Annotated in this window: 331 protein-coding genes, 2 tRNA genes and 1 pseudogene; 154 read left to right on the forward strand and 180 right to left on the reverse strand. The window is 58.1% G+C overall.

The window, feature by feature from the left end:
- Positions 1-227 precede the first annotated feature (227 nt).
- The 3 genes from K227x_RS20345 to K227x_RS20355 all read right to left on the reverse strand — a co-directional run bounded on the left by K227x_RS20345 (position 228) and on the right by K227x_RS20355 (position 3,578).
- Positions 228-1,430: a glycosyltransferase family protein gene (locus tag K227x_RS20345; protein ID WP_145172398.1), complete on the reverse strand. Its 1,203-nt coding sequence runs from the start codon at positions 1,428-1,430 to the stop codon at positions 228-230.
- A 176-nt stretch (positions 1,431-1,606) separates the two neighbouring features.
- Complete coding sequence (locus K227x_RS20350) at positions 1,607-2,542, reverse strand: putative 2-dehydropantoate 2-reductase (RefSeq protein WP_145172400.1); 936 nt, start codon at positions 2,540-2,542, stop codon at positions 1,607-1,609.
- 151 nt (positions 2,543-2,693) lie between these two features.
- Positions 2,694-3,578, reverse strand: a complete 885-nt coding sequence (locus K227x_RS20355; RefSeq protein ID WP_145172402.1) for a DUF1571 domain-containing protein — start codon at positions 3,576-3,578, stop codon at positions 2,694-2,696.
- 456 nt (positions 3,579-4,034) lie between these two features.
- Here K227x_RS20355 and K227x_RS20360 point away from each other — a divergent pair, with 456 nt between their 5' ends.
- Positions 4,035-5,000 (forward strand): hypothetical protein, encoded by a 966-nt coding sequence (locus K227x_RS20360; RefSeq protein WP_145172404.1) that lies wholly within the window; start codon positions 4,035-4,037, stop codon positions 4,998-5,000.
- 214 nt (positions 5,001-5,214) lie between these two features.
- Here K227x_RS20360 and K227x_RS20365 read toward each other — a convergent pair whose 3' ends face one another.
- Together K227x_RS20365 and K227x_RS20370 are read right to left on the reverse strand one after the other, a co-directional pair.
- The gene (locus K227x_RS20365; protein ID WP_145172406.1) at positions 5,215-5,817 is read right to left on the reverse strand and encodes a hypothetical protein; all 603 of its coding nucleotides are present in this window, start codon (positions 5,815-5,817) and stop codon (positions 5,215-5,217) included.
- 10 nt (positions 5,818-5,827) lie between these two features.
- Entirely contained in the window at positions 5,828-7,153 is a 1,326-nt protein-coding gene (locus K227x_RS20370; RefSeq protein WP_246145994.1) for a phospholipid carrier-dependent glycosyltransferase, read from the reverse strand.
- Between the two features lie 185 nt (positions 7,154-7,338).
- Here K227x_RS20370 and K227x_RS20375 point away from each other — a divergent pair, with 185 nt between their 5' ends.
- The 3 genes from K227x_RS20375 to trhO all read left to right on the forward strand — a co-directional run bounded on the left by K227x_RS20375 (position 7,339) and on the right by trhO (position 11,662).
- Positions 7,339-9,786 (forward strand): efflux RND transporter permease subunit, encoded by a 2,448-nt coding sequence (locus K227x_RS20375; protein ID WP_145172408.1) that lies wholly within the window; start codon positions 7,339-7,341, stop codon positions 9,784-9,786.
- Positions 9,787-10,012: 226 nt separating this feature from the next.
- Entirely contained in the window at positions 10,013-10,528 is a 516-nt protein-coding gene (gene tpx / locus K227x_RS20380; protein WP_145172410.1) for a thiol peroxidase, read from the forward strand.
- A gap of 210 nt (positions 10,529-10,738) precedes the next feature.
- Entirely contained in the window at positions 10,739-11,662 is a 924-nt protein-coding gene (gene trhO / locus K227x_RS20385; protein WP_246145995.1) for an oxygen-dependent tRNA uridine(34) hydroxylase TrhO, read from the forward strand.
- 47 nt (positions 11,663-11,709) lie between these two features.
- On the opposite strand, the gene K227x_RS20390 is transcribed toward trhO, so the two are convergent.
- Positions 11,710-11,943, reverse strand: coding sequence for a DUF5989 family protein (locus K227x_RS20390; RefSeq protein WP_145172414.1), 234 nt, complete (start codon positions 11,941-11,943; stop codon positions 11,710-11,712).
- A 444-nt stretch (positions 11,944-12,387) separates the two neighbouring features.
- Here K227x_RS20390 and K227x_RS20395 point away from each other — a divergent pair, with 444 nt between their 5' ends.
- Genes K227x_RS20395 through K227x_RS20410 form a run of 4 tightly spaced genes read left to right on the forward strand, consistent with a single transcriptional unit; the run spans position 12,388 to position 18,195 of the window.
- Positions 12,388-14,841, forward strand: coding sequence for a polysaccharide biosynthesis tyrosine autokinase (locus K227x_RS20395; protein ID WP_145172416.1), 2,454 nt, complete (start codon positions 12,388-12,390; stop codon positions 14,839-14,841).
- Position 14,842: 1 nt separating this feature from the next.
- On the forward strand, positions 14,843-15,955 hold the full coding sequence (locus tag K227x_RS20400; protein ID WP_145172418.1) for a glycosyltransferase: 1,113 nt from the start codon (positions 14,843-14,845) through the stop codon (positions 15,953-15,955).
- A 3-nt stretch (positions 15,956-15,958) separates the two neighbouring features.
- Positions 15,959-16,942 (forward strand): glycosyltransferase family 4 protein, encoded by a 984-nt coding sequence (locus tag K227x_RS20405; RefSeq protein WP_145172420.1) that lies wholly within the window; start codon positions 15,959-15,961, stop codon positions 16,940-16,942.
- Between the two features lie 8 nt (positions 16,943-16,950).
- The gene (locus K227x_RS20410; protein ID WP_145172422.1) at positions 16,951-18,195 is read left to right on the forward strand and encodes a hypothetical protein; all 1,245 of its coding nucleotides are present in this window, start codon (positions 16,951-16,953) and stop codon (positions 18,193-18,195) included.
- An 832-nt stretch (positions 18,196-19,027) separates the two neighbouring features.
- Here K227x_RS20410 and K227x_RS20415 read toward each other — a convergent pair.
- The 12 genes from K227x_RS20415 to K227x_RS20470 form a co-directional block, all read right to left on the reverse strand.
- On the reverse strand, positions 19,028-19,543 hold the full coding sequence (locus K227x_RS20415; RefSeq protein WP_145172428.1) for a hypothetical protein: 516 nt from the start codon (positions 19,541-19,543) through the stop codon (positions 19,028-19,030).
- Positions 19,540-21,960: a PilW family protein gene (locus K227x_RS20420; RefSeq protein WP_145172430.1), complete on the reverse strand. Its 2,421-nt coding sequence runs from the start codon at positions 21,958-21,960 to the stop codon at positions 19,540-19,542. The genes K227x_RS20415 and K227x_RS20420 overlap by 4 nt, the downstream gene beginning before the upstream one ends.
- A gap of 79 nt (positions 21,961-22,039) precedes the next feature.
- Entirely contained in the window at positions 22,040-28,351 is a 6,312-nt protein-coding gene (locus tag K227x_RS20425) for a hypothetical protein (RefSeq protein WP_145172432.1), read from the reverse strand.
- A gap of 173 nt (positions 28,352-28,524) precedes the next feature.
- Positions 28,525-30,027, reverse strand: a complete 1,503-nt coding sequence (locus K227x_RS20430; RefSeq protein WP_145172434.1) for a type IV pilus modification PilV family protein — start codon at positions 30,025-30,027, stop codon at positions 28,525-28,527.
- Positions 30,028-30,123: 96 nt separating this feature from the next.
- On the reverse strand, positions 30,124-31,428 hold the full coding sequence (locus tag K227x_RS20435) for a pilus assembly FimT family protein (RefSeq protein WP_246145996.1): 1,305 nt from the start codon (positions 31,426-31,428) through the stop codon (positions 30,124-30,126).
- Positions 31,428-32,714, reverse strand: coding sequence for a type II secretion system protein (locus tag K227x_RS20440; RefSeq protein ID WP_145172435.1), 1,287 nt, complete (start codon positions 32,712-32,714; stop codon positions 31,428-31,430). The genes K227x_RS20435 and K227x_RS20440 overlap by 1 nt, the downstream gene beginning before the upstream one ends.
- Complete coding sequence (locus tag K227x_RS20445) at positions 32,714-33,964, reverse strand: type II secretion system protein (protein ID WP_145172437.1); 1,251 nt, start codon at positions 33,962-33,964, stop codon at positions 32,714-32,716. Before K227x_RS20445 ends, K227x_RS20440 begins: the two co-directional genes overlap by 1 nt.
- A gap of 122 nt (positions 33,965-34,086) precedes the next feature.
- Positions 34,087-35,529 carry a type II secretion system F family protein gene (locus tag K227x_RS20450; RefSeq protein WP_145172439.1) on the reverse strand — a complete coding sequence of 481 codons (1,443 nt, stop codon included), beginning with the start codon at positions 35,527-35,529 and terminating at the stop codon, positions 34,087-34,089.
- A gap of 140 nt (positions 35,530-35,669) precedes the next feature.
- On the reverse strand, positions 35,670-37,388 hold the full coding sequence (locus K227x_RS20455; RefSeq protein WP_145172441.1) for a GspE/PulE family protein: 1,719 nt from the start codon (positions 37,386-37,388) through the stop codon (positions 35,670-35,672).
- A 117-nt stretch (positions 37,389-37,505) separates the two neighbouring features.
- A complete protein-coding gene (locus K227x_RS20460) occupies positions 37,506-38,618 on the reverse strand; it encodes a type IV pilus twitching motility protein PilT (RefSeq protein ID WP_145172443.1) in 1,113 nt (370 codons plus the stop codon).
- A gap of 495 nt (positions 38,619-39,113) precedes the next feature.
- On the reverse strand, positions 39,114-40,877 hold the full coding sequence (locus K227x_RS20465) for a GspE/PulE family protein (RefSeq protein WP_145172445.1): 1,764 nt from the start codon (positions 40,875-40,877) through the stop codon (positions 39,114-39,116).
- Between the two features lie 291 nt (positions 40,878-41,168).
- Entirely contained in the window at positions 41,169-41,735 is a 567-nt protein-coding gene (locus tag K227x_RS20470) for a DJ-1/PfpI family protein (protein WP_145172447.1), read from the reverse strand.
- Between the two features lie 541 nt (positions 41,736-42,276).
- Between K227x_RS20470 and K227x_RS20475 the strand changes: the two genes are divergently transcribed.
- From K227x_RS20475 to K227x_RS20485, 3 genes are all read left to right on the forward strand, one after another.
- Positions 42,277-44,004 carry an outer membrane protein assembly factor BamB family protein gene (locus K227x_RS20475; RefSeq protein WP_145172449.1) on the forward strand — a complete coding sequence of 576 codons (1,728 nt, stop codon included), beginning with the start codon at positions 42,277-42,279 and terminating at the stop codon, positions 44,002-44,004.
- A 563-nt stretch (positions 44,005-44,567) separates the two neighbouring features.
- A complete protein-coding gene (locus K227x_RS20480; RefSeq protein WP_246145997.1) occupies positions 44,568-44,807 on the forward strand; it encodes a hypothetical protein in 240 nt (79 codons plus the stop codon).
- A gap of 271 nt (positions 44,808-45,078) precedes the next feature.
- The gene (locus tag K227x_RS20485) at positions 45,079-46,272 is read left to right on the forward strand and encodes a nucleoside monophosphate kinase (RefSeq protein WP_145172451.1); all 1,194 of its coding nucleotides are present in this window, start codon (positions 45,079-45,081) and stop codon (positions 46,270-46,272) included.
- 218 nt (positions 46,273-46,490) lie between these two features.
- On the opposite strand, the gene K227x_RS20490 is transcribed toward K227x_RS20485, so the two are convergent.
- Positions 46,491-47,852, reverse strand: a complete 1,362-nt coding sequence (locus tag K227x_RS20490; RefSeq protein WP_145172453.1) for an EF-hand domain-containing protein — start codon at positions 47,850-47,852, stop codon at positions 46,491-46,493.
- 208 nt (positions 47,853-48,060) lie between these two features.
- Here K227x_RS20490 and K227x_RS20495 point away from each other — a divergent pair, with 208 nt between their 5' ends.
- Positions 48,061-49,590 carry a sulfatase family protein gene (locus K227x_RS20495; RefSeq protein ID WP_246146864.1) on the forward strand — a complete coding sequence of 510 codons (1,530 nt, stop codon included), beginning with the start codon at positions 48,061-48,063 and terminating at the stop codon, positions 49,588-49,590.
- Between the two features lie 1,058 nt (positions 49,591-50,648).
- Here K227x_RS20495 and K227x_RS20500 read toward each other — a convergent pair.
- Both K227x_RS20500 and K227x_RS20505 read right to left on the reverse strand, forming a co-directional pair.
- A complete protein-coding gene (locus K227x_RS20500) occupies positions 50,649-51,980 on the reverse strand; it encodes a hypothetical protein (protein ID WP_246145998.1) in 1,332 nt (443 codons plus the stop codon).
- Between the two features lie 37 nt (positions 51,981-52,017).
- Positions 52,018-52,755 carry a penicillin-binding protein activator LpoB gene (locus K227x_RS20505; protein ID WP_145172457.1) on the reverse strand — a complete coding sequence of 246 codons (738 nt, stop codon included), beginning with the start codon at positions 52,753-52,755 and terminating at the stop codon, positions 52,018-52,020.
- Positions 52,756-53,296: 541 nt separating this feature from the next.
- On the opposite strand from K227x_RS20505, the gene K227x_RS20510 reads away from it, so the two are divergent.
- Positions 53,297-53,794 (forward strand): hypothetical protein, encoded by a 498-nt coding sequence (locus tag K227x_RS20510; RefSeq protein ID WP_145172459.1) that lies wholly within the window; start codon positions 53,297-53,299, stop codon positions 53,792-53,794.
- Positions 53,795-54,117: 323 nt separating this feature from the next.
- On the opposite strand, the gene K227x_RS20515 is transcribed toward K227x_RS20510, so the two are convergent.
- Both K227x_RS20515 and K227x_RS20520 read right to left on the reverse strand, forming a co-directional pair.
- Positions 54,118-55,500, reverse strand: a complete 1,383-nt coding sequence (locus K227x_RS20515) for a M48 family metalloprotease (protein ID WP_145172461.1) — start codon at positions 55,498-55,500, stop codon at positions 54,118-54,120.
- A gap of 248 nt (positions 55,501-55,748) precedes the next feature.
- The gene (locus K227x_RS20520; RefSeq protein ID WP_218933405.1) at positions 55,749-57,410 is read right to left on the reverse strand and encodes a hypothetical protein; all 1,662 of its coding nucleotides are present in this window, start codon (positions 57,408-57,410) and stop codon (positions 55,749-55,751) included.
- Positions 57,411-57,589: 179 nt separating this feature from the next.
- On the opposite strand from K227x_RS20520, the gene K227x_RS20525 reads away from it, so the two are divergent.
- The 3 genes from K227x_RS20525 (at position 57,590) to K227x_RS20535 (ending at position 59,691) form a co-directional block, all read left to right on the forward strand.
- Positions 57,590-58,624, forward strand: coding sequence for a DUF4272 domain-containing protein (locus tag K227x_RS20525; RefSeq protein ID WP_218933406.1), 1,035 nt, complete (start codon positions 57,590-57,592; stop codon positions 58,622-58,624).
- Between the two features lie 390 nt (positions 58,625-59,014).
- Positions 59,015-59,443, forward strand: coding sequence for an HU family DNA-binding protein (locus K227x_RS20530; protein ID WP_145172467.1), 429 nt, complete (start codon positions 59,015-59,017; stop codon positions 59,441-59,443).
- 29 nt (positions 59,444-59,472) lie between these two features.
- Entirely contained in the window at positions 59,473-59,691 is a 219-nt protein-coding gene (locus K227x_RS20535) for a hypothetical protein (RefSeq protein WP_145172469.1), read from the forward strand.
- Between the two features lie 121 nt (positions 59,692-59,812).
- Here the strand turns inward: K227x_RS20535 and speA are convergent, their stop codons facing one another.
- The 5 genes from speA to tmk form a co-directional block, all read right to left on the reverse strand.
- On the reverse strand, positions 59,813-61,732 hold the full coding sequence (gene speA / locus K227x_RS20540) for a biosynthetic arginine decarboxylase (RefSeq protein WP_145172471.1): 1,920 nt from the start codon (positions 61,730-61,732) through the stop codon (positions 59,813-59,815).
- A gap of 345 nt (positions 61,733-62,077) precedes the next feature.
- Positions 62,078-62,611: a 3-hydroxyacyl-ACP dehydratase FabZ family protein gene (locus tag K227x_RS20545; RefSeq protein ID WP_145172473.1), complete on the reverse strand. Its 534-nt coding sequence runs from the start codon at positions 62,609-62,611 to the stop codon at positions 62,078-62,080.
- 30 nt (positions 62,612-62,641) lie between these two features.
- Positions 62,642-62,740 carry a 50S ribosomal protein bL37 gene (locus K227x_RS31615; RefSeq protein WP_391540457.1) on the reverse strand — a complete coding sequence of 33 codons (99 nt, stop codon included), beginning with the start codon at positions 62,738-62,740 and terminating at the stop codon, positions 62,642-62,644.
- A gap of 113 nt (positions 62,741-62,853) precedes the next feature.
- Complete coding sequence (locus K227x_RS20555; protein ID WP_145172477.1) at positions 62,854-64,125, reverse strand: hypothetical protein; 1,272 nt, start codon at positions 64,123-64,125, stop codon at positions 62,854-62,856.
- A 402-nt stretch (positions 64,126-64,527) separates the two neighbouring features.
- Positions 64,528-65,154, reverse strand: coding sequence for a dTMP kinase (gene tmk, locus K227x_RS20560; RefSeq protein ID WP_145172479.1), 627 nt, complete (start codon positions 65,152-65,154; stop codon positions 64,528-64,530).
- Here tmk and K227x_RS30735 point away from each other — a divergent pair.
- The 4 genes from K227x_RS30735 to K227x_RS20575 are packed head-to-tail and all read left to right on the forward strand — an operon-like array spanning position 65,153 to position 68,233.
- Entirely contained in the window at positions 65,153-65,350 is a 198-nt protein-coding gene (locus K227x_RS30735; RefSeq protein WP_218933407.1) for a hypothetical protein, read from the forward strand. The genes tmk and K227x_RS30735 overlap by 2 nt on opposite strands.
- Positions 65,351-65,354: 4 nt before the next feature.
- Complete coding sequence (locus K227x_RS20565) at positions 65,355-65,720, forward strand: hypothetical protein (protein WP_246145999.1); 366 nt, start codon at positions 65,355-65,357, stop codon at positions 65,718-65,720.
- Positions 65,717-66,403 carry a DUF2461 domain-containing protein gene (locus tag K227x_RS20570; RefSeq protein WP_145172481.1) on the forward strand — a complete coding sequence of 229 codons (687 nt, stop codon included), beginning with the start codon at positions 65,717-65,719 and terminating at the stop codon, positions 66,401-66,403. The genes K227x_RS20565 and K227x_RS20570 overlap by 4 nt, the downstream gene beginning before the upstream one ends.
- A 15-nt stretch (positions 66,404-66,418) precedes the next feature.
- Positions 66,419-68,233, forward strand: coding sequence for a sulfatase-like hydrolase/transferase (locus tag K227x_RS20575; protein WP_145172483.1), 1,815 nt, complete (start codon positions 66,419-66,421; stop codon positions 68,231-68,233).
- A gap of 104 nt (positions 68,234-68,337) precedes the next feature.
- Here K227x_RS20575 and rnpA read toward each other — a convergent pair whose 3' ends face one another.
- The 3 genes from rnpA to tilS form a co-directional block, all read right to left on the reverse strand.
- Positions 68,338-68,703 carry a ribonuclease P protein component gene (rnpA, locus tag K227x_RS20580; RefSeq protein ID WP_145172485.1) on the reverse strand — a complete coding sequence of 122 codons (366 nt, stop codon included), beginning with the start codon at positions 68,701-68,703 and terminating at the stop codon, positions 68,338-68,340.
- Positions 68,703-69,677 (reverse strand): DnaJ C-terminal domain-containing protein, encoded by a 975-nt coding sequence (locus tag K227x_RS20585; RefSeq protein WP_145172487.1) that lies wholly within the window; start codon positions 69,675-69,677, stop codon positions 68,703-68,705. The genes rnpA and K227x_RS20585 overlap by 1 nt, the downstream gene beginning before the upstream one ends.
- A gap of 128 nt (positions 69,678-69,805) precedes the next feature.
- Entirely contained in the window at positions 69,806-70,993 is a 1,188-nt protein-coding gene (gene tilS / locus K227x_RS20590) for a tRNA lysidine(34) synthetase TilS (RefSeq protein WP_218933408.1), read from the reverse strand.
- Between the two features lie 617 nt (positions 70,994-71,610).
- Here tilS and rny point away from each other — a divergent pair.
- The 6 genes from rny to phoU all read left to right on the forward strand — a co-directional run bounded on the left by rny (position 71,611) and on the right by phoU (position 78,696).
- Positions 71,611-73,170 (forward strand): ribonuclease Y, encoded by a 1,560-nt coding sequence (rny, locus tag K227x_RS20595; RefSeq protein WP_145172490.1) that lies wholly within the window; start codon positions 71,611-71,613, stop codon positions 73,168-73,170.
- A gap of 430 nt (positions 73,171-73,600) precedes the next feature.
- Positions 73,601-74,659 (forward strand): PstS family phosphate ABC transporter substrate-binding protein, encoded by a 1,059-nt coding sequence (locus tag K227x_RS20600; RefSeq protein WP_145172491.1) that lies wholly within the window; start codon positions 73,601-73,603, stop codon positions 74,657-74,659.
- Positions 74,660-74,663: 4 nt separating this feature from the next.
- On the forward strand, positions 74,664-75,629 hold the full coding sequence (gene pstC / locus K227x_RS20605; protein WP_145172492.1) for a phosphate ABC transporter permease subunit PstC: 966 nt from the start codon (positions 74,664-74,666) through the stop codon (positions 75,627-75,629).
- The gene (locus K227x_RS20610) at positions 75,626-76,918 is read left to right on the forward strand and encodes a PstA family ABC transporter permease (protein ID WP_246146000.1); all 1,293 of its coding nucleotides are present in this window, start codon (positions 75,626-75,628) and stop codon (positions 76,916-76,918) included. The genes pstC and K227x_RS20610 overlap by 4 nt, the downstream gene beginning before the upstream one ends.
- Positions 76,919-76,989: 71 nt before the next feature.
- The gene (pstB, locus tag K227x_RS20615; protein WP_145172494.1) at positions 76,990-77,886 is read left to right on the forward strand and encodes a phosphate ABC transporter ATP-binding protein PstB; all 897 of its coding nucleotides are present in this window, start codon (positions 76,990-76,992) and stop codon (positions 77,884-77,886) included.
- Positions 77,887-78,009: 123 nt separating this feature from the next.
- Positions 78,010-78,696 (forward strand): phosphate signaling complex protein PhoU, encoded by a 687-nt coding sequence (phoU, locus tag K227x_RS20620; RefSeq protein ID WP_145172496.1) that lies wholly within the window; start codon positions 78,010-78,012, stop codon positions 78,694-78,696.
- Between the two features lie 80 nt (positions 78,697-78,776).
- On the opposite strand, the gene K227x_RS20625 is transcribed toward phoU, so the two are convergent.
- Both K227x_RS20625 and K227x_RS20630 read right to left on the reverse strand, forming a co-directional pair.
- The gene (locus K227x_RS20625; RefSeq protein ID WP_145172498.1) at positions 78,777-79,667 is read right to left on the reverse strand and encodes a hypothetical protein; all 891 of its coding nucleotides are present in this window, start codon (positions 79,665-79,667) and stop codon (positions 78,777-78,779) included.
- Positions 79,668-79,719: 52 nt separating this feature from the next.
- A complete protein-coding gene (locus K227x_RS20630) occupies positions 79,720-80,283 on the reverse strand; it encodes a YceI family protein (RefSeq protein WP_218933409.1) in 564 nt (187 codons plus the stop codon).
- A 369-nt stretch (positions 80,284-80,652) separates the two neighbouring features.
- Between K227x_RS20630 and K227x_RS20635 the strand changes: the two genes are divergently transcribed.
- From K227x_RS20635 to K227x_RS20645, 3 genes are all read left to right on the forward strand, one after another.
- Positions 80,653-82,518: a cyclic nucleotide-binding domain-containing protein gene (locus tag K227x_RS20635; protein ID WP_246146001.1), complete on the forward strand. Its 1,866-nt coding sequence runs from the start codon at positions 80,653-80,655 to the stop codon at positions 82,516-82,518.
- Between the two features lie 2 nt (positions 82,519-82,520).
- Positions 82,521-83,387, forward strand: a complete 867-nt coding sequence (locus K227x_RS20640; RefSeq protein ID WP_145172505.1) for a hypothetical protein — start codon at positions 82,521-82,523, stop codon at positions 83,385-83,387.
- Between the two features lie 84 nt (positions 83,388-83,471).
- Positions 83,472-85,700, forward strand: coding sequence for a cytochrome c3 family protein (locus tag K227x_RS20645; protein WP_145172506.1), 2,229 nt, complete (start codon positions 83,472-83,474; stop codon positions 85,698-85,700).
- 131 nt (positions 85,701-85,831) lie between these two features.
- Here K227x_RS20645 and K227x_RS20650 read toward each other — a convergent pair whose 3' ends face one another.
- Positions 85,832-86,251: a secondary thiamine-phosphate synthase enzyme YjbQ gene (locus K227x_RS20650; RefSeq protein WP_145172508.1), complete on the reverse strand. Its 420-nt coding sequence runs from the start codon at positions 86,249-86,251 to the stop codon at positions 85,832-85,834.
- Between the two features lie 571 nt (positions 86,252-86,822).
- On the opposite strand from K227x_RS20650, the gene K227x_RS20655 reads away from it, so the two are divergent.
- Positions 86,823-87,047, forward strand: a complete 225-nt coding sequence (locus K227x_RS20655; RefSeq protein WP_145172510.1) for a hypothetical protein — start codon at positions 86,823-86,825, stop codon at positions 87,045-87,047.
- A gap of 245 nt (positions 87,048-87,292) precedes the next feature.
- On the opposite strand, the gene K227x_RS20660 is transcribed toward K227x_RS20655, so the two are convergent.
- From K227x_RS20660 to K227x_RS20675, 4 genes are all read right to left on the reverse strand, one after another.
- Positions 87,293-88,168, reverse strand: a complete 876-nt coding sequence (locus tag K227x_RS20660) for a menaquinone biosynthesis family protein (protein ID WP_145172512.1) — start codon at positions 88,166-88,168, stop codon at positions 87,293-87,295.
- 26 nt (positions 88,169-88,194) lie between these two features.
- Positions 88,195-88,881 carry a futalosine hydrolase gene (gene mqnB / locus K227x_RS20665; RefSeq protein WP_145172514.1) on the reverse strand — a complete coding sequence of 229 codons (687 nt, stop codon included), beginning with the start codon at positions 88,879-88,881 and terminating at the stop codon, positions 88,195-88,197.
- A gap of 122 nt (positions 88,882-89,003) precedes the next feature.
- The gene (gene tsaD, locus K227x_RS20670) at positions 89,004-90,026 is read right to left on the reverse strand and encodes a tRNA (adenosine(37)-N6)-threonylcarbamoyltransferase complex transferase subunit TsaD (RefSeq protein WP_145172516.1); all 1,023 of its coding nucleotides are present in this window, start codon (positions 90,024-90,026) and stop codon (positions 89,004-89,006) included.
- A gap of 84 nt (positions 90,027-90,110) precedes the next feature.
- A complete protein-coding gene (locus K227x_RS20675) occupies positions 90,111-91,520 on the reverse strand; it encodes a UDP-glucose 6-dehydrogenase (protein WP_145172518.1) in 1,410 nt (469 codons plus the stop codon).
- Positions 91,521-92,013: 493 nt separating this feature from the next.
- Between K227x_RS20675 and K227x_RS20680 the strand changes: the two genes are divergently transcribed.
- From K227x_RS20680 to K227x_RS20700, 5 genes are all read left to right on the forward strand, one after another.
- A complete protein-coding gene (locus K227x_RS20680) occupies positions 92,014-92,520 on the forward strand; it encodes a hypothetical protein (protein WP_145172520.1) in 507 nt (168 codons plus the stop codon).
- Positions 92,521-92,793: 273 nt separating this feature from the next.
- Complete coding sequence (locus K227x_RS20685) at positions 92,794-93,897, forward strand: Gfo/Idh/MocA family protein (RefSeq protein ID WP_145172522.1); 1,104 nt, start codon at positions 92,794-92,796, stop codon at positions 93,895-93,897.
- A gap of 94 nt (positions 93,898-93,991) precedes the next feature.
- Entirely contained in the window at positions 93,992-95,755 is a 1,764-nt protein-coding gene (locus tag K227x_RS20690; RefSeq protein ID WP_218933410.1) for a solute:sodium symporter family transporter, read from the forward strand.
- 182 nt (positions 95,756-95,937) lie between these two features.
- Entirely contained in the window at positions 95,938-100,116 is a 4,179-nt protein-coding gene (locus K227x_RS20695; protein WP_145172526.1) for a serine/threonine-protein kinase, read from the forward strand.
- A 153-nt stretch (positions 100,117-100,269) separates the two neighbouring features.
- A complete protein-coding gene (locus K227x_RS20700; protein ID WP_145172528.1) occupies positions 100,270-101,688 on the forward strand; it encodes a hypothetical protein in 1,419 nt (472 codons plus the stop codon).
- Positions 101,689-101,716: 28 nt separating this feature from the next.
- Here the strand turns inward: K227x_RS20700 and K227x_RS20705 are convergent, their stop codons facing one another.
- Both K227x_RS20705 and K227x_RS20710 read right to left on the reverse strand, forming a co-directional pair.
- Positions 101,717-103,390: an alpha-keto acid decarboxylase family protein gene (locus K227x_RS20705; protein WP_145172530.1), complete on the reverse strand. Its 1,674-nt coding sequence runs from the start codon at positions 103,388-103,390 to the stop codon at positions 101,717-101,719.
- Positions 103,391-103,450: 60 nt separating this feature from the next.
- On the reverse strand, positions 103,451-103,909 hold the full coding sequence (locus K227x_RS20710; RefSeq protein WP_145172532.1) for an FHA domain-containing protein: 459 nt from the start codon (positions 103,907-103,909) through the stop codon (positions 103,451-103,453).
- Positions 103,910-104,033: 124 nt separating this feature from the next.
- Here K227x_RS20710 and K227x_RS20715 point away from each other — a divergent pair, with 124 nt between their 5' ends.
- The 3 genes from K227x_RS20715 (at position 104,034) to K227x_RS20725 (ending at position 106,178) form a co-directional block, all read left to right on the forward strand.
- Positions 104,034-105,125, forward strand: coding sequence for a TIGR01212 family radical SAM protein (locus K227x_RS20715; RefSeq protein ID WP_246146002.1), 1,092 nt, complete (start codon positions 104,034-104,036; stop codon positions 105,123-105,125).
- 133 nt (positions 105,126-105,258) lie between these two features.
- On the forward strand, positions 105,259-105,774 hold the full coding sequence (locus K227x_RS20720) for a hypothetical protein (RefSeq protein ID WP_145172534.1): 516 nt from the start codon (positions 105,259-105,261) through the stop codon (positions 105,772-105,774).
- The gene (locus tag K227x_RS20725) at positions 105,771-106,178 is read left to right on the forward strand and encodes a hypothetical protein (RefSeq protein WP_145172536.1); all 408 of its coding nucleotides are present in this window, start codon (positions 105,771-105,773) and stop codon (positions 106,176-106,178) included. The genes K227x_RS20720 and K227x_RS20725 overlap by 4 nt, the downstream gene beginning before the upstream one ends.
- A 102-nt stretch (positions 106,179-106,280) precedes the next feature.
- On the opposite strand, the gene K227x_RS20730 is transcribed toward K227x_RS20725, so the two are convergent.
- The 8 genes from K227x_RS20730 to K227x_RS20765 all read right to left on the reverse strand — a co-directional run bounded on the left by K227x_RS20730 (position 106,281) and on the right by K227x_RS20765 (position 118,388).
- A complete protein-coding gene (locus K227x_RS20730) occupies positions 106,281-107,051 on the reverse strand; it encodes a CPBP family glutamic-type intramembrane protease (RefSeq protein ID WP_145172538.1) in 771 nt (256 codons plus the stop codon).
- 60 nt (positions 107,052-107,111) lie between these two features.
- Positions 107,112-110,138, reverse strand: coding sequence for a DUF7133 domain-containing protein (locus K227x_RS20735; RefSeq protein WP_246146003.1), 3,027 nt, complete (start codon positions 110,136-110,138; stop codon positions 107,112-107,114).
- Between the two features lie 107 nt (positions 110,139-110,245).
- On the reverse strand, positions 110,246-110,854 hold the full coding sequence (gene rdgB, locus K227x_RS20740; protein WP_145172540.1) for an RdgB/HAM1 family non-canonical purine NTP pyrophosphatase: 609 nt from the start codon (positions 110,852-110,854) through the stop codon (positions 110,246-110,248).
- A gap of 2 nt (positions 110,855-110,856) precedes the next feature.
- On the reverse strand, positions 110,857-111,981 hold the full coding sequence (locus K227x_RS20745) for a hypothetical protein (RefSeq protein ID WP_145172542.1): 1,125 nt from the start codon (positions 111,979-111,981) through the stop codon (positions 110,857-110,859).
- A gap of 117 nt (positions 111,982-112,098) precedes the next feature.
- Positions 112,099-114,120, reverse strand: a complete 2,022-nt coding sequence (locus K227x_RS20750) for a PDZ domain-containing protein (protein WP_145172544.1) — start codon at positions 114,118-114,120, stop codon at positions 112,099-112,101.
- A complete protein-coding gene (locus tag K227x_RS20755; RefSeq protein ID WP_246146004.1) occupies positions 114,117-115,133 on the reverse strand; it encodes a S1C family serine protease in 1,017 nt (338 codons plus the stop codon). The genes K227x_RS20750 and K227x_RS20755 overlap by 4 nt, the downstream gene beginning before the upstream one ends.
- Positions 115,130-116,938 carry a S1C family serine protease gene (locus K227x_RS20760; RefSeq protein ID WP_145178201.1) on the reverse strand — a complete coding sequence of 603 codons (1,809 nt, stop codon included), beginning with the start codon at positions 116,936-116,938 and terminating at the stop codon, positions 115,130-115,132. The genes K227x_RS20755 and K227x_RS20760 overlap by 4 nt, the downstream gene beginning before the upstream one ends.
- 244 nt (positions 116,939-117,182) lie before the next feature.
- A complete protein-coding gene (locus K227x_RS20765; RefSeq protein ID WP_145172548.1) occupies positions 117,183-118,388 on the reverse strand; it encodes an NPCBM/NEW2 domain-containing protein in 1,206 nt (401 codons plus the stop codon).
- A gap of 201 nt (positions 118,389-118,589) precedes the next feature.
- On the opposite strand from K227x_RS20765, the gene K227x_RS20770 reads away from it, so the two are divergent.
- From K227x_RS20770 to K227x_RS20790, 5 genes are all read left to right on the forward strand, one after another.
- Positions 118,590-119,198: a lysophospholipid acyltransferase family protein gene (locus K227x_RS20770; protein WP_145172551.1), complete on the forward strand. Its 609-nt coding sequence runs from the start codon at positions 118,590-118,592 to the stop codon at positions 119,196-119,198.
- Positions 119,199-119,360: 162 nt separating this feature from the next.
- A complete protein-coding gene (locus K227x_RS20775) occupies positions 119,361-120,488 on the forward strand; it encodes a hypothetical protein (RefSeq protein WP_145172553.1) in 1,128 nt (375 codons plus the stop codon).
- Between the two features lie 212 nt (positions 120,489-120,700).
- On the forward strand, positions 120,701-122,578 hold the full coding sequence (locus tag K227x_RS20780) for a GntP family permease (RefSeq protein WP_145172555.1): 1,878 nt from the start codon (positions 120,701-120,703) through the stop codon (positions 122,576-122,578).
- Positions 122,575-122,847, forward strand: a complete 273-nt coding sequence (locus K227x_RS20785; protein ID WP_145172557.1) for a hypothetical protein — start codon at positions 122,575-122,577, stop codon at positions 122,845-122,847. The genes K227x_RS20780 and K227x_RS20785 overlap by 4 nt, the downstream gene beginning before the upstream one ends.
- Before the next feature lie 40 nt (positions 122,848-122,887).
- Positions 122,888-123,568 carry a histidine phosphatase family protein gene (locus K227x_RS20790; protein WP_145172559.1) on the forward strand — a complete coding sequence of 227 codons (681 nt, stop codon included), beginning with the start codon at positions 122,888-122,890 and terminating at the stop codon, positions 123,566-123,568.
- 50 nt (positions 123,569-123,618) lie between these two features.
- Here K227x_RS20790 and K227x_RS20795 read toward each other — a convergent pair whose 3' ends face one another.
- Positions 123,619-124,512 (reverse strand): outer membrane protein assembly factor BamB family protein, encoded by an 894-nt coding sequence (locus K227x_RS20795; RefSeq protein ID WP_246146865.1) that lies wholly within the window; start codon positions 124,510-124,512, stop codon positions 123,619-123,621.
- Positions 124,513-124,871: 359 nt separating this feature from the next.
- On the opposite strand from K227x_RS20795, the gene K227x_RS20800 reads away from it, so the two are divergent.
- Positions 124,872-126,515, forward strand: a complete 1,644-nt coding sequence (locus K227x_RS20800; RefSeq protein ID WP_145172563.1) for an AAA family ATPase — start codon at positions 124,872-124,874, stop codon at positions 126,513-126,515.
- A 56-nt stretch (positions 126,516-126,571) separates the two neighbouring features.
- On the opposite strand, the gene K227x_RS20805 is transcribed toward K227x_RS20800, so the two are convergent.
- Both K227x_RS20805 and K227x_RS20810 read right to left on the reverse strand, forming a co-directional pair.
- Positions 126,572-127,978 carry a M20 metallopeptidase family protein gene (locus tag K227x_RS20805; protein WP_145172565.1) on the reverse strand — a complete coding sequence of 469 codons (1,407 nt, stop codon included), beginning with the start codon at positions 127,976-127,978 and terminating at the stop codon, positions 126,572-126,574.
- An 18-nt stretch (positions 127,979-127,996) separates the two neighbouring features.
- The gene (locus tag K227x_RS20810) at positions 127,997-128,944 is read right to left on the reverse strand and encodes an alpha/beta hydrolase (protein WP_246146005.1); all 948 of its coding nucleotides are present in this window, start codon (positions 128,942-128,944) and stop codon (positions 127,997-127,999) included.
- Positions 128,945-129,387: 443 nt separating this feature from the next.
- Between K227x_RS20810 and K227x_RS20815 the strand changes: the two genes are divergently transcribed.
- Positions 129,388-132,894, forward strand: coding sequence for a PVC-type heme-binding CxxCH protein (locus K227x_RS20815; RefSeq protein WP_145172567.1), 3,507 nt, complete (start codon positions 129,388-129,390; stop codon positions 132,892-132,894).
- 174 nt (positions 132,895-133,068) lie between these two features.
- Positions 133,069-133,473, forward strand: a complete 405-nt coding sequence (gene nusB, locus K227x_RS20820; RefSeq protein WP_145172569.1) for a transcription antitermination factor NusB — start codon at positions 133,069-133,071, stop codon at positions 133,471-133,473.
- A 906-nt stretch (positions 133,474-134,379) separates the two neighbouring features.
- Here the strand turns inward: nusB and K227x_RS20825 are convergent.
- A complete protein-coding gene (locus tag K227x_RS20825) occupies positions 134,380-134,985 on the reverse strand; it encodes a hypothetical protein (RefSeq protein ID WP_145172571.1) in 606 nt (201 codons plus the stop codon).
- A gap of 422 nt (positions 134,986-135,407) precedes the next feature.
- A complete protein-coding gene (locus K227x_RS20830; RefSeq protein WP_145178205.1) occupies positions 135,408-136,625 on the reverse strand; it encodes a cysteine desulfurase family protein in 1,218 nt (405 codons plus the stop codon).
- A 548-nt stretch (positions 136,626-137,173) separates the two neighbouring features.
- On the opposite strand from K227x_RS20830, the gene K227x_RS20835 reads away from it, so the two are divergent.
- From K227x_RS20835 to K227x_RS20845, 3 genes are all read left to right on the forward strand, one after another.
- On the forward strand, positions 137,174-138,430 hold the full coding sequence (locus tag K227x_RS20835) for a DUF1559 family PulG-like putative transporter (protein WP_145172573.1): 1,257 nt from the start codon (positions 137,174-137,176) through the stop codon (positions 138,428-138,430).
- A 286-nt stretch (positions 138,431-138,716) separates the two neighbouring features.
- Positions 138,717-139,514, forward strand: coding sequence for a PEP-CTERM sorting domain-containing protein (locus K227x_RS20840; protein ID WP_145172575.1), 798 nt, complete (start codon positions 138,717-138,719; stop codon positions 139,512-139,514).
- A 584-nt stretch (positions 139,515-140,098) separates the two neighbouring features.
- Positions 140,099-141,730, forward strand: a complete 1,632-nt coding sequence (locus tag K227x_RS20845; protein WP_218933412.1) for a PP2C family protein-serine/threonine phosphatase — start codon at positions 140,099-140,101, stop codon at positions 141,728-141,730.
- A 1,494-nt stretch (positions 141,731-143,224) separates the two neighbouring features.
- Here K227x_RS20845 and K227x_RS20850 read toward each other — a convergent pair.
- The 3 genes from K227x_RS20850 to K227x_RS20860 form a co-directional block, all read right to left on the reverse strand.
- Complete coding sequence (locus K227x_RS20850; RefSeq protein ID WP_246146006.1) at positions 143,225-143,683, reverse strand: hypothetical protein; 459 nt, start codon at positions 143,681-143,683, stop codon at positions 143,225-143,227.
- A 71-nt stretch (positions 143,684-143,754) separates the two neighbouring features.
- Positions 143,755-144,417, reverse strand: a complete 663-nt coding sequence (locus tag K227x_RS20855) for a prenyltransferase/squalene oxidase repeat-containing protein (RefSeq protein ID WP_145172579.1) — start codon at positions 144,415-144,417, stop codon at positions 143,755-143,757.
- A gap of 141 nt (positions 144,418-144,558) precedes the next feature.
- Positions 144,559-144,990, reverse strand: coding sequence for a hypothetical protein (locus tag K227x_RS20860; RefSeq protein ID WP_218933413.1), 432 nt, complete (start codon positions 144,988-144,990; stop codon positions 144,559-144,561).
- A gap of 1,164 nt (positions 144,991-146,154) precedes the next feature.
- Between K227x_RS20860 and K227x_RS20865 the strand changes: the two genes are divergently transcribed.
- The 3 genes from K227x_RS20865 to K227x_RS20875 are packed head-to-tail and all read left to right on the forward strand — an operon-like array spanning position 146,155 to position 148,465.
- A complete protein-coding gene (locus K227x_RS20865; RefSeq protein WP_145172583.1) occupies positions 146,155-146,763 on the forward strand; it encodes a hypothetical protein in 609 nt (202 codons plus the stop codon).
- A 17-nt stretch (positions 146,764-146,780) separates the two neighbouring features.
- A complete protein-coding gene (locus K227x_RS20870) occupies positions 146,781-148,007 on the forward strand; it encodes a TadG family pilus assembly protein (protein WP_145172585.1) in 1,227 nt (408 codons plus the stop codon).
- Between the two features lie 32 nt (positions 148,008-148,039).
- Complete coding sequence (locus K227x_RS20875; protein ID WP_145172587.1) at positions 148,040-148,465, forward strand: TadE family protein; 426 nt, start codon at positions 148,040-148,042, stop codon at positions 148,463-148,465.
- A 1,605-nt stretch (positions 148,466-150,070) separates the two neighbouring features.
- On the opposite strand, the gene K227x_RS20880 is transcribed toward K227x_RS20875, so the two are convergent.
- Both K227x_RS20880 and K227x_RS30740 read right to left on the reverse strand, forming a co-directional pair.
- Positions 150,071-150,143, reverse strand: a tRNA-Ala gene (locus K227x_RS20880).
- 84 nt (positions 150,144-150,227) lie between these two features.
- Entirely contained in the window at positions 150,228-150,707 is a 480-nt protein-coding gene (locus K227x_RS30740; RefSeq protein ID WP_218933414.1) for a hypothetical protein, read from the reverse strand.
- A 246-nt stretch (positions 150,708-150,953) separates the two neighbouring features.
- Between K227x_RS30740 and K227x_RS20890 the strand changes: the two genes are divergently transcribed.
- Positions 150,954-152,117, forward strand: a complete 1,164-nt coding sequence (locus tag K227x_RS20890; RefSeq protein WP_145172589.1) for a glycosyltransferase family 4 protein — start codon at positions 150,954-150,956, stop codon at positions 152,115-152,117.
- Positions 152,118-152,745: 628 nt separating this feature from the next.
- Here the strand turns inward: K227x_RS20890 and rsmH are convergent.
- From rsmH to pgsB, 7 genes are all read right to left on the reverse strand, one after another.
- On the reverse strand, positions 152,746-153,714 hold the full coding sequence (rsmH, locus tag K227x_RS20895) for a 16S rRNA (cytosine(1402)-N(4))-methyltransferase RsmH (protein ID WP_261343411.1): 969 nt from the start codon (positions 153,712-153,714) through the stop codon (positions 152,746-152,748).
- Positions 153,704-154,690, reverse strand: a complete 987-nt coding sequence (locus K227x_RS20900) for a sugar phosphate isomerase/epimerase family protein (RefSeq protein WP_145172591.1) — start codon at positions 154,688-154,690, stop codon at positions 153,704-153,706. Before K227x_RS20900 ends, rsmH begins: the two co-directional genes overlap by 11 nt.
- A 196-nt stretch (positions 154,691-154,886) precedes the next feature.
- Entirely contained in the window at positions 154,887-157,127 is a 2,241-nt protein-coding gene (locus K227x_RS20905) for an ABC transporter permease subunit/CPBP intramembrane protease (protein WP_145172593.1), read from the reverse strand.
- On the reverse strand, positions 157,124-157,906 hold the full coding sequence (locus K227x_RS20910; protein ID WP_145172595.1) for an ATP-binding cassette domain-containing protein: 783 nt from the start codon (positions 157,904-157,906) through the stop codon (positions 157,124-157,126). Before K227x_RS20910 ends, K227x_RS20905 begins: the two co-directional genes overlap by 4 nt.
- Before the next feature lie 484 nt (positions 157,907-158,390).
- Positions 158,391-159,536: a poly-gamma-glutamate system protein gene (gene pgsW, locus K227x_RS20915; protein ID WP_145172597.1), complete on the reverse strand. Its 1,146-nt coding sequence runs from the start codon at positions 159,534-159,536 to the stop codon at positions 158,391-158,393.
- Positions 159,533-160,015: a poly-gamma-glutamate biosynthesis protein PgsC gene (gene pgsC / locus K227x_RS20920; RefSeq protein ID WP_145172599.1), complete on the reverse strand. Its 483-nt coding sequence runs from the start codon at positions 160,013-160,015 to the stop codon at positions 159,533-159,535. Before pgsC ends, pgsW begins: the two co-directional genes overlap by 4 nt.
- Before the next feature lie 75 nt (positions 160,016-160,090).
- Positions 160,091-161,290 (reverse strand): poly-gamma-glutamate synthase PgsB, encoded by a 1,200-nt coding sequence (gene pgsB / locus K227x_RS20925; RefSeq protein ID WP_145172601.1) that lies wholly within the window; start codon positions 161,288-161,290, stop codon positions 160,091-160,093.
- A gap of 581 nt (positions 161,291-161,871) precedes the next feature.
- Here pgsB and K227x_RS20930 point away from each other — a divergent pair.
- A complete protein-coding gene (locus K227x_RS20930; RefSeq protein WP_145172603.1) occupies positions 161,872-163,116 on the forward strand; it encodes a metallophosphoesterase family protein in 1,245 nt (414 codons plus the stop codon).
- Positions 163,113-166,883 (forward strand): ATP-binding protein, encoded by a 3,771-nt coding sequence (locus tag K227x_RS20935; RefSeq protein ID WP_145172605.1) that lies wholly within the window; start codon positions 163,113-163,115, stop codon positions 166,881-166,883. Before K227x_RS20930 ends, K227x_RS20935 begins: the two co-directional genes overlap by 4 nt.
- Here K227x_RS20935 and trhA read toward each other — a convergent pair whose 3' ends face one another.
- Together trhA and K227x_RS20945 are read right to left on the reverse strand one after the other, a co-directional pair.
- Positions 166,884-167,666 (reverse strand): PAQR family membrane homeostasis protein TrhA, encoded by a 783-nt coding sequence (gene trhA, locus K227x_RS20940; protein ID WP_218933415.1) that lies wholly within the window; start codon positions 167,664-167,666, stop codon positions 166,884-166,886.
- Positions 167,663-168,562, reverse strand: a complete 900-nt coding sequence (locus K227x_RS20945; RefSeq protein ID WP_145172609.1) for an alpha/beta hydrolase — start codon at positions 168,560-168,562, stop codon at positions 167,663-167,665. The genes trhA and K227x_RS20945 overlap by 4 nt, the downstream gene beginning before the upstream one ends.
- A 373-nt stretch (positions 168,563-168,935) precedes the next feature.
- On the opposite strand from K227x_RS20945, the gene K227x_RS20950 reads away from it, so the two are divergent.
- From K227x_RS20950 to K227x_RS20965, 4 genes are all read left to right on the forward strand, one after another.
- Complete coding sequence (locus K227x_RS20950) at positions 168,936-170,342, forward strand: hypothetical protein (protein WP_145172611.1); 1,407 nt, start codon at positions 168,936-168,938, stop codon at positions 170,340-170,342.
- Between the two features lie 169 nt (positions 170,343-170,511).
- Positions 170,512-171,123 (forward strand): hypothetical protein, encoded by a 612-nt coding sequence (locus tag K227x_RS20955; RefSeq protein WP_145172613.1) that lies wholly within the window; start codon positions 170,512-170,514, stop codon positions 171,121-171,123.
- 266 nt (positions 171,124-171,389) lie between these two features.
- On the forward strand, positions 171,390-171,830 hold the full coding sequence (locus tag K227x_RS20960) for an iron-sulfur cluster assembly scaffold protein (protein ID WP_391540458.1): 441 nt from the start codon (positions 171,390-171,392) through the stop codon (positions 171,828-171,830).
- Positions 171,827-173,116 carry an aminotransferase class V-fold PLP-dependent enzyme gene (locus K227x_RS20965; RefSeq protein WP_145172615.1) on the forward strand — a complete coding sequence of 430 codons (1,290 nt, stop codon included), beginning with the start codon at positions 171,827-171,829 and terminating at the stop codon, positions 173,114-173,116. Before K227x_RS20960 ends, K227x_RS20965 begins: the two co-directional genes overlap by 4 nt.
- Before the next feature lie 333 nt (positions 173,117-173,449).
- Here the strand turns inward: K227x_RS20965 and K227x_RS20970 are convergent, their stop codons facing one another.
- Together K227x_RS20970 and K227x_RS20975 are read right to left on the reverse strand one after the other, a co-directional pair.
- Positions 173,450-174,364: an aldo/keto reductase gene (locus K227x_RS20970; RefSeq protein ID WP_145172617.1), complete on the reverse strand. Its 915-nt coding sequence runs from the start codon at positions 174,362-174,364 to the stop codon at positions 173,450-173,452.
- Positions 174,365-174,488: 124 nt separating this feature from the next.
- Positions 174,489-174,875, reverse strand: coding sequence for a response regulator (locus K227x_RS20975; RefSeq protein WP_218933416.1), 387 nt, complete (start codon positions 174,873-174,875; stop codon positions 174,489-174,491).
- 111 nt (positions 174,876-174,986) lie between these two features.
- On the opposite strand from K227x_RS20975, the gene K227x_RS20980 reads away from it, so the two are divergent.
- Entirely contained in the window at positions 174,987-175,988 is a 1,002-nt protein-coding gene (locus K227x_RS20980; RefSeq protein ID WP_145172619.1) for an AAA family ATPase, read from the forward strand.
- A 24-nt stretch (positions 175,989-176,012) separates the two neighbouring features.
- The gene (locus K227x_RS20985) at positions 176,013-177,458 is read left to right on the forward strand and encodes a DUF58 domain-containing protein (RefSeq protein ID WP_145172621.1); all 1,446 of its coding nucleotides are present in this window, start codon (positions 176,013-176,015) and stop codon (positions 177,456-177,458) included.
- Positions 177,459-177,588: 130 nt separating this feature from the next.
- Here the strand turns inward: K227x_RS20985 and tyrS are convergent, their stop codons facing one another.
- The 4 genes from tyrS to K227x_RS31475 form a co-directional block, all read right to left on the reverse strand.
- Positions 177,589-178,872 (reverse strand): tyrosine--tRNA ligase, encoded by a 1,284-nt coding sequence (gene tyrS, locus K227x_RS20990; protein WP_145172623.1) that lies wholly within the window; start codon positions 178,870-178,872, stop codon positions 177,589-177,591.
- 58 nt (positions 178,873-178,930) lie between these two features.
- Positions 178,931-179,695 (reverse strand): 2-C-methyl-D-erythritol 4-phosphate cytidylyltransferase, encoded by a 765-nt coding sequence (ispD, locus tag K227x_RS20995; protein ID WP_315854320.1) that lies wholly within the window; start codon positions 179,693-179,695, stop codon positions 178,931-178,933.
- 190 nt (positions 179,696-179,885) lie between these two features.
- Positions 179,886-182,609: a DNA translocase FtsK gene (locus K227x_RS21000; RefSeq protein ID WP_145172624.1), complete on the reverse strand. Its 2,724-nt coding sequence runs from the start codon at positions 182,607-182,609 to the stop codon at positions 179,886-179,888.
- Positions 182,610-182,908: 299 nt separating this feature from the next.
- A complete protein-coding gene (locus K227x_RS31475) occupies positions 182,909-186,178 on the reverse strand; it encodes an FG-GAP-like repeat-containing protein (RefSeq protein ID WP_145172626.1) in 3,270 nt (1,089 codons plus the stop codon).
- A gap of 236 nt (positions 186,179-186,414) precedes the next feature.
- Here K227x_RS31475 and K227x_RS21010 point away from each other — a divergent pair, with 236 nt between their 5' ends.
- Positions 186,415-188,010 carry an FG-GAP repeat domain-containing protein gene (locus K227x_RS21010; protein WP_145178216.1) on the forward strand — a complete coding sequence of 532 codons (1,596 nt, stop codon included), beginning with the start codon at positions 186,415-186,417 and terminating at the stop codon, positions 188,008-188,010.
- Between the two features lie 77 nt (positions 188,011-188,087).
- Here K227x_RS21010 and K227x_RS21015 read toward each other — a convergent pair whose 3' ends face one another.
- Positions 188,088-189,950, reverse strand: a complete 1,863-nt coding sequence (locus tag K227x_RS21015; protein WP_145172628.1) for a GspE/PulE family protein — start codon at positions 189,948-189,950, stop codon at positions 188,088-188,090.
- Complete coding sequence (locus K227x_RS21020) at positions 189,947-190,426, reverse strand: hypothetical protein (protein WP_145172630.1); 480 nt, start codon at positions 190,424-190,426, stop codon at positions 189,947-189,949. Before K227x_RS21020 ends, K227x_RS21015 begins: the two co-directional genes overlap by 4 nt.
- Positions 190,427-190,893: 467 nt before the next feature.
- Here K227x_RS21020 and K227x_RS21025 point away from each other — a divergent pair, with 467 nt between their 5' ends.
- Positions 190,894-191,550 carry a toprim domain-containing protein gene (locus K227x_RS21025; RefSeq protein ID WP_218933417.1) on the forward strand — a complete coding sequence of 219 codons (657 nt, stop codon included), beginning with the start codon at positions 190,894-190,896 and terminating at the stop codon, positions 191,548-191,550.
- Positions 191,551-191,552: 2 nt separating this feature from the next.
- Complete coding sequence (locus K227x_RS21030) at positions 191,553-192,056, forward strand: gamma carbonic anhydrase family protein (RefSeq protein ID WP_391540385.1); 504 nt, start codon at positions 191,553-191,555, stop codon at positions 192,054-192,056.
- 126 nt (positions 192,057-192,182) lie between these two features.
- On the opposite strand, the gene K227x_RS21035 is transcribed toward K227x_RS21030, so the two are convergent.
- Positions 192,183-192,707 (reverse strand): hypothetical protein, encoded by a 525-nt coding sequence (locus K227x_RS21035; RefSeq protein WP_145172636.1) that lies wholly within the window; start codon positions 192,705-192,707, stop codon positions 192,183-192,185.
- Positions 192,708-192,843: 136 nt separating this feature from the next.
- Between K227x_RS21035 and bioB the strand changes: the two genes are divergently transcribed.
- Positions 192,844-193,857, forward strand: a complete 1,014-nt coding sequence (gene bioB / locus K227x_RS21040; protein WP_145178218.1) for a biotin synthase BioB — start codon at positions 192,844-192,846, stop codon at positions 193,855-193,857.
- A 433-nt stretch (positions 193,858-194,290) separates the two neighbouring features.
- Here the strand turns inward: bioB and K227x_RS21045 are convergent, their stop codons facing one another.
- From K227x_RS21045 to K227x_RS21060, 4 genes are all read right to left on the reverse strand, one after another.
- Complete coding sequence (locus K227x_RS21045) at positions 194,291-194,671, reverse strand: DUF3127 domain-containing protein (protein WP_145172638.1); 381 nt, start codon at positions 194,669-194,671, stop codon at positions 194,291-194,293.
- A 152-nt stretch (positions 194,672-194,823) separates the two neighbouring features.
- Entirely contained in the window at positions 194,824-196,239 is a 1,416-nt protein-coding gene (locus tag K227x_RS21050) for a DUF1501 domain-containing protein (protein ID WP_145172640.1), read from the reverse strand.
- On the reverse strand, positions 196,236-199,310 hold the full coding sequence (locus K227x_RS21055; RefSeq protein WP_246146009.1) for a DUF1553 domain-containing protein: 3,075 nt from the start codon (positions 199,308-199,310) through the stop codon (positions 196,236-196,238). The genes K227x_RS21050 and K227x_RS21055 overlap by 4 nt, the downstream gene beginning before the upstream one ends.
- A gap of 215 nt (positions 199,311-199,525) precedes the next feature.
- Positions 199,526-201,562, reverse strand: coding sequence for an ATP-dependent DNA helicase (locus tag K227x_RS21060; RefSeq protein ID WP_145172644.1), 2,037 nt, complete (start codon positions 201,560-201,562; stop codon positions 199,526-199,528).
- A gap of 454 nt (positions 201,563-202,016) precedes the next feature.
- Here K227x_RS21060 and K227x_RS21065 point away from each other — a divergent pair, with 454 nt between their 5' ends.
- Positions 202,017-203,216 carry a hypothetical protein gene (locus K227x_RS21065; protein WP_218933418.1) on the forward strand — a complete coding sequence of 400 codons (1,200 nt, stop codon included), beginning with the start codon at positions 202,017-202,019 and terminating at the stop codon, positions 203,214-203,216.
- Here the strand turns inward: K227x_RS21065 and K227x_RS30745 are convergent.
- Positions 203,213-203,461, reverse strand: coding sequence for a hypothetical protein (locus tag K227x_RS30745; protein WP_218933419.1), 249 nt, complete (start codon positions 203,459-203,461; stop codon positions 203,213-203,215). The genes K227x_RS21065 and K227x_RS30745 overlap by 4 nt on opposite strands.
- Positions 203,462-203,667: 206 nt before the next feature.
- A complete protein-coding gene (gene gdhA / locus K227x_RS21075) occupies positions 203,668-205,050 on the reverse strand; it encodes an NADP-specific glutamate dehydrogenase (protein WP_145172650.1) in 1,383 nt (460 codons plus the stop codon).
- Positions 205,051-205,553: 503 nt separating this feature from the next.
- On the opposite strand from gdhA, the gene groL (K227x_RS21080) reads away from it, so the two are divergent.
- The 5 genes from groL (K227x_RS21080) to K227x_RS21100 all read left to right on the forward strand — a co-directional run bounded on the left by groL (K227x_RS21080) (position 205,554) and on the right by K227x_RS21100 (position 211,533).
- Positions 205,554-207,254, forward strand: coding sequence for a chaperonin GroEL (gene groL, locus K227x_RS21080; RefSeq protein WP_145172652.1), 1,701 nt, complete (start codon positions 205,554-205,556; stop codon positions 207,252-207,254).
- A gap of 182 nt (positions 207,255-207,436) precedes the next feature.
- A complete protein-coding gene (gene groES, locus K227x_RS21085; RefSeq protein WP_145172654.1) occupies positions 207,437-207,733 on the forward strand; it encodes a co-chaperone GroES in 297 nt (98 codons plus the stop codon).
- Between the two features lie 129 nt (positions 207,734-207,862).
- A complete protein-coding gene (gene groL / locus K227x_RS21090; RefSeq protein WP_145172656.1) occupies positions 207,863-209,482 on the forward strand; it encodes a chaperonin GroEL in 1,620 nt (539 codons plus the stop codon).
- Between the two features lie 251 nt (positions 209,483-209,733).
- On the forward strand, positions 209,734-210,873 hold the full coding sequence (gene dnaJ / locus K227x_RS21095) for a molecular chaperone DnaJ (RefSeq protein WP_145172658.1): 1,140 nt from the start codon (positions 209,734-209,736) through the stop codon (positions 210,871-210,873).
- Positions 210,874-210,957: 84 nt separating this feature from the next.
- Positions 210,958-211,533, forward strand: coding sequence for a nucleotide exchange factor GrpE (locus tag K227x_RS21100; RefSeq protein ID WP_145172660.1), 576 nt, complete (start codon positions 210,958-210,960; stop codon positions 211,531-211,533).
- Between the two features lie 163 nt (positions 211,534-211,696).
- On the opposite strand, the gene K227x_RS21105 is transcribed toward K227x_RS21100, so the two are convergent.
- The gene (locus K227x_RS21105; RefSeq protein WP_145172662.1) at positions 211,697-212,620 is read right to left on the reverse strand and encodes a lysophospholipid acyltransferase family protein; all 924 of its coding nucleotides are present in this window, start codon (positions 212,618-212,620) and stop codon (positions 211,697-211,699) included.
- Between the two features lie 245 nt (positions 212,621-212,865).
- Between K227x_RS21105 and K227x_RS21110 the strand changes: the two genes are divergently transcribed.
- On the forward strand, positions 212,866-213,615 hold the full coding sequence (locus K227x_RS21110; RefSeq protein ID WP_145172664.1) for a sugar phosphate nucleotidyltransferase: 750 nt from the start codon (positions 212,866-212,868) through the stop codon (positions 213,613-213,615).
- Positions 213,608-214,558, forward strand: coding sequence for a ribose-phosphate diphosphokinase (locus K227x_RS21115; protein WP_145172666.1), 951 nt, complete (start codon positions 213,608-213,610; stop codon positions 214,556-214,558). The genes K227x_RS21110 and K227x_RS21115 overlap by 8 nt, the downstream gene beginning before the upstream one ends.
- 163 nt (positions 214,559-214,721) lie before the next feature.
- On the opposite strand, the gene K227x_RS21120 is transcribed toward K227x_RS21115, so the two are convergent.
- Complete coding sequence (locus K227x_RS21120) at positions 214,722-215,996, reverse strand: HD-GYP domain-containing protein (RefSeq protein ID WP_145172668.1); 1,275 nt, start codon at positions 215,994-215,996, stop codon at positions 214,722-214,724.
- Between the two features lie 366 nt (positions 215,997-216,362).
- On the opposite strand from K227x_RS21120, the gene K227x_RS21125 reads away from it, so the two are divergent.
- A complete protein-coding gene (locus K227x_RS21125; RefSeq protein ID WP_145172670.1) occupies positions 216,363-216,572 on the forward strand; it encodes a hypothetical protein in 210 nt (69 codons plus the stop codon).
- A gap of 233 nt (positions 216,573-216,805) precedes the next feature.
- Here the strand turns inward: K227x_RS21125 and K227x_RS21130 are convergent, their stop codons facing one another.
- Together K227x_RS21130 and K227x_RS21135 are read right to left on the reverse strand one after the other, a co-directional pair.
- The gene (locus K227x_RS21130) at positions 216,806-217,618 is read right to left on the reverse strand and encodes a sugar phosphate isomerase/epimerase family protein (protein ID WP_145172672.1); all 813 of its coding nucleotides are present in this window, start codon (positions 217,616-217,618) and stop codon (positions 216,806-216,808) included.
- A 167-nt stretch (positions 217,619-217,785) separates the two neighbouring features.
- Positions 217,786-218,214 carry a DUF2780 domain-containing protein gene (locus K227x_RS21135; RefSeq protein WP_145172674.1) on the reverse strand — a complete coding sequence of 143 codons (429 nt, stop codon included), beginning with the start codon at positions 218,212-218,214 and terminating at the stop codon, positions 217,786-217,788.
- Between the two features lie 754 nt (positions 218,215-218,968).
- Here K227x_RS21135 and K227x_RS21140 point away from each other — a divergent pair.
- The 3 genes from K227x_RS21140 (at position 218,969) to lptB (ending at position 226,201) form a co-directional block, all read left to right on the forward strand.
- A complete protein-coding gene (locus tag K227x_RS21140; RefSeq protein ID WP_145172676.1) occupies positions 218,969-222,037 on the forward strand; it encodes a vitamin B12-dependent ribonucleotide reductase in 3,069 nt (1,022 codons plus the stop codon).
- Between the two features lie 1,123 nt (positions 222,038-223,160).
- Entirely contained in the window at positions 223,161-225,185 is a 2,025-nt protein-coding gene (gene lepB, locus K227x_RS21145) for a signal peptidase I (RefSeq protein WP_145172678.1), read from the forward strand.
- A gap of 143 nt (positions 225,186-225,328) precedes the next feature.
- Complete coding sequence (lptB, locus tag K227x_RS21150) at positions 225,329-226,201, forward strand: LPS export ABC transporter ATP-binding protein (protein WP_145172680.1); 873 nt, start codon at positions 225,329-225,331, stop codon at positions 226,199-226,201.
- A 175-nt stretch (positions 226,202-226,376) separates the two neighbouring features.
- On the opposite strand, the gene K227x_RS21155 is transcribed toward lptB, so the two are convergent.
- Together K227x_RS21155 and K227x_RS21160 are read right to left on the reverse strand one after the other, a co-directional pair.
- Positions 226,377-227,783: a phytoene desaturase family protein gene (locus K227x_RS21155; RefSeq protein WP_145172682.1), complete on the reverse strand. Its 1,407-nt coding sequence runs from the start codon at positions 227,781-227,783 to the stop codon at positions 226,377-226,379.
- Positions 227,784-228,678: 895 nt separating this feature from the next.
- Entirely contained in the window at positions 228,679-232,500 is a 3,822-nt protein-coding gene (locus K227x_RS21160; protein WP_145172684.1) for a hypothetical protein, read from the reverse strand.
- Positions 232,501-232,752: 252 nt separating this feature from the next.
- Between K227x_RS21160 and K227x_RS21165 the strand changes: the two genes are divergently transcribed.
- The 16 genes from K227x_RS21165 (at position 232,753) to K227x_RS21240 (ending at position 253,915) form a co-directional block, all read left to right on the forward strand.
- A complete protein-coding gene (locus K227x_RS21165) occupies positions 232,753-233,796 on the forward strand; it encodes an NAD-dependent epimerase/dehydratase family protein (RefSeq protein WP_145172686.1) in 1,044 nt (347 codons plus the stop codon).
- A 267-nt stretch (positions 233,797-234,063) separates the two neighbouring features.
- The gene (rpe, locus tag K227x_RS21170; protein ID WP_145172688.1) at positions 234,064-234,771 is read left to right on the forward strand and encodes a ribulose-phosphate 3-epimerase; all 708 of its coding nucleotides are present in this window, start codon (positions 234,064-234,066) and stop codon (positions 234,769-234,771) included.
- Complete coding sequence (locus tag K227x_RS21175; protein WP_145172690.1) at positions 234,768-235,352, forward strand: histidine phosphatase family protein; 585 nt, start codon at positions 234,768-234,770, stop codon at positions 235,350-235,352. Before rpe ends, K227x_RS21175 begins: the two co-directional genes overlap by 4 nt.
- Before the next feature lie 325 nt (positions 235,353-235,677).
- Positions 235,678-237,327 carry a DUF1549 domain-containing protein gene (locus K227x_RS21180; protein WP_391540460.1) on the forward strand — a complete coding sequence of 550 codons (1,650 nt, stop codon included), beginning with the start codon at positions 235,678-235,680 and terminating at the stop codon, positions 237,325-237,327.
- Positions 237,328-237,464: 137 nt separating this feature from the next.
- Complete coding sequence (locus K227x_RS21185; RefSeq protein ID WP_246146010.1) at positions 237,465-238,739, forward strand: DUF1501 domain-containing protein; 1,275 nt, start codon at positions 237,465-237,467, stop codon at positions 238,737-238,739.
- Complete coding sequence (locus K227x_RS21190; RefSeq protein ID WP_246146011.1) at positions 238,739-239,323, forward strand: RNA polymerase sigma factor; 585 nt, start codon at positions 238,739-238,741, stop codon at positions 239,321-239,323. The genes K227x_RS21185 and K227x_RS21190 overlap by 1 nt, the downstream gene beginning before the upstream one ends.
- Entirely contained in the window at positions 239,320-241,545 is a 2,226-nt protein-coding gene (locus K227x_RS21195) for a hypothetical protein (protein ID WP_145172692.1), read from the forward strand. The genes K227x_RS21190 and K227x_RS21195 overlap by 4 nt, the downstream gene beginning before the upstream one ends.
- A gap of 386 nt (positions 241,546-241,931) precedes the next feature.
- Positions 241,932-246,332, forward strand: a complete 4,401-nt coding sequence (locus K227x_RS21200; protein WP_145178226.1) for a VWA domain-containing protein — start codon at positions 241,932-241,934, stop codon at positions 246,330-246,332.
- 303 nt (positions 246,333-246,635) lie between these two features.
- Positions 246,636-247,388, forward strand: coding sequence for a flagellar hook-basal body protein (locus K227x_RS21205; protein WP_145172694.1), 753 nt, complete (start codon positions 246,636-246,638; stop codon positions 247,386-247,388).
- Between the two features lie 30 nt (positions 247,389-247,418).
- Entirely contained in the window at positions 247,419-248,225 is an 807-nt protein-coding gene (flgG, locus tag K227x_RS21210) for a flagellar basal-body rod protein FlgG (protein WP_145172696.1), read from the forward strand.
- A gap of 49 nt (positions 248,226-248,274) precedes the next feature.
- Positions 248,275-249,465: a flagellar basal body P-ring formation chaperone FlgA gene (flgA, locus tag K227x_RS21215; RefSeq protein ID WP_145172698.1), complete on the forward strand. Its 1,191-nt coding sequence runs from the start codon at positions 248,275-248,277 to the stop codon at positions 249,463-249,465.
- Positions 249,462-250,310, forward strand: a complete 849-nt coding sequence (locus K227x_RS21220) for a flagellar basal body L-ring protein FlgH (protein ID WP_145172700.1) — start codon at positions 249,462-249,464, stop codon at positions 250,308-250,310. The genes flgA and K227x_RS21220 overlap by 4 nt, the downstream gene beginning before the upstream one ends.
- A gap of 59 nt (positions 250,311-250,369) precedes the next feature.
- Entirely contained in the window at positions 250,370-251,509 is a 1,140-nt protein-coding gene (locus K227x_RS21225) for a flagellar basal body P-ring protein FlgI (protein WP_246146012.1), read from the forward strand.
- A 100-nt stretch (positions 251,510-251,609) separates the two neighbouring features.
- Positions 251,610-251,984: a rod-binding protein gene (locus K227x_RS21230; protein ID WP_246146868.1), complete on the forward strand. Its 375-nt coding sequence runs from the start codon at positions 251,610-251,612 to the stop codon at positions 251,982-251,984.
- On the forward strand, positions 251,984-252,466 hold the full coding sequence (locus K227x_RS21235; RefSeq protein ID WP_145172702.1) for a hypothetical protein: 483 nt from the start codon (positions 251,984-251,986) through the stop codon (positions 252,464-252,466). The genes K227x_RS21230 and K227x_RS21235 overlap by 1 nt, the downstream gene beginning before the upstream one ends.
- Positions 252,467-252,772: 306 nt before the next feature.
- Positions 252,773-253,915: a GNAT family N-acetyltransferase gene (locus tag K227x_RS21240; RefSeq protein ID WP_145172704.1), complete on the forward strand. Its 1,143-nt coding sequence runs from the start codon at positions 252,773-252,775 to the stop codon at positions 253,913-253,915.
- 253 nt (positions 253,916-254,168) lie between these two features.
- Here the strand turns inward: K227x_RS21240 and argJ are convergent, their stop codons facing one another.
- Entirely contained in the window at positions 254,169-255,362 is a 1,194-nt protein-coding gene (gene argJ, locus K227x_RS21245) for a bifunctional glutamate N-acetyltransferase/amino-acid acetyltransferase ArgJ (protein WP_145172705.1), read from the reverse strand.
- A 356-nt stretch (positions 255,363-255,718) separates the two neighbouring features.
- Here argJ and K227x_RS21250 point away from each other — a divergent pair, with 356 nt between their 5' ends.
- The 3 genes from K227x_RS21250 (at position 255,719) to K227x_RS21260 (ending at position 259,128) form a co-directional block, all read left to right on the forward strand.
- Positions 255,719-256,735 (forward strand): ABC transporter ATP-binding protein, encoded by a 1,017-nt coding sequence (locus K227x_RS21250; protein WP_145178232.1) that lies wholly within the window; start codon positions 255,719-255,721, stop codon positions 256,733-256,735.
- Positions 256,732-257,787 (forward strand): ABC transporter permease subunit, encoded by a 1,056-nt coding sequence (locus K227x_RS21255; RefSeq protein ID WP_246146013.1) that lies wholly within the window; start codon positions 256,732-256,734, stop codon positions 257,785-257,787. The genes K227x_RS21250 and K227x_RS21255 overlap by 4 nt, the downstream gene beginning before the upstream one ends.
- 183 nt (positions 257,788-257,970) lie before the next feature.
- Positions 257,971-259,128 carry a calcium/sodium antiporter gene (locus K227x_RS21260; protein ID WP_246146014.1) on the forward strand — a complete coding sequence of 386 codons (1,158 nt, stop codon included), beginning with the start codon at positions 257,971-257,973 and terminating at the stop codon, positions 259,126-259,128.
- Positions 259,129-259,201: 73 nt separating this feature from the next.
- Here the strand turns inward: K227x_RS21260 and K227x_RS21265 are convergent, their stop codons facing one another.
- From K227x_RS21265 to larC, 3 genes are all read right to left on the reverse strand, one after another.
- A complete protein-coding gene (locus K227x_RS21265) occupies positions 259,202-259,903 on the reverse strand; it encodes a hypothetical protein (RefSeq protein ID WP_145172709.1) in 702 nt (233 codons plus the stop codon).
- A 154-nt stretch (positions 259,904-260,057) separates the two neighbouring features.
- Positions 260,058-261,548 (reverse strand): BNR-4 repeat-containing protein, encoded by a 1,491-nt coding sequence (locus K227x_RS21270; RefSeq protein WP_145172711.1) that lies wholly within the window; start codon positions 261,546-261,548, stop codon positions 260,058-260,060.
- A gap of 274 nt (positions 261,549-261,822) precedes the next feature.
- Positions 261,823-263,019 carry a nickel pincer cofactor biosynthesis protein LarC gene (larC, locus tag K227x_RS21275; RefSeq protein ID WP_145172712.1) on the reverse strand — a complete coding sequence of 399 codons (1,197 nt, stop codon included), beginning with the start codon at positions 263,017-263,019 and terminating at the stop codon, positions 261,823-261,825.
- A 167-nt stretch (positions 263,020-263,186) separates the two neighbouring features.
- On the opposite strand from larC, the gene ykgO reads away from it, so the two are divergent.
- The 10 genes from ykgO to K227x_RS30750 all read left to right on the forward strand — a co-directional run bounded on the left by ykgO (position 263,187) and on the right by K227x_RS30750 (position 274,253).
- Positions 263,187-263,339: a type B 50S ribosomal protein L36 gene (gene ykgO, locus K227x_RS21280; protein ID WP_040763550.1), complete on the forward strand. Its 153-nt coding sequence runs from the start codon at positions 263,187-263,189 to the stop codon at positions 263,337-263,339.
- An 88-nt stretch (positions 263,340-263,427) separates the two neighbouring features.
- Positions 263,428-263,931, forward strand: a complete 504-nt coding sequence (locus K227x_RS21285; RefSeq protein ID WP_145172714.1) for a DUF4430 domain-containing protein — start codon at positions 263,428-263,430, stop codon at positions 263,929-263,931.
- Between the two features lie 470 nt (positions 263,932-264,401).
- A complete protein-coding gene (locus tag K227x_RS21290; protein ID WP_145172716.1) occupies positions 264,402-266,858 on the forward strand; it encodes an SHD1 domain-containing protein in 2,457 nt (818 codons plus the stop codon).
- A gap of 2,198 nt (positions 266,859-269,056) precedes the next feature.
- Positions 269,057-269,145, forward strand: a tRNA-Ser gene (locus K227x_RS21295).
- A gap of 32 nt (positions 269,146-269,177) precedes the next feature.
- A complete protein-coding gene (gene upp, locus K227x_RS21300) occupies positions 269,178-269,825 on the forward strand; it encodes a uracil phosphoribosyltransferase (protein WP_246146015.1) in 648 nt (215 codons plus the stop codon).
- A gap of 126 nt (positions 269,826-269,951) precedes the next feature.
- Positions 269,952-270,692, forward strand: a complete 741-nt coding sequence (locus tag K227x_RS21305; RefSeq protein ID WP_145172718.1) for a cysteine peptidase family C39 domain-containing protein — start codon at positions 269,952-269,954, stop codon at positions 270,690-270,692.
- 55 nt (positions 270,693-270,747) lie between these two features.
- On the forward strand, positions 270,748-272,223 hold the full coding sequence (locus K227x_RS21310) for a RimK family protein (RefSeq protein ID WP_145172720.1): 1,476 nt from the start codon (positions 270,748-270,750) through the stop codon (positions 272,221-272,223).
- Positions 272,220-273,440 (forward strand): carboxylate-amine ligase, encoded by a 1,221-nt coding sequence (locus tag K227x_RS21315; protein ID WP_145172722.1) that lies wholly within the window; start codon positions 272,220-272,222, stop codon positions 273,438-273,440. Before K227x_RS21310 ends, K227x_RS21315 begins: the two co-directional genes overlap by 4 nt.
- Complete coding sequence (locus K227x_RS21320; RefSeq protein ID WP_145172724.1) at positions 273,437-274,126, forward strand: N-formylglutamate amidohydrolase; 690 nt, start codon at positions 273,437-273,439, stop codon at positions 274,124-274,126. The genes K227x_RS21315 and K227x_RS21320 overlap by 4 nt, the downstream gene beginning before the upstream one ends.
- Positions 274,107-274,253 (forward strand): hypothetical protein, encoded by a 147-nt coding sequence (locus K227x_RS30750; protein ID WP_218933421.1) that lies wholly within the window; start codon positions 274,107-274,109, stop codon positions 274,251-274,253. Before K227x_RS21320 ends, K227x_RS30750 begins: the two co-directional genes overlap by 20 nt.
- On the opposite strand, the gene K227x_RS21325 is transcribed toward K227x_RS30750, so the two are convergent.
- The 10 genes from K227x_RS21325 to K227x_RS21370 all read right to left on the reverse strand — a co-directional run bounded on the left by K227x_RS21325 (position 274,250) and on the right by K227x_RS21370 (position 286,915).
- Positions 274,250-275,569 (reverse strand): citrate synthase, encoded by a 1,320-nt coding sequence (locus K227x_RS21325; protein ID WP_145172726.1) that lies wholly within the window; start codon positions 275,567-275,569, stop codon positions 274,250-274,252. The two genes, K227x_RS30750 and K227x_RS21325, sit on opposite strands and share 4 nt — an antisense overlap.
- A 516-nt stretch (positions 275,570-276,085) precedes the next feature.
- Positions 276,086-277,393: a hemolysin family protein gene (locus tag K227x_RS21330; protein WP_246146016.1), complete on the reverse strand. Its 1,308-nt coding sequence runs from the start codon at positions 277,391-277,393 to the stop codon at positions 276,086-276,088.
- Positions 277,390-277,989 (reverse strand): rRNA maturation RNase YbeY, encoded by a 600-nt coding sequence (ybeY, locus tag K227x_RS21335; protein WP_218933422.1) that lies wholly within the window; start codon positions 277,987-277,989, stop codon positions 277,390-277,392. The genes K227x_RS21330 and ybeY overlap by 4 nt, the downstream gene beginning before the upstream one ends.
- Positions 277,958-280,318, reverse strand: a complete 2,361-nt coding sequence (locus tag K227x_RS21340; protein ID WP_145172730.1) for an HD family phosphohydrolase — start codon at positions 280,316-280,318, stop codon at positions 277,958-277,960. The genes ybeY and K227x_RS21340 overlap by 32 nt, the downstream gene beginning before the upstream one ends.
- A gap of 20 nt (positions 280,319-280,338) precedes the next feature.
- On the reverse strand, positions 280,339-281,319 hold the full coding sequence (locus tag K227x_RS21345; RefSeq protein ID WP_145172732.1) for a PhoH family protein: 981 nt from the start codon (positions 281,317-281,319) through the stop codon (positions 280,339-280,341).
- Positions 281,320-281,464: 145 nt separating this feature from the next.
- On the reverse strand, positions 281,465-282,409 hold the full coding sequence (locus K227x_RS21350; RefSeq protein ID WP_246146017.1) for a phosphatidate cytidylyltransferase: 945 nt from the start codon (positions 282,407-282,409) through the stop codon (positions 281,465-281,467).
- A 185-nt stretch (positions 282,410-282,594) separates the two neighbouring features.
- Positions 282,595-283,368, reverse strand: coding sequence for a polyprenyl diphosphate synthase (uppS, locus tag K227x_RS21355; protein WP_145172734.1), 774 nt, complete (start codon positions 283,366-283,368; stop codon positions 282,595-282,597).
- Positions 283,369-283,370: 2 nt separating this feature from the next.
- Positions 283,371-284,696 carry an adenylosuccinate synthase gene (locus K227x_RS21360; RefSeq protein ID WP_145172736.1) on the reverse strand — a complete coding sequence of 442 codons (1,326 nt, stop codon included), beginning with the start codon at positions 284,694-284,696 and terminating at the stop codon, positions 283,371-283,373.
- A gap of 339 nt (positions 284,697-285,035) precedes the next feature.
- On the reverse strand, positions 285,036-286,025 hold the full coding sequence (locus tag K227x_RS21365; protein ID WP_145172738.1) for an SGNH/GDSL hydrolase family protein: 990 nt from the start codon (positions 286,023-286,025) through the stop codon (positions 285,036-285,038).
- 314 nt (positions 286,026-286,339) lie between these two features.
- Positions 286,340-286,915, reverse strand: coding sequence for a glutathione peroxidase (locus K227x_RS21370; RefSeq protein WP_449314262.1), 576 nt, complete (start codon positions 286,913-286,915; stop codon positions 286,340-286,342).
- A gap of 291 nt (positions 286,916-287,206) precedes the next feature.
- Between K227x_RS21370 and K227x_RS21375 the strand changes: the two genes are divergently transcribed.
- Entirely contained in the window at positions 287,207-288,724 is a 1,518-nt protein-coding gene (locus K227x_RS21375) for an MFS transporter (RefSeq protein WP_145172740.1), read from the forward strand.
- 53 nt (positions 288,725-288,777) lie between these two features.
- Here the strand turns inward: K227x_RS21375 and K227x_RS21380 are convergent, their stop codons facing one another.
- From K227x_RS21380 to K227x_RS21425, 10 genes are all read right to left on the reverse strand, one after another.
- Entirely contained in the window at positions 288,778-289,110 is a 333-nt protein-coding gene (locus K227x_RS21380; protein ID WP_145178244.1) for an amidohydrolase, read from the reverse strand.
- A gap of 65 nt (positions 289,111-289,175) precedes the next feature.
- Positions 289,176-289,751, reverse strand: coding sequence for a hypothetical protein (locus K227x_RS21385; protein WP_145172742.1), 576 nt, complete (start codon positions 289,749-289,751; stop codon positions 289,176-289,178).
- A gap of 196 nt (positions 289,752-289,947) precedes the next feature.
- On the reverse strand, positions 289,948-291,039 hold the full coding sequence (gene ychF, locus K227x_RS21390; protein WP_145172744.1) for a redox-regulated ATPase YchF: 1,092 nt from the start codon (positions 291,037-291,039) through the stop codon (positions 289,948-289,950).
- Positions 291,040-291,475: 436 nt separating this feature from the next.
- Positions 291,476-292,531: a Gfo/Idh/MocA family protein gene (locus K227x_RS21395; protein WP_145172746.1), complete on the reverse strand. Its 1,056-nt coding sequence runs from the start codon at positions 292,529-292,531 to the stop codon at positions 291,476-291,478.
- A gap of 101 nt (positions 292,532-292,632) precedes the next feature.
- Positions 292,633-293,916, reverse strand: a complete 1,284-nt coding sequence (locus K227x_RS21400; protein WP_145172748.1) for an MFS transporter — start codon at positions 293,914-293,916, stop codon at positions 292,633-292,635.
- Positions 293,917-293,936: 20 nt separating this feature from the next.
- Positions 293,937-295,001: an isocitrate/isopropylmalate dehydrogenase family protein gene (locus K227x_RS21405; RefSeq protein ID WP_145172750.1), complete on the reverse strand. Its 1,065-nt coding sequence runs from the start codon at positions 294,999-295,001 to the stop codon at positions 293,937-293,939.
- A 120-nt stretch (positions 295,002-295,121) separates the two neighbouring features.
- A complete protein-coding gene (locus K227x_RS21410) occupies positions 295,122-296,192 on the reverse strand; it encodes a DMT family transporter (RefSeq protein ID WP_145172753.1) in 1,071 nt (356 codons plus the stop codon).
- 267 nt (positions 296,193-296,459) lie between these two features.
- Positions 296,460-297,815 carry a lipopolysaccharide biosynthesis protein gene (locus K227x_RS21415; RefSeq protein WP_145172755.1) on the reverse strand — a complete coding sequence of 452 codons (1,356 nt, stop codon included), beginning with the start codon at positions 297,813-297,815 and terminating at the stop codon, positions 296,460-296,462.
- A gap of 93 nt (positions 297,816-297,908) precedes the next feature.
- The gene (locus tag K227x_RS30755; RefSeq protein ID WP_218933423.1) at positions 297,909-298,244 is read right to left on the reverse strand and encodes a hypothetical protein; all 336 of its coding nucleotides are present in this window, start codon (positions 298,242-298,244) and stop codon (positions 297,909-297,911) included.
- A 6-nt stretch (positions 298,245-298,250) separates the two neighbouring features.
- Positions 298,251-298,901 (reverse strand): DUF502 domain-containing protein, encoded by a 651-nt coding sequence (locus K227x_RS21425; protein ID WP_145172759.1) that lies wholly within the window; start codon positions 298,899-298,901, stop codon positions 298,251-298,253.
- Between the two features lie 400 nt (positions 298,902-299,301).
- Here K227x_RS21425 and nadA point away from each other — a divergent pair, with 400 nt between their 5' ends.
- Positions 299,302-300,417: a quinolinate synthase NadA gene (nadA, locus tag K227x_RS21430; RefSeq protein ID WP_145178246.1), complete on the forward strand. Its 1,116-nt coding sequence runs from the start codon at positions 299,302-299,304 to the stop codon at positions 300,415-300,417.
- Between the two features lie 184 nt (positions 300,418-300,601).
- Here the strand turns inward: nadA and K227x_RS21435 are convergent, their stop codons facing one another.
- The 4 genes from K227x_RS21435 to K227x_RS21445 all read right to left on the reverse strand — a co-directional run bounded on the left by K227x_RS21435 (position 300,602) and on the right by K227x_RS21445 (position 305,483).
- A complete protein-coding gene (locus tag K227x_RS21435; RefSeq protein ID WP_145172761.1) occupies positions 300,602-301,348 on the reverse strand; it encodes a hypothetical protein in 747 nt (248 codons plus the stop codon).
- A 983-nt stretch (positions 301,349-302,331) separates the two neighbouring features.
- Positions 302,332-303,204: a PEP-CTERM sorting domain-containing protein gene (locus tag K227x_RS21440; protein ID WP_145172763.1), complete on the reverse strand. Its 873-nt coding sequence runs from the start codon at positions 303,202-303,204 to the stop codon at positions 302,332-302,334.
- Positions 303,205-303,274: 70 nt separating this feature from the next.
- Positions 303,275-303,925, reverse strand: a complete 651-nt coding sequence (locus K227x_RS30760; RefSeq protein WP_218933424.1) for a hypothetical protein — start codon at positions 303,923-303,925, stop codon at positions 303,275-303,277.
- Between the two features lie 718 nt (positions 303,926-304,643).
- On the reverse strand, positions 304,644-305,483 hold the full coding sequence (locus tag K227x_RS21445) for a PEP-CTERM sorting domain-containing protein (RefSeq protein ID WP_218933425.1): 840 nt from the start codon (positions 305,481-305,483) through the stop codon (positions 304,644-304,646).
- 1,131 nt (positions 305,484-306,614) lie between these two features.
- On the opposite strand from K227x_RS21445, the gene K227x_RS21450 reads away from it, so the two are divergent.
- Positions 306,615-307,451, forward strand: coding sequence for an N-acyl amino acid synthase FeeM domain-containing protein (locus K227x_RS21450; RefSeq protein ID WP_145172767.1), 837 nt, complete (start codon positions 306,615-306,617; stop codon positions 307,449-307,451).
- Between the two features lie 105 nt (positions 307,452-307,556).
- On the opposite strand, the gene K227x_RS21455 is transcribed toward K227x_RS21450, so the two are convergent.
- The 10 genes and pseudogenes from K227x_RS21455 to K227x_RS21500 form a co-directional block, all read right to left on the reverse strand.
- The gene (locus K227x_RS21455; protein ID WP_218933426.1) at positions 307,557-308,681 is read right to left on the reverse strand and encodes an HlyD family secretion protein; all 1,125 of its coding nucleotides are present in this window, start codon (positions 308,679-308,681) and stop codon (positions 307,557-307,559) included.
- Complete coding sequence (locus K227x_RS21460) at positions 308,678-309,451, reverse strand: ABC transporter ATP-binding protein (protein WP_145172771.1); 774 nt, start codon at positions 309,449-309,451, stop codon at positions 308,678-308,680. Before K227x_RS21460 ends, K227x_RS21455 begins: the two co-directional genes overlap by 4 nt.
- 6 nt (positions 309,452-309,457) lie before the next feature.
- Positions 309,458-310,585, reverse strand: a complete 1,128-nt coding sequence (locus K227x_RS21465; protein WP_145172774.1) for an ABC transporter permease — start codon at positions 310,583-310,585, stop codon at positions 309,458-309,460.
- Positions 310,586-311,102: 517 nt separating this feature from the next.
- A complete protein-coding gene (locus K227x_RS31620; protein WP_145172776.1) occupies positions 311,103-311,702 on the reverse strand; it encodes a PEP-CTERM sorting domain-containing protein in 600 nt (199 codons plus the stop codon).
- 199 nt (positions 311,703-311,901) lie between these two features.
- Positions 311,902-312,348: a hypothetical protein gene (locus K227x_RS21475; RefSeq protein WP_145172778.1), complete on the reverse strand. Its 447-nt coding sequence runs from the start codon at positions 312,346-312,348 to the stop codon at positions 311,902-311,904.
- A 17-nt stretch (positions 312,349-312,365) separates the two neighbouring features.
- A complete protein-coding gene (locus tag K227x_RS21480; protein ID WP_246146019.1) occupies positions 312,366-312,917 on the reverse strand; it encodes a YdcF family protein in 552 nt (183 codons plus the stop codon).
- Positions 312,918-313,060: 143 nt separating this feature from the next.
- Positions 313,061-314,062: a FemAB family XrtA/PEP-CTERM system-associated protein gene (locus K227x_RS21485; RefSeq protein WP_145178250.1), complete on the reverse strand. Its 1,002-nt coding sequence runs from the start codon at positions 314,060-314,062 to the stop codon at positions 313,061-313,063.
- A 113-nt stretch (positions 314,063-314,175) separates the two neighbouring features.
- Positions 314,176-314,286 (reverse strand): annotated as a pseudogene (locus tag K227x_RS31625) (hypothetical protein); the annotation flags it as partial.
- 182 nt (positions 314,287-314,468) lie between these two features.
- Complete coding sequence (locus tag K227x_RS21495) at positions 314,469-315,455, reverse strand: patatin-like phospholipase family protein (RefSeq protein ID WP_218933427.1); 987 nt, start codon at positions 315,453-315,455, stop codon at positions 314,469-314,471.
- Positions 315,456-315,946: 491 nt separating this feature from the next.
- Positions 315,947-317,245, reverse strand: coding sequence for a polysaccharide biosynthesis/export family protein (locus tag K227x_RS21500; RefSeq protein WP_145172782.1), 1,299 nt, complete (start codon positions 317,243-317,245; stop codon positions 315,947-315,949).
- A 389-nt stretch (positions 317,246-317,634) separates the two neighbouring features.
- On the opposite strand from K227x_RS21500, the gene K227x_RS21505 reads away from it, so the two are divergent.
- On the forward strand, positions 317,635-319,383 hold the full coding sequence (locus tag K227x_RS21505; RefSeq protein ID WP_218933428.1) for an FAD-binding oxidoreductase: 1,749 nt from the start codon (positions 317,635-317,637) through the stop codon (positions 319,381-319,383).
- 274 nt (positions 319,384-319,657) lie between these two features.
- Here K227x_RS21505 and K227x_RS21510 read toward each other — a convergent pair whose 3' ends face one another.
- The gene (locus K227x_RS21510) at positions 319,658-320,638 is read right to left on the reverse strand and encodes an IS3 family transposase (RefSeq protein WP_315854361.1); all 981 of its coding nucleotides are present in this window, start codon (positions 320,636-320,638) and stop codon (positions 319,658-319,660) included.
- A complete protein-coding gene (locus K227x_RS21515) occupies positions 320,635-320,949 on the reverse strand; it encodes a transposase (RefSeq protein ID WP_145172788.1) in 315 nt (104 codons plus the stop codon). The genes K227x_RS21510 and K227x_RS21515 overlap by 4 nt, the downstream gene beginning before the upstream one ends.
- 820 nt (positions 320,950-321,769) lie before the next feature.
- Between K227x_RS21515 and K227x_RS21525 the strand changes: the two genes are divergently transcribed.
- Entirely contained in the window at positions 321,770-322,525 is a 756-nt protein-coding gene (locus K227x_RS21525; RefSeq protein WP_145172790.1) for a class I SAM-dependent methyltransferase, read from the forward strand.
- A gap of 89 nt (positions 322,526-322,614) precedes the next feature.
- Here K227x_RS21525 and K227x_RS21530 read toward each other — a convergent pair whose 3' ends face one another.
- Both K227x_RS21530 and K227x_RS21535 read right to left on the reverse strand, forming a co-directional pair.
- A complete protein-coding gene (locus K227x_RS21530; protein ID WP_145172792.1) occupies positions 322,615-323,490 on the reverse strand; it encodes a PEP-CTERM sorting domain-containing protein in 876 nt (291 codons plus the stop codon).
- 58 nt (positions 323,491-323,548) lie between these two features.
- Entirely contained in the window at positions 323,549-323,887 is a 339-nt protein-coding gene (locus K227x_RS21535; RefSeq protein ID WP_145172794.1) for a hypothetical protein, read from the reverse strand.
- An 850-nt stretch (positions 323,888-324,737) separates the two neighbouring features.
- On the opposite strand from K227x_RS21535, the gene K227x_RS21540 reads away from it, so the two are divergent.
- From K227x_RS21540 to K227x_RS21555, 4 genes are all read left to right on the forward strand, one after another.
- Positions 324,738-326,081 (forward strand): nucleotide sugar dehydrogenase, encoded by a 1,344-nt coding sequence (locus K227x_RS21540; protein WP_145172796.1) that lies wholly within the window; start codon positions 324,738-324,740, stop codon positions 326,079-326,081.
- A 290-nt stretch (positions 326,082-326,371) separates the two neighbouring features.
- Positions 326,372-327,340, forward strand: a complete 969-nt coding sequence (locus tag K227x_RS21545) for an SDR family NAD(P)-dependent oxidoreductase (protein WP_145172799.1) — start codon at positions 326,372-326,374, stop codon at positions 327,338-327,340.
- A 342-nt stretch (positions 327,341-327,682) separates the two neighbouring features.
- Entirely contained in the window at positions 327,683-328,795 is a 1,113-nt protein-coding gene (gene wecB / locus K227x_RS21550; RefSeq protein WP_145172801.1) for a non-hydrolyzing UDP-N-acetylglucosamine 2-epimerase, read from the forward strand.
- A 163-nt stretch (positions 328,796-328,958) separates the two neighbouring features.
- A complete protein-coding gene (locus K227x_RS21555) occupies positions 328,959-331,898 on the forward strand; it encodes a G8 domain-containing protein (protein WP_145172803.1) in 2,940 nt (979 codons plus the stop codon).
- On the opposite strand, the gene K227x_RS21560 is transcribed toward K227x_RS21555, so the two are convergent.
- The 25 genes from K227x_RS21560 to K227x_RS21680 all read right to left on the reverse strand — a co-directional run bounded on the left by K227x_RS21560 (position 331,861) and on the right by K227x_RS21680 (position 373,374).
- Complete coding sequence (locus K227x_RS21560; protein WP_145172805.1) at positions 331,861-333,096, reverse strand: glycosyltransferase family 4 protein; 1,236 nt, start codon at positions 333,094-333,096, stop codon at positions 331,861-331,863. The two genes, K227x_RS21555 and K227x_RS21560, sit on opposite strands and share 38 nt — an antisense overlap.
- A gap of 11 nt (positions 333,097-333,107) precedes the next feature.
- Entirely contained in the window at positions 333,108-334,304 is a 1,197-nt protein-coding gene (locus tag K227x_RS21565; RefSeq protein WP_145172807.1) for an aminotransferase class V-fold PLP-dependent enzyme, read from the reverse strand.
- A 358-nt stretch (positions 334,305-334,662) separates the two neighbouring features.
- On the reverse strand, positions 334,663-336,120 hold the full coding sequence (locus K227x_RS21570) for a phenylacetate--CoA ligase family protein (RefSeq protein ID WP_145172809.1): 1,458 nt from the start codon (positions 336,118-336,120) through the stop codon (positions 334,663-334,665).
- 21 nt (positions 336,121-336,141) lie between these two features.
- Positions 336,142-336,903, reverse strand: a complete 762-nt coding sequence (locus K227x_RS21575) for a class I SAM-dependent methyltransferase (RefSeq protein ID WP_145172811.1) — start codon at positions 336,901-336,903, stop codon at positions 336,142-336,144.
- Positions 336,903-338,072: a glycosyltransferase family 2 protein gene (locus K227x_RS21580; RefSeq protein ID WP_145172813.1), complete on the reverse strand. Its 1,170-nt coding sequence runs from the start codon at positions 338,070-338,072 to the stop codon at positions 336,903-336,905. The genes K227x_RS21575 and K227x_RS21580 overlap by 1 nt, the downstream gene beginning before the upstream one ends.
- Positions 338,069-339,226, reverse strand: coding sequence for a glycosyltransferase family 2 protein (locus K227x_RS21585; protein ID WP_145172816.1), 1,158 nt, complete (start codon positions 339,224-339,226; stop codon positions 338,069-338,071). The genes K227x_RS21580 and K227x_RS21585 overlap by 4 nt, the downstream gene beginning before the upstream one ends.
- A 100-nt stretch (positions 339,227-339,326) precedes the next feature.
- On the reverse strand, positions 339,327-341,060 hold the full coding sequence (locus tag K227x_RS21590) for a polysaccharide lyase domain-containing protein (protein WP_145172817.1): 1,734 nt from the start codon (positions 341,058-341,060) through the stop codon (positions 339,327-339,329).
- Positions 341,057-342,229: a glycosyltransferase gene (locus K227x_RS21595; protein WP_145172820.1), complete on the reverse strand. Its 1,173-nt coding sequence runs from the start codon at positions 342,227-342,229 to the stop codon at positions 341,057-341,059. The genes K227x_RS21590 and K227x_RS21595 overlap by 4 nt, the downstream gene beginning before the upstream one ends.
- A gap of 213 nt (positions 342,230-342,442) precedes the next feature.
- On the reverse strand, positions 342,443-343,612 hold the full coding sequence (locus K227x_RS21600; protein WP_145172822.1) for a glycosyltransferase: 1,170 nt from the start codon (positions 343,610-343,612) through the stop codon (positions 342,443-342,445).
- On the reverse strand, positions 343,612-344,709 hold the full coding sequence (locus K227x_RS21605) for a hypothetical protein (protein WP_145172824.1): 1,098 nt from the start codon (positions 344,707-344,709) through the stop codon (positions 343,612-343,614). Before K227x_RS21605 ends, K227x_RS21600 begins: the two co-directional genes overlap by 1 nt.
- Before the next feature lie 229 nt (positions 344,710-344,938).
- The gene (locus K227x_RS21610) at positions 344,939-346,492 is read right to left on the reverse strand and encodes an MBOAT family O-acyltransferase (RefSeq protein WP_145172826.1); all 1,554 of its coding nucleotides are present in this window, start codon (positions 346,490-346,492) and stop codon (positions 344,939-344,941) included.
- A gap of 9 nt (positions 346,493-346,501) precedes the next feature.
- Complete coding sequence (locus K227x_RS21615) at positions 346,502-349,837, reverse strand: carbamoyltransferase N-terminal domain-containing protein (RefSeq protein WP_246146021.1); 3,336 nt, start codon at positions 349,835-349,837, stop codon at positions 346,502-346,504.
- Positions 349,838-350,031: 194 nt separating this feature from the next.
- Entirely contained in the window at positions 350,032-351,192 is a 1,161-nt protein-coding gene (locus K227x_RS21620; protein ID WP_145172828.1) for a glycosyltransferase, read from the reverse strand.
- Positions 351,189-352,721 carry a glycosyltransferase gene (locus tag K227x_RS21625; protein ID WP_315854322.1) on the reverse strand — a complete coding sequence of 511 codons (1,533 nt, stop codon included), beginning with the start codon at positions 352,719-352,721 and terminating at the stop codon, positions 351,189-351,191. The genes K227x_RS21620 and K227x_RS21625 overlap by 4 nt, the downstream gene beginning before the upstream one ends.
- Positions 352,607-353,959 carry an O-antigen ligase family protein gene (locus K227x_RS21630; RefSeq protein ID WP_145172832.1) on the reverse strand — a complete coding sequence of 451 codons (1,353 nt, stop codon included), beginning with the start codon at positions 353,957-353,959 and terminating at the stop codon, positions 352,607-352,609. Before K227x_RS21630 ends, K227x_RS21625 begins: the two co-directional genes overlap by 115 nt.
- 21 nt (positions 353,960-353,980) lie before the next feature.
- Entirely contained in the window at positions 353,981-354,742 is a 762-nt protein-coding gene (locus K227x_RS21635) for a class I SAM-dependent methyltransferase (RefSeq protein ID WP_218933431.1), read from the reverse strand.
- Positions 354,743-354,825: 83 nt separating this feature from the next.
- Complete coding sequence (locus K227x_RS21640; RefSeq protein ID WP_145172836.1) at positions 354,826-355,974, reverse strand: glycosyltransferase; 1,149 nt, start codon at positions 355,972-355,974, stop codon at positions 354,826-354,828.
- A gap of 189 nt (positions 355,975-356,163) precedes the next feature.
- On the reverse strand, positions 356,164-357,933 hold the full coding sequence (locus tag K227x_RS21645) for an asparagine synthetase B family protein (RefSeq protein ID WP_145172838.1): 1,770 nt from the start codon (positions 357,931-357,933) through the stop codon (positions 356,164-356,166).
- A gap of 137 nt (positions 357,934-358,070) precedes the next feature.
- Complete coding sequence (locus K227x_RS21650; protein WP_246146873.1) at positions 358,071-358,718, reverse strand: class I SAM-dependent methyltransferase; 648 nt, start codon at positions 358,716-358,718, stop codon at positions 358,071-358,073.
- 29 nt (positions 358,719-358,747) lie between these two features.
- Entirely contained in the window at positions 358,748-360,454 is a 1,707-nt protein-coding gene (locus K227x_RS21655) for a lipopolysaccharide biosynthesis protein (RefSeq protein WP_218933432.1), read from the reverse strand.
- A gap of 1,104 nt (positions 360,455-361,558) precedes the next feature.
- Positions 361,559-363,295, reverse strand: a complete 1,737-nt coding sequence (locus K227x_RS21660) for an XrtA system polysaccharide deacetylase (protein WP_218933433.1) — start codon at positions 363,293-363,295, stop codon at positions 361,559-361,561.
- Positions 363,296-363,574: 279 nt separating this feature from the next.
- Entirely contained in the window at positions 363,575-364,288 is a 714-nt protein-coding gene (locus tag K227x_RS21665) for an exosortase-associated EpsI family protein (RefSeq protein WP_145172846.1), read from the reverse strand.
- 4 nt (positions 364,289-364,292) lie between these two features.
- Positions 364,293-369,308 carry a tetratricopeptide repeat protein gene (locus K227x_RS21670; protein ID WP_218933434.1) on the reverse strand — a complete coding sequence of 1,672 codons (5,016 nt, stop codon included), beginning with the start codon at positions 369,306-369,308 and terminating at the stop codon, positions 364,293-364,295.
- Between the two features lie 584 nt (positions 369,309-369,892).
- Entirely contained in the window at positions 369,893-372,235 is a 2,343-nt protein-coding gene (locus K227x_RS21675) for a polysaccharide biosynthesis tyrosine autokinase (RefSeq protein ID WP_246146022.1), read from the reverse strand.
- Between the two features lie 266 nt (positions 372,236-372,501).
- Positions 372,502-373,374 carry an exosortase/archaeosortase family protein gene (locus K227x_RS21680; RefSeq protein ID WP_218933435.1) on the reverse strand — a complete coding sequence of 291 codons (873 nt, stop codon included), beginning with the start codon at positions 373,372-373,374 and terminating at the stop codon, positions 372,502-372,504.
- A 916-nt stretch (positions 373,375-374,290) separates the two neighbouring features.
- On the opposite strand from K227x_RS21680, the gene K227x_RS21685 reads away from it, so the two are divergent.
- Positions 374,291-374,956, forward strand: coding sequence for a hypothetical protein (locus tag K227x_RS21685; RefSeq protein WP_145172852.1), 666 nt, complete (start codon positions 374,291-374,293; stop codon positions 374,954-374,956).
- A gap of 348 nt (positions 374,957-375,304) precedes the next feature.
- Here K227x_RS21685 and K227x_RS21690 read toward each other — a convergent pair whose 3' ends face one another.
- The gene (locus K227x_RS21690; RefSeq protein WP_145172854.1) at positions 375,305-376,216 is read right to left on the reverse strand and encodes a copper homeostasis protein CutC; all 912 of its coding nucleotides are present in this window, start codon (positions 376,214-376,216) and stop codon (positions 375,305-375,307) included.
- A gap of 24 nt (positions 376,217-376,240) precedes the next feature.
- Here K227x_RS21690 and K227x_RS21695 point away from each other — a divergent pair, with 24 nt between their 5' ends.
- Complete coding sequence (locus tag K227x_RS21695) at positions 376,241-377,395, forward strand: META domain-containing protein (RefSeq protein ID WP_218933436.1); 1,155 nt, start codon at positions 376,241-376,243, stop codon at positions 377,393-377,395.
- 110 nt (positions 377,396-377,505) lie between these two features.
- On the forward strand, positions 377,506-377,886 hold the full coding sequence (locus K227x_RS21700) for a translation initiation factor (protein ID WP_145172856.1): 381 nt from the start codon (positions 377,506-377,508) through the stop codon (positions 377,884-377,886).
- Positions 377,887-377,908: 22 nt separating this feature from the next.
- On the opposite strand, the gene K227x_RS21705 is transcribed toward K227x_RS21700, so the two are convergent.
- Entirely contained in the window at positions 377,909-378,565 is a 657-nt protein-coding gene (locus K227x_RS21705; RefSeq protein ID WP_145172858.1) for a tRNA (adenine(22)-N(1))-methyltransferase, read from the reverse strand.
- Between the two features lie 250 nt (positions 378,566-378,815).
- On the opposite strand from K227x_RS21705, the gene K227x_RS21710 reads away from it, so the two are divergent.
- The 4 genes from K227x_RS21710 (at position 378,816) to K227x_RS21730 (ending at position 384,180) form a co-directional block, all read left to right on the forward strand.
- Positions 378,816-380,336 (forward strand): arylsulfatase, encoded by a 1,521-nt coding sequence (locus K227x_RS21710; protein WP_145172860.1) that lies wholly within the window; start codon positions 378,816-378,818, stop codon positions 380,334-380,336.
- Between the two features lie 102 nt (positions 380,337-380,438).
- On the forward strand, positions 380,439-382,574 hold the full coding sequence (locus K227x_RS31260; protein WP_246146023.1) for a sulfatase-like hydrolase/transferase: 2,136 nt from the start codon (positions 380,439-380,441) through the stop codon (positions 382,572-382,574).
- A gap of 3 nt (positions 382,575-382,577) precedes the next feature.
- Complete coding sequence (locus K227x_RS21725; protein WP_145172862.1) at positions 382,578-383,426, forward strand: alpha/beta hydrolase family protein; 849 nt, start codon at positions 382,578-382,580, stop codon at positions 383,424-383,426.
- Positions 383,427-383,799: 373 nt separating this feature from the next.
- A complete protein-coding gene (locus K227x_RS21730) occupies positions 383,800-384,180 on the forward strand; it encodes a four helix bundle protein (RefSeq protein ID WP_246146024.1) in 381 nt (126 codons plus the stop codon).
- 261 nt (positions 384,181-384,441) lie between these two features.
- Here the strand turns inward: K227x_RS21730 and K227x_RS21735 are convergent, their stop codons facing one another.
- On the reverse strand, positions 384,442-384,882 hold the full coding sequence (locus K227x_RS21735; protein WP_145172864.1) for a nucleoside deaminase: 441 nt from the start codon (positions 384,880-384,882) through the stop codon (positions 384,442-384,444).
- Between the two features lie 222 nt (positions 384,883-385,104).
- Between K227x_RS21735 and K227x_RS21740 the strand changes: the two genes are divergently transcribed.
- Positions 385,105-386,349 (forward strand): PQQ-binding-like beta-propeller repeat protein, encoded by a 1,245-nt coding sequence (locus K227x_RS21740; protein WP_145172866.1) that lies wholly within the window; start codon positions 385,105-385,107, stop codon positions 386,347-386,349.
- Between the two features lie 42 nt (positions 386,350-386,391).
- Here the strand turns inward: K227x_RS21740 and K227x_RS21745 are convergent, their stop codons facing one another.
- Positions 386,392-388,272, reverse strand: coding sequence for a phospho-sugar mutase (locus K227x_RS21745; protein ID WP_246146025.1), 1,881 nt, complete (start codon positions 388,270-388,272; stop codon positions 386,392-386,394).
- Between the two features lie 106 nt (positions 388,273-388,378).
- Here K227x_RS21745 and glmM point away from each other — a divergent pair, with 106 nt between their 5' ends.
- From glmM to K227x_RS21775, 7 genes are all read left to right on the forward strand, one after another.
- A complete protein-coding gene (gene glmM, locus K227x_RS21750) occupies positions 388,379-389,719 on the forward strand; it encodes a phosphoglucosamine mutase (RefSeq protein WP_145172868.1) in 1,341 nt (446 codons plus the stop codon).
- A gap of 127 nt (positions 389,720-389,846) precedes the next feature.
- Positions 389,847-390,287, forward strand: a complete 441-nt coding sequence (locus tag K227x_RS21755) for a GntR family transcriptional regulator (RefSeq protein WP_145172870.1) — start codon at positions 389,847-389,849, stop codon at positions 390,285-390,287.
- Positions 390,284-391,234, forward strand: a complete 951-nt coding sequence (locus tag K227x_RS21760) for an ABC transporter ATP-binding protein (protein ID WP_145172872.1) — start codon at positions 390,284-390,286, stop codon at positions 391,232-391,234. Before K227x_RS21755 ends, K227x_RS21760 begins: the two co-directional genes overlap by 4 nt.
- Complete coding sequence (locus tag K227x_RS21765) at positions 391,231-393,414, forward strand: hypothetical protein (RefSeq protein WP_145172874.1); 2,184 nt, start codon at positions 391,231-391,233, stop codon at positions 393,412-393,414. The genes K227x_RS21760 and K227x_RS21765 overlap by 4 nt, the downstream gene beginning before the upstream one ends.
- Positions 393,415-393,653: 239 nt before the next feature.
- On the forward strand, positions 393,654-395,543 hold the full coding sequence (locus K227x_RS31265) for a hypothetical protein (protein ID WP_246146026.1): 1,890 nt from the start codon (positions 393,654-393,656) through the stop codon (positions 395,541-395,543).
- A gap of 106 nt (positions 395,544-395,649) precedes the next feature.
- On the forward strand, positions 395,650-397,362 hold the full coding sequence (gene polX, locus K227x_RS21770; RefSeq protein WP_246146027.1) for a DNA polymerase/3'-5' exonuclease PolX: 1,713 nt from the start codon (positions 395,650-395,652) through the stop codon (positions 397,360-397,362).
- 32 nt (positions 397,363-397,394) lie between these two features.
- Entirely contained in the window at positions 397,395-398,225 is an 831-nt protein-coding gene (locus K227x_RS21775; protein ID WP_145172878.1) for a class I SAM-dependent methyltransferase, read from the forward strand.
- Between the two features lie 39 nt (positions 398,226-398,264).
- On the opposite strand, the gene K227x_RS21780 is transcribed toward K227x_RS21775, so the two are convergent.
- Entirely contained in the window at positions 398,265-399,755 is a 1,491-nt protein-coding gene (locus K227x_RS21780) for a sulfatase (RefSeq protein WP_145178264.1), read from the reverse strand.
- 317 nt (positions 399,756-400,072) lie between these two features.
- On the opposite strand from K227x_RS21780, the gene K227x_RS21785 reads away from it, so the two are divergent.
- Positions 400,073-401,854, forward strand: a complete 1,782-nt coding sequence (locus tag K227x_RS21785; RefSeq protein ID WP_145172880.1) for an arylsulfatase — start codon at positions 400,073-400,075, stop codon at positions 401,852-401,854.
- 168 nt (positions 401,855-402,022) lie between these two features.
- A complete protein-coding gene (locus K227x_RS21790; RefSeq protein ID WP_246146029.1) occupies positions 402,023-402,904 on the forward strand; it encodes a serine/threonine-protein kinase in 882 nt (293 codons plus the stop codon).
- On the opposite strand, the gene hemG is transcribed toward K227x_RS21790, so the two are convergent.
- Both hemG and K227x_RS21800 read right to left on the reverse strand, forming a co-directional pair.
- The gene (gene hemG / locus K227x_RS21795) at positions 402,901-404,310 is read right to left on the reverse strand and encodes a protoporphyrinogen oxidase (RefSeq protein WP_145172882.1); all 1,410 of its coding nucleotides are present in this window, start codon (positions 404,308-404,310) and stop codon (positions 402,901-402,903) included. The genes K227x_RS21790 and hemG overlap by 4 nt on opposite strands.
- A gap of 6 nt (positions 404,311-404,316) precedes the next feature.
- Complete coding sequence (locus K227x_RS21800) at positions 404,317-405,636, reverse strand: hypothetical protein (RefSeq protein ID WP_218933437.1); 1,320 nt, start codon at positions 405,634-405,636, stop codon at positions 404,317-404,319.
- Between the two features lie 286 nt (positions 405,637-405,922).
- On the opposite strand from K227x_RS21800, the gene K227x_RS21805 reads away from it, so the two are divergent.
- Positions 405,923-406,891: a ferredoxin--NADP reductase gene (locus tag K227x_RS21805; protein ID WP_246146030.1), complete on the forward strand. Its 969-nt coding sequence runs from the start codon at positions 405,923-405,925 to the stop codon at positions 406,889-406,891.
- A 140-nt stretch (positions 406,892-407,031) separates the two neighbouring features.
- On the forward strand, positions 407,032-408,312 hold the full coding sequence (locus K227x_RS21810; protein WP_145172888.1) for a glucose-1-phosphate adenylyltransferase: 1,281 nt from the start codon (positions 407,032-407,034) through the stop codon (positions 408,310-408,312).
- 131 nt (positions 408,313-408,443) lie between these two features.
- Here K227x_RS21810 and K227x_RS21815 read toward each other — a convergent pair whose 3' ends face one another.
- Positions 408,444-410,663: a preprotein translocase subunit SecA gene (locus K227x_RS21815; protein WP_145172890.1), complete on the reverse strand. Its 2,220-nt coding sequence runs from the start codon at positions 410,661-410,663 to the stop codon at positions 408,444-408,446.
- A 260-nt stretch (positions 410,664-410,923) separates the two neighbouring features.
- Between K227x_RS21815 and K227x_RS21820 the strand changes: the two genes are divergently transcribed.
- Positions 410,924-412,522, forward strand: a complete 1,599-nt coding sequence (locus K227x_RS21820) for a BBP7 family outer membrane beta-barrel protein (RefSeq protein WP_218933438.1) — start codon at positions 410,924-410,926, stop codon at positions 412,520-412,522.
- 751 nt (positions 412,523-413,273) lie between these two features.
- On the opposite strand, the gene K227x_RS21825 is transcribed toward K227x_RS21820, so the two are convergent.
- Positions 413,274-414,842, reverse strand: a complete 1,569-nt coding sequence (locus tag K227x_RS21825; protein ID WP_218933439.1) for a Mur ligase family protein — start codon at positions 414,840-414,842, stop codon at positions 413,274-413,276.
- Positions 414,843-415,024: 182 nt separating this feature from the next.
- Positions 415,025-416,044, reverse strand: coding sequence for a uracil-DNA glycosylase (locus tag K227x_RS21830; RefSeq protein WP_145172896.1), 1,020 nt, complete (start codon positions 416,042-416,044; stop codon positions 415,025-415,027).
- 132 nt (positions 416,045-416,176) lie between these two features.
- Here K227x_RS21830 and der point away from each other — a divergent pair, with 132 nt between their 5' ends.
- On the forward strand, positions 416,177-417,511 hold the full coding sequence (gene der / locus K227x_RS21835; protein ID WP_145172898.1) for a ribosome biogenesis GTPase Der: 1,335 nt from the start codon (positions 416,177-416,179) through the stop codon (positions 417,509-417,511).
- A 190-nt stretch (positions 417,512-417,701) separates the two neighbouring features.
- On the opposite strand, the gene fhcD is transcribed toward der, so the two are convergent.
- The 4 genes from fhcD to K227x_RS21855 all read right to left on the reverse strand — a co-directional run bounded on the left by fhcD (position 417,702) and on the right by K227x_RS21855 (position 422,203).
- Positions 417,702-418,607 (reverse strand): formylmethanofuran--tetrahydromethanopterin N-formyltransferase, encoded by a 906-nt coding sequence (gene fhcD, locus K227x_RS21840; protein WP_145172900.1) that lies wholly within the window; start codon positions 418,605-418,607, stop codon positions 417,702-417,704.
- A gap of 2 nt (positions 418,608-418,609) precedes the next feature.
- Positions 418,610-419,212, reverse strand: a complete 603-nt coding sequence (locus K227x_RS21845; RefSeq protein WP_145172902.1) for a 5-formyltetrahydrofolate cyclo-ligase — start codon at positions 419,210-419,212, stop codon at positions 418,610-418,612.
- A 200-nt stretch (positions 419,213-419,412) separates the two neighbouring features.
- Positions 419,413-420,918, reverse strand: a complete 1,506-nt coding sequence (locus K227x_RS21850) for a rhamnulokinase (RefSeq protein ID WP_145172904.1) — start codon at positions 420,916-420,918, stop codon at positions 419,413-419,415.
- 838 nt (positions 420,919-421,756) lie between these two features.
- On the reverse strand, positions 421,757-422,203 hold the full coding sequence (locus tag K227x_RS21855) for an NUDIX hydrolase (RefSeq protein WP_145172906.1): 447 nt from the start codon (positions 422,201-422,203) through the stop codon (positions 421,757-421,759).
- Positions 422,204-422,583: 380 nt separating this feature from the next.
- Between K227x_RS21855 and K227x_RS21860 the strand changes: the two genes are divergently transcribed.
- The 5 genes from K227x_RS21860 to K227x_RS21880 all read left to right on the forward strand — a co-directional run bounded on the left by K227x_RS21860 (position 422,584) and on the right by K227x_RS21880 (position 429,726).
- Positions 422,584-423,852: a CCA tRNA nucleotidyltransferase gene (locus K227x_RS21860; RefSeq protein ID WP_246146031.1), complete on the forward strand. Its 1,269-nt coding sequence runs from the start codon at positions 422,584-422,586 to the stop codon at positions 423,850-423,852.
- A 64-nt stretch (positions 423,853-423,916) separates the two neighbouring features.
- Positions 423,917-425,035 (forward strand): succinylglutamate desuccinylase/aspartoacylase family protein, encoded by a 1,119-nt coding sequence (locus K227x_RS21865; protein ID WP_145172908.1) that lies wholly within the window; start codon positions 423,917-423,919, stop codon positions 425,033-425,035.
- Positions 425,036-425,201: 166 nt separating this feature from the next.
- Complete coding sequence (locus K227x_RS21870; protein WP_145172910.1) at positions 425,202-426,362, forward strand: DegT/DnrJ/EryC1/StrS family aminotransferase; 1,161 nt, start codon at positions 425,202-425,204, stop codon at positions 426,360-426,362.
- 639 nt (positions 426,363-427,001) lie between these two features.
- Entirely contained in the window at positions 427,002-428,285 is a 1,284-nt protein-coding gene (locus tag K227x_RS21875) for a 6-phosphofructokinase (RefSeq protein ID WP_145172912.1), read from the forward strand.
- A gap of 178 nt (positions 428,286-428,463) precedes the next feature.
- On the forward strand, positions 428,464-429,726 hold the full coding sequence (locus K227x_RS21880) for a 3-keto-disaccharide hydrolase (protein ID WP_145172914.1): 1,263 nt from the start codon (positions 428,464-428,466) through the stop codon (positions 429,724-429,726).
- Positions 429,727-429,784: 58 nt separating this feature from the next.
- Here the strand turns inward: K227x_RS21880 and rsmA are convergent, their stop codons facing one another.
- Together rsmA and K227x_RS21890 are read right to left on the reverse strand one after the other, a co-directional pair.
- Positions 429,785-430,699, reverse strand: coding sequence for a 16S rRNA (adenine(1518)-N(6)/adenine(1519)-N(6))-dimethyltransferase RsmA (gene rsmA, locus K227x_RS21885; RefSeq protein WP_145178269.1), 915 nt, complete (start codon positions 430,697-430,699; stop codon positions 429,785-429,787).
- A gap of 151 nt (positions 430,700-430,850) precedes the next feature.
- A complete protein-coding gene (locus K227x_RS21890) occupies positions 430,851-431,447 on the reverse strand; it encodes a riboflavin synthase (protein WP_145178271.1) in 597 nt (198 codons plus the stop codon).
- A 166-nt stretch (positions 431,448-431,613) separates the two neighbouring features.
- Here K227x_RS21890 and eno point away from each other — a divergent pair, with 166 nt between their 5' ends.
- The 6 genes from eno (at position 431,614) to crtI (ending at position 437,080) form a co-directional block, all read left to right on the forward strand.
- Positions 431,614-432,897: a phosphopyruvate hydratase gene (gene eno / locus K227x_RS21895; protein ID WP_145172916.1), complete on the forward strand. Its 1,284-nt coding sequence runs from the start codon at positions 431,614-431,616 to the stop codon at positions 432,895-432,897.
- Positions 432,898-432,998: 101 nt separating this feature from the next.
- Positions 432,999-433,562, forward strand: a complete 564-nt coding sequence (locus tag K227x_RS21900; RefSeq protein ID WP_145172919.1) for a hypothetical protein — start codon at positions 432,999-433,001, stop codon at positions 433,560-433,562.
- A 12-nt stretch (positions 433,563-433,574) separates the two neighbouring features.
- Positions 433,575-433,763 (forward strand): DUF1289 domain-containing protein, encoded by a 189-nt coding sequence (locus K227x_RS31630; RefSeq protein WP_145172921.1) that lies wholly within the window; start codon positions 433,575-433,577, stop codon positions 433,761-433,763.
- A 258-nt stretch (positions 433,764-434,021) separates the two neighbouring features.
- The gene (gene greA, locus K227x_RS21910; protein ID WP_145172923.1) at positions 434,022-434,498 is read left to right on the forward strand and encodes a transcription elongation factor GreA; all 477 of its coding nucleotides are present in this window, start codon (positions 434,022-434,024) and stop codon (positions 434,496-434,498) included.
- Positions 434,499-434,761: 263 nt separating this feature from the next.
- Positions 434,762-435,463 (forward strand): hypothetical protein, encoded by a 702-nt coding sequence (locus K227x_RS21915; protein ID WP_145172925.1) that lies wholly within the window; start codon positions 434,762-434,764, stop codon positions 435,461-435,463.
- A gap of 99 nt (positions 435,464-435,562) precedes the next feature.
- Positions 435,563-437,080: a phytoene desaturase family protein gene (crtI, locus tag K227x_RS21920; protein ID WP_145178273.1), complete on the forward strand. Its 1,518-nt coding sequence runs from the start codon at positions 435,563-435,565 to the stop codon at positions 437,078-437,080.
- A 131-nt stretch (positions 437,081-437,211) separates the two neighbouring features.
- On the opposite strand, the gene moaA is transcribed toward crtI, so the two are convergent.
- From moaA to K227x_RS21940, 4 genes are all read right to left on the reverse strand, one after another.
- The gene (gene moaA / locus K227x_RS21925; RefSeq protein WP_145172927.1) at positions 437,212-438,231 is read right to left on the reverse strand and encodes a GTP 3',8-cyclase MoaA; all 1,020 of its coding nucleotides are present in this window, start codon (positions 438,229-438,231) and stop codon (positions 437,212-437,214) included.
- Between the two features lie 140 nt (positions 438,232-438,371).
- The gene (locus tag K227x_RS21930) at positions 438,372-441,611 is read right to left on the reverse strand and encodes an efflux RND transporter permease subunit (protein WP_145172929.1); all 3,240 of its coding nucleotides are present in this window, start codon (positions 441,609-441,611) and stop codon (positions 438,372-438,374) included.
- On the reverse strand, positions 441,611-443,461 hold the full coding sequence (locus K227x_RS21935) for an HlyD family secretion protein (protein WP_145172931.1): 1,851 nt from the start codon (positions 443,459-443,461) through the stop codon (positions 441,611-441,613). Before K227x_RS21935 ends, K227x_RS21930 begins: the two co-directional genes overlap by 1 nt.
- Positions 443,458-444,195: a CerR family C-terminal domain-containing protein gene (locus K227x_RS21940; RefSeq protein ID WP_145172933.1), complete on the reverse strand. Its 738-nt coding sequence runs from the start codon at positions 444,193-444,195 to the stop codon at positions 443,458-443,460. The genes K227x_RS21935 and K227x_RS21940 overlap by 4 nt, the downstream gene beginning before the upstream one ends.
- Positions 444,196-444,607: 412 nt before the next feature.
- Between K227x_RS21940 and thrS the strand changes: the two genes are divergently transcribed.
- The 4 genes from thrS (at position 444,608) to K227x_RS21960 (ending at position 452,160) form a co-directional block, all read left to right on the forward strand.
- Positions 444,608-446,791, forward strand: a complete 2,184-nt coding sequence (thrS, locus tag K227x_RS21945) for a threonine--tRNA ligase (RefSeq protein ID WP_145172935.1) — start codon at positions 444,608-444,610, stop codon at positions 446,789-446,791.
- A gap of 123 nt (positions 446,792-446,914) precedes the next feature.
- Positions 446,915-449,347: a hypothetical protein gene (locus K227x_RS21950; protein WP_145172937.1), complete on the forward strand. Its 2,433-nt coding sequence runs from the start codon at positions 446,915-446,917 to the stop codon at positions 449,345-449,347.
- Between the two features lie 248 nt (positions 449,348-449,595).
- Positions 449,596-451,047, forward strand: a complete 1,452-nt coding sequence (gene zwf / locus K227x_RS21955) for a glucose-6-phosphate dehydrogenase (protein ID WP_145172939.1) — start codon at positions 449,596-449,598, stop codon at positions 451,045-451,047.
- A 195-nt stretch (positions 451,048-451,242) separates the two neighbouring features.
- Positions 451,243-452,160, forward strand: a complete 918-nt coding sequence (locus K227x_RS21960) for an EF-hand domain-containing protein (RefSeq protein WP_145172941.1) — start codon at positions 451,243-451,245, stop codon at positions 452,158-452,160.
- Between the two features lie 69 nt (positions 452,161-452,229).
- Here K227x_RS21960 and K227x_RS21965 read toward each other — a convergent pair whose 3' ends face one another.
- The 3 genes from K227x_RS21965 to K227x_RS21975 all read right to left on the reverse strand — a co-directional run bounded on the left by K227x_RS21965 (position 452,230) and on the right by K227x_RS21975 (position 454,950).
- A complete protein-coding gene (locus K227x_RS21965) occupies positions 452,230-452,973 on the reverse strand; it encodes a hypothetical protein (RefSeq protein ID WP_145172943.1) in 744 nt (247 codons plus the stop codon).
- Between the two features lie 335 nt (positions 452,974-453,308).
- The gene (locus K227x_RS21970) at positions 453,309-454,127 is read right to left on the reverse strand and encodes a hypothetical protein (RefSeq protein ID WP_246146033.1); all 819 of its coding nucleotides are present in this window, start codon (positions 454,125-454,127) and stop codon (positions 453,309-453,311) included.
- A gap of 109 nt (positions 454,128-454,236) precedes the next feature.
- Positions 454,237-454,950: an NAD(P)H-hydrate epimerase gene (locus K227x_RS21975; protein WP_145172945.1), complete on the reverse strand. Its 714-nt coding sequence runs from the start codon at positions 454,948-454,950 to the stop codon at positions 454,237-454,239.
- A gap of 206 nt (positions 454,951-455,156) precedes the next feature.
- Here K227x_RS21975 and K227x_RS21980 point away from each other — a divergent pair, with 206 nt between their 5' ends.
- The 3 genes from K227x_RS21980 (at position 455,157) to K227x_RS21990 (ending at position 457,905) form a co-directional block, all read left to right on the forward strand.
- Positions 455,157-455,396, forward strand: coding sequence for an FmdB family zinc ribbon protein (locus K227x_RS21980; protein ID WP_145172947.1), 240 nt, complete (start codon positions 455,157-455,159; stop codon positions 455,394-455,396).
- Between the two features lie 470 nt (positions 455,397-455,866).
- The gene (locus K227x_RS21985) at positions 455,867-456,532 is read left to right on the forward strand and encodes an RNA polymerase sigma factor (protein WP_145178277.1); all 666 of its coding nucleotides are present in this window, start codon (positions 455,867-455,869) and stop codon (positions 456,530-456,532) included.
- Positions 456,529-457,905, forward strand: coding sequence for an anti-sigma factor family protein (locus K227x_RS21990; RefSeq protein WP_145172949.1), 1,377 nt, complete (start codon positions 456,529-456,531; stop codon positions 457,903-457,905). The genes K227x_RS21985 and K227x_RS21990 overlap by 4 nt, the downstream gene beginning before the upstream one ends.
- Before the next feature lie 409 nt (positions 457,906-458,314).
- Here K227x_RS21990 and K227x_RS21995 read toward each other — a convergent pair whose 3' ends face one another.
- Positions 458,315-460,246, reverse strand: a complete 1,932-nt coding sequence (locus K227x_RS21995) for a DNA polymerase Y family protein (protein ID WP_218933440.1) — start codon at positions 460,244-460,246, stop codon at positions 458,315-458,317.
- Complete coding sequence (locus K227x_RS22000; protein WP_145172953.1) at positions 460,164-461,333, reverse strand: ImuA family protein; 1,170 nt, start codon at positions 461,331-461,333, stop codon at positions 460,164-460,166. Before K227x_RS22000 ends, K227x_RS21995 begins: the two co-directional genes overlap by 83 nt.
- Between the last annotated feature and the right edge of the window lie 40 nt (positions 461,334-461,373).

Below are 461,373 nucleotides of genomic sequence, written 5' to 3' on the forward strand. Positions count from 1 at the left end.
AGATCGTTTCAGCGCGTGGGCATCGCCCCGTGCGTCCACGTACCGAAACGCGCGGCCCGGTGGGCACGCGGTTAAACGACAAGGTGAGAGCACGCCGAGGTCGCCAAATCGTTTAACCGCGTGGGCATCGCCCCGTGCGTCCACGTACCGAAACGCGCGGCCCGGTGGGCACGCGGTTAAACGATACGGGGGCTTGTTCAGGTGGCTAAACGACTGTTGGCGGTGGTTCAGCTGCCGGCTGCGTCTCGCAGACGGTCGGTAAACTTTGGGAACGCCGCGCGGACGCGGGTCCAGTTGGGGATCGCGTCGGTGCCGCTGGGGTCGCTCTTGAACACCTCGGCCGACATCGTGACACATTCGGCGAAGGCATCGATGGTCGATTCCTCGGAATGTCGGTCGTACTTCAAATCATTGATCAGCGCATCGGCAGCGTACTGTCGAATGCAATCCTGAGCAGTCCGTAGATAGGACGCTCGCAGGCTGATGAAACTGGCATCGCTCATCTGCACACCCTGGCTGGCTAGCGTGCGGTAGAACGTCGTCAGGATGTCGGTTGCCATGCGGATCAAACCGCTGTTCTTGTTCTCTAAAGACATCTCTTGATGCTTGTGTTCGTACAGTCGACACAGATCGGTCTGACAAACTCGTTTCAGCGATGTGTTGCGATAGACCTCGGCCAAGGTGCCCACTTCCAAACCCCAATCGCAGGGAATCCGGTTGGTCCTGGCCAGGTTACGCGTCAACGAAAACTCACCCGACAACGGGTATCGAAAACTGGAAACGAACTGCACAAATTCGCTGGCGGGAAACGTCTGTCGCAGCGCCCGCACTAGCGGTGTGACCAACAACCGAACCACTCGTCCGTGCATCCGGTCGGTGACGCGTGCGTAGTAGGCTTTGCAAAATTCAAAATCCAACGCGGGGTGTGCCATCGGCATGCAAAGTCGCGCCAACAATGTTCGATCGTAGTCGACGATGTCACAGTCATGCAGCACGAAGGTGTCGATATCGGGATCGGCCAACAGGTAACCAAACGCGGTCCACACACTGCGTCCCTTTCCCGGCGTGTCGACGGCAATGCCAGCTTCGTTCAGTTCACCATACAACGATTGGACCTCGGGACCATCGGTCCAAAGGACTCGGGCACGCGATCCCAGCGGTGCGACTTTTGCCAGGGTTGCTTCGTAGTCCGATCGTTCGGGGGCTACGCCAAGGGAAACGATGATCGTGTCGATATAGTCGGCCTCGATCAACTCGCGCACGATCACGTCAAAGGGTTCGGCTCGCATGTCCGACGCCGTGACGGGAAGCACCAGTCCGATCTTGGACTGCTTGGTGGCCGAGCGAAGCATTTCTTCCAACCGGTCCAACTGGCCCGTTCGAAGGTCGTGAATCGTGGTGACAAGATCATGCTGGTAAAAGTCAGGCATCGAAACAACGTCCTTGGTGAAGGTCTTTACCGAGCGATAAGGAATTCAAACCACCCGCGTTTGCAATCGACACTAGCGGAAAACCAATCCCAATGCCATCGACAAGGACCATGTGGGCGTATCCGCAACCCAAATCCCATGCGTAAGGGAAATCGATCGACAGGCCCGCCGCCGGGTCACCCGTTCTGGTTTCGCTGGTTCAAAAATTTCAGCTGTCGGTACAAAGTTTCAACATGGGGCATCGCAAACCCAGCACCCTGCGCTGCACGAATCGGATTCCCCAAAATGGCCTCGACTTCGATCGGGCGTTTGGCAAGGTAATCCAGCCGCATGCTGCTATCGTAGGGAACCATTGTCCGAGTCACATCGATCGTCGTTGCGATGGACTTGGGCGACACCGTCACACCGCAGGCAGCGGCACCGGCATGGACTTCGCGGATGATCTGTTCGACAAGCGCGACGCTGTCGGGATCGTCCACCAGTTCTTTGGTCGATGCATCCAGCACGACCGACAATCCGTTGAAGGGAATGTTCCACATCAGTTTCTTCCAACGTGTTTTGGGAAGATCGTCGGTGGTGTGTGCATCGATCCCGGCGGAAACCATTTCGTCGCAAATCCGCTGTACCCGGGGCGTGACCTCGATTGCCCGATCCCCGAATTCGCCGAACACGATCCGGCCTTGATCGATGTGACGGATGTGCCCTGGTCCGACTTTGTTGCTGCACAGAAAACAGCAACCGCCCAAGACGTTTTCCGGTCCAACGACGGCGGCGGCATCGGATTCACTGTTCAACCCGTTTTGCAGCACCAACACCAAACCACCTTCGCGGGTCGGGGCGGGCAGTAGGTCCTGAAGCAGGCCGTTGTTGGTCGTCTTCAGCCCCAGGATCGTGACGTCACAGGGCGGCATCGTGTCGGCGCTGGCATGGGCATGCACATCGGAAAGATGAAAGTCGCCCAATTTGGAATCAATCTGCAATCCATGCTGCATCACATGGTCGTAGTCACGGTTCAAAAGAAAGTGGACTTCGAATCCAGCGCGTGCCAACAGCCCGCCATAGAGTCCGCCTAGAGCCCCTGCACCGATCACTGCGTAACGTTGTTTTTTCATGCCGCTGATTATAGCCGTCCGATCCCATTTTTGAACATTCGACGAACCAGCAACAAAAAACCCCGCACTTGCGATTGCAAATGCGGGGTAGAAAAATATCGGTTCTAAGATCGCGACGTTCGGATTTTTGATCGGGACGCGGGGCGACAGATTACGAGTAGAAGTTGTACTGTTTGTTGTACGGGTCGAAGTCGGCGTCGGTCAGACCAACGTTCACCTTCAAGTTCAGGTAGTTGTACTCTTCGATCACTTCCAATGGAGCACCTTCGCGGACAGGCCAATCGTAAGCGATGTAGCGAACGGGCAAGTTCAACGCGTCATCGATGAAGACCTGAGCCTGATAGAAGTCTAGGCCGGGCACCTTGGTTGGGCTGGTCACCTGCAACACAGTACAGACACTGTCTTTGACGCGTGCGTTTTTGCGGAACTCGCATTGCACATCGGGCTGTTGGCGAGCCTTGGTGCCACGTTCGATCAGCTTTTCGATGAGGTTTTCGACGCCGATCTCGGTCATCGGGTACCGCTGACCCCGCATCGCCAACATGCCGGTGGCGGGAATCGTGACGGTCGGCAGGAAACGGCCTTTGAAGCCTCCTTCGTGCGCGACGATGTTGCCATCGTTTCGGCCTTCGACGTAGATCACTTCGCGACCTTTGACCGAAGTCGGTTTGACGAAGTTCAGATAGACGCTGAGCGGCTGGACGACTTTGCCGCCGGAAACCTTGCGGTTGCGGATCTTTGCTTCCATGAACTCGTGTTGGCCCAGCGTGCCATCGACACGTTCGCGTTTGACCAACAGTGCGGTGTAATCACGGACGCTTTCGCGGCATCCGGTCAGACCATTGCGAGCGATATCGAGTGCTCGGTCCAAGGGGTGCGAGGCGGCCGGCTTGGGCGTTGGTTCGATACTGGCGGCGTTCGCCACGCGGTGAACTGGTTCGACGAACTGTGGATCTTCGGCCAACAGCGATCGTGCGGACGATGTGGCGAACAGCGATCCGAAGAGCGCGATGATTTGGCGACGTTCAAAATTCATGACAAGCTTCCGTGCTGGGTAGACAGCGTCTTTCCGGTTTACGGCAGCATCCTCGCCGCCCGATGGTACTTCTATCGCCAAAGACGCCCGATCGAGATGATCGGATCGTCCCGAGATCGCCGCGTTTTTGTAATCGCTCAACTCGGCGTAATCGGTAATACGGATTCGTCCGCCTAGCCCGCGTCAAACTTCGCTGAACGAACTGGCGTTCTGTATTCCCAATCCGTTCAGCCACGTGATATCAGACCACCGCCGGATTCTTGATCCACAAGGACCGTACAACGTTTGGCGATCGCCCTGCCAGATCAGTTTTTTTGATCTCGAAATCAAGTTTTGTCGGGAATAAGTGTCCTTCGTCATCCGGTGTCGTCGATGAACCCTAAGCGGTGCGATCGTTAAAGTTTGCCTGATCGGAATCGCCTGCGATGGATCGCACACCTTTAGGAGCCGATATCGATGAACCTGACGAACATTCGATCCCGTTTTTGCTGCAATCGCGGCCTTTGGATGCGTGCAAACGTCTGGTGCTTGGCGGTCATCGTCGTGACCTGCGTGACCCAACGACCAGCGCCAGCCCAGACGACATCTTGGTCGTCCCAGCAATCGGACAACGAATCCTCGCGAAATCGGGCTGCTGAAATCGAATCCAAACGAGTGGTTTGGCCAGCACCCGTCCGGATTGCCGATCCGATCGGGTCCACATCAGGTGCCACCCAAACCACTCGTTTGACCTCGGATCGGGAAGTCGATTCTCGCGCCGTTGCTGGCGATAGCCAAGCGGCCCCAGCGGCCGTTCGCCGGGTAAAATTTGTTCGCGATCCCTTCTTTGATGATCCCACGGTCGACGATTCGATCGGGGAATCCATCTTGTCAGCCGATCATGCCGACGTTTCGCTGCCCCCAATGGACGATGCACGGGCTTCGCATCCCACGATCCAAACATCTTCGGCAACGATTTACGACAGCGGACCGGGCGACAACGTCAACGTTCTGCGTCCTCCCGCATTGCCGCACTATGTCATCGCCGCACCCAAGCCGATCCAAAATTCGTCCGGTTCGAAATCCCCGCACTTCGCGCACGACCATTCCGGCGTGGCCACGGGGTATCCCCCCAGCGGTCAGCCTGCCGCCGTCCCATCGGAAGGCGGCAACGATTCGCGATCGGGACACCATGGGCTGGGGCATCACGGATTGGGACATCATGGTGGGGGCAACCCCCAGGGTCTAACGGTGCCGCCGATCACGCTGGCCCAACGCGTCAAACAACAGGTTCGAACACCGCCCGCAACGATCCCCAATGCACGTCGCCGCGAAGTGTGGAAGACGCCTTATTCGTATGGCTATTTCGGTGCGTCGGGCAGCCGGTCTTGGTCCAACCATCACGGTTACCGCGATCGTTACTCGGAATGGCGGTATCAGTAACCGTCGACGCGTCGGCCACCCGTCTGCGATTTGCCGGTTAGGGTTGTCGGTCGGGTCGCCGAAGCGTGCCGTGTCCCAATCGACTTAGCAACGAGCGATCAATCAGTGTCGCGATTCAAGTCATCTTGCCCCCGCCGCGCAGCGGTTTGCGGGGGACAGAGTTAGAGAGAGGGGGGGGGAAGAAAGAAACGACACTGATTGATCGCTCGCCAGCTTAGCTGGCAACCAGCGACCGGATTTTGTCGATCGACGCTTGCGTTTGTTCGACGCTGCGGATCGGTGGGATCACGTCTAGAAAATCATCGGGCAGTCCTCGTTCCACCAAGAACTGCTGCAGTCGTTCAATGTTGGTATCGCGCAGGGATTCCGTTTTCTGATACGACGCGGCTGCCAGGATCACGTCCCCTACGGTTGCGACCACCGCGCGCCAATTCGACAGATGGTCGTCGGCTGGATCGATCGATGGGAAACGACCTTGTTGGCAATGAAACGCATCCATCACACACTGCCGCCAAGTTCGATCCGGGTTCGCCAGTGTCGGATCCGTGATTTCGATTTCGATTTGATCCATGATTTCACAGAGGATCGCATCGATCGTAGCTTCCCAGATCGCGGCCGGGGCCAGGGGACGACGTCGTGTCAACAATCCACGGGTGACCTGTTCCAGCATCCAAATACGCTGGTCCGCATCCCACATATCAAACCCATCGATCCCATATCGCCACGCGTTTTCGTCATCGCGATACTCGGCCAAAAGATGATCGACCATCATGTCGATTGCGCCGCGAAGCAATTCAGCTTCGGCACCCCGAAGCATTCTCAATCCATCAACGGTTGGCCACATCTCCGCTCGTCTCCCAGTCAGACTTCTCGCAATCGTCACGGTAACAAACCAGCGCCGCAATGATCGCTAGACCAGGGATCGACGGCGCTCGCATACGCAGGTTGCTCCAGTAGACCGCATGGACAGCCGTCAATGTCACAACCATCGCGAAAACGGGCCAAATCATGGCTCGACGTTCAGCGGATGACCGACCCGATCGCCGTTTCCATTTGGCCCACCCCAGGAACGCCAGGACGTAGAAAACAGCGTAGTAGACGCCAATGGCCGCCGATAATGCCATCGATCGGCCCGGGGTCAGGTGCGGCATCGGATTCCACAACCGCACCACTCGCACCACCGCAGACCCGAAAAACATCTCCGGTTCGCGGCGGATCGCAGCTTTGGCTGCGTTACCGACCAACCGATCGTCGCTGACCTCGGTCGCTTCAACGGCTGCCAGCGTCACGGCGGTCGACGACCAATCGGTTTGCCAAAATTCTTGGGTCGTGGGATCGCCGTCGTATCGGTGTGCGTAAGCTTCGAAAAAATCGTTCGGGTCCCAGACGGTTCCCACATCGCCTTCTCGCAAATACCGATAGAACATCGGGTTGTTGGCCAGCAACAGCGTGTAGCCGCCGTGGGTCGTGGCCCACACCGGATGCCCCAATTGACGAACGTTTCGCATCGTCCACGCCCCTACCATGGCGACCACGACCGCCGCCAAGGCGATCGATGGAACCATCCGCCCCCAAACCCTGGGCGTCCGGCGCAGGGAAATCCAAGCGTGCCCAATGACGATGAACACCGCCCATACCAGGAACGTGGGTCGACACAGGTACGCCAGCCCTAACAACAATCCCAACGCGACCGCGTGGATGGTTCGCTTCACCGATCCCTCGAACTGGTCCGCCGGACTGGACCATTGCCACAACACAGCCGTCACGATGAAAGCCGCCAAGGTTTCCGTCATCACCAGCGTCGACTGCTGAAGCAGAATCGGGTCGATCCCGACCATCAGCGCCGCCATCGCCGGCGGCCAAACCTGAACCGTCCAGTGGCGGGCGGTCACATAGACCGCCAATACCGTCAAGCCGCCCAACAGGGTGTGCAGCATGGCGATGGCAATCGGTGACGTCGATGTCCAGGAAAGCAAGGCTGGGTACAGTGGCGGCCGGAAAGCCGTTGGCTGAACTTGACCATCGAATCCGGTCATGCCGTACACCCCCGACTGGGAAAGCGTGTCGGCGATCGCCCGATAGGCGTCCGGATCAGCTTCGAAATCGTCCATGAAAGCAAATACGACTGCCCCGCGGACAACCAATCCGATCATCAAGACAACCCAACAAGCGACCCAGCCGCCCCCTAGCCGGGGTGACGGATTTTCACACCGCTCGTCATGCCGGGCCGGACTTGCCATCATCACTATTGGTTTGTGTTTCCAAACTCGAAGGTCCGGCCAATATAGTGAGTCTTCCGCCCCGTCGCTCTGCCTTCCCCCATCTTTCGGACAGACTGGTGCGATACCGCTATGCGATCGCATTGGTCGGGATCGTGATCGGCTGGGTCGCATGGCCCTTGGCCGGGCGAGTCGATTTTGATCGCAGCATCAGCGCGATGTTTGCCGAGGACGATCCCACTTTGGTGGCGTACCGAGAATTGGAATCGGCGTTCGGTGGCAACGCCGTGGTGATGCTGGTCTACGAAGATTCCCAGTTCACGACGACCGAGGGGATGGCCCGCAACGAATCGTTGTCACAGAGAGTCGAAGCGGTGGCCGGAGTCCGAGGCGTCCTTTCCCCTGCGGTTCTGAATCGCGCGGTCCAGAAGATTCGACCTGCCGGATTGTTTTCGCGCACGCCGCCGTTGTTTCGAAAATCCGATTCGGTGTCGCGAGGGTTCATGGATCTGTTTGCCGGCTATACCCATTCGGCCGACCAGTCGCGTGCCGCCGTCGTCGCCATCTTGGAACCGGGCCACGACCAAGGGTGCATCGAAACGCTTCAACAGATCGCGACCGAACTGGAAAACGGCGAACTGGAACAGGGCGACTTGGAAAACGGCGACTTGGAAAGCGGCGACCAAGCACCCGGTGATGCGGCGTCTGCTAACCAGGCATCCGGTGATGCCGCAGACACCATCGGCGACGTGGCATTGGTCGGCGAACCGGTCTTGGTTCACGATGGATTTCAGTTGATCGAGCGTGATGGGTCCAAGTTGGAAACCATGACACTGGCACTGCTATCGATCGTCTTGGCTGTGGCGATGCGAGACCTGCGATTGATCGTGTTGGCTGCGGGCGTGATCACTTGGTCGGTCACCGTCACCAAAGCATTGTTGTTCGAATTGGGCGTCGAACTGTCGTTGGTGTCCACGATTCTGACCGCGGTCGTCACCGTCATCTGTGTGACCGCGATCTTGCATTTCGGCGTTCGGTTTCAGGCCAATCGGCGGCGGGGCAGATCGCGTTTGACTGCAACGGTCGGTGCGATGTCAGGCTTGGCCGCCCCCATCTTTTGGACCTGTGCTACCGATGCCGCTGGCTTTGCAGCACTTTCGATTTCGCGAATCCTGCCCGTTCAACAATTCGGCATCATGATCGCGATCGCGTCGATGGCGGTCTTTGTGGCGTTGGCATTGTTCGCCCCGGTATTGATGATGATCCCCACACCGGGCGAAGCCAGCAAGGCGGCCGCACGGGGTAGCGAACGATCCGCTGATCGCTCGCGAAATCGCAAATCACGCCTGGACCTGAAACGATGGGGGCTGATGATCAGTTCCTTGGCGATTGGTCGCCGTGGTCTGTGCGCCGTTACCACGGTCATCGTTATCGTGGTGATCGGTGTTGGCCTCGGAAAGGCCGAAGTGGAAACCAGTTTTCTAAACAACTTCCGAAGCGACAGTGTGATCGTCGCCGACTACGACCGAGTCGAAACCAACTTTGGCGGCGCCGGCGTTTGGGACATTATCTTGGATGCCCCGCAGGTGTTGACCGAAGAATACTTGCGAAGCGTCCGCGACTTGACGGGGCAGCTTCGCGACATCGATGTCGACGGTGCGCGACTGACCAAGGTGATCAGCTTGGCGGATGCAGATGCGGTGGCGCTGCGGGTACGATTGCTGAGGTTGGTGTCACCAGCCACACGGCTCTCGGGCATGCAGGTAACGATGCCCGTTTTCTTTGCGGCGTTGCTATCCGACGGAAACGCCGGCGAGGAATCCGTCGCCGCCGGTGCCGATCCCGACGCCAGCGAGCAACAGACAGAAACCGGCGCAGCGACTTCACAGGCGGCGGTGGATGCCGACACGGAACCTGGATCAATGCCACGTCGGTTTCGCATCATGCTGCGCAGCAACGAACAGTTGGATGCGGATCACAAGACGGCATTGATTGATGAGGTGCGGCGAGTCGTGGCGGCCAGCGACGTGGGGGCGTCAGGTCGGGTCACCGGCTACTACGTCTTGATGACTCAATTGGTAGGCCAAATGGTCGGTGATCAATGGCGATGCTTTGCCGCATCCGGACTATTGGTGTGGATTCTGTTGATCATGGCGACTCGATCGCCCAAATTGGCGACCGCAGCGCTCGCCCCCAATTTGCTGCCCGTGTTCTTGGTATTGGCACTGGTCGGGATCATGGGGGGGAAGATCAACATGGGCGCCGCGATGATTGCCGCGGTGTCCATCGGCCTATCGATCGACGGATCCGTGCACTTTTTGTCGGCCTACCAACGATTTCGTCGTCGTGGACATTCGGCCAACACGTCCGCGATCCATGCCGCAGGCAACATCGGAACGGCAGTCTTCCTGGCCACGATCGCCCTGGTCGTCGGGTTCGGAGCGATGATGACCAGCCAATTTGTGCCGACTGCGACCTTCGGGATCCTGGTGGCCGCCACCCTGGTGCTGGGAACGATCGTCAACCTGACACTGTTGCCAGCCTTGGTATCGGCAATCGACCCGTGAATGTCCCCGCCCGACGGGGATCTGCCCGCAGTCGGCGTTTTCATTCCTGCCGGGTTCGATCGTCATCCCAGGCTGGCCCCGTTTGGCCACCGGTGACCCGCTGGTCCCCATGACCGATGAAGTTTGGGCATCGACGCCCCCCCTTTCACTTTTGGCGTCCGCGGCACCATACTTCGTAAGCGAAATCACCCTTTTTCCACCAATCTTGAACCACAGAGAAGCAATCATGGGACGTACCGGAGTCATCACGTTCAAAGGCAATCCAATGACCCTTGAAGGCAGCGATTTGGCCGTTGGATCGGCCGCCCCAGACTTCAAGCTGACGTACGCTGACGCAGGTCTGCAAACGCTGACCTTGGCCGATCTGAAGGGCAAACCTTCGATGATCAGCATCGTACCGAGCCTGGATACGCCTACCTGTGCCATCCAAACCAAAAAGTTCAACGAAGAACTCGGATCGCTGGGCGACAAGATCAATGCTGTCACGGTCAGCCGCGACCTTCCATTCGCCCAGGCTCGTTTCTGTGGCGCCGAAGACGTCAAGATGCGAACCGCCAGCGACTATCAAACGCACGCTTTCGGTACCGACTACGGTGTCACGATCGAAGAACTGAAACTGTTGACCCGCGCCGTATTCGTTCTGGATGCGGACGGAAAAGTGGCTTATAAAGAAATCGTTGCTGAAGTCACCGAAGAACCGGACTACAGCGCGGCAATGGCTGCCCTGCGTATGCTGGTCTAGTCAGCGTATGCTGGCCAAACCGAGTCGATTCGTCGATTCGCCGCTCATCGCTCTCTCGAATCGATCGAGAGAGCGTTGTGGTAGAGCCCGCCCCAATTTGGTGCAGGCGTTTGATCGAAAACCGGTGCCGCTAGCCACAATCGGCTTGCGATCCACCCATCGCTTGAAGTCTCGTCCCCGCCCCCCCCCTCAAACCAACGCTTCAACGTTTTGTTCTCCGTCGCCGCTCTCTACCGATTTGTGCCGCTGGACAATCACACTGAACTTCGCGACCCAATCTTGGACTGCATGGTCCGCAGCGGTGTTCGAGGCACGTTGCTGTTGGCCGACGAAGGCATCAATGGCACCGTCGCGGGCGAAAGATCAGCGATCGAAGCATTGCTGGAATTCCTTCGTCGTGACGACCGCTTCGCCGGTCTGGACGTCAAATGGTCGACGTGTGACGAGATGCCGTTTCGCCGTTCTCGCGTTCGACTGAAAGCCGAAATCGTGACACTGGGGGTCGAAGGCATCGATCCGCTGGATTCGGTCGGCACCTATGTCGATGCCGAGCAATGGAACGAATTGATCGATGATCCCGACGTCACCTTAGTCGACACGCGGAACGACTACGAAGTCGCCATCGGAACTTTCGAAGGTGCGATCAATCCGCAAACCGAAAGCTTTCGCGACTTCCCCGAATTCGTCGCCAAGCATCTCGATCCGGCCAAGCACAAAAAGGTTGCCATGTTTTGCACCGGTGGCATCCGGTGTGAAAAATCGACGGCGTTGCTGAAAAAGGTGGGATTCAGTGAGGTGTATCACCTGCGCGGCGGCATTCTGAAGTACCTGGAATCGGTCCCGGCGGACCAATCACGTTGGCGCGGTGACTGCTTTGTGTTTGATGGCCGCGTCGCTGTCGATCATGACCTGAAGGAAGCCGACCATGTGATGTGTTTCGGTTGCGGTTGGCCGGTATCGCCGGAGGGCCAGAAATCAGAAAAGTTCAGCCCCGGCGTCCAGTGTCCCCACTGTGCCGATCAACTGACCGACGACCAACGCAGTCGATTCGGCGAACGACAGCGTCAACTCAAACAAGCCCAGGCAGCAAGCCGATCGCAAACGCTGCAGCAACAATCCCAGCAACAACAGTAGTCCTGTTGCAGACCTAAACGACCGCCGTGGAAACGCCGCTGGTGCGTTTAAAACAGGGCGTAGATAAACGGGGTTGCTGGCGATGCCGCTAAAAATGCCATCGCAATCATCAACACGGTGACCACCAAAATCGGTGTCAGCCACCATTTCTTGTTGTATCGAAGAAACCCAGCGAATTCGCGGACGATCCCCGGGTCTTTGCCGCCTGGGTTGCCGCTATCGAACTGGCTGCTATCGAACTGGCCGCTGTCCGGTTGATGGGGCGATGATGGCTGATTCATACGAAGTGTCCGGCGGGAACGACCTGTGACGCGATCGGCGCCACCCCTGAATCATAGATGATCCCCCCAAACCTCCGCCACCACTGCCCTCCGCCACCACTGCCCCCCGCCACCACTGAGTCCCCGCAGCCTAGGCTTCCAGCCTGGGAGGCTCGGCTACGGTCCCATGTCGCGATTGCATGTCGTGGTTGGCGATTGGCTGATGATCCGCCGTCAAAATTGTTTTATCCCGGCGAACCGATACAACCGTCACGATCGGTACGGATGATTTAAATGTGCCGAATCTGACTTTGATTCGATCGAGCGCCGCAAAGGTCGATAGCAGTGATGGACTCTTAAAGTGCCAACACCGCTGCTATCCAGGGGCGGAGACTTTTCAACCGCGTTCGAGACTCGATCGCGTTCACGCAGTTTCAACGCATCACGTTTGCTCGGGCAATCCGCATGGAATCCTCCGTTTCAGAATCCGCCAGCAAGGCAACCGTGATCGAGATCAACCTGTTGGGGATGCTCCGTCGTCGTTGGCCACACATCGCATTCGGGATCTTTGTCGGACTGTCGTTGGCAGGCTTCTATTACTTCTCGACCGACCGGATGTACGAATCCAAGATCGAGATCCTGGTGGGTCAACGCAGCAGCGAAGTGACCAACAACGGGACGATCACCGGCGCCAATGCCAGCGGCGATAACATCCAGGAAGACCAACTGGCGACTCACCTGCGATTGTTCGTCGGACGGCGGATGTTGGCCGAAGCAATCCAGAAGGGCAACCTGGATCAATTGGCGTCGTTCCAGCAGGTTGTGGCCAACGGTGGCAGCGTCATCGATCACATTCTGAAGAACATCGAAGTGAACCGGGGTGGCGAGGGTTCGGCTCGCGACGCAATGGTGCTGCGTGCATCCTATCGCGACACCAACCCTGAAGACGCCGCCATCGTCCTATCGGCGATCTACGACAGCTATCGCGACTACGTCGAATCGCACGGGCACAACAGCACCGAGCAAGCGGTCGAGTTGATGGAAAAGGCTCGCGAAACCCATGAATTGGAACTGGCCACGGCGGACCGCGAGTATCGTGAATTTGTCACGTCGGTGCCGGTGTTGATCGAAGGCTCCACGGTGCAAGACGTCCACAAAGATCGGCTAGAAAACCTAGAAGCCGAACTGAATATCGTGACCACATCGTTGGCCGAATCGCGTTCGCGGCTTGAAGTCATCAAGAGCTATCTGGCCACACGTGATAGTTCGAAGATCAACAGCATGGACCACTTGGCACTGCTGAGCCAAAAGGAAGTGGAACGGCTGAAACTGTTTTTGGACGTCACCCGCGGCGAGACTCAAAGCGAAGCTTTTCAAGCGGAACAGCCGATTCGACAAGAGGTTGCCAAAGCCCAGTACAACCGCATGTTGGACTTGATTCAAAAGGAACGCGGTTTCAGTGACGCCTTTGGTGCCGGCCACCCTCTCGTCGAAGCCGTCCGACAAGAGATCGAGATTACCCGGCGATTCATTTCGTCCAACCAGCCTGCCGAAACGAAGGTGCAAAGTCGAAAGTTCGACGCGGCCGAAATGCTAAGCACCTACACTTCGCTACTGTCCAACGACATCGCGGAACTGGAGAAGCGGAAAGAATTCTTGCTGCAAGAATCGACCCTGGAAATGCGACTGGCCAAGGAAGTCGAAAGTGACTTCATGAAGGGCAGTTCGATGAAGTCTAAACTGACTCGCGCCCAATCGCGTTACGACGAAGTGATCTTGCGATTGCAGGAACTGAAACTTTCCCGATCCTACGCCGGCTTTTCGACCGACCTGCTGGAGAGCCCCGAAGTGTCTCAGTCGGCCGCTTGGCCGAAGCTTCCCATCATCGCTGCTATCGGGTTGTTCCTGGGCATGACATTGGGGCTATTGTTGGCGGTCGGAAGCGAACTGATGGATTCGACCTTCAGCGACGTTGCTGATTTGGAACGGACCGTCGGTGCACCCGCGATCGCCCACGTTCCACGATTCAACCTTCGGAAGCTACGCAAACTATTGAACAAGGACAGTGGCGTCCAACCGTCGCTGGTCTGTTCTTACGCACCGCGGTCGACCGAGTCCGAAGTTTATCGAGTTGCCCGTACCGCTTTGATGGTCACCAACCGCAAAGACGATGTGCGGACAATCATGATGACCAGCCCGCAACCGGGCGATGGCAAATCGACCACGATATCGAACCTAGCCATTTCGTTCGCACGTGCCGGCAAAAGTGTGCTGTTGATCGACGCCGACATGCGACGACCGGTGATCGCTGGATTGTTCAACGTCGCCGAGTCCCCCGGACTGTCCGATGTGTTGCGCGGCGAAATTTCGGCCGACACCGCCATCAAACCTTCGGAAATTCCTAACCTGAACCTGATGGCCAACGGATCCCCCACATCGGATCCGGCTGAACTGTTGGAATCGGCAAGATTCTCGATGATGTTGTCCGAGATGTCGCTGCACTTTGATCTGGTCTTGATCGACGCACCACCTTTGTTGGCAGTTGCAGACCCAGCCATCATCGCGCCGATCGTGGATTCTGTGGTCATGACCATTCGGGTCAGCAAGAACGGCCGACGCCCTGTCGAACAAGCCACCAAGATTTTGCAAGACATCGGCATGCAGCCATCCGCTGTGATCGTCAACGGTGTCGATCAAGACGCCAAGAGCTATGGCTACGGAAACTATCAACGAGACCGATACGGATACGTCGGCCACTACCACAACCAGTACGCCGCTACCAACACGGAAAATCTTCCCTCCGTGCGTACCGTCCCCAGTCCGAAAGGCGAACTGGGGCCCAAAGGCGAAGCGGGGCTTTCCGGTGAACTAGGCCCCAAGGGTCGTTCGTCGCGATCATCGGAAAGGGCGTCGTTGTAGTATGAAGTTTGCATTGGCACATCATTGGTTGACCAGCTATCGCGGTGGCGAGCGCGTGCTGGAACAAATGGCATCGCTGTTCCCGGGTGACATCTACACTCTGGTGCAGGATCCACGCGTTGATGTGCCTGGGATCGCCGGACGCAAGATTCGCACCAGTGCGTTGCAGCGGATTCCCAAGGCGGCCGCTTTGTACCGGCATCTGCTGCCGCTGCATCCGTGGGCGATCAGCAATCTGAAGGTCGATGAAGACGTCGACGTCTTGCTTAGCAGCGACGCATCTCTGATCAAGGGAATCGACGCACCCGAGTCGGCCACCCATGTCTGCTATTGTCATTCGCCACCACGGTACCTGTGGGAGATGTCGGCCGACTATAAAAAGACGTCCTTGGCGGCGCGAGTTGCACTGGACGGCTGCGCCCCAAGACTGCGTGATTGGGACTATCGGGCCGCACAGTCCGTGACCCACTTCATCGCCAATTCCCAGTTTGTCGCTGAACGAATCCAAAAGTACTACGACCGCGAATCGACCGTCATCTTTCCGCCCGTTGCCGTCGACGCGTTCCAACATGACCGGCCGCGAGAATCGTTCTGTCTGGTGATCTCGGAATTGGTCCCTTACAAGCGGATCGATTTGGCTGTCGAAGCGTTCAATCGCACCGGCCAACGCTTGGTGATCATTGGCGATGGCCCCGAACGATCGCGTTTGGAATCGGTTGCCAAGCCGAACGTTGAATTTTGGGGACGTCGCAGTTTTGCTGATCTGAAGCGAAACTTGGAAATCGCCCAGGCGTTGATATTCCCCGGTGTCGAAGACTTTGGCATCACTCCGGTCGAAGCTCAGGCAGCCGGCTGCCCAGTGATCGCGTATCGGGGCGGTGGAGCGTTGGAAACCGTGGTAGAGGGTCAAACAGGCCTGTTCTTTGATGATCAGAATATCGATTCGCTGATCGATGCGGTCGATTCGATGGCCGATCACCCGATCTCCGCCGATGTCTGCAACGCAGCCGCACAGCGATTTTCCGCGGAACGTTTCTGCCAACAGTATCGTGATTTTGTTGAATCCAAAATTGCGATCGACGCACCAGTGCTTCCTCAATCGATCGCGAGCTGAACGATGCCTGGACTGTACTTTGACCAACGATGGTGTGCCCAACATGGCATCGGACGTTTTGCAACCGAAACCCGCAAACACTTGGTCGGCTGGAACGATCTGCCCATCAACGGGTACCCCACCAACGCCACCGACGCGTGGCGACTGGGCCGTTGTCTGCGACGCGAAAAGGCGACGCTGTTTTTTAGCCCCGGATTCAACGTTCCCGCCTTTGCAAAATGTCGTGTCGTGTGCACGATCCACGATCTGATTCATGTCCACTACCGAGACAAACAATCCAAGTTGAAGCTGGCCTATTACAAACATCTGCAAAGACCCGTTGTCCGTCGATCTCCGTTGACCTTGACCGTTTCGGAATTCAGTCGGCAGCAGATCATCCAGTGGTATGGTCTGCGGGACAGCCAAGTGGTGTGCGTTGGGAACGGCGTCAGCGACGAATTCACGCCCGATGGACCGCGACTGGATACCGACCAGCGATTTCTGCTGTACGTCGGGAACACACGTCCGCACAAAAATGTCGACGTGTTGCTGCGTGCCCTGTCGCGAATCGATTCGGACCTGTCGTTGACGATGGTGATGAAACCCAACGATTCGATACGCCGGCGGATCCAACAACTTGGTCTGGCCCAGCGTGTCCGTTTTCGCACGGGACTCAGCGATGCCGAACTGGCGATGCACTATCGCGCGGCAGTGGCAACGGTATTGCCCAGCTATTTCGAAGGGTTTGGGTTGCCGTTGGTCGAAGCCATGGCGTGTGGCTGTCCGGTGATGGGCGCCGATCGCACGTCCATTCCCGAAGTGATGGGCAGCGCCGGACTTCTGTTCGATCCTGACGACGAAGAATCGCTGGTGGAACAGATCACGCGAATCGAAAGTCCATCATCCGATCGTCAGTCCAAGGTGGCCTTGGGGCTACGGCAAGCGAGTCGTTTTCGCTGGGCCGACGTAGCTTATCGCATAGACAACGCATTGAAGAACGTGGCATGATCAGTCCGATGTCGAGCACCTCCACGAGGGATCCCCATTCAGCCGCCGGAAACGCGCCAGCAGGCAGTCCAACGCGCCGTTGGGGGATCGCAAAGATCGCAGGCCTGCCGCATGTGGCGATCCTGCTGGGTGCATCCGTCAGCATGCTGGCCTGGATGGCGCCTTCGATCACCCAGAGCGGGAAGGGCTATGTGGCGGCGCCGGCGACCTTTACCGAAGTCGCCATCACGATCGGTGCCTATCTGATGCTGGGGTTGGCGGCCGGGGTCGGTTACCTGGTGGGCCGAATCCTAAGCCGGCGGCTGCCAACGATCCATGCCGATCGCCCGGTCGATTTGCGACACACCGGTTTCTGGTCAGCAACGATTCTGTTCGCCGCGATCGGAACCTTGATCGCTGGTTTGACCATTGTCCGTGCCATCGGACCGGCCGGTTGTTTGCAGGCTCTGATATCGTTCAATGCGAACGCGTTCAAGATGGCACTGTACGAAAACTATCAGTCGGGAATCCTGTCACTGCGATACCTGGCGATCCTGGCCGGCGCGATTGCGATTTTCCGATATTTGGCGTTCCGCGATTTGTCAGCCCGGGCGGTGATATCCTTCGGCCTGCTGCTGTCCGTTGCGATGATCTCCAGTCGACTATCGCTCATCTGGGCAGTGGTCATGGGCGGCATCGCCTATCTGCTGTATCCGGAAAGCAGCTACAAAAGGAAGATTTCGCGTAGCGAACTGATCATCGGTGCTTCCGCCGTGATTGTGTTGTTGGGGGCGCTGACGATCTCGCGCACCTATGGCTACTATCAAAATCGAGGCGCCGACAATGTCGTGTCCGCCGTGTTGGGCGAATTCCATCGATACCTGGCTGCACCGTTTCAAGGCGGGATTGAAGCGATGAACTTCTCGGGCGGTCATTCGCATCTGAGCGAGTCGGCGGGGATCGACGCCAATCTGTCCACGAACTCGGCGCTGATGGATTTCGCCGCACTGACAGGCCGCTGGAACCTAGTGGCTCTTTCGTTGGTGGTCATGATCAGCAGTGGTGCCTGCGGCATGCTGCGACGCTACTCGGGCACCTATTTCATTTTCGCCTTTGGGGTGCTGCAAGCATGCCACCTAGAGCTGTGGCGAATCTCGATGTTCCACCGTGGGATCACGCTAACCCTGATCATCTTTGCGATGGTCGTACCGCTGTTGCAAATCTATATCCGCATCCCGTCACTAAAAATCCCAAGCATCCGAGTGCGTTTGTAGTCCTTCCACCAATTCAACATCTTTCGTTTAACCGCACAAGCAACGCCGAACGCGCCGCGAACCACATCACCCCACCCGCGTTGCATCGTTTAACCGTGCGGGCAACGCCCCACGCGTTTACCAGCCAACGCACGGCCCCCCAGGCACACGGCCAACCGAAGCGAAACACATCAGCCCCACCCACACTTCATTTAACCGTGCGGGCAACGCCCCACGCGTTTACCAACCAACGCACCGCCCCCCAGGCACACGGCCAACCGAAGCGAAACACATCAGCCCCACCCCCACATTTCGTTTAACCGTGCGGGCAACGCCTCACGCGTTTACCAACCAACGCACGGCCCCCCAGGCACACGGCCAACCGAAGCGAAACAGACCACCCTCACCCACATTTCGTTTAACCGTGCGGGCAACGCCCCACGCGTTTACCAGCCAACGCACGGCCCCCCAGGCACGCGGCCAACCGAAGCGAAACACATCAGCCCCACCCGCATTTCGTTTAACCGTGCGGGCAACGCCCCACGCGTTTACCAACCAACGCACGGCCCCCCAGGCACGCGGCCAACCGAAGCGAAACACATCACCCTCACCCACATTTCGTTTAACCGTGCGGGCAACGCCCCACGCGCTGATCAGCCAACGCACCGCGCGCCAGGCACGCGGCCAACCGAAGCGATACACATCAGCCCCACCCCCGCATGTCGTTTAACCGTGCGGGCAACGCCCCACGCGTTTACCAGCCAACGCACGGCCCCCCAGGCACGCGGCTAACCGAAGCGAAACACATCAGCCTCACCCACACTTCATTTAGCCGTGCGGGCATCGCCACGTGCTAGTCCGCCAACACAGGGGCTGGCGGCTGGATCCGCGGATGCTTCATCGATTCCCAAACTTCGGTTGTGCCGTCATCGGCATCGGCTGCACGCCGGAAGAATTGCCGTGTGGATTTGGGGTCGGTTGTGGAGGTCGAATCGACATCGACCCAGGCACCACGCTGCAGCACCAGTGGCAGGACATCGGGGTCAAGCAGGTATTGATCAGACGTGATGACGCGTAGTCGATCATCGCTGCCGGTCGCTCCCAATTCGACGCGATCATCCACGATTCCGTTCGCTCCATCGTCCACCTCTGCGATGCCGGGCAATCCATCGGCGCCCGCATCGACTCCGACGTAAGCACTGGCATCGAAACGCTGCGTCCGCACCAACTGTTCATTCCCCTGCGGGGCGATCGCCACTGGCAACGCCACCCAACGCCCCAGTGCCAGCAGGCCCAGCAGCAACACGGCGGCCGCTTTGACTACCGCCGCCGAAGTATCGTTCGGATGATCAGCCGGTCGGTTCATCATTCCAGCGATTCAACAACGGTGAACTGTGCGATTTCTTCGCTGGACGGATCCAACACTCGCATCGTCACGCTAATCGCTTGCAGTCGACGCGGGAACGGTGCCGATGTCTCGGGTTCACTAGGCACAAAACGGCCCGTATCCACCTGCAACACATTCTTAACACCGGTTGGCAACCGAGGAACGGGCGCTGTGGCACTCGTACCTGGATCGCTTAGCACCCAGGTCGTGCCGACCAGGTTTGCACCGGACAATTGCCCTGCCGGTGTTTGGCTTTGATCGAATCCATCCGATTCATAACCGTCGGTCCAGGTGTCGTAGGTTGGCTGAAAGAAACAGATATTTCCGAACGCGTCAAAGTGGACCAATTTCCCACTGCGTTTCATGGGGCTTAGCCCATCCGTCGCGGTCGGTTGCACCATCGGAAGCAGCGAAAAATCGGATTGCATGAACAGATTGAAGTTCGTTTGGATGCGAGGGACCGGGGCGACCGTGGTGCTAGGCCGCGGCGTTGCCACTTCGCCCGTTTCCACGGACTGAGCCATCCGTTGTCCCAGCGGTGTTCCCGCCAGGAACGGAAAGCCAAGATCGACGAAAGCCCCGCGGCTTCCCAAACTGACAAAGTCGTAACCAAAGGTGCCGGCCACCTGTGGATGCAAAATTTCTTGGCCGATCACGTCGTAGATCGCCATGTCAGAAACTTCGACAAGCAAATCATCGCTGCCGGCTGCCCCCAATTCCGATCGTGCGGAACCCCCGACAGTCACTGTTTCGTCGGCAGTGCCGGTTCCGTCATCGTCAACGCCGGACTTTCCCGGATCTCCGTCGGGGCCGCCGGTAATGAACACAGGAGCGCTCTCGTCAAAGACACGGATGTCGTAGGACAGCACGTTGCTGACGAAGACGTCTTCACCCGTTCGATCCCAGCGAGGGTCTTCGAACGCAGCGCCCGCGGGCAGGTACCCACGTTCCCAATGGTCCCCCTGGCTGGTTCCAGGTTGATTGGCATCGCCCAAGGCAAAGTGCGGCAGCAGCCATCCGTTGAACAGTCCGCTAAGCGAATCATCCCCCGTCGTGGGCGTCCCGGCGGTGTTGCGAGTGCGGGCGCTGGTCTGGCCCAGCGGAAACCAACTGGGGGCGGTCGCAGAGGCGGGAATGGATCGCGGATCGGCGGTCCCTTGCCAATTCAACAACACATCGTTCCAGCCCAATGCCAATAGCGGCATCGAAGTTGCTAGATCGCCGCTGGTAAAGTCGCCACGTCCAAAGTATCGACCTGGGTATCGCACGTGCGCAAATCGGTTATGAGGCTGGACCAAGTCGGTCATCGAGTTGGCGGCGACGTAACCGGTCGGTTCGCCCGTTTCGGGATGAATCACACGTCGCAAAGACAGATCATAGAAATGGTGCAGCGGCGTCATCCCGACCAACCAATTGCTGTTCAGCATCTGCGCGTTGTTGGTGGCGCTGGTGGGAACGGCATAGTTGGGGTACAGGGGCGATTCGGGAGCATTCACAACGCCGATCGGATACACCTGGCGAAGCGCCGGCGGAACGAACGATGGCGATACATTGTCGTCTTGAGGGCGAAGGACCGCGGTATCAAATGGCTTGCTTCCGGGGATGGTCCGAACCCGGTTCAGGTCGGGACGGATCAGCAACGTTCGCTGATGCAAAACAATGCGGTCGGGAACCAAATCGTTGTTGCTGTCCTTGTACAGCGGCATCCCGGATGGATGGGCAGCAATGTTGATCAAATTCGTTGCCGGATCCACATCCCAAACGGGCGACGCCCAGATGATGATTTCGGCAAACTTCGACCGGATCACTCGCGGTTCCATTTCGTCGGTAGCCGCGTCGTCGACCAAGTAGGCGGGTACCTTTCCGGTGAACCACTGGTCCCCGCTCGCTTCGGCCGTGAACGCAAGGTAGTCGTCAAAGTCGCCGATCCGCGCGTGTTTGCGGTACGTCGCGCCCTTTTCGATATCCGGATCGTAGAAGTCGGTGACCGAATCCCCATCGGTGTCGGTCGTGTCACTTTGGAAGATCACGGTTCCATCGGAGCGAGTCCGAGTGGCCTCGGCACCAAACAGTCCCATCGTATGTTCGGTCATCGGTCCTTCGTAGTACATGAAGTACCCCAGACCGGCTTCGGTCTTCAGCGGCGGATTGGCGATGGCGGTTCGCGCCCCCAGATCCGTGCGAAGTCGGAAACTGGCACCTCGCAGCTTGCTGCTAAGCGAAACCTGGCTGCGTCCTTCCTTGATCGACTTTCCGATGACGCCAAACGACTTCGCCAGTGCCGCCATCAGCAGCATCGTGATGGTCATCGCGATCAGCAATTCGACCAGCGAGAACGCCAGCGAAGCGGCGCGTCGGAAGCCCCGAAAGCGGTCGGTGGAAGTTGGTAAATCAATCATGACAGTTTTTTGATGAGATAGTTTCATGAGACGGCTTCGCATTTCGATTGCGTCAGCCCTGCATATCGTTTGCGAAAGATCAATTCAGCTTTCGCGACATCAGGACCGTTTCCATCGCGTTATGCCATTCGCCCGGTTCGTACATTACCGGCACGCTACGGTCGATGATATGGAACGATCGCAGTCGACGGCTTTCGCCAAGGTCGCTGCCCAATTCGTCACCGACCGACAATGTCGAACTGTCCACCTTGAACAATCCCACCGTGATCCAAACCGCGAACGCGTTGGATTGGTCGGCAGCCAAGTTGTTCAGCCGCGTGATCGGCAACTGTTGATGCGCAACACTGCGGTCATTGAATGCATCGTTGATCGTCGCACCACCAGATGGCCGTGAAAACAGCGGTTGGCCGGTGAAGGTGCCGGTGGTTCCCCCGGGACGCATCGTCGTCCGATCCAAAGGCCGCACTCGGTCCGTTGCCAGCGGCGCCAAATCCGACGAATTCGAAGGACGAAACGCGCCGGTGAACTGCGTCGGTCTGGTTGGATCAAAGTGATTGACGCTCGCCGGCACACCATATTGGCGAATCGCTTCCTGCGCCGCGGTGCCCGGCAATGCGTACCCACGTCGACTATCGACAAACGCGTCAAAGAAGGCTCCTTCGGCCGCGTCAGCCGAATTCGAAATTCCTTCCATCAACGCTCGATACACGCTGGGGCTCTTGATCGTGTTGAGGTTGATCTTGCCTTGACGGAACTGCGGCTGACGAATATTCAGCGGTGCTCGAAACGCTTCGATCGTGAAACGGTTCAACCAGAACGACGCGTTGGTCGTTCCCACCCCCCAAGTATCCGGATTGCCCGTCACGTTGGTCCCGAAGACTTGGTAATTGATCGAATTGCCAAACGTCGATGCAAAGTGTTGGTTAGGGGCCGGTCCCGATGCAGCCGTTGCGAATTGCAGAATGTCTGTATTGGTCGACAAGAAATCGTTCTCGAAGTCAAACGGTGCCTGCACATCGACAAAATCCAAGATTCGATAGATGTTCGGCGATGTTGTGAAGTCCGCGACGTTCGTGCTAAGCGGGTTCCACAGGTGCGGGAACATGCGATTGTGTTGCTGACGTTCGCCCGCACCGATGGGCGTTCCATCGCCGACGTAAACGTCACCGGCGGTGAAATCAGTATCCAACGTCGACGTGCCAAAGCCGGCTACGAATCCAGCATTCGACGTGGTTGGAACCCACATCAATTCAGCGGGCGAAACATACGGACGGTTCAACCAGCTAACCGTCGACAACCAGTTGCTGTACGGCGTCCCTGCATACAACTGGTCCGTCGATCCGGTGGTTCGCCATCGTGGACCGTAGGATGCGTTGGCATACCCCAGCGTGGACGAGTGGACCGAACGGTTCGGATTGGCGTCACGATCTCCGCCCGGCGCGTCCGGGTTGACGTTGTTCTGAAGGTTCAGCGTGTAATCAAAGTACGGAATGTGACCACCCAAGACCGTTGTCTTGGCCGTGATGGGCGGCGCGTACGTGTTGACACTGTGCGACAAGCTTTCGGTGACCGCGTCGGCGGCACCCTTGAAGATCGTTTTGCCCGTCTTGTAACGCGTCGCAAACGCTTCTTCGAGTCCGTTGCCGAATGGGTCCGGGTCGTTATCGTCAACCCATTCCATCGCTGGACCGGATTGGGTGTTCTGTTCCGAACCATTGAACACGGTCAAATCGATCGTGATGTAATCGATGCTGATGTAGGGGTTCAGAAACTCGTCGTGCGGTTCGGTTGGATCGGCCAAACGTTGCAAGTAAGCCGTCTTGAACCGCTCGCGTGTTCCCGTCGCCAACGCCGTACCGCCAAACACCTTGGCCAGTTCGGCATAGGCGCGTCCGTCGAACGGTTGGTCCGGAAAATTGCCTGTCGACGCGTCGTAGTCGTAATACGAATCGAACGGGAAATCGGCCTTCAACCGCCGCGTTGGCGTGGGGTAGTAGCGATTAGTTCCCACCGGCACCGGATAGGGCAGCGGCTCGGAAACATTCAAACCGATCCCCTGAGTCGTTCCAACCACAGGAGCCCCCGTGAACCCGGTCGGCACGTTGGCCGCGGCGATGATCCCAACGGGGTTACGGATCGTTGCACCTGCGGCACCCGCCGCCGGAGTCGGTGTCGCTCGCAATCCAGAGAACAGACTGTGCGAAAACGAATTGGGCAACAGCAAGAAACGCTGTGGCGATTCATATTCGGTGTATGGAACAAGCGGTTCGTCGGTGGTTCCGTCGTGAGTGATCCCCGAACCACTGTGTTGATTCAGGGCACCGACGGCCGTCACGCTACGCGGGCCAATGACCGCGTACTGTCCGCTGCGAATGTGCACCTCGGTCCGGTTCAGTGGATCGGTGATCTGAAACGGATAGTCGGCGGTCGCAAAACGGTTGTAGAAAATCTTCTCGATGTTCTGACTGTCCGCTGGTGCGAAGTCGACAAACCCGTCATCGGCACTGAAGTCCCCGTAGGCTTGGCCGCGGATCGTCGTGCCCGTCGTGCTGCCATCACGTTGAAATCCGTTGTCCGGGTTTTCGTTCGTGAACCAAACCACTCGGTCGACCTGATCGGTCAATGGAATCGAAGGGCCGAAGAAGTCTGGACGATTGGGTTGAAGTGTCGCAGCAATGCGGTTGCCCGGTGACGTGAACGGCAAGCGTCCTTCGGCGTCCACCGGTTGCAGCATCTCGTCGCCCGACAAGGTTGGGTCACCACCTTCGTGCGCCGGGGTGACTGCGATACGCCAAATCGGGTTTCGGTCCGGCGCGATCTTGGCTAGATCCAACATCGGTTCAAGCGAATTGATCGTTCGCGGGGTTCCCGTGTCGGGGTTGGTGCCCGTTCGCGATCCGATTTGAACGTTGTTGTACAGTTCCGGAGGCCGCCCCATGGCCATTGCGGTCGCGTTGGTATCGCTAATCGTACGATTATCGGGGGCCACCAATTCACCGGTTGAATTGTCCACTTCGTAGGCAAACGGAGACCGTGTGTTGCGAATTTCCAGAAACAACGAACCTTGAGGGATTCGCCATTGGTCCAGGTCCGCGTCCAGCACCGAACCACCACTGAATCGTTCTTCCATCGCAGCATCCAAGGCGGTGTCACGCGACCGACGGTCGTGGAAAGCAAACGATTCTTCGAGTGCCAACTCGGGGAACTCCATGCCCCAAATGGTTCGCGACGTGGCTCCGGTGCCTGGCGGTGGTACCGGTGAAATGTTCCAACCATCAAACGGATAGACGTCGTAATCGAATCGCGACATGATCGCATCGCCGTCGCGGAAATCGGCGACGTTGATCGCCCATTGGGCCAGACGCCAAGCCCGATATTCGTCCTCGGCCGTGTTGGCCACGAACGTTCCCGATCCGGGTGTCGATTCATGAACGGTGCGGTTGGACGGATCAATCGCTGGTGGCGCCCCCTGGGTAAAGTCGAACATCGCCGGTGTACCACCAGACGAATCCTGGGTCAGTGCCATCGCCATCACGTACAAGTGACGTGCGAACAACGCTTGTGGCGAAGGCTCGGGGAACGGATGCCCGGGCGGCGGCGTTGCCGAATACGGTCCAGGGATCCCCGGCGTCACATCGCTGTACGGGGTCGTATAGAAAGTGTTGGTCGCCACGCTGGTGTAGTCACGGTAGAAAATCTCGACCGTCGATCGCAGTTCTTCGGGATCGTCGATCACACCGTCGCCATCGTTGTCGATTCCGTTGCCGAAGGGTCGATTCAAATCCATCTTGCCACCGGCCAAAATGTCCTGAGGCAAAATCTGCATCAGCAACGCGTTTCGGCTTGCACCGGGCGGAACAGCACTCACAGTCGTGATCAACTGTTCGTTCCCACCGGCGACTTGTGGAATGCCGCCGGTCGCATCACGCCATTCTTGTGGCAACGTGCCAGCGTTCACCGCGGCGCTGTTGCTAATCGTCGTGACCGAGTTCGCAAAGTTGTTCTTTTCGAACGTTCCGGTGAATGTGTTTTCGGCCAGATTGACCAGAGCACTGTCCAAAGCGTCACGATCAAAATCGTTGAAACGCAGCACGCCTTCGAGATCTGAAAGAGTGAACGGCGTATCGGGGGTGATCCCCGGCGTCATCACCATTTCGTAGGGATCATCTGCTGCGTCCCCTGCAGACGCCCCTGCGTTGGTGACCGCCGCCGATGCGCCTGCGACCATCAGGTCGCCGCCGACGCCAAGGGCGATCGATGATCGGCCGAACTTGTCGACCGGCATCCCTTGGGCATTGCCGGGGGTGTGCAGGTTCGGCAATCCTGGTTGTCGAAGCATGCCAGGCAAATCATTGCCGTTGTTCGTCAACGGATCAATCAAGTGCCCCGAGGCGACATATTCAACCGAGGAATAGGTCACGCTGTTCAGACGATGACGAAGCAGATTCAAGGCTCCGTTGCCGCTAGCGGCCGAACCGATGAACAGCGGACGGATATTGATTTCAGCAGGTCCGTATCCGAAGCCCGCCGCCAAATCGGTGTGAGTGACATTGACGCCCGTTGGCGTCGCCAAGCGATACAGCGGGCCGATCGCCGACTTCTGCAGCACCGCTGGACCACGGCCTTGGATCAAGTTGCCCGCCAAGTTCACATTCACTCGGCCGCCCATGTCTTCGACCAAGTAACTGACCATCGGTTTGATCAAGGTCCCATCGGGGGCTTCGATCAACGAAAGTCCGGCATCGGTCCAAACGCTGTCGGGAATGCCGTCGCCATTGTTGTCGACGTCCCAGTCGGGGAACCCGTCGCCATTGGTATCGGCACCTGCAAGCGCACGAACCATCAAGCGAATTTCCGCAGCCAAGACGTTCGGGTTGGTCTCAGCAAAGTTAATCGGGTCACTCAACCGCGATGGATTGCTGCCGGTGAACTCGCTGAAATCCAACTTCAACACACCATCGGCACGAGCGGCAATCGACGGGGGTGTGCCGCTGGCGTCGTTCTGAATTCGCAACGGCCGCATCGTCGAACGTTGAACCGCTCGCAAAACCTGACGCAACTTATCGGCGTTTGGCAAACTGTTCAGCGCGGTGCCTGATTGGTTGACCAACCAGTGCAGCGTGCCGGGTCGAACGAACGATGGCGAAGCGGCACCGAGTCGTGTATCGGTGGGGAAATAGCTAAGCCAGTAGTTTTGTTCGTCGGGAGCGTCATAGGCTTCGTCGCTGTCCCCGGCGGGCAGATCCTGTAGGTAACCCGCAACGACATTCCCGGGCGCGTCGCCGCTGCCGTTGGGGTTCGCCTTTTCGCGGCGGTAGAGTGCGAAGTTGCCTTGCAAAGCAACCGGCACGTCCGCACCGGCGACCATCGTGTTGGTATGGGTCGCAGGCGTATCGTAGTCGTAACCTGATTTCACGCTGGTCACCGACGGGTTCGCCTGGTTCGGATTGAGCGCGACATTGACCGTTTCGTTGATGTTCATCTCTGGCGTTGAAACGGTAAGCCCGGTGCCGCGGGCCGCGTCAAATCCCAGCCCCGTTCCATTAAGAACTCGTCCGTTGACGTAGAACGGCGAAAGCGGAACCGCGCCCGTTCCTGCCTCTGGTGCACGGTTGTAAAACAGCAGCGACAGGTAACGGTGATCCGCATCACTGGTCGGCAACTGCGAACGCCGAATCCATTCACCCAAGGTGTGCGTTTCGGCCACCGAATCGACGGTGATCGATCGGTTCAAATGCGGACGCATGTCCAACACGGTCTGGCCGCTAAGGATCTGCCGTCCGTTGGGGGTCACGGGCCCCAGGTGATTGCCAAAGTAACGCAGGATCTTCATCGACAACCCGGCAAGCGGACCATCGGTGAAGGTCAGGATGCGTCCCGAGAGTTCTTCATCGGTCGCAAACGTCACCGTCGCGGTTGGTTTGGTCGGATAGAAACGTTCCAGACTGGACGAATTGTCGATCCGAGGATTGGCGTAGGTCGCCGCCCGAAACAACTCTGTTGGGATGCGTACAAAGTCATTCAGCAATACGTTGGGAGCGACCATCGTGCTGGCAACGACAAAATCGGCCTGCGCGGTCATGTCGCCACGAATGGCGTCTCGCATCCCATACAAATCGCCCAGGACGTCGTGTCCCCACAACGATGATTCGGGACCTTTGGATCCCACCAAAATTTGCTTCAGCGCGTCGTCCAGCAGACGATCCTCGTCAAACCCTTCGGTTTCGCTGCGGCTGATGTTGACCGCTGCCGAACGTTGCCGCGACGTGAAAACCAAGTAGGAAACCCCCAGCACGCTGAACAATGTCAGCATGCCTAAGACCACCAACAGAACGATCCCACTGCGATTTTCGGGAACCCCCGCCCGCGGCAGTTGGCCCGACAGTGGCATCTGGCCCGACCGCCTGCACGACGGCCGATGCGATCGTTTGCGACGCAGCTGGGTTCTTGTGGCTTGTGTCATTTGATTTTCCCCCGCAGTAGATTGCGAGACGTCGAAAGAAGAGAAGAGAGGAGGGGCGGCCATGCTTGGCTGCCGGCGCGTGCGAAGTGATCGTGAATTCATCATTCCAAGGTCACCTCCGACTCAATCACCGAAACGGCTCCTTCGACGATCGTGCAAAAAGTATCGTCGATGGGTGTCGTATTCACGCCGCCGGCAGTGTCCTCGTCCTGGAAAGCCCAGTCCGGACCGGCCAAGGCAAGACGCCGGGACCATACATTGTTGGTTCCACCGGGCCACGAGTAACCGGATGTGGTTACCACATCGCCCACACTTAGCACCTTGTACCATCGGTGCACCGCGGCGCCCGTGGCACGGACGGGCCCCAGTGAGTGCGGTTGCCGAGACAACAACACCCACGTGCCCGTCATGATTTTGTCGCTGACCGCTTGCGATCCATAGACCGTGACCTCACCGCCGGATCCACCCACGAACCCAATCGTTTCGCTAGGGTTGATCCAGGTGACGCGTTCATCGGATGGGTTATCGTCGGGGTCTGGATTGCCGTAGGCATCATCAACGGAGTAATTGTTTCGCTGCAGCGCGAACGGGTCGTCGATCCGGCGAGGAACCGATGGCAGACGCTTGCGTACCACCACGACCGATTGCCGGTACGTGCTGCTGCCTTGGAACGATGGGGTCAACGTCGCAAACCAGGTGTAGTCGCTCGCCCCGTCGCGGCCGGCATCAATCGACGAACCGCCGACCAAGGTTTGATTGACCAACACCGATCGCGGGTCGCCGTCTTCGCTGCCAGTGACCGATGACACACCGCTGGTGCCTTGGAAAATGCCCTTGATGGCGACCGGCGACATGATCTCGTGAGTGCGCATTCCGACTGGCGCTGGATGCGACGGGTACAGCGGCGACTTCAGCGTCGCACGCCACATCCGCGGCCCCATCGGCCAGGGCTTCGTCGCCGGCGGTCCGACGGGTGTGCCCGGTGTCCCAACTTGTTCGTTGGGTGGATTCAGAACGTCATAGCGTTCGTTGTAATAAGGAAAGCGGCTGTAGTCGTAAGCCGAATCGTTCGCGTTGACGGCATAGAACGGTTGCACATTGGTAGGATCATCGACGTAGGAATTGGCTGAATCCATCAGGGCGATGCTGGGCATGCCGAAGGGGTCAATACAGATGCCCGACTGCAACCCCTCGCCCGGCAATGAATGAACGTATCCTGGTGAATCGAGCTTCAGATACGGCGCCTCATTGATTTTCGCATCGATCGTTTGCATCGCATTGGATGGTGCAAAGCTGTACGCACCGGCCGAATAAGCGGGCGATCCTTGGACCGGTTTGTCGAAGATCACCAACGAATCGAGTTCATGAAACGATCGCACCAAACCGACCGCGGCGGCGGAGGTTGACTCGCTGATGCTACGGTCGATTTCCATCGTGTCCCGAGCGTTCTGCGAAGCCACCGGAATCAATGCCGCCAACCCGACCAACCCCGTCAAGATCACGCCGATCGCGAAGATGCATTCCATCAGCGTCACGCCGCTGCGATGGTGCAGCGCGTCCCGGTGATGGTTCAGCGGTTTCGAAAGCATGAAGGATTTCATCATTGACCTATCGGTTTCATCGCGGCATCCGAATGCCGATGGACGGGGACACGAGAATCGTTCGCGTCACACACTTGAATAGTTCGAAAAAGCGCGGCGTTAGCCCGCGTCGCGGCTAGCAACCGCCGCCGATCGGACTCGGCCCAAGACCTCTTGGATCCGCGTCTGGCGACTCGCATTGGTCAGCGGCGTGATCGGTGGTGGCAGCAAACTGGTGGATGCATCGGTCGGGTCGATCCAGGGCGATGCGATCACATCGCCGGTTCGCGCCTTGATCGCAACCCACAGACTGTCCTGGCTTAGGATGGGAGTTGTTCCATCTTTGGCACCGTCGCCCAACGGATTGGAATCTTGATCTTCCAACTGTTCGCCCGGATCGGTTTTCACCTGCCCTCGCTCGCCGACCAAAAAGAACAGGTCACCGGTGACAGGAATTTCGACCAGTTGCAGAACCCCGCTGACATAGCCACCGCCTAGCACTCGGCTGACTTCGCCACGACGGCCAAACAGTACGTAGATGGATTGATAATTTGTCGGACTGGCCGTCGATAAGAACGGAGCGGACGCGGTATCGATGTAATTGCCATCGATCGCCATCGGCGAAAACTGGTTTCCGAACCGTCCGATGCCCGAACCGGTCAGATCGATGCTGGTACCGCGAGGCAATTCGACGGGCATGGCGATCGCGGGACGCGGGCTTCGAGTGATCGAGAACGATTTGTTTTGACCGACGAACCGGGTCAGATTCAATTGAGGTTCTTGCCGCTCGACTTCCATCCAAACCCAGTTGGTCGTCGCAGCGTCGGCGATGTGGGCCGCGGTCATGCCGGCACTGTTTCGTGTGGCGACCGAACCGGCCCCCATGTCCACAATGCGAACCTGCAACCCACCGTCGTCCAACTGCACGTAATCGCCGATGTTGATCAGCGACTGCGCTTTCGGGTTGGTCTGGAAATCATTCAACGATCGCTTCGCTTGAATCGCCGAAGGGCCAAACCAGATCGAAATCGTATCGTCGGTGTAATCAGCAAGGGTCCCGCCATTGTTGACTCCGATCAGCACAGCCGAATTCGGCGCGTCTCCGGTGTAAGGATCCGATACCGTAGCGAATCGGATCTGCGTGGATTCACAGCGGTCCGAGATATTCATGCCGCCGACGCGGTCGATGATGATGCCACCACCCCCGCCACCGGCGATTGCACGGGCGCGACCTTCTTCGATCGCCGACTGCAGCAATTGCGCCGCGCGGTTCAGTTTCTGGCCTTCCAGCGTCGCTTTGACCGTCGGCAACGCGATCCCAGCCAAAATCGAAATCACGGCCAACGCCACCATCAACTCGATCAGCGTTAACGCTGACCTGCGGTCGCCGTGTCGGGTCGTATCGATGGCACTGATGGTCATCATTACAGTCCTAGGCTGGGGTATAAGTTGTCGGCCGATTCATCCACGCCATTGCCGTTGACATCGACGACGGCGCCCAAGCGTTGATTCAGCGGACGAATCGCATCCACCGATGCGCCTCCCGGACCGACGATCGGTTGGCTGTAAAACGGATCAGGAAAATAAACGGGCGTGCCAAAACTGGCGGACGTCGGCGCCGCAAATCGGGTCACAAGCGGCAATGACCCAACATGGTCGTCTGCCGTCGTGTCGCGACCTGTCGCGGTCATCGTGGCAACCAAATCAAACTCGTTGTCGTTGCCGGCCGAGATAATCATCGGACGGACAAAGAACGTGTACTTGTCGATTTCAATCCCTGCACTTGCCGTGGTCGGATCGACAAGGTCGGCATCCGCACCATCTTCGACCAACGCGTTGCGTGGGTCCGTGCGCAGAATGTCCAGCGGATCGGATCCCAGACGAGCGACGATTTCTTTCAGTTCACCCACGGTTGGTTGATTGCGGGCGATGGAATCATCCGCCGACCACTGATTCTTTAGGAAGTATCCCACGGGGGTTCGCAGCCATAGCACCGGTTGTCCCCACGGGTCGACGATCTCGGGCATGCCATCACCATCGGTGTCGGCGATGTCGCGAGACCTCAATTGTTCGAGCAAAGGTTTTCCGTCGATCGTATTGCTGGCGAAGATCAGATACAGACATTCGGCACTTTCATGCTCGGTTGTCCACAATCCATAGGCTGTTGCCCAATCTGTGGTTCCGTTGATCGCCGCGTACGTTCGAACCAAACGCTGACGGTACTGGCTCGACTTACTTAGACGTCGCGTTGCCGCAATCCCATATTCCGTCACTTCCCGATAAAGGGTTCCATCTTTAATCAAAAACGGTGTCCGCTGGACGACCGGTGCACCGCTGCGGTACAGCGGAGATGCCGCGAGTTCTTGACTCGCCCCGGCATCGATATCCGCCTTGTTCATCGGTAGCGCTGCACGCAACCAATCACGTTTCCAAATCAGTTGAGTCATATTGGCCGCTTCGGCCGAATAGGCTGAACCGGGAATCCCAATGCGTCGACTGGCTTCTTCTTCGTACAACCGCAGCATCGTTAGGTTCAGCTGGTTGATGAAGTTTTGGCCACGGACTTCTTTGGCTTGACGACTGGCGCCGACCAGAGCCTGAGCCACCATGCCGCTGATGATCCCAAGGATCACAATCGACACGAGCAGCTCGACCAGGGTGAAACCATCGCGTCGCTGGGGTGCACTGGGTCGTGTGGTTGCGTAAAGCATCACGGGAGATCCGATTCCAGGGTACGGGTCGAGAAGTTCGTGATATTGTCCAGCTGTGGCTTTTCGGCACCGTAGACCGATTCAGGATCTTCGTACTTATCGCCACCGGTTGGGTTGGAACCTGCTGAGTTAGCAAAGGAACCGCTGGCGTATCGAGTCACCACGCCGGCGGCTGTTCCCGTTCCCGCCGCGACCGTGCCGCCATAGCTGCCATCCAGACCGGCTGAAATCAATTGATACTTGCCTGGCTCGGCCCATAGGAAGCCGCCCGAATTGGTGTCCAATTGGTCGGTCAGATAAGGACGAGCCACGCCCAACGAGATGTCGTTGCCCGGGTGCAGATAGATGTTCAGCGAATGAAAATCGCCCGCGCCCGTCCCGCCCATCCAGCCACCGGTAACGGTCGCTGGTGCGAAGGTGTCGGTGTAATTGTCCGATGCAAAGTAAACCAGCGGACCGGAGTCCGAGTTCGACGAGTAGACAGGGAAGGGATCGGCCAAGTAGTGAATCGCAGCGAAGGGATTCCCAGCCGGTGCACGGGTGGTGAACCCTGATTGCAGGTCGGCAGTTGGGATAGTCGCCGCGTACTCGTCATTGGAAAACGTATAAGCACTGCCAGCGTTCGCCGGATTGGGCGATCCAGTGCCCGAATTGATCACAGCGATCGAAAGGCCTTCGGACACATCCATGAACCCGTTTTCGCGAGCCGAGTTGTACTGATACAGACCGTAGTCAGCGGTAACCCCTGGGTCCGGCGAACTGATCGGCGACAAGGGGCCGCCTTCGCCGGTGAATGGACGACGAACGTTGCTGCTGTAACCGCCCAAACAGAACACCAAGGCTTCGGCTGGGTCCATGCACTGACGATAGTACTGGTACCCGGCGGCCGCTCGCGGATCAACATTTCCGGACGTCAATGGCACTCGTTGGTAGCTGCTGTCCAGGTGCGTGTACTGAGCCAACAACATCAGTTCGCTGTCATCGATGTTGGGGAACGCTTTGCGGAAGTGGCGTTCCACTTTGTTCCAATCACTGAAATCAGGTGGATAGGAACCATACTTCAACTTGTAAGCTTCTAGGCCCTGACCGACGACGTCGATGTTCAACCGGATCGCAGCCTCTCTTGCCGTTCGCAAGGCGCCAGTCACGGCCGGGATCGCGATACCGGCCAAAATGCCGATGATGATGATCACCGTCAGGATTTCGACCAGCGTGAAGGCGGCACGCTTTCGGGTCAGATGAATGTTCATGGCTGGGATGGGTGTTGGAGACAAGTAGTTGAGTGCTAGTGAGTGGGGTGTTGGATACGGGGCCAGGCAAGAGAGAGCATTTCGGATCTCCCGAACCTGGCACCTGACCGTTTTCTTTTTTCCTAGGTCAAACCAGAGATCAATTCGACCAGAGGCATGAACAAACTGATCACGATGAATCCGACCGCGACGCCTAGGAACACGATCATCAGCGGTTCCATCAAAGCCGTCAGCCCGTCCGTCATCACGCGAACTTCTTCGTCATAGGTGTCGGCGACCTTGTACAACATCGTGTCCAGTTCGCCAGTTTCTTCGCCCACGTCGACCATGTTGACCACCAGGTCATCGACGACTCGCGACTTGGCCTTCGTGGCCCCGAACAGGGCCGACAGGATGGCACCGCCAAGGGTCGCTTGGACGCCCAACATCGTCAACGTTTGCACCATCGTGCCGTCATCCAACTTGGTTCCTTTGGCCGTCAAGGCGACGGACAACAACAGCATGCCGGGAAAGGATCCGAACAGTGCCCAGAAAACCAGCGACATCGGGTGCAGCCCCATCACGCTGTGTTCACGCAGCGGCTTGCTGATCACTTCGCCTTCGCGAATCGCTTCGTTGGTCTTCGAAAACAATCGTTCGAACATCCCGTTGCCGGACGTTTCTTTGGTGATGTTGATGGCTTCCAAAATCGGCACACCCGAGGCGACCAAGGTTCCCAAGGTCCGGGTCGTTCGTGCCAAAATGTTCTTTTCAATCAAACTGCCAAAGATCGGCACCTTGATGATGAACATGTCGAATCCCATCCGCCCGTGCCGGAACTTGCGCATCAATTTGACCAGGATCAGCAAGCACACCGGCATCGCGATCAACAGGAACCAATAGCCCGCGATGTAGTTACTCATCGCGATCAGCAGCAAGGTAGGCGCCGGTAGCGACAAGCCGAACTCTTCGAACATCGTTTCGAATGTCGGCACGATGAACAGCATGATGAACGTCAAGATCGACGCCGCCACCATGACGACGATGACAGGATAGATCAGTGCCCCTTTGACCTTTCGCTTCAACGATTCGGCCCGCTCCAAGAAGTCAGCCAAACGTTGCAAAATCGTTTCCAACGCACCACCGGCCTCACCGGCCTTGATCATGTTGACGTACAACCGGCTGAACACCTTGGGCGATTTCGACATCGCTTCGGACAGCGTCGAACCGCCTTCGATCTCCTCGCAGGTATCCATCAACGCATTTTTCAGCTTGCCCGGCTTGTTGTTGTTTTCCAGGATCTTCAGCGATCGCAGAATCGGCAGACCGGCGTCTTGCAGAATGGATAGCTGACGCGTGAACGCACAGATGTGTTTGGTCTTGGCACCGCCGATTGCAAAGCTGCGTTTCTTCCCCGCTTTGCCACCACCCTTGGCCGCCGCCGCCTGTTTCTTGACGGAGATCTTCGTAACGAAGTACCCCATCTGACGAATGGTGGTTTGCGCCTCTTCCTCGTTGGCGGCATCGATCTCATCCCGGATCTCTTGTCCGGTCGCGTCCATCGCTTCGAATTGATAAACAGGCATAGGAAGAATCGGGGTAAGCGTTAGGTATGAAGTGTCTGGTAAATCGAAAACCAGTGTTTGCAGTGGGATTCGCCAGAATCCCCGAAGCGTCAAGAATCGGGTTCGGGAATTCTGGCGAATCCCACGACGGTGGTTGTTTCTTAGTCTTCCACGGTTTCGCGGACGACTTCGTCGAGGGTGGTGATTCCGTCGGCGGCAACCGCCATGCCAAAGTCACGCAGCGAGACCATGCCGGCCTTCTCTGCCTCGACTCGCAAATCATCGGTCGATGCGTTGTTGAGAACCATTTCCCGAATCACGTCGTTCAAAATCATCAGTTCAAACAGAGCGATCCGGCCCTTGTAGCCCGTGTTGTTGCAGGCGTCACAACCGGTGCCCTTGAAGAACTTTTTGTTCTTGATCGTGTCCTTGTCGATGCCCAGGTCAAACATCTGAGCCGAGCTGACCTTCGCTTCTTCGCGGCACTTGGTGCAGATCCGGCGCACCAACCGCTGAGCCAAGATGGCTTCGACTGTCGCACAGATCATGAAGGGCTGGATGCCCATGTCTTTCAACCGAGTCACGGTCGCCGCAGCACTGTTGGTGTGCAACGTGCTGAACACCAAGTGGCCGGTCAGAGCCGCTTGGATGGCGATCTCGGCAGTCTCTAAGTCACGAATTTCGCCCACCAGAATCGTGTCCGGATCCTGACGCAAAATCGCTCGCAAACAGGACGCGAACGTGACGCCAACATCCGAGTCGATCGGAATTTGGATGATGCCGTCGATGTCATATTCGACGGGGTCTTCGGTGGTGATCAGCTTGTCCTCGATGCTGTTCAATTCGGACAGCGATGAATACAGCGTGGTCGTCTTGCCCGATCCCGTCGGCCCGGTGACCAGCACAATGCCGTTGGGACGATCGATCGCGGCGCGAAACCGTGACATCATGTCTTCGTCCATGCCCACGTTTTCAAGCGACAGGTTGACCACCGATCGGTCCAACACTCGCATGACGACCGATTCGCCGAAGATCGTCGGCAACACCGAAACGCGAAGGTCGACCGGGTGGCCACCCACCATCAATTCGATCCGACCGTCCTGGGGCATGCGGCGTTCAGCGATGTCCAGGTCGGCCATCACCTTGATCCGAGTGGTGATCGCAAACGCCAAGTGACGCGGCGGCGGAACCATTTCGTAAAGCACGCCTTCGGCCTTGATCCGAATCCGAAATTCATCTTCGAACGGTTCAAAGTGAATGTCCGACGCGTGATCCTTGATCGCCAACAACAACACCATGTTCAACAGCTTTCGAACCGGCGCCGAATCGGCCAACGCCTCGGCGTCGGTGATGTTGAACTTCTCGCTTTCCAGCGCCGAAATCATCGACCTCAGTTCTTCGTCCTCGGACAAAGACTGAACCAGCTTTTCAACGCTCTCCGATTCACTGTCGTAGTACCGCGTGATCGTCTGCAGGACGTCGCGTTCGGTGGCGACCACCATTTCGATTTCGTAACCCAAGAACGTTCGCAGTTCGTCTTGGATCGTCAGGTTCTGTGGATCACAGGTGGCGACGGTCAGCGTGTTTCGCCCCTCGTCAAAGGCCAGCGGAACGATGCGGTACAACTGCGCCATCGTCTCGGTAATCTTCTCTAGCACACCATCATCAAACTTCGCCTCTTCCAGCGCGACCGTCTGCATGCCCATCTGCTCGGCCAACGCCTGAATCAGCTGTTCATCCGTGATCAACTGCATGTCTTCGGCGATCTTGCCCAACAGCGTGCCGGGCTGTTGTTCCTGTTCCTCTAGGATGATCGTCAGCTGTTCGTCGGTCATGAACCCGAGGTCGACCAGAATCTGTCCGATGCGTCGTGCAGCCATGAAAGAAGAGGGGGGTTAGAGGGGGTTCGGAATGTAGGTTTCAGGTCACAGCACAGCGGGAACCGCGCCACCGGATCGAGCGACATCAGTGGCTCGGTCGCGGCACGGGCCGCCGGACTATCGTTCGTCTTCTTGAATCGGAATCGGTTCTTCGCCTTCGCCGCGACGGCTACTGACGATCCGTTTGGCCAAGTCGTCTGGACGGTGGGCTTTGCCCAACACGTCTTCGAGCGTGCACAGTTCTTTCTTCCACAGGTCAAACAGCGTGTCGTCCATCAACTGCATGCCGAACTTGGCACCCGTCTGCATAGCACTATTGATCCGGAATGTTTTGTTTTCGCGAATCAGGTTCGAAATCCCTGGCGTCACCACCAACACTTCGTAAGCCGCGACACGTCCGCCACCAATCTTGGGCAACAGCGTCTGGGCCACCACGCCGATCAGCGTCGATGCCAACTGAGTCCGGATTTGGTCCTGCAGGTTCCCGGGGAACGCATCGATGATCCGGTTGACCGTGCCCTGTGCACTGTTGGTGTGCAGAGTGCCGAACACCACGTGACCGGTTTCCGCCGCACTGATGGCCGCTTCGATGGTTTCCAAGTCACGAAGCTCGCCGACCAGGATCACGTCCGGGTCCTGACGCAACGCCCGACGAATCGCTTCGCTAAAACTGGGCACGTCGACGCCAACTTCGCGCTGGTTGATCGTCGATTCTTTGTGGTCGTGATAAAATTCGATCGGGTCTTCGATCGTGATGATGTGGTGGTCAATCGTCTCATTCAACAGGTTGATCAACGAAGCCAAAGTCGTCGATTTCCCCGAACCGGTCGGCCCGGTCACCAAGAACAACCCCCGCGGGCGGTGCACCATTTTGATGACAGACTCGGGCAGCCCCAACTGTTCGGGCGTCAGCTTGTCGTTGGGGATCTGCCGCAGCACCATCGAAATGAAGCCACGCTGCTTGAACACCGACACGCGGAATCGAGCCAGATCGCCGAACGCGAACCCAAAGTCAGTCGAACCGGCTTCCTGAAGTTCACGCTGGCACCGTTCGGGCGTGATCGACTTCATCAAATTGACGGCATCTTCGCCTTCCAATGTCTTGGTTTCTAGCTTCCGCATCCGACCGTGCAAACGGAACACGGGTGGCTGGCCAACGACAATGTGAATGTCGCTGACGCCTTGCTTGATCGCAGCCTGCAACAGTTTGTCGATCAGGACAGTTGCCATAGTGAATTCGCCAGTAACCGTAAGATGCGAGTGGATGGGAACGAATAACGGGTGGGCCCGCAACTTCGCTTGCGGGTGCGACGCCGCCCAAGCGGTCACCACAAAGGGCGACCCAAATCGGCGGAACATGATCTGCGACCGTGACCGCAGACCCACTTGATTGATTGCAATGGATTGAGATAAGAGCCGAATCGGGATGGCCTTCTTGGCCTCCGTTCGACAATCCCATTATTGCTATGAAACTGGCAGAGGAAAGAAAAACTGCCGTTGGAAGGCCGGAAGGAGCAGAAAAGGGCTCGAAGGACGTGAAACGATCGGACCATCCAGCACCACGCAGAAAGCCCTTCGGACCACTCTGCCGCGGGGAACGCCACCTAACCCTGCAAACGGCACCCGAGCCGTGATCAGGCCGCCTGAAATGACATCAAACCGACCACACCCGCGGCCCGCAAACCAGTGTCTGCGGGGCCTTTGCGACGTGCGATCCCCGGCGGATTACAGCGAATCCAAGTCGCCGACGATGTGAGCAAACGCGAGGTGCTCCTGCTCGGTCTTTTTCGCCACTCGATAGACCTCGTCAAAGGTGGTGATTCCACGCGTCGCCTTCAGCATTCCATCGGCGTAAAGCGTTGACATACCGTTCTTTATGGCTTCGATCCGAATCTCTTTCGTGCTGGTTCCCTTGAACATCATTTCACGCAGTTTGCCGTTGACCAGCATCAGCTCGTAGATCCCGATCCGGCCCCGATATCCGGTGCGTCCACAGTAGGCACATCCCTTGCCGCGAGCGAACTGAGCCTGCTTGATCATCTCTGGCGGCAACCCGGTTTCCTCCAACACCGCAGCGGACGGTTTGAACGGCACCTTGCAGCGGGGGCAAATCGTCCGCACCAACCGCTGGGCCAACACCGCGATGACCGAACTTGCCACCATATAGGAGGGGACACCGATGTCCACCATCCGTGATATAGAACTGGGCGCATCGTTCGTGTGCAGGGTACTGAATACCAGGTGTCCAGTAAGTGAGGCCTGGATTCCCATCGATGCGGTCTCGTGATCCCGCATTTCCCCCACCAGGATGATATTGGGAGCTTGGCGGAGCATGGCGCGAATGATCAGGGCGAAGTCCAGCCCGATGCCGTGCTTCACTTCGACCTGATTGATACCCGGCAGGTAGTATTCGACCGGGTCTTCGGCGGTGATCACTTTGCGGTCGGGACGGTTCAGCGCGTTCAGTGCCGCGTACAGTGTGGTGGTCTTTCCCGACCCGGTCGGGCCGGTGACCAGGATGATGCCGTTGGGGCGGCGGATTAGCGAGTTGAAGTTTCGGAAGTCGCGTTCGGACAAACCCAACTGGCGAACGCCAACTTTGATGTTGTCCTTATCCAACAGCCGCATCACGCAGCTGGACCCGTGATTGGTGGGGATGATGGACACCCGAAGGTCAAGCTGCTTGTCGCCGACGGTGATCTTGATTCGACCGTCGGTGGGGCGTCGTTTTTCCGAGATATCGATTTTGGCCAGGATCTTGATGCGGGCGATGATCGCCGTCAGCATCCGCCGGGGTGCGTTTTCGCGTTCGACGCAAACGCCGTCAATTCGATAACGGATTCGCACACGATCTTCGAACGGTTCGACGTGGATATCCGAGGCCCTCAACTGGACGGCCTCTTGGATCATCAGGTTGACCAGTCGGATCACGGGAGCCGAGTTGTCGTCGACTTCCTCGCTGCCCCCGCCCATTTCGCCGTCGGAGTCGGTTTCGGTGAAGTCGATCGCCGTATCGGTGAACTCTTGCAACATCGAGTCGGCGGACTCACCTTCGACCTGCCCGTAGTACTTGTTGATCGCCCCCAGGATGGCTCCCTTGGGTGCCAGGGCGGTTTCGATCTTACGATTCAGGATGAACCGCAGTTTTTCGATCGTTTCCAAGTCAAAGGGGTCGGCGATCAGAATTCGTAGGGCCCCGTCTTCTTCGCTGAACGGGATCACGGTGTTTTCGCGAGCGACCGATTCGGGGACCAATTCGATCACTTCGTCGGCGATCGCGACGCTGCGGAGGTCCACATAGGGGATTTTATGGAACTTCGCCATCGCCTTGGCGACTTCTTCTGGCGTGGCGTATTCCATCTGGATCAAAACGTCGCCGACGTCGGCGTTGGTCGTTTTGGCGACCCCCTCAGCTTCGCTCAACTGATCAAGGCTGATCACGCCGGCCTTTAGTAGCAGGTCGGTGAAGTCTTGCATCGCTTGGCTCATGGCGTGGGGTCCTATGGAATGGAGATGGACGAAGAGAGGATTCGGGCCGCGGGAGCATTCGGGCCGTAAATTGCCGTCATTCGTCTAGGATACCATCGGGATCGGCAAAGGTGGCATGCCAAGTTGTGCGGAAGATCCCTGATCGGCACCGCCGGTACGGCTGGGACAGGCCGACGTGGGATTCGGAGGGATTTCGTCGGATGGAGGGGGGGGAAGGGGACTTCTGGTGAAGTCCACGACGATCATCCGTGAATCCGAACAGGGTGTTGCGATTCGGACGATGGCGGCGGCTTAGAGCAGCTTCATGAATTCTCGCATCCAGGCCGGATGGGCGGGCCAGGCGGGGGCAGTGACCAGATTTCCGTCGACGTGCGCCGAATCCATCGTGGCAGCGGGTGTGACGTAGGTGCCGCCGCCAGCGGTGATTTCCGGAGCAACCGCGGGATAACAACTGCAGTGGCGATCCGCCAACACTCCGGCAGCCGCCAAGATCTGAGGCCCGTGACAGATCGCAGCAATCGGCTTCTTGGCGTCGGCGAAATGACGAACGATCTGCAGCACACGTTCGTTCAGACGCAGGTATTCGGGAGCTCGCCCGCCGGGGATCACCAACGCGTCGTACGTTTCGGGATCGATCGTGGCAAAATCGGCGGTGACCGCAAATCGGTGACCGGGCTTCTCGGAGTACGTTTGATGGCCTTCGAAGTCGTGGATCGCCGTGGCCACCGAGTCGCCCGCGGTCTTGTCCGGACAAACAGTGTCCACGCTGTGCCCGGCGCACAACAGGATTTGATAGGGGACCATGGCTTCGTAGTCTTCGACAAAGTCGCCGACGATCATCAGCAAACGCTTGGACATCGATTTTCCTGGGGTATGAACGGTTCCGGGGGGATTGGGACGCTAGCTGACCGTCGCCAACCCGGCCTATCGGCAGGTTCGACAGATCGGCCAGCGCATCGGGCCGGCAATCAAGATAACCGGTGGCACCGATTCCCGGTGGCACCCAGCTCAGTCGACCCCAGTTCAATTCAATCGACCACGGCTCAATCGACCACGGCAAACCGCCACCACCCAACGGGGCACTGCGACCCGCACATTGGGAATTTCCGGCTCAAAGGCCAAGGATCGTTTAGAACCTAGAAAACGCAGGTTCTTTCGTTCGCCGACCACCGTGCAGTTAGTTAAACTAGGGTATGGCTGCCCGGGTTGCGATGTCGCGATCCACCGCTGACTGCCGTCACCTCCCTTTCGCACCGGCTGCGATGGACTCGCCGAGTCGGGTGTTGGTGGGTCCAGCAGGTATGGATTCCCGATCTGGGGGACCCGACATCATCCGGCCCCAGCCCGCTTGTCCCGGGACCAGTTTTCTCTCTTCCTTTTCGCCTGATCACGAATCGTCATGCATCGATTGCTCATTCTGATTTGTCTCGCCGCAGCATTGCCCAGCCAGTTCGGTCCCCGCTGTAGCGCCGATGAAACATTGATGCCACCGGAAGTTGCTGCGCAGCTTGGCCTGGTCGAATCATGGCAGCGAGCGATCGCGACTCCGTACGGGGAAGCATCGATCGTCGACCAAGTGTTGAACGTGGATCCCGAAAACCCTCACGTGTACGTCGAAATCGTGGATTCGGCCAGCGTGGCCAACGCACCCACCGACAAAGAAGCCGGCGCCGACAAACCAAGTGCGGCTGCCGCCAAACCTGCGGCCGCCCCGGGCGATGCCAGCAGCCCGGCATCGGACGGCAACGCATCAGACGGCAAGGCATCGGGCAAACCCGACAACGCCAAAGTGTTGATGCGAATCGCCGTCGGCACGCCGGATCGTCTGGGCAACCCGATGCAGAAGAAAGAAGCCGAGCGGTTGGCAAGCAATGAAATCCGCCGACTCAAACGCCGCGGAATCGAAGCGGAAATGCGGACCACCGAAGTGGCTCGCGTGACCCTGTATTCGATTTCCGAAGACGGGACGCTGGAAGCACGCGATTCGGAAACCGGCCGTGTGCAGTGGCTAGCCCAAGTGGGCAACTCGCAATTGCCGTACGGTCAATTGGGAGTAACCGATCAATACTTGACCGTGATCAACGGCGGAAACCTGATCCAAGTCAACGCCACCAGTGGCGAAGTGATCAAAGAAATCCGAACCGTCAGCCCGCCACAGTTCGGCGCCGTCAGCGCCGGCGACAACACGATGGTGATCACCGTTGGCGGCGGCATCGAATCGTATTCATTGACCGATCAACTGGCCGAACCCTTCATCGGAGCAGTGGCTGGACGCGCCCTGGCGCCACCTCGACAAGCCCCGGGTTCTTCGCGAATCGCATGGGCCACCGACCAAGGTCTGGTCTATGTGATCGACATGATGGGAACACCATCGATCTTGTTTCGTCTGCAAACCGACGGGCTGGTCACCAGCCGAATCCGAGCGATCGAAGGCAACCGATTCTTTTTCGCAACCGACCATGGTCAAGCCTATGGATTGCGAGCGACGCGGAGCGGCGAAGTGATGTGGTCGGTCCCGTTCGGCGAACCGTTCTTTGAAGTCCCCTTGGTCGCCGGCGAAGGCGTGTTGATGTTGTCGACCTTTGGCCGTTTGCATTCGCTACGCGTCGACAATGGCGACGTGATGTGGGACGAACCGGCGTCGGAGATTGCCAAACTGATCGGTTGCTTGGGCGAGCGAATTTTTGCACGCACGATTGGCGGATCTTTGCGAGTGCTGGACCTGAAGACCGGCAAAACGATCGGCACCTACCCGCAGGTTCGTCCGGGACGTTTGCTGCCCAACACCAAAACCAATCGGCTGTATTTTGTCAGCGATTCAGGTGCGGTTCAGTGCCTGCGTCCGATCGACTCGGAACTGCCATCGTTCAACGTCGCTCCCGACCCCCAACCGCTCGAAGAAGCCGGATCAAAGGACAAGCAAGGCAAGGCAAAGGACTCGTCGAGCCCCTTTACGCCGGCCGGTCAAGATCCGTTCGGTGCATCGAAGGATCCCTTCGGCGCCGGCAGCGACCCGTTCGGTGGCGGCGATGCATCCGACCCGTTCGGTGGCGGCGATGCATCCGACCCATTCGGCGGCGGCGATGCGATGGCAGACCCCTTTGGCAGCGACCCGTTCGGAAACTAACGCGGCGGACCTAAAGCGGACCTTCGTTCCCCGGTCTCTAGGTAGCCATGCCTGGGCGGGGCATGCCTTGCGCGGCTACCCCCCCCCCCCCCCCCCTAAGCCGCGACGACACCTCCAGCGCCGGCTGGCGAACCAGCTGTCCCGGCACGCGTGCGCCACGCGCGAATTGGCGGCCCGGCGAATTGGCGGCCCGGCGAACTGGCGGCCCGGCCCCCCGATCCCCGACCATTCCGCCAGCGCGTGGACGCTTGGGCGGTTGAAATTCGCCCATGGATCTGGCGATTTAGCGAATCCAATCGCAAAGCACTGCGGTTTTCGGGTTCCCAATCCGCGGCCTATAGCAGAGCCAATTCTGCCGCTATCCATCGCAAGCGTTCGCTATCACGCCCTTTTCGGAGGAAAACTGCTCGGCAGAGCAAGTTTTCTTTTGACCTTGTCGCGATGCCGTGTAAATCGATAGATAGTGCTGACGAATCCGCGAGGGCTGTCCCTTGGAAGCCTTTTACGTTCAGGATTCGCACCTTCATTTTCTGGGACCTCGACCTGGCGGTCGAACTACGACGATGACGACCATTGAAATCCAAAATCGTGATCAAAGATTGCGAGACAAGATTGACGGCGTGCTGCGATTTGACAATCAGCTGGCACCCTACGCCGATCAATTGAACGTGACGATCGAATCGTCGCGGATCGTTGTCGACGGCAATCTTCCGACACCGTCGTTGGTGGACGAATTGATCCCAGCGATCCGCCGCGCGGGCGTGCTGAGCCAAGTCTGCAACAACGTCGCAGTCGCGCAGTAGCCCCCACACAGCACGACTGCCAGGCAGCTCCACCCCGCAGCCTGCCCCCCCACCCGCGTCCGAATGCACTGCCAGAAACCTCGACCTACCGCTGCGCGCGATGGCAACTCGTACTCGCGCCCGCGCTTCCTGGCCACGCCTCGCCCCAAAGCCCCAGCCCAAACCGAATGATTCTGTGGGTGGGCGGTATCTATGGCATTTCGAGGCACGGGACTAAGCTATTTCGGTAATCTCCAACCCGAGCCGCCGGAAGACCAAGGTGTCCGACTCCATGCCCACCCCCATGAAGAAGAACTCGCCCGCCGACTTGGAAGTCAAAGATGCCCAGCTGATCTTCAATTCGGTCTGGAAGGAAATGGAGGACCTGCGCGGACGCAGCCAGATGCGATTCCCGCAAGAACTGATCCTGCTTGGCGGGGCCCCCGGTGCCGGGAAGGGCACCAACACCGACTTCATTCGCGAAGTGCGCGACATCACGACCGATCCGATCGTCGTCAGCGAACTGCTGAACAGCCCCGAGGCTCGCGCGATCAAGGCTCAGGGCGGCATGGTGGGCGACCGCGAGGCGGTGCGGATCGTGTTCCGCGAACTGCTGGACCCTAAATATCAAAGCGGTGCGATCCTGGACGGGTTCCCACGCACCAAGGTCCAGGTCGAATGCCTGAAACTATTGTTCGATGAAATGGTTGGCCTGCGCCGCGAGTTCGCCGAGTCGGCTGATTCGTCCAGTTTCAAACAACCAATCTTTCACATCCTATTGCTGTTCGTCGACGAAGCCGAAAGCGTCCGTCGTCAACTCAAACGGGGCCGGCAAACGATCGCGCATAACGAGTCGGCCGAACGTCCAGCCGACGGCGTGCTGATGGATGAACGGCCCACGGACTTTAGCGAAGAACTAGCCCGCAATCGGTACCGCGTCTTCAAAGAACGCACCTACGATGCGTTGGTCTCGCTGAAGCAGATTTTCCACTACCACTTCATCAACGCCCAAGCGCCGCTGGAAGTGGTCCAGGAAAACATCCTGCGAGAACTCGAATACCAGAGTTCGCTAGAACTGGACCCGCGGACCTTCCACACACTGCGCAGCATCCCGCTGGCCAGCGAGATTGTCAGCCATGCGCGTCGCGAATTAGTGACCCGGCTGGATGCGTATGAAATGGAACAACCCGACCTCTTTCACCAGGTCGTCGACGAGATCGAACGGAAGATGATGCCGATCGTTGTCCGCCACGCCATTTCAGGCCGAGCGAACATCAACTCCGAAGAAACGATCTGGGAAGAACCCGATGCGTTGGCAATGCTGATCGACGTTTTCTCCGAACGCGGATTTCACGCCACTGTCGACATCACTCGTCACAACGTGCCCATTCGATTCGACCTAAAAACCGGCGACATCGAATACCAGCCGCGGAAGGTCTATCACATCGACGTCAGGTTCAAAGGATCGGAAATCCGCCGCGGCTAGTCCGCGTCGACCACCAAGGGCGCGGATAACGGTCTGCCACACAGTGGCGATTCCCCACTGCCGTGGATCTTGATCCGCTGTGTCACTGGCCAAGGTGTCACTGGCCAAGGTGTCACTGGCGGGGTGTCACTGGCCGGGCGTCACTGGCCGGGCGTCAATCAACCGGTGGTCGAGACCACCGGCACTTGGCGCTGTCGTCCCTCCGGGACTTCGATCGATTACCTGGGCTGCTTGGACTGCATCCACAGGGCGTATTCTTCGATCGTGATCTTACCGTCTCGGTTGGCATCGGCTGCTGCTGGGCTCATCAGCATCGATTCCCATTCCGATGGGGTCAGCGCGTCGTCGTTGTTCTTGTCGTATCGTGACACGATCCGAGCGACCAATTTGACGTACTTCGGATCGGCTTTGCCGCCCGCGACCGGTGCGGCAGGGCTAGCCGAATCCGATGAACTGGATCCGGACGACGCCGCACTGGACGATGTGGATGCGACCGAGCCGCTGGACATCTGCGACGCTGGCCCCTCCTCGACCGCTCGCAGCGATTCGTCCGCGGTGATCACGCCGTCACGGTTGAAGTCGGAATCGAAGAAACGGCGGACCGTCTCGTCATTCCAATCGGTGGCAAACTCGGCCATCGTAACTTGCCCGTCGCTGTTGGCATCCAGATCGGTAAAGTAGCCGGGCAGACCTTCGGGCTTGGAACGGCCGGAGGTGACTCGGTACGAATTGCGTCCGTTGTAAACGTCGACGATTTCGCCGCTGCCTTCTTCTTTTCTTCCGCGGCGGTCGTCTCGCTTGGATTTCTTGGCGTCTTCTTCGCCCTGACGTCGACGGGCATAGCGAACCGCCAACTCGTCCAGCGACAACTTCCCGTCCTTGTTGCGGTCAAAGTCCATCGGGTTTCCGGAAAACCGGCTGGACACTTCTTCTTTATCGACCATGCCGTTTCGGTTGCGGTCGTAACGTCGCATCGTTTCCGAAGCTTCTTTGCGATCAGCGTCCGTCACCGGCACCGACAACATCTCGGCTTTGGGGCCGAACCCCATCAACAGCGACGCTTCGACTTCCTCGCCGAACCCGGGCACCAGCAATTCCGGGATCAGCGCTTCGTCAGCAGCCGATCGACCGTCATTGGAACTGCCACCGCGGGAACTCGAATCTCCACCGCCACGCATTTTCTCGAACGCATCTTTGATTTTCGAGATTGGGATCGGCTTGCCTGGTTTGATCGACGGATCGGATTGTTGCATCCGTCCGATCAGGAACTGAGCCGGGCCCTGCTGTTCGTCGGGGTCCAGAACACCATTTTTGTTGGCGTCCAGTCGATCCATGATCGAACTGGGGTCGAAACCACCGCGTGATCCACGATCGCCGCCGGGAGGGCCACCACGCCCACCACCGCCGCCGCGATCACCACCGCCCGGGAATCCGCCGCCTCCACGATCACCACCACCGGGAGGGCCACCGCGTCCACCACGATCTCCCCCTCGGTCACCGCCGCCAAACGGCGGCTGAGCCAGCGCGGTGATGGATGCGGACAGGGTCAGGACCAAAAAGGTCAATGTGCGTGTGTTCATACTCATTTAAACCAAACGCAACCGCCAAAGTTTCGTCGAAAAGTTTGTCTCAATCGCCAAGACAACCCGGCTATTGTACATGGGTTAGCATAAGGGACGCCGGATTTGGCCTGGACCATTCGATCCGGCGGAAACGGCAGCCCCCCCCAAACGTGCATTTCTAACTTCTCGGAGCCCTCGGCTGATGCGTTCGATCATCGTTTCCCTGATGTCTTGCTTGATCCTTTCAAGCATCCCCACCGCCTGGTCAACCGCCGCAGAGATGCCGGCCACACCGAAGCGACCCGGCGTGAAACCGCGGAACGTCATTTTTGTCCTGACCGATGACCATCGCTATGACGCGATGGGGTTCATGGGACACCCATTTCTGGAAACCCCGAACCTGGACCAACTGGCCTCCGGCGGCGTGCACCTGAAGAATGCGTTTGTCACCACGTCGCTGTGTTCGCCCAGCCGTGCGTCGATCTTGACCGGTTTGTACACCCACAAACACCGCGTGATCGACAACAACCGGCTGGTGCCCGAGGGCACGGTCTTCTTTCCTCAGTATCTGCAGCGCGCCGGCTATTCGACTGCCTACATCGGCAAGTGGCACATGGGCGCCGCCAACGACGACCCGCGTCCCGGTTTCGACCACTGGATCAGTTTCCGCGGCCAGGGCAACTACTTGCCGCCCGGCCCCAAATACACGCTGAACGTTAACGGGGAACGAGTCAAACAGAAGGGTTACATCACTGACGAAATGACCGACTACGCGGTCGATTGGTTGGAACAACAAAAGGATTCCGACAAGCCGTTTTTCATGTACCTGTCGCACAAAGCGGTGCACAGCAACTTTACGCCTGCCGAGCGACATAAAGATCGATATGCCAACGCCGACCTTAGCTTCCTGCCACGCGGCGAAGGCATCGACGCGGAAAACAATTCACCGCGTTGGGTCCGCGACCAACGCAACAGTTGGCACGGGATCGACTTCAGCTATCACAGCGACAACGGACTGGATTATCTGTACCGCCGCTACTGCGAATCGCTGTTGGCGGTCGACGACAGTGTCGGTCGAGTGATGGAGCAGCTGAAAAAGATGGGCGTCCATGACGAAACCCTGGTCATCTACATGGGCGACAACGGGTTCATGTGGGGCGAACACGGCCTGATCGACAAACGAGTGTCGTACGAAGAATCGATGCGAGTGCCGATGATGATGCATTGCCCCGACCTTTACGAAGGCGGCAAAGTGGTCCAGCAAGTGATCGGCAACATCGATGTCGGCCCCACCGTGCTGCACGCCGCCGGACTGGAAACCCCTGACTACATCGACGGCACCAGTTTCTTGGACTTGCCCAACCAACCGACGATGGATTGGCGAAAGAACTTTCTGTACGTGTACTACTGGGAAAAGAACTTCCCCCAGACACCGACTCAGTTCGCGCTCCGCGGCGATCGCTTCAAGTACATCACGTACTACGGGCTGTGGGACACCGACGAACTGTACGACCTGACGACGGACCCGGGCGAAAAGAAAAACCTGCTGCACGATCCCGCGTACAAGTCGGTCGCGAAAGAAATGGAAACCGAACTGTACCGGATGCTAGGTGACGCCGGCGGGATGGACATCCCAATGAACCAACCCAAAGGCAATTCGCAGAACAAGCGTTGGTCCGAAAAAGGCGGAAACGAATCCGCCGACTTCCCGGCCGCGATGGTGGTCGAAGAACCGGCCAACCAAGAAGCGAAGTAACCAGCCGCACCCGAGTCGCTCCGCCCCCCTGTCTCGCTTAGCCGTGTGCGCCAACCGTCCGCAGGACGTACACGCGGCGGACGACGCCCCACCGATCGTACACGTGGTGCATGACCGCACCGCACGGGTCGTACATGTGGTGCATGACCGCCACCATCGTTTAACCGCATGCCCAACGGGCCGCGCGTTTCCTAACGTGGACGCGCGGGGCGATGCCCACGCTGTGAAACGATTGGGACGCACCGGGTCGTACACGTGGTGCATGACCGCCACCATCGTTTAACCGCGTGCCCAGCGGGCCGCGCGTTTCCGGCACGTGGACGCGCGGGGCGATGCCCACGCGGTTAAACGATTGGGAGCACCGGGTCGTACATAAGTGCATGCCCGCCACCATCGTTTAACCGCGTGCCCAGCGGGCCGCGCGTTTCCTGCACGTGGACGCGCGGGGCGATGCCCACGCGGTTAAACGATTGGGCGCACCGGGTCGTACATGTGTGCATGCCCGCCACCATCGTTTAGCCGCGTGCCCAGCGGGCCGCGCGTTTCCTGCACGTGGACGCGCGGGGCGATGCCCACGCGGTGAAACGATGGGGCGATCGGGTCGTACATGTGGTGCATGACCGCCACCTGTCGTTTAACCGCATGCCCAACGGGCCGCGCGTTTCCTGCACGTGGACGCGCGGGGCGATGCCCACGCGGTGAAACGATGGGGCGCACCGGGTCGTACGTGTGGTGCATGACCGCACCGATCGTTTAACCGCATGCCCAGCGGGCCGCGCGTTTCCTGCACGTGGACGCACGGGGCGATGCCCACGCGGTGAAACGATTGGGCGATCGGGTCGCACACGTGGTGCATGACCGCACCTGTCGGGTCGTACACGTGGTGCATGACCGCACCTGTCGGGTCGTACGGGTGGTGCATGACCGCACCTGTCGGGGCGTACGTGTGGTGCATGACCGCACCTGTCGGGGCGTACGTGCGGTGCATGACCGCAGCGATCGGGTTGTACGTGTGCGTTGAGCGATTGGGCTGCGGGGCGTTGGCCGGTGCGGCTAGACTAGCGTGCTACGAAGATCGTTTCCGCCGGGGCGATGACGACTCGGTAGGTGTTGCGGCCGTCCACGATGGGGACCGACAACTGGACGGGCGGTCCGATGGCTTGGCCGGTGTACCCCAGCGACTGCATTGCAACCTCGTGGTCGCCGGCAGGCAATTCGGCGCGGAAGACTTGAATCTCGCGTGGCAGCAGCCCCCAGCACCGGGTATCCGCTTTCTCGGACCCTGCCCACGCGGATGCGGCGGCAAAGTGAAACAGTGTTCCGGCGGTCCCATCCAGGCCTAGTGAATCGCCGACTTTGGCCACCGTGGCTTCCTTGGTGGTGCGGCGCACGACCGCGCGAGCGATCGTCCAAGGCATCTCGGCTTCGACTTGCCGGATGGCCAAATCCCCCACATCGGTCAGCGTCTGAGTGGCTCCCAGCAATTGGCCGCCGGTGCGAATTCCGATGGCGGCAATCGGTGACGGTGGGATGTGGACTTCGGGAACTTTGACCGATGCGATGTTCGGCAGTACCGGTCCGTTGACCCGTTTGCCATCGGGACCATCGGTCTCGTTGGTCTCGGCATTCAACACCGCCGACGCGATCGACAGCGCTGTCGATGTGGTTTGGGCAACGGTTTCTCGCAGCACCGGCCCGCGTCCGACACAGGCGATCACGTACAGAACACCGTGGCCGGCACTGCTGTGCGCACCACCGCTGGCTCTTGCAATATCCTCGGCGGCCGGTGCGAAGTGAGGGGCCGCGGCGCTGACCAATCGATAGGCGTTCTCGGCGTCGTCGAAATCGTGGTGAGTGGCTTCGCGCAGGACGCCACGCAGGTACGGTGCCAGCGCGATCGGCTGATACAGTTGGTCGGCCGACGGGATCCCTCGATCGGCAGCCGCCTGTTGCAGCTCGCTCTGTTTCTTGGCTGCTTGCAACGAATAGCTTTCGGCATCAATGGCGTCTCCCGCCAAAGAACACACCGACAACATCGCACGGACCATGACCTCTTCGTAGCCGGCCGGTCGATACATTCGCGCCCGGTCATCGGTCACGACCGAAGCCGCTTCGCCAACGATCGACAACTTCGGCAATTGATCGAACTTGTCACGCATTTTGCGCAACCTAGCTTCGGCCGAATCGATGTCACCGGACGTCAATTCGACGATCGCCAGATCCAAGGCCGCCGTATCGGAAGACCGGCTACGTTTTTCGGCAAACGCTGTCAGCGTCTGATCCGCCGTTTGCAGATCGCCAGCGGTGTACGCCGCGCGTGCATGTTCGATCGTTTTGACCGAACGTGCGCACCCGGTCGGCAACCCGACGATGGCGATAACGATCAGCACCAGCCACCGCCGTGGGCGTAACTGGCAGCGGCAATCTCTAGCCATCGGCTTGATCAAACGGACCCCAATTCCACCATTTGCCCGCACGCGTCTTGCTGTAACCTTTGCGGATCTTGGCCGACTCTTTCAGAAAATCGCCACTGTGCAGGTTCACCATTTCCAGCGTCAACGTATAGTCGCGCTGGCTGCTCTTGTTGCGATCCGTCGTCCCACTGGTGATGGTTGCGTACAACAGATAATCGACCGGGGTGCCCTGCCGTCCCAAAGTTGCGGCGAACAGGTCACGGTTATTGGGCAGGAACAGTGCGTCTGGACGAAGCCGAGTTTCGACCAGGGCCGCGTCGATCATCCGGCGACTGATGCCGCGAAAGGTTTCCGCCGAATTGATCTGGCTGTCGATCTGTTCATAGATCTGGTCCTTGAAGTCACCCAGTTCTTCGGCACTCTTGTTTTCGATCCCGACGAAACAGACCGTCGCTGGTCCGGTCGCGAGCGCCGAACCGATGGTGCTGCCATCGACGGGCATCCCATCGACCGACTGGAATCCGACCGTCTGGATCGCGGGCGGGCAGCGGCCCAACAGTTTGGCAACCGATTCTTCCACCAATGGGTTCCAGGTCGCGGCGCCGGCGGCGTGGCTGCCCACCATGTCTTGATCATTGCTGGCCAACAGGTGGCCGTATTGTCGACCCGCACATCCGGGGGCCCCGATCGCGGCGATCGAGACCGATGTGGTGACCAGGGCGGTGGTAATCCAGCTGCGATTTCGCGTCATCGATCTATTTTTCCCAAAAATTTCGGGGGGACTTAGCTGACAGGGGCCCGACAGGGCCACGGACCGAGCAATCGGGGGCTTGAAACGATCCACTAAAGCTCGCAAAAGCTCGCCCCAGCGGTGGATATCAAAAATTCGTAGCAAGAATTGCGGTTACTCGGCTTGTCGGCTGCTGGCGAGGTATCAAAATGTGCGATCCGTGGCCCAGACCAGAATTCGTTTCGGTTTCGTATCCGAGCTCGCTTTACCGCGAAATCGGATCACCATCGGTCTCGGCCGCGTTGCCAAATGCGGAACCCAATCCCACACAATCGATACCTCCGTTACGGACTGATCGGCCTTTTCAGCGGGTAGTCGTTGAAAATATCGGAACGATCGAGACAATCAACCGAGAACACCGAACCCACCCGTATCGCCCAAAGCACGCAAAGCCCTTCGCTGGTAACCTGGCCATGGCGTTATCGCCAATGTCCATCCCATCGATCGCCGGTTGCTTTTCGTCTGCCGCACCCCTTCGACACTTTCCTGTAAGACCTCGCTCATGACTGTTGCTGCCCTTCCGAACGTTGCCGAATCGGACATTGTCCCGAACGCAGCGCTGGGGTTCGAGACGACTTTGCCATCCACCATTTCTGGACCAGCTGTCGTTTCGCCGCTGACGGGAGCCCCCGTAGTCCTGACGCCGGTTGCGATACTCGGCGACGACGATAGCGACGATGACGTGGACAGCGACGACGATAGCGATTCAGATTCCGACTCGGATCCCAATACGGATCCGGGCGAAGAGGTGGACGACAAGGACGATCTGTCCGAAGACGATGACCTCGACGAATTCGACGACATCGACGAAGACGATTTCGACGACAACTTTGACGACGATTTCGAAGAAGAACTCGAAGACGATTACGAAATCGAAATCGAAGACGAAATCAGCGCCGAATTCGGGCTCAACAGCACCGACACCGAGGAAGACGAAGAACTCGACGATGATATCGACGACGACCTCGACGAATTCGAAGACTTCGAAAACGTCGACTGAGGGCGGGCAGTCGATAGAGAGAGTCGTTCGCCGAAGGTTCGTTTCAGAACCTGCACCTGTACTAAAACTCGTACTCTTTCCGCGGTGCGACGATCAAGCGTGGCCGCGTGAGTTGGGTTTTACCCGGTGATGTCGATCGGCAACGCTGAAGTTCGAAAGAAAGTTCGAGCTCGGAAGAAAGTTCGAGTTCGAAGGAAAGTTCGAGTTCGAGTTTGAGTTCAAGTTTAAGTTTTCGAAGGAACTACCGTTCCCGTAACTCCGACTCGCCTCTCACTTCGCGGCGCAGATGCCGCCCGCACCCGATGGCCGCCATCGCCGACTTGCTAGACAGGATCGATCAGCGATCCGTTGCTGTGGGGATTGGCATGACGTGAGGCGGCGTTGATCGAATGGATGATCGGCCCCTCACTCGTTCGCCCAGCACTGGTGATGGGATCGCGATCCGAGAGAGCGGATGTCGTGGGAGCGGTCTCCGATTGGCTTTTCATCCAATCGATCCGTTCCATCACGCCCGGATGCAGCCAGGTGGGTTTGCGGTTGGCCGGGTGATCGAAGGTGACTCGCATCAGCGCCGCGGCCAGCGCATCGGCCGCCTCGTCGTAAGTCGCCGGGACATCTTCGACGGGCGATTGCCCCTGGCTGATGGCCGCAGCCATCCGGCACGCTTGAACATCGGCATCGAACTCGGTTCGATAGGCTACGATTCGCAAGATCAACATCGTCAACAGGATTCCGACCACGCTGCCGGCCGCCAGACTCCATGACTGTTCCCCGGCAATCCTAGAAATCAGGGCTCCTGCTCCCCACGCCGGCAACACGGCCAACATCCGCATCGGCACATGGCGGCGGCGCAGGTGCGCCGCTTCGTGCAACACAACCATCGCGATTTGCGGCCGCGGCAACTCGTCCACCAAACGGTCGGACAGCAACAGTGTCCGCAGCGGCGGAACAAAACCGGCGATCATGGCGTTGAAGGTCGTGCCAGCGGTATTCCAGCGGACCGCACGGGTTCGTCGGGCTCCCGCCGAAAACATCAATTGGTTGACCCAGGTCGCGGCAGCCGGATCCAAGGGGCCGGTCTTGAACAGGTGACGAATCATCCATGGCAGCCCCAGCAACACAAAGCTGACGATCGTGATCACGGTCGTGACGTTCGCAGCCGTCGTGCTGATCGGCAGCAGAGCGATCAAATCGGACAGCCCCAACAGCAGCAATACCGGCGCGACCAACCAAGCCATCCCGCCACGAAACGATTGCCAGACCGATCGGACATGATTGCCAATGCCGGCGCCCGTGTACGACAACAAAACGCCATAGCGATGTTCGGCGGACCAGGTACCGGCCGTGATTGCGATACCGGGCAGCATCAACAAGATCGCCTGCAGGAACATCGAATCGGCAACAAACGGAATCTCATCAGTGGACCGGGCCAAGCCGAATCCAGCCAGGCACAAGACCGTCACGGCCAAGCCGATCCAACGGAACGCGGCCAACTGTTTCTCCAGCCACTCGGCACCCGCCAGGGGCTGCAATTTTTCATCGCGTACGTACAACGCGACCGTTCGCGCGGCCACGTGGCTGAGGATAACCCAGGCGGTCACCATGGCGGCCGTGGCGAGTCCCGCGGCGACCGGATCGACATCACCCTGCGGGAGCGAACCACAGCTGAGCGAAACGATCACGACCAGAAAAAAGTACAGATGCACAGAAACAGCCTCGGCGGATGTGCGAACGGAGTGCGAGCGTTCAATATAGTGCCGGTCTGAGAAGCGGCGTGATTTTCAGCCCCAGGGAACCGAACCCGAGGAAAACGAGTTCACTTTGTAACGGTTGTAGGAATTCGCCACCCAAACCACCCAATCCGCTGGCCGCAAACCGACGGTTCCGCCCCCGTTGAAACCTTCGCCTGATCGGCCATGGCTAAGTAGGCGGAATGCACGCAGGCGGACCCCGATCAGACGGAATCCGTTTTGCGAGTGCGATCGATGTCGTTGTGCATCGGCGGCTCGTTGACCGCCTGGCCGATCGAAAACGCCAACCGGCCGATCATCGCAAAATAGGTGAACGCGATGCCGATCACGGCCACGATCGAGATCACGGCTGCCAGGGGCGCGGCCATCGTCGACAGCATGGCGATCAGCAGGAACAGGCAGAAGAACAGCAGTCCGCTGCTGAAATAGAATCCGCCCCACGCTTCCTGGCACTTCGTCACGCTCCGAGCCACTTCGGCGGAAATCGGCACAAACGGGCTGCCCATGTCCAACATCGAAAGCAACACGAAAGGGAACATCGCGTAGACCCCGAACATCGTGATCGCCACGCTGATCAGACTTTGGCCGAAGACAATCGAACACAGCATCCAGACCGGAATCACGGCCACCGCGGCGGCGGCCACGGCAACGAACAATTGCCCCAACCAACCGAAGGGGTCAAACACTGGCCACTCGCTGACATGGTCTTCCTGGTTGGCGACCGACTGCAGAATCGCAAAGCCGCAACTGACCACGATGCCACCAATGATCACTCCACCGACCATCAATCCTAAACGCAGGATCGAATGTTCCATCGACAACGCTGCGAACGTGGGCACACCGGCAATCACGGACAACGCGATCCAGTGCATCACCACACCGGGATCGGTGAAGATCCCAAACACGTCCTTGAACCATTCCTTGATGTCGGGCACGTCATCGTAAGTGGTCGGCGGGCTAGCGACTTCTTCTCGCGAAGCCTCTTCCATGTAAGCGGCTGCCGACTTGGTGTACGGATCGGGACGTCGATCGGCCAGCCCGTTCTCTTCGAACTTGAACGAAGCCGCTTCGTCCAATTTGATTTCGGTCTTGGGGCGAAGTTTGGGCGGCGGCGGGATGATGATCGCCGAATGACAATCCGGACACTTCACCGATTTGCCGGCTTGAGATGCCTTGGCGTAAGTCGTCGAACCACAAGTTTTGCACGTCACACGGTATTCGGTCGCGTGCGTGGGAGCGGCGACGGGTGCATTGGGCGGCTGGGCCGCCGGTGATGATTGCGATCCAGGTGCGGGTGCCTTCGCACGAGGTGTTTGGGATCCAGGGAACTGGCTGATCGGCGGCGGAACAGATTCGACTTCGTCGGTGAACGCATCGCCAGAGAACTGTGCCAGCAGAGCGTCGTCGTCCAGTTCGGGCTTCGTGGGGGTACCGGGCTTCGTGGGGGTACCGGGCTTCGTGGAGGCACCGGGTTTCGAGGGGGTACCCTTGAACCCGACGGGCAACTTCAAGTCACCGATATCAACCGCATCAAAATCGACGTCGTCAAAGGGCAGCGACCCCTGCGAACCGCTGGCGGAGGGCTTGCCGGAATACGGCGGGCTAGATCCACCGGATCTCCCCGCTGGCGGCGATGCCTGACCGGACAGCGGCGAATTTTTTGTCGTCTTCGTTGGGGCCCCTGCGGTGGGCGGTAACGGATCATTGTCCAGTTTCAGCCAGTCGTCATCGTCATCGGCTGCCGCGGCCACACCGGGCGCCAAGAAAGGTTTCTCGCAATGCGGGCAGGTTACCCGGCTGCCAACCGCGTCGTCGGCAACCGAAACCGATCCTTGGCATCGCGGGCATTGAAGGGCAAACGGCATGGCGGCGGACGTGTCGGGATGGAGAAGAAAAAAGCGAATGCGGGACAACCAGCGTACCCGGCGGCGACATCAGCCGCGAAGTTGATATTTTATCCTCTCGGCCCGATACTCAACAGCGCGTCAATCGGCGAATTCAGGTGACTTGCCGAATCGACCGCTCCATCCCTTCCGATTCCTCTGTGTTTGCCGCAATGATCGTCAATCTGTACAGCACCCTTCGCGAGCCACCCGAGATCGAATTCGAGCATGAATTGATACTCCATCGCCAATTCGGGGATGCCGAACTGGTGACACATTTGGGCGAAATGATGGGGATCGCGTGTGACGGCGGCCGGCGAGAGATGTCGCCTCCGCTGTACGGCGTGATGCGGCACCTGGAAAGAACCAAACACCACTACCGGCTGCAGGTGGATCCCGACGCGATGGACCCATTGGCCGTTTGGGGCTGGGAATCCAATGTCATCGTGAAGATGTCGGACGATTCGTTTCGCGACCCTGCCGGGCGAATCCTGGTGCACGGCGACACTGGCGAGGCCGAAGGAAACGCGACGGTCCCCTATCCGATTGACGCGATCGCCCGATCCGGCGAGGTCCGCGAGGCGTTGGCGGCGATGGGAATCGACACGACCAGCGAACTTCCGCCCGTCTTTGGCGAAGGCGAAGTGATCCTGCGTCCGGACGACGAGGTCGGATGGCGGACGTTGGCGGTCTTCATCACCGCGGTCCGGGCCGAATCGCTGGCGACGGGAAAACCGATCTCCTACGACCAGCTGAAAGCCAAATCGCCGATGGCATTCGAAGCCCTCAGCCCCGCCGAACGCAAGTTCATGGAAACGTATCCGCCGGACGAACAGTCGATTTTCAACTTCGCCTGGCGATACGAAGCTCTGTACACGCTGCAGTGGGCGCTGGGGCTGCATAGCGAACTAACGTTTGCCAACGAGATCTGCGACGTCCCTAAAGTGGCCGAAATCATGGTGTCACGCCCGGACCGCGAAATCGTCACCTCGGCTCGATTACGCCCGGTCAGCCAGATTCTGGACGCGTTGGAAATGAACCAACACCTGCTGTGGATCGCAAGAAACGCAACGATCCAACAACACGAGGTCCCCGCCGGCATCGACGGGGGCGTGCTGAGCGAGCGTCAACACGCACTGAATTGGCTGGTCCAGTTCGGCGGCGCCGTCTGGGACGATATCGATACACCAACCTAAAAATCGCCGCAAAACAGAAGCAACCTTCGCAACACAGGCTTTGCCCTCTGCCCCCCCCCGTCGTAGCCTAGGCGGCCAGACTGCCCCTCCCCAAAAAAGGTGTTTCGGAGGCCAATTCTGCTGTCCCGATCGATAATCGTGATTCAATTGCACGGATTGTTCCGATTGACTTAAGGTTGACGGTTGTGCGGGACGATAACGACGGTGTGGCCCAGAAACCGCAAGCCATAGCCAGGCGGTGATGGGTTCACGAATGTCGGCGCGGGCCCGGCCCAGCGATCTTGACGATCCGGAAACGCCCACTTAGACTCAGCACAGTGTTAAGTTGAAAGTGGCAAAGGGTTTACAACGATCGACTGGCAGCCAATGCCAGCACCGTAGGGAGTCAGAGTGACCAAAAAAGACATCGTGCGAACGATCTCGGAAGAGGTTGGGCTGACCCAGCAACAAACGAAGGAAATTGTTCAGAAGACCTTTGACGCGATCATCGAGTCCTTGGTACGAGAGCAACGGATTGAACTGCGTAACTTTGGCGTTTTCGAGGTCAAACCTCGAGCGGCGCGAAAGGCTCGCAACCCCCGAACCGGCGAACAGGTCGATGTGCCACGCAAGCACGTTGTCACGTTCAAGCCGGGCAAATCGATGGAAGCAAAGGTCAGAGAACTAGACGCGGCGGAAGCTCGCCGTGTCGCCGACAGTTCGACGCCCCCGGCTGACATCAACCCAACCCAACCGAAGAATTCATCCGACGATTCGGGTCGCTCAAGCGGCCCGGCGTCGCCTCCCGATGGCCCCAGCGGCCGTTGGGATAATGACTGAGAAGCGAACCGTTCACGGAGGAACGATCGATGCGACGCCTGTTTCAATTGACGCTGCTTGCCGCCTGTTTGACGACCACGGTCGGATGCTTTGTGCCGATCTATTCGGCCCGCCCTGAACGCCGCGTTCAACAGTTGCTTTACACATCGGAAGATATGCGATCGCTGGTCGACGAATGGGAACGTTTCTGGTTCCTGGACGCGCCTAGTCACATGACACCGATTCGGACGCACGGCGGCATTCTGTAGGACTGCCACGCCCGTTTGAAGTCATCCGTATCCCGCCTCGGCGTGATACGACGGCAACCTGCGAATCCCAAACGCCCGCATCTGCGGACGTGGTTCCGATTCACCAATCGCCTGCGGTGGGCTAAACCTTCCGCGTGGACAGATAGGTGTAGTGGCCTAGCGATTTCTCGTAAAACGACACTGTTGCGCCGGCCTGTTCATTATTCAGGACGCCTCGCTGCAGCGCGTCTTCGACGGCCTCCTGCAGTTTGTCGATCAGCTCGCGCGCCTCGTACTGGACGTACCCGAGCACTTCTTGCACCGTGTCGCCCTTGACGATCGATTGCACCTTCACGCTGCCGTCGACGACATCGACGTGAACCGCGTGCGTATCGCCAAAGAGGTTGTGCAGGTCGCCCAAAATTTCTTGATAGGCGCCGACCATCATCACCGCCAACTGATAGGGTTCGCCGGTCCGGTGTTCGTGCAGCATCAGCGTACGACGTCGCTTTCCGCCACAGATGAAACCGTCCACCTTGCCGTCGCTGTCACAGGTGATGTCCCCCAAAACGGCGTGCCGGGTCGGCCGTTCACCCAAGCGGTGAATCGGCATGATCGGAAACAGTTGGTCGATCGCCCAGGAATCGGGCATCGACTGAAACAACGAGAAGTTGGCGAAATAGATATCCGAAAGCATCCGGTCCAGGTGACGCAGTTCCTCGGGCAATTCGCCCAGCGAAGCACCGATTTCCTGAATCCCGTGGCAGATGGCGAAGTACAGATTTTCGGCAGCCACACGCTGTTCCAACGGCAGGTAGCCGCCGCTGAACAGATTCATGCAAAGGTCTAGCGACACCTGTGCGTCGTGAAAGACCTCTTGGATATTGCTGGCGTTCAAACTGATGTGCGACATCCACAAATCGTGAACCGGCTGCTCGTAGCTTTCGGGCAATTCGATCGGTTCGCTCTGGACCTTGCCTTGCGCGGTCACGCCCAACACATCCATCACCAACATGCTGTGCTGGGCCGCGATCGACCGACCGCTTTCAGACACCAACGTAGGGTGCGGCACACTGGCTTCGTCACACACCGTTTGGACGTGATAAACGACGTCGTTGGCGTATTCCTGCACCGTGTAATTCATGCTGGATTCGGTGTCCGTTTGCGATCCGTCGTAATCGACGCCCAGGCCGCCGCCGACATCTAGGTATTGAAGCCCCGCGCCGCGGCGATGCAGATCCACGTAAATCCGCGACGCCTCAAGAATCGCCGACTTCAACTGCCGAATATTGCCGATCTGGCTGCCCACGTGAAAATGCAGCAACTGGAAACAGTCCCCCATGCCACGTTCGTTCAGCCGGTCCAATTGAGCCATGATCTCGGCGACCGTCAGCCCAAATTTGCTGCGATAACCACCACTGGCTTGCCAGCGTCCGGTACCGCGAGTCGCCAATTTGACCCGCATTCCGATCGATGGACGGACCCCCAAAAGTTCAGCGTGCTTGAGGATCAAATCCAGTTCGCTGACCTTTTCGACCACCGGAATCACCGTTCGCCCCATCCGCTGGGCCAGTAGCGCCATGTGGATGAATTCATCATCTTTGAATCCATTGCAGATGATGGGCATGTCGGGATCGGTCATTGCGACGACCGCCAACAGTTCAGGCTTGCTGCCCGCTTCGACGCCAAATCCGTACTGGCGGCCGTGCGCGATCACCTGCTGAACGACGTCGCGTTGCTGGTTGACCTTGATCGGAAAAACGCACCGATATCCGTTCTGGTAACCGTGTTCGTTGATCGCAGCAGCAAAACAATCGTTCATCCGCTTCAATCGGTCAGCCAAGATACCGTTGAATCGAATCAAAATCGGCAAATCCAGACCACGCTGGTCCAACCGATCGACCAGTTCTTTGACATCGATCGAATTGGACGGATCGCGACCGGGCGACACCATCAAAGTGCCAGCATCCGAGATATGAAAATAGTCGTCGCTCCAACGCGCGATATCGTACAGTGCGGCGGTATCTTCGACCGACCACTCCGTCTTGGCGGCATCACTCATTCAGCGTGGTTCCCTGGGGGAAGCGTATAGATTGAACAGGGCCGAACGTCGCCAAAAAAAAGCTTTGCCAGCGAGCCGCCTTCGCCCCGCGTGGGCGAACGCGGATTATCCGACCACGGGCCAACATTACAAGGCGGCGTGATGCCGGACATTGTACCCGCACGGGACAATCGATCGCCAATCAACTAGGCACCAGCGAATGTGGTCCGGAAAAGAATGATGCACTGACGCAGGGGGCCAGCACCTGAGCCGCGAGCGCAGGGGGGGACAACCCATGCAGTGCGCCAGTGGATCCAGTTGCAACCGAAGCGTTCTGCACCGAAACAACGTCCCAATGGACGCTGATCAGGAACCGGATGTCGAGTTACGACGAGCCAATTGTTCTTCGACAGCGCTGATCGGGATCGGAATCCCTCGCAGTCGGCCTTCTAGAACCAGGTTGCCGTTGACGACGCCTTGGAAAGCGGCGATGCACATGCGGCCACGCCGAGATTTCAGCAGGTGGACCATCAGGATCAGATCGTCACCGGGGGTCACTAAGCCGCGAAAGCGGACATCATCGACGCCGCCAAAGCCGACCATATCGGCACCCAGCAGGTCGTGTTTTTGAGTGAAATAGCTGGACAGCTGTGCGACAGCCTCCAACATGATGACGCCGGGCATCAGCGGCATGCCGGGCATGTGGCCGCGACACCAGAATTCGTCTTCGGTGATCTTCTTGAGAGCCGCGCAGGCCTTCTTATCGGTATCCTCGTAAAGGATAGCCGTCAATTGTTCCATCTCGTGCCGCTGCGGATTCAATTCTCGGATCGCTTCGATGTCTGCGATCGGTTGATTGACGTCCAGCAGGTCAAGATCGATGATAAATTTGCTGCTCACCGGGCCGCCCGTTTCTCGTAAACCTAAGGATTAAGTCTTGATCTTACGACGTTTTGCTTTGCGAGCCTTGGCGTTGGCCGGGCGTTGACCGTGGTTAGCTTTCTTAAGCTTATGCTTGGGTTTAGCCATCGCTGATTGAACCGTCTGTCTAAAAAGATGATAGGAAGTGAGTTGTAGAAGCTCGAGAAAATAGCAGCTTTCACGCTGCACGGGTAGCCTTCCAGGTCAGAATCCGGGTTGGGCTACCGATATCGTGGTGAACCGTCGGCCCAAGTCGACCAACCACCCCGATCATTCGGGACTGGGTCACCGCCTCGCGACAGCTGGACTTCGGGCTGAGGTTGAGCCGTTTTGTAGCGGCCGCTGTTGCGTACCGAGGGTGGAACCATCGGGTTGGCGATCGTCGGAGCCGCCGCTAGTTGGGGGTCGCTGGTGACCGCTTCCTGCCGTTTTCGCTGATACCAACCGTCCGATGACGTGCTGGCCAAAGCAGTCGCAGGACTAGGCCGGCTGGCCGATGGATTGGCCGGAGCGATCAATCGGGTGGCTGGACCTGCCCCGACTGGGCCGGCAGCCGGATTCGCGGCAGAGTTCAGTGCCAGCGATGATGGCTCAGTCGCCGCCGCGTTGAAACCGGCCTGAGCGTTTCGGGTGGCGGGGCGGCCAGTTGGGCCGTTGTTGCCGGCGACGGCATTGTAGCCAGCCTGGGCGTTCCCACCGGATCGGTCGATCTTGGCGTATCGAGCCACAGGCCCACTGCCGTCGGAAACCCAAGACAACCAGTACTGTTGCAGTTCGCCCAGCGATTCGTATCCGTAATGTTTCTTGATGTTGTCAGTCCACGACGGATGACGCATGTAATCCGTTAGGAACGCGATGAACGTCGGTGCGTCCTGCTGTTCGATCAAAAATCGGCATACCGAATATCCCTGGGCGTACATCGGCAGCACGTCGTTGGGGTATTCCGTCAACAGGAATAGTTGGTTCATTGCGATGCCACGGCGGGTCTTCAGAAATTCCCGCAGCTTGGCTTCGTGTTTGTTTTTTTCGGATTCGTGTTCGACCGTCGTGCAAATGCCTTCGTCAGCCCAGCGTGGCAGGGGCCGCCCGAAGTGAGTCGCCAAGATCGTGTGGGTGACTTCATGCGGCAACACGCTGTCCAGAATTCGCTCGGGAGTCCCGATGACTTCCATTTGAAAGTCGCGGACCGGGGCTCGGTTGTAGGTCGTGACCCCTTGGGCAGCCAAATTGGAACCGGCGACCACGCGGACCGGACAGGGCGTCGGCCATGCTGGCAACGGTCGGCCCAGCCAATAGGTCGCTAAATCGTTGCGATAACGTTCGGCGGCGTCGCCAACCGTCTTGGCCAAAGCCGCATCGGGGGCTTGGATCAAGAAATTCTGAGTGCGATAGTTCGCAGCGCTGGCGGCAGTGATCGTCAATCCAACCATCATTCCGGCAATTCCGGTGGCCAGCGTGACGCATGCGCGACGCAGTCTCGAGTCGGCTTCCATGCCGATGTACTCCTCAAACGCGATCCGATCTTCCGAAATCGATCTGCCGGAATCATTCCGCGCAGGAAACGTCGATTTCAGTTGGGGCTGCGGGAGTCTAAGAGATTGCCGCCGTCGGCCGATACCCGAATCCGGACGCAATCGAAGCCAAATCCATGGGCCTGATCGCCCGAAGACGCCCGATGCCCCGCCCGGGCTGCATGAAACCCATGAACGTGAAACCGGATTGCGGTTTACCGGACCGCCATTTACCGGATCGCCGTTTACTGAATTGCCGCTTACCGGATTGCGGAGTTCCCGTTCGCACAAGCTCGGTCGCGGCTGGCATGAATGCGAATGACGCAGGCCCCCCCGCCTGAACCGATTCGGACGCCTTTGCTCGTAAAACCGAGGTGGGCTGACTTATTCGACGCGGGACGCCAGAAAATCGTCCATGGCGATCTGGATTTGGTCAGCCACTTGATCGGGGCCTTGGCCGGCGTCGACGACTGCCGTGGTGCCCGACGCATGCGGCAATTGGTCCAGGAATGCTTGCCGGACCGATTCCATATAGTCCACCCCGCGTGATTCCATCCGGTCCGCAGGCCCCTGGATCCGCGCCATCGAATCAACCGCTGGCATGTCCAATAGGATCGTCATGTCCGCGGCCACCGCCCCGTTGGCCAGTCGTCCCAGATCCCACAATTGCTGTGGGGACACTTCCCCACCGACGCTCTGGTAGACAACTGTGGACAGCAAGAACCGATCCGAGATCACTGTCTTTCCGGCTGCCATCGCCGGCGCGATCACCGTCTCGATCATCTCGCAGCGACTGGCCAGGAACAGCATCGCTTCGGTGCGACGATGCATCGTCAAATCGCTGTCCAGCAACAGTTCGCGCAGCCGGGTGCCCACATCAGTGGTGCCCGGATCACGAACGCACAAGACGTCGTGGCCGAGTCGACCCAGGTGGTCGGCCAAGCGAAGGATTTGAGTCGATTTGCCGACTCCGTCGATGCCATCAAGCGATATTAGAATGGGGACTGTCATGGCCGAAAGTTATCGCCTGGATGCTGACTTTAAAAGGCGGCCGACCATTGAAGTGCGTCGATGGGGTCGAATATCGACCAATCGTGTGACGTTTGATCATTTCGGCTTCGAAACGCTTGTCCATTTGCCCCACAAAGCGCAGAATCCGAACCGCAAGGAGTCGACGCCTTCCCATTTCGCACTCACGCAGCGGTAAGATCATGATCATGGATGTTCGCAAGCTAAGTCCCGGCGATTGGGTGATTTACCGGAAACAAAAATCCAGTAAGTCGCCTGGCGAGCGCGCGATCGATGTCCGGCCCGCATCGGGCGGCGAGATGTATCACTACATGGTCGACAAGTTTTGGGTCGTCGACGAAATTCTGGATCAGAATCAAATCCGCCTGCGGACGCGGCGAGGAAAACGACACACCGTCGACGCCGACGACCTGCGACTTCGCAAACCAAGATTCTGGGAACGCTGGCTGTACCGCAGCCGTTTTGAAACCATCGAATCGACGCCCCCAGACGATTCGGACGATTCCCAGCCTGGTCCGCTTCCATCTGAACCCGCCCGCGACGAATGACCGATCCGATCCTGTCTGCGAAGCTATTCAAGTTTTTGCGTGCCCTGCGTCGCAACAACAATCGCGAGTGGTTCAACGAAAACAAACCTCGCTATGAACAAGACGTTCGCCAGCCGGCGATCGAATTGGTGCGAAGGCTCGAAAAGCCACTGGCGTCGGCCGCCCCAATGCTTGGCGTCATCGCCAAGGGGCATGGCGGATCGGTGATGCGGATCTACCGCGACACACGTTTCAGCAAAGACAAGACGCCCTACAAGGTCAACGTCGGCATCTCGATTCGACACCAAGCCGATTCCAATATTCATTCGCCGGGCATCTATCTGAACCTGGCCCCAGGCGACTGTTTTTTGGGCGCCGGGCTCTGGCAACCACCGTCGAACCAATTGGCTGCGATTCGTGCGGCGATCGACGAATCCCCGAAAGATTGGATCCGCGCACGTGACCAAAAACGATTCCGGGAATCCTTCACCTTGGTCGGTTCCAGCCTGAAAACGGCTCCGCGCGATTACCCCAAAGACCACCCGATGATCGAAGATCTTCGTCGCAAGGATTTCATGGGGGTTGCGCCGTTGACCGAGGAACAGATGACCGGCCCCGATGCGGTCGCGGCCATCATCGACAAGATCAAAAATGCCAAACCATGGATGACGTTCCTGTGTGATGCCGTCGGTGTTCCCTACTGAGGTGGCGATCAACGAATGACAGCGCCATCCACACACCGCGAGACTCGACTGTTCTGTTTGGCCGTTGCCGCATCCATCACCATGACAATGATGGTGGGTGTATCGGCCATGGGATTGTGGCCCCAGACTTCGGCTGGGCACATCACCGCTGTGGCGATCGAGTCGATCGCCCTGTTGATGCCAATCGCATGGCTCGGCTGCTACGGCGGCGTGTGGATGCTGCGGTTCGGCGCACTGCTCTGCGGCCTAGCGCCGATGCTTTGGATCACCGACACCTTTCTGTGGCGATGGACGGGTCATCATCTATGGTCCAGCGCGATGGGCCACGTGGCGACCGACCTGCGTGACGGGCTGATCGGTTACCTGTCGCCAAACATCGCATGGGGGATCGCTAGCCTGGGCGGTTGGTACGCCGCTTGGATTGCGTTGGCGGTGTGGGTCGATCGATACGTCGCTAAACGCGTCGATGCCAGGTGGCCACCGCGGACGGTTGGCTGGACCGCCGGGACGGCGACGGCGATCGCATGGTGCGTGGTGGGGATCGGAATCCCGCCCGCCGAACTTGCCGGCCGCAGCAGCCCGTTGGTGTCGCTGCGAATCCGCAGCATCGAATCGGATGCTCCGCGGCGACCGCAAACCACCGCCAGCAATCCGCCCACACCCCATCTCGATGTCCCCACATCTGATGCCGACACCCAGCGCATGTCATCCGCCATCCAGCGGCGTGAAATCCAACAGCGGATCCTTTCAACGACATCCAGTTGCACCGGAGCCGACTGTCCCGACGTGTTGATCATCGTGGCCGAATCATTTCGACCCGAACTGGTATCCGCCGATGGCACACCTCACCTTTGGCAGCTGGCACAGCAGGGGATTTGGTGTCGTCAACATTTCAGCGGCGGCAATGCGACCAACCACGGCATGTTCAGCTTGGTCAGCGGGCTGGAGGCGATCTGGCACTCTCGTCCGGTGCGTTTCACCCCGCCACTGAATCGGCTGTTCCGGTTGGCGGGTTACGAAGTCGGTTTCTTTGCCGGACACGATGACTGGCGCACGTTCCGGATGGACGGCTACATCGACAGCCAACACTACGATCGATTCGAAACCCAGCCACACGACTCTTTGGCCTCGGACCGGCAAGCGACGATACGAGCGTCGGAGTTCCTGCGGCGTGACCCACAGTCGCCACGCCGCCCCCGGCTGGCACTGCTGTACCTCTACGCCACGCATGCGACCTTCGACAGCTACCCCGAGGACCGACACTTCTCACCAGCCGCCGACGATCGCTTCCCGATTCCGTACCCACCGCGAGATCGCTTGGAAGTCTGGAATCGCTATCGCAATGCGGCCGTCACCGTCGATCGTTTCATCGGCGCAATCGCGACCGACCGCGTGGGCGCCGACGAGTGCGTGATCGTGGTCACCGGTGACCATGGCGAAGCATTTTTGGAAGACGGCACGATCGGTCACGGCACTCGGCTATCGCCACAGCAGAACATGACGCCCGCCATCATTCGCATCCCCACCGCAAGCCCGCGAATCATCGATGCCCCCACGATGCACGCCGACATCCTGCCCACCGTACTGCAGGCCTGTGGGATCACGGTCAACAACCCGTCTGCGATGGACGGCATCGCCTTGCAAGACGCATCGAACCAATCCCTACGAGAGCGAGTGCTGGTGACACGCAACTATTTCGACGACGAAGTCGCGGTGATCCAAGGCGATGCATCGATGGATACCAGAGCAAACGTATCGTTGACCGACGCCAAGTTCGAAGGCCAGGGCAACGCATGGTCCGACTGGCTAAAGTCGCGCTTCCCAAAATGAATCGCTAACAGCAGCGTCCCCCATCCCCACCGTTCGTAGTACCGGCTTCAGCCGGATCCAACCAACAACCCACGAACCGTCCACGACAGACAGTCGTGCGCACTCTACTTGGGTTGGCCGATTCGCTTGACGGCTTTGGTGGCCAATCGCGGGACGGACTTTTTGATTTCAGCCCAACTTGGCTTGGCGTCTTTTTTCGGACGGACGACGAAGTCATGTCCGGTCGGCAGTTTGTCCTGCTGCAGGCGAAACGATTCGCGGATCCAACGCTTCCACCGATTCCGCGCGACCGCGTTGCCTGTCTTCTTGGGGATGGTGACTCCCAAACGCGGCGGGGAACCTTCGGACGACTGAATCGCAAACAGCACCAACACGCCGTCGGCCGCGCATGAACCACGCCGTAGGGCGAGCGTGAATTCGGCCGGCTTTCGCACTCGCTGTTGCTTGCCGAAGGTGTAGCGAATCGTCATCAGAACGAAAGATCTTCGCGCAACACCATCGGATTCCGCTCGGCAAATTCTTCGATCAGCTTTTTCGATTCATCGTCGATCGATTCAGGAACCTCGATCTGGACCACAACAAACAGGTCACCGACCGAATCGTCACGGTTCTTGACGCCTAGTCCCTTCAATCGCAATCGACGTCCGCTGCTGGTGCCGGCTGGAATCGTGACTGCCACCGTCCCGCTGGGCGTGGGAACATCGACCTTGGCCCCCAACACGGCTTCGGCGACCGAGACCGGCACATCGACTTCTAGATTTCGCCCTTTGCGACGGAAATGTGGGTGGTCCATGACCTTGATCAGCAGGATCAGGTCACCGGTAGGTCCGCCGTTTGGCGACGGCCCGCCACGCTCGCGCAGCCGGATTTTCGAACCGGTTTCCACGCCAGGCGGAATCGTCACAGCGATTTTTTCGTTCGATTCGCCCGTCTGGAGATAGAACTCGGTCTTTCCACCGCGGACAGCGACTTCCAGCGGCAGATCAAGTTCGTGCCGGATGGTCGCACCGGGCTGTGGGGCAACCTGTCGAGGGGCGCCGCGTTGGGGACCTCGTTGTGGCCCCGCTCCGCCGCCCATCATCTGTTCGAAAAAGTCTGAAAAACCGTTGAACTGGGCGTCGCCACCACCGCCACGTCCGCGGTTGCCGAAAATCTGCTCCATATCCAGACCTTCGAAACCGGCCGAACCGCCCGATCCGGGCTGATATCCGGTGCCGCGTATTTTTTCGAAATCGGCGCCATACCGGTCATAGGCGGCGCGCTTTTCGTCATCGCTGAGCACGTCGTAAGCTTCTTGGATGCGTTTAAACGCCTCGTGAGCCTTCTTATCGTCCGGGTTTTGGTCCGGATGATGCTTAACGGCTAGCTTGCGATGAGCTTTTTTGATTTCGTCCTTCGTCGCGGTGCGAGAAACACCCAAGGTTTGATAAAGATCTTCGGCCACGGAGTTGAGCGTCTGGGGATCTAGGGGAGACGGAAGTGCACAGGATTGCCGACCGCCAAGTTGGCAGATTCAGCATTGGAAGGATAGCCTGAGCAAACCGCGAACCAGTCCGTCCGAAGATGGGGAGATCACGCTTGCGTCCGGGCGATCCGGATGGGGTTGCCGGGCTGGACTTCGACCTGGCCGGGCAGCACAAACCGCTGGCTTTCACGGCCGGCGACCGTTTCGGCCAGACGAACCCAGTGGGCCCTTTTCATCGGCCCGCGGGCCCATCCTTGGCGGTCCCATAGCCGTTGCAGAGCTGCGGTCACGACGGCCGCATCCGTCTGGCTATCCGCTTCGATCACCACCGCTGGCCCCCCGGAAAAATGTTGTTCCAGCCAGCGATCGGCCAGCGATTCGACCAATCGTCGCCAATCACGCTGTGCTTCTATGGCGCGCCCGATCGCCTTGTCGGCAGCCGGATACCGGGTACGGACCAGCGGGATCAGTTCATTTCGAATCCAATTTCGCTGGTAATCACTGTTTTGGTTCGATGCATCTTCCCGCCATGACTGCCCCATCGCTCGCAGTGCATCCCGGATCGATTGGCGGTCGACTTCGATCAGGGGGCGAGCAATCACCAGGTCGTCGCCAACACTGCGAAACGGAGGAATCCCCGCCAATCCCGTCGGCCCCGTGCCTCGCATCAAGTGATGCAGCACCGTTTCGACGTTGTCGTCGGCCGAATGCCCCAGCGCGATGTAGCGCGCACCGGCCTGTTTGGCTGTCCGCGTCAGAAAATCAATCCGCACCGCCCGTAGGCTGGCTTCGTCAGAGATCAGCTGGGCCGGACGGTCATCAGCAGCCAGGGTCGCACAGTCGCCCAATCCCGCAGAAACGCTTGGGGCGGCAACGCCTGGGGATCGGCCGGCGATGAAGTCGACCCCCAGACGACCGGCCAGTTCACGAACCGACTGCTCATCACGATCGGATTGATCCCCCCGCAGACCATGGTTGAAGTGGGCGGCGATCAGGAACCCGCGAGCTCCGCCGGACTGGTTGCCAACGGAACCACTGGGGACGGATCCGCCGGGTACGGAACCACTAGTCGCTGAACCACTTCGCGTCGAATCCGGAAGCTCCGCCCGCGCCCGATCCCCCCAAGCGACCGAATGCCCGGGCGGTCCGCCGACCGATGCTGCGATCTGGGCCAGCGAACACAACAGTGCCACGCTGTCCGCCCCGCCGCTGCACCCCACCACCACTCCGACGTCGGCCCAGCGTGCCGGGGGCCAGGATGCATGAATCGAACGAATCAGGGACGCGTTGGGCACGAAATCATCCGGGGAACTGGAACGGGCGATGGGGCGGATGCTGGGCTGGCCCCAGGCAACGCAGCAGGATCTGGCGAGGCAGCACAATCGGCAACCCCGGCGGCAGCAGACGACTTATTAAGATCCCCGTTGTTTCGCCGGGCGTAGCGAGGTGGTAATCTTTGGAACCCCGCCTGCAGGATCCATTATCCGTGGCTGAGGGAACGTAGATATCCCCAAGATTAACACCCCCACCGGACAACAGAACCAGCCGTTGTACGTTGGCGATGCGATTGAAATTCGGCGAACTTGTTTTCGCCGCTTGCTTTTCGGTTTCCGCTTTACCCACCCGTCCGGGCCACGCATGCGTCGTGTTCCCCGGTGAATTCGTCAGAGTCTTTCGTCGATGTGGTTTTTCTTCATTTCGATCATCCGAGCACTTCGACCGTGGCTGGTATTTGACCGCCCGGCGTTGCGATTGATTGCGATGGCAAACGCCTTCGGATGGAAACATCGGCACGACGACACGCCATTGGGCGATGATTTGGTAGTTCAAGCAGGATCCGGCACGCACCTTAGTCGCCGCGCGATAAACGTCGACGGATGGTTTTCGAGTTCTCGATTTCGAGGACCCACCCATGAATACCGCAATTGCACTTTACTGCCTGATTTCCTTCCTAGTGGGAATCGGCGTTACGTTCGGACTTTTCAAAGCCGGCGATAAAAAGCGAAACGAGAAAGCCCAGGTCGAAGCCGATCGTTTCCTGGCCGACGCACGCGTTCAGGCTGAAAATCACCGTAGCGAACTGTTATTGGCCGCCAAAGAATCGGCCCTGCTGGTCAAAGCCTCGGCCGAAGAAGAACTCGCGTCGGGACGCAAGTCGCAACTGATCCGCGAACAGAAACTGGACCGCCGCGACGAACTGCTGCACCAGCAAGAGGACGCGTTGCGCAAGCAGCAACGCGGACTCGAAAGCAGCCAGACCCGTCTCGCCGCTCAGATGAAATCCGTTTCGGATCAACGCATCCAGCTGGACCAGACCCTGAAACAGCAACAAGAGATCCTGGAAAAGGCCAGCGGGATGTCGCGCGCCGAAGCGACTGAAAAGTTGATGGCGTCGCTGGAACAAGACCTCGAACACGAACGCGGTTCGGTGCTACTGCGGCACAAGAAAACGCTTTCGGAAGTGGTCAATGCGCAGGCCCGAGTCATCCTGCTGACGGCCATCCAACGCTACTCGTCGGCCCATACCGCGGAATCGACCACCAGCACCGTCGATGTGCCGACCGACGACATGAAGGGCCGGATCATCGGACGCGAAGGACGAAACATCCGCGCCTTCGAAAAAGCGACCGGCGTCGACGTGATCATCGATGACACACCCGGCGTCGTCATCGTCAGCGGCTTTGATCCTGTGCGGCGAGAAATCGCTCGCCAATCGCTGGGGGCTCTGATCGCCGATGGCCGGATCCACCCGTCCAAGATCGAAGAGGTCGTCGAAGAAACGACGAAAAAGATCGAAGACTTCATCATGCAGAAAGGTCGCGAGGCGGCTGACGAAGTCAATGTGCCGGGACTGCACGACAAGATCATCCGTATGCTGGGACGGCTGCATTTCCGCACCTCGTACAGCCAAAACGTGCTGCGTCACAGCGTCGAAGTCGCCTTCATCTCGGGCATGGTTGCCGAAATGATCGGCATGGACGGCGACCTGGCTCGGCGCTGTGGGCTGCTGCACGACATCGGCAAAGCAGCGGACCACGAACTCGAAGGCGGTCACCCCAAGATCGGCGCCGACATGCTGCGGCGAAATGGCGAAGGCCCCGAAGTCGTGCACGCCGCGCTGGGCCATCACGACGAAATCGTCACCGAACATCCCTACACGATGTTGGTGGCAACCGGCGACGCGTGCAGCGCCAGCCGCCCCGGTGCTCGCCGCGAATCGCTGGAACGCTACGTCAAACGAATGGAAGAATTGGAATCGATCGCCACTCGTTTCGATGGCGTCCGACAAGCCTTCGCAATCAGTGCCGGCCGCGAACTGCGAGTGATCGTGGCCAGCGAACGGACCACCGACGAAGAAGCGGCACGTATCTGTCACGACATCGCCAAAGCCTTCGAATCCGAATTGACCTACCCGGGGGAAATCAAGGTCACCGTTGTCCGCGAAAGCCGATTCATCGAAACGGCCAAATAGACCAACGGATTTCAGCGGCCAGTCGGTTCCGTTTCTGGGGTGCCGCGTTCGTCGTTCCGCCACCCCCAAACCCCGGTCGGCCTTGGCACCCTCTACCTCCACCGCCCTCGATCTGCGATCGACCGGTGGTCCACCGGCCATCATGCCCCCCGGCCCGAAACCGTTTTCGCGGGTCTGCCCCAGACAGTACTTCACCGAAAATTCACAATCGGCCGGCGGCAAAGAAACGCCCCGATGAACACGATTCGTTAGGCCGTTTTGCCTTTGGGAAGGCATCTCGCCGGGCCGACCAGCACTGTTGGCGTTCCGCCCATGCGGCCAGATAATATCGCCACCGGTGGGACCAGATCCGCCGTCGGATCGCTGCGGACATCAAGTCTGTTCCATCCGTCCTGATCACAAACATTCGTCTTGTTCGGAGAACGTGTTGATGAAATCCCGTCATCCCATCGCAACCGTCGCTGTCATGGCCGCAGTCGTCCTGTTGATTGGCTGCGATTCGTCGCCCAAGAGCGACCCAGCCACGTCCGCCGGCGGCAGCCCCGCATCCACTTTGGTCGGTGACATCAAAATCGACGGCAGCAGCACGGTCCAACCGATCAGCGATGCGATCCGCGAAGGCTTCATCAAGATTCACCCAGGCGTCAAAGTATCGGTGGGCGGCGAAGGCACCGGCAACGGGTTCAAAGAGTTCTACGGCAAGGCCACCGACATCTCCGACGCCTCGCGTCCGATCAAGGTTGGCGAGTACGAGAAATGCGAAGCCGCGGGCGTCGAATTCGTCGAACTGGCGATCGCCTACGACGGGCTAACGATTGTGGTGAACCCACAAAATGACTGGGTCCAATCGCTCAGCATCGAACAGCTGCAAAAGATTTTCAATGGCGACAGTGCTGCGAAGAAGTGGAGCGACGTGGACCCCAGCTGGCCTGACCAAGAAATCAAAATTTTCTCGCCCGGCACCGGATCGGGAACCTACGACTATTTCAAGGAAGTGGTTGCCGAGGACGACACGCTGCGTGGCGACATGACCTTGAACGAAGACGATAACGTGCTGGTCCAAGGCGTGGCTGGCAATAAGTTTTCGATCGGTTTCTTCGGCGTCGCTTACTATGCTCAGAATTCCGAGATCCTAAGGGCTGTTCCTGTCATCAACCCAGAGATCGACGAACCCGTGCTGCCGACCAGCGATAACATCGCATCGGGAAAGTACGCTCCGTTTAGTCGTCCGCTGTTCATCTATGTCAGTGCCGAATCGCTGAACCGCGCCGAAGTACAAACCTTTGTCGAGTTTTATCTAGAGAACGTTTCGACTCTATGTGCCGAGGGCAAGGTCGACTACGTTCAACTGCCCGAGTCCATCTTCGAACGAACGCTACAGAACTTCGACGCAGTGGCCACAGGAACTCACTTTGTCGATGCCCAAGGGCAAAGCCGAAAGGGTTCGTTCGCCGAGTTGTTCACCGACAAAAACTTGAACTCAAAGTAAGTCCATGTCATCGCGCTTGGCATCGTCGCTTCCGGCAGCCCTGCAAAAACGCAATTTCCGATCGACCGCCGCTAGCGAATTTCGCGAGCGGTGTGTTGTCGTGCTGTTAGCCGCGTGTGGATTGACGACGGTGCTGATCACCGTTTGCATCGTCGGGATGCTGATCAGCCAGAGCTGGAACTTTTTCCAAAGCGAACATGTTTCGATTGGCGAATTTTTCACCGGCACACAGTGGACGGCGCTGCAGAGCCGGGATTTAGCGGACGCCAAGTTCGGCATTTGGCCGCTGCTAAGCGGGACGCTGCGTGTCACGATGATCGCCATGCTGATCGCGTTGCCGTTGGGATTGATCACCGCGATTTTCCTATCGGAATTCGCCAGTCACCGAGTCCGCAGCTTCCTGAAACCAACATTGGAAATCATTGCCGGGATCCCGACGGTGGTGTTGGGCTACTTTGCAATCCTGGTGATCAGCCCATCGCTGCAATGGGTCACCGGCGGTGCGTTCGACACCTTCAACGCGACCAGTGCCGGAATTGCTGTCGGAATTCTATGTCTGCCGATGGTCTGCAGTTTGTCCGAAGACGCGATGCGTGCGGTGCCGATGGCGCTTCGCGATGGCGCCTACGGACTGGGTTGCACGCCATTTGAAACCGCAGTCAAAGTCGTCGTACCGTCGGCGCTGTCGGGGATCATCTCTGCGTTCTTGTTAGCGTTCAGCCGGGCCATCGGCGAAACCATGGTCGTCGCGTTGGCGGCCGGTACACGCGCGACCGCCACCTTGGACCCACGCGAACAGTCACAAACGATGACTGGATTTATCGTCGAAATGATCAAGAGCGAAAACGAATACGGCACGGTCCAGTACTACAGCCTGTACGCGGTCGCGATCACCTTGTTTGCGATCACGTTTGGCATGACGGTGTTGGGACAGATCATTCGACGACGTTTCCAGGAAAACTACTCGTGAACCAGCCATCGAATCCTGAAATCCCGCCGGCCACTGCATTCCATCCCAACGGTCCCAAGCCTGCGACAATCCCGGCTGCGCTGGCGTCCGACGACGAAGTCCAAACAGCGTCCAACACGCGAAAACGCAAACGACTTAGCCGTTGGTTCTATGTTCTATGCGTCGCGATCGCGTCGATCAGCGTCGTCGTCTTGGTGGTGCTGTTGGTATCGATCGGGATCCAGGGTCACAGCAAAATTTCGCCGGACCTGGTCAACAACGCTCACAGCGAACTGGAACCCGAACAATCCGGGATGCGACCGGCGGTCATCGGTTCGCTGCTGGTGTGCGGGATCTGCGCCTTGGCGGCACTGCCGCTGGGCATTGGAACGGCGATTTTCCTTGAAGAGTTCAAACCCACCCATTGGTGGCTTCGCAAACTGCACGGTTTTATCCAACTGAACATCGCCAACCTGGCCGGTGTGCCCTCGATTGTCTTTGGGCTGCTGGGGCTGACGGTGTTCGTGTACATGTTCAACCTGTTCGGGCAAATCCAGGTCAACAAACCAAGTGGTTTGGAACTCTTTGGCGTGCAACATTACTACCAAGTGTTGTCGCTGGAACCTGGGCAAACGATTCTGATTCCACAAACCGACATGGAACAGAAAACGATCACCATTGATCGCCCCATCCAGGGGATGGATGCCGACGGGAATCTTTTCGACATCGCCCGCTGGGATCGCAAGTCCGGCCCGAAACCGACCGACCGATCCGAGCGTCTACGCACCGTCAAGGAAGGCGCCGTCGGCGGATCCTATTCGCAACGCGAGTGGTATTATTTTCGATTGCCATTCGGCAGAAGCTTTCTGGCGGCCGGATTGACGTTGTCGCTGGTCATCCTGCCCGTGATCATTATCTCGGCACAGGAAGCGTTGCGATCGGTTTCGCCATCACTTCGTGAAGCCGCATTGGGATTGGGCGCCACCAAGTGGCAGGCCACACGCGACGTCTGCCTACCGGCCGCACTGCCGGGAATCATGACAGGTGCAATTTTGGCAATCGGCCGTTCGATTGGCGAAGCAGCCCCCGTGCTGGTCGTTTTGGGCGCGGCGGTGGCCAAGAACGGTGGACCTGAAAATTTGATGGATTCCGCGGTTACCATGCCCGTCTTGATTTACAACTGGGCGGGACGGCCCCAAGATGTCTACCAGCAATTGGCGGCGGCCGCGATCATCGTTTTGCTGATCGTGTTGTTGGTGCTGAACTCCGTCGCCATTTACGTTCGCCAGAAAGTCCAATCGGCATCCTGACACGGTGTTCCCAGAGCGTAAAATCGGCGTCCCGACCGAACACTTTTCTCTTCACTAGCAGCCTGATTCCCATGTCCGCTGATCCATCGTCGCCCGGCCAATCAAGCTCGACGATCCATCCGACCGGACCGTCCAACAGCGATTCGCCGCAGATCCAGCCGAACGATCCCAAGCCAACCAGCCAGGTTTCGCCTGGCCGGCCCGTTCGAGCGGACGAAACGCTGATCGAAATTGGTGGCCTGAATGCGTTCTATGGCGATTTCCAAGCGATCCATTCGCTAAGCATTAACATTCCACGAAACAAGGTGACCGCGTTCATCGGTCCCAGCGGTTGCGGCAAGAGCACGCTGCTGCGCTGGATCAACCGGATGAACGATACCGTTCCCAGCGCCCACGCATCGGGAACCTTGCGGATGGGGGAACTGGACATCCTGCACAAGTCGACCGATGTGGTCGCGCTGCGACGAAAGATCGGCATCGTTTTCCAGAAGCCCAACCCGTTTCCCAAATCGATCTACGACAACGTCGCATTCGGTCCCCGATTGCACATGAAGTTAAGCAAAGCGGAACTGGACGAATTGGTTCAGTGGTCGCTGGAAAAGGCGGCCGTGTGGGAAGAGGTCAAAGATCGGCTGCACAAACCAGCGTTGGGTCTTTCCGGTGGTCAACAACAACGCCTGTGTATCGCTCGCGCGATCGCGGTCGGTCCCAAGATCCTGTTGATGGACGAACCCTGCAGCGCGCTGGATCCGGCCAGCACGTTGGCGATCGAAGATCTGATGAATGAACTTCGCGATCAATACACGATCGTCATCGTCACGCACAACATGCAGCAAGCTTCTAGATGCAGTGACAAGACAGCGTTTTTCTTCGAAGGAAGACTGATCGAATTCGACGACACCGAACGCATCTTCACTCTGCCAACGCACCGTCAAACGGAAGACTACGTTCGCGGTCGCTTTGGTTAATCGACTGAGCGAAAAAGAAGAGTCCGCCCCCCCCATCCTCCCATCGTGTGCCAGGCCTCCCACAGCCCGCCTCGCTAAAAAAGGGGGCCCAATCCACCTCCCACTCATTTTCGGATGGTTGTCATGACCAAACACCTAGAACGCGAACTCGAACTACTGCGTGTCGAATTGATCGAACAATTCGGGGTGGTCGAACAGATGATCCAGTTGGCGGTCCGGTCGTTGTCGGAACGTCGCACCGATCTTGCCGATCGCGTCATCGCCAGCGATTCGGAAGTGGACCAAACCGACATTCGAATCGAAGAGGAATGCCTGAAACTGCTAGCCCTGCACCATCCGGTCGCGACCGACATGCGATGGCTGATCTGTGTGGTGAAGGTCAACGGCGAACTGGAACGGATGGCGGACCTAGCATGCAACATTGCTGAACGGGCCAAATCGCTGGATCTGTTCCCGCTGTTTCCGGTCCCCGAGGAAATGACCGAAATGGTGACCGTGACCAACGCGATGGTGAAACTATCCTTGGACGCGTTCGTCGAACGAGACGCCGAGAAGGCTGCCGAGGCGATCCGAACGGACCACTTGGTCGACACCATGAACGGAGTGGTGATTGACCAATTGCACGAAATCATGAAGACGGATCCGGACCAGATCGAACCCGGCGTTCACTGTTTCAGCGCGTCACGTCACCTAGAACGGATCGCGGACTTGGCCGAAAGCATTGCCGAGGACGTCATCTATTTGGTCAAAGGCGAAATCGTTCGACACAAACATGACCAGATTTTCAACTCGCCACAGATCGATCGATAGCGACCAGCAGCAAACGAAGCGTCATTCCCCCAATAGCAGAGTCGCACGTAGCAGCGACGCACGTGCCGCGTCCCAAGGGACTAGGCCATGATTTGGTAGGCACTAATCGCCACGATGGCACCGGACATCGCGCCGGCGACCACCACTCGCACGGTGGTCGACTTTGTATCGATCAGGCCGTCGACGACGCCGACGATGGCAGGCCCAAATAGCAACAGGCCGAACAACCATGTCGGATGTTCTTCGTAGCTGTAGAAACGTCCGGCGGCCACCAACCCGGCCGCAGAGGCCAACGTGGCCGGCGCGACCACCCAGGCTGGTATCCTTGCGAAGGCGATTCCTGCGATTGCGATCACCGCCGTCGCCACGATGATCGACATGGCCCATTCGGACAGGCTAGCGTAGGCCGACGCCGCCAGCGCCATCGGACCGCCCAGTGCTGCCAGCGCGATCAGCAGACTCCAACGACTGCCGCCCCGTTGGGACACCCGGTCAACGATCCTGATATTGACCAGGCAACTGGCCAAGATTGCCATCATCCACGTTCGGTGGAAGGGAAAGGTATCGGCCCAAGATTCATCCGCCGGCATTGCCCGCAGCGCCGTGACGCCCGCCAACAATCCGGCCAGAATCCAATACTCTGGTTTCGATCGGACCTGGGGGGCCGTGGCGGCGATGCCCCACACCGTCCAAGCCAACAGCGGCCAGACCGCTTGTCGCCAAGCATCCTCTGGCCACCATTGCCATCCCTGACGCATCGACATCGACACGGTCACCGCAGCCAACCAACCGATCGCAATCACCGCCGCAGCGATCAACGAACGTGGTCGCAGAGGGCTGGTTGCATCGGCAATCCCGTTGGGGGCCGCCGATGTCCGCCCGCTGATCAGGGCCGCGATGACACAAGCCACCAATCCGATCAACGCGGGGACGACGACATTGCCAACGACGATGGACTGTTCAAAGGTCACGGACGATCCGAATGGTCAGAGGAACAAGGCAGCCAAGCTGGGAACTTCGGCGTTATCGCTTGAAGACCAGTTCGACTTCAATCTTGACTTCGTTGTTGACCTTTCCTTGCCCGTAAGTCATGCCCCACTTGGTGCGATCGATTTCGAAGCTGCCGTCAAGTTCGACGAAGTCTTCGGTGATCGTCACATCCACAGGCACTTCGATGGCAACCTTTTTGCCCAACATCTCCATTTCGCCTTTGATCTTTGCTTTTGCCACCTTATCGACAGGCTTCTCTGAGACGATTTCGGACGATGCGAAAGTGATTTTGGGATACTTGCGAACGTCAAAGAAGTCAGCGTTTTTGAGGTGATTGGTCAACTTGTCATCATCCGACCACAAACTGGCGGCTTCGATGACAATCGTGATCGAACTGTTTTGAGGGTTTTCAAAATCGGCAAGCGAGTCGACCGTGAACTTTTTGAAACCGCCTTTGTGCTGACCATCCGACTTGCTGCCCACGAAATGGATCTTCGATTTACCGGGAACCAATTCCAGTTCGGCAGCGGCGACAGGTTGGAACATGCCGACCAATGCCAAAGCACACATCAGGGAGCCGAGAATACGCATCTTCATCTTTGTTTTTTCCGCAAGCAGGTGGAGGGAAGGAAGAAACCACCGCCACAGGGCCAGGCCCGTGACGGTGCGAAACAGGTGTTCAGGAACGGTTGGGGCGTTCACCCATTCGCCATTGGGGCCGACATTGGGGCGATCGCCCCCGCGCGAACGCGGGAACCGTCTGGCGACAATACGGCGAATCAACCGAACGAATCCCGGTGAACTGCTTCGCCGCAGCATTATATCCGCCCCGGCAATCGCCCGGGCACCGCAAGCCAACCGACGCCCTGGCCTGGGGGGGCGAATTGTCCAATTGGCGACATTCGCCGCACCGCGTTCGTATTGACGCACGGACGCCGAAAACGGTATTGAACCGGGATCATGCAGATGGAAGAGTCAATCCCGGTGCGCCGTCCCGAGCGTTGGAGCCAACCAATGGACGCGTCGATTTGCGACGCGGACGTTTCCTGGCTGCGCTCTCGCGAGCCATTCGCCAGTATGAACGCGTCGTCGTTTCCGCGTTCGATGCCGCTCGATGGGATCCTGCGAAACGACACCCGACTGCACCGCTGCGAGCCTGGCGAAATCATTGTTCGCGAAGGCGATTACGGAAACAGCGCGTTCCTGGTCTTGGCTGGCAGCGCTGCGGTGGTCGTGCAGTCACTGTTGCCCGAACAGTTGGGCCGGACACCCGAAGAAAAATTATCGTGGACCGATGCGCTGCGTCGGTTCTTGAGTCGCAGCCGAGTGCCCGAATCCCGACGTCCCGACCAGGTGACCGCTGGCGGTGATGGGATCGATTCGGTCGGCACAGTGCGTCAGGTCGACGATCGCCCGACACTGTTCTTGCAAGACTTTGATGGCGTCCTGCGAAACAGCGGCTCAGTTTCGCTGGGGCCGGGCGAGATGTTCGGCGAGGTCGCGGCAATGTATCGGTCGCCGAGATCCGCCACGGTCATCGCCGAAACAGAAGTCACCCTGCTGGAAATTCGTTGGCAAGGTCTGAAGATCCTTCGCCGCGATCAAGGATTCGCCGATACCCTGGACCGCCACTATCGCCAAAACTGGTTGAAGGTCCACCTCAGCGAACTGCCGCTGCTAAGGCATGTTCCCGAGTCCAACTTGGTACGCATCGCCGACGCCACCCAAATGCACTCATTCGGGCGGATGGAATGGAATGCGGACTACAAAAAAACGCGGCAGTTGCCGGTTCAGGAACAGTTAGAATCCGAACCAATTGTTTCCGCCGAAGGGCGAGTGCCGACGGACTTGATCATCGTCCGCAGCGGGTTCGGACGGATGTCGCAATCGTTCGGCGCATCGGAACGCACGACCGCCTACATGGGCAAAGGCCAGATCTTTGGGCTCGAGGAAATCGCGTTCAACATGTTGCGCCCCGAAACGGTTGCCCCCAAGGCGACTCAGCAATCGCTTCGCGCGATCGGATTCCTGGACGCATTGTTCATTCCCGCGGAAACGTTCGCCGAGGAAATCCTGCCTTACGTGCGGCGCAGCGAACTGCCCGATTCGGTAGCCCAGTGGATGGACGCGCCCAAAACAGCCCAAGAAACCGATCCCAATACCGTTCCCAAGGCGGGCGATCGCCGCGGGGATAGTCGCGGCCGTTCGGATCGCCGCGGGGAACAACGGGCCGCCGACCAAGGCGGTGCGAACCCCCAACCTTCGCCAGACGCATCCGGTCAACAGTTTCAGCAAACCGGATTGCTGGAATTCATCGTCCAAAATCGCGTCAACAATGGTCGCCAAGCAATGGTGATCGATCTGCACCGGTGCACCCGATGCGATGACTGTGTCAAAGCATGTGCGGCGACTCATGACGGCAACCCGCGATTTGTCCGCCAAGGGGTCGCGCACGAACAACTGCAATTCGTCCAAGCGTGTATGCAGTGCAGCGATCCGGTTTGCATGATCGGATGCCCCACCGGTTCGATCGCTCGCGATGAAGAAACCGGAGTGGTCCGGATTCACGAACCCATCTGCATCGGTTGCGGAACCTGTGCATCGTCGTGCCCTTACGAAAACATCCGGATGGCCGAGGTCGCTGACCCCCAAGGCCGTCCCTATACGGACATGCAAACCGGAAAGCCGATTCGCAAAGCGACCAAGTGCGACATGTGTCAGAGCCAGCCGACGGGACCGGCCTGCGTCGCAGCATGTCCGCACGACGCGTTGGTTCGCATTGACCTGACCCAATCCAAGCCGCTGCAACAGTGGCTCGATCGACGGAGTTGACGATGGCTAGTGTGACAACCAAAGACGCGGCTCAGGGGCTCGCTGGCAAATTCCAGCTAACGTTTCGAATGCGACGCAAAGTTTCGCTGATCGTGACCGCGATCGCGCTGGCCGTCGTGTACTGCATCGCACAGATCCAAGCCGGTCGCCTGGCGCACGCATCGTTCTTTACCGGATTCACGGTACTGGCGTCGATCTTGCTGTTGGTGCTGTTGGGCGTTCGGCGGCGATTGCCGATTTTGCCGCTGGGCACGGTTGCCACATGGACCCAGATCCACCTGTACATGGGATTGTTCGCGTTCGGCGTGTACGCGATGCATGTTCCGATGCTGGTCGCCGGTGGGATTTTCGAATCGGGACTATCGATCGTTTTCCTGTTGGTCACCTGCAGCGGTTTTTATGGCATCTACGCCAGCCGAACGTTGCCCAAACGATTGACCGCGGTCGACGGCCAGCACCGGTTCGACCACGTGGGTTGGCACCGCGCCCAAATTGCTAAGTCGGCGCGACAGTTACTCGACAACGTGCACGAACATTCGGGCATGCGAGTGCTAGGCAGCTTCTACACTCACTACTTGAACCCGTTCTTCGAGTCGCGGCCGTCGTTGGCCTATGTGATGATGCCGACCGGACTGCGACGGCGACGATTGCTGGGCGGGCTGAAAGAGTTGGATCGATATTTGGAAGACGAAAGCCGCGGCACCGCAGGCCGACTGGCTGCCCTGGTTCGCCGCCGCGACGATCTGGACTACCAGTACGCGTTGCAACTCCGACTGCGACTGTGGGTGGTCGTGCACAGCGTGTTTTCGATCGCCTTGGTGGCGGCCGCACTGGTGCATGCCGTGATCGCATGGCGACACGCCGGATAGATCCCTCCCCCAATTTGCCGCCCCGATTTACCGACCATGACCGACGTGACCGGGCCCCGAGCCTGGGTTTCATTGGAAAGTTAGATGCGCCGCGAAGAAATACAGTTGCCCGATCCCCCCAACAACGACCGCCCCGGCGATCGTTGGATGTGCGGCCGCACCGACAGCCCCTGTGGCCGCGGCCCCGGTGGGAATGGACGCTGCACCATGGCCGACGGGTGCAAACCCAAACGGACATGGCAAGGACGCCGGCACCAGATTGGAATCGTTGTCATCGCAATCTGCATTGCCGCTTTGGGATTCGTGGCCTGGCAACCGCTGCGGGCGACCGTGGTCAAACCGGGCGAATTGTCGACTCCGCACGCTCAAATCTTGTCGGGAACCATGGACTCGGGCCGCTGCGCCGCTTGTCACCCGCAAGCGTCGTCGTGGACGGATTGGTTTTCGTCCGCCGGCGGTTCCGAATTACAGACATCCTTGGTGTCGGGTTCCCAAACGTCCGCCGGGGGACATGCCGGAGTCACGCAAAGCGATCGATGTTTGGATTGCCACCACGCATCGATGGATCGGTCGACGGCCAAACTAGCCCACAACCTGCCCGCCGCGGTGCGAAGCGAACTGCGGCTCGCATCGCAACAGCGACACAGTTCGTCTTGGAAAAATTGGCTGCCGCCCGAAGCGGTCAACCAAGAAGACATTCAGTGCAGTGCGTGTCACCGCGAACACCGTGGCCCCAACGGCAATCTGACCGCGATGACCAACGATCAATGTCAAACCTGTCACAGCGATCGTTTCGATAGTTTCGCCAGCTCGCACCCCGCATGGACCGATTGGCCGTATGGGCGCGGTGGCCAAATCGCGTTCAACCACGCGACTCATCAAACCAAACACTTTCCCGAAACCATGAAAGATGGTTTGGCTGCTGATTTCGCGTGCAGCCATTGCCACGACAAAAATCATGCCGGCGAACTGAATCGATCGGTCAGTTACGAACGTTCATGCCAAAGCTGTCACGATCAGGGGCTTCGTATCGAAGCGGCTGCTGGCATCGATTGGGTGACGCTGCCCAGTTTGTCCCAGCCAGCCGCGGACGAACTAGCGATGGACCCACAGGGCGCGTGGCCGGAGGGTGCCACCGGTTTTTACGACGGACGCGTGACCCCTTGGATGGCCTTGATGATGCGGGCCGATCCATCGCTGACCGACGCGATGGCCAAGGTTCCCGATCACGATTTTTCAAAACTGGACGGATCACGCCGCGATGCCGTCGCCACGGCTGCGAAGATTGCCGCTGGCCACCGCGAAATCATCCAAGCGATCAGCCGCAACGGCCAACAAGTGATCCTGGATCGATTGGCGGACAGCGGGATCGAAACCGAGACGCTGCGGTCACTGCTGCGCAGCCTGTCACCGCAATTGATCGAAGAAGCGGACCGACGATGGTTTACGTCCTCGCCGAACGATTCCGCATCGGCCGCCCGCACGTCGCCCATCCGGGCGGCAAAGTTTTTGATGAAACCGGACGACGACCTGTTGGATGGCGACCTGTTGGGTGGGGATGACGATCTAGCCGATGACAGTTTGATTGGCGGCAGCGATGTGCTGGACTTAGGGTCGTTCTCTGATGATGAACTTGCTGGTGATCCGTTGGCGGATCCGCTGGGGATGGATCCTCTATCCGCAGCGCCGGCCTCGTCGGGCGATGGACGTCCTTCGCCGCGATTTGACGCCGACCGAATGTTGCCAGCCGGAGGTTGGTATCGAGACGATCTGACGTACGCGATTCGCTACCGAGGCAATTCCCACGAGGACCCTGTTCTTCGCGCGACGATCGAATTGGCGTCTCAGTTGGCCCCCAGCGACCCAGCTCGCCAACAGATCCTGGAAAACCAAGCGGTCGCCGCCTGCGTGCGTTGCCACCCGGGCGCCGTTTCCCAAGACCGCCCGACGACGTGGACGACGCAGCCGCTGGTCGGGCGCCGGGGGGGATTCACCAAGTTCACGCATTCACCCCACCTGAACATCGCTGGTCTGTCCGACTGCCTTCACTGTCACCAGATCGATCCTGACTTTGGACAGGGTCCGATGGGATCGGGCGACGGTCCCCAAGACAGATCAGAGGGTGGCGGCGCAGGACTGAACCTGACGTCCGCCGCGGCGACCACAGTCAACGCTGGTGTGGGGCAAGCGATCCCAGCCCATGATTTTCTGCCGATGCAGATTGGGGACTGCGCCAGCTGCCACCGCCCGGACGCGGCCGGCGACGCATGTGTGAAATGCCACCGATATCACATCGATCCGGGGCTACGCTAGATCCCCCCGACCGCGAGTCTGGCAATCTCGTGTCTGGCAATCTCGTGTCCCGCGATGTTCCGATTCCCGATGATGCCGACTGACTACTGCCGACTGACTACTGACTACTGACTACTGACTACTGACTTTCACTAGGCTTCGCCCTGGACCGTCATGACGATTCGCCGGCTGCTAGCCCGATCACGGTGCTCGCACAGGTAGATGCCCTGCCAAGTCCCCAATTGCAGCCGTCCGTCACCGATTGGAATCGTCACACTGGTGCCCATCATGGATGCTTTGACGTGGGCCGGCATGTCATCCGGGCCTTCCAAGGTGTGGACGTAGTTCAGATTCTCCGGCACCGCGTGGTTCATCGCGGTTTCGAAATCGATCCGGACGTCGGGATCCGCGTTCTCGTTGATCGTCAACGATGCGCTGGTGTGCTGGATAAAGACGTGCAGCAGTCCCACGCGCACCTGATTCAACTCGGGGATCGCGTCGACGACCGAACGTGTGATCAGGTGAAATCCGCGGCGCGCAGCTGGCAAAGCCAGGGTTCGTTGTATCCACATGGATGTTTCTCTTTGCGGGGATGGACCGGGTCTGTTTGCGGGGATGATCCGGGCTTGGGTCCGAAAAGGTAAAGAGTCCACCTCGAACGCGACATACGAGAGATCGAAAAAGATGTTTTCGAAAAAAATTTCTGACGTTATCGGCGCCCTAAACGCCAAACTGAACGCTCCCTACCCAAGACTCCATCGATTCCCCCACCTGGCCTTTGCAAATAGCCCGACTTGACAGGATCCCCCCTTGACGAGATTGCATTCTCGCACTGCGAGGCCCGAAGGTGGATTTACTCCCCCTTGTCAAAAGTCGATCTTTCGAAATTCAAAAGACTCGTGAATCGTCGAGCCGGGTCGGACTTTCCGGCACACCTTCGCTGGGCGGATTTAGTGACGGCATTGCGGCTTTCCGTGGCTCGATGCACACACAAATTTCTTGACTCTTTGACGAAGACGTCAATAATCAAGCCGTGAGTCAACACGACTGCCCACGGACAAGGGCGGAAAAACGAATCAAACGTGCGGCGACGATATCGGTTGGACCTTGTCGAATGCCGCGCTGAATTTGGAAGAGCAGTATATGAGCCAGTGCAAGAACGTTTTCGAAGCGATCCTGCGTTACGGTCACGACGAAGATTTCGTGCCGAACGAAGAAAACGGATTCTCCGCTACCGACGCACCAGCGGGTAGCCCGGACAAGATCGAAGTTCTTCGCCGTCGAGTCGAATTGGGCCAACCACTTTGGCACACCACCGACCGAGTCGATTACAGCGGACTGACCGGCGCCATTCGCCCTCGCGAGTAATCGTCACAGCGAGCAAACGATCGCCGTTTCAACCTCTCCCGCGGTTGAAACTGCAACCATGACCCAGCCCCGCAGTTTCGCTGCGGGTTTTTTATTGGACAGACGCCTCGCCGCGAAATCAAACTCGCCCCCGCACACGACCCCGGCATTCGGTGCCGCTACTCGGTGCTGCTACTCGGTGCCCCTATTGAACGCATCTGCGGCGTAGAACGCGTTCAGCAGTCTGGAGATCGCCAGACCCGCGATCAGACGGTCGGTGACCAGACTTCGATCGAGCGTGCCCCGGGATCCGTCAAGCCGATCTTGGCGGCCATCCGAGACAGCTGGTTCAGGGATTCTCTGCCGACGTCCCCCAGATCGATCGTCCATTGGTTGACGTACAGATCGACGTGCTGCATCAACACATCGTCCGCCATTTCCTGGGCGTACTGACGCATTGTTTGGAGCGCGGATGCGGGATCTGCCATCGCAACCCGCAGCGAATCATGGATCACCGACTGGACCAACCCGATGATGTCGTCGCCGAGCGCGCGGTTGGCGACGATCCCCCCCAGCGGCAAGGGCGAATCGGTGGCCTGTTCCCAGCGGGTGCCCAGGTCCTCGACCAAGTGCAGTCCCTGATCGGCCCATGTGAACCGGCCCTCGTGTATGCAGACCCCGAAATCGGCGGTGCCCTGAACCAATCGCGGCATGATGTCCGAGAACACGCAGTGCTGGGCTGGTACCGCGTCCGGATAGAACAGCGTGAACAACAGCGCGGCGGTGGTGTGTTGCCCGGGACAAAGATTGATGCTGCCGAAGTCGCCGGGCGACCGCTGTGGTGACGCGGCCAGTAACAATGGGCCGACACCGAAGCCCAGGGCCGAACCGCTGGGCAACACGACGGTCGTGTCGGTCATCCGCAGGGCGGCGTGAAAGCTCGTTTTGGCGACGTCAAAATCACCGCGAAATAGCCGATCGTTCAACTGTTGAATGTCGATCAAGTCGATTTCAAAATTCAGCCCCCGCCAATCCACGCGTTGGTCGATCAGAGCCGAGAAAGCGAACGTGTCGTTGGGACAGGTCGAAATGCCCAAACGGATCGTTTGGCGACGGTCACCTGGTTGGGTCTCGGATGTCATGCTCGGAAATCACAGGCGGGGAACGATCAGTTCGAAAGATTCGTGGGGTCAGGCAGAATCAGGTCAACGACCATCGTGGCGGCGGCAGCCAACGCGTCATCGATTTTCCAGTTCGCATGGTTACGATCACCGGCCAGATTGGAAATCCCACGAACAATTCGCAGCGGCACCGCGGCTAGCGTGCAGGCCATCGCCACGGCGAACCCTTCCATATCCTCAGCCGCAGCGCCGGGAAACCGCGATCGTCGATTCTTTGCATCCTGGTCGCACGCCGACCCGTTGGGGACGGTCAACAAACGTCCGGCTGACGATTCGGATCCCTGGCCGCCGCAGTCCAACGCCAACGCATCGCCGATTGTAGGCAGCGATGGTTCGCCGCCGAACTGGGGCCACCCTAGCTTGGATGCGCTGACAAATCCGGGGCCGGCGCCGACACCAATCCCGTCGCACATCACCTCGTCGAATTGCCAACTGGTCCCCACCGGGCAGCGCCCCAAATCCAAGCTGCCGGCAATCCCCACCAACAGCACGCGGTCGGGTCGATGATCGGCAATCAAAGCGGCCGCCCGCGCTGCGGCAGCCACCGGTCCAAAGCCACACAACTGAAAGATGGGTGGCTGGATGGTTGCCAAACGTTGCTGCAAAGCCAGCTCGATGGGGTCCCGCAGCGAGCTCATCTCCATCGACGTCGGGACAAGAATGAGATCAGTCACATGGATTGGGATGGTTAGGAAGATCGAAATAGAGTGTTGCAACAAGACGTTGATGGACCAACGCCGAAGCGCTGGATCCGCCAACTCAAGCGTCCGCCGCCGGCTTGGGCAACGACAGCCGATCAAAAGCCGCGCTGCAGGCCTGGCGTGATGTCCAGGTCCAGGCTGGCAAACTGACCGCGACGAATTTTCTCTAGCGCGATCGCGCCCATCACCGCGTTGTCGGTGCACAGATCCAACGGCGCGATCGTGATTTCGAATTCATGGCGTTTGGCCGCTGCGTCCAGTGACGACCTTAGGTATCCATTCGCTGCGACTCCGCCACCAACCACTAACCGGCGGACGTCGAACTTCGCAACCGCTCGCACAGATTTGGCCACCAACACATCCACGACGGCGGCTTCGAACGAAGCGCACAGATCCGACTTGGCGGCATCGGACAAGACAACCTTCGAAAAATCCTGCTGGCCTGGTCCCACGATCGCGTAACGAACCGCGGTCTTCAGCCCGCTGAAACTGAAATTGAAATGGTCTTCGTGAATCATCGACCGGGGGAACGCGTGAGCCTTTCGATTTCCCTGGGCCGCGAACTTGGACACCGCAGGACCGCCCGGAAACCCCAAGCTTAGCATCGCGGCGACTTTGTCGAAGGCTTCGCCCGCAGCGTCATCGATGGTGCCGCCTAAGTACTGCAGATCCAGCGGGCTAGTCAGGTGATACAAGCTGGTGTGACCGCCGCTGACGACCAGGCCCACGCAGGGATAGATCGGTTCGCTGCAAGCCAACTGGCACGCGTACAGGTGAGCGTGCAGATGGTTGATCGCCACCAGGGGTTTCTGCCAGGCCAGCGCCAACGATTTGGCAGCGACGACGCCCACTAACAACGACCCGGCCAACCCGGGCCGATCGGCGACGGCAATCGCCGCCAAGTCATCGGGGCCGACGCCCGCGGTTTGCATCGCGGTGTCGATGACCGGCAAGATCCGCTCTAGGTGCGCCCGTGCGGCCACTTCCGGCACCACACCGCGGAATTGCTCGTGCAATTTTTCCTGGGTCGCGATGCAGTCACCCAATACACGACCGTCGTCGTCAATCACCGCCGCAGCGGTTTCGTCGCAAGTCGATTCGATCGTCAAGATTGCCATGGTCAGAGCTTAACATCAGCCCCCAAATCATGGCGATACCACGCATCATCGCGGCAATCCATGATCGGGAATCCAATGATTGGTCTAGCCTTTGATCGATTCGTCAGACGATTTGCCGATGGCGTGAATTTCGAACCCGATCTTGGTCAGCTTGTCGCGATCCAGCAGATTGCGTCCGTCGAACACAAATGCGGGGCGTTGCATCGAAGCGTAAACGCGATCGAAGTCCAACGATCGAAATTCGTCCCATTCGGTCAGAACGGCGATCGCATGGGCATCTTCGGCCGCCACGTATCCGTCGTGGACGATCGTGACGTTGTTCTCGATCAACTTCCGATCGATGTCGCTGATCTGTCCCTGAAGGTCCGAACAGGCGACGGCCAAGTCATGACGAATCTGCGTCTCGGGGACGCGCGGATCATAAATGGTCAACCGAGCCCGTTCGCGAATCAGGTCCCGACATACGTACAAGGCAGCCGATTCTCGCGTGTCGTTGGTGTCCTTTTTAAATGCAAACCCCAACACACCGATCTTTTTGTCGCTGACCGTGTTGAACATCGTCCGCACGATGCGTTCGCTGAACCGGCGTTTTTGGTAGTCGTTCATGCTGACCACCTGTTCCCAGTACTGAGCCACTTCGCGGAGTCCAAAGTGTTCGCACAGGTAGACCAGGTTCAGAATGTCTTTTTGGAAACAGCTTCCTCCGAAACCGACCGAAGCCTTCAGAAACTTGGGACCAATTCGCGAATCAGTACCGATCGCGCGAGCCACCTCGTCGACGTCTGCGCCGGTGGCTTCGCATAGAGCCGAGATCGCGTTGATCGACGAGACCCGTTGGGCCAAGAACGCGTTGGCGGTCAGTTTCGACAGCTCGCTGCTCCACAGGTTGGTCGTCAGAATTCGCTCGCGAGGAATCCAGTTGGCGTAGATATCGACCAAGGTTTCGATGGCCTGCTTCGATTCGCCACCGATCAACACGCGGTCGGGATTCAACAGGTCATCGACAGCCGTCCCCTCGGCAAGAAATTCGGGGTTCGACAACACGTCGAAAGTCGCACCGTTGTCGGCGCTGCTAAGGATGCGTTTAACAGCCTCGGCCGTACGCACGGGCAGCGTCGATTTCTCGACCACGATCTTGTGGCCCGTCGAGACGCGAGCAATTTGGCGGGCGCACTTTTCAATGAATTCTAGATTGGCCGCCCGACCGGCACCCACGCCAAACGTCTTGGTCGGTGTGTTGACCGAAATGAAGATCATGTCCGATTCGGCGATCGCTTCGTCGACGCGTGTCGAGAAGGTCAGATTGCGTGGCAACGCCTCCGCCACGACGGCGTCCAGCCCGGGCTCGTAAACCGGCAAGCTGTCCGAATTCCAAGCGTCGATGCGAGCTTGATTGAGGTCCACCACGTGGACCGAGATGTCAGGGCACTGTTTCGCGATCATGGCCATGGTAGGACCACCAACGTAACCAGCACCGATGCAACAGATTTTCATAGAATCAACGAAGCGAGGGAATGAACGGAATCAAGGCCGGGGGGGGCATGCCAGATGATAGCGAATGACGAGCGTTTCGCTGACCGGGGGCGAATCGCGGTCCTGATCAACCGCCCGCCTGGCTTCCCCCCGGACGCCACGAATATCTGCATCCGTGGTCGCGGCGTCGGTCGCATGCGTAACTCAAGTCCTTTTCAGCGAACAAGGGTTTCGGCACCGGGCAAATTTCACATGCTCGATATCCTGACCTAAGTTTTGACGGAAGGAAGCCAACCGCCACGATTTCGCCGCTGGCGAAGGATGCTGGCGAGCGCGCGTTCGGGTTGTGACGAATGAATCGTCTGCAACGTTCGCCGGTGGGATCCGACGATCGCCCAGCAGCGGAAACACGGCAAAACGGTCCGATTGGATCGGATCGCCGCGACCGAAGGCCCGCAGGTCTATCTGGCCGCCGACATCTGCCATTCATCGAAATCCAACGAAGAAAATCTCCGTGAATATCTCATCGCAACATTCCACCCGATCGACGATCTGCCGCGCCGCTGTGTTGGCTGCCGTATCAGTGGTCCCGTTCGTGATGGGGTGCGGCGGCGATTCCGAGACACTCAATCGGATCCAACAAGTCGCCCAGAACGCCTCGGGCGTACGACCATCGCTGTCATCCAGCGATGCGGTGGACCAACAACAGAATCCCCGCTTCACCCGAACCAATTTTGTTGCGCCCTATCCGGATCGCGAGGATGCGTTCGTGTACCCGGGAATGGAGTCCGAATCGGCATCGCCAGATTCAGCGGTCACCTCCGTTGCCGATGTGCAGGTACTGGGTTTCGCCGAAACCGATCAGATCCGCGTCATGCTGCGATCCCGGTCCACCACCCAGCCCATCGCGGTTGGCGGAAAGTTCGAAGGGATCGAAGTCGTGTCGATCACCCCACCGACCGTCGAGCTTAAAATTGGATCGTTGATTTGGAACGCGACCATGTTTGACAAATCTCGCTGATGGATCGGACGAATCGCATCGTCTGGACTGGTGGGCGGATCTCCATTGGCACACGGTGATTCTGTTTGCGGCGATCCCGGCCACCGCGATTCTTATTCATCGGTTTGAGCGTCTTTGTCAAAACGAGGCTGCGAGTGCCGTTTCGTCAACAATCTTTGCTTAGCCAGCAGGTTCAATCTCATTGATTCTGCTATCGTGTGGCACGCCGCGGGGCCCGACGTTGGGGTTTGATCCACGGCAGTTTCTTGTCGCCGATCAGCGAAGTAGGTTTGGATGAGTGAGTCGATTTGTCGTTGGGGATTCTTGGGTACCGCCGCGATCTCTCGCAAAGTCTGGAAAGCGGTTCGAGTCAGTGGCAATGGCCGTGTGGCTGCGGTCGCCAGTCGGTCCGAACCGCGAGCCCAAGCGTACATCGACCAATGTTCCGCCGAAGTTCCACAGATCGAACCGGTGACGGCGGTGGGATCGTACCAGGCACTGCTGGAAAACGATGACATTGATGCCGTCTACATCCCGCTGCCCACAGGCCTGCGGAAAGAATGGGTGATCGCGGCCGCCAAAGCGGGCAAGCATGTGTTGTGCGAAAAGCCAGCCGCCGTGCACAGCGACGATGCCAAAGCGATGATCGACGCTTGCAATGACGCCGGCGTCCAGTTCATGGATGGTGTGATGTTTGATCACAGCGCCCGGATGAACGAGATTCAACGCTTGCTACGTGACGAATCACCGATCGGCCAACTGCGACGAATCCACAGCCACTTTTCCTTCGCTGGCGACGAATCGTTCCAAAAGTCCAACATTCGAACCGATGCGAAACTGGAACCGCATGGATCGCTGGGGGACCTGGGTTGGTACTGCATCCGATTCACGCTTCGTGCACTGAATCTTCAAATGCCGACCCACGTCTCCGGTCAAACACTGACCGGCCTTCGCGGCAGCGAATCGGAATCCGAAGTACCGGGTGAATTTGTCGGCGAGATGCGTTTTGCCGATGGCTTGTCGGCGTCGTTTTACTGTTCGTTCCTGTCGGCCAATCAACAGACGGCAACGATTTCGGGCCAGGATGGTTACCTGACCGTCGACGACTTCGTGCTGCCGCTCTACAGCGGCGAATCCCAGTGGGCGACGCACCATCATGAACTAGCAGTCGACAATTGTCGCTGGAACTTTTCTCGGCACACGCGAGGTGCATCGGTCCCCGAATTCGCATCCGGTGAATCCAATTCACAGGAGGTAAACATGGTGCGCACGATGGCCCAGATTGCGTTATCCGGGAAGACCGACCCGATGTATCCCGAACTGACGATCAAGACTCAGCAGATCCTGGACGCCTGCCGCCGCAGCGATGCCAAGGGCGGACAGTTGGTCGCGGTCTGATCGAGTCGTTTGGCGATTTTTTCATCCCCTGGTCGCCCGCCCGCCTTCTGCCCGCCTCCCTACTTCGAACCTTCGCCGAATCGAGCCATCCCCGATGTTGACCCTCGTCTCGTTCATCTTTTTCACCGCATTGGTCGGTGTGTTGACTTACCTGTTGGTGCGAGGCAAGGAAAGCGAATCTAGCGACGGATACTTTCTGGCTGGGCGGTCCCTGACCGCTGGTGTGATCGCCGGGTCATTGCTGTTGACGAATTTGTCGACCGAGCAATTGGTCGGGCTCAACGGCGCCGCCTTCGGGGACGGTTTGGCAGTGATGGCATGGGAAGTGATTGCCGGCTTGTCGTTGGTGGTGATGGCGTTGTTCTTTTTGCCCCGTTATCTGGCCCGCGGGATCACGACGATTCCACAGTTCCTGGCGGGTCGATTCAATGAAACGACCGAGTCGATCACGAATGCGATTTTCATCTTGGCGTACGCGGCCATCCTGCTGCCGATCATCCTGTACACCGGTGCCCGTGGACTCAGCGGGATCTTGGACCTGCACGAACTGACGGGCATCCAGAACGACCAAACCATTTTGTGGATGGTGGTTTGGATGATTGGCATCATTGGATCGATCTACGCGGTGTTTGGCGGACTGCGAACCGTGGCGATCAGCGATACGATCAACGGTTTTGGTCTGTTGGTAGGCGGTGCCATGATCGCGTACCTAGGGCTTCAGTGGGTGGGCGACGGAGACGCGTTGAACGGTTGGACGACGATGCGTGATGCGGAACCCAAGCGATTCAGTTCGCTGGGTGATGCGGATTCATCGGTACCTTGGCCGACTCTGTTCACCGGCGTGTTGCTGTTGAACATGTTTTACTGGACCACCAACCAACAGATCATCCAGCGAACGTTCGCCGCCAAGACTCTGGCCGAAGGCCAAAAGGGTGTCTTGTTGGCAGCCGGGTTGAAAGTGTTTGCACCACTGATTTTGGTTTTGCCAGGCATGATGGCCTATCACTTGGACACCAAGGGCGAACTGTTTTCAGCCGATCGAGTTCAGGTGATGGCGAGCGAAGCTCGTGCCGCCTTCGATGCCTTGGCCGACGCAGAACGTTCCGCTGCCCTGGCCGCCGAAGACGCTTCGATCGATGAAGAGGTCGCGATCGAAAACTGGGTCTCGGCAACGGTCCAAAGCCAAAAGAAAGATCAGTCCTATGGTTCGCTGGTCCGCCAAGTGCTGCCCAAACCGTTGACCGGATTTTTTGCTGCGGTGATGGTCGGCGCAATCCTTAGCTCGTTCAACTCGGCGCTCAACGCGACAGCCACGCTATTCAGCCTGGGGATTTATCGTCGCTACATCCGTCCCACCGCCGACGAAACCGCGGTCGTTCGCAGCGGACGCGTGTTCGGCACCCTGATCGCGATTGTCGCGATGTGCGTCGCCCCGATGCTGGCTGGCCAAGACAGCATCTTTGGGTACCTACAGAAGATGAACGGGCTGTACTTCATTCCGATTTTTGCGGTCGTGCTGGTCGGAATGCTGGATCGTCGGGTGCCAGCATGGATCGCCAACGTGGCCTTGGTCGCAGGATTCGCAGCGATCGCGTTGGGATATTTTGCGTTCGGCGACTGGATGAAACAGGTCGAACTTCACGAATTTCACTTCCTGGGAATCGTCTTCGTTTCGCTCGTGATCCTGATGGAGATCGTCGCCTTCACCAGCCCCAGGGTGATCCCAGAGGGTGCTTTGCCGGATAATGACGAATCTTTGTCGCCGATTCCAATGACCCGGTGGCCGTTGGCGGGACCGGTGGGGGCCGGTTTGGCGATCGCCGTTTTGCTGATTTATGGGTACTTTGCAGTGATATAGGGGGCGAGTGCCTCTATATTGGAAGCGATTGACGCAGGCACCGTCGGTGCCAGAATTCGCAAATGGTGCGATTTTCCGGTGTTGGCGTCGTCATTCCGATCACGTTCGCGGCTGTCGATTCGGTACAATCGACGACTTGTCGGTTCGATCGAGTTCGCTTCCTTTAGGCTGACCCCACCCCCATGCCTGACTTTTTCCAGCGTGACGACGAAACGCCGCTGAAGCGACAAGCCGATCGAGAAACGCACGGCGACAGCCATCGCGCAGCGCCGCCGTGGAAAGAAGGCGACCGGCTAGGCGGATTTGTGCTGGAACGCCTGCTCGGTTCGGGCAGCAGCGGTTTCGTCTACCGAGTGCTGGAAATCGATACCGGCGCCCGGTTCGCGCTGAAGGTGCTGCGGCAGGGCGACCCCAACAATCTGCTGCGAAACCGGTTGGGTTTTCGCCGAATGATGCAGATCGATCACCCCAATTTGGTTCGTGTCGATCGGATCTACAAACTGGGCATCCACACCGCTTTGGCGATGGAAGAAGTCGACGGGGTCACCTTCGTCCAAGCCATCCGCCAACTGAAGGCACTGCCACGCGAAGAAGCCTTTGCTCGTCTGCTGGACCTGATGCGAGACTTCGCTGCCGGCCTATCGGTCATGCATGCAGCAGGCTTTGTTCATCGTGACATCAAACCCCAAAACCTGATGGTCGATTCCGCCGGTCGCGGACGGGTCATCGACTATGGCTTGGTCGACGTATTCGAGTTTGATCAAGGCAGCGCCGAGATCGGAAGCTTTATCCTCGGCACGCCCCATTATCTGGCCCCCGAAGTGATCTACCGGCAAAGCTATTTGCCCGCGGGCGATATTTTTGCATTGGGAATCGTGATGTTGGAATCGCTGCAGGCGATCGCCAGCGGAACCCGAGCACACGAAGACGCCCCCCACGCCGACGGCAACCACGCGGCCAACAGCGACATCCAGAATGACCGCGGTGCCAGCAACCGGGATAGCAACGACCCAAGTTCCAATACGCCGCGTGACGAAAGTTCGCAGCAGCGACCATCGCAGCAGCGACCATCGCAGCGGGGAAATTCGCAAAACGGGGACCAGGGCGTTCCCCCGATCGGCGAATCACTTCCCGAACGTGACCCTGGGACTCCGGGACTGAAACGCAACGAAGCTTCGCGGATCGATGCCGAATTGATTTTGCATGCGCTGGACAACTTGAACGAGCATGTTCCCGAGGTGATCAGTGACACGTGTCGGCAAATGCTGGACCGGCAACCTTCGGAACGACCGACCGCGATGCGTTTAGCACGACTTGGTTTGCCCCCCAAAGTCAGCTTGCCCGCCTACGGACACCAACCCCTGATCGGCCGCGACGAAACGCTCAGTGACGTCGTCCAATGGGTCGATTCGATCTTTGCCGGCGGTGTCTCTCGAATCCACATCACCGGCCCGTCGGGGATCGGCAAGACAAGATTTTTGGATGAAGTGATCGCGTACATTGAATCCAAGAATTGGGGTCAGGTCTTCCGAGGCCGATGCCGCCAACGCGAAGATTCAGCGCTGCAAGCTTTCGAACAGATCTGCGATGCAATCGCGAACCGTTACATGTGCGGTGACCGTGATCGCATCCAACTGGACTCGGTCAGCTATGGATTGCTTGCGGGGATCTTTCCCGTGCTGGGCACGATGATGGAAAGCCGGCTGGATCTGCCGCCGCTGCGATGCGAATCACCACGCCGTGCTTCGCTGCAGGCTGTGATTCGAATGAGCCATCAACTGCAAGCCGTCGGGCCGCTGTTCATCGTGATCGATGACGCCCAGTGGGCAGACCGCGATAGTCTGAATGTGCTAGACCGTTTGCAGACCAGTACCAGTGAAGTCGGCATGGGGGTGATCACGATATCGCGAGAACCCGTCGACCTGCAGAGTGTGATCGCCGACAAATCGATCACCTTGGGCCCCATCGATCAATCGCATTCGATGGACTGTCTGCGACGCTCGGCCCAGCGTTGGGCGATCCCCATTACCGAACAAGCGTTGTCGGATTTGGCGGATGCGGCAAGCGGCAGCCCGTTGCGGTTGCTTGAATTGGCCAACGAATTTCGTCCCGGCGGTGCGTTTTCGGAATTGGACTTTGACACCGATCCGGATTGCTCGGTCACCGAAATGGCCAGCATCAATCAGCTTTGGCGGAGCCGGTGTGAACGACTGAGCGACGACGCCAAACAAGTCCTGTTGTACGTGGTGACCGCGGGCGGCCGAGTATCGATGGCTCAGTTGGGCGAATTGACCGGCCAGCACGATGACGTCGACGCCGCCGTTACCGAATTGGCTCGCCTGCGTTTGATCATCGACGATGCAACCGGTGGCGAATGCATCTCGATCTTCCACGATCGGTTTGCCGAGCAAGTGATTTCGTCACTCGGCGACGCAAGCATCCGCGGCGCCAATGAGGCTTGGGCTTCGCTGTTGGTCCGAATGGACAATCCCGAAAGCCTAGCGGCCCGAATCGCAGGGCACTGGTTTGCCGCTGGACATCCCGGCCGAGCAATCTCGCACGCAATCTTGGCAGCCGAAGACGCCGAACGCCGAATCGCTAAATCAGAAGCGGCAAGATGGCATTCGCTGGTGATCGACCATGTTACCGGCAACGAAAAAACCCACCACATTCGCCAGGCCGCACGCTGTTACCACGAAGCTGACATCTTGGGCGAAGCGGCTCGATACTACCAATTGCTTGCGGACTTCGTGGAACCGCACGAACAGTTTGAATGCCGGTTGGCCGCGACAACGTTACTTGTACGCTGCGGACGCTTTGCGCGGGTTCGCGAACAGCTTGGCGAACTTGCGGTGACCCTGGGTCTGCCTCGTCCCAAATCGGCTTGGCGAGCGAAATTGTCGCTGATCTATCAGATGATGCGAGCCAAAATGCAGCAAGGCACTTTGGCAGAATCCTTGCTGGCGATGGATCCGGCGTCTTTGGATTTGGCCACCAATCCGCCAACGCCCCCCAAATCGACCTCGCAAACAACGACGGCCAAACTTAAAAAACCCGACTCAAATCAACCGGACTCGGGGTCGATCGATTCGGGCCAACTCGATTCGCGGCGAATCAGTGCGGGCAACGGCAATCCAAAATCAGGGATCGCTGGTTTGCCCACGATGGGGCCGGCATACTCACCATCGGATTCTGAAAAGCATCGTCGGCAACAGCAGCGGTTCGAACTGTGCGCGGCCTTGGTACGACCGATCAGCATGTTCGACACCCTCTATGCAACAGAACTTAGCTTCGCCGCCGCCAATTTGGCGCGACGGATGGGTAACTTCCAACAGCGCATGCATGTCGCCGTGGGCGAGGCGGTCATGGAGTGTTACGACAAGACTCCCCGACGGGGCGAATGTCTGGGGACTCTGCTGCGACTGCTTCCGCTGGCCACCCGATCCAAAGACCCCATGGTGATGGGCGACGTTTGGGCCGGGCTAACCTTCACGCACTTTTTGTCCTGTCGCTGGGACCAGACGCAGCAACCACTGTCGTCCAGTGTCGACAATTACCAAAAACTCGATTCGCCACGCGGTTTCGAAATTGCGCACATTCGATGGGTCCAACTGTGGTCGAATTGGCACCTGGGTCAATGGAGCGAAATGCAGTTGTTGAGCGAGGTGATGTTTGACGAAGCGATTCAGCAGCGTGATTTGCTGCAACAACAGATCACCATCGGCGGGCTGGGCGGCAACACCTGGCTTGCTCAGGATCGGTCCGAACGATTGTCGCACCTGCGCGAAAAAGCTTCCGATCCACAGGAAATGGGCTCGGGCGGGATCCTGTATTTCTTGGCCGATCTCAGCGAAGTGAACCAAGTGCTGTACGAAGGCCGATGGCAGCAAGCCTGGGAAATGTACGAGTCATGTCAGCAACGAAATTTCCCGATGCCATGCGGCCGGCTGCAGGTGTTTCGCATCAGCTGTGATTCCACCGGGGCCTTGATTGCACTGCATTGCCGCAGCCAAGATCCGTCGATCCAGTGGACCAATCGGATCGTCAAACGAATCGCCACTCTGCGCAGCGAACAACTCCGCTACAGTCGCGTGTTGGCGAACTTCTATGACGGGCTGCTGTGCTGGCAACAGGCAAACGAAGACTCGGACCCACAGCAGCTTTCCCAAGCGGTCGATTACCTGACCCAGGCCCAGAACGAGGCTGCCGAAGCTCATCTGCGGCCGATCCAGTTGGCCGCAGCGGACAAATTGGCGGAAATCGAAACCGGCAACTCTCTGCACCTGTTGGCCGACCGGATGCGGGAACAGGGCGTGGTTGCCCCAGAGAAGCTTCGTCGGCTATATACGCTGGACGAATGACCTTCGCCGGCGGACACTCCCCTTGCCGCCACACTTTCAGGTTCGGTAGCCTGAACCTGTCGCCCGCCGATGTCCCGTGGCACGATGATTGCGGCAATTCGGTGGCGACGATCACCGACACGTCCCTGGATCCCTTCGAAACGACCGTATAAGTTGACTGACCTGGCTGGTTCTGCATCGAATTCCCCTGTTCCCGTCGGCCAGCTTGCCGATCGGTACGGGATTGAATTGGCACCGTCGCTAGCCGATTGGTTCGAAAGCGATCAATGGCAGCAGACCGGACGCCAAGAATATCACGCCGCCGTCACGCCCGGCGAGTTACTGGCGGATGCTCCCGAACCAATTTGGCCGGGACTGATGAATGCCAGCCTGTTGCCGCTGATCAGCAATCGTAGCGGCGATTGGATCTGCGGAGTCGTCGACGAAAACAGCCAAATCAGCCGTTTGGTGCAGTGGTATCACGGCGGCGGCGATTGGATCCTGTGGGGAAATGGGTTGCCCGAAGCGATCGCGTTTGATCGCCTGCAATCCCGTCTGCCTGGCCCCAGACGCCGACATGCGATCCCGGCGGAAGATCCCGGTGCACCCCCAATAACTGTTGCCCCATCCCAAGCGGATCGATTAGCGACGGCCGATCCAGAAAACGCGGCCTCGAAAAACACGGCCTCGAAAAACACGGATCTCGAAAACACCGACCCGTGGATTGAATGGGCGACGCAATATCTGCCCCCTTCGGTCGCCGAGGTTTTGCGATCCGAGTCCACGCTGGATCCGGGACAGTTGGCCGGGTGCTTGATCGACGCTCACGTTGCCGAGACTGCGGTGCGCTGCGAACTGATTCAAGACGCTTTGCAATTGTCGGTTTTTTCAGCGCTGCCACGATCTGTCGTCGAGAAATTCTCCAGCGACAGTGATCAAATCAGCCGTTGGTCGCTGCAGCACGATTCGATCCCACCGGACGTCCGCCAAGCGATCACCGAAGCGTTCAACTGCGCGGGGAACACTGCGGCAGACGCCCCCTTTGAACAAGATTGGGATGCAGCCGAAACCCAGGCTGTCGCGGTGACGCAGTTGACCCCCGACATCGCATGGGGATGGGACATCAGCGGACTAGCGGCACTGCGCCGAGGTGACCGATCGGTGGCGAGAGATCGTTTTCTACGAGGGATCGAGTGTTCGGTTTTTTCGGACCAATCCATCCGGCTTCAGACGCACGGGACAGTCCGGATTGCCGCCAAGTTTTCCGCGGCGATGTTGGCCGAATCGTTCCCAGAAACCGTGGCTGAATCGCCCTACCTGCAAGCGCTTTGCGAGCCGAATTTGATGCGACGCAGCGATCGCGTCAGCAAACATTGGTGGCAACTTGCGGAAACCGCATTTGACGAAGGCGACTTTGCCGAAGCCCACCGGTGCTACGTTGCCGCCGGTTGGGACGTGGGCATGCGGCCGATCACAGCGTTCGCGGACCTGTTGGACCGGATTGCCGAAAGTGCCGATCGATCCAAGCAAACCGGACGATCCGCATTGGCCCGTGTCCACCGCGGATGTTTGCAAGATCGATACGGGACGTAGGACCGCGGGTGTCGCAGTTGCTGGTCCGCTATCCGACGTTTTCCCCCATCCGGGCCGCCAATTTCTTAAGCGTGTCGCTGGCGTCACCGGGCATCAATTTGGCCTGGATCAGATGCGGCGATTGGGGATCCATCCATGCCGCATCCAGCGCTTCGTCGTATTGGTCTTCGGTTTCGACAACGTAACTTTTCCCGCGTCCGTAGACCTTCATCAGTTCGCTGTAGTTCCATTGGTGCACTTCGTTGTACTTCCAATCGCCTTCGTGCAGAAAACGCTCGGTTCCGTATCCGTGGTTGTCCAACAGAATCACGATCGGATGGTGGCCTTCGCGGATCAGTGTGCTGAGCTCTTGGCCCGTCATCTGGAACGCTCCGTCGCCAACCAGCACCACGATCCGGTGATCCGGCCGCGCCGTGGCGGCGCCGAGTGCTGCGGGGACGCTAAAGCCCATCGACGTGTAGTAAGCCGGGCTTAAGAATTCGCCACGATCGTGAATGGTCAACTCCGTCGCCGCGAACAACGAATCGCCAACATCTGCGATCACGATCGTATTGGCATCCAATCGTTCATTCAGACGCTGCATCATGCGGCTGGTGCGAAGCGGATGTTCGCCACCAAAATCGTTCACCAGGGCGTCCCGGTCGGATCCCATCCCTGAACCAATGGAATCCGGGATCGCGCGAGAACGAGACCGTGGTGCCGCGTCGATCAGCCCTTCGATGAACGGTTTCAATTCGACATTGTGGTAGTGATGATGCGAAACCCGCAGCGATTCGCTGGTGGCATAAACGCATCGATCCGGATTCAGCTTGGCGCTGTAAATCCCCAAATTGATATCACTTAGGAACGCCCCCAGCAGCAACACCAGATCGCTGTCTTCGACAAACCGGGTGACATCGGCATCACCGATCGCGCCTTCGTAGAGGCCCACAAACTGAGGATGCTTTTCGCTGACGACACTTTTGCCAAGCATGGTCGTCGCGATCGGAATCCCAGTCACCTCGGCCAACCGAATCAATTCGTCCTGCAAACCGAAGCGGTGCATCTCGACTCCCGCCACGATCACGGGTCGGGCGGCCGAAGTGATCCGCTGGATCGTTTCGCGCACCGCTTCGGCGGTCGCCATGGGATCATGCGTCCGCGGGGCACCGGCGAATCCATGGGCGACCGCCGGTACCACATGCACCATGTCCCGTGGCAACTCCAGATAGACCGGCCGCTTGAATCGATCACAGGCATCCAACACCCGATCGATTTCCGCAAAGGCCGTCAGCGGATCGTTCAGTTCGGCGCCGGCGATCGTAAACTTTTCGAACACTTCGATCTGAGTCCGGAAGTCACGGACCATGTGGTGCAACAGAGCCCCCACCGAACGTTCTCTTAGCCCCGGCGAACCCGAAATGACCACCACGGGTGATTTTTCCGCGTAGGCACCCGCGATGGAATTGCAAACGCTTAGACCGCCAACACAGTACGTCACGCAGACCGCCCCCATCCCGCGGATGCGAGCGTAGGCATCGGCTGCGAACCCAGCACAGTCTTCACGCGTGCAGCCCACAACGTTGATGGGACTGCGTTCCAACTGGCTATAGAAAGACAGGACATAGTCCCCGGGGATCCCGAAGACGTCGTCGATCCCGTAGTCAGCAAGCCGCTGGATCAGGTAGCCGCCGATTGCGAGACTTTCAGACGGTTTCCTCATCAGACGATTCCTCCGTTGGCAAAACCAACCGCGGCGTCAAACGAACCGTGACGTCCGCGATCAGTCGAGTGACTCTCGATTGCTTTTGGGCTTGTTGGTGCCGTCTCGCCGACTTAGACCGGCTCGGTCCATCAGCGAACTTTTCATCAATTCGTCCATGTAATCATCGTCGGCCGGCGGCGGCCCAAAGGCACCCAGCTTCTGCGGCTCGTATTCAACGATATAGTGATGACGGGCGATCGACAATTTGCAGTTCGGGTCCAAGCGTTTGCGGACGACCGAACGATCATCGACTTTGATGCCATTTCGGCTGTTCAAGTCACGGACGAACCAATAGCCATTTTCCAACGTCATTCGACAATGCTGTGTCGACACGTTGGGAAATTTCAACTGGATATCGGACTCGCCACGTCGACCGATCAACAGACGATCTTTGATCAACGGGATCGGATCACCACCCCCGATCGGGGTTAATTGGCCAAAGGGGCCGGCGTAATCGTGTAATTCTTCGGTTGGCACGTTCGATTCTCGATAATGGAATAAAAAAGTTCGGAACCATGTCAAACAGTCTTTATTTTACTGCTTGGCTAACCGTTTTGCCCCCACCTTTTTGACCTTACTCCCCCAATTGGCAGCTGTTGTCGTGCATCTTGAACCGGATTTTGACGCTCCTGAGGCTTGGATCAGTGAGGGATTGCCCTTCAATGCCTTCGGAAAGACACTCCGTCGCCGTTTTGGTGGCCGGATCCAACGGGTCAGCATCGATGCCGGATTCACCTGCCCCAATGTCGACGGCGCGGTGACGCGGGGGGGCTGCAATTTTTGCGACAACCGATCATTCAGCCCATCGCGTCGCGTTCGGCTGCAACAAGTGCACCAACAACTGACCTCTGGAATCGTAACGGTTCGCGAGCGTTACAGCAAAGTTGCCGGGTTCATTGCCTACTTTCAACCGGCCACCAACACCTACGCCCCGGTGGAACAGCTTCGGGAAGTCTACGAACTGGCCCTGTCGATCAATGATCAGCCCGAATTCCATGACCTGATCGTCGGAATGGCAATCGGCACACGGCCGGACTGCGTCCCCGAATCCGTGCTGGCGCTGATCGAAGAATTGGCGGCCAAATCCTATGTATCGCTGGAATTCGGGATGCAGACGATTCACGACGATGGGCTGCGATGGATGAATCGCGCCCATACGCATGCCGACATGATCAACGCCATCGACCGCAGCCGGGGACGCGGGTTCGAAATGTGCGGCCACGTCATCCTGGGCATCCCCGGTGAAACGCATGCGATGATGATGGAAACGGCGACCGAGGTCGGTCGATTGGGTTTTGATGCGATCAAGCTGCACAATCTGTATGCCGTGCGGGGAACCCCGCTGGGGGATCAAGTGCTCGCCGGCCAGATCGAGATGATGGGGCGACAGGACTATGTCCAAACGGTCGTCGATTTTCTGGAACGAATCCCACCATCGGTGGTGGTCGAACGGATCAGCGGTGACGCCCCATCGGACTTCCTGATCGAACCGAAATGGTGTTTAGAGAAGTCGTCTTTGCGGCTGGACATCGAGGGTGAATTCGCCAAACGGGGCAGCCGCCAAGGCAGCCACTTTGTCGCACCCGATCAGCCACCGTCGGACCGCCCGGTGCCATCCGACCAAACACCGGATTCGATTCGTCAGATGATCGAAAAACGCGGGCGTTTGCCGGTTTTGAAGATGGAACCCTAGCCACGACATTCCACCCGAAAAACCAGATCCCCCATCGCGATTTGCCGCTCTTCACGGTAGGCTTAAACGTTGTGCAGGACTGCATTTAAGCGGAAAATTTTGCGGCCACGGCTTCAACGGATATCCATTCAAAATGGCACGCGTCGGAATTGTTTTTGGTCTTCTGTTGTGCGGACTTTCCGCATTGGGGATGTGCGCCACGGTCAACAAAAATCCGATTCAATTCGTGCCGCTGATGCTCGGCATCCCGATCTTGTTTTGTGGTGTGGTCGGCCTGAACCCGCACCGTCGACGAATTGCGATGAATACCGCTTGCGTGGTGGCTTTGCTAGGGATGATCACGGGGATCGCCAACGCGATCATCTGGACCGCAGCCGATGCCGGCAACAAGCCGATCGCGTGGCGTCTGAACACCGGCATCACGGTGCTTTGTGGCATCGTATTCATCGTTGGCGTGATCGCGTTTCAGCGTGACCGCAAACGTCGGCAAGCACTCTCACTGGCTGGTCTGGTGGATGGCGCAAAATCGATTCCGACGTCACTGTCGCGAGTCGATTTGGCGTCGCGTGACAGCCTGTCTGCTGAACGGCCATCGCATGCGGCGGGCCGCAGTGATCCATCCAATTCTGTGACGTCACGTCGCTCATGACGAATACAGACCGTTCCGTCGACGACCTGCTACAGTCGTTTGCACCCGAGGACCCGTTGCGTGGGCGAGTGCACCTTGTGCTAACGGCCATTCCCGAAGAAGTCCAAATTGACTTTCTGCGCGATCCCCGCTTCAGCATCACCAAACTGCATTTCGAAGGCGGATTTGGTACCAAGCTTTACATCGCCTTTCCGTCTCCCGACGGGACCGGCAGCCGATGTGTGGCTTTGAAACCGCGACTGTCGGATTGTGCCGAACCGTTTGGCCTGTACATCATCGCCCACGAATTGGCGCATGCCTATTTGCGGAACGGGCCCTGGGGCGACGTCGCCGACCCCGAAGACGCGGCCGACGCATTGGCGGCACACTGGGGATTCCCCAAACCGATCGATATCCGTTGGTGAACCGATCTCTGGATCGGATGTCCCATCAACCATACGACCATCGCAGCGGGGGCCAGCGAGAACCGCCGGTTGCACATCCGGGTGATCAACGATCAGGACGCATCAGACAAAGAACCACAGCGAGATCGGGGTTCCATCGGCGTCCATGAAGTACCCGCTTAGGAAATAAGCCGCCATCAAAATGGCCCCGTTGGTCGCAGCGTGCAGGACGATCACCGCGAAGAGATCCTTGCGGTAATAGAACCAAAGATTGGTTAGCACCGCCCACGGCAGCATCACCCAAGCTTCCCATAATTGGTGAGTCATCAGGAACACAGCAACCACAACGATGAAACTGCGCAGCGAATACCGCCCAATCGGTACCTCGCGAAAGTCGGGCGGCGTGTCATCCCCTGCGGCCGGATCCGCGTCATACACATCGGCAAAACGCATCAGAAAACTTCGCATGAACAGTTCTTCCATCCATGGCGTCACGATCGCGAAACCAAGCATCCGAACGGCCAACACCAGCCACACCCCACTGGCCCCCGCCATCATCGGATCCATTCCCACGCTTTCCCCCGCTGGACGCAACTGCGGAAACAGGACATAGGGAGCCATCCACATGGCTGCCAACCCGATGCCAACCAAAACATCGCCCCCGATCATCCAATGGAACCGGATTTGGATCTCCCGGTAGCATCCTCTTGCCGCGAAATAGATCAGGACGATCAACGGTACGGCCACTCGCACCACCAACATCACCGCCGCACTGACACCGGTCACATAGGCCGACGCTTCGACCAGCAACAGAAACGAAAGGATCGGAAGCAGGTAAGGCCAAACACCCTGATCTCTTGTGCTGGTGTTGGCCAACGTTTCTGGTTCGTTCAATGCTCGCTCGCGGTAAAAGACGAATATCGGCTGTCGGAAACCGCGATGGTCGCGGGGGATTTACTGAGAAACATAAGCGATCAAATCCCGAATTTGGTCGTCCGTCATGTCTGCCAGCAACCCGGTCGGCATCAGCGACGTCTTGATCGCTTGCATGTCTTCGATTCTGTCGCGTGGGATCGTGGTCATCTGATTGTCGGCATTGCGAATCGTGACGGACTGTCCATCCGCGGCCGCGATCATCCCGTTGATCGCCCGCCCATCTTCCGTCAAAACCATATAGGACTGAAACCCTTCCCGGATCTCTAGGTTGGGTTGAATGATTGCGATCAACCAGAACGGGATATCGCCGCGAGAATAACCGTCCAGTGGCGGTCCAACCTTCAGCCCATCCCCAAACAGCTGGTGACAGGTCCCGCACTTCTTTTGGAAGTGCAATTTCCCTGCGTCTGCGTTGCCGGGCTTCTCTGCCAGAATCTTCCGCAGCCGTTTCATTTCGGCCACGGCTTCGGCGCCGGTCGACGCAATGTCCGGGCCAAACGCTTGCTCGACCGCAGCCACGATTTCGGGCCCCTGATAGGACCGCAGTTGCTGTACCACATCCGTCGGAACCTGATCACGACGCAACCGCCACTGGTTCAATTCGGTCAGCATCACCATGGCCCAATTTGGACGTGACGCCAAGACACGGCAAGCCGCTGCGCGCAACCCGTGTTCCTCGGAAATGCGGCTACCAAAGCTTTGCACCAACGCATTGGCGATCGAGACGTCTTCGAATCGCCCCAGCGCCGAAATCGCGACTCGCTGCAAAGCCGGCGTCACTCCGTTCTGTCCCGTTGCCAGACGCAGCAATGCACCGGAGGTGGTATCATCACCGACCTGCCCCAAAGTTTCTGCGATTGTCATGCGGATTCCCAGATCCGTCTTCGGATCCAACAGCGCCTTGATGGCGTTCGCACTCGCATCCGGAATCCCCTGACGCAGCGCCAACACCAAACCGGAATCGCCTAGCTGCTGCTGGTAATCCGCAATCGCCTTGGCCAGTGCATCGGGAAGCGGCGGCAGCGAACCACCTTGAAAAGCGGCGTTCAGACCACGCATCAACACCGCTCGGGCAGCATCGTCCGGTGCCGTCTGCCAATACGTCGCACAAAAGCTCAGGTCCTCTGGCTTGGCCGCGGATGCATATCGCTGAATCAATCGGTCCGCCAAATGGTTGCGGAACATCGGACGCTGCCAAAGCAGATCGTCTTCAATGAATCCGGCAACCGCATTTCGATCGGCCGCTTGAGCTTCCAATGCCCACCAGATCATCAGCGGCATATGCGGATCGTCGATATCTTCGTCGTGGTTGATCAACGCCCGAATGATCGGCAGCGCAGCGCCGGCATCCAAACGCTTGGCTGTCGCCGCAAGCTGGCTGCGGACTTGAACATCGTCTTCCGATTCAGCCATCGAAGCCAGTTGGGGATGCCCTACGTGCATGTCCCCCAGCAACCGCACCGTCAAGCGACGGATGTCGGGGTGGGAATGGGCCAGCCACTTGCTGGCCCGATCGGGGGTCAGTTGCTGCATCGCAGCCAATGCCCACAACCCTTCCAAAAAACCTTCGTCGACTCGCTGAATCAAAGTGGGGATGGCTGCCGATTCGTTTCGCCATCCCAGTTCCAACACGGCCCGGTGACGAACCCATTTGTTGGGATGGTCAAACAGTTCGATCAGCTTGTCGACTGTTATCGCATGCAAGTCACCGATGTCATACTTGCCCGCTTGGTCGGTCGGTTGGATTCGATAGATCCGTCCGCTTTCCTTGTGCCAGTCGTCGATCGGGCTGACATGCGAAAGCCGCGTGTCGTACCAATCCGCCACGTACACGGATCCATCCGGGCCGACTTCGCAGTGCACAGGCCGAAACCAACGATCATCGGTTTCCACCAAATTCGGCAAATCCTCGGTTCGATAGGTGGAACCGTCACGATTCAACCGGCTGTTCCAAATCAAATTATGCAGCGAATTGGGGGCAATGATGGTTCCCGCATACTGGTCCGGCAGCAGCCCACCTTCGTAGATAGAAAACGCCTGTGGAAAACGTCGGCCGTCCCCTTCGAACCGCATCGGGGGAAAGAAACCGAATGCATAAGGATTGCTAAGCGGTCCGTGTTTGCCCCAGTTCTTTTCACTGTAGCTGCCCTGCGGAAAGTACCACCCGCGAGTGTTCCCGCCGTTGGTTCCGGTCAACACTTGTCCGCGCGAATCAATTTCTAGCGAAAACGTGTTGCCACCGCCTTCGGCAAAGACTTCGAAGACCTTCGTCGGCGGATGGTACCGCCACACGCATTGCCCTTCGAATCGAACTCCCTTGGTGACCGCCGAACTGACATCACACGTGGTCGTGCTGCCGTTTGCACCGTACAACCATCCATCCGGCCCGAATCGCAAACTGTTAGCGACCGAGTGGGTATCCTGCAGCCCGAATCCAGACAAATGAACCTCCGGTGCAGAGTCCGGAACATCGTCGCCATCGGCGTCGGGGTAGAACAAAAGATACGGTGGATTCAAAACCCAAATTCCGCCGCGTCCAATCGCAACGGATGTCGCAATGTTTAGCCCGGTGATGACGTCCTTTTGGGAATCGTATCGACCGTCGCCATCGGTATCCGTATGGACGGTGATCTTGTCGGCCCCCGGGGTCCCGATTGGTGGTGGATCAGGCACCCGATCAAACACCGCTCGCAAGTGTTGATCGTAACGAACGATCTTCAGGCCAGCGGGAAACTGGTACTGTCGATAGTGCACCACCCACATTCGGCCGCGTGAATCGAACGATACGAACAGCGGCTGGGACACATCGGGTTCGGCCGCCACCAGTTCCATCTGCAGGCCATCGACGACACGAAATTTCGTCACCGCGACGTCGGCTGGTGTTGGCTGCGATCCGTCCGCCATCACCCCTCGACCGGCAAAGGTCTGGATGATCTCGGCGACCTTATCGTTCGCCGCACGCGAAGTATCGGGTTGTTGTGCCGGCGCCGAAATCAGGGCGGACAACGAAATCATTAGCGTCAGTGTTAGTCGTTGCATGTTCATGCACGACAATTTAATCCATCCGACGGGGGCTTGCCTGGACGATCGTTTGGACAGCGATGTCAAACGGACATTTCCGTCGCAAAACAGCGTGATCACGCCAGCAACACTTACCCCAACTGGGCAATCATTCGCATCATGGCTGGAACAAAGGATCGCAGGGCGCGAGACCGGTGGCTGAGGGCTCGCTTGACCGTCAGATCCAATTCGCCAAAGGTTCGATGGTATTCGGGGATGATGAACAGAGGGTCGTAGCCGAATCCAGCACCACCGCTTCGGGCGTGGGCGATTCGTCCACCGCAAGTTCCATTGGCTTCTAGTTGAACATTGCCTTGGGGGTCCGACAGACATAGATAGCAGTTGAACTTTGCACTGCGTTTTTCGTCCGGGACACCATCCAGTTCGCGAAGCAGCTTTTCGTTGTTGGCTTCGTCATCGCCATGTTCACCGGCATAGCGAGCCGAGTGGACACCGGGATCCCCCTTCAACGCGTCGACCGTCAAACCGCTGTCTTCGGCCAACACCCAGCGATTCAGATGGATGGCTTGCTGGGTGGCTTTCAGGGCCGCGTTCTCGGTGAACGTGGCCCCGGTTTCCTCCACGTCGATGGCCCCTTCGATTTCGGCCAGCGACGTCAGTTGGATACGGTCGGCGGGTAACAACAAACGTAATTCGACAAGTTTCTTTGCGTTGTGAGTCCCCAAGACCAAATCAAACATCGTTATCGCATTCCCAAGGCAGCCCCATAGAGGCTTCGTTTCGAAAGTTTAGGCACGGCAATCGCGGTCGGTTGCACGTCAAACGGTACCATGCCGACGTTGTTGCCGGCCACGCCGTTGGTTCCCACGGGAACCTGACTGGCCAATGCCCGATCGACGTTCAAAGCACTGTACTTTTTCATCAGCGATTCGATCTGCGGATCGTATTGGAATCCGCCACCGGGCAACTGTCGGCCCAGCGTATCAAAGCTGCCAACGGTGACTAGGGACTTGTCACGATCATGAAACTGATAGGCTTCGACACCCTTGCTGCGAAGCTGGGCACACATCTTTGCGGCCGACTGTGCGTACTTGTCCATCCGGTTGGCACTCGGTTCGAACTTTGTGCTTTTCTTGCCCTCGATGGTTGCGACGCCTTGGAACGTTTTCACCACGACAGTGAACTTTCCATCGCAATCGAGCAACGAATGATTCAGCCCATCGTTCAACTGGTGAACAAAGGAATCCACCGTCGGCGATGCGAAATACTCTTCGGGCAGCATCGGGTTCCGTGTCAGGAACGCGCCCGCCATCGGCCCCTTGGGGCTATTGCCGCGGGATCGTTTCCACTTGTTGGCCAATGCTTTGACGGTCGTCACCGGGGTCGATGCATCCGTTTCGGCGGCCATTTCGTTCGGGTCTTGCAGCACCTTTGGCTTGGCGGTTTTGATCCGCACCAAATCACGCTCGATGCCTGGGTGTTCGGCGCTGTCGTATTCACCCACCAAGACGGCGTAGGCTTCGTACTGGTACGAATTGGCGTAGCGAACCTTCCGCGAGGTTTGTTGGTCAAAAGCGACCGTGCCGGTGAAGTCAAATTTTTCGTTGTAGATGAAGGCCGGCAGCCCCAATTCAGTACGAATTTCCAGAGCCAACTTCTGAGCCCGGGCCTTGGAACCTTCCCCCACCAAGGTGGACGCCAAGATCAACCAAGGACCATCTTCCTCGGTCAGCTCGTACATCTTCGAAGCATCCGCTTCGACGTTATTGGTACGGCTGAACATACGAAGAAAGCTGGGTGGATCCGCAATGGCCGAACCGGCGACCGACAGAACCAGGGCAAGCGAAAGGAGCGATCGTTGATACATGGCGACTAATTTCCGTGCGACAGACGCGAGTGTTGTGGCCCGAAACCGCCGGGCACAATGTCGGCTTTAACAAAAATCGCCAAGATTCCGAAAGATCGGATCCCGAAGGATCAGAACTTAGATTGCCTGCAATCGGCGAACCCACGCCAAAACGCCCGCCTGATCGACACCGCCGCCGCGAATGATCGGATAGCCCGCTTTTTCGATTGTTTGCGCCCAACCCGGCAGATCCGTGGGTTCGTCCACCGGCATCATCATCTGCAACGACGCCGACGGCTCGTTTTCACGCATCCGAACCGCGGGTGGACGCGTTTTCGCTGATATGGCGACCCCAAAGAAAACCTTGCTTTGCGAAATCGATGCCGCCAATGCCATCGAATCGGCTGCGGTCGCGTCGGCCCCCGATACAGCGCCGGCCGCACCGACGGCCACCGCTTTGGGATGGATCGGTGCCTTTTTCATCATCGCCGCGGCAAAGTTTGCGACAATTTCCAGTTCCTTGGGCTGCCATTTTCCCTGGTCTTCCGGCGCGATCGCACACACCACGACGCCCGATCTTTCGGCCGCAGCTTGCCACTTTTGGACAGCTCCGGCAGGTGTCCCTTCGCCCGGCCCCAACAACAAGATCATCAATCCCAGATCACGAACCGATTCCTGATCACCGCCTTCCTGATCACCACCTTCCTGGTCACCATCCTGAGAAAGACGCGGTGCCACGAAGTGCGCCACGTTGCCAGATTCGGGCAGCTTCATCTCGGCATCGATCCATCGATCGTCATTGGAATCCCAGCCTGCCGGTGACTGATTTCGCATTTTGCCCGCGATGCTTTCGGGAGTCACAGAAGCGTCCAGTGTTTCGTCACCTCGTCGAAAACGAATCGGGATCGCGGTGTCGGGAACCGCCGAAATCATTTGATGCCGAAGCGCATCGGTCGACGCGATTTCAGCATCACCGATCTGCAGAATCACGTCGTCCAATTCCAATACTTTTGCTGCAGGAGAACCCGGCAAAATCCCGCTCACGACCACCGCGCTATCGGCGGTCTGATTGGCGACGATTCCCAGTCGTTGGGGCTGTAGCGGTGGAATGGTGTCCGCCAAAGTCACATCGAAGTTCATCGATTGGCCATCGCGATCGATGCCAATTTGGACCGTTTCCCCGGCATCAAAACTGCCCAGCACCTGACGAATCTGTTGGTGCCGTTGGACGCTGATTTGGTTCACTGCCGTCACCCGGTCACCGGCACGAATCCCAGCGGCTTCGGCGGGCGATCGACTGCGAACGGCTGCGATTTCGGTGCCGGTATCGTTCAAATCTTGGCTGGTGGAAACGATGCCCAGCAACCCTTTTTGGATGGTCTGTCCCGCTTTCAATCGATCCAGTTTCGCCGCGATCACTTCGGTTGGAATCGCGAACGCGATTCCCGAATCGTACCAATCGGTCGGGTTTTCGGCGCCACCCTCGGCCACGGCCGGGATGATGACTCCCAAGACATTGCCATACAGATCGATCAACGCACCGCCGTACAGCGACGCGGAAACGCGTGCATCGGTCTGCAGTGCGATCCCGTCCAAACGACCTTGGGCGCTCAAGATCCCGGTGCTGACCATCGGCGAAACGTCGGCGCCGTACCGGCCGACCGCGATCGTGGTTTGTCCGACGGTTCCCGCCGCACCCGAATCCAGCTTGATCGCCGCTACCGGGGCCGAAGACTTAAATTTCAACAACACCAAATCGCGGTGCTGGTCCTTGGCGACGACCTGCGCAGTTTCTCGCTGACCGTTGCCCAGCACCACCAGGATACTGGCGGCCGGTTTCATCGCGACGATCTGCGATGCGATGACATACACCTGGTCCCCATCGACGTCGACGATCACACCGGATGTCGGCGCGTCTTGTTCGACTTCGCCTTGGCCACCTTCGCTGGTGCCAACGATTTCGATCATCACGACCGAAGGCAACACGTGATCCGCAGCGGCGCGGACCGCGGTCGCCATCGCCTGTTGAAATTCGGGGTCTGCAGCCCGGACGGGCGAAAGGAGCATCACGCTGGCAAGCACACCGGCGGCCAGGCATCGTGTGACCGCAGCGCGATGGTGGATCAGCGCAGACGCCGTTGATTGTTCACAGATCATCATGGACGCAGTACCAAGTTCAAGATTTCGCTGTCGCGTTGGATCGTCAAATTCACATCATCACGGCGGTCGACCGTCCGCAGCAGTTTACGAAAACTTCGTTGGCTTTCGACGCGTGTTCCGTTGGCCAATAACACCAAGTCATCCGGTCGCAGCCCCGCACTTTGGGCCGCCGATCCGGCGACAACTTCATCGACGTAGGCGGGCGTGGATTCGAGAACATCGGGGACCATGACCATTCCCAAACTGGTGAAGTCATGCGACCGGTCGCGTGCAAGCATCGGTGTCGTATCCACCGGCGCGGTCGTTTTCCGGCCCGCAATGATGTCGCCGATTGTGCCGCGAAGCGCCGCCGCAGGGACGGCGTAATTCAGCCACACCCCGGTCGCCGTATCGCGTAGTTCTTTGCCAAGCATGCCGATCAGGTTGCCGCGGGCATCCACCAGCGCACCACCGGCTGCACCGGGGTTATTGGCGATCAGGTCCAGGATCAAAACGTTGCCGCGATAGGGCGTCTTGAAGGTACCGCGACGAGCGTCCAATTTCGTGATCGACGCCACACTTCCCTGCATCACGCTGGCGGGTTCGTTGCCAGTGGCGATATTGAACAGATTGCTGATCGCGATCACGGGATCCCCCCAGTTCGCCGACGATTCGGATTCGACAGCAAAGTAGGGCAGGTCGGACGCATCGATTTTCAGAACGGCCAATTCCAATGCTGGTTCGAAACCAACGATCGTGGACTCGAAACGTCGCCCGTCATCCAATTGGACGATCGGATCCACGTCCAGCACATAGCTCCACGCGGTCGCAATGTGCCCATCGGGGGACACCAAAAAACCGCTCTGGTATGCCTCTAGCCCTTTCATACCGCCGGCGCCGTAAATCTTGACGACGCGGCGTTGGGCGTCGCGCGTCCAACTGCTTAGCGTGCCTTGGCTGGCCGCAGACAAACTGCCCACAACCACCATCATCGCGATCAATGACAAACGGCCCATCAACATTCGTCCGATCATGGTTGTTCCTTTGGCTGGGCGTTGGCGTCCGATGACGGAACCGATTTCCATGAACTGACTTTCACTCGCAATACCGACTCGGTCCCATAGCGCAGGTCCAGGACAGACGGCATCGCAGCCGGATCCGAATCATCGCGAACCACCCACAGTTCGGCCGGATCCTGATCGCGATCCGCGAACACTTCCACCGCTTCGACGACTTGAGTTTCTGGATGATTGAGCCACCGCAGTTCTAGTTCACCATCGATCCCAACAACGCAATCACGCAGGGGCCGCTGTCCGCCAAGCGGCATCGTGCCCCAGTAATAGGTGTCGCCAAACTTGCCGGGGCCAACCGCGATCATCCGTCGCCAACCATCCAAAGCTGGCAGGATTCCGGCGATCGATCGAATCGAGACGCCATCGTAGAGTTCGGATTTGGACGCAACCTGCATCGTTTGGTCACCCACGATCAGCGCCATTTTGTCGGCCGAAACATGAATTCGCACGGGCTTCGGATCGGCTTCGTCGGTTTCCCCTTCGATCACCCACGCGTCGGGTTCACCGTTGGTGGATTTCGATTCTGGTCGTTCCGAATCGCTGTCTTCGGCCAACGGAAACTGGCGACGCAGCGATTCGATGAATCGATTCTGTTGCACTTCGTTGAAATGATAATTGGCGTAGCCTTTGCGTTGTGTCAAACGCCGTTTGACCGAATCGGGAATGGCATCGGCTGTGCCACCATGCGGATCCGATTCTTCGCCATGCTCGGATTCGTCTTCGTCACCTTCGGCTGGTTTGGGTTTCTGGCGGGGCGGCGGAGGCGGCAGTGCGCCAGCCATCTTTTCCAGCAGTTCGTCCTGGGCATGGACGCTGGCCAGACGCACCAGGGTGTCATGGTTGGTACCTTGGGATCGGTACTTGATCCCGACGCGCCAACCCGCGGGAAAAGTCGCCAACACGTTTTGGACGTCGTTGGCGGTTTGGACCAACCGGCCGTCGATTTCTAAAATCTCGGCGTCGTATCGCAAACCGCGGCGATACGCGTCACTGGATTCCAAGATATTGGTCACACGGACTCCGCCGTCGGGATCCGTCGCGACGGTGGCCCCCAGCGTTGCGTGGTCGACGATTCGACCGCTGTGCAAAACGCCCAAGAAATTCTTTGCTTGGTTGATTGAAATCGCGTAGCCAACACCAACGTTCACTCGCCCTCGTTTTTCGAACGAACATCGCCCAACGATCCCGATCAATTTGCCCTCGGCATCGTAGATCGGTCCGCCCGAATTGCCCGGGTTGATCGACGCATCGGTTTGCAAACAGTCGCCGTATTCCAGCAGCGTACCGGATGGATACTGGTAACGACCGACGCCGCTAAGGATGCCATAGGTGACGGTGGGTTGAAGGTTGGTCGCCAACAAAAATGGATTGCCGATCACCATGCACCAATCGCCCGGCTGGGCCGACCGACTGCTGCCCATCGTCGCGGCTGGAAAATCAGTTCGGACTTCGCCATCCAACCCCAACAATTGAATCATCGCCAAATCGCCGACCGGATCGATGCCCACGATCACAGCGTCATAGACATTCCCGTCGCTCAGCCCGCATCGCATGAACGACCCGGCCGGACTGGTGACGTGAAAATTGGTCAGTGCGAATCCATCGGGCGAAATCAGCATGCCGCTGCCGCCACCACCGCCACCGGGGACGAACACGCTGACCGCCGACGGCATAGCGCGATCGATCGCGTCCATCCGTTGCTGTTCCGCTTCCGCCAAGACGGGCGAGATCGACAATGGACCATCGGCCGCCGCGGCGCCAACCATGCAGCACGCCGTGACCAGCGTCCACCAAAAACGATCATTCAAAACCAATTTCCTCGTGTCCCGAATTTTTCGGATGAACTGAAAACCAACTCGACCTGATGCCAACTGCCCTCGGCCCCAGTTTACCGTAGACAAGAACGTTTACGGCAGAGAAGAACGTTGGTTCCAACAGAAAACAACGTTGGCTGCAGGAAAACCCGGCGTGTGACCGACCGGGCGATGCACACGTCGCCATGCCAAACATCTACTTCAATAATCGGGGACGGATGATCTGAACACGGTCGCCCAGATTGCCATCGTCGCCACTGTCGACTTGGATCATCAAACGCCTGGTTTCGCCCAGATCCAATTCGAATCCACGCGGCTGCGAGTCCGGCAACGCTTCTTCCCAGACCGTCTTACCATCCATCAAGATGCGGACCGTCACGGCTCCCACGGCGGCAACATCGGTGGATCGACGGACCGCGCCGCTGAACTTTTCGAACCCGCTAGCGACACGGTATTCGACACGACCGCCGCCATCGATTTGCAAGTCCGAATCGCCGCTGGTCGTCGGACCAAAGAATGCCATCGTCAGGTCGCTGCTGACTTTTGATGGAAAGAACGTTGCCATCGAAGCGCCGGCGGGTTTCTCGGTGGCCAGCAAGGTGATCCCGCTGCTGAATCGCATCGATTCCATTTGATCCAGGGGCAATTCGTGTTCGATTCCCGATGACAATTTCATCCGAATCGCTTCGCCCGGCATGCTGGGTTGCAGGGATGCGACGGCCCACACCGATCCGTAAACATCCGTGATGCGAATCTGTGCATCGTCAGCCACTTCGTTGCTGCCGCCAAAGATGACGCCTTCTAGCCGCTCGATGGGGGCGGCGACGGAATCACCATCCAGAGTGAAATTGACTTTGCTGTCCGCGATACCTTCGACGATTCCCGAAACCGGGTCCAGTTTGTCGCCCGGTCGCCGGATCACCATCACGTCGCCACGAGTTTCTTTCTGTACCAGCCCCAACCACTGGGCATCGGTGGTGGCTGCGGCGGCGCGAAAGCGAATCGATTTGACCTGACGGACGGGGACGCGGATCGTACGTTGCCGGCTAGGTTCGACGTCCAGCCCGGCGTCCGACAAAGAGACATCCTGGGCCGCCACCCGCGATCCATCCAACAAAGTGACCTGATACCTCGGTCTGGTTTGCTCTTCGGTTTCGGCGGGCACGACCGACTGCAGATCCAGGAACGGAATCTCGCGATCCACCCCTTCGATGTCGATCGTCAACGATTGATCTTTGATCGCCCGCAGATCCCCCGACAAACGATCGCCTGAACTGGTCGTCACATCGATCGGCAGAACACTGACCAGGATCGCTAGCACGATTTGCCATCCAAACGACGTATTCCACGCGATGGCCGCGCAACCGGGGACAGCCGCTGCGGCCGAAAAGATTCCTATCATCGCGATCAATGCCAGCTCTCCCTACGGATCAAAGAATGACGGACCACCACGGGGTCGACCGTCGCCGCTGCATTCTAAGCCATTTTTTGATTTGCCGTAGCTTTGCTGGCCAATCCGGATGACCAATCGCTGGATCGGCCCCCGTTTGGCGATCGCCCGTCGCCCGCTCGCCTGATTCCGGTTGCCAGCTAGAATGTGCCCATGACGCTTACCAGCCACGCCATTGTATTGCTGGCCAAGTTGTTCAGTGGGTTTACGGTCCGTTGGGTCGACTGCCAGCCGGACACTTGCCAGCGAATCTATTTCGCCAACCACACCAGCCACCTAGACGCTGTCGTGTTGTGGTCGGCGCTGCCACGTGAACTTCGCGCGGTCACGCGGCCGGTTGCGGCCAAAGACTATTGGTCCACCGGCTGGTTCAAACCGCATCTGGCCCGCAGTTTCAATGCATTGCTGGTCGATCGCAAAGAGATCAAGGTTCACAAGAGCCCGATCGACATCATGTTGAAACAGATGGGCGATGTCTATTCGCTGATCATGTTCCCCGAGGGCGGTCGTTCGTCGGGCGAAGCCGACATGACGGATTTCAAAAGTGGCCTGTTCTACATGGCCAAAAAGCGGCCTGATTTGGAATTGGTGCCCGTCTATATCGACAATGTGAACCGGATTCTGCCGCGTGGCGAGGTTTTGCCCGTGCCGCTGCTGAGCTGCATCACGATTGGCCCCCCCATTTTCTTGGAAACCGGGGAACCGAAACACGATTTTCTGAGGCGGGCCCGGGCATCCGTCCAGCGGCTAAAAGATCTGTAGCAGCGAAAAATCGGCAACCGATCCGGTTCGCAGTCGGGGAAAGTGAACGGGAAAACGCAGCGATCAGAACCTTCCCTCCACTCGTCTCGTAGAAAAACGCCGCGTGCGTTCTCATTTCGGCCAAGCTGCGTCTACCAGACCTACTGTTTCCCCATCGCTGCCATGCCTGTCGACCGTGTCCCGTTGCTTGCCAGGCGTCTGGACCTCGTCCATCGCGATGCTGTTCCGTCGTGGGCAGTCCCGATCGGGGCCGTGGGCCAAACGCAAGTCAATTTGTCGTACGGTGTGTTCGTCGCCAGCAGCATCGTTTTGACAGCCGTGTTGATCGCCCAGGGCCAACCGGGCAACGCCGATCTGCCTCGCGCCGCGATGATCGGATCAGCGTTTTGGGTCGCAGGCTGGATCGCACAACTGCTTTGCCATACGTCTCTGGCATGGTGGATGGGGTTATCGGTTCCCTCGATCACGCTGGGTTTGGCGGGCGTGGAATCGGCCCCACGCCGCTGGCCCGCCATGCAGACGCTTGTGATCACCGCCGGAACGATCGCGTCGCTAGTCGTGATGTCGGCGGCATTTCGATGGATCGGTGGCGGTTTTCAAATGCCGTCGCTGTCCCCGGTTTCCACTCCCCCGGTCGAAATCGCCCATGGCATGGGCACGCTGCCGTCCCTGGGGATGAAATCGGCAGACGCATTGTGGCGATCGGCTGCATGGCTGTGCGGGCTGCAAGTGATTTGGCAGCTGATCCCTTTGCCACGAAGCTTGGGACGCCAAAGTGTTGCCGCCCTGTTGGCGATTTCTTCGCCGCGGTTGGAATTGGAAACGCGAATCCGATTGCTACGACAACTCTTGATCGTGTTCGCGATGCTGACCCTGGGCTTGGCGATGTGGGTGCTGTCGGGTGAATCCGGTCAACAGTTTCCAAGGTGGCCATTGCTGTTCGGCATCAGCGTGTTGTTATGGCTTTCGTCCCATCGGCCGGACGTCCGCATGCTGTTGGTGGGCATGACGACACCCCATGCGGGGGCAACGACCGGCAGCCACGACGACGGGCCGCAACCGGTGGGGGTGGTGAAACGATATCGTCAGCGATCCCAAGACCGCAAACGAATCGAGCGGTTGAAAGCGGTGATGGACAACGAACGCACCGAAGCCATCGATGCGGCGCGATTGGACGAGGTTTTGGAACGCCTGCATGACGGCGGCCAAGCATCGCTTAGCGACGAGGACCGTGCGATCCTGGCGCGGGTCAGCCAGCAGCTTCGCAAAAATCGGCTCAACCCCTCTTAACCGACCGGATGTTAGTGCCGCGGGATTTGCGATCGTGATGGCCGATCCGATTGCAGCACCCCGGTGGGTGCAGTCCCAGCCCTCCGTCGCGGTTCCGCCGTCCTTGCCCCCCGCCGCGGTGTATGTTGAGGTAGAATCTGCCCCGTACTGCGCGAAGACGACCTTCGCAGCCTGCCATTCATCATCGCACACGCCATCGAGGGCCTCACAGGATGCGAAACCCGATTTTCGTTCTTATCCTTTTTCTTGCCGGAACTTTTCTGCTGGCAGTTCCCGGGTTCGGGGCAGAGGACGTTGCAGCCGCGGCCGCTGATTCGACAGGCACCACCGACTTGATCCCCGTGCTGCTGTTGGTGGTCGGCATCGCTTCGGTGCTGGGGATGATCATCGGACTGAAACTCAACGCGTTCCTGGCTTTGATCATTTCGGCGCTCGTCGTCAGCCTGGGTGTCGGCTTGGTCGATGGCCAAGACGCTGGCAGCCGCATGAACGCGGTGGTCAACGCCTTTGGGAATTCGGCAGGCGGCATCGGCATCGTGATTGCCATGGCAGCCATCATCGGCAAATGCATGCTAGACAGTGGTGCTGCCGACCGGGTCGTGCGCAGCGCGGTCAAGGTGACCGGCGAAAAGAAGGCCTCGTTGGGACTGATGTTCAGCGGATTCGTGCTGGCGATTCCCGTGTTCTTTGACACCGTTTTCTATCTGCTAGTTCCGCTTGCCCGCAGTCTGTATCGCCGCACCAATCGCAATTACCTGCGATACCTGATGGCGATCGCTACCGGCGGCGCGATCACTCACACATTGGTCCCACCAACGCCGGGGCCGCTGTTGGTATCGGCCATCCTGGGTGTCGATATCGGCATGATGATGCTGGTCGGCGTGATGGTCGCGATCCCAGCGGCCATCGTCGGTCTGATTTTTTCGATCGTGATCGACAAACGGATGCCCATCGCCATGCGTTCGCTGGGGGGCGGAGAAGAAAAACACAAAGCGTTGATGGAACACGATCTGCCGTCCCTTTGGGTCTCGCTATTGCCAGTCTTTTTGCCAGTCGTCTTGATTGGTGCTGGCACATTGGCAACGACGCTGGCCGATAACGAAGATCGCGCCCGAGTCGAGGTCGCAGACATCCAAGACTACGACCGGCTGGCAACCCTGATCTCCGATGCCCCCGCCGATTCACCCGCCGGACGGTTGGTCGCCACCAAACAGCTGAGCGATGCGGATCGAGAACGGTTGAGCACCCCGGCTACAGACGACCAGTCCAAGGCTGAAGTCACCGAACTGTTGAACCACGCATTGTTGGGCGACGATCTGTACGACGAAACCGCCTATCTAGGAGTCCCGATTTCGAAGATCGCCAAGAACCTGCTGAGCGCCGACCAACTGCGGATGAAACCCATTGATCGACGCCGCATGAACCGGGTGCTGTTGGAAGACGCCTACCCCAATCTGATCGCCGTGCACCAATGGGAATCGCCCGCCCGGAATTTGGCGAACCGGTTGGCACTGTGGAGCAACGCGAACTTTGCGCTTCTGTTGGCGGCGATCTGTGCGATGTTGACGTTGAAGTTCACCCGTTCGCTGTCATGGCGAGCACTGGGCGACGACGTCGAAGAATCATTGATGAGCGGCGGTGTGATTATTCTGATCACCGCGGCCGGCGGAGCCTTCGGCGCGATGCTGCAGGACACCAATATCAGCACCACGATTCGCGAGTTCTTTTCGGGCCAAGACGCATCCGGCATCTCGCTGTTGGTCCTCGGCTGGGCCATCGCGGCAGTCTTGAAGGTCGCCCAAGGAAGCAGCACCGTGGCGATGATCATCGGTGCCGGCATGATGTCGGCGATCATTGGCGACAGTCGGCCTGATTACAACCTGGTCTATGTCGCGACTGCGGTCGGCACCGGGTCATTGATGGGAAGCTGGATGAACGACAGTGGGTTCTGGGTGTTCACGAAGATGGGTGGATTGACCGAAAGCGAGTCTCTGAAGAGCTGGACGCCGCTGCTGGCCGTGCTGTCACTAACCGGACTGACGATGACCATCATCTTCAGCCAAGTGTTCCCCTTCCGAGGAAACCTGTGAGCTTCCGATCGACCTCGGACGAACGCAGCAGCGTTTCGGCGGGCTGCGTTTTCGCACTTGGTTCAGCGTTGATCACGTCGCTGATGCTGTTCGTCAATGGTTCGCTGGTGATGGCGGTCATCAGCGCCATGCAGCGGTCCGGACCGGATTGGGCCAACCATGCCCAACTGTCCCAATTTTTGCTGTATACGTTGCCGGTTGTGCTAGTCGTGATTGAGTGGATGATGATCGACTACCTACGAACCCGATTCAGCCGACGCCGAAGTTAACGCAGCGTTGGACCAACCGGAAAGATCGCGAAGACCAACCATGCAACTGTACCTTGTTCGGCACGCCGAAAGCGAAAACAACGCGCGACCGGCCTATCTGCGAGTCGAGGATCCTGGGATCACGGCAGTCGGCCGCCTGCAGGCTCAGCACCTGGCCGATTGGGTTCGAACGATGGCGTTTGACCATCTGATCACCAGCCCGTTCCTTCGCACGCTGCAGACCACCCGTTACGTCACCGACGCGACCGGAGCCCCGGTGTCGATCTGGGACAATGTGTACGAACGTGGCGGTTGCTTTCGCGGACACGGTCCCGATGCAACCGAAGGCGGAATCGGGCTTGGGCGAAGCGGTGTGATCCGCCATGTCGTTGCCCAGGCCGATCGCTGCACCGTCGATTCGTCGATTGGCGAAGCAGGCTGGTGGGCCGGCAAGCCACGCGAAACAGACGATGAAGCCGAGGTTCGTGCAACAACCGTGGTGCAACGCTTCGCGGAAACCTTTGGCGATTCACAAGACGTCGTGGTCGCGATCATCCACGCCGACCTGAAACGGGCGATGCTTCGCCACATGCTCGCTCCGGGCGCCGATGCCGGCCTGTTCGGAGCGCTTCGAAACGTGGGGGTCACCAAACTGGATTTCAGCGCCGGAACCTGGCAACTGGACTGGTTCAACTCCGTCACCCACCTGCCCAGCAAACTGATCACGGGCAACGAGAGCTAGGATCGTTGCCGGCGGACCAGCCCGGCTGGACAACCAACGGTCACCGCGAACTAACGCAGCGATTTGCCAGCCATATCGACCAGCAGCGAATTCGAAACGCTGTTGCCAAAATCGTCAAAACGATCGAACGTCCACACGACTTGTTTGTTCTTCGGATTCAGTTCCACCAACAACGGTTGTCCCGGACCGGCGTGACAGTTCCCGATCACGTAGTTCCCGTTTGGCAGTACCTCCAAGGTGGTCACCCAAGCGAATCGGATGTTGGGCAGATCGTTCTGTTGGATCTGCCATACGACTTCTTTTGCGGGCGTCACTTCGATCACCCCGTGTCCGTTGCCGGTACCAATCAGGGTGTTGCCGTTTGGCAAACGCAGGGCCGAAAACAGTCGATTGCCGTAGGCTTCGGGGCCGTGACCACCGGCCGGCTGACGACCGAACAGCGGGACTTCGTATTCCCAAACAACGTCGCCCGTTTCGCGGTCATATTCGCGAACCTTTCCGTCGGATTCGTGAGTCGCCAAATAGGTTCCCGCCGCCGTCGATCGGACCAATCGAGTATCGGTGTGGGCATCGCGGTGCTGGATGGTCAACGGGATCTGTTTTTGAATTTTCCCGTCGGCATCGACTTCGATGATCCGTGCGGCACCGGACTCGGCAATCATCGTATTGCCGTTTTCAAGTCGTTCAAAAGCGTGGACTTCGATCCGCGTGCCTTCGTTGCCACCGGCTTTGCCCGAGTCGTAGGACCATACGACTTGTTTTGAATCCGGGTTGATTTCGACCACTTTCGCGCGACCTTCGCGAGTCAAAATGTGACCGTTTTCAAGCAGATGGATATCGTGAATCCCGCCCCATTTCATTTCCCAGGTGATCGATCCATCAGCATCCACGATTGCCAATCGATCGTTGCCTTGCAGCAGCACATCGTGATCGGCACGAACCATCGAAGGAACCAGCAGCGCAGCGGCCGCAAAAGCGGCCAATATCGGTCGAATCATGAGAATCCAGCAACTTGGTACAGCGAGAATCGGAGTGAAATCTACGAGCCCCAGTTTAGCCGCTGGCCGTTCGTGGCGATGCCCGCAAACGGATTGACCCATGTTTTGTTTTACCGCGCCTCGCCGGGACCGAGTCCGGGCCATTACACTTGACCTTCGGTCGTTGTGTTATTTCCACCGCATCTTGTCCCCCATCGTCCTGGTTCCCACCGGTTCGGGGATTCGAAACCCTGCATTTCGAGTTCAACAAGATCCGATTCGGTGCCGTCTGAACCCGTCGCTAGCCCGTTACGCTTTTTCGCTTCATGAATGACGTAGACGAATCTCGGTTGATCGGCATGCTTCGTCGCGTGATCCGTGATTGTGGAAAGCTGTACCAGCGATGTGGCAAGTGGATGGTCCGGCGTTATCCGACGATGATCGAAGGGGATCCCAATGATTTCCTGGCGCTAATGGATGACCTGCACCGGGGACTGTTGGTCAAGGTCTACGTGACCGTTGTGCGCGCCGACGACCGCTGGACCGCGCCCGAGAAAAAAGTCGCTGCGGCGATGATCGAACACCTGTGGGGCCAAGAGTTCCACGGCAGCCAGCTGCGAGAAGCCGCCACCGGGCTGTTCTTGCAAGCCGACCAACTGACCTGGGAATCCCTGGTCGCCCCCTTCGTGCGCTACCAACCGCTGGCCGATAGCAAAGCACATGTCGAAACCATCGTGATGCGGTTGGCCAACCTGGTCGCCAAGTGCGACGGACAGACAATGCCCGAGGAATCCGTCGCTCTGCACGCGCTGCAGCGTGACATCGACGCCGCGCTGCATCCGGCGAACCCGGATTCCACGCTGGCGCCGCTGTCCAATGGCAGCTCGGCATCAGCCCAGTCTCAACAGACGGCCCAACAACAAGCCTACGCCCAGTCCGGCGGCGCAGCGCCGAACGCCCTGTCGCAAGCCGATCGCGATGAACAGCTCCGGGCCGCGATGGTGGAACTGACGCTCCTGGTCGGGCTAGGCGGTGTGAAGTCGCGAGTGAAAAGCTACACCAATTTCCTTCGCCTGCAGCAACAGCGTCGCGACAAGGGTCTGTCGACGATGCCGATCAGTCTGCACATGACCTTTGTCGGTAACCCCGGAACCGGCAAGACCACAGTGGCTCGGATCGTCGGCCAAATCCTGGGCGCGCTGGGAACACTTTCCACGGGCCACGTCGTGGAAACCGATCGCAGTGGCCTGGTCGCCGACTATGCCGGTCAAACGGCAACCAAGACCAACAAACTTTGCGACTCGGCACGCGGCGGAGTGCTGTTCATCGACGAAGCCTACAGCTTGCTAGACAAGTCGGGGGACGATGCCTACGGACGCGAGGCCATTCAGACGTTGCTGAAACGAATGGAAGACGACCGCGACAACCTGGCGGTCATCTTGGCAGGGTACGGTAACGAGATGGACCAGATGATCCGATCCAACCCGGGCCTCGCTTCGCGGATCAACACCAAGGTTGAATTCGAAGACTATTCGCCGATCGAAATGAGTCGGATTTTCGAAACCATGTCGCGAGACAACGACTACGAACTGCCGGCCGATGCCCGACACCGATTGATGGTCGGACTGGACCACCTGTACGCCAAGCGAGACGAACACTTCGGCAACGGCCGGCTCGTGCGAAACGCATTCGAAGACAGCGTCCGACGACTCGCAGACCGAATCGCCGACGTCACCGACCTAAGCGATGACTTGCTGACGACCCTGAAGGCCGAAGACATCAGTTTGCCAGGCATCACGCAAGCCGAGCTAGCACGACTGATGGCCCGCCCCCATCAATTGAAAATGGAATGCGAGGGCTGTGAACGAAGGATTCGGGTCAAGCCAGGATCGCTAGGCCAACGCGTCCGATGCGGAAAATGCGACTTCGTGCAAACCGCATCCTGGGCCGACATCGAATTGACCAACTAGGCTTGGCAACGCTTAGCGACACGGCCACCTAGCCGTCGTGGGTTGGCTTACAACCGCTATTCGGGCTTTGGGCTCAGCAGGTCCAGCGCCGCGGCCGTCATGGTCAACACACTGGTTCGCAACGTCGGTTCGACGTCGGGGTAATAGGCGCTGCTGTGCAGCGACGGTGGTGGAACGCCTAACTTTTCAAACCGGTCCAATCGCGATTGGTTCACGCTGCCTAACTTGTACATCAAGATCGGCACTCCTTCGCGGCCATAGCGGCTGAAGTCTTCGCCCCCCATCGACGGTTGATTGGGCACCACATTTTCGGCTCCCAACACGCCAACGAACACTTGCCTTAAACGCCCGGCAAGTTCGGCGTCGTTTTCCAGCGACGGAGTTCCTTGGCTGAACACCAATTCGGGCGGTGGGGCGCCGTAGCTTTGTGCGATCGCGTTCGCCTTGCGGCGGATCGCTGCCAACACCTGTGCCCGGACTTCGTCGCCGTAGGTGCGGACTGTCAATTGAAGGTGGCAGGTATTGCCAATGATGTTGTGCTTGGTGCCGCCGGCGATGGCACCGACCGTGATCACCGCTGGATCGATTGGTTTGACTTCGCGGCTGACAATTGTCTGCAGCGCCATCACCAAATCCGCAGCCTGGACGATGGGGTCGATGGTCGTTTCCGGCGCCGCGCCATGTCCGCCGCGCCCTTTCACATCGATATCGACGCTATCGACATTGGCTTGGGAATATCCGGGCAACACGGCCACCTGACCGGCCGCCGTATCACCAGCGACGTGCAGAGCGACTGCAAAATCGGGTTTCGCAAACCGCGTGAACAGCCCGTCATCGATCATCGCCCTCGCGCCTTCGCCCTTTTCCTCGGCCGGTTGAGCGATCACCATCAATGTGCCTGACCAGTCATCGCGGTGGGTGGCCATGTAGCGAGCCACCGCAACCAAATTGGTCATGTGGATGTCGTGACCGCAAGCGTGCATCACGCCGGTCGATATCCCACCAGGAAGTGAGACCGTCTTGGTCGATGCATAGGGCAGCTGAGTCTGTTCGGTGACGGGCAACCCGTCCATGTCGCAGCGAAGCATCAGCGTCGGACCTTGTCCGTTTCGCAAGATGCCAACCACACCGCCACCACCGGCCGACGGATCCGGCCCGATACCCGTTGTGATTTCAAACCCTTCCTCACGCCACAGCCCGGCAATCAAGGCTGCTGTTTCGGTTTCCTGCCAAGACAGTTCCGGGTTCCGGTGCAACGTCTGGTAGGCCTGCAGAAGCCCCGGCAATTGCTGGTCGATCCAGTCGGCAATGTTGGCGGATGCCAATGTGGCGGGGGTCTGGACCGGCGGCGTTTCAGACGCCCGGTTGTCTGCCAAGTTCGGTTGCTGGGCGATTGCACACGGCAGGGCAGAAACCACCCCGCCAACGGCAACTAGGAATACTGCCGAGAGAGTTTTATGCATGAAAGGTCAGTGCGAAATCTAGTTCCGCTGGATCCAGGGATTGCCCTCGGTCGCGTTGACTTCGGACGTGATGAATTGGACGATATCGGGAATCACTTCGCTGACGTCATTGACCAACGAATGTCCGCTCAGAGCGGTATCGACCATCTTACCCTCGAATCCGGTGACCGTGCCGCCTCCGGCACGCCGCTTGACGCCTTCCACTCGCTTGATGATGCGTTGGGCTTCACTGCCTTCGGGACTCTCTTTGCCCGCGACAACCATGATCGGCAACTGCAAAATCGTCGGCGACATCAACGCTTGGTCCAACGCGATCGACTTGATCTGCTTTTCAGGCGAAATCAGCACCAGACCTTTGACGTCCTGGCCCTGCTTGTTGCTTCCGACGCTGGGAAAACTCCAGTCCCTAGCCGCCCAGTGAGTCGCCATCACGCAACCTTCGCGAATGCCGACGACGACCAAGGCATTCATGTTCAGGTTGCCCGCATCATTTTCCTCTTTCAAAAATCCCTTCGATGTTTCCAAGTCCATCAAGATAATGGACTCGATATCACGCTTGCTCATTTGCGCGACGTTGAAGGTCTTCGTTTTGCCGCGGTAATTGTATTCTTTGCTACCGCCGTGACCGCGGTAGTCGGGAACCAGCACCGCACAGCCGGCGTTTTTCAGCGCCATGACCAGCTTCAGATAGGGGCTAGCTTGCCCCTGCCATTCGTGAACGACCATCACCGTGACCGCTTCCTTGCCCTTGTCCGACGGAAAATAGAAGGCCCGCAGAGTGATACCGTCCTTGGTCTTCAGCGTCACCGGCCGTGGCTTCAGCTTGGGATCTTCCTTGGCCTTGGGCTTCTGAGCCAGTGCGGCCGACGAAAAGACGAACGCAAAGAGGAACAGCAGCCCCAACAACAGTTGGTGACGTCGAGCCTGGATATCGTCCATGGTCCGTATCGCGGCAACCGATCGCATGCATATTCCCTATTTGAGACGCCAATTCCCAGCCGTGGCTCAAAGTGCCAGCTGGTTAAAAATCTGGTCAGGCGCAGTCATCGACTGCTATCAAAAGGTTAGACGCGGAATGATCGCCGGTCAAATAAAGACGCTCAGATGGTCCATTTCTAAAGCGGATACGACGCGAAACCATTCGGACGTTGGCTTATACTGCTGTCCCTCCAAGTTTTCGGAATCCGATTCTGAAAGTCGGACCTCGGAATATTCTGCAGGAAAGCAGCATTCCCAGGAATCCGACCACCCCTTGGCCCCCCATTTCGGAAACACCGGCCGTTGCAATCGCGCTGGCCCACCGCTTCCGATCACCCCAATCCCCCCCACATCACGCTCGCCGCAGGTGCTTTGTGCCGACTCTACACGTTCGTTTTTCCATTGCATGGATCGCCACTGCAGGGATCGTTGTGTCCACAACGATTCCTGGCTTATCCGGTATCGCCAACGCACAGAACGACCTGACCGACATCCCCGTGCCGGATCCGGTGGCCGAAAAGGCAGCGATGAACGTCCACGACGGGGCGGCGGTGAACCTGTTCGCAGCGGACCCGGACATCGCCAAACCGATCCAAATGAATTTCGATTCGACCGGCGGATTGTGGATCGCTAGCAGCGAGATCTACCCACAAATTCGCCCCGGGGAAGTCGCCAACGACAAAATCATCGTGCTGCGTGACACCGACGGGGATGGAGTTTGCGATTCGCGGAAAGTGTTCGCCGATGGCCTGCTGATCCCAACCGGCGTGCTGCCCGACGGACCGCATGCCGCCTATATCGTCGATAGCACGCGACTGCTGTACATGCAGGACACCGATCATGACGGTCGCGCGGACAAAAGCACGGTCGTGTTGTCCGGGTTCGGCACCGAAGACACGCACCACTTGGTCCACACGCTGCGATTCGGCCCCGACGGTTGTCTGTATTTCAACCAATCGATTTACATCCACAGCCACATCGACACGCCCGATGGGTCCAGACACCTTGATGGAGGTGGCATTTGGCGATTCCGCCCGTCCACCAACGAACTCGAAGTCTTCTGTAAAGGGTTCATCAATCCGTGGGGGCACAGCTTTGATTCCGCAGGCGAATCGTTTGTCACCGACGGCGCCTTTTTCGAAGGGATCAACTACACGTTTCCCGATGCGGTCTTCGCGACGTCCCCCGGCGCCACCCGCTGGCTAAGCGGACTCAACCCGGGCAGCCCCAAACATTGCGGTCTGGAAATCTTGTCGGGCGACCACATTCCACCGGACTGGTCGGGATCGCTGGTGACCAGCGACTTTCGCTCGCACCGCGTTTGTCGATTCACCCTGAAACCATCGGCAAGCGGCTACCTTAGCCGCCAACAACCAGAAATCATCACCACACCACACGTGGCTTTCCGACCGATCGACGCCCGCATGGGCCCCGACGGGGCCCTGTATGTCGCCGACTGGTACAACCCGATCATCCAACACGGCGAAGTCGACTTTCGCGACGATCGCCGCGACCGAACTCACGGACGAATCTGGCGTGTCTCGTTCCCCGATCGGCCACTGGACCATTGGCCCGACTTCGCCGCCGCGTCGCTGGAAGAACTGCGCGACATGCTGAGCGATTCGTCGCTGGCGACCGCTCAATTTGCCCGCCAAGAAATCTGGAAACGGGCCCAGCAAGATCCCGACAACGTACTGGCGGCGGTCCGAACATGGACCGACCTGGACGATTCCAGCAACGAACGATCCTGGCTGTACGAAGCTATCCCCGGCGCCACATTCGAAGACATCTGGGGTCAACTCCAAGGCGTCGACGCAAAACAACCCAAGTTCCAACGGACCGCGCTGCGAAGCGCTTGGCGAACCCGACTTCGCTGGCCCGCCGGATCCCAACAGCGACAGCAAATCGAATCCTTCGTGCTAGCCCAGGCCGCGTCGCCGATCGCAGCCAATCGGCTCGAAGCGGTCGTTTCGGCTGGCCAACTGGACAGCGAAACAGCTTTTGCCGCCGTGCTTTCGGCAACCCAACATGACATCGACGACCCCCTGGATTTTGCGATCTGGCAATCCCTGCGAGCCATCGATACCCGATTCGCCGATCAACAGTCCGGCCAATCCATTTTGGCATCCATGGACTGGACCAACCGTCCCGCCCAATTGGCCTTTGCCGTCTCTGCGATCGCGACCCCCGCGTCGGCTGAAACCGCACTGTCGATGATCGAATCGGGCAATGTCGATCAGGCTGCGATCGAAGCACTGCTGCCCGCGGTCGCCGCCGCCGGAAACGCTCAGCAGCTTGGACGCGCAGCTCGCACACTGCTGGTCGATCGTGATGTTCGCACCATCGCCCCGCTGATGCCGCTGATCGATCGCACCAACACCGATAAAACCGCCCCCGCCGGAATCGGTGAAGTGCTAGCGACGATCGTTTCGGGCCCCGGTGACCTGACCGACGCCCCAGCCTGGGCGACCGCGGTCGCGACAATGGTAAAGACCTGGAAGATCGGCGAATTGGAATCGACCATTGAATCGGCGATCCCAACCGCAGCGGACAGCCAACTTCGAAGCCAGCTGATCGAGGCACTCTCGGCGCTAGATTCCCCATCATCGATCCAAGCGGTCAACGAACTGGCAGGATCCGATGATCCGGCCACCCGGCTTGCAGCGATCCGTTCGATCGCCCAGCGACGACCCGGGGCTGCGATCGGGCACGTGGTTCGCATGCTGGCCACTGGACCAGCCGCAGAACAGGAAATGACGGCCGATCTGATCGCCCAAATGATCTCGCGAAAAGGCGTCTCCGACGCGTTAGCCGCAGCAATCAACAAGGTCTCGCTAGACCCCGACGTGGCTCGCAAATTGTCTCGGCGCGTGCAAAGTGCCGGCGGCAGCGAAGCCCTGATGGCCGCGATCACCGCCTCGGGCAAACTAGAACAGGCCACCTGGAAACTGACGCCTGAACTGGTCAGCCGAATCACTGACAAGGTTCGCTCGCATGGATCGGCCGCCAAGGGCGAACAGATTTACCGGCAATCGTCCCTGCAATGCGTTGCCTGTCACGCCATCGGAACCGCCGGCGGACTGGTCGGGCCCAACCTGATCAGCATCGGTGGCAGTGCGCAGATCGACTACATCATCGAATCGCTAATCGATCCGAGCGCGAAACTAAAAGAAGGCTACACCACCCTGTCGCTGCTGAGCGACGAAGGACAACTGATCAACGGAATCGTGATCGGCCGTGATGAAGACGCGGTGCGAATGCGACTGGCCGACGGCAAAGAAGTGCAGATCGATGCCGATTCGATCGAACTCGAAAAGCCCGGCAAATCGCTGATGCCAGCCGGGCTGGTTGACCCGCTGTCGGAATCCGACCTCGTCGATCTGGTCGCATTCCTATCGGCACTCGGACGTTCGGCGGAATTCACCGTGTCGGCCGAACCCATGGTGCGGTCGTTCGAAACCCTGGTCTACACGCCCGAAGCGAACCGGCGGCTGAATCGGACCAGCACCGATACCGTGGCGGGCGGCGATCCAGCGATGCAGTGGCGAAGTGTGACGACAACCGTCAACGGCACACTGCCGATGTCGGATCTAGACCAGTTCCAACAACACCGGCAAACACCGCCCACGTCGTTCATCCGATTCCCCGTCAATCTGCAGGCCGACGGAAATGTGCAAATCGATTTCCCGCGAATCGGCGAGACATCGACTCAGCAGGCAGCTGCGAGCGACGCAGATTCCCCGAAGGAGGGCGAATTTCCGAACGAAACCGGGCCGCCCGAAGGGATCGAAGCCTGGGTGGATGGACGCCCCACGCCAACTTGGAACCTGAAATCGCTGGCCCTGGCCGCTGGCGATCATGTGATCGTGCTGTCGATCGACCTATCCAAGCACCCAGGCCCGCTGGCGATCCGCATGAATGGCGACGCCGCCCCCTAGCGGCAAATCGCTGGCCTGTCGCCTGACCGGAATCCGCCGATGGAAACACCGGCGTGTTTCGGCGCCCCGATACGCGCGTTGCTCTCCAGCGTTTACAATCCGCCGCTCGCATCCAATTCTGGGCCGATCACTGCGTCGGCCGGCAACCGCCCTTCACACCCATCCCTGGTCCGCATGTCCACTCGCCGCCGCGCCCGCGAGATCGTTTTGCAATTGCTTTACGAAGCCGACATCAACGGGACCCGAGATGTCGATTCGGCCCGACGGTTCATCCGTTCTCGCCTGCAAGGCCGAAAAGCACTCACCGACTTCGCCACCCAACTGCTCGAAGGCACTCTGCAGCATCGCGATGCCATCGACGAACAATTGGGCCAATTGGCGACCAACTGGACGCTACCGCGAATGCCCGTGGTCGACCGCAACGTGCTGCGACTAGGCGGCTACGAAATCCTGTTCGGTGACACCCCCGGTCGCGTCGCCGTCAATGAATCCATCGTTCTGGCTAAACGATACGGCGACACCAACAGCCCCCGATTCGTCAATGGCATCCTCGACCGCATGATGAAGAACAAAGCCTGACCCAACCGGGGGGCGTTCGTTTTTCGCAGCGACAGTCGCCAAGACTTTCGGCCGATGAATGTGATGCCACCGAATGTCTTGGCGACTCTCGCTACTCTGTGGCGACTCCGCTACGTTTGTCGCCCCGCTACGAAATGCCTCACCGCGCTCGGCATCCCGGCGAACCATCCGCCATCAGGACACGTCGTTTGCCCAAGTTTCTGCCAGGTGTCCAGCCTGCGATCCTTGCCGCCACGATTTTTTCCTTGCCTGTCACGGACGGCGTGACGGAGCATTAATCACCGCCGCAGAACGCGAGCGACTGGGACCTTCGCTGCCCAGCATTTCCCCCCGCCCCATCCCAATCCAAACGGCGGATTGAGCGATCGGCATGGGCCAGACACCGTCAGCAGGCGGCGGTCGAAACAGCGCGAAGAGCGGCTGCAAGAAGACATTTTTCCACCCGCGCCGAACAGGCAACCAAGCCCGTCCTGGGTCTCCAATTGGACAACGGACACGCGCTTCTTCGCGAACTGAATCGCTCGCTACGAGGGCTGACCCTGGAACCCCAACAAGCAAGAATCCCCCGAACGACCAACCACGAAAGGCGTCACAAAGCCCCCCCCCCGAACGGAATCCGACAAGAAGAGCCGCGTGAATTTTGATGGGCCGACTTGCGATTTCAAACCACCGATTGACCGGCACCTTGGCGATCACCGTCACGTCGCCAACGGACCTGTGCTGGCGACACAGGATGAAAACGGCACCCCCGCGGCACCCCCAAAGATGCCTCCTAAAATCGCCAGGTTTGCGAACCATTTGGCGACCGATGATCAGACGACCTCTGGCGAGGACCGCCGAGATCCATGGGCTGCTTACGCCCGCGAACCTCGGCCCGATGGCGACCTGCCAATCGGATTTCAGTGCTCAGGAATTTTCTGATGGCTGGTCGCTGGCGGGCTTTTTACGCGGCCCTTGCGGCCCTGGCCTACGGCCTCTTCGGCGCCCTTGCTGCACGGGCACAAACCGGCTTTCGATCCGCTGCAGCAGCTTGCTGATGCACAACTTGTTGATACTGAGATTCAGATCGTTGGATTCTTCGGTCAACGCATCGTGAAGGCTCTTGGGAAGCCGGATCGTGATCATCCGCTCCGGCTCGCTGGAGTCTCCCTTGCTGACATCTTGGCTTCGCAGTGCCGCGACCATTTCCTGCAACTCGGCGTACTGTGGCCCCTTCTGGAAATCGGCGTATTCGGCGGCATCCGGGAACGACTGATGAACCACCCCATCCTTCCCCAGGATCTCGCGATAGAAGACGACCCAATTGCCCGTCTTGGCGAACGCTTGCTCGGCGATATCCATGACCGCTCGGCCGCGCTGCTCGGCCGGCAGTCCGGGCCGAGGCTGATGCAGGTCCAAGCGGGAAACCGGCATCGCCCGATCCCCACTGGTCGATCCAGTCGCTGGATTGGGCGAGCCCGGCTTTGCATCGCTGGCGTAACGGAGTGGAGTGGAATGTTCGGTTGAGGCCATCTGGTGACTGTCCTTTGCTCTTCACGAGCACGCGTCGGGGGTGATAGGCCAATGCTTGCAACACGTCAAACAGCGAGTCGCAAACCCAACGCCAACAACCACTTAACCGCGATGCCAAAAACACAGGCAAGACCACCCCCTCCGATGGCAACCGAGGCCGTGCCTATTTTTCGCGCACGCCAAGAAGTGCGACTACCAGGTGTCCACTTCAGCAATTGCTGGCAAAAAGAAAATTCCAGACCGGGGCGCCGCCGACTTGGCAGCGGCAAGGATCGCGTTTGGCGAGCGGGCCGGACGGACCGAAACCGACCGGAGAACAGGGGCCGGGCAACATCGCGGCGACGCTGCTGGAAGACACCATCACGGGCCATGCAAGCAGCCCCCACAAGGGCCGCCGCGAGCGAGTCTCCGCGCGGCGAAGACTAGGCCGCAGATGCTGCGTCGGAGGCATCGGCAAGCAGCTCGATCGCCCGGTCCACTTGATCGCGACTGGAGGTCCAACCGAGCGACAATCGGATCGTTCGCCCGACCTGGGCCCCCGACATCCCGATCGCCCGCAGAGCACGGGTCGTCTCGTCGGGCGGCGTGTCCGACTGGGCAGTCGCGATGGCCAACTGGCGGGCCGCTCGCTGGATCCGCTTTGCGTCCCCAGGCATCTCGATGGCGATCGTGTTGGGCAGCCGCGGAGAATCAAGACAGAGGATCCGAGCCCGATCGCCAAGGGAAGACAGAAGCCCATAGGCAAAGTGATCACGAAGATCCCCAATGCTGGCGGCAACGTCGCCGGCACAACGGCCCGCCAGCGATGCGGCGGCGCCCAGACCGATGCATCCCGGGATGTTCTCCGCCCCCGGCCGCAGGCCCATCTCCCGGGGCTCGCCGAAGCTGATCGGCCGCAGACTCAGCCCCCGCCGAACGTACAACGCACCACTTCCCTTGGGCCCATAGAACTTATGCGCGCTGACCGAAACGGTATCGGCACGCAGCTCCGTCACATCCACGGGCATCTTCCCAAATGCCTGCGTCGCGTCGCAGTGAAGCGACACCCCCCGACTGTGGCAGATGTCGGCGATTTCGCGAACCGGCTGGATCGTGCCAAGCACCGGATTGGCCAGCTGCACACACGCCAAACGGGTCGTGCTTCGGATCGCCCGCCCGAGCGACTCGGGGTCCACCAAGCCATTGGAATCACAGGGGACCGATTCCACTTCCCAGCCCAATTCGGCCAGATGAGCAGTAGCCCCCAGGACCGAATCGTGCTCCAGCGTGCTGACCAGCACATGCCCTCGCTCGGACCGATCGACACCGCCCAGGATCCCAAGGTTATTCGCCTCGGTCCCCCCGCCGGTAAAGACGACCTCGAACGGCTCACATCCGGCCAAGATCGCCACCCCTTCGCGAGCATTCTCGAGCGCCTCGGCGACCGCCTGGGCATGCGGATGCTCTTGACCGGGCAGCATGAAGTGGGTCAGCCAATACGGCTTCATCGCCTCGACGACCGACGGCGCCATCGGAGTGGTTCGGTTGAAGTCGAGGTAGATCACAGGCGAATAAGGGAGTGAGAGAACCGAACAGACCAACAGCGGCGAGACAACGTCATCCGGCGGACAAAGGCCGGCCAACCGCTCGATGCAGACCATCGCCAAGCCGCCGACATTCCCGCATGCCAAGCAGACCCACCCATCATCCGGGGGGGGTGCCGGCGAAATGGGTCGACGCCAGACCTTCCGGTTGCCAGACCAACGGGCTTGCCGACCGACCGTTGGCGACCGACCGTTGGCGGCGGGCCAAAGGTGGATCGATGGTGCGCGTCGACAGACGCAGGCCAGCACAGGATAGTTCGCCGGGCGGCGAAACAAAGCAACTGAACAAACACGACGGAACCGGGGGAATCAACCGCCTGAACCACAACGGCGACGGTGATCGCCGGAAGTAAAATGAGAAAAAGCCAGCTGGCCGAATGCAGATCGATGGAAGACTTTTGCTAAAAACGGCTTCCAAAGCGAGTAAAATGCGTTTCTATAGCGGTTTCTGCGGGGCGGCGACGCGTTATGGAAATATCTAGGGAACGTTTGCATCCCAGCCCTAGATTTGCGATAATGTGACTTATACCGCAAGCTTCCAGGTGATAGGTGCCACCTTATCATCCGCATCTGCCCTTTTCTCTCTCTCCATCCGGAGCCCCCTCATGAAGCGAACAAAACTCGGTTTTACCCTGGTCGAATTGTTGGTGGTGATCACCATCATCGGCATTCTGATGGGGCTCCTAATTCCCGCGGTCAACTCGGCCCGCGAGACGGCTCGCCGCAACCAGTGCGCGACCAACATGAAGAACCTGGCTCTGGCTGGCGTTCAATACGAAAACACGAAAGGCTCCATGCCTGGTTGGGTGACGAAGTTCGGCTTCTTCGCTGGCGGCGTTGACCCATCCGACCTGGGTAACTTCGGTGGCTCGGTTCCAGCTCACGTCAAGGTCGGTGGCTTCGGTGTCACGATCCTGCCTTGGTTGGACGCTCAACCAACCTACGAACACTGGACGCAAGACCGTTACCCGATCGTCAACGACGGCTCGGGTGACCTGGACGCCACAACCGGCTCATCGGGCGACGGCTTCCACGAACTGGCCGCACCTAACCTGGCCATCTTCCAGTGCCCCAGCAACCCAGTCAGCTCAGGCAGCCACGCCAAGAACAGCTACGTGTCCAACAACGGCATGTCGCACCTGCGAACCGACATCGGAAGCCGCGGAGCCACTGGCCACGACAGCAGCACACCAGGAACTCCGGTCGCCACCTACGATGGCTCGCAAACCAAGGCCAATGGTGTGTTCACTGCCAAGTACCTAGGGGTCTCAACCTCAGGATCAATGATGGGCACCGGCCCCAGCATCGGCCTAGACGACATGAAAGATGGCCAGGGCTTCACCATCCTGTTTTCTGAAAATGTCCAAGCACTTCCTTGGCACCGACCAGGCTTCGTCGCTCAAGGATCCCCCGCAGCGACGGCACTTGCACCGGTTTCTGGCACTGAAGACGTACTAACTTCACCAGCACTACTTTACTCGCGGTTCACCAACGGAATGGTGTGGCACTACGAAGATCCTCGCGCCAGCGATTTGAACGGTCTTCCTACGCCGCCGACCAGCCCATCGGGCGCCTCGGTCACTGACGTTCCTCGCCAGCACCGAATCAATGGCGGTGGCACGACGGTCCAAGACGATGTCTTCAACTTGCAAATGACAGACAACACTTTCGACGCCCCGAGCTTGGCGAGACCATCCTCCGCGCACATCGACGGCGTCAATGCAGCGTTCGCCGACGGTGCCACTCGCTTTATCAGCGATTCCGTCGACTATCGCGTCCAACAAGCAGTGATGACCCCTCGCGGTAAGAGCAGCAATGTTCCGTGGCAAGAATTTGTACTGACCGACGAACTTGGACAGTAGCAACGACGGACAGTCGTAAGCGTTTCATCTCTACGAAAGAGTGCTTCCCCTGGGGAGGCACTCTTTTTTCATGCCCAAGCACCCCATCCGACAGACGCAGCATTCAACTCCCGGCACGCCACTCCACGTCTGCAACTGCAATCCAGAGCCTCGAAGGGCGTACAAATTCACGGTTCACCAAAAGTAGTTTCAATTTTCCTCCATAAAGGCTTGCCCCCCGACTTGAGGTAACCATACTAGGACTAGAAATGTTTTTGCGTCTTACAACGATTTTAAGAGTTGCGCGATGTACCGAATGAACGCGGTTTGTGGATTGATCCTTGCACTGCTAACGACTTGTGGCGAACGTGCAGAATCTGCCGTCATTACCTTCGGCATCTTCGGAGGCGATAGCCCGTCTACCGTTTCGGCCTTGGTTGGAAGCAACCCCGACGTAGTTTCATCTGTTCTTACTGACCTAACGGCCACTAGCCTTGCTGGCGTGGACGTAGTCTGGGCTTTCAATAACGATAATTTTGGACAGCTCGATGGCTTGATGGACAACAGTACTGCCATCAGTAGCTTCGTGATGAACGGCGGAGGGCTGATTTACCACGACCGTAGAGTAACTGGTGCCGGCGCAGTTGGCGCCAACAGAGTCTTGCCGGGCGACGGATTTTCCACGACCAGAGATCCCGACTCACTTGCAGCAGAGGACATCAATATTGCACCGGGCGCAAGCGGGCCCGCAGTCGATATGCTCACCAACGCTTCGCTCGACAACGGAAACGAGTCCAGTCACGGGTATGCGACTCTGGCCTCGCTTCCGTCAGGATCAACACCGTTTTTGACCCGTGCAGACGACACCCATATCGTTGATTTCCAATATGCCTTTGGCGACGGATTCGTGTATTACTCGACGATACCGCTTGACGCCAAGTTTAGCTCTGGCGCCGCCCCCTTCGACACCCTCTACGCATCGAACGTCGTCAACTTCTCCGTCCAAGCAGTTGCGGTTCCCGAACCATCATCGATGGCTCTGGCGCTTTGCGGTTCGGTCGGCTTTGTGATGGCGGTTCGCCGTCGTCGAAAGACGGCAGCTTAAAACGTTCCTTGATAACTTAGTGTTGCGATCGCGATGCCCTAAATCGCTTTCGCACACTCTTCTTCGGCAGTCCAGCCAAAGCGTGGACGCCCGCGGACACGAGCGTTTGCCTCGGTCCGCCCTCTTGGTCGCGTGAGACGCCCGATAGCACCGGCGACGACTCCTGCTGAACACCAACGGCACCACCACCGGTAGTGGGATTGCTCCGAAAACCAAAACGCGATTCGCCAGAATTCCCTTCTCTGCCGTCCATCCCCACCGACTTCTGGCAAAGTCCAAGACATCGACCGCTCACCCTGCGCCCCATCTTTTCCGGTCGCATCGATTTTGCGACATCAACCCGGACGGTCGTCCAGCCTATGCGGATGATGCGGGCGCCTTGGCAAAGTCCGGTGACTTTATCGGCTTGGTAGTTCAGGAAAGCGGTACCGGCGGGCGATATCTACTCTTGCACCGATCGGATGTTGGTGCGACCGAGCGACTGCCCTTCCTCCCTCCCGGGGATCTCCAGTGCTTGGGCCCAACAGCATGGCACGGACTGCCCTCCCGCTCTACCGCTTTGCACCAACATCCAAGCACTCCCTGTGAACAAGACGCTCCCCAACTATTTAAAAGTCCACCGCGGACCTGACCAACAGAACGCCCCCTCCCTCGACGCACCCTCCCATGCCGGTCCCCCCGCCGACAGCGTCGAGCAGTTCTGGAATGACTTTACCTGCACCACCGGATGGCGGCTCGACCGACGAGCAAGACGCCGCAGCAAAACGGTGCAGGTCCTGCCAACGGTCAGCGATATTGATCTGGGGAGCGTCTTGGAAAACACCAGCGGCAGCACGCTGGATGCGATCATCGATCCAGCTCAGCCCTACCCTGCATCACCACACGGACCGACTCATGCACCGGAGTCACCAGCGACACACAGTCGCCATGAACTGAGCAAGAAATCAGCGACACGGTTGGCCGAAGCTGCCGACCGGCTGACCACCGAACTGACCGAAGCACGCGATACCCTCCGTCATCAATCGATGGAACTGGCCGCTCGAGCGTCGCTGATGGCCGGTGCGGACGAAACCACTCCGCTTGCCGATCGCATTGAATCGCTGCTTGGCGACGCGGCGGCAGCCTGCCACTGCGATGCCGCAGTGCTGTACCTGTTGGATGACAACACCGAGTTTTTAGAAGGAAGAGCCGCGTTTGGAATCAGCAGCCAAACCTTGGCCAAGCCCCCGCGGCATTTGCGTGGCAGTCGCGGTGACCTCGAAGCCATGGTCCGCGACGTCGTCACGATCGACGACTTTGCCGCTGGATCCATCGATACCTGGAACCCACCGGAAACTTTCGCCGCGGGGATCTGCGTTGTCATCAAATCGGTCGGCGTCCCCATCGGGACTCTTTGGCTGTTCGCGAACAAGACCACCGAATTCGGCAAATCAGAAACGGCTGCCGCTCGACTGGTCGCAAGCGCCATCTCGTTGGAACTATCGTCCGCATCCCAGCGGCGCGACACCCACACCGAAAAGCAAGAAACATCGACGGTCCATGAAGTCGCCACATGGCAACAAGAATCGCTGCCCGTAGGATCCAACCTTGCCGAGCACTGGCGCGTCGATGGCATGATCGATTCGCCCCAAGAATGGGCAACGGGATGGCACGCTTGGGACGTACTGCCCGACGGCACGCTGATGCTGGCGATTGCCGAAGCGGTCGAGCGATCGATCGTCGGCGCCATGCATGCAGCGGTCGCCCGATCAGCCCTTTCGTCACACACCGGATACCGACACACACCTGCCCAGATCCTAGGGCGAGTCAGTGATACGCTGTGGCAAACCAGTACCGGCGAACAACTGGTGTCGATGCTGTATGCACGAATCGATCCGGAAACTGGCGAAGGCGAAGTTGCATCTGCGGGCAACATCACTGCGATGGTCGGAAACAAATACGGATACCGGCCATTGGTCGACGGACGTGGCGAACCACTCAACAGCCACATCGATGCCCGTCCCACCATGCGAACGTTCCGACTGCTGGCCGGCGAAACCATGCTGGCGTACACCCAAGGCATGAACACCGAACAACTGACGCAGCGATGCCTGGGCACGCACCTACGCCGCTCGATGCGAGCAGGTGAACGCAACCCACTCGCAGCGATTCGGCGTGAACTGGCCAGCGCTCCACTGACGACGGAACGCGGCGCAGTTTCGCTGCTAAGGATCTAGCAAAGTCGAACCCAACGCAAAATCGTTTAACCGCGTGGGCAACGCCCCGCGCGTCCACCCCCTAAAACGAACGCCCCGATGGGCACGCGGCGAAACAACAGCGGACGATGCGGATGGCGCGGACAGTCAACCCCAACCCGAAATCGTTTAACCGCGTGGGCAACGCCCCGCGCGTCCACCCCCTGAAACCGCACGCCCCCCTGGGCACGCGGTGAAACGAAAGTGGACGATGCGGATGGCGCGGACAGTCAACCCCAACGCGAAATCGTTTAACCGCGTGGGCAACGCCCCGCGCGTCCACACCCTAAACCGCCCCCCCCTGGGCACGCGGCAAACAACAGTGGACGAGGCGGATGGCGCGGACACCCGAACACAACACGAAATCGTTTAACCGCGTGGGCAACGCCCCGCGCGTCCACCCTCTGAAACGCACGCCCCCCTGGGCACGCGGCGAAACAACAGTGGACGAGGCGGATGGCGCGGACAGTCAACCCCAACACGAAATCGTTTAACCGCGTGGGCAACGCCCCGCGCGTCCACTCCCTAAAACGCACGCCCCCCTGGGCACGCGGCAAACAACAGTGGACGAGGCGGATGGCGCGGACAGTCAACCCCAACACGAAATCGTTTAACCGCGTGGCCAACGCCCCGCGCGTCCACTCCCTAAAACGCACGCCCCCCTGGGCACGCGGCGAAACAACAGTAGACGAGGCGGATATCGCGGACAGTCAACCCCAACGCGAAATCGTTTAACCGCGTGGGCAACGCCCCGCGCGTCCACCCCCTAAAACGAACGCCCCCCTGGGCACGCGGCGAAACATCAGCGGACGATGCGGATGTCGCGGACAGTCGCCCCCAACACGAAATCGTTTAACCGCGTGGGCAACGCCCCGCGCGTCCACCCCCTGAAACGCACGCCCCCCTGGGCACGCGGCGAAACAACAGTGGACGAGGCGGATGGCGCGGACAGTCAACCCCAACACGAAATCGTTTAACCGCGTGGGCAACGCCCCGCGCGTCCACCCCCTGAAACCGCACGCCCCCCTGGGCACGCGGCGAAACAACAGTGGACGATGCGGATGGCGCGGCCCCCCGAACACAACACGAAATCGTTTAACCGCGTGGGCAACGCCCCGCGCGTCCACACCCTAAAACGCACGCCCCCCCTGGGCACGCGGCGAAACAACAGTGGACGAGGCGGATGGCGCGGACACCCGACCCCAACACGAAATCGTTTAACCGCGTGGGCAACGCCCCGCGCGTCCACTCCCTAAAACGCACGCCCGATGGGCACGCGGCGAAACAACAGTGGACGAGGCGGATGGCGCGGACAGTCAACCCCAACACGAAATCGTTTAACCGCGTGGGCAACGCCCCGCGCGTCCACCCCCTGAAACTCGCCCTGATTGGCACGCGGCTAAACCGCGGCAAGGTTACCGTCCCTCTCACGACGGACCATCAGCAAAAGACCACGCCCCTGGAAACCGCTTGGCTTCACCGCTGCGCCGATAGCTTCCTCACCACCCAATCCACCGTGACAGCTAGACACATCACGGCAAATGTTCCGCCGATTTGAAAGAGCGGTGTGAAAATCAGGTTCAGGCCCCCCTGCGCATCGTCGGAAACCGCATCGAAGGCATCGATCCCCAACCAGACGCATCCGACCAGAGTAAGTGCGATCAGAAACAACGCGATCCAGGTTGTCAGCGTCCGACAGCCGAGCCAAAGGATCAGATACGGCGCGGCAATCAGGCCGAAGATGGTGATCGCAAACCCCGAGACACCACGCGTCATCCAGAATGCCCAGCACACGAACGCTACCGCACACAGCAACGACGACCGCCCCAGAATTTTGCCTGCACGCTTCGCAGCGCGTGAACCTGCCGGCACATCAGCGGCAGCGTTCTGCGGTTCCACCTCACTGGGTGGCAGGTAAGGTGATTGCTGATTCAAGGGGATCCAATCTAGTCCAGGGCGATTCCAGCCGACGACGACCGCAGCCACCGAGTCGCGCTTGCGGACGGCTAATCAAGCTGAGGCAAGGACTGAAGAAGAGCGGACGTCGCCCATGCGGTTGCGGCCACTGATATGAATTGATTCTTGCCGTGCGGGTCACCATTGTCAAAGAATGGTTGCACCGGCGTGGCGTGACTTTCAAACTTCCACGATCCGTCGGGGTACTGAGTCCGCAACAGAAAGTCACCGCCGCGGATGATCGCCGGATGATCGGGCGCCGTCCCAGTGCGGCACAGCATGAAGATTGTTTGCCCGGTGGACAGGGCATCACTGGGGCGTTGGGATGTTTCGGACCACCCACCATCGCTCTGTTGCGCCGCCAAAATATCCTCGCGAACGCTTCGCTTGATTTCGTCATCTCCACCAAGGTGATGCAACCCCCATAGTCGCCAAAGACGATCCTGCTGACTGACCAGCAAAGCGGTGGCCAGCCATTCGTCGGCTGCCTTGCGAGCGACCGCGACACGGGGCCGTTGCTGCGGAGACGCGTACCGATCGATCCCCATCAACGCCAGGACCGTATCGGCCACCAACGAAGCCTGCATCGGCGGACGCCAACATAAGAAGCGTGTGGTGATGACACGAAAAACAGTCTTCGTTGGAATGCCAGTTGTCCGCAGCAATTTGCACGCGTCGTAAGCCGCGATGTACCGCAGTTCGCATATCCACAATCGCGACCTGATCCTCCGTGCTCGATTGAGCAGCGGCGAATGGTGCGATGCTGAAAAAGGTCAGGACGAAGAAGAACGATTTCATAAGGATCGGAGTCCGTTTCGGAAAAACCGGCAAGCAAGGCTTCGAGGCTAACCGGGTCATTCACCCTTGTTGGCCTCGAAATAGGCGGCTCGACTGAGTGCGATCTTGTTCGCCGACAGCGCCGTCCAACCATTGTGAGCACACGGATGCCCCCAGACAATCGCCACCCAAACCTGTACGACAGGCGTCAGCACCGGAAACAATCCTAGGATCCAAAGATGGCGGTAGATCCGGGATGGATCATTCGCCATCCAGAAATACTCGAACGCAAAGATCGAGCAATAGACGAGCACCAAAGGAACCATGGCAATGCGAGGCGGTCGAAGAATCAGCCTTGCATCACAGTTCGCACACTTCTTCCATGGGTTTGCCATTCGCAGTCGTGACTGATCGACATCGCAGATAGGACAAGCACTGCGTGACCGAGATCCGGGGATATCGGAATCAGCGATGCGAGTCGTTGCGGGCGGCGAGTACGGGTTGTGCACGGTAAATGTTGGATGAACGAGAGCAACGGCCCAGCGGTGACAAGTAAGGTTGTCAACAAGCGATCAATCAGTGTCGCGATTAAAGTCGTCTCGCCCCGCCGCGTAGCGGTTTGCGGGGGAGAGAGTTAGAGAGAGAGAGGTGGAAGAAAGAAACGACACTGATTGATCGCTCGTTGCTTGGTTGACCGCCGGACCATTGCGAGTCCAGGCGATGACCAGGAAATAGTGGTGATGTCCCAAACCATGGTCGTCGACGATCGTGTCGTCGCCATGTCCTCATTGTCACCGATAGGAATCGGCTAAGCAACACTTTGGATCCGATCGATTTCGTGTGCCGATCGATGGATCCGAGTATAACAATGGGGAACCACGGAAATATAGAAGGAAGCTGAAGCCCCGTTCCCTGACTGCGGCGGTCGAGTCAGCAGTCGCAGGTCACCGATGACTTTGACCAAACACGATCCGTGATTTCCCCCGCTACAAAGGACCTGTCCGCCAATCGGATGTTTCCGTGAGCTGACAGAGTCGGGAAACGCCGCAAACAAATCGCCAGCAACCCGCTCCGGTGCATTCCCGCGTTGCCACGGCATTTGTTCGCTGCAAAAATAGACCACCGCCCAAGCCAGGCAACTGCATCGGGGGGGCAGGCAACAGGCGTCTGCGATCCGTCCATCAATCGGCGCCGTTTTCTCACGATGCGCATTCGATCGAGGACTCGCGTTTCAGCAGCCCCCCCTCTCCGAGAGTGACCGATACCGGAGGGATCGAACCTACGCTTCACTCGCACACTGCTAGAAAGCTGACGAGGAGATGGGGGGGCAGCCAACCTCTCTACGTCGGCCGATTCGTTTAACGCAATTCATCAACTGGCAGGACAGCTAACACAACCGGCGCTCGATGCTGTTGGAAAGAGGAGGAAAAGTTTGCATTCCTTTGATTCGGTCCGTCTCGTGATGGAAAGCTGACCTAGCTTTCAGGTTAGCTTCTCAACTTTCTTCATCGATCTCCAGCCCCACAGTCGGTCACCGAAGCAGACGAGCGGGGCTTCATCTCGGGATCACAGATTGCCGAGCCTACGAAACATTGGACTGCCAGCCGGCCTTCGGTGTTTCCGGCCGACAAGAAAATCCACCACGTCACCTCTATTCTTCGAGAGCATGCAAAATGCCTATCACGTGTACCGCTCGGCTGCTGGTCATCGCTGCGATGGCACTGGGAATGTCCTGTTGCCAAGCGAGCGAGGACAAGGTTTGGAAGATCGAAGAGGACTGGGAAATGGTGATCCTTCAACCGGATCCACAAAGCAATTCTCCGCAGGTTTCTTTCACGACGTCACCCAGCACCGAAGTCGATGACGTCTACTTCCAGCTTCAGATGAATCACTCTGATTCTGCCGGAGGAGGGATTCACGTCGCGGCCGTGCTGGATGACAAGATCGTTGATGAATCTCAAAGCGATATCCGTTCGGCTCTGTCGATCGACGGTGACCATGTCAGCTGGACCACGGTCATGGCGGTGATTGACGATCGAATTTGCTTCGCGGTGAAAGATGGCTATGGCCAGGACTGGGGAAACTTCGGTGGCCCCGAGTACGTGGTGCGAATGCAACGACGTGACATTCTTGATCTGTCGAAGTACCGCCCGATCAACAGCCTGGATTCCGTGGACATCAACTTTGGTGCCAATCGCATTTCATCCTCCAAAATGCTGAAAGTGCGTCTTTATTACACCAGCGGAAACGTCGTCGAATTGCTGGTCGCAGAGACTCCATGATCCATTGACCATCCGCTATGACCGCATTTCAACTCATTCAAGGTGCCACCGTGTTTCGCAATCAACCATCTCTTCAAGTCTCGCTTTCAGGCGAACGCAATCCAGTGTCATGCACTGGCTTGCGTAGCCGTCACCGTTTGGGCAATGCTCGCCGTGGGGCGGCGGCGGTGTTCGGAATGGTGCTGACAGTCGGACTAGTGATCTTGGCCGCCGTCACCATTGACTTTGGTCAAATCCATGTGGCAGACACTGAACTACGGCGGTCTGCCGACTCTGCCGCGATGGCCGGATGTTGGGAGCTGTTCGATCAGCAGGTTGCTGGCAACGACACTCAAGACGTCGCATGGGAAGTGCACTCGTCCGCCGACGAGTACGCTTTTGCCAATACGATCAACAGCGAATCGCCCTCCCTTGACTATTCGGATGTCGAATTGGGCAGGTATTCGGCCAACGAAGGCTGGGACACGTCGGACCCGAACGCTTACAACGCCGTCCGGGTGACTTTGCGACGGCAATCTGGAACCAATGGCGAGGTCCCATTGTTCTTCGGTTCGTTAACCGGACGAAGTACCCAATCGCTTCACACCACCGCGACCGCCGCAATGATGTACGAAGTATCTGGATTTCACGAACCGTCGTCCTATAGCGAAAACATCGACCTTCTTCCGTTCGCGCTGGACTTGCCCAGCTGGCTTGCTGTGCTGGCAGGGGAAACTGACGATGAATTCTCCTATCAAAATGGAACGATTTCATCCACTTCGGACGGCCTCTTTGAAACGAATCTGTATCCCAAAGGTACAGGAGCACCAGGGAACCGCGGCACCGTCGACATTGGTGGCAGCAACAACAGCACCAACGATATCGCCCGGCAAATCCTTCATGGCATTTCCAAACAAGACTTCATCGACTTAGGCAGACCTCTGGCGTTCGATGAAAATGGCGAACTAGGCCTCAACGGCGACACCGGCATCAGTGCGGGAGTGAAAGACGAGCTTGCTTCGATCATTGGCAAGACACGCATCATTCCTATCTACACTCAGGTGCAAGGCAATGGCAACAACGCCATGTTCACGATCGTTCGGTTCGAGGGAGTCCGCATTCTTGAGGTCAAACTGACCGGAAAGAAAACCGACAAGCGGGTCATCATCCAGCCAGCCAAAGTGATCGCTCGCCACGCGAAGGTGGATTTGACCGGAAACAACGTCAGCAGCTATGCGGTGACACCCGTCATGCTAGTGGAATAACCTTCGCCATCCATCGATCAGAGAATCAGACAATGCAACCAAAAAGCAACAGCGCGAAGAAGGCCGTTTCACGGTTGGGAACTGCAGCTGTAGAGTTTGCGATCATCGCTCCGTTGATGATTACGTTCACCTTCGGCTTGGTCGAACTTGGACGCATCACGTTGGTCAAGCAAACCGCGACACATGCGACTCGTGAAGGGGCCCGGATCGCGATTCGTCCAGATGCGAATGCCGATCAGGTCATCGAACGTGTCGAAGAAGAACTTAGCTTGATGGGAATCGAGGGAGCTATCATCGAAACCGAACCCTCACTGATCGAGGAAGCCGAAATGGGGTCGACGGTCAAAGTGCGAGTCCGTTTGGCCATCTCTTCGATCAGTTGGGTCTCGAACTACTTTGATTTCGGCGACTCCGAGCTCATTGCCGAATCATCGATGCGCAGAGAAAGCACCAATTGACGCACGAACGTCCGTCGGTGGTGTCAATTTGCGTCTGGGAAAGAAAAGGTACGCGGACTCTATTCTGTATCTGGTCTCGAGTTTGCAGGCTTGAATGACTGGCTTAACGCTCCGGTTTCATCGATCGGAGCAGAGTCCGAAGCCAGTCACGGAAAGATCGAAGAAGACTTCCGGCTGCTCGGAAACGGATCGGCGCATCGATCTCTTGGCAAGCCAGACGATCGCCCCTGAATTGGAGTCCAGGAACCTTCGTCCTTTGGCATCCTTCTTCGTAGCGGAAGTCGTCAAGACTTTCGATGACCCCACACCAATCGGCAAGTTCACCGATTAAGTGAGCCGCGACGCGTAAGCGGCCGGGAATCCCCCGTGCCCATCCCCATACCCATACCCATACCCGTGGCCTCACGGCCAGCGGCTCACCAATGCCGTTGGACGTTCGCCCCAATCACAAACCGTCGACGCGTTCCGCTACGATCATCCTTTGGCATCCTTCTCCGTAGCGGAAGTCGTCAAGACTTTCGATGGTCCCACATCAATCAGCCGAACCAATCGGCGAGTTCGCCGATTAAGTGATCCGCGACGCGTAAGCGGCCGGGAATCCCCCCGTGCCCATACCCATCCCCGTCCCGCTGCCCGTGGCCTCACGGCCAGCGGCTCACCAATTCCGTTGGGCATGCGTCCCAATCACAGACCGTCGTCGCGTTCCGCAACGTTCCTCCTTTGGCATCCCTTTTCGTAGCGGAAGTCGTCAAGACTTTCGATGGTCCCACATCAATCAGCCGAACCAATCGGCGAGTTCGCCGATTAAGTGATCCGCGACGCGTAAGCGGCCGGGAATCCCCCCGTGCCCATACCTGTGCCAATCCCCATGCCCGTGGCCTCACGGCCAGCGCTCACCATTCCCGTTGGACGTTCGCCCCAATCCCAGACCGTCGTCGCGTTCCGCAACGTTCCTCCTTTGGCATCCCTTTTCGTAGCGGAAGTCGTCAAGACTTTCGATGATCCCACACCAATCGGCGAGTTCGCCGACTGAGTGAGCCGCGACGCGTAAGCGGCCGGGAATCCCCCGTGCCCATCCCCATCCCCGTCCCGCTGCCCGTGGCCTCACGGCCAGCGGCTCACCAATTCCGTTGGACGTTCGCCCCAATCCCAGACCGTCGACGCGTTCCGCTAAGTTCGTCCTATGGTGTCCTTCTTGGTAGCGGAAGTCGTCAAGACTTTCGATGACCCCACACCTATCGGCAAGTTCACCGATTAAGTGAGCCGCGACGCGTAAGCGGCCAGGAATCCCCCATCCCCATACCCATCCCATGCCCGTGGCCTCACGGCCAGCGGCTCACCAATGCGGTTGGGCGTTCGACTCAATCAACCGGCCGTCGCCGTCTGGCGAACCCTACATCGGGCTTAGGAACCCGTTCACCTTCATTGGTTCCCAGTGCCATGTCTTAGACGGACCACAAGGGATTGCCCGTTTTTGAGTCCTGGAACCTTTTCTTGATCCGTTTTTGAGTCCTGGAACCTTTTCTTGATCTGGAACCTTTTCTTGATCATCGATAGCACGAAAAAAGCCTGCGATCCGGTTTGGACAACAGGCTTCTTGGCGAGTGGAGCTGAAGAGATTTGAACTCTCGACCTCTGCATTGCGAACGCAGCGCTCTCCCAACTGAGCTACAACCCCGAATTGAACCGCTTCATTTTATCGGGGCTTGGGCTGGATGCCAAATCTTGGCTTGGGAAAAACGACAAAATTCTTGTCGAACTCTTACGCTTCGTTGGCGTCGGTTGCTTGCTTGGCGATTCGTTCGACAGGTTGAACGAATGGGTTGTCCTGGACGGCACCGATTTTGTTGTCGGTGGCTTGCAGAGCTCGCAGCGCCTTGGACGTACTGTGGTGGATGTATGGGTTGCAGGCTGGTGCGGGACCCAACGTCGGTACCAATGGCTCTACGAACGGTGTGCGTGCTCGGCTTTCGTAGCCAGGCCCCGCTTGCACCATCGGTGGCGCCGCAAAGGGACTCAGACCATACGGACGTGCGTGACGGGCGCCGTAGTACACCGGTGGGTTGGTCGCGAAGTACGGTGGTGTCCGAATCGACGTCGAGTAGCGAGCGCCGAAGGGCTGGTAAAATCCGTACGGAGCGAACCCGAAGCCGGAGTCGCCGAATCCCTGAGCTGACGCGTCGGGGGAACCTACGACGGCAGCGGCAAGAAGCGAACATGCCGCGATGAGGAACCGTTTCATCGATAGACCTTTGCAAACCAAGATGCGAATATTGAAAACGACGTTGGCCTGGATGGAAGCTGCCCTGGACGAAGGGCTAAGCCGCACCCAAACTTGAGATCGCCAGCGTCCCCACGCGACTGACATTCCTCTCCACGCTAATTCGTTCCTACAACCGTTTCAACCGTTACCATCAGAGAATTCGGTGTTTCCGTCACGACACTCCCCCGTCCGCTCGCTCGCCCCCCGATTGTTTCACCGACTTGAATGACTGATTTGCATATCCTGTGCTTGATCCACTCGCTTGATGGCGGTGGCGCGGAACGCGTGATGGCCGGATTGGCGTCGCGGCTGGTCGGCCGCGGACACAAGGTCACTTTGGTGACGATGGACGATGGTCAGTCGGATCGGCATGCGGTTGACGAAGCAGTCCAACGACGCTTTCTGGACGTGATGGCGGTCAGCGGCGGCCCGGTATCGGCAATCATGAATCTACGCCGACGCGTGCTGGCGATCCGAACTGCGATCGCCGACGCAAAGCCGGATGTGGTGCTGTCGTTCTGTGACCGCACGAATGTGTTGGCCGTGATGGCAACCCAAGGAATGCTGCCCGGTCGACATGGCACGGGGAACGTTCCCGTCGTGATCAGCGAACGCAGTGACCCGTCGCAGCAGTGTTTGGGAACAGCCTACGAATGGCTGCGACGACAGACGTACCGGCGTGCCGACCGCATCATCGCACAGACACAGGCGTCGGCGGATTTCCTGCAGTCCCTGTTGCCTCGGCCCCGTGAACCGCATCCCGCAAAATCCGTTGACGTGATTCCGTCGGCCGTCGACATCCCCGTGGTCTATTCGGATCGCTCGGTGGCGTCGTCGTCCGAGCGGATCATATCGATCGGACGCTTGGAGCGTGAGAAAGGGTTCGACCGACTATTGGAAGCGATGGGCGAAATTGCCGTTCGCCATCCAGGTTGGCAGTTGACGATTTTGGGCGAAGGATCTCAGCGGTCGGCACTAACGGCGCAGGCGCGGTCGCTGGGGATCGAAACCCGACTATCGATGCCGGGCTGGGTTTCCCCGGTATGGTCTCCGCTATCCGAGGCAGCGATCTATGTGATGCCCAGCCGGTACGAAGGATTTCCGTCGGCGTTGATGGAAGCGATGGCGGCGGGTGTCCCCAGCGTCGCAGTGGATTGCCCCAGCGGTCCTGAAGCGATCGTCGATTCGCAGCAGAACGGATTGCTGGTCACCAACGACGTCGCCGGCATCGTCGGTGGGATCGAGCAGATGATCACCGATCCCGAGCGGCGTGAGTCCATGGGACAGGCAGGGCGCGATGTGCTGCAGACATTCGGCTGGGACCGGATGGTGGATCAATATCTGCGAATTTTGCTGGACGCGGTTTGTGGCCGCGGAGTAAGAAGGTGAGGCCGATTGCAAATTGCAAAATGAACATTGCAAATTGGATATTGGATATTGGCCTGAGAGCGACGTGGTGGCCGATTGCTAGAAGCCAGCTGCTTGGGCTTCGACTGATTGCCGGACTCTGCTTGTCTTCGCTAAGCGTCCTGTCGATTTGCAATTTGAAATGTTCATTTTGCAATTTGCAATCTTCGTGCTGCTCCCCCCTCACCCCAGCCCTCTCCCCCACACAGAATGCGAGCTCCACTCGTATTCTGTGCGGGGGAGAGGGGGCAAAAAGTCTGGTCGCCGGAAGGTGAGGTGATTGCAAATTGCAAATTGCAAAATGAACATTGCAAATTGGATATTGGATGCTGGCCTGAGAGCGACGTGGTGGCCGATTGCTAGAAGCCAGCTGCTTGGGTTTCGGCTGATTGCCGGACTCTGCTTGTCTTCGCTAGGTGTCCTGTAATTTTGCAATTTGAAATGTTCATTTTGCAATTTGCAATCTTCGTGCTGCTCCCCCCTCACCCCAGCCCTCTCCCCCACACAGAATGCGAGCTCCACTCGCATTCTGTGCGGGGGAGAGGGGGCACAAAGTGTGGTCGCCGGAAGGTGAGGTGATTGCAAATTGCAAATTCCGGTGCTGGATCGGTTAGCTTTGGTTGGGGTCTGCGATTCGCCTTGCCACTCGCAACTTTGCGCTTCGGGCTCGGGGGTTGGCGTGGACTTCGGCGTCCGCTGGGCGGATGGGCTTCTTTGTCAGAATCTCCCATCGGTCGTCATCGCGGAAGGCATTCTTGACGATCCGGTCTTCCAACGAATGGAAACTGATCACGACCAACCGACCACCGGGTGCGATCCAATCCGGAGCTGCTTTGATGGTTCGTTCCATGATGCCCAGTTCATCATTGACGACGATCCGCAGCGCTTGAAACGTTCGGGTCGCCGGGTGGATGTCATGATTTTTGGGACGCGGCACGCAGCGCCGGCAGACTTCGACCAGATCGTTGACCGTCCGCACCGGTTCTTCACGCCGCCGCCGGGCAATGATCTCGCGAGCGATTCGGCGGCTGCACCTTTCTTCGCCGTACTGGTAGATGGCATTGGCGATCTCTTCTTCGCGTTTCCACGCCAGCCAATCGGATGCGGGGGTGCCGAATTCGGGGTCGAACCGAAGGTCCAGGGGCGCATCGACAGCGAAGCTGAACCCGCGAGTGGTGTCGGCCAACTGGTCGCTGGATAGCCCCACGTCCAGCAGCACCGCATCCGCCGCCGACAGCCCCATCGCCTGGAGAGCTTTGGGGATCTTTTCATAGCTGCCCAGGAACACATTCAACCTGGGATCATGCTGTTCACTTTCGACTCGCTGGCTGACCAGCGGGTCGCGGTCGAGACCGATCAAATGGCCTTCGCCCGGTGGCAATGTATCCAGCAGCAACCGCGAATGGCCGCCACCGCCGTAGGTGCCGTCCACGATCACGCGCGGGCTGTCTTCGCCCATCCAGTGGACGACTTCGTCCGGCATGACGGGGACGTGAACCGTTTCGGATGACGGGCCGGGAGATGCACCGGAGGATTCCGGCGACGAATCATCGGTCGGCGGTGATGGGTCAGCTGGCACTCGACAAGCTCTTGCTACAGTGAAGCGATTCTTCCATGTGGTCGCTGACTTCGCGCAGTCGTTCCAAGTCTCCGCCAGCGACTTCGGCTGCCAGCCATCCGGTAAACCCGATGTCTTGCAGAGCGGTTTCGACCGACGCCCAGTCGATGTCGCCTTCGGTGATCTTGGTGAATCCCCCCGTTTCGCGAGAGAATCCCTTGATGTCTAGCTTCTTGATGCGTGGGCCAAGGGTGCGGATCCATGCGGCCGGATCACCGTATTTCCAGTGGTTCCCGATGTCGAACTGGACACCCATCCAGGGCGATTCGAAGGCATCGATGAACTTGGCTAGCGCGTCGGCGGTTTGGTTGTCGGGGCCATCGTGTTCGTACAGGAAATCGTTCCAGACGTTTTCGATCAGGATCGATACACCGTGCTTTTCGGCCACAGGCAACGCTTCTTGAATCGATGCGAACGCTCGTTCGTAGACTTCCGCATCCGATCCATCGCGACCGTGTGCGGGAACCAACAGCATTGTGTCAGCGCCGACAGCGGCAGTTTCCTGGATGCCCTGCTTTAGCTTTTCCAGCGCCGACGCACGGACGTCTGGGTCGGGATCGCTGTGGCGAATGTTCCAGTGATAGCTGCCGACCGTACCGTCGATGATCAGCCCCGATGACTTGGCGGCCGCTTTGGCCTCGTCGACGTCGATCCCAGGAACGCTCAGCTCCACGCCTTCGAAGCCCGCTTGTTTGGCGATCGCAAACTTTTCGGCCAGAGGCATATTGCCTTTGATCATTCCGACTTTCAGCGTCTTGCGTAGCCAGGGGGTGCCGGGCTGGTCAGCCATCACGATCGATCGCCCTAGCGCCACGGCGCAGGTGCCGCAGGCAAGCGTTTGGACAAACGATCGTCGGTTGACGGTGTGCGGGAGAACCTGATGTCGATCAGCAGGCTGCTGGCTGGCAACGGTCGATTCAGGAGTGGACTTGAGCATCAAAAACAGCCCTTGGATGGGGGGACTCTGCGATCCGAATAACAATGGATGGTAGGATTATAACCCAACCGCGACGGTTTGAATGTCGCATCCAAACTGCGATCGCAGAAATTGGTCCTACGAACCGGCAGGCGGGGGAGATGGTCACCGCAACAGGGGAACCGGCGTGCACTGCGCCGGTGGGCGCCGGCCTGGGCTACGACGTGGTCGCCAACCGGGTGGAGGGGTCCAGAATTTCAGCATCCGACTCGTAATTTTCGATCCCGGATTCGTCCACGCATGGCCGTAGGGTTGCGAAGTACAACATGCACGTGATCGCGATGCCGATGCTGCAAACGATCCACATCGGTTGGTAAGCAGGCCCGCTTTCGGTCGACGTGATGAACAGTGACGCCCCCTGCCAGGAACCGTTGGCGATTCGTTCCAACGAAACCGACAATGCATTGTTGGTAAAGTGGATCAAGATGCCTGGGATCACACTGCCAGTTCGCAGTGCGATGAACCCCAGCAGCAGCCCCATGATCGTGGCGGCAATCGACTGCTGAAGGACTCCGTGCGAGATCCCGAACATCAGCGCGGAGATGACGACTGCACGGACGTAGCGACGTTCACGCACCAGACCACCAAAGATGAATCCGCGGAACGCAATTTCTTCGCAGATCGCGGGCACCAGTGCCATCAGACAGATGATCGCCAACCACGGTGCTGCGGAGATTTGATCGGTGAATGGTTTCATCGCCGCGATGGCTTGTTCGCTGATCGGATAGGTGTAACTGATCCACTCGGCAAGCATCACATACATCGGGTGCATCGTGACACCCAACAGGACTGCCAGCGGCAATGTCGTCCAATGCGGCATCCGAACGCGTAGACTTTTTCGCAACGATGTTGTCATCATCGTCGCCATCAACAAAGCCGGAAACAGGATCATGCCGATTTGAGGCATCAGGATCAGTTTGGCAAAGCCTTCGATGGACGTTGGCATCTCGGTAACGGCAAGCTTGCCAAAGAACAACGCCACCAAAATGATCGCTCCGCAGGCGAACGCCTGGGAGGGAGTGGCCGCGGTTTGGCGATCACGCCACAGGTGACGTACCCAACCGCGCAGTTCCCATTGGTCGCTGCCACCAAACAAAACGGCTTCGTCTTCGAACTGTTTACGAACCCAGTTGACGGACAACCACAGACATCCCGCGGTGACACCAGCAACCATCGGTAGGTGCCAGATCGCGTGCATGTATTGTCCTTCGACCAACGCCCGCACCAACAAGAACATTCCGGTGACGGGGATCAGACTAGTTCCGGCCGACAACACGGTGCCAGGCAACATGGGCAACATCACCAACGGCAACGTCACCATCATCAGCGGCATCAGATAATACTGGCCTTCTTTGCTACTGCGTGCCATCGCTGCCACGGCAAGTGCCAGAGCGCTGAACAGAGCTGATAGCGGAACCAGAGCGACCAACAGCCACAGCATGGGCACGATAGGCGGAGCGCCGATCGTGCTGCCCGTGACGCCCATTTGATGGAACACAAACGAACTGGTGAACAGCATACTGGCGGAATTCAAAATCGCCGTCAGCATACTGAAAGTGGTCACCGCGCCGAGTTTCCCCCAGACGATCTCGCTGCGCAGGGCAGGGCTGCATAACAAGGTCTCCAGGGTGCCACGTTCTTTCTCGCCGGCAACCAAGTCGATGGCCGGATAAAACGCGCCCGTCATCGCCCATACCAGCATGATGAACGGCAACAGTTTGCTCCACAACGCCGTTTCTCGCGTGCGTTCTGGGGCGATGTCGATGTCGGTCAACTCGAACGGCGACAGCATCTGGGTATCGATCCCCGATTCGGTCAATCGTTGACGGACCCACCCGCTTTGCCACTTGGACAAGATTCGTGTCATCCGGTCGCGTGCGACCATGGATTGATCCGAAGCGACGTTGTACAGCAGCCGAATCGATGCAGATTCGTCGTTTCCACGCAGCGCGGGGTCGGCGAATGCGGGAGGGATCACCAACACCACATCGAAGGCGCCATCGCGGACCCACTGAGTGGTCTTTTCATCGATGTCGCGAGTGATCGCCGCCTCTTTCCAGTGATACGTGATCAGTTTCAGGTTGTCGTTCTGGTCGGTCAGGCCTTCCGAAAACGTGGTTCCGGATTCCGGCGCCAACAGCGGCGGGACCTGTTCCAGATGGTCGATGCCGACGATGCAGACGGAAGTTTCGTGTTGCTGAGTGAACTGGGCGATCTGCAGCAGCAGCGTGCCGACCAATGGATACAACAGGATCGGCAGGATGGCGATCGTGAACAGCGTGCGCCGGTCACGCAGTTGATCTCGCATCTCGCGAACATAGATCAGCCACACGGCGGACAGTCGAGGTTGGCCAGCTTTGCGAGCGGCGCGTCGTTTTGCTTCGGAACTTAGACTCACTTGGCTGTCCCTCCTGGAATCAAGGCTTCGCCCCATTCGGTTTCTTCATGGCGACTTAGCAGTCCAAAGAACAGTTCTTCGAAGTCGTTTTGTTCGTGTCGTGATCGCAGTTCGGCAAGCGTGCCCGAGTCCAAAATTCGGCCGCGATGCATGATCGCGATTCGATCACACAGTCGTTCCACTTCGCTCATGATGTGTGTTGAAAAGATCAGGCACTTTCCCGATTCACGCAGCGCTCGCACGACACTTAACAGGTTCCGAGCGACAAGCACGTCCAGTCCCAACGTGGCTTCGTCAAAGATCAAAACGGGGGGATCATGGACCATCGCACGAGCGATCGAAACCTTCTGTTTCATTCCGGTCGACATCTTCGACCCGGGCACGTCGCGGAATTCGTTCATGCGAAGTTGTTCGAACAGCGTTTCTAGCCGGTCTCGCAATTCGGATTTTCGCATGCCATGCAGACGGCCAAAGTATTCGACCATTTCCCAGGCGGTCATGCGGTCGTAGATCGCGGTGTTGTTGCTGACAAAGCCGATGTTTCGGCGTACTTCGGCGGCGTCGCGGACAACATCGTACCCGCCGACACAAGCGATTCCGGAGGTCGGCGTCAGGACCGTCGACAGAATCCGCATCACCGTTGTCTTGCCCGCTCCGTTGGGCCCCAGCAACCCAAAGATTTCGCCGGGCTGAACCGTAAACGAAACGCGATCCACTGCAACAAACGTCCCCCGGCTCATGTCATCGTACGTCTTCGTCAGATGTTGAACTTGGATCACGAATTGTCCCCCGGATGCGCTGGGCGGCGCATGGTGTTTTCGATTTGGCGATTAACGGTGCGAGCGCGCACTAGCACCGTTGCTATGGGTGAGATTAGCCTCTGCCACCGTGATGAGAACCGTTTGATTGGCAAGGCGATGCCAAATCAGCAGCCGATCCCCCGTTTAACCGTCACCACCGGTTCGCTTGGAATGGATAAACCGATTCGGACGGTTATCGGATCGGGCGCGGACACGAGAGGCGAAGTCGGATTCGCATCCGCCTGACTCCGCTCTCTTCCCCCGCGTTGGCCCCGAGTTCAGCTAGGGTCCAATGGGGTAGATAGGGCGAGCACGAGGGCAGGCCCAGCTCTGACTCCCCTCTCCCCCGCGTCGGACGCGAGTTCTACTCGGGTCCAACGTGGGGGAGAGGGGCGGGGGGTGAGGGGGCACAGCACCAGCCCCGACAAATCCGCTGCGCCAGCTCACTCCCCCATCCAGCTCACTACACCATCGGCTCGGGCGACTTGTCGGTCTTTTTGCCGCCGCGTCCTTTGACGAAACGGTAACCAAAATCCGTCAAAACCAACGCTCGCAACGACAACAGGATCGAAACCAGCACGATGCCGGTCCACAACTTGTTGTATCGCGTCAGGTTGTAGACGCCTCCTTCGCCGATCGGTGGCATCTGCTGGGGTGCCAGCGGCAGGCCGTACTTGGTGGCCATCCGGTCGATCTCGACTTCGTGGATCACGGGGATCCCCTTGGACATGAACCGTGTCATGACCGAGTCGATCTGCAGCACGTCGCGTGTGGCCGATAGGTTTAGCCCCGGTTTGTAGGCGCGTTTGCCCATGCTGCGTCCCACCGAAATCGTACCGCCGCCGACGTTGATGTAGGCGGCATAGTCGCGTCCGCCGGACTGCTTGCGATAGATCTGCATCCGTTCGTCAATGGCTTCGACAAAGTCTGTCGATTGAAGCAGCGACAGGTTGTTGCGTTTAATCGCCTTCTTGACCATGTCTTTCGCTTCGGTGGTCATCCCTAGTCCGATATCTTCGTAGCCACCGATCGAACAAGCGACGGATCGGAACGGCAACAGGCCTTCTTCGGAAAGCAGGCTTTCCATGTCGACCCACATGAAGTCCGGGTTGTTGGCACCCCATTGGCTAGAACCTGCGCTGGCGATGATGATCGGCTGCGCACCCACGGCTTTTAGCGCCGCACAAACATTCACGTTCATGCCAGGGAATGAACCGGAATACCCAACCGCAACCAAGTCACCCTGTTTGACGCCGGCATCGATCAGTTGTTCGACAACGACTGCTGCAAAGTTCGGATTGACGGCCGTCTGTTTTGCGCTCAACCGTCCGGTCAGCGTCGTCACAGGACTCATCAATTGTCCGATCATCCCCGAACCGGCCGGATCGACCGACGATTCGGCCAGTTGGGACATGTGCATTTTTTCGGCCTTGATCGCGCGCATCATCTCCGATGCATACGTGGCCGCTTCCATCTTGGTATCCAAGTCGGTTTGCGGTGCGCTGGTCCGGAACCGTTCTACCGATGCAAGCCCCAATAACGAGAACCCGGCCATCAACCAAATGACGGTCTGCGAGACCTGGCGGGGACGCCAATACAGTCGCTTCATAGTACCAACTCCAATCCCATCAGGATCAGAACCAATCGCACTACGGTCGACGCGGTCAACAAAATGCCCAGCGTTTCGATCATGCCTTGGCGGTCAATCCAAATGGCGATCAGGCCTGGGATGATGTACCCGATGACTTCATAGTCAACGGAATCTTCTAGCAGGCTTAGGTCGGACGGGTCGATGGGAGCCGATTGGAACAGACTGAATCCTTCCAGGAAGACACCCACCAAAAACCCAATCAACACCATCAACACCGTCCGCCGCTTTCCGTAGATCGCGATCATGTTGGACAGGGTGTACACGATGTAATAAGTGATCATCGCCGCTGCAAAAGTGACGATCACGTTCACAGGTTTGTCGAGTGACAATGCGATATAGCCGGGAACGACCATCCCGCCGGCTGCCAAGCCGAACAGTTCGGAAAACAGCAGGCTGACCGCCAAGCCGATTCCGATGGCAACGGTAAGAGTATCCATGGTGAGTTTGCTTTGATTGAAAATGTTGTGTGGTTTTGAAATCGTCGTTGTTCGCCGCAGGGCTTCTTGCGTGACTCAGAAGGCCTTTTCTCCCACGTGGCTGCGGTTGCGGAAGTAGCGGACGATTTCCAGACCGATGCCGCCGATGTTCATCATTCCCATGACCATGGACGATCGTCCGCCCAACTCGACCGCTTTTTCAAAGATCTCTTGTGGCGAATCGTCTTCGGCCATCACCAATTTGCGAGGATCCAATCCTGCCGCGGTCGCGTACTTGGCAAAGATGTAGGTACCCGAGCCGATCAGGATGTAGTGGTCGGCCGGTCGCCACTGGGCACAGACTTCGGCCAATTGCTTGGAACGATCGGGACGGTCGAATCGACAGTTGAAGATGATGATCCGTTTACGAATCTGTTCGTACCGGTCACAGGCCATGTCCCAAATGCGTTCGGTCGATTCTGGGTCGTTGGCGGCAAATCCATTGACGAACACGATCTCGCGTCCAAAGAAATCGATCTCGGCGACGGTCATGATGCCCGGGTCGGGGGTAGCAGCCCACATCCCCTGCAGCGCCTTGGACCGTTCGACATTCAGGTCCTTCAGCAGTCGCAGGGCAAGGGCCACGTTTTCGGCATGTTCGATGAACGAAAACTGGGACAGTTCCAGTGGCGTGATCGCGTTGACCTCGTCTTCGGTCACGGCGATCAGTTCCGTTTGGCGTTCATCACACACGTGGCGGAACGTTTCGAGGTGACGGCGTTCGGCGGTGTACAGTTTGCCGTTCTTGGGAACCATCCCCAACAGCGCCAGCGCGACGTCGTGTTCGGTGGGCCCCATCACATCCAAGTGGTCCGCTCGGGCGTTGGTGATCACGGCATGGGTGGCATGCACCAGCCGAAATTCGCACAGCCATTGCAGGTACGGCACCAGCGCCATGCATTCCATCACCAAGGCTTCGCTTTCCGCTTCGGCGGCAGCGCGGACGATGCGGATTTGTTCGATCACGTTGGCGCGAGCCGGACGGAAAACCGGATACTCTGACCCATCGGGCAGAATCATCCGTGCCAATGTGCCGGTTGTTTTTGCGCAGGTACGTACTCCACCGCTGCGCAAACCGGCGGCGATCAGTCGGGTGACCGACGATTTGCCGCGGGTACCGTTGACGTGAATACGAAGCGGAATGGTGTGCAAGCGACGCTGGTGAACCAGCGACTCGAGCGCCCCAAGACCGATCAGGGTACCGGTGGTACCTAGAAGGGCGAGTGATCCATCCATCAGGTGTTTGTTACTTACCTTCGCGAGCCGCGAATAATCAACGTGGGGAAGCCGCCACGTTCGGGCGCCGATCAGATACCGGCCAGACAAACGTTTAGAAAAGAGTTTCGAAGAGGGCGGAATTATTGCGTTGTCCATCGGCTGGTAAAGCGGTCAAATCGCAGTTTTTCAGACTTCCTTGGGTAACGTCGCCGATCGGGATCAGAATGGCATTTTCGAGGTGCTTAACGGAGGAAACGACGCCAACACCGCGGGTTTGCTGTTGCCCGCAGTCCAGCCATGCCGCCGATGGTGCCCGCATCGCCCCGTCGTCTCGGACCACCGATCCTCCTCAAATTCTCGTCGCTTTCTCAAAACAGCTCGGCCACGCGACCGTCGCGGAGCGCCCCATCGGCGGCAAAAAACCCGTGGTTCACGGTGTTTCACCGCTGTTTCAGCCCGTCGTGGGCGGCAAAAAAACCAGACTTGGCCCGGTTTCACGATTTTCGTTAAACTTCTGACGCTTCGCAGCCGAACCGACTTGGCCGCGTCGACCACGCTCACAAGATGTGAGACCGTCATGACCAGCAGGGAGGGATCCAATGCCGGGCGAGTCATTCCGCTTCATTCACGCAGCCGACTTTCATCTCGAGACACCCCTAGGTGACCTCGACTCTCTGCCGCCGCACCTACGCGAATTGATGGCCGAGGCGCCGCGGAAGGCTGCTGCTGCCGTTTTCGAAGCCGCACTGGTCGACAACATCGACTTCCTGGTGCTGTCGGGTGACCTGCTGGCGCCCCAGGCGGCGGGACCGCATGGGATGGCCCTGTTGTTGGACTATTTCGACAAGCTTCACGCCAAAAAGAAGCCTGTCTTCTGGACCGCCGGGATCGCCGACGATCCTGCCAAATGGCCTGACGCGGTGCCGTTGCCACCCAATGTCACTCTGTTCCCCAAGAACCGTGCCGTTTCCATCCCGGTCGAACGGGCCGGGCGAACGATCTGTAACGTGATCGGCCGCAGCACCGATGGTCGCAGCGTGTTGCACGTGCCTAGCTATCGCACCGATCCAACCGACGAATACACCGTTGCGGTTGGGTATGGTTCGGCTGATGCCAACGCTCTGGCCGAAGGACGTTTCGATTACTGGGCGCTCGGCGGTGATCACAACCGCGAGGAGATCGACGGCGGAGCCGAAGGGGCTGCGATCTATTGTGGATCCCCCCAGGGTCGGTCGCTGGAAGAATCCGGTGCCCACGGATACAGCGTCGTTGACGTCGATGCCGACCGAACCACTCGGGTGCATTCGATCGAAACCGATGTATTCCGGTACTGCCGTGTCAAACTGAACGCGGCCGACATCAATGCGGTGGGTGGGATTCGCAATGTGATGGGCGAACGGATCGTCCGGTTGCATCACGAACACGGTGGCCGCAATCTGTTGATCGGATGGGACATCTCGGTCAGCAACGATGACTCGCTATTGTCGATCGGCGATAGCGATGAACTGTTGTCTTGGGTCCGCCGCGAATACGGCCACGGTTCACCATCGGCGTGGACCTGCCAATTGAAGGTGCGACCGCCACGCAATTATCCGAAATCATGGACTGACGAAGACACCATCCTGGGTGACTTTTTGCGAGCCGCCGACAAGCATCGCAAACTGGACGGTCGCGATTTGAATCTGGCGCCGTTCACCGAAGAAACATCGGCCATCACATCGACGACCGCGACCCTGCTAGCGGAAGTCTCCTCATCGGCCCGCGCCGACTTGCTCGACGAAGCCACACTGCTGGGCGTCGAACTGCTCCGCGGCGGCAAGCCAAACTTGGTGCAAAAAACATGAGAATCAAAGACATCCAAATCGATGGCTTCGGCGTCTGGACCGGACTATCAGTCGACTCGCTGCCCGAAGGCATGACGTTGTTCTACGGTCCCAACGAGGCCGGCAAAACGACGCTGATGCAATTCGTGCGCGCGATGCTGTACGGATTCACGCCCGAACGGCGCGAGAAATACTTGCCCCCGGTTCATGGTGGCACACCGGGCGGTGCGATCCGCGTGACCGGACCAGGCGGCGGCTACCAAATTCGACGACACAGCCAATTGACCGATACGGGAGTCACCGGCCAGTTGACGGTCACCGGCCAGGATGGACTGAGCCAGGGGCAACACCGGCTAGCGAGTCTATTGGGCCAGATCGATGAACCGATCTTTACCAACGTGTTCGCGATCGGGATGCGTGAACTGCAAGAACTTAGCACGCTAGACGACACGTCGGCGGCAGACGAACTTTACAAACTGTCCAGCGGTCTGGACCGCGTTTCGTTGGTCGACGTGCTGCGATCGCTGCGCGGTGGACGCAAAGCGTTGGTCGGAAAACCATCGGCGGAAGACGAAAACGAAGCGTCGAAGTTGTCGGCCCTAGTGACCAAACGAGAGAAACTGCGCGACGAAGTCACTCAGTTGACGCGTGGCGGACGCCGTTGGAGCGAATTGGCGTCCCAACGTCGCAGCCAGCAGCAAGAAATCGAACAGTTGACCGAACGGATGGGCGCGTGGGAACGCGAAAGCCGCAGCGTCGAAATGGCCACCAGCGTCCATGAAGTGTGGCGCAAACGTGACGAGATCGCCCGACAGATCGCCCAACGCGAATCCGACATCTCGTTGCCCGACGAGGCACCGGGCCAGTTGATCCAGATCGATGCGATCATGGAAGAACGCAAACAGAAACTGGAAGAAATCAAAGTCAAGCGTCGTGGTATCCGCGACAAGGCCGAACAGTTGCCCGTCAGCCGCCGGATGCTGGACCTGCAAGGACGGATCGAAGCGGCATCGGAACAGGCCACTTGGGTCGAAGCGCTCGAAGAACAGATTGCGCGTCTGGATGACCAGATCGACAAGGCCAAGAAACAACTGGAATCGGACGCCGATCGTTTAGGTTTGGACGAAGAGGACCAATCGGCGCTGTTGCGCGGCGATTCGTCAGCGCTGCCCGATCTGTCGAAACAAACACTCAGTGCGCTTTCTGAACCGGCCAAACAGGTCAAGGAACAAGCCTTCGCGCTGAAACAATCGCGCAGCGAAGGTGCCGAGCACAAGGCGCGTGCAGACAAACTGAACGATTCGCTTAAAGAGATGCTGGAACGGGCCCGGGCCAGCAACCTGCAACAAGCGATTCGCAGCCAGACCGAGATGGTGACGACGCTGAAGCACCGAATTCAAGTCGGCGAACACTTGGAGAAACTGAAGCGTCATTATCGCGAACTGGAACGCGAAACCGTCGATTTGACGACAGACGAAGTGTTGCCGGTGGATCGCTTTATCCTGCTGGCGATGCCGTTCTTCATGGGCGGCATTGCGGTGATCTATGGGTTTGCAAACTTCTTCACCATCGAATGGCTTGTCGCTAGGCCGGATCCGACATGGGGCATGCTTTGCATGTTATTCGGATTCGTGTCGTTGTTGGCATTCTACTGGGGCCTGGAAAACGGCAAACGTTCGACTTCGCTGGAACGGGAAGACTGCGAACGTCAGATCGATACACTGCGACGTCAAATCCGCGAGATCGAAGGCGAACGAACCAGCATCGATTCGACTCTGCCGACCAGCAATGAATCATTGGAACTGCGTCTGCGTGAATCCGAGCAATTGCTAGCCGACCTGGAATCGTCGCTGCCGACCTATCACAACCACCAAGCGGCGATGGAGTCCTACAAGGCGTCACGCAATCGTGCCACCAAGGCGGCCGAGGGATTGAAAGCGGCACGCCGCAATTGGTCAGAAACTCTGGAACGTCTGGGTCTTAGCGAATCGTTGTCCGCATCGAGTGTTCGAAAGCTAAGCGAAGGCTACGAAACGCTGCAGTCGAGCCGCCGTCGTCTGGACGAATTATTGACGGAAAAAGAACAACGTCGCCGCGAACGACAATCGATCGCCAAACGCATCGAAACGTTGTACCTAGAAGCGTTGCAGGTCAACGAAGAGGCCGCTCGCGGCGCCGCAGACCAGGAAGAAATGTCCGAGGAAACCGTGGCTGCACGGTTCAAGCCTCGCAGCAGCCCACTGGACCAACTGAACCATCTGCACGAAGAATTGGCTCGCCAACAGCACTGGATCAAACGCCGTCGGGAACTGAAGGAACAAGACGTTCAACTGAAACGCCAACAGAGTTCTCATCATCGTTCTTTGGAACGGGCCGATGGACAACGTCGCGCCCTGTGGGCGAAGTGCGGTGTGGCGACTCCCGAACAGTTCTATGAAATGGTCGACAGCAAGGCGACGCTAGCAGAGAGCCGCAAAGAACTGGCCGAGTTGGAAAAGACGATCAAGTCGATGATCGGCAACCACGTCCTGTACGAGGATGTCGAGCAAGAGCTAGATGGTGCGACGGCGGCCGATCTGGAACGGCGCTGGGATTCGTTGACCACACGCATGACCGAGACCGAAGAACGCATTGGCCACCTGCGAACATCCTTGGGCGAATTGGCCCAAGAAATGAAACACTTGGGGGATGACAATCGTTTGTCCGTCGCTCAGCTAGAACTTGGCTGCATCGAAAGGCGCATCGAAGCGTTTGCGCACAAATGGCAGACATTGGGCATGGCCAGTTGCTTGCTGGAGGATGTCTGTGGCACTTTCGAACGCGAACGACAGCCCGAGACATTGCGGGAAGCGTCGACGTTCCTAAGCCAGTTGACCAACGGAAAGTACAACCGGATCTGGACTCCGCTGGGCACCAACCAGCTGAAGATCGACGACACGGACGAAAAGTCGTTGCCGTTGGAAGTGCTTAGCCGAGGTACTCGCGAGGCAGTCTTCATCGCACTTCGATTGTCTTTAGCGGCCGCCTACGCACGCCGCGGCGTCATGTTGCCGTTGGTGCTAGATGACGTGCTAGTCAACTTTGACCGCGATCGCGCGATCCATGCGGCACAAACGTTGAAAACGTTCGCCGAACTGGGACACCAAGTGATGATGTTCACTTGTCATGAACACATCGTCGATATCTTCCATGCCATCGATGTCGAAGTGCGGTTGATGCCGACACAAGGCACACCGGGACGAGCAACTGTATTGTTGCCCGAAGTGATCGAAGAAGAAGAGTACGAAGAGGAAGTCGAATACGAAGAGGAAGACGAGTTCGAAGAAGAGGTGATGGAAGCCGAACCGGAACCAGAGCCCGAGCCCGAACCGGAGCCAGAACCGGTGCCCGTTGCCGTGGTGGCCCCACAGCCTGCGCCCCAGCCGAAACCTGAACTGCCGCCGGAACCAAAGACGAAGATCGTCTACGTCGAAAAGCCCGCACCCAAGCCGAAACCCAAGCCCAAGAAGAAAGCGGTCGAATACGTCGAACGTGTCGAACCGATGTACGTCGAGCCACAGCGAATGCTAGAACCCGAGTACATCGAAGAGGAATACGTCCAGCGCGAACCTGCGATCGGATGGGCCTGGTTCGAACGCGAACCGAATCGTCGGATCAACGAAGCCGAGGACGCCCTGGCCGCGATCGCTCGCGAAGAGTGGCTCGATGGTCCAGACCACGACGGCCCCGAAGAAATCTGGGACCGTGATGGTCAATGGTGGCAGGGCGATAAAGCCAGCCAATCCTGATCAAATCACGTAAGCCCAGATCACCCACCAATGGCTAGCGGCAGCGGCCATCACGAACAGGTGCCATCCGGCGTGCAAGTATCGGACGCGGTGATCGTTGATCAACAACGCCACACCCATCGTGTACAGCACGCCACCGATCACCATCCACGTGACCAGCACGGCGGGGACCCGACCGACCAGCGGCAACGCGGGCAACCAACCCAGCAAAAGGTACGACACCGTGCCGATCGAATTGACACGGTGCTTGACGCCCACCTTCAAGAAGAATCCAGTGGCCGCCGCGATCCAGATCGCAGCCAATAGCCACATCCGGATGCCATCGCTGGCGTACTGATAGACGATCGGCGTGTAGGTTCCCGAGATCATCGTGTAGATGAACGCTTGGTCCCACGAACGCATCGTGTTGAGCAGCGGTTGGCGGCGGACGATGTGCGACAGCGTTGAACACAAAAAGGTGCCAACGACCGACGCGGTGTACGCCGCGCACGCAATCATCATGCCCACGTCGACGTCGGCTGCGGCTCGGATCAGGAACACGCCTGCGACCAGACTGACGATGGTCGCAATGCCATGCGTCAGCGCGTTGGCCCATTCTTGATCAGGCTGAGTCGGCGGCGGAGGAGCCGGTTGGCCGCGTTTGCCGGACGATTCCAATCGCTGGGGATCCAATCCGGAATCACCCTGGGAACCACGCCCTGCCGGATCACCTTGGTCGCTGCCCGAGTGACTGGGCTTGGCGTTTGCCCCGACCGATGCCGGTGAAGTGTCGGATTCGTTCACGGTTTCAACCAACCTTGGCTGTTCATCCATTGATGGCACAGTTCAAACCAAGCGTCGGTTGGCGCCCCTGCAACGCGGCTACCGAAACCATGGCCACCGCTGGCGAACACGTGCAGCGATCCAGGGATCTGGTGCTTTTTCAGTTCGGAATACATCGTCACGCTGCTCATCGCATTGATGCGATCGTCGCTCGCATGGGCAAAGAACATCGGTGGCGACTGGGGAGTCACTTCAAGCGTGTCGATCAACTGGCCCGGGTTGTCGTCTTTGACCAACCATGCTGGGTAAACCAGAACGGCGTAGTCGGGCGTGAACTTGGTGTCTTCGGCGCCGTCGATTGCGTCATAGTGTCGTTTTTTGGCCAGGGCCGCATGAGCCGACGCGTTGCCACCGGCTGAAAACCCCAGCACGCCGACGCGCGATGCTTGGACGCCGTCGATCGCTCCGGATCGAACCAGCCCGATCGAACGCTGGACGTCCTGCACGGGAGCCAACCAATTGGTTTCAGCTTGTCGTGTCGGCACTCGGTACTTCAACACCAACGCGGTGACGCCGATCTTGCTGAAACGTTCGGCGATCTCGGTTCCTTCTAGATCCCAAGCCAAAATCGAATAGCCGCCACCCGGGCAGATCACGACGGCGGTTCCGCTGTCGATTCCCACCGGACGGTAGACGTGCAACTGTGGCGTCGCCACATTGCCCAATCGAATCACTCGCTCGCCAGCGACCTGGCGACCGTCTTCGCCGGAGGTATCGGCTTCCGGTTCGGTAGGGGCATCCCAGGCGGGCGGATCCGACGGCCAGATAGAAATGACAGCATCCGCCGCTGGGGCATCAGCGAAGCAGGCCGTCGACATCAGCAATGTGGCGATCGAGAAAGTCAGCAAAGATTTCATTTTCAGGAGACTCTTTTGACGGGGAGCGGCGGGAAGGGCACCCGGATGCTGTGAAAGCAGCCCCGACGTCAATGCAGACGATTGCGGGGCGACGGATGCGACTAGACAGTGTCATTGCCAGAGAAGTTTTCTACCAGACTGGGCAGAAGGTTGCCGAGGTGTGCCCCCGTTTCCGCCCAAATCAGCATGACGGACGGCCATCGCCCATCATCCGCTGATGTGCGAAACCCATCGTTCCACGGCCTGGAATCGCCAAAGGAGCTGGAACCGCCAAAGCAATCCGACACGCCATCGTGGAATGGGTATAACAGGATGATCGTGACCAGTCCGAATGATTCGACGACTTTCGGAGCAGAGGGGGAGGGACAGACCGATGCGGGCGACAGCCGCAGACCAGGCGACGGACGATGCCGACGCAGTAGCAGCATTTTGGCACCGGATGAACCAGATCAACGGTGTCGATCGAGTCGATGCGGCAGCCGATCTGCAGGTCCGCCCACCCGTGGTCGGGCTGGCCAGCAGTCGACTCGGCCACGATGTTTTTCGGCACCGGCGAATGTGTCGATTCTTATGCCGCAGCGTGCTGGACTGCCGCGACCTGGACGGGACTTTATTGATCGCCCGCGGATCGGCTGTCGAACCTTGGGCCCGCCGTGCTGCGGATCTGTTTGGCGTGCGACATTTGGTCGTGTCAGTCGATTCAGGGGACCTGGATTCGGATATCCGACTCACCGCTGGTGACGACCAGATCCTGTCCCGCGACGAAATCTTGATCCAGTCGGCTGATCGATTGGATGTGGTTCACGTTCGTCGCGGCGGAAAGATTCACCAATTGCTTTGCGATCGGCTGGATCAACATCGCGACGCTTCCACGCGAGTTGCCATCGACGCAGCCGGTGACCGGTCGGTGGTGGAATTGATGGACCGGGGAGCGATCGGTTGGTACTTGGCCGATCCCCATCCCGGTGCGAACACGACCAAGGTAGGGAAAGCGACGACGAGTCATTCGTCGCCGCAGCGGAAACCGCCCCAGCCAAACCGACCGGCCGGGGAGGCGTCGACATCGAATGGTGTGGAAACACGCGCTGCGCTGACACACACCGATGGGGCACACACCGATGGGGCACACACCGATGGGGCACACACCGATGGGGCACACACCGATTGGACGCGGATCGATGGGCATTGGCTGGTGCACTGCACGCGTGCATGCCAGGGCCCCTGGCCTGGCGAAACGATGGACCAATACCGCGATGCAATGCTGTTGGATGGGCCAGCGGCTACTCGCCGCGCACCGGCCGATGCACTGGAGCGGATCATCCGAACGCGGCGATTGGTGGCTTCGGCGATTGCAACGGCAAAGTCTGATCCCGTGGTGTGTTTTTCGGCTCTGCCGCTGGCCGGTTTGCTGGCCCGTCGCTGTTTCCGCCCCCATCTGGGACGCTGGGACTACGAGCCGTTCGGAATCGCGATACGCCGTTGGGCATTGCAGTCGTTGGGCGCCGAACCCGTCATCTACGGTCAACCTGCTGAACGTCGCACGCTGCCCGCCGACCAACGGTATCGATTTCATCCCGTTGGCAAAACATTTGATTGGCCGGCCGAGCGAGAATGGAGAGTTCGGGGCAGCGTCGACCTAACGGCCTTGGATACCGCAGACGTCCGAGTCTTTGCCGTCGCCCCGCCCCCCCCAACACTCGGGACAGGCACTGGAGATTCACACCGGTTCACCAGGTGTCCGTGGGAAATCACGTGGTTGGAACCGCCGGGAAACTCGTGATCGGTGGACCGTCGTCGATGATCTGAAATTCGTTGTTGCGGTCCGTCGCCAACGCGATGGCGGATCGAATTTTTTCCGATCTAGCAGCTGACCAGATTTAGTTGGTAGACCGTGGGACGGATGGAGTTGCCATCGCCATTTCCCCCCCCACTTCGCCAGCTCGAGTTTCATGAAATCGCACCAACTGTTGGCCGGCGCATTGGCTATTGGGATCGCAGCCGGATCAACCGGATGTGCGACCGTGGTCAGCGAACGACGTTACCCGGTGACGATCGATAACCCGCCTGCGCCCACCTATTTTTCGATCTACAACCGAAAGAACGAAGTGGTCCATCAAGGTGTGACGCCACAACAGGTGACGTTGGACGCCAAGGCTTTCCCGTTCTGGCCTGCGAAGTACACCGTCGTGTTGTCCGGAACCGATTCGACCAGCCAGCGCCAGGAATTGAAGGCGACGTTGGATCCTTGGTTCGCTGGCAACATTTTGATTGGCGGGGGCGCGGGGGCTGTGGTTGACGGAGCCACCGGGGCCATGTTCCGGTTGCCCCCACGAGTCGCGGGCAACGTGGCTCCCCAATACGCCGTCGTGGAACCCAACATGGGATCGATGTTGGCCACCAGCGAAATGACCAAGCCGGATCAGATCGGAAAACCGGGCTCCGCTGTGTCGAGCCTCGCCAACCGGTCGGCTGCCGATATTCTGCCCGTTTCAGCTTCGATGGCGGCCCCCGGAAAGTCATCGGTGCAACCGATCCCGATCGACCAGCCAATCCGACGCTAACGGCCTGCTGATTCAGGAAACCGAGCATTTTCGATTCAGGGGAGGGCGAACCGCACTGCGACGTTGGGGACAGGACTTTTGCCCGCTTGGCCCGCCTGGCCGGCGGCAGCAACTTCGGTTGGGGGCTGCCTATTTTTGACAACAAACGTAGACTAAAACCTGAACGCCCGCGTTTTGCGGGAAAACAGTGGCCGATGCAAGCCGGATTGGCTTGGCATGGCGGCGTCACTGAACTGAGCTCGATTCACCCGACGATTTCGATACCGATGTCCGAACAAGATATTTACGAAGAACACGTGCTGGACCACTACGAGGACCCTTATCACCGAGGGGCCTATGAGGCTGCCACGCACGCTCACGAGGCCGACAACCCGCTATGCGGCGACATCGTCCATATCGATTTAAAACTGTCCAAGGACGGCAAAATCGAAGAGGCCTGGTTCGACGGTTCGGGGTGTGTGATCAGCCAGGCTTCGGCATCCATGTTGATCGAAAAGATCGAAGGGAAAACACTGGACGAGGTCAATGAGTTTTCGGCCGCCGACATGCTGGAATTGTTTGGTCCCAAGCTGACCCCCAATCGCCAGAAGTGTTGTTTGTTGTCATGGCGAGTTTTGCAAAGCGCCGTGCACGCACCGGTCGCAGCGGACGAATCGGATGACGATGGTCCGCGATTCAATGGCCCCAGTCTTAGCGAAGAATCATGAACACAGTGACATCGGATGCCATCAGCGACTTGGATGTGAGTCGCTATCGAGCCGACTTTCCGATCCTGGATCGGACAGCGGCCAGTGGTGCGAAGCTCGCATTCTTGGACAACGCCGCCAGCACACAGCGTCCCAATTCGGTCGTGGACGCGATGAGCGATTGTTATCGCCGATACTACGCCAACGTTCATCGCGGCATTCACACGCTAAGCGAAGAATCGACGCATGCGTACGAACAGTCCCGAAAATCGGTCGCCAAGTTCATCGCCGCCCCCAGCGATCGGCAAGTCATCTTTGCGGGCGGTGCGACGGCAGCCATCAACACGGTCGCGCGGACTTGGGGCGACGCCAACTTGGGTCCCGACGATGTCATCCTGCTGACCATCGCTGAACACCATGCCAACATTGTCCCGTGGCATCAGTTGGCCGCCCGCACCGGATGCCGCGTCGAGTTCTTGCCGATCGACGACCAGTTCACCATCGCGGATGATGTCGTGGTGGAAGCGCTGGACCGATTGAAACCAAAATTGTTTGCGTTCACCGCAGCCAGCAACACGTTGGGCACGGTGTTCCCGGTCAAACGTTGGACCGCGTTGGCTCATGATCATGGCGCCACGGTGTTGGTGGATGCTGCCCAAGCAGCGCCGCATGCAGTGGTCGATGTTCAGGACTGGGATATCGATTTCCTAGCGTTCAGTGGTCACAAGGTTTGTGGACCAACTGGCATCGGAGTCCTGTATGGCAAGGAACCGATCTTGGACGCCATGCCTCCGTTCATGGGCGGCGGCGGGATGATCCATAAAGTCACAACGGGCGGGTTCAGTTGCGCCGAACTGCCGGAGAAATTCGAAGCCGGTACTCCACCGATCGTCGAAGCCATCGGCTTGGCCGCCGCGGTGGAATACCTCGCCGACATCGGGCTCGATCGCATCGCTGCTCACGAACATCGTTTGTGCCAGCACGCTGATGATGGACTTCGCCAAATCGATGGTGTGGACGTGGTTGGACCAACGCCCGATCACAAAGGCGGCATCGTCAGCTTCCACGTCGACGGTGTTCATGCCCATGACGTGTCTCAGCAATTGGACACGCGAGGCATCGCAGTCCGGGCCGGACACCATTGCACGATGCCACTGCATCATCACTTGAAATTATCAGCCACGACTCGTGCAAGTTTTTACTTTTACAACACGGTCGAAGAAGCCGACCGGTTGATCGAAGCGGTGCGAGAAGTACGCCAGAAGTTCGCACCATCCGGACGAAAACGCCGTCGACGCAGCGAGTGACCCCGATGGGGCGGGATCGGCATCCAGAGATCGAACGTAGGTTCGAATCATATCGTCGACGCGCAGATCCGAATTGGCGCCATCGGAACCCGCCTGGCGAATCTCGCCAAAATTTTCGGCCTTCCCCCCCTATGCCGTCGGATTCTGCGCCGCGCTGCTGATTGACACGGAATACCCGTTGGACTCGCGAGCCACTGGCGATGATGCCACGGTATTGGGGGGGGGAATTCCCGGCCGCTCACGCGATCACGGCTCACTCAATCGACAGACCGTCGCAGACAATCGCGGTGGGTGAAGCTGAATTCGTTGCTGCGACGAGACAGGCGCCTGACATCAGGCCGGGTTCACGAGACGATTCAGCTGGTCGACGATCTCGGGTGACAATCGCTTGGCTGCAGCGAGTTCGCGTACTTGGTCCGGCCGTCGGCCACCGGCAAGCACCGACGTCACGCCGGGCTGGGAAGCGGCCCAGCCGATCGACAGTTGGGCGATGGTGCATCCATTCGATTCGGCGATGGGCTGCATCGCGTCGATGACGTCGTGGGCGTGGCGACGACGTTCGCCTTGAAAGATTTCGTAACCGCTACGACTATCGCCCTCGGCGAACACATGATCGCGAGAGATCTTGCCGGCCAGCAGTCCCTTCATCAGTGCCCAGAACACATGGACTTCGCTACCCAACTCTGCAGCAGTCGGAATCAGTTCGTTCAAGGAATCCGATTGCAGCAAATTCAACGGGCATTGAACCGCACTGCACGCCGCGGAACTGGCGAACGTTCTCAGTTGCTGGACATCAACGTTGCAAATCCCGGTGCGTTTCGCGAGCCCACGTTGGACCAGGTTGTCCATCGCTTCGGCCGATGACTCCAGCGGGACCGCGGGATCAGGCGAATGCAACATCAACACATCGAATTGTTCGATGCCGATCCGCCGCAACGATGTCTCGGCGTCGGCAGCTAAAGTTTCCGGGCGGCCATCGACGACGCGTTGGCGGTCACTGGACCAACGCTGGCCCACTTTTCCGGTTACCGTGAACCGATCGCGATCGGCACGAATGAAGCGTCCCAGCAGTCGATCACTTTCGCCATCGAATCCGTAGCTCAGCGCGGTATCGAAAGCGGTGATCCCGGATTCGATCGCGGCGGCCATCGTGTCATCGGCATCTTGGGCCGTGACGCCCATCGTCGTGATGCCGGCCAGCGGCCAAAGTCCAAAGGTAACGATCGATTCGGATGCGGTCGGTGGCATGGGGGGTTGTTCGTGACGGGGAGCAGCGGGGTGGGGGGGACATTCGTCGTGGGATTCGCCTGAACTCCCGACTCACAGCTCAGCCGCAACGGAATTCTGGCGAACCCCACTACGCCAGTGCTGCCTAGCTAGGCCGCCAACCGTAGACATCCGCCAGCGCTCCGCACACCACGTCGCTAAGCTGTTTCAGACGGACAGGCTTGTCCAGGACACGGTAGGCTCGCATCGCTGCCGCTTCCCGCCGGATATCGTCGTCCAGATCGGCGCTCATCAACACGCAAGGCAACGATTGGCCAGCACTATGCAGATGCCTTAGAACGTCCAGTCCGGACATTCGTGGCATATGGAAATCGATCAGACAGACGTGGACTTCGTGGCTGCCCAGCACATCCAGGGCCTCTTGTCCGTCAGTCGCCTCAGTCACACGAAACCCCCGCCGAACCAAGCCTTCGCAAAGAACTTGACGGAACGCCGCATCGTCGTCGGTTATCAGCAGATTGGGAATCAACATGACCTTCACACGGCATGAGTCGGAACTGCCACCGCGGCAGGCTCGGGCAGACTATCATCATAATTGCAATTGTAATGCCGAATTAGCACTCCCACACGATCTTGGGTCCGAATGACACCGCCGGCAACGCCTCCGAAGACCGAAAAAAACGCTCAAATCGATTCGCCGGCCGCTGTGAGCGAGCTGGCCAAGCGAATCATCGGCAATGTCGAATTGGCAATCGTCGGCAAAAGAAAGCAACTGGTACTGTCACTGGTGACATGGCTGTCAGGCGGGCATGTGCTGCTCGAAGACGTTCCGGGGGTCGCCAAGACAATGCTAGCTCGGGCCCTGGCACGCAGTGTTGGCTGCCAATTCAAACGGGTCCAGTGCACCCCCGACCTGCTGCCCACGGACGTCACCGGAACGTCAATTTTCAACCAGAAAACCAGCGAATTCGAGTTCCGGCCGGGGCCTGTGTTCACTCAGATCCTATTGGCCGACGAGATCAACCGAGCCACTCCGCGTACTCAGGCGTCGCTGTTGGAAGCGATGGCGGAAACTCGCGTTACCGTCGACGGCACCACCCACACGTTGGCCCCACCCTTCATCGTGATTGCCACCCAGAATCCGGTCGATCACGAGGGGACTTTCCCGTTGCCAGAGGCCCAGTTGGACCGCTTCATGATGCGTTTCAGTCTGGGGTATCCGTCGATGAAGGAAGAACTGCGGATGCTGGAATTATTGCAGTTCGGCCATCCCGTCGATCGTCTGAAACCGGTCGCGACCGCGGACGAGATCGTGGCCGCGTCGGAGGCCGTCCGCAAGGTCCACGTGGACCCGCGAGTTCGGCAGTACCTATTGCAGATCGTCAGCGAGACCCGGACGCACGAAGACCTGGCCTTGGGCGGCAGCCCACGGGCAACAATCGCACTGTTCCGATGTGCCCAAGCGATGGCCGCGATCCAAGGACGCAGTTACGTCCTGCCCGACGATGTCAAACGTATCATTGCACCGGTCTTGAATCACCGACTGATCGTGCGTCCGGAAAGTCGTCTGCGGAAAGTCACGACCGAAAAGATTCTGGACGAAATTGTCAGCGAGATTGCTGTCCCCACCATCGAAACCGGCTAAGCCCCTCGTCGAACGTCGGCCACCATGCCCCCACTAGAAACGCATCAAACGAACGACTCCGGTTTGCTGGACGGCTTTGATGAAATCGACCAGCAACTGCTGTCGCGAGTTCACCGGAGTGTCGAACAACGCGTTGCATCGGATTCGTCCGGGTCGCCCCGGTTCGCAGTCATCGCTGGAATTGCCGCTGTCCTGTTGATGGGCATGTTGTTCGGCGCATCGCTGTGGGTGCTGGTCGCGATCGCCGCTGGATTGCTGGTTGCCGCCAATTATTTCCTGGCCAAGACCTGGGCGACCGCGACGGTTGCCACAAGATCCGGCGCCGACGACGAAGTCAAAATTGGGTCGCACATCCAGGTTCAACTGAACTTTCACAATCGTAGCCGGATCCCGGTGCTGTGGTTATTGGCCGAGGATCTATTGCCACGTTGGACGACTCAGTCGGCACACCCAACACTGGCGGTCGAAGGCGAACGGATCGCCGTGATGATGCTATGGCCAAACGAAAACCGTACGATGGAGTACCAGATTCATTGTCATCGCCGCGGCTATTTCCAAGTCGGGCCGACGGTGTTGGAAACCGGCGACATGATGGGACTGTATCGGCGTTATCGTGTCGGCACGGATCCACAATACGTGACCGTGTTGCCAGAAGTTGTGCCGCTGACGACCTACGAAATCGGTTCACGGCGACCGATCGGCGAAATCCGTATGCGTGAAAGCGTGATGGATGACCCGACACGCCTGCGTGGCATCCGCCAATGGCAGATCGGCGACCCAATGCGAAGCGTTCACTGGGCCGCGACGGCGCGGACGGGGGTGCTGCACAGCAAGATCTACGAGCCATCGTCCATCATCGGTGCCACCTTGGTCCTAGATCTGCACGAAACGACGACACCGACCAAACATGAACCGTTCCGCAGCGATTTGGCCGTGACAGCGGCCGCGTCCATTGCCGCAGCTCTGCACGAGGCCGGAGAACCATTCGCACTGGCCACCAACGGACGTGACGCGTCAGACCGGATTCGCCAAGAAGGTTGGGACGGGGATCACCGGGTACGCGGTGCGGCCGCTGCCGCAGCAGCGATGAAGGAAAAAAACGACCGACTGCGGCCAGTGATCATCCCGACGGGACGCGGCCCCGTGCAGTTTCAAGAAATCCATCGAACGTTGGCCCGACTGGAACGGACCGGTGGTCTGACCTTGGCCGAACTGTTGATCGAATGTGAATCACAGATTGCCGCCGACACCACACTGTTGGTGATCGTGCAAATTGCGACGCCGGAAACCATCGCGGCGCTGGTGTCGTTGGCCCGCCGCGGTCGTGCGGTCGCCGTCATCATCAACACACACGACATCAATGACTACAGCGCATCGGCTGGCCCCCTCATCGCCAGCCGCATCCCCACCTTCCATCTGGCCGACCAAGAAAGCGTCGCCAACATCTGCCGCCAAACCCTAGCCCGCTAAAAAAGGTGTCAGGACTCTTTTCCAAGCTCCCCGGACGCAAAATGTCTCACGTGACGCGAAAAAGAGTCCTGGCACCTTTATCTGCACGGCACCTTTCTGCACACGAAAAGAGACCTGCCCTTTTTTTTGATCAAGAGAACTTTAGCAGGCTGTATTTGCGTTTGCCTCGGCGCAATACCATCACGGTTTCGCTGGCTAGGTCTGCTGTGGTCAGTCGTTGTTTTTCGTCGGTGGCGCGGACGTTGTTGAGGTATACGCCGCCTTCTTTGATCGCTCGGCGTGCTTCGCCGCCACTGGATACCAATCCCGATGCCTGCAGCGCTTCGACGATCCAGTATCCTTCGCCGTCCAACTTGGATCGTTCGACTTCTTGGCTGGGGACGTCGGCGAAGATGGCGCCCAACGTGGCATCCGTCGCGGTACCGATCTCGCCACCAAAGAGGATCTCTGACGCTCGTTCGGCAGTCGCCAGACCTTCGTCGCCGTGCAGGAGCTGAGTCATCCACTGGGCCAACCGCACTTGAGCTTGACGTTTGCCAGGGTCGTTCGCGGTTGCTTCGGTCAGTGCGTCGTGTTCATCCTTCTCGATTTCCGTCAGGTAGGCGATGCATCGCATCACATCGGCGTCGTCGACGGTTTTCCAGTACTGGTAGAACTCGTAAGGACTGGTTCGATTCGGGTCCAACCAAACGGCACCCTTTTCGGTCTTGCCCATCTTCTTGCCATCGCTGGTCGTCAACAGCGGCGCCGTCACGCCAAACAACTGTTTGCCGATCATGCGGCGGCCCAGATCGATACCGGCGGTGATGTTGCCCCATTGGTCACTGCCACCGGCTTGGATCAAACAGCCATGAGTTTTCGACAAGTGAACGAAATCGTAGGCTTGCAGCAGCATGTAGCTGAATTCGGTGTAGCTAAGCCCAGCTTCGCTATCCAATCGCGAGCGCACCGATTCTTTCCCCATCATCGCACCGACGGGGAAGTTCTTGCCAACGTCGCGAAGGAATTCCAAGTACGAGTATCCCTTCATCCAATCAAAGTTGTTCAACAGCATCGCACCGTCGCTGCCGTCGAAGTCCAGCAACATGCGCATTTGCGCCGCCACGCCATCGACGTTCTCTTGCAATTTCTCGGCTGACAAAAGATTCCGTTCTTCGCTTTTGCCACTGGGGTCACCGATCATCCCGGTCGCACCGCCGACCAGCGCGATCGGTCGGTGTCCGGCTTTTTGGAATCGACGCAGCATCATCAACTGCATCAGCCCGCCAACATGCAGACTGGATGCCGTCGGGTCGAAGCCGATGTACAGCGTTTGTGGTCCGGACGCCAACAGCTTCGCGAGCCCGACCTCGTCCGTGCATTGATGAATCAGGCCACGCCATCGGAGGTCGTCTAGAAGGTTTGTGTTCGGCATCGTTGTTTCAATGAAATGATGGAAATGTATCGGTTGGCGTGCGATCGAGCGGTTCGGACTAGGTCCGTTCGGACGGATCGTTGTCGGCCGTTATTTTGGTCCGTCCGGCCAAGATTGCTTCTGCGACCAGCAAGTCTTCGGGATAGGTAATTTTCAGGTTATCGGATCGCCCGGGAACGATTGCCACGGCGTGCCCAATCCGCTCGACCAATTCGGCATCGTCGGTGGCAGGTCGACCATTGTGCTTTTGATAGGCCTGTTTCAACAACCCGGTGGAGAAGACCTGCGGGGTCAGGGCAACATAAAGGTCACGTCGATCGACCGTTTGGGTTCGCGCCGTGGCCTCGTTTTCTCCCACCGCCCGCTTGATCGTACCGGGCACCGGCATGCCCAGGATCGCTGCACCGGTTTGTGCAGCCACATCAAAAACCGCCGTTAAATCGCTGTCCGTCACTAGCGGACGGGCGGCGTCGTGCACCGCGATCCAGCGTACTTGGGGGTCATCGACAAGCACCATCATTCCGGCTCGCACACTGTCCGACCGCTCATCGCCACCACCGACCAATTCGATTCCCAATTCCGCCACGAGGCCGGCGAACTGGTTCTGGAAGACGACACGATCGGCCGCCGAGACCGGCATGACGATGCGTCCAACCAGCGTCTGAGCACGCAGCGCGGCCGCGGATCGGTACCATAGCGGTTTGCCAGCCAACATCGCAAACAGCTTGTTTTGGGCACTGCCAAATCGCTGTCCGCTGCCGGCCGCTGGCATCACGACGGCGATCGCCCCGATCGTGGGCGGCTGATGAGAAGGATCGTGCACAACAACCTCAAAGGCAAAGGTAGCGAGGGGCAAAGAATCGAAACCGATCCGCCGGGAACCACGGGCGCGGTGAAAATCGATTGGGTTAGCAACGCACGATCAGCAAGTGTCGGGACTGCCATAGTGGGATTCGCCAGATACTTCCCGTGCGTTGCTTAGCGTGAAGAATGGTCCGGCGAGCATGGTTTGTCTATTCCTCGATGTCCTCGTACTCACTTTCGTCTTCGTACTCTTCTTCCTGTTCCTCGACCTCATCATCTTCTTCGTCGTCCGCCAGCTCGTCGTCCGTTTCCAATCCCTGAAGCGCCTGCCACTGCGGCATCGTCATCACGACCTCTCGCGCTTTGCTGCCGTTGTAATCGCCCACAATGCCGTCTTCGGCCATGAAGTCGATCAGTTTCGCCGCGCGACCGTAACCAATCCCCAAGCAGCGTTGCAGCAGCGAACAGGACCCACGTCCTTCGCGAATGACCACCTCGATCGCACTGTCATAAAGCTCGTCGCGTTTCTTGATCGCTTCCATCGACGTGCCTTCGCCGGCTTCGCCTTCGGTTTCAATCTTCAGATTCATCAGTTCGCCGACGAAGTTCTGTTCGCTTTGGCTACAGTGTGCACAGACCGCGTCAATCTCGTCGTCCGATAGGTAGGTGCCTTGTCCGCGAATCAACGTGCTGGTGCCTGGCCATAGGAACAGCATGTCCCCGTTGCCCAACAGCTTGTCGGCACCGTTTTCGTCCAACACGACTCGGCTGTCCGTCTTGGATGCCACTTGAAAACTCAAGCGTGCCGGCAGGTTACTTTTGATCAAACCGGTGATGACGTCGACGGTAGGTTTCTGGGTCGCCAGGATCAGGTGGATCCCGACCGCACGACTCTTTTGTGCAAGCCGGATGATATGGGTTTCCACGTCCTTGCCCGCGGTCATCATCAAGTCCGCCATCTCGTCAGCCACGATGACGATGAAGGGCAGCTTGTCAGGCACGTCGGTCGGTTCATCCGCCTCGTCGATCTCCAAACGCCGCAGAATCTCTTCGCGGCCCAGATCGTTGAAACTATTGATGTGACGCACGCCCACCTTGGCTAGCAGCGAATACCGCTCCTCCATCTTCTCGACAGCCCATGCCAAGATCGCCTCGGCCTTCTTCATGTCCGTGATCACCGGGTGCATCAAGTGTGGCAGTCGGCCATAGCCGGACAGTTCGACCATCTTGGGGTCGATCATCAACATCCGAACTTCGTCGGGACGGCAGCACATCAGGATGGACGAGATGATCGTATTCAAACATACCGATTTCCCCGTACCGGTTCGGCCGGCGATCAACAGGTGAGGCATCTTGGCTAGATCGACCACCATCGGGTTCCCCGAAACGTCCTTGCCCAAGAAGACAGGGATGTTCATTTTGGCACTGCGGGTGTCCGATTCCTCGATCACGTCACGCAGCATCACGACCTGGCGAGTTTCGTTGGGGACTTCGATGCCGACGGTGTTTTTGCCAGGGATCGGCGCAACGATCCGAACACTGGGAACTCGCAATGCGATCGCCAAGTCGTCGGCCAAGCCAGTGATTTTGCTGAGTCGCAAACCGGCTTCCAATTCGATCTCGTACTGCGCGATCACCGGACCGGTTTCGATCTCGACGACTCGGATGTTGAAATTGAAATCGCGGAAGGTTTCCTCCAGGATTTGTGCTTTGCGACGGACCTCCTGCAATTGGTCTTCGTAACACACGTCGTCGCTTTGCTGCAACAATTCCAGCGGCGGCAGCGTGTAGTCATCCAGCCCCGACGGCGCGGACTCTTTGACATTGTTTAAAAATTCAGCCCGCGGATCTTTCTTGTCCTTCTGCTTGGGCGCACGCACCTTCGGATCACTCTTGGGAGCCGCGATTTCGTGAGCTCCGTCCTGACGCACCGTAACGGTTTCGTCCTCCAACTGGATCTCGCGAGTTGGCGACTGCGCGACAGGTTCCTCTTCTTCGTCCTCCCAATCACCGTCATCATATTCATCGGTTTCAGCTTCGCTGTCCGAGGCCGGAACTAGCGCCGCGGCGGCATCGGCAGCGGCTTGCCCAATCTTTTTAGCGCGATTGAACTTGATCTTCGGCCCGTCTTGGCTGGCGGCGTCGGCCGGGGCTGGCTTGTCCGGATCGATCACATCCACCGAATCACTGGTCGCAGCAGGTTCAACGGCTTCGTTTTCGGTATCCAACGTGATCGGTTCTTCCACATCGGTAAATGGTTTCCGCAGCCGTTTGCCGGGCAACACATCGACGGCTCGCCGCATCGACCGACGCGACAGGAAGGCGCTTTTGGCAACAATCTTTTGACCGGCATATAGCAGCGCATAATCGGTCGTCAGCAGCAGTCCCACCGCGATCAACGTCAACGTCAAAATCCAACCACCGGCGGGCGCAAAGTGCTGCAGCAACCATGTCGAAGTCATCGCGCCGAGGTATCCACCGGCGCCGACCACGGGCATGCCTTCGATGGCGGCATGCGAAAGCGATGCTGCGGTCGCCGTTGCCAGAACCGTGATGGTCCCGCCCAACGAACGCAGCACGGGCGCATTGAGCCGTCCGCGAATCAACAATGCTGTCGCCACCCCCCCACAGCCGGCGATCACCAAGGCCGTCGCCAGCCCGATCGCATCGAACAGCAGGGACGACAACAACGCCCCCCAATAGCCACAGGCGTTCGTGATCGCGTCGTTGGGTGGATAGACAACCAGGTCGGGCGAATAGAACTCGCTGACCGGCCAGATCGGCGTGTCGACGGGATCTGCGGCGCTGCGAGTAACGACGGACACGACCATGATCAGGGTCAACGCCACCAATGCGATAGCGGCGATATCCCGAACTAGGTTCGGTTCGCGTTCGAATCCATCCTCGGACGATTCAGCAGGAATGGCCGACATCGCAACTTGACTCGGTTTTGGGGACTGGGCGGTTGAACCCATCGATCACACAAACGATGCGTACAACGCGCACACACGGCGTATCGATTCATTCGGCACAATCCGGCCCCGCAGGCAAGTCGACCCCCATTTGCCCGCATAATCGGAACTGTTTACCAGGGTCAACGCGACAAACGCCCGCGATTCCACTCAAAAGCCACCGCAGCGGGATTCGCGAGAATTCCATTTTTTCGTCAGCGAGACCGAGGGAATTCTGGCGAAGTCCACTCCCGATTAGATGGCGAGAGCCATGACGGTATCTATTGAACGGCGAAGGTGTGGGCGTCCCCTTGGATGACCACTAGATCGGCGTTGGGGGAGATCGCGGAGTGAGTTTGCTTGGTCCCATCAGGCCATTGAACATCGATCGAGCATTCCAGGCCGGCGGGCACCGCGAATCGTAGACCGCGTTGATTGCTGCATAGGTAACCGTCACCTGACGTCTGCGTTGCAACCATGGATGCCGCAGCGTTTTGGTCGATGAAAGATACCGTAACCGTCGCACCAATGGCATCACGCTGACAACCACGACCGACCAATTGAATTTTCAGGCACTCTCGCTGTGATGGACACTGGTTCTTCAGCAGCGCCACCGGTTCGGTCTGATGAGTCACGACCAAATCCATTCGACCATCTCGGTCAGCGTCGATCGTCCACAGCGCGCGACCGACATGCTGGCCTTGCAGATAGTCGCCTGCGATTGAATCGGCAATCGAGACGTAGGCGTTGTCGGACCCACGCCGAAAAATCTGCATCGGTTGTTCGTACTGAACTCGTTCGTCGCCACGCGAAAAGACATCGACATGTCCATTGGTCACAACCAGTTCTGGCGTTCCATCTAAATCCAAGTCGACCGCTTCGGTTCCGAATCCAACCACCGGCATCGTGACACCGACCAGTCCTAATGGCGAGGTTTGATCTTGCCACATGCCCGGCGATCGCTGGTCATGAAACGTGTTGTACTCTTTGTCGAAATTGGTCACGTACAGATCCATATCGCCATCGGAGTCCAGGTCCGACGTTGCAATCCCCATCGACCCCAGCGCCAGTGAACGACCATCGGTGCCGACGCCGCGGATCATGGCCGATTCCATCATCGCGGGCTGTCCGCCATCGCCGCCGCGTTGGTCCCATGTCCAAAAATGATTGTTGGTCATGTCATTGGCCACGAATACACTGACGCCGGTGCCAGATGCCGGCGATCCAGATGCCGGCGATCCAGATGCCGGCGATCCCGATGCCAGCGACCCGGCGACGATCCCCAGGCCGCGTCCCGGCACCGCGGGGTGCATCGACCAGTCGTCAGTGCGGTCGACTAGGGTGCCCTGTGGTTTGCCCTGCAGGATCCAATCGCGGTGGGCGGCAAACTTGACGGGCGTGCATGACCGAACCGAATCCGTCCCCGCCAAGGGGCAGCCATCGGTGGTCGGTTCCAAACCGGCACAGTAGTTGACGACGACGGCATCGGACAATCCATCGCCGTCCACATCGGCAATGGCGGCGCTGGTCGACCAAGTGATCATCGCATCGGCATCCAAACGGATCCCCCAAGCCTGCGATTGATCCGCGAAGGTTCCATCGCCATTGTTGATCAGTAGCGTGTTGGGGCCGTAGTTCAGCAACAGCAGATCGGGGAAACCGTCTTCGTTGATGTCGCCGACGGCAACCCCTTGGCCGAATCCGCGATCGCCGGTGGCCGACGCCGAGGTTACCGAGGCAAACTGTCCGTCAAGATTCCTAAGCAGTTCGTTCGCGGCCGAATCGAAACTAGGCGGCTTTCCACCGGCCGCCATCAAATACAAATCGGGCCAACCGTCCAGGTCAAAGTCGATCGTGCCGCCGCCACAGCCCAACGTTTGGTACAGCATGATGCCGGGTTGATCCAACTGGTCGCTGGTTCGGCCAAAGAACTGGACACCCGCTGCGTCGGCTAGATTTTCCAGTCGCCAAGCTTGCAGCATCGGATCCGTCCCGGGTTCGGGCTCCGTCGGTGATGGATCGAGCGATCGAGAACCGGGTTGCCCCGAATCCGCCTTCGGTGGCGTTTGGGCCAACCGACTCTTGTTCATCCCACCGCCTGACTTAGCAATCGACGGCAGCGAGAACCGCGTCAGATCCAACTGCAGTTCCGGGTTGGCATCGACGGTTTGCCAAGGCGTTTGCCGATCCAATTGCTGGATGATTTTTGTGCGAGTAGATTCCAATGGAACGGCGTCGTTTTCGGGCAACGACATCGCGACTGACGCCCAGGCCTCCGCTTCCCAGGGACGACCAAGTTCCAGCAGAACGTTGACGATGTCTAGAACGATCTCGCGAGAAATCTTTCCGGTTCGTTCGAAGCGGTTTTTCAACTGATTGAATTTGCTAAGCCGCGTCGACCGAGCCTGAACCTGATCGATCAAATCGGGATCCAATTTGGTGATCGGGGCACCGTCGGACGTGCGAAGTTCGGCCAACATGGTGCCAAGTTTCGACCAAGCCTCTAAAACGTCAGGATCCAATCCGGTGGCTTCCCAATAGCATCTTGCCGCTTCTTCCCATTGGCCCCGCGACCGCGCCCAATCGCCAATCGCGATCCAGTAACCAGGGTAGGCTTCGCTGCCCGATGGCACCTGTTCGGCCCAGCGTTTCAGTTCATCGGGAAGGTCCGACGCTGCAAGGCATCGTCCCAGCAGGACTTGGGCCGGCAAATAGTCCGGGTGCGTCTCGATGATCTGTCGCAGCAGATCACGGGATGTTGCGTAGTCGCCTTCGTCAAACTTCACCTTGGCGGTGCCCAACAACGGACGCCGGTCGCCTTCGTTTCGATCAGTCATCTTGGTCAGGACATCGGGGTCCATGCTGCGCCGTTCGGTATTGCTAAGTGTGGTCAGCAACTCCATGTCAAACTGACGCGCACGCACCAGCACGCGACCATGTTCGGCTCCTCGTACCCGATCTTCGGTGCCCATGACCAAGTCGAACAGCAGCCGGCGAGTCTTGACCTGTTCGGGATGTTGTTCGATCGCGATTTCCAACAAGTCCATCGCTTCGTACAGACGCCCGACACCAATCAACGCCACCGTCGCTTGTTCGATTCGGTCGGGGCGGACGTACGATTCGACCTGACAGGCACGGGCCAGCAAGTCAGCGGTTTCGTTCGTTTTTTCGAGCTTGTAGGCCAGTTGGGCTACCGATGCGATCACGTCGGGATCATCCCCATGAATCTCTAGCACCTGCGGCGCCCATTCCCACGCTTGTTGGGTCAGCCCGCGTTTGGTCAGCGAGACCATTTTGCGCAGCGGCCGCTCGGGAACTTGGGGCACCGAACCGGAGGGATCCGGCGACCCGCCGCAACCGACGACCAACCCACACACCATCAACAAACAGCAAGCTGCAGCAACGATCCGTCCGGCGGCCACCGCGATGGACGGGGAAACGGTGGTCGGGCAACCCGGGATCGGTACGTCAATCGTTGGGGCGTCAATCGTTGGGGCGTCAATCACTGGGTCGCCAATCACTGGGTCGCCGTCCATGGGGTCGCCGTCCATGGGGTCGATGATCGTTGGGTCGATAGCGGGACCAGAATGGTGGGATGGCGATGCGGGGACAGTGATCACGATCGGGTTGGTTCCGTTTCAGTTGTCAGACGTTTCGATTTTTGATGCTAACGCCAAGTGGCCGAATTGCGACCAACATCGCTAGACTGCAAGTCTACCTGATTGAGTTCACTTTTTTCGAACTCGGCATTTTCAATGTTACACGCACCTCTGCTGAACCAAACGATATGCTGACTCGTCGGATTTTCGCCGGTTTCATCGCCTTGACCACATTGACGCTGGTGGGGTGCAAACCGTCCTCATCGCCTTCGTCGGCCCCAGCAACATCGCCTGATCCGACAGACGTTCAGGACGATCGAGAAATTCCGGACGGTGCCAGCGATTTGAAACCGGATGTGTTTCTGCGCAAGATGCAGCCGATCGTTCAGAAATTCTGCTCGGATTGCCACGTCATGCCGCGGCCATCCAGTTCGCCAAAACACGAATGGCCCGCCGAGGTGGACCAGGGGTTCATGCTGTACGTGACATCCGGCCGCAATGATCTGCGAGTGCCTGATCGCGATGATGTGTTGAAGTATTTTCAGCTGCAGGCTCCTGAGGAGCTGGACATTTTGGGGCCGACGCTTGGACATCCCCCAACCGACCTGAAATTGTCGCGCGAAGAGATTCGATTCGACGAGGAATGGACACCGGCGGTTACCAATCTGCGTTGGTTGGATATCGGAATCGGTGATCAGCCAGCGATGGTCTACTGCGACATTAGCACCGGGGCGGTGAAGGCGCATTGGCTAGGCGGAACCCGGGCGGGGACGACCGAGCGTTTGGCGACCCTGCTGCAACCGGTTCACGTCGAAGCGGGCGACTTGGACGCCGACGGACATTTGGATTTGATCGTATCGGACATCGGCGAATTCAATGCCGACGACAGTGATTTGGGACGCGTGGTTTGGTTACGCCGCCAAGCGAATTCAGAAAAGTTCACATCGATCGTTTTGGCCGATGGGCTAAGCCGCGTATCGGACGCTCGCCCCGGCGACTTTGATGGTGACGGCGACTTGGATGTGTTGGTGGCGGTGTTCGGTTGGCGGAACAGCGGCCGAATCGTGATGCTAGAAAACATGGGTACCGACGACAGCGGCCAGCTTCCCACCTTCGAACTACGTGCGATCGATGAACGACACGGGCCTGTGCATGTTCCCCCCATCGATTTGAACGGTGATGGGCACTTGGACTTTGTCGCGCTGATCAGCCAGGATCACGAATGCGTCGAGGCGTTCATCAACCGAGGCGATGGCAGTCTGCAGTTTGATCGCCAGGTGATCTACCGCGCCCCTGATCCCGCCTACGGATCCAGCGGGATCGAACTGGTGGACATGGACGGCGATGGCGACCTGGATGTTTTGTATTCCAACGGCGATTCGTTTGACCGCGGATTGAAACCCTATCACAGCATCCAGTGGCTCGAAAACACGGGCGGGTATCCCTACCAACATCATCACATCGGAAAGATGCCAGGCGTATTGTCGGCGCGGGCCGGTGATTTCGATGGCGACGGCGACATGGACGTCGTGGCCGGTTCGTTGTGGGCCAATCCGCTGATTCAACAGGCCCAAAACCTGGACACCACATCGATCGTGATGTTGACGCAGACCGCGCCCGGTGTGTTCCACCCATCCAAGGTCGAAGGCGGCATCCACTATCACCTATCGATCGAAACCGGTGACTTCGATGGCGATGGCAAGCAAGAATTTGCGGCTGGCAACTTCATCCGCAATTTAAAAGTGGACGCGCCGGAAGTCGTGGTTTGGTGGAACCGAGAGTGATCCACTCGGCAAGTCAAGCCAAACACACCTGGCTACCTGCTTCACACCGTGCAGCGTCGATTGAAAATTCTCGGTAGCTACCGTGTCCCGAAGGTCGCGAAGGCGGCTTTCAGACTGGTTTCACCGGCGACGGCCTGATCGATTGCGGCTTGTCGAAGCAATCGAGTGCCTTGACCAACGGCGGCTCTGCGAATGGCCGCGGGGTTGGCTCGTGTGCGAATCAGTTCGGCGATCTTTGGCGATACTCGGATCACTTCGAAAACGGGGAACTTGCCGCGGTACCCCGATTGTCGGCACTTGCGACATCCAATGTCTCGATACATTGTTTGATTGGGATCGATGCCAAACTTCTTGGCCAGTTCGGCAGAGATCGGATGCGGATCCTTGCAGTCCGGACACAATCGCCGAACCATCCGCTGGCTGACGATCGCGGCAAGATTGCGAGCGATGTTGGCGGGGCGGACGTTCAATTCGGCGAGTCGCCCGAGGCATCCGACGGAATTTGCTTCGCGCAGTGCCGACAACACCAATCGGCCGCTGGACGACGCACGCATGCAATCGGCTGCGGTTTGATCGCAGTCCAGTTCGCCGACCAGGATCACATCGGGGTCCTGACGAAGCACACCACGCAGTGCCATGCTGTAGGTCAGACCTTGGTCGGGCCGAATGCGAATTTGGTTGACGCCCGGCAGGGGCAAGTCAATGTTTTCTTCGACCGTGCAAAGATTGGTGCGATGATCGTTGCGGTAGTCCAAGCATGCTGCCAACGTCACGCTTTTACCGCTGCCGGTCGGTCCGGAAACCAACACCAATCCTTTTTCGGCCGAAAGCGTCTTGGCCAAGATTCGCCGATCCAGTTCACGCATCCCGAGCGACAGCAGGTCGCTGGGCAACGAATCATGATCGGTCAGGTGCAGAACGGTTTTGCGTCCACCGTGGGTCGGGCAGGTGTGAACGCGAACGTCCACTTGTCTTTTCCCGCGGCAAAGCTGGAACGCACCTTCCTGTGGCATATCGATATCAGCGACTTCGATTTGGCTTCGCGATACCAAATGGGTGACCATCGACTCGGACCATTCCGGTGACGGCGGTGCAAATTCATCCAGGGCACCATCCAAGCGAACACGGACGCGATGTCCTTGGACGGCAGGTTCGATGTGGACATCACTGGCACCAAAGCCCAGCACGTGATCGATCAATTCGCTTAGGTACCGTGCGGCCGGTGGTTGCAGTGCACCGCACGAACCATGTTCGACGGCCTCGCTGAACCATCGCCCGGCTGGCGGCGGTGCGGATATTTTCGGTGGGGTCGCTTGGGTCAACGATTGGTTGCCGTACATCACTGCCAACAGTTTTCGCATCACCGACAATGTTGTAAAGAACGGTCGCATCTGCCGCCCAGTGATCAACCGAATTTCGTCGGCTAGCAGCAGCGAATCCGGCGAAAAGACAGCCACTTCGATCGTCTGCCCGTCGTCCGACAAGGGCGCCACCAAGTGTTGGCAACACAGTTCGGCTGGCAGAACCTTGCACAGCGACACATCAATCGGGGGCGGACAATCCGATGGTGGATCGAACAGCGGCAGCAGATAGTGGTTGGCGTAGGCTTCGGCAATGAACCGTTCGTCGGCCAGTCCGTTTTCGATCGCCAGTTGTTCAAAAGGAACGTCGTTCTGGTCGGCGGTTTCGTACAGTCGTCCCAGCCGATCGGGATCCATTTGGTTCAGTGTGTGGATCAGCCGAACGATCAATGGATCACTGACCGAAGAATCAGTTTTGTGTGAATCACTGCTGCGTGAATCAATGGCGGGCGGCTCGTGGACGGGTGGACCATCGATCCGCGGCTTACTGATACGTGATGGGTGGTTGGGTGGTTGATGGACGGGTGGTTGATGGATGGGTGGGCCGTCAACAGGTATCGCGAATGCTTCGGTGATCATTCTTGGCCTCGATGGTGATCGTCACAGCAGTCGGCAAGGCAATAGCGGGCTTCTTCGACATCGCCTCGCAACCGTGGCTGAATCATGTTGGCGGCTAGTTCGCTGTTGGCCTGATCCATGCCGTCTTGATTGAATACGACGTCGTAGGCCCCCACCCCAAAGGTTGAACCGACGCGAGTCAGGGTCAATGACCACTGGTCGTAAGCCGATTTCCGGATCGATCCGCTGGAAAAATACGGCGGCAGCAATCGAGCGAGGTCCAGGTCGTCCAGCGTTTGGGAAAATTCGCCATACTGGTCGTAGTGACGTTGTTGGGCGGATTGAACATCGCACAGAAAGTCGTACGCGGCGTTCACCTTGGCCGTTTCGGCCGACCGAAGGTAGATCGGCACGCCGACCACCGCGCCGGTTCCGATCATCAGAACGACGGCGAATGCAGCCAAGGCAGGGCGAATGTGTTTTCGTGCTAAGAACATCGGTGGCAAAAGCGTCAGTGGTGAGCGGTAAGCTGGGGCTTCATCGATCCGCCGGGCGAGGGCTCGGACAGCCGCGGCACGCTTGCGAACGATGACTCGCAAACCCGTTGACGAGGTTCACGACATCAACGATTAGGCCACTGGCTAGGCACACGATGGCAGCCAAGTGCCGAAATGCCCGCGACACCCCAATCCGGTGGGAAAACGGTTCTGGTCGTAACAGTTGTCGCGATGGGGCATGCGACGGGGGCCGCATAGGGTTCTGGACAGACGCGGCGATTCGGATCAAGTTGCCCCCGGCGATCCCGCCCAACCCATCCTGCGATTCACCACAAACATGGGCTGGCCCGGCGTGATATCCCGATGGATCTGGCCCCCTGCGCGCCTTGCCCGACAGGTTACGGATTCCAATACTGACTCGTCCCGCCCCGCCGCCCCCCCGCTTTCCCAAACGCTGGCCGATGACCATGTTTCGAACTGTTCCGGCCAAACTGCACGACTGCCACCAGCACGGTGCGGGTTCGGGCGCCGAACTTTTTGTGGTCGAAGGCGATTCGGCATCCAAGGCGGTTGTTCGAGCTCGCAATCCTGTCACGCAAGCGGTGCTGCCGATGCAAGGCAAGCCGATGAACGCGTACAAAGCCGGTAAGTCAGCGGTCAAGCGAAACGAACTGTACCGTGCGTTGGTCGATTCGATCGGCTTGGGCTGGGATGCCGAACAGGACCTGCCATCGATACGTTACGATCGTGTGGTCATGTTGTTCGATCCCGATGCGGACGGGATCCACTGTGGTGCATTGTTGTCGATGTTCTTTTATCGGTTCATGCGTCCGCTATTGGAATCAGGCCGGATCAGTGTGGCTCGCGCACCACTCTACGAATTTTCGTCACCCGATACCGATGATCGGTTGCACGCTTACAACGAAGATCACTACCAGAGAATCCGATCGGCTTTGGATGCGAAGGGAATGCGATACTCGGCACAACGTTACCGCGGGCTAGCCAGCATGAACGAATCGGCATTGATATCGACTTGCTTGGATCCGAAAACCCGAACTCTGCACGGGCTTGCCGTCGCGGATGCAGAAGCAGCGATTCGAATTTTTTGTGGCGTCAAGGTATGAACATGGATACTGAATTTCAACCCGATCGAGTCGACGCGTCGGCATTCATCGCTGAAAACGCGACGGTGATCGGCCGAGTCGACATAGGCTCCGGTGCAAGCGTATGGTTTGGCGCGGTGATTCGCGGTGACACCGAATCGGTTTCCATTGGGGACCGATCGAACGTGCAAGACCTGTGCGTGTTGCACGCTGATCCGGGTTTCCCCTGCGTGATTGGCCGGGACGTCACGATTGGTCATTCGGCAGTCGTCCATGGTGCGACGGTCGGTGACGGAGCGATGATCGGCATCCGCGCGGTGGTCTTGAACGGAGCCAAGATTGGTGCGGGCGCGATCGTGGGCGCCGGCGCCGTGGTGACTGAAAAAATGGAGATCCCGCCGGGGCACTTGGCGGTCGGCGTGCCTGCGAAAGTGGTCCGAGAACTAACCCCCGAAAACGTCGCTCGCGCCAAACACGCTGCCGATCACTACGTCAGCGCCGGGCAAAGCTATCGGTCCAGCCGCTAAGCGAAGAATTCGCCGGGCGCGGATGGATCCGGCAACCTGGTCCGATGTCGTGAATTTGGAAAAAAAGCTTGGACGGTAGGTTTTTTTGAACGATCGGCTGCCAGCAATGGAAACGCCAGCGACACGCTAGCGACACTTCACGGCGCACCCACTGCAACCGCCCCCGCATCCGCCGCCTTCGCCGGTGCCACAATCGGGGCCGCAACCGTCTTTCAGCAATTTGGCAAAGTGTCGACTACGGACGATGGATTCGTATTTTTCGGCCACCGATCGGGTGACCGTCGTGGCGACTTCGTCGACGGTGCCCAAAAAATGCATCACCAAAGTGCCGCCGTCAAAAATTTGGTCGACGTCCAACAGGCAGGCCACCGACCCCGCCTCTGCCAGCGCCGCCCGGCACGCCTCGACCGCTTCGCGTTTGTGCCGATCCAGACGCCGGATCAGCAATTCGTCTTCTTCGGTGGTCGCCCGGACCACGGAAACCATCGAATCGGCGGCTTTTTGCGAGTCTCGGCAGGGGCCAACGACTTCGCCCAATTCCGTCCCACGCCCGGTCCGTGCAATCACTCGGCGGCCTCGGGATAGCGGTTCGGGGGCCTTGGCGGCATGAATTTCGGCGAGCGATCCGATGCGAAGGAAGACGGGATGCATGAATGAATGGGATCCGGAGGGCTGGCGGCTGCCAAAGGAAAACAAAGGCGACTTGTCGAGTAGCGGCCAGGGCGGCACCATAGTGGACGATCGGAACGCCGGTCGCAACTCGCCACCTCCAACGCAACGTGAAGCGATGCTGAACGTCGAAACGACCGCTGTAGCTACTAATCGATACGACCGCTGGGCCGATGAGGTCTTGGCGGGGCAATCTTTGAGCCGCGAAAACGCGCTCGAAATCCTGAAAGCCCCCGACGCCGATATCTTGGCGATCCTGGCGGCCGGTTTCCGAATTCGTCAGCAGCACTTCGGCCGAACGGTCCAGCTGTATTTTCTAATGAGCGCCAAGAGCGGTCTGTGCCCGGAAGATTGCCACTACTGTAGCCAGTCGAAAATCTCGACGGCTCCCGTGCCCAAGCACAACATCCTGAAACGGGATGATCTGATGAAAGCCGCTGAAATGGCGGCCGAAAGAGGTGCCAAGACGTATTGCTTGGTGATCTCGGCTCGAGGGCCCAGCGAACGCGAGATGAACGCGGTCGAGACCATCGTGCCCGAAATCAAGGAAAAGCACGGACTGGATATCTGCGCCTGTCTGGGGCTGCTGACGCGTGAACAGGCTGACCGCTTGAAGGCCTGCGGTGTCGATCGCGTCAATCACAACCTGAACACCAGCGAAGATCACTACGCCGACATCTGCACCACGCACACCTATGCCGACCGCGTCCAGACGCTGCGACACGTCCGCGATGCGGGCATGGAAATGTGCAGCGGCGGCATCATCGGAATGGGTGAAAAGCACGAAGACGTCGTATCGATGGCTTTCGACCTGCAAGAGCTAGGCGTGCAATCGATCCCGCTGAACTTCCTGAACGCGATCGAAGGAACACCGCTGCAGGGGAATGCCGACCTAACCCCCAACGATTGTTTGCGAGCCCTCGCGATGTTCCGCTTCGTCAACCCAACGCGAGAGTTGCGGATTTCGGGTGGACGCGAAATTCACCTGCGTTCGATGCAGCCCCTGGGCCTGTACGTCGCCAACAGCCTGTTTGTGGGGGATTACCTGACCACCAAGGGACAGGCCCCACAAGAAGACTACGACATGATCCGCGACCTAGGCTTCGAAGTCACGACGAAGACGGGCGCATAGTCGCGTCTGGTTAGGCGGGACTTCGCTTGCATTCCCCCCCTGTCCCCAACGCTCTCCCCCACATTGAACGCGCGCGGAACTGGCGTTCAACGCGGGGGAGAGGGGGCAAAACGAGGTGGGCAGACACTGCGGTTGGTTGGTTTTCTTTTGCCCCACTCATCCCCCTGGATTATCGAAGTGGAGCTTCGATAATTCAGGGGGATGAGGGCCGAGGTGAGGGGACAGTGGCAACGCTGAATCCTTGGGCCCCGCCCGCGCGGCAGGATGCTTTTGCCTCTGCGACGCTGCGTAACCTGGACGCTCTCTTCAGGCGAAATCGGGGCCGCGCAGCGACACCGCGTAGCGCAGAAAAGGCCGGCTGAATCCGGTACTACGAACGGAGCATCCCGGTGGGGATCCGCAGCGATGGTGACGCGTTTCTGGACCCGTGTCTTTAGAACGGGGCTTCGTCGTCGCCTGCTTCGCTGAACGCGTCATTGGGGTCGCTGACCCGTTCGCTCATCGAATCGCTGTGGGCGCCATCGCCGGTGATCCGGAACGACATCGCTTCGACGTTGACGAAAAAACGCACTTCGCTTTGTTCGTCTTTCTGCCAACGGCGGCCATTGAGGCGGTACTGCACCTCGACCTCGTCACCGACCTTCAATTCATCAACGGTGTCGCAGGAATCACGGGTAAATTCGACGGGGACGTAATTTGTGAAGCTGCCCTTGTCTTGTTCCAGGACCACCATTCGCTTGCGGAAGCCCTTGGCACCGTAGGTCTTGGTTTCTTCGATCAAATGCACCACACCGGTAACCTTGGAATCACTCATCCCGTGCTCTCTCTTTACTTTGAACAGATTCGTCGTCGATCGGAAATCTAAAAAGCGCCGTGCTAAACAGCGGCCAATCGGATGCTAAAAGGGAGAGTGTAACGCTTTCGACCCCTGCGTCAGTAGCCCTGACCGCCCGCCCCCAACCTCGATCAGGCCAGGATGTCGTGGACGACGTGTCCGTGAACGTCGGTCAATCGAAAATTGCGGCCTTGATACTTGAACGTCAGCCGCTCGTGGTCGATTCCCATCTGATGCAGGATCGTTGCGTGCAAATCGTGGATATGGATCGGCTTGTCGACGATGTTGTATCCGTATTCGTCGGTTTCGCCATAAACCAAGCCTGGTTGGATGCCGCCGCCAGCCATCCAGATCGTGAAGCAACGCGGGTGGTGGTCGCGGCCGAAACTGGTGGCCGTCAATTTTCCTTGGCAGTAATTGGTGCGGCCGAATTCGCCGCCCCAAATCACCAGGGTGTCGTCGAGCAGCCCCACCCGTTTCAAGTCTTTGACCAAGGCCGCCGACGGTTGGTCGGTCTGTTTGCATTGCCGGGGCAGTCCCTGCGGCAGTCCGCCGTGGTGATCCCATCCCTTGTGGTACAGCTGGATGAACCGCACGCCGCGCTGAGCCAGTCGCCGAGCCATCAGACAGTTGGCGGCAAAAGAGCCGGGGTTCTTGGCGTCCGGCCCATAGGATTCGACGACTTCCTTGGATTCATCGGAAAAGTCGGTGGCTTCGGGAATCGATGACTGCATTCGGAAGGCCAGTTCGTACTGGGCCAATCGTGTTTCGACCAATCGGTCGGCGCCCTGGTCCAACTGCATCTGGTGCAGTCCGGCCAGCGCATCCATCGACGCCCGCCGACTGCTGGTATCGATACCATCGGGATTGGACAGGTACAGGACCGGATCCTTGCCGCTTCGGAACGAAACGCCCTGGTGCTTGCTTGGCAAAAAACCGCTTCCCCACAGTCCGGCGCTAAGCGGCTGCCCCGAATTTTGGTCTTTGGTCGTCATCACGACGAAGGCCGGCAGATCCTGGTTTTCGGTCCCCAGACCGTAATCCATCCAGGCCCCCATGCTGGGGCGTCCCGGGATCATGCTGCCCGATTGCATGAACGTGACACCGGGTCCGTGATTGATCGCTTCGGTGTGCATCGATCGGACGACGCAGATGTCGTCGATGATCGACGCGGTGTGGGGCATCAATTCGCTAACCCAGGCCCCGTTCTGGCCGTGCTGCGAAAACTTGAACGGTGACCCCACCAGTGGCAAACTGGATTGATTCCCGCTCATCCCTGTCAAACGCTGGCTGCCCCGAATCGAATCCGGCAGTTCCTGGCCCTGTTTTTCGTTCAGCAGTGGTTTGTAGTCCAGCAGGTCCATCTGCGATGGCGCACCGGATTGAAACAAAAAGATCACTCGCTTGGCCTTGGGCGCGTGGTGCAGCGCCGACAGGATGCCGCCCCCAGTGCCATCCGCCGAAGCCAGTAGGTCGCTGGCCGCCAAGGCACCGAAACCGAGCCCGGTTTGTTGCAACAACGATCGTCGTGATAGGTTCCAATTCATCGTTTCACCATGCTTCCGTCGTAGTTCATCAATGTGCCGACCACGACCGTCATCGCCGCAACCGACGGGCCTGACACGGATGGGTCGGGTGGGGCATCGCCGATCCGCAAAAACGAATCGACTCGATCCGCTTGATCGCGAAAGTATTTCAGTTGTTGCTGATAAAGCTTGGACAACACTTCCTGTTCGCCGCTGGTGGGCGTGCGGCTGGTGATCGCACGGAACGCTTCGGTCACACCGCCGGATTCCAGTTGATCGGGCGAATGTTTCTGGGCTAGCGTTTCGGCCAGGCCGCGTGCCGCTTCGATGTACTGTGGCCCGTTCAACATGACAAATGCTTGCAGCGGAGAAGCCGTTCGTTCGCGACTGACGCGGCACACATCACGCGACGGAGCGTCCAGGGTCATCATCACCGGAGCCGGCGCAGTTCGTTTCCAATACGTATACAGGCTGCGTCGATACAGCCCATCGCCTTTGTCGCGATCGACGGGCTTGAACGATGCTTCGACCTCGTACGGTTTCGCGGGCGGACCACCAATGGTTTTGACCAAACGACCGCTGATGGCTAGCGCCGCATCACGCAACATTTCCGCCGGCAATCGATAGGTCGGAAAACGACTTAGGTAAACGTTGGTTGGATCCTGCTGGATCGATGTCGGGTCCGGATGGCGACTGGATTGTCGATAGGTGCGAGACATCATGATCCGTTTCAGCATCGCTTTGGTGTCCCAACCACTGTCGATGTATTCGATCGCTAGATAGTCCAACAGTTCGGGATGGGACGGCGGGCTGCCTTGACTGCCAAAGTCCTCGGGCGTGCGAACCAGCCCAACACCGAACAACATTTGCCACAATCGATTGACGGCAACGCGCGACGTCAGCGGGTGGCGTGGATCGCAAAGCCAATCCGCTAGCCCCAGTCGGTTGGCCGGCGCATCGGTTGGGAACGGCAGCAATGCCGCAGGGGTTCCGGGTTGGACCACTTTGCCCGGCATGCTGTATTCGCCGCGGGCCAGCAGGTGGCTGGGGCGAGCGGTATCGAGTTCACGCATCACCATGATCTCTTGGAGTCCGTCCTGGACGCTGCACAATTCCGACCTGGCCGCGGCCAACGCTTGCCCGGATTTAATGACGTCAACGTCGTGCCGCAGGATGGCGTGGTCAACGTGCAACGGAACGTCGTCGCTTGCCACCGGACCGTTCGCTTGGTTGCGTGCTTCCAAGTCGGTCAGTGCGACATCAAAGACTCGCATTTGATCGACAAACCCGTTCTTGAAACCCCGATCGCGGAATCGTTCGCCGATCGCGATCGTGTCGCCACCGCCGCCGGTGATGTTTTTGGTCAGCGCGTCGCGAACGGTTTCGGTCGCAGCTGGTTTCCCGTCGACATAGACTCGCAAACCGTCGGCCCGGCTGGCCCCATCATTGGTCACCGTGACGTGAACCCATTGGTCGACTGGAATCGGGTCCAGGGTACGGATACTGATGGCATTGCCGGGCCAGAAGTGGATCAGTGACCACTGCAGTTTCCCTTCGTGGATCAACAGTTCGTAACCGCGACTGGCGGCGTCGGTCCACGCGCGTGAACGGTGGAACACGACGGCGCGTTCTTTGACGTCCGGCGTCTTGATCCACATCGAAACCGAAAACGGTTCGCTGCGTTTGAAGTTGCCAACCGGCGTCTGGACGGCATCGTCGCCCGTCAATCGAAACGCGTTGCCATCAATACCATCGGCGATCTTGTTTCGTCCCGGTGGCGACTGTTCGAAGTCGTTGGTGTAGATCGGGTCGGCCAACTGTAAATCGGTGAACCGTTGCTGGCTGATCTGTTGCTCCCAGAACTCGCGGTTTTGCTTCTTCGCCGCTGCGATCCGTCGCTCGGCCTTCGCGACAGCTTTCTGTTTCTCTGCCAACCTGGACTCTTCGAGGGGTGTCGGCAGCGACAAGGTCGGCGTCGGGATCGCATCGGTGAAATACGAGTACAGCCCAGCTTCGTCGATGTTGTCAAAGTACGCGGTTAGCTGGAAGTATTCTTCTTGGCTGATGGGGTCGTACTTGTGATTGTGGCAGCGACAGCATTCGTAGGTCAGGCCCATCATCGCGGTCGCTACCGTTTGGGCGCGGTCGGCGATGTACTCGATCCGGAACTCTTCGGGCACGCTGCCGCCTTCGACCTTTTGTGGATGCAGCCGGTTGAAAGTGGTCGCCAGTATTTGATCACGAGTGGCTGCGGGGGACGGCCCCGGCGGCAACAGGTCGCCGGCCAATTGCTGGGTGATGAACTGGTCATAGGGCATGTCGTCGTTGTAGGCAGCGATCACCCAATCACGCCAAGGCCAGACGAATCGGTCGCGATCGACTTGGTACCCGTAGGTATCGCTGTAGCGTGCGGCGTCTAGCCAGACCGATGCCATTCGTTCGCCATACTCTTTGCGTGCCAGCAAGCGGTCCAGCAGTTTCGAATAGGCGTCCGGTGACTTGTCAGCGAGGAATTGATCGATCTCGGCAATCGTCGGCGGCAACCCAATCAGGTCAAAAGTGGAACGTCGGATCAGCGTTTCCGGTCCCGTGGGTGGTGCCGCCGATAATTTTTGTTGGTCCAGTTTGCGTTGGATGAATTGATCGATGGGATCCAATTCGATCGCGGGCGATGGACTGTCCGTGTTTACCGAACCACCGTGTTCGCTAGCGTCCGAATCGCCTGGCGAAGCCATGGGCAGCGACGGGCGAGTCGGGGGGATGAATGACCAGTGACCTTGATAGGCTGCGCCTTGTTCGATCCAGCGGCGAACCGTTTCGATCTGCTGAGGCGACAGCGACCGCTCGGAATCGAGAGGCGGCATCCGCATGTCTTCATCGTCCGACGTGATCCGATCGATCAAGTCGTCCAGGTCGGCCTCGCCTTCAACATCCAATCGCAAATCGGCAGCCCGATTGGCGTCATCAGGACCATGGCAATGGAAACAGTTTTCCGACAATATCGGTCGAATGTCGCGATTAAAAACGACCGAATCGTCAGACACGGCGACCGCGGCAATGATCGCCAAGAGCAAAGACAACAAAAAACGCATGAGCGAACTTGGCTGGTGGAAAGACAGGACGTAGCTAACCAGCATTGTAGTAGACTCCCTTGAAACTGGCCCAAACCATTCCCAAGCAGTCCGCAAAATCACTGGCGATGCCGTCTGACCGTACATTGCCGCAGGCGTCGTTCCAATCCATAAAACGATGGCGGCATCATTTCGCGGCCGATTTCATGACCGACTGCGCTAAAAGCGGGGGCTGCCTACGATTTCTTACGCTTCACTTTTGAAACGTAGTGGATCGGCAGCTCGGGCAACGAATTGATAAACGTCCGCCCATACGGTTTGGTCCTGATCCGCGGATCCAAGACGACGACGATGCCATGGTCGGAACGGGTTCGGATCAGCCGTCCAAATCCCTGACGAAACTTGATGACCGCTTCGGGCAGCTGGTAGTCGCCAAACGGATTTCCGCCACTGGCTTTGATCGATTCCAAGCGAGCTTCAAGCAGCGGATGGTCGGGGACAGCAAACGGCAGTTTGGTGATCACCACATTGGTCAACGCATCGCCGGGAACATCGACGCCCTGCCAAAAACTATCGGTACCAAACAGCACACCGTTGGGCGTTCGGCGAAACGCGTCCAACAGCTGAGTGCGGCTTTGTTCGCCGCCCTGCGTGTACAACTGCAGGTTCTTTTCGGCGCACCATGCGGCCACCGCGTCGGCACAACGTTTCAGCAACCCGTAACTGGTGAACAGCACAAAGGCATGCCCGTTGGTGTGCCCGACGAAGCGTTTGATCTGGGCGGGCAACGACTTTTCGAACGCTTCCCGTTCGCGCGATGGATCCGGCAGGTCAGTCACCACCACCAACTTGGCTTGCGACTTGTAATCGAACGGGCTGCCAACTTGAATCGACAGGCCGCTGGTCAGTCCGACTCGGGAACGAAAGAACTTGAAGTCGTCATTGCCAGTCGCCAGCGTTGCACTGGTCATCACAACGCTGCGGATCATTTCGTTTTGGAACAGTTCCTTGCGAAGGGTGTCGCCAACGTTGATCGGCGACGCGGCCAGCGTGACGCGGTCCATGCCTCGTCGCGACCCCGTGCGTTCGATCCAATAGACCGAATGTTCGATTTCCTGGCGCAACCATTGTCGCAAGCCGCCGGAAAGACCCAGCATCCGATCGTAGGCTGATTCGAAGTCCTTGCGATCGGTTTCCTGCTTCTGGGCAGCGGCCTGTTTTTGAAGCTGCGCCGCTAGGATTTCCATCGCATCACTCAGCGGATTGTCAACGATGTCCGGATGATGCACGCGGCCGTTCTTGGTCTTCGTTTGGTCGTACCAGTCCAACAGATCGGCGAACAGGTTGGTCGCGGCAAACCGACAACGATCGACCAAGTTCTGTAGCGTGACCAAGTCCTTGTCGACCAGCAAACCCTTTTGAGTGCGATCGTTATAAAGTCGGTCGAACAAATAGTCGAACTGGCCGCTGGAAATCCGCAGCCCCAAGTGGTCGCCGGCAACGGCTTCGATCGTATGGCATTCGTCCAGGATGACGGCATCGTAGTCCGGCAGGATCGACACCCCTTGCCGACGCAGCGCCATGTCCGAAAACAGCATCGCGTGATTGACGATCATCAATTGCGAATTCATCGCACGGCGACGAGCCCGAAAATAGAAACAATCTTTATGGTGCTTGCAGTTTCGCCCCAAACAGTTGCTGGTGTCGGAAACGACTTCGTCCCAGACCACAGGGTCAGGGCGCATCGAAAGAGTCGACTTGGAACCGTCCGGCGTATCCTTGCTCCACGATTTGATCGATCGCAACTGGCTGTGTTGTTGATCGGTTGCCAGCAGCGAGGTGCTCTTCGCGATCGCTCTGTCCATTCGCCGGATCGACAGATAGTTCGATCGGCCTTTGACCAGGACGGCGGAAAATTCGCGTGGGATCACGGCGTTCAGCAGCGGCACGTCCTTGGCGATCAACTGTTCTTGCAGACTGATCGTATGAGTGGAGATCACAACGCGGCGGCTGCGTTTCTTGCCCTCCCCATCCTCGGTGGTGCTGATTTCGTTTTGGTCCGCCGTTGCGTGCAGGATCGCGGGGACCAAATACGCAAAGCTCTTTCCGGTTCCGGTGCCGGCCTCCGCCACCAGATGTTTCTCCAAACGCAGTGCCTCGGCCACTTTACGTGACATTTCCAATTGCTGATCACGTGGTTCGTAACCGGGCAATCGTCTTGCGATCGAGCCTTCGGGACCAAGAATCGAATCGACGGAAAGTTCGTCGCTCACGCTTTCGGGCTCTCGGCGGAAGGGAGGGGGACGGGATGGTTCAGAGGCCAAAGTGGCAAGTGACACGATAGCACCGGCGCCGCCAAACAACCATGCCGACCGGTTGAATCAACAAAAACGGAGCGTACCTCGCCGGCTTGCAACGCGGCGTTCGGGACACGGGATTGCCGGATCATCGTCGCTCCGCTCCTTGATCCGGCCTACATCCTTCTCGTTTCACCGCGTGCCCATCAGGTCGCGCGCCTCCGCATAGCGACAGTGGTACGAATCGCTTCGCGGTACGCCCCGTCACGTTCGCTCACAAAAACGTCTCGGGGAACACGACACTGGGTCTGTGCTGGCATCGTCATGACGCGCCCCGATCGTGTAGAAAATGGGCCTGCCCCCGAAGTGCCCTGCCCGACGCCCCGGCAGACTGCACTTTTACTAAAAATCCACGATTCGCAGTGATCCGATGAGCATGATTCGCCAAACCTGTCCGGCTTGCAACCGATTGCTGGAACTGCCCGAGCATGCCGCGGGAAAGACTGCCAAATGCCCCGCCTGTGAAGCCCAGTTCGTGGTTCCTATGCCGGTTGGCCCCGCGACCGATGGCCAAGGTTTCGGTGACCAAGGTTTCGGTGACCAGGACTCCGGTGGCCAGGAGATGGGCGACCAGGACTCGGGAGCTTCCGGCGCAGGTGACCCGGGATTTGGCAGCCCCATCCCGGGATCGATGGATGCCCCAGGTGCCAGCCCGTTCAGCCAGCCCCTGGGCAGCACCGTCGACGGGCATCGCCAGGGGCCTGTCTCGTCCAAGCCGAATCCGTATCAACCATCCGTGGAAACGCCACCGGCCACCACGTTCGTCGGCAAGTTGCCGATCGGGCGACGTAGCGTCGAGGAGATTGTCGGAGTCGGTTTCGCCATTTTCAAGGAACGAGCTGGTGTTCTGATCGGCACATATATCTTGGTGTTTTTGATCAGCCTCTTTGCTGCGTTTGCCCCCAACCTGATCGGCATGATCATGGACATGATTGGCAACGAAGCCTTGTCGGCTGTGATATCGGGTTTGTCGCAACTGTTTTTCAATCTACTAAGCAGCTATTTCACGTTTGGCTACTGCGGCGTTGTCCTGGCCGTGGCGCGAGATGAACCTTCACCGTTTTCGCGGTTGTGCCCTTCGATGGCCATATTCGGCCGTTTCATCGGCGGCGTCATCCTGCTGATGCTGGCTGGCGGCTTAGTCGCTGGTCTCGTCGCCGCTGTCGGCGCCCTGGCGATCGCTGCCGGAGTCGAGGGCGGGGTAGCTGCCGGGTTGATCATTTTGGCGTTTTTGGTGCTGTTGCCGGCCATGTTCTTGATGTACTGGTTGCTGTGGTCGTGGCCATTCATCGTTGTCGACGGCAAGGCTGGAATCACAGGATCCATCAAAGCATCATTCGCGATCACGATGGAAAACAAGATGACATCGTTGTTGTTGATCATCATCGTGATGCTGCTGTCGATCGTCGGTTTGTTGGCGTGTTACATCGGACTGGTGGTCGCGACACCGCTTTGGATCATGTTCCTGGGCGCCGGCTACCTGATGATCACCGGACAGTCGTACGTCGATCCCAGAACGAATCGATCCAATCCACAGTTCGCACCAAGACCGCAATCTCCACAGTTCTAGGGCCACCGGGACTGGGGGGGCAGAGCACAAGTTCCGGGGCTGGCAAAACATTGGTTCCCCTCTTCCCCGGCGTAGGACGCGAGTTCTACGCGGGGCAATGTGGGGGGACCGGGGAGTTCAAGTTCAAGTTCAAGTTCGAGTTCAAGTTCGAGTTCGAGTTCAAGTTCGAGTTCGAGTTCGAGTTCGAGTTCAAGTTCGAGTTCGAGTTCGAGTTCAAGTTCAAGTTCAAGTTCGAGGGCTGGCACAGCACTGGCTCCCCTCTCCCCCGCGTTGGCCGCGAGTTCTACTCGGGGCCAACGTGGGGGAGAGGGGCGGGGGTGAGGGGGCGACTGAGTCCCGGGCCAGAAGTCCAGCTCAGAAACTTAAACTCGAACTCGAACTCGAACTCGAACTCGAACTCGAACTTTCCTTCCTCCCCAGCCTTCCTCCCCGCTCCTCCCCCAACCTTCCTCTAGACCGCTCCGTAGGCCAACATCGCTTCGGCGATCTTCACGAACCCGGCCAAATTAGCACCGTCGATGTAGTCGACTTTGTCGCCATCGGTGCCATGCCGGACGCACTTTTCGTGAATGTCTTTCATGATCGTTTTCAGTTTGGTGTCGACCTCTTCTCGGCTCCACGACAATCGAAGTGCATTCTGACTTTGCTCCAGACCTGACACTGCGACGCCGCCTGCGTTCGCGGCTTTGGCGGGACCGAACAGCACGCCGGCATCGCGGAATGCGTAGGCCGCATCCAGCTCGGTCGGCATATTGGCACCTTCGGCGATCGCTTGGACACCGTTTTTCAGCAGTGTCTTTGCTTCGGCCAGGTTCAATTCATTTTGCGTGGCACAGGGAAGGGCCACCTCCACTGGAACGATCCAAGGTCGCGTATCGGCGTGGAAGGTCGCGTTGCTGTACTGGTCGCAGTATTCGCTAATCCGGCCGCGGCGCACTTCTTTTAGATCTTTGATGAACGCCAACTTCTCTGCATCGATTCCGTCCGGGTCGTGGATGAAGCCGCCCGAATCGGACAACGTGACGACGGTCGCGCCCAGCTCGGTTGCTTTTTCGGTTGCGTAGATGGCGACGTTGCCGCTGCCCGAGACGGCGACGGTTTTGCCTTGGATGCTATTGCCCGTCCGGTTGAACATGTTCTCGCAGAAATAAACGCAGCCATACCCTGTCGCTTCGGTTCGCACCAAGGACCCGCCGAACGACAATCCTTTGCCGGTCAGGGTACCGACGAACTTGTTGGCCAGACGTTTGTACTGGCCGAACAGGAAACTGATCTCGCGTCCCCCCACGCCGATGTCGCCGGCCGGGATGTCGGTATCTTCACCGATGTGTCGGTGCAGTTCGATCATCAGGGATTGGCAGAAACGCATCACCTCGCGATCGCTTTTGCCTTTCGGGTTGAAGTTCGATCCGCCCTTGGCACCGCCCATCGGCAACCCAGTCAGGCTATTTTTGAAGATCTGTTCGAACCCCAGAAACTTCAGCACGCTTTGGGTGACCGAAGGGTGGAACCGCATCCCGCCCTTGTACGGGCCGATCGAATTGTTGAACTGAACCCGCCAGGCTCGGTTTGCTCGGATGTTGCCTCGATCGTCTTCCCAGGTGACGCGAAAGATGATGATGCGGTCCGGTTCGGTCAGCCGTTCTAGGATCTGAGCTTCTTTGTACTTGGGGTTTTCCAAGATGTAAGGCATCAACGATTCGGTGACCTCGCGAACCGCCTGGTGGAACTCTTCCTCGCCTGGATTGCGACGAATCAGCCCATGCATGAACGTGTCGACCTCAGCTTGGACAGCAGGCGAATGTTGAGCGTCGCGTTTGGCAGAAGAAGTCATGAGGGGTGCCCTTGGCAAAGAAATACAGGAGAAGACGAAGAGTGCAGCGTCCGGGGGAAAACGGCAGGCCGCAGAAGAGGGGGAATTGAGTCCGAAGGATGATACCGCTTGCCGGATCGCCAATGGGGTCGATGGATCAGGCGAATCATTCCGGGTGGGGGGGAGGCGGGGAAGGCGTGCCGAGCAAACCTCGCTGCCAAGCTGGCATTCCAGTCCTGGGTGGCCCGCATCCGCAGCGAGTGCAAAACACACTAAGTTCTTTGCAGCAAGCGACTTGCGGACGAATCCGAGTGTTCCGGCACACGGGTTGCTACCAGCAGAGCCCGACGAAGGTTTCTGCCACCGGTGCATCGATGGATCGGTCGGCTGCGGCTGAACCTTCGTCCGAAACCTGATAGCGAACAACAATCATTCACCCTGCGTGAACCGGCGGCGAGCCAACTGGCTCGGTCCCGCCCGGTCACCCAGACCTTTCACAGACGAATCCACAGGAGACAAACGTCGTGGCAAAGCAAATCGTTTTCGACGACGACGCACGCGGCCCACTATTGGCCGGCGTCAGCAAATTGGCGCGAGCCGTCCGCAGCACCCTGGGCCCTCGCGGTCGCAATGCGGTGTTGGACAAGGGCTGGGGCTCGCCCAAGGTGACCAAGGACGGCGTGACCGTTGCCGAGGACATCGAACTGGACGACCCGTTTGAAAACCTGGGTGCTCAGCTGGTCAAAGAAGCCGCTAGCAAGACCAACGACGTGGCCGGCGACGGAACCACCACCGCCACGGTCTTGGCCGAAGCGATCTTCCGCGAAGGGCTGAAGATGATCGCTACCGGCGCCGACCCAATGGCGCTGACACGCGGCATGAGCAAAGCGGTTGACGCTGCGGTCGAGCAAATCGCCAAGTTGGCAACTCCGATCAAAGAAAACAGCAAAAGCGACATCAAGCAAGTCGCTACGATCGCTGGCAACAACGATGCTGAAATCGGCGAAGTCCTGGCCAACGCGTTCACCAAAGTTGGCAAGAACGGCGTGATCACGGTCGAAGAAGGTCGTTCGAACGAAACCTACGTCGATTTCGTCGAAGGCATGCAGTTCGATCGCGGTTTCCTTTCGCCTCACTTCGTCACCAACCAAGATGAAGTCAGCGTCGAACTGGACGACTGTCACATCCTGTTGTTCGAAGAAAAGATCAGCAGCAACAAGAAGATGATTCCGTTGTTGGAAGCAGTCAGCAAGGCCAAGAAGCCTTTGCTGATCATCGCCGAAGACGTCGAAAGCGAAGCGCTTGCGACTTTGGTTGTCAACAAGATGCGAGGCATCTTGTCGGTCTGTGCCGTCAAGGCACCTGGATACGGCGACCGTCGCAAAGCCATCCTGGGCGACATCGCTGTGTTGACCGGCGGCAAGGCGATCTTCAAGGATCTGGGCATCGATCTGGAAAGCGTCAAGCTGTCCGACCTGGGACGTGCGAAACAAGTTCGCATCACCAGCGAAGGCACGACGATCGTCAGCGGTGCAGGCAAGAAGGTTGATATCGACGGCCGAGTGGAACAAATTCGCCGCGAAATCGCCAACACCGACAGCGACTACGACAAGGAAAAGCTGCAAGAACGTCTGGCCAAATTGGCCGGCGGTGTGGCTCAAATCAACGTGGGCGCTGCGACCGAAACCGAGATGAAAGAGCGAAAGGCTCTGATCGACGACGCACGTGCAGCCACGCAAGCCGCGTTGGAAGAAGGCATCGTCCCCGGTGGCGGAACCGCTCTGTTGCGTTGCCGCGCAGCCATCGAAAAGCTTGAAAAAGCAACCGAAGGCGACCAAAAGCTGGGCGTCCGAGTGATCCGCAACGTGTTGGACCAACCCCTGCGTGCGATCGCCAACAATGCTGGTTTGGACGGAGCCGTGGTCGTCAATCGCGTTTTGCAAATGAAGGGCAAAACCGACGGTTACGACGCCAACGCCGAAGTCTACTGCGACCTGGTCGCAGCCGGCATCGTCGACCCCGCCAAGGTCGTTCGCACCTCGCTGACCAACGCCGCCAGCGTTGCCGCGTTGTTGCTGACCACCGAATCGCTGGTCGCTGAAATTCCTGTCGAGGAAGAAGAAGGCGGCGACCACCATCATGACCACGGCATGGGCGGTGGTATGGGTGGCGGCATGGGCGGAATGGACATGGGTGGCATGGGCGGAATGGGTGGCATGATGTAAGTCGCACCGGCAAAGGGTCAGCGATTGGGTGCCAGGAATGACACCGGCCGGAACTGGAACCAGTTCCCCAACCGACTTCCTGGCTCCCCCAAGGCCTGACCCCACCCCTTTGCCTCGCACCTGATCCAGCTATCTCTCATTTTTCAAAACAACAAAACTTTATAAATCTACGGAATACAAAAATGGCCAAACTGAACCTCCGTCCCTTGGATGATCGCGTCGTTGTTCAACCCGAAGACGCCGAAGAAACCACCGCTGGTGGAATCGTGCTTCCCGATTCGGCACAAGAAAAGCCACAACGCGGCAAGATCGTCGCTGTTGGTCCAGGCAAATTGATGGACAGCGGCAATCGTGGCGAACTGTCGGTTGCTGTTGGTGACACCGTCATCTACGGCAAGTACGGCGGCAGCAACATCGAAGTCGATGGCCAGGAAATGAAGATCCTTCGCGAAAGCGACATCTTGGCAAAGGTCTTGTAAGAAGTTTTCAGATGACAGTCTTCGGTGATCGGCCAGTGCGGCGCTTCCGCACTCCGCCGATCCCCAGAAGTGTCCCTTGACTGAAAACTGAACCCTGAAAACTGAACATTTTTTTCCGAAGGAAAACCAATGGCAAAACAACTGCTTTTTGAAGATCACGCACGTGCCCGAATGCTGGCCGGCGTGGAAAAGTTGGCCAACGCCGTCGCGGTAACGATGGGCCCCACCGGGCGCAACGTGATCATCGACAAATCGTTCGGCGGTCCGACCGTGACCAAAGACGGTGTGACCGTGGCCAAGGAAATCGAATTGGAAGACCGATTCGAAAACATGGGCGCCAAGTTGGTCATCGAAGTTGCGCAAAAGACCAGCGACTTGGCTGGTGACGGCACAACAACGGCGACTGTGCTTGCACGAGCGATCTTCAAAGAAGGTCTCCGTAACATCGTCGCTGGCAGCAACCCTGCCGCGATCCGTCGCGGAATCGACAAGGCCGTCGCTGCCGCGTCGGAGCGTTTGATCGAAATGGGTCGCCCTGTCAGCGGCAAGCAAGAAGTCGCCCACGTCGGTGCGATTTCGGCAAACAACGACAACGTGATCGGTGGTCTGCTTGCAGACGCCCTGGAACGTGTCGGCAAAGACGGCGTGATCACGGTCGAAGAAGGCAAGAGCCGCGACACCGAAGTCACCTACGTTGACGGAATGCAGTTCGACAAGGGCTACATCTCGCCGTACTTCATCACCGATCCCGGCACGATGGAAGCCAACCTGGAAAACGCGTTGGTGCTGCTGTACGAAAAGAAGATCAGCAACATCCGTGACTTGGTGCCGTTGTTGGAAAAGACCGCTGGTACCGGCCAACCATTGTTGATCATCGCCGAAGATGTGGACGCCGAAGCGTTGACTCTGCTGGTTGTCAACAAACTGCGTGGCACGCTGAACGTCTGTGCTGTGAAGGCACCTGGCTTTGGCGATCGCCGCAAAGCGATGTTGGGCGATATCGCCTGCTTGACCGGCGGAACGCTGATCAGCGAAGACCTGGGCATCCAGCTTGAAAACGTCACTCTGGAACAACTCGGTCGCGCCAAGAAGGTCACCGTCGACAAGGGCAACACCACGATCGTCGAAGGTGCCGCCAAGCGTGCCGATGTCGATAAACGGGTTTCGCAAATCCGTGCTCAGATCGAGCAAACCGACAGCGACTATGACAAGGAAAAGTTCCAAGAGCGATTGGCCAAATTGGCCGGTGGCGTTGCTGTGATCAGCGTCGGTGCAGAAACCGAAGCTGAAATGAAGCAAACCAAGGCTCGCTTGGAAGACGCTTTGCACGCGACTCGCGCAGCTGTCGAAGAAGGCATCCTGCCCGGTGGTGGCGTTGCACTGGTTCGTTGCCGCGAAGCACTCGAAGTTGCACTGAAGAAAGCCAAAGGCGACGAAAAGGTCGGCGTCCGGATCGTCTTGCACGCCCTGGATGCTCCCATGCGTCAGATCGCCGACAACGGCGGCATCGACGGCAGCGTCGTGGTCGACGAAGTCAGCCAAAAAGGTCTATCGATCGGTTACAACGCCCACACCGGCGAATACACCGACATGATCAAGGCTGGTGTCATCGACCCGGTCAAGGTTGTTCGCACGGCATTGTCCAACGCAGCCAGCATCGCTGGCCTGTTGTTGACCACCGAAGCCTTGGTGACCAACTACGACAAAGAAGACAAAGAGAAGCGAGCTCCCGAAGGCGTGATCTCGTAAGACTTGTTTGAACATGGTCGATCGCTGAACCTCAGCGATCGACCGAGACACATTCCGGGGGCGACCTGCCCCCGGCATTTGGATGGAATCATCGATCAAAGCCCCAGCGGGGCGATACGGACACCGACCGGGAAAGCTCCCTCGATCGTGTCGCCCCGCTGGGGCTTTGATTCGTTTGCACGATACGGTGCGGGCTTGATTGTCCCACACAACTCTCTTTCGTCCCTGTGGGGGCTGGTGACTGGAAACGCATGGCCGAAAAGACCTGCTATTACGAAATACTGCGCATCGAACGGACGGCCCAAAAGACCGACATCGATCGCGCCTATCGCAAACTAGCGATCAAGTACCATCCCGACCAAAATCGCGACGATGATACGGCGGTCGCTAAGTTCAAAGAAGCGACCGAAGCCTACGAAGTCCTCTCGGATGCCGAAAAACGGCAGCGTTATGACCAGCACGGCCACGCCGGTGTCGATAGCGTTCACCAGTACGGCGATGTCGAAGATATCTTTGACGCCTTCGGTGACCTGTTTGGCGGCGGGATGTTTGGCGATCTGTTCGGCAATCGTGGTGGTGGCCGTGGCGGCCGACGCCGGGTTCGCCGCGGTGCAGACATCCGCTGCAACGTAACACTGACGTTGGAAGAAGCGGCTCGCGGCGTTCGCAAGGACATCTCGTTCCGCCGGCGGGTGCAGTGCGAAACCTGCGATGGCAGCGGCGCCGCCCCCGGCAGCCAGCCGACCACCTGCGGGACTTGCGGCGGGCACGGCCAGGTGATCCAGTCGGCCGGAATCCTGCGTGTCCAAACCGCATGCCCGGATTGTCGCGGCAGCGGAAAAACCATCGGGCAACCCTGTGGCGATTGCCGTGGAACGGGCCTGGAAAACAAGAAGGCCGAACTGACCGTTACGATCCCCGCCGGTGTTGACGACGGGATGCGAGTTCGCGTGCAGGGTGAAGGCGAAGCCAGCCCCGATGGTGGCCCGGTGGGCGACTGCTATGTCTTCGTAACGGTAAAGCCGCACGAACTGTTCAAACGTGACGGCAGCGATTTGATCCTGCAGTTGCCGATCTCCTACACACAGGCAGCCCTGGGGGCAGAGATCGATGTGCCAACCTTGGACGGTCCCCAATCGCTGCGGATCGAACGTGGAACGCAAAGTGGCGAGGTCTTTACGCTGCGAGGCAAAGGCGTCGTCGATCCCCGTGGCGGTCGCGCCGGTGACCTGTTGGTGCAAGTGTTTGTCGAGGTCCCCAAGAAACTCAACGCGGAACAGGAACGGCTGTTGCGAGAATTGGCGGAACTGGACCACCAATCGGTTCTGCCGCACCGGACTAGCTTCCTGGACAAACTGAAAACCTTTTTCGATTCCGAAACGGAGAGCTGATCGCGCCATCCGCATCGGCCTCTGTCCATCATTGGGTCGACTGCATCTTTCCCAGATGACCCGCATCCCAAAGCAGAAACGAAGATGACCAACGAAAACCAAAATCAAGACTCGGACGAATTTGACGCCACCGACGCAGCCTTTGACGCCAGCGGCCAACAGGACGACGGCGAACCATCGGTGCAGTTCACCGAGACCCGCGACGACGAAATGCAACGACTTCGCGAAGCAGCCGATTCGGCCGACAAGCGAGTCTTGATGGCGCAGGCCGAAGCTGAAAACTTTCGCAAACGAATGCGTCGTGACTTCGAAGACCAGGTGAAGTACGCCGCCGTGCCATTGGTCAACGATATCCTTCAGGTTCGCGACAACCTGCACCGTGCGATCGATTCAGCCGGCGATGGCACCGATGTGGCTGGGCTAAGAGACGGTGTGGCGATCGTTGCCAAGCAACTGGATGACATGATGGCCAAACACTCGATTCGCGAAATCCCTGCCGAGGGCGAGTTGTTTGACCCGAACTTTCATGAAGCGATCTCGCAGATGCCTTCCGACAAACCGGCTGGCATCGTCGCGCATGTCGCAGCCACCGGATTCCAAATGCACGACCGCGTGATCCGCCCAAGCCAAGTGATCGTCAGCACTGGCCCTGCGGAATAGCAGTGCAATCGCCCGAGACCGAACACGGATGATCATCCCCCTGCCATGACCAGCGATCTTCCATCGTCTGGCAGGGGCGGAACCGAGCGAAACAGACGCGGCGGTTTCGAAGCAGCGTCGGCTACGCAGCGATGCCAACGCGGCGTCGTCTAGGCGACGCTTTCTAGGCGGCGCGGGCCAGTCGTTTGGCGACCTTTGCCGGCGGCTCTCGCCATCTCCGGTGCAGCCACCAGTACTGTTCCAGCGATTCGCCAATCGCAGCGGTCAGATGCCGGTTGTACCAGTTTGTCAGCGAAGTCACCGAGGCGCAGTCTTCGTCGCCCGATCGTGGGTCGGCGATCGCTTTGCAGGCGATTTCAAACTGCATGGGTTTGCCGCCCACCCGCCGCGTCGAACCGACAACCATGGGAGCATCGGCGCTGAGCGAAAACAGGGACAACGCCTTGTGGCATGACGCAGGGGCCCCCATGAAGTTGACCCAACATCCCTTCGGCCCGGCGTGCTGGTCAGCCAACAGCGACAGGATCCCGCCATCTTTCAGATGTCGATCGACGTCGGCGGCGCAGCCTTCCTTGTCGACCATTTTCTGGCCTTTGGCGCTTCGAAAGCGATCCACCCAGGCGTGCAGGAACCGGTTGTCCAACTGGCGAGCGATCGTCAGCGTCTGGACCCCCATCACCCCCGTCATGTATCCGCCCACTTCGAAATTGCCAAAGTGACCAGTAACGACCACCGTCGGGCGATCCGACAACATTTGCCCCAGCATTTCGCGATTGTTGCGGAACGTGATGTGATCGGTCCAGTTGGAAAGGTGCAGACGCCGCTGGACCCAGGCGATTTCACAGACCATCAGCAATAGGTGATGCCACATCGCGAAACGCAGATTTTTGCGTTCTTGGTCGCTGGCGCTCGGGAAAATCAGGTCCAGATTCAGGTCCGTTTCGCGGCGTCGGATCCGCAGTTTTTCGCCCACGACCCAGGCCAGGAATCGGCAAATCGAATCCCCCATGTCGACGGGCAAGGTCTGAATCACCGCGACAATCAGGCGAACCAGCGCGTAGGCGGCGAAATCGACGATGGTTTTCATGGAAATGGACGCGGGGGGGGGGGGCGGGCGGGGGATGCGTTTCGGAGACGGGGGGCTTCGGCTTCTGGCAGACCGGTCACACCGGGGGCATCCGGTTAAACACTACATCTGTCAGCCAATCATCCCTGATTTGGGCAAATTGAATCCAGATCGATTGGCCCGCCTTGTTGGATTAGCCTCCACCGTTCACCATTTGGACCCTTCGCTTGCTGTTGCAATCCCCTTACGAATCGGAAACGACACGAATGACTGATTCCTGTGCCGTGGTCTTGGCCGCCGGAAAAGGTACCCGAATGCAAAGCGATCTGCCCAAGGTTCTGTGCCCAGTGGTGGACCGTCCCATGATCCATTTCGTGCTCGATGCACTGGAAAAAGCGGGCATTCATCGCAAAATCGTTGTCGTGGGTTACGAAGCCGACCAGGTGCGTCAGGCGCTGGCCGGTCGAAAGGATGACATCGAATTTGTCACCCAGTCCGAACAGTTGGGGACCGGGCATGCGGTCCAGATGTGCCGCCCAGCCCTTGAAAAACAGACCGGGCCGACCATTGTGGTGGCAGGTGACTCGCCGTTGATCCAGCCAACCAGTTTGAAAAAACTTTTGGATCACTTCGTCGAATTCTCGCCCGCCCTGCTGTTGGGCACTTTGGAAAAAGAGGATCCGACCGGCTTGGGACGCATTGTCCGCGACGCCGACGGAAACTTCATGGGAATCGTCGAACAGAAAGATGCGACCGAATCCGAGCGGGCGGTCAAAGAAGTGAACATGAGCACTTATTTGTTCCAGACACCCGACCTGTTGCAGTCCCTCGACATGCTCAGCAACGACAACGCCCAGGCCGAGTATTACCTGACCGACTGTGCACGATTGCTGCGTGAATCAGGTCGCCCCGTCGAGGCGCTTCCGGTGTTACAGCAGTGCGAATCACTTTCGATCAACAATCCAGACGAACTTCGGTTGGTCGATGAAAAAATGCGGACGATGGGATATGCGTGAACTGAAAATTTTCAGCGGCCGAGCCAACCCTAATTTGGCGACCAAGATTTGTCGCCATCTTCACCTGGAACCCTCGGCGATCACGCTGGGCAAGTTTCCCGATGGCGAGAACTATTGCAAGCTGGACGAAGACGTCCGCGGCCGCGATGTGTTCCTGGTTCAGCCGACGTCGCCACCGGTCAACGACAATTTGTTTGAATTGTTGATCATGATCGACTGCTGCAAGCGCGCAAGCGCCGAACGGATCACGGCTGTCGTGCCCTACTATGGTTACGCACGGCAAGATCGAAAGGACGAAGGTCGGGTGCCGATCACCGCCAAGTTGGCGGCCAACATCATCACTCGCGCCGGCGCCGATCGAGTGCTGACGATGGACCTGCACGCGGCTCAGATCCAGGGGTTCTTTGATGTCCCCGTCGATCACCTGTACGCCGCTCCGGTACTGAACGAGTACTTTGCCGAACGCGGATTCGTGGACGACAAGATTGTGGTCGTCAGCCCCGACGAAGGCAGCATCAAACGTGCCTTGGGTCACAACAAACGATTGGGCGGAACGCTTGCGATCGTCGACAAGCAGCGCGCCAACGCGTTGGAAACCAAACAGAACACAATCATCGGTGGTCCCATCGAAGGCCGGATCGCATTGTTGTTTGACGACATGATCAGCACCGCCGGTTCGATCTGTGGTGCGGCGCGACTGGTGCACCAAGCCGGTGCTAAGGAAATCCATATCGCGGCGACGCACGGTGTCCTGTGTGGACCTGCGATCGAAAAGCTTCGTGACGCGCCGATCGATTCGATCATCGTGACAGACACGATTCCGATCGCGGCCGAAAAACAGTTGCCCAACTTGGTCCAACTAAGCGTCGCCCCGCTGTTGGCCGAAGCGATCAAACGGATTCACCACGATCAGTCGATCAGCGAACTGTTCCGCGAACGATAGGCTTATGACGATCGAGCTGTGATTTGACGGATCGGTGTCGTTTGCATCGATGCGTCTGCCCCAGACGAATTGCGAAAACCGAACTTCATCTACCGCGGTCTTTCCTGCCCAAGATTGCGATCACCTGGGCAGGACGTGCCCCGGGCAGCACGACGGGGCGTCGTTAGGCGGCGCGAGTCGCCGGCAGCGATCCGGTGATCTGGTACTGTGGTTCTTCGAACAGGTTGACGATGGCCGGCGCTTCGCTTTGGCGGTCCCTGTCCCACAATTCGACAGTCGGGAAGCCAAAGTTTTCCGCGCCGCTACGGATCACTCGCCCCACCTGGTGGTCACCGATCCAGACACGGCTGCCCAACGGGTACATCGACGTCGCATACAGCAGCCCCCGGATCACTCGCGCGTCGAACTTTCCCTTTTGCATCTCTTCCAACAGATTCACGATCGCAAAGTAACCCTGGATCGCTAGCCGGTGCCGTCGGTTGGTCAGCATGCCGACGAACGCATCGGCGACAGCGGCAATTTTGGCCAGCGGGTGAATCGATTCGGCGGTCAGGCCACGCGGGTAGCCGCTGCCGTCGCCGCGTTCGTGCAATTGGTAGACGACAAACTTGGTCGCGTCGGAAAGCGATTCGCCATATTCGCCCGCGATGTTGATGGCGCGGACCGGATGGTCGGCCAGCCGAGAAAGTTGCCCATGGCCCAGCGGACGACCGGTATCGAACATCTCCAGCCCGACTTCCTGCATTCCCACATCGTGGACCAAGCAGCCGATCCCGAGATCCTTGACAGCCTTTCGGCCTAGCCCCATTTCGATTCCGATCGCCATCGCGACCGTTGCCAAGTGGACCCCATGCCGTGATGGATAATCGGATTCGTAAGGCGCACAGGCCCAACAAACCAAAGCATCCTGGTCTTCGGCCATCCGGGCCAACAGGTCTTCGCAGGTCTGGTCCAGTGGATCGATATCGGTCGATGAATCGTGTGCCGTATCGGCAAAGAATCGATTGACTCGGTCGATCCGTTCATCCGATTCCCGGGCCCATGCGGCGGGCAATCCGTCGGCGTAACCACAGTTGGCCGGTTTGTCATAGGTTTCCGCGAGCGGAGTTTCCGACGCGACGTTCAGCGGTCCGGAGAACTGGACGTGCGAATCCAAGGCATCGGCATAGTCATTGGTGCTTTGTGATCGCACATAGGCCGGTGGCGGCGGAACCTTGGTTCGGCGGCCTTGCGGAACAAAGGCGGACAGGATGGCAACGTCCCGCAGACTCAGCACGACCGATTCGACGCCGCGAGCGACCAAACGCGAAATGAACTGGTCGCTGATCGCCGTGCCTTCGGCCAACAGTTTGACCGAAGGCGTGTGGGGATCGGCAATCGGAGCACTTAGAATCGCGCCTGCCTTGAGCGTCGAAATTGGAACCAGCTTGCACTTCATCGCGGTGTATCCATCCCTTGGAAAGCAAACACGTGTGGCCCCGGATGGTGCGTCCGCTGAACTTACAAACGCACCGCATGACGGCGTCGGCGACCGCCAATCGAACAGGCCATCGGGGGCAGGTGGACGTCGACGCCGTGCCCAAGTCGGCACCCAGTTTGTTTCGACATCGCAAGTGCACCGGTTTTAGCTGGCGTGGATTCACTGGCACAATCGTCAGTCTTTGACAGAATGTGTCGCTGGCCGATGGCCAGAAAGCGTGTGATCGATACGACCGGACCATCGGAAGGCTCGACAGATCCATCCGCGGCGCTTAGAAGATAGGACCGGTTTTGAAACTCAACCACTCGTTTTGCGGAATCAACTTTGAACGTCCACCTTCGAATGCTAGCCGTCGCCGGTTTCGTCACCCTCAGCGATGCCGCTGCGTCGGCGCATCCTGGTCACGGCGAACCCGGCCCGCTGCACTACGTGACCGACGCCAACCACGTCGTCCCAGTCGTCATGGTCACCGCCCTGATTCTAGGTGGGCTCTACGCGCTGGCGTCGCTGCGAAAATCCCGCGGACAAGCGTAACCACCCCGCGGGCACCCGTCGCGAAAGTCGCCAACGGTTTGCCGATCCAGTCGTACTTTCAGCGGCAATGGAATAGGCCTCTGGCCGTGTGGCCACGGGCCACTTTGAGGGGGATTCCCGGCCGCTTACGCGGTCACGGCTCACAAAATCAACCAACCGCCAACGGTTTCGTCCCCGCCCCAACACTGTCGGCGGCACCGCCGCCGCTCGCGGGGATCGTCGGTGACGCCGCCTTAGGCCTGTGCCGCCAGCATGTTTTGCATACTGGTCTTCAGCAGCGTTTCCGGGCCAGGGGAGTAATCAAAGACTTCGACGCTGACCCATCCATCGTAGTGGACATCACGCAGCGCATCGAAGATGGGGCGGAATTCCACTTCGCCCATGCCTGGTCCCAACAGGTTGGGGTCATTGGCGTGGAAATGGATCATGGCGTCCGCGTTGTCGCGGATAATCTGCGGCGTCGGTGTCGGTTCGTCGCTCATCGCTTTGACGTCCAAGTGCAGCTGCACTTTGGGGCTATCCACCATGGCCATCAACTGCCGGCCCTCGGCGGCCGTGTTCAGAAAGTTTCCTTCACCCCGACCAAGCGGTTCGATGGCGATTTGGACATCTAGCTTTTCCAGCTCCGGTGCAACCCGCTGCAATACACCGGCGGCGTTCTCCATGGCCGATTGCATTGATTGATCGGCGGGAAAGTTTCGCTGTTGAGGCGATCCCAAGACCATCAACTGGCCGCCCAGGTCGCTGCACAGCCCAGCCAATTTGATCAAGTGATTGGCCGTCGCCTGCCGCATTTCGGCATCGGGCGTCGTCAGATGGAAACCGTTCGTTTTGGCCAACAACCAGTGCAGACCGATGATTTCCATTCCCGCCGCTTCGACTTGGTGGCGATAGGCGGCTCGGGCCGCTGCGTCCAGCGAATCGATGTCGTCGGTCAACATGAACGGAGCGACCTCCCATCCGGTATAGCCATTGTCGACGGACAGTCCCAAGGATCGATCGAGTGACCAGTCGCCGAAGGTTTCGTTGCAGATCGCGTACTTCATCAGAGTTGTCGGTGGCAGGGGATGGGAAGGGTGGGGAACGCTTCGATGGGGAAGCGGTGGGAAAGGGCGGCCGATGAATCGTCCGCGGTGGCTACGTCGTCGGCAGCCGCGGTGGCACCAGCGCGGATTGCCCGACTGGTGCCAAACTTGTCGCTTGGGTTTGTCGCCTAACCCAACAGGGTTTTTAGCATCGGGAACTTGTTGAGGACTTGTTCCATGACTTCATCGCCTGCTTTTTCCTTCAGGAATGCGATCACCATGGATACAAAACCGCCCATTTTGTCCGAATCCAGACCGGCACCCGAAAGAGCCGCACCTAGTTCTAGGCCGCCACCAGCCGATCCGCCCAGGGCACTGGACGCCATGCCAGCTAGTTTGCCCAGCATGCCGCCGCCGGACGCTGCAGCACCACCAGCAGCGTCCTGGCTGCCCGCTGCGGCAGATTCGACGGCACCGGGGACTGCCGCGGCGATCTTGCCGAACAGTTCATCGCCAGCGTGTTCTTTGACCATCGCCATCGCTTTGCCGGTCGCAGCATTTGCAACCGATTCGTCGATTCCTAGCTTGCTGATCAGTTGTTGGATCAATTCGTCCATGGGGGTCACTCCGTGTGATTTGATTCGAAGAGAAGAAGAGGGAGCAGGGGGGAGAAGTCTGCCTGGTTTGTATCTTGGAGCCATCACGGGGGCCGGGCAACCCGGGGCCGCCCGCCTGATCGATGCCTGCGCCCACACGGGGGGGCAGCCCGCACCTCGATCAGCGGCGAACCAACGGATCATCGCACCGCCGCGGGCGGGGGTATCAGCGCTGGCGCTAGATTGCCTGTCTTGCCTACGGGTTGTCGCAGCCCGGGATATTTTCCAGTTTCCGACGCGTTTTCCACGGTCCGGTTTGATTTGCTTGCAAACTTCACTAACTCTTAACTGTCAAACGACTTAAGTCGAATCCAGACGTCTGCGATCGGTGTCGAGCGGGGCCGGGCTGGCGGACGTAACTCGAACCCTAAGCACGACTTACCTCCACGGCGAGGATTCAGTTTGACATGCTATCTGCAATCGGTACGATCACGCCCCAGTCGTCCACATGTAGTGGCTTTCGAGTGCGAAAGTTACTACCGGTAGTGCTTTCATTAACGTTTAGGGAAACGTTGCAGGTCGGGATGCGTCGAAGGATTGATGCCTGTGATGGTGCCCCCCGGCCGAGCCAACCCCCAGCACTGGGCCGCCATAGGTCGACACTTGTTTATGTTCTGATCAATACAATGATTGGTGACGGACGCTTCGCACGGAAATTTGCGAAACTTGGCGTTGGTGATCAATCCACGGATGACCCTCAAGGAGTCTCAAAGTCATGGCCACGGTTCTGTCTGCACGCGCCTCTGAAAATCTTTCTGGTGACCCGGCGATCGAAAAGGTCAACTCGGAACATGGTGTTGAGTACGCTCAATCACGTTTCGGCACTCGCCAACGCACCGGTTCGCACGGTCTGAAGATCGATACCGTGTTCTGCCCGGATAACGGCCAGACCCCGTTCGAGACCACTCAGTGGGAACTGCGAAGCGCAGCGATCAAGGACGAGAGCGGGAAGGCTCTGTTCGAGCAAACCGACTGCGAAATCCCTGCCGCTTGGACTCAATTGGCAACCAACGTTGTCGTTTCCAAGTATTTCTACGGCGACCCGACCAACGAAGGCGAGCGTGAAAAGAGCGTTCGTCAACTGATCCACCGCGTCACGCGCACGATCACCGACTGGGGTTTGGCCGACGGCTATTTCGATTCGCCCGAAGACGGCGATCGTTTTTACCGCGAACTGACCTGGTTGTGCCTGCACCAGCACGGTGCGTTCAACAGCCCGGTATGGTTCAACGTCGGGCTGCATGCCCAGTACGGCGTGGCGGGAGCGAAGTGCAATTGGCGTTGGAATGCCGAACAAGGATGCGTTGACCAGCCGGAGAACTCGTACGAGTACCCGCAGGGATCGGCGTGCTTTATCCAAAGCGTCGACGACAACATGGAAGACATCATGCGGCTGGCTTGCAGCGAAGCGATGTTGTTCAAGTTCGGCAGCGGAACCGGGACTGACCTATCGACCATCCGATCGCAGCGCGAACGGATGTCGGGCGGCGGCACTCCATCGGGCCCATTGTCGTTCATGCGAGTCTACGATTCGATCGCCGGCGTGGTGAAGAGCGGTGGCAAGACTCGGCGTGCTGCCAAAATGCAATCGTTGAAAGTCTGGCACCCGGACGTGCTGGAATTCATCGAGTGCAAATGGAACGAAGAAAAGAAGGCTCACGCACTGATCCGCGAAGGCTATGAATCGAACTTCAACGGCGAAGCCTACGGCAGCGTATGTTTCCAAAACGCCAACCTGTCGGTTCGTTTGACCGACGAATACATGGACGCGGTTCGCGGTGGCACTCAATTCCAAACCCGCTGGGTATCGGACAAGGCCAAGGGCACCCCACCGTCTTACGACGCCAAGGAACTGCTGAACAAGATGGCCGAATGTGCATGGCACTGCGGCGACCCGGGCGTCCAGTACGACACGACGATCAACAAGTGGCACACGTGTCCCAACAGCGGTGCGATCAACGCATCGAACCCATGCAGCGAATACATGTTCTTGGATGACACGGCCTGTAACTTGGCCAGCATCAACCTGATGAAGTTCGTCCAACCCGACGGCAAGTTCCACACCGAACGGTTCCGCGCAGCATCGCGTCTGTTCTTCATCGCTCAGGAAATTTTGGTGGACCACGCGTCCTACCCGACGGAACCGATCGCGGCCAACAGCCATCGTTATCGCCCGCTGGGACTGGGATATTCGAACTTGGGCAGTGTCGTGATGACCAGCGGCGTGGCCTACGATTCGGACGCCGCACGCGGTGTCTGTGGTTCGTTGACCGCACTTCTGCATGGCGAAGCCAACCGCACCAGCGCGGAATTGGCTTCGGTGGTCGGCCCATTCGATGGCTATTCGAACAACGAAAAGCCGATGTTGAACGTGATGCGAATGCACCGCGAGGCATGCGACCAGATCAACGATGATGGCCCAGCAGAGTTGAAGGAAGCGGCCCAGAAGTTGTGGGACGATGTGCTGGAAATCGGCGAAAAGTTCGGCTTCCGCAACGCTCAAGCCACCGTGTTGGCACCGACCGGCACGATCAGTTTCATGATGGACTGCGACACCACCGGGATCGAACCAGACATCGCGCTTGTGAAGTACAAGCAATTGGCCGGCGGCGGCATGCTGAAGATCGTCAACCAAACCGTCCGACTGGGATTGTTGAAACTCGGCTACAACGAAGAACAGATCGAAGTCATCCTGGCCTACATTGACACCAACGACACGATCGAAGGTGCACCGGAACTGAAAGACGAACACCTGTCCGTCTTCGATTGTGCGTTTCAGCCAGCCAATGGCATTCGCAGTATCCGTTGGCAAGCTCACATCACGATGATGGCGGCTGCCCAGCCGTTCTTGTCGGGTGCGATCAGCAAGACCGTCAACATGCCCAACGACGTGACTCCCGCCGACATCGCCAACGCGTACTTCTGGGGTTGGGAACTGGGGCTGAAGGCGATCGCGATCTACCGCGACGGCAGCAAGCAGTCGCAGCCGCTGAACACCAAGAGCGAAGAGGGCAAAGCGGCCGACGCGGCTGCCAAGGTCGTCACCGAAACGGTCGAAAAGATCGTCTACAAGCCTCGCCGCGAACGATTGCCCGACACCCGTCAAAGCGTGACGCACAAGTTCACGATTGCCGGTCACGAAGGCTACCTGTGCGTGGGTCTGTATCCGGACGGACGTCCGGGCGAGATCTTCATCACGATGGCGAAAGAAGGATCAACGATCGGCGGCATCATGGACAGCTTCGGCACCGCACTGTCGATCGCGCTGCAGTATGGCGTGCCATTGGAAGTGCTGGTCAACAAGTTCAGCCACACCCGTTTTGAACCGATGGGCCACACGTCCAACAAGGACATTCGGATTGCCAAGAGCGTCGTCGATTACATTGCCCGTTGGTTGGGCCTGACTTTCATGAGCGGACATGACAACATGCCGGCTCGCGAAAGCACCAATCAAGGCAACGACGTCGTATCGACCGCCCCGATCAACACGTCGTCGGTGATGGAAGGGTTGCGGGAAGACGCCGGAGCCGCAGTGGCCTTGGCCGAAAGAGCCACGCTGTTGGCAGCATTCGGCGAAACGCCCAGCAATGGTTCAGCCAGCAATGGCAGCAGCAACGGTCACGCCAAAGCAGAACCCGATGCCGATGGCATGGGAGGCCAGGGCGACCAATTCGCTCGCTTCCAGATCGACGCGCCGAGCTGTGACAATTGCGGCAGCATCACCGTTCGAAACGGCAACTGCTACCTCTGCCACAACTGCGGCAACAGCATGGGCTGCAGCTAAAGCGAATCGGTAGCCAGGCTCCGATCCCACGATCTGGTCTCCATCGAATCATCTCAACCGCCGGCGCAACAGCGCCGGCGGTTTTTTCATGCCTGCAGACAAATCCCCTCCTAGTCCCCACTCCCCCCCCAGCGCCAATATCCAATTTGCAATGTTCATTTTGCAATTTGCAATCCATCCCTCTGCACCACCCAGCCCGCGTCCCCTTTTAGCCCCATCTCCCACGCGTTGCGTGCGAGTGGAGCTCGCATGCAACGCTGGGGGAGAGGGATGGGGATGAGGGGGCACAAAAAATTGCAAATTGCAAATTGAACATTTCAAAATGCAAATCGAAAAGACAAAGCACCACTCGCTCCCAGCAGCCCCGGATCCGTTCACGCTCCCACTCCCCCCCAGCGCCAATATCCAATTTGCAATGTTCATTTTGCAATTTGCAATCCATCCCTCTGCACCACCCAGCCCGCGTCCCCTTTTAGCCCCATCTCCCACGCGTTGCGTGCGAGTGGAGCTCACATGCAGCGTGGGGGAGAGGGCTGGGATAAGGGGGCACAAAAAATTGCAAATTGCAAATTGAACATTTCAAAATGCAAATCGAAAAGACAAAGCACCACTCGCTCCCCGCAGCTCCGGATCCGTTCACGCCCCCACTCCCCCCCAGCGCCAATATCCAATTTGCAATGTTCATTTTGCAATTTGCAATCCATCCCTCTGCACCATCCAGCCCGCGTCCGCTTTTAGCCCCCTCTCCCACGCGTTGCGTGCGAGTGGAGCTCGCATGCAGCGTGGGGGAGAGGGCTGGGATAAGGGGGCACAAAAAATTGCAAATTGCAAATTGAACATTTCAAAATGCAAATCGAAAAGACAAAGCACCACTCGCTCCCAGCAGCCCCGGATCCGTTCACGCTCCCGCTCCCCCCCCCAGCGCCAATATCCAATTTGCAATGTTCATTTTGCAATTTGCAATCCATCCCTCTGCCCTCCGCTGGCGTTTCGGCCGCTCGTTTCTCGTCGGTCGCCAATATTTGGCCGGGAAAACCGAAGTTCCGTAAGTCGGGCGAAATAGCTAGGATGCGAACCTGACACTGCGCCCCAATTTCCCGTTTTCCTTCATAAGCATCTGACGATGGCCCGATCCAAGAACGCCAAACGCATCGAGCGGGAAACCGCCGAGGCAGCCGCCAATTTGACGGACGCTCCGGACGACCGTTCGCCGAACCAGCAGCGAGCGGCCAAGTTTCGTGTCGCAGCTCAGCGGGAAACGGTCGAAGCGTTTGTGGTCGCCTTCATCTTGGCACTGCTTTTTCGGGCGTTTTTGGCCGAAGCTTTCGTGATCCCGACCGGATCGATGGCTCCGACGCTGATGGGGGCCCACAAGGACCTGGTCTGCGATCGCTGTTCCCAAACCTTCCCGGTAGGGGCGAGTCGCGAACGCAGCGGTCCACGCACCGATCTGGTCGTTGTCGGCGGGATTTGCCCGAATTGCCGACACATCAATTCCTTGGACCTGAAGGACAATTCGGATCACACGACGTTCAACGGCGACCGGATTTTGGTCAGCAAGTTCAAGTACATGATTGCGGAGCCCGAGCGTTGGGATGTGATCGTGTTCAAATACCCGGGCAACCCGAAGCAGAATTACATCAAGCGATTGGTCGGACTGCCCGGCGAAACGCTGACACTCAGCCACGGCGACGTGTTTTCGCACCCCACCGGCACCGACGACAAGTCAGCGATCCTGCGTAAGCCGCCCAGCACGATGCAGGCGATGAGCCACCTGGTTTACGACACCGACCATCAAGCCGAAGTTTTGATCCAAGCCGGTTACCCCAGCCGCTGGCAGCCGTGGGCCACAGGTGCCACCGCGCCACCGACCGATTCGTGGAAAGTCGAACGCAGCGCCGATGGGTTGGTCGCGACCGTCCAAGCGGATCAATCGCCGAAATGGCTGCGTTACTTTCACCACTGGCCCACCGACGAACAATGGGCCGCGGCCGATCAAGGTGAATCGTTGGCCGATGCGGATCCGTACCAGTCGCGAGCGATCACGGACTTCTATGCCTACGATTCCTACATCCAAGTGCCCGCCGGCTACGTTTACGACGACCGCCCATCGGTCAGCAGCGGTGGTGGTTTTGAACGATCGATGAACGGCGGATATAGCGAAGGTTCGTTCAGCCGAAAGTATCAAAGCGGTGGCGATCCAAGCCAGTTCCGCGGGGTCGCAATCTGGGGCGGCCAGGACGATGGCCGCCAAGAACTCGGACGCGACGGACTGCACTGGGTGGGCGACTTGATCTACCAAGCCGACGTCGAAACGTCTGCCGACGCCAAAGCACTGACCTTGGAATTGGTCGAAGCCGGCATCAAATATCAATGCCGGATCGATCTGGCCGACGGCAAAGCCACGCTGTCGATCATCGATGCCCAGGAACGAACTTTCGACGATGGCAACGATCACCCGGTCGCATCAACCGGCGTCCGCGCGGGGTCCCGGCACACCGTCCAAATCAGCAATTGTGATGACAAAATCACGTTGTGGGTCGATGGCGACGTCGTGTCATTCGATTCGCCCACCACATACGACGCACGCGATTTTCGATCACGAGCCCAGGATCACCCGCAATGGTCGCCCGAGGATCCGTTGGATGCGGCACCCGCTGGCATCGCGATCACCGGTGGCCAGGCGACGGTCCGGCGGATGGAAGTGCGGCGTGACCAATACTACATCGCGACCAACGACAGCAGCTTTGGCGGCATTTTTGACTACGACATGGCAGAGATGTTTCGCTTGGCTGGCGGTAGCGTGACGCTCGGCGAGGTCCAGCAAGTATTCACGATGCCGGATCGATGGGCTGATTTCATCGGCTGGGAAACTCGCCGTGAAGTTTCGTTCCCTCTGGAAGCCGACCAGTTTTTCCCAATGGGCGACAACAGCCCCGAAAGCCTGGATGCCCGCTGCTGGGCTGGCACCAAAAACCAATTTCAGTTGCCGCGTGGCGTCAACGAAGACGCGTGGCGTTGGTCGAACGATTCGTACGTGCCACGGAATCTGTTGGTCGGGAAAGCCCTGGTCGTTTTCTGGCCGCATTCGTGGAGTTCGCCGGTCCCGTTCACGCCCAACTTTAAACGCATGAAATTGATTCGTTAGCCTGACCGCTTGGGTCGGCAGGGGCGTGGTCCCGGCCGACTCGCCAAGGAAACCGCCCCTGGATATCGCGGCCGCCCCACCTACTTCGATCGCCCCGACCGAACTCTCGGCGATTCGAATCAGCACGCAACGGAAATGCAAAGATGAGCAACGATACCCCTTGGGTCCTGGAAGCCTTCGAGCTGCAAAAGACGTACGGTCGCCGCCGCGTTGTCGACGGCGTCAATCTACACGTCGGTCCGGCCGAGATCGTCGGTCTGCTGGGGCCGAACGGAGCCGGTAAATCGACCAGTTTTCGGATGATCTGTGGCATGGTCGAACCGGACCGTGGACGCGTCTATCTAGACGGCGTCGATGTGACTCAGTGGCCGATGTTCCGCCGCGCCCGCGACGGACACATGGGATATCTGCCGCAGGAGCCCAGCGTGTTCAAAAAGCTGACGGTCGAACAGAACATATCAGCGCTGTTGGAATTGCTGGGCGTTGATCGCAAGGCTCGGAAAATTCGTACCGACGAACTGCTGGAAGAGTTCAACATCACCCATATCCGCAAAAGCAAAGCTGGTGGACTATCGGGCGGTGAACGACGACGTTTGGAAATCGCACGCTGCTTGGTATCCGATCCGAAGATTGTGATGTTGGACGAACCCTTTGCCGGGATCGACCCGGTGACGGTCCAATCGATCCAAGAAGTGATTTTGCAGCTTCGCGACAACGGGATCAGCGTCTTGATCACGGACCACGCAGCGCGAGAAATCCTTGGGACCGTGGATCGATGCTATGTGATCTACCAAGGGCAAGTATTGGTGGCCGGAACGCCGGACGAAGTCAAACAGCATCCAAAGGTTCGCGAAGAGTATCTTGGCGACCTGGACGGAGTCGACAAAAACCTTCACGGCGGAGTCCCGCGTCCCCACTTCCGAACCGACATCGCAGCTCCCGGGCCGGTGCCAGGTGCGGCCAATCCCGCAGAACCCGCTCGCATCCCAGTGCAACGCCGAGTCACTGACGTTTAGCGGCCGACGCTGAGTCACCGCTGGACGTCCAACCCATTCATCCATGCCGTCGTGGGAATTTGTCAGACATCCTTCGCGTCGCCTGCACGAATTCGTGCCCACGGGATGAACCGGAGCAGATTTTGGCGAACCCTATGACCGTCTCTATTCCACGGCCAAACAGGATTGCAGGCGGCTAGACCTGCAAACAATGCCGGTTGGCCATGCTGATGCCGCTGACGATGGCGCCCACGATCCCCACGAATCCCTGGTCGGTGCCGCACAAAAACACGTTCGGCAGATGCGTGGTTCCGTCCAGCTGTTTGTCGGGTGCACCGTAGACCGCACCGTTGTCGTGGAACGTGAACCGGCGGATCGTCTTGGGCGTGAACACATCGGTGTCGACGACATAGCCGCGGAAATCGGGCATGAATCGGATCGCCGATGCGATCGCATCGTCGTACTGGATCACCTTTTCGGCTCGATATTTTTCTTCCGGCAGTGCACACCAACGATCATGATCGGCCAGCGTTGTGATCCGAATCACGCCGTCGGGCAATTCACCTTCCTCGGCATCGTAGATGTAATTATTGGGCGAACAGATCACGCCGGTGCGAGCGTCACAGAGGCTATCGCTGGGTTTCTGCCAATGGAACTTTTCGCTGTCGTTGTAGAACACGATCGTGCGGTCAAAGTTAAAATCGATGGGTTTTCGGTCCAGCACGGAAATCGATTCAATGAACGAAAGTTTGCCGGCTCGCGCGACATCCACTTTGCTGATGTCGTCGCACATCCGCAGCGTTTCAATGTTGCCAGCAGACGACAGGATCCGTTTGCCCGTCAGTTCGGTTCCATCGTCCAGGACCACGCCGACAGCCTGTCCGTTTTCGACATGGATCTTGGCGACCCCGCTGCGCAGTTTCAGTTCACCACCGAGGCCGCGAAACTTCTTGACCAGGTTCTTCAGGATCACGCGGACACCTTTGAACGGGCGTCCGAAGCCCTCCAAATAGCAAGCCCGGAACATGATGCAGAACTGACCAAAGTCCATGTCGTTCTCGCGAGCGTTGCCGTACCACATCAGCGGGCAAATCAGCATTTCGATCAGCAACGGTTCGCTGATGTGTTCCGCCATCACGTCACGCGCCGAACGCATGAAATCGGGCGAATCGCCGTCCATGTCGGTGTAGTCCAGCAGCGAACCGCACAGCGAACGGAACCCGTCGACCTGGCCGGGGAACTGTTTGGCGATCTCGGATTCCAGCAATGCGATGTCGTTGGTGAAGTCCAGCGAGACATCGGGGAAACGGATCGAGGATCCAATCTGTTCGGCCAGCTTGAAATCTTCCCATCGGAACCGCAATTGGCGAATCAGCTTGGCCAGCGGACCTCGCTTGTCCGACCCCTTGGTCGCATAGTTCGTCATCGCGTGCAGGCCGACGTCATAGTCACGCCCCCCCATCCGATAAAACGAATTCAAGCCGCCGATGGTGTAGTGTTTTTCCAGAATGCAGACGCGTTGATCAAAGTGCGCCAAACGAATTCCAGCCGCCAAGCCGCTCATCCCGGCACCAATGATGATCGTGTCGTAAGCAGCAGTCATGGATATCGGGCTAGCAGATGAAGGTCGGCGGACGGTCAGCGATGTCCGCAAGAACGCGAGTGGACGCTTGACCCGACAGAATAGGTCAACGACAAGGGATCGACAACGATCGAATAGAAGTCGAGAACCCCAGCGAGCCGCCTACGAAGCGAAAACGGGGGGCAGTGAGAGTGAAGTGCCCCGTTTGACGGCTATTTCCGCCGCCGGCGGGCTGGAAAACCCAAGCCCGAGTCCGAGAGCTGCCACAGCTCTGCCTCCCCTCTCCCCCGCATCGGACGCGAGTTCTGCTCGTGTCCGATGTGGGGGAGAGGGGCCGGGGGTGAGGGGGGGAAAGTTCGAGTTCGAGTTCGAGTTCGAGAGCTGCCACAGCTCCGCCTCCCCTCTCCCCCGCATCGGACGCGAGTTCTACTCGTGCCCGATGTGGGGGAGAGGGGCCGGGGGTGAGGGGGGAAAGTTCGAGTTCGAGTTCGAGTTCAAGTTCAAGTTCAAGAGCTACCACAGCTCTGCCTCCTCTCTCCCCCGCATCGGACGCGAGTTCTGCTCGTGTCCGATGTGGGGGAGAGGGGCCGGGGGTGAGGGGGGGAAAGTTCGAGTTCGAGTTCAAGTTCAAGAGCTGCCACAGCTCCGCCTCCTCTCTCCCCCGCATCGGACGCGAGTTCTGCTCGTGTCCGATGTGGGGGAGAGGGGCCGGGGGTGAGGGGGGGGAGAAAGCACAAGTGCTCGTGCAAGCGGGTGGCCGGAAGTCACACGCCAATCCTTCAAACAGCGGCTCCACCACCTCGCCAAGCAAAACGCCGGATCCCGCCTGCCAATCGCCCCAGAAACTCCTGCTCCCGATCCGGAGACTCTCGATCCGAGACGGCCCCCCCCAGTTCAAACAGTCAGCCTTCCCCGACTACCGTCCGAATAGTTTTTCCAATCCCATCTTATCGAAGCCGATTTTTTCGAACTGCTTGTTCAACTGTTTTTGCAGGTAGTTTTCGCCGTTGGTCTGGACCGCTTGCGTTGCCAATTGGGTCACCACTTGGCGGACTCCGGACGAATCCAACCGCGGTTGGGAAATCGATCCTTGGACCGGCAGCGACACCGTTTGCCCAGCCAATCCCTGCAGGTCACGGCCCAACCATCGTGGGTCCAGCGGCACTTGGGCGACCATGTTCATCCGGCCATCGAACGCGACTTGGCCGCCCGTGATGACTTCGGCACGGTCGATTTCAAAGTACATTCGGTCGTGCACGACCACGCCTCGGTCCACCGCAAAGTCGACCGTTTGCGGCGGCATCGTGATCAGTGTGCGGTTGTTGGACGCCGCCACCGACTGACCTGCCAAGGCGCCAGCCAACGCTCGGAGTTGGTCCACACCACTGATGATTTGGTTTGCCAAAGGACCGGCGTTCATGTCGATCCCGTCGATTTTCAGGCGACCGCCAATCCGGGTTTGGTTGGGATCATCAAAGACGATAAGAGCCTCGTCCAGATCCGCCGAAATCGTGCCCTGGATTCGGGCTGTATTCGCCGCCAGCGGGGCCAAGTATTTCAGCCACCGATCGGTCATTTCGGGAGTCAACTGGATCGAATCGGCGACCACCCCGCGATCCAACTGCATCCACATCGGCCCCGGACGATAGTTGATTCGGCCGGCCAGGTTCAGTTTGCCTTGGTTGCCACCGCCCACTTCGCCGCCGGCCGCCAGCGTGCCCGGGGCGCCTACCGCGACGGTCGATGGGGACACCGTGACTGTCGTTTCGGTCATTCGGATCGGGATCGATGCCGGACCGAAAGCCACGCCAGCAACTTCGCCCGATTCCCAGCCAAGTTTGGCCAGCACATCCAGGCCGATCTCGCCATCGGGACGCCGCAGGGCGTGAATTTCAACGGGGGTTTCGTGAATGCCCGTGGCCACGATGGGGATCCCAGCCAAGGGCGATAGGCGAGTCGCGACTTCGTTCATTTTCAGTCGCGCCGGCCCCTTCAAGTCGATCTTTCCGATCTGGTCATTCCAAACGATCAATCCGGTCAGCGTGGCGGCAAACCAGTCGCCCGCGACTTGCAGTTGATCGGCTTGAATGTCGCCCGACTGTGTGCTGTAGCGAACTTTGCCGTTGATCTGGAGGTTCGGTTCAGACCAGACAACATCGCCTTGTGGCCCCGATGCGATCGCGTTGTTTTGATAGGCGGACTGGGGCATCGGGCCCATGGTCTGGAACGCGGCACTGGCGCTCGGGGGCGAGATGACCGCCAAGTTGGTTCCCGTCATCTCGCTGATCACGTCCAACCACTGGTCGGTTTTCACAAAATGAAACTCGCCTTCGCAGTCACCCATCAACAGCCATGAATCGGTCTGGACCGTGGCACCTGTTTGATATCCGACCGGTTGCACCGAGTTCGGTGAGGTCGAAGTCAGCGGTACGGGGCCATGCAGTGGTCGGATGCCATTGGGGGCGGTGGTAACGACGCGTGACTGGACGCTGCCCTGCAATCGTTCCAGCTTGGCTCGCCATTTGATTTCCATGTCGATCGCTTCGCTGTTGGCGGTGCCCTGGGCGGCCGCGCTGAGCGCGTCGCCGGCTAGCGTCAACTTGTCGGCGCGTAATTCCGCCGCTGGCAGTAGCAGTTCGCCGGTGAAGTGGATGTCGACTTCCGGTTGGCTTAGGTATTGGCTGCCGTAAACCAATCGCGGCTGCGTCATCTTCAACTGCATCTGACGCACGCGGCTATCGATGGTCGAAAATACACCTTCGGCGGTGAATTGAAAATTGCCGGTTGCATCGACCAGTTCGGCGGGCATCCAGGCGGCCGCCAATTCGGTGACTGTTTCCAATCGACCGCTGCTGCGAATCGAAATAGGCATCGGCACGGCTGGGTCGGGGCGTTGGACCGGACGCACGAGCGCCGCTTCCAGTGCCAATCCATTGGTCGTCACATCCAATCTGGCGCTGGTCAGTTCATCCAGGGATTGGCCTCCCCAACGACCGACCGCCTCGATGTCTCCCTTCATCGATTGTCGACGCAGGGTTTGGCCGCCGGGCAGTGTCACCAGCAGATTGGTCGCGTCGCCGCTGCCCTGCAGCCGCCATACATTGTCGGCTGACGCGTTCCAGCGGATTTCGCCGCGTGCTGATCCAGCCAATTGAGCTTCGGAAATATCGACGATCGGACGCAGCATCGCCATCAATCGGCCGAAATCGATTTGGACGTCGGCATTGCCGCTTTGCAGGTCGCCCTGTCCCACAGCGGACCCAAACGCACTGTTCCAAGCGAATTGTTCGGCGCGGACCTGCCCGTTTTTCGTCGACACGGTGGCCGTCAGTTCGACCGGGTCGATCACCACGGCCGCCCCATTGGACCGGGCACGCAGCGCATCGCTGACGATCGACAGTTTGCTGCGACGAATGGATGCACCGGAGTCCGATCCGCGTGCGGTGGGCGCGCCGGGGTTGGATTCGACACGTGCGAAGACGCGTCCGGACACCAATTGGGCACCTTCGCGAAGCGGCAGCATACCGGGCAACGCTTCATCCAGTTTAGCCAAGTCCACTTCGGCCGTCGCGGTCCCGTCGATCGCTTCGAGCCAACGCAGCGGATTGTCGTCCGCCCCGACCAACGAAAACGTCGTCGATACCACTCCGTCCATGGTCGCTTTGGCAAAGTCCGTCGTGGCTTCCAACCGACGACCGTACAGGCGGGTACCCGTGACGGTCATGTCGCCATCCAGGGTCGCCAGCGAGTTTCGCCACATCTGGGTTCCCGCGTTGCCCAACATCGTGTCGTCTTCGGCGGTCAGGTTTCGAACCTGCAACTTACGAACACTCGCGTCGATCTCGCCTCGCGGGCCGCTGGTCACGACAACTTCACCGGTCGCATCACCGCCGACTCGCTGGGGGATCGACGAGGCCAGTTCGGGCATCCGCCGGCGGGCCAGTGCCACCACCGATAGCGGCAACGATTCGCTGCGCAGATTGATTTTCCATGGCGTTGATTCGTTGGGCCGGGCCGAATTGGTCAGGTCCATGGTGCCGCCCAGGGATCCGCCAGATCCACCGGGTTCCGTCAACACGCCTTCGAAGGTGATTTTTGTATCGCGTTGGCCCAGTTCAACGTCAGCATTGGATTGAGCGACCTGCCAGGTGAGTCCCGAAACGCGGTCGGTGACCGACAACGTGATGTCCTGGACTTTGATTTTGCCCACCGTCGTGTCGCCTTCGCTAGACGTTTCCAACAGCTTGGCTAGATCCTGTTCGATCGATGAAGATCCCTCATCGACACTGCAACCAATGTGAACGCCGCGGATCGAAATTTGCCCTAGGTCGGACATTGACGAATCGGCGATCAGGTCGCCGACGGTCATGTCCATGTCCAACTGGTCGATGGTCACCTCACTGCCGGCTTCGATCCCAGTGATCTTCAACCCCGTCACTTGAAGCGGGGTGACCCAGCCGATCCGCATTGACTTGGCATCGCCCTGGAAACCGTATTCGGCAAGCGATTTGGTCAGCATCGACTGGCCGATCGACGAATGGCTGATCAGCGACGGACCGCCCAGGATCAACAGACCCACTAGCGTCAGGCCCCCGATCAGATAAACGCCCCGACGGCGTGACCGTCCATCGCGACGGCGGCGGGTTTGGTCGCGGAGCGTACGATCGGCTTGGTCAAGCAGGAAGTCATCTGTCGTCACGGTTTCGTCCTTGCCGCCGTAGATTGAATAGAGGTCCACCGGTAGAGGCGGAACGGCGAGTCTACCGATTATTGATCCCCAGCCCCAAGACATGTTTTTCCGGCCCCGGTTCGGTGTGCCATTCGGTCCCCGGGGGGGCCAGCGTTGGAAATCTGCTGGAAAGCCGCCGCGGCACATCATTTGCCGTGGGAACGCAGACAAAGTTGGTCTACAAGTCACTCGCACTGGCGCGGTGACGTCGATCCGATCGCTTGATGTCCCCTGATTCGACACCCCATCTCTGATTCACCTATGCAAATCCTCGTCACCGGAGGCACCGGTCTGCTTGGCAATACGATCCTGCGGACCCTGGCGGAGCAGCGATCTGGCGATCTTTTGACCGCCTTGGTTCGCCGACAACCACGCCAACCGATCTTTGATGGCGTCGACGTAAAACTGGTGGAGGCCGATTTGGCGGATCCGTCAACCTATCAAGCCTTGGACGAAACGATCGCTGCGGCCGACGTGGTGATCCACTCGGCTGCGATGATCCATATCGGTTGGCGACTGCTCGAAGAATCCATGGCCGTCAACCGTGATGGGACTGCTGCGATTGTCGAATCCTGTCTGCATCATGGCAAACCACTGGTCCACATCGGCACCGTCGACACCTTGGCCTTAGGAACCCGCCGCGCCCCGGCCAACGAAACGACTCCGGTCGCAGCCAACGGCAACAAGACGCCGTGCAGTTACGTGGTCAGCAAACGAGCCGGGCTAGAAGTTGTCCGCCGCGCCGTGGTGCGTGGGCTGCGCTGCGTTGTGGCCCATCCCGGCTTCATGCTAGGCCCCTGGGACTGGAAGCCTAGCAGCGGTCGGATGATCGCAGAGGTCGCAAGGCAATGGACTCCCGTGGCTCCATCGGGCGGATGTTCCGTCTGTGATTCGCGAGACGTTGCCCAGGGCACGATCGCGGCCATGGACGGTCTGATCGATGGCCGCATCGAATCCGGGCGTGAATTCATTTTGGCTGGTGAAAACTGGACGTATTTTGAACTGTGGCGAGAGATTGCCGAACGGACCGGAACTGGAAAGCCGATCATGCCCGCAGGCCCCGGCCAACTGTGGTTGGCTGAGGTGGTGTCCGGGTTGATAGCAAATTTTCGAGAAAAAGAGGGCGATTTCAACACCGCGGCACTCGAACTGGCCAGCCTTTGGCATTGGTACGATTCTTCCCGAGCCCGCAGCGAGCTGGGATACCGATGGCGAGATCCGCATCGGACACTCGATGACGCGGTCCAATGGGTCCAAACCCGGCTCCCAGAGCTCACTCAACCGACGAATTCCGCCACTTTTTAACGGGCGATTATTCCCCCTTGCAGGCAATTGGGCGACCACAAAGAGTCGAATCTTGCGACGGATACGAAAACGCACCCGCCCGTCGGAGGGGCAGTGAGCAGAGAGTCAGCGATTGACAATTGATCGGCACCACGTTCAATCTGTCTTCTGATACACATCCCGCCGCAACGACGGTCGTGCTGGGTCGAGTCATTTTTCCGCTTTGCGGGATCGTACTTTGCCCCGGTGGCCTGGTCGGGATATTCGCTACTCCATGAGAACGACTTGATGGCGAAAGCCTCACTCGAAGCGATCCGCAACGCGGCCCCAGCCGTACTTCCCAGTTTGTTGCTATGTGATTTTGGCGACTTGAAGGGGGAGGTCTCTCGTCTTCGTGACGCAGGGGCGGAGGTTCTGCATTTGGATGTCATGGATGGTCACTTCGTCCCGAACATGACCTACGCCATGCCGATCGTCGAAGGGCTCCGGCGGCACACCGACATGCCTCTAGACGTTCACTTGATGATCAGCGATCCGGCGAAGTACGCACGGCCGATGGTCGAAGCGGGCGCCGACATGCTGACCTTTCACGTCGAAGCGGTCCGCGACGTGGCCGAGACCGCGGCTCAGATTCGCGAGCTTGGTGTGAACGTTGGCGTAGCCCTGAATCCGGAAACATCGTTGGCATCGATTCGCCCCTGTTTGGCCGATATCGACATGGTGTTGGTGATGAGCGTCGAAGCAGGATTCGGTGGCCAGAAATTCAATCCGGTCGCGTTGGAGAAGTTACAGACGCTGCGTTCCGAGTTCCCCGATCTGTTGTTGGAAATCGATGGTGGCATCGATCCCACCACGATCGGCCCAGCCCGCGCCGCAGGTTGCGACCTGTTTGTGGTGGGATCTGCGATCTTCAAGACAGACAGTTATGCCGATGCGATGAAGGTCTTGTCTGACCAGATCGCTGCACACGACCCATCGGCGGAGCACGGATCATGATCTTGAAATCACCTGCGATATCGCGGGTCCTATTGGTCCGTCCGGGCGCCACTGAGTTTGACGACCAGGGGCGCATCAAGGGATCGATGGACATGCCGATGAGCGAGACGGGTCGTCGCCAAGCGGAAACGTTGGCCGACCAGATCTCGCACTTCCGCTGCCGCACGATTCACACTGCCCCCTGCGAATCGGCACGCGAAACCGCCGAAATGTTAGCCGAAGGGCGTGGCGCGAAGGTCAAAGTGATCGAAGCGTTTCGCAACCTGGATCACGGGTTGTGGCATGGCAAACTGATCGACGAACTGAAACGCAATCACCCCAAACTGTATCGTCGCGGTCAGGAATCGCCCTGGGACATTTGTCCGCCCGGCGGTGAATCGATCGGCGACGCACAGGTTCGCGTCGTCAAGGCAGTGCGCAAACTGCTGAAGAAGAACCATGACGAATTGATCACGATCGTCATCCCGGATCCGATGGCGTGGATCGTGCAAAACCTGCTGTCCGGCGAAACGCTTTCCAACCTCTGGAAAGCCGAGACCGATTCGGCAAAGTGGGACCTGATCGAACCGATCATGGATTGAACCGCAGCCCGCCCCCCTTCTTTGGGTTCCCCTACAACCGGCAATTTCGTTTCAATCATTTGAATCGATCCAACCGGTCCCGATTGGGCGGACGATGGGGCGGACGATGAGGCCCGATGGCATGCGTGGGGGGGGATGGGTCGTAACGGCTGACCAGCGGCCGGATTGGCCGCTTGGCCCGATCTGTGTTGGAGCCACTGTGCGCAGTGGAATAGAATAGTGGGTACATCGATGGCTGTCGGTACGTTCAAAGGTCATCGCATGCACCCTCTGGTCTTAGGATCTCCACCTCGTGAACCAATCGCTTCCGATTCGCCGTTTTGCCCTGTCGCTGCTGTGCTTGTTTGCAGTCGCTAGCGGACCAGCGTTGGTTTCAGCGCCGGCGGCCGACACGCAGGTTCGTCCCCAAGTGGCATTGATCAACGAGTTGATCGAACAGGGGTGGCGAGATTTTGAGATTCGCAGCCCGGCCCCCGATGTCGATGATGCGACCTGGGCCCGGCGAGTGTACTTGGACGTGATTGGTCGAATTCCAACCGTCGCAGAACTGCGGGAATTCACCAGCACGCGAGGCAGCGACAAGCGATCCAAGTTGGTCGACACGCTGCTCAATGACGATCGCTATACCGAAGAATACGCCAACCACTGGGCGACGATTTGGTCGAACCTGTTGATCGGCCGCAGCGCCGGCAACGATCGACGATCGATGGTCAGCCCCGAAGGGATGCAGAAGTACCTGCGTGATTCCTTTGCGACGAACAAACCCTACAACACGATGGTCTACGAACTGGTGACCGCGACCGGCAGCGGCAAACCAGGCAGCGACGGCTTCAACGGCGCGACCAACTTTTTGTTGGACAAGGTCAACCAAGACAATGCGGTGTTGGCGACCAGCAGCACGTCGCGAATTTTCCTAGGCCAACAGGTCCAGTGCACCCAGTGTCACAACCATCCATTCAATCAATGGAAACAACAACGTTTCTGGGAATTCAATTCGTTCTTTCGCCAGACTCGATCGCTGCGTCGGTTCGTCGATGGCACCAACGACATCGCACATGGCGAGTTGGTTGATCAAGACTTTGCCGGCGAATCCAATTCGCCCGAAGACGCACTGATTTTTTACGAACTGCGAAATGGATTGACCAAGGTCGCCTACCCGGTGTTCACCGACGGCACGCCGATCGATCGCAGCGGATTTGTGAGCGAAGTCAATCGCCGCGAAGAACTCGGTCGACTGATGCTCGAAAGCGAGTATCTGGACAAGATGATCGTCAACCGAATGTGGTCGCTGCTATTGGGATTTGGATTCACCAAACCGATCGACGATCTGGGCCCACACAACCCAGCGTCGCATCCCGAGCTGTTGGAAAAGTTAGCCGTTGAGTTTCGCAAGTCCAGCTATGACCTGAAGGAACTGATCACTTGGATCACCGCCAGCCGCCCCTATCAATTGGCCGCGGTGTTGGGAACCAGCAACGAGGTCGACGATCCGTCGATCGGCGAGATGCCTAAGTTTTCACGTTTCTATCTGCGTCAGATGTCAGCCGAACAGTTGTACCAATCGATGGTCACCGCGACCGATGCATCGGCGTCGGGAAGCTACGAGGAACAGGAACGCGAACGGCGTCGTTGGTTAAGCCAGTTTGTGGTGGCCTTTGGAACCGACGAAGGCGACGAAGCCACGACTTTCAACGGTTCGATTCCGCAGGCCCTGATGCTGTTCAACGGTGCGTTGACTCAGAACGCCATCAGCAAGGAAGAAGGCAGCTTCATTGACCGCGTCGCCAAGACAGGCCGTTCACCGCAAGACCGCGTGGCGGTGTTGTTCCAAGCGGGTTTGGCACGGCGGCCGAATCGAAGCGAAATGCAGATCGCTGCACAATTGCTGCGAGCTCGCGAAGGCAACGAAGCCGAGATGCTGCAAGACATGTGGTGGGCTGTGATCAACAGCAACGAATTCATCATGCAGCACTAACCCAGCGCGTCCTGCAAACAAACCACGCGTGTTGGCTTCGGCCAACGTTCGTCGGTCACCATCCGAATCGTTCGGGTCGCCCGTCGCACATCCATCGTATCGCTCATCCACTTATCTATTTCGCGAAGGCACTTCCCATGACCACATCTTGGCAAACACCGACCGGCATGAGTCGTCGCCACTTCATGCAGCACATGGCAGGATCATCGGCTGCGGCCGGCGCGGCGTTCACGATGGGCAACGCGATCTACGCCAATGCCGACGAGATGAAAAAGAACCGCAAGAGTGCGATTCTGTTGTGGATGGGCGGCGGGCCATCGACGATCGATATGTGGGATATGAAACCCGGCGCTCCCACCGGCGGTCCGTTCAAGCCGATCTCGACGACCGGCGACATGCAAATCTGCGAACACATGCCAATGATGGCTCAGCAGATGAAACACTTGTCGGTCGTGCGCAGCATGTCGACGCGAGAAGCCGATCACAATCGCGGTCGCTACTACATGCACACCGGGTTTGTCCCCAACCCCAATATCGAACACCCCAGCTACGGAAGCGTGATCGCTCACGAATTGATTGGCCAGCGTCCCGAACTGGAAATCCCGCCATTCGTGTCGGTCGGTGGCGCGGCCGCGGGCCCCGGATTCCTGGGCATGGCCTGGAGCCCGTTTTCGGTCAGCAGCAATGGACAGATCCGAAATCTGGACATGAAGCTGAAGGAAACTCGCCTGATGCAGCGGATGGCCGCGCTCAATGCGATCGAAACTGGATTCGAAAAACGCACCCGCGACCTGCCGGCTTCCGAGCATGCGAAGGTGCTTCGAAAAACGTATGATCTAATGACCAGCCAACAGATGGATGCGTTCCGTGTCGAGAAAGAAGACGACGCGACCAAGCAACGCTACGGCACAGACCGATTCGGCCAAGGATGTTTGTTGGCCCGACGATTGGTCGAAGCCGGTGTCCCGTTCGTCGAAGTCGACCTCGGTGGCTGGGATAACCACAACGGCGTTCACGCGATTTTGAAGGACACCAAGTTGCCTCAGTTGGACCGTGCCATGAGTGCGTTGACCGAAGACCTGGCCCAACGCGGGTTGCTGGAAGACACCGTCTTGGTTTGGATGGGCGAATTCGGCCGCACCCCGCGGATCAACCAAGATGGCGGACGTGACCACTGGGCACGTTCCTGGTCCTGCGTTGTCGGCGGCGGCAATCTGAAAGGCGGATTGGCCATCGGCGAAACCAGCAGCGACGGAACCGCGGTTGAATCCGAGCCCTATAGCAGCGAAGATTTGATGTCCACGGTCTGCAAAGGCTTGGGGATTTCCACGGATAAAACGTTCACCAGCAAAAACGGACGGCCGATGAAAATTGCCGGCGGCGGCAAGATCATTACCGACCTACTGGCATAGTGGCAGTGGCGTCGTCCGGTGATTCGCAGAATACCGATAGCGGCACCGTCCCAAGTCCCAGCGACTCGGTAGAACGGTTGCCGGCCGATCTGATCGCGCGCCACCAACGTGGCGTCTGGCGATATCTGCGCATGCTGGGCTGTGACGACGCGATGGCGGACGATTTGACTCAAGAGACATTTTTGCGAGTTCTTCGCCGCGACAACTTCGTTCAACATAGTGACGTCGCCACCAGCAGTTACCTGCGGCGGACGGCGTACAACCTGATGGTGTCGGATCATCGCCGGCGAAAAAAAGTGCAAACCATGGCCGAATCGCCGGTCATGGACGAAATCTGGGATCGCTGGGCGGGCAAAGACCTGGCCGGCGACCGCGCGGTGGATTCGCTGAAAGAGTGCATTCGTTTGCTGACCAAACGAGCTCAATTGGCGTTGCAGATGCGATTCGCCGATGAAGCCACCCGGATCGAGATCGCCGACGCGTTAAACATTACTGACCATGGTGCCCGCAATTTGATGCAGCGGGCCAAAGCCCAGCTTCGCGATTGTGTCGAAGCGAAATTGAAGTTAGACCTGCCTACATGACCAACGCTAACCAACCCGATCCGCAGCGATCAACCGATTCGCGTTCTGGGGATTCCCCAGCCGACGCGTTCGATGAACGCGCGTTCGATGCGTTGCTGGCCGAGGCCATGGGCGGCGCCGAACCACCCGATTTGACGGCTCAAATCCTGGCGCGTCTGAACCAAGACCCCACACCGGCCCCCGCCGTCGAACCGCCGCCAATCCACGCCGCGGTAGTCCGTTCGGGCCAATCCAGCGCGCCGGTGATGGGTGACGGGCCAACACAGCCGCCCATCCAACCCATCGACGCAGATGCCGCCAATTCCACGTGGCGACGTCGCGTGCGGCTAGCCGCGGTGTTAGCTGCCCTGGCTGCCTCCGTTGTCGCGGTCGTTTGGCTCCGCCCCGACGCCGTGCGTCCACTGGAAATCGATGGCCTGGATATCGCCGCCGCGCCCAGTGCGCCGGGTTCCGATTCCGGAAACCCGAATTTGGCAGACACCAGTTCTCCGGATTCTAGGATTGCAGGCCCAAATTCGATCGATCCAAATTCGATCGATCCAAATTCGCCGGATCCGCAGCCTGCGGTGCAGTCGCCGGAACCGGGATCGATCGATCCACCTGCCGCTAGCGATGCGATCGCACAGTCGCGGCCGCCTCGCGGAATCCCGATGGTGCTAGACATCCCCAATGATGGCAGCACAGGCGATGGCAATCCGAATCAGGATGGCAGGGGCAGTTTATCGCCATCGGTCTCTGACATAGCGACCAACTCCGACACGGCGACCAACCGCACAATCGCGGCGGACCGATCGGCGCATCCGGATGCCAGCGAACCGAAGGCTCTTTCGCCGCTGCGTTTGGTGTCCCGTCAAACCGATACACAGATGCGATCCTATTGGGACGCAATTGGGATCCAGCCGGCCACGGCGGCCGAGCAGCCCGAAGTCCTGGCACGTTTCAATGCGGCCACCGGGATTGATTTCCAGCCCGATGATCTAGCGGATGCCGACGCGATTCAAGCTCGACTTGCAGGGCCCCAGGCGGCTCGGCAAGTCGCGAAGCGTTGGCTCGGCGACGTCACCGAAGGCGGTTTGGGACGGATCGATGCGGACGCTCAATCACGTTTGGTGGATGCAGCGGCTGGCGTGTTTGCTGGAAAAACATCCGGCGACGAATTGTTGACCCGATGGTTCAGCGGCGAATCAGAGGATTCATCGTCCTTCTATTCTGCGATGGCGCATGCATCGAAGTCGCTAGCCGATGGGGCATTGGCGCGACGCTTGGCATCGCTGTCGATGGATGCCGACCTTCGCTGCACACGTTGCCACGACGCTTACATCGAAGGCAGCGGACAACAGCAAGATTACTGGTCGTTGATGGCGTTGTTGCAGCGTGACTTGGTTTCCGCCAAAGGCCGCAAGGGTGTTTGGTCGGTTGCCAAATCGGCTTCATCCAAACCCGTCTTTTTCGACCTACCGGATGGTCGCCGCCGGCTTGCCGAGCCCGCTGTGGCGGCCGCTTGGATCGGATCCGATCAACCCGCACTCTCGCTAGGCCAGTGGGCCGACCGCCTGAAAGATTCCGACGCATTGGCCAGCGGACTGGTCAATTCGATCTGGAAGATGGTTCATGGCCAGCCCCTGCGGGGCCGCGTGGTGGACCCGATGAGCGCCCCGCACAACGAGGCACTGCAATCGCTGGAACGTGAATTGACCGATGATCTGCGACGCAGCAACTTCGACCTCGGACGCACCTTGGCGTTGGTTTTGGCATCCCCGGCAACCAATCGCGAAGTGCCCGATTCGCTGAAAAACGCATGGGTGATCGACAATGCCGCCGACCGTTCGGCGGCCGAAGCCTTTGCCGCAGCGGTGCCGGCCCGGTCCAATTTGTCGCTGAATCGACGTCTGGACGAAACGATGCGGGCGATCGGTGCCAAACTGGACGGCGACGGCAATCCCTTGCTGGCCCAACTGGGCGACAGCAGCAAGGGCAACGGAAAAGGGAAGACGCGTCAGGCGGATCGGTTGTCCTGGGACTTCCCCGACCGAGCCGAATCGCTGCCAGTCCAGTGGTTGGTGCCGATGGACGATCTGGCCGATCGCGTCAATCACCTCGGTTATTTGGGCGGAATGACAGAACTTCCCAAATCGATCCTCGCTGCAGCCGATGCGATGCAAGCGGCCGGCGTGGACGACGCAACCCTGCTGAACCGAGTCTGGTGGCTGGTTCGCCAGTAACACCGCCCGTCGGTGCGTGACGTCGCCTCTGGCCGTGGGTTTCGCCAAAATGCGATGGTCGCCGGTTTGGCACGCCAATCGCGTTATAGGTGTGTTGTCGCACATCCGACCCTGGTTTGGACCGTTTTTGTGTTGCAGGTTGCGTCAATCGCAGCATTTTGCAACACCTACAACCGGACCAAAGGCAGATCAGAGCGACGGAAAGCCCGTTTTTTCCGTGGCGAGTGCGATGTACCGAGAATAGACTCGAACGATGAGTCTTCGCAGACTGCTTTTCAACTAAATCACCAACCGGCTTGTTTGTCGCCGCCGGTCCGCCCCCCCCGATGGGAACATCCCCGTCGTGGAGTAGGTTTTGGACTGTTTTCGACATGGAGAAACTTCTCATGGGATTGCGACACGTCGCACGAACCGTTTTCACCTTGGCCATCGCCACGGTGGTTTCGGCGCCATCTTTGGCAGCTGATACCTCCAATGCGGATGGAGCCCAAGTTCGCATTGCTACGTACCGCTTGGCGGATGGGAGCGGATACTTTGCCGCGTCGATCCAGCCTTCGGCCGAACAGGCGTTGATTGCTGCAACCGGTCAATCGCCAGCGGACGTTGTCATCCTGGTCGACACGTCGGCCAGTCAGGTCGGACAGTTCCGAACGGATTCGATCGCCGCCGTGCGATCGATCGCCGAAAAGCTTCGTTCGGGCGACCAAGTTCGCGTGTACGCAGCGGACGTCCATACGGCCGATGTCAGCGGCGATTTCACTTCGCCCTCGGATATCTCGACAGCCACCGCCCAATTGAAAAAGCGTTTGCCGCTTGGCAACACGAACATGGTGCAGGTGATCGACGCCGTTCGATCCGCATTGGTCGCGCGTCCCCAAGGCCGCACTCGATCGATCATTTACATCGGCGACGGTGCATCGATCGACGCGATGGGCGATTCAAAACGCTTTGGTGCTTTGATCGGTGCGTTGCGTGCAGATCGAATTGCAGTCCACTCGTTGGCGATCGGTCCGGCCACCAACATCGAACTGATGGGCGTCCTGGCCAATCAAACCGGAGGCGTCCTGGGCGTCGTATCGCAAGAAAAGGGTGCATCGGTTGCCGCACTAGCCCCGCAAGTGGCTCGCAGTGCAACGACATCACCGATTTGGTTGACCGAAGCCAAGTTGATCGACGGCATGACCAGCATTCAGACCGATCGGCTTCCGCCGCTGCGTTTGGATCGCGATTCGATTTTGATCGGTCGTTTGGCAGCCGGCGCCGAAGCATCGGGAACGATGCAATTGACCGGCGAAACATCGACCTCGTCCGTCCGTATTTTGGCCGACGCTGAACTGGAAGACAGTCATCCCGACTTCGCTTTCCTGGGCGGCTTGGTCAATGAAGCCGTTGCCGATTCGGGTCTGCGATTGGCCACTGCGGGTTCGCCTTTGCTGCGTGAAACCGCTCGCTTGATGACAGCCAAATCCGAAGCTTTGGTTCGTGCTGGTAACATGGCTCTGCAACAGGGCAACAAGCGTGGTGCCAAGGTAGTGGCCGACTTGGCGATTCAAGCCGACCCGAACAACTCCGACGCCATCTCGCTTGAAAAAGCTGCTGGAAACCGCTTGGTGATCCAGAACGAAGGCGGCGCGTTTGATGACATTTTCGGCGGTGCGGAAGCACCGGCCGCACCAACGGCTCCCGCGGCTCCGGCTGCTGGTGATGCGGACCCCTTCGGCGGTGCAGGTGGTGATGCCGACCCGTTCGGCGCTGCGATGGACACGACGGATAGCAGCGGCGACGCATTTGGTGTCGAACCGGCAGCTCCCGTTGCCCCGACCGCTCCTGCGGCTCCAGCTCCCCCAGCGATGGCTGCTCCGCCCGTCGCACCTCCGGTAGCGGCACCGCCTGCGAACGTGCCACGCGTGACTGCACCGATGGCCGGTGGCGGTGGCGTCCGTGGATTGGCTGATTTCGCCACTCCCGTTGGCGACGACGAATTACGCGAAGAAGCGGGCCCGTTGTTGGACCGTGTTCGACGTGAACGTTCGGCCAACGATGGACGCATGCGAGCCTTGGTGCGTGCCTCCCTGCGTGAAGCAGAATCGCGGATTCGCAAAGACCCCACCGGTGTTGCGGGATCGCTGAAAAGCTTGCTGGCAAACTTGGAGACCACTCCCGACCTCGATCCGCAACTGCGAAACGAATTGTTGTCGCAAGTTCGATCGGCCATCCAGATGGCCAGCCGCAGCGAAGCCGAATACAGCGAACAGCAACGCAACTTGGAACAAGTCGTCTCCGGTGCCAACGCATCGGCCCGTTTGATCGAAGAAACGATGCGTCGCGAATCGACGTTGAAGACGCTGTCACAACAAATGAACGCGTTGATCGACGAAGGCCGCTACGAAGAAGCCGACGGAACAGTAACGCTTGAATTCTCTGAAATCGCTGGTGATACGATCACCAAAGACTCGGTCGCTGGTCGTCACTTCACCGACGAACCACTGATGTTGCAGACCTATGCACGTGACCGTCGCTATCGCGAACTGCGTCAACGTAACTTTGTCGATGCGATGTCGTTGGTGCTGAAAAGTGATATCCCCTTCGTTGACGAACCACCCATCGTTTACCCCGATGCAGAAGTTTGGCAACGGATGAGCCGTCGTCGTCTGGAACGATACGGTTCGATCGAATTGGTCGGTGACAACGCGACCGAACGTCGCATTCAAACCGCACTGAGCGACGAAACGTCGCAAACGTTCGTTGAAATGCCATTGTCCGACGCCGTTGCCGAATTGAGCCGGACGCACGATATCCCAATCGTGATCGACAACCGTGCCCTTGAAGAAATCGGCCTGTCGGAAGAAGAACCCGTCGACTTGACGCTCCAGAATGTTTCGCTGCGTTCGTTCTTGCGACTGATGTTGCGAGAGTACGAATTGACCTACGTCATCAAAGACGAAGTCATGCAGATCACCACGATCGAAGCGGCTGAGCAGAACTTGATCAACAAGGTCTATCCGGTCGGTGACTTGGTCGTTCCTGTTATCCAATTGGGTGGCGGTGGCGGCATGGGTGGCGGCGGCATGGGCGGTGGCATGGGTGGCGGTGGCGGTGGTATGGGCGGCGGAATGGGTGGCGGTATGGGCGGCGGCGGAATGGGCGGCGGCATGGGTGGCGGTGGCATGGGCGGCGGTGGCGGCATGTTTGCTGTTCCCGACGACGTGACGCTGGGATCCAAGCAAACCGCTTCGCAACCCGCAGCCGATGCCGAAGCACCGGTTCAGTCGATCGCCAAATCGGACGCATCGATGCGTGCCATCGTTTTGAAGGTCGCCGATGGCCAATCGCGTGATGATGCTTGGGACCAATTCTTTGCTGACCAACAGATTCACGGTGCAAAGGACCTGACCATTTTGGATCAACGCGTCCGTTCGACCGTTGGAATGTTGTCGGCGAAAGCCGATCGTCTGCAACAGCAAGGCGATACCGAGGGCGCCGTCGATCAGTTCGTGCAAGCTCGCGATGCGATCGCCGGTGCGATGCGTGCCGGTCATGTCCAACCTTGGATGTACCAGGCCTATGCGATCGCGTTGAAAGCGACTTCGGCACCGCCGGAAGACGTCGAACGCGCGTTGTTGTCGGCTGTTGATTTCGCCGAAACACCCGAGGACGTTCTGAACGTCGCCGGCCGATTGGAAGACATCGGTGCGACCACAGCTGCACTGCAGCTGTGCCAAAAGGTATCCGTGATGGATCCCTATCGCCGCGACGCTTACGTGATGGGCATGCGATTGGCTCGCCGTGACAACAATGTCGACGGGTTGATGTGGGCATGCGAAGGCATCTTGGGCCAAGCATGGCCAGAGAGTTTTCAGTCGATCGTCGACGAGGCTCGCCTGGTTGCTCGTGCGACCCATGCCGAACTCGTTGAACAAGGACAAACCGAGGCTGCAGGCAAGTTCAACGAAGCGTTGAAATTGGCTGCTTCCCACGACGTGATCGTTCGCGTTTCGTGGACCGGTGACGCCGACATCGACTTGGCCGTCGAAGAACCCTCGGGCACCGTGTGCTCGCTGGAGAATCGTACGACCGCCGGTGGCGGAACCCTGGTCGGTGATTCGTTCCCCGGCAGCGCGGCTGATATCGAAGGGACCGTTTCGGAAACCTATCTGTGCCCCCAAGGGTTCAGCGGACAGTACCGATTGTTGGTCCGCCGTGTATGGGGCAACGTTTCGACGGGCCGCGTATCGGTCGAACTGTTGACCGACGTCGGACGCCCATCCCAGCGTTTCATCCGTCAAGAAGTACCGTTGACTGAAAAAGACGCTTTGGTGGTTTTCGAAGTCAAAGACGGCAAACGCAAAGAAGAAGTTGCCGAGGCACAACTGGCCAATCTACGCGACGTTCAACGTCAAGTTCAGAACGAAGTGTTGGGTCAGTTCATCGGTGGCGGCAATGACAGCAGCCAAGTCCTAGCCGACCTGTACAACGACATCCAGCGAGCCACCGGTGGCGTCGGTGGTGTGGCCGCTGGCCGTGGATTGTTCAATCGACCTGGTGCGGTCGGTTTCCGTCCGGAACTGACGGTGCTTCCCGAAGGTGCCAGTAATTCGACTCTGGCGATCATTTCGGCCGATCGCCGTTACGTTCGAATTTCGCCTGCACCGTTCTTCTCCCAAATCGGTGACGTCACCACGTTCAACTTCGTCACCGGCGACGAAGGATCAGGCACCGGTGGTGCTGGTGGCATCGGCGGCGGTGCTGGCGGGATCGGCGGTGCGGCAGGCGGGATCGGAAACTAGTGCAACGATCCATCGAGGATCGTCGGAACCTTTAGTCGTGGTCTTGGCAGTGGGATTCGCCAGAATTCCTTCACCTACAAAGATTGCTGGCAAAATCCACGACGTCCGTGACGTCATCCAACGATCCTAAACGACCAAGCCGACCTGGAAACAGGTCGGCTTTTTTCGTGGACCGAAGCCAGTTTCACGCCACTTTCGATCGGATGCTTTCTCCCAGAATGCCCTTGTGCGGCAAAAACGAAAATTGTTAGCAAAAATGCTCAAGTTTCGTTTTCATCGAGACTCTCCCGAAAAGGAAGTCCCATGCCCTATGGCGTTTATCTCTCAGCTGCCGGTGCTCATGCGCAGAGCCACCGGATGCAGGTGCTCAGCAATAACCTGGCAAACGTGGAAACGCCGGGCTTCAAGCCAGAACAGACGGTGCTGCAGGCCCGATTCGCGGAAATGATCGAAGAAGGGGAAGTCACACAGGGGCTTGGGGGCGCCGACGATATTGGCGGCGGTGTCACCATCGCGCCCTCGGCGACTCAGCTTGCGGCGGGCCCAATGAAAAAAACAGGGCGTGAAACGGACTTTGCGATCAACGACGAGGAATCGTTCTTTGTGGTCCAGCGTGGCGACGAACAACTGCTGACCCGCGCCGGCGACTTCATGTTCGATGCCAAGGGGCGAATGATCAACACCTCCGGCGACCAAGTGATGTCGAGCGACGGAAGTCCGATTCAGGTTCAACCCGGATTGCCCGTCCAAGTGGCACCCGAAGGACGACTGCGACAAGGCGGTACCAGTTGGGAATTGATGTTGGCCAAGCCCAAAAGCATGGGCGACGTCGCTCACCTTGGCGGCAACCAGTTCAAACCGCTGGCACCGTTTGACCTTGTCGGCGGCAACGATCGAAAGGTAGTAGCAGGGACGTTGGAACAGTCTGCGGTCAGCCCAACCGGCGCGATGATGGAACTGATCGAAACATCCCGAGTCTACGAAGCCAACGTTCGAATGATTCAAAACCAGGACACCGTGATGGGGTCATTGATCTCTCGCGTGCTGCAGGCGTAAACCAACTCAACCGAAAATCAGAGGCTAACTATGAGTGTTCAGACGTTGTACACCGCGGCCACCGGCATGGAGGCGATGGAGACCAAGTTGGACGTGATCGCCAACAACCTGGCCAACATCAACACCACTGGTTTCAAGAAAGACCGCGCCAATTTCGAAGACCTGCTGTACCGCACCGAGGTCTATCCCGGGGTCCAGGACGCCAACCAAACACCGACCGCCGTCGGTACTCAGGTCGGGCTGGGCGTGCGAGTGACCAGCACGCAAACCGACCACAGCCAGGGAACGCTGCAACAAACCGGCCGCGAATTGGATCTTGCGATTCAAGGCAAAGGGTTTCTGCGCGTCTTGGATCCGTCCAGCCAGCAAACCATGTACACCCGGGCCGGCAACCTGGACATCAACGCCAACGGACAACTGGTGATCGGGTCCGCACAGGTCGGCCGCCTGTTGGATCCTCCCATCACCATCCCCCAAGATGCAACCGCCATTCAAATCAACGCCAACGGCGAAGTGATGACGCGGGTCCCCGGACAAGTAGAACTGGCCAACCAGGGGCAGCTACAGATGGCTCAGTTCATCAACCCCGATGGTCTGTTGAAGGTCGGTGAAAACATGTACCTGCAGACCGACGCCTCGGGACAAGAACAGGTCGCCAACCCTGGTGACCAAGGACTCGGGACGCTTCGCCAAGGCAACTTGGAAGCGTCCAATGTGCAACCGGTTCAGGAATTGATTGACCTGATCACGACCCAACGCGCCTTCGAACTCAATAGCCAAGCTGTTCAGGCCGGTGACCAGATCATGCAGAACATCACCAACCTGCGCCGCTTCTAAACGCGACATCCGACTGAAATCCTTTGCCCGCATACGCTCTGTGCTTTTGATGTTTTTGAACCTGCGATTTGTCCTGGCCGCTTTCACGATGACGATCGCTACGATCGCGATCGCTGGGGTGGCAGATGCGCAGCGTCCGAACGCGGGGTCCTTCGATGTAACGATCGACGCCAACACACGATGGTCGTTCCGCACGGTTTCACCCGTGACCGTGACATCGCCGATCGTGCGGCTTGGCGACGTGGTCCAACCGATCGATCCGCATCAATCCGGATGGCAACGGCTCAGCCGATCCGCCATCGGACTGGTTCCGGTCAGCGGCCGGACCATGACGATCCAACGCGATCGATTGAACAAAGCAATCTTGAATGCCGAAGCGACACCGCACGTGATCGATTGGCACGGGCCGACTGAAATCCAAGTCGACTATCGTCAGCCGAGACCGGGCGAACGCGTCCAGCCGGTTGGATTTGTCACGCCTGCGAATTCCGGGACCAGCCCCGCCCCCGTTCCAACGCCTGGCCAAACCTCCGATCTGCCGAACCACGCAGACGATGCAAACCCAAACGCCCCACCATTGCCACTGTCGTTGGTGGATGCCAAGCGAGTGATCCATTGGTTTGAACTGTCCATGACACGGTTCTATCCCGATGTTGCGGAGACCTATGAAGTCGAGGTCCCCAACGACCAGGTGGCTCTGGTACCGCTGCAACACCTGACCGGCGTGACCAATCTGGAATCATTGACACCGATTCGCGATGGAGTTTGCCGCTTCAAAATCATTGCGCGTTCGGTCGGCGGCCCGATCGAATCGGAAATCGAAGTGCGGATGACTTCGCATCCAAAGTTTGTCGTGCCCACACGCAGCATGGGACGCGGCCAACGCATCGGGCCAACGGACTTGGAACTGAAACCGTTTCCGGCCGACCAAGTCGATTCACAAGCGATCTCGGATATCGAGTCGCTGATCGGGAAAGAGACTCGCAACAATTTGCGTGTTGGCCAACTGATCGACTATGCCGACGTCGGCGCCCCTATCCTGGTGCACCGAGGCGATCTGATCGAAGTTCGCGTGCGCGGCGGCGGCGTGACGGTCACAACGAATGCAAAATCGCTGGCCGACGGCGCGGAATCGGACCTGATCGAAATTGAAACCCTGAATCCTCGCAAGCGGCTGATCGCGCGAGTCGCCCAGCACGGCGTTGTTGAAATTGTCACTCGCGCACCGGTGGTCCGATGAAATCAAAATTGTGGCTGGTCGCCACGCTGGCACTCGCAATGCAGTGGATGCCAGGAAGTCACCTGTGGGCTCAGAACAGCTCGTTGATGCACGCGCCGATGCCGACCTCGCCAATGGGGCCGCGGATCCTGGGCGGCCAGTCGCTGGCTGCGGCGGCGATCAATCCCCCTCTGCTAAAACCGGTTTCCCGCAGCAACGAAGCCAATCCGGGCGACGTTGCTGCCGATTCCGAAGATGGCCGGCTGCCAATGGCATCGCCCGCCGCCGGGTATGGTCCGGATCGCCCGCCCGTGATGATCGACCGTGCCAGTTGGACCTATCAACCGGCGCCCCCGGTGCGGACCTTTCAAAAGAATGATTTGGTCACGATCCGAGTGGACGAGATCACCAGCATGATGGCCGATGGAGCCGCCAACCAGCGCAAGCAAACGCTCTACGAAACCATTTTGACCGACTGGGTCAAATTGACCGATTTCCGACTTCGACCAGACCCGCAAGACAATGGGGATCCTTCGATCGCGGCGGAGTCCAATCGAAACTACCGCGCCCAATCCTCGCTGCAGTCGCGTGAAGCGCTGACCTTCAATATCGCGGCCACGGTGGTCGACATTCGCCCCAATGGATCGCTGGTCTTAGAAGCCCGCAAAACGCTTCGAGTCAACGACAACCTTTGGGAAACATCGTTGACGGGAATCTGTCGCGCACAGGACATTGCACCGGACAATGTCGTGCTAAGCAAAGACTTGATCGATCTAGAAATCAAGAAAGAAGACCGCGGGCATCTGCGAGACGGGTACAAACGCGGATGGTTGTCCCGATTCCTCGATCGCGTACGTCCGTTCTGATGCACAGGGAACCACGAATTGTCCCAGTGCCGCATACACACGCGAATCAAGCACATCCCATGAAATCTGACATGACTTGCACGCCCGGCCCTCTTCGATCGACCGGTGTCACCGTGGGGACTGCGGTGTTGGTTGCAGTGTGGTTGGCCGTGTCCAGTTGGACGCCCTGTCAGGCTGCGGGTTTGAAACTGGGCGATGTTTGCCGGGTGAAGGGCCAAGAAACCAACACGCTGCAGGGTTTGGGTTTAGTCGTTGGACTACGTGGGACAGGCGATTCGGGGGCGGCCCCGACGGCCCGGGCACTGGCCCGCATGATGCAGTTGATGGGTGGCCCGATGGCGACCGACCGCACAGGCAACTTGGACCTGGACGACGTGGCCGATGCGAAAAACGTCGCCATGGTCTTTGTCACTGCGCGGCTTAGCAATGTCGGTGCACAACCGGGCGATTTGGTGGACGTGTCAGTCAACGCAATCAACGCCAAAAGTCTAGAGGGAGGCACGTTGATGCTGACCCCGATGTTAGGCCCGCGTGCTGACAACCCGACCGTTTATGCGATGGCCCAAGGACGATTGAACGTTTCGCTGGACGGTCCTGCGACCACGGCAACGATTCAGGGCGGCGCCAAAATGGAAGCGTCGGTCATCGCGAACTACCAAAAGGACGGCAAGATCACGCTGGTCCTTGAAAAAGACTTTGCGAGTTTCGATACCGCACAGCGGGTCGAAGACGAAATCAACAGCCTGTCATCACTAGCGTTAGGCGATCCCGGTGGTTCGACCGCTCGGTCCAGCCGAACCCGGGCCCGCGCGATCGACCAACTGCACATCGAAGTCTCCATCCCCGACCTGTATCGTGAAAACCCAATCAAGTTCATTTCGTTCCTGTTGGGCACGACGATCCAGATTGAATCACATTCCTCACGCGTCGTGATCAACGAACGTGATGGCGTCGTGGTGATCGGCAAGGATGTGGAGATCGCACCGGTGCTGGTGACGCACCGCAGCCTGCGCATCGAAGCCGGCGGATCGGGTGGATTTGTTCAGATCGGCGACAAAGCGGATCTTCCCGTGAACGCCAAATTGAACAGCCTGGCCGATGCGCTCAATGCACTGGATGTGCCAACATCGGACCTGATCGCGATTATCAAAACGCTAAAACGAAAAGGCGACTTGTACGGCGAAGTGGTTTTCCAGTAGTGCTTGGATAGAAACGCACCCTCGAAGCGACGTCGACACGACCATGTCGGCGGTCAGCGTCTTCGGGATATACATTTTTCTTGTAGTCAGAGGTTCGGTGATGGATGCACGATCGATCGGTTCATCGACTTCGATGCCGTTGCCACAGCGTGCCGCGCCCCAGCCCCCATCGTCGTTGTTGCCATCGGCAACTGCGGACCCCACGGGGAAAGATGCGGCCGCGCTGAATGCGATCACGGAACCATCGGAACTACGGGACGCTTTCACTCAGTTCGTCGGGCAAACCATGTTCGGCACCATGCTGTCGTCGATGCGAAAGACAGTCGGAACCCCGGCGTACATGCACGGTGGACGGACGGAAGAAGTCTTTCAACAACAGATGGATCAATACATCGTCGAAGACTTGACGAAGACGTCGGCCGACACGATTGCCGACCCCATGTTCGAACTATTCAATTTGCAACGGAGATCGTGATGACGTGGTCCAATCGCGTGGAGAGATATCTGAACGAGCTGGAAGAAACGGCCAACACCATCGACCTGATCTTGGATCAAACGCGTGTGCAAACCGTCGCGGTGCAGCCCGGTCAGATCGACGAATCGACTCGGCAGTTGCAGGCGGCCCTGGCGGTGTTGGAGGAAAAGATCGCGGAGCGTGAAGAACTTTTGCGCGATCCCGACGCTCCGCCAAGCGGGCTGACGCTGACCAAGAAACTGATGAGCAGTCTGAAGATCGAAGATGCGCGGCTGGCACTCCGCTGCCGCGACTTGGCCAGCACGATCGAACTGGCGCACACTCGCGCCGTGTCCCTGTTCGTTTGCCAGTTCCACTTGTCGAACTTGACGACGGAACTGGTTCAGACGCTGACCGGCGCTACTGCGCCGCAGACCTATCCATCGCCCAATGGCGAAAAGGCTCCGTCCAGCGGCGGCGGACTGTTCGACGAAGCTGCCTAGAAATTCGTTCGATCGGATTCATCCTGTCGATAGCGTCGCTTGATTCGCAGGCCCCCCTAGGCGGAAGTGCACCGAAATCCCCTACGGCCCCAGCAGCGGCGACCAACCACACACTGCGGAAGTTGGGGCCGGAATTGCCGATCGCTGCACAGCGTCCGATTATTCATGGGGCAGCCTGGTGGGCGGGGTCAGAATAGCCCTAGAAACTGTTTCCGTTCTGGATTGTTAGGTTAGAATAGGTCGGATGCTGTCAGCACCGGGATCAAGGTGCCTTTTCAACCGCACCTTCTCTAGCAGCCATTCGACGTGACCGTCCTTCCTCTAGCACGCGAATTTACCATTCGTTCATCCGCCGACCATGAATCCGCCTGTCGGGTCGATCAGGTTCAAGTCGTGCCTTGGGGAGGCTTGAGCGACGCTGACCGATTGCGATGGCGTCAACTGCGAGCAACGCAATCGGAATTGCGAACCCCGTTTTTCTCGTTGGCATTTTTTGACGCGGTCCAAGCCTCTCGAGGCGACGTGCTTTGTGCCGTGATGCGATCCGGCGGACAAGTGGTTGGTTTTCTGCCGTTCCACCGGATCAACCATATCGCGTGGCCGGCAGGCCGTTTCGTCAACGATGCACACAATGTTGTGGCGCACCCCGATACGACCTTCGATTGGTGTTGGTTGTTGAAAGAATGCCAAGTGAAAGCGTACGACTTCCATTCGATGGTTGGTTCGATGTCAAACATCGAACAAGTATCGTTCCAGGGAATCACGGAATCGTTTCGCGCCGATTTGGGAAACGATTCAAAGCAGTTCCTGGCAGGCTTAGAGAAACAGCACAAAACCATTCGTCGCCAAGAGCAGAAGTCACGCAAATTGGCTCGCGAGATTGGGCCGATCAGCATCGAAATCGATTGTCGCGATCCGTCGATTCTGCAGCAGATGATCGCATGGAAACGGGACCAGTATCGACGCACCAACATCTTGGATCTGTTCACACCAGAGTGGACACGCAATATGGTCGACCAATTGCACCGGTCCAATGGTCCCGACACGCGTGGCTTGTTGTCGGTTCTTCGCGCCGGTGACACGATTGTTGCCGCCCATTTCGGAATGCTAGAAAACGGGTTACTGCATTACTGGTTCCCCACATACGACACCGCCTTTTCTCGCTATTCGCCCGGCACGGCTCTGTTCAAAGAGATCATTCGCGTTGCGGACCGCCACGGCATTCGCTGTATCGACATGGGCTATGGCGAACAACCCTACAAACGCAAGCAGACCGACACCATCACGACCGTCAAACATGGTTGTGTCACCCCGTCGTCCGTTTACAGGAATATGCGAGCGATGCGTTTGGCGGCGACCAACGTGATCAAACAATTCCCGATGAAAACACAGCTGAAGCAGGTGCTTCGGACCGTGCAGCCAAACGCGGGCATTTCCAAACTGCAGTAGCAGTAGTGTGGGACAATCGCCAACGGGGAAGCAATGTCAGCGTTTCGCCAATGCCCCCACCGAGCAGACCCGCGACACAATCGTTTAACCGTGCGGGCAACGCCCCACGCGTCCCCCCACCCCACCGAGCAGATCCGCGACACATTCGTTTAACCGTGCGGGCAACGCCCCACGCGTCCACATACCCCACCCCACCCGACATCCCTTGAGCACGCGACCGAGCGAGATCAGCCCGATGCATTCGTTTGAGCCCTTAGGTGGTGTATTCCGAATTGAATCGCACGTATTCGCAGGTCAGGTCGCTGGACCAATAGTCGGCCGTCCCGGGGCCATCACCGACGGTCAGTTCCAGCGGCACTTCTTTTTGGGCACGCATCTTTTCGCTAAGCGATTTTGCATCGAAGGGGACCGGCGTCCCATCGCGATAGATTTCTTGCCCACAGATCGTCAGTGATGTTTTGGCGGGGTTGATCTTGGCTTCGGCATAACCAGCGGCGGATACGATTCGCCCCCAATTGGGATCGCCACCGGTGATCGCGGTTTTGACCAAGGGGCTGGCCGCGACCGTTTTCGCGATCACTTCGGCGTCGTGGGTATTGCCGGCACCGGTGACGCGGATCGCCATCGTATGGGCCGCGCCTTCGCCGTCTTCGACCAATTGTTTGGCCAACGCGATCGCGACCTCGTTGATCTGAATCTGGAACTGTGCCAAATCATCACCGGCCAAAGGTTCGCCCTGACCGCTGGCCAGCAGCAAAAACGTGTCGTTGGTGCTGGTGTGGCCATCGACGCTGACGCGGTTGAAACTGCGATCGGCGGCTTCGGCAAGCACCTGCTTGATGGAATCAGCCGAAAGCGGCGCGTCGGTTAGCATCACCGCCAACATGGTGGCCATGTTGGGCGCGATCATCCCGGCACCTTTGGCCATCGCGGCAAATCGAATTTCGCGATCGCCGATCTGGATCGTGCGGGTGACGGTTTTGCGTTCGGCATCGGTGGTCCGGATCGCTTCGGCGGCGCGGACGAAGGCGGGTGATTCGGCGGACAACTCCTTAGCCGCTTGGCCGATCCCGGCGGTGATTTTGTCCATTGGCAAAGGGCGGCCGATCACACCAGTGCTCATCACCAAAACATCTTCCTGGCTGCATCCGATCTGATCGGCGACCATTTGACACATCGATTTGGCATCGTCCATCCCGGCGTCACCGGTGCATGCGTTGGCGTTGCCACTGTTGGTGACGACGGCGCGAAGTGTGCTGGACGGTGTTCGGCTACGCGACAGAACGACCGGAGCCGCCACCACTTGGTTCAGGGTGTACACACCGGCAGCGGTGACCGGGTGGTCCGCCACGATCAGTGCCAAGTCGGATTTGCCGCTGGCTTTGATGCCACAGGTGACGCCGGAGTAGCGAAAGCCGGCTGGCAGATGATCTTCGGAATGATCCATATCGTTTGGGTGGGGTGCTAGAGATCGGGTGGAAGGTGAAACGTAAAAATCGTTCGAGTTCGAAACGCTTGGGCCGTATCGAAAGGACGCATGATCCGTCAGATTGGTGAGGTATTGAATTGGTAAGGTATCAAATTGGCAACGTGTCGAATTGGTAATCGCGATTGACTCGGCCTGACAATGCGACTGGCATCGGCCGCCTAGCACTCATCCGCTCTGTCACTTATCTATCCGCTCTGGGGACGGTTTTGAATCATCCGCCAAACTTATCGACCCCCGTTGCCCGTTCGTCGCAGGAATCTGCGTCGTCGCAGGAATCTGCGTCGTCGCCGGAATCCGCGTCGTCGCCGGAAGCGATGTTAGGCCCGGGCGATGATCCATCGATTCCAGACGATATCGTAAGGACTTCGGGGCTGACCAAGCGATATGGGGACTTTGACGCACTTTCGGATTGTTCGGTTCGCGTCGCTCGCGGCGAAGTTTTCGGACTGCTGGGCCCCAATGGTGCGGGCAAGACGACTTTGATCCGATCTCTGCTGGGGTACCTGCGGCCCACATCGGGAACCAGCCAAATCGACGGGATCGACCCGCAGGTCGATGGTGTGGGGCTTCGCAGTCGGGTGGCCTACCTGCCCGGCGATGCTCGGTTGCCACGCCACATGCGGGGCGGCGGCGTGCTGAAGTTCTTTTCCGAGATTCATCCTGCTGGCAACCTAGACCGCAGCGCCGCGATCGCCGAACAATTGGAACTCAATACCCGCACGCGAGTCGCATTCATGTCGACCGGAATGCGTCAGAAACTGGCGTTGTCGGTCGTTTTGGGACTGGAAACGCCGCTTTTGATACTGGACGAACCCACCGCCAACTTGGACCCGACAGTCCGAGCCAAGGTGTTGGATTTGGTCGTCGCCGCACAGCAGCGAGGCCGAACGGTCATGTTTTCGTCTCACGTGTTAAGCGAGATCGAAGAAACTTGTGATCGAGTCGCCTTCCTACGAAAAGGTCGGCTGGTGCATCAATTGACGATCAGCGACTTGTTCCAGCGGCATCGGGTGACGGCGAAAGCAAGCCCCGATTTCGATCCCGCGGCAATGACCGTCCCCAGCGACCTGCGGTCCAAGGTGCAGGTATCGACGGTCAAACGCGGCGGCCAACCCATGGTTTGCATCGACACGGCGGGCGACTTGGCACCTCTGTTAACTTGGATCGATTCACTACGGTTGGCAGGAATACGAATCGAACCGTTGGGGCTGCGTGCGGTTTACGACGCGGTCCATTTTGGTGACGCGGTGCACCTCGGTGACGCGGTGTCGGCGGGCAACGCGGGCCTTGGCGAGGGCCAGGTTGGCCAAGTGAAACAGGACGCACGGTGAGCCCATTGAAAGTGGATCAATCGACATTGGATCATGCAACCAGATCGGGAACGAACATGGAACCGGTGACGCGCGCCGTGGATGGGTTCGTCAATCGAATTTTGGTTCGCAAATACATCGGTCAATCAATGCCTCTGTTCGTGGCCTGCGGGTTGGCATTGTTTGCTTTCGCTTGGGTCCGCGTGTGGGTGGTGTCGCTTTTGGACATGGGCCAGTTCCAGACCATTTTGGAACAGTTTCGTGACTTCGAAAAGTTCGCGCCGATTGGGTTCGATGCGCTGTTCACCTATCCCGGTCGCGTCGGGATGACCTATGACGAACCCATCGTGATGTTGTGCACCGTCATCTGGTGCATTGCGCGTGGCAGTGACGTGATCAGCGGCGAAATGGGGCGTGGAACACTTGAAATGCTGCTGGCCCAGCCCATTCGGCGACGGACCTTAGTGCTGTCGCATGCCACGGTTTCTGTGGTGGGATTGTTGCTACTGTGTTTGCTAGTTTGGGCCGGGATTGGCGCCGGCATCATGGCCACTAGCGTCGAGGAATCCGTCGCGCCACCCAGTTTTCGGATTCCGATTTTCAACATCGATGTGCCGTTGACGGTGGATCAACCAGAAACCCAAACGGTCCCGCTTCGCGAACGAGTGGATCCGGCGATGTTTGCGGCGTCCACGTTCCATTTGTTTGCCTTTGGTTTTTTCTTGTTGGGGTTGGCGACATTGTTCAGTTCGCTGGATCGCTATCGATGGCGAACGGTGGGGGCCATTGTCGGGGTGTATGTGATCCAATTGGTGATGTTTGGCCTGGGCAAAGCGGCCGAATCATTACAGTGGATGTTGTCGCTGTCCTTTTTCAGCTGTTACAAGCCGCAAAAGATGACGGAGATCGTCGCCAAAGAAGGGTTAGCAGGCCCTTGGAGCCTGATCAAGACGGCCCCCGACGTCGCTCTGCCACCGCTGGTTTACCCCTTGATTCTGATTGGATTGGGGACCGTTTTTTACGCGGTCGCCATCGCTCATTTTCAGCGGCGGGATTTGCCAGCGCCCCTGTAGGGGATCCGCTGGGCCTCGTCGAAGATCGGGTTTTTCCCAGGCCGCGTCGGTACCCGCGGTGTCACGCATTTGGCCTCGATCTTGCGGACGCCGGTCCAATGCCATCGCCCGGGTGGCCCCGGTGGCCCGGGTGGCCCCGGTGCCCTGGGGGTGATAGAGGCGATCATTAACGAAAGGTAAGCGGTGTGGTACCTTGTCGCCGACATCCGCAGCGCCGCCGATCGGGCAGCGGGAACGAATTCTTTTTTCTCGACTGAGAACATGTTGGTCGCACTTAGCATTCTGGCTGGTTTGGTACTGTTGGTCGTTGGCGGTGAACTGTTGGTTCGCGGTGCCGCGTCGCTAGCCGCCGCGTTCCGAATCTCTCCTCTGGTCATCGGTTTGACGGTGGTAGCGTTTGGCACCAGTGCACCGGAACTGGGGGTCAGTCTGCAGGCATCGTTCTCGGGCAACGGAGACGTTGCGGTCGGCAATGTCCTAGGCAGCAATATCATCAACGTGCTGTTGATCCTTGGACTGGCCGCGTTGGTGGCACCGTTGGTCGTGTCGAGTCAACTGATCCGCAAAGACGTACCGCTGATGATCGGTGCATCGCTGGTCGTATGGTGGATGTCCCTGGACGGTGCAATCGCTCGCTGGGAAGGGATCACGCTGTTCGTCGCCTTGTTGATTTACATCGGATACAGCATCGCCAGCAGCCGCAAAGAGAGCTTGGCGGTGCAGGATGAACTGGAAGAATACGGCACCTCCATCACCGGCAAAAAGGCCATGGCGGTCCAGGTCAGCCTGTTGATCGGCGGACTGGTACTGCTGGGGATTGGATCGAACTTGTTGGTCGATGGAGCGACGACGGTGGCGACCAAGATAGGGGTCAGCAAGCTGGTGATTGGCTTGACCGTCGTGGCGATCGGAACGTCGCTGCCCGAGATGGTGACGTCCGTGGTCGCTAGCTATCGCGGACAACGCGATATCGCCGTCGGCAATGTCGTTGGCAGCAACCTGTTCAACCTGCTTTGCGTGCTGGGGCTGACCGCAGCAATTTCGCCCACCCCGATCCCCGTGTCGCCGGCTGCGATCGGGTTCGATATCCCGGTGATGGTCGCGGTCGCATTGATTTGCTTTCCCGTTTTCGCAACGGGCAACTTGGTTCGCCGCTGGGAAGGCGCGATGTTCGTGCTGTACTACGTCGCCTATACCGCGCTGATCGTGCTGTCGGCGAAAGGGTCGCCCCTGACAACGAATCTGCAAAGCGTGATCGCCTACGGAGTCGTTCCGCTGACGCTGTTGACGTTTGCAGCCACCCTGTTCGTCGGCCGACGTACGACCAAAACGATCCAGTAAGCGTCATGCGTTCGTTTCCGACGGGCATCACGCAACACGTCTTGCTCGTTTCGGTTGCCTGAAAACGCCAAGCCTACGGTTGGCGGATCCAGTGCCGTGGACCAGCCGGATCGGTTGGCGGTGGCAACCGCTCGGGAGTCGGCGCCACCCAGGGCGCGCTGGCCAACGACCCGCTGACCGGCGCCGGTGATCGCGGCGGCTGCGGCGTTCCATCCATCGTCGGATGGGGCATCGCCGGATGGGAAGACGCCTGATAGGACGTCGCCGGGAACGGCGTGGATGGCGAAATCGGCGTGAACGGGCTGGCCGATTGCGGTTGGACGGACTGCTGAGTCAATCGGCGCCGCAGTTCATCCTGCATCGCTGGCGCGACCGCGTCCAGCGACGGCATTTCGATTGCCGCGACGCGTTGTCGTTCCAGGTCGGCGGCGCGAACTTCTGCGGTTGCCGCAAAGCGTTGGCGAATCGGATCGGGTTGATCGATCGGGACCATCAGATCGTCGAACGACAGTGGCACGTCGACGCGCCGCGGAGCCGGCTTGGGACGCGGTTCACGTCCCCAAACAGGCAGCGATCCAGGCAGCGGCAATTCGATATCGCCGGAACCAGAGGCTGCGATGTCGGAACGCAACGAAGCGTCCAGGGCGGATTCCGTTGGGCCTGTCGCATCCCCCCACTCGGTGGACGGTGCTGGATCGACAGACGGTCGACGAAACGGGAGTGCGGCGAGTGTGCCGCCGGTGACGATTAATACGCCAAGTGTCAGATTACGCAAGCGAAGGACTCGGAGCTGGATGGAAAGAAACCAGCTTCGTCCATGAAACCAAAACAAATATGCATCTTGCAATAATTCAGCTATCGACCATCCCCGGCAATAGACTTCAGCCCAAAAGAAACTTTCTCGAGAATTCTTTTCCCGCGCCGCGGTTTCACGGCGATTCGTTTCCCACCGGCGTCGGCGTCGCCAAGGGTTGATCCATGTCGTAGGGAAGGCGGTAAACCTTCTGGCCGCTGGAATCAGCAAAGTACAGATGGCTCTGGCTGATCTGCGTGGGATCGCCATCGGCCCAAAAAGTATAGAACGGGTCCTTGGCACCGATCGGGCGGCGAGCATAGTTGTGATTGCGCGGACTGTTGACGGTCAGTTGGCGAGTCAGGTTCCACGATTCACCCTGGTCGCGGCTTTCCCACTTTGCCATCTCGCCGCCACCTTGGTAGGCCTGAGGACCAACCTGGCTGGGGATCACAATCGACCAAAGATCGTCAGACAAATACAGACTGCCCATGTCATAATTGTGGTCGGTCAGGCAGATGACGTTAGTCTTCCATTGCTGGCCATCCCATCGTGTGATTCGAAAATGCCGCGGATCATTGGGCGACCCAGGTTCGGCGGCGGGGCTGGTGACATACAGAAAGACGGGGTGCCCATCCCGATCGAAACCCATGTCCTTGGCATAGACGTTCAGCCCCTGCGTGGCATAGTCGACCACTCGCGCCGGCGAATCGACGGGGTACAGCGGAAGTTCTAGCGGTGTGCCATCGACGGTCGACCAATGGGCGCCCATGTCGTCGGTTTTGACATAGTAGATGTCGGTGCGACGATCGACGTTTCCGTTGGGGTGCCGATTGAAGAACGTACCGACCGTGCCGCCGTGGCTGGCACTAGTCTGGTAGTGGCCGGTGCGATTTTCGAGCGGTTGGCGGATGCTGGCTAGTTTCTTGTCATCGGTCCAAGTGCGACCATCCAGGCTGGTTTCAAAGTACAGTTCACGGACTCCGGTGTACTTGGTGAACAGGTGCAGGAATCCTTTGCCGGGAATGAAGTGCGGCTGCGGATACGTCATCTCTTCGGACGAAACCAGTTCAAAGGCTTCGATGCTGTGCGGCAGCGTACTGCGGTACTTGAATCCCGGCCTCGCCCTTCCGCGGCCCGACACAAACACCCAAATGTGTCCGTCGTCGTCTATCGAAAGGCTGGGGTTGTCGTGCGGGTCGTCGACACCGTCCTTGTCGTGCACCACCACCGGCCGCGGCACCTGGTGGGTTGCATGGTCGTAATAGGAAATCATGCAAAGCAAATGTCGGTCGTTGGCACCGGTGGTCCCGCCGTACACAAAGAACGTCTTGTCGACAGCAGCATCGTAGATTGCCAGCGGCACATGCTTGGCCGTGTAGGTCCCCAAGCCACCGGAATACTTGTCGCCAAATGGGAACACAGGCTTGCGCGAAACCTTGGCGTAAACCTGACCAGCATCCTGGCTGGGACCATAGAACTGCCCCAGCGTGAACCAGATGCCACGGTAGCCGTCGACCGTGCGCGGCGAGGTAGAAGCCTGGTCCTCGTCAGCCTGGCCCCACACGCACGCGGGCGGCATCGCCGTGACGGCCAACAAGAAAACAGTGGCAACGGGCAATCGCATCGGTAGGCTCGCAGGGGCAGGCGGAAACGAGGGCAGATTCGGCAGGGCAATCGATTCTAGTCGATCGACCTGCCGGATGGTCTGCCCGTTGGCTTCAGCGCCCAAATCTGCCCCGCCTAAATTCAACTCGACTCGTTTGAATAGGCGTGCGGGTGCGCAGAGATTCAGTTCGAGTTCGAGTTCGAGTTTGAGTTCGAGTTCGAGTTCGAGTTCGAGTTTAAGCAGTGCGCAGAGGCAGGAGTCATTGATCCGACGGGGACTCCGTCGGGATCGATCACTGGTTGGACCGGCTCCAGCTTTCGGTGGCGGCGTAGCGGATCGCGGCAGTGGTGGTTTGGTGATCGGTCGCCAATGATCGGGCGTCGTCGTCTTCGATCGTCAATCGCTGCCCGCCGCCTGGCAATTCGACGACCTTGCCGCGGACCGGTCCGTACTTCGTTTCGATCGTTTCGCTGCGGCGGATCAATTTGTGCCGATCGACTTGGTGGCGTCGGATGCCGATCGATGACGTGTGTTGAAAAATGATCTGTTCCAAAGTGCCGACACGCGATGGCGGCGCGATCACCGACAGCATCGTGGCGGCTCGCCCTTTCTTCATCGTGCAGGGAATCTGGAACACATCGAGTGCCCCGGCGGCGAACAAGCGGTCCGCACAATCGGCTAGTTGTTCCGGGGTGGAGTCGTCGATGTTCGATTCCAACACCACCGCTCGATCGACCTCGACGCCCGCAGGCCCGCTGGCAATGTCGGTGGTCTGCCCCAGCAACACACGCAGTACGTTCGCCTGGCCTTCCAGATCACGCGTGCCGGCCCCGTAGCCGATCGCGTCGATGGTCATCCCCGGGACCGGTCCAAAAGACTGCGAAGTCGCCTTCAGGATCGCGGCTCCGGTTGGCGTGGTCAGTTCGGCTTCGATATCGCTGGGCGCGATCGGCACCCCCCGCAAGATATCCGCCGTCGCGGGAGCCGGAATCGAGACCCGTCCATGGGCGATCGTGATGGTTCCAGTCCCCGTCGGAACGGGCGATGCGGCGACCGTTTCGATCCCCAACAAACCGAAGGCGACCGCCGTTCCGACAATATCGGCAATCGAATCGATCGCACCGACTTCATGAAAATGAACTTTTTCTAGAGTCGAGTTGTGCACTTTGGCCTCGGCGACGGCAACTTCCTGGAAAATCTTCTTTGCCAGATCCTTCGCGGCGGTGTCCACCTCCGTGGCCCGGTCGATCATCTCGTGGATGTGGTGAAGGTGTCGGTGAGCGTGTTCGGGGGGATGATTGACGTGTGCCTGAATGGCCCGAAAACCGCACTTTTTAACGATTTCCGACGTCATTGACAGCTCTGGGAGCCCCATCGAGCGGACCGCCGACTCGATCGCCGACACATCGGCCCCTAGGTCCACCAGAGCCCCTAGAGTCATATCGCCACTGATACCGGAGAGACAATCGAAGTAGGCGATGCGAGCCATTTTGGGACTTTCAGAAGACTTGAGGGTCGAAACAGTAGGAACTTGGACGATGACAGACTTGCCGTTGAAGGATTTCGTGGTCCTGGTATACTCCCGCCCTGCCCACGCGGCCAACCCGACCAAACCTAAGCTAAAACGTAAACCATAAGTCCCGGAAGTTCGATCCGATGAAAGTTGTCAGCAGCATTGGCGCACTGAAGTATCGCCACCCCGATTGCCAGGTCGTCAAACGCCGCGGTCGCATCTACGTGATCTGCAAAAGCAATCCAAAATTCAAGGTCCGCCAAGGTGGCGCGAAGGTCAAAAAGGCCCGCCGCTAGGTTGGATTTTGCGATTCACACCTGAAACACGCGACCGGTGATTTTTTCATCGGTCGTTTTTTCATGCGCCCACTGGTACCCCCCCGCCATGTCGATCCCAACCCGCCTCGTCCCCCATACCGGCTCCTTTCACGGCGTTCGTCGCGGATCCGCTTCGGCCCTCCACGCCCTGTGCTTGGTCATCGCTATGTTGGTCCTGGTCGGCTGTGGCGGGCCCGCAGCGACATTACCGGAATCGACCGATGCGGCGACCGACGATTCACTGGCCAAGTCCGGTCAAGTTGCCAGCGGCCTCGTCACGATCGAAGTCGCTATCGATGGCGACACCCAAACCTTTACCGTCGATCAGGTGGCCGAGGGGACCAGCCTGGAAAACGTAATGCGCTCCGTCGACGGCTTGGACGTCGATATCTCTGGCAGCGGAACGACCGCATTCGTCAACAGCATCGCGGGCAAGGCGACGTCGGCCAGCGAGGGCTGGACATTCACGATCGACGGCGAGTTCGCCAATGCAGGCGTCGGCAGCACGGAACTAACGCCACCGACCTCCGTGGCCTGGAAGTTCACCGACAGCAGCGCACTGGCACAGTAGCAACCGTAGCGTCACGGCATTCGGTCGCCGGCTTTCACGGCCCGCCGCATCGACTCGTGCCCGCATCAATCCATCCGACGTCAATCGGGACGTAAGTTCTGCTGGCATCCCCGGTGGCTTCGCCACGCTGGACGGCTCCGGAAGTCACGACTTTGATCATGACAAGATGCGTCACTTTTCCGAACGTCCTGTTCCCGAATCCGGGGTACTGACTCGCGCGACGGACCGCAGAGGAAACCCTGCGGCAGGAAAAGGACACCCAATTTGGTGACCGTGACTTCCGCTGCACACACGTACTTGGAATTGAACCGGCGCGTGAATTGGCCGCGTGGGTCCAGTACAATCGTGATGCGAAATGGCTGCCATGGCCGCGCGGGTGCTGCGCAGGACGTCTGAATGAGACACCGTTCTTCAGCTTGGACGGGAAGACCTGACGCATGCATCTCGTCTGATTCAGGACCTCGATTTTGATGCCCGCAATGATGCCTGTCCCATCACCGAACCCGTCCCGCCGCTGCGTGCTTTCGATTATCGCTGCGTTGTTGCTAAGCATCCTGATCGTGCCGGACGCCATCGCGCAACGAAAGGTGATTGATCCGGTGCGTCCCGGTGACAAGGTCGAATACAAGTACTTCAGCGATTGGAACCCGGCCGAGGTGGTGGACTATGCCAATGGCGTTGCCCTCCTGAAATACGAATGGGGCAGCACCGAAACCACTCGCAAATATCCGCTCAAAGACATTCGGTTCCCCAATGACGAAGGGTCGTGGATGGTCTGGAGTGATGCGAGTGGGAAGTTCCGCATCGAAGCCCGCTTGATCGGTCGTGACGAAACCCACGTGACTCTCCGCAAGGCCGATGGTACCGACGCGCACGTTCCGATCGATCAACTTAGCCAATCGCTGCAAAACCAGTTGGCGAAGATCGCCGGCGCGGTCAAGAAAATGCACGAGGAATCGTTGGTCCGCGTTGACGATCAGATCGAAGTCAAAATCTATTCGACGTGGTACCCCGGTACCGTGCTAGAGATCATGCCCGGCGGTGCTTTGGTTGCATATCAATCCGGAAGCAAGACGATCGAGAAAGAGTTCCAGTACGACGACATGCGGTACCCCAACGGCGAAGGGCCGTGGCGTGAATGGGTCGATTCGACCGGTGAAAACAAAGTCACCGCAAGGTACATCATGCATGATGAACAAAGCGTTGGATTGCTTCGCGAAGGCGGCAAACGAATCCGTATCCCCAGAGACAAACTCTCTCGCAAACTGCAGTCCGAACTGAACAAGGCGACCATCTTCACGCGGCGCCCCGACGAAGTCGATTTTGCCTTGGCGACGTCAGAGTTCAGTGCCAGTTCCGGATGGATGAGCTTCGGAACCACGCTGCCGGATTTCCAAATCGATCAGCTGGAAATGGGACCGGGCGAACCGTCGCCGAAATTCGACGACGGCGGATTCGAGTTCTTTGTGGGTGGGGTAGGCCAAGTCAAGATGTTGGAAACGATCGGCACGGATCGTCAATTGATCGCGATCGGAGTCGACGCACCAAAATCGAAAACGAACGTGCAGCCGACAACGCTGTACTGGGCCAGCCTGACGGATCGAAAGGCGTACCGCGGACCGAACTTTTTGTCCGACGAGATCCTGTTGGCGTACTCCGCCCGGCAAGGCCGACTGTTAACCGCCGAAGTCCGCGGGACTTGGTCGACGCCAGTGCGATTTTGTTCCTATCGTCTAAAACCCGGCGGCAAAACAGCAGTCCCCGAACTGAAGTGGTCGGTTCCAGAATCCAGGTTCGCATCATCATCCAACGATACCCAGGTCAAGTTCCTGGACGACGACCGAGTGCTGATCGGCTACGGCGGCAACGTCGGGCTGTGGAACCTAGCCAGCCAAAACATGGAATACGTGGTGCCGTCTAGCGGCAATGCAATCGGTCTTAGCCCTGACAAAAAATACTTTTGCACAGACCAGTTCTCGCACTGCGTGTTCGTAGAGACGAGCAGCGGGAAACCGATCGCCAATTTAAAACACAGCTCAATGGCGTACTTTTCCGAGGACGGACGCTATCTGGTAGCCGATGCCAGAGGGGGATGGGGATCGAATGTCTACGACTCGGCTGAGCCGGGATCGATTGTCTATCTACCCGATGCCGCCCGACGAAGCGATTCAAGCGACACAAATTTTTCGCTGGTCACCGACGGTTGGCTCAGCGACGGACGATCGGTTTGGAGCATGGCTCGCGGCATCTTGGCCTGGACTTACACCAGTTCATCCAGCGGAATGAAAATCGTTAGCCAAACGGCATTCGGCGACAAACTGCTGGCGGTCGGCACCCGCGGTTCAGATTCGCAGATGTCGGTGCTGGTGGGAGTCGCAACGATTCCACAAGCGGCCGCGATCGCCGCCAACGACGCGGTCGACGACCAGAAACTGTACGTGCTGAAACGCGGAGTCCGAATTAGCATCGATCCGGCGGTGACCGATGCACGCATGTTGGACGGGATCCGCCGCGCCGCAGCGAATTGGGATTGGGTGATCGATCCCGCCAGCGATCTGGTGGTCACCGCCAGTGCCGGGCCGGGCCAGCACGAGACGAGAACCTACGAGCGATCGCGATTCGGGTTCGGCAGCAATCGAAACGATGATTTCCGAGAAACGATCTCGGTCACGCCATGGGTTCAATCGCTCAGCATTTCTCAAAATGGAAAAAGACTGTGGTCGACCGGACAAGGCGGCATGCCCGGGATGGTGATGTTGAGAGAAGGCGATTCCTTGCAGGCTCAAGTGGCCGATTCAGCCAAGCCATCCTATTCGCTCTTCAGCACCTTCGAGTTCCCCGAGCGAGTCATCGCGCCAAAGTATGCCAACGGCCTAGGCACCAGTCTGATCACCCCCAACGGCCTCGAAGACCATCCCGTCGACTGAAGCACTTCGGTGCGCCGGCAGCTGCCAGCCGCGATGCAAAACGCTGTGAAGCGTTTCGTAGCGGAAGCGTGCACGTTCGTTTAACCGCGTGGGCATCGCCCCGTGCGCCCCGCCCACAAACGCGCGGCCCGGTGGGCACGCAACCGCCCATTTTCGTTTAACCGCGTGGGCATCGCCCCGTGCGCACCGTCCACAAACGCGCGGCCCGGTGGGCACGCGGTTAAACGAGCCAAACCGGATGACGCAACCGTCCATTTTCGTTTAACCGCGTGGGCATCGCCCCGTGCGCCCCGTCAGCAAACGCGCGGCCCGGTGGGCACGCGGTTAAACGAACCACACCGGATGACCCAACCGCCCATTTTCGTTTAGCCGCGTGGGCATCGCCCCGCGCGCACCGACCGCAAACGCGCGGCCCGGTGGGCACGCGGTTAAACGAACCAAACCGGATCACGCAACCGCCCATTTTCGTTTAGCCGCGTGGGCATCGCCCCGTGCGCCCCCGTCCACAAACGCGCGGCCCGGTGGGCACGCGGTTAAACGAGCCAAACCGGATGACGCAACCGCCCATTCTCGTTTAACCGCGTGGGCATCGCCCCGTGCGCCCCGTCAGCAAACGCGCGGCCCGGTGGGCACGCGGTTAAACGAACCAAACCGAATGACCCAACCGCCCATTTTCGTTTAACCGCGTGGGCATCGCCCCGTGCGCACCGTCCACAAACGCGCGGCCCGGTGGGCACGCAACCGCCCATTCTCGTTTAGCCGCGTGGGCATCGCCCCGCGCGCCCTGTCAGCAAACGCGCGGCCCGGTGGGCACGCGGTTAAACGAACCAAACCGGATGACGCAACCGCCCATTCTCGTTTAACCGCGTGGGCATCGCCCCGTGCGTCCCCGTCCGCAAACGCGCGGCCCGGTGGGCACGCGGTTAAACGAGCCACACCGGATGACGCAACCGTCCATTCTCGTTTAACCGCGTGGGCATCGCCCCGTGCGCCCCGTCCGCAAACGCGCGGCCCGGTGGGCACGCGGTTAAACGAGCCACATCGAATGACCCAACCGCCCATTCTCGTTTAGCCGCGTGGGCATCGCCCCGTGCGCCCCGTCCGCAAACGCGCGGCCCGGCGGGCACGCGGTTAAACGAACCAAACCGGATGACCCAACCGCCCATTTTCGTTTAACCGCGTGGGCATCGCCCCGTGCGTCCCCGTCAGCAAACGCGCGGCCCGGTGGGCACGCGGTTAAACGAACCAAACCGGATGACGCAACCGCCCATTCTCGTTTAACCGCGTGGGCATCGCCCCGTGCGTCCCCGTCAGCAAACGCGCGGCCCGGTGGGCACACGGCTAAACGAACCACACCGGATGACCCAAGCGTGCATTTTCGTTTAGCCGCGTGGGCATCGCCCCGTGCGTACCGTCAGCAAACGCGCGGCCCGGTGGGCACGCGGCTAAACTAGCAACACCGGATGACCCAAGCGTCCATTTTCGTTTAACCGCGTGGGCATCGCCCCGTGCGTCCCTGTCCACAAACGCGCGGCCCGGTGGGCACGCGGTTAAACGAACCAAACCGGATGCCTCAAGCGTCCACTTTCGTTTAACCGCGTGGGCATCGCCCCGTGCGTCCCTGTCCACAAACGCGCGGCCCGGTGGGCACGCGGTTAAACGAACCAAACCGGATGCCTCAAGCGTCCACTTTCGTTTAACCGCGTGGGCATCGCCCCGTGCGCCCCCGTCCGCAAACGCGCGGCCCGGTGGGCACGCGGTTAAACGAACCAAACCGGATGACGCAACCGCCCATTTTCGTTTAGCCGCGTGGGCATCGCCCCGTGCGCACCGTCCGGAAACGCGCGGCCCGGTGGGCACGCGGTTAAACGAACCAAACCGGATGACGCAAGCGTGCATGTTCGTTTAACCGCGTGGGCATCGCCCCGTGCGTCCCGTCAGCAAACGCGCGGCCCGGTGAGGCACACGGCTAAACGAACCACACCGGATGACCCAAGCGTGCATTTTCGTTTAGCCGCGTGGGCATCGCCCCGTGCGCACCGACCGCAAACGCGCGGCCCGGTGGGCACGCGGTTAAACGACAGGCCGGGGGCGAGCAGTGGAGCGACGCTGATCCGGAAATCACGCGTTGCGGGACGCTGCGACTTTTAGATAGCCCTAGTGGCGTCGGATTCGGGTGTGTAGAATCCTACGGCAATGGACGGTTGGCCGAGTCTGGTTGAAGGCACCGGTCTTGAAAACCGGCGTGGGGGAAACTCTACCGGGGGTTCGAATCCCTCACCGTCCGCTTCGCCCGACTGATGGAAACTCGAATCAAGGGTGCCCCGACCTGTGATCCTTGTCACCGAGATTGACCACCCGTTGGTCGAGCATCATCTGTGCACGGTACGCGATCAAGCGACGCCGGCCAGCGAGTTTCGGGCCGCCATTGCTCGACTTTCTGTCCTGGTCGGTGTGCATGCGACCGAAGATTTGCCGCTTTCAACCATCACGGTCCAGACTCCGATTTGCCAAACCGCAGGCCAGCGACTTGCTGTGCGAGTCGATTTGGTGCCGATCTTAAGAGCCGGTTTGGGGATGGTCGAACCGCTGCAGGGGCTGTTGCCGGAATCCGCCGTGTGGCATCTGGGGATGTACCGCAACGAAGAAACCGCCGAACCAGTCGGTTACTACGACAATCTCCCCGCATCCGGGGCCCCCGATATCGCGATGGTGCTGGACCCGATGTTGGCAACCGGCGGATCGGTTGAAATGGTGATCCGGCGGCTGATCGAATGGGGCGTCCCCGAGATTCGCGTGCTTAGCATCATCGCATCCAAGGCGGGCATCCAACGTGTCACTCGCGATTTTCCCAACGTCAAAATCTTTGTTGCCAAGATCGATCCCGACCTGAACGACCAGTCATTCATCGTGCCTGGACTGGGCGATGCCGGCGATCGGATTTTCGACACGCCACAGCAAGGCTAGTTCAGCGAGCGGACGCCCTGCCGATCAGGTGATCGTTTTGGCTCTTTACAAGGCTGGCGGCGACGCTATAACTCCGGCGCCCTGGCGTGATCTACATCAGGTTGGATATTTCTGAACCGCTGGCCCATGAAAATCACCCTTCCGGTCGACATTGAATCGCAGCCAAGCGATTCATCGTGCGGACCGACCTGCCTCCAAGCCATCTATGGCTACTGGGGTCACCAAGTTTCGGTCGCGGAGATCATCGCCCAAATCCCTCAACTGGAAACGGGCGGAACGTTAGCAGTCCAGCTTGCTTGCCACGCTCTGCAGCAAGGCTTCGAAGCGACGATCGTCACCTTCAACCTGCGTCTGTTTGACCCCACATGGTTCGGCCAGCCCGGTGTCGACCTATCAGAAAAACTTCGCAGCCAACTGGACCAGAACGGTGCGCGGAGCCAGCGGTTCCGATTGGCCACCAGCCACTATCTTCAATTTCTATCGCTAGGCGGATGCATTCAGATGCGACGCCTGGATCGACCGATGGTTCACGAATGCCTGCGATCGGATGTGCCGATCCTGACTGGACTCAGTGCGACGTTCTTGTACCAAGAGTCGCGTGAACGATCCCAGCCGCCGGATTCGCTTGGCGTCACCTGTCTGCCCGACGACCTTGGTGGATCCCCCGTCGGTCACTTTGTTGTGTTGTCGGGGTACGACGCCGAAGCCGATCGATTGCAGGTTAGCGATCCATTGCACCCGAACCCCAATTCCAAGTGGCAGGATCGCCAGTATTGGGCAACGTTCGACCATGTTTCAGCGTCGATCTATTTGGGCATCGTGACCTACGACGCCAACCTGTTGGTCATCAAGCCGGCAGCGAAGTGACCCCTGTGTTCTTTTCCAAAGCGTTTCTTGTGGTCGTGACGGAGCGAATTTTGCAATGGCAGTAGTCCTGGTGACAGATACCCAACAGGATTGGTTGGACGATATCGAGGGGGTCGAGACGATCGATCCGAAAGAATACCTGACCGACGACCAGTGGATTCGTCGCAAGCATGTCAAGATTTACAACTTGGCTCGATCCTACCAGTACCAGAGTCTCGGGTACTACGTATCGTTGCTGGCCGAAGCCCGCGGCCACCGTCCGTTCCCCAGCGTGACCACCATCCAGGACCTCAGCAATCGAAACGCTGTCCGCTTGGTGCCCTGCGATCTGGAAGAACTGATCGACAAGTGCTTGCACCCGCTGCAGGGCGACACCTTCGAGCTTAGCGTTTACTTCGGTGGCAATTTGGCAGCACGGTACGCCAAGCTGGCTCGTGATTTGTCGGGGCTATTCCAAGCACCGCTGATGCGATTCGAATTCACTCGTCGCAAACGATGGCGGCTACGCCGGGCGCGGGCGATCGGTCTGGAAGACATTCCACAGTCGCATCGACCGTTCGTTATCGAACAGGCCCAAAAGCACTTCGTTCGCGGCAGTGCTGGCAAGATGAAACGCAATTCATTTCGCTACGACTTAGCGATCTTGCACAACCCAGCGGAAGGTTCGTTGGCGCCTTCGGACGACAAGGCCTTGAACAAAATGGTCAAGGCAGCCGCTTCGCTTGGCATCAACGCCGAACTGTTGACAGTCGACGACGCCGGGCGGTTGTTGGAATTCGATGCGTTGTTTCTGCGCGAAACGACGTCGGTGGATCACTACACCTATCGATTGGCACGCAAGGCCGAACGGGAGGGGATGGTCGTGATGGATGATCCGCAATCGATCCTGCGCTGCACCAACAAGGTGTATCTGGCCGAACTGATGAACAAAGCCAAATTGCCCACGCCCGAAACGATCGTTGCGCACCCCGGCAACGCTGACACGATCGGCGAAAAGCTTGGATTCCCGGTTGTCCTGAAGCGTCCCGACAGCGCGTTTTCGCTGGGCGTGGTGAAGGTTGCAACGCCGGAGGAATTGCAGGCTCAGCTGAAAGTATTCTTTGCCGATTCCGACCTGGTCGTCGCGCAGTCCTACATGCGCACCGATTTTGATTGGCGGATCGGTGTGCTGGATCGGCGCCCCCTGTTCGCGTGCAAGTACCACATGGCCAGCGGGCATTGGCAGATCATCAACGCCAACGAAGAGAGCGATTCGAAACGGTTCGGAAAATTCGAAACCGTGCCGGTTGAAATGGCGCCACGAAAAGCGGTCGCGCTTGCACAGAAGTCCGCCGACCTGATCGGTGACGGACTGTACGGCGTGGACATCAAAGAATCCGATGGAAACTTCTATGTCATCGAAGTCAACGACAACCCGAATATCGATTCGGGAGTCGAAGACAAAATTTTGCGAGACGAACTTTATCGCCGGATCATGGAGTCGTTCCTGAGGCGGATTGAACGAGGCAAATCGGTCGAGGTGACAGCATGATTCACGATCGAACGTTATCGCTGTTCGACGCCTATGGCATCGAACTGGAATACATGTTGGTGGATCGCGAAACGCTGGACGTGCGTGCGGTCGCGGACCGGGTTTTGACGACGGCGGCGGGAAAGCCTAGCAGTGATGTCGAGTTCGGCGACGCAACGTACAGCAACGAACTTGCGCTTCACGTGCTGGAACTGAAAGGCACCCGGCCGACCCCGGACCTGAATCACCTGAATCGGCAGATGCAGCAGGCGATCCAACAGATCCAGCCCGCACTCAGCACACACGGCGCCATGCTGTTGCCCGGTGGGATGCATCCGTGGATGGACCCGAAAACAGAAACGCGGTTGTGGCCGCACGAGTGCAGCGAGATCTACCAAGCCTACGATCGAGTGTTCGATTGTCACCGTCACGGCTGGGCCAATGTTCAAAGCGTCCACCTGAATTTGCCGTTCGATGGCGATGATCAGTTTGCCCGGTTGCACGCTGCGGTGCGGTTGATTTTGCCACTGCTACCGGCAATCGCCGCTAGCTCGCCAATCGTCGAGGGACGACCGGCGGCGTGGGCCGACATGCGGATGCACTTCGTCCGCGACCACTGTGAAGCGGTGCCGTTTCTGACCGGCCAGATGGTGCCCGAGGCGATTTTCGATGAAGCCACCTATCGCCGAGAAATTTTCACAAAACTGCAGCAGGCCATCGGAGGACACGATCCCGACGGCGTATTCGAGTGCGATTTCCTGAACGCCCGTGGTGCGATTGCTCGCTTCGATCGCGGGTCCATCGAAATACGTGTGATGGATGTCCAAGAGTACCCCGGCGCCGATCTGGCGATCTGCCAATTGGTGATCGATGTTTTGAAATCGATGGTGGACCAGAAGTGGTCTACGCTGGCAGACCAGCAGGCGATGCCGACACCCCTGCTTAGCGGATGGCTGGATCGGATCAGCCAATCGACCGAACGAACGGTGATTGACGATCCGACATGGTTACGGCATTTCGGTGTCAGCGAACCATCGATCCAAGCGGGCGAAGTGTGGAAACGGCTGGCCAATGCGGTCGGCACAGACCGACCGGAATTGGATCCGATCCTGACACAGGGCACCTTGTCCACGCGGATCTTAAGTGCGGTGAACCAGGACTGGCGACGCGAACACATCACCGAGGTCTATCGGCGACTGGGCGATTGCCTGGCCGGTGGGCAACCGTTCCTGCCATGATCGCCCCCGTCGTGCAGCCCATTGGTGGGATCAGCGATCGGGCCATCCTGATCACATGCGAACACGGCGGGAACGAAGTACCGCCGGAATACGCAGTCCATTTTGCCAGCCCAGGTGCACAGGCTGATCTGCGGAGCCACCGTGGCTACGATCCCGGCGCATTGGTCGCTGCGGAATCGCTTGCCAAGCATCTCGGATGCCGGCTGATCGCATCGACCACGACGCGGCTGTTGGTGGATTTGAACCGATCGGAATCCAATCCCGGCATCTGGTCCAAGTACTGCACGGATCTGGATGAACCGGGCAGGGACCAACTGCTATCGCAGTACTATCGGCCTTATCGTGCCGATGTGTTGCAGTGCGTCAGCGATTTCGTCCGCGACGGCCGATCGGTGATTCACCTATCGGTCCACACGTTCACCAAACGATTCCAAGGCGATCGCAGGGACGTGGATCTAGGGATCCTGTTCGATCCGGATCGCCCAAGCGAACGGCAATGGTCGCTGCGCTGCTGCCAGCGGCTGGAACAGCGATTGCCGTCGACATCGCCCAAGCGAACGGCAATGGTCGCTGCGCTGCTGCCAGCGGCTGGAACAGCGATTGCCGTCGACCAAGACGCGGATGAACCAACCGTACGCCGGCATCGAAGATGGGCTGACCACATGGATGCGTACCAAGTTCGATGACCGACAGTACGCCGGGATCGAAATCGAATTGGCAAACACAATCGCCAAGCTAAAACCGAGCGGCTTTGCCGGTCGGCTATCCGCCTTGGCAGAATCGATTCGCTGGGCACAGCAGGGACAGATCTAGGATCGGTCTTCGAGCGCCAGGAAATCGCGTTCGGTCGACCCGGTGTAGATCTGACGAGGGCGATTGATCCGCGTGCCGGGATTGGCGTGCATTTCACGCCAATGGGCGATCCATCCAGGCAAACGACCGATCGCGAACAGCACTGTAAACATCGCCACGGGAATTCCAAGCGCCCGATAGATCACGCCGGAATAGAAGTCGACGTTGGGATACAGTTTGCGTTCGATGAAGTACTCGTCACGTAGAGCGACTTCTTCCAACTTCTGAGCAACTTCGAACAAGGGATCGTCCAAGTTCAATTTGTTCAGCAGCTTTTCGCAGCTGGATCGAATGATCGTCGCCCGGGGGTCAAAGTTCTTGTAGACGCGGTGACCAAATCCCATCAAACGGAAACCGTTCTCTTTATCCTTGGCCATCGCAACGTACTTTTCGACGTTGCCACCATCGTTAGCGATTCGTTCCAGCATGTTCACGCAGGCTTCGTTGGCTCCGCCGTGCAGTGGTCCCCACAGGGCTCCGATGCCGGCGCTGATCGATGCGAACAGGTTGGCGTTGCTGCTGCCCACCATCCTGACAGTCGATGTGCTGCAGTTTTGTTCGTGGTCGGCGTGCACGATCAGCAACAGATTCAATGCCTCGGCAAAGTCCGGGTCGATCATGTAGTCGCGGGCCGGCGTGGCGAACATCATGTGCAAGAAATTCTCGCAGTAGCTCAGATCGTTGTTCGGGTAGATGAACGGCTGTCCCATCGATTTTTTATAGCTGTAGGCTGCGATGGTGGGCAGCTTGGCGATCAGGCGATAGATCGAAACCTCGACCTGTTTTTCGTCGTTCAGATCCATCGAGTCTTGATAGAACGTCGACAGCGCTCCGACGACCGACGACAAAATGGCCATCGGGTGGGCGTCGCGTGGGAACCCGTTGTAGAACGACCGCATGTCCTCGTGGATCATGGTGTGATCGCGGATCCCGGACCGAAACAGGTTCGCCTGTTCAGCGTTGGGCAGTTCGCCGTAGATCAACAGGTACGCGGTTTCGACAAAGTCGGACTTGGCGGCCAATTGTTCGATTGGATATCCGCGGTACCGCAAGACTCCCTTTTCACCGTCCAGAAACGTGATCGCGCTGCGGGTCGAACCAGTGTTCACAAACCCTTCGTCTAGCGTGATCAGTCCGGTTTCGCCGCGCAATCGGCTGATGTCGATTGCGCGTTCGCCCTCGCTGCCTTCGACCAGCGGCAATTCGAATTCTTGGCCCTCGTAGGACACACGAACTGTCCCAACGTTTTCCGTATCCAATTTGACTGTCGTGGTCATGCGCGTTTCCAAAAGATCGATTGCCAGGGTGAGTTCGACGCCGCGTGTTTCGCCTTTCGAGCTGGCAGTGCAAGCCTCTACTCGAACCACCGGCAGTTTAGCGGTGTAGCTAGCCAGCTACAATCAGCCGTGACCCCTGGCAGAGGCGTTTCGGATGAACTTGGGGCTCTGCCGGGCTGCTTATAACGGCTCGTTTCTTGGCCCAAATTTCGAAGATCCCAGAACTCGTTCGCGGGGGCGTGCCCCCATCGCCGGGGCGGTGATTCGACGGGGGATCGATCGCTGCTAGAAGTCATTTTGTCGTGCCACAGGATCAGCTCTGAAATTGCGGCGCCAGCGCGGCCACGGCCGCCGTCGCGACTGACCGCAGGTCCTGCCTAGACGCCGCAATCCGGCGCGACGAACGGAGGTGCAGCGTACCGGTCACCACCGACGGCCGCCCCCAATCGCACTGCGGTGCTGCGGCTGGCCACGCACCGATCAACTGCTAGGGGCGACGTTTCGCCACGCCTGAATTTATCCTGCCTTTTGATTTTCGCCGTCGATTCGGCAAATTCGCATCGACTCGATCTTGCGATTGGTCGCTTTCAGGATTTCGATTTCGACATCACCGATGGTCAGACGATGGCCCTCTTCGGGAATGGCGCCAAAATGGAACAGCACAAACCCAGCGACGGTTTCGTAATCGTCACTTTCGGGCAGGTTCCAGGCGGCGGCTTCGTTCAAGTCGTCGATCATCACGCGTCCGTCGACTTCGGCGGTGGACTCGTCCACGATATGGATACCGAACTCTTCGTCTTCATCCGATTCGTCGACGATCTCGCCCACGATTTCTTCCAACGCATCTTCGATCGTGACCACCCCGGCCATTTGGCCAAATTCATCCAGCACGATCGCCATGTGCGATCGGCTGTGCAGGAATTCTCGCAAGATCGATTCAACGCTTCGATTGTCCGGCACCGTCCAGGGACGGCGCATGATTTCGACCATCTGCTTTTCGGGCGTCGATCCATCCACCAGGAATGGCAACAGGTCTTTGACGTACAGCACACCAACGACGTTGTCCAAGGTTCCTTGAAAAACGGGAAAACGAGTCCGACCGGCGTCGACGACATGAGCCAGCACTTCGTCCCAACCCCATCCCACGTCGATTGCGTCCACATCGCCACGCGGCGTCATGATGTGACCCACCGTGTCTTCGTGCAGCGTCATCACACCCTGGATCATCTCGCGGACGCCGGGACCAAAGTACCCTTCGCGCGTGCCTGCGGTGACGATCGTGCGAATTTCATCCTCTAGCTGTTCTTCGTTCTCGTCTGCGTTTTCGGCGGTCCCCATCAATCGACGGGTGAACCATTCGAACAGCAATCCGGGCGCCGCCAATGGTCGCATCAAAACCGAAAGGCCACGCCAAAACGGCCAGGTGTGGTACAGCACAGGAGTCGATGCGAACCGGGTCACCGAGGTGGGGATCCAAACATGGATCATCATCATCAATCCGCCGGCGCACACACCCCAGATCAGCAGGCGATCGACGTTGATACCGGTGCTGGTCGAAAACACGGCGCCGGTACCGCTGATCAAGAACAGAACCGTACCGATCATCCGCAGGTAGGCACTGGCATCGATGACGGCATCCTGGTGATCCAGGACCGCCCCAAAGCGTTCGCGATTTCTCTTCAGCCGGCAATAGATTTCCAGCGACCGACCGGCAAAGCGATCCAGCAGTTCACCGCCGAGTCCACCGACGCTGCTGAGCCCGAAACCCAGCAGAGAAACCGTCCACCAACCCCATGTGCCGGAAAACAATACCGAATCGCTCACGACTGAGCCTCGACACTGAAGCGATGGATTTCCGCGATCCCCAACTGAGTCATCACGATCTTTTCAGCTGCACGCATCTCGGATCGATCCGCTTCGTCGTGATCGTCCATGCCGGCAATGTGCAACGTGCCATGGACGACATACAGCAGCAGTTCGTGTTCGGCGGACCAACCGATCTCGTCGGCTCGCGATTGGGCCGTGTCGATGCTGACCACCATTTCGCCCTCGATCACCGGGCGGGTGTCCGAGTAACCGAAACTAATCACATCGGTGGCGTAGTGATGGTTCAGGTGTTTGGCGTTGATCTGATGGATCGTCGGGTCATCCGTCACTCGCACGCCCAATTCGCCTTGGCTGTAGCCACGGTGGGCCGCTGCGGCCTGGACCGCTCGCGTGATCGCTGCCACATCGACGTCCGATGTCAGCTGCGAATCGATGGCGACTTCGACTTGGATCGTCGATACATCCGCTGCCGATGGTGGCTGGGATGACGGAGGCTCCGCATCAGCGTCGATGGCTGATGGGCGATCGACACTTCTCTGACTGTCATTTTCGTGACGGTCGTTAGGCCGATTGTTGTCCAGGGTATTTGACACGTGCGTGATAGATCGCGGTAAGGGATTTAACGAGAGATCGTCGGATGCGGTCCAGTTGCTTGAAAGTCAGTCCGCACTCGTCGAACTGTCCGTCGCTCATCTTTTTGTTCGAAATGGCATCGACCAGGTTCTGGATTCGCGATGGAGTTGGATCGACCAGTGTTCGGCTGGCGCTTTCGACCGTGTCGGCCAACATCATCACAGCAGCCTCTAGCGTTTGCGGCTTGGGGCCGGGATATCGAAAATCTTTATCGTTCACCGTTTCGCCGTTGGGATCTTCTTCGCTGCGTCTAGCCGCCTCGCGATAAAAATACTCTACCAACGTCGTCCCGTGGTGTTGCAAAATGAAGTCGATGATCGGTTCTGGTAGATGGTGGCTGCGAGCCAAGTCGGCACCGTCTTTGACGTGTGCGATGATCACCAGTGTACTCATCGCCGGCTGCAACGAATCATGTTGATTGACGCCCGCCGATTGATTCTCGATGAAGTATTCCGGTTTGAACATTTTGCCGATGTCATGGAAATAGGCTCCCACGCGTACCAGCAAACCGTTGGCACCAATCGAATCGGCAGCGGCCTCGGCGATCGATGCGACATTGATCGAGTGGTTGTAGGTACCGGGGGCTCGCTGGGCTAAACGCCGCAGCAGCGGGTGGCTGGCGTCGCCCAGTTCCAACAGGCTGAGGTCGGTTTGGACACCGAAGCCCTTTTCCACCAGCGGCAACAGGGGCGTCATCGCACTGGCCGAAACCAGGATGCAGAACCCGGACCAGAAAGCTTCTTTCAGCAATCCCCACACAACCATGTCAAACTGTGGGCCACGATAAAACGATTCGATTCCTACGCCCGGTGATCCAGCCGACAACGTTTGCCCGGTCACAATGCCAACGCCCACGACCGTCATGACTGTGATCACAGCCGACACCGCACCAACGTACAACAGGTGAGTCCGTGTGCGGATGCGTCCTAGCAGCAAGATGCAACTGGTACAGGCCGCTGCGACGGTCACCAATTCGGCCAGGTCAGCCCCCAAGAACAGCGTCACGCTGACGCATGCCGCTGCCATCAACAGCAACGCCAATTCGCGGCCGTAGACCACTGCGGTCAAAATCGATGCCATCACCAACGGCACCAATTCGCCACGCCAACGGTCTCCCGATACCCAGTAGCCCAACGCGATCGTGATCACCATCACGGCCAACATGCGAGTCAGACGGAAACGGTCCAACAACAATTGTCGGTCGTCAACGAAAAAGATGTACGACGAACACAGCAGGTACAGCGCGGCGATCATGCCGCCGTATGCGGCCATTCGGGCAGCCTTGTCAGTCCACCGCATTTTGCCGATCAGTTCAACCCATTCGCGCCCCAACAAGCGGATCTCGCTGACTCCCAACGCCTTGCCCGCTTCGGCCAACTTGGACTCGCCATGCCGGAACGTCGTCATCACCGGTTCAACACTGGCGGCGGCTTTCTGACGAGCTTGTTCGCTAAGCGCATCGTCGTACTGCAGCGTTTCGTACTTGGGCAGCCGCGCCACGATCCAGTCGCTGATCATCGCAGCCACTTTTTGGCCATCGTCGGCAGGGAACTTGGTGCGAAATTGTTCGCGCAATCGCTTGGCTAACGTCGGTCCCGCCTGGGCGATCCGAGCGTCGGCAATCTCCACAAATTCGACTTCGTCCGGTCGACCAACCGGATACACCTTGATGCGTTCTTGGCTGCCCAGTTCGGGGCCGTGCTGCAACGCCATGATCAAACCGTACTGATAGTTGTCTCGCATCGCGATTAGGATCGCGTCGTCCAACGTCTTCAATTCGGGGTCGTCCACCAGCACCGATTTCAACATCGAAAAACGGTTGGCCGGCGTATCGTCGGGTTCGGTTTCGTCACCCTCGTAAAACTGGGTGAACGCGCTGCGTTCCTCTTCGGTCAGCTGGCCATAGGAAGACGCACTGAGGATCAGAAACAATTGGTCCTTCAGCGCCGCGCGAAGTTGATCCAGCGGTTGAGGCCGGTTGCGATAGTACGCCAATTGTTCGCGGCGCTTGCGGTCCTGTAGCGTCTTGGTTTCCGATTCGTTGGGAACCTCGAACGTCACCCGGCTGATCAGGTCCCGCGCCGGGATCGCATTGAGCCGATAGGCGAACGGCGGACGCCAGGTTTCGCACAGCACCAACAAGAACATGCCGGCGATGACGGCAATGCCGACTCGCGAAAGCACGTCGGCCTTGTTGCTGTCCTGCCACCATTGGATCCACCGGGGTTTCTGTTTCCCCAGTGATTCAACACGTTCTTGTCGAGTTCGATTTTTACTTGCACCGCTCATGGCAGTCGATTCGATCCGAATTAGGACCGATCGTGGGAATCTCCGTCGCGCGAGTCGCCGTCATCGTAGGCTTCGACGATGCGTTGGACCAATTTGTGTCGGACAATATCGCTAGCCTGAAGCTTGACGATCCCGATCGCGTCGATGCGGGAAAGCCGGGTAATCGCGTCTCGTAGGCCGCTGGTGACGCCGCGTGGCAGGTCCAGTTGGGTCGCGTCGCCGCTGACCACCATTTTGCTGCGCTCGCCCATCCGCGTTAGGAACATCTTCATCTGGGCGACCGTGGTGTTCTGTGCTTCGTCCAAAATGATGAATGCATCGCTAAGCGTTCGCCCACGCATGTAAGCCAGGGGGATCACTTCGATGACGTCTTGTTCCATCAAGTTACGGGCTTGGTCGTAGTCGACCATTTCGCCCAACGCATCCATCAGCGGTCGCAGATAGGGATTCAGTTTGGCTCGCAAATCGCCCGGCAAAAAACCCAGGCTCTCGCCGGCTTCGACCGCCGGACGGACCAGCACAATCTTGCGAATCGCACCGGATCGCAGGGATTCGACCGCGGTGGCGACTGCCAAATAGGTTTTGCCGCAACCGGCCGGGCCGGTCGCAAAGGTCAGATCGTGGGCGCGGATCGCGTCGACGTACTCGGCCTGGCCGCGAGTCCGTGGTTTGATTTTACGCCCGGCATGCTGGATTTGGATTTCTTCGCCGGCCGGCCCTGTGGGGGCGGTGCCCTCGATGATCGCGCCCTCTTCCATGGCCGCCTTGTTGACGTCACCGGCGCTCAATTCCCCCTGTTTGCGGGAAAGGTGCCGAAGTTTCTCCAGCGTTCGCATGGCTCGCTGGACACCTGTGTCTTCACCCGAGATTTTGACCTCGCCGTTCCGCTGCGTGATGGCAACGTCAAACAGCCGTCGCAGTTTGCGAAGGTGTTGGTCGCGAGGCCCGAATAGAGCCAAGATTTCTTTAGGGTCAGTGATCGAAAGCGTCGTTTCGGTCATTCAGGTCGCCTGGGGGCTGCTTTGTTCAGACGTAAGTTTGGATTGTATACGGTTTCGTCGCAAAAGAGCGACTGTGGGTGCGTTTGCCGCTGGACGCAGTCGCAGGTGGACTCCGTCGCCGATTCATCGATTGCACCAAGCCTAGCTAACTGCCCACTCCGGCGGCGAAGCACAAAAAGGCCGGCATCACCGCTGCGATCAGCGAATCCGTCACGTCCCAAACCCCGCCCAGACCGGGCAGCAGGCTGCCGCTGTCCTTGGCTCCCGCGGCCCGTTTGATCAGCGATTCTGCTAAATCGCCGATCATTCCTGCGATCGCCAACAGCGGCCCCAGCAATAATGCACCTCCGATCGACGTGTCCAATCCCGGGATCGAGGGCGCGGAAACCGGCCCGGAGGCTCCATCAGCGATCAGCGGAAAAAGCCACTGCAGACAGGCAAAGGCAACGATCGTAGCGGTCACAATGCCGCCAACGGCCCCCTGCCGCGTCTTGCCGGGGCTAAGCCGAGGCACCAACTTGTGTTTCCCAAACGCTTTGCCACTGAAATAAGCGCCCGCATCCGCACTTTTGGTCGTCGCGATCATCGTCAATAGCGCCGCCAAACCCCAGTTCCCGCTGCCCATCATGCGAAGGGACACCAGCAGAGCCATCGGCAATCCGACATACAGAGACATAAAAATGGCCGCGCTGGTGCGCTCAATCGTGCCTTTTTTTCCTGCCGCATACCGGTTCATCTCGGCAATCAAAATCAGGAACGTCGCTCCCACACCGGCGATCACGATCCAGCCCAAACGACCGACGGGGCAGTCGGCTGGATAGGTGGCCCCGAAAATCGGCCAGGCCAATGGAATGGCGGCGGCTCCGGTCACCAATCCCGTGGCGATCATGGTGTCACGGCGGGCGACATCATGACCACTGGCGGCCAGCAAACCGCATAGATCCGCAGTGGTGCCGAGCGCAAAGAAGAACAGCAGCGGCAACAACCACAATCCTTCGCACCCCGGCATCGACCAGTGCGCGTCGGCATGCAGCAAAGCCGCGACGACCAAAATCAGAACCGCCGATGTGCGCAGCCGATCAATTAACAACTTTCATTCTCCCTATATTCAGCTTTCGCAAGCGTTCAACAACTTCGGCGACTCGGCCGCAGGTGGCCGGTGGATCGGATCGGGTCCCGCACTGCGATGGTGAACCGCCGTCCGCAAAGCCGGATAACACAGCGCCCCCGACCACCGACACAGCGCGGCAAACCGAATCCACCTGTCGCCCGCGTCTACTCGTTGACATTCAGTCCGCCGAAACGGCGCTGACGCGTTTTGAACTGTCGGATCGAGTCCAAAAAGTCGGCTCGCGAAAACTCTGGCCAACACGTCTCGGTGACCCACAGTTCGGCATAGCTGATCTGCCACAGCAAAAAATTGCTGACTCGCATATCGCCGCCGGTGCGGATCATCAGGTCAATCTCGGGCAGCCCCTTGGTGTACAAGCGACTGGCGAAGGTGTCTTCGTTGATTTCAGCCGAGGTCAACTTTCCCGCGGCCACTTCGTCGGCCAGTTCTCGGGCCACCATCGTGATTTCGTCGCGGCCCCCATAGTCGATCGCAAGTACCAATTGGGTGCCGGGATTGGACGCTGACATTTCCAGCGTGCGATCCATTTCGGCGATCACGGTCGCGGGCAATCGATCGCGGCGTCCGATCACCTTCAATCGCAGCCCCTGGTCCATGATCGTGCGGCGTTCTTCGATCAAGTATTGCTCTAACAAGTGCATCAGGAAATCCAGTTCGGCTTGCGGCCGTTTCCAGTTTTCACTCGATAAGCAATACAACGTCACCGCCTGGATCCCCAGTTCGGTGCACGTTTCGCTGATCATTCGCACCGTTGCAACGCCGCGCCGATGCCCTTCGATCCGCGGCAACCCCTGCGCAGTGGCCCAGCGACCGTTGCCGTCCATGATGATCGCGATGTGTGCCGGTCGCTGATCAAGCGGGATATCGTCCAGCTTGTCGTCGTCAGCGGTTGGCTTGGCAGAATCGGAAATCGGCATCGTTACGCGATCGGGCTAAGCTTCAGCACGTCGGCTGATTCCGTGAAAATCGTCTGAGCCCGGTCTGGGCCAACACTCAGCACGCCCACGGGAATCCCGACAAGTTCTTCGATGCGGGCAACGTAATCCAGAGCCCCCTGTGGGAAGTCTTCCATCTTACGAACGTCGTCGACGGGCTGGTTCCAGCCGGGAATCGTTTCCAGGATCGGCTTGCAGCGACGCAGTTGGTCAGCGTGTGCCGGCAATCGTTCGATTCGTTTGCCGTCCAGTTCGTAGGCAACACAGACTTGCAGTTCTTCGAAGTGTGCCAACACATCCATCATCATCAGGGCCAATCGCGTCACGCCGCTAAGACGTGCGGTGTAACGAACCGCTACCGCATCGAACCAACCACAGCGGCGCGGACGGCCGGTGGTGGTGCCGAATTCGTTGCCCAGTTTGCGGATCTTTTCGCCGGTCGCATCTTCCAGTTCGGTGGGGAACGGCCCGCCACCGACGCGTGTGCTGTAGGCCTTGCAAACGCCCAGGGTTTGGTGGATCCACTTGGACGGTACGCCAGCACCGGCACAAACGCCGACACCGCTGCTGTTGCTGCTGGTGACAAAGGGGAAAGTGCCGTGATCGATATCCAGCAGAGCGCCTTGGGCACCCTCGAACAGGATTCGTTTGCCCGCTTCGGCTTCATCGAGCAAGAAATCGGTGGTGTCGCCGATCATGTCGCTAAGTCGATCGGCCCAGGAAGCGGCCAATGCCACGACCTTGTCGGCTGCGATCGATTCCAGATCCTCGGCCGGTGCGCCTAACTTTTCCAAAATCGACAGTTTCTGTTCGGCAACCGTGCGGATCCGTTCGTCCCGGTTGGGTTGGATCAGATCGGACATGCGGATCGCATGAGTACGGCCGACCTTGTCGCGATAGCAGGGGCCGATGCCGCGGTTGGTGGTTCCGATCGATTCGCCACGAACAGCGGTGGCGTTGATGAACTTGTCCTCGGCCATGTGCCAAGGCATGACCAGGTGAGCCCGTTCGCTGATCCGCAGGTTATCGCGGCAGTTCACGCCGCGTTTGGCCAGCCCATCAATCTCGTCCAACATGGTCGTTGGGTTGATGACCACGCCGGGCGTGATCAGGTTTTGGACCTTGGCGTGCAGAATGCCGCTAGGGATGTGGTGCAGTTTGTAGGTTTCGCTGCCAGCGACGACAGTATGCCCCGCGTTGGCCCCGCCTTGGTAGCGGACGACCAAATCGAATTGGGGAGCCAGCAAATCGACGAGTTTTCCTTTGGCCTCATCGCCCCACTGAAGTCCGATTACACAAGTTCCCGACACCGTTTAGCTCCCGCTGACTATGGTCGCACTGGTTCGCCGCAGATCCGCGGCGGAAACGGAAAAGGGTAAGCCGGTGGTCGATCGGTGGCAATAACGGGGCAAGCCATCGGCAGTGAACCTTGGTCGCCAATCACGGCCCCCCCGAACGGTCCGAATCGACTGCTTCGTCGCTGATGTGACCTTTTCGCCGCCCCAACATCGCCAATTCACGATCCAATGCCCGGCCAATTATTTTTGACCGCAATCAGAATCCAGGGCATCCGCAGCGAAAGTCGCCAACAGTTTATCGATTGAGCGAAGGCCGAAAGTCTTGGCGACCTGCGCTACGGGATTTCGGGGTTAGCGGGATGCGGCTGCCCAGATTTCACGGTCGGCGGCTTCGATCAGCGGGTCAAATTGAGGGATTTCGACAGCGTTGTTGCCCTGTTCGTGTTTCCGGAACAACGTCAGATAGGTCTCGTTCTGAGGACGATAGCGATGAAAGAAAAGCTGGTTCTTGGCCGCAATCAGCTCCTGTAGCTTCGAATCGCCCGAATCGCCCGTACCGTCCGAATCGCATGGGGATCCGCCCACCAATGGATCGGCGGCCGCGACCGCTAGCGAAGCGTACCCAGCGGCGCTGGGAAGCAGCCCGTTTTCGGTGACCTGGTCGTCGGCCGCACGCCACTGGATTTCCAATTCGGGCACGTGCAATTGCTGCGAAACCGCGGTGACGATCGACCGGCAACGATCGATTGCCGACGTATATCCCGGCGTGCGAACCCCTGGCATCGCCATCGGGGGCATCAGGATGACGCGGTACTTGGCGGTTTGCAGGTCGCCCACCAGCCGCCGCAGCCCCGCTTCGAAACGGTCCACCGCTTCGTCGCCGTCGCTGGCTTCGGACATGCCGTAAGCCACGATGACAACATTGGGATTGGCAACCGCGACATCCGCCAATATCCGCTTGTAACCGTCCTCGGGACCGTCAAAACGTTTTCGAGCGATGCCGTGCACGTCGTCGCCGGACCACCCCAGATTGCGGACCGACAATTTCCAGTCCGGCCGTCGGCACTGCAGCTCGGCCTCCAAAGAACCGCCCGACTGCATCCGTTCGACGAATGTGCCACCCAAGACGGCGATGCGGTCCCCGGATTTCAACAACGGCGATTTCAACAACGGCGTGGCCGAATCGGGCTGGCCATCGGCTGCCAAGGCATCCGGATTCCCAGCCATCATCACCATCAACATCAACATCGTTATCGGAACCAAGGTCGCCGTCACGAAAGACGCCGTCACGAAGGACGCCGTCATGGAGGACGCTGGAACCAATCGAGCTAAGCCACGCATCGCGTTTCCTAATACATCAAACAATCGAACAAAAAAACGGCGGCTTCGCAAAAGGGAAGCCGCCGCGTCAGTCTAATTCATCGAAGGTCCGGCGGTGAGCAGAGCCGAATGTCGAAGTGATTCAACTTCCCAAACCGCAATGGTGAGCCGCTGGCCGTGAGGCCACGGGTAATGGGGGGACGGATAATGCCCGGCCGCTTACGCGATCACGGCTCACGAAATCAACAGCCCAGGCTGGTGCCGCGTCCGCTACCGTTTGCAATGCCGAAGTTGTTTCTCGTCAGGACGCTGTTTTCCTTCAGAGCAATCGGGACCTAGGATTTGGCCAGTTGTTCCTTGATCGCTTGATTCAGTTCGGCGTCCTCGGGAGTCGTCCTGGGGGCGAACCGGTGGACCAGGTTTCCTTCGCGGTCGATCAGGAACTTTTCAAAGTTCCAGCTGATCGGTCCTTCTCCGGCAGGCTTGGCGTCCTTGCTGGTCAGGTACTTGTAGATCGGCGCGGCGCCATCGCCGTTGACGTCGATCTTGCTGAACATGGGAAAACTAACGTTGAACTTGGTGCTGCAGAACTCTTTGATGCCTGCATCCGTTCCCGGTTCTTGACCACCAAACTGATTGCAGGGGAATCCCAGGATGACGAAACCCTTGTCTTGGTGGCTTTCGTACAGTTTTTGCAGTCCGGCGTACTGTTTCGTCAGGCCGCACTTGCTGGCGACGTTGACGATCATCACCACCTTGCCTTCGTAATCTTCCAAATCGACCGTTTCACCGTCGATCGTCTTCATTTTGTAGTCCAACGCACATTCGTGCTCGCCGTCGTGTGCCATCGCGGTCATTGCTCCCGTGGCCAGCATCAGGGTGGCCAAGGTTAGGGTCATCAGGGATCGCATGGGAACCGTTCTCCGTTCTTAGATCAAAGCAGGGGTGGGACGCTCGACCGCGGAATGGGCCAATCGAAGGGTCGATCGGCTGGCGGTCGAGGTAAATTTTAGGATCTCGTCAAAGTATAGCGACCGTGGCAGTGGCACAGAGCGATCTGGCGAATTACGTTCATCTTCTTCACGGAATGTTCGCGGAAGACTTGACGCCGCTATCGCCTGCTGGCAGCATTTCGGGCTCCCTACCCGTGTTTGACTGCAAAACGCGAAACTAACGTAAAACCTCATTCCCCGATCCGCATCATGGAAAACCGCAAAACGCTCCTAGCCGCTGGCTTCCTCGCATTGATCGCTGCCGGTATCGGCTTTGCCGTCCGCGGTGGTTTGCTGGACATTTGGTCCAACAAGTACGGCTTCACGATGACCGAATTGGGTCAGATCACCGGCGGCGGGCTACTGGGCTTCGGTCTGGTCATCCTGCTAGCCGGTTTGCTGGTGGACTGGATCGGCTACAAGCCGCTGATGTTGGCCGCGATGGGTTGCCACGTGGTTTCGGCCGTCCTGCTGTTCTCGGCCACGCCCGTGTTCAACGAGGCAGGGAAGGACGCGGTGTACATGATCCTGTTCTGGTCCGCATTTATCTTTGCGGTCGGAAACGGGATTTGCGAAGCGGTGATCAACCCGCTGACCGCCGCGTTGTTCCCCGAACAGAAGACTCACTACCTGAACATCCTGCACGCCGGTTGGCCTGCCGGTTTGGTGCTGGGCGGACTGATCGTATTCCTGAAGGACAGTGTCGGTTGGGAAATTCTGCTGGCCACGTACCTGATCCCTACAGCGATCTACGGGTTCATTGCGATCAAGGAAAACTTCCCCAAGACGGACGCACAGTCGGGCAGTGTTTCCTATGGCGGCATGTTTGCACGATTGATGGTTCCCTTCTTCTTCATCCTGCTGATCGCCCATGCTTGTGTCGGCTATGTCGAACTGGGCACCGACAGCTGGATCAACAAGATCACCGGCGGCATTCTGAAGAGTGCCGCATTGGGGACTGCCTTGTTCATCTACACATCGCTACTGATGACCGGCTTGCGATTCTTTGCCGGACCGATCGTTCACAAGATCTCGTCGCTCGGTTTGTTGCTGGTCAGTGCCGTCATCGGTGCCAGCGGCCTGTATCTGATCAGCATTGGAAACAGCGTCCCGTTCATGTTCTTTGCCGCGACCGTTTACGGCATCGGCAAAACCTTCCTATGGCCAACCATGTTGGGTGTCGTGGGCGAACGGTTTCCCCAAAGTGCGACCATTGCGATGGCTTTGATGGGCTTTGTCGGAATGACCTCGGCCGGCCTGCTAGGCGGACCTGGCATCGGCTACAAACAGGATTACTTCGCTTCGCAGTACATCCAGGAAAACAATCCTGAAACCTTCGCTCGCGTGAAAGCACCGAACGAAAACAAGTTCTTGTTCTTCCCCGCCATCACCGGGATCGACGGTGCCAAAGCCGGCATGATCTCCGACAACGGTGCCACCATCTTGTCGGATGTGGAAATCGCTGGCGACGCGATTGGCGACGAGAACTTCAAGGGATTGCGTGAACAAGCCGATTGGTGGAACAGCAACAAAGAGTACGCCGAAACCGACAAGGCGCCCGTCGCAGAGGCCACTTTGCACGGCAGCCGAATGGCGATTCGCGTCACCGCCCTGGTCCCGGTGGCGATGGCCGTCTTGTACCTGATCCTGCTGTTCTGTTTCAAAGCACCCAAGAATGGCAAGCACATCGACGCGCTTGGCGAACCGGCACCCGCTGCTGAAATGTAGGCGGTGCCTGAAAGTCGATGGCCTGGTTTGCCAGGCCACCGGCTTGATGGGTTCTAGGATCGAACGATCGCGATGATCTGGTCGACGGCCAGACGCAGCGATCGAGCGGCCATCACAAAATTGGTGTGCCCGCTAACCTCGGGTTGAATCTCTTCGTACAACTCGGTCGCCCGTTTCAGGCGGCCGAGTTTTTTCTTGGCCATCTTCATGTACACCGCCGGATCGTCAACATCGTCGACCGGCCCAACGGCCAAAATGAAGTCGTACAGATCGCGGACGACGTCGCGCAAATCTTCGTCCTCTTCCGCTTCGTCGGCATGCTTCAAAAACGTCCGGACCATCCATATATGAGCGATCTGTTGATCAATCGCTCGGATCTTCTGCATCCGGTCTGCCGTCGCTTCACCGCCTATCTTCGGTTCACTGCTGGGCGGTCCGGTTGGATCGTCCATCAAACCGTATCGTCGGCAACAGCGGGCGTGGCAGTGACAGCCTCGGTCACTGTATCGCTAACGGCGGCATCGGCTTTCGGCTTCGTCGGTGCGTGACCGTGTGGCGTGTTCATCGCGGTCAAGACAACCCCGACCAAAGTCAGCCCCATCCCAACCCATAGCATCGGACTGGTCGACGCGACGCCGTGCAGTCGCAGAACCGAAACGATCGCCGTGACGGTCACCGCACCGCCAAACACGATCGGCATCACCAACAGAGCATTGCCCTTGCTGGTCATCATCGCAGTGGTCAAGCAAACGGCGCCGAAGGCGCCCAAAGTGCCGGCCAAAAACCCCCACTTCATCGTCGGGTAGTACACGCCGGTGTAGCTGAACGAATCACCTTTGGCGGCCATCATCAGCAATCCACCAACGATCGCGATGACCAAGTAGGCGATTCCGATGAACACATACGGCTTGAACGGTGACCACAGCGGTGCCCCGTCGACTCGAGGCGCCGCGGCGTTGCCGATGGTGGGTCCATAACAGCCCCAGAAAATGGCAGTGCCGAGTGCAAAGAGGATAGGAATCAACATTTTGTTCATGTAGCTCTCTAGTGGAGGGTTCGGGGGGAAGCAGGGACGCCGTGGAGCAAACGCGAATGGGGCCGGGCCAGGAGTGCTGTGCTAAAGCCAGGAAGCAAGCCGCATTCGATTGATACTGTGGTGCCAAAGGGGTTCGGCATCAGGGGACTGCCCCGGTACCGTCGCCGGATCCATTCGCCGCTGTGGATCAAACGTTGAACAAGAAGTGACAGATATCGCCGTCTTTCATGACATACGTTTTGCCTTCGACTCGTAGTTTACCGGCCTGGCGAATTTCCTTTTCGGATTTGTACGTTTCCAGGTCCTCCAGCGTGTAAACCTCACAGCGAATGAAGCCGCGTTCGAAATCGCTGTGGATCACACCGGCCGCTTGTGGGGCAGTGGCACCCTTAGGAATGGTCCAGGCGCGAACTTCCTTTTCGCCAGCCGTGAAATAGCTTTCCAGCCCCAGGGTTTGGTAGGCGCCGCGGGCGATCGTGTGCAGAGCGGGCTGTTCCAGCCCGACTTCGGCCAACATTTCGCTGCGATCCGGTTCGTCCAGTTCGGCAAGTTCAGATTCCAGTTTGGCACACACGCAGACCACGTCAGCGCCGACTTTGGACGCCTGTTGGCGAACCTTGTCGACCAACGGATCTTTGCCTTCCAAGTCGTTTTCGCTGACGTTGGCGACGTACAGAACCGGTTTTGCCGACATCAATCCGTAACTGGAAATAGCGACTCGTTGGGCTTCGATCAGTTCCAACGTCCGCAGCGGCTGGTCCGTTGCAAGGTGTTCGTTGCAGGCCTTGATCGCCTCGACACGCAATTTGGCATCCTTGTCACCGCCGCGAGCCATCTTTTCGGCCTTTGGCAACGCATTTTCCAGCGTCTGGATATCCGCCAACATCAGTTCGGTTTCGATGGTCTCCATATCGGCCAACGGATCGACCGTGCCCGAGACGTGAATCACATCGGGATCATCAAAGCAGCGGACCACTTGGACGATGGCGTCGACTTGGCGGATGTGGCTCAGAAATTTGTTCCCAAGACCTTCCCCCTCGCTGGCACCTTTGACGATCCCTGCGATATCGACCAATTTCAGGACGGCGGGAATCGTCTTCTGAGGGACGATGTATTGGGTGATTCGGCTAAGCCGATCATCCGGAACACTGACGATCCCCTCATTGGGTTCGATCGTACAGAACGGATAATTCTCGCTCTGGGCCGCCTTCGATTGGGTCAAGGCGTTAAACAGTGTGCTCTTACCAACGTTGGGCAAGCCGACGATACCAGCTTCCATGGAGCTTTCTTGAAACAGGGGAGGTGGGGAATACCTGAGTGGCTCAAAATCGTAACAGCCCGCCCGGTCGGCACGAAGGGCAGGCACCAGCCGCCCCAATCCCAAACCAAGTTCCCACGTCCACACAGGCCACCCTCCAGCCCACGCACGCTCCCCTCTGGCCCACGATCGCTCCCCTCCGCGGCCCACGCACGCTCCCCTCCTGTCCACGCACGCTCCCCTCCTGTCCACATGCTCTCCCTTCACCAAGCGGGCTCCCCTCTGGCCTACGCGGGCTCCCCTCTCCCCCACGCGGGCTCCCCTCTCCCCCACGCGGGCTCCCCTCTCCCCCAGAATTCCAAGCAAGTAATGCTTGCTAGGAATTCTGGGGGAGAGGGGCCGGGGGTGAGGGGGCCCAAAAACAACCCCAAAAGCCCCCATCATCGATCAACCCAAATCACCCCCAACGGTCAATCGACTGCGAAACCGCCGGCTGTTCCCATTGCCCACTGTCGGCGGATCGGTACATCGCTTCCTGGACCGCTAGCGAACGCAGATAGCTTGCACCGTCGGTTTCAAAAGGTTTGTCGGATGCCAGGCTGTTCACAAAATGCTGCTGGGTGGCCAGCACACAGTCCCCGGCAAACCCTGCCGTGCTCGGCGAATACGGATGGTCTCGTTCGGCTTTGCCCAGCATTTGGATCGTCAGGCGGCCATCGTCGTACAGCCGGATGGTGCCCTTATCCGCTTCGACCATCACTTCGCCAAAGGTGTACCGCGGATTTTCGGCCAGCGATTCGTTGTACCGATTGGCGTCGTAGTGCCCCAATCCGCCCTCTTCGAATTCCATGATCGCGATCGCCGTGTCTTCGCCAGCGATCACGTGATTCAGTTTCCTTGTCACGCACCAGACCCGACGAATTTCGCCACCCAGGTACCGAAACGTGTCGATGGTGTGGATCCCAGCTTCGTGGATCAGGAACCGCTTCATCGTCTGGAAGTACGGCTGGCGAGCCAGGTAGGCGTCATCGCCGTGACCGTCACCCGCTCGATTGCGGTGGCTGATGGTGTGCAATCGGTGTCCGATCGTACCGGCATCCAGCATCCGCTTGATCTCTCGGTACCAAGGTTGAAATCGAAAGTTCTCGTGAACCATCAAGCGCACGCGGGATCGCAGCGCTGTTTCGACAATCGCCTTGGCTTCATCGAAGCTTGGGGCCAGTGGTTTCTGGCAAATCATCGGCAACCCTTTTTTCGCCACATCGGTGACGATGCCGAGGTGGGTGTCGGGACGCGTGATGATGTCCACGAAATCGACCTCGCATTGTTCCAGCATTTCGCGGTGATCGGTGAACGCCTGCGGGATCTTGTACTGTGCCGAAACGCTGTTGCCTCGCCCTGCGTCAATGTCGCAACAGGCGACCATTTCCACGCCGTCGATTCGCGACCAGGCGTCGTAGTGAAAGTGGCTGAAGTAACCAGCGCCGATCACGGCGCCTCGAAGCTTCGTCATCAGAGATGTTTCCCAAGGAAAGGTCGAACGGTTGGCGCTCGCAGAGGTTCCGTTTCCGTCCCCCGCTTATCGACGGCGACGGTCGCCATCGCCAGCGCCGATCAATTCACTGTGCGGACTTCGTCTGCCATTTCGACGTCGGGTCGAATTCGAAACCACATAAAGATCGCCACGACGTTCAGTCCCGATGCAATGTAGAAGAACGGTTCGTGAGTCCCCGTCCAACGGTACAGGTAGGGGAACGCAAGCGAAGTGCAGAACGCACCCAAGTTGCCAACCATGTTCATCGCGCCCGAAACGGCGCCTGCACTCTTCCCACCGATGTCCATGCACGTCGACCAGGACGGACTCAAAATCATATCAGCACCGAAAATCGCCACGCTCATGGCCGCCACCGCGGTGACCGGAGTATTCATGTTGATGCATGCTGACATGCCGATCGCCGAAAGCACGAACCCAATTGCCGCGGGAATCCTGCGTGATGCTTGCCAGCGTCCCCGGCTGTACAACCGGTCCACCGTGAACCCGGCGATCCAGTTGCCCACGACACCGCACAACAACGGCACCGCGGCGTACAGCGCAGTCTGGTCCTTGGTCAGCGAAAAGGTTTCTTTCAGGTAAGGAAAAAACCAGGTCACGGTAAAGAAAAACGTGAAGTTGTGGGCCACATACTGGAACATCAACATCAGCATGTTGGGCGAACGCAACATTTCCGCAAATCGGATCGGCGCCTGTTCCGCGGTGGCCGTTTCGCCTTGCTTTTTGGCGGGATCGCGTGAATTGACAATGTAATCCCGTTCCCGCTCGGTCACCGCAAAGTGCGTTTCGGGGCTGTCACGAAACAGGAAAAACCACGTGGCGGCAAAGGCGATGCCGACCGCACCAAAGAAATAAAACGTCTGCTCCCAGCCGCCCAAGGCACTCATCAACCACACTACGCCGGGCATCGCCAAGGCCGCGCCAAGTCGCCCGCCCGAAAAACTGATCGAATTGGTGATGCCACGTTCGTTCATCGGCAACCACTGCGTGAACGCGCGGGCCAGTGTTGGGTACCCGCCGGCTTCCCCCATCCCAAACAGAAACCGCAAACCGATCATCGCCGTCCAACCGCGCACGACACCGGTCAGCGCCGTGAACAACGACCACATCAAGCACACCACCGTCATCACGACTCGCGGTCCGTATCGATCCGCCAGCTTTCCGCTGGGGACTTGAAACAGCGCGTAGCCGAGCGAAAACGCCGCCATCACCCAGCCCATTTGCCGGTCGTCGAACCCAAGGTCCGTCGCAATGTCGCTTTTGGCGGCCGAGATGCAGGCACGGTCGACCCACATCAGGACCGAGACGAAGAACGCCCCAAGGATCAGAAAGAATCGAATCGGCATGTTTTCCCTGACGTGTGAGCTCAAATCGCTTTCAGAATTTCGTCCGTGATCTCGGTCGTCGATAGCTTGCCGCCCATGTCGGGAGTCCGCTTGGCGGGATCCGCCAACACCTTCGCCACCGCGTCATCGATCATTTTCGCCCCACGTTTGCATTCGGGATGGTCCAACCAATCCAACATCATCGCCGCCGATAGATGCATCGCGATGGGATTGGCCACACCTAGGCCGGCGATGTCAGGTGCCGATCCATGCGACGGCTGGAAGACCGCCGCGGTGGCGCCGATGTCACCTGATGGCGCCATCCCCATGCCGCCAACCAAGCCGGCCGCCAGATCGCTCAGGATGTCGCCGAACATGTTTTCGGTCACCATCACGTCGAATCGCTGTGGGTCGCGAACCAGGAACAAGGCGCTGGCATCGACATAGCAGTGGTCCGCGGTGATGTCGGGAAATTCCGCAGCCACTTCGTCGAACACTTTGCGAAAGAAAACCATCGACGACAACACGTTGGCTTTGTCGATCAACGTGACTTTCTTTTTGCCGCCGCGTTTGCGAGCGATCTCGAATGCCAAGCGGCAAACTCGCAACGTGCAGTCTCGCGAAATTCGCATCGTATCGAAGGCCTCGTCGGCATCCGGATCCAAGACCGCATCGCGACCGTAGAACAGTCCTTCGGTGCTTTCCCGGACCAACACAAAATCAATCTCGCCGGCCGCGTAGCCCTTCAGCGGCGTGTCGGCTTCGTTGAACAACCGGATCGGGCGCACGCCACCGTACAGCCCTAGCCGCTCGCGAAGGTCCAACTGCGGCGCGATTTCTTTTCCGTTCGGGTAGCGGACATTGGGCAGCCCCATCGCACCCAACAGCACCGCGTCGGACGACTGGCAGGCGGCGAACGTGGTATCCGGCAGGGCATTGCCGCTGACCCGGTACTCGCCGACGCCAACATGGTGATTTTCAAAATCGAACGTTACATTGTTCAGTCGAGATTCGATTTCGCGCAGCACTCGGACCGATTGGTCACAGACCTCGGGACCGATCCCGTCGCCGCCCAGGACCGCAATTCGAAAAGTACGTGTGCTCATCAGTTCTCGTCTGCCTGGCGTGCTGCATGGGAAACATTGGCGACGATCCAGGTCAGGAAAGCTTTTGGTGAAGCCCCCGGATCGTCCGCAATCAGAAAGTCAGCCGCGTATGTTAGCGGATCAGGCGTCCGTCGTTGGTGGGCTGACCTGGGCGGAGCCATGATTTTCGCGAGGTTGCCGTTGAGGCCACAGTGCGATCACGTTGGCTGCCAGGATTAGGACACCCCCGAATATCAACGGCCAGCTGAACGTTTCGTTCTGATAGCCGATCGCGCAATAGGTCGCCATCAACCCCGGCAGGATCATCGCCCACGTCGATGCAAAGAACGGTTCGCAGGTGTAGATCACCGCGGCCTGCCCAGCCGAAAGGTACGGTTGGAACTTGTTCATCCAGGCGAAAGCCAACAACGATGGGAAGATCCCCAACAACCCGATCAGCCCGATGAACTCGGGCGATATCGCCAAACTGGTCCATGCTGCTTCGCCGGTCGCTTCCGGAACATGCGGTGACAGAATGGCAAAGGTGACGCCTGCCATCAGCACCACTGATCCAAACATCGTTGGCGTAAGCGCGATCGATTCATATCGTTTGCCTAGGTAGTCAACCATCATGATTTGGCCACTGAAGAACAACGCCCCCAAGATTGTCAGCGTGTCACCGCGGGTCCAGCGCTGCAGCGCGTCCGACGCGATCGAAACACCACTGCGATCGACGACCACGATTTCCGTTAGCACGGCGACGCCCGCCATCGCGATCGCCACACCGACCATCACCGTCGTCCGTGGCAGTCGCCCTCGGATCAGTGTCGCCATCACGGGAGTGAAGACGACCGCCATGCTGGTCAGGAAACCACTGCGGGACGCGGGGATCGTCCCCAACGCGACCACCTGCAGCAACAACCCGGAAAAGAAGAAAAAACCGATCGCCAGTCCGCCCCAAACATGCACCATTCGGATGCGCGCCATAACGCGGTGGAAGACGATCGAAAACATGATCAGGGCCAATCCGAATCGGATCCCGATCATCCAGGCAGCCGACGACGCTCGCAGCCAGATCGTCGCGGTGTGTTCGGTGACGCCAAAGTGTTGGTCAATCTGTAGGTTCAATCCTTTCATCACCGGAAAGGTCATTCCCCAAAGCGCATTGACGACGATCAGAACCAGGATCGCACGGCGGGTTTGAGCGTTCATTCCATTGCCGCTGGTGGGCAACGGATGGGCGGCAGCTCCACTCGCGTTGATTCCGGAGGATTCCAAGGGAAAGGACTTTCGTAAATGAAAGAGGAAGGGAAACGTGGAAAGGGGGTCGCGGACATCGGCATTGCCCGGCATCCCATCGCGTGATTCCCGGGCAAACAGAGTCGCCGCGCCGGCGACGCTTCGTCGTGAGATTCGCCAGAATTCGTGACCGCAACGGTGGCTGGGGAATCCAGGCGAATCCCCCGGACCATCTTCATTTCACTGCGATCGTTCATTTGACGACGCTTGCGAAGAATCGGTGGTCATCGGGCCGGCCGATAATACCTTTTGCAGACGCCGGCCCGCCAGATAGGCATTCGTCAGCGCCAATGACGTGATCGTTACCGCGTAAGCGATCGCTGCACCGATGATCCCATGGGTCCGAAACAATCCCACGGTCAACACCAACAGCACGATTGCGTGAACGATCATCGCAGCCTGCAACCGCCGCCGGGCACCGGAGAAGAGCAGGTAGTGAGGGGCCAACGAGAAGTAAGTCCAGACGCTTGAACCAATCGCGACGATGCACATCGCCGGATAGGCCTCTTCGAAACCATCGCCGTATAGCCCTAGCAGTTTTCTGCCCGCCAAAAAGACGAAACCCAGGAACACGGCGATCCCCAAGATCATGAAACGCCGTCGGCCCCGCCGCATGCTGAGAGCCTGACGCCAATCTTGGGTGCGAATCATCACCGCAATCATCGGCTGGAAATATTTGTCAGTCGACTTCGACAACAACAGAATCAACCCGCCGGTCTCCATCGCGGGCCCCAGCAGGGCGACCTGCGAATCGATGTGCGGCATGTGGTGCGTGATCACCAACGTGGCTTTAAAAAACCAGGACGTCAGGAAACCGATCCCCATGAACGTCAATCCTGAACTGACCCACGTCGGCAACGCCATCGCTGGCGATAGCTGACGCGAATATTGGCGTCCGATGATGATCGACCATGTGGTCGCGATCAGCATCCCAATGCAACTGCCGGCGACAAAGCTCAGGACAGCCAATCGAGACGTCAGGACCAACGAATGGTTCAGCCAGGTGATCGCCAACAGAGTGATCGCCGGCACCAAGACTCGCGCAATCGTCGTTGCGGATGACGCAAACCGAAACGCCAACATCAAGTCGATCGACACACCCATCAATGCCATCGCTGGCAAAAAAGCCAGCCCCAAATCCATCACTTCGCTAGCGGCTTGAGCATGAACCGATCGTTCGAAAACAATCACCACGATCGCCAGAGCCGACGAAACCAACAACGTCCCGGCAATCGCAAAACGAAGGTATCCACCGATCAAGTCGCCTCGCCCGCGAACCATAAAGTCGGGCAAAGCCTTCAGCCCGTACTTGCCAAACCCGGCTTCGCCAACCGAAGCCAACAGTCCCAATGTGGCGATCGCACCGATGTAATGTTCAAAGTCACCACGCGTCAACGTGCGAGCGAGCTGGATGGTGATCGCGTACCCCAACAACACCCCCATGACGTTGCAGGCAACCAGCCAAACCGGCGCAAACCCGATCGCAGCTTCCGACGGGTCCGCATCTGGCGAACTCCAGTCGGTGTCTCTAACCAAATCCGGTCGTGGCGCGTGGTGGAAAAAGATCGGAACCAACTTCCTTGGGGGGACGGACTCTCATTTCACCGCACGGGAAAAAGAGTCAACAATTCAGAAAACGGTCGGGCGGCGAGAAAGTCGGTTCGGGCGGAGGTGAGGGGGAAGCACAAGCAGGAGTCTGAGTTCAAGTTCAAGTTCAAGTTCAAGTTCGAGTTCGAGTTCGAGTTCGAGTTCGAGTTCGAGTTCGAGTTCGAGTTCGAGAGCTGCCACAGCTCTGACTCCCCTCTCCCCCGCATCGGACGCGAGTTCTGCTCGTGTCCGATGTGGGGGAGAGGGGCCGGGGGTGAGGGGGGGAAAGTTCGAGTTCAGGTTCAAGTTCAAGTTCGAGAACTGCCACACCTCCGCCTCCCCTCTCCCCCCATCAATTTCAACATTCGCGATCCACATCAAACGCTAGCCATTCGCTCGCGGCGAACCTTCGGTTGCATCCATCCCAGCTGATAGGAAGGCGGCCGAATCTCGCCCCAGTCGTTCGAACACACCTAGCGTCTCGTTAAAGTCTAATTCGACGCTGCGAACTCGCTCGGCAGGCACCAAGACGACCGAGCCGATCCACGTATCCGGTGCACCGGGGAAATACACGACGACCATCCCGTTTGCCAAACGATCCGACTCCATCGCGATTCGCAATCCCTCCGGACATTCGACCAGCACCGGCGTCAGCGATGGACCATCACTATCGTGTTTCAGGTTGCCCGCCAGCAGGTCTTTGTAGATGGCGTACTTCGGAAAAATGGTGATCAACTGCCGCTCGATCGTCGACGAAAACTTTCGACCGATCGCACGGCGAGCGATCACTCCGGCGGTAAAGCACATCCCCACCAGCACAGCTACCGATGCCGAAAACAGGAACGCGATGCCGGTGGCGGTATTGATCGGCACCCAGTCGGGCATGGCGTCGCCCAGCGGAACAGCGACCGCCGACACGATCGAATAAACCTGTCCCAGCAAGCCCGCGATGACGGCAAGCGGCAGCAGGAAAAACAGGCCCCCAATTGCGGTCGATCGCAGGAAGCCGACGGACTCGTGAATCTTTTGACGCATCAGAATCGATCGAAGGGAAAGGGGGAAAGCGGGGGATCCTGGCCTGGCCAGCGGCGAACGCCCCACGGGAACCGTCGCCTGCTGACGCCGCCGCGGCAGCGAACCGTTCGCGACTTGCTGCGTTGGAATCGGTGGGAATTTCGCATCGCTTGGCGGCCAGCTTAACACCGGCTTTGGCTCACGAAATTGGGTGGCACAAAAAAGCTGGACCGATTGGCGGGCCCGATTATTAGCCAAAACGTCGGAAATCAGGGGGAATCCAGCCAATGCCACAGCGTTGGCACGGTCGCGAAAAACAGATCCGCACGTCTATAATTCACGCACGCACGAAACCGACCGATTCGAAGGAACCCGACCGTTGACGACTGACAACCTAGTCACGCTGAACGCGAACCCGAAAATGGTGCACGAACTGGCACCGTACAAAACGCTAAGCGATGATGAACTGAATTCGCGTATCGCGGCCGTTCGTCAGCAATTGGGCGATTCCCTGCTGATCCTGGGGCACCATTACCAACAGGACGAAGTCATCGCACAGACCGACCTGCGCGGCGACAGCTACAAGCTTTCGGAAATGGCAGCCGCCAGCAAGTCTTGCCGAACGATCGTCTTCTGCGGCGTCCACTTCATGGCCGAGACCGCCGACATCCTGGCCAACCGGCCGGAAAAGCTGGCCGAACGTGACGGCGCCCGTGTCAAAGTCATCCTGCCGGATATGGCGGCCGGTTGTTCGATGGCCGACATGGCCGGGATCGCTCAGGTCGAAGCAGCCTGGGACGACATGGCGGATGTTATCGATACCGAAAAAATCATCCCCGTCACCTACATCAACAGTGCCGCCAGCCTGAAAGCATTTTGTGGTCGGCATGGTGGCATCGTCTGTACCAGCAGTAACGCCGGCGCGGTGCTGGACTGGGCGTTTCAGCGTGGCGAGCGAGTGTTCTTTTTCCCGGACCAACACCTCGGGCGAAACACCGCGTTGAAAATGGACATCACCGAAGACCAGATGCCCGTCTGGGATCCTTATGCCACCGACATGGGCGGCAACACCGACGACGCGATCCGCAACAGCAAAGTGATCCTGTGGAAGGGCCACTGCAGTGTTCACCAGATGTTCCGCGCCGAACACGTTCACGCATTTCGCAAACAACACGAAGGCATCCAAATCCTGGTCCACCCGGAATGCCCGCGCGAAGTCAATGACTTGGCCGACGTATCGGGAAGCACCGGCAAGATCATCGAAACCGTTCAAAGTGCACCGGCCGGGACCAAGTGGGCCATCGGCACCGAACTGCACTTAGTGAATCGATTGAAGGCAGAGCACCCCGAGCAAGAGATTCATTTCCTTAGCCCGGTCGTCTGCATGTGCGCCACGATGTACCGCATCGACCTGCCGCACCTATGCTGGACGCTGGAAAATCTGCGCGACGGCGCCGTCGTCAACCAGATCTTGGTCGACGAAGAAACGACCAAGTGGAGTCTGATTGCACTCGAGCGAATGTTGGCGGTCAAGTAAGCTCACAAACCAAGTCGCGCTCGGCAAACGAGTGCGTCACCAGCTTAATATTTCCAACCCCGTAGGCCGGACCAAGCGAAGCGCCGCTCCGGCAGTGCATCCCCGTGCCTCCAACACCCGACTGCCGGATCCGCGTCGCTCCGCTCCTTGATCCGGCCGACCTCACTGTTGTCCCTCGAAGGTTCTAGGTCCGCTCCGTCCGGCGGCGCGACCGGAACACGCCGAACAAGCATGTCAGCGCGAGACATAGGGTGACACAGCTAGCCGGTTCGGGCACCGCGGCGAAGGGCGAGTTGCTGTAACGAAGCGACTCGATCTCGCCACTGAGGTTTCCACCCGTAGGTGATCCGTCACCGAAGTACAAGTAAGAGGGCGACGAGTTTACGGTTCCAAGCGTTCCTGCGGCGACCTGGCTGCCATCGATGTCGAGCGTAAAAGCGTTGCTTCCACCGGCTTTGGTGAGTTTGAAATCGTGGAAGCCCGAAGCGAAGCTACCACGGTAGCTTGTTCCCACCACTCCCCAACCTGTCGGCCGAAGTTCGATGGCTCCCTGGGCAAAAGCATCGGAAAACCCGATGAACATGCCAAATCCGCCGCTGACGCTGAGGGTGCGTGCTCGGAATTCGAGCATCACGTCGATGGAGGAGTCAAAGCTGTCGTTAAGTTGATAGCCCGCAAATACGTCCCGGCCAATCCCAGTCGTATTCACCTTGAGAACTTGGTTTTCAAGTTTAAAAACGTTCGTTTCGACAACACCAGTCGAGGAAATGTATGGCAAGCCCGAAGCGCTGGGCAAGTTTGTGGCCGTAGTGAAGTCGGTTTCAACCATGACCCCAGCGTTGAGTGGCGCCGCTAGAAGACCGACCCAGAGCGTCAGCCCACACAAACGAACCCAAGCTAAATTCAATCTGCACCAGTTGGAACGCATCATCGTATTTGTTTCCCGATTCACTGCAAGCAGCTTCGATATGAAAGGACGGAGTTCAGACGCAATTTTTAGTTGTGAATTTGTCGACCCAAAGTGATAGGTCAGTAACCATAGCGCGAACGAGGACAGCAAGAGGCAACGACCGACCTAACAAATCGCGCGGTGATCATTTGGACTGGTAGAAATAGATGCCCCGAAGATTTCTGGTGGCTTCGGCACAATGCAAAATGGCTATAAAACTCCTGCTTGGAACAGTAGGTGACGACTCGCTGTTCAACAGGTGATGCCCCATTTCTCTGCTTACCTGGCGAATGCTTCGCATCGTTCGACAAAGTCCGAGGCGGACTCACTTCTTTCTCGCTAACCTAACGCCGCTCCGGGGGGCAACGCAACCTCCCGCTGGCGAACACTGCCCAATCCTCCCAACCGCCCCGCACCAGCCAACCGCGAAACGCCTATATCGCGATGCCAGAAAAAACACGGAGGTGCGATTGACGGGGTTTCAGGCCGGTGGTTCGCGCAACAGCAGCGAGGCAAGGCAATCAGCTTGCCGGATCCGCGTCGCTTCGCTCCTTGATCCGGCCTACTTCACTCGAGCGAATGACGCAAAGCCCAAACCGGTGAGCGTTCCGTTGGTCCATACGATTCACCCTAGTGGCCTAAAACACCTTCGTTTTAGGCTCGGCACAGTTAGCCGTTTTGGCGATAGCGGCCCGTTGATTCAATCGAACTTTCAACGGCAATTGTGAGCCGCTTGCCGTGAGGCGACGTGCATTTTTGGAAGTGGATTCCCGGCCGCTCACGCGATCACGGCTCACTTAATCTGCAGGCCGCGAACCGCGGTTTTCACCGACGGAACGGTGGCTAGCGTCAAAACCGCTAACCCAAGATTTAGCTGCCATAGTCCACTAGAAGTAAAAAAAAACGGTAGCATCCAGACCAAATCAAGATGCTACCGCCTATCGTTTTAACAAAAGGCAAACGCGTTAAGCTCGCAGAGTACGTCGACGCTTGCGTCGCAGTCCCATGGTGCAGACGCATAGACCAAGACCGCCAAAGGCCAGCAGCGAAGCTGGTTCGGGAACTGCATTGGTATTGATCTGGATCTGAGTTTGCGCAATTACCGCACCATTGTCGAAAGCGGTCAAGATAATATCAAAAACTCCAGGAACGTTCGCATCGAAGGGGTGCGACGCGTCGTTGAAGAATTCCAGATTCCATGAATTCTGGGCAAGGTTGTTGCTGGCGATCAAGTCACCGTAAGCAGTAGCATCAGCTGCTTTGACCCCTGCTCCTGGCCCCGTGCCGTTATCACCGATCGCGTGATCCGCGTAAGAAGTATTGATCGGATCAAACGCCAGATAATTATCACCGGGCATAGGATTAAAGTCGGTCGCGGGATCTAAGTCAATTTCGAGCAGATAGGTCAGTGCACTGAGACTTCGCGGAGAAGTTACGCCGTCTCCCTCAAAATCCGAATTGATGGACCACTCAAAGTTCCATTTGGCTGTACTGGATGAATTCGGTTCAAAACTGAATCCGCCCCCTGCCGGTTGCCCAGGTTCAAACGTGTAAGTTCCGTCTCCGTTACTGTTGAACGTGTTCTCGGGCTGGTTGCTAGCATTGAACCGCACTTTCGCTCGCAACCCCAATTCGATTCTATCTGCACTGCTTCGATTGACAGTGAACGCGCCGTTGGTGACACCCGAACCCATAATCACATTGCTGGTGACGTTTTGGTCAAATGGATACACGCCTGCATCGCTTGAAGGTGCAGCCAACGCGACCACCGCAACGACCATTGCCAGACGATCAACGCGCAGCAAACAAGACAGATATTTCTTCGTAAAACAAAGCATCTAAAACTCTTCACAAAAACTAAGAAAGTAAAAACCACAAACAATCTTTAAAGCACATGCAGAGTGGTCTTCACGAAGGTTTTTGGAGGCCGTCAAGCAATGGAGGTCCGGGGAGAACGCTATTGACGATTGTCAGACGCCAACAGAGTTGTGCGCGGCAGTCAACGCCGGTGAAGTCGACCGGCAGGGCCAAGACTCGCGGGTTCAGGTGGCTCACGCTGGGGTTTCCGCTCATCCCCGACGAGCTACCGAACCGGAAGGAAGGCTCTGGCTCGTCAGGGTCGGGCTGCCTGTGCGTTGGCAGGTCGAAACTGGCGGACGCAACCGTATCGATGGAAGGTACCGAACTTTGCGACGAAATGACTCCCGCCTCAACAACGTTGTCGTTGAGCTGAAGCGTGAGGGCGAGAATCAGCAGGCAGGAGTGACGGAACATGGTGGTGGATTTTATCGGTACCGCCCGGGATTGCAACGCAATCGCAGGCAATTTGGGGGGCATTGAGGGGGAAAATCTTATCCAACTGCGCCCCCCGAAGCCGTTGCGCATTTGTTTAGGTGCCATGCAAAGCCAAGCCTTTCTGCGCCTGAATTCACGGTGCCAATTCAAGCAGGCTGGATGCGGCAGACCCAGGACACCAACGTTCATCGTGCTGACGCATCGACTCCATTCCGTGCCCACCTGCACAATCATGGCATCGCCAGCTGATTTGTAGCCGTACACCAGAACCAGTATTTACTGAGCTTGAATATTTGCTGAGGCGTTCGCCTTGGCGGCATGTCTGAATCGCCTCAGGGGGCTCGGCCTTCCAGGTATACGGTGCCAGAATCGACCATTTCGTTTCGCCGGCAAGCTTTCGCTCCAGGACGTCTTGCAAGAACGCGGCAACGTCCAGGTCAGTGCGGACCGCATTGCCGATGATTGTCATCGAGTTCGCTGCTCGCTCGCTCGCTCGCGGCCACCGAGCCTTTGAATAGCCCGTTCTTCCGCCCTACTGCTGCTCGTTTCGTCAACGGTTCGCAGTCGTAGTCGTCGATCGAGATCGACGCGCAAACTTCTCTGATTCGTCGAGAGTCTTGATCTGGTCCTTCAGGTCATAGCGCATCCTCGATCAACGACTCCAGTTTGGCGACCTGAATCGGGAATGGTCCTCGGCATTCGTTAATCTTCCGACGCGCGTGCGCTCAGCAGGCCGCGAAGCGTAGTAGCCCCACATGGACGAAGTGTCATCTTGTTGCCCGACCAGGGGATTAGGGATTCCGGAGTAAATACCTGGACGCTACGGCCGTCGTACCGTCTGCAAAGAGTTCTGTGGGATGGCACAGTTCCCCTGAACACACAACGCAAAGCCCGAACCAGCGGATCCTTCCGCTGGTTGCAGCAATGAAGTTGACATTAGGGATCGCAGTGTTTGCATTTTCCCTCGAAAGCAGTTGCCGCTTTAAGCTGATTGCTTCTGGTTTCGTCGATGAATTCCTCCTACAACCAGCCCCAACGCACCGATGCCGAAGATGGCAAGGGACGAAGGTTCGGGAACTGGCTGGAAGTTATATGTGGTCGATTCGGTATCGGTACCGAACACCACATTGTCGAAATAACCGATTTGATTCTGGTTATAGGTTCCTACACCAACATTGATGCCTACAATCCGGGCCGAAGCAAAATCAGCGTCTAAAGCGAAGAGGCTGGCCCACTCGGAAGCCGACTTGATGGGAGGACCACCTGCACCACTGCTTTGTTCAAAACCGCCAGTCCACCACCAGCCACCGCCCGAGTCGCTGCCAGCCCCGGTGCCGCTGCCAATGGAAACAGTCTGCCAGTCACCGGTAGGTGGCAAGGACGACCCTGCTGCGGGCTGGTTCCAGCTCGGCTCATAGACCAGTTGCCCGTAGTTGTCCCCCGTTCCTACGGCAGAATAGATACCCAGCTTCAGCGACGGCGCTGCAAAAGCGTTAGGGCCATTGTCGACTTTGTAATACGAATAGCCCGCGACCAGATTGTTCAGGATGTCGGAGGCAAGCCCAAAATCCGCGCTGATCCCGATTTCACCGCGGTCAGAATTGCTAGCACCTGTCGTCACTTTCGCGGCACCGATCGGCGACGGTTGGTTGGATTCCAGGGTTCCACCTGCGCCCGTCAGGTCAAAGATTCCGGCCGAGCCGCCTCCTTGCACAAATTGCCCCCAACCACCACCAGGGACAATGGTAGGTGCGAGTTGGTCCACAACGATCGTTCCACCTTTGGCTGTCGAAGACACGCCGAGCAATGCCGCAATCGCCAACAACCTGATGCCAAGATCCGTACCGAATCGAACGGCGGTGCTAAAATCAAAAAACGTCTTCATTTTCAAATTTCCAAAAAGTCTTCAAAGGTAAAGAGTGGGATGAATTTTCGTTTCCGATCGCGGAAACTATCCCAAGCAAAATCGAGCAATCAATTCGGCTTTACGAAGGCTTTTGGAGGCCGTCAAGCAATGGCGGTCCGGGGAGAACGCTATTGACGATTGTCAGACGCCAACAGAGTTGTGCGCGGCAGTCAACGCCGGTGAAGTCGACCGGCAGGGCCACGACACGTGGGTTCAGGTGGCTCACGCTGGGGTTTCCGCTCATCCCCGACGAGCTACCGAACCGGAAGGAAGACTCTGGTTTTTTAGGATCGGGCAGTCTTTGCGATGGCAGGTCGCAACTCGCCGACGCAACGGTATCGATGGAGGGTACCGAACTTTGCGACGAGATAACCCCAGCCTCAACGACGTTGTCGTTGAGCTGAAGCGCGAGGGCGAGAATCAGGAGGCAGGCGAGGCGGGACATGTTGGAAGATTTTATCGAGACCTCCCCGGATTGCAACGCAATGCAGGCAACTCGGGGGGGGTATTTAGGGAAATCTCATTCGACTGTACCCCGAAGTCATTACACATTCGTTCAGGTGCCATGCAAAGCCAAGCCTTTCTAGTTCGCACCAGGAACAGAATTCATCGCGGTAGCAACCTTGTGAAGCGGCGTTTTCCGTTCGTAGTACCGGCTTCAGCCGGATGCTTTCGCTCCCCGTGATCGATCGGCAGGCCAGATTCCGCCTGAAGGCGGTACTACAAACGGATGCCCGGTTCCATCGGATCAGAAAAGTAGCGAACGTTCCCAACGGCCGACGAGTGGCTGTCGTGGTCGTCGCCACCAGTCGCCGCAACTGTGCTGGCAGCCCGGATTCAATGGAACAACCTGTCGAATCCGCACGATCGCAACAGAGTCCCAGCGAAACGGATGATTCTGATCGCTTCAGCCCTCAATCATCCTGCCTATGGTGCAGCAAGAACTAGCTTTCGACAGGCGAGGGATATGTAGCCGCCCAGGCAAACCATTGGAGATTGCGAGTTTGCTTTTCGATGTTCTGCCTTGCGCACACTTTGGCTTTCATTATGAATCAAATCGCGAATCGCATTCAAATCGACCAAGATCCAATTCGACATCAGCCACGCCGAAGCGGGATCATCGAACCATCGCCAGAATTCGGCGACGCGAAATTCAACTACGAGGTGGTTCATCAGATCCAAGACCTCGAAGCGTGTTTCCATCTCGTTTATCAAGCCTATCGCCAAGCCGGGCTGACGGCGCCCCATGCCCACAGGTTAAGGCTTACTCCTTTCCACCTACTCGACACGACCGAGGTGTTTGCGACCCGCTGTGGCCCGCAAATCCTATCAACCGTCTCGCTGATCGGTGATGGAAAGCTCGGGCTACCAGTCGAAAGTATGTACCCTGTGGAGGTCGAAGACTTTCGCCAACAGGGCTACCGAATGGCCGAGATCGGCTGCCTAGCAGATCAGCGACAATCACCCAGACGCTTTTTAACAACATTCCTTGAAATGATGCACTTGCTGACGCAGGTCGCTAAGTTTCGCGGTTACGACACTCTCGTTGCGACCTGCCATCCCAGCCATGCGAAACTCTACCAGCGTTTGCTTCCCTTTCGCCAATTCGGGAAGCTAACGTCATGCAGTTATGCCAACGGGAATCCCGCTCTGCTACTGGCCGTTTCTTTTGAATGGGAATACGGAACCGAATTTTACGAGCGATTTTTCGGAAAGATGCGAACCGCGCAAGAACTTGCCCCACGTCCATGGAACAAACAGACGACCGCCTTTTTTGAACGAAGCCTCGGCGCCATCCAAACTCCCGAACCGACATGGGTTGCTAAAGGGGCGGCTTGGGACGTTTTGCTAGGATCCAACTCCCCACAGACGAATGCTCATTAAAACGCCGCCGTACTGCTCCATCGGCCTTCGGTTGGACGTTTCAGTGCATCTGTCTTCTACGTCGATGCGGCGAGTCAATGAAGCCCCCAACTGCCCACCTTGTTTTCACCTGTGCAGGGGCGAGCTAGACGCGGATCCCGAGGCGGTTCTTTGTTCCGGTGCCTGCCTAGTCCGATCGTTCTGATGAAGAACGTAGACGTCCACCGAAAGACCGATCGGCAGTTCGGGCGCATCCTCAAGCTCAATCCAGACCCGCTGCACATGCGCGTCCAGGCGTTCGCCAGCGCGTTCGGCGAACGTCGACTTGTTTCGCATGGTCGGCTCTTGCAACGAAACGATTCCCCACGCGATCGGGGTGCGTTGGGCATCGCAGTGGATTCGACATCTCATGCCCGGACGCACACGAATGGCATCGTATTCGTCGATTTCGGCAAGCACACGAAGTTGCCGCGTATCAGAGAGACGCAGCAACGCAGTTGGTGATTCGGGGTGCACCAGTTCGCCGACTTGCAGGCTGATGTCCAGTACCTGACCATCCGCAGGAGCGGTCAGCGTACAACGTTGCAACTGGATGCGAGCTAAGTTCAATTCAGCTTCGGCAGCGTCCACTTCGCTTTGCGCGATACGAACATCTTCATCACGCGGCGGATCGGTAAGGATTTTCAACTCCGCGGCAACCGATTGGACTCTGGATGCAAGGATGTCGCATTGAGTGACCAACAGATCGAGGTCGTGATCACTCGCCGCATATTGTCCATGCAGTTTGGTGATTCGATCTCGCTGTCGCTGACTTCCGCTCAACTCGGATTGTGCAGCGAGCAGCAGTTGTTGCGCAGCAGAAATCTGCTCAGCACGTACGCCGTTGATCAGTCGGTCTCGCTTTGCCACCGCGGCGTTACGTCTTGCGATAGCAAGATCGACTCGACTCTGATGCAGCCTCTGGTCCAACTGGACCAGTGGATCACCGCGCTGGACCCATTGGCCCAATTCGACAGCGATATGATCAATACGCTCGCTCACTTGAGGGGAGAGGTCAATCGTTTGCGTCGTACCTTCGATGGTACCGGCCGCGAACGCCACCACCTCGGCGGCCGGATTGGTGTCAAACGCAGCCGATTCGATATCAAAGTCCACCCCGGACGGCGGCCGAAACTTATTTCCGGGATCGACGACAAACAAATACAGCAAGAATGCCGAGAACACGGCACTGACGATGATTGCACGTTTCATGAGATCTTGCCTCCCACAATCTCGCATACGCGATCGGCAAACCCATAGATCCGTGGATCGTGGGTGACGACGACCGTCGTGCTGCCCACTTCGGTCACCAATTCTCGCATCAACGTCATAGCGTCATGACCAGATCGCTCGTCCAGTGCTGCGGTAGGCTCGTCGGCCAGGATCACTTTCGGACGGGTGATCAGAGCACGAGCCATGGAAACTCGCTGACATTGTCCCGGACTCATTGACCGAGGCAGCGCATCGCCGTGTGTCAGCAATCCAACACGTCGCAGCAGTTCCTCCGCTTGCTGACGCGCCTCGCCAATACCGGTCCCCAAAAGTGTCAACGGCAAGGCGATATTGTCTCGGGCAGTCAGTGCATTGATCAACTGGAATCTTTGGAATACGAACCCAATGCATTGCCGGCGGACGCGTGTTGCAGCGGCAGTATTCAATTCGTCAATTTGATGATCGGCCAAGCGGATCTGGCCAGCGTCGCATCGAAGCAGACAACCCAGTATCGAGAGCAGCGTCGTTTTACCGCTGCCCGATGGGCCGACTAGAAAAACAATTTCACCGGCGTCAGCATGGAAGTCGACATCATTCAGAATGATTTGCCGCTGCCCACCGATCTCATAAACCTTACGAACGCCTTGGGCGTTAATCACGCAAGAATCTAACGGCGGATGGCTCGAATCCGTCGCCTTGCCAGCGATGACCGGAACCACGGACGCGCCACTGGTCGGCACGGGGGTAAAGGATGAGTGTTCGATCGGCATCGCTTTCTACCCCTGAAGAATCGAATGGGGATCGACCCGGCGCACTCGAAGGTACGGAATTCCGGAAGCGACCAAACAAATTAGAAACACCATCGTCGCACTGGCGAAATACAGCTGCAGCGGAATGTTGATCTCCGCACGCGGAGAACTCAGCAACAACTGCAAGAAATAACTGACCATCGTTCCCGAAGCGATTCCCATCACCGCCACTACGCTGGTCTGCATCAGCAAAACATGCAGCACTTCCCACTCAGTCGCACCGATCGCTTTCAGGGTCGCAAACTCGCTGATCCGGTCCAGCACCATCGCATACAACGTCTGGCCTACCATCACCAACCCAATGAATAATCCCAATAGCGTTGCGGCACCAAAACTGATTCCCAATCCCGTTCGAGTCATCCAAAAATCGACGCTGACAGCGGCGAAATCATCAGCGGTCAACGCGGTTGTTTCTGGCAATCGTTGTTCGATTGCCGCACATAGATTCGCTAGATCGGTTCCCGGTCGGGCGCCCACCAAAAAGTAGGACGTCTGGTCCGGCGGCATCCCCGCCAAGCTTGCAGCGCGCTGGTGGGTGGTGAACACATAAGGGGTAACCAGGAAGTTCAAGATTCCCCATGACTTTCCGGTGATCCGTACCCGCTGGTCCCCAATCTCGCGAAGTTCGTTGACGTTGGGCGAGCCAAGTTTTTGATCTTCACATTGGTCGACGACGATTCCATCGGGATAATCCAGCGCTTCGGCACTGCCCTGGACAATCTGAAACGGCGTTTGAAACTCACCTTTCGACGGGACACCAACAACCACCACGCCCTCGTAACTTCCACCGGGCAAGCTCATTTCGGAATAGCCAATCCGCAGCGAGGCCACCCTGTCGACGCCCGGCAAACTACGAATGCGTTGCTCCCAACGATGCGGGATGTTGTGTGGAAAGTCGACGTTGCACATCCCTCGATGGCCAACCCAAATGTCAGCATCGGATCGATCGACCAACACACTCGCCTTCCCGATCAGCCCCAGAAAGAGCCCGCCTTGGACATTCACCAAGACGACGGAGAAAACCACTCCTACCAGGGCCGCAGCGAGTTTCCCGCGGTCATGCAACAACGTCCGAATCGCGAGGTTTCGAAGCATGGTTGTCGATCAGAAGTAGCGGCATACTCGATGAAGTTTGTGGCGTATTCATCAGAATCGGTAAAATACGTCGCCAGCTTGATCGAAATAGCCGATACCTCGGGGTTTGCACAAACATCCGAGCATGAGCGATTCGCGAGCCCTTCAAGAAGGACGATCAATCTCAGTTGGGGTGAAGCAACAGATGATGCGTTCGCTTCCGTCGTCTCCGTTCCAATGGAACTCAGCATCAAGCGGAAAACCAAGGGCTAGCGGGCGATCCAGCGACGGATCGACAGAACAATCCATGACAATCGGACAACGAAATCCCATCCGGTGCGATCCAAGATGACTAAGCAACGAGCGATCAATCAGTGTCGTTTCTTTTCTCCCCCTCTCTCTAACTCTCTCCCCCGCAAACCGCTGCGCGGCGGGGGCGAGATGACGTTAATCGCGACACTGATTGTTCGCTCGTTGCTTCATTGGCAACCCGAATCGATGATCGAAAGTGAACCTTGGACTGCTGTTGGCCGATGGGTTACTCCGCAGCGTCATGCCGCTTCAAGCGTCGGCGGCGACGAGCACCCACACCAGCCATGCAGGCAGCGAAACCGAAGATGGCGAGCGAGGATGGTTCGGGAACAGGATTCGCCGAGCCAAAGGAGTTTTCGGATTCGATATGTGAAAGTACCCCGCATCCGAACAGATTGGAGAAAAGCCAACCACTGGTGATGCTTGGGGAAGAGGTGCACTGCCACGTGACAAAATGCCCAGCCCCAATGGGTCCCCATCCCGAAATGATCGACGGCGAATTCGCGATCCATGATGCACCACTGTGGCCACCGGGAGCAAGACAAAAGCTGAGATGGGAATTCGGGAAACGTCCCGAGAGCGGTGTGAAATTTGGGATGGGTCTCGGAGCGGGAAAGGCGTCCCCCCAAATCATCCAACCAAAATTCTGACCGGACGAATGGGAACGATCCAGACTTCGGAGCACTAGCTTGAAGTCGCTCCGATCGTGACGCCCCCCCAGATCCGCGGTGATGCCATTCGATGCCATGACGCCCGCTTCGACCTGCCCTATGCCGGCGACGATTACCGCCACGCACGCCGCCGCTAATTGAATGGTTCGCATCATGATTCTTCCACACTGTGCAACCGATCCGCCGCTCGACAATCGCACGGCCGACTCACTCGCGATCCGAGCCAGTGTCGTCGGGTATCAGGGGCTGTCAATGTTTCTATGAAAAAACCTGCAAAACACTACCGCCCCCCCCATACAGCCATGCGTTCCATCGGGTGTTGGATGCAATTTCCATCCGGTACCACTGCGAGGTTCAGTGCACTCGGATCGCATCTTCAAGAGTCTTCACCCGGGCCTCGAGTCGCTGAATGCGATCTGCCATTTCGGCTAGAACCTGTCGAAGGTCCGCGTCGGCCAACATGCTGTTGGCTGGGGTCGATGAACGTGCTTGGCGCGCCGGATCGATTTCAGACCCTGCGGCCGATTCGAGACGTTTTTCGATTGCGGCGATCTGTTCGCGAACCGCGGGCAGCGACGGGTGAGCATTCCCGAGCGTCGCTTCGGTTTGCCGCAGCGTTCGCAACTGCGCCTTCCATTCACGCTGCTGAGCCGATTCAGTTGTCCGAACGTCCTGACCGAATTTCGCACGCGAAGACGCTGATCGCGGGCTATCAACCGGGACTTGAGAAAGGCCCCAAGTCGCTGGCAAGATCGCCGCGACGATGACCAGAGATCTTACGGAAGGCTTGATAGTTTTCATGAGCAGGGTACCAACGTTTACGAAACGAAAAAGTAGATCACTAATTTTGAGTACTCCACCCAAATCGGCAGCCATAGTTCGGCGCTTTCGATCGGAGGCGAAGCCGCGTAGACTTCAACACGTGTCGCGGAAGGCATCGAACGCTGGAACGCCAGGTAACTGCGGCGCGTATGAGGCGCCGATGTCACGACCACCAACGATGAGAGATCCGGGAACCGTTTGGCAACCTGGCGAGCTTCGCTGAGCGAACCGAATCGAGTGTCGTCGGCTCGATCGATCGCGATGACAGATGCGGCGGGAACCCCCCACAGGCCCAGATAGTCGACCGCTCGCTCGCTACGCGTGCACGAGCGTTGCTTGGTGAAGTGAAAGCCAGCCGAGTCCGTCTCATTCAGAATCAAAATCTTTTGCACACGGCCGAGATGAATCAGATCCGACGCGGCGTGAAGGCGTTCGAAGTACGCCGAGCCGTCGGCCATCACGTACGCCACGTCGCCAGATGCACCGGGATGATGGACATACAGAGGATAAATGAACGCTGATCGAATCAACGCAAAGGAAGGTGCCAAGAAAATCGCAAGCACCCCCAAGGTGATGAATGCGAAACGGTGGCGTGGAAATAACGTCCTCGCTCCTTCGCCGCGCAGCGATTTGCGGGGGAGAGAGTTAGAGAGAGGGGGAAGAAAAAATGCCACGGACGGATCGCCGGTTGTTAGGGGATGCCTCGGACGATCGATGGACCAATGATTTTCGTCAGCCAAACCGGGAGCCGTTTCCAGGCGGATACCAAACGTTGCTTCCCGTCCGCGTCGGGCCGCAATGAGGCGGGATCCCCGTGGCGAACGTAATACTGCCAGGTCGCCGGATCAGGTTTCGCCCCCCATTGCTGTTTGAACTTGAACGTACCGCCGCCCTCGCTGCTGCGTCCAAAATCGAACGTCCCGCTGCTACGCTGAATCGCTCGTTCCAGCAGATGCCAGTACATCCGCATATTCGCGTTCTTGCGATTGAACTGCTGTCGACAACTCGCACTGGGGACTTCCGTGGTTCCGTTGCCATGGACAAGCAGGGCGCCCGCCGCCGCAATGCCATCGTGATGTAAAACGCATAGCTCCGCATCACCCTGAAATGAATTCAAGATGGCGGAAAACAAGCGTTTTGAAAAAACAGGCGTGCCGAGATCACGCATATTTTGCGCGAACACGTCATAAAACGGATCCAGCAGCTCGGCCCCACCGAAGGTCACGTCAAACGTCTCGGTCAACGATTTTTTTATTTGGCTGCGAACCTTTGACTTGAATGACTTCATCAATGCTTCGCAGTCACTTGGCAAAGCGAGTCGCATGTGCACCTTGTCGGTTCGTTCGAAATTAAATCGATCGTGCGCAAAGGGAATCTCGTGCCGCAGTTCCAGATGCTTGACGTCCAGTTCGTCGGCGAGTCGGCAGGCTGCGTCCACCAAAAGGTTGCCAGCAGTCTTGTCTCGGCACCACAGTCCTCCGGTGTTGAGGTATGGCAAACTGACTAAGAATTTCCCGAACAGTGGGCCGCGTACCAACATCAGAGGCAAACCACCGACCGGGCCATCATCGGTAACGGCTTCGAGCCAAAATGGAACGTGCCCCAAACCGCTCGACAGAGCCTCCATCCAAGGCCAACGATGGGCGGCCAAGCGTGGCGATGGGGCGTCCTGCCAGGAGGCGTCGGTTGACATCGCACAAAACTGTTGACGCACCCGATCGATCGCCGCGCGATCGCGATAGGTTTGGACGCAGCAATTTTCGACCGGTGCAGATTCGACCGGTGCAGATTCGATCGGTGCAGATTCGATCGGTGCAGATTCGTGCGGTGCAGATTCGTGCGGTGCAGGGACGTGCGGCGATGGAGGGGAAGACATGGATGTGCGAACTCAACCGCCTGTCGACAAACGAAACTGATGAACTTGGTGCGATTGCCACGTCATTGCGAGAAACCGACTCCGCAAAGCCGGCCCGGCCACTACGCAGCGAAGTCCGAAACGGACTTCGGCGGCGTTCCGGACGGGACGCCAGGGCCTCGAGATAGAAAGGAGGAGAACGAGACGCTGATATCGGCTGGCGATTTTAACACTCGGCCCCGCCTTAGACCACTCGTTTTGGCTTTCTAGCACAGGAAAACCGGGAATCGATTTTCGCGAAACAATCGGTCGCCGCGGAGTATCCCGATTCGATCAACCGATCAGGCAAACTAAAGTCAAACCAAGGTGTTGATCCGAACTGCGGACGGATGACAAGATCGGCCGACGCTAGCTGAAAATCCCTCATTTGCTGTTCGGCGAGTTCTTGAAAACGTAGAACCGACTCAATCGCGGTTCGACAATTTGGAAAAGATGACGTTGACCTGCCAACATCCACGACGATCAGTCGTGACGTTTTCGAACCGTCGCCGGCACCGTTCTGGCTAATGATTTGACGGGCCAAATCGCAAGGGACGGCGTCATAGACGCCTAAATCGGCTAGTTGAGCCGTTCCACGATTCACCGCAGGGAAGACCCCGGGAATTGACATCGAACATCGCACGGCTTCACGAAGGGATCCTCGAGAGAGACAAACGCGTTGCCCCGTTTGGACGTCCACGGCGAGCAGGTGCAGGGGCGTCGACAAATCTTCGATCCCGACGTCCGGTAATAGATTATCGATGATGCAACGCAGAACCGAATCGGGCAGAATCGAAGGCTGTCGAGCGGCGCGAAAGAGCAGCGTCTGCACCCACATAAAATTACGCAGTTTCCCTCGCCGATTGCCCCTGGGCCGGGACGTCTCGGATTCGGGGTCGCAGGCCACTCCCAAAACTTGTCGCTGCAGTCGGTCGCAAGCCGGGGAATTCAAAAACCGCCGAGATTCCGCTTCGGCCATATCCACATTGCGATGCACGGCGAATAAGGAAGCCATCAACGCCCCCATGCTGACGCCGATGATGCGTTCGACATGAATGCCCGACTCGCCAATCGCTCGCATCGCTCCGAGGTGTGCCAGTCCTCTCGCTCCTCCGCCGCCAAGTAGCACCGTCGCCGGCAAACTGCGTTCTGCGGATTTAGCGTCTATCGAAGCGAAGGAAGTGGCCAGCATGGAATCAATCACCAGAGGTGTCGAAGCGAGAATAAGCATGGTGCGGCGCAACAACATTCCGCACGTGGTCAAAGTTAGGTCGGTATTCACAAGAAGTGGTGATTTTGCCGGTCCCGGGTGCCCCATATGGCGGGCAGCGGTCGGCACATTCATCAAAACCAAGATGACCGGGCCAACCGTTCATCTTGAAAAGGAGCCACGGGGTGATCAATCGCAACGATTCAGCTGCAGGCCGAATCAAGGACGCACATCACGCCGGATTGGCACAAACAGCGTCATTGTCAAACGACCTTTGGACTGCAATGAAATTTTCGATTGCGTCCGCCGATCCGGCATCTACGCCGTTTGCTTGATCCGGCCTACGCAAAAACGCAGCGTCAAAACTGATGCTTCAGGTTCTAAAATTCAGTTCAAATCGATCCCTCGGCCAAATGGACCAATAGTGACGATCGAGTGATTGCTCCGGTGTAGTCGCATGCTCGACTGGCGGATCAGTTTCGGAACAGTTGTTGCAGCCCGTAGGTAAAGAAGGTGAACATGCCCAAGTTGGTAGATTCCTCGCAACGACTGTGACGAAGCAGCAGTTTGTCGCCGGGGCGGATCAAAAGCCTTTCACTGTGGCAGTGGATCGCTGTTCCCAGATCGACCTCGATCGTGGTTTCGCGGCCCCCGCCTAGATCGCGAAAGATAAACAATTGAGTGGGAGGAACGGTCACGCTGCCGATCAGCCCACCGCCAGAGCCACTTGCGCCGTAAGAATAGCCCGCGATCGACATCGCTTCGAACACGTCGATGTCATAGTCGCGCGGCAGCAGGTGTTCGCCCGGCGGCAGCAGTCCGGCGGTGTAGAAAACTTCCGTATCCCGGTTGGAAACGTAGACGATATCCCCCTCTTCGAGGATCACGTCTTCAGCGGTCAACTGGATCATTTCGCCGCGTCGTTTTCGCAGCGGAATGATCTTGTCGGGCCCATCGATCCATTCATCACTGCTGGGCTGAAAACTCGTGTGCCCGCTGGAACCATCGGCATACAGCATGCCGGTGATTTCGAGGTCGTCCATTGTGACCAGATGGCTTTGCTCTACCGTACGGCGCCGATAGATTCGAACTTCGTTCTTGGCCCGAAGCCCTGGCAAACCGCCGGTCGCCATCAAAGCATTCAGAACATCGTTCTTGTACGCTTCCAATAGGACCGGGCCACCGGACGCTTCGCGATCGTTGCCGCGAAGTGCTCCACCACCGTCACCGCCGGTGTCCTCGCGAACCACCAACACCTGGATCTGCCGTGGTGAAATCAGTGTTACCGACGGAACCTCGCTGTCAGCATCCAGCATTTGCCTCGATATATAAGCGGCATGGATACGGGCGGCTGCCTCATCGAAGGTCAGGCCCTTCACACTGACCAACCCGGCACCTGGAACCGTGATGATGCCACCCGAAGCGACAGCCAACGGGGTTCCGATGGCGGGACGAAGAATCGAGGCATCCGGAAAAACCACCGGTGGAGCGATCGGCGGCTCGCTGGCCTTTCGAAATGGCAGGACCGTTTCCACAAACAACCCGATGACGTCGCCCTCGTCGAGCCGATAAGCCGTCGGACTAGGCTGCGAAAGTCGCGAGATGTCAATCCGAACCAGATCGCTCTTACGTTCTGGACGAAGGCTGGGGGAAATCGAGGAAGCGGGCGTTCCCTTGATCGGGAATGTGAGACTGGAACAGCCGCAGAGCAGCAGACACCCGCCGCACAATGCGACGCCGAAACTCCAAGATGGTCCCTTGAGTTCTCCCACGTTCAACCCTCCTTGCTAGCCGACATAAATCCGGGCATCCGTTGCCCAACTCGATACCGCTTGCGAGCGATGACGAGAGTCATCTTGTTTTCGACGGTTACCGGTCCCCAGCTCGCAACGAATTCCGCCGGGGACAATGGAACGGGGGCATCGGGCGATTCCAAGCGAAAAAAACGGTAGAAACCTATCTGCAAGCATCTCTGGTGAATTCGGCATATCCGGCAAGCAAGGTGAGTTCCCAGGCCACCAAAACTGCTTTCACCGGGCCAGCCAGCAACACGCGGGAAATGATCGGGAAGATTTGCATCGTTCGGGTCAAGAGCCCCCCCGGCCACACCGATTCACAGACGGTACCCTCCCCCCTCGCGAGTTCAGTTGCGACAACGACGATGACAAACAACACCAACCGGTCGCCCGTCCATCCGGGCACTGATCCACAGGACTCGATCGCCCCCGTCGAAACCGAACGGGTTGATGTGGCACGGCGTCCAGAGGAATCCTCGGCAGCCCCTTGCGCCAACATGGGTGAGTCGACCCGAAATGCCCTGGAGGCCTGGGGCTACGCCATCGGCAGCGACCGAGTCATTACCGATCGCGAAATCTTGGAACGTCATGGTCGCAGCGCGATCGATTCGCGACATCGAGCTGGCGCACTGCTGCGGCCTCGCTTCGCCGATGAAGTCGCTGAAATCGTGCGCATTGCTGCTCGCTTCCAGGTGCCGGTGCATCCCATCAGCACCGGTCGAAATTGGGGATACGGCGCCGCCAGCCCGAGCGTGGAGGGTGGGGTCGTCCTGGACCTTTCGTCCCTGCAGGCAGTGCGGTTTGTCGATCGCGACCTCGGTTTGGTGGAAGTAGAACCAGGGGTGACGCAGGGGATGCTGTATCAGTTCTTGTTGACCCAAGACGATCGCTGGATGACGCCCGTGCATGGTGGCGGGCCCGACTGTTCGATCTTGGGCAATGCACTGGAACGTGGCTATGGACTCACGCCCACCGCCGACCATTTCGCGGCACTGACGTCCATCGAGGCCGTGTTGGCAGACGGTTCGAATTACCGTTCCGCATTCCATGCCCTCGATGCGCCTTTGATCGGATCTGCCCATCGCTGGGGCATCGGACCGTACGTCGAAGGATTGTTCAGCCAAGGAAATTTTGGTGTCGTCACCAAGGCCACGTTTGCCCTGCAGCGCCGCCCCCAGCACACCGAGGCGTTCTTCATCCGGCTGAAAGACGACACGGCGTTGGAAGCAATGGTGGAATCATTGCGGACGGTCCTCTCGTCGCTGTCGGCATCGGTCACCGGCGTCAACCTGATGAATGACCGCCGAGTGTTATCGATGTCGCGCCCCTATCCCATCGACGACGTTCCCGAGGGCGCTGTCATCAGTGACCAGCAGTGTGCTGCCATGACGCGAGAAGCTGGCATCAGTCGCTGGACATTGGCCGGCATCCTCCACTGTCCATCCCGCATGCGTCGACCGGTCCGCAGGGAACTGCGACGATTGCTGCCGCCCCAATCCGGCACCCCGATCCATTTCAATCGCAGGCGTCTTTCGGCCGCGAACTCTTTGCTGCGATTTTTGCCATTTCGCGTCGGCGGCATCGCCGGGCAGTTGCGATCGATCGACGCCTTGATCGACCTCGCCGACGGATCCCCTAGACGGGTCGCCCTACCGCTGGCCTATTGGCTGCGTGGGAAATCCCCCACCGCCATCCAGCCAATCAATCCGGCCCACGACGGCTGCGGATTGATCTGGTACAGCCCCCTGGTCCCGATGAAGGGTGAGATCGCCAGAAGCTACGTCGACATGGTCGACCGAGTTTGCAAGGCACATGGGATTGAACCGCTGATCACGCTGACCAGCCTTTCCGACCGTCTGATGGATTCAACCGTGCCGATCCTGTTCCGCCCCGAAAAACCAGGCGAATCGCAGCGAGCGCAAGCCTGTTACGAAGCGCTGCTAGCCGGCGGTCGAGAACTAGGCTGCCTGCCGTACCGACTAAGCCATCAGTCGACCGGACCGCTGTTGGCCGATGCATCCCCCGGACATTTCGACGTCATCACAAAGCTCCGCCAAAGCCTCGATCCCAACAACATCATTTCGCCCGGGCACTTACGAATCTCGGCTTACTAAATCGACCAACCGTTACGCGTCAGAATGTGCTGGTTCAGCGGGAATTGGAAATCGACCGATGGCTTGAAACGTAATTTGATGGCGTCCTCCCGCCTCGTGATCCACGCCTCCAGTGTGGAAGGTTTTTCGCTTTGTGGCGTATCCCGAAAGGGAAAGGTGGCGGTCATCGACTGGCGACAACCGCCTGCCTTTCGGTCTACGCACTTGATGCGGCGCTCAGGTTGCACCTCTGCAGAGCCCTATCCTCCGACCAAGCGTAGACATTCTCGTCTGATCATCCGGCAACTGCAAGTTCGCTGTCACTACTGCGCGACGTCGAACGCCGACGCATCCGAGCTTCTTCGAGTTTACGGTCTCGTTCGAAGTGAATTTCCGGTGCCAATCCGGCCAGGAAGTCAGCCGGCGTAACGTAGCCGATCGCGCTGTGAAGCCTGACCTCGTTGTAGTGATGGACATACTCCGAGATCAGCTTGATCGCTTCGGCGGCATTTCGTGGACAGTTCGGACGAATGCTTTCAACCTTGAGCGACTTGTGCCACCGCTCGAGCTTGCCGTTGCTCTGTGGATAGTACGGACTGGTTTTTACATGCGTCATCCCGCTGTGACGGACGAACGACTTGAAGTCACCGGCGACGAATTGAGGACCGTTGTCGCTGATGATCCGAGGCTTCACGCCGGGGTGTTTTTCCAAAGCCGCTTGGCAGACGATTTCCACGTCCAGTTCGGTCATCGACTCGCGTAGTTCATGATGCACGATGTACCGGCTGTAGCCATCGAGAATCGTGATCAAGTAGAAGAACGTCCCGCCAGCATTGATGTAGGAAATGTCGACATGCCAGTGCGCATGGGCTTTCAGCGGATGCTTGAATCCGTTTCCTTTTTGCGATGCCTTGTTGCTTTTTCGATCCAGTCGGCCTGCGGCCTTGAGCACGCGGTAGACCGTCGACGGAGCGACCGCCACCACGTCTTCATCGAGCATCATGAACGTCAGCCTTCGGTAACCTTCGAGCGGGTTTTTGTCGTGAAAATCGACGATCGCCTGCTTCTCCCAGTCTTCCAGCCACCATTCCCTGGGAACTTTGCCGTTGTGGGCATTCACCTTGCCGTAACGTCGCTTCCAGTTGTGATACTTGCTGGTGGGCAGCTCGATCCATCGCAAGAGCTGACCGATTCCGATCTCAGTTCGTTCGTGCCAGTACTTGGTGTAGTCGACGATTTGGTCTCGCGTGTCATGGGGAACCCATCGACCTTTCAGAGTTCCCCATTGTCTTTTTTTGAGCGGATGTTCTCCTCCATCAACTCGGAAATCACCTCGTTCTTAGCGATGAGTTTCTCACGCAGTTCGATGACCGTGCGATCGGTTTTCACCTTGCCGGCCTTGGTCGAGCGGGGCGTTTCAAAAGCCCGTTCAGCTTGGCTCATGACGGCATTGACCCAGTTGTGGATCAACGTCGGTTGAACCTGCATCTGGTCGGCGATCTGGGAAACAGGAACTTTGTCGACAAGGTGCTTGCGGACGGCGGCAGCCTTTTCAGCAGCCGAGAAAGAGCGTCGTTTTCGTGTCATTGTGAAATCTCCTCAAGTGAAAATAGCTCACCATTGGCAGATTTCCAATTTCAAGAGAGGCAGCACAAGAATACCAACCCCATACGCCGGTAAGGCTTCCAGCAACGAGAGTGCACCAGACTTTAGCGTAACCCGACGGTATGCGAGGGGATTGCGGCCCCATACCATGCCTACGCATCGGGTTGCCATCTTTTCAAGCAGGCCGACTTCGTTCCGCCAGCATCTGCGGCGATAGCACTCAATGCCAACATCGGCAATCTCCATGTCACCTGATCCGTCGACACCATCGCGGCGTAAGGGTGGCCTGTCATGGATGATTGCGGACGAACCCCGCAGTTCAGTGAACGCGCAGCCTCGTGACTGCCAAAGGGTTCGCTCCCCAAATTTTCCGCGCGCGAAGGAGTGCCTGGCCTTGACTCGGCCGTGCCGGAAAGCTGGCCCAGTTGCAATTCCCCCGTTTCCAATTCCCCCGTTTCCACTGCCACCGTTTCCACTGCCACCGTTTCCACTGCCACCGTTTCCACTGCCACCGTTTACTCCAGCCAACACGTGGGCAATCCAACACGCGATCCTTTGAGATCGTGCGGCCCTCCCCTAACAACCGGCAACATCCCGATAACCAACACCCCTTAACCGCCCTATCAAAAGTTCTGCAGTCGATCGTATCTCACGCCCCCCCAAAACATGACCTAGCGTTTTCTCAACACCGTCGCCAGCGAACTTTGCGTAAGCCTTCGTTTCGTATCGCAAAGCTACAGCGTCGACGGCGTGCCGGCCCAATCTTCCTAACAAGGGAACGGCAAAGTTTCAGGAACCTACCATGTTGAGGCGTTTTCAGATGGCTACAGAAGTGCAGTTGGCAAACCCACTTTTACGCACCGAACTTGCTAACACCAAACGCCGTCCCAGTCCCGCAAAAAGGTTCTGGAATTGGTACGCCAAGTTCTACGGATCCGTCGAGAATCTCGCTCCGCACAAGCGCATGATCAACGCGGTGGCTGCGCTCGTACCAGATTCTGCACAATCGATTCTCGACATGGGGTGCGGAAGCGGAGCTCTTCTTCAAGAGCTAAGAAAAAGTCGCCCTGACGCAAATCTAAGTGGGATCGATTTTAGCGACGAAATGCTGGCGAGGGCACAGAAACGAGTTCCTGACTTCGATGCCTGCCAAGGTAACCTCGATACGCCGCTTTCGTACTCAGATGCACAATTTGATTGCATTGTGTGTACGAACGCTCTCTATGCAGTTGATTCGCCACAAAACCTCGTGTCTGAAATGTTAAGAGTTGTCAAAAAATCGGGCGTAGTTGTTGTCTCAACCCCCAAACGCCGAGCACGGGGAACCAAAATCCTTCGCGGCCACTTGATGGAGGTTTCATTCATCCAGGGAATCATTGACATGGCAAGATTCGCGACTTGCGTCATTCCGAACGTGCTGATTGAACGCTACGCGAAGGACCGACGCTATCACTTCCTAACTCGCAACGAAGTAGAAAACTTAGGCGGCCAAATCTCGATACACGCAGACACCTTCGCGGACCAAAACTGGCTCTTTACAATCGCCCCCCCGAAGTAACCATACCTACGAAATCAGCCATGTCGGCAAGATACCGACATGGCTGTGATTTCATTCCCATTACAGGAAACTCAGCAGGACGTCACACCTTAGCTAAGGTGGCGTCGGCGTCGGTGCAGAACACCAGCCGCAAAAAGGCCGGCAAACGCAAGAAGCGTTCCAGGTTCTGGGACGGCTGCCAAGCTAGCTGTTGACAGTTGACTAATGCTCAAACTGTGCAGAGTGTTTCCGCTAAGGAAAACAGCCCCTGTGGTGATGCCCGTAAATGTCAGGGGCCCCGTGTCTGCGTTCCCACTCAGGGACACACCTACCAAGCTAGGGTCATCCAAAGTAACGGTAGCGCCATTCACTTGGATGGACAACGCAGTGGATGCAGTGGCAAGACGATTCGCTGGAGGCGCGATCGAGTTGACAACCGCGTCGATGGTCGCATCGAATGCAAGTCGGTAATAACCCGATTGGGCGACAGTGAGAAAAATCGAGCTCGAGCCGAGGGACGAACTGACGGAGTCACCGACACTAAAATCAGCTGCTTCAATTTCAGCAACGGAGTAAGTGTTCAGCCCCCCCGGAGCGACTAGCGACCCGGTCGTAAGCGTGTCGCTTCTTGCAAAAGCTGATGTTGCTGGGATCGGAACCGTTTGCGCAAACGTGTTCTCTGCAGGCGCGGTTTCGGCTCCGGATGTGATGAAAGCTTGAACCGTATCCGAGATTGGAACTGGCACGGGGAAGCTACCGAACTGCTGATTGTCCACGCCGTTAAGTGTCGCTGTATTGACTGCAAAAAGCGTCGATGAAACAACTGTCAATCCCGCACCCGTCACGTTCGTGAAGGTGCCAGTCGGACTAGTGGAACGCTGGACACGCATGCCAGTCGTGGTGATCAAAGCACTACCAAAAACACCTGCTTGAACAGGAACGGCAAACAGGGCAAGCATGCCCAAGCACAAAAATTTACGTAACATTCTATAATACCTTTTGATTGAAAAACTCTTAAAAACCAACGCGCACACGCATACGTCGCTAAGAGGGCTTCAAAAGGTGGTCTAGAAGCGGGGTTGGCGGCAGCGTCGCGTTGGCGACGCTCAATCGCTCGGGCATTTCGTTTGCCGTGGGCACGATGACGCGGTCCGCGGCAATCGCGGCCAGGACGACTACCGTCGTCGGCGTCGAAACCGCCATCGAAGCGTCCAGTCCATCACTGTCCTGAATCGCTGGCGCGTCGACCAGTTCATCACCCGCCATTGAAAACGTGGACTGCACAGCAGTCGGAGCATCGCCCTCGAATACGATCACCCCTGCACTCGCCAGCGGGCTGGCAAGCAACAAAAGGGCGACGGCGATGAAGATCCGAGGGTTCATGACGGCAATCCTACCCCCCCCCGACTGAGACAGCAAGCGGTAATTCGGATTCTGAGGAAATTTCCGGGAGTATCAGCAAGTCCTGCTGAAACGTCGCGGAACTCGCCAATGGCTTGTCGGCTTAGTGAGCCGCGACGCGCAAGAGAACGTCCGGCTTACAACAGCTTCGGAGAGGTAAAGATATCGCCCCCTCACCCCAACCCTCTCCCCCACGTTGAACGCGAGCGGAACTCGCGTTCAACGAGGTGGAGAGGGGGCAAAACGAGGTGGGGAGATGCTGCGGTTGGTTGGTTTTCTTTTGCCCCCTCTCCCCCTGGATTATCGAAGTGGAGCTTCGATTATTCAGGGGGATGAGGGCTGGGGTGAGGGGGCGGTGGTAACGCTGAATCCGTGGGCCCCGCCCCCATGGCAGGATGATTTTGCCTCTCCGAGCCTGTCGTAAGCTGGACGCTCTCGTAAGCGGCTGGGTGTCTCCCGTCGCCTCACAGCCAGCGGCTCACCATTGCCGGTGAAGTTTCGACTAAACCGACAAACCGTCAACGCCCTGTTGATTGAGTAACCCGCTGCGTGAGCGAGGGATTCGATGGGATCCCTCGCTCACGCAGCGGGTTAGGATTTGCACGCGAAGTTCAGGAAAACGACTAAGCAACAAGCCGCCATGTGTTTCGTTTTGTCGGTTGGCCGAAACTCTTGGCGAGTTCCACTACGAAGCCGGCCGAACGGGCCGTGAAAAATTTTGGGCGTTGTTCCGTACTAGTGGTTTTCATCCGAAAAGCGGCACGTAGAATATTCGATCGTGCCCCTAGGACAGGGGGCGTCTTCACCGGGCATTTGAACGAAAGCAATTCGATTGACTACCGCCACACAAGCCAGCGCCGCCACCCAGTTTGTCGACAAAATCACTGATCGAACCGCTAAAATCGGGGTAATCGGCCTCGGTTATGTCGGGCTACCACTGCTGGACGCTTTCATTAGCAAACAGTTTTCATGCGTCGGTTTCGACGTCGACCAGACCAAAGTCGACGCATTGGCAGCGAGAACCAGCTACATCAAGCACATCGCTGACTCCAAGATCGCAGCCTGGTACGACCAACAACGTTTCGACGCAACATCGGACATGAGCCGGTTGAGCGAGCCGGATGTGTTGCTGATCTGTGTGCCGACGCCGCTGGACGATGCTCGCGATCCCGACTTGAAGTACGTGATCTCGACGTGCGAAAAGATCGCCAAAACGCTGCGTCCGGGTCAACTGGTGGTGCTGGAGAGCACCACGTACCCGACGACAACCCGCGACGTGATGATCCCGATCCTAGAGCGATCGGGGCTGAAAGCGGGCGATGACTTCTTTGTCGCTTATAGCCCCGAACGGGAAGACCCTGGCAATCCGGACTTCTCCGCCGCGGGAATCCCCAAAGTCGTCGGCGCAATCAATGACGACAGCCTTCTGGTCGCCTGCAAACTCTACGACGCGGCAGTCGCCGGCACGGTGCCTGTCAGCAGCTGCGAGGTCGCCGAGGCCGCCAAGGTACTCGAGAACATTTACCGAGCCGTCAACATTGCGTTGGTGAATGAATTGAAGGTGCTGTTCGATGCGATGGGCATCGACGTCTGGGAAGTCATCAACGCGGCGAAAACCAAACCGTTCGGATTCCAAGCATTCTATCCGGGCCCCGGATTGGGCGGCCACTGTATCCCGATCGATCCGTTCTACCTGTCTTGGTTGGCTCGAAAACAAGGACTCAACGCGCGGTTCATCGAATTGGCCGGTGAAGTCAATCGATCGATGCCCGACTATGTCGTCCAACGAACCAGCCTATTCTTGAACGAATTTTCGAAATCGATTCGCGGCAGCAAAATCTGCTTGCTGGGGATCGCGTACAAAAAAGACGTTGACGACCCCCGGGAAAGTCCATCGTTTGACCTGCTGACTCGGTTGCTGGCAATGGGCGCGGAGGTCACCTACAGCGATCCGCACGTGCCGAAGTTACCGGCGATGCGGCATTATGATTTGCCCGCGATGAAGTCGGAAGAATTGTCTGCCGAGTTCTTGGCTTCTCAGGACGCAGTGTTGATCGCCACCGGCCATACCGACTTTGATTACGATACCATCGTCCAACATTCGCACTTGGTGATCGACACTCGCAACGCGACGGAGGGAATCGCCGTCGGCCGCGAAAAGATCCGCAAGACTTAGCGGCTTGTTGATTGAGTGAGCCGAGAAAATCATTGGGGGGATGCCAAATTCGGTGGCCGAGGCCACCGGCATGATGCTTTCGCCTCTCCGAGGCTGTTGTAAGCCGGACGTTCTCGTAAGCGGCCGGGCATCCCCGATTTCCCGTGGCCTTACGGCCAGCGGCTCACAATGGCTGTCGAAAGTTCGACTCAATCAACAGGCCGCTTGCGGCCGAAACGGCCAATGGGCCGGACGACTCCTAACTACCTGCTTACAAACTCCACGATCTCTCATCCTTCGGAAGTCTCGTTTTGTCGCGTTATCTTGTCACCGGTTGCGCAGGCTTCATTGCCTCGCGAGTTGCTGCGATGTTGTTGCAGCAAGGTCATCAGGTCGTCGGCGTCGACAACCTGAATGACTACTACGATGTTTCGCTGAAACAACATCGTGTCGACTCATTGACCGATCAGCGGTTCACGTTCCGGCGGATGGACATTGAAAACACCGCTGATGTAGACAGCCTGTTTGACGAGCCGTTCGACGCGGTGTTGAACTTGGCGGCGCGGGCGGGGGTGCGGTACAGCATGGAAAACCCCCACGTTTATGTGCGCACGAATATGATCGGAACGCTGAATTTGCTAGAAGCAATGCAGCGGACGGGCACGCCAAAGTTCGTGCTGGCGTCGACGTCTTCGTTGTATGCCGGTGGCCCAATGCCGTTTTCAGAAACGCTGCCCGTTAACACGCCGATTTCGTCCTACGCGGCGTCCAAGAAGGGTGCCGAGATGCTGGCTCATTCACACCACCATCTGTATGGCATCGACGTTTCGGTCTGCCGTTACTTCACGGTCTACGGACCGGCGGGACGCCCCGACATGTGCATCTTTCGATTCATTCACTGGATCGCCAGTGAACAGCCCATCGAGCTGTTCGGCGACGGCACCCAGTCTCGCGATTTCACCTACGTCGACGACATTGCCCGCGGCACCATCGCGGCGATCAAGAACGTGGGATACCAGGTGTTCAATCTTGGCGGCGGCAACAATCCGGTTTCGCTATTGGAGATTATCGCGAAGCTAGAGGATTTGATCGGCAAGAAAGCCAAGCTGGAACATCGCGAGTTCCACAAAGCCGATATCAAGGTGACTCAAGCCGACGTCTCGCGGGCCGCCGAAGTCCTTGGCTGGAAACCCCGCGTCGGACTCGACGATGGGCTAGCGGCTTGTGTGGACTGGTACCGGGAAAACCAACCTTGGTCGTCTCAAATCTCGCTGCCCTGAACCGTTTGTATTACCGTCTTTAGGCGGAATCCCGCCCCATCGCCAAAACAATCCGGCTAAAGACCGATACTACGAACGTTTGCTAGAGTGTTTCCGCGAGATGATCGCGCCGCGTCTTAGTGGGATTCGCGTGGCAGCAGAGGCCCATTCCCAAGTTAGCAACGAGCGACCAATAAGTGTCGCGTTTAAGTCATCTCTCCCCCGCCGTGCAGCGGTTTGCGGAGGAGAGAGTTAGAGAGAGTGGGGAAGCAAGCGACATTGATTGATCGCTCGTTGCTTAAGTCATAACCGGTGCCACGGGCCGTGAACGGTTTCGCTAACTCAAACTAGAAAAGCTGAACTTTGAAAAAACACTTCGCATTGGTTGCCGGTGCTCGCCCCAACTTCATGAAGATCGCACCGATCTTACGCTCACTCGATCGATATACCGAGGTGAAAACCTCGCTGATCCATACCGGTCAGCACTACGACCACAATCTGTCGGACGTGTTTTTCGAGGATCTTGGCATCCGCCGTCCCGATGTTTCGCTGGGAGTCGGATCAGGTTCCCACGCGGCGCAGACGGCTGAGGTCATGGTCGCGATTGAACGGTGGATTGAAACGTCCGCGACCGACGGCCAGCCCGTGGATCAGATGGTGGTGGTCGGCGATGTCAATTCGACGATGGCGGCGGCCATCGCGGCGACAAAATTGCATGTGCCAGTGGCCCACGTGGAAGCGGGATTGAGAAGTTTCGACCGTCGGATGCCAGAGGAAATCAATCGGCTGGTGACCGATTCGATATCGACCCAATTGTTTTGCAGCGAACCGGCGGGGATTGAAAATCTAAGCCGGGAAGGGCATCCACCCGAACGACTGCACCTGGTCGGCAATGTGATGATCGATACGCTGCTGCAACACTTGCCGGCGGCCCAAAAGCGATCGACACTCCAGTCGCTGGGGCTAAGCGTCGGTCAGTACGGCGTGATCACCATGCACCGACCATCCAACGTTGACGACGCAGAGATACTGTCGGCGTTGTTGAAGGTGCTGGTCGAGATGTCGTCACAATTACCGATGATCTTTCCCGTGCATCCGCGGACGAAAAGCCGCATCGAACAATTTGGACTCAGTCCCATCCTGGATCGCTGCGATTCGATCCATTTGGTCGACCCAATGGGTTACCTGGACTTTCTGGCACTGACATCGCAGGCCAAGGTAATCGTGACGGATTCCGGCGGACTGCAGGAAGAGTCCACGGCGCTGGGCGTGCCATGCTTGACGATGCGGGAGAACACCGAGCGGCCGATCACCGTGGACAGCGGCAGCGGTGTCCTGATCGGCAATTCGGCCGATCAGCTGCAGCAGCAACTGCAACAGGTCCTGACCGGTAATTACGACGTCGGCCACTGCCCCGAACTTTGGGATGGGCACGCCGCCGACCGAATCGCTAAACAGCTTGTGGCGAACCATTAGCGTTAAGCAAACGAGGGTATATGCGCATTGCACCTGACGTAGGGGTTCAGGTAAAATGGGGAGGATCTACAGCCGATCCACTGGTTCGACCAGGGTTATCTGCGGGCTGCCTTCTCTTTCGTAACATACCCACTATCGCGGCTCTTTAGGTCGTGTCTCCAGCATGAACATTGCCCTCCGGCGCAGTCAAGCGCGTCGTCTGAACGTTGAATCCCTCGAGTCTCGGCGTTTACTTGCCGGAAACCTATCGCTGGGCGAAGTTTCATTAGATGAATCGGGGCAGGTATCTGCCGCAGTAGCTATCAATGTTCCAGCATTGCCGATATCCGCACTATCAATGTCGATGGGCGAGCAGATGTCGCACAGTGGTGTGACGGTAACCCCCACAGAAGTCATCACCCATCACGATCGTATTCCACGATTCGCGGCGAATCCCACATTCATCGCGGTAACGGACGGCGACTGGTCGGATCCACCAACATGGCAAAACAGCGAAATACCAGGTCCGGGCGCCATTGTTTCGGTGCCGCAGGGACGAACGGTCATTTACGATGTTGACAGTGATGTGCGGATCGACGCGATCGAGATCAGTGGTCATCTTAAATTCGCGACCGACACGCCGACGTCGTTATGGCTGAACGAGATCATGGTGATGCCCCACGGCAGCCTGACCATCGGTACGGCCGGTCAACCAATCCAAGGCAATGTCAAAGCGGAGATCGTCTTCACCGACACGCCGCAAGCCGACGGTCATCATTTCAAGACAGGCACGGTAGAAAACCCGGGCATTGATCCCTCTCAGTGGGGAAACGGGCTGATTGTTCTTGGAGGGCTAGACATCTACGGTGCCGAAAAAACAGCACATGTCCGAAGTCAAGCCGATCTTGAAAGTGGAGCTACGAAAATTGACTTTCAAACGCTTCCAGCAAACTGGACGCTCGGCGATACGCTTTTGCTTCCGGAAACCTCTCAAACGCCCATTACCAAGAAAGGTATTCAGATTAACGAATCGGAAACCGTTCTGATCGCCTCGCTTGAGAATGGCCAAGTGCAAACGGAAACGGCATTAAAGTATGACCATTACGGTATTACAGAGAATAGCTTTGACATCAACCGTTTTGCGCATGTTGCCAACTTGAGTCGTAACGTTCGCATTCGCAGTGAGAATCCGGAAGGCGTGCGCGGCCATGTAGCGGCAACTGCCGGAGCGATCGTCCATTTGGAAAACGCGGAATTTGTCGGATTAGGTCGGACAAGTTCAGATGAGTTCGTTGACGATACGGTGACAGAAACGTCCGGGAATCTGGTCCAAATTGGTAGAAACGTCGCTGGTCGCTATTCGGTTCACCTTCATCACTTAAGTCATCCTGCAATGGTTGATGGAATCGTCGTCAGGGACGCTAGGAAATGGGGCATCGTTGTCCATGAAACAAACGACAGCACCATCCGAGACAGCATTGTTTACGATGTCGACGGCGCAGGAATCGTAACGGAGTCAGGCAATGAAACCGGAAACCGTTTTGAAAACAATCTGGTGATACAGGTCAATGGTGGACATCAAACTGACGATCCTCGCGCCGGCGCAGTTGAGGCGAAGGATGCGGTCGGAAAACGGTTTATTGAAATTGGAAATGACGGTTCCGGCTTCTGGCTTCGCGCTTCCGAAGGCGAGTTCATTGGCAACACCGTATACGATGCCGTTGGTTACGGGTTTAACTTCAACGGCTATTATCGAACGCCGGATATATCAAAAGTCCATCGCCAACTGGACGTTTTCAAAGATAACGAGGCGGTCTCAAGCAAGGGAGGTCTTTGGTTCTCTTGGTCTCAAGGCCAGTTTGATATTGATAACTACGCTCCGAATCCCGTTCGCAATTTCCTCGCTTGGCATGTTTCGCATGACGGGCTGAAAACTTACCACGACGCGAATTTAGGCGTTGACGGCTTCGTCGTGATTGGCAATCCCTCGGTTTCTAGCCGTAACGAAGGTAGTCCATTCACTTTTGATACCCGAGCCAATTCGGGGATTTGGATGGGAAACGTAACGTATGAAAATTACAACCACGTTGGGAAGAACGTTAAGATCGAGGGGATGAATTTTGGGATTGTCGCTCCGATCAACGCAGGCGACCAAGGAATGCAGTTGCACGATGTGACACTTCGCAATTATGTCAATATAGCTTTTCCTCGGGAGGCAGACCCCGATGCCATCTTCTTGAGCGATGTCTCATTCTTACCGTCGCACGTAAGTAAGATCGCTGCTTCAATGCCCGAGCAGACAGCGAATGTTTGGGATGAAGATACCGGGATATTGATCGCTGGAACGATGAGTAGCGATCTTCCGCCCGGTGTAGTACCGCGGTTGCCTGTCGAGTGGAATCAAACCAGCGATGGCAGGTTGATCATTCGCTCGGGTGAATCATCCGACTCAATTGCGGTGAGAGTTGTCGACGACCTATTTTTGTTCACGATCAACTCGCAGGAATTCCAGATACCGGTCGAAGGGATTCATCAATTTACCTTTTTCGGCGGCGATGGCGATGATCTGTTTGTCAACGACACAAATGTGCGTTTAGTTGCGTTAGGCGGTGCAGGACGGGACACAATCCTGGGCGGCGGCGGCGATGATTCGATTCTCGGTGGCGACGACGACGATTTCCTTGATGGACGCGGTGGCGATGACGTCCTACAAGGAAACGACGGGAATGACGTCATCTTCGGTGGTGATGGTGCTGATCGAATTCGTGCTGGTGCTGGTGACGACTGGATTGATGGAGGCGGTGGTTCGGACCCCGTCCTGGCAGGGGGAGAAGGAAACGACTTCATTAGCGGGGGATTGGGAGATGATGTCTTGGTCGGTGGGAACGGAAATGACCGTCTTGACGGCGGCGATGGGGACGATCTACTTGCAGGGCAAAGTGGTCATGACATTTTGTTTGGTCGACTAGGTGACGACATACTTTCCGGCGGCGACGATGACGACTGGCTCGATGGCGGCGAAGGCATTGATAAATTGCGAGGCGGCCTGGGCGAAGATATCATCCTGTTCGATCAAATCGATTCAGTTATCGACGGCGAGGATCTTCGTCCACAACTTTTTTAAGCGAATCGATTACTTCCCCGGCAATGGACACCCAATTACGGTCGGTCTCAATCTTACGTCGAGCGTAGTGCTTTATTTTCGCGGTTAGCTCTGGCTGATTGATGAGAGACGCAATCGCCTTTGCAAGAGATCCGGCGTCGTTGGGTGCGAATAGCACTCCGTCGATGCCATCTTCAATCACGTCGCGGATATTGGCAGTGTTTGCAGCGACGGTTGGAATGCCCATCGCCATGGACTCTAAAATTTTCATAGGCGATGCATAGAAAGTTGCCATTGGACTAGCCGTGATATCCATCGCAGCCAAATGAGATTGAATTGCCGCGTGGACAACCCGACCGGTGAAGGTCACCCGGTTTTCCAAGTGCTTATCGGCAACGATCGCCTCTAGGTCATGTTGAATCGGACCGTCCCCAATGATCAGAAGATGGATCGAAGAATCGGTTTTCGCCAACTGGCCGAATGCGTCGATTAGTAGGTCGATACCATGCCAGTTGCGAAGAATACCTAGGAAACCAATGACAGTTTTGTCGACTAAGCCGAGCGATCTTCGCACTTCGGCGCCGCAGCATTTAGGATGAAACTTGTCCGGATCTGCTCCGTTAGGAAGCACGAGAATGCGATCCGCAGGCACGCCCCGTTCGTCAACGAGGAACTGCTTCAGGGGTGTGGAGACAGCGACAACACGATCAGCGGCGCAGCAAATTGACCGCTCATAGCGAATGGCAAGCTGGTCCATCCTTAGCCGACGTTTTTCCGATTGCATGGTTCGTTCCAAAGCAACTGGGGCATTGACCTCCAAGCAAACTGGGACCCCCATGCCGCGCCCCACGTCAACTGCTGCGGATGAAAAGCTGTTGTAACGGTCGTAGATGAAATCTGGTTGGAACTGCGCCACCGCTGTGCGAAGGCGTCGTTTTGCAAACACATTGTAGCCCAGTTCGGCGATTTCGTACGCAACGCCGGGAAGCCAGCGACTGACCCCGGACCATCGCTGCTGCGATCGATCGGTTGGCTGACTGGAGATCTGCTGCGCGGTCTCGCTGGTGGTTTCTCGTTCGGGCTGACGCGACGGAGTTTCGCCCACCAAAGCCACCACCCGCACCTCATGCCCCAGCTCCCGAAAAGCAGCGACCATTTCGCGGATGTGGATGCCCTCGGCACCGTCGCCGAGGGTGCGGTGATGATAAAGAATTCGCATGCGGCTATTTTTCAAGTTAGGTTGAGCGTAATGCGATGCAGTGAATCGATCAATGTCTCGATCTCGCGGGCTGTATTGTAGATCCCCAGGCTGGCCCGCACCGTGGGTCGCCAACCGTGGGATTCATGCGCAGGCTGGGCACAGTGAAATCCACTGCGGACGCACACGTTTTCGCGGTTCGAAAGCATTCGTGCGACCCCATGGGCTTCAAGGCCGTCCACTTGAAACGCCACGATCGCGCCGCGGTCTGCCGCCAGCTCCGGTCCGCGAACCTTTACTTGGGGTATCGATCGGAGCCCATCAAGCAACCGCGCCGTTAGCCTTCGTTCGCCTTGCTCGATCGCGTCAAACCCAATGTCACTGATGAATTCACAAGCAGCGGCTAGCCCAATCACCGCTTCGAAGCAGGCGGTGCCCGCTTCCAGACGCATCGGAGTCTCGGCCAGCACGCACCCCGCGCGATCAACACTGTCGACCATCCCGCCGCCGTACAACGTAGGCTGCAATGCTCGCAGTCGGGCACGTTTGGCGTACAGCACTCCCAGTCCCGTCGGGCCTCCCAGTTTGTGCCCCGAGAAACAGGCATAGTCGCAATCCAGATCGCGGACGTTGATCGGTTCGTGGGCGATCGATTGGTTGACGTCAAGCAGCACATCGCATCCGGCCTGCCGAGCGATTTGTGTCAATTCACCTACAGGCTGACGGTTCCCAAACGAATTTCCAATCGTACTGAACGCAAACAGTTCTGGACGTCCCGCATTGATCAGCCGTGATGCTGCATCAAGTTCGATGCTACCATCGTCGAGCGTGGGCAGTGCGTGAAAGTCGTGGCGATGGCGCCACGGCAGTAGATTGCTGTGGTGCTCACCCTCTGACCCAACAACGACCGTTCCCGCCGGCAAACTAGACGCGACAAGATTGATAGCTTCGGTCGCGTTGCGAACAAAAACGATCTGGTCGGGCTCTGCATGGATAAAGTCGGCGATCGTCTGCCGGCCTTCCGCATACCGGTCCGCCGCGTCATCCGCCATCACGTGCACTGCCCGCCCTACCGTACCAGCTGTTTGCTCGTAGCACGCGCAGACCGCATCGATGACGGCCTGCGGTTTCAAATAGGTTGCCGCCGAGTCGAGGTAGATGACGGGTCGGCCCGCAATCTTTCGATTCAGGGCCGGAAAGTGGTCGCGAATGTCGGCAAGATCGAGCATGACAAGGTTCTTAAGTGTGGAGCGGGAACGTTTTCAGCCTTGCCGATAGATTCACAACCTAGTGGCCACCGAATATTTAGTTGGGGGCGAGCCGTTTCGACAAACGCTGTAGGGCATTTCGTAGCGGAAGTCGCCAAGACTTTCGGTGATCCCACAGCCTAGGTCGAAATTTCAGGTGAGTTCAGCAATGGAAAATCGCCCAAAACGTGGGGATTGATTGCTTTATCTCGCTACAGTTTGACGCCATCGGCTTGTTGTTTTAGCCGAACTTTCAACGGTAATGGTGAGCCGCTTGCCGTGAGGTCACTGGCAATGAGGGACACATCAGAAAGGAAGCAGACTCTTGTCCCGCGCGATCTTAGCAACGCGATGGCCGTCGCTTACTGTGCCGGAACTTGCCCGATGATTCGGGTTGAATCGCATCGGCAGTGCGCACCGAGATGCGTCGCGTGTCTCCCGCCCAGGCCTGGAATCGTGCAGCCAGTTCGTCTTCGTTGACAGTGGCGTTGGCGGCGGGCACGACCCGCAGGGTCCATTTGCCCGCCTGATTTTCAGACAGCTGGAAATCCTGTATCTCGGGCAACGCCGAAAAAAAGTTCGAGATCACTTCCGCGCTCAAAACCGTTCCGGCAGAGGTCTGCAGAGCATCATCGACGCGGCCCTCCAGTTGGATTTGCATGGTATTGCGGCCGCAAGGACAGGGCTCCGAAGCGATTCTGGCCAGGTCGCCGATGTCGTACCGGATGATCGGCATCGCATGGTTATGCAGGTCGGTGACCAACACTCTGCCTAGTTCGCCAGCAGGCACTGCCTGGTCGTCCGTATCGACGACTTCGATCACGTGCTGGCTCATCAGCAGGTGCATCCCGTCTGCGACGCGGCAATCGAACGCCATCGGCCCCATTTCACGGCTTCCGTAGTGCTCTCGCAGCACGCCCCGAAAGGCGGATTCGACATTCTCGCGCCAGGAGCGAGGGAAATTTGCTCCCATCGGTCGGACAATCGGGATCGGCGGCGGAAGGTCACCCGTTCGGTGAATGTAGCCGGCGATCGCACGAAGGTATTCCGGCAGCGCGGTAAACTGCAGGGGTCGAAGACGACGAAGAGCCGCGACGCATTCTCGCAGCTCGTCATCAGCACCTTCGAGCCGGAGGGGCGGTAAGACCGTTTTCGGGCAAATCCATGTATCCATCACCAATCCGCGCAGGTCGCTGATCGATGACCGATTCCATGCGACGCGCCGACTGGCGAGCGAAAATAGCTGTTGGGATACCGAATCGGCCCGGTCACTCTCAATCCCACAGTGCACACTACAGGCATCTGGCGGGATTGAGATCTCGCGAGTCCCAAATCGATAAGGGCTGTCCTCGGTCATCGCGACCATGATCGCAGCCCGTTCGTGATCACGTCGCTGAAAATCATGAATGACCATGACTCGGCGAGTCGTGCCCCGGGTTCCCACGTACTGCCAGTCCTTGCTGCGCCGACTCTCGGTCGCGAATCCGTCGGGGAAATGAGTTTCCAGGTCGCCTTTGCTGGTGACAGGAAAGCGTTGTAGGTCCTGCAGACAGGTAAATTGTGATGGGGAAACGTCTCTCTCCCGCCAGCGTTGACGATAAAACGGCGACTCACGTTCAGCCAACTGCAGCAATTCAGTCAACCGATTCAGTTGATATTCCTGAATTCGAGCGGTAGGCCATCTCTGTTGCCTGCGGATGCGGCGAGCCAAAGATATGGTTTTGCTCCGCGTCGGGGCAAGCATCAGCGGCAAGCCAATGGCTTGGAAAGCTCGACCATAGAGTGAGGACAGACGCATAGTGCTTATCGTTTGACAGGGCTATCGTTTGACAAGGACGCAATCAACGATGGAAGTCAGAAACTCTCGTGTCCATCGATGATGGAGCCAGCGGACCGCATCGATCGGGCGAGCGATCATCCATTCAACTTTGAACGGGCTGTCTTCTACGATTCGCTCAAATCTTGCGATCGTCATTTGGTTCAAACCACCGTCCACCTCCGCGAATCTCATGGCACCATCATCGCGGAAGTCTCGCCGCCATTGACAGAGAGCGGATTCCGAAAATACCAGGTGTGCCCAAGGAAACGGGGCGAAAAGATGTCCACCGCGGGGATGATACCAAGTGGGACCAAAGGAGACGATTACTTGACCACCGGGATCGAGCAAATTGGACATTGATTGCAGGACTCCCGCAGGATCTGCGAAGTGCTCGAACGCATCCATTGAAATGACGACATCGGCGCGCGTCTCTGGCAAACTGGTTGCAAAATGACAGCGATCGGCAAACCCTGCCTCGACCGCTCGTTGGCGGGCATCGTCAAGGACGCATTCACGGATGTCGATTCCCGCAACGTTGGTGAAGCCTTCCGAGGCCAAATGGATCGCCCCGTCACCATGGCCACAACCAAAGTCAACAACCATTTGTGACTTAAGCGATTGCCATCGACGGTCGCCAATGATATTTTTCAGCCGCTCCGGATAACCGGTCAAGTGAGCGCCACGCGAATTGGACACCTGACGCTTGCCGGGGAAACAACGACGCAAAAAATGATAGGAAACGGCGTCACAGAGATCCAGCATCACCTTTCGGTCCCCGTCATTTTGCGACTTACATCTCCTTCAACTCGCCGAGCCTTTTCCCACTGAGGCGGCTGACGATTCAAAACGCCCCGCAGAATCCCCCATGCCATCGCAATTTGGCTCAAACCGAAATAGAAAAATATGCCGTCCAGTGCAGTTGAACGCAGACGCGGGACGACCAGCGCCAGCAGCATTCCGCCGATGAGAATCCCCAGCGATAGTAGCGTTTCCGAATACATCAGACTGTCCCGGGCCAACAAGATGCTACAGCCAAGCAGAATGGTGATCAGGAGCGGCGAGATCCACCGAAGCAGTTTGTGAGAGATGAACTGGAACCAGATCGCGCACTGGTTCCAACGCGGCACGTTGCCACGTCGCAGCAGTTGGACGGCCCCCGCTGCGATCCGGACACGCCGGTGGAATTCTTGTCGAGACGAGGGCGTTCCGGTCTCTGACGCAGTCGCGGTAGGCTCGTAAACAATCCGTCGCGACGCACGTAGTACGTTCATCGAAATTAGGAAGTCGTCCAGGATGGTATCGGTGGGAATCGGCTGGAACAGTTCGCGGCGGAGGGCGTACATGCCGCCGTCAACGCCCATCACGCTACTGAGCTGCGATTCCGCTCGTTGGATCCGGCGTTCTAGCCGGTAGTACAACGATTCGCCCGAGCGAAATTGCTGATCGCTGCCGATCAGCCGGACGGCGCCAGTGACGGCACCCACTTTTTCATCGCGAAAGTGTTTGACCAATTGCTGAACCGCATCGGTTCGCAGTGACACATTCGCGTCGGTCAACAGTAGCGTCGGGTAGGCGGCCTCGGTGACCATCTGGTTGACCGCCGCTGCTTTTCCACCACGGACCTCGCAGCCGATCACGCGGACGCGGGCGTCCGTTATCCGTCGCGCGGTTTCCGCCGTCGCGTCAACGCTGCCGTCGTCGAAAATGATCAGTTCAAGTTTGTCCGCAGGATAATCCAGGGCAAAAAAATTCTCGATCTTCGGCCCGATCACCGTGTCTTCATTGTGCGCAGCCACCAGGATGCTGACCGGGGGGCGGGCATCGCAGGACAATGCTGCGCCGCGCCGTGGCACTAGCATCGCCAACACGGGGTAGATCACGTAGGTGTGCAGCAGCAGTGCCAATGCTACCCAGAACAGCAGTTGAATCATCGCTCTGGCTTCCAAACACCGATGGCGTGGCCTGAGGCCAGTAGCGCCAGTCCCATCGCCGAAGCCACATTCACTAGCAAAAAATAGTACGCAACGTACACCAAACGAACGCGACGAAAGAATGGAATCACGTACGCAAGTGCCAACCCGTATCCGAGCAACTGCAGGAATAGCAGCCCGGTATAGATCCAGCCCAAGTCACCACTGGCCCATTCGTTCCCCGCCAGCACCGCCGCACTGACCAACATCAGCAGCAGAAAAAGCGGGCACAGCCAGCGCAAAACCTTATGTGCCAGCAACTGCGGCGCGAACCAGCCCACGCGGAATGGATTCAGCGTGGATGGCACCTTCCAAACAGCCCGCATGCTGCGATTGACAATCCGTCGTTTGCGGCGGAACTCTCCGCTAAAATCGGGCGCGGCGTCTTCGAAGCAAACCGCCTCGTGGTCAAACACCCCGCGGTACCCCTTGGCGACGACCTTCAAGGGCAACAGGAAATCGTTGATATCCTCCGCGCTAAGCGGCTCGAACAGTTCCCTGCGGAGGGCATAGATCGCACCATCAGCGCCGACGACGCTGCTCAATCGGCTCTCCCACGCCTTCATCAACAACTCCATCGACCAATACAGATTCTCTGAATCGGACGAAGACGACTGGTCGCCGTCGGTGTAGCTTTGTCGGCCCACGGAGTAGCCCACCCGCGGATCATCAAAGTGTCGCAGCAGCTTGCTCAGCGCATCCGGCTGAAACATGGAATTGGCATCGGTAAAGACGAGAATCTCACCGTTGGCTTCGGGGCAATAGCGAGACAACCCAGCGGACTTGCCGAGCCGAGGGTCTTGCCGGCGAAGTTGCACGCGAGGGTCCGTAAACCCCGCCACAATTTCATCCGTCCGGTCTTCCGAACCGTCCGAGATCACGAGGATCTCGAGCAGCTCGCTTGGATAGTCCAGCGCCAGCGAGTTTTCCAGCTTTTGCCGGATGACATCCTCCTCATTGAAGGCACTGATCACCAACGTTGCGGTGGGAGTCGCATGCCCAGCCGCGCATCGGCTGCGCAGTCGAGACATCGCAAACAAGCCAACGGGATACAACACGAGCGGAATTGCAACCGCCAGCGCTGCCAACCAAAATACAATTTGAAGAGCAATCACGAGCAACGACGATCCGCAGGAATGTAAAAATTAGTCATTCGGATTTGTCTGGATCTGCACGCGAGCTTTGTGTTCACGTTTGTACTTTGTGGACAGTTCATTAATTCGCCAAACGAGTATCTGCGTCATACTCGCAGGCGCCAATATCAGCAGCACTTCCGGTTGTTCTAGGCTTACCCCAAAAATCTGTCCGAACGCCCGTGTTTGCGCTGCTCGCGTTAACTTCAGGGCCATCGACAGTCGGGATTAGATGTCGATTTAAACTAGGTGCCGCCTCAATGCGCTGGTCGTCAACGGAGGGGCCGGCCCCCAGTCCATAATAAAGGTTGTTTTTGATCACTAGTGACTTGCTGCCAGGGACAAGATAGATGTAGCCTGAGCCATCCGCCACGTGGAGGATATTGTTTTCGATTTCGACCGAAAGCACGTCTTCACCACCGACTGTGATAGCGTTCTCCACACAATTCACCAAAGTGTTGTGGAATATTGAAGCTTTTCCATTCAGGCAGTAAATTGCAGCCGCGCTAGGCGAGTTTTTCCAGCCCGCACCTAAGACTATATTGTTGAAAACGAAGGCTCGATCAGGCTCTGTTTCACCCTGTTGTTGATCCCACGACATTGAATAGATGCCTATGCCGCGACCAGCAAACAAAGTGCAGTCAATTAGGTTGTGGTGGATGTCATGTTGTTTGCATGACCGGCCGGGCGGGATTCGATTGCCTTGGTGGTTAACTACTAGCATTGGCCCCTCCGCATAATCGTTGTCGTATGCGTAATTCCAGCCCAGTTCGACTCCTTTGACGACCGATGGGTTGCCTGAAATATATATTGCGTGATCAAGTTTATTGTTGGTTCTCCCGCCATGCGAGCTGTTGCCTAGTACCGACATGTTGCTTCCGAAGGTAGCGATCGGAGCAGTCCCACTACCAAACTCTTGGCATCCCACGCAGTCGTTTCCAACGGCACGAATCCCATGTCCTCGCTCGCCATCATTAGAGCCAAGAAACAAGCAGGTCTTCGATGCTCTTAGACGAAACTTTGAGATGGTCCAGTAATTTCTTGCCAATACGAAATTCCCGGCTAAGGGGGATTCGCCTTCACTCACCCTGGTGTCAATGGTCGCGACTTCGCCAGGGAAAGAAACGAGAGCGATTGGAGCGTCAGCAAGTCCGTCCTTCGAGTTTCCTCTCGTAAGATAAAAATTCTGCTTGCCCGTAAAAAACTTCTTGTTATACGGAGATGCGGTTTCGCGGAAATACAGGACATCCCCCGGTTCCAGCGACTTCACAGCCACGTTCGGGCTTGCCCAGGGAGCTTCGAAGGAGCCATCGCCGGGCGACTGCGCATCTGCATCGACAAAGCAAATTCTTCCGCTGATAATGCTGAAAGGAAGCTCCTCAGAAGTTTTGCCTCCAACCGTTACCGTGATTGAACCGACTCCATTCTCGCACTCACCTCTGAGCCAGAAAGTAATTCTCTTCAGGAAGAACACGTCATAGGAATCTGCATTCCATTCCGCGTAATCAGCGTCCATGGTCAACTTAATTCCGTTAACAGTAATGTAACTGTCGCCTCTAGTTTTTTCGAAACCGCTTCCCCAGACCGTAATTGCCGCACCCCGCTTGGGGTCACTTGCAGACCATCCCGTTTTGGCAGCATGGGTGAGGTCGGAGAAATGCAGTTTCGGACTCACGCCTTCGCTCGAATTTGGAATGCTCTTTTCCAGAGCAAAGTGCAAATCAGTCGCCAGAGACTTGCTAGGAGATTGCAATAGTAAACTCGCCATTGCGGACACGACCGCTGTGAGTAGTAGCAATGCCTGGTAAAGTTTCATTTCTTGATTTCGCTCAGTCTTGTAAGTATCATTCGGGCATTATCCGTCCACTTTCGCTGCGCTAGCACAAATTCGCGGGCAGTTTTGCCGATGCGTTTTCGCCGTTCAGCATTTTCGCATGCGTAGACGATTGCACCGGCGAAAGCATCGTCATCGCCTGCCTCAAAGAGCAATCCGGTTTCATTGTCGCAAAGGATTTCTTCAATTGGAGGTAGCCGGGGAGCAATGCATAGTTTGCCTAGTGCCATGTATTCAAGTATTTTCATGGGCGATCCCCAGTCATTGGAGTGGGGCATAAGGCCAATGTCCATTGCATCTATCAATGCATTGACCTTGTCGTGGTCGACACCTCCAGTCAGCACCAGCCTGCTTCCGATGCCCTGTCTCAACTTGACTGCATTTAGTGAAGATTCAAGCTCTCCCGACCCCACTATCAAAAAAACTGAATGAGGGACTTGCGAAAGAATGTAGGGGATCTTTCGTGTCAACATATCAACGCCGTGCCACCGCCGGAGCGATCCAACAAAGCCAATCACAATATCGGAGTCGCCAATTCCTAGAGTCGCTCGGTTCGCGACTGGATCAGACTCAAGACTTCGGATCACACGTTCGTTAATTGCGTTCGGGGTAATCAAGACCGGGACCTTTTCTTCGGTGCGGTCCAGTACGCATTGTCGCAGTGGCGATGACACTACTGCAATTAGTGTGCTGTTACGGAAGGCCCACTTTTCAATTGCTTTGCAAATGAACGGAAATGCTAATCTTCTTCGGTTAAAACGCCCGGCATAGGTGGAATTCACTTCCAGGACGATCGGGACTCCCAATACGCGAGAAACGAGTGGGCCCGCAATGTGGTAGCAGGAGTAACGCTCGTAAAGCAGTTGCGGACGAATTCGCAGCGTCGCAGTCAAGAGACGGGGTGTCGAAATCAGGTTGTATGCAATTTCGAATATTTGACGGACTGCAATCCTGCACCACCCTAACAGGCCCTGGGAGTCTTTAGACGAAATCCCAGTCATTCCCAATTTAAGGCCAGCGGGGCGGTTCGCTACACGTGGACAACATATCTCGACTTCGTGCTCAAGTTCCCGAAATGCACCGATCATCTCGTTGATGTGCACGCCCTCGGCGCCGTCACCCCGTGTGCGGTGGTGGTAAATGATTTTCATGCTTTTTGGAATGCGAGCGGTGAAATTCGCCGATGTGGGAAACACAGAGCCGAAAAACTAGGCCTTAGACAATAACGGAAGTTTTCGCTTGTTTTACAGTCATCGGCATCGCCGCCGAATGCTGTGAATCGCTGGCTGTTGCCCGAGGCTACGACCGAGTTGTTCATGCGGCGTGCAAGTCGAGCTTGCGTTAGGTTTTTAAGTCGAGAGCGATCAGCCATTGCGAGAACTCATGAACTGCAAGACGCTATTAGCGACCCCGGACCAAGTGCGACCATCCATGCGACTGGAAATTTGGCTGGCGTCCCAGTCTTTTTCAAGGGATTTTTCTAACGCGACTGCAAAGGCCTGGTGGTCACCCGGTGAAACAACGTAACCTTCAATTGCGTCTCGGATCTCTTGCGGATTGCTGCCGACGGACGTGGCGACAACCGGAGTTCCCGTCGCCAACGCCTCCAGTACCGCATTGCAACAGCCTTCGCGATGGCTTGCCAGTGCGAACACATTAGCGGCTTGCAGCCAGACTGCAACTTCGTCCGGCGGTCTCGCTCCGATCTTGAAGACCAGATCTTCACACCCTAACGACGCGATGAGCAGGTCGATTTGCTGCACGGCGCTGACATCACTGGCGGATCCGATCAGCACCAGTCGTGCTCCCAAGTCTCGCGGCAACGCGGCGAACGCTTTTAAAAGCACCTCGTGCCCTTTGACCGCCTTGAGATTCGCGACGCAAACGATCAGAGGTCCATCAAGCGGTTGGTCGAGTTCCATTCTCGCTGCCTCACGATCGCCTGGATGAAAGAGGTCCCCGTCAATCCCGTTTGCAATGACGGCAATGTTGCTCTTGGGTACGCCGGCATCGACAGCAGCGTTACGCAGTGATTCGCTCACCGCGATAACGCCAGCGCAATGCGATAGCGCTTCGACTAGCTGAGGCTTGACGCTGGGGATCCGAAAACGGTCGATTTCGAGTCCACGCATGGTGATGAAGCAAGGCAAGCCGCGCTGCTTTGCTGCCAGGTAGCAACCAACGCCCTCGGGGTATCCGAAATGAGCGTCAATGACCGCGTTGGACGAAACCGAATCGTCCATTCCATCTAGCCATTTCTCAACACAGCGTTGCAGCCAACGCCCATCGATCCGTTTGGCAACGCCGGGCAAGTAGAACATGTCTTCAAAATCCACCGGCAGCTGGGAACCAGTGAGTGGTTGATCAGCGAAGCGAGGGCGAATGAAGGGGAACCAAGGTTGCGGGCAGAGCGCCCGCACGTTGGCGAGTTCAGCCATCTTTTCCAGCCGCCGATGGACGAATAGCCCGAGCAGAGGATCTCGGCGACTCGGTAGATTGGTGCAAACGCTGAGAATATTCGACGGCGGATTCATCAGTTCTCCACCGGCATATCTCGTTTGGCCGAGCTGCGACGCCCCACGCCTTTCGACGGTTGATAGTCGGCCCGCGCTTTTCGCTGCAAATTTAATTGCTGCTGAATGTTCGTTGGCGTAATCGCAGTTCCCCACTCACCGCGGTCTCCTTGGCTCGCAGCGTCCTGGTTCAGCATTCTCACGAACATTTGATCACCCAGCGCTTGCCGGTAATGACCCGATTCCCAGTACCATTTCATGACGGTTTTCTTGTCACCGGCCGCAGGTGGCGTTTCGGTTGAATATGGGTTGAACGAGGCAAAATCCCAGAGCTGAACTCCAGGCCTATCGCAGATTTCGCTGAGTTCGACTTTCCACTCTTCAAAATCACCCCAATGCCCACTCGTTTCAAAAATTCGTAAGACATCGGCGTGGTAGGGATGGATGAACACGAGGATCCGGATGTTTCGGCTGGTTGCCAGTGACAGTAAGTCTTCGATCGCGGTTAGTTCGTCGGACTGTTCCAATGGCGGCGCTACGCGATCAGCGCACTTCTTAGCATATTCCTCATTTTTTTGCCGGAACAATGCGGCCTGACCCTCATTGTGAATCAGTGTCCGAAAGGCCGCACCGGAATTGAAACCCTGCGTGGAAATATCGGCGGCATTGGAGTTACCTTGGGCCAGGACCGTCAACAACGAGTCTTGGAGTGCAGAGAGTGAAAGCGCGGCAGCGCATATGTCGTTAGCTCTTTGCGATGTCCGATTCCAATCCCATCCGCTCCCGTCGTCAACCGAGCTGAGTCGGTTGTAAACCGACGAATCGGTTCCGCTGTCTCCCGAGCCATCGCCGTCTTCACTCGATTGAAGTCCTGGTGCTCTCAAAAAATTCAGGAAATCAACACCCAACACAACTGTCGTTGGCGAAGACGTGGACAGCGCATGCTCAAAATATCGCAGCGCGAGTTCCGACCCCGAACCTGGTTGGCCAAGGTTATAGGCGGGCCGAAATTGTGGGGGAATCGCATCACTTCGAGGATCCAGGCCAATATCGACGCGTGAATTGCCGAGGAACAAGGTTTCGTAATCATCACGCTCAACCCCGTAGGCTTTGGCCATCCGGACCTTCCGGATCGCTTGTGGTTTCAACACACTCCAACCCACGATCCGGGACGTCCCAAAGCGTAGGTAGGGATCGATCCACACGTCGATGGCAGCGACGCAGACCAGCATGCCAATAACGCAGGCGAACATGCGACGGGTGTATTGACTGAACTGCGTCGCAGTTTCGAACTCGTCGCCATGTTCGGAGTTTAGATGCATATTACGAATAATACCGTACCGATCCTTAGAACTGAAAGTAAAGAAATTCCGAAACTTCGGCCAGTGACAGAATTCCCGCCCCAGCGATAACGCTGATCACTACGGACCAAAAAGCTGTGGGTCGCCACCGTAGTGGCAGTGATACACCAAAACCGGCCTCCGGTAACGCTTTCGTCTTGGACGCATTGGAATACTCCCAGGCCGGCTCGAGCCGGCTCAGAAACTCTTGGGTCGTCGGAAGCAGCCAAACGATTGCCGCCAAAGCGACGATCCAGAGCACTGCAAACACGAACTGCGTCCCGCTGCTACTGTCCAATCCAATCCCATAGTCGGCGATCGTTGCTCCCGTCAGTCCGATGCGCGCGGCGATGGCATCGGGGACCGAAATGCCGTTTCTTCCTGCCATTGCCGACACGATGCGGTTGGCGGATTCCAGTGACGAAGCTCGGAAATAGGCCCAGGCGAAATGAACTGCGATGTAGGTGACCAGACATGCCGCGAAGCGATAAACGAGCACACGCTTCCACGCTCCAAACGACGATGTTGCTTGGCTCCACCGCTGCTGGATTACCAAGTACATCCCATGCAGCAGCCCCCACAAGACAAAGGTCCAACCCGCACCATGCCAGAGTCCGCCGAGCAACATCGTGATCAATAGATTGCGGTATCGAGCGGCAGCGCCGTAGCGATTGCCACCCAAAGGGATGTACAAGTAATCTCGCAAAAAACGCGACAACGTGATGTGCCAACGTCGCCAGAAATCACTGATCGTTTCGGCGCGGTAAGGCGAGAAGAAATTAAGCGGAAGCTTGATGCCGAACATCCGGGCCGCACCGATTGCCATGTCGGAGTAACCCGAGAAATCAAAGTAGATTTGGAATCCGTACGCCAGCACGCCTGTCCATGCGTGCAAAAACGTCGCCGATTGCCAAGCATCCGGATGATCAAACAGGGCGTTTGCGTACGGAGCTACCCCGTCCGCAAGCACAGCCTTTTTAAACAGTCCCAACGCGAAAATCGTTGCTCCCACGGACATGTCGCCAGCGGTGCCGCGGGTCGTGGAGCGGAGCTGGGGCATGATCTCCGCGTGATGGACAATCGGCCCCGCAATCAGTTGCGGAAAAAAACTGACAAACAAGCCGTATTCACCAAGTCCATAGGCCTGGGATTTTCCGGAGTAACAATCTGCCAAATATGCGATCTGTTGGAACGTAAAGAACGAGATCGCCAGCGGAAGTGCGACATCAATAAAGCTGGACTCAGCGCCAGTGAGGTGCGTTATGTTCTCGACGAAGAAGCCCGCGTACTTGTAGTAACCAATCAAACAAAGATTGGCTGAAACGGCAAGCCATAGCAATGGCTTTGTAGGGCGTAATCGCAGCCTTTCGCCCATCACATAGTTGAAACCAATCGTGGACAACAGCAGCGGCAGATAGATCGGGTTCCACCAAGCATAGAAGAATAGCGAACACGCCAGCAGCCAAATGACTCGGTAGCGGTAATTGCCCACCAACAACCGATCGCCCAGCAGAGCGATTGGAAGCAGCAGGAAAATAAATTCATAAGAGTTGAATAACACGCTCTATGCTCAAAACATCACGTAGACCGACTCTGAAAGTTCAGCATCCTGATCCTCGGCGAGCGGGTATTTCGCTGCGATCTCCAGCATCTGACGAACAACGTCGCGAAACTTCGTTGTATCCGATGCGTATCGCCAGCGGTCAGCGATCGCATCAGCCAGGGCCGCGGGATCCAATGGGTCGGCACGGAACGCGGGATCGAATTCGAACGAGCGCCCACGTTCCACTGAATCGTCAACGGACTCCCACCGACTGTCGGCCAATCTCTCCTTTCGCTGCGGAATGGTGGGCATGCCCGCACGTGTTGACTGCTCTACCGCTGGCCAGAAGGCCTTGTCGAACATGCGATCAATTTGCCGGTGCAACGGGTCATCTTTGTTCTCAACCGCAACTGCCATGACATCTTCGTTCTCTAATCCCTCGCCTTTCCCCTCGGGCCAGGACGGCTGATCGGCTTTCCGCAAAACAAAATTGCCCAGCGCCAGAACGTCCATTTCCGTCCGCATGAAACATCGGTATGCGTCGTAAGGAGTGCAGACGATCGGCTCACCACGAACGTTGAACGAGGTGTTGACCAGGATTCCGTAGCCAGTATCCGCCTCGAACTGCTTGATCAAGTCATAAAACGCAGCGTGGTGTTCCCGTCGCACCGTTTGGATCCGAGCGGAATAGTCAACGTGCGTGACGGCAGGAATGTCCGAACGAGCTTGGCGGACAATGGGGAGCAAATCTTCCGCATCCAACGTCGTTGATGGATCCGGCGGCAACCGATGTTCCTCGCGTACTGGCGCCACCAGCAGCATGTAGGGGCTCTCGCCATCGAGATCGAAGTAATCAGAAGCTCGTTCCTTCAGGACTGCCGGTGCAAAGGGGCGAAACGATTCGCGGTATTTGATCCTCAGGTTCAGCGTGGTCTGCATTTCGCGATTTCGGACGTCACCCAGGATCGATCGTGCGCCCAAGGATCGAGGCCCAAACTCCAGACGTCCCGAGAAATGTCCAACGACCTTTCCGTCGGCCAGTGCCGACGACAACACTTTCTCACGCTCGCCATCAGCCAACTCCTCGTACGGATAGCCGTGTGTGTCCAGGTATGATTTGATCTCGTCCGTGGAAAATCCAGGGCCTAGGTAGGACCCGCCTTGATCGGATAACTCGGAACGCGGTCCACGGGGTTGCCCGAAATACGTGTGCCACGTATCCAGCGCGACGCCCAAAGCGCAACCCGAATCGCCTGCGGCAGGTTGAATCCAAAGGTCGTCAAAGACCCCCTCCCGCAGTAGCTTTCCATTGGCGACGCAGTTCAGAGCAACACCCCCGGCGAGGCAGAGGTTTTTCTCACCGGTCAGCTCGCGAGCATGCGAGGCCATCCGTATCACCGCTATCTCTGTAACTTCTTGGATCGAACGGGCGATGTCCATTTCACGGCGGGTGATCCGGCTCTCGGGGTCACGTCGGGGTCCGCCGAATAGTTCATCGAACTTATCCGCAGTCGTACTCACGTCACGCAGGAACGCGAAGTAGTCCATGTTCAGCGCAACCGAACCGTCGTCCTTGATGTCGACGATATTGTCGAGAATGGTCTGCGTGTAGATGGGCTCGCCGTAGGGCGCAAGGCCCATCATCTTGTACTCACCTGAATTCACTTTGAAACCCGTGAAGTGCGTAAACGCCGAGTACAGCAATCCAAGTGAATCAGTAAAATTCATCTCCCGCAGGATTTCCAGATCTGCGCCGCTGCCCTTGCCAATGGACGCTGTGGCCCATTCGCCCACGCCATCAATGGTTAGGATCGCAGCAGATTCAAATGGAGACGGGTAGTAGCAGCTCGCGGCATGCGAGCGGTGATGATTGCCTTGCAGGATCAGACCTTCATAGTTCAACGATTCTCGAACGATGCGTGGGAACTGCAGTTTGTACCGCGCCCAATCGGGAACGATGTGACTCCACATCTTTCGGGAACTCTGGCGGTCCGTCGATGCCAGGCTATGGAGAATACGCTCGAACGTGAGTGAAGAATCATCGTAAAACGCGACCGCCTTCAAATCCTTGTGAGACACTTGGGCATGTTCAAGGCAGAAATTGATTGCCTGGTTGGGGAACCGACGATCGTTCTTGACGCGGCTGAATCGCTCTTCTTCGGCAGCAGCCACAATCTCGCCATCGCGAATGAGCGCCGCAGCGGAGTTATGGTAGAAGGCACTGATCCCGAGGATCGCCTCTGAGGACGAGCCAACGTGCACCGCGGGTGTCTTCTCAACTTGCTCAGGTGCCTTCGTCAGAGTCGCAGCCAAGCAGTCCAATCGGGGTCGAATGAAGCTAGCCATCTGTTCGGCTACCAATCGGTTTGCATAGGGCGTGAAATGCCCGCCCTGCTCGAAGCTGAGTTTGAGTCGTTCCTCGTAAGGCAACTTGATCAGGGTGCTGGAAACGTCGCCCACATAGATCGATCCCGATGGATTGGCGATCGATTCGAACAGCGGTTGGTAGATGGGCTCCATCCCCACGAGATAGAAATCGCGGGTCGGGATCGGAAAGATGAACACCGGCAGCGGTTGAGCCTGATCAATGAACCGTCGAAGTATCGCCGACATCAGCTTCCAGCCCTTTGTGTCGTCGGACTGAATATCGGGGTAGGGATGGTGTCCCCGCATGCGCTTGAATTCCGTGATCAAACGAGATCCTGCATCGGAAAACAGTGCTGACTTGCGGACCTGTTTCAGGCCCGGAATCATCGAATAGACATCATGAATCTTCGCGAGAAGATCGTCGTCGCGTTTTCCATTCTGCGCCGTTGCGTCGTCTTCGACTTCCGCTCGCTCTATCGGCACGGGAACTTGGTGCAATGCCAATTCACCGTTGGACAGTTCGAAATAGGGTTTGGGGACGCGTACTTTTTTTCCGGTCACGCGGTCCACCGATGGTCGGTGACTGGTTTGAATCCGGTGAAAACTATCAATTTGCACACAGATCACGATGGCATCCGCTTCGATGTCCTTCGCGTACGATTCATGAATCAGAGCGTGTTGATCGGTGCCTGAGCCCGAAACACCGAAGTTAAAAACTTCGCAATCGAGCAGCTTGGCAAGCTGGTCGGAATAGCGGTCGGCGTTGCACACATTATCGCCAGCGGTGTAGGAATCACCGAACATCAGAATTCTGGGTTTATCACCTCTCCGGGTAACAAACTCCTGGTCAGAGCGGAAACCGGCGGAATTGGTTTTGACAAAATATCCACCTGCTTCGTTACTCAAACGAGCAAACTGATTGGGAACGAAACGGTGTCCGACCCGCTCGTCATGCTGGATCAACATGCGGTGAGTGGATTGTTTGAGTAGGAACATGAAAAACTAACTATTTAAGTACTGAGTCGGTTCAGCATCTTGCTTAGCAATTGCTGAAAAGTGTTTCGATTCAATGGGTGTGTAAACGAGAGCCTGGGCCACTCAGCGAGTGTCCGAAATAGAACTGCCCGTAGCGGAACTGGTCAAGATTTTTGTCCCCATCGGCAGACGAGCGGAAGTATTGATGACTTCCGCTACCGTAGGTCAGCAGCACTGTTCCACAATGCTGCGTATTCTGAGAACATGCGACTAATTGGATAGTGCTCGCAGACATGATCGCGGTTATTTCGTCCGATGTCTTGGCGACGCTGGGCGTTGATCGACATCTCTCGAATGGCGGCGGCGTAACCATCGACGTCCTGATGAGAGAAAACGAACTCCGTATTGGACGGGCTCAACATCAAACGGTTGTCAGCGATGTCGGTTGTGATCACGGGCAACCCCGTCGCCATCGCCTCAAGGAGCGAGTTGGACGCCGCTTCTGATTTTGAGGTCGTTACGTAAACGTCAGCGGCTTGGAATGCAAATCGCGGCTGGTCGGCATAACCGTGGAAGTAGACTGAGTCGTGGATTCCCAGTTCGGTCGCGAGCGACTCGAGTGACTGCCGCTCAGGTCCGTCGCCGAACAGTGCCAGCCGATCACCGGGCCGGTGCCCCTGTGCGAACGCCCGGATCAACATCGTTATATTCTTGCTGGGGCGGAGGGAACCAATGTATGCAAACACGACCCCGTCTGCGGGACCTTTGATCCGCATTCGAAGTTCATCGTTTTCGCCGGGAGCGAACTTGGCCGTATCCACGCCGGTTTTAATGAACGCCAACTGGTCTTGCTTGACGCCATATTTGCGCAGGCAAAGATCGCGGAGGGTGAACGATGTCACCACGACGCGGTGACACGATGGCAGTAGCCAACGTCGCATTTTCGTGCGGCGAGCGCCCTTACCATCGATGTCGACAGACAATCCGCACTCATTGTGAATGACAGGGCGGAAGCGAGCCAATTTTGCGGCCAGCACCGCGTCGGTGGCACCCCAATTGTAGGTCAATATCACGGCCGGATTGATTGCACGAATGCACCGCCATAGATCGATCGGATACCGCAGCGGGCCGCGTTTCGGGGGCCCCGCAATTACCGGGACCTTGGCGGATTCGTCGAGGAACGCCGCAGCACCGTTCCGGCCGTTGATGGACAAGACCGCATGCCCACCGCCAGGTCCCATGGCGTTGATCGTGCGTGTCACACGCAGTTCCGCACCGCCGCGACCATAGCCAGGAAACACGTGCAGGAAGCGAATGGGAGTTCGGCCCCGTAAAGCCATCGGGGCATCTTCCGCCGTTGTGATGGATTCGCTCATCGTTGTGAATTCGCCGAATCTGGCTTGGCGGACACCCGATCAAAAACGTCTGCCAGTCTGCTGGTCAGTTGCTCTCCATCAAACTCCGCGGCGACGTCGTCCCATCGCGGTTGCGACCGATCAGGACCGATCATTTGCAGGATGGCTTTTGTGATGCTGTCCACGTTCCCATCATCCGCGATGGTTCCGATTTGGAATTCATTGACGATCCTCGAGACCGCTCCCGGCACGCAGATCGCAAGAATGGGCTTTCGAAAAAGTATCATTTCAAACAGCTTGCCGGGAACCTGCAGCGCGGTGCCCGGTTGCAACAGAACAAACCCGTCGACTTCGGCCATGCGCCGCATCATTTGGTCGTGCGGGACGGGAGGATGAACTTCCACCTGGTCCGCCACACCTCGCTGCTGAGCGTAGTTTTGCAAATTAAACCCGGGATCACAGAAGCCGACCTGCTCGAGTACGACCTGCACATTGCGTTGTTTTAGATTGGCGATGGCATCGACAATCGGCCGCGGGTCACGATTGCGATACAGACTTCCCGGATGCAGCAGGCGGAATGGCCGATTCTCTTGAGGCAGCGATGTCGCTTCCTCCAGGTAGGTCGCAACTCGAGACCGTATTTCGGGGTCGAACCCGTTGGGGATCGTAACGAAACGCTCGCGCGGCAGATTTGAATAGTGCTTTACAAAGTCTTGTTCCAGTTCGTCCGTGTTCAGGATCACGGCCGCAGCATCCCGCACACATTTTTCTTCCAACCTTGCGACCCATCGATTCGCGAGCCAAGACTTGTTGCGTGGTCCCCAGGGAACGCGGGTCCAGGGGTCGCGAAAATCGAGAACGAGCGGAATACCAGCTTGTCGTGCAATTTCACGTCCGACAAGCAACGACGAAAATGGTGGCGCGGTTGCATAAACAAGAGATATTTTATTTTTATGGACGATCTCAAGTCCTTTCGAAACGGCATCGTTCTTCCAGCCTACTCGATTGTCTGGGATCGCGAAGAGCAGTTCCACCATCTGCCGGCGTAGCTTACCCAATGGCAATTTAAGACGATCGAAACGACCTTGCGATTGTGTGGGAATTGACTCGACGGGGCAGCCCGCTGATTGCCTAGCACTTCGCAATGTTGAAGCGGAGTCGTTTCTCGGATCAGCCTTTCGCAGATTGCGAATTCGATCTTTCATCGCATCTTCCGGGCGAATCAGTTCTACTTGAAGCACGTCGGTGCTATGGGGGATTTTGTCAGCGAGAGCAAGGTCCAGGCGAGAGTCTTCATCCGGCAGAGAGGTCAGAACGGATACATGCCAATTGCTATCGGCCAAGAACCGGGTGAACCGAAGCGTGCGATGCACGCCAGCGGTGGCCGATGGCGGGAAATTAAACGCCACGATCAGCCCATTGCTTTCACTGTTTGTCATTGAACTATTGAAGGCTCCACGTCCTGAGGGTCCAAATCGGACATTTCCGTCTGAAGAATCGTCGAGGCATCCACAGACGCGATGTGCAGGCGAGTGTAGGCAAGACAGCATGCTGCCAACCAAAGAAACCATTCGCCGTCCAATACACTCGTGAACATGCAGGTTACGAGTTGCCCAACCATGACAGAAATTAGTACCGAACCCAGGAAAGCATGCGTTTCATTGCCGCTCACTAAGTAACGCTTCGACGTATGCCAAGCCGAGAAACATGCAAACGCCAGAATCGACATCAGTAAAGCTAGGCCTTGAATCCCCCATCCGCCCGCAATATCCAAGGGCCCGTTGTGAACCGAGCGAAAGTTAGGATTGAAATGAGCAATGTACTCAAGACCGCGGGGACTTGTAAAAGTTGCCTCACCGCCGGAACCCAGCGGATAGTCGGCGATCATCTTTATACCGGCTTCCCAATAATCCAATCTTTCGGCTGCTGAATTATCACGTTCTTCCGCATCGGCAAATATGGATCCAAACCGACTCCAGATGTTTTGGTCGTTCGCCAGCAACAACATCGCTACCATCCCGAGAACACAGAGCGTAATCGCACGTTTGCGGGTTTTCCCCCGAGACATAAAAACGATTGTCACCCCCGCAGTGATTAGGCCAAGGTATGCGCCGCGACTATTGCAGCGGAGGATTGATTCCAGGATCAAGGGAGCGAAGACTAGTGACGCGATGCCAAAGCGTCTGTCTCGCATGGCAATTACAAAGTAGCCGGCAAGGACGAGCCCCATCGACAAAACAGCGGCGGTTCCATTCGAGCCCTGAGCTCCGGGAAACTGAATACCCTCCAGGCGTCCACCCTCCATCGCTCCTTGGCCGGCGAGAACAACCTGATAGCCGACGAAACCACATCCGGCAACCATTCCAAATAGCAACAGTTCAAGATCTTGCTGGCTGCGGATAGTCAGATACAGCAATCCTGTCGCAAGGCATCCCTTCCAGAGTATATCGAAGACTTGGGCACTTTCTGGAGGATAGTTTGCGAGAAAACTGTTGACGAAAAACGCGTTGACGGAGATTGCCAATAGAGTCCAGAAAAACTTTCGGTCGGACGTGGCAAATTGTGGGCGATCCGCCCACGTCATGAAATTAGCGACTACGAGTATCAACGCAGCGACGAGGCTCCATCGCATCGTCAGCGAAGTGAGTAGTCCACCGCCAAACCACCAAAATACGGGGCTTGCGTAAAACACCATCAAATGCCCCAGCCCGGCATAGATGGGCCTTCGAAGTGACGCAAGCGACAGTCCCAGAAAGACCATCAACCAAAGTAACGCAGTCGAATTCATGCCAACATGTTCTCTGTACTGCTACTTGTAAGCATGAAAAATGAACTCGCCCATCAACACAAAGTTGACGGGCGATGTTCCAACCAAACCACCGAACTTTCTAAGTCGATGGGGTATGGGATACGAGACCTCGAATCTTGAGAACCCCGCTTCTTTAAATATGCTTTCCCAAACAGCGGGCTGTTGATGGATCTGCCAATCGATCGTTCGTTGGGTAAGACACCAACTTCTAGGGTAACCGAGTCGCCTCAACTGCGTCCACAGGCATAAACGACAGGCATCGGTCGCGATGACGACGCCGCCTTTGTTCAGTAGGCCGTGCAGCTTGCTCGCAATCTTGACGTAGGTGTTGAACACCTCCTGATGCCGCGCTGCGTTGAGCGGGGTCTCGTAGAGATGGTTTAGAACGGCGATCATCACGATGACGTCGAAAGACTCACCGCCAAAATTCATCGTGTTGAAGTTATCACGACGCAGGTCAACGTTTTTGAGCCCAAGTGATTTGATTCGCTGGGCTTGCGCTTCGATCACGCCGGACGTCGACCCCTCCATCTCGGGTTCGACACTTACCACCTTTTCTGCACCGGCAAGACCGCAGTGTAAACTGATCAGGCCACGGCCGCTCCCGATTTCTAGAACGGAGCGACCCTGTAACTCAAGATCGCCAAATAGTCGATTCAAGTAACTTTCATAAGCGGGCGGATTTTGATGTCCGTCTTCAGCCTGGAACTGTTCTTTCAGTCGATGACGCTTTAGCGAATCATCGGTGGTTTGTTTTTGCATGATTGATTGCATGTCTGTTCGAGGCGAGTGAGCGTGGTCTGCAATTGAGATGTTCGCAGTTGCAAATTGCTCAGAACGAAAACTTAACTCTTTGTTGCAATTGTGGTGTACATTTCCTCGTAGCCCTGCACCATCGTCCGCAGGCAGTACACGTCGCGTTGCCGAGTCATGGCATACGCAGCGTAACTGCGTCGCATCGACGCGTTTGCCATTGTGATCATCGCATGCGTAAGGGCGAGTTCATCGTTGGGAGCGACGACGATGCCTGCAGCGTCCGGCCGGCTAATCATTTCAAACGCATCGCCCACGTCGGTGGCGATCACTGGCAGCCCAGCAGCCATCGCCTCAATCATCGATTGACTCATGCCTTCGCTGTGACTGCAGTTAACAAAAACATCCATCGCGGCCAGATAGGGCCATGGGTCCCACTGGTGCCCCGGTAGATGAACAGTGACCGCATCAACATGGGCCATTGCCAGTTGTTCTAGCTCTGCCAGGCACGGGCCGTCACCCACCAAGACTAAGTGAACGGGTTCGCTGATCGTCGGACGGGCTGCGGCTAACGCACGGATTGCCAGCTCCAGGTTCTTGACCGTGGATAGTCTCGCCACGCTGCCAAACACCAGCTCATCCCTGCTGATGCCAAGTGACTGACGAGTCGACGCCCTCATCTCGGGCAGCTGATCATTGGGGTAGCGAGGATCCAAGCCGTTCGGAATGACGTGAATGCGAGACAAGTCAGAGCGTGTAATCGCAGTGACCTTTTTGGCGACACAATACGCGTTCGTGGTAAGTGCGATACGACGACATGCCCAGCGCATCGTTGCCGCTCGAATTTTTCGTTTCAACGGACCGCAGGAATTTGACCCCAATACGGTACCCCGTTCACCATGGACATGAATGGCCTCGCCATAGCGGCGTGCGCCAAAATAGGTTTCGAGCAGCGTCGCCCAGTTGTGGGAATGGACAATATCTGGCTGCAGTCGTTGCAGGACATCGGTTATCGCGGTGACAGCATGCCAGCTATTTCCGGACCGCAGTCCCAATTCGATCAGTTCTACATCATCCGCGGTGATCCAGCGTCGCGCCGCGCCGATACCATCCAAGCAGATAACGCTAACGCGGAACCGGTCTCGTGAGAGCCCATTCGCTAAATTCGCGATGTAACGCTCCATGCCGCCCACATCTAAGCGAAGCACCACTAGAACGACATGAATGCGTTTGATACCCAATCAGGCGTTCCCGGTCAGTATTTCGCGAGCAAAGAACTTAAGTTGTTCCGCAGCATTCGTTTACGCATCTGAGGGCAAGGAAAACATCGCGAACCGCTAGCAATGCTTAAGCCCGTAAAAACAGGGTGTTTCAGCGATGGCCGGGAATCACTGTTACCCAACGGAACTTTTCGACTTAGGGTGATGGGCCTATCTCGAAGCCAGGAACGGTGAGATTCCCAAGGTCAATTGCGGATGTTGTAGCAGGCGAGACAATGAGTTCAGCCCCAACAACACTTCGTCATTAACCGCTCCGTTATTCTCAAGCACATCAATCGCTTGCAATGTGGCGGACATATCGACGTATCGTGAACTATCACCTGACTCCAGATTCCGACGAAGCGTTGCTATATACCCCTCGCGGACAAGATTGCTCGCGCAAACCGATCGCCGAAGCTTGGGATATCTCCTCAAGCCAGCCCTATAAAGCTTAGGTTTCAGAAACGCCTTACTCAGAGCGATTAGCTGGGACGACTCCTCTACTCGTGGTTCCGAGTACGCTTTGCCACCATGATCATGATCTGGGTCCTGTAATCTCCTTGCCGCCTCGCCAAACGTGTGGCGACCGCAACGAAACTGAGGCGGACATCGAGCTACCCATTTCCAAATTGATGGATGCAATACCGGCGTCGAAGATGGGGCTTGCTCCATCCACGCCAATAGTGTCGCAAAATGTATTTGCCTGGAAATTTGACCTAGCACTATCGAGTCTAGCGTCGTTTCCAGCGTCCCCGACACCGTCGTCTGAATCGAGTCGAAAACAGCTTTGGTCGCGTTTTCGAGTAGATCCCTGCCATTCGGTTTCAACAAAGTCCAAAGGAAGTCAAATCCGCCAGAATTCTTCCTCCCAATACATAAGTCAAAAATATCTGCCTTCTCGCCAACGAGCGCCCTAAGTCGGCGGCGAGCAGGTGGAATGGCATCGGAACGCTTTAAAAAATATCCTTTCAAAAGCGTGTCAAAGAGGTACCCATTGACAACAAATTTGCACTTTGGGTTAAAAACGCCTCCAAGGATCTGGAAATGTGTCGCAAATTGGGAATCAAGTAGCCCGCCGGTGAGAAAACAGGCGTATTCCGCAACGTTGCTCCAGTGTTTTTCCGGGAACGTCACCTTGGTCCAGGCCACACCTGCTGCGGTCGCCAAGGACTCTGCCTGCTCGGTCTCGGAACGCCGCAAGTCGAACGTTATCGCCGAGTCTAAATGGCTCAACCGGGCTAGCAGCAGTTCGGAATCTGACCCTCCTGAAAAAAACAGTGAGCATGGCGTTGCGTCAACCTCAGCTAGGCTCTGGGACATCGCACTGGCAAGCGCTGCCACGGCTTCTTCTTGAGACGAAAATTGTCGCTCTTCCTTAGCTGGATCTGGACCGTTAAACGATAAACGATTTGCATCAATTTCAAACATTTCGCCCGGCCGCAAGCTTCTAACGCCGTGGATCGTAGTTGCACGCGTTGGAAGCGAACCAAACGCAACCGCAAACAGCAGGTTTCCCACGTCTGGTTCAGCATCATTGCAATTTACCGCGTGGGACCACAGTTTATCGGATATGTATACTCTTCCGTTATGCTCTCCAACGAACAATTCGCGAGATGCCTGATTGTCAACAAAGGCGATCGCATTGGATGAATCGTGTTCAATCGCAATGCCGCGAAAACTCCCCGAAGTGCTCGCAAGCCACTCGAAGACACTTTCGCCATCCCTTGGCAACCTATCAGGGAAACCATCAACGAGCAGGAATCTTTCTCGCGACTCGACAATTGCTAACTGCGGGATCTCCTTGTTCAATGCAATGACGAGAGCTTTATATCTACCAAACAACCTCTTAATCACAGTATCGTGATCGAAACTTATGGTAGACAGCACATGCTCGGCCGGAAGTTCATTGCTTCGGTCGAAAACGAAAGTAAAACCAGGCATTTTAGAAAAGCATCATATCAAAAAACGAACGTCGCCGAGCTTCGCAGCAGCTAATCTCAAGATACCGTCACGTGTAGAAGAGGCAAACGATCTGACAGTTCTGTATTTAGCACCGCTAGTCACTGCCGGCTTAGCGTTTACTCAACAAGCTGATCTCGACGCACGCCATCGAAGAGGTAATACACAACGCCTTCACGGTGTGTCCCTGCTAAGCCCCAAACGCTGAAATCATCAAACAATCCGCCGTACCGTTCCGTCACCTCTCGGCATGACGCGAAGTGCCGCACATGACTGACGTAAGGGAAGTTTGGTATCGTACACAAACAACGCGTGCCCGCCTTGATCCGCTGAATCATTTCCAGATCCTGCTCGATGTGCTCAAGCACCTCAGTGCACACAACCGTGTCGTACGACGCGTCGGTGAGAATAGGGGACTGAATCGCATCGGCGGTCTCGAAACGGTAGTTAGCGAGACCCTTTTGGGTAGCTTGCCGGATACCTTCTTGGCTGATGTCTACGCCTAAATAGCCTAGGTTTAGATCGCGATACAGAAGTTCGGCAAACTGCCCGGAACCACAGCCGATCTCAAGAACCTGGCTCGCTCCGCCCGTTCGCAAACGCTCTACCAGCACAGTCCACAGGAAATAATAACGCGATTGCCAAAATGGTTTGCGATACTCTTCTGATGAGGCGTACATATCATCATAAAACCCCGGTTGCTGCTGACCTACGGACTCGGGCTTTTTGCCAATTCCCAATGCGGACTTGATGGTTTGCTTGATCATTTTCAACGTTTTTTCCTTTTTGATTTACGTCACCGAGAGAACGCGATACGAGGAAGCGAAACTAGCTTGCCTAGCACCACTGACCGTTGCGCCGTTGAGAGCAAAAGCAGCCCCAACGGCATCGAGATCACAACTACGGCGATTCCCCTGGAAGCAAACGCAGGCCAGGTTGCTGGCGCAGCCGTAACCTGCGTCATTAGCTGCATCGCACCCAGCAACAGCATTCCAAAAATCACTGGCCGAACAGCTAACTCGGCGAGCAACCGGCTGTACCGGATGCCGAGGACTTTACAGTGCAATGGCAGGTGATATCCGAATCCCATAATCGCGGCCGGAATGGCTGTCCCGATGGCCACACCAATGACGCCTAGCCAACGACCGCAAACCAAACTTAACACAAGGTTCAAAGCGGCCTCGGCAAACAAGAAGAACGCCAATCGCTTGAGCTGCCCGTCAGCGAGAATCAACTGGATTCCAGCTCGCTGCAGCCCGACGAAAGCAAAGGCGATCCCCAGCGCAAGAAATAACGCAGGAGCCTGAGCGCGTATCGCTTCGGTTTCCGCACCGCCACCCAACCAAAGCAAAAGGAAGGGAGTGATCCAGGTCGCCCCCACGATCACGATTGCAATCGATGTTGCAAAGATGATCCGCGTGGCACCGATGTACAGGTCTCGCAAATGCTCGCGATTCCCATCTGCCTTCAACTGGACCATCGTCGGAAATAAAATCCGCACAGACATGACAATTATCCGGTCACCATACTCCACCAGCGCACTAGCAATCCCAAACGGAACCACGGCCGCCGCCGAAAACAAAACGCCTATGACCAATGCATCGGAAAAACAGATTAGTCTCCGACTGATGTGAATCAGAAAATTCCACACTCCGACGTTGCTGAGCTCGCTCAGTTCCGACCGATTCAATTTTGGTACGACGCCGCGGATCCCGGGCAGCAGGTATATCGCCAGGCGCGAACGGATCACGCTGTCAATCACATTGCTAATCAGCAATACCACGCTGAGCGCCAACAGGCCGCCGCCATTGACCAAGGCCAGGTAAGTCAATCCCGCGGACAGCAGGCGAGTCACCACGGCGAGCCCGTTGGCAATATCGTAGCGCTGCAGACCGACCAGAACCGCACCGTAGGGGGCAAACGGCATCTGTAGACCCACGGACACCGCCTGTACCAAGATGACAATCCATAACCCTGACTGCACTGCGGGGGCCATCTCGACTGCGCGGGGCAGCACCCACCCCAACGCGCCTCCAATCACCGTCACCAGCAGGCCAAGGCACGCCAACATCGGGACTGCCGCGCCTAAATGACCGCGGACAGCATCGATGTCGCCCGCGGCGATTCGCCGAGTGATCGACTGTGTCAGCCCGGCGCGCAGTCCCATATCCACCAAGCCGTAGTAGCCCACAGTGGCTTGCAGCAGCAACCACACCCCGTAGGCCTCAGTGCCAAGGGCACCAATGACAAAAGGCGTCAGGAAAAATGTGACGACTAGTTGGCTGGCAAAACCGACCCAACTTGATGCCAAATTGCGGACAACCGTCCTGGCGACGCTCAAGAACTGCAACTCCCGAGAACGAAACAAAACATATAAACTGCGCCGCTGAAAATGAATCGAATGGCGACCACGGCAGCAGCCTTTTAAAATGGCGCTCTGCAATCCACCACTGGACCGCAGCAAGCGAAGGGACACATGCCGGTCCGCGCGGACTTCGTCCACTTGGGTGACACGCGAAACGCGTTTCAACCAGGGCGGAGAGTTAGTGTAATTGGGGAGAGGATCCTGTGGCCGCTTTGTTTGCGACAACTCCGTCACGAGGCCAGATAAACATTGGGGCGGGGTTGTGGCGGGCTGTTACAGGACCGCCGAACTCGCCCACTGTCTTGCTGAATCTGGACGAACGCGGGCCGCTCTTGCCTGGCCTACCGGTGACGGCAGCTCTGCTTGGCGGGGTCTCTCATCCTTGCTGCAGAACTTATCCGATGAGACCGTTTCCGCAAGCGAAGCAATCCACCACGGATCCGGTTTTTGCAACACTGCGGTTTACGGCATGTTGATCGAATCCAATTGCAAACTTCGCAACCATCCAGCTTGCTGGAAAACCGAAGTGGGAGCGGGAACATTTGCCGGCCAATGCGAGTCCTCGCTCACGCTTCGGGTTGTGAAATTTAGCTCAATCGAATACTCGCTCAAATGGATGAACAGTTACCTAATTTCATGGTTAGGTGCTCGGGCGTTGGCACCGGTTCTTGGGGGACGTAACCGCGACTAACGCTCTGTTGATTTGTTAACCCGCTGCGTGAGCGAGGGACTCGAGGTGATCCCTCGCTCACGCTTCGGGTTGTGAAATTTAGTTCAATCGAACACTCGCTCAAATGGATGAACAGTTACCTAATTCCATGGTTAGGTGCTCGGGCGTTGGCACCGGTTCTTGGGGGACGAAACCGCGACTAACGCTCTGTTGATTTGTTAACCCGCTGCGTGAGCGAGGGACTCGAGGTGATCCCTCGCTCACGCTTCGGGTTGTGAAGTTTCGTTCAATCGAGCACTCGCTCAAATGGATGAACAGTTACCTAATTTCATGGTTAGGTGCTGGAGCGATCGCACCGGTTCTTGGGTGACGTAACCGAGGCTAGCGTTCTGTCGATTCAGTAACCCGCTGCGTGAGCGAGGGACTCGAGGCGATCCCTCGCTCTCGCTTCGGGTTGTGACTTAAATACGAAGCCCAGGAAACCAGCTCAATCAATAGGCCACTTACGCCAAGGCGGACCATTGCCATGAAAACTTCATCGGCAATGGCTCACCGCGACAGAACCGATTGCCTCATCCCAATGGACTGGCACTGCCACGGCCGTTTCCGCCCATCGTGGCCTCTTGCCACTGGTGCGTGACGTTGGCCATTGAATTGAATTGGTGGCAATGAAGCATGCGACGCAGACGACGTTCCGTTTTTTCGAGCCCAACGTAGTGACGGAATCGACTCTTGATGCCCACTTTGGTGATCCGTGGCTGATCGGGGTCGTATTCCCAAGGATGCGTGTAGAACATTGCTGGCCGACCCTGCGAGCGGACTGAATCGATTGCCGCGCTGGTCATGTGGTATGGGAACAGTCGGAAGTATCCACCGCCGATCGGTACCGATACGCCCTGGACACTGCCGATCGAAGGCGGGAACTCTAGAATCGTTCCGTTATCCGTCCGCAGTTTATGAATATGTTTTTGGGCAGCGGGCATCCCGTAGCGGTCGTGGTGCCGAATCGGGAAAATACTGCTGTCGGACTTGTATCCCAGCTGAGTCAACACGTCCAACGCCCAAGTCGTGTCTTCGACAATGGAAAAGCTTGGGGCGCGGTAGGCTGTCACCTCGACGCCACAGGCACTCGCGATCGCATCGCGACTCTCGATCAAATCTTCCGCAAACTCATCGGGCGTGATGTTGTAATTCAGGCGGTGCCAGTAGCCATGGCTGGCGATCTGGTGGCCGGCGGCAGCAATCCGCTTGACCAACGACGGGTAACGATCGGCGACCCAACCGAGCACGAAGAACGTGCCATGCACCTCGCTTTCTTCCATCAGCTGAAGCAACCGCATCGTATTGGATTCGACTCGACTGGTCAGCCGATCCCAATCTTTCCGCAGGACACGTTTTTCGAAAGCGGTGACCTGGAAGTAGTCTTCCACGTCAACGGTCAACGCGTTGTCGATCGTCTTCATCGCCTCGCGTGACACGGCGGACACTTCCATGGATTCCGCGGCCGAGACCGCTGGTTCGTCTCGATCACCTTCGCGTTTCAGAATCACACGTGCGAAACGATGCATGCGATCAGACCGCTGGCGTAGGGCCCACGGCACCAATCGACCATGGTCCATCCGCGATTCGTCCAGCAGGTTCGCATCCAACAATAACCCCCGACGACACAAGCTTAACGTCCGCATCACGGTTTCCCCCTGAATGCCGAACATTCGCATGCCCGTGGCCAGGATCAAACGGATGTCGAGCCAAGCATTCGCGTTCTCGATGTAGTAGAGATCGAAGATCAATTTGCGGCGCACATCGTCCAGCGTTTGATCCGGTTTGAGATTGACTTGAGCCAAGCCTGTCAGCCCAGGCTTGACGCTGTGCCTGTTGTCATAACCGGCGACTTCCCGCGACAGCCTTAGAACGATTTCGGGGCGTTCGGGCCGCGGCCCCGTCAACGTCATCTCGCCGAGCAGGACATTGACCAACTGAGGCCACTCGTCCATATGAAGCGCACGCAGCCACTTGCCAACCGGGGTGATCCGATCATCGCCTTCGGCACACCAAACCGCCTTGCCATCCGATTCACTATCCACTCGCATGCTGCGAAATTTGTAGACCGTAAAGACGCGTCCATTCAGCCCCACACGCTCTTGCTTATACACCGCCGGCCCGGGCGATGTGAAGCGAATCAGTGCATAGATCAGCAACATCCATGGCGACAGCACCAGCAAAAGTCCGAGCCCAAGCATTCGCTCGACCGCATACTTGAACCGGAAATAACGAGCACGCTGGTGCGTTTCCCACGGGCTAAACCGCATTGCCGGCGGCGAGGAAGTGGCAACAGGACGTCGTCGCCGCCCCCCCCGAGGTGCTCGAAAAAGCGCCGCGGACGGCGACGCGGGGGATGCATGGGGCGATGCATCCGATAACTGTTCGGCGTCAATTTTGTGTGCTTGCGACATGGTGCTTCCTGACAATTCAGGGGCTCTTTTGGGGCATCGGCGGGGCGGTGGGGCACGGGTGGTTCTGCTGCGATCCACGCAGTCCTGGGGAACGATTCGGGCGGGGCCCCCCAGCGGGGCATCCGAGAAGTGTTCTTATCGTAGCAGAGGCTTCACGATCGGCAACCATGAAGCCAGGAAATCGGCGCAGGGATCGAAATCTTCCGTCGCGATCGGACCAGCGATTTGGATTTTGTAGAGGTCGTCGGTCATCCAAACGCGGGGATATTTTGCCGCCACCCAGGGACCACCGTCGGACCAGGCGTACCAGGATTGGAGCGATGGTGTGGGTTCTCTGTTCTGGGAAAATTCAACCGACCAGAGCTTGTTGCGAACACTGTCGGCCGCCACCGTTTCCTCTCTTCGCGGGCGAGTTTGCTCGGTCCCAGCACCGCTGTAGCAGACTTCGGGAGTATGCACCGCGATCGGCCCACGGGGGCCGAAGAAGATGGCGGCATTGACGATCGCCCCGGTCCCGGCATGGCGGTACGAACGTATATCACTTCCGTAGCAGCGGAGCATCTCGGCCGCCTGTTCGTCGAGCGAATCTTGGTGGACCAAACGCCAATCCCCCACCACTTCGGGCAAACTGGAGAATTGATCTCCAATGGCAGTTTTTTCTGCGGCGACCGACCAACGTCCGTTCAGGAGGCCATGGGCAACAGCAGAGAAAAGCGTCAGCGCGATCAGGATCACGAAGGCGGTGCGACGCGCGGGGACACGACCAACATCGCCACCGGCAGCGACGGCGCTGTCCGCAATCGCATCATCGACAGCTGCGTTTTCACGAGGGGAATTTGTCGTTGTCATCGGCCTACTTAATTACCTGTAACGCGGATTCGAAGTCTTCACGCATCTCTTGCCACTGCTGGCGTTCTGTTTCAGTGAGCCCATTGGGATCGAGCCGCTCCTGGTCGATCTGCCCCCACAGGGCACGAGCGTCATCCACCCGCTTTTGCCCCAAAAGGGCCAGCACCGAATGGAACTGAAAACGAGGTTCTTCGGCCGACGTGAGCGCCTCGCGGAACACTGCTTCGGCCTCGCCGAAGCGTCCCGCCTTCATCAAGACAACACCCTTGGTATCGAGAACCTCTGGATTTCGATTGGTCAATTTCAGCGCTTGGTCGATCGGCTCGATCCCCTCGGCCTCGCGTCCGCCGATCTCCGAAAATGCCATCGCCAAGTTGTTCAGTGTTCGCACTCGATCGGGTTGCAGGCGCCGAACCTGTGTGAATAGTTCGACCGCGCGAAGAAACTCCCCCTGTTGCATCATCAGGGTCGCGACACCCTCCAAAAGTGCCGATGAATTCGGGAATTTCGCGGTCGCGTCACTCAGCACGCTCGACTGCGCCTCCGTCAGCTTGCTGCCTGTTTCCCCAAGCAACGACTCGGCCAATAGGATCGCCGATTGCAGGTCACCGTGCTGCTTGTGATGTTTCATCGAAATCTCGCTGGCTTGCTGGAAACGCTTCAACTGGTTCAGCGCAAGCACCAGATCGGGCAGGGCCTCTGCATTCTGCTGGTAAGCCTGTTCCAGCCATCCAATCGCTTCGTCACCGAAACCGACGCCCAGCAGCACGCGACCGGCGAGCAAGCCCGACGCACCGGCCCCCAACTGTCCACGTTCTTCGCCGTCGTACAGCGACACCCAGTCTTCGATCAAGTTGGGCAATTGATCACCTTGCCCCTTGGCGCGAGCGAGTCGAACGGTCAGGTCCAGGGCTGCCATCGCCGAGCCCGCTTGGCGACGGAGGCTTTCCAGCAGCGACGCAACCTTGGCATGATCTCCAGCATCGCCAAATTGCAGCAGCAGCAAACCATAGCGGTGCAAATCGACCGGCAACGGCGTCGCAGTTTGCAGCAGATCTTCGAACAGAGCCTGTGCTTCGGTCCGATAGGCTTTCCACTGCACCGAATTGCGATCCTCTGCCTGAGCCAGCAAGTCCGACAAAACAACGGCCTGCACTCGCGCGGCATCCTCAGCGACATCACCGCCTTCTCGCACCAGTTCACGCAACTGGTCCAGCGAATCACGTCGTTGCTTTTCGGTGCCGCGGACGACCAGCAGCGCGGCGTACAGCAAACGGTTCTCGGCGGACGCTTGGCCAGCCCCCTTCAACAGCGATTCGATCTCAGCCCAATCCACATCCTCGCCTTCGCGGGCGGCCAAAGACCGCGCCAGTTCTCCCCGCAGGTCGGCGCGTTGTGGAAACTCTTTCTGCAGGTTTCGCAGCACCGTAATCTCGTCATCGGATTGCTTGGTGGCACGATACAGCCCGACCAGGAGGCGACGGGCCTTGAAGGTGGGGCGCGCGTCGTTGGCTTCCTTTGCCTTCGCGATTGCTGCGTCGAGCCGCCCGGCGGCGATGTCGGCGCGGGCAGAGAGCAACAAGCGATCGGCATTTTCCAGACCAGACGACTGGTCCACCAACTGCTGCACTTCATTGATCCGCGCCTGATCGCCCGATTCAAGAGCGAGATCCATCTTAATCGTGGCGACCTGGAGCGGATCGGCGGTGGGCGATTCGGTGAGCCGACGGAGCGCATCCTGGGCGATTTCCGCAAATGCATCCGCCTCCGCACCGACGGACATTTTGGCGGCGACAGACGCGGTACGAGCAAGGACGTCCCAGCGGTTGGGATCACCAGCGGCGGATTCGGCCTCCCGCTGCGCCGTCTGGACCGCTTCGGCAATATCGCCGCTGCCAAGAGAGACTTGGATTTGGCGGGTAGCGTAACGATCGATGGACGCCATGGATTGGCGAGCGGACGACCGAATGAACTCGCTGGCGTCTCCATATCGCCCGGCTTGAATCAATCGCTCCAGATACCGCTGCCGGGTGCGAGGTTGCCGATCACCGGCGTCGAGTGCTTGGGAGTAGAGCTCAAGAGACTGGTCGATCCGCCCGTCCAGCGCCGCAATCTCGGCACGCAGTGCGATCGCTCGCCCCCAACGGGGACGACGATCGATAATCTCGTCGACGAGCCGGGTCGCCGGACGAATCGCTTCTCGGATAGCCAGCTTGCTCTCGGCTTCCGCCGACTCACCTCGATCGCGCAAGCCGGCAATCAGTTCCTCCGCCTCTAACAAACGCCACTGAGTTCCCTGTTCCCCTTCGAGCGAACGAAGTTCTGCTGTCCAGAAGTCAATCGCCGCATCGGCTCCGCTAGGCGCATCAGCCCCCGACCGGCCTTTGACGGACGCGAGACCGGAAGCATCCTCGCTGGTTGCCAGCAGACTGGCCAAACGGACCAGGTCAAACAAGTGCGAGGGGGTCCGTTGGGCGGGAGCGATGGTGGCAAGCGCGGCATAGGCACGCGGCCAATCACCAGCAACAACCGCCTCGCGATAGGCCGTTTCGGACCAATGAGTAGCCGCATCATCAGCGACGCTCGCCGCACCGATCAATCGATCCAAATTCTTGCCGATCGGACGATTCTTGATCGCATCGATCTTGACCGCGACCAAATGAAACAGCGGGGCCTGGTCGCCAACGCGTTGCTCCAATTGCTTGACCGCGATTGCCGTGGCATCATCGCTATCGAGTCCCGCCAAACGTTCGGCGACGAAGGCATAGGTAAGCGCCGATTCATCAGGAGCATTGGCAAGGGCAACCAATTGGTCGCGGTAACCGTCCGAGTTCCAATATTGCTCGATCGACTGCCCCGGTGGCGGAAGTTGCGTTTTCAGGACGCGAAGCCGGGACAGAACTTCATCGGAAATATCAACGTCGGTTTCCGAAAGGTTGGAAAGCGCCTGAACCATCGACCGGACTGCCGAGAAATCCTGTCGTTCCGGCGGGCGACTGGCCTGCTCTGCCAGCGACGCTTCAATCACCGCAAGCAAATAGACCGGCTGTTGCGAATCCCCCATCTGCCGCCATTGATCGGCAGCACGCGCCGAACTGCCTGCGCGCCCGGTTGCAACGGCCAATCGAGCCAGCAACGTTGAATCGCCGGGGACGAACTTAAGAGCGTCCTGCAGCATCATCGGAGCTTGATCGTTAAGCCCGACGCTTTCGTAAAGATCAGCCAAACGCGTCGCCACTCTAACACGTTCATCCGACGGCACCTCGGCAACGCTATCCAAAGCGGATTGCAGGAGTTCAATCGCCGCTAGCATGCTGGGGACCGAATCGTCACCCGCAAGTTTCAACTCACTGTCCAAGACGATGAAACGCCACCGAGCGGTCTCGATCTGCCGTCCCAGCATGGACCTTTGAGCCTTGGAAAACTGCGTGGTTGAAGTCTGCAGCAAGCGGCTGGATGCCTTCTCAATCGCCCGGCCGTACTCGGCGACGGCGGCCCCCGCACGCTGCAGCGTCCATGGGCCTGCGTTACCACTGACGTCGCCGGACGTAGCGACGGAATCAGCCGAGCCGGGACGACGCGAATCCGATGCGCCACCAAGGATCGCGGCGCGCGCCGTTGTCATCGCGATGGCCGCGGTCAAGTTCAGGCTTGGCTCTCCCAAACGCGATTGACCGGACTGCCAAACTTCAACCGCCCGCTCGACTTCATCACGACTAAGAGCGAAACGCCCGGCGTTATCGTGCACCGCCTCGATCATTTGCGGGACAATTCCCGGAACATCCAGTGTGGTCAGCAGATCGAACCACGACTGGACCATCGCAACGCGATCCGCGGAATCCAACGCCTCTTCATCACCACCTGCGCTGACTGCGGCGCCGACCAGTTCAGTCGCGCGAGCGAGCAACTGGTAATGCCAAAAAGGGGGCGAAAGCTGAGCGCCAAAGTCGATTTCAATGGCGGATGCCGCATCTGCCGACACAGCAACGCCTTCCTCCTGCACACCTTCTGCGTCCCGCCAGATGTTCAACTCGTTGGCAGAATTTGTAGCTGCACGAACGATCCAATCGAGGGTCTTCGCCGAAGGAATTTCGGGCGCATTCGCTTCGTCTAAGCCCCGGGAGGCCCCGCTGCCGCTTGAGCCTGGAAACTGGTAAGCCAACAAAATCAATTTCGCCCGAGGCGAATCAGCTTGGCCAAGCCGCTGCAGGGATTGCTCGATCCAAGACTTCCACTGCGGATCCAGCCCGGAAACTCCGTTTTCGCGAACTGCGAATTTCCCGGGGTCTCGGCGGACCCAGCGCAAGAACACGTCCAAAAGATCCAGATCCGATGGATCGAGCGTGAGTGCTTTCTGCAGCACATCTGTCGCCGGACGTTGCGCTAAGCCCGACCAGTAATCCTTATCCGCAAGCGGTTCTGCTTCCGAGGACGCACCGCCATCCTCGCTCGCATTCTCGTCAAGCTGACCAATCTTCGCCAATGCCAAGAATTCGTGGGCAGCCGCATCCGTCTGCGGAGCGTCGAGCAAGATGGTCTGCCGCTCAGCTTCCGCCAACCAATTGCCACCCATCTGAATGAGACGGCGGATCAACCGATACCGAAGTTGCTGCGCATCTTCGAGGGAACCATCCCCCAACGTTGCCAGCGCACCGGACAGCGCGCGACGGGCGTTGTTGATGGCGGCCGCCTGCTGTTCCAGCGGTGCATCGGCGACCGCATCGTCGGCTGACACTCCGGTTCGCACGATGGCTTCGGTGTCCCCAGGACGCAACAAGAGATAACGCTGCAACCACTGGCTTTCGGCCAAATGATCGCCGCGACTGCGGGACTCGTCCGCCCGGTCCGCAAACACGGTGGCAGTCTTGCCAGAGTGATAAAAATACGACGCCGCAGCAGCCACCATCAGCACCGCAAAGATGGCCGCTGACTTGATCGCGAACGGAACATTGAAACGCCACTTTTGCCGTCGCGACACTAGCTTTTGGGCGTGAAAATCCGACACGGACTTCGACTGCACCCCGGCATCGCGCCCGGTCGACTGACCTCCGCCCGCTGATGTGCTGCCCGCTGATGTGCTGCCCGCTGATGTGCTGCCCGCTGATGTGCTGCCCGCTGATGCGCTGCCCGCTGATGCGCTGCCCGGAGATGCACTGCCAGGCGCATGAGAATCGCGGGAGGAGTGATTCGTTTTCATAGGTTATGGGGCGGGAGCGGAGGGCGGGGGGAGGCTTGATGAACCGCGGCAGGTACAAGACGAGCACGGCACTTTGAAATGTCGCGATTCAGTGGTGTCGGTCGAACGGGCTGATGCTGCGAACCAGAGCTCGCCGAGTGCTTTATCGCAACGAGGAATTTAGTTTTGCTTGGTTAGCCGTTTGGGCGTTAGCCCCGGTCCTTGGGTGACGAAACCGAGGCTAGCGACTGAACGCCGCCGCTGTGAAGAATTCATCCCGCACGTTTTGGGCGGTTATTCGTAGCGGAACTCGTCAAGAGTTTCGGCCTAGGATGTGAGACCACCGAAAGTCTTGACGACCTCCGCTACGCAATGCTTCACTGCGTTGCGTGAGACAGCTAACTCGAACATTCAAATGCGACAAAGCACTAGGACTCGATCGCGGAGTAATGGTAATCACCGTAACGGTAGGCATAAGCCCGTGAGGTCACTCCGCTAAAAATCGTGCCGGTCACATTAGCACCGGCCGATTCGAGACGTCGTGAGGTCCGTTCAAGCGAATCCATGCGAGTCCGATCTCGCATGACGCACAACAACGTCACATCGGTCGCCGCGGCAAGCGCCAACGTTTCCCCGGCCGACAGAACCGGTGCGGTGTCAAACACGATGAAGTCATATTGCTGCAGAGCTTGTTCGATCAATGTTTCGATTCCGGATTGAGTGATCAAACGGTGGGGGCTCGCATCCAAACGCCCCGCTGGCAGGACATGCACCAAATTACCAAGCGACCGATTGATCGCATCTTTCAGTTCCACTCGACCGCCGAGCACTCCGGTCAACCCGGGCGATAGATCGATCCCGAATACATCGTGCAAATCGGGACATCGGGTATCACCATCGACCAACAAAACGGTCTTGTTGCTTGCCTTGGCCAGCGACACCGCCAATTGCGCCGCAGCCGTGCTTTTGCCTTCGCCCGACATGCTGCTACAGATCGCGATGGTCCGGGCGCCGCGTGTCTGTTGGGACAGGAACAAATTCGCTCGCAAGGCATCGACACTTTCTTCAAAAATCCGCCGCCCCTTCGAATTCCGAGGATCGATTGGCGCACGAGTCAGTTCGCCCACAACCGGGGCCAAAACCGCGCAGCGGTCTACGGCATTAGCGTCGGTGATTCGCTGCGTCCGCATCTCCCACAGCAAACCGACCAGGAAGGGAATCGCGAAGCAGGCTCCGGACGCCATCAGGATTTTCTTCGTTGGAATGCTTTCGACCGGTGCCCGCGGTGGCGTAGCTTCGGCGAGCGACCGGACCGCACCGTCCTGACGCCTCTCCGTCCGGATTTCGGCGACCCGTTGACGCAACTTATCGAGCACGCCATTGCCCACCGCTAAATCCTCCTCTGCGAACTGCAATTCCGCCGCATCCCCACCAAGCTGCTCCAAACGAACCCGTTCGCGGTCGTAGTGCGTATTGAGGACCGCCAGCCTAGCTTCCAACTCTTTGCGAGCTAGCTGAGCTGTTTCTTGGTCAATCTTCATAGCGGCCTGACGCATTGCCACCGCCTTGCGTTTCGCCAGTTGTTGATCGGCCAAAAATTGGTCGCGTTGCAGTTGAACCTCAGCATCGACCGCTGCCAACTCTTGCTTGTAAATCGTTTCGGCACGGTCCTCCAATTCCGCCTGCACGCGTTCGCGAGCTGCTGTAAGAGCCTCTTCAACCTTGCCCTCCCAAAGAGCCTGGTCCGCCACGATTCCCCGGTAGTGTTCGCGATTGATGCGGACCAAATCAGAAGCTTCCATATTCAGCCGAAGACCTTCGTAGTAGGCGGCCTTTTTGCGAGCCTGCAGGACATCGGCATCGGTCTGGGCCATCCGGTCCACATCGTTGCTAGAAATTGACTGACGTCGCACCTCTCGCCGAACCGGAACAAACGCGACACCGGCAGCATCCAAATCCATGACGGAAACGCTGTCGGCTGCCGCCAAATCACTAACGTTTTCGATTTCCACCTCGTTCGCCATCGCCTCGGAGGCGTCCAGAACCGAAAGCTTGACTTCGATGTCCGTGATTTTCGATCGCAATTCGGCGAACAGCGCAAGACTACTTTCATCCTCTGCCACCGAAAGCCGAGCCGCCGGATTGAAGCCGAGAGTACGCTCGGACAGCGATTGGACGCGAGACTGCCGATTCGACACCTCGGCCTCCCATCGCTGAATTTCGGGCTCGAGCCACCTCTCTAGGTTATTCGTCCGCTTGCTGTCGAACGCATCACGCTGCCTCAAATACGCATTGACCACCGCGTTGCAAACCTTCGCCGCCATGTCTCGGTCAGAGTCTTCGTAACTGACCAACATCTGTGTCTTGGCCCCCGCGCTTTGCACCGACAAGTTCTTGCGAAGCTGGGCCTCCGCTGTCTCCGGATCACTCAGGCTAGGCGCTGAACGCAGATCGGGGTCGCTAAGAACAGGGTCCAAAACGATCGGGTTGAGAAAAAGCGCTCGCTCGGTCCGCACCAGATCGTCAACCATAGGCATCACGCCCTTAAAAACTACATAGTCCTGATTGGCTTCCAAAAGGTGGATCGCCTTGTACCGCGGCACGAAGGTTTTCAGCACCACAAACCCGGCGAGGGATGCGAGCACTAAACCGATTGGCACAGCCCAGAACCAGCACCTTCGGACGGTCACCCATAGCATCCAAGGATCAAAACTGGCGCCAGACGCGGCGTCACCGATTGATGCCGAAGAAGCGGAACGAGATGGATGCATAGTGGTTCTAGTAACAGGCGGAAATGCGATGACATCAAAGGAAGACTGCGGCCCAGAAAAGGACGGGCGTGACCGGCTAGATCGCAGAAACGGAGAGGGAGAGGGGAGGGGTCAGCGGGGGGGAAGGAACCAGTTCTATTCAGCAGAACGCGTGATCTGGAGGAAAGTACGCATCGAACATGAGAAAATTTGAGCATTTTGTTCAAGCGGAACTCATGCAGACAAAGCAGGCCCAAACGCCAGCGACCCTGCGAACTCTGAATCATTCAAGCCGGCTGCAAAAAGTCTCTAGCGACGACCTGCTCCAGCGGCCGATAAACCGTCGACCAATACCAATACACTGCGTACATCAAGGCAAACCCGAGCGGAATCATCAACAGGCCCGAGTAGTCATGGATCGCGTGACGCAAATCGGCCGACTGCGTCCACTGATACAACCAACCCGTCGCCACAATCCGTGTAGAGTTCGCCACCAAAGCCACTGGGATGACCGACAAAATCAACACCAGCCGGTCTCCCCAATTCCGAGCAGAAACGGCCGCAAAGTAATACGCCGTCGCCATCAACCCCACGAAAATCCGCAGCCCGCTGCAGGCCGGTTCGATATTCAACTTCTCCGCTCCAACCCAAATCAGGTGCCCTTCGGCGACCGCTGGTTGGCCAATGACTCTCAAGCCCGCCGTGCTAATCGCGGTGGCGACCCCCTGCAGCTGAAAACTCAACAGACTTTCTGCTTGATACGGGATGGGAATCGCAAAAAACAGAAATGCGATGGCAGGAATCGACCAAACCAATGCCGCCCTACCGAAAACCACCCAAACACAGCCCCCGATCAGAAAAACGAACGACCAAGCATCCATGAAATCGGCGTAGATCAAGCGACCAACAACTCGAACCGCAATCGCGAACCCCACCAACCATAGCCCTGACCAGCAGACCCCGCCGGACGAGATCCCCGGAAACGAATCTCGCCGCGCCAAAGCGATCGACAGTGCCAAGGGCAATACAATCCAACCGTGCGAATAATCTGGTTCCCGGATCCAGTTTTCGGCCACCCACTGAAGCGTTGGCCAATAGGCATACGCCATCGCCGCCAACAAGACAAAGAGAAAAACACCATGGCTGGCAACCCAGGCCATTGGCGAGGGGCGACACAGGGGACTCGCTTCCGTCTTCTTGGATCTGGAACGGGGCTCCGATTCGCCAGCAAACGCCCGCTGATCAATCGCAATTGTTGGCCGAACTTTTTTTCTTCGACGGGCCATGGCAGGTGTTGAACTTGGAAAACTAGGTTTTAAAAAGGAAGCCTGTTTGCACGGGCGGTAGTAGGCAAACGTATCGCTCGTATCGCTGCACCAGGAACAACTGTGACTCCGCACACACAGATGAATCGCACTGCCGACGGCGGGCGGGCGGAGCAGCATACTGATCTTGATCCCCCCATCCTAGCCATGTAGGCTGTCCTGTCAAGAATCACTTTCTCGTCTCGAGAGGGGGAGTGCAAAAGTGCTTTTCACGACGTTATAAAAAGACCGTAAGGCATCGCTGGCGGCGTCCAAGGCGACGCATTCGATGAAAATGATTCGAAGGAATTGACGCGATCTCTTTTCCGCAGCCGCTCGATTCGTTGACGTGGACAAAAACGTGAATCGTTATGGTGAGTTATCAACTTCGCCCCTTCACACCTACGCCGAGCCGGAGCGTGGTAAACATGCAGTGGACACTGCCGCAATTCGGCAGGCCCCATGGGAATGGACGGCGTGTCGGTACGAAAGCGACACAAAGGGAACACAAAGGAGTGCTCCATTTTCCGAATCCTTCGGACTGCTAGGCACTTCGCGACATTGCCAGGTTCAGCTTGCAGACCCCCATGCCGGTCGGGCGGTCTATCTAGTTGTCATTCGGGGTAGCGTGATCGAAGCTTGGCCCATCTGCCCCCTCGCCTTTTCAATATGGGGAGTGATCCTGCCCGGAACGAAATTACTCGTGGGGCGATCGCGAGTACGGCTACTTGTTGAAAGCGAGGGACTCGACAGTGTGCCTTCCAGGCCCGGCTTGTTTGATCCAGATGCGAACTCAGGACCGGAGTCGTCTTCGATTGAAAAGCTGGCCGAGCCCTCGAGCCACAGCGACGAAACCGGGCATGCAAGCGCCGGAGATTTGGCAATTTTCGTAAAGGACAGGATGCTGGTCAAACGCTTCCGCGAAGGGGTCACCATCGTTGGCGACGACCACCCGAGCATCCTGCGAATCGGGGGCTGTGGCCTGAAACGATGCGACCACGCGATCCTCCATCATATGAAGCGACTCTGGATCATCGAATTGGACCTGGAACGGCTGGATCAGGGAGAACCGAAAATCCAAGAACTCTCTCTGGACTGCCCGCCGATTCATCGCGGGGGCCTCGTCTACCTTCGCGGAACACCCGAGAAACTGAAGCGATACCAAGAGTTGCTTCGCCAAAGAAGCCAAACGGAAGATTCATTCACAACAAGCACCACAAATCAAGCCGACCTCACGGGCCTCGTCCGCGAGAATATCGACATCACAGAAATTGTCGCAGAGGGACTGGTAAGCTATAGCCAGAAGCGGAAGCGTGTTTCTCGAATCTTACATCTGGCGCTCAAGCTTATGCTGTTTGCGGCATGCATCGCAACGAGCATGGCCGTCATTGCCGGAGGCATCTGGCCGATCATCCGAACTGTTTGGCAAACGATTTAGAGGGGTGATTGCCACTCGTCCATGAACACTCAACACCGATCCATCCGAAACATTCGCTGCCTACTAGGCCGAAGGCCTTCCCCATGATGCGTGTATGGGTAGCAGTCGCGTGTTTTTTCCTGGGGAGTGCGATCCTGTTCGTACTTCTGGCGATCTTCAGCCCAAAGATACGAGACAGGAAAAAGCCTCGCCGATAAGCGACACGCCCCTGACAAGGAATCGACCAGACACTCTCCAATGCTGCTCGTCGAAGTGGACTATTCCGGAACCACATTACCAGGTGTTCGGCCAGTTGCTCCGATGCCTCGACAAGCGATGCCCCCCCGAAAGTCAAATCAGGGAACACCACTACAACCATCCGCCGCTGGGCAATCCATCCAGTGCGGCGCGGACGGCCGCGACCAGCGTCCGATTGGTCACCGGGTAATCCGATGCGTCGACGGGGCCAGCCTGGTCGTGACGGCTATCGCGAAACGTTCCGTGCACTTGGTCGCAACCGGTGACTCGGATCAACGGCACGACGTTGTCCGGCGTGATCCCAGCACCGGGCAGGACTTCAATCTTGCCAGCCGATGCGATCTGGATTTGCTGGATCGCGGTACGCCCATGCCATGCGGTAGCTTGACGCCCCGACGTTAGCACCCGATGGACACCGATGTCGATCAATTGCTGCAACGCATCGCCCTGATCCGGCACGACGTCGAACGCGCGGTGGCAGACAACTTGCTGTTGGTCCGCCGTGCGGCAAACCTGCCCCAACCAGTCCAGGTCCAACGTTCCTGCCGCCGTTAGGCAGCCAACCGCGACCCCGTCGGCGCCCAGCGACAACAGGGATTCGACATCACGCATCATCACGCGACGTTCGGTGCCCGAGTACCCGAACCCGGCGCCACGTGGACGTATCAAAGCAATGATCGGAACATCGACGGCCTGCCTCGCCTGGACCATCAGCCCGACGCTGGGCGTCAGACCACCTGTCTGAATCGCCTGACACAATTCCAAACGATCGGCGCCGCCCGCAACGGCATCGATCGCCGACTGAACCGAATCAACACAAACCTCGATCAGACGCTGGGGGGACAATGCGATTCCTGCATGTTGGGGTTTGAACGCAAATTCTAAAACCAGATCCATCACTGCTGCTGCGGCGATCCAATCCGTGTCGACCGATTCAAACGACGGTCGCCCTAGGCATATACTGTGGTGGCTGTTGCCTGCTTCGCCCAGGTGCGGCCATGACTTTTGCCGCTCGAACGCCATCCCCCAATACCGAGAATCGTACCCGTGATCATTTTCCGAACGATGTTGGCTGTCGCCTGCTTGGCGAGCGTCGCGCAAGCACAACAGCCGCTGCTACGTGCACATGCTCACAACGATTATGAACATGACCGCCCTCTGCTGGATGCGTTGGACCAAGGGTTTTGCAGCGTGGAGGCGGACGTCTACTTGGTCGACGGCAAGCTATTGGTCGCTCATGATCGCAAAGACCTGCGTCCCGATCGCACTCTTTCGGCACTGTATTTGGATCCGCTTCGCAAACGAGTCCAGGACAACGACGGGCACGTTTATCCGGTGAAAACACCCTTCTATTTGATGATCGATTTCAAGAGCGAAGCCGAATCAACCTACGCCGCGTTGGACCAAGTCTTGTCAGGCTATGACGAAATGATTTCGGTCGTGCGAGATGGAAAGCTACATCCGAAGGCGATCCAAGTGATCGTATCGGGCAATCGCCCATCGGAAACGATGGCAAGCCAGTCGGTCCGCTATGCGGGATACGATGGCCGCATCAGCGATTTGGAATCAAACGCTCCTGATCATTTGATGCCAATGATTAGTGATAACTGGAAGAATCATTTCCAATGGCGGGGCAAGGGAGAATTCGGCGACGACGAGCAACAGAAGCTGACGAGCATCATCGAAAAAGTTCACGCCGCCGGGCGACGAGTGCGTTTCTGGGCCACGCCGGATCATGTTGATATGTGGCGGATGCTGAATCAGGTCGGTGCCGATGCCATCAACACCGATGACTTGGCCGGCCTGGCTACTTTCTTGCGAGAATCCGAAACCGCAACGGACTCTGCCGACGCACCCGCCCAAGCAACCATCATCGGAAAATGGTTGGTGGAGGATATCGAACAGCACGGCGTCATCGACCGGGCTCAAACGACGATTGAATTTGCCAAAGATGGAACGGTAACAGGCAGCACCTGTGTCAACCGCTACAACGCAAAGGCGACCGTCGACGGATCGGACTTGACGTTTCAACCGATGGCGATGACACGCCGCGCCGGTCCACGATCGATGATGGACCAAGAGTCCAGATTCGTTGCCGCCATCGGCAAGGTGAAATCGTTCCGCATCGATCCCAACGGCCTGCTGTACTTGGTCGGCGGCGATGGAAAAGACCTGCTGCGATGTTCGTCGATGCAGCGCTAAGGAAAACACTGGGCAGCGTACATTCCCAATGACCGCGTCCGCGGTCCACCCGCGCCGGTTTGCCGCCGCTGGTTCCTTTCGTTTTGTTTCTCTGTTTTGTCACGATTCACATGACCCGTCTGTTTGCTGGAACTCCGTTCGACATCCCGCCTCAGTGCGACCTTTGCGGCAAGCCGGAAACGGATTGCGTTTGCACGGATCAGCAGAAAGCGGAAGTCGAAGCCAAACGTCAACGGGACGCCGATCGGCAGGAACCTTCGCAGCAGACGGCTCGCGTCAGCGTTCAAAAACGCAAAGGCGGTCGACAGGCGACTGTGGTCGAAGGACTGACATCCAAAGCAAACGATCTGCCTGAACTGCTGACCCGATTGCAAGCCGGTTGCGGTGCAGGCGGAACGGTCAAAGCGAAGGAAGACCTGATCGAACTGCAAGGTGATCATCGCGACAAAGTGATGCAAACCCTGCGAGACATCGGATACAAAACCAAGTGACAGCGTCCCAACGCGACGCCAATTAATTGGCCAGCAAACGTTGGATCGCGGATAGGCGTTCCGCCGACGCTGGGCTTCGCTTTGTCATGTCCGTCAGATAATCGCGTTCTTCGGCCAATCGATCGACGAACGCTGGTTCCCAGCGACGAATCAGGTGAGGACCGAATAGCACGGCGGCTTCAAGATCGAGTCGATCGTAGGCGGGGTCCGGGCGATGGCTGGATTCGACCCGCTGCATCCGCAAGATTACAAATGCCCGTTTGCCGGCCGTCGCCTGTTCGTCGACCAGATGGAATCCATGATCGATGCCCCAGCGGCGGATCAGGTCGGCGCGGCGGTTGGGCTGCAACACAAGCAGCGGTGGGACACGATCGGGATGCCCCCGCAGAATGCGAACGATTTGTTCGCCCCCCATGCCACAGATGCTAAGGCTGTCCGCTTCGCCCGGTTGCAGTCCGGCTAGGCCATCGGCGAAACGCACTTCGGCAGGCAGGCCAGCCAGCGTGGCGATTGAGTTCCGAAACGGTTGCGACTTGTTCTCGATCGCGATGCCACGCTGGATACGCCCCGACGCCAACAGGGCTCGGACCAAATGCCCATGGTCCGATCCCACATCGGCATGGACGTCCGAACGGATTTGGCGTGCAACGGTTTTCAGACGCTCGTCAAGTCGTGGCAACGGATCGGCTTGCTGGTGATGATTCGGGATGGATGCGACTCTCTGCAAAGAATCGGTACTTTCAGTGCCAATGGTCGTACCCGATCGATCGGTGGATCGTCAATTCGACCGAAATTCGCGGTGGTTCAGCCATCGATTCAGCCCGTCATGAAACCGGGCCGCATTTTCTTGTTCGGTCCTTGGGGCATGCCGGGCGGTGCTGCGTCTACAATGGGGCCCACCGCATCCTATTCCGAAAAGAGCCACTGAAATGAATCGTCGCGTTCCTGTATTCCTGCTTGCGCTCATGTGGCTTTCATTTTCGTGGGGCGGGGATATCGCGTCTAGCCAATCATCGGCCGCCGAACCGTTGGCTGGATCGCGTCCCAACGTGATCTTGGTGATGACCGACGACCAGGGTTATGGCCAGATGGGGCGGCATGGACATCCGTGGCTGCGGACGCCCAACATGGACGCGATGTATGACGTCAGCACTCGCTTCACGCGGATGCTAGTGGCCCCGACCTGTGCACCCACGCGTTCGGCGATCATGTCTGGCCGACATCCGATGAAGAACGGCGTGACCCATACGATCCTAGAACGCGAACGCATGGCCCTGGATACGGTGACGTTGCCGCAGGTACTGGGCCAAGCCGGTTACAAGTCGGGGATCTTCGGCAAATGGCACCTAGGGGACGAAGACGAATACCAACCGGATCACCGTGGCTTTGACGAGGCCTTTATTCACGGCGCCGGCGGCATCGGACAATCCTACGATTGCAGTTGCGCCGACGCGCCGGGCAACAAGTACGTCGACCCCGTGATTCGACACAACGGTTCGTTTGTCAAAACCAAAGGCTTTTGCACCGACGTGTTCTTTGATGCTGCATTGGGGTGGATTCGAAAGTGCCAGGCGGATGACCAACCCTTCTTTGCGTACATCGTTACCAACGCACCCCATTCACCGTTCATCGCGCCCAAGGCAAACGCGGACCGATTCAAAGCGATGGGTTTCAAGAACGGCCAAGCCGGTTTCTATGGGATGGTCGAAAACATTGACGAGAACGTCGGTAAGCTGATGGGCAAAATGGGTGACTGGGGGCTGCTGGAAAATACGCTGGTGATCTTCATGAGCGACAACGGAACCGTCGGTTCGGGGATCGGCAAACCCGGCATGGTGATCGGAAAGACCGCCGACGGGACTCCGCTGAAGGCCTACAACGCCGGGATGACAGGGTTGAAGGGCAGCGTCGACGAAGGCGGCTGTCGGGTGCCGTTCCTGGTCCGCTGGGACGGTCACGTCCAACCCGGGCAAGACGTCGATCGGATCGCCGCTCACCTGGACATTTTCCCCACGATCGCCGCGCTCGCCGGTGCCGAACTCCCCAAGGATCAAGTCGAAGGTCGCAGCCTGCTGCCGTTGATCGAAAATCCGTCGGCCGACTGGTCCGATCGGTTCCTGTTTTCTCACAGAGGACGTTGGAAGACCGGCGAAGACCCTGGGCTTTCGCAGTGGAAAGACTTTGCCGTCCGCAACCAACGCTTCCGGATGGTCGGAAACCGTTTGTTCGATATGCAGGAAGATCCCGGTCAATCCAAGGACGTCGCGGATGACCATCCCGAAGTGGTCGCCGCCATGCGTTCGGCCTACGAACAATGGTGGTCCGAGACACGACCGATGATGGTCAACGAAGACGCGCCGATGTGTCCGGTGCGTCCCTTTCACGAAGCCTATCGCCAACAATTGGCGACCTCTGGAATCCCTGACTGGAATCCGCCGCCCCTGAATTAGACACGCGATCCGCACAGGCAGTTCAGCGATTGGGTTGCCGCCCTGCGAACGACTGTACCCCACCATCCGATCAGACAATCACCGTTTAAAGAGTATAGAAACATGGGACTTAGAAATTTGGCCAGCACGCTGGCCTGCTTCACGACGCTGCTGACCGGCATGGCGACGGCGGCCGAACGCCCCAATGTCATCCTGGTGATGTGTGACGACCTGGGGGTAGGTGACTTGGCTCGCTTCCATGACGCGTCGCCGATCCAGACGCCTCATTTGGACGCGATGGCCGACGACGGTTTGGTGTTCAACCGGTTTTACGCTGCCGCACCAGTCTGTAGCCCAACACGCGGCAGTTGTCTGACAGGACGGCATCCGTTTCGGTATGGCATTTACTTTGCCAACACCGGGCATATGAAAGTCGAAGAACATACGCTGCCAGAAATCTTGAAGGATCACGGTTACACCACCGGTCACTTTGGGAAATGGCATCTAGGCACACTGACCAAAACGATCAAGGACGCCAATCGTGGCGGCCCGTCCAAGCAGGGGATTCAGCACTTTTCGCCACCGTCGATCCATGGTTACGACGACAGTTTTGTCACCGAATCGAAGGTGCCCACCTACGATCCTATGATTCGGCCCGTCGGTGCCAAGGTGAACGGTGCCTGGGATGCAGTGCGTGACAAATCGTCGGCCCAACACTATGGCACTCACTACTGGGACCACGATGGAAACGTCGTCACCGAAAATTTGGAAGGCGATGATTCGCGGGTCATCATGGATCGTGCGATCCCATTCATCGAGAAGGCCGCCGAATCGAAGACGCCATTCTTCGCAGCGGTCTGGTTCCATAGCCCACACCTGCCTGTGGTCGCAGGCCCCAAGCATGTTCAGCCCTATGCCGATCGTGATGTCGAATCGCGAAACTACTTTGGTTGCATCAGCGCGATGGACGAACAAGTCGGCAGGTTGCGTGCCAAGTTGGCGGACCTTGGCGTCGCCGACAACACTATGATTTGGTTCACCAGCGACAACGGTCCCGAAGGCCAAGATGGGAAGGCCCCCGGTTCGGCCGGTGACTTCCGCGGCCGCAAGCGATCTCTCTACGAAGGCGGCGTTCGCGTCCCCGGCATCCTGGTTTGGCCCGGCCACGCCAAACCGAACAGCGTCACCGATCATGCCGCGGTCACCAGCGACTATCTGCCAACCGTTTTGGATGCAATCGGCGTCGAACTGCCCGCCGATCGGCCGATCGACGGTGTTTCGCTTCTGGATGCGATCAACGATCCGAAACTGCGTCGGCAAGCGCCGATCGGTTTTCAATCGGCCAACCAAATCGCCTGGCACCATGGTCGACACAAATTGATCAGCAACGACAAGGGAACCACATGGCAGTTGTATGACATCGAATCGGATCCCGGTGAATCCAGCGACTTGGCCGGGGATCAGCCTGACCGAGTCGATGCGCTGCGCACCGAAGTCGAACAGTGGATCGCGTCTTGTCGTGCCAGCGACAAGGGCGGTGACTACTTGGTGGCTACCAATGCGAAGCCTCACGAAGTGGCCTCCAGTCAGAAGGACTGGTACGAAAAATACAAAAAACAAGAAAACGCACCCGAGCCGTCTGAAATGCTGCTCAACACAGACGTCGAACCCGAACTCGACAACGGGTTTATCGATCTACTGAACGGTAAAGATCTTTCGGATTGGACGCCACGCGGCGGGACCTGTTCGTTCAAGTATGTCGATGGGATGGTGGTCGGCGAAACGGTTGCCGATTCGCCCAGCACTTACCTGTGCACTCAGCGAGATGACTACAAAGATTTCATTTTCACATGCGAAATGAAGTGGGAAGTCGATGGCAATTCGGGCGTGATGTTTCGGGCCCGCAGCAAGACCGAAGGCGATCGAGTCACCGTCTTCGGTCCGCAAGCGGAAATGGAGGGGATTACCGGCGACCGCGGTTGGTCGGGCGGCATCTATGGCCAAAGCTGCGGCGGCTATTTCTATCCGCTGTGGTTGACCGAGCATCAGGATGCACGGACGGCCTTGAACAAGACGGGCTGGAATCGGTTGACCGTCGAAGCACGCGGCAATGTTGTCAAAACCTGGATCAACGGCGTGCCCGCGGCGCACTGGGTGGATACGGACGATAGCTACCCCAGCGGTTTTCTTGGGTTGCAGATTCACAAAGGCAAAAACGGCAAAGTGCTGTGGCGTGGCCTTCAGATCAAGGAGCTTTAAATCATGGATCATCCTGTGCTGAAAAATGCTGTTCGGATCGGTTTCGCAGGCGTCTTGTGGCTGGCAATCCCGTTGCTGGTCGCGTCATCGGCGGCCCCGGATTGGCCGGGGCAACCGAGCCAATGGCAGGGTCATGCGAAGCATGATTTCACGGTCGACGGTCGCCCCGCTTATGTCGTGGTGCCCAGCGAGTCGGTCGACGGGAATCCATGGGTCTGGCGAGCTCGCTTTCCCACCTTTCACGCCGAGGCGGATCAGTTGTTGCTGGATCGTGGGTTCCACATCGCGTACATCAACACCGACGGCATGCTGGGCAGTCCCGCGGCACTGGATCACTGGGATGCGTTTTACGATTTCATGGTGTCCCAGCACGGGATGTCCGCGAAGCCGGCACTCGAAGCGGTCAGCCGAGGTGGGCTATTCGCTTATCGCTGGGCATCGAGGCACCCGCAGCGAGTGGCATGTATCTACGCGGATACGCCCGTGTGCGATTTCCGCAGTTGGCCGCTGGGACGAGCGACGGGGATCGGACATCCGGCAACGTGGCAATCACTGCTGACGCAGTACGGCATGACTCAGGACGAAGCGATCCAGTTCGATGGAAACCCGATTGACGTGCTGGCACCGATCGCTGCAGCAAGGATCCCACTGCTGCACATCATCAGCATGAATGACCGAGTGGTTCCACCAACCGAAAACACGCTAGTGCTAGCCGACCGCTATCGCAAGCTAGGCGGTGAAATCGAAGTCATCCAGGTCGACGAAGGCACCGAAGCATCCAACGGCCATCACTTCACGCATCCCGATCCGAAGCGAGTGGCGGACTTTATTGAGAAGCACACGCGGCGCTGATGAAGGTGTCACTGTCGTGTTTGGGGGCCGAATCCGTCGCTGGACAAGGAACGGGGAGATTGCAAATTGCAAAATGAACATTTCAAATTTAAAATTGCAGGGAGCGGAAGATGTCTTGGTCTGCATCCCTATTCGTCAGCTGGAGCGTAAATTCTAGGTTGGTAGAACTGCGGTCGCCCAAGCGCGTCGCCGCTCCCATTAGCTTCTCCCTCCAAAGCTCAATTTGCAATTTGAAATGGTTATTTTGCAATTTGCAATCTTCCTTCATCATTCACCAGATTTCCGCAACAGAGCCAATCAGTTGATTTGCAGGCTGCGCAGGGGCTAGATTGAACAGTGTTCAGACAGTCACTGGAACGAAGCGGAAGCAAAGATGATGAAGCCGAATGATCTATCGGAGCGTCTGCTGGAACTTGCCGTCCGGGTCGGGAAAGTGGTCGATGCCCTACCCGAAACGAGGCTCGGCAAGCACATTGCCGGCCAACTCGTTCGCAGCGGCACGTCCCCAGCACCGAATTATGAAGAAGCGTGCGCTGCCGAAAGCCGACGCGACTTCATTCATAAAGTAAGAATCGCACTGAAGGAGTTGCGAGAGACCCGATGCTGGTTGAATCTGATCGTAAGATCGGAATTGCTTCCAGAATCTCGCATGAACGGAGTCGCAAACGAAGCCGATGAACTGTGCCGAATCTTGGGCCAGACGCTCGTGACAGCGACGAAGAACGAACAACAAGTAAGGAAAAGCATCCGCTAAATCGCGAAGGGACGAGAGAGGGAAGGGGAGATTGCAAATTGAACATTTCAAATTTCAAATTTGAAATTGCGGGGACCGGAAGATGGTTTGGACTGCATCCCCAATCGTCAGCTCTGGCCGGGTACTCAGGGTTCCTAGGAGGTGGTCGGTCAGCGCCACCGCAGTTCCCGCCTGCTTCTCCATCCAAAGCCCAATTTGCAATTTGAAATGTTCAATTTGCAATTTGCAATCTTCCTTTCTCCAACCATCGAATAAACGCCGCTACTCTTCCCCGATATCTTCGTTCCACAATTCCGGATGCGACGCGATGAACTTTTGCATCAGTTCGATGCAGCCTGGATCATTGGCGATCACTAGTTCGGTGCCTCGCGATTGGACGTAGGATTCCGGGCCTTGAAAGGTTTGGTTCTCGCCGATGACGATCTTGGGAATCTGGTACAGCAGGGCAGCTCCGCTGCACATATCGCAGGGCGACAACGTCGAATACAGAACCGAACGTCGGTATTGTTCCGCCGTCAGCCGGCCTGCGTTTTCCAGGCAATCCATTTCGGCGTGCAGCACGGCGCTGCCGTTTTGGACGCGGCGGTTGTGCCCGCGGCCGACAATCTCGCCATCGATCACCAACACAGATCCGATCGGAATGCCTCCCTCGTCACGTCCAAGGCAGGCTTCGTCGTATGCCGATTTCAAAAAGAGATCCATGGTGTTCCTTGGGGAAGTTATCGAATGAAGCTAGCGAAAGGCACCGTTTCGACCTCGGATCGCCAATCCACCCAGGTCGATGCGTTTCCCAGAACCCCTCTAGGATGCAGAGTCTTTCTAGGATACGGGGCCCTTCTAGGATACGACTACCGAGCCGCGACGGGGACAAGTAAACTGACGGGCCATTCCTGCCCTTCCACGCCTTCACGAGACACCAGTCCGATGAAAACGTTCCGTTCTGTTGGTGCATTTGCCGCCATCGCCATTGCTGTTTCCGTCGCACAGGCCGGTGACTGGCCTCAGTATCGCGGTCTGGCCGGCGATGGAAAGTCGGTTGAATCGATCGGGCAGGTCTCGTCCGACGCGATGAAGGTGCTGTGGAACGTGCCGGCCCCGCTGGGGTTCAGTTCCATGTCCGTCGCGGATGGCCTCGCCTATACCCTGATCGCTCGAGACGACAAAGAAACCGTTGTGGCTCTCGATGCGGCAACTGGCCAAGAAGTGTGGAGCGTGCCGCTAGGCAGCAGCAAATACGAACAGGGCGGCGGTGACTCCGGTGCCCCCGGCAACCGCGGCGGCGATGGCCCGCGTTCCACACCCACCGTCGATGGTGATCGACTGTACGTGTACGACTCGTACATGGTGCTGTCCTGCTTGGACACAAAGACTGGCCGCGTCTTGTGGCAGCATGATGTGATCGCCGAAAACGAAGGACGCAACATCAAGTGGTTGAACGCAAGCTCGCCACTGATCGAGGGTAATCGAGTGATCGTCGGTGGCGGCGGTGCCGGACAATCGTTCTTGGCATTTGACAAGTCGACTGGCGACCGAGTTTGGGCCAGCGGAGACGAAACCGTCACTCACGCGACACCGATCCTAGCCGAAGTCGGTGGCAAGAGCGGAGTCGTGTTCTTCACGCAATCGGGATTGGTTGCCGTGGGCGCAGATGACGGTCAAGAAGTATGGCGAGCCAAGTTTCCATTCAGCGTTTCGACCGCTGCGTCGCCGGTCGCTGATGGCGACCTGGTCTACTGTTCCGCTGGCTATGGGGTCGGCGCTGGCTTGTTCAAAATCGACAACCAGTCGACACCTCAAGAAATGTGGTACAAGTCGAACGAGCTGATGAACCACTGGAGCACCCCCGTGGTTCACGACGGCCACCTGTACGGAATCTTTGAATTCAAAAAGTACGGCAAGGCTCCGCTGCAATGTGTGGAGTTGTCGACCGGCGAGATCAAATGGAACGAACGAGGCTTTGGCCCCGGCAACTGCATCCTGGTCGGCGACAAGCTTGTTGTGCTGTCGGACGCTGGCGAGGTCGTGATCGCCAAGGCTACGCCCACCGCCTACGAAGAAGTCGCTCGCAAACAAGTGCTAGAAGGCAAGTGCTGGTCCACACCTGCCTATAGCGATGGCAAAATCTTCGTGCGAAGCACTCAGCAAGCAGCCTGTGTTGCGATCGACTGACCGGGCTGCTGGCCGGTGTTTCTGCTGGCCATTTGTCCGACGCTAGCTCGGTTTAACGTTTAGCCGAGCGTAGTCGCGGGCGTCCTGTTCTAGCGCTTGCAGGCGGGCGCCCAGCACCGATTCGGCCTTTTCCAAATCGGCCGATTGATCCGGTGCCAGCCGAGTGAAAACGTACAGTTTGATCTTCGGCTCGGTACCGCTGGGACGAACGGCAACGTAGTTCCCTTCGTCCGCTAGGTCCAAGATGATCAGGTCGCCCGATGGGCCGGCCAGGTGGCCCACCTTTCCGGTGGCGGTATCGGTGATCGTCGCGGCGGAATAGTCACGCACCTTGGCGACCTGGATCCCCGCCAGCGATGCGGGCGGCGAAGTACGGAACGCCTTCATCAATCGCTGCATGGCGGCCATCCCTTCGCTGCCTTCCATCACCAGGCTGATCAACGTTTCGCGGTGATACCCGTGACGTCGTTGCAGGTCGCCCAGGTATTCGTCCATCGAAATGCCCTTGGCTTTCAGTTCGGCCGCCAGTTCGCACATCAGCATCGATGCCACCGCGCCGTCTTTGTCGCGGCAGTATTGGCCCACCAGGTAGCCGTGCGATTCTTCGGTTCCGTACACGAACAGGTCCGGCCCTTCGGCGTCGATCACCGCCGCGATGTGCTTGAAACCGACCAGCAGATCGCCGACGCAGCGAACGCCATAGCTTTCCGCGATCCGTCGACACAGTTCGGTGGTGACCAGAGTCTTGATGATGTAGTGCTGGGGCGAAAGAGTGCCGGCGGCCTTTCGCTTGCTAAGGATGTATTCGCCCAGGATGGCACCGATCTCGTTCCCATTGAACGTTCGCCATTCGCCCGAGGTGTCGGTTGTTTTGGGGGCCGCGACGCCGATCCGGTCACAGTCGGGATCGGTCGCCAGGATCATGTTCGCACCGATCGTTTTGGCATACTTGATCGGTTCCTCGAAAATCACTGCGTTTTCGGGATTCGAAACGTGGCCGGGGACATTGGGAAAGTCACCGTTGGGTTCGGCATGCGGTCCGTAGACTTCGATGTCCTTGAAGCCATCACGAATGGCCAGGGGAACGACCGCGGCAGTGCCGACGCCGTGCAGGGGCGAGTACAAGACTTTGACGTCGCGGGGGCCGTCGAAGCCGCATTTGCCGGCGGCATCGAAATACGCGGCATCGATTTCGTCAGTGACGACTTCGACCATCCCAGCAGCGACCGCCTCGTCGAACGGCATGCTGCGGATCTGTTGGCAGGTCATCACCTTTTCGATGATCGCTTTGTCGTGCGGCGGCAACACCTGAGCTCCGCTGGACCAGTAAACCTTGACCGCGTTGTCGCTGGGGGGGTTGTGGCTGGCGGTGACCATGATGCCGCAATCGCAATTTTTGTAGCGAACGGCGAACGACAATTGGGGTGTCGCGCGATAATCGTCTAGCAAATAGACCTTGATGCCAGCGGCTGCCATGATGCCGGCGCAAAGTTCGGTGAAATGGCGGGATTGGTGGCGAGTGTCGTATGCGATTGCACAGGACAGGTCCTTCTTTCCGCCATGAAAGGCGACCACATAGTCGGCCAAGCCTTGGGCGCTTTCGCCGATCGTACGGTCATTGATGGCATTGGATCCGATTGGGTACATCCGGCCACGTCGACCACCGGTTCCGAACGGAATGATGGTCCAGAACACATCGTCCAGTTTTTGCCACTTGCCGGCCTCGATGTGTGCAATCACTTCGTCGCGATACTGGCTGTATCGATCTTCGGTCAGCCAAACGCGAAGGTTCTCGACCGCGGTCTGGCTGATCTTGGATTCCTGCGCTGCGGTTTCGATCGCAGAAATAGCGGCTTGGACACTCGGATGGACGTTCATGAAATCTTCAAATTCGAGTTGATAGAGATCTTCGACCGGCAGCATTTCGCTGTGTCGGTAACCTTGTTGTCAGATGGGGTTAGGATTCTATTTGCAGGCAGTCTATCGTCGCAACCAAGGCATTTTCTTCGACCCCCACAATATCGAAACCATGAGCGAATTGATCATCAGCGTCAGCGGCCTACGGGGCATCGTTGGCGAAACATTGACCCCCGAAGTCGCGATGCGGTTCGTGGCAGCCTACGCCAGCAAGCTTCCCGACGGTCCGATCATCGTCGGCCGCGACGGTCGCAGCAGCGGGCCGATGCTCAGCCGTGCCATCATCGCCGCCCTGGCCGCCAGCGGCCGTGACTGCATCGACGTCGATGTCGCGGCAACGCCAACCATCGGCGTTCTGGTCCGCGAACGGGGGGCCGCCGGAGCGGTCCAGATTTCTGCCAGCCACAATCCGCCGCCTTACAACGGGATCAAATTGTTCGGCCCGACCGGCCGCGTTTTGGATGCCGTCACCGGGACAGCGATCCGCGACGCGTATTTCGAAGGAAAAGCCGACTACAAACCATTCAATCTGATCGGCCGGATCAGCGCGGACACCAATCCGCATGAACCGCACCTTCGCAAAGTGCTGGAAACGGTCGACGCGCTGGCCATCCGCGCCGCCAAACATCGTGTGCTGATCGACAGCAACCACGGTGCGGGCAGTTTGTTGGGGATCCGGTTGCTGGAAGCCCTGGGTTGTGAAGTGGTCGCCGTCGGTGCCACACCCGACGGAAAGTTTGCTCATGTGCCCGAGCCGACGGCCGAGAACTTGACCGAAGTGGCCAAACGAGTGCGTGACGAGAAGTGTGTCGTGGGTTTCTGCCAAGACCCGGACGCCGACCGATTGGCACTGGTCGACGCCAATGGACGCTATGTGGGCGAGGAATACACGTTGGCGCTGTGCGTCATGCGAGCGATGGCGGACGAGTCGATTCGCGGGCCGATCGTGATCAACGGTGCCACTAGCGGGATGAGCGAGCGAATCGCCCGTGACGCAGGTGCCGAAGCGTATCGCAGCTTTGTCGGCGAAGCCAACGTGGCCGACATGATGATCGACAAGAAAGCTGCTTACGGCGGCGAAGGCAACGGTGGCCCGATCGACCCTCGCGTTGGATACGTCCGCGACAGCTTTGTGGGAATGGCTCAGATCTTGGACCTGATGACGTCGTCCGGGAAATCGGTCGCCGAGTTGGTCGATGGGATTCCCAAGCTGCACATCCACAAAGACAAGGCCACCGTGTCAGCGGATCGGTTGCCAAAGCTGTTCGAACAATTGATCGCTGCCCACCCCGACGCCACCGTGCAAACCGGTGATGGGCTGCGTTTGTCATGGGACGACAAGTGGCTGTTGGTTCGCGGCAGCAACACCGAGCCGATCGTACGCTTGATCGCCGAAGCGGAAACCGAAGCCGAAGCCAAGTCGCTATGCGCGGGCGCCGCCGCACTGCTGTAACGCTTCACACACCGCCGTAGTGGGATTCGCCAGAATCCCCTCCCCACCTCCACCGTCCACTCGGTTCCATCACCGGCGAATCCCGCTACCAGTGCGTGTCTGGGAATTTCCTTGACACGCTTTTTCTATGCTGCTACTGTACTACGTACCGCAGTACAGCAGTCAGGGGATCGCCATGTTTCGCATTCAGATCACGACCGGGTCAAGCCAGCCGATTTATCGGCAGGTCGCTGACCAGATTCGGCACGGCGTGGCCACCGGGAAACTGGCGGTCGGCGATCCGTTGCCCAGTGTCCGGGCGCTTGCGACCGAGTTGGTTGTCAACCCGAATACGGTCGCCAAGGCGTACGCGGCGCTGGTTCGCGATGGAGTGCTAGAGAGTCAGCAGGGACGCGGTTACTTCGTCGCCAAGCGGCGGGAAATCTACAGTCGCGCCGAGCGGACGCGGCGATTGGGCGAAGTGATGGATCCGTTCTTGGCCGAAGCCTTATCGCTAGGGTTCGACGAGGACCAGATCATCGTCGAAATACAAAAACGCATGCGCAAGATTGCGAGGAACCAGCCATGAATGCCGCCGTGATTGAATTGGATCGTTTGACACGCTACTTCGGCAAACGTGCCGTGGTGCGTGATCTGGATCTGCAAATTCCCGCCGGACAGGTGACGGCACTGCTGGGCCTGAACGGTGCAGGAAAAACCACCACCATTCGCATCATCATGGGGCTGCTGTATCCGACGCGTGGCAAGGCCACCGTGCTGGGCCACGACACAGGCCAGTTGTCTCCGGAAATCCGAATGCGGATCGGGTACATGATCGAGGGGCATTTCCTGTACCCCGGTTTGCGAGTCAGAGAGTGTGCCGATTTGCAGCGATCGGGCTACCCGCATTGGGACGATGGTCTTTTCCAACAGGTTGTGCATCATTTTGGCGTCGGGCTAAACGATCGGGCGGGCGAGCTTAGTCGTGGGCAACGGGCGGGCGTGTCGCTGGCGCTCGTGCTTGCTCCTGATCCCGAACTATTGGTGCTAGACGACCCGTCCTTGGGATTGGATCCGGTTAGCCGGCGTGCCCTGAACGAAACGCTGATCGAGTTTGCGGCCGACGGGAAACGAACGGTGCTGCTGAGTTCACACATGCTGGACGACGTCGAACGGGTCGCCGATCGAGTGGCGGTGATGACCGCGGGCCGACTGCAAGTCGACACAACGATGGACGATTTTTCCAAGCGTGTGTCCGGCTGGGTGGTCGAGATCGCGGAAGTTGATTTGAAGTTGATCGAGTCGATCCCCCGCTTGATCGAGGCCAGGCAGATCGGAGCTCGATTGCAGTTGGTCGTCGCCGATGCGGACGACGAAACGACCGCTGCGATTGACCGTTTGGGAGCGACAGGGGTCGAACCCATTGAAATGACATTTGGCGATTCGGTGCTGGCCTATTTAGCGCGTCGGCGGGGCGAGTCGTCGTTCCTAGGGGCTGACGCCTCGGTATCGACACAAAGTGGGGTGAAACGATGAATGCGTTGGTCAACCGCGAACTTCTGCTGAAGGAACTACGTGAATCCCTTCGCTGGACGCCGCTAGGGATGCTATTGGTGGTCGTCTTGGCGTGGCAGTCGATTCCCTCGTATTTCGACAGTTACCAATACCCGGCGTTGCCGACATCGATGATGGGGTTGACCAGCATCGGCTTCAGCGTGATCGCCATCGCGTTGGCGTGGCTGCAAACCATCCCCGACATGCGGCCCGACGCGCGCGGTTTCTTGCTGCACCGACCGGTCCGGCTCAGTGCAATCTTTGGGACCAAGCTGATCGCCGGATGGATCACCTATGCGGTTGCGGTGCTGCCGCCGTTGGCCTTGATCGCTTGGCGGCTTAGCATCATCGGTCCGACGCGGGCGCCGACCAATGGCGGCGCCGTGATCCCGTCGTTGATCGCCGTGGCGGTGGTGTTTGTGCTGCATCCGGCGGCGATGTGGGCCGCCTTTCGGACGGCACGTTGGGTCGGTACGCGAACGATGCCGCTGATTTTTGCGGGCGGCGGAATCGCTTTGGCGTTGGGACTGTTGGCATCCATCGACTCTGTTGGAATGCTGTTCTTTTTCCTCGCCGTGGTCGTCCTGGTGTTCTTCGTGACGGTGACCGGCGCATGGCAGTGCTTTCGCGACCAGACGTTTTTACCTTCGCTGTCATCCGGCAAGACAACTTCCGCGGCACGTGCCTTTGGTCTTTTGGTCGGCTCGATCGCCCTGGTGGTGACCGCTGGGGTTCTGTTGGTCACGTCGACTTTCGCATCTCAGTACGACGATTGGAAGCGTTACTACCTGACGATGGATGACCATGGGAGTCTTTGGGAAGTGATGGAAACGCCGGCGCAAACGGGTGCCTACGCTGGCGGTACCAAACGCCTGCAGGCTCGATTGCGGAGCGTTGATTTGGATTCAGGCATCGGCGAATTCTCTCATCTTTCCGATGGATGGAAATCAGCACGCCGAACCTCCATTGGAGAACACGGCAAAAGAGGGTGGTTCGCTCCGTTCCATCATTGGGGTTCGGTCAGCACCGTGATCGACGAGGTTCCGTACTACTACCAAATGGTGTCCTACGAGGGCGCGCTGTTGCTGTACGATCATCGTGGACTGGAATCGGTCATTACTCCCGACGGGATTCTAGCCACGTCGGATCAGCCGGAGTCTCGATTCGATGATCTGATGGTGATCAACAGCGTCAGCGTTAGCGTCAACGCAAACATCCAGTTGCAAGGACAAACGCTGTTGTACGACGATCGAGGTGTCTACCAGCTTGATCTAGAGAGTCGGACATTGCGCAAGATCATCGATTCGCAAGGCGGTACCTTTGTGCTTTCGTTGCCTGCCGGGGGGCCACTCACTGGATCGACAGCGGCGGAAGAAAACGAAGCTTCGCTCTGGAACCTTCACGACAACCAGCTAACCCATTATCGGTTGAAAACGCTTGAAGGCGACGATCTTCCAGCCCCGCAATTGGTCGCCAACGTCAGCAGCCAGTACCACCTACCGGCGATCGTGGCGACGCGGGGCCAGGTCTATCCATGTTCGTCGGAAGGCCCGCGTTGGCTATCGATGGGGGTGTTCGAGTGGGCAGACGGTCAAGTGTCGACGATCCAATCGCTAAGCAGTTCGCTTCATCGAGTCACTCGCTACGGCGATGCAGGAAAGCCTGAAAGCGAGCATCTGGTTCCGATCGCGATTAGCTCCAGTTCCTCGCATGTCGGGAAAGAGATTCATTGTCTTCCGCCGGTAGTGCTGGCATCGATTGCAGCAACGATCAAAATCTCGCAGGCCCAACCCCACGTGGCGGGTTTCGACAGTACGACCGCTGGGTTTCCGTATGCGATCATCCTGTCGATATCACTACAGTCAATCATTGCAGTCGCCTTTGTGATCTGGATGTCGGCACGACTGGGTTTGTCCACCAGGCATCGAATCGTGTGGGTGGTGCTGGCCAGCCTGTTCGGATTGGGGACCATGCTGGCGATCGTTGCCATCCATCAAAGGCCGGTTTGGGAGACCTGTTCCGATTGCCAGAGCCCGCGGCGGATCGACGAAGAACGATGTCGTCACTGTGACGCTGCGTGGGAGCGTTTGCCGGTTGAAGGGATCGAATTGATTGGGCCGTCGGTGGCAAGGGACGCAGCGATTGCCGGTGGTGGGGGTTAGCGGTTTCACGGCTGTGAAACTCCGGTGCCATCCCATGTGTCCCGCTAGGCGACGTTACATCATCGGCAATCGTTAGGACCGCCAAAGGCCGGTCCGAAAAGATTTCCAAAGATCGAAACTTCGCTCATGAAACGTTGACCGAACGCATGCTGCGGCGTTCACTTACACCGGACACCGCGCGGTCTCGTTTTTCCGCATCGTGGTTCCAAGTTGGATTCCTCTGTTCCGGAAAATCGTGGATGTCGAAACGACGCCTCTCGATCGCACTACTGGCTATCACTGTCGCTGGCAGCGCTGCGCCGATTAGCGCCAATGCCTGTTGCCTGACAGACTGGTTGTTCGGGCGTGCGCCGTCGCCCTACGTTGCCGGGTACGCTCCCTACTACAGCGGCTATGCGCCCTACACCGCAGGTTACGCACCGGTGGGATCGCCCCAGGTGCTGACAACGCCGATCGGCAGCAATCCGTATTCAGCCAACTACGCGACTCCGTACACCGCTCAGCCGCTACTGACCCCGATGGCATCCAACGGTGCGTTTCAGGTTCAGCGGCCGGCGTATTTGAACAACCCATCGGTCTACACCGGCATGCCGACTGCCGCGACGGCACAGGCTGCGTACAGCGCGCCGATTGCCTATGGATCGTCCGCAACGGCGGGATCGACGATGGGCGCAAACGCGATCATCAGCAACTATCGCGGCGGCGCGGCTGCACAGGCCGGCTACCTAGGCGGATCGAACGCCTATCCGACACAGCCCTATGCATCCGGCATGCCGATCAACAGTTCGTATTCGTCGAACTATTCGTCCTATGCACCCGCGACCGGTTACGTATCACCGGCATCGCCGGGGCTGCCGATCACGGGCGTACTGCCGCAAGGGGCACCGCCATCGGCATTGCCCACCACTGCGGTCCAGCCGCTATTCCCGAACTCCCCTCAACCGGCCGCCGGCGGCGGTCTGTCGCGATTCTTTGGATCGTTGTTCGGAACGGGTTACAGCAGCAGCTACTACCGTGCACCGGTGACTTACTATCGTCCGGTGACGACCGTCGATCCTATGTTGGGGACGACCGTCACGGTCCAGCGACCTTGCACATCGACGGTCCAACAACTGCAACGGACTCCCTACAGCAGCCTAATGAACGCGCAGCCGGCACCCGTGTACGGATCGCCTGCGGATAGTTGCCAAACCAATCCAGCCTACGGCGCTGGCCAACCCTACGCGCCGCAAACCAATTACGCGCCGCAAACCAACTATGCACCGGTTCAGCCGTATGGCAGCGTCGGTCAGGCCGGAGCGGTCGGCGCAATCGGGGCATCGCCGAATCAATTCACCGTGCCCATTCCGTCAACCGCGCCGCCTAGCGGTATCGTTGGCGGCAGCAACGCCTACGGTGGTCCATCGGGCACACCTTCGCCATTGACCGGGTCACCGACTGCGCCGCGAGCTCAGTCGGGCAGCGGCGACATGGCACCGCTGGACCAGCCAAGACTGGAAACGTACCGCCGGACCGAATCGGGCCAACCATCAGCCTACGACCAGTACAGCCAACCAGCCGATTCGCAGCCTGGCGTTTCCGGTCCGCCATCCTATGGCGCACCACCGCAAACACCACCATCGGAATCGGCCCCTACCGAGGAACCGCCCAAGTCGTACTGGCAACTGCAGGATGCTGACAATTCGACAGCGATGATCCGCGACCCAAACCAGAGCCAAAGCCAGCGTCAGGCATCGGTTCCCGCACGCGATCCCATCAGCCTTCGTCCGCCTGCGTTCACCGCAGCCGAACCGATCCGTGCACCGGAGAGCGAGCCGTCGCCGTTCCAGGATCGAGATTTGCGAGAAACGGGTTTTGCCCCGCCGCCAGCAACCTCGTCGTCTTTCGATGCACCTCCACTGCCACCGGCTCGATCGTACACACCATCGGACGCCAACAGCGCCGCGGTGCGTCCAGCAGGTTCGGGATCCCAGGTTCGCGAGGTCGCCTTGGTTCGGCAAAAGAGCCCAGCCGAGCCGCAGACGCAGTATCGTCCGCAACCGCAGTACCGCGCGGCACCTGCCGCCTCGACTCCGCGACCGAAACCGCAGCCCGAGCGAGATTCGCGTTGGTTTACGGTCCAGCCGTAAACGGCCCCCGAGCGATGCTTGGCTGACGCGGGCGGGACTGCCGTTTTTCCCGGGGCGTGGTACACTCGACGCCTTTGAAAATCGGATTCAGGCTAGAGGTTTGCACGTGGACAATGCGGCGATCGCGGACGTTTTTGACGAAATGGCTCAGCTGTTGGAGTTTCGTGGCGAAAACCCGTTTCGGATCCGCGCCTACACCAACGGATCCAAAGCGATCCGAGAATTGGACGAATCGGTTGCCGCGATCCTGGCTGACCCCGAGCGCGACCTGTCCAAAGTTCCTGGTATCGGCAAGACGCTTGCCGAAAAGTCAAAGGTGCTGGTCGAAACCGGTTCTTTGCCGCAGCTAGAAACGCTTCGTAAAGAGATCCCCGAGGTTGTCATCCAGATGGCTCGGATTCCCGGATTGGGAGCCAAGAAGGCAGTCAAGTTGCAACAGGAACTGGCCCTGGAATCCCTGGGCGATCTCCGCAAAGCCTGTCACGAGGACAAAATTTCGTCCTTGAAGGGTTTTGGTGCCAAGACGCAGGCCGCCATCTTGGATGGATTGTCGATCGCCGAAGCGGCAGCCGCTCGGATCTACTGGTGCGATGCCGACGAATTGGCGGCTTCGATCGGGCGGCACATGGAATCATGCAAAGTGATCTCCAAGATGCAGTGGGCCGGAAGCTATCGCCGTGGACGCGAAACGGTGGGCGACTTGGATCTGCTCGTTGTGGCCGACGACCATGCGGCAGTGATGGATCATCTTGAAGCCTATCATTCGCATTCGCAAACCATCGTCCGCGGCGACACCAAGATCTCGATCCGAGTCGGCAAATCGTTTCAGGTCGACATGCGAGTCGTCGAGGCGGATCAGTTCGGGGCGGCGTTACAGTATTTCACTGGCTCTCAGGCTCACAACATTCACACGCGTCGACTGGCCAAAGAACAGGGTCTGAAGATCAACGAGTACGGCGTCTTTCAATTGGATGACGAGTCGCGTGTCGCCGGCAGCACCGAACAGGACGTCTACGCAGCAATCGGGTTGCCATGGATTGCACCGGAGCTAAGGGAAGACCGACGCGAGTTCGAAGCAGCGGCCAGCGGAACGCTGCCGGAACTGATCGAAACCGAGGATGTGATCGGCGACCTGCACATGCATACCAATGCCACCGATGGCACCGCCACGATTCGCGAGATGGCCGACGCAGCGATCGCACGGGGACTGCAGTACATCGCGATCACGGATCACAGCAAACGCGTGTCGATGGCGATGGGACTGGACGAAAAACGTTTGCGCGAACAATGGAAGGCGATCGACGAAATCCGTAGCGAGTACGACGGGCGGCTGACAATCTTGAAGGGCATCGAGTGTGACATCCTGGAACGAGGCGGCATGGATCTGGCCGACGATTGTTTGGCAGAAGCCGACTGGGTGCTAGCCAGTATCCACTATGGCCAGAAACAACCGCGTGACCAGATCACCGAGCGGATTCTCGGCGCGATCGAAAACCCGCACGTCTCCTGCATCGCGCACCCGACGGGACGACTGATCAATCGCCGTCCTCCCTACGACGTGGACATGGACGCCGTGATGACGGCCGCCAAAAAGCATGGCACGTTCATGGAACTGAACGCAAACCCGGCGAGATTGGACCTGAACGATCTGCACCTAGCCGCCGCCAAACGGATGGGCATCCCGATCGTCATCAGCACCGACGCGCATTCGATCGACGGGCTGGGTGTGATGCAGTACGGGATCAAACAGGCTAGGCGGGGCGGGCTGACCAAGGCCGACGTCGCCAACACACGACCTTGGTCTGAATGGACAAAGTAGTTTCAACACTGAAATTTGATTGCAGCACGACGATGACATCCAAGAATAAGAAACAAAAGACGTTGGCTGAAAAGGCCGACAAGTTCGATTGCTACCAGCGTTCCGTTCAGCACCCCGAGCACGAAGTCGAATTTTTCGAACAAGCGTACCGGGATGCGAATAAGTCAAAACCGCTGTCGTTGCGGGAAGATTTTTGTGGAACGTTTGCGATCTGCTGCGAATGGGCCAAATCCAGTTCGCGGCGGACCGCTGTCGGCGTGGATCTATGCCGCGAAACACTGGACTGGGGCACCAAACACAACCTCTGCAAACTGTCCAGCAGCCAACAGAAGCGGGTTCGAATTCTTCGCCAAGATGTGCGGAAGAGCGATCGTCCGAAGGTGGACGTTTTGGCGGCACAGAATTTTTCATTCTGGCTGTTCAAGACACGCAAGGAAGTCATCGACTACTTCAAGGTCGCTCGCGGAAACCTGAAGGACGACGGCATCATGGTCATGGACATGATGGGCGGTGGCGACTGCTATACCGAAGAGAACGTCGACAAGCGGAAGATCCGCAAAGGCAAAAAGGGATTCTCGTATCACTGGGAACAAGCCAGTTTCAATCCGGTCAACGCCGATGCGTCTTTCTACATTCACTTCAAATTTGCCGACGGCAGCAAGCTGAAGAAAGCGTTCGAATACCATTGGCGTTTCTGGACGATTCCCGAAGTCCGCGAGATGCTGGCCGAAGCAGGATTCAGCAAGTCACACGTCTACTGGGAAAACGACGACGAAGACAGCAAACACTATGGGAAATGGCAGCGAGGCGACGTCGCCCCCAGCCATCCCAGTTGGATCTGCTATATCGTCGCCCAGCGTTAGCGGCGGCAGCCGTTCGAGGACGTTTCCAAGTCCAGCGATTTACTGCTTTGCCTTTTTGCGAGGCTTGGCATAGGCGGTGCCGTGTTGATTTAGGATCGCAGTGAGCCGCGATACCAATTCAGGTTGTTCGGCGGCCAGGTTCTTGGATTCGACCGGGTCATTCTGGTAGTCGTACAGTTCGTACTCGGCCGTATCGTCGGCGGCGTCGGCGTTTTTCCATTGGACCAATCGGTATCGGTCGGTACGGATCGCCCGGCCGAGCGTTCGTTTGGGATACGCGTGGTACGCATGATCGCGAACGCGTGCCTGTGGTTGTTTCAGCACCGGCACCAGCGACACACCGTCGATCGGTTGTGGTCCCGTGGGCGCGGGCAAACCGGCCAGTTCAGCCAGGGTCGGAAATAGGTCCACGCTTTCGGCCAACTGCCCGGTCGATGTTCCCGACTGAGTCACCCCCGGCGCGACGACCAAGATTGGGATTCGCGTTGCTTGTTCGTAATTGGTGTGCTTGGTCCAGATGCCAAGATCGCCAAGGTGGAAACCGTGGTCGCCCCACAGGACGACGATGGTGTTGTCATCGAGTTCAAGACGATCCAGTTCGCCGATCACTTTGCCAATTTGGGCATCCACATAAGATGTGCTGGCGTAATAGCCGTGGATTAACTTTCGAGCCAGCGAATCGTCGATATCGGCGTTTTCGGGGACGGGTTTGTAAGCGGTGATTTCCCCACCGTGTTTGCCAGCGACCCGAGGTGCATCGGTCGGCGCGACCGTTCGCTTTGGCATCGGCAGCGATTGTGGATCATGCATGTCCCAGTATTTCTTCGGCACACTGAACGGCATGTGCGGCCGGGCAAATCCGGCGACGATCAAGAACGGGGTGCCATCGTCGATTCGACGTTGCTTGGCATCCGCCAAACGCTGCATCGTTTCTTGGGCGACACGTCCGTCGGCATAGTCGGCATCCTCAGCCACCGGCGATTCAAATGCGGCCCCACGGGGCAATGCGCGGATGTTGCCCAGTTCCTGGTTGGTGAACAACGCTTCCTCGCGCGTCAGTTTGCCACCATCGGTGCTAGCCGGATCCAAGTATTCGACGACCTTGTCCTTGAAATGTGGGACACCAAAGGATTCGGGATCTCCTAAGTTGCCGTGGCCGACGTGAAAGACTTTGCCAAGCGATTCGGTGCGATAGCCCGCGGCGGCAAAGTACTGTGGCAATGTGACGGCGTCCGGAACAAGATCGCGAAGGTTGCTTCCCAAACCGTACAACCCGGTCGACGTCGAATGCGATCCCAGCAACAACGTGAATCGCGACGGAGCGCACACCGCTTGGTTACAGTATGCCGCGTCGAACCGCATACCGCGCGCGGCCAGCCCATCCATGTTGGGGGTCTTGGCGTGCGTGTCGCCATAGCAGCCCATCGCAGGCTTCAAGTCGTCAACCAAAATCATCAGAACATTGGGGGAATCGGCAGCCACGGCCAAGTCAGTCCAAATCCCGGCAAGCGGTGACAACACAACCGCCATGGCGCACAGTCGAATCCATGTCAGATAAGGTGATCGGATTGGTTTCATGACAGGTGGGCTTTCGGTGTGCGAAGGGCTTGGATGGGGCGGCAGGTTGCAGACTTGATGATAAGCGACCGTCAGCCAGCAACAATGAGACGCTGACCGGTGACAATGAGATTGGTTGCCAAGTCCACGAACAAGAGCCTGGCCAGCGAAGTTGCTGGACGTACCGATCGCTAGCGGCGAAGATGTTTCGTTCCCCGTCCTCGCATGACGCCCGTCAATCCATGCCGCCAAGATGCATCCCGCCAACTCCCCCCGATCCGAGGTTCTGAATGTTTGTCCGATCGCCCTTGTCGATTCCGTTGATGTTGTTGGCACTGGCCACCACTTCGGCCGCGTTTGGCGTTGAAATCCGCCAACCCAATGTGATCGTGATTTTGACCGACGATCAGGGATGGGGCGATTTAAGCTTAAACGGGAATCCGAACCTATCGACGCCAAATATCGATTCGTTGGCTCGGGACGGTGCCGAGGTGAAGAACTTCTATGTGTGTTCGGTCTGTTCACCGACGCGAGCCGAGTTCTTGACCGGACGTTATCACAGCCGGTCGGGCGTCTACAGCACGTCCACCGGCGGCGAACGCTTCAACGCCGACGAGCAAACGATTGCCGATGTGTTCAAGTCTGCCGGTTACACGACGGCGGCGTACGGAAAGTGGCATTCCGGGATGCAGTATCCGTACCACCCCAATGCTCGTGGTTTCGATGACTACTACGGATTTTGCAGTGGGCACTGGGGCGACTATTTTTCGCCAATGTTGGAACACAATGGCAAGATGGTCAGCGGAAATGGGTTTCTGGTGGACGATCTGACCGACCGCGCGATCGGCTTTATCGACGAACATCGCTCGAATCCATTTTTCGTTTACCTGCCCTACAACACACCCCACTCGCCGATGCAGGTTCCCGATGCGGATTGGGACCGGTTCAAGGACAAGTCATTGGTTGCCGATCCGGTCCAGGCGAATGCCGATCGCCAGGACGACAACCACACTCGCGCCGCTTTAGCGATGTGCGAAAACATCGACCACAACGTCGGCCGTTTGTTGTCGCATTTGGATTCCACGGGTTTGGCCCAGGACACGATCGTCGTTTACTTCAGCGACAACGGTCCCAATGGGTATCGTTTCAACGGGGGGATGCGAGGTCGCAAGGGATCGACGAACGAGGGCGGATTGCGATCGCCGCTGGTGATCCGCTATCCGCGGAGGATCGATCCTGGCACCAAAGTCGATTTGATTTCTTCGGCAACCGATCTGTTACCAACCCTGGCTCAGTTAGCGTCGGTGCGTTACGAACCGACGAAACCTTTGGATGGCATTTCGATGGCGGCAGCGCTGCAGGGGAATCCGATCAAGCAGATGGGGCGAACGATTTTCAGCACCTGGAATGGTCGCGCCAGCCTGCGGTCAGACCAGTTCCGCTATCACGAATCGGGACAGCTGTTCGACATCACCAGCGACCGTGGGGAATCGCAAGACATCAGCAAAACTCACCCCAAGATCGCTGCGTCGATGGATCGAACGCTGCGTCGATATTTGACCGAATTGAAACCTCGAAAATCGCAGCAAAAAGAGACGCGGCCGATCACGTTGGGGCATCCCGACGCAAATTACAACCAGATGCCAGCCCGGGATGCCGAACCACGGGGCGGGATCCAGCGCAGCAATCGGTACCCCAACTGTACGTTCATGAAAAATTGGATCGACACCGATGGCGAAATCGTTTGGGACGTCGACGTCTTGGGATCGGGACTCCATGAAGTCAGCATGTTTTACGCATGTGCCGACGGGAATGAAGGTTCCGACATCGAACTTTCGCTAGGCGACCAACGGATCCGGGCCACCATTGCCCAGCCGCACGACGTACCGCTGCGGGGAATGGAAAACGATCGCGACCCCAGAACCGAGGGCTACATCAAAGATTGGAAAGAAATCACGCTGGGAACGATGCAACTGACCCCTGGTCGAGGGGAACTGAAACTTCGGGCGACCCGTGTTCCGGGCACCGAGGTCGCCGAAATGCGGCTGTTGATGTTTCGGCGTCTGGAATAGTCCGGCGCGAAGCTTTGCCGGTTTTGCGGGATAGCACCGTCGTCGGTCTGCAACGATTGGCACAGTGGTGCCGAATTGACTGGGCTTGTCGATCCAGTTGTGACGATGGTGCATGGGGTGTGGCTGTCGCCTGCTGCACTTTTGTTTTCCGCGTCTAGTAGGTTGCCCGTGGCTGTTTCGCTGAAGATTTTTCGTGAGGAAGCTGGTACCGCAACAAGCCTAAGAGTGGGCAGCCGGCTGGATAAATATCGGATTCTGCGACGACTCGGCGAAGGTGGCTTTGCAACCGTGTACTCGGCCCAGGATTTGGTCGAAGATCGAAAAGTTGCGCTCAAGATTCCCGACAGCCGCTATGTGACCAACACACAATCGTTGGACGACATGCAGCGAGAGGTTCGCATCATGGCGCGGATGGAACATCCATCGGTGCTGCCGCTGAAGGATGCTCGGTTCATCAACGGTCATTTCGTGATCGTGTTTCCGCTGGGCGAAGAAACGCTGGCCGATCGGTTGACGCGGCGATTGTCACGAGCCGCTGCGATGGACTACGCGGTCCAGATGATCAGCGCGGTGGCGTACGCGCACGAACAATCGGTGCTGCACCGCGACATCAAACCAGACAACTTCATTCTGTTCCCCGACCAGGTCATTCGGTTGACCGATTTCGGTCTGGCGCGGATCGAAAAAGGCGACCACGAAATTTCGGGGTCGGGGACGCTGGGGTACTGCGCCCCGGAACAAGCGATGGGCAAACCGACCTACCGCAGTGACGTCTTTTCGCTGGGCTTGGTGATCTATCGATTGTTTTCCGGCGACGTGCCCGAGTACCCATTCGACAAGTTGCCCAGTTTCAACAAGCTGCGGCGTGGATTGTCGAAAGACTTTGTGGACCTGATTCGCAAGGCAATCGAGCCCACCCCGAGCAAGCGTTTTCGTGACGCCGTTGCGATGCACAACGCGATGACCAAGATTCGTTATCCGTTGACCGACCGATCTGTGTCGCTGCGTGGCGCGGCCGTGACCGACGCCTATACCCGCCGCATCGCCTAGTTTCGCACGTCGATTTTGCCGGCCGATCGAATCACCGGAGCGATGCCCACGCCACCCATGGCATTGTTGATGACCGACAAATGGGGCACCGCGTCGATGTCCGCTTGAATCTGTTTCACGCGGGGACCATGCCCGATGTGGTACTGAGGCATCGCCTCGTTCCAGCGGACAACGCGCGACATGACCGGTTCGCCAGTGAGCCCGATCAGTTCGGCCAGTTCTTGGCGGACCATTTGGATCAGCGTTTCGTCGTCGTTGCGAAGCAGTTCGGGCTGCAGTGCGCCCCCCACGAAGCAGCGGATCAGGACGTGACCTTCGGGGGCTCGGCCGGCAAACTTGTGGCTGGCAAAGCTGCCCGCCAAAATGCGGCGGTTCTCGGTCGCAGGGACGACGAAACCAAACGTATTGATGTCGCGTTGGATGTCTGATTTGCGCAGCCCCAGCACGACGATCGCCGTGGACGTGGATTCGATTTTCGAAAGCCCGTCGGCTGCCTGCGGTGCGATGTCAGCCAAAATCTTTGCGGCCGGACGTGGGTTGGTGGCGACCACGACGTGATCGAAGGCCATCGTTTCGCCTGCGGCCGTGGTCACGTCCCAGTGGTCTTGTTGTCGCGAAAGATTGGCGACGGGGCAGTTGATCCGGATGGATTCTGGCGGGAGCGAGTTGGCTAGAGATTCGATCAACTGGATCATGCCGCCCGGGAAGGATCGGAACTGGCCATAGCGGGCGCCTGTGCTGCCCCGTTCGACGTTGTCTTCGCCCGATCGGCGGCGGGCAGCGGTGGCGCGGGCCAGCGAGCCGAATTTGCGTTCCATTTCGGCAATCGGCGCCATCGTCGCCCGCATGCTTAGTTTGGTGATGTCCGCGGTGTAGATGCCGGCCGACAAAGGGGCGACAATGCGATCCAGGACTTCGTCGCCCATCCGTCGCCGCACGAACTGTTCGACGGATTCGTCGTATTCGTCGTCTTCGATTTCCGGCGGCGCGACAACAAATCGTTCGATCAGGTAACGCAGTTTTCCCTTTGGCGATAGCAGACCGGTGGTCAACATCGGCCACAGTTTGGTTCCTCGCATCAGCACAAAGCCGTCGGGGATCGACACCAAGCGGCCGCCACGGACGATTCGCGCACCGCGACCGAGCGTCAACGGTTCGATCAATTTGTCCGCCACCCCTAACCGCTCGCACAGGCGCAGCGCATCGGGCGGCTTGGTGGCAAACATGTCCGCGCCGTGATCGACCAAAAATCCGTCGATCATTTCGGTATGGATGACACCGCCGGTTCGCGGCGATGCTTCGAAAACCGTCAGTTCGATGGAATCAGCAGCATCCAGATGCAGTTGGGCGGCGGTCGCCAATCCAGACAATCCGCCACCGATGATTCCGACTCGTCGTTTTTGCATATCGTATTATTGAGACTGCATGCCTCGTTCCATTTCGGCTTCGTAGTCGTCCATCCCGCTGTATCCGTCCATGCCATCGTAGCCGTCCATGCCATCGTAACCACCCATCGGATCGTAGCCTCCCTGCGCCCCCCGGCCCAGGCTAAATCGTTGGCCCAGGAATCCGAGGACCGCGACAGCAGCGGTTTCCATCTGCTCGGGCGCCGAGAAGATGGATTCCATCGCCCCGTGATACTGGTCCGGCGTTTCCGCGGACGCCATGGGTCCGGCAAATGCCGCGATCGAAGTCAGCGGATCCAGTTTGGTCAACAGCGACCCGCTGGGACTTTCTTCGACGGTTTGTTTCATCGATTCGACGGATTTGGCCCACCCGTCGGCCATTGATTTGGGGACCCAGAAACCTTCCACCTGTTGGTAGATGACGCGTTTCTTTTTGCCGTCTTGGTCGATGGTGACCGTGGCCACACCGTCCTTTTCGCGGTCCAAGGTTACCGAACGCCCCCCCGCACCGCCGGCTCGGTCAAACAGAGCTTTGACGTACGGGGCGGTGGCGGTGTCGAAACTGGTCAGCCATTGACCGAAGGGTTGAGTGCGAAGTTTTTCGAGGCTGGTGATTTCCGGATCCAATCCGATTCGCAGTGCACCACAGAGTGTCAAAATCTCGCTTTCGACCATTTCGATCTGGTCGTCCGGCAACGAGAGGACCCGCGGGCTGGACAAAAACCATCGCTGGCGAGTGACCACGACGTCGCCCAATTGTTGCAGCCCACCGATTTTGGCCTGCCAACTGGACTCGTCCATTTTCGCAGCCGCAATCTTCACGATCGCATCGATGTCGGATCGATAGCTGGGTGGCAACGCATCGTACATCGCTTTGACATGTCCGCTGCGAACCGATTGATCGATCTGGTTCAGGAACTCGGCCACACTGGCGCCAGCGGCCGGTGGTTGATAGGCCGGTGCGGGTGCGGGCGTTGGGATCGGGGTCGGCGCGGGAGCGGCCGCTTCGACGGCTTGACCCTGCAATTCTTTGACTCGCTGTGCGCGGGCCGTGGCGAGTTCTCGCTGCAGTTGTTGTGCTTGGATGCGGCTTTCGCTGCGCAGTGCGTTGACGTTCACGCTGACCCGTTTGCCGTTTTGCAACTGCAAGACGACGTTGTCGCCCCACATGCCTACCATCCGTGCTTCGATCGTGCGGGTTCCACGTAAATCCGTCCACGACTCGGCATGCGAAACTTGGCCGAACATCAGCACAGCCAGCGTGGCCGATGCAACAACGAATGCAGCGGGCACGACGGATCGAGAAAGCGGAAAATTAGGTCGCATTGGATTTTGGGGGTCGGGTGGATTGGGGGAGGCAAAGGGGATGGTCCTGACCGGCCAGTGGCAGCCATCGCCGTAAAAACCGTTTGGCGGCACCATGGGTTCCCTTGGAAAGCATTATATTGGGAATTCGTCGGCAGTGCGGCCCCTAAATGTCTTCCGAAGTGGAGTGATCGTTGTGAAATCAGATTCACCGGGGACCGCGGCCTTGAAAACGGGTTGCCGGCAGCGAACAACCCCATCGCAGACCCCTGGAACTCGGCCAGTCCCCACCGAGGAGGGAACGAAATTGAGCGACGCGATCGATTCACCGGACATAGATGCCGAGGCAGCCGAGCAGCTGCGGACGCGGCACTACAATGCCACCGTCATCGAGCGGATTGACGTCCACAGCGATCTGGCCCGGTTCCGAATCCGTCCGGACGAGCCATTTCAGCCGTTCCAGGCTGGTCAGTATGTGGCGATCGGAATGGGCAACTGGGAACCCCGTTTGCCCGGGACTCAGACCGAAATTGTCCCTGCGGAAAAAATGCGAAAATTGGGACGACGGGCGTATTCCATTTCTTGCCCGATGTTGGATCCCGATGGCCAACTGGCCCCGGTCGATTCGGTCGACTATCTGGAATTCTATGTGACGCTGGTCCGCCGGGCGGATTCCGAAGACAAGAAGCCGCCCGTGCTGACGCCGCGAATGTTCATGCTGCAGCCAGGCGGACGGATCGAAGTTCAGCGAAAGATCGTGGGGCATTACGTGCTGGGCGACATTGACCCAGACGACACCGTGCTGATGCTGGGGACCGGAACCGGCGAAGCGCCACACAATGCGATGGCCGCGCACCTGTTGTCCAACGGTCACCGCGGGAAAATCGTCAACGTGACGACCGTTCGCAATCGATCGGACCTCGGATACGCTCGCGAGCACGCCGTTTTGCAGCAGCAGTATTCCCAATACCGCTACCTCGCCTTCACCACTCGCGAGCCTGAAAACCTGGACCCGTCGCATCCGGCGTACGTTGGCAAGCAGTATTTGCAGCCGCTATACACGTCGGGGCGGTTGGCCGAACTTGCTGGCGATCTGCTGACGCCCGACAAGACGCATGTTTTCCTGTGTGGCAACCCGGCGATGATTGGATATGTGCCGCCTGGCGCGGATCCGCCGACAACACCGGGGATGCTGCAAATCCTGACCGCCGCTGGCTTTTCGGATGATCATGACTGCGTCGGCGCAGGAACGATTCGTTTCGAAAAGTACTGGTAGGCGGCTGCGAAGTTCCTTCCGCTGGTTTGTTCCGCTGGTTAGAACATCACGCGTCCTTTGCGTTTCCCTGTTTGCCACTTCCAAAACGCACGAAAATCGACTTCTTTTCATCTCGAACGACTTCAAGATAAGACCCAATCATGGACCTTTCAAAAACGATCGCTTTGATTCTCGGTGGTGGTCGCGGAACTCGCCTGTTTCCGTTGACCAAGATCCGCGCCAAACCGGCTGTGCCTTTGGCCGCGAAGTACCGTTTGATCGACATTCCGATCAGCAATTGCATCAACAGCGGTCTGAATCGCGCCTACGTCTTGACCCAGTTTTTGTCGGAAAGTCTGCACCGCCACCTGCGACAAACCTACACCTTCGATCACTTCAGCGGCGGATTCGTGGAACTGTTGGCCGCCCAGCAAACCGTCGATGAAGGCACCGATTGGTACCAAGGCACCGCCGACGCGGTCCGCAAGAACCTGGTCCACCTAGAAGAAGACTGGATCGAACATGTTTTGATCCTGTCGGGTGACCAACTGTATCGAATGGACTTCCGCGAAATGATGAAGACGCACATCGAATCCGGTGCTGCGGCCACGATCGCGGGGATCCCTGTGTCGCGTAAAGACGCGTCATCGCTGGGCATTATGCAGGTTGACGATAGCGGCCGTGTGCAGGGATTTGTCGAAAAACCAAAGACCGAAGAAGAACTGGCCAAGGTTCGCATGGATCCGGCCTGGATCGATGAACGCGGCATCCCCAGCCACGGACGCGATTGTTTAGCCAGCATGGGCCTGTACATCTTCAACAAGGATGTCATGGTCGACCTGCTGCGAAGCACCGACCACGAAGACTTTGGCAAAGAAGTGTTCCCGGCGGCCATCAAGTCGCACAAAGTCCAAGTCCACCTGTTCGACGGATATTGGGAAGACATCGGAACGATTCGCGCGTTCTACGAAGCCAACCTTTCGCTGGCGGGCAAGAACCCACCATTCGATATCCGTAATCGTGACGCGCCGATTTTCAGCCGCCCACGTTTCTTGCCACCCACGATCATGGGCGACACCAAGATCCATGGCAGCTTGATCGCCGACGGTTGCCGGATCGGTGACAACGTGACGATCGAAAACAGCGTCATCGGGCTGCGGTCGGTGATCGGTGACAACGTGACCGTCAAAGACACCGTGATGATGGGAGCCGACCATATCGAAAACGTGGACACGCCCAACAGCGGTATCCCGCTTGGGATCGGTGACGGTTCGACCGTGATCGGTACGATCCTGGACAAGAACTGTCGCGTCGGAAAGAACGTCACGATCGTCAACGAAGCGAAGATTGTCGATCAGGGCGAAGATGAACCGCTGCAAGTTCGCGACGGAATCCCAATCGTGATCAAGAACGCAACGATCGAAGACGGATTCAAGATGTAGTCCGTTCACGGCCAGGCGATCGCCGAGCGAAGCGACGCGGATCCGGCATCACACACCCAGGCACCACCAACCCATGCCGGAACGGCGCTGCGCTTGTTGCGGCCTACGTTGTGGGCCGGATCGACGTCGGATCAGTCCGGTGTATCCAGGTACGGGTCCTGGCCGATTTCTCGCTGCATTTTCTTTCGTTCTTTTTCATGGTGCATCAGCACCATTCGATCGCGAAAGTGTTTCCGTTCGACCTTACGTTGGGCTCGTCGGAATAGCTTGGCCAGCCGGTCCACGGCGCCAGCCGTGATGGCCCCCTGATCTTTCAAGCGGTCTGATTTTTTGATCCCCAAGCCGGTCTTCAGGATGTCATCGTCCAGCGACAGGTATTGGCGATAGGACCCGTTATCGCCTTGACGACCACAACGTCCGATCAACTGGCGGTCGATTCGGGCGGCGTCGTGCAATTCGGTACAGATCACGTGCATGCCGCCTAGGCTTTCCACGCCGTCGGACAATTTGATGTCCGTTCCTCGCCCGGCCATGTTGGTCGCCACGGTGACTCGCCCCATGCCGCCAGCGTCCGACACGATTTCGGCTTCCTCGGCCACGTTGTTCGCGTTCAGCACTTTGTGTGTGATGCCGATCTCCGTCAGCATTCGCGACAACAGTTCACTTTTGTCGATGGACCGGGTACCGATCAGGATCGGGCGTCCGCTGGCGTGGATATCTTCGATTTCTTTGACGATGGCTTCGAACTTACGTTCCATCGTTCCGAACACACGATCGGGCAGCCGTTTCCGCTGTGGAGGTTTGTTCGTTGGCACTCGCAGCACCGGGGTTCGATAGATCCGGTGCAATTCTCGGGCGCTGGTCGCTGCCGTCCCCGTCATGCCGGCCAGGTGGGGATAACGCAGAAACAGGTCCTGAACCGTGATCCGTGCGGCTTGTCCGGTGGGCACGCTGATATCGATATTTTCTTTCGATTCAATCGCTTGGTGGATCCCATCCCGCCATTTCCGGCCCTCGGCCAATCGTCCGGTAAATTCATCGACGATCACGATTTCGTCGACACCCTTGTCGCCCGGTCGGACCACGTATTGTCGGTCCAGCAGGAATTCGCGGTGCACCTTGATGGCCCGTTCGGCGTATTCGTACAGATCGACAAGGCCCATTGTTCGCACCAGATCCGACTTGGGCAAAGCCCGAACCCGTTGGCGACCGCGTGAGGTCAGTTCGTATTGTTTGGTGTCCGGGTGAATCGTGAAGTGTTCTTCTTGTTCGTATCCCTCGGCGTTGTCGGATGCCCAGCGATAGGTTTCAACGATCTGGTCGCGGACGGTGTCTTCGATACTGCCGATGATCAGCGGCGTTCGTGCTTCGTCGATCAGGATACTGTCGGCCTCGTCCACCAAGCAGAAATGCATTCCTCGCATGACGATTTCGTCACCGCTGCCACCAAATCCGCCGCCCCCGTCCCCCAACATTTCGGTTTGCAATCGGTTTTGGGCACGCAGCAGTAGCCGGTCGCGAAGGAAGTCAAATCCGAATTCTTTGGCCGTCCCGTAGGTGATCGCACAGGCATAAGATTTTCGACGCGCGGGCTGGTCATCCGGCGTTTGAATAATGCCCACGTCGACGCCCAGCATCGCGAACAACGGACGCATCCAATCCGCATCCCGTTTAGCCAAGTAATCGTTGACAGTCGCCAGGTGGGCTCCCTTGCCGGTCAACGAATGCAGGTACAGCGGCAGGGTCGCCGTCAGCGTCTTGCCTTCCCCGGTCTGCATCTCGGCGACATAGCCTTCGAACAACGCGATTCCGCCGATGACCTGAACGTCATAGTGCCGCATCGACAGCGCGCGGCGGCCGGCTTCGCGGACCAACGCGTAGGCCTCGGGAAGAATCAGCGCCAATTTTTCGCCCGCCATCGCGCGATAGCGAATCGCCAGCGAACGTTTGCGAAGATCCGAATCGTCTTCCGCCATCAGCGTCTTTTCGAACGCATTGACCAGTGCCAGTTGGCGTTTCCAGCGAAACAACTGCGGGCGAAAGCCTTGGCGAGAAAATACCGAAAGGGTCCGACCCGTGTCGTTGCCGCGACGCTTGGATGCTTCGGCCTCGGGGTTCAGCGGAGCCGGATCGGGCGGTGGCGCTCCCTCGGGCAATGCCAAGCCGTCGGCATCGGCGGCAGTTTGGGGGACCTGCAGCGGAGGATTTTCCGAGATCGAATCGGTCGTTTCCGAGCCCGCCTGGGGCGCAAGTGGCACCACACCGTCGACGACTTCGCCGGCACTGGCAAGCTGGTCGTCGCTCGGTTGAACGTCAGAAAGGTTCTCGGGGTGCGTTTTTCCGGCCGACATCGATACTACTTCGTGAAAAACGTTGGAAAGATTAGCCGCTCGAGGGGCCCAGAATCTGTCATCTGGGTCCCTATCGGGCGTGAAACATCATTCTACTGCATGATTTTGGGATGCTAGGTAAACCTTGCTGGGCCAGGCCGTCAAATTGGGTAGTTTGGTCGAGCTGTTCCGGCTCTTCCGGCGGATCTGCATGTGCCGGTGAATTCGGTCGATCGTCTTATACCAGTCAATCAGTGTTCCCGGACTGTACGAGACGTTTTATGAAAACGAAAATTCAAAGGCTGGCTCTGACAGCAATGTTGCTTTCAGGTTCTAGCATGGTGATGGCAGATAATGGCACCTCTATCGTAGGAGATCTTCCCGGATATGGCGAAGACGCTTACTTCGATGACGACGCCGTGTATGCCGAAGATTACTCAGCGGTCGAAGAAAATGACGCCGACGCGTACTTCGACAACACTTCTTACAACGATGGGGAAGTCGCCCCAGTCGGTCACGCCGAGCAATCGGTGATGACCCGAGCCCCTCAACGGGCAATGGCCAGCCGGATTGCGTCCCGACAGACGTCGGCCCATCCGGCTCACGCAACCGCTCACACCCCGGTCGCTGCATCGCAAATGCAACCAGCGTCCTACCACGGTGGCGGTAGCTACATCTCCAGCGACTGTGGTTGCGGCGATGGCAGCTGTGGCGGCGGATGTGGTGTCGAAATGATGATGGGCGACTGCGGTTGCGGTTCGACCAGTTGTGGCGGCGGATGCGGCAGCGGATCCTGCGGCACTTCCAAGCGAATGGCCAAGCTGTTCGATCGTTGTGACAGCAACGCATGGGCTTCGTTCGAAACCCTGCTGTGGTTCAGCCAACCACGCGATACCGTTCCTTTGATTTTGGGATCGGATGCCGGCACTCTACCAACCCTAGACGAACCTTCGTCCCGGACCCTGTTTGGTGGAGCTGGCGAAAACGAACTATCGGTCGGCTTGCGAGCAGACGCCGGCTTCTGGCTCGGTGACAACGTTGGTGTCGGCGGTCGGTTCTGGATTCTGGACGAAAGCGGCGACAGTTTCAGCTACGCCGGTACCGGCAACGATCAATCGGTCGGCCGATCGTACTTCAACACAGCGGCCGGATTCGTCGGTGAAGACGCTTTGTTGGTCGCCCAAGACGGCATCTTCCAAGGCAACATCGAAGCGGTCAGCGAGCTTGATATCCTGGGTGCAGAAGCCTACGCTCGACTGCGTTTCGGCAGCGGCAAGAACTGCACGCTTGATTTCATCGGCGGCTACTCGCACTTCGAAATCGACGACAGCCTGTCGATCAACAGCCTGTCGGTCAACTCGGTCATCAACGGTGGCAACCCCGCCGGCACCCGACGAACTTTCAGTGATCGGTTCAACGCCGAAAACGAGTTCAATGGTGGACAACTGGGCTTCGACATGGTCATGCACCGTGGTCGTTGGACCGTCCAATCGTTGACCAAGGTTCACTTGGGCAACATGGACCAACGCGTCTCAGCAGCCGGTGACTACACTCGCCAAATCCCTGCTGGTCCTTTGACCTCAGGTTCGGGCGGCGTCCTGACGGCGGGCAATCAATTCAGCACCGATCGAAGCGTGTTCGCTTTCGCACCGGAAGCCAACTTCAAACTGGCTTATGCTTTCCGCCCCAACGTCAAGCTGACCGTCGGATACAGCTTCCTGTACTTCGACAACGTCGCCTTGGCTAGCGATGCCATCAACCGCAACGTCAGTGGCACCACAGACATCGGCACCGGAGCCGGCAGCAACACGCTGGTCGACTTCGAAGATTCCAGCTTGTGGGTGCACGGCATCGACTTGGGATTTGCGATCGACTTCTAAGCGGCAAGGTTCGTCCGGCGGCTCCGACTCTTCAAAGCAGTCCGGAACACCGCTTCGGAGTCGCAACACGCGAACGTCAACGAAACAAAGCTCGGGGGATTCTTCCTCCGAGCTTTTTTCGTTGGCAGCCCACACCATCGACCCCACAAATCAACCGCTCAACAAGCGATTCGCCCATCCGCCCAGGCCGAAAATCCCGGTAACAATCCCGGTAACAATCCCGGTAGCAATCTCGGTAGCGAGACTCGCCAAGAGTTTCGGCCCTCCCGGCTTGGCCGAAGCAAAGTAGGCCGGATCAAGGAGCGAAGCGACGCAGATCCGGCAATCGCAGCGTCAACCCAACTACCATCCAGACGCTAGCAGCCTGGTGACCGAACCGAACCCACGACACAACGGGGAGCCGCTGGCCGTGAAGGCACGGGGGATTCCCGGCCGCGGACGCGTCGCGGCTCACGAAATCGACAGATTGTTAACGGGCTTAAAGATGGGCGATCCTAGCGTCGCCAGGGGCCCATGATGCGACTCGGAAATCCGAGTCCATCGACACCTGCCAAGGCGTCCGAAAATCCCGGTAGCGAGACTCGCCAAGAGTTTCGGCCCTCCCGGTAGCCTGGCCGACGTATAGCTTGGCCGAAGCTCTTGGCGAGCTTCGCTACGGGCGTCTCTACGGGCTTCTCTACGGGCTTCGTGACGAGCTACCTTACGGGCACGCCTGCTTGCCTGACGCCTTTTAAAAATCGGGCGTTGTCGATTAGCCGACGATCTTCAGGGCGGGCTTGGGATCGGCTGCGTCGGCCTTGTCCCACTGCTTTTCGATCATCGCTTCCAGGTTCTGCAGATCGGTTCTAGCCGACATCGCGGTCTGGTATCGATCACCGGTGATGACCAGAATCGTATCATTGGGGCCCGAGGAGTTCATCGCCCACTGGATCGCTCGTGTACGGTCTGCGACCAACCGCATCGACGCACACTTTTCGACGCCGTCCAAGACTGCGTGCGAAGCGGCCAGGAAGTTTTCGCGTGACGACGGCAATGAAGTCACAATCGCTTTGTCTGCGAATCGTTCGATCAAGTGACCGTATCGAGCCAGGATTTCGGGTTGTTCGCCGCCATCGATTGCTTGGATCACCCACAGTCGTCCAGCACCCTTTCCGGAGCGGAACGTTCGCAGCGATGCAGCCACACGGTCAGGCGTACCGCCCAGATCCAGGACGATCGAAGCGTGGCCATAGCGAGAGAGTCGCTGTCCGCGACCTGGCACGGATCGTAGCGTGCTGACCTTTTCGACCGCTTCGTGAAGCGGTTGATCCAACAGCAATCCGACCAATACCGCGGCGGCATGGTTGGCTGCCATCGCACCGCCACAGAGGCTGGTTTCCATCACTGCGGTGGTGTCGTCATATGTCACCAACAAAGTCGTCATGCCGCAGGACTGGTCAATGATCTTGGCCGTCACATCGGCGGCTTTCCGAACCCCGTAGGTGACCGTTCGCACGTCCTGTTCTTCGATCAACTTCATGGCGCGGGGATCGTCCGCGGGAGCGATCACGACGCCATCGGCGGCCAATCGTTCCAACACGCATTGCAGTCCCGATGGTCCGAAGTCGCCGGCGCCAATTGCGGATCCGGTGACCACGACCATGTCGAATTCGATTTCGTCGTAGTGCCCATATCGGGCAAGTTCGTCGGACAATTCCATCACGGCGGCCTGCGATCCCGCATCCGCAGCATCCCCCAACCACTGGATCAACGACGATCCACTGATCAGCGACTCCGGTGCAGTGGTCTGCACGACTCCGTCGTTGACGCCCAAGTCGGTTTGAAAACCGACTCGCACGCCGCTGGACTTCAGCAGTGTCGACAGCAACAACGATGTGGTGGTCTTGCCTGCCGAACCGATCACGCCGATCGTCAACAGTTTTTGGTCGGGGCGGCCGAGCTGTTCTGCGGCGATCGCGGCCATCGCCAATTCGATGTCACCGACGATGCACTGAGGCACCGGGCAGGGCAGTAGTTGTTCGGTCAGAATGCCGCCTGCACCGCGAGCCATGGCCTGTGCGACCAGACGGGCAGGGTCATCTTTGCCGATGCGGTAGACGACCAAATCGCCACGCTTGGCCTGTTCGACCGAGGCTGCGATTGAATCGGCCAAGATGTCACCAGTGGTGGTGAAGCGGGCCGCCGGAAGAGCCTTGCGAAGCGAAACTGATGAATCAACATCACCACGACTGTATGGAGTCGCTTGGGTCGCTTTGGTAAGGGCTTGATCGATCCCGTGACGCATGATGGCCTCCCTGCACATCGACAAAATTGGTTTCACGACGAGTTCCACCGTCGTCGGTAAGAGCATTCCTTGCCCCACCGCTGTGCGTGATTGTTCCCATCGCCGAACCGTGGTCAATAGGAAAAAATGCACGCCATTGCTAAGAAAGCGGCGAATTGCGAGAAAAATTCGACGAAGATTTTTGCCGAATCAGGCGGACATCGCCTCGCCAGAGGTCGTTACAGCAGTCCCGCGTCGCGCATCATCAATTGCAGGTCATCCCATGCCGCCTTCTTGGCCGCCGGGTTCCGCAGCAGGTATGCCGGGTGATAGGTGACCAACACTTTGCTTTCCATGTATTGATGAATTTTGCCGCGTAATCGGCCCACCGACAGCTTGGTTTTCATCAGTTCCTGAGCACTGATCGCGCCCAGGCAGACGATGTATTCGGGTCGCAAAATGGTCAGCTGTTGTTCGTAATAGGTGCGGCAGTTGGCGATTTCTTCGACGTCCGGGTTGCGATTTCCCGGCGGTCGGCACTTCACCGTGTTCAAGATATAGGCATCTTCCCGCCGGAATTTGCAGGCCTGGATCATTTTGGTCAGCAATTGACCGGCCTTGCCGACGAACGGACGCCCGCTACGATCCTCGTCCGCTCCGGGGCCTTCGCCAAAGAAGACGAACCTTGGCGCCACGCTACCTTCGCCAAAAACGGTCTGCGTTCGGCAATCGGACAGAATTTTGCACTCGGTGCACGCGGCGACGTCAGCAGCCAATTCATCCAAGCGAGATTGGCGATCGGCGATCGGCAACAAAACCCCTGGATAGGGGCCTTCGATGGATGTGAACGCGGGGACCGGGTCCGAACGCCGTGGCCGTGCCGCGGGGCTGGCGGGTGCGGCGGGACTGGCGGGTGCGGCGGGATTCGACGCTGGGGCAGGCGTTTGAGCGTTTTTTCCGGTGACCGGGGATTGCTGGGATGCGGCCTGCGATTGCCCGTCGTGGGGCGTGCCTGCCTGGGGGCTAGCCACTTGCGGGACATCCGCCTGGGACGCCGGTTGGGGGTCTTCGGCAGGCAGGAACCAGGCCGCCATTTCATCCGCGGTTGCCGGGTCGGTTTGCGGCAGGAACGCCACGCCGGCACGCTGCAGGTGGGCGGCCAGCGCCGCAGCCTGGCTGTGGATCTGATGCGGGTCCAAAATCGTGGTGTCCGGCGCCGCGGCATCGGACTGGGCGGTGGTGGGGGCGTTGGTTGGCATGCATGAAGTGTACCCAGCGGTGAAATCTCCGGTTACCAGGCCTGTCTGAAATGGCTCGTTCTGCTTACTCTGGTGAGCTTCTGGCATCCGTTTTTGCCGTCCCTTTGCTCCGCTTGGTCCTGCGTCGTTCCCATGCCTGTCCCACAAGTCGCTATCGTCGGTCGCCCCAATGTCGGCAAAAGCAGCCTGTTCAATTGGTTGGCTCGCCGCCGTCTGGCCATCGTGGACGATCACGCCGGTGTGACTCGCGACCGAATGATGACGCTGATCGAGCACGGGGAACGGTTCTTTGAACTGGTCGACACCGGCGGAATGGGCATCGTCGACGATGACGATCTGACCGCCGACGTGCGTCGCCAAATCGAACTGGCGATCAACGCAGCCGACGTCATCGTGTTGGTAGTCGACGTTCAAACCGGACTGATGCCATTGGACGAAGAAGTCGTCGAACGGCTGCGAGGCATCGAACGACCGGTGATCCTGGTTTGCAACAAGGCCGACCAACCGCACCAAGATGTCCAGGCGGAAGAATTCCACAAGCTGGGCCGCGGTCACATGATCCAGGTCAGCACGACCCAGAACCGGCACCGCGATGACCTGCTGGACCTGATCGTTGACCGATTGCCCGAATCCGACGGTGCGATCCAAGCCGAATCCCAGATGAAGGTGACCATCGTCGGTCGCCGAAACGTGGGCAAAAGCACATTCGTCAACACCTTGGCTGAATCCGACCGGATGATCACCAGCGAAGTGCCCGGCACGACTCGCGACAGTGTCGATGTTCGCTTCGAAATGGACGGTCAAACGTTCATGGCGATTGATACCCCTGGGTTGCGAAAGCGAAAGAGCCAGCGGACGGACCTGGAATACTACGGCATGCACCGGGCGCAGCGCAGCGTTCGCCGAGCCGACGTCGTGCTGATGTTCTTTGACGCTACCGAAACGGTCAGCAAAGTTGACAAGCAATTGCTTGGCTATGTGATGGAAAATCACAAACCATGCATCTTCGTCATCAACAAGTGGGACCAGTTGCACGGCACCGTGCCAACCGACCGCTGGGTGCGATACCTGCGGGGACAGTTCCCGACGTTGGCCTACGCGCCGATCGCGTTCATCACCGGGCAAACCGGCAAGAACGTCAAAGCACTGCTGAATCACGCACAAATGTTGTTCAAACAGTCCTGCGAACGAGCGTCAACCGGTCAGTTGAACCGCGTCATTCGTGCGGCCGTCGACGCCCACATTCCGCCGCTGTACCAGAACCGTCGCCCCAAGATTTATTACGCGACGCAGGTGGCCACCCAGCCGCCGACGATCGTGTTGGTGTGCAACGAACCCAAGGCGATCGGCAACGATTACCAACGCTACCTGATGGGCGTGTTGCGAGATCACCTGAAGTTTGGCGAAGTGCCGATCAAGATGTACCTGCACAAACGGCACCGCAACGACGAAGGCCCTGACGCTTAAAGCAGGTTGGCCGAAAGTCTTGACGACTTTCGCTACGGAGATGGAAATGGTTGGCCGAAAGTCTTGGCGACTTTCGCTACGGAAACGGAAATGGTTGGCCGAAAGTCTTGGCGACTTTCGCTACGGAAATGGTTGGCCGAAAGTCTTGGCGACTTTTGCTACGGAAATTTGGGAATCGAGTTGGGCGTACCTAGATCAGTTCGTGCAGATGCACGAACGTTTTGCCCAGCCGTCCGCCGTAGTTGCCGGCGCTGATTCGGATCAGTCCAGGGATCTCGGCGGCTGCATGGATCGCGTTTCGCGTTGCGTTTTGAAGCGATTCTAGGTCGCGCCCGTTGACGATGATCTCCATGATGCTGTTGACGCCCTCGGGCACCTTGGATCGGTCGCCAAGTTTCGACTTCAACGTGGGACAGAACTCGGCATAGGTTGCCGCGATCAAAAAGTCGTAGCTGCTGCCAGCCTTGGACCCGCTGGCGGCGACACCGCCGGGAAACGTGGTGATCACATCCGGGGTTGCCTCGGCCGCTTGTGAAGCGGCTTCGGCGGCGGCCAACGCCGTGGATTCGTCGGGGCCAAAGAACCATAGGTTTCCGCCCATCACCCCGTCCCGAAATCCGAATCGGCGAGACAGGAAGAATTCGCCGCCCAAGGTGGGGACGACCCAACCGCGAACGCCAAACCGCGTGTCGCGAAACTGGTAGCGGTCGCCGAACAACGCAATCTTGCGACCTAGCTTGAAATAGTCTTCGGTGTCCAGCGTGTTGAACAGAGCAGTCGTCGGACACGTCAGCACGTTCTGGCTGAGCCGGGCTAGCATCACTTTTTCCAGATGGCGCTGGCGATTCTTGACGAATCGAGGGACGTGGAATTGAACAATCGCGCCGATTCGTCCATCCGGGGTCTCGCTGGGATCGACCCACCGGGACACGCCCGCTTCGCAGTCGCACAGAATCGTGCTGGACGCATGCCCGGTGACCGCATGGACACAGTGGCGCAACCATTTTTCATCGCGCGCGGTGATCAGCACTTCGCCATAGATGCTGCGGAAGCCCTCGGCGTAGGTGTCTTCGACCAGTTCGCTTAGTTCCGCCATGACTATGCCTTTCGTCCCTTGCCTTGGTACGCCTGTGTTTCGGTAATCACTTGGTCCATGTAGATGTCGTGATCGTGCATCGGGATCTGGTCGAACATCTGGCATTCGAAAGCCAACGCGATCAGCGGCGTTTCGGGGCGAGCATTTTCCAGCAGCTTGTCGTAGTACCCTTTGCCATGTCCGGTGCGTCCACCCTCGGCATCAAAGGTGACTCCGGGGACCAGAATCAGGTCCAAGTCTTTGACGTCCACACGCTTGGACGCAACCTCGCGAAGGTCGGCCCGCGGTTCCAGGATCTTGTACATCCCGACCTCCAGTTCATCCATCGATTCCAACAGGAACAGTTCTAGTTCGCCATCGACGCAGTACGGGATCACGATCTGTTGGTCGCCTGCGACCGCAGCGGGCAACGCGTGCCGAGTGCGGGCTTCGTCGCGGACATCGACGTACCACATCACACACTTGGCAGCTTGGTATTCGGGCAGCCCCATCACGCGGTCGGTGATCCGCTTGCTGAGACCGTCTTTGTCAGCCTGGTCTTTGCGGGCGGCGTGCGCCGCTTTGCGGATTTCGTTCTTGCGATCAGCGAAGGGATCTGAAGTCATGATGGACAAGCCCTGATGGTTCCAAGAGGAGTGGTTGGCAAGTGGAGAGGCATATTGGTGACGGTGACAGCAGCGGCAGAACCGCATCCGTTCATTCCGGAAGCCTGCCTGCCAGAGGACACGGGGGTGGCGATTGGATCGGTGACGTCGTAGCTTTTTCGCCAGAAGTCCGGCGCAGCAGGGAATTCTGGCGAATCCCGCTACCAAAGCTGAGCTCGCTGTGCCGGTTCGGTCCAGGCTTCGCTGTCCGTCGGCTGGTAATGTTCCGGTTCGAAGCTGGCACGAACCAATTGTCGGGCATCGTCAAACGAATCCAGTTTGCCGAGGCCAATCATCTGCATCAGCACGTTTCCGATCGCGGTCGCCTCCACCGGGCCGGCGATCACGTTCCGATCACAGGCATCGGCGGTCATTTGACATAGCAACGCGTTGACCGCGCCGCCGCCGACGATGTGAATGGTTTTCAGCGGGTGCCCCAGCATCGATTCCAACATGCCCAAACAAACGCGATAGCGAATCGCCAACCCTTCGAGAGCGCCGCGATAGAACACGCCATCGGATGTTGGCTCGGGCTGCCCAGTCCGTTTGGCGTAGGCCACGATCGCGTCGACCATGTCGGTTGGCGCGACAAAATCGGCGGCATCGGGATCGATCAACAGACTGAACGCAGGGGCGGCCTTGGCCTGCTGGACCATGTCGTCCCATGACACCTCTTTGCCACGACGAATCATCGATTGGCGGATCTGCTGGAAAATCCACAGCCCACCAATGTTCTTCAGCAATCGAGTGCTGCCGCCGACACCGGTTTCGTTCGTGAAATTCAATTCGGCACAGCGGTCCGTGATCATCGGCTGATTCAATTCACATCCCATCAACGACCACGTGCCGCTGCTGATGTAACACCAATCGGGTTTGGCGGGTGCGAAATCTTCGGCGGGAACAGCAAGCACGGCGGATGCTGTATCGTGAGTGGCCGGCACGATGACCGGCACATCATGCAGTCCAGTGACCTCGGCCACCGATGGCTGGACAGGCCCCAGGTCGGTGCCGGGCGGAGTCAATCGGCCGAACAACTTGGACGGCAATCCGAAGCGATCGATCAGCGTTCGGCTCCAATCCCCGGCACGCGGATCCAACAACTGGGATGTCGAGACATTGGTAATCTCGTTGCTCGCCTTGCCCGAAAGCAGCCAGTGAAAGAAGTCGCCGATCATCAGGAACCGCTCGGCAACCTGCAGTGCCGGGTCATCAGCCAGCTTCGCCGCCAGCAACTGGTACAAAGTGTTGATCTGCATGAACTGCAAACCGGTGGCCGCGAAGATCTCGCGACGAGGAACGATCTGGAACGATTTCTCAAGCATCCCCTGAGTCCGGTTGTCGCGATAGTTGAACATCGATCCGGCGAACTGTCCGTTCCGATCGATCAACACATAGTCGACGCCCCAGCTGTCGACGCCGACCGATTGCACATCCGAATACTTGTTGGCGGCGATGCGAAGCCCGGTTTGGATTTCTTTCCACAGACCGATCAGGTCCCACTGCAACGAGTCTTGAACTCGCACCGGATCGTTGGCAAATCGGTGAACCGCCTCCAGAGTCAGCTTGCCGTCAATCAGTACACCGGCGATCACACGCCCGCTGGACGCCCCCAGATCGACGGCCAGATAGGCGGGACTTGCGTTCGGATGGTAAGTGGATGCAGTCATGGGGGGACTCGACAATGGGCGTCACAAGTGGGGAACTGCGCGGGGGGAGAAAATCGCGGCGGCGGGCGACACCCAGGCAGTCTGCGGCAGATAGCGGAATTGGGGGCGATGGCTGAATTCGGTGGAATGCCAGCGTATCGGACTTCGCCAGAGGCGGCCAGACATTGAGGAAACAAGAAGCCGGGGATCGTTAACGGCAGGGCGGGAGTCCCGAAAAACCGGCAAGGTCCCCTCGGGTGGCTTGCGACCCCGCCCCGATCCCGAACCGCCCCCTGACACGCGACACCCCCCATCCGAGGCGCAGGATTGCTATCGTCGACGGGCCAGGGTGTCCTGTGTCGGTCGGCCGGGTCGAAAAACCAGAAAGCTATGTAACTTGGGAACTTACAAGGCTTTACTGTCGGAAGTCGATCGGGCGGACCAGCAAAAGACAGATTCTGCAGTTGACCGTCCACGGCCAGGGCGTAATCTAACGCTACCGAGACGGCGACGCCGAAGCGAAAACGTCACCCGCTCGAGAACCAAATATTCCGCTAAAGATTGAATGCAAGTCCTTGACAGCATTCATTTTACGCTAGGATGCTCGCGGCCTCCCTTTTGGGGGATCGGTCTCAGCTTGCCTAGTCGAAACGACTCCGCGAGTTCGCCTTGCGTGAGGTTAACGCGGTCAGCTTGCGGCCACGGGCTGACATTCGTCGAAGCGGTGGATCGACCTCGGTCGGACCACTCAATCGCTCGAAACCTCACGGGCCGGGTACATGGAGTACCCGGTCGCGGACGCTCGCAGGTCGCTGCCGTCGAACCCTACCGATGGGTGACACTCAACGCGTGGTCCATGCTAGTGGTTCAGGTCGAACTCGCCTCGTTCCCAGGCGGCTACAAACGCGGGCAGGCTGGGCAGGACACCTTTGGCTCTTCGCAGTTCGTCTGGCTGCATCCAGAAGTACTCTTCGACTTCATCCAAGAATGGCACCGGCGTGACTGAATGGTCTAGCCGGGCAAGCCACCACGCCAGCCTCGTGCCCCAGGGCGTCACGCTTCGCCAGCACAGGCGAACCGGATCGACATCGATCGCCAACTCTTCTTGCATCTCGCGAACCAAGGTTTCCTGTTCGCTTTCGCCAGGTTCGACCGTTCCGCCGGGAAGGCATAGCTTCCCGGGCGCCGTGACCTTCTTTGATCGGCGAATGATCAGTAGTTTTTCTTCGCGAAAAATCACGCCGACAACGCCACGCTTTTTTCCGAGGCTGCCGTTGGCTGGTAAAGATGGGTCAGGATGATTCATAAGCGTGCTTTTAATCGAAGCGGGTCGGATTCACAATCGCAGCGCCGGCAAAGTCCGACGCCCAGAGTATCGATTCGGGGTCCCGATTCGGAGTATCGATTCGGGGTCCCGATTCGGGGCATCGATTCATGGGCCGGGTTCGTTGTAGGTTAAGGTGCGTTAGCCAGCCCCGTTTAGTTCCCGCCGATACGCCCCTTCGAATCACTGCCGTTCAATTCGCACCAACGGTCGATAGGGTTCACTGGATCGATGGGAACGAATCCGAACGGCTGCCACGATGTGGACGCAGCGGAGTTTGTTTGTGGGACAACGGTTGGCTTGCCCCATGGGGGCAATCGGCTTGGCCTTTCACTTTGGATGGTTCGATCAGCAATTCTGACTTGTTTTCGTTTTCCGATGATTCCCGGGCGTCCGAGGCGTTGCGGATCATCCGTGCGCTAAGCGATGCCGGGTTTGTCGCCATGCTGGCGGGCGGCTGCGTCCGTGATGCCTTGCTGGGCAAATCGCCCAAGGACTATGACGTCGCGACCGATGCCACGCCGGATGCGGTGCGTGATGTGTTTGGCAAACGCCGAACGCTGGCGTTTGGTGCGTCGTTCGGAGTGATCGGTGTGCTGCCGCCGCGCGAAGATCGATCGGCCGACACCAAAGTTGAACCTACCGAAGTAGCGACCTTCCGAAGTGATGGCGATTATAGCGATGGACGCCGGCCGGATTCGGTGCACTTTGGGAACGCCGAAGACGACGCAAAGCGGCGCGACTTCACCATCAACGGGTTGTTCTACGATCCTGCGATCGGCCAGGTGATCGACTTTGTCGGCGGTCAAGCGGATTTACGACGCGGGACTTTGCGAACGATTGGCGACCCAGCCAAACGTTTCGGCGAAGACAAGTTGCGGATGCTTCGGGCTGTTCGGTTTGCCACCGCTTTGGCATTCCAGATTGACGCCGCCACCCGCGATGCGATCCACGTTCATGCTGATCAGATTTCGGTGGTCAGCGGCGAGCGGATTGGGGCTGAAATGCGGCGTGTGCTTGCATCGCCGTCTGCTGCCGAAGGCTTGACCCGCTTGGTGGACTGTGGACTCGGGGATGCCGTGATGCCCGAAATCAATGGACTGGACCTCGCCGCGCTGGCAGATTGTTTGACCGAACTGCAGCCCCCCACGGCTGTGACCGTGCTGGCCACGGTGCTATTGCACACCGATGCACCGGAGGCCGGTTTGCGATCGATCACCAATCGCTGGAAACTGTCGAACCAGGAAGTCCGTGCTGTGTCGGCGGCGATTGCGAATTGGCGTACGATCGCCCAGGCCGATCAGCTGCCGTTTTCGACGGTCCAACCGGCGCTGGTCGATCGCGACGTGGATGCGATATTGGCAGTCGCTCGGGCGATGGTGCGATCGTCGAACCAGACGGGATCGCCGGAACAGCTTGGATCGTCGGGAATCGAATCGGCAGTCCGGTCATTGGGGCTGCCCGCGGATGCATTAGATCCGCCGCCGCTGCTAACCGGTGACGACCTGCGTGCGCTGGGGATCCCGGCCGGTCCCAAGTACCGGGTCATTCTGCAACAGATTCGAAACCAGCAGTTGGATGGCAAAATATCGAACCGGAATGACGCAATCGCCGCGGCGACGCTAATCTGATGGGTAGGCGACCCGGACCATACTCGGGCGTTTCGTTGACCTCCTTCCCATCCAGCCGATCAGCATGAATCGCTCCGAGGACAATCCAAGTCAAGATCAAGCCATCAGTCCAGCGCCCCACCAGGAAGCCGAAAGATGGTTCGGACACGATGTTTTACCGGGGCAATCGGTCAGCACGGAATTGGAGATCACCGAAAGCTATAGCGGCCGGACGGTGGTCATTCCGCTGCGAGTGTTTCGCGGAATGCAGCCTGGCCCCAAGGTCTTTGTATCGGCAGCCCTGCACGGCGACGAATTGAACGGAACCGGCGCGATTCGGACGATTTTGGGGGACGACAGCTGGAAACTGGACGCGGGCACCTTGTTGATGATCCCGGTGCTGAACGTGCTGGGGTTTGAACGCCATTCGCGTTACCTGCCCGACCGACGTGACCTGAACCGCTGTTTCCCCGGCAGCAAGGACGGCAGCATGGCGTCGCGACTTGCAAAAGTGATCTTTGATGCGATCGTCAAACGTTGCGACTACGGCGTTGATTTGCACACCGCCGCGGTCCGCCGGACCAACTTTCCGAACGTGCGAGCGAACTTGGATAGCCCCGAAAGCCTGCGCATCGCCGAAGCGTTTGGGACGGGCATCCTGCTGCACGGCAGTGGGCCCAAAGGGTCGCTGCGCCGCGAAGCCACCAAGGCTGGGTGCGTCACCATCGTTGTCGAGGGCGGCGAAGTCTGGAAAGTCGAATCATCCGTCGCCGAGTGCATGAGCCGCGGAATCTTCAACGTCCTGAAAGAACTGGACATGATGCAGGGGGAACCGGATCTGCCCGATTCGCAAGTCATGATCCGCGAAACCAAGTGGCTTCGCGCCGAACGGGGCGGGTTCATGTCGATGCACGTCGCACCGGGCGATAGCGTCCAAAAGGGACAGGCCATCGCCACCAACAGCAGCCTGTTGGCCGAGGACCAAAACCGGCTGGAGACTCCCTTTTCGGGAATCGTGATCGGAATGACCACCCTGCCAGCCGTCCAACCGGGCGAACCGGTGGTGCACGTGGGCCGCTTGGCCAACGCAAAATCGGTCCGCCGTCACGCCCGCCAAGTCGCAGGCGACGACGTCCAGCGAACCGCGCACGAACACTTGGCGACCAATATCCAAGTGACCGAGCCCACCGACCAAACGGAATAGACGTCGCCGCGATCGCCACCGGAGTATGCGCGCCTGCGTCGAAACGCCCTGCGGAGTGATCTTGACGGGTCAGAGCCACCCCGGTTAATTCATGGTGAACCTGACAACAGTGCCCGACGCACTGTTGCGACCCAGCCCATCAGCCCAACCAAGGAAGGTTGCACGCATGGCCAATTCCGCTCAAAACGTTCCACTTCTTGACGTTAATCGCGACAATCTTCCCTATCGAGACGAGTTCATCGACGCCCTGACCGGTGTCGTCGATAGCGGCCGTTTCCTGTTCGGCCCCGACGTGGTGGAGCTCGAAAACGAGGTCGCTGCGTATAGCGAAGTCGACAACGCAATCGGCTGTGCCTCGGGCAGCGACGCGCTGCTTTTGGCTTTGATGGCATTGAACATCGGGCCTGGCGACGAAGTGATCGTGCCAAGCTTTACGTTCTTTGCATCGGTCAGCTGCATCACCCGACTTGGGGCGACGCCGGTGTTTGTCGACATTCGGCCCGACACCTTCAATATGGATGCCGAAAAGATCGAAGCAGCGATCACTAGCAAGACCAAAGCGATCATTCCGGTCTACCTGTTCGGTCAATGTGCCGAAATCGACCGCATCTGCCAAATCGCTTGCTCGCATGATGTGGCCGTCGTCGAAGACGCTGCTCAGGCGATCGGCGCCGCTTACCATTCCCGCCCGGCAGGCAGCTGGGGTGCGGTGGGCTGTTTCAGCTTTTACCCGACCAAGAACCTTGGCGGCATGGGTGACGGTGGCATGTTGACGGCGCAGGATCCGGCGACCGCCGACCGACTGCGCTTGTTCGCCGGCCACGGCATGCGACCGCGTTACTACCACAAGGTGGTGGGCATCAACAGTCGATTGGACACGTTCCAAGCCGCCGTGCTACGTGTCAAGTTGCGTCATCTGCCCGAAGCGGTCGAGTCGCGTCAAACCATCGCATCGCGATATAGCCGCTGGTTCACCGAAGCCGGTTTGGCCAACGACGACCAGATGGTGTTGCCGTACCAGGATCCCGCGTCCTTCCACGTGTGGAACCAGTACGCACTTCGCATTCCTGGCGGCCGCCGCGATGATTTGCGATCCCATCTGTCGGAGAACAACGTCGGCAGCGAGATCTATTACCCGATCCCTGTTCACAAACAAGAGTGCTATCGCGATCTGAACTTCGACGATTCCAGCTTGGTGGAAACCAACCGAGCCTGTGCCGAAGTGCTGAACTTGCCGATCTTCCCCGGCCTGACCGAATCGGAACAACGCCGAGTGGTCGACACGGTCGTCAAGTTTTATGCCGCAAAATCGCGAATGGTGGCCTAGGCCAAGCGGATCGATCGCGGCATGCCGGGATCGATCCATCCACTCGCGACGCGTGCGTGTCCCGATTCCTAGAACGGCTCCCTGGCCGGCGATGTCCGGCCAGAGGTAGGCGGTCTGATGCGACGAGAGTCTGGCGATCCAGCCAGACCGAACCGCGGGCGGACCCGTTACCGCTGCGATCCTGATACCGGGATCTGCAAACCGATCCGCCGCCACGAAAGATCGCTTCGGCGACGGCGGCGTTGGCAGCCGAGTTGACCGCGGTCATTCGGCCCAGCCTGCCAGGACGGGCCCAGGATGCCGGGCAATCGGATTTCCAGCGGGGTAGATCGCAGCCAGCGTGTTACGCCGCCTCCGGTTCCCCCAGACGCGTTTTCGGCGAATCATTCGCCGCCATTTCGTAATCCGAACGGGCAGAAGTCCACGGCCGAATCGGACCGTCCTCGTTCTGCCACAGGCAGCCCAGACGGGCTCAGCACGGTCCGCCTCGCTGCCTATCTCCCCTAAAGTGACTCTAGCGGCTGGTTTCCCGCTGTTGCGGGATCCTTTCGGGAAACGCGGCTGGCCCCTAAAATGCGTCCCTCATCATCACGGGCTGCGTGAATGAATCTTCTGTCACCCTTTTGATCCCTTGCCGATATGCCTGACTCACCAAACTTCGATATCAAACGCGTCGCGATCCTGTTTGCCGGTGGACCGGCACCGGCCGCCAACGCTGTCATCTCGACGGCCGCTTTCTCTTTTCTGGAAGAGGGGGCTCAGGTCTTTGGCATCAAGCATGGCTACAGCCGGCTGGCCGAGTACACCGCCGCAGGACCGCTGCAGGAGGGCACCGACTACATCCGCTTCACTCATGACACGCTGACCAACGCTCGTTGCAGTCGCGGAATCATGATCGGCACCGCTCGCACCAACCCTGGAAAACACGTCAGTGCACCGGAGCACCTGAAAGATCCGGAACTGGTCGCGCCGCTTCGCCGCGTCTACGAAGGCCTGTGTTCGCTGGAAGTCGATGCGTTGATTTCGATCGGCGGCGACGACACGCTGAAGACGGCCAACAAGATCAAGATGTTCCAGGACAACCTGCCCGAAGGCGCACGTCGCTTCCCTGTCATCCACTTGCCAAAGACGATCGACAACGATTATTCGGGAATCGATTTCACGTTCGGGTTCTTCACCGCCGTCGAAACCCTGGCCGAAGAAATTCGCAACCTGAACTACGACGCCGCTGCCGGGCGGGCGTATTTCTTGTGCGAAGCGATGGGACGCAGCGCCGGATGGTTGGCTTACGGTGCGGCGATCGCAGGCGAAGCATCGATGGTATTGTCGGTCGAAGACATCACCGGCAGCCTGGCGGAAGAGGAAGTCGTCAACGCCGAAACCGGGGCCACCCGCAAGGTGATGGCGATGGACCGCGTGATCGACAAAATGGTCGACATGATGCTGGCTCGCGAACGCGAAGGGCGTCAGTACGGCACGATTGTGGTGGCCGAGGGAATGGCTGAATTCCTGCCGTCGAAATACCTGGAAGGCGTCAGTCGCGATGACCACGGTCACATCAACATCGCTTCGATTCACTTGTCGTCGATGATGTCGGGAATGCTGGCCCAGCGATACACCGATCGCACCGGCAAGACTCGCAAGGTCAACGGTCTGCAAATGGGTTACGAAGCCCGTTGCGCACCGCCGCACGCCTACGACGTGATGCTAGGATCGCAGTTGGGCGTTGGAGCCTACCGTGCGTTGGTCGAAGAAAAATTGAACGGCGTGATGGTTTCGGTTTCCGGCCAATTCAACTTGCATTATGTCCCTTTCGAAGAATTGGTCGATCCAAAGACCCTGGTCACCAAGGTTCGGTTCATCGAAACCAAGAGCGATTTCCATCGCTTGGCTCGGTTCCTTGAAACCTGCGTCGACAGTTGAAACCAGCGTGATCGGCTGAAATGAGCGCCGATCAGCTGAGATTTGGACACACAGCGGGCATTCGGATTCGAAATATTCGATTCCGAGGGCCTGCAGCGATTTGTCCGAGTGTGGTGGGTGATTAGAATGGACCGCTGTTCTCCTCTCCCCCGCTCGACCCCGCCTCTGTGATCTGAACATGCTTCGACATTCTCTGGCTCTGCTTTCCGCAGTGACATTTGCTGGTTTTTCGGTAGCCGCCGACCCGCCAGCCAAGAAAAACGGCAAAGGACCGGCGTACACCGCTGCCCCAGCCGACGACGCCAACTACCCGCTGCTGGGTGAGTTTTCAGGCGAAATCACCGTCGGCGACGCCACCGAAGTGCTTGGACTGCAGATCCGACCGATCGGCGGCGACAACTTCGACGCGATGTCCTTCACCGGCGGACTGCCCGGACAAGACGGCGTCAGCGGCGAATCGATGAAGTTGATCGGTCGTCGCAGTGGCGAGATGGTCATTTTGTCCGGTGGTCCATGGGCAATCTTTGTTTCCAAGGATGCCTGCACCCTAGTCGATCACGAGGGCAACAAGCTTGGCAAATTGGATCGCGTCCAACGGGTCAGCCCGACCATGCATGCCGCCCCGCCCAAGGATGCCTTGGTCCTGTTTGACGGCACGAACACGGAACAGTTTTCCAATGCCCAGATGACCGACGATGGGTTGTTGATGCAGGGTGCCGATGTGCGTCCGATGTTCACCGACTTCAATCTGCATGTCGAGTTCAAACTCCCCTACATGCCCGAAGCATCCGACCAATCGCGAGCCAATAGCGGGTTGTATTTGCAGAGCCGCTATGAGTGCCAAGTGCTGGATTCGTTCGCTCAAGACGCGGTCTTCAACGGCTGTGGCGCCCTGTACCGATTCAAAAAACCAGACGTCAACATGTGCCTGCCACCGCTGCAGTGGCAAACGTATGACATTCAATTCACCGCTGCACGCTGGGCATCCGATGGGACCAAGATCCGTGACGCTCACGTCACATCGTGGGTCAACGGCGTGAAGGTCCAAGACAACGTGGCGCTGCCAGGCCCGACCGGGGCCGGCAAGGACGAAGCACCGATGTTGCTGCCGATCCGCATGCAGGATCACGGCGATCCCGTTCGATTCCGAAACGTGTGGGCGATCGACCGTGGCATGACGATGGTCGATTTCCCGATCCAGCCGACCGAAGAAGACTTGGCAGCGATGAAAAAGAAGGCCGAGGACGCCAAGGTGATGGCAAAGGCAGAAGCGAAAGCGAAGGCCGACGCTGCGGCTAAGAAGAAAGCCGAGGCAGCGAAACAGGCCGAAGCGGACAAGAAAGCCGAGTCCGAAAAGAAAGCTGCCGAAGCCAAACCTGAATCCGACGCCAAGTCGCAGGACGTTGAACTGAATTCGCCTGTGTCGGACGAAGCCAAGTAACCGCACCTGCCGCGGCGGACAACAGCCACACAGTAAAGGGCGTCATCGTTTGACTGGACTACGAAGCTGCGATTTCGGCTAGCCGCAGGGCTTCGGCCAGTTGCTGGATCTGAGTCAGATTCAATTCTTCGGCCCGAGCGGTTTCGCCGTGGCCCTGCTGCTGCAGCACCGCGTCGACTTGCGGTTTATCCAGACGTCCTTTCATCGCGCTGATGACGACCGATCGCAAGAATTTGCGGCGGTGGAAAAACAGGGATCGAACCGTCGCGTGGAAGTGATCCAGGTCGGCAAAGGAGGCTCGCCGTTCTGGCCGGTGGTCCAGCCGGATGATGGCCGAGTGAACTTTCGGGCGAGGCCAAAACACCGTGGGCGGCAGGATCCGGATAATCTCGGCATCGCAGATCGATTGGACCCAAACGCTGAGGGCGCCGTAGTCCTTCGACCCGGGTTCGGCCACGATTCGGTCGCCCATTTCTTTTTGGATCGTGACCACGATCACGTCCGGCGTGGGCGTTTCGTGCAGCAGGTTGCTGATGATCGGGGTGGCCACGTTGTAGGGCAGGTTGGAAACCAGCAGGAACCGCGAATTTTCGCCTAGCCGCGACTTTGCATCGCGAACATTCTCCATGATTTCGGGACGCAGCGTGTTTTTGTTCTTCAGCGCGTCGCCGTGGATCAGCTTGACATTGGGTCGGCCGGCCAATTCTTCGCTGGCCATTTGGTGCAGGTTGTTGTCGATTTCGACAGTCAGCACCGCTCCGGCTTGGTCGCTAAGCCGAGACGTCAACGATCCCACGCCCGTGCCAATTTCCAAGACGACGTCGTCCTTTCGGATTTCGGCGGATCGGGCGATCAAGTCGACCAGGTTCAGGTCGATCAAGAAATTCTGACCGAAACGGGACACCGGCCGCAGGCCGGCAGCGGCGAGTCGCTTGGAAAGATAAGTAGCGGTTTGACGTGGCTGGTTGGACATAAAGGTCAGGATACAGGCTTCGGGAACCAGGTTACAGCAGGCAGAATCGCCATGGTAACCAACATCGGGACGGCTGCTGAGGTGGTTTCGGCGTGGTTTGCCACGAATCAGAACTCGAACACGCGTGTGGCCCAGGTTCCATCTCGACAGACTACGATTGTCGCTGCGCCAGCGATCTTTCGACATATTTGGCCAGCAAGTCGGTTTCCAAGTTCACTTCGTCGCCGACCTGGCGTTTCCCCAGGGTGGTGGCGTCCAACGTATGGGGAATTAGGGCCACCGAAAAGGAATCGTCGGTCACTTCGACCACCGTCAAACTGATGCCATCGATCGCGATGCTGCCCTTGGGCGCCACCTGAGACGCAAATTGGCGGGGGATGCTGAACCACAGATTGGCCCAGGGTGGATCGTCGATTCGCCGGATCAGTTGACCGACCGCATCGACGTGGCCCGACACATAATGGCCGCCCAAACGGTCGCCGGCGGCCAGCGATCGCTCCAAATTGACGCTGCTGCCCTGATCCAGTTCCCCCAAATTGGTGCGAGAAAGTGTTTCCGCACCGGCTTCGAAATCCAGGTTGGCCCCATCGATCGCGACGACGGTCAGGCAGCAGCCGTTGACACAGATACTATCGCCAATGGCGGCATCCTGGGCCACTAACCCGGCTGCAACGGTCAAGCGTTTGCCAGGATCCTGCGGGGTGACGCAAACGATCGTGCCGATAGCTTCGACGAGTCCGGTAAACATAGCGGGCGGTGGAGTTGGAAGACTGGGGGGATAGAGCCGGGAACCGGGGCGATCGACATCGGCGGTCCCCGTTCGCGGGCTGGTCAGTTTCGCTCGGATGCTGCAAAATGCCGACCGCAGAATGAACCATCCTAGCACCCTTTCAATCTTTCACGAGACCGTTTCCATGACTCTGATCGAAGCAATCCACGCACGTCAAATCCTCGACAGCCGCGGCAACCCAACGATTGAATGCGAAGTACTGTTGTCGGACGGTTCGCACGGCCGCGCTGCAGTGCCCAGCGGTGCCAGCACCGGGATGCACGAAGCATGGGAACTGCGTGACGGCGACAAGTCCGTGTTCATGGGCAAAGGCGTGACCAAGGCGGTCAACAACGTCAACGAAACGATCGCCGAAGCATTGGAAGGCATGGACGCGACCGACCAAGCCGGCATCGATGCTGCGATGATCGAAATGGACGGAACCCCGAACAAGAAGAACCTGGGCGCCAACGCCATCTTGGGCGTTTCCCTGGCCACCGCACACGCCGCTGCGTCCTGCACCGGTCAACCCCTTTACCGCTACCTTGGCGGTGCTGGCGCACGCATGTTGCCAGCCCCCATGATGAACATCATCAACGGTGGCGAACACGCCGACAACAATGTCGACATCCAAGAGTTCATGGTGATGCCATTGGGCTTTGAACGTTTCAGCGACGCACTACGTTGCGGCACCGAAGTATTCCACAACCTCAAGAAAGTGCTGTCCGACAAAGGCTACAACACTTCGGTCGGTGACGAAGGTGGATTCGCACCCGACTTGAAGAGCAACCAAGAAGCATTGGACGTCATCATGACGGCCATCGAAAAGGCCGGCTACAAAGCTGGTGAACAAGTTTGGATCGCGCTAGATGCTGCCTCCACCGAGTTCTACACCAAGGACACCGGCAAGTACAAAATCGACGGCAACGATCTGTCGGGCGGCGAAATGGTCGACTTCCTAGCCGACTGGTGCAACAAGTACCCCATCTGCAGCATCGAAGATGGTTGCGATGAAGACGACTGGGACACCTGGAAGAAACTGACCGACAAGATCGGCGACAAGGTTCAACTGGTCGGCGACGACTTGTTCGTCACCAACGTCGAACGTCTGCAACGTGGGATCACCGAAGGGATCGCCAACAGCATCCTGATCAAGGTCAACCAAATCGGCACCCTGACCGAAACCATTGATGCGATCCAATTGGCACATCGCAACAACTACACTTCGATCAGCAGCCACCGCAGTGGCGAAACCGAAGACTCGACCATCGCCGACCTGGCCGTGGCGATGTCGACTGGCCAAATCAAGACCGGATCGGCTAGCCGAAGTGACCGAATGGCCAAGTACAACCAACTGCTTCGCATCGAAGAAATGTTGGGTGACACCGCCCAATACGGTGGCCCAATGTTCGCCGCCAAGATGAAGTAGTCCGCTTGGGCAGGCAACCGGTGACGGATGGCGTCGTGTAGAATGCACGACGCGTTTGAACATCTTGAATTTTCTTCACCAGTCACCAGCGGCCTGTCCCCATGACCACCATGATTGCCGAGCAGCCCTGGATGGTTGCGATTGCTTTAGGGCTGCTAGGCGGAGCGTTGATTTTTGGATGGCTGCAAACCGGAAAGAAGGCAGCGGCGCTGATCGGATTGGTCTGCCTTGGATTGGTTCCCGTTGCCTTCGTTGTGGCGTCCAATTGGGAAACCGATCGCGAACAGATCGAACGGCTGATTCGCGATACCGCAGCAGCCATCGAGCGGAATGACTTCGAAACCGTTTACCAATTGATTGGTGATGACGAGGCCGAAGCGATGGCTCGGCGCGAACTGCCGCAGTTCGAATTCACGATGGCGTCGGTCAACAAGATCCGGTCCATCGAAGTGATCGAAGGCACGTTCCCCCCCGAAGCCGATGTAGACATGTCGGTCAAGGTGGACGTCAGCACCAAGCGAGGTGGCGTGAAAAACATTCGCGTCGTCCGCCGATTGGAATTGCGACTTCAAAAGGAAAACGACCACTGGAAAGTCACTCAGTATCGGCATTCGCCGGTTGTCGGCGGCCCAGATCAATACACCGACCAGTTCACGACCAAGTGACCGGGGTACACCTTGAATAGCGAATCGGATCCGTCAGTATCCCCCTGCATCCAAATTTGCAAGATCGACCACACAGGCGTGTGCGCCGGCTGCCATCGTACCCTGGACGAAATCGCCACCTATTCAGGCCTGACCGACGACCAGCGCCAGATCGTCAATCGACGAGCCATCGCTCGCGGCGATCAAACCCAACCGGGGTAACAGCCGTAAAAAACGCGGCACGGACGCAATCCCCGTGGTCGCCCGGTTCAACCTAGTGAACCACAGTCTGCCTTGGCCGCTCTTTACACGTGACCGGCCACCGGCGACAATGTTGGATCAGTCCGAGCGTCGACCGACTCGGCTGCCCGCATATTTGGAAACCTTTCCCCGCACCGGGAAAGGTTTCTTTTTTTGCCCGAGGCAAATTGCTAACCCCCTGTTGCGCAAGCAAGTAGTTCAAAAAAAAGGATTGGTGCCATGATCGATTCGGTACCCATGACACGCGCCGGCTACAACAAAATCAAAGCCGAGATCGAGCGTCTGGAAAAGGAGATGAACATTTGCACGGAGAAGATCGCCGAGGCGAGGGAAGAAGGCGACTTGAAAGAGAACGCCGAGTACCATGCCCAGCGCGAAAACCAGGGCATGATCGCCGCTAAAATCGCTCAGCATCGCGACAAAATCGCTCGCGCATCTATCATCGACCGATCGACGCTGCCCAAGGACGAAGTCGTCTTCGGATGTACCGTCACGGTCGAAGATGTGGCTTACGGCGACGAAGAACAGTTCACCCTGGTCGGCGCCGGCGAAGACGATGTGAACGCTGGCAAGATCCTCGTCACCAGCCCGTTCGGCCGAGGCCTGATCGGCAAGAAGGTTGGTGAAACAGCCGAAGTCGATGTGCCAGCAGGCAAACTGAAGTTCAAAATTCTGAAGATCGAATTCTTGGACTGATTCCATTTCGATTTGCCCCACCCATCCCTGGTGATCCGTGATTGCCAATCGCGATGTGTCGGGCACGTTCAAGACACGCACCTGCGCGGCGGCAATCAGGCCCACCGCGCAGGCGGCCAACATCGTTCGCTGTTGCCGCATTCGGGTGACGCGGCCCAATGGGCCCGTCGATCGATTCAACCGAGGGCGTGTCAGAGCCTTGCCGCCGATCGATTGACCGACGTGCTGGTTCTTCCTTTTTTCCATTTCCGGAGCCGTGACCGTTGTCCGACGACCAACCTGTATCTGACGTTTCCCCGGGCGTCACCGACAGCGATGAAGGCCCCGGTTGGTTGCCCGCCATCATGGCTGGCACGGTGCTGTTTGGCATCATCGGTTTTGTGATGTGCGGGTTCACCACCTGGCTGCTGTTCCAGAAGCGAACCGAGTTTGCGGTCAGGACACTCAACGCGGCCTATTTGCCCGAGATTGAACAAAGCCTGCTGTCGCCCGAAGAAAAGGCGGATGTTTTGGATCAGGTCAGCAAACTGGCCAAGGGCATGGAACGCGGTAAGTTCGAAAACTGGCAATCCGCTGGCATCCTGCAACGACTGCAGCGAACGCCGGTGATCGCATGGGGCGAACTGCAAGCGATTGAATCGTTTGCACAGAAAAACGCTGACCCGGATCACGCGGCCGAGATCAGCAAACAGCTTTCGCGGCTCCGCAAATCGGTTGCCGACGGCAATGGAACATCGTTTGATTTCGAAGACGTTCTGAAACCGGTCTATGTCGCCGATTCAAGTTCGCCGTCCGGGCATCGCTTGAAACAACCCCTGGACATGGCGTCGATTGGCGAAGTGGTCACGCTGGCAAAATTGGTGGCTGATCGCGAAAAGGTGCCGGATCAAACTTTTCCGGACGTTCGGATCGGAGCGATTGTTCGCGACCAGATTCAATCGGGCACCATCGATGGTGGGTTTTAACGGCGCGTAGGGCTTACTTCCCCTGGTCAATGCGCTACAGTGACGCCGTTCTGCTTTTGCAGTGAACTGTCATCGCTTGCCGCCGCCGAAGGAATCATTTTGTCTGCACGCAAAGTCGTTGTGGTGGGCGCTGGCCCGGGCGGTCTGGCCGCGGCAATGCAGTTGTCGCACGCCGGTTGTGACGTCACGGTGCTAGAACGCCGCGACCGAGTGGGGGGCCGTACGTCAGCCATCGAAGCCGACGGCTTTCGATTCGATTGTGGGCCGACATTCTTTTTGTACCCGCGCGTGTTGTCGGAAATCTTTCAGTCGGTCGGCAAAGACCTGACCGATGAAGTGCCGATGCAGCGATTGGACCCGCAGTATCGATTGACCTTTGCCGAAGGCGGAAGCCTGGATTGCACGCCCGACTTGGATGCGATGGACCGCCAGATCGCCAAGTTTGCCCCCGCCGACGTCGGGGCGCTGGCACGGTACATGAACGACAATCGTAAGAAGCTGGAAAAGTTTCGCCCGATCCTCGAGTCGCCGTTCAACTCGGCCGCGGACCTCTTGCGTCCGTCCATGATCTCGGCCGCCCGCCATCTGCACCCCATGCGATCACTGGGCACCGAACTGGAACGTTACTTTTCCGACCCGCGATTGGTGATCGCATTTGCCTTTCAGGCCAAGTACTTGGGAATGTCACCGTTCCAATGCCCCAGCTTGTTCAGCATCCTTTCGTTTTTGGAATATGAATACGGCGTTTGGCATCCGGCCGGTGGGTGCAGCCGAGTCAGCCAGCGGATGGGCGAAATTGCCGAATCGATGGGCGTCAAAATCCGCCTGAACGAACCGGTAACATCCGTCGAATTGGAAGGCCGGCGCTTGACCGCCCTGCACACCGAACAAGATCGTTACACCGCAGACGCGTTCGTGATCAACGCGGACTTCGCCGACTGGATGAGCAAGACGATCCCAAACTCGTCACGCAAACGGTGGAGCAACGAGAAGCTTGCCCAAAAGAAGTATTCGTGCAGCACGTTCATGCTGTACCTGGGGCTAGAAGGCCTGTACGAAGATCTTCCGCATCACAGCATCCATATCGCAAAGGACTACACAAAGAATTTGCGAGAGATCGAAATCGATCACGTGCTGAGCGACGACCCGTCTTTTTACATCCAGAACCCATCGGTGACCGACTTGTCATTGGCCCCGGCCGGTCACAGCGCGATGTACGTCCTGGTGCCCGTGACGCACCAGACGGCGAACGTGGATTGGTCGACCCAGTCGGATCGGTTTCGCGAGTTGACGTTGGACAAGATGGCCGCGATCGGCTTGGGCGACATCCGCGATCGAATCCGCTTCGAACACCGCATCACTCCCGATGATTGGCAGTCCGATTACGCGGTCTATCAGGGTGCGACGTTCAACCTGGCGCACAACCTAGGCCAGATGCTTCACCGTCGTCCCCACAACCGGTTCGAAGAACTCGACGGTGTCTATCTGGTTGGTGGCGGTACCCATCCGGGCAGTGGTTTGCCGGTCATCTACGAATCAAGCCGGATTTCCAGCCGTCTGCTGTTGCGGGACCTGGGGCTTTCAACCGACTTCATTGACCAAGCCGCTTCGGCCTAGCATCCGATTCGAAGTGGGATTCGCCGGCGTCCCCTGCTGGAAAAGGACTTCTGGCGAAGCGCCGCTGGATCACAATTCGAATTGGTATCCGATCGGCTACAGCCTGCCGTGGCTTTTGTGATTGAAAAACGTTAGCCGCCGATGGAATACATTGGCCGATCGGGCGGTCGGAATCCCGCTTCGTCGATCCCGTGTGCTGCGGCTTTCTCCATCACACACTGTCGTACCGTTTGCAACAGTTCGTCTTCGCTGGCACCACTGCGCATGCGATCTCGAATCGCAGTTTCGGTCGACGCAAACAGACAGTTGCGGATACCACCATCCGCGGTGATGCGGATCCGATTGCAGTCCCCGCAAAACGGATGCGTCACACTGCGAATGATCCCGACACGGCCACCACGAACGACGAATTCTTCGGCAGGCTGGGATGGGTGATCACGCGGGATCGGTTCGACGTCGCCAAAGGAATCGCGGATGATCGCAATCAATTCGTCGCCTGAAAGCACGCGTTCGGCGGTCCATGACCGGTCAGCATCCAGCGGCATGAATTCGATAAAACGCAGCGTGACTCCGCGATCGATCGCAAACCGAATCAGTCGCTCGACCTCGGTCTCCGTCACACCGGCGATCGCCAATGCGTTCAGTTTGACCGAGTCGAATCCGGCCGTGATGGCCGCATCGATCCCCGCGATGGTCTTGTCCAGACCGTCACGGCGAGTGATCTTTCGGAAGACATCGACGTCCAAGGTATCTAGCGAAATGTTGACACGTCGTAGACCGGCGGCACGTAAATCAGCCGCCTGGTCTGCCATCAGGATGCCATTGCTGGTCAGCGAGATGTCTTCCAGACCATCGATACCGGCCAACATCGCGATCAATTTTGGCAGATCTCGACGCACCAATGGTTCGCCGCCAGTGATCCGAATGTCTCGAACGCCCGCTTGGGTGACCAACAACGACGCTAAGCGATGAATTTCTTCGAACGTCAGCAATCGATCTTTGTCAACGAACTGCGCACCGAACTCTGGCATGCAGTAAAAGCAACGAATATTGCATCGATCAGTGACACTGATTCGGACGCTGTCATGGACGCGTCCAAACCGGTCAGTCAACGGGCGAACCGACGGTGGCGTTGGGATCGAGTGGGTCATGTCCTGCGCATCTTACACGAAAATAGGCTTCGCTTTGGAAGCCGCCGTGCGTCTCGGCACGAAAGGCAAGCGATCCGGCACACGTCCTGCGTGCGAAAGCCACCGATAGCAGACTCGCACGGACGACCCCAGCGATCCTATCAGTCCTCTTCGACCAGGCTGAACCCAAGGAATTCGATGATGTTCAGATAGATCAGGTAGAACACGGGAACCAGAATCAGCACGAGCCCCGTGGCCACCATCAACCCGAACGCCAAGCTGGCCGCCATCGGAATCAACAGTTGGGCTTGGAACGATCGCTCGGTCAACAGCGGCAATAGCCCGGCGATCGTCGTCAGGCTGGTCAACATGATCGGTCGAAAACGTCGTTGCCCCGATTCCAGCAAGGCTTCGCGGATCGGAACACCATCACGTACACGGGAATTGATGAAGTCGATCAAGACGATCGAATCATTCACCACGACGCCCGCAAGCGCGACCAGGCCGAACATGCTGAACAACGTCAGCGGCAAACCTAGAACCGCGTGCCCCCAAACCGCACCGATCATCCCGAAAGGCACGATGGCCAGAATTAGCAACGGTTGGATATAGCTGCGGAACTGGATCACCAGCAACACGAACATCGCCAACACTGCGATCCCAAAACCGGTCATCAAACTGCTGACCGATTCGTTGCTCTGTTCTCGTTGCCCTTCCCAGCGTACCGAGACGCCTGGGAACTGCTCTTTCATTTGCGGAACAAATGCAGTCTGTAAATCGGCGATGATCAGATTCGCGTTGGCTTTGGTTTCGTCCAGGTCGGCCGATACCGTGATGCTTCGCATCTGGTCGACGCGGTTGATCTCCGAGAACCCTCGACTCAGATTGACCTCGGCAAGTTCCGTAATGGGTCGCTGGCTGCCGTCGGGGGTCTGGATCCGAATTTCGCGGAAATCGACCAAACTGCGTCGTTCGTCTTCCGGATAACGAACCATCAATTTGACTTCGTGACGGCCACGCTGCAGCCGCATCACTTCGGCGCCGAAGTAAACGTTGCGAACGGTTTCACCCAGGTCGGTGGGAGTCACCCCCGTGGCCAACGCGCTGTCTTTGACGCGAAACTGAAACTCCCATTTGCCCGGCGTGTTGTCATCGGCGATGTCATAGACGCCAGCAAAGTTTCCAAGGCGCGCCTTGACCAATTCGGTAGCGGCAAGCAACTGGTCGATATTTCGGCCGGCTGCCAGCAATTTGAATTCAATCGCTTTGCCGCCTGGGCCCACGCCGACGGTTCCAAAAGTGATTCGTTCGGACCCGGGAAATTCACCCGCTTCGGCTCGCCACATCGCGATCAATTCGTCGCTATGGGTTTCCCGGATTTCCGTATCAAACAGCTCGGCAAAGATCTGCCCCACGTGCGATCCGCTGCCGCCTCCACCCGCTGCATTCTGGGTGTTGGTGATCGTTCCAACGTCTCGGTAGGTCAGCCGTACCGGACCTTGGCCGACGCTTTCTTCGGACTGAAATATGGATTCGGGAGTCACGCCCAACTGGTCGGCGCGTGTTTTTCCGATCCGCTGGCTGACACGCCGCAGCGCCTCTTCCATTCGCCGCGTTGCGTTGTCGGTTTCCGATGCGGGAGTACCGTCGGGAAACGCGATCGTCGCTTGCAGGTTGTTGTTGTCTGTTTTGGGAAACAAGATCGATGGGACCACGCCGCCGCGAATCATCCCGAACGTGAACACGAACATCCCCAGTGCGAATGCGATGGGCACCAACGGGTGTCGCAGCGAGAACTTTAGCGTGGGCAGATACAAACGCCCCGAAACCATGTCCATGCCCCAACCGGCTCGCTTGCTGAACCAATTCAACAGGATGCCTAGTGGCCGGATCGGATAGGTCAACACCGACAACAATCGAAAGAACCCGGTGTGTTTGTGCGCCAGGTGGGTCGGCAGTACAAAAACGCTTTCCCACAGCGAAATGACCAACATGGCGATCACCGCAAACGGGATCACAGCCATGAATTTGCCCATCACCCCGGACACAAAGAACATCGGCGAAAAGGCGATCACGGTGGTGGACACGGATGCCGCAACACTGCCCATCACTTCCAAGGTTCCGTCGATGGACGCTTCGCGAAGCGGTTTGCCCATCTGAATGTGCGCGTAGATGTTTTCACCAATCACGATCGCGTCGTCGACAACGATGCCAAGAGCGACCAAGAACGAAAACAGACTTAACATGTTCAACGTTTGATCACCGTACGAAAGCGCCACGCCAGCACCCAGGATCGAAATCGGGATGCCGAGTGCCACCCAAAACGCCAGCCGCATTTCCAGGAACAGGGTCAGCACCAGGAACACCAGCAGCAGTCCCTGAGCACCGTTTCGCAACAACAGATTCAAACGACCGCGGACTTCCGTACTGCTGTCGCCCCAGACCTCGAAGCGGTATCCCTCGGGCAATTCAGCGCCTGCGACATACTCGCGAACCGCGTCCACCATCTTCAGCAGGTCTTCCTGCTTGGTGCGTTCCACGTTGACGACCATGGCAGGTTCGCCATTGATTTCGCCCACCGATGTGATGTCTTGAAATTCGTCACGGACCGTCCCCAAATCGTTGACCGTCAAGACAACGCCGCCGGGCTGAGTCACGATCGGCAGTCGCCCAATCTCTTCCCCGATCCGGCCCTTGTTCTTGGCTCGCAACAGGATCTCTTGACCTTCGGACTTCAGGTTCCCGCCGGGAAGTTCGACGTTACGAGCACGAATCGTGCGGGCCACTGCGTCCAACGACAAACCGTAACTGCGCAGTGTTGCTTCGGGGATCTCCACGTCGATCTGGTAGGGCCTAGCCCCCATCACCGATGCGGATGAAACCGAAGGCAGGGTCAGCACTTCGTCACGGACGCGTTCGGCGACTTCGCGCAGCTTCAATTCCGCCTTGCGTGATCGATCCTTGGGGCCGACCACGCCCACGCGGATCGCCGCTTCGCGGAACGTGATCTGTTGGATCAGTGGATCTTCGGCCAACAACGGAAAGCTAGGAATGCGGTCGACTTCGCGGTCGATCTCAGCCATCACCTTTTGCACGTCTTCGACATCTGCCCGCAGTTCGGCCAGCACGAATCCGCTGCCTTCGCTAGCGATCGAAGTCACCTTCTTGATCCCATCGATCGATCGGATCGCTTCTTCGATCTTCTGACAGATCGCCTCTTCAGTATCCTGTGGGGTGGCCCCCGGATACGGCACCGTCACCATGACGATTTCAAGTTCGAACGCAGGAAATACCTCGCGTCGCATGTTCCATAGTGATATGCCACCTACCAGCAACAAGGCCAGCATCAACACGTTCATCCCGGGGGCATTCGTGATCGCCCAAGCTACAACTCGTCTCATCACGCACCCTCGCTATCGTTCTGGGTCGCGGACGGCTGGGTGGGGGAAGATGGTTGCGGCAGATCGGTTTTGGGCAATCCTTCGAGTCCCGATCGATCAGCCCGAACCGGCAGCGATCCCTCGTCGATTCCGCCTAGCGGTGAAACCACGACAAACGCGCCTCCCAGTTCTCTGTCTTGCACTTCGCAAACCCACATCCGGTTGGCACCTTCAAATAACGAAGTGGTTGCCTGGTCCGATGCAGCACCGTCCGGCAGATCGACCGCCAGCGAATCAACGGGAACGACACTGCCACGCACCATCACTTTGCCGGGCATCCACTGGGTGGGATCAAAGCCGTCTTCGATGACGACATCGGACGACGCAGATGGATCGGATGATTCATCCGCATCGGCCGCCCTCGGATCATCCGATGGGTTCGGTTTTTTGCCCGTCGCTACGACGGGCGTTGCCGATGGTTTGCCGTCAGCATTGCTTTCCAGCAGGACCGATTCGTCCGGCAAAAATTGAAAGATCCGATTGCCCGGCTGCAGTGCTCTGGCCGGGATCACGACCAAGGATGACTTCGGTTGGATCATCAGTTTCACTCGCACATACATCCCGCGCACCAGTGCGGGGGCGCCGGAACGCGCCACAGGGTTTCCCTCGGCATCGAACATCTGTGTGGGATCATCAACGACCACCCGCACAGGCACCGTTCGGGTCACCGGGTCCAAACCAATCCCGTCGTACGACAGCAGTTTGCCGTTCCATCGGTACACAACGTTGTCACGTCCTGACATCACGTATTCGATCACCGCCGGTGTTTCCGGTAGGTCATAGCTGCGTGAAGCCGGATCGACCGACGTTTCTCGCTGATTCAGCACCCAATAGAGTTGGTCCATCCGCAGGCTGCTTGCGACATCCACTTTCGACGTATCGTCGATCACAACCAAGGTAGCGCCGCGTGCTACGAAGGTGTTCAGATCGGCTTCTTCGGCAACGATGACACCGTCGATCGGTGCACGAATCTCGGTGCGTGCCAAGTTGACTTCTGCGACCTTCAACTGAGTGGCTGCCAATCGCTCGGTCGCTTCCAAACGGATGCGACGTTGTTTCAACAGATCCAACTGATTCTCGTAGCCCACCAATTGCTGCGTCGCAGCCAGCAACGCACGGTTGGCTTGATCGACTTCGGCGCGAGACGCGAACCCAGCCGGCATCGCCTTTTGGCGTTCGACCTCTTTTCGCTGCAGGTCGACATCCTGCTTGGCGACATCGATCATTCGTTTCGTATTGGCCATCTCTTGGTCCAGTTCGCGCAGCGACTGATAGTCCTGCTCTTGCATCCGGGTCAATCGATCGACTTCCAGTTCGTAATCGACCGGATCGATTCGCATCAGCACTTCGCCAGTCCTGACGTAAGACCCGGCTTCGCAGCGATCCGATTTAAAAACGACGCGTCCCGCTACCTCTGCGGCAACCTTGGCTTCGCGAAACGGGACCACCGTTCCGTCGACTTGCAGTCGAAGCGGAACGCCGGTTTCGTCCAGCGAACGAAGGCGTTCCACTCGGACCGGTGGCAATGCCTTCAGCCGTCCGACGCGCGTGGTGTCCAGCGACGGCCGTTGGGCCGGCTGGACAGTCCCGAACATGACCACCGTCAACCCAGCACCGATCAAAATTGCGATCGGAATCACCACGTTGAACATCAGGCTGCTGCCGAATGTCGTTTTCGATCCGGACGTTTTCGATCCAGACGGTTTCGACGGGTGCGGGACGACAGCGGCGGCCGATAGCGGGTCCGACGGCAGCGCAGTCGACCCCACCGCGGGCGATTTCGCATCGGATGAAGAAGGGATATCGTTCATGATTGTTTTCGAGGGCGTGTCACGTCATCACTGCTAACAGCGGCCAAGGTGACCGCGGTGATGTGTCGGCAGATCGTGTCGATGTCAAAATGTTGCTGGCGGCTCTGCTCGGGGATCAAAATTTCGATCGTTTCGGCCCCGACTTTGTAGTAAATGCACTGACCAATGACCGACAACGTCAGCTGTTCCACAACGTGGTCGGCCACCGGCAGGGACAGTCCTGGATCGGTGTTTGTTTGCGGGGGATCGCTTGACGGGCTAGACGCCGCGGATTGCCCCGACTGCCAGTTTTCCCGGATCAACGCAACCAAGGTCATCTTCAGACGAACATAGATGGGCTGAAAGTAATCGCGAACGATGTCCTGGAAAACGGGCGTCGGATTCTGCATCTCTCGCATGAAAAGTTGAGACTCCCAACCACTCGGCGACACCGTCAAAATCCGCGACATGATCGTGCGAATGATCCGGTCCAACATCACGGTCGGTTCGACATCGGTATCGACGGGGGTCGGGAATTCCCGCTCGCGCTCCTCGCGAATCTGCAGGATCAACTCGCGATAGAGCCCCATTTTGTCGCCAAAATGGTATCCCACCGATGCAATATTGACGCCCGCCGACGCACAAATTTCACGAACGGTTGCCCGATCGAACCCGCGAGCGGCAAAAACGGGGCCGGCTGCGTCCAAAAGCCGCGCTCGGGTATCTAGCTCGGTCGTGGATACGGGTTGGTTCAAAACGGACTCTCAGACAAGATTCAAACAGATGTTTAAAACGATCGTTTGAATTACCTAGATTGTCAAGCGAAGAATTTGTGTCGTTTCGTATCGGTCGGGCGTTTTGCGGCCTCGATACGGACGGCACTTCCTCACGAAACCACCCCCATAGGCGGGTCAGAACGAATTAGGCGGGGCATTCGCCGAGCCCCGGGCAACTGCGGGCTGGACGTCTGATCGCCAAACGCGGTGGTGGGACGAACCGTTTTCCAGCCCGACTTGTCGGTATGTTTGGGGCGCCGCACCGCAAGTCGGGATTGACGCTTTCGGCGTTTGCCGATCATCCTTGCGACGCCGCTAACTTTGCGACATGTGACGGTGCTGGCCGTTGGTATGCCAGGACCGCAATTCCCTTTTTTCACCGTGAGCCACGATGAGCACTGAGTCCGCCCCCAACGTCCAAATTCAACTGCCCGACGGATCCCTGGCCACCCATCCGGCTGAAACCACGCCGATGGACGTCGCCCGCGGCATCAGCGATGGACTCGCCCGCAGCGTGATGGCGGCCGAGATTGACGGAAAAATTGTCGATGCAGGCCGACCGCTGGGCGAATTGGCCGCCGGCGATGCACCGCTGTCGCTGAAACTTTTGACCACTCGCGACAGCGAAGCTTTGGACGTCCTGCGTCACTCGGCGGCCCACGTGATGGCCCGTGCGGTGATGCGTTTGTACAAAGGCGTATCGCTTGCGTTTGGCCCCACCACCGAAGGCGGGTTTTACTACGACTTTGATTTGCCGGAAACGATTAGCGAAGAAGACTTCCCAAAGATCGAAGCCGAAATCAAGAAGATCATCAAGGCCAAAGAACCCTTCGAACGGTTCTCGCTGACCCGCGACGAAGCTCGCAAATTGTTGGACGACCTGGATCAGGATCTAAAGGTCGAACACATCGACACCGGGTTGTCGGATCAATCGAGTGTCAGTTTTTATCGACAGGGTGAATTTGTTGACCTGTGTCGCGGTCCGCACATCCCCGACGCGGGCAAGATCAAAGCGATCAAAATGATGAGCGTCGCCGGTTCGCACTGGAAAGGCGATACCTCGGGTCGGCAACTCCAACGCCTCTACGGCACCGCGTTCTTTGACAAGAAAGAACTGGCGGCGTACCTGGAACAAATCGAAGAGGCCAAGCGGCGTGACCACCGCGTGTTGGGCAAACAACACGGACTGTTTTCGATCAATGCCGAAGTCGGCCAGGGGCTGTGCCTGTGGTTGCCCAAGGGCGCACGCGTGCGAGTGGCATTGGAAGACTTCCTTCGCAAAGAACTGCTTTCGCGCGGTTACGATCCGGTGTACAGCCCGCACATCGGTCGCGTCGAAATGTACGAAACCAGCGGCCACTTTCCGTACTATCGCGATAGCCAGTTTGCGCCTTTGTATGGCAGCGAAGTCGGCGGATTGCTGGATGCATGGAGCGAAAAGCTAGGCGAGGGTTCGCTTTCAAGTGACGACGAGGACAAGTTGATGGCGGCCGCCGAAGTGTTCGGGGTCGAACTGAAACGTTACAAGCCATCGGCATCGGTCGAAGCAAGACGAGAAGTCCTGCACGACTGGCAAACGGTCAACGAACGGTACCTGTTGAAGCCGATGAACTGTCCGCATCACTGTTACATGTTCAAGGCTCAACCACGTTCCTATCGTCAACTGCCGCTGCGATTGTTTGAATTCGGAACCGTCTATCGTCACGAGCAAACCGGCGAATTGAACGGCATGCTTCGCGTCCGTGGATTGACCCAAGACGACGCCCATATTTTCTGTACCGCCGATCAGGTCGAACAGGAGTTTCGGGCTACGATCGAACTGACCAAGTTCGTTTTGAAGTCCGTGGGATTGGACGACTACCGTGTCCAGCTGTCGCTGCGGGATCCGGACAGCGACAAGTACGTTGGTACCGAAGACCAGTGGGACAATGCCGAAGGGGCCCTGCGAGGCGTGCTGGAACAATCCGGACTGGACTTCAACGAAGAAGCTGGCGAAGCAGCCTTCTATGGTCCGAAGGCGGACTTCATGGTGCGTGACTGCATCGGTCGGTCGTGGCAGTTGGGCACGGTCCAATTGGACTACAACCTGCCCGAGCGGTTCAAACTGGAATACAACGGTTCGGACAACGCAACGCATCGTCCGGTCATGATTCACCGCGCTCCGTTCGGATCGCTGGAACGGTTCACCGGGATGTTGATTGAACACTTCGCCGGCGCGTTCCCGATGTGGTTGTCGCCGGAACAGGTTCGCGTTTTGCCGCTGTCGGACAAGTCCATCGAATACGCGGTCAAAGTAGCCGAGCAATTGACGGACGCTGGCTTGAAGGTGACCGTGGATTCCAGCGGTGGCAAAGTTCAGGCCAAAATCCGCACCGCTCAATTGGACTTGGTCAACTACATGGCAGTGGTCGGTCCCAAAGAAGCGGAAGCCGGTCACGTCGCCCTGCGAGATCGGATCGAGGGGGACCTGGGGTCGATGCCGGTGGCCGAGGCGGTTGCCCGTCTGACCAAGGAAATCGAGCAACGCACCGTTCGGCAAGCGGTCAAGCAAGGCGAAGCGGTGTCGTACCAATAGGCCTTGGCTGCGAAGTCTGGAAAAACTTCGAAACTTCGACGGCTTTCTTGCACGGAGATTGGACCGGGCGGTCACTACTAGGGGTAGAGACCGCCTGGACCTGCATTTGCCGCGAGAAATTCGATGCGTTTGACCCTCCGTACGCTGCTTGCCTACCTGGACAACACCCTGGAACCACAGGATGCCGAAATCCTGAAGGCGAAGGTGGTGGAAAGCAGCTTTGCGACCAAGTTGGTCCAACGTCTACGGTCGGGATTGGTGAATCCCGATCTGCCTGCGCTGCGGCCCGACGCCGTTGGCCCCAATGAAGACGCCAACGCGATTGGCGAATACCTCGACAGCACCTTGCCGGGCGAACAGGTCGCCGAAATTGAACGCGCATGCTTGGAATCGGACGCTCGGTTGGCCGAAGCGGCAGCGTGCCATCAAATTCTGACGATGGTTTTGGGGCAACCGGCCGAGGTTCCTCCCGAGCTCCGGGACCGGATCTATGAACTTCCCGAGCAAGAGATCCAGCGGATTGCAGCGACCAGCAATCGATTTTCCTCGCTGACCCTCGACGATGCTCCCCCCGTGGTTGCCCCGTTTGCCGAGGACATCACCCAGGATGCGCCACCGGTCACTCCGCTTGCTCATCCCGGCGGCCCTGTCGCGCCGGTCGGCCCCGCCGATTCGGGAGTATCCGACGCACCGACTCGGTTACGCGAATCCGGGGTGATCAACGCCGATGGCATGGTGGTGGGGCAACCTGCCATGGCCGGCGCCAAACCTCGCAACGTTCGTGACACGGCAATCTACGGAGGCAACATCCGAACTTCGCGGATCACAACATGGTTGGTATCGCTGGCCTTGGCCGGTGTGCTGCTGTTCGCACTGTCACGGATTTTCGCACCGCTTCTAAACCAAGACAAAACGGTAGCGTTGAACGACGACCAGATCACAGTCACCGAAGACATCGAGGTGCCTGCCGAACAGGTTCCGCCGATGGTTGCCTTGGACGGACAGGATTTGGCAGTGACAACGGACGCAGTCGAAGCACTGCCCCCGCCCAACGCGGTGGTCACCGATTCGGTTCAGGTCGATCCGTTGTCCGGCCAGCCAGAAGTCGAAGTGGCGATGACCGAAGCGATTGACGATTCGGAAGGGATGGCGCCCTCGGGATCCATCGCTGCGGCGGATTCCGGCGAAGACGATTTCATGGACATGGCACCTCCGGTCCCCGCAGGGATCGCCACCGATGAACCGGCGGTCACCGACGTTTCGATTCCCGATAGCGGGGATGATCCTCCGGGCGCCGAATCACTGATGACGCCCGAGATGGCGGTGGACACGGCCGACGCAGCTGCGCCTGATGCGGCAACGTCCGTTGACGAATCACAGCCGCATGCACCGGAGATCGCAACGATTACCAGCGACCGTACGCTGCTGGCCACCAATCGCAGCCTGCCCGGTGATGAACCGAAGTGGTTGCGACTGAAAAAGGGCATGACCGTGATGCCGGGCTTCCCCATCGTTTGCGCACCGACGTTCCGGGCGACGATGACATCCGTGTCAGGCCTCGAGGTCACGCTGGTCGGGCCGGCCGAGGCGATTTGGATTGCCGACCAGGACGGCGAGTCGGCATTGGCAGTGACCAGCGGACGCATCTTGGTCAAGGCACTAAGGCCGAACACCCGGCTGGACCTGGCTTTAGGGAACCAGTTGGTGACATTGTCGTTTGACGATGTCGAATCTGTCGCGGCGGCCAGCATCAAGTATTTCCGCAGCCCGGGCGCGGATCCACTGGCCCCGGACAACCGCGTTGAACTCGCAGGGGTTTTGGTCGTCCAAGGATCCGTCAATCTGGAATACGACCCGGTGCCAGGCGAGGCGGTCGTCGGAAACGCCGGCGGTGTTGAAACGCTGACAACCGACCAGCAATGGGTCAAACGGGGTACCGCCGCGCCCATGATTTCGTCCACCGATACGCCACCGGCTTGGATCAACCCACCCGACCCCACCGCGACATCGTTGCAGGCCGGGGCACGCGAAGGGCTGATTGAATTGATCAGTGGCGACCAGCCCTTGGAAATGTCGCTCCGCGAAGCGACATTGTTCCGGCGCAGTGAAGTGGCGGCATTGGCCGCACAGGCTTTGCTGCACATGGGGCAGGGGGATGTGTATTTTGGCAGTGACGGGATCCTTAGCGAAACCAAGCAGCGGGCGTATTGGCCCGAACACTTTGTTGAATTGCAGTCGATCGTGGACCGAAGTGCCGAGTCCGCGTCGAACCTGGAAAGATCGATCGTAAAAATGGACGCAGCCAACGCCAAGTCTATCTTCCGTCTTTTGACCGGGTACTCCAAACAGCAACTCGAAGAGGGTGGCGACGAAGCCTTGGTCAACGCCCTGGATTCCGAGGCCATGGCGGTGCGAGTTTTGGCGTTAGAGAATCTTCATAAGATTACCGGCACCACTTTGTACTTCCGTGCCGAACAGGACAACGCAGTCCGACGTGCTCCCAACATCAAGAAATGGATGGTTCGTCTGCGAAAAGGCGATATTCGCTGGCCCTGATCACCGGCCTGCGGGCGGCCCCAACCGCCTTGGGTAGGTCACATCGGGCAAGCCAAAAGGGCCTCCACGACGTAGCCTCATCCGGTTCGGCCACAACCACTCGGGGACGCCGCAGGCCCATCCTGTGGCCTGGCGACCGGTCCGTCCATTCGCTTCCCCTCGCCCCTGGTCGCCTGCTTTCGTAAGCTGTGGTGCACGATTTGCGCACCACATGCGATACACGCACTTACCAACAGGGAAACGCAGCAATGGCTCATACGATCGTAATCTTTGGGGCTTCGGGCGACCTGACCAGCCGCAAGTTGGTTCCGGCTCTGTATCGGATGTTCGCCAAAAACCGACTGCCTGAATCCTCCCGAATCGTGGGCGTGTCGCGCAGCCAGTTCGAACACCAGCAGTGGCGAGAATCGCTGCGAACGAGCACCGAGAAGTTCGTGGGCAAGTTTTTTGATGCCGAAACTTGGGCAGCGTTCAGCGAGAACATTTTCTATCACCCCGGCGATATCAAAACGCCAGCCGATTTCACATCGCTGGCCACGTTCCTTGATTCGATCGAAAGCGACAACTCCGCTGGCCGTGTCTATTACCTTTCGACGATGCCACAGTTGTACGAAGAAGCGATCCAGCAGCTTGGCAAGGCTGGCTTAGCGGACGACACCAATGGCTATCGCCGCGTCATCATCGAAAAACCGTTCGGCACCGACTTGGCGACCGCGCAAGCGTTGAACCATTCGATCCACGGTGTCTTTCGGGAAGACCAGATCTATCGCATCGATCACTACCTAGGCAAAGAAACCGTACAGAACATCTTCGCGTTGCGTTTCGCGAATTCCATCTTTGAACCGATCTGGAATCGCAATTACGTTGACCATGTCCAGATCACGGTGGCGGAAGAAGTCGAGATCGGTCGGCGTGCGGGTTACTACGACACGTCGGGCATCCTGCGTGATATGTTCCAGAACCATCTACTGCAATTGATGATGATCACGGCGATGGAGCCACCGGCACGATACGACTCGGCGCTGGTGCGTGACGAAAAGGTGAAGGTGCTGCATAGCATCCGCAAGATGACGGGCGGTGACTTTGCATCCAATACCGTGCGCGGCCAATACGATGGCTACCTGAAGGAAGAGGGCGTGCCCGCCAACAGTCCCACCGAAACGTTCGCGGTGCTGAAATTGTACTGCGACAATTGGCGTTGGAAGGACGTGCCGTTCTTCTTGCGAAGCGGAAAGGGAATGTCCTGTCGCACGACCCAAATCGTGATTCAATTCAAGAACGTTCCTCATATGCTGTTTGGCGGCAAGACGCGTGCCCCGGTCGGCAATCGATTGGTGATGCAGGTCCAGCCGGCCGAAGGAATCCAATTGCACTTTGAAACGAAGGTGCCCGATTCCGAAATGAAGACGCGGACCAGCACGTTGGATTTCAGTTTCAACCAGGCCAGCGGCGGCGAGTTACCCGATGCGTATCAACGTTTGCTGATGGACGCGATTCAGGGTGACGCCAGCCTGTTCGCGCGCAGCGATGAAGTCGAACTGGCGTGGGGAATCATCGATCCAATCATCTCGGCTTGGCGAAGCCCGGCGGCTCCGCCGCTGCACAGTTACGAAACCGGATTGTGGGGCCCCACCGAATCGACGCAGTGGATGGAAGATCAGAAACGTGAATGGTTTGACGTTTGCCCGGTGCTGAAGTAGGGATTCGTGCGGACACGCTTGCTCGGGACATGTTTCGTAGCGGAAGTCGTCAAGACTTTCGGGGATCCCTGTTGAAAACGTGTTTCAGCCTACAGCGAATCGTTCTAGCGAAACTTTGACCGGGATGGCGGGGTTCTAAGAGTGTGCAGTTTTTGCATGCTTGTCTAACTTCGCTGATTTCGGGAGAAATTTTCCATGGTTCTTTCACGCATCACGCTAGCAGCATCCGTCTTTGCGCTCACTCTATCCACTGCGGTGGCTCAGCCTCCCGAAGGTCGTCGTGACCGTGGTCGGCCCGATTTTGGACGCGGTGGTCCTGGAGGCCCCGGTGGTCCCGACGGGCCATCGCCCGAAATGATGCGGCGGATGATGCCGCTGTTTGCAGCCCTAGACGCTGATCATGACGGCAGCATTTCGGAATCAGAAATCAAGGATGCACCGACGGCCCTGCTTCAACTGGACGCCGACAAAAGTGGATCCCTATCGGCCGAAGAAGTTCGTCCACGTCGACCAAGCGGTGATGCAGAAGGTCGACCGATGGGGCGGGGTGATCGTGGACCTCGCGGTGGCGATGGTGATCGTGGCCCCCGTGGTGGCGATGGGGATCGCGAACATGGCAAACCTGGTGACCACGACAACATGCGTGACGGACGACAATCGCGAGGCGAAGGCGATCGCGAGACACGTCCGCGCGGCCCAGGACGCCCCGATGGGGTAGGACGTCCCGATGGACCAGGACGCCCCGATGGACCGGGCCGGCCAGGTCGCCCCGAAGGACAAGGTCGCCCCGGCGATGACGGTCGTCCCGATGGGGAAGCCCGTGGCCCGCGTGGCGATGGCGATCGCGGCGAACTGTTGTCGCGAATGTTCAAGGCCCGCGACGAAGATGGCGATGGCAAGCTTAGCGGTGACGAAATTCCTGCGCCGTTGGCTGCACGCATGGAACGGATCGACAGCGACAAAGACGGCTCCATTTCCAAAGATGAAATGGAAGAAGGCCTGACGCGCCGGCGGGAACGCGGTGGACGGGGACCAGGCGAAGGATCCGGACGCCCGGGATCCGATCGCCCTCGTCGCCCAGGTGCACCATCAGGCGACAAGTCGGCTGAATAGTTTGCCGTCGTTTCACCAGCCGCTTGGCCAGATCAAGCGGCTGCGAACTGCTGGCACACTCGACCGCGACTACCGCAGCGAGATCGCTTGCTGCAGTGGCTCCAACACGCTGCTGATCAGGTACTCGTCGATCAGGTCGCGGCACAGGCCGGCCAGTCGTTCGAATTCTTTGGCGTAGGTTTCATCGGCACCCAGGCTGTCGTATCGACGTACCGTCAAATAGACGCTGATCTGTTCTTCACCGAATTCGCCGGTTCGAACCTGAAATGCGTTGGTGCGTGATTCAAAACTGACACGGCACTGCGTCTTGCATTCTTCATCCAACGCAAACTGGATCGCAGGTTCGTGCGACAGCAGCTTTCCGTAGGGGACCTGCGTGAACCGCTCTAGCCCCGGTGCGACACCGACGGCTTCGGCCAAAATCTCGTTGTGGTTGCCGCGATAGGCAAAGTCAAACCCGGCCATCACGGACAACGATTCGCAGTCCAGCGGGCTGATCGAAAGATCGTAGGGCACCAGTTCCAGAATCGTACGATGTTGGTCGACGGCGGTGTCGAAGGAATCTGGATTCACGATTCCGCTGTTCACGCGTTTGCCTTCGACGGATGTCCAGCGGTAACCGCCGGCTTCCTTCTCTTCCTCCAAGACATACTCGCCTTTGTCACGCGAGTAGAAGTTTTGCATTTTCGGAAAACGGCGTCGCACCTGTTCAAAGTAGTGCAATACGGACTCGCGTCCCTGAGGCAGCTCCATCTCGGTCGAAAGATTCATGTTCAGGTAATAGTCGTCGCTAAGTGCGCCGTATCCGCTCATTCAGTCCTCACTCGTACAGGTTCGCCCGGGAAGACACTCGGCCACGCCTCGTGCCCATCGCCCCCGCAACGTTTTGTCTCGGTTTCAGTATAGACGCGCCGCATCGTGGGAAGAACCTCCGTCGGCCTAGGGTTTCCCGCTGAATTCCTAGCCAGCCCCAATCATACGGGGTAAAACCGACAGGTTGCCCAGATCCAACCCTCCGGCTGCCGGGCCGCCAGCGGGCGAATTATGACCGGAGAACGTGGTGTCGCTCAACAGCGGGGCGGCCGGGAAGGCGACGCCGCAGGGCTTTAAGGATGCTGTGAGGAACCTTGGAGCCGGTGTTGCAACGTTCAAGCCGCTTGTTTGGTTCCCGTGGCACCCATTATCAGGTAGGTCGTCAACAGCGTGGCGGCTATCGCACTTTGCGGGGTCCAACTGAGGAAAATCCCCAGCAAAACTTGATCAAATTCCATTTGCAACTTGCTGCCGACCAGCATTGCGATCGCGATCAGTGCAAATGTGATGGGGATCAGCAGGGTGACTCTGCGTTGCCAAGGCCACCGATACGGGACCATCGCCAAGGCCACCAACGAGATCGGTCCCAACGCGTAGATGATCACCAACGTGATTGGGTGGGCCGCCAATCGGCTGATCACCGCCGCGACGATGGTAGCCAAGGTGGTCGCGATCATCAGTCCTCGAAGGCTGAACTGGATCGGCGCAGATTTTCGTGTTTGGCTACCCATTTCGGTATTGGCGACTTCGTGGCTGGCGACTTCGGTGTTGACGACTTCGTGGCTGGCGATTGCCTCAACGACATGATTCAGAAAGTCTCGCTTCCAAACCGCCACGCATCCCATCCCGCCGCCGACGATCAACCCGATCATCAAGTTCAACAGCATGTTGGGGTAGTCCGCAAATAGTCCGCCGTACTGGTTGCCGGCTTCCCAGACGATCCAAGGGAATCCGATCGCCGAATTCATCGATCGCGGTCGTCCGACCAACCCGGACCAATCCGATGAACGAAAGAAATAGGACACCGCGTTGGCGGCGGCCATCAACATGGCGCCGACGGCCGTGCCCCGCAGGAACCAGCGAATCCGAGTCGCCGCAGGAAACGCAGGTTGGCGATCGGAGCAGCGCAGTGACGAGGCTTCGGGGAGATTCATGGGGTCGTCTCGCTTTGGTTCCAGTAGACGATCGTCAGACCAGAGTGATTGTACCCGCCTGGGATGGTCGTCACGCACCGCAATGATCGGCTGCTACATCCAGACACGATCACTTCTGTGCCGAGTCATCCGCGGCGATCGCTTGCGCAATCACTTGTCGGGGCACGCCGATACCCACCTCGTGGACGGTGCCCAAGTAGTCGGCCGCTTGGGCTGCCGAGAAGCCAACCTTGGCGGCAACGAACGTGATCGTATGGTCGGCGCGAAATGTGGGCGATCCAGGTTTCCCCGAATCGCAGTCCAGTCCTGTGGGAATGTCCAACGCGATGGTCGTGGCATCCGATGCATTGGCGGCATTAACCAGCGTGGCATAGATCCCCCGCGGGTCGCCCTGGGCACCGGTCCCTAGCAGAGCGTCGACAATCAGATCGGCTCTGTCGAACCGCCCGCGAAGGCTGGCCAGGTCAGCCGTTTCCTGGTCGACGACTTCGATTGGGATCCCGGCAGCAGCGGCGATTTCAGCATTGGTTCTAGCGTCGCTGGGAAGTTGGTTGGCATTGCCCACCGCAACGATTTGGCAATCAATCCCTGCGATCTGCAGATGACGGGCCATCACGTATCCGTCACCGCCGTTGTTGCCTTTCCCGCACAAGATCAGGACTTGGCCGCCGCGTGAGATCGAAGCGATTATTTCGGCAGCACCTCGCCCCGCGTTTTCCATCACAACGATTCCCAGCATCCCCCATTGGTCCATCGCGATCTGATCGACGCGGCGAACTTGGTCTCGGGTCAGCGGTGGCGTTTTCATCATCGGGCGTTTCATGTCAGGATCCAAATCAGTTTGGAAGGGGAGCGTTCGGCAAGACTGCCAGCGAGGATGCGAGCTATCTTTCCTTCGAATCGAATTGGGCCGATAATGAAAGGCCTAGCGTTTTGTCTTGATGCAAGCTTCGGGTAGCCGATCTGGCCAGAGATCGGATCCGATCGGCGATCGATTCCACGTGCCCATCTTAAAAGGCGGTTTCTACGATGCCACTCTACGAATACGAATGCAAATCGTGCACCCAGGTTGTCGAGCTGCTGATCCGGTCTGCCGAGGATGAACGATCCGCGAAGAACGCTGGAATGCAGTGCCCCGAATGTGGGAAGTCGGATTTGGAACGCATTTTCAGCGTTCCAGCCAGCCCGGCAGTCAAATCAGGAAAGTCGTTACCGATGGCAGGCGGGGAAAGCTGTGGTGCGCCACGCTGCTGTGGTGGAGGCTGCTGAATTGGGGGCCTAATTCAAATTGCTCGCGCCCGCTCGCTGACGAGAGCGTCCAGCTTACGACAGCCTCGGAGAGGCGAAAGCATCCTGCCGGTGGCCTCGGCCACCGGATTTGGCAGCCCCTCATGATCTTCTCGGCCGGGCCGAAAAGATCATGATTGCATCCGTCATCGCTATCCGTGGGGCCCACCCCACTACAAAGAGCTGCCGCCGCTCCGCGGCTAAGCTGGACGCTCGCTCACACGCCTGCGACTCACTCAATCACCAGACCCCAGCCGTCCGGTCGAATGATGTGAATCACCGCAGGCCTGGCGTGCTGCCGTAGAACGCCATTTTTTGTCGAAACTTTGCCTGACTGAAGTGGTTTGATGTGTTGGTGGCAAATCATTTCAACTGCGTCCGGTAGACTGGCTGATCAACCTCCTTCCCCAATCCATTTGAAAGTTCGCTTGGCCGTTAACGAGTCGACCGCGTTGCGTTATCAACAATCCGATCCGGATGTTCGGTTGATGCTGCGCGTCCGCGACGACGACGCCGGCGCCTTTGCTGAACTGGTGCAACGATATGAGGCGAGATTGGTACGCTTGATGCGAACGATCGGTCCACGAAACGACCTGGCGGAGGATCTGGCTCAAGAGACGTTCATGCGAGTTTTTCGAGCTCGCAAGACTTACCAGCCGGGTGCCAAATTTTCGACTTGGCTGTTCACCATCGCGGGGAACGTTGCCCGCAATTCGGCACGTTCGTTGGGGCGGCGTCATGAAGTGAACGAGGTCGACGCGCCACGCGGACCGGCGACCGAAAGCAACGCACAATTATTGGCGTCGACCGCATTGGACGCCAGCGGAATGATGCCCAATCGGATCGCCGAGGGAAGTGAGCGAGCGATGATCGTGCGAGCCGCCGTCGAGGGGCTTAGCGAGCGACAACGCATGGCGATGATGCTGTCGCGATTCGAAAACATGAGCTACGTCGAAATCGCCGAAACCATGGACTTGACCACCAAAGCGGTCAAGTCGCTGCTGAGCCGCGCACGCGTGAACCTAAAAGAGAGCCTGCAGAACTACATCGAAAATGGTGTTCTGGGGACACCGGACGAGGATGCTGTTTCCAGCGACTACGACGAGGGCGACGAATGATGACTGCGACGATCGCCGACGACATGCCGTTGGACCCCGACGATGAATTGCTGGTCGCCTATCTTGACGGCGAACTGGAACGAAGTGACCGAACGGCGCTGGAAAACCGATTGCTGGATGACGAAACGCTTCGTGTCCGATTGCAAGAACTCCAGTCCGGCTGGGACATGTTGGAAGCGCTTCCCAGCGAAGCCCCCAACACCAAATTGGTCGAAACCACGCTTGAATTGGTGGTCGCTGACCTCGTCAAACATTCGCCGCCCAAAAGGTCTTGGCTGAATCGATACCGGTTCCCGTTGGGGGTTGCGGCAAGCTGTGTCATCGCGATCGGACTAGCGGTTATCGTGACTCAGTGGGTCAATCGCGCCCGTTTCAATCATGAACTACGTGGACTTGCGATTGCCGAATCGCTGGACGCCTACAAGTACGACGTCGATCTGGATCTGATGCGACAACTCTCGCGCGATCAGGAATGGTTGCACATGGTCCATGCGTCACGTTCGCTGGACGGAGTAACCGAAGAACCGGTGTCGATTGCCGACATTCCGCTAGATGAACGCGAAGCAGCCATCACGGCCTTGCCCGTCGAACAGCGCAGCCCGTTGTTTTCGCGTTGGGAACGCTACAACCAGTTGGACCCGCCGACACGAAAGAAGATCCAATCGTTGGCCGATGTGGTTGCCCAGCAAACCGATGCGGAACAACTGCTGGACACCATGCGAGCCTATGCGGTGTGGCGAGAGAGCTTGCCGACCAAGTTGGTCGACGCGATCGAAGGCAGCCAGGGGCAATCGCAACGTGATGCGATCAACCAGGGAATCAACGAGACGATGATTTCGATCTCGGAACAATCCAGTCGCAAGCTCAGCGACGAAACCATCGAACGGATCTATTTCGCGCTGCGTAAAATCCTAGATCGACGTTTGCAAAAGCTGACAGCTTCGCAAAAAACGGACTATGCCGAATACGAGCAACGATTCGGTGGCGGACGCGGTGTTGATTGGTTCCTGCTGTTTGTGCTGTTTGGTCATTCTAGCGAACGGTCGGAAAAGATTCCGGCTCCGAAATTCTTGCCCGATCGGGAACATCTTCGCAGCGACGAATTGGACTACATACGTCTGATCCTTAGCGACAATGATCTGGAGACCTTGCGAGTTTCGACCGGCGGCGACGCGTTGCTGAACACCATGATGTTGACCACCTGGGCCGAGGAAGCGATTCGCCGAAAGTCGCCTCGACCGCGTCGCAATCGAGAATCGTCTTTAGAAAAGTACCTGGAAATGCCGTCCGATCGACGCGACGAATTCGAACTGCTGCCGCCCGATCGAATGCTAGAAGAACTCAGCAAACCGTGGGGCCGGTTTTCCGGCTAATGCAGATCGCAGGCGATCTTGCCATCCAGCCCGGTCACCTGCGGGTTCCCGCGTTCTGGCGATCGACGCCAGCAAAAAACGGCTGGGCGGCTAGATTGATCCGCAGCGGGATAGGGGCGTCCGACGAAAACACGTTGCATTTTCAGTGGATGGATTTTGCCAGTTACAGCGGCTTGCACCGGATGCGATCGCTTCACTGCAAATTATTCATAAAAATCTTCTGGACATGTTCCATTTTCTCAGATCACAACTAGTCTTCGAAGAAGTGACAGGCGGGCAGTCGGTCGATAGGGGTATCAAGACAGCTGCCCTGCGATGCCTGTCACAAATTTCCTATGCACGGGAAAACTGATGCATTCCAAAGGGCAATTCTATAAGTGAACGATGGGGCAGATTGAATCACTTCGATCTAGGCAAAGTGTCCATGCAGCATCCACCGATATCTCGGTAGCGATCGCTCGGCGGACACGGGCGAAATCGAATCGCGAAAGATCCACCACCACTGACCACGATCGGTTTCCACCCGATAATAGTCACGGCGAATGGACGGACCTTTCCACCAACCGGTTTCGATTCTTTCGGGCCCCCAAGAACGAATGACTTTGTGAGTCACACCTGCGACTCGCAAACCGTTCGGCAACGACGGACGCTGCGTATCAGCAAAGAACCCATCTTTGTCGAAAGCAATCGTCAGAGGCACAGGACGAGACAACAGGGCCACCGGTCTGCGCATCGCATCGGCTGGTGATGGAGCCCATTTAGGATTTTGAGACAACGAACCCGATGTCGCAGCAGAAATGGAAGCTCCGCTATCGGGAGGATTCAATCGATTGCGGCGAGCCACACGGCTGCGAAGCTTTTGATCATAGGACCGCTGTGATCGAGACCCTGGGCGTCCGGAGAACTGTTTTCCGGCCACCTCGTTTCCAGCGATTTGGTTTCCAGCAAGCGGTACAACAAAACAGGAATTTTCAGGCAACGGATCGTTCGACAATTTGACTTCGACCACCGCGTTTCGGCCGAGTCGACCACTGAGCGAATCGACCAAGCGACTGATGGAAGAACCACTGAGCGACTGCAACGAGTCATCGCTCGAAGAATCGAATAATGAAGTTTGAACCGTTCGTAGCGGACCGGTCAGCGGCACCGAAACGGTGATCCGATCGACCGTGCCGCGTAAACGAATTTGTTCGAGACGATGGATCAGCAAACCACTTAGATGCTTTGCGTCGGCGGACGGCGCAAATAAACCGATATCAATGGTTCGTGGCGGGTGGACCGAAAGGTCCAGGCGACATGTCATGCGTAGTGCCCCACGTTGGCATGTCGCCAAGCCCGCCCTTACCATTTGAATCAACCGCTCGACCCGATCGACCAAGATGGGCAAGTCCGTCGTCGGGTATTCCAGCGAAAGCGTTTCGCTATGACAGACCTCGGCGTGGAAGGCTTTGACCGGTTCGGCCACTTCGCCCAATGCGTGTTCGATACGCCGAACCAAGTGGATGCCCAATCGAGGTGCCAAGCCGCTGCGTGGCAAACGCAACAACTGGCCCACCCTTTCAATCCCCAGCCGGGCCAGCGTGTGGACGGTTTCCGGTGCAATCCGAAGGGAATCCACGGGCAACGGTTCGATGGCTTGACGATTGGTTCCCGGCGGCACAATGAAACAGCGGTCAGCGGCAGCGTGCGATTTCGCGATCCGCGTGTGGGCCACCGCCCAGGCGGCTCCGAACGAATCCGCAATCGCTAACCGGCCAGCCAACCCCAACGATTCCAGCAGGTCCGTCACCGCGACCAACAAGCCTGATTCGCCACCGAAGAGGTGTGCGGCACCATCGATTTCGCACCACAACGATTCGCATTGATGACGTGGGTGCCCAGCCCAAGGATGGATATCAAGCGATTCGATGGCGACCAATGGTGATATTTTCTGCTGCATCCACCAAACCACTTGGTCCAGCGATTGCCGGTCCAACAGGGCGTCGTGTTTTTCGATCAGCAACCCCGGGATCGATGCCGCCAAGCACATTTCGCGCGCTTGGGCGATCGACATTCCAGGGCGGATTCGTGCCGCCCGAACGCGCGGACAGCAGGCAGCCACCAACCGGCCCCGACGAGCATCTTGGTTCCACAACAAGAGGGGCGGATTTTCCGAGGTGTCGCCAGCGCCGGAATCAGCATCACTGTCGCCTGTATCACTGTCGCCTGTATCACTGCCGCCTGCATCACTGTCGCCTGCGCTGCGATCGCTGACCGAATCAGGCCCGTCGGCGATCGGCTGCTGCAGACGTCTCCTTTGGATGGGCCAATTCGGAAGCCAGACGCACAGCAGCCTTTTCATGAGATTCCGTCCTGGTCGAATCAATTCGTGGGGAGGAAGGGTTAGCGGCCGTGATCAATCGGCCGTGATCATCGATTCGAACCCAGACATTCTTGCCGCCCGTTGCGCCACGGGAACGGTCCAAGGTGACACGGAGCACCGGGTGGGATTGGTCCTGAGCGTCGCTGCGGGGCTTCGCCAATGCGACATGGAATCGCGTCTCGGCAAAGCTGGGGCGGCCACGATTCGCGATCGGGCGAACCAATAGCCCCGGTGTTTTGCCGGTTTCAGAAGCCAGCTGGAATCGCCGGGCATCCCGGTCGTCCAACTGTGCTCCGACGGGTGCCCACACCGCCGACACCGACGAACATCGCAGCGATTGGTCGATCGCCCACACCGCATCGGCGTGGCAGCTGGGCCGCACCCAAATGATCCGGTCCGCAGGGATCCCGAGCGATACAGCCGCCGGCGGAAAAAAATCGGCTTCGCGAGCCACCACGACCAACGGCCCGGGGTGGCGGGCCAGCCGTCCAGCGGCGATCACCAGCGACAGGGTGGCGGCGACACAGCTGGGGTTCTCCGCGATCCATTCGATGACCGAATCGACCTTCAGCCCCCGGCGTGGCAACATCGCATCAAGATCATCGTTGCCAGAGGAGAAAGTTTGGACCGGCGGACCGGCTTGGTCGGCAGTCGTGATGCAACCGGCCCGGATGCGGAGATCACGAAGAACTTGGTCGCGAGTGGGCGAGACGGCGGCCGGGACCGGCGCCGGCGGCTGGCGAACCGAGATCGACTGGTTATCAAACTTACAACGCTGCGCTTTGGGGTGGCCGGGAAGGAACGCTTGCCCGCCCTCGCCACTCCCCCTAGTTTGCCGCAATCCGCCCCGCTCATGGGTGGAGAGTGGGTGTTGTTCCTGGAGATCCGAGATCGACTCGCGAACCGAGATCGACTTGTTATCCGAGATCGACTTGTTATCGGGCAGCAAACGGTGATCCGCGCCCGGAACCGTGATTTTTGGAGCCTTGGAATGGCTGGCCCGCTTTTTCGACACTACCCGGCTGACCGGCGGTTCGGCGAAGGCAAAGGTTTGCTGGAATGCCACAGTTGCGCCTCCCGGAAAGGATGCCGTGGGGTAAAGTCGA

Source organism: Rubripirellula lacrimiformis, from assembly GCF_007741535.1.
In the GTDB taxonomy this organism is placed as follows: Bacteria; Planctomycetota; Planctomycetia; order Pirellulales; family Pirellulaceae; genus Rubripirellula; species Rubripirellula lacrimiformis.

Bases quoted from the DNA above. Each gene is read 5' to 3' on its own strand.
- K227x_RS20345 (WP_145172398.1), bottom strand. From the start codon at position 1,430: ATGCCTGACTTTTACCAGCATGATCTTGTCACCACGATTCACGACCTT.
- K227x_RS20350 (WP_145172400.1), bottom strand. From the start codon at position 2,542: ATGAAAAAACAACGTTACGCAGTGATCGGTGCAGGGGCTCTAGGCGGA.
- K227x_RS20355 (WP_145172402.1), bottom strand. From the start codon at position 3,578: ATGAATTTTGAACGTCGCCAAATCATCGCGCTCTTCGGATCGCTGTTC.
- K227x_RS20360 (WP_145172404.1), top strand. From the start codon at position 4,035: ATGAACCTGACGAACATTCGATCCCGTTTTTGCTGCAATCGCGGCCTT.
- K227x_RS20365 (WP_145172406.1), bottom strand. From the start codon at position 5,817: ATGCTTCGGGGTGCCGAAGCTGAATTGCTTCGCGGCGCAATCGACATG.
- K227x_RS20370 (WP_246145994.1), bottom strand. From the start codon at position 7,153: ATGATCGGATTGGTTGTCCGCGGGGCAGTCGTATTTGCTTTCATGGAC.
- tpx (WP_145172410.1), top strand. From the start codon at position 10,013: ATGGGACGTACCGGAGTCATCACGTTCAAAGGCAATCCAATGACCCTT.
- K227x_RS20390 (WP_145172414.1), bottom strand. From the start codon at position 11,943: ATGAATCAGCCATCATCGCCCCATCAACCGGACAGCGGCCAGTTCGAT.
- K227x_RS20395 (WP_145172416.1), top strand. From the start codon at position 12,388: ATGGAATCCTCCGTTTCAGAATCCGCCAGCAAGGCAACCGTGATCGAG.
- K227x_RS20400 (WP_145172418.1), top strand. From the start codon at position 14,843: ATGAAGTTTGCATTGGCACATCATTGGTTGACCAGCTATCGCGGTGGC.
- K227x_RS20405 (WP_145172420.1), top strand. From the start codon at position 15,959: ATGCCTGGACTGTACTTTGACCAACGATGGTGTGCCCAACATGGCATC.
- K227x_RS20410 (WP_145172422.1), top strand. From the start codon at position 16,951: ATGTCGAGCACCTCCACGAGGGATCCCCATTCAGCCGCCGGAAACGCG.
- K227x_RS20415 (WP_145172428.1), bottom strand. From the start codon at position 19,543: ATGATGAACCGACCGGCTGATCATCCGAACGATACTTCGGCGGCGGTA.
- K227x_RS20420 (WP_145172430.1), bottom strand. From the start codon at position 21,960: ATGATTGATTTACCAACTTCCACCGACCGCTTTCGGGGCTTCCGACGC.
- K227x_RS20425 (WP_145172432.1), bottom strand. From the start codon at position 28,351: ATGCCACTGTCGGGCCAACTGCCGCGGGCGGGGGTTCCCGAAAATCGC.
- K227x_RS20430 (WP_145172434.1), bottom strand. From the start codon at position 30,027: ATGATGAAATCCTTCATGCTTTCGAAACCGCTGAACCATCACCGGGAC.
- K227x_RS20435 (WP_246145996.1), bottom strand. From the start codon at position 31,428: ATGATGACCATCAGTGCCATCGATACGACCCGACACGGCGACCGCAGG.
- K227x_RS20440 (WP_145172435.1), bottom strand. From the start codon at position 32,714: ATGCTTTACGCAACCACACGACCCAGTGCACCCCAGCGACGCGATGGT.
- K227x_RS20445 (WP_145172437.1), bottom strand. From the start codon at position 33,964: ATGAACATTCATCTGACCCGAAAGCGTGCCGCCTTCACGCTGGTCGAA.
- K227x_RS20450 (WP_145172439.1), bottom strand. From the start codon at position 35,529: ATGCCTGTTTATCAATTCGAAGCGATGGACGCGACCGGACAAGAGATC.
- K227x_RS20455 (WP_145172441.1), bottom strand. From the start codon at position 37,388: ATGGCTGCACGACGCATCGGACAGATTCTGGTCGACCTCGGGTTCATG.
- K227x_RS20460 (WP_145172443.1), bottom strand. From the start codon at position 38,618: ATGGCAACTGTCCTGATCGACAAACTGTTGCAGGCTGCGATCAAGCAA.
- K227x_RS20465 (WP_145172445.1), bottom strand. From the start codon at position 40,877: ATGAGCCAAGCGATGCAAGACTTCACCGACCTGCTACTAAAGGCCGGC.
- K227x_RS20470 (WP_145172447.1), bottom strand. From the start codon at position 41,735: ATGTCCAAGCGTTTGCTGATGATCGTCGGCGACTTTGTCGAAGACTAC.
- K227x_RS20475 (WP_145172449.1), top strand. From the start codon at position 42,277: ATGCATCGATTGCTCATTCTGATTTGTCTCGCCGCAGCATTGCCCAGC.
- K227x_RS20480 (WP_246145997.1), top strand. From the start codon at position 44,568: ATGACGACCATTGAAATCCAAAATCGTGATCAAAGATTGCGAGACAAG.
- K227x_RS20485 (WP_145172451.1), top strand. From the start codon at position 45,079: ATGCCCACCCCCATGAAGAAGAACTCGCCCGCCGACTTGGAAGTCAAA.
- K227x_RS20490 (WP_145172453.1), bottom strand. From the start codon at position 47,852: ATGAACACACGCACATTGACCTTTTTGGTCCTGACCCTGTCCGCATCC.
- K227x_RS20495 (WP_246146864.1), top strand. From the start codon at position 48,061: ATGTCTTGCTTGATCCTTTCAAGCATCCCCACCGCCTGGTCAACCGCC.
- K227x_RS20505 (WP_145172457.1), bottom strand. From the start codon at position 52,755: ATGACGCGAAATCGCAGCTGGATTACCACCGCCCTGGTCACCACATCG.
- K227x_RS20510 (WP_145172459.1), top strand. From the start codon at position 53,297: ATGACTGTTGCTGCCCTTCCGAACGTTGCCGAATCGGACATTGTCCCG.
- K227x_RS20520 (WP_218933405.1), bottom strand. From the start codon at position 57,410: ATGCCGTTTGCCCTTCAATGCCCGCGATGCCAAGGATCGGTTTCGGTT.
- K227x_RS20535 (WP_145172469.1), top strand. From the start codon at position 59,473: ATGCGACGCCTGTTTCAATTGACGCTGCTTGCCGCCTGTTTGACGACC.
- speA (WP_145172471.1), bottom strand. From the start codon at position 61,732: ATGAGTGATGCCGCCAAGACGGAGTGGTCGGTCGAAGATACCGCCGCA.
- K227x_RS31615 (WP_391540457.1), bottom strand. From the start codon at position 62,740: ATGGCTAAACCCAAGCATAAGCTTAAGAAAGCTAACCACGGTCAACGC.
- K227x_RS20555 (WP_145172477.1), bottom strand. From the start codon at position 64,125: ATGGAAGCCGACTCGAGACTGCGTCGCGCATGCGTCACGCTGGCCACC.
- K227x_RS30735 (WP_218933407.1), top strand. From the start codon at position 65,153: ATGGCCGAAAGTTATCGCCTGGATGCTGACTTTAAAAGGCGGCCGACC.
- tmk (WP_145172479.1), bottom strand. From the start codon at position 65,154: ATGACAGTCCCCATTCTAATATCGCTTGATGGCATCGACGGAGTCGGC.
- K227x_RS20565 (WP_246145999.1), top strand. From the start codon at position 65,355: ATGATCATGGATGTTCGCAAGCTAAGTCCCGGCGATTGGGTGATTTAC.
- K227x_RS20570 (WP_145172481.1), top strand. From the start codon at position 65,717: ATGACCGATCCGATCCTGTCTGCGAAGCTATTCAAGTTTTTGCGTGCC.
- K227x_RS20575 (WP_145172483.1), top strand. From the start codon at position 66,419: ATGACAGCGCCATCCACACACCGCGAGACTCGACTGTTCTGTTTGGCC.
- rnpA (WP_145172485.1), bottom strand. From the start codon at position 68,703: ATGACGATTCGCTACACCTTCGGCAAGCAACAGCGAGTGCGAAAGCCG.
- rny (WP_145172490.1), top strand. From the start codon at position 71,611: ATGAATACCGCAATTGCACTTTACTGCCTGATTTCCTTCCTAGTGGGA.
- K227x_RS20600 (WP_145172491.1), top strand. From the start codon at position 73,601: ATGAAATCCCGTCATCCCATCGCAACCGTCGCTGTCATGGCCGCAGTC.
- pstC (WP_145172492.1), top strand. From the start codon at position 74,664: ATGTCATCGCGCTTGGCATCGTCGCTTCCGGCAGCCCTGCAAAAACGC.
- pstB (WP_145172494.1), top strand. From the start codon at position 76,990: ATGTCCGCTGATCCATCGTCGCCCGGCCAATCAAGCTCGACGATCCAT.
- phoU (WP_145172496.1), top strand. From the start codon at position 78,010: ATGACCAAACACCTAGAACGCGAACTCGAACTACTGCGTGTCGAATTG.
- K227x_RS20630 (WP_218933409.1), bottom strand. From the start codon at position 80,283: ATGAAGATGCGTATTCTCGGCTCCCTGATGTGTGCTTTGGCATTGGTC.
- K227x_RS20635 (WP_246146001.1), top strand. From the start codon at position 80,653: ATGGAAGAGTCAATCCCGGTGCGCCGTCCCGAGCGTTGGAGCCAACCA.
- K227x_RS20640 (WP_145172505.1), top strand. From the start codon at position 82,521: ATGGCTAGTGTGACAACCAAAGACGCGGCTCAGGGGCTCGCTGGCAAA.
- K227x_RS20645 (WP_145172506.1), top strand. From the start codon at position 83,472: ATGCGCCGCGAAGAAATACAGTTGCCCGATCCCCCCAACAACGACCGC.
- K227x_RS20650 (WP_145172508.1), bottom strand. From the start codon at position 86,251: ATGTGGATACAACGAACCCTGGCTTTGCCAGCTGCGCGCCGCGGATTT.
- K227x_RS20655 (WP_145172510.1), top strand. From the start codon at position 86,823: ATGAGCCAGTGCAAGAACGTTTTCGAAGCGATCCTGCGTTACGGTCAC.
- K227x_RS20660 (WP_145172512.1), bottom strand. From the start codon at position 88,168: ATGACATCCGAGACCCAACCAGGTGACCGTCGCCAAACGATCCGTTTG.
- tsaD (WP_145172516.1), bottom strand. From the start codon at position 90,026: ATGGCAATCTTGACGATCGAATCGACTTGCGACGAAACCGCTGCGGCG.
- K227x_RS20675 (WP_145172518.1), bottom strand. From the start codon at position 91,520: ATGAAAATCTGTTGCATCGGTGCTGGTTACGTTGGTGGTCCTACCATG.
- K227x_RS20685 (WP_145172522.1), top strand. From the start codon at position 92,794: ATGAGTGAGTCGATTTGTCGTTGGGGATTCTTGGGTACCGCCGCGATC.
- K227x_RS20690 (WP_218933410.1), top strand. From the start codon at position 93,992: ATGTTGACCCTCGTCTCGTTCATCTTTTTCACCGCATTGGTCGGTGTG.
- K227x_RS20695 (WP_145172526.1), top strand. From the start codon at position 95,938: ATGCCTGACTTTTTCCAGCGTGACGACGAAACGCCGCTGAAGCGACAA.
- K227x_RS20705 (WP_145172530.1), bottom strand. From the start codon at position 103,390: ATGAGGAAACCGTCTGAAAGTCTCGCAATCGGCGGCTACCTGATCCAG.
- K227x_RS20720 (WP_145172534.1), top strand. From the start codon at position 105,259: ATGGCACGCGTCGGAATTGTTTTTGGTCTTCTGTTGTGCGGACTTTCC.
- K227x_RS20725 (WP_145172536.1), top strand. From the start codon at position 105,771: ATGACGAATACAGACCGTTCCGTCGACGACCTGCTACAGTCGTTTGCA.
- K227x_RS20735 (WP_246146003.1), bottom strand. From the start codon at position 110,138: ATGAACATGCAACGACTAACACTGACGCTAATGATTTCGTTGTCCGCC.
- rdgB (WP_145172540.1), bottom strand. From the start codon at position 110,854: ATGTTTGATTTGGTCTTGGGGACTCACAACGCAAAGAAACTTGTCGAA.
- K227x_RS20745 (WP_145172542.1), bottom strand. From the start codon at position 111,981: ATGTATCAACGATCGCTCCTTTCGCTTGCCCTGGTTCTGTCGGTCGCC.
- K227x_RS20750 (WP_145172544.1), bottom strand. From the start codon at position 114,120: ATGATGATCTGTGAACAATCAACGGCGTCTGCGCTGATCCACCATCGC.
- K227x_RS20755 (WP_246146004.1), bottom strand. From the start codon at position 115,133: ATGATCGGACGAATGTTGATGGGCCGTTTGTCATTGATCGCGATGATG.
- K227x_RS20760 (WP_145178201.1), bottom strand. From the start codon at position 116,938: ATGGTTGGCGCCGCGGCGGCCGATGGTCCATTGTCGATCTCGCCCGTC.
- K227x_RS20765 (WP_145172548.1), bottom strand. From the start codon at position 118,388: ATGATAGGAATCTTTTCGGCCGCAGCGGCTGTCCCCGGTTGCGCGGCC.
- K227x_RS20770 (WP_145172551.1), top strand. From the start codon at position 118,590: ATGACGCTTACCAGCCACGCCATTGTATTGCTGGCCAAGTTGTTCAGT.
- K227x_RS20775 (WP_145172553.1), top strand. From the start codon at position 119,361: ATGCCTGTCGACCGTGTCCCGTTGCTTGCCAGGCGTCTGGACCTCGTC.
- K227x_RS20780 (WP_145172555.1), top strand. From the start codon at position 120,701: ATGCGAAACCCGATTTTCGTTCTTATCCTTTTTCTTGCCGGAACTTTT.
- K227x_RS20790 (WP_145172559.1), top strand. From the start codon at position 122,888: ATGCAACTGTACCTTGTTCGGCACGCCGAAAGCGAAAACAACGCGCGA.
- K227x_RS20795 (WP_246146865.1), bottom strand. From the start codon at position 124,512: ATGGTTCGTGCCGATCACGATGTGCTGCTGCAAGGCAACGATCGATTG.
- K227x_RS20800 (WP_145172563.1), top strand. From the start codon at position 124,872: ATGAATGACGTAGACGAATCTCGGTTGATCGGCATGCTTCGTCGCGTG.
- K227x_RS20805 (WP_145172565.1), bottom strand. From the start codon at position 127,978: ATGCATAAAACTCTCTCGGCAGTATTCCTAGTTGCCGTTGGCGGGGTG.
- K227x_RS20810 (WP_246146005.1), bottom strand. From the start codon at position 128,944: ATGCGATCGGTTGCCGCGATACGGACCATGGACGATATCCAGGCTCGA.
- nusB (WP_145172569.1), top strand. From the start codon at position 133,069: ATGTCCACTCGCCGCCGCGCCCGCGAGATCGTTTTGCAATTGCTTTAC.
- K227x_RS20825 (WP_145172571.1), bottom strand. From the start codon at position 134,985: ATGGCCTCAACCGAACATTCCACTCCACTCCGTTACGCCAGCGATGCA.
- K227x_RS20830 (WP_145178205.1), bottom strand. From the start codon at position 136,625: ATGGTCTGCATCGAGCGGTTGGCCGGCCTTTGTCCGCCGGATGACGTT.
- K227x_RS20835 (WP_145172573.1), top strand. From the start codon at position 137,174: ATGAAGCGAACAAAACTCGGTTTTACCCTGGTCGAATTGTTGGTGGTG.
- K227x_RS20840 (WP_145172575.1), top strand. From the start codon at position 138,717: ATGTACCGAATGAACGCGGTTTGTGGATTGATCCTTGCACTGCTAACG.
- K227x_RS20865 (WP_145172583.1), top strand. From the start codon at position 146,155: ATGCCTATCACGTGTACCGCTCGGCTGCTGGTCATCGCTGCGATGGCA.
- K227x_RS20870 (WP_145172585.1), top strand. From the start codon at position 146,781: ATGACCGCATTTCAACTCATTCAAGGTGCCACCGTGTTTCGCAATCAA.
- K227x_RS20875 (WP_145172587.1), top strand. From the start codon at position 148,040: ATGCAACCAAAAAGCAACAGCGCGAAGAAGGCCGTTTCACGGTTGGGA.
- K227x_RS30740 (WP_218933414.1), bottom strand. From the start codon at position 150,707: ATGAAACGGTTCCTCATCGCGGCATGTTCGCTTCTTGCCGCTGCCGTC.
- K227x_RS20890 (WP_145172589.1), top strand. From the start codon at position 150,954: ATGACTGATTTGCATATCCTGTGCTTGATCCACTCGCTTGATGGCGGT.
- K227x_RS20900 (WP_145172591.1), bottom strand. From the start codon at position 154,690: ATGCTCAAGTCCACTCCTGAATCGACCGTTGCCAGCCAGCAGCCTGCT.
- pgsW (WP_145172597.1), bottom strand. From the start codon at position 159,536: ATGAAGCGACTGTATTGGCGTCCCCGCCAGGTCTCGCAGACCGTCATT.
- pgsC (WP_145172599.1), bottom strand. From the start codon at position 160,015: ATGGATACTCTTACCGTTGCCATCGGAATCGGCTTGGCGGTCAGCCTG.
- pgsB (WP_145172601.1), bottom strand. From the start codon at position 161,290: ATGGATGGATCACTCGCCCTTCTAGGTACCACCGGTACCCTGATCGGT.
- K227x_RS20930 (WP_145172603.1), top strand. From the start codon at position 161,872: ATGCCGGGCGAGTCATTCCGCTTCATTCACGCAGCCGACTTTCATCTC.
- K227x_RS20935 (WP_145172605.1), top strand. From the start codon at position 163,113: ATGAGAATCAAAGACATCCAAATCGATGGCTTCGGCGTCTGGACCGGA.
- K227x_RS20945 (WP_145172609.1), bottom strand. From the start codon at position 168,562: ATGAAATCTTTGCTGACTTTCTCGATCGCCACATTGCTGATGTCGACG.
- K227x_RS20950 (WP_145172611.1), top strand. From the start codon at position 168,936: ATGCGGGCGACAGCCGCAGACCAGGCGACGGACGATGCCGACGCAGTA.
- K227x_RS20955 (WP_145172613.1), top strand. From the start codon at position 170,512: ATGAAATCGCACCAACTGTTGGCCGGCGCATTGGCTATTGGGATCGCA.
- K227x_RS20960 (WP_391540458.1), top strand. From the start codon at position 171,390: ATGTCCGAACAAGATATTTACGAAGAACACGTGCTGGACCACTACGAG.
- K227x_RS20965 (WP_145172615.1), top strand. From the start codon at position 171,827: ATGAACACAGTGACATCGGATGCCATCAGCGACTTGGATGTGAGTCGC.
- K227x_RS20970 (WP_145172617.1), bottom strand. From the start codon at position 174,364: ATGCCACCGACCGCATCCGAATCGATCGTTACCTTTGGACTTTGGCCG.
- K227x_RS20975 (WP_218933416.1), bottom strand. From the start codon at position 174,875: ATGTTGATTCCCAATCTGCTGATAACCGACGACGATGCGGCGTTCCGT.
- K227x_RS20980 (WP_145172619.1), top strand. From the start codon at position 174,987: ATGACACCGCCGGCAACGCCTCCGAAGACCGAAAAAAACGCTCAAATC.
- K227x_RS20985 (WP_145172621.1), top strand. From the start codon at position 176,013: ATGCCCCCACTAGAAACGCATCAAACGAACGACTCCGGTTTGCTGGAC.
- tyrS (WP_145172623.1), bottom strand. From the start codon at position 178,872: ATGCCGAACACAAACCTTCTAGACGACCTCCGATGGCGTGGCCTGATT.
- K227x_RS21000 (WP_145172624.1), bottom strand. From the start codon at position 182,609: ATGTCGGCCATTCCTGCTGAATCGTCCGAGGATGGATTCGAACGCGAA.
- K227x_RS31475 (WP_145172626.1), bottom strand. From the start codon at position 186,178: ATGGACGGCGACCCCATGGACGGCGACCCAGTGATTGGCGACCCAGTG.
- K227x_RS21010 (WP_145178216.1), top strand. From the start codon at position 186,415: ATGCTGACTCGTCGGATTTTCGCCGGTTTCATCGCCTTGACCACATTG.
- K227x_RS21015 (WP_145172628.1), bottom strand. From the start codon at position 189,950: ATGATCACCGAAGCATTCGCGATACCTGTTGACGGCCCACCCATCCAT.
- K227x_RS21020 (WP_145172630.1), bottom strand. From the start codon at position 190,426: ATGTTCTTAGCACGAAAACACATTCGCCCTGCCTTGGCTGCATTCGCC.
- K227x_RS21025 (WP_218933417.1), top strand. From the start codon at position 190,894: ATGTTTCGAACTGTTCCGGCCAAACTGCACGACTGCCACCAGCACGGT.
- K227x_RS21030 (WP_391540385.1), top strand. From the start codon at position 191,553: ATGGATACTGAATTTCAACCCGATCGAGTCGACGCGTCGGCATTCATC.
- K227x_RS21035 (WP_145172636.1), bottom strand. From the start codon at position 192,707: ATGCATCCCGTCTTCCTTCGCATCGGATCGCTCGCCGAAATTCATGCC.
- bioB (WP_145178218.1), top strand. From the start codon at position 192,844: ATGCTGAACGTCGAAACGACCGCTGTAGCTACTAATCGATACGACCGC.
- K227x_RS21045 (WP_145172638.1), bottom strand. From the start codon at position 194,671: ATGAGTGATTCCAAGGTTACCGGTGTGGTGCATTTGATCGAAGAAACC.
- K227x_RS21050 (WP_145172640.1), bottom strand. From the start codon at position 196,239: ATGAATTGGAACCTATCACGACGATCGTTGTTGCAACAAACCGGGCTC.
- K227x_RS21055 (WP_246146009.1), bottom strand. From the start codon at position 199,310: ATGCGTTTTTTGTTGTCTTTGCTCTTGGCGATCATTGCCGCGGTCGCC.
- K227x_RS21065 (WP_218933418.1), top strand. From the start codon at position 202,017: ATGAGCATGATTCGCCAAACCTGTCCGGCTTGCAACCGATTGCTGGAA.
- gdhA (WP_145172650.1), bottom strand. From the start codon at position 205,050: ATGACTTCTTCTGCCAAACGCGACGCTCAACATTCGCCTGCTGTCCAA.
- groES (WP_145172654.1), top strand. From the start codon at position 207,437: ATGGCCAAACTGAACCTCCGTCCCTTGGATGATCGCGTCGTTGTTCAA.
- groL (WP_145172656.1), top strand. From the start codon at position 207,863: ATGGCAAAACAACTGCTTTTTGAAGATCACGCACGTGCCCGAATGCTG.
- dnaJ (WP_145172658.1), top strand. From the start codon at position 209,734: ATGGCCGAAAAGACCTGCTATTACGAAATACTGCGCATCGAACGGACG.
- K227x_RS21100 (WP_145172660.1), top strand. From the start codon at position 210,958: ATGACCAACGAAAACCAAAATCAAGACTCGGACGAATTTGACGCCACC.
- K227x_RS21105 (WP_145172662.1), bottom strand. From the start codon at position 212,620: ATGAAAACCATCGTCGATTTCGCCGCCTACGCGCTGGTTCGCCTGATT.
- K227x_RS21110 (WP_145172664.1), top strand. From the start codon at position 212,866: ATGACTGATTCCTGTGCCGTGGTCTTGGCCGCCGGAAAAGGTACCCGA.
- K227x_RS21115 (WP_145172666.1), top strand. From the start codon at position 213,608: ATGCGTGAACTGAAAATTTTCAGCGGCCGAGCCAACCCTAATTTGGCG.
- K227x_RS21120 (WP_145172668.1), bottom strand. From the start codon at position 215,996: ATGAAGTGCAAGCTGGTTCCAATTTCGACGCTCAAGGCAGGCGCGATT.
- K227x_RS21130 (WP_145172672.1), bottom strand. From the start codon at position 217,618: ATGAAGTACGCGATCTGCAACGAAACCTTCGGCGACTGGTCACTCGAT.
- K227x_RS21135 (WP_145172674.1), bottom strand. From the start codon at position 218,214: ATGGACGAATTGATCCAACAACTGATCAGCAAGCTAGGAATCGACGAA.
- K227x_RS21140 (WP_145172676.1), top strand. From the start codon at position 218,969: ATGGCCACGGTTCTGTCTGCACGCGCCTCTGAAAATCTTTCTGGTGAC.
- lepB (WP_145172678.1), top strand. From the start codon at position 223,161: ATGGCCCGATCCAAGAACGCCAAACGCATCGAGCGGGAAACCGCCGAG.
- lptB (WP_145172680.1), top strand. From the start codon at position 225,329: ATGAGCAACGATACCCCTTGGGTCCTGGAAGCCTTCGAGCTGCAAAAG.
- K227x_RS21155 (WP_145172682.1), bottom strand. From the start codon at position 227,783: ATGACTGCTGCTTACGACACGATCATCATTGGTGCCGGGATGAGCGGC.
- K227x_RS21165 (WP_145172686.1), top strand. From the start codon at position 232,753: ATGCAAATCCTCGTCACCGGAGGCACCGGTCTGCTTGGCAATACGATC.
- rpe (WP_145172688.1), top strand. From the start codon at position 234,064: ATGGCGAAAGCCTCACTCGAAGCGATCCGCAACGCGGCCCCAGCCGTA.
- K227x_RS21175 (WP_145172690.1), top strand. From the start codon at position 234,768: ATGATCTTGAAATCACCTGCGATATCGCGGGTCCTATTGGTCCGTCCG.
- K227x_RS21185 (WP_246146010.1), top strand. From the start codon at position 237,465: ATGACCACATCTTGGCAAACACCGACCGGCATGAGTCGTCGCCACTTC.
- K227x_RS21195 (WP_145172692.1), top strand. From the start codon at position 239,320: ATGACCAACGCTAACCAACCCGATCCGCAGCGATCAACCGATTCGCGT.
- K227x_RS21200 (WP_145178226.1), top strand. From the start codon at position 241,932: ATGGGATTGCGACACGTCGCACGAACCGTTTTCACCTTGGCCATCGCC.
- K227x_RS21205 (WP_145172694.1), top strand. From the start codon at position 246,636: ATGCCCTATGGCGTTTATCTCTCAGCTGCCGGTGCTCATGCGCAGAGC.
- flgG (WP_145172696.1), top strand. From the start codon at position 247,419: ATGAGTGTTCAGACGTTGTACACCGCGGCCACCGGCATGGAGGCGATG.
- flgA (WP_145172698.1), top strand. From the start codon at position 248,275: ATGTTTTTGAACCTGCGATTTGTCCTGGCCGCTTTCACGATGACGATC.
- K227x_RS21220 (WP_145172700.1), top strand. From the start codon at position 249,462: ATGAAATCAAAATTGTGGCTGGTCGCCACGCTGGCACTCGCAATGCAG.
- K227x_RS21225 (WP_246146012.1), top strand. From the start codon at position 250,370: ATGAAATCTGACATGACTTGCACGCCCGGCCCTCTTCGATCGACCGGT.
- K227x_RS21230 (WP_246146868.1), top strand. From the start codon at position 251,610: ATGGATGCACGATCGATCGGTTCATCGACTTCGATGCCGTTGCCACAG.
- K227x_RS21235 (WP_145172702.1), top strand. From the start codon at position 251,984: ATGACGTGGTCCAATCGCGTGGAGAGATATCTGAACGAGCTGGAAGAA.
- argJ (WP_145172705.1), bottom strand. From the start codon at position 255,362: ATGGATCATTCCGAAGATCATCTGCCAGCCGGCTTTCGCTACTCCGGC.
- K227x_RS21250 (WP_145178232.1), top strand. From the start codon at position 255,719: ATGTTAGGCCCGGGCGATGATCCATCGATTCCAGACGATATCGTAAGG.
- K227x_RS21270 (WP_145172711.1), bottom strand. From the start codon at position 261,548: ATGCGATTGCCCGTTGCCACTGTTTTCTTGTTGGCCGTCACGGCGATG.
- larC (WP_145172712.1), bottom strand. From the start codon at position 263,019: ATGGCTCGCATCGCCTACTTCGATTGTCTCTCCGGTATCAGTGGCGAT.
- ykgO (WP_040763550.1), top strand. From the start codon at position 263,187: ATGAAAGTTGTCAGCAGCATTGGCGCACTGAAGTATCGCCACCCCGAT.
- K227x_RS21285 (WP_145172714.1), top strand. From the start codon at position 263,428: ATGTCGATCCCAACCCGCCTCGTCCCCCATACCGGCTCCTTTCACGGC.
- K227x_RS21290 (WP_145172716.1), top strand. From the start codon at position 264,402: ATGCCCGCAATGATGCCTGTCCCATCACCGAACCCGTCCCGCCGCTGC.
- K227x_RS21305 (WP_145172718.1), top strand. From the start codon at position 269,952: ATGAAAATCACCCTTCCGGTCGACATTGAATCGCAGCCAAGCGATTCA.
- K227x_RS21310 (WP_145172720.1), top strand. From the start codon at position 270,748: ATGGCAGTAGTCCTGGTGACAGATACCCAACAGGATTGGTTGGACGAT.
- K227x_RS21315 (WP_145172722.1), top strand. From the start codon at position 272,220: ATGATTCACGATCGAACGTTATCGCTGTTCGACGCCTATGGCATCGAA.
- K227x_RS21320 (WP_145172724.1), top strand. From the start codon at position 273,437: ATGATCGCCCCCGTCGTGCAGCCCATTGGTGGGATCAGCGATCGGGCC.
- K227x_RS30750 (WP_218933421.1), top strand. From the start codon at position 274,107: ATGCGTACCAAGTTCGATGACCGACAGTACGCCGGGATCGAAATCGAA.
- K227x_RS21325 (WP_145172726.1), bottom strand. From the start codon at position 275,569: ATGACCACGACAGTCAAATTGGATACGGAAAACGTTGGGACAGTTCGT.
- K227x_RS21340 (WP_145172730.1), bottom strand. From the start codon at position 280,318: ATGAGCGGTGCAAGTAAAAATCGAACTCGACAAGAACGTGTTGAATCA.
- K227x_RS21345 (WP_145172732.1), bottom strand. From the start codon at position 281,319: ATGACCGAAACGACGCTTTCGATCACTGACCCTAAAGAAATCTTGGCT.
- uppS (WP_145172734.1), bottom strand. From the start codon at position 283,368: ATGCCGATTTCCGATTCTGCCAAGCCAACCGCTGACGACGACAAGCTG.
- K227x_RS21365 (WP_145172738.1), bottom strand. From the start codon at position 286,025: ATGCGTGGCTTAGCTCGATTGGTTCCAGCGTCCTCCATGACGGCGTCC.
- K227x_RS21370 (WP_449314262.1), bottom strand. From the start codon at position 286,915: ATGCGATCCCTGATGACCCTAACCTTGGCCACCCTGATGCTGGCCACG.
- K227x_RS21375 (WP_145172740.1), top strand. From the start codon at position 287,207: ATGGAAAACCGCAAAACGCTCCTAGCCGCTGGCTTCCTCGCATTGATC.
- K227x_RS21380 (WP_145178244.1), bottom strand. From the start codon at position 289,110: ATGCAGAAGATCCGAGCGATTGATCAACAGATCGCTCATATATGGATG.
- K227x_RS21385 (WP_145172742.1), bottom strand. From the start codon at position 289,751: ATGTTGATTCCTATCCTCTTTGCACTCGGCACTGCCATTTTCTGGGGC.
- ychF (WP_145172744.1), bottom strand. From the start codon at position 291,039: ATGGAAGCTGGTATCGTCGGCTTGCCCAACGTTGGTAAGAGCACACTG.
- K227x_RS21395 (WP_145172746.1), bottom strand. From the start codon at position 292,531: ATGACGAAGCTTCGAGGCGCCGTGATCGGCGCTGGTTACTTCAGCCAC.
- K227x_RS21400 (WP_145172748.1), bottom strand. From the start codon at position 293,916: ATGCCGATTCGATTCTTTCTGATCCTTGGGGCGTTCTTCGTCTCGGTC.
- K227x_RS21405 (WP_145172750.1), bottom strand. From the start codon at position 295,001: ATGAGCACACGTACTTTTCGAATTGCGGTCCTGGGCGGCGACGGGATC.
- K227x_RS21410 (WP_145172753.1), bottom strand. From the start codon at position 296,192: ATGAACGCTCAAACCCGCCGTGCGATCCTGGTTCTGATCGTCGTCAAT.
- K227x_RS30755 (WP_218933423.1), bottom strand. From the start codon at position 298,244: ATGTGGATCGCGAATGTTGAAATTGATGGGGGGAGAGGGGAGGCGGAG.
- K227x_RS21425 (WP_145172759.1), bottom strand. From the start codon at position 298,901: ATGCGTCAAAAGATTCACGAGTCCGTCGGCTTCCTGCGATCGACCGCA.
- nadA (WP_145178246.1), top strand. From the start codon at position 299,302: ATGGTGCACGAACTGGCACCGTACAAAACGCTAAGCGATGATGAACTG.
- K227x_RS21435 (WP_145172761.1), bottom strand. From the start codon at position 301,348: ATGATGCGTTCCAACTGGTGCAGATTGAATTTAGCTTGGGTTCGTTTG.
- K227x_RS21440 (WP_145172763.1), bottom strand. From the start codon at position 303,204: ATGCTTTGTTTTACGAAGAAATATCTGTCTTGTTTGCTGCGCGTTGAT.
- K227x_RS21450 (WP_145172767.1), top strand. From the start codon at position 306,615: ATGAATCAAATCGCGAATCGCATTCAAATCGACCAAGATCCAATTCGA.
- K227x_RS21455 (WP_218933426.1), bottom strand. From the start codon at position 308,681: ATGAAACGTGCAATCATCGTCAGTGCCGTGTTCTCGGCATTCTTGCTG.
- K227x_RS21460 (WP_145172771.1), bottom strand. From the start codon at position 309,451: ATGCCGATCGAACACTCATCCTTTACCCCCGTGCCGACCAGTGGCGCG.
- K227x_RS21465 (WP_145172774.1), bottom strand. From the start codon at position 310,585: ATGCTTCGAAACCTCGCGATTCGGACGTTGTTGCATGACCGCGGGAAA.
- K227x_RS31620 (WP_145172776.1), bottom strand. From the start codon at position 311,702: ATGATGCGAACCATTCAATTAGCGGCGGCGTGCGTGGCGGTAATCGTC.
- K227x_RS21475 (WP_145172778.1), bottom strand. From the start codon at position 312,348: ATGAAAACTATCAAGCCTTCCGTAAGATCTCTGGTCATCGTCGCGGCG.
- K227x_RS21485 (WP_145178250.1), bottom strand. From the start codon at position 314,062: ATGTCAACCGACGCCTCCTGGCAGGACGCCCCATCGCCACGCTTGGCC.
- K227x_RS21495 (WP_218933427.1), bottom strand. From the start codon at position 315,455: ATGCTGGCCACTTCCTTCGCTTCGATAGACGCTAAATCCGCAGAACGC.
- K227x_RS21505 (WP_218933428.1), top strand. From the start codon at position 317,635: ATGACAAACAACACCAACCGGTCGCCCGTCCATCCGGGCACTGATCCA.
- K227x_RS21515 (WP_145172788.1), bottom strand. From the start codon at position 320,949: ATGACACGAAAACGACGCTCTTTCTCGGCTGCTGAAAAGGCTGCCGCC.
- K227x_RS21525 (WP_145172790.1), top strand. From the start codon at position 321,770: ATGTTGAGGCGTTTTCAGATGGCTACAGAAGTGCAGTTGGCAAACCCA.
- K227x_RS21530 (WP_145172792.1), bottom strand. From the start codon at position 323,490: ATGTTACGTAAATTTTTGTGCTTGGGCATGCTTGCCCTGTTTGCCGTT.
- K227x_RS21535 (WP_145172794.1), bottom strand. From the start codon at position 323,887: ATGAACCCTCGGATCTTCATCGCCGTCGCCCTTTTGTTGCTTGCCAGC.
- K227x_RS21555 (WP_145172803.1), top strand. From the start codon at position 328,959: ATGAACATTGCCCTCCGGCGCAGTCAAGCGCGTCGTCTGAACGTTGAA.
- K227x_RS21560 (WP_145172805.1), bottom strand. From the start codon at position 333,096: ATGCGAATTCTTTATCATCACCGCACCCTCGGCGACGGTGCCGAGGGC.
- K227x_RS21565 (WP_145172807.1), bottom strand. From the start codon at position 334,304: ATGCTCGATCTTGCCGACATTCGCGACCACTTTCCGGCCCTGAATCGA.
- K227x_RS21570 (WP_145172809.1), bottom strand. From the start codon at position 336,120: ATGCGTCTGTCCTCACTCTATGGTCGAGCTTTCCAAGCCATTGGCTTG.
- K227x_RS21575 (WP_145172811.1), bottom strand. From the start codon at position 336,903: ATGCTGGATCTCTGTGACGCCGTTTCCTATCATTTTTTGCGTCGTTGT.
- K227x_RS21580 (WP_145172813.1), bottom strand. From the start codon at position 338,072: ATGATTCAACTGCTGTTCTGGGTAGCATTGGCACTGCTGCTGCACACC.
- K227x_RS21590 (WP_145172817.1), bottom strand. From the start codon at position 341,060: ATGAAACTTTACCAGGCATTGCTACTACTCACAGCGGTCGTGTCCGCA.
- K227x_RS21595 (WP_145172820.1), bottom strand. From the start codon at position 342,229: ATGAAAATCATTTACCACCACCGCACACGGGGTGACGGCGCCGAGGGC.
- K227x_RS21600 (WP_145172822.1), bottom strand. From the start codon at position 343,612: ATGAATCCGCCGTCGAATATTCTCAGCGTTTGCACCAATCTACCGAGT.
- K227x_RS21605 (WP_145172824.1), bottom strand. From the start codon at position 344,709: ATGGCCAAAGCCTACGGGGTTGAGCGTGATGATTACGAAACCTTGTTC.
- K227x_RS21615 (WP_246146021.1), bottom strand. From the start codon at position 349,837: ATGTTCCTACTCAAACAATCCACTCACCGCATGTTGATCCAGCATGAC.
- K227x_RS21620 (WP_145172828.1), bottom strand. From the start codon at position 351,192: ATGAGCGAATCCATCACAACGGCGGAAGATGCCCCGATGGCTTTACGG.
- K227x_RS21625 (WP_315854322.1), bottom strand. From the start codon at position 352,721: ATGCTGTCTTGCCTACACTCGCCTGCACATCGCGTCTGTGGATGCCTC.
- K227x_RS21630 (WP_145172832.1), bottom strand. From the start codon at position 353,959: ATGAATTCGACTGCGTTACTTTGGTTGATGGTCTTTCTGGGACTGTCG.
- K227x_RS21635 (WP_218933431.1), bottom strand. From the start codon at position 354,742: ATGCAAAAACAAACCACCGATGATTCGCTAAAGCGTCATCGACTGAAA.
- K227x_RS21645 (WP_145172838.1), bottom strand. From the start codon at position 357,933: ATGCCTGGTTTTACTTTCGTTTTCGACCGAAGCAATGAACTTCCGGCC.
- K227x_RS21650 (WP_246146873.1), bottom strand. From the start codon at position 358,718: ATGATCAAGCAAACCATCAAGTCCGCATTGGGAATTGGCAAAAAGCCC.
- K227x_RS21660 (WP_218933433.1), bottom strand. From the start codon at position 363,295: ATGCGGTTTAGCCCGTGGGAAACGCACCAGCGTGCTCGTTATTTCCGG.
- K227x_RS21665 (WP_145172846.1), bottom strand. From the start codon at position 364,288: ATGACAACGACAAATTCCCCTCGTGAAAACGCAGCTGTCGATGATGCG.
- K227x_RS21675 (WP_246146022.1), bottom strand. From the start codon at position 372,235: ATGCATCCATCTCGTTCCGCTTCTTCGGCATCAATCGGTGACGCCGCG.
- K227x_RS21680 (WP_218933435.1), bottom strand. From the start codon at position 373,374: ATGGCCTGGGTTGCCAGCCATGGTGTTTTTCTCTTTGTCTTGTTGGCG.
- K227x_RS21690 (WP_145172854.1), bottom strand. From the start codon at position 376,216: ATGGCGTTCGAGCGGCAAAAGTCATGGCCGCACCTGGGCGAAGCAGGC.
- K227x_RS21700 (WP_145172856.1), top strand. From the start codon at position 377,506: ATGACCCGTCTGTTTGCTGGAACTCCGTTCGACATCCCGCCTCAGTGC.
- K227x_RS21710 (WP_145172860.1), top strand. From the start codon at position 378,816: ATGAATCGTCGCGTTCCTGTATTCCTGCTTGCGCTCATGTGGCTTTCA.
- K227x_RS31260 (WP_246146023.1), top strand. From the start codon at position 380,439: ATGGGACTTAGAAATTTGGCCAGCACGCTGGCCTGCTTCACGACGCTG.
- K227x_RS21725 (WP_145172862.1), top strand. From the start codon at position 382,578: ATGGATCATCCTGTGCTGAAAAATGCTGTTCGGATCGGTTTCGCAGGC.
- K227x_RS21730 (WP_246146024.1), top strand. From the start codon at position 383,800: ATGATGAAGCCGAATGATCTATCGGAGCGTCTGCTGGAACTTGCCGTC.
- K227x_RS21735 (WP_145172864.1), bottom strand. From the start codon at position 384,882: ATGGATCTCTTTTTGAAATCGGCATACGACGAAGCCTGCCTTGGACGT.
- K227x_RS21740 (WP_145172866.1), top strand. From the start codon at position 385,105: ATGAAAACGTTCCGTTCTGTTGGTGCATTTGCCGCCATCGCCATTGCT.
- K227x_RS21745 (WP_246146025.1), bottom strand. From the start codon at position 388,272: ATGCTGCCGGTCGAAGATCTCTATCAACTCGAATTTGAAGATTTCATG.
- glmM (WP_145172868.1), top strand. From the start codon at position 388,379: ATGAGCGAATTGATCATCAGCGTCAGCGGCCTACGGGGCATCGTTGGC.
- K227x_RS21755 (WP_145172870.1), top strand. From the start codon at position 389,847: ATGCTGCTACTGTACTACGTACCGCAGTACAGCAGTCAGGGGATCGCC.
- K227x_RS21760 (WP_145172872.1), top strand. From the start codon at position 390,284: ATGAATGCCGCCGTGATTGAATTGGATCGTTTGACACGCTACTTCGGC.
- K227x_RS21765 (WP_145172874.1), top strand. From the start codon at position 391,231: ATGAATGCGTTGGTCAACCGCGAACTTCTGCTGAAGGAACTACGTGAA.
- K227x_RS31265 (WP_246146026.1), top strand. From the start codon at position 393,654: ATGTCGAAACGACGCCTCTCGATCGCACTACTGGCTATCACTGTCGCT.
- K227x_RS21775 (WP_145172878.1), top strand. From the start codon at position 397,395: ATGACATCCAAGAATAAGAAACAAAAGACGTTGGCTGAAAAGGCCGAC.
- K227x_RS21780 (WP_145178264.1), bottom strand. From the start codon at position 399,755: ATGGCGGTTGTGTTGTCACCGCTTGCCGGGATTTGGACTGACTTGGCC.
- K227x_RS21785 (WP_145172880.1), top strand. From the start codon at position 400,073: ATGTTTGTCCGATCGCCCTTGTCGATTCCGTTGATGTTGTTGGCACTG.
- hemG (WP_145172882.1), bottom strand. From the start codon at position 404,310: ATGCAAAAACGACGAGTCGGAATCATCGGTGGCGGATTGTCTGGATTG.
- K227x_RS21800 (WP_218933437.1), bottom strand. From the start codon at position 405,636: ATGCGACCTAATTTTCCGCTTTCTCGATCCGTCGTGCCCGCTGCATTC.
- K227x_RS21810 (WP_145172888.1), top strand. From the start codon at position 407,032: ATGGACCTTTCAAAAACGATCGCTTTGATTCTCGGTGGTGGTCGCGGA.
- K227x_RS21815 (WP_145172890.1), bottom strand. From the start codon at position 410,663: ATGTCGGCCGGAAAAACGCACCCCGAGAACCTTTCTGACGTTCAACCG.
- K227x_RS21820 (WP_218933438.1), top strand. From the start codon at position 410,924: ATGAAAACGAAAATTCAAAGGCTGGCTCTGACAGCAATGTTGCTTTCA.
- K227x_RS21830 (WP_145172896.1), bottom strand. From the start codon at position 416,044: ATGCCAACCAACGCCCCCACCACCGCCCAGTCCGATGCCGCGGCGCCG.
- der (WP_145172898.1), top strand. From the start codon at position 416,177: ATGCCTGTCCCACAAGTCGCTATCGTCGGTCGCCCCAATGTCGGCAAA.
- fhcD (WP_145172900.1), bottom strand. From the start codon at position 418,607: ATGGCGGAACTAAGCGAACTGGTCGAAGACACCTACGCCGAGGGCTTC.
- K227x_RS21845 (WP_145172902.1), bottom strand. From the start codon at position 419,212: ATGACTTCAGATCCCTTCGCTGATCGCAAGAACGAAATCCGCAAAGCG.
- K227x_RS21850 (WP_145172904.1), bottom strand. From the start codon at position 420,918: ATGACTGCATCCACTTACCATCCGAACGCAAGTCCCGCCTATCTGGCC.
- K227x_RS21855 (WP_145172906.1), bottom strand. From the start codon at position 422,203: ATGAATCATCCTGACCCATCTTTACCAGCCAACGGCAGCCTCGGAAAA.
- K227x_RS21865 (WP_145172908.1), top strand. From the start codon at position 423,917: ATGAATCGCTCCGAGGACAATCCAAGTCAAGATCAAGCCATCAGTCCA.
- K227x_RS21870 (WP_145172910.1), top strand. From the start codon at position 425,202: ATGGCCAATTCCGCTCAAAACGTTCCACTTCTTGACGTTAATCGCGAC.
- K227x_RS21875 (WP_145172912.1), top strand. From the start codon at position 427,002: ATGCCTGACTCACCAAACTTCGATATCAAACGCGTCGCGATCCTGTTT.
- K227x_RS21880 (WP_145172914.1), top strand. From the start codon at position 428,464: ATGCTTCGACATTCTCTGGCTCTGCTTTCCGCAGTGACATTTGCTGGT.
- rsmA (WP_145178269.1), bottom strand. From the start codon at position 430,699: ATGTCCAACCAGCCACGTCAAACCGCTACTTATCTTTCCAAGCGACTC.
- K227x_RS21890 (WP_145178271.1), bottom strand. From the start codon at position 431,447: ATGTTTACCGGACTCGTCGAAGCTATCGGCACGATCGTTTGCGTCACC.
- eno (WP_145172916.1), top strand. From the start codon at position 431,614: ATGACTCTGATCGAAGCAATCCACGCACGTCAAATCCTCGACAGCCGC.
- K227x_RS21900 (WP_145172919.1), top strand. From the start codon at position 432,999: ATGACCACCATGATTGCCGAGCAGCCCTGGATGGTTGCGATTGCTTTA.
- greA (WP_145172923.1), top strand. From the start codon at position 434,022: ATGATCGATTCGGTACCCATGACACGCGCCGGCTACAACAAAATCAAA.
- moaA (WP_145172927.1), bottom strand. From the start codon at position 438,231: ATGACCCACTCGATCCCAACGCCACCGTCGGTTCGCCCGTTGACTGAC.
- K227x_RS21930 (WP_145172929.1), bottom strand. From the start codon at position 441,611: ATGAGACGAGTTGTAGCTTGGGCGATCACGAATGCCCCCGGGATGAAC.
- K227x_RS21935 (WP_145172931.1), bottom strand. From the start codon at position 443,461: ATGAACGATATCCCTTCTTCATCCGATGCGAAATCGCCCGCGGTGGGG.
- thrS (WP_145172935.1), top strand. From the start codon at position 444,608: ATGAGCACTGAGTCCGCCCCCAACGTCCAAATTCAACTGCCCGACGGA.
- K227x_RS21950 (WP_145172937.1), top strand. From the start codon at position 446,915: ATGCGTTTGACCCTCCGTACGCTGCTTGCCTACCTGGACAACACCCTG.
- zwf (WP_145172939.1), top strand. From the start codon at position 449,596: ATGGCTCATACGATCGTAATCTTTGGGGCTTCGGGCGACCTGACCAGC.
- K227x_RS21960 (WP_145172941.1), top strand. From the start codon at position 451,243: ATGGTTCTTTCACGCATCACGCTAGCAGCATCCGTCTTTGCGCTCACT.
- K227x_RS21965 (WP_145172943.1), bottom strand. From the start codon at position 452,973: ATGAGCGGATACGGCGCACTTAGCGACGACTATTACCTGAACATGAAT.
- K227x_RS21970 (WP_246146033.1), bottom strand. From the start codon at position 454,127: ATGAATCTCCCCGAAGCCTCGTCACTGCGCTGCTCCGATCGCCAACCT.
- K227x_RS21975 (WP_145172945.1), bottom strand. From the start codon at position 454,950: ATGAAACGCCCGATGATGAAAACGCCACCGCTGACCCGAGACCAAGTT.
- K227x_RS21980 (WP_145172947.1), top strand. From the start codon at position 455,157: ATGCCACTCTACGAATACGAATGCAAATCGTGCACCCAGGTTGTCGAG.
- K227x_RS21990 (WP_145172949.1), top strand. From the start codon at position 456,529: ATGATGACTGCGACGATCGCCGACGACATGCCGTTGGACCCCGACGAT.
- K227x_RS21995 (WP_218933440.1), bottom strand. From the start codon at position 460,246: ATGAAAAGGCTGCTGTGCGTCTGGCTTCCGAATTGGCCCATCCAAAGG.